The following is a 452551-nucleotide window of genomic DNA, read 5'->3' as shown; positions in this document are numbered from 1 at the left end:
TGTTGTGAGAGGTCCCCGGATGCCTCCAACCAGTGCGTCTGCCACTCTTTCACATGCCCCTCCCGAAATGCAAAAAGATTTAATCAGACCGCTTGCGCTGGGATACTCCTCTCAGAGCTGCGGCTCTTCCTCGAGCAGCGCCCGCACAAAATCGAACATGCCGTGACGGCGGTCGCGGCGGACGCGTTCGGCTTTTACGATGGCCTCCACGGCTTCGAAGGCCGCCTGCAGGTCGTCGTTGAGGATGACATAGTCATAATCGCGCCAGTGCTCTATTTCGGCGCGGGAATTGACGAGGCGCGTCTTGATGACCTCTTCGGTGTCTTCTGCCCGGCGGTGCAGGCGCGATTGCAGTTCGGTCATGGTCGGCGGCAGGATGAAGATCGAGACGACGTCCGCCTTCATCTTGTCCTGCAGCTGCTCGGCGCCTTGCCAGTCGATGTCAAACAGCATGTCGCGGCCGACAGCCATGGCATCTTCCACCGGCCCGCGCGGGGTGCCGTAAAAATTGCCGTGGACCTCTGCCCATTCCAGCAGCGCATCGCTATCCCGCAAGCGCTCGAATTCACGCTTGGAAATGAAATGGTAGTGGATGCCGTCAATCTCACTCTGGCGGCGCGGGCGCGTCGTGACGCTGACGGACAGACCGATATTCTTGTCCTTGTCGAGCAGGTTGCGGGCAATCGTGGATTTGCCTGCGCCCGATGGTGAAGAAATCACCAGCATCAGCCCTCTGCGGGCAATCGTGACGGGAGAATCATTCACCGGGGCCATGGGTCTACTCCAGATTTTGGACCTGCTCGCGGAACTGGTCGATAACCACTTTCAGCTCTATGCCTGCTGCGGTTACCGCACTGGCGTTCGATTTGGAACAGATTGTATTCGACTCGCGGTTAAATTCCTGTGCAAGAAAATCGAGCTTGCGGCCGACAGGCCCGCCAATCGTCAAAAGCTCGCGCGACGCCTGCACATGGGCGCGCAGCCGGTCCAGCTCTTCACGCAGGTCCGCCTTAGTGGCGATCAGCGCCGCCTCGGCGTGGAGGCGATCACGATCGAGCCCGTGCATGCCCTCGCCGATCAGGGCGATCTGCTGGGCAAGCCTTGCCGCGATCTGTTCCGGCTGGCGGGAAGGATCATTTTCAATAAGCTCCACAAGCGTCTCGATCCTGTCGATCTGCCCGGACAGGATGGCAAACAGCGAGGCGCCTTCCCGCTCGCGCATGTCCTTCAGCTTCTCGATGGCAACTGCGAAACCGGCCAGCACATCGGCGTTGCGTGCGGTCTGCGCCTCAGCGTCATCTTCCGCCTCGCGAAAATCGACCAGACCGCGCAGTGACAGCAGCGTATCGAAACTCAGCGGCTTGTCTTCCACGACATCGCCAAGCTCTTGCTTGAGCGCCAGAACAGCGGCGAGAGCATCACGATTGATGACGGCCTCCAGCCGGTTTTCCGCAATGGCCAGCGTCAATCCCGCCTGGATGTTGCCACGGGAAAGGTGCCCGCCCGCAATTTCCCGCAGGGCCGTTTCCAGCGCTTCCAGACCGGTCGGCAGGCGCAGGCGCATATCAAGCCCCTTGCCGTTTACCGAGCGTAGTTCCCACGCCCAGCGGTAACGGCCGGATGTTCCTTCGCTGCGCGCAAAGCCGGTCATCGATTGCAATGTCATATCTGGAAGCCCCCCGTCATGCCGTACAAAACCGGGCCTTGCGTTTGGCAGGGCCCGGTCAGGATCATCAATCAGTTATTGGTCGGTTTTTCCGCCTCCGCGCCGCCCGGCTGGCCATCCACGGCCACATCCGGATTGGCGCCGGCTGCCGCCTTTTCCGCCTCGATCTTGCGCCAGCGGCGGACATTTGCGTTATGCTCGTCCAGCGTCTTGGCAAAGACGTGGCCGCCTGTGCCATCGGCAACGAAATAAAGGTCGTCGGTACGCCACGGATTGGCAACCGCCTCAAGTGCTGCCCGGCCCGGATTGGCGATGGGAGACGGCGGCAGGCCCTTGATGACATAGGTGTTGAACGGCGTCTGCTTCTGCAGGTCCGACTGGTATATCGGCCGGTCGGAGGGTTTTCCGTCGCCGCCGAACAGACCGTAGATGATCGTCGGGTCGGATTGCAGGCGCATGCCCTTCTTCAGGCGGTTATAGAAGACGGAGGCGACATGGGCGCGCTCGTCATCCTTGCCGGTTTCCTTCTCGACGATCGAGGCGAGCGTCACGAATTCCTCGACGGTCTTGATCGGCAGGTCGGGGTCGCGCCGTTCCCAGATCATGTCGATCAGCTTGTCCTGCGCCGCGCTCATCTGGTTGATGATCTCTTCGCGCTTGGTACCACGAGTAAAGCGATAGGTGTCGGGGCGCAGGCTACCCTCTTCCGGCAGGGCGGAGGGCAATTCGCCATCCAGTACCTCGTCTGCGGCAAGGCGCGCGAACATCTGCTTGACGGTCAGACCTTCGGGCAGCGACACGGAATAAAGGATCGACTTGCCGGATTCCAGCAACATCATGATGTCCTTCATCGATGCGCCGGCCTTGATCTCATATTCACCCGCCTTCAGCGTCTGGTCCTTCTGCAGGTAGCTGCCGGTCATCAGGCGGAAAATGCGGGCATTCGAAACGACGTCGTTGCGCTCGAGATTATTGGCAATCTCGATAATGCCAGCGCCGTTGCGCACCGTGAAATGTGTGTTCGTCTGAAGCGGACCGGGCTCCTGGAACGCATTGATCATGTAATAGAAAGCGGCAATGGCCAGGACACAGACGGCAACCGCAAGCGTCATCAGAAAATTCAGGAAGATCACCAGCTGGCCATGGGCCTTGCGGGAGCGCTTCGGCGGGGCCGGCACCTTTTCCGGGCGCAGCGCCTCGGTTGGGGATTTCGGAATGATCGGGCCGCGATTGGATTCGCCCGCGCCGTTCTGTCCGTATGGTCCCTGGCTGTTCTGGTTCGTGTCGCTCACCGTCGGTCCTTTTCAGTTCGGCGTTGTCAGCGCTTTTTGCGCAGGTAATGCGGCAAAAACAGGTTCGGAATGTCTTCCTGCACCACATAGAGATATCGTGAAGGCTTGCTATTCCGCTTCACGAACATCGTTTCGGACAAAGCCGATGGAGGAAGCAGCCTGCGGCCGGAAATCACCCCGAACCGGCAAACGCTTCCCATAAACGACTACAATATCGGCGCGAAAACCGGAATGGCTTTCGCAAGCCGCAATGCGTTCTTCAAAGGAAAGAACGTCCTTTGTCAGCACCCGGTGGGAGGGCGCCGGCGGCGGCAAGCCGCCGCCGCAATTATGCTTCGTAACGACGCAGCACGAGAGAGGCGTTGGTGCCGCCGAAACCGAAAGAGTTCGAGAGCGCCACATTGACCTGCCGCTTGCGCGCCTTGTGCGGCACCAGATCGATCTTCGTCTCGACATCGGGATTGTCGAGGTTCAGCGTCGGCGGAACGATGTTGTCACGGATCGCGAGCGTGGCGAAAATCGCTTCGATCGCACCCGCCGCACCCAGCAGATGGCCGGTGGCCGACTTGGTGGAAGACATGGAGATCTTCGAGGCCGAATCGCCGACAAGCCGCTCGACTGCGCCAAGCTCGATCGTATCGGCCATGGTGGAGGTGCCGTGGGCGTTGATATAGTCGATATCATCAGGCGTAAGCCCCGCGCGCTTCAGCGCCATCAACATGCAGCGATAGGCGCCTTCGCCGTCCTCGGACGGGGCCGTGATGTGGTAGGCATCACCGGAAAGGCCATAACCAACGACTTCGGCGTAAATCTTCGCGCCGCGCGCCCTGGCATGTTCCAGTTCTTCCAGAACGACGATGCCTGCGCCCTCACCCATGACGAAACCGTCGCGGTCGCGGTCGTAGGGGCGGGATGCCTTCTGCGGGTCATCATTGTGCTGGGTGGAAAGCGCCTTGCATGCGGCAAAACCGGCAAGCGCGATGCGGCAGACCGGCGATTCGGCACCACCGGCAACCATGACGTCGGCATCGCCAAGCGCGATCAGCCGGGCAGCGTCGCCAATGGCGTGCGCACCGGTCGAGCAGGCCGTTACCACAGAATGATTCGGTCCGCGCAGCTTGTGGCGGATGGAAACCTGGCCGGATACGAGATTGATCAGACGGCCGGGAATGAAAAATGGTGAAATGCGGCGCGGGCCCTTGTCGCGCAGCGTATAACCCGCCTCGACAATGCCTTCCAGGCCGCCGATGCCGGAGCCGATCAGAACGCCAGTGGCAATCTGGTCCTCATCCGTTTCCGGATGCCAGTCCGCATCGGCAAGCGCCATGTCGGCGGCGGCCATGCCGTACAGGATGAAAGGATCGATCTTGCGCTGTTCCTTGGGCTCCATCCAGTCATCGGCATTGAAGGTGCCGTTGGAGCCATCACCGACGGGAATGCGGCAGGCGATCTTTGCGGGCAGGTCCTCGACTTCGAATTCAGTCACGAGACGGGCGCCGTTCTGGCCGGCGAGCAGCCTTTCCCAGGTGACTTCCGTTCCACATCCAAGAGGAGATACCATGCCGGTACCGGTGATAACGACACGCCTCATCGCCAATGCTCCGCCCTTATCCAAATCATCGGTCTTTTCTGCAATGCCGGACGCCATGGACTGACGTTTGCGAGACGCTGCAGCATTTCAAATGTCCGCATAATTTTCGCCGCGCACCGTTTCCGGCCGGGGAGCTTATGCGGAGCCTGGAACGCGCGCCGGTTTGGGCACGTACCGTCTCTCTATAAAACATTGGCCCGGACGAGCCGGGCCAAGATGGGGAGGATATTGCACCTCCCCCATGAAGGTCGATCAGGCCTGGGCCTTCTCGATGAACTTGACGGCGTCGCCAACGGTCAGGATCGAGTCCGCTGCGTCGTCGGGAATTTCAACGCCGAATTCTTCTTCGAAAGCCATGACCAGTTCAACGGTGTCGAGCGAATCAGCGCCCAGATCGTCAATGAAGCTGGCGCCTTCGACAACCTTGTCGGCGTCAACGCCAAGATGATCAATTACAATTTTCTTTACGCGTTCTGCGATATCGCTCATGTCGGTTTCCTCGACCTTTATTTTGAAGGGAATGCCTTGCGGCACCCTGCCCTGTTAGAAGCCCTCATGCGCCGTTCAAATCCGGCACCGCTGGCAAACCCGTTCAACCCGGTCCAAGCTAGACATCGTCACGCAAAATCGCAACGGCTTCCTGTCTCTCCGGGACGACTGTTCACAGTCTTGGCCCGCTTAACACGGTTTCAATCGGTCGAAAAGCCTGAAAACGCGCTAAGCACAGCGTATGACAGGCAATTTAGCCGGAAACCGGTCGGCGGAGCCTTGCGGCGCGAGCTACCCAAGAAGGTGCTGAAATAGCGCCGCACTCCTTTTCATGACGGCTGGAAGCGCGTCAGATCATCGCCATGCCGCCGTTGACGTGCAGGGTCTGGCCGGTCATGTAGGCGGCCTCATTGGAAGCCAGATAAAGAACGGCGGAGGCGACTTCAGCGCCGGTGCCCATGCGCTTCATGGGGATGGCGCCCATGATGGCGTCCTTCTGCTTGTCGTTCAGCTTGCCGGTCATGGCGCTTTCGATGAAGCCCGGAGCCACGCAGTTGACGGTGACGTTGCGGGTGGCGATTTCCTGCGCGAGCGACTTCGAAAAACCGATCATGCCGGCCTTGGAGGCGCAATAATTGGCCTGGCCCGGATTGCCGGTGACACCGACAATGGAGGTGATGTTGATGATGCGGCCGAAACGGCGGCGCATCATCGGATGCGTCAGCTCACGCGTCAGGCGGAACATCGCGGTCAGGTTCACTTCGATGACGTTGTCCCAGTCCTCGTCGCTCATGCGCACGAAGAGACCGTCCTTGGTGATGCCGGCATTGTTGACGAGAATATCGACGCCTTCCAGCTCGGCTTCGGCCTTTTCGCCGAGAGCCTTGACCTCGGCGCGGTCGGCAAGGTTAGCCGGAAAAATCTTGACGCGATCGCCAAGTTCCGCCGCCAGCGCCTCGAGCTTTTCGACACGCGTGCCATGCAGGCCGACGGTTGCGCCCTGTTTGTGCAGAAGGCGGGCGATTTCTTCGCCGATGCCACCGGTCGCGCCGGTTACGAGAGCCTTGCGGCCTGTCAGATCTAACATGGTCCGTTCCTTCTTTAGAGCAAATCCTGCAGGAGCTTTTTGCGGTTCTGCGTCGGGAATTGTCAAAAATAAAGCCGTTGCCGGGCGAAGCCCGTCTCAGCCGATAAGCGTGGCAAGAAGCTGGTCGATATCGGCCGCGCCGTTGACGGCAACGCCGTTCACCGTCTTATCGATACGGCGGGCAAGGCCCGTCAGCACCTTGCCGGAGCCGATCTCGTAAAGCTGCGTGACATTGTTGGCGGCAAACCACTCAACCGTTTCGCGCCAGCGCACCTGACCCGTCACCTGTTCGACCAGCAGGGCGGCGATCTCGTCGGCATCGGAAACCGGCGCGGCGCGCACATTGGCAATGACGGGCACGACGGGCGCCTTCTTTTCGACCTTGGCCAGCGCCTCGCGCATCGCTTCCGCAGCCGGCGCCATCAGCGCCGAGTGGAAGGGCGCGGAAACCGGCAGCATGATGGCGCGCTTGGCGCCTTTTTCGGAAGCGATCGCGGCGGCTTTTTCGACAGCGGCCTTGGAGCCGGAGATGACCAGCTGGCCGCCGCCATTATCATTGGCGATCTGGCAGACGCCGAGAATGCCGGCCTCCTCGCAGATTGCCGAAACCGCATCATGTTCCAGCCCGATGATCGCTGCCATGGCGCCTTCGCCGACCGGCACTGCGGCCTGCATGGCGTTGCCGCGGATGCGCAGAAGCCGCGCGGTATCGGCAATCGAAAACGTGCCGGCAGCACAGAGCGCCGAATATTCACCAAGCGAATGGCCGGCGACATAGGAGACAGCGTCGGAAAGCTTCAGACCGCGCGCTTCGAGAACCCGCATGACCGCCATGGACACGGCCATGAGTGCCGGCTGGGCGTTTGCCGTCAGCGTCAGCGTCTCTTCCGGGCCGTTCCACATGATATCGGAAAGCTTCTGGCCAAGCGCCTCGTCCACTTCCTCGAACACGGCGCGCGCCTCGACGTAGGTATCGGCAAGCTCCTTGCCCATGCCGACGGCCTGGCTTCCCTGACCGGGAAATGTGAATGCAATACCCATGGGATGTGGTCCTTCTTGTCTGGCTTGCCTTTATTCCAGCGACTTCCATTCACATTCCGGCCAGCGGTGTCAAGACTTGACGCCCTGCGGCAGGCGCATCCGCAGGGTTTTGCCACCCTATTCGGCCTTTCTTTTAGTCATATTTTTTCTTGCACTGCGGCAATTCCCCATTACTTTCATGCCACCCTTCAAAACATCTCGCCAAGCACCGGGACATTTCCATGAAACAGAGACTATTGGGCCGCACGGGTATTTCCGTGTCCGAAATTTGCCTTGGCACCATGACGTGGGGCACGCAGAATACCGAAGCCGATGCCCATGGGCAGATGGACTACGCCATCGAGAATGGAGTCAATTTCTTCGATACGGCCGAGCTTTACCCCACCACCCCCGTTTCCGCCGAAACCCAAGGGCGGACGGAAGAATATATCGGCACATGGTTCGAAAAGACCGGCAAGCGTGATCAGGTCGTGCTCGCCACCAAGGTTGCCGGCTCGGGGCGCGATTACATTCGCGGTGGCCGCGATATCGATGCCGCCGCCATCCGCGAGGCCGTCGATACCAGCCTCAAGCGCCTGAAGACTGATTATATCGACCTTTACCAGATTCACTGGCCGAATCGCGGCACCTATCACTTCCGCGGCGCCTGGGGTTTCGATGCCTCCGGTCAGGACAAGGAGCGCACGCTCGCCGAGATCACCGAAAAGCTCGATACGCTTGGCGAACTGGTGAAAGCCGGCAAGATCCGCGCCATCGGCCTTTCCAACGAAAGCGCCTGGGGCACGCAGAAATATATCGACATCGCCGAGGCCCGCGGCCTGCCACGTGTCGCCACCATCCAGAACGAATATAACCTGCTCTATCGCAGCTTCGATCTGGACATGTCGGAAGTCGCCCATCACGAGGATGTCGGTCTGCTCGCCTATTCGCCACTGGCGGCCGGGCTTCTCACCGGCAAGTACCAGAACGGCGCCTACCCGGCGGGATCCCGTGGCACCATCAACAGGGAGCTCGGCGGCCGCCTGCAGCCACATCAGGAAGCGCCGGTCAAAGCCTATCTGGAGCTTTCCGCCGAGCATGGCATCGACCCGGCACAAATGGCCATCGCCTTCTGCCTCACCCGCCCCTTCATGGCCGCAGCCATCATAGGCGCAACAACAATGGAACAGCTGAAGGTGGATATTGCCGCCGCCGACGTGACCTTGTCGGAGGACGTTCTCAAAGGGATCGCGGCGATCCATCGCAAGTATCCGATGGCGATCTGACACCATCACGGCGCGCTTTTTTACCCTGTGTCCTTGCATTCCGGGCAAAAATGGGTATAAGCGCGCTGTTCACAACACCCGGTCCAATTGGCTGGTGGCTGAACGGAGGGCTGGTTTCGGTAACGAAACAGCAGGAACCATAAGGTTTTTCCGGCCTCCCGTGTCTCCGCTCTCGACCGTCTCGAACAACGCTTTTCTTGCTTTAAGGCCTCACGGCCTCACCCAAGAGCAGTCGTTGAGGCTTAGCGCCGTTGCCGGGTGAAGGACGAAACGCAAGAAAGGCAAAGCTTAAATGGCTCTTTACGAACACATCTTCCTTGCCCGGCAGGATATTTCTGCCCAGCAGGTCGACGCACTTGTCGAGCAGTACAAGGGCGTTATCGAATCGTTCGGCGGTAAAGTCGGACGCGTCGAGAACTGGGGTCTGAAGTCCCTCACCTATCGCATCAAGAAGAACCGCAAGGCTCACTACGCTCTCATGGACATCGACGCTCCGGCGGCTGCAGTTCATGAAGTCGAGCGCCAGATGCGCATCAACGAAGACGTTCTTCGCTACATGACCATCGCCGTCGAAGCCCACGAAGAAGGCCCGTCCGCGATGATGCAGAAGCGCGATCGCGACGACCGTCCGCGCCGTGACGGCGACCGTCCGGACCGTGGCCCGCGTGAAGATCGTGGCCCCCGCGCACCGCGCGAAGGAGGCTTCGGCGACCGCGAAGACCGTCCGCGCCGTCCGCGCGAAGACCGTGCATAAGGAGAATTGACCAATGGCTGATACATCCTCTTCCCAGGCACGCCGCCCGTTCCACCGCCGTCGCAAGACGTGCCCCTTCTCCGGCGCCAACGCTCCGAAGATCGACTACAAGGACGTTCGTCTGCTGCAGCGCTACATCTCTGAGCGCGGCAAGATCGTTCCTTCCCGCATCACGGCCGTTTCCCAGAAGAAGCAGCGCGAACTCGCCCAGGCGATCAAGCGCGCCCGTTTCCTCGGCCTGCTGCCTTACGTCGTAGCGTAATGAATTGAAGCGAGGCTGCGCTTTGGCGCGGCCTCGTTTTTCCTCGAAGCAGCTGGCTCCAAACCAGCCTATCGAGAAATACTCGTCCTTCCGCGTTGGGCGCGGATCGATACTTAAAAAACCCATGTTGGGGACGACGCTTCTTAAGGAACGGTCCTCTAACTGCTCAAGTTTCAGCAGGACAGCGAAGTGCAAAAGTTGAACCAGACAGTGCTGATCTCCGGCGTTCTCGCCGGCATATGCGCCGCGTTTTTGACGCTTGGCGCAACGGCACAGTCGTCCTTTTCCTTCCTGCTTTATGCCGGGTCGGCCATGCCGATCTTCATCGCCGGGATGGGCTGGGGCAATCGCGCCGCCATCGTCGCGATCATCACCACGGCCATCATCGGCGCGCTGGTCATGTCGCCGCTTTTTGCGCTGACCATCGCCATTTTCACGCTGATTCCGGCGGGCTGGCTTTCACATCTTGCCAATCTGGCGCGCCCGGCCTCCGAACTCGGCGGTCCGGATGACCTGCTCGCCTGGTATCCGCTGTCCGGCATCGTCCTGCATCTGTGCATTCTGGTCTGCATCGCCGTCATCATTCTCGGCTGGATGATCGGCTACGGCCCTGATCTCGTTGCCCGCATGGTCGATATCATGATGACCTCGGTGCAGAACCGCGAACCCCTGTTCGAGCCCAATGCCGAAGCGCTGGCCCAGACGAAGTCGCTGCTGGTGCTGATGCTGCCGATCGTTCAGGGCGGCCTGTGGGTCATCCTGCTGTTTGCGGCCTATTATTTCGCAACCCGGCTGGTCGGTTCCTTCGGCAAGGGTCTTCGCCCGCGCGAGGACATCGCTTCGGCGCTGCGCATGCACCGTAACGCGATCTTCATCTTTCTCGGCGGCATCGTCGCCATGTTCTTCGGGGGCGTCGCTGCCATGGTTGGTGCCGTCATCTGCGGCACCTTCGGCGCGGGCTTCCTGATGGCAGGTTATGCCTCGCTGCATAAAAAAGCGCGCGGAAAGGACTGGCGTCTGCCGGTTCTCATCCTCGCTTATCTCTCGGCGGTCTTTGTCTTTCCGCTGTTCATCATTCTCGTGCTCGGCTTGAGCGACGTGCGAAGCACGATCTCGCTGACGCCTGCACGGAAAACCGACAATTCGAACGAAACCAACAACTAGAAAGGATCAAGAAGATGGACGTTATTCTTCTCGAACGCATCAACAAGCTCGGCCAGATGGGCGAAACCGTCAAGGTTCGCGACGGTTACGCACGTAACTTCCTGCTGCCGCAGGGCAAGGCGCTGCGCGCCAACGCCGCCAACAAGACCCGTTTCGAAACCGAGCGCGCAACGCTTGAAGCCCGTAACCTCGAGCGCAAGTCGGAAGCCCAGAAGGTTGCCGAGGCACTCGAAGGCAAGTCCTTCATCGTCGTCCGTTCGGCTGGCGAAACCGGTCAGCTGTACGGTTCTGTTGCTGCCCGCGACGTCGTCGAAATCCTCGGCGCAGAAGGCTTCAACATCGGCCGCAACCAGGTTGAACTGAACACGCCGATCAAGACCATCGGCCTGCACAACGTTACCCTGCACCTGCACGCCGAAGTCGAGCTTCAGGTCGAACTGAACGTTGCCCGTTCCGCCGAAGAAGCCGAACGCCAGTCCAAGGGCGAAAGCCTCACCTCCGCCGACGCCATCTACGGCGTTGACGAAGACGCACTGCGTCCGGAAGACTTCTTCGATCCGGAAGCTGACGGCAACGGCGACGACGAATAATATCTCGCTTAACGGCCATAGGAAAACCCCGGATGGAAGCATCCGGGTTTTTTTGTGTTTTGGGATGTTGAGTGTGTGGAGAGGTTTACCCCCTCCAACCTTTACCGACTACCTCGCCGCCGTCTCAGCCCCCTCCGGCGCCGCGCTCTTATCCACATGCACCACCACCGACATGCCCGGCGACAGTTCCGCCGCCAGTGGCTGATCCGCATCGATGGCGATGCGAACGCCAAGGCGCTGGGCGATCTTCACGAAATTGCCGGTCGCATTGTCCGGCTTGATGACGGCGAATTCCGATCCGGTGGCCGGCGAGAACCGCTCGACACGGCCGTTGAGCTTGCGGCGATGCAGCGCATCGACTGAGACCGTTACCGGCTGGCCAACCTGCATGCCGGCAAGCTGGGTTTCCTTGAAGTTGGCGATGACCCAGACATCATGCGGCACGACAGCCATCAACTGTGTTCCGGCCGTGACATATTGGCCGGTGCGCACGCCGACCTCACCCAGCCTGCCGTCCACCGGCGCATGGATTTCGGTATTGTCGAGATCGATCCTGGTGAGTTCGACAGCAGCTTCAGCATTGGCGACCGCCGCCTGCAGCGAACTGCGATTGACGATGATGGTCTGCAAGTCCTGACGCGACACTTCGAGCGCGGCTTTCGCCTGCGACAGGGAGGCCCGGGCCTTTTCAAGCGCGGCATGCGCCTCTTCCTGCAGGCTGGAGGTTCCGACGCCGCTTTTGATGAGATTATCCTGCCGGTCGGATGCGAGCTGCGCCTGTTTCAGCGAGGCCTCGGCGCTGTCGACAGCCGCCTGGCTGGAGAGAATATTGGCATTGGCGGCGTTTTCCTGCTGACGGGAATTATCGAGGGCTGCCTTTTGCGTATCGAGCGATGCAGCCGCCTGCGCCTGTTTCTGGCGGTAGATGCGGTCATCGATCTTTGCCAGCAACGTGCCCTGCTTGACCTCCTGATAGTCCTTGACCGGCACATCCACGACATAACCGCTGACCTGCGGGCTCATGGTCGTGACGTAACCGCGCACGAAGGCGTTGTCGGTCATTTCGACGGTGGAGAGGAACGGCGGCAGCCGCCAGGCGTAAAGCACGAGTGCTATGCCGGCGAGACCGCCGAGCAGAACGAGAATGGAAACGGGAGTAAAAAACTTCTTCAGCATTTTGTCACTCTTGGAAGGTTCAAGACTGTGGTGCCGGTGCGGCATCGACATTATCCCGGAGAAGGAATGGACGGATGCGCATCCAGGCAAGGTGGAGCAAAAGCGCGGCCAGTGCCAGCGCCGAAACAACTGATATCAGCAGGAACGTGTCATTATAGGCGAGCACATAGGCCTCCCTGCTGACCTGCTGTCCCAGAAGCGACAGCCCCTCCGCCTTCAGCAGCGCCGGATCGGTGATGACATGGCTGTAAGAACCGGAAAGCTGGGATACGCGCTGGGCGACCATGGGGTTGGTAAGCAGGATATTTTCCACCAGAACATTGGAATGGAATTTTTCGCGCAGCGTCACGAAACTGCCGAGCAGCCCGGTCATCAGCATCGAACCCGTGATCTGAGTGAACAGAAATATGGCGATGAAATTCACCAGATATGGAGCGCCTCTGGCAAGCGCTGCGGCAAAACCCTTGGACATGACGGGCGGCAGGAACATGGCGGCGCCGAAGGCGATCATCATCTGGCTGAGATACATTTCACCCGGCCGCGTCAGATTGGTGGACTGGCTGTCCATGAACGAGCCGGCGGCAATCAGCGTCAGTGCGATCACATGGGCCGTATCGACATATTTCGTCAGCATCAGCCAGGCGCAGGCCGCGCCGCCAAGCACAGTCGCCAGCAGCACCAGTGCATAAAGCGTTGTCGTCTGTTCGTTCAGCAGGCCAAGCTGCTGGTAAAAGCCGACTGCCGTCGAGGATTGCTCGGAGGAAACCGCGCGGTAAACCAGCAGGACAGCGATGATATGCAGGTTGGTTTTCGAGAAAATCCAGCGCAGGTCGAGCAGCGGGTTCTTGCGCGGCAATTCGATGAAGGCCATGAGCGTCAGAAGCGCGATCGACGTCGCCAGAAGCACGCCCAGCCACCAGGTTTCGAACCACCAGTAGAACCGGCCGAGCGTCAGCATGACCGCCAGACAGCCGAGACCGCCGGCAAACAGCAGATAGCTCAGAATATCCACGCGCTCGATGACTTTGGCGCGCGGCGGCGGCGTGACTTTCAGCACATAGATCATGGCGAAGGAGATCAGCGCAAAACCCACCTCCATGGAATAGAGCGCATTCCAGCCGCCGATTTCCAGCAGGGAGGGCGAAACGATGCGCGCGATGGGTGCCGACAGCAACGTACCGGTCAACGCGATGCTGAAACCGAGCGAGAATTTTCGCGCCGGCGGAAAGGCCTCGAGAATATAAAGGAATCCGAGTGACGAGATCGGCGCGGCGGCCATGCCGCTGACGAAGCGGATCACGGTTGCCGAATGCAGGTCCGTCACGAAGAGGTTGAGACAGGAGGCAACCACGAAGGCGATGATCGAGAGTTCGGCAAAGGGCCGCAGGCCATATTGCGCCCTGATCTTGAAGAGCGCGATGGAGAAGGTAGCATAGGGCGCCATATAGGCAGCGGAAAGCCATGCCACCTCAGCCACCGTGGCGGAAAATTCGCCCTGTAACTGGTAGATATTGGCCATGACGAGGTTCATGCCCAGACCCTGGGTTATGAAGAACGACAGGCCCGCAAAGATGAAACACAGCCGCAGCCACACCGGCCGCTCAACCGGCTGCGGTGCAGCGGGAACAGCAGGTTCCGGCGCGATCTCGCCACCATCGGCATCGCTCACTGTTTGGGAGGCAGCCACGGCTCCCTCTGGCCTGGCAACAGCCACATCCTTTTCAGAGGCAGCCTCGTCCGTGGTCTGCGGCAACCCGGTGCTCACGATTGCCCCCTCCCCGCCGCAAGGTTTTGCAGATTGGCCGAAAGACGGCGCATCACATCCAGCGCCATGGCCAGATCCTCAGAGGAAATATCGGCGGTTATTTTCGAGCGAAGCGTCTTCGCCACCGCCTGCACCGTGCCGGAGGTCTTCTCACCCTCTTCCGTCATGTGGATGCGCTTGGCGCGGCGGTCGTTTTCGTCGGAGCGACGTTCGATGAGGTTCTGTTTTTCCATGCCATCGAGAACCCGCACCAGCGTCGGAGTTTCGATTTCCATTTCTTCTGCAAGCTCGGTCTGCGTCAGCGGGCCGCGTCGCGACAGGGCAAAAAGCGCACGGGCACGCGCCAGCGTCAGGCCGCTTTCCCCTACCCGCGCATCAAAAAACGCGCGCAGTTTGCGGGTGAAAGCGGAGACTTCATCGAGAAGCTGTTCCTTGTCGGTCTCGCGGGACATGTCAGCAAGCCTTATAATTAGCACACTACTTATTTACTACCTACTTATTCGTAAGCCTGACGATTTTCAAGTTTCTTTCATGCCGGGTCTGCCATGCGGTAAACTCATGGCAGCGAATCACGTTGCCGGAAAATTCCGGCACCCCGTCCCCACCCGCCTGTGGATTGCTGGGGACAACTGAAGATGTGATCCAGCTTTACAGAGCGGACGTCAGCCTGCCGTATAGTGTTGCAACAATATCATTGACTGCCATGCCCCAGGAAGCCAAACCCAAGGTTTAAGGACAAGGCAAGGGAGATCGCGCAAACCATGAACGACGCTGTGAGAAAGATCACCCCCGCAGAACCGCATTACCGCGAAGCGCCGAACAATATCGAGGCTGAGCAGGCGCTGCTGGGCGCCATCCTCGTCAATAACGACGCCTATTACCGTGTGTCGGATTTCCTGAAGCCCGTGCATCTTTACGAAGCCCTGCATCGCAAGATTTTCGAGGTGGCGGGCGATATCATCCGCATGGGCAAGACCGCCAATCCGGTGACGATCAAGACCTTCCTGCCCGCCGACGACAAGATCGGCGACCTGACGGTGGCGCAATATCTTGCGCGCCTGGCCGCAGAAGCCGTATCGATCATCAATGCCGAGGATTACGGCCGGGCGATCTACGACCTAGCTTTGCGCCGCGCGCTGATCCAGATCGGCGAGGATGTCGTCAACATCGCATTCGACGCGCCGCTGGACATGCCGCCGCAGGCGCAGATCGAAGACACCGAGCGCCGTCTGTTCGAGCTGGCGGAAACCGGGCGTTACGACGGCGGCTTCCAGTCCTTCAACGATGCGGTGGCGCTGGCGATCGACATGGCGGGCGCCGCTTTCGAGCGTGACGGCAATCTCTCCGGCATTTCCACCGGCATTCACTCGCTCGACGCCCGCATGGGCGGCCTGCAGCGCTCCGACCTTATCGTGCTTGCCGGTCGTCCGGGTATGGGCAAGACCTCGCTGGCCACCAACATCGCCTATAACATTGCGGCATCCTATGATCAGGAAGTGCAGCCTGATGGCTCGTTCAAGGCGAAAAACGGCGGCGTCGTCGGCTTTTATTCGCTCGAAATGTCGTCCGAACAGCTGGCCACCCGTATCATTTCCGAGCAGACGGAAGTGTCATCCTCGAAAATCCGTCGTGGTGACATCACCGAAGCGGATTTCGAAAAGCTCGTCGCCTGCTCCCAGATGATGCAGAAGGTGCCGCTTTACATCGACCAGACGGGTGGTATCTCCATCGCCCAGCTTTCCGCCCGCGCCCGCCGCCTGAAACGCCAGCGCGGCCTCGATGTCCTTGTCGTCGACTATATTCAGCTGATGACCGGCGGCGGCAAGGGCGGCGAAAACCGCGTGCAGGAAATCACCCAGATCACCACGGGCCTCAAGGCACTTGGCAAGGAACTCAACGTTCCCATCATCGCGCTGTCACAGCTCTCCCGTGCGGTGGAAAGCCGTGAAGACAAGCGCCCGCAGCTTTCCGACCTGCGTGAATCCGGCTCCATCGAGCAGGACGCCGACGTGGTGCTGTTCGTGTTCCGTGAGGAATATTACGTCAAGAACATGGAACCACGCGACCCGGCCGACCCGAAATATGCCGAATGGGAAAACCATTTCGACCGGGTGAAGGGTACGGCGGATGTCATCATCGCCAAGCAGCGTCACGGACCGACCGGCACGGTGAAGCTCGCCTTCCAGTCCGAATTCACCCGCTTTGCCGATCTGGCCGACCCGTCCTTCAGCCAGTACGAAGAGCATTGATCCGAACCGGATGGTGAGGGCGAAACGGTTTTCGCCCTCGCAACCTCCCGCATTTCAATGTGGGAACGGATGGAGTCTTTTCAGGGCCTTGGCAGGATTTTCTTACAATCCGATTCCGCGCAGCAGCGCCACGGTGACGACGCCGAGCGTGGCTGCCGGCAGCAGGCTAAGACGCAGCGCCGCAATCGCCGTTACCGCGCAGGCGATGGTTTCGGCCGGCCCGCTCGCAAGTGCTGTCGGTGTGACAACGGCCATCAGAACGGCAGGCGGCACCACACCGAGCGCCTTCTTCAGGCGCGGCGTCAGGGTGAAATGACTGACCAGCAGCAGGCCGCCAAGCCGGGTGGCGACTGTTGCCGCCATCATGGCAAGGATCGTCAGCAGGGTATTTGCATCAAGCGTCATGCCGGCTGCTCCGCCTGTTCTTCGTGACTGAAGGCGGCGACGGCAAGCCCCGCCAGGGCACCGGCTGCGATATACCAGGCGCCCGGAACCAACGCATGGGTGAGACAGGCAGCAGCTGCGCTTGCCAGCAACACGAAGCCTGTCTCCCTGCCCTTCCAGAAGCCCATGAGCAACACGATGAAGACGGCCGGGAAAGCAAAATCCAGACCGAGGATCGACATGTCGCCCATGACCGCGCCAAGCAGCGCACCTGCAAGTGTGCTAAAGTTCCAGAGCAGATAGATCGGCAGCGCCGCGCCGATAAAAAAGGCCGCGGTCAAATTTGCAGTCATCGCCCGAAACTCCGACAGCGCCCAGGATTCATCCGTCAGCACCAGCATCGCCGCATATTTTCGCCAGCCGGTAAAATCATCCAGCTTGCCGGCGATCGAAGCGCTCATCAGCACATGGCGCAGATTGACCAGCAACGCGGCAAAACCGAGTGCGCTCCAGCTTGCCGGATGGGTCCAGAGATCCATGGCGACGAATTGCGAGCCGCCGGCAAAGACCAGCAGCGACATCAGCAACGCTTCGAGCGGCGACAGACCCTTGCCGATGGCGACCGCGCCGAACACGACGCCAATCGGCACCATGGCAACCAGCAGCGGGGCAGCAGCCCTCAATCCCACGGTAAATTCGGCACGCTTTTCCGATACGGACATCCCATCCTCCCTTTCAGAAGAGTGCGATTACGCCTGGAAAGTCATCCGGTCTTGAATGAAAGTGACATCGGGCAGGAAAACAGGGCAGCGGATCAAGCCGTCCGGAATTGCCCCGGCGTGACGCCGGTGCGCGCCTTGAAATGCCGGGTGAAATGCGCCTGATCGGCAAAACCGCACAGTGCCGCCACCTCGGCCGGCATCTCGCCGGCGCGCAGAAGGCGGCGCGCCTGCCGGATGCGCACATCCGTCAGATAGGCATGCGGGGTAATGTGAAACTCCTTCCGGAAAGCCCGGATGAGGTGGGCGCGGCTGAGACCGGCGATGGATGCCAGCTCTTCGAGACCGATATCGGTTTCGTAATTATCGGAAAGATAGTCGCGGGCGGTATAGACCGCCGTTTTTTCGCGGGTTTCGACGGGAAGGATAATGGCGCTGCCGTGCCTGCCGAAGAGAGCTGCAAGAACCGAAAACATGCCCTCATCCGCCTCCAGCGCTCCGGATTTCGCCTCCAGCCGCCGGTGCGCCATCTGGAAGGCTGCGGCCATCTGCGGGTCGCGCGGCAGAAACCTTGGGAAAGATGGCGTGCCGTGAAAAGCCCTGCCCGTGACATCCTCGATGACGTCACGCAGCAGCAAGCTGTCGGGATAGATCATCCGATAACGATAACCGCCGCCGCCCGGCGCACCATCGTGAATCTCATCCGGGTTGATGAGATAAAGATGCCCCGGCCCCGTCTGTTCGGTGGTGCCCTGAATGGTGGAAATCTGCGAGCCGCTTTCGATCGCGCCGATCGAGAAAGTGTCATGCGCGTGCGGCGAATATTCATGGGTGAGAAACGTCGCGCTCAGACATTCCATGCCGCCGAAACGTCGATCACGCCAGAAACGCGTCGTTTCCGCCGCGGCAATCGGCATGACATCTATGGCCTGTTCCTGCGAAACATTGTGCATGAGCCGAGTTTAAAGCATTCGATCCTTACCGTCTTGAACAAAAGTGCTAGGGTCTGGCCGGTTCCAAAATCAACCGGACGCATGGCATGACAGACGACTTCGAAGATACATTTGCTGAAAACGAAACCGACGCATTCGAACACGCGCCGCTGAGGCTGACTGTCGATCTCGGCGCGCTGGCCGACAATTGGCGGGACATGAAGAAGCGTTCCGGCAAAGCGCGGACAGCAGCTGTCGTCAAGGCCGATGCCTATGGTCTCGGTATCGAGGATTGCGGCGCGACGCTCTATCATGCCGGTGCGCGGGATTTCTTCGTGGCGACGGTGGCCGAGGGCGCGACGTTGCGCTCCTACGCCCCGGAAGCGCGCATCTTCGTGCTCTCCGGCATCTGGCAGGGCCAGGAACGGCAGGTCTTCGACAATGATCTGGTGCCGGTGCTGGCCTCCGAGGAACAGCTGTCCTTCTGGATGGCGACAGTTACCGAGCGGGGCGACCACCCCTGCGCGCTGCATGTGGACACCGGTTTCAATCGCCTCGGGCTGCCGCTCGACGACGCGCTGTTCCTTGCCGACGACGTGACGCGACCGGCGAGTTTCGACCCGGTTCTGGTTCTGTCGCATCTCGCCTGCGCCGACACGCCATCCTCGCCGATGAACAGGGTTCAGCTCGAATCATTCCGGAAGGTTAGCGCTGCTTTCGAAGGTATCGAATCAAGCCTTTCGGCATCCGCCGGAATTTTCCTCGGCTCAGATTATCATTTCGACCTCACCCGCCCCGGCATCGCCCTCTATGGCGGCGAGGCAGTCAACGATGTGGCCAACCCGATGCGGCCTGTGGCGAAGGCCGAGGCGCGGATCATCCAGATACGCGAGGCGGGTGAAGGCCAGACCGTCAGCTATGGTGGCAGCTTCCTGCTCAAGCGCGCAAGCCGGCTTGCCATTGCTTCCGTCGGTTATGCGGATGGGTACCAGCGTTCGCTGTCCGGCTCCGGCATTCCGCTGCGCGAAATGGGCCATGGCGGCGCTTATGGCGTTGTGAATGGCTACAAGGTGCCCGTTGCCGGCCGCGTGACAATGGACCTCACCATTTTCGACGTCACGGATGTGCCTGTTAACGCCATTCGCAGCGGCGACTATATCGAGCTTTTTGGCCCGAACGTGCCCGTCGATGAGACCGCGCGGGCGGCCGGCACCATTGGCTATGAAATGCTGACTGGGCTTGGCCTGCGCTACGAGCGGCAATATCTGATGGCCGACGACTGAGAGCTGCCTTTAGCTCTTGGAAAGCCGATATGACCTGTGCTAAAAGAGAACAAAAGGAGATCGAAATGCCCGAAATCCATTTGAGTGAGCAGGACGAGAAGTTCATCGAGGAGCAGGTGGCGGCTGGTATTTACAGCGACGCGGATGCCGTCATTCATGCGAGCCTGCAATTGTTAAGCAGTGAGGAAGGTAAAAGAGCCGCGCTTCAGTTGCTGATCCAGGAGGGCATCGACGACGCCGAGGCGGGCCGGGTTCACCGTTATGCCTCACAGGACGAGTTTCTGAGCGATATCAAAAGAGTTTCCGCGCGGCTAAAAACGGGGACCGGCCATTAAAATCCGGACTCCAACCTTGACCACGCGCGCAAGGCGCGACCTTGCCGAAGACCACGCCTATATCGAGACTGAAAATCCCCTTGCTGCCGATCGCCTCGTCCTCGATATCTTCAATAAAATCGAATCGATAGCGGCACTGGGCTTATCCGGTGTCTCAAGAAGCGGATATGGAGCCGGGCTTCGCAGCATCGCTTATCGTGAGCGCGTCATTTTCTTTCGTGTCGACGAGAATGAGCTTACCGTTCTGCGCGTGCTGCACGGCCATCAGGACATTTCCGCCAAAGATTTCAAACAAGAAGAAAACTGACATAAGATGGCCAAAGCCAAGACCCAATTCGTGTGCCAGAACTGCGGCACGGTTCACACCCGCTGGGCGGGAAAATGCGAAGGCTGCGGCGAGTGGAATACCATCGTCGAAGAGGATCCGATGGGCGGCATCGGCTCCGGGCCGGGCAAGGTGCCGAAGAAGGGCAGACCTGTCACGCTCACCTCGCTTTCCGGCGAGATCGAGGAAGCGCCGCGCATTCCGACCGGCATCAGCGAACTGGACCGGGCGACCGGCGGCGGTTTCGTGCGCGGTTCGGCGGTCCTGATCGGCGGCGATCCTGGTATCGGCAAATCGACGCTGCTGATGCAGGCGGCGGCGGCCCTGTCGCGGCGCGGGCATCGCGTCATCTATGTCTCGGGCGAAGAGGCGGTGGCGCAGGTGCGCCTGCGCGCCCAGCGTCTGGAAGCGGCGGAAACCGATGTGCTGCTGGCTGCTGAAACCAATGTCGAGGATATTCTGGCGACGGTTTCCGAGGGCAAACGGCCCGATCTCATCATCATCGATTCCATCCAGACGCTTTGGAGCGACACGGCCGATTCCGCGCCCGGCACGGTGACGCAGGTGCGCACCGGCGTGCAGGCGATGATCCGGTTTGCCAAGCAGACGGGCGCGACCATGGTGCTTGTCGGCCATGTGACCAAGGAAGGCCAGATTGCCGGTCCGCGCGTGGTCGAGCACATGGTCGACGCCGTGCTCTATTTCGAGGGTGACCGCGGCCACCACTACCGTATTTTGCGCACCGTCAAGAACCGCTTCGGACCGACGGATGAAATCGGCGTTTTTGAAATGTCGGATCGTGGCCTCAGGGAAGTCTCCAATCCCTCCGAACTGTTTCTGGGGGAGCGCAACGAAAAATCGCCCGGTGCAGCGGTTTTTGCCGGCATCGAAGGCACCCGCCCCGTGCTCGTCGAAGTGCAGGCGCTGGTCGCCGCCACCTCGCTTGGCACGCCACGCCGCGCCGTGGTCGGCTGGGACAGTTCGCGGCTTGCCATGATCCTTGCCGTGCTGGAGGCCCATTGCGGCGTGAAGCTCGGCCAGCATGACGTTTATTTGAACGTGGCCGGCGGATACCGCATTTCCGAACCGGCGGCGGATATGGCGATTGCCTCGGCGCTGGTTTCCTCGCTTGCCGGTCTTGCCCTGCCCGCCGATTGCGTCTATTTCGGCGAAATCAGCCTGTCGGGTGCGGTACGTCCGGTGGCGCACACGGTGCAGCGATTGAAAGAAGCCGAAAAACTTGGTTTTTCCGCCGCACTTCTGCCGTCTGGTTCAGCTGAATTGCCGAAAGCGGGCAAAGGTCGCTGGACGGAAATTGAAAGCCTTCCGGACCTCGTGGCGCGCATCGCCGGCTCCGGCAACCGGTTCAAACAGGTTGAGGACGACGAATATTGATCCTTTCGCCAAGGGAAACAGTGGTGTAAGAGGATCGCAAAATTGGCAAGGCAGCGTCTGACAAGGCGTCGCACCTCCGGAGTTGGTATATGCCCATTACAATTTTCGACGGCATCGTCATCGCCGTTGTTCTTTTCTCCGCCGTTCTTGCGATGGTGCGCGGCTTTTCCCGTGAGATTTTGTCGATCGCGAGCTGGGCGGGTTCGGTCGCCGCCGCTTATTATCTCTATCCGGTTTTGCTGCCCTATGCGCGCAACTATACCGATGACGACAAGATCGCCATTGCCGGTTCTGCGGGCGTGGTCTTCCTCGTCTCGCTGATCGTCATCTCCTTCATCACCTCGCGCATTGCCGATTTCATCATCGACAGCCGCATCGGCGCGCTGGATCGCACGCTCGGTTTCCTGTTCGGCGCGGCGCGCGGCATTCTGCTTTTGGTCGTCGCGGTCGCCTTCTGGAACTGGCTGGTGGATGTGAAGACGCAGCCGGAGTGGGTAACGCAGGCCAAGTCCAAGCCCTTCCTCGATGGGCTGGTGGGCAAGCTGGAGGCGGTTCTGCCTGACGATATCGAGCCGCAGATTCGCGCCCGTATCCTTGGAAAACCGCAGGAACCGACGGCCGCGCAGGCCCCTGCGGAAGATGTGCCGGCAACAAATCCGCCAGCAACGAATAATTGACACGAGGGTGCGCCTTGCAATGCATGCAAGGCGCGCTATTTGTGCTAAATATCAAGCACGACACAGACAGGCCAACCGGGAGACACGCTCACCGGAGAGGTCTTTCTTTTTTCTCGGTAGAGAGCAAGGGCAAGCCGGATGATTGAGCCGCTTTCGCATTCCCCGTTCCCTGGGGCCACTTTCAAGGAAGAGATCGACGGCGATACGCTGCATGAAGAATGCGGCGTTTTCGGCATTCTCGGCCATGCCGACGCCTCGGCGCTGACCGCGCTCGGCCTGCATGCGCTTCAGCATCGCGGCCAGGAAGCAGCGGGCATCGTCTCCTTCGACGGCAAGCGTTTCCATCAGGAACGCCATATGGGCCTCGTCGGCGATCATTATACCGATCCCGCAACGCTTGCCCGCCTGCCCGGCTCCATCGCCATTGGCCACACCCGTTATTCCACCACTGGCGAAGTGGCGATGCGCAACGTGCAGCCGCTGTTTGCCGAGCTGGAAGAAGGCGGTATTTCCATTGCCCATAACGGCAACTTCACCAACGGCCTGACGCTGCGCCGCCAGATCATCGCCACCGGCGCAATCTGCCAGTCGACATCGGATACCGAAGTCGTTCTCCACCTCATCGCCCGCTCGCGCCACTCCTCCACCGCTGATCGTTTCATCGATGCTATCAGGCAGATGGAAGGCGGTTATTCGATGCTGGCGATGACGCGCACCAAGCTGATCGCCGCGCGTGACCCGATCGGCATCCGCCCGCTGGTCATGGGTGAGCTTGATGGCAAGCCGATCTTCTGCTCCGAAACCTGCGCCCTCGATATCATCGGCGCGAAATTCGTGCGCGACGTTGAAAACGGCGAAGTCATCATCTGCGAAATCCAGCCTGACGGTTCGATCACCATCGATGCGCGCAAGCCCTCGAAGCCGCAGCCGGAGCGTCTCTGCCTGTTCGAATATGTCTATTTCGCCCGCCCCGATTCCGTCGTCGGCGGCCGCAACGTCTATACGACACGCAAGAACATGGGCATAAACCTTGCCAAGGAAGCGCCGCTGGAAGCCGACGTCGTTGTCCCGGTTCCCGATGGCGGCACGCCGGCAGCACTCGGTTTTGCGCAGGAAAGCGGCATTCCCTTCGAGTACGGCATCATCCGCAACCACTATGTCGGCCGCACCTTCATCGAGCCGACGCAGCAGATCCGCGCTTTCGGCGTCAAGCTCAAGCACTCTGCCAACCGGGCGATGATCGAAGGCAAGCGCGTGGTGCTGGTGGATGATTCCATCGTGCGCGGCACCACCTCGGTCAAGATCGTGCAGATGATCCGCGAAGCCGGCGCCAAGGAAGTTCATATCCGCGTTGCGAGCCCAATGATTTTCCATCCGGATTTCTACGGCATCGACACACCTGACGCCGACAAGCTGCTCGCCAATCAATATGCCGATGTCGAGGCGATGGCGAAGTTCATCGGTGCCGATTCGCTGGCTTTCCTGTCGATCGACGGACTTTACCGCGCCGTCGGCGGCGAGAACCGCAACCATGCGCGGCCGCAGTTCACGGACCATTATTTCACCGGCGACTATCCGACCCGCCTTCTCGACCAGAATGGCGAGGCGATGGGCAGCAAGATTTCCATGCTGGCCAGCAACGGCTGATAGCCCGAATGAACAAGCGGCCGCCGGCTTCCGGGGGCCGCTTTTTTCTTGCCTTTTGTTCAGGCCGTCCCATGCGACGATTTAATCGCTTGCAGCCGGCCGCTGTGGCTTCGTAAAAGGAGGCGCAATCATTTCGGAGGGGCAACATGACCATCAATCTCAAGGGCCGGATCGCGCTCGTCACCGGCGCTTCGCGCGGTATCGGTTATTTCACGGCACTGGAACTGGCCAAGGCCGGCGCGCATGTCATCGCCTGCGCCCGCACGGTCGGCGGCCTTGAGGAGCTTGATGACGCCATCAAGGCCGTTGGCGGCACTGCGACGCTGGTTCCCTTCGATCTTTCCGACATGAACGCCATCGATGCGCTGGGCGCCAATATCTTCGAGCGCTGGGGCAAGCTTGATATTCTGGTCGCCAATGCCGGCGTTCTCGGCGTCATCTCGCCGGTCGGCCATATCGAGGCCAAGGTTTTCGAGCGGGTGATGACCATCAACGTCACCGCCACATGGCGGCTGATCCGCTCGGTTGAGCCGCTGCTGCTGAGATCGGATGCCGGCCGCGCGCTGATCCTGTCTTCGGGTGCCGCCCATAGCTGTCGCCCCTTCTGGGGTGTCTATTCCACCTCCAAGGCGGCAGTCGAAGCACTCGCCCGCACCTGGGCTGCAGAGACCGAAAAAAGCGCGCTGCGCATCAACAGCATCAATCCCGGCGCCACACGCACCGCCATGCGGGCCCAGGCCATGCCCGGCGAGGACCCGGCCACCGTGCCGCATCCGTCAGAGGTTGCCGCCGCCATTCTTCCGCTTGCCTCGCCGGAGCTTACCGAAACCGGCAAGCTCTTTGTCGTGCGTGACAGGAAATTCGTCGACTACCGCCAGCCGGAGTGACTGTTTCATGCCTCGGCAGCCGATGCGGTCACCACGGATGCTCTTGACCGCACGGCACCGCCGCGCCATAAGGCAAGACATGAAAACAACGATCTGCACCTGCTGCTGAATAAATTTTGCTGGTTCGCCGCCGGCCAGATCGTTTTCGTCTCCCCGCAAGGTCCAACAGACAAACGGTCCGGTCAGGACAATTGACTGCCTTTAGGGAACACCCGCATGTCCTTGCGCCTCAAACTCCACAATACCCTGACACGCGAAAAGGCGGAATTTGCGCCAATCGACGCTGATAATGTGCGCATGTATGTCTGCGGCCCGACGGTCTATGATTTTGCCCATATCGGCAATGCGCGCCCGGTCATCGTGTTCGATGTTCTCTACCGGCTGCTGCGTCACGTCTATGGCGAGACCCACGTGACCTATGCTCGCAACATCACCGATCTCGATGACAAGATCAATGCGCGGGCGCTACGCGACTATCCGCATCTGCCGCTCAACGACGCCATCCATGCGGTGACGAAAAAGACCGCCGACCAGTTCCACGACGATGTGGCCATGCTCGGCTGCCTTCCGCCAACCGTCGAACCGCGCGCCACCGATTATATTGCCGAGATGATCGATCTCATCGAAAAACTGATTGCCCGCGGCCACGCCTATACGGCGGGCGGCGAGGTGCTGTTCGACACCCGCTCGATGGCCGATTACGGCCAGCTTTCGAAGCGGCCTCTGGACGAGCAGCAGGCGGGCGCACGCGTGGCAGTGGAAGCCCACAAGAAGACCCCGGGCGATTTCGTGCTGTGGAAACTGTCCTCGCATAACGAACCGGGCTGGGAAAGCCCCTGGGGCCGTGGCCGTCCGGGCTGGCACATCGAATGCTCGGCCATGGCCGGTCGCTACCTCGGCGAGGTCTTCGACATTCACGGCGGCGGGCTCGATCTCATCTTCCCGCATCATGAGAACGAAATCGCGCAATCGCGCTGCGCCCACGGCACGCATGTCATGGCCAATGTGTGGATGCATAACGGCTTCGTGCAGGTGGAAGGCCGCAAGATGTCGAAGTCCGAGGGCAACTTCGTGACCATCTACGAATTACTGCACACGGAGAAATTCGGCGGCCGCCAATGGCCGGGCGAGGTTCTGCGCCTTGCCATGCTGATGACGCATTATCGCGAACCGATCGATTTTTCGGTGAAGCGTCTCGAAGAGGCCGAACGTCTGCTTTCCAAGTGGCCTGCAGCCGATGTCTCCGATGCGGCACCGGATGAAACCGTGCTCGAGGCGCTTGCCGACGATCTGAACACGGTCGCCGCCGTCCAGGCGCTGCACGCGCTGGCCCACGCCGCCAATGTGGACCCTTCCAGGCTGCCGGCCTTTGCCGCCAGCGCTGCACTGCTTGGTGTCTTGCCGAAGAAGGCGGAAATGGATGAGGCAATCGTTTCGGCTGTCGATGCGCTGGTGCAGTTGCGGCTCGAGATGCTGAAGGCGAAGAACTTTGCGGAGGCGGATCGTGTTCGCGACGAGCTTTCGGAGAAGGGCATTCAGTTGAAGGATGGCAAGGACAAGGAAACGGGCGAGCGGACGACGACTTGGGAGATTAAGCGGTAAGCTGCGACTCGCGGCTTACCCCTCTGCCCTGCCGGGCATCTCCCCCACAGGTGGGGAGATTAACTCGTGGTTAGGCCCCGCATTTCTCTTCGGTCGAAATGGAGCGACGCAGGCGCGTCATACCGATCTCCCTCCTTGTGGGGGAGATGCCCGGCAGGGCAGAGGGGGGTATCCTCGCTCACCACAATCCGCTTGCGATTTTAAGTTTGCTCAACCAATCTAAGGCGAGGCACTAAACGGCGAGCCAGATCATGCCGCATGCAGATATAGACCCGATGCATCGCAAATATGCGAAGCAGATGCGGAAAGTAATGACGGACGCCGAGCTTAAGCTCTGGAACGCTATTCGCGCCCATCGCCTTGAAGGATTGAGTTTTCGCAGGCAAATGCCGATTGCCGGTTTTATCGTCGATTTCGCCTGTTCGGATCATCGACTTATTATCGAGCTCGATGGCTCTCAACATACATCTGAGGCAGCGTTAAACTACGATCGTGAAAGAACCGTGCGGCTTGAAAAAGACGGCTGGACCGTCCTCCGTTTCTGGAACGATGATATCCTCAAAGACATCGATAATGTCTGTCTCCACATTATCCGAACGGTAAAGGAGAACCAAGCATGACTACCCATACCGGCGGATGCCAGTGCGGCGCGATCCGTTTTCGCGCAACCGGCGATCTGAAAGACAGCTCCGTCTGTCATTGCCGCATGTGCCAGAAGGCTTTCGGGGCTTATTATGCGCCGCTGGTCTCCGTGCGTGAGGTCGAATTCGAATGGACGCGCGGTGAGCCGAAGCGCTTTCAGTCCTCCAGCGTCGTCAAGCGCGGCTTCTGCCCGGAATGCGGCACGCCGCTGACCTATGAGGCGCCGGATGGCGTGGCGGTGGCAGCGGGGGCATTCGACGATCCCGCCGCCCTGCCGCCGACCATTCAGTGGGGCGTGGAGCGCAAGATCGATTTCGTCGACAGCATCCACACGCTGCCTGCCGTTCCCACGGAAGACGACCTGACCTCGGTGGATTATCTCACCAACCTCGTCTCCTATCAGCATCCCGACCACGACACCGAAAGCTGGCCACCGGAGAGCGGAAAATGAGTGAAGCGGGCTTTTCCGGCGGCTGCCAGTGCGGCGCCGTGCGTTTTCACGCTGGCAAGCTTGGCCGGGCCTCCATCTGCCATTGCCGCATGTGCCAGAAACATTTCGGCAATTTCTTCGGCGCGCTGGTCAGCGCCGATCAGGCGCATCTGGTCTGGACACGCGGCCAGCCTGCCCTCTTCCGCTCCTCGACCAAGATCCATCGCGGTTTCTGCAACAAATGCGGCACGCCGCTGACCTATCATTATCCGGGAGGCGTGGAGATCGCGATCGGCGCTTTCGATCACCCGGAGCGGCTCGAGCCGCAGGTACAGGTCAATTTTCACAAGCGCATGCCGTGGATCGAGCAGCTGTTTTCCAAACCGGCCGTGGAACAGGGCGTGGACGAGGCGGAGATCAACTCCTATCAGCACCCGGATCACGACACACAGGTCTGGCCGCCGGAAGAAGGCCGCTGATGAGCGAGCTGACGGACTTCAGTGGCGGATGCCAGTGCGGCGCAGTGCGTTATCAGGTCAAGGGCGGGTTGCGTTATCCGCATCTGTGCCATTGCCGCATGTGCCAGAAGGCATCGGGCAATTATTTCATGCCGCTTTCGGCAAGTACCCTCACGCAGTTTGAGATGACCCGCGGCGAAGCATCATGGTTCCAGTCTTCCGACCATGTGCGCCGCGGTTTTTGCGGCCGCTGCGGCACGCCGCTTTTTTACGACGTTACGGGCGCCGATTTCATCAATATTACCCTTGGTTCGCTGGATGAGCCAGAGCGGATAAAACCGGAGGCGCAGTCCAATCTTGCCAGCAAGATGCACTGGTTTTCCGAGCTTGACGGCTTGCCGGTCGAGCCGGAACCTGCAACGGATGACGCGCCCGCGCCGGTGAACAGCCGGCAGCATCCGGACCACGACACGGCCAAATGGCCATCAGAGGACAGTAATCCATGACCGAAGAACTGCGCGGCTTTTATCCCGAGATCGAACCTTTCGAGACCGGCATGCTCGATGTGGGTGATGGGCACGTGATCTATTGGGAACGGGTGGGCACACGCGGCGCGAAGCCGGCGGTTTTCCTGCATGGCGGCCCCGGCGGCGGGGTGAACCCCACGCATCGCCGCGTTTTTGATCCCGCACTTTACGACGTCATCCTGTTCGATCAGCGCGGCTGCGGCCGTTCCACGCCGCATGCGGAACTGGAGGCCAACACCACCTGGCATCTGGTCGCCGACATTGAAAGGCTGCGTGAACTCTGCGGCTTTGAAAAATGGCTGGTTTTCGGCGGCTCCTGGGGTTCGACGCTGGCACTCGCTTATGCCGAGACCCATCCGAACCGCGTCAGCGAACTTGTCCTGCGCGGTATCTATACCGTTACCCGGCCGGAACTGGACTGGTACTACCAGTTCGGCGTTTCGGAAATGTATCCGGATCAGTGGGAAAAATTCATCGCGCCCATCCCGCAAGCCGAGCGTGGCGAGATGATGCAGGCCTATAATCGCTATCTCACCGGCGCTGACGAGGCAAAGAAGCTTGAATGCGCCAAGGCATGGAGCCAGTGGGAAGGCGCGACCATCGCGCTCGTTACCGATCCTGACCGCGTCGAGGATTTCGGCGAGGATAAATATGCCATCGCTTTTGCGCGCATCGAGAACCACTTCTTCGTTAATGCCGGCTGGCTGGAAGAAGGGCAACTGCTGCGCGATGCCAGCAAGCTCAGGGATATTCCCGGCGTCATCGTGCATGGGCGTTACGACATGCCCTGCCCGCTGAAATATGCCTGGCAGCTGGCCAAGGCCTGGCCGAAGGCGGATTTCCACATTATCGAGGCGGCGGGACACGCGATGAGTGAACCCGGCATTCTCGACCAGCTGATCCGCGCCAACGATCGCTTTGCCGGGAAATAAGAGTCTTTTCAGCGGCTTGAAACGGCCGGTTGAGACAATGATTCATATGGAATGCCTATGAGGCTCCACGCGGGATTTTTTCGCGTGGAGCACCCTGACAGTTACGATGGCAGCTTATTTCAAGAGCAAAGCGCCTGTTATTCATGCAGTTTTTCTCATGAACCCTTCACGGAAATGAATTGGCCGCCCCTGTGACGATCCGCTATAAAACGCCATCCGAACAATTTTGGCGGTACTCCCCATGGCACTCGACAAATCGCTCCCGGCCCAAGAGGGCGGCGACAGCGCGCGCGGTTTTGCTTTCGCGCTCTCCGCTTATCTTTTGTGGGGCTTCCTCCCCATCTACATGAAGGCGGTTGCGCATATCTCGCCGATCGAGGTCATCGTGCATCGCGTCATCTGGTCGGTGCCGATCGCGGCGGCGGTGCTGATTGCGCTCGGCCGGACAACGGAAATCCGCTCGGCACTGAAAAGCCCGAAGATGCTGGCCATGGCGAGCCTCACCGCCGCCCTCATCAGCATCAACTGGGGCATCTATATCTGGGCGATCGGCGCGGGCCGTGCGCTGGATGCCGCACTCGGTTATTTCATCAATCCGCTGTTCAGCATCTTTCTTGGTGCCGTGCTGCTGAAGGAGAAACTCTATCCGGCGCAGATCGCCGCCATTGGCCTCGTGGCGGTCGCGGTGGCGATCCTCACCTGGCATGCGGGCAGCCTGCCGTGGGTGTCCATCGCGCTTACCATGTCCTGGGGCTTTTACGCCTTTTTCCGCAAGACATTGCCAATTGGCGCGACGCAGGGCTTCCTGCTGGAAGTCATGCTGCTGTCCATTCCCGCCGTGCTGGTCATGGCCTGGCTGGGCTTCAGCGGACAGGCGCATTTCATGGGCGGCAATTCCGCCGACACCTGGCTTCTGGCAGCAAGCGGCGTGATCACCGCCGTTCCGCTCATTCTCTATGGAAATGGCGCCAAGTTGCTGCGGCTTTCGACCATCGGTATCATGCAATATATCGCGCCGACGATGATCTTCCTCATCGCCATCTTCATCTTCAAGGAACCCTTCGACACGGTGCGGATGGCGGCGTTTGCAATGATCTGGGTGGCGCTGGCGATCTATACCGGCTCAAGCCTGATGCGGTTCAAGCGGTAATCCGGCTCCTTCCCTCGTTCCTGTGCCCGTTGCGGGAACGAGGAGAGGCGGACATCAATAATCCATCAGCAATTGCGGATCCGCTTCGTAACCAAAACGCGGTTTGACACCGAGGAGCGCTGCCGTCTGGGCGACGATTTCGCGGATCATCGGCGCTGCGGTGGAGGCTGCCGTGCGGCCGCCGTTCTCACCCGTCTTCGGCGCATCGATCATCGACAGCACGACATATCTCGGCTTATGCATCGGAAAGGCGGCGACGAAGCTGTTGAAATTGATATCCTTGGCGTAGCGGCCGTTGATGACCTTGTCAGCGGTGCCGGTTTTGCCGCCGACGTGAAATCCTTCGACCTGCGCACGCCTGCCGGAGCCCTTGATACCATTCCAGTTGAAAAGATAACGCATATCGGCGCTGGTCTTTCCCTTGATGACGGCACGGGAAACCGTTGCCGCATCTTCCCTTGAACGCGACAGGAAGGTGGGTGAAATCAGGTTTCCGCCATTGATGAGCGCTGCGGCGGCAACCGCCGTCTGCAACGGTGTGGTGGCGATACCGTGCCCGAAGGAAATGGTGACGGAATTGATCTTCTTCCACGTCCTCGGCTGGGTTGGCGTGGCCACGCCCGGCATCTCGGTCTCCATGCGCGACAACAACCCGAGTTTCGTCAGGAACTGCTGGTGGCCTTCGACACCGACCATGTCGGCAACCGCCGCCGTGCCGATGTTGGATGAGTATTGAAACACTTCCGCGATTGAAAGCGGTCGGTTCTTGCCCCAGAAATCCTTGATGGTGAAGCCGCCCATGCGGATCGGCCGCGACGCATCGACCACTGAATTCAGCGTGATCGCGCCCGCCTCCAGCCCCATGGCGAGCGTGAAGCTCTTGAATGTGGAGCCCATCTCGAAGGTGGCGTTGCTCATGCGGTTGAACCAGCCCTTTTCATACTCCCTGTCGATGCTGCCATCGGCAAGCGTACGGGACGGTTCGTTGGGGTCGTAGTCCGGTACCGAGGCCATGGCCAGCACCTCGCCCGTCTCCACGTCAAGGATCACCGCGCCCGCCGCTTCCGCCTGATAGTCGGTTTTCGCCTTCATGACGATCTCACGGACGATGTTCTGCACCCGCAGATCGATCGACAGTTTCACCGGCTCCAGCGCCACGCCGCTTGCAAGACCGGTGGCGCGCAGATCGGCGAGCCCCTGCTGGTCGAGATAACGCTCCATGCCGGCAAGGCCCTGATTATCGACATTCACGTGGCCGATAATATGCGAGGCTGTCGGGCCGCCCGGATAAAACCGGCGCTTTTCCGGCCGGAAGCCGATGCCGGGTATGCCGAGATTGAGGATATCCGCCTGCTGACGGGGCGTAAGCTGGCGTCGCAGCCATTGGAAACCGCTATCCGAACGCAATCTGCGATGTGTGTCGCGCCAGTCGAGATTGGGGATGACGGTCGCCAGCTTCTCCACCACCTCGTCGGGATCGACAACCCGGCGCGGATCGGCATAAAGCGACACCATGTTGAGATCGGTGGCCAGCAGCTTGCCGTTGCGGTCGACGATATCCGGCCGCGACGCGACGGCGGTGGCGCCGGTGTTGATCCACGCGGTTGCGACGGGTTGCGCAAGCCCATATTGAACAAGACGCGCAGCCACGACGGCATAGATGGCGACGAAAACGGCGATCAGGATACCGAGGCGCATTCGCGTATCCACCCGGCGGCGGGCGGCGGAACCAAGCACACCTTCCCTGCCCCGCAGCGGGCTTCTCTGAATAATGAAATGCGCCCGGCTTTTAAGCCGCACCACAAAAGCAATCATTTCCTGATGCACCCAATCTCATGGCGGCGAAAAGAGATTCCGCGACGGCCAACGTCCTGGTGACGCTGGCACAGGATCAGTCGCGGGGCCATGAAAAGAGCGGGCGGAGCAATGCCGCTGTTAAATCTGTATTAATATACACTTAAAATTATAATGAACCGCGCGGCGGTTCATTAACGATTTTTCCATACGTGATGCATGCCGTTCTCCCGAAAACGCCGCACGTTTTCCGGCAACATGTTTCAGAGGCGGGAAATGACCGAAGGGTCGCCTTCCGGGTTCTGCTGCGCCAGCGCCCGGTCGATGATGGCGGGCACGATGTCCTTCACCTCGTCGACGACAAGCGGGTTCAAGAGGTGGGCGCGATGGATGAAACCCTGGTCGCGCATGTGCTGCACCAGCTCCAGCATCGGGTTCCAGAAACCGTTGATATTGGCAAAGACCATCGGCTTGGCGTGACGGCCAAGCTGCGCCCAGGTCATGATCTCGACGATCTCTTCCAGGGTGCCGACACCGCCCGGCAGGGTCACGAAGGCATCCGAGCGCTCAAACATCATATGTTTGCGCTCATGCATGTCCTTGGTGACGACAAGCTCGTTCAATTGTCCGAGAGAATGGCGCGTTGCCTCCATATCGACCAGAAATTCCGGTATGATGCCCGTCACTTCGCCGCCGTTGGAAAGAACGCCGCTGGCAACCGCGCCCATGATGCCCTTGGTGCCGCCGCCATAAACGAGGCGGATGCCGTTTTCGGCAATGGATTTTCCAAGCGCGCGGCCTGCTTCCATGTGAGCTGGATCACGTCCGGGCTGGGAGCCGCAATAAACGCAGATGGATCGAATCGCTGTATTTTTGTCCGTCATGAGAGGAAGGAACTATGCGGGATGCTGCACGTCAAGAAAATTTGGGAAATCCCTTGTAAATATGGCCTTTTGGCCACACACCGCTTGTCTGCCGCCAGGTAAGACGCTAGCAATCTCAACTCGTGTGAAAAGCTTGAAATACCCGGAGATTCCAGGATGAAAAACAATAAAGCCGGTTTGCTGGCGCTGATCGTGCTGGGCATTGCGTCCCTGCTCATGATCTTTTTCGTCCTGCCGAGGATTTCCAACGACGGCAAACCGATCGGCGAGGCCATCAATGACGCCGGCAATGCGGTGAAGAACAGCGTTGAAATGGGTGGCGACAAGGCGGGCGACATCCTGTCCGACGCCGCAGAGGAAACCGCCAATATCGCCGACAAGGTGGGGCGGCTGGCGGCCTCTGCAACCCAGTCGATCAAGGATCTGACAACGCTTTTCGCCGACAGCAAGGTTCCCTCCGACGCCGATTTCGCAGCGGCGCGCAAAAAGGTCGAAGCTTCGCTCAAGGAACTGACCAATATCGAAATCCCGGAATCGCTGGACGAAACGACCTCGCGGCTGATCACCACCGCGCGCACGGCGGCCGAGCGCACCACGGCCTTCCTGCGCGGTCTGCCCGACAATGCGGCAGCGGCAGCGGCCCAGATCCGCCGCCTGGCAGGTGTTTTCGCCGGCACCGACGATGGCGCAGCGCAGCCGGCACAGCCCGCCGCTGCACCTGCCACCACGGCTCCTGCCGGGGCTGCGCAGGCAACGCCCGGCGTGCCGACCTTTGACGTGTTGCGCGTCGAGCCGGATGGTTCGGCCGTGGTCGCCGGCAAGGCGCAGCCGGGTGCCAAACTCGAAATTCTCAGCAACGGCAAGGTGATCGCCCAGACGACCATCGACGGCACCGGCGATTTCGCCGCGGTTTTCGACAATCCCCTGCCGCCGGGCGACCATGAGCTGGTGCTGCGTTCCACCGACACCAGCGGCAAGGCGACACAATCCGAAGAAGTGGCAACCGTCTCGGTGCCCAACGGCAAGGCCGGCGAACTTCTGGCGATGGTTTCCAAGCCCGGCGAGGCAAGCCGCGTGCTGGCGATGCCGGAGGCCGCACCTCCTGCACTGCAGACCGCACAATCGGGACAGCCCGCAGCGACAACCGCCGAAACCGGCAATGCCGCCACTCCCCCTGCGGCCGGTTCCACTCCGGGTCAGGCTGCTGCCTCGACCGTTCAGGTCACAGCCGTGGAATTTGAGGGATCGAAGATTTTCGTCGCCGGTTCCGCACCTGCCGGTTCGACGGTGCGTGCGCTGGTCGATGACCGGGAAATCGGCAAGAGCATTACGGAAGCCTCCGGTCATTTCGTCGTCGAAGGTGATGTCGATCTTGCCGTTGGCAGCCATATCATCACCGTCGAGGAACTGAATGCCGACGGCACGGTGAAGCTGCGCGTTCGTGTTCCCTTCGAGCGGCCACAGACCGATCAGGCAACCGTTGCCATGCAGGCGCCCACCGCTTCGCCCGCCGCCACCACAGCCGCACCGGCTGAAAACCAGAGCACGGCAATCGACCGCGCCGCTTTTGAAAAGCTGCGTGACGACGTTTCCAAGGCTTTCGGCATTCTTTCCAATCTCTACAGGGATCAGGCGACACCGGCGCTCGATCAGGCGATTGCCGGCCGCTCCGCGGTGGTGATTGCCCTGAAATCGCTCTCCGAGTTCCGCACCGCCGCGGCAACAGAGCCGGCCTTCACCGCCTTTGCAGGTGGCATCACCGCCAAGGCGCGCGATCTGCTGGCATCGGTCGAGGCATGGCCGAATGATGTGGCGGCCATCGGCAAGGGCATCGCATCGCTCGCAAGCCGGCTGACCGAACTGCACATTACCGCACCAGCCGCGCCCGCGCCGCAGGCACCTGCCGGCCCGCAGACCTTCGAGCAGGCACCGCTTGCCGAAAGCCAGAACAGCGTCATCATCCGCCGCGGCGATACGCTGTGGCAGATTTCCCGGCGCGTTTATGGACAGGGCGTGCGTTACACGACGATCTACCTCGCCAATGAGGACCAGATCAAAAATCCTGACCTCATCGAGCCCGGCCAGATTTTCGGTGTACCGGAAAAGGCCCTGCCGAATGCGGAAGAACTCCACCGCAAACGGCTGAAGGGCGGCTCCTAAAGCGCCGAAGAGGTTGCGGTTAAGCCGCGACAATCCCATCTGTGACAAGCACGGCGGCGAAAGCCGCCGTCATGCTGTCGGCTTCCGGCAGTGACCGGAGAGAATGATGGCCACGAAGAAAAAAACCATTTCGGCGGATTCCAGCAATCCGACCCAGACCCTGATCAATCTCTGGCCCTATATGTGGCCGGAGGGCCGATGGGACCTGAAGATGCGGGTGATCTGGGCAACAGTGTTCCTTGTCGTCGCCAAGCTGGTGTTGATCGCCGTTCCCTATTTCTTCAAATGGGCAACGGATGCACTGAACGGCAAACTAGACATGGCAGGGCTGGTTCCGGCCTTCCTGCTTGGCGCGGTCGCACTGGTGATCGCCTATAATCTGACGCGGCTGATACAGGTCGGGCTCAACCAGCTGCGCGATTCGCTGTTTGCCAGCGTCGGCCAGCATGCGGTGCGCCAGCTGGCTTATCGAACCTTCGTGCACATGCACCGGCTTTCCCTGCGTTTCCATCTGGAACGCAAGACCGGCGGGCTTTCGCGGGTTATCGAGCGTGGCACCAAGGGCATCGAAACCATTGTCCGTTTCACCATTCTCAACACCGCGCCGACCTTCATCGAATTCCTGCTGACGGCGGTTATTTTCTGGGCGTCCTACGGTTTTTCCTATGTGCTGGTTACCGTCATCACCGTCTGGGCCTATATCTGGTTCACCGTCCGGGCCAGCAACTGGCGCATCTCCATCCGCCGCGCCATGAATGACAGCGACACCGACGCCAATACCAAGGCAATCGACTCGCTTCTGAATTTCGAGACCGTCAAATATTTCGGTAACGAGGAGATGGAGGCGAAGCGCTTCGACGTTGCGATGGAGCGTTACGAAAAATCGGCGATCTCGATCTGGACCTCGCTCGGCTGGCTGAACTTCGGCCAGGGCGTGATCTTCGGCATTGGTTCCACCGTCATGATGGTGATGTCGGCGCTCGCCGTGCAGCGCGGCGAACAGACCATCGGCGATTTCGTCTTCGTCAATGCGCTGCTGCTGCAGCTTTCCGTGCCGCTGAACTTCATCGGTTTTGTCTATCGTGAAATCCGTCAGGGTCTGACCGACATAGAGCAGATGTTCGACCTTCTCGAGGTCGAGGCCGAGGTTACCGACCGGGCGGATGCGAAACCGCTTGGCGCCGGACCAGGCGCCATCTCGTTCCGCGACGTGCATTTTGCCTATGATCCCGAAAGGCCGATTTTGAAGGGTGTTTCCTTCGATGTACCGGCCGGCAAGACGGTGGCGATCGTTGGGCCCTCGGGTGCGGGAAAATCAACGATCTCGCGGCTGCTTTATCGTTTCTACGATATCCAGGAAGGCGCCGTCACAATCGACGGGCAGGATATTCGCAACGTGACGCAAAAGAGCCTGCGTTCGGTGATCGGCATGGTGCCGCAGGATACCGTGCTGTTCAACGACACGCTTGCCTACAACATCCGTTACGGTCGCCCCTCGGCAACGCAGGAGGAGGTGATGGCCGCAGCGGATGCGGCGCAGATCAGCGCCTTCATCGGCAAACTGCCGGAGGGTTACGCGACCATGGTCGGCGAACGGGGCCTGAAACTGTCGGGTGGTGAAAAGCAGCGCGTTGCGATTGCCCGAACCATTCTCAAAGCCCCGCCGATCCTCATTCTCGATGAGGCGACTTCGGCGCTCGATACGCATACCGAGCAGGAGATCCAGAGCGCGCTCGACATCGTCTCGAAAAACCGCACCACACTGGTCATCGCCCACCGCCTCTCCACCGTCATCCACGCCGACGAAATCATCGTGCTGAAGGAAGGGCTGATCGCCGAGCGTGGAACACACGCCTCGCTGATGGCGCAGAACGGCCTCTACGCCTCGATGTGGAGCCGCCAGCGCGAAGCCATCCGGGCGGAAGAGATGCTGCGCCACGTTCGCGAAACCGACGATCTCGGCGTCGTGGACCGCGGCGAACCGGCGCATTGACGGGCATAAACCCCTGACAACCGGGGTCGCATATCCACCGGGCCATTGCCGGGCGGGTCGTTTGGCTGTAACCAGCTAGGCAAAATTTGTCGCATTGCCGTGTGGATCGTGTCGTATCACGACCACATATAGACGCGACAACGGAAACCGGAGCAAGGAATCTCATGAGTCTGTTCGACACCATTCGCAACACCATCGTACCGATCCACAAGGAAGGTTACGTCTTCGTCGCGGCCTTCTTCGTCGCATCGCTGGTGCTCGGCTGGATTTCCGAACCGCTATTCTGGGTCGGTCTCATACTGACGGCCTGGTGCGCCTATTTCTTCCGCGACCCCGAGCGCGTCACACCACAGGATGACGACCTGATCATCAGCCCCGCCGATGGCAAGGTTTCCGCCGTGCAGACCGTCGTTCCGCCGCTGGAGCTGGAACTCGGCAAGGAGCCGATGGTGCGCATCTCGGTATTCATGAACGTGTTCAACTGCCATGTGAACCGCGCGCCGGTACGCGGCCGCATCGTCAATGTTGCCTATCGCCCCGGCCTCTTCCTCAATGCGGAAGTGGACAAGGCTTCCGAAGACAATGAGCGCAACGGTCTCGTCATCGAGACGGCGCATGGCAAGGTCGGCGTGGTGCAGATCGCCGGCATGGTTGCCCGTCGTATCGTCTGCTGGGTCAAGCCGAATGAACCAGTTGATGCCGGTGAGCGTTTCGGCCTTATCCGCTTCGGTTCGCGTCTCGACATCTTCCTGCCTGAAGGTTTCCAGCCACGCGTTTCCGTCGGCCAGACGGCCGTTGCCGGTGAAACCGTACTTGCCGAATTCGGCTCCGCCAAAGGCCCGGTCATCAGCCGCCGCGGCTGATGACAATCAGGAAGGGCATGCGCCATGGAAACGCCGATCGCCGAGCCGCAACAGAACGGAAAACAGGAGGGCCGCAAGGATAGCGGCCGGGGTCCACGTCTGCGGGAAATTCCCTTCCGCCTCGTGATACCCAATCTCATCACCGTTCTGGCCATCTGTGCGGGCCTGAGCGGCGTGCGTCTCGCCATCGAAGGCCGCTTTGAGCTGGCCGTCGGCATGGTGCTGCTCGCCGCCTTCCTCGACGGCATCGACGGGCGCATCGCCCGGATGATGAAGGCGACCTCCAAATTTGGCGAACAGATGGATAGTCTGGCCGACATCGTCAATTTCGGTGTCGCCCCTGCCCTCGTGGTCTATGCCTATCTGCTCGATCAGGCGCGCTCCATCGGCTGGATCGCCGCGCTCATCTATGTCATTGCCGCCGGCCTGCGCCTGGCGCGCTTCAACGTGATGATCGAACGGCCGGTGAAAGCGCCCTGGCAGAACGAATTCTTCGTGGGTGTTCCGGCTCCCATGGGCGCCATGCTGGTGCTTCTGCCGGTCTATCTCGGCTTCCTCGGCGTGGAGCCGGACAAGCCCTTCGCCTATGTCGCCGCCGCCTATACCGTACTGATCGGTTACCTCCTCATCAGCCGCCTGCCGGTCTGGTCGGGAAAATCAGGCACCAGCCGCATTCGCCGCGATCTGGTGCTGCCGATGATCCTCGTCGTCGTGCTCTACGTGGCGATGCTGATGAGCTTCACCTGGGAAGTGCTGGTTCTGACCGTTGCCGCTTATCTCGTCTTCATTCCCATCAGCGCCCGCCTGTGGCACCGCCGCTATGGCACGCTGACCATCGAAGAAGACGCGCATGATGAGGCGAATGGCGGAAACGGCCTCGATCGCGGTATTTGAAACCATAGGTTTATTTTTCCTGCAGGACCTTGCCGGTGGATGTGGCACAAAATGTCGCATCCCTCAAAGCCGGCTTCATTTTTTTTCGCCTCGAATCCGTCAAGATTACCCCCGAGAAAGGGGCTTCACACGCTTCGCACCGGCGAATGGCGTGAATTATGGAGAAAAGAAATGACGAACGAGACGAAGGCACAGCCGCAGGCGAAGCCGGACCTCAAAAGCCACTACCGCCCGCTTGGACTGAAGGCCGTCGCGGCCGCAGCCCTGATGCTGAAGCGCAAGCCAGCCGTCAAACCCGCCTGAAAACATTAAGTTTTTTTGGCCAGCGGTTTTCGGATCATCTGGTGCATCGGGTCAAGAATCAACATTCCCCGGCAGAACTTCAGCAATCGCGCGGCGCCTTTAACGGCGCCGTTTTTTATCTGGCATGCAGCATGAACGACCGGTATTCATAAATTCAGGAACTTTTTGTAACGAAGCCGCAACGAAAATGAAGTAAAAAGCGCGGCCTCTACGAAACGTCTGTACGAGCGCAAACGTATAGACTAGTGAATAACAAAGAATTTTCTATTTTTCGCAGTTTTTTCCAAAACAATGCATAAGCCGACTTCCAAATCCGCAGACATGCGGATGACGAATATCCGGTGTTCAGGAAAGATTGTGAAGACAGGCCAGGGGGGCTTGGGACGGCCATGCAGGATAAAATCCTTCTGATTGAAGATTCCGTTGCTCTTTCCATGCTGCTGAAGTCGCGGCTCTCGGAAGAGACCGAGGCTGAGGTCATTCATTGTGACAGCATGGCTGCCGCCGATGCCCTTCTGAGCGTCCATGATTTTACGTTGGCGCTGACGGGGCTCAATCTGCCCGACGCGCCGAAGGGCGAGATTTTAGGCCTTCTTTCCGAGCGCAAGGTGCCGGCGATCGTCTTCACCGCAACGGTGGATGAAGAGGCGCGCAAACGTTACGCCGAAAAGAAGATCATCGATTATATCGTCAAGGACGGGCATCGCACCGTCGATGCGGTGGTCAAGACCGTCGATCGGATTTTGACCAACCGGCGCTTTTCCGTTCTGGTGGTCGATGATGCGCGCACGGCGCGTTCCGGCCTGGTGGAAATATTGGAACGGCAGAATTTCAAGGTCAGCGAGGCCCATTCGGGCAACCGGGCGCTGGAAATCCTGTCACAGGATCCCTCAATCCAGCTCGTCATCACCGATTATCATATGCCTGACATGGACGGTTATGAGCTGACGCGCCGCATCTGCGACAGCCGTTCCTCGGAGGATCTGCGGGTGATCGGCATCTCGTCCTCCACCGACCGGCTGCTTTCGGCCAGTTTCCTCAAGGCAGGCGCATCCGATTTCGTTTATCGCCCCTTCGTGCCGGAAGAGTTGCAGTGCCGTATCGACAATAATATCGAAACGCTGAAGCAGCTGAAACGCCTGCGCGAACTGGCCGAACGAGACCATCTGACCGGCCTGCCGAACCGCCGCTCCTTCTTCGAGCGTACCCGGGCGTTGATGGATATCATCAACGACAACGACGAAAACGGCGCGGTCGCCATTCTCGACATCGACCATTTCAAGAAGATCAACGACACGCTCGGGCACGATGCCGGCGACCGGGCGCTGAAGAAGCTTGCCGAACTGCTGCACGACATGTGCCATGAGAAGCGCCATATTCCCGCCCGTCTCGGCGGCGAAGAGTTCGCCGTGTTCCTGCGTGGGCTGGATGCCCATGCCGCCTATCAGTTCTGCGAGGAACTGCGCTGCGCCGTTGAAAACAACGGCCGCCAGCTGAGCGGCAGCAGCCTAGCGCTGACGATTTCGCTCGGCGTGGTGGAAATCGAAAAGGGCGAACCTTTCGACAACCAGCTGAATGCCGCCGACCAGCTGCTCTATCTCGCCAAGGCGAATGGCCGCAACCGGGTGTATTCCGACGTGATGATCCAGGAAGGCCTGCAGAAGATGGGGCAGAACGGCTGAGATTTTCCCGTAGACAGGGTCATGGGCCGAGCGAGTGCCGCATATTTCTTCTCCCCGCCGGGGAGAAGTCCGCGGAAGCGGGATGAGGGGGCAAGCTCTCCGTCTCTCGCTGGCGTCGCCCCCTCATCCGACCCTTCGGGCCACCTTCTCCCCGACCGGGGAGAAGAAACAAGGGGCGATATCCTGCCCCTTCATTACTGCCCCAAGAATGCCAGCGTCGCCAAATCGAATCCGCTTCACCATGTTAGAAATGAGCGAATGCCGCTTGTTTCTTCTCCCCGAGGGGGAGAAGTCCGCGGCAGCGGGATGAGGAGGCGAGCTCTCGGTTTCTCGATGGCGTCGCCCCCTCATCCGACCCTTCGGGCCGCCTTCTCCCCCTCGGGGAGGAGAAACAAGCAGCAACGTCCGGCCCTAGTCATTGGCCTTTGGAATCACGGGCCTTGGGAATCACGTCAGAACAGCGACATCTGCCCCTCGTCCTTCGGCGGCTTGATCTTGGCCAGCGGCGCGCTTTCCGGCACCGGCTCGATGAGATCGGGGCCGACATTGGCGACCTTGTTGACCTTGTCGGACACCGGGATCATCTCGAAGAAATCGTCCTGGGCCGGCCGCATCAGATCGGCCACCTCGCGCGGTTCCTGCGTCTTGCAGTCCAGCCAGCGGCTGAAATCCTCGGGCGCGATGACGACAGGCATGCGGTCGTGAATACGGCCGATTGCGGCATTGGCGGCCGTCGTCAGGATTGCGCCGGTATCAACTTCAGATCCGTCAGCGGAAGACCATGTTTCCATGAGGCCGGCAAAGGCGACGATGCCGCCGTTTTTCGGGCGGATGAAATAGGGTTGCGGCTTGCCGCCCTCTTCCTTGGGTGGCCGTCGCCATTCGTAAAAGCCGGTGGCGGGAATGAGCACGCGACGATGGCGCATGGCGGCGCGGAAGGATGCCTTGCCGATGGCGGTTTCCGAGCGCGCATTGATCAGCAGGGGAAAATCCTTGGGGTCCTTCACCCAGCCCGGCAGAAAGCCCCAGCGGACCAGCACCGCCCGGCGGTTGGGCAGGTTGCTGCCGCGCTCCTGCCGCTCGCCTTCCAGCACCACCAGAACCGGCTGGGTGGGCGCAATGTTGAAACGGGCGGGAAAATCCTCAAGCCCGATCAGATCGAGATAATCGGCGATTTCTTCCGGCGTCGCCTTCAGGACAAAACGTCCGCACATCTTCTTCTCCTCAGGCGCGTGGACCGAACAGGATGATGGCCGTGCCGGCGAGGCAAACGGCGCCGCCGGCGACATCCCATTCATCCGGCAATTGCCCTTCAACGCCCCAGAGCCAGAGAAGCGATGCGGCGATGTAAATCCCGCCATAGGCGGCATAGGCTCTGCCCGCCGTCTCGGTCGGCACCAGTGCCAATAGCCAGGCGAAAGCGGCAAGCGACAGCATGCCCGGCAATAATATCCAGACAGGCTTGCCGAGTTTCAGCCAGGCCCAGAAGGAAAAGCAACCGGCGATTTCCGCAAGTGCCGCCAATACATAGATAAGATAGACCTTCATTCCACCGTCTTCTGCGTGCACAATGGGGCGTGTTGTTCGCAACAGGTTAGAGCCTCCGCGCCTCATCCGAAAGGGCGCATCGGTGCTCTCGCACCACAATATGCAGACAGGCCCCAGACGGCCGAAACGAGTGAAACCCTTTATGACCCTTCGCATCAAGCCCCGCCCCGCCTCCTCCGCCATCGTCAGGAATGGCGACCGGCTGCTTCTCGTGCGCCGCGCCAATCCGCCGTCAAAGGACATGTTTGCTTTTCCGGGCGGGCGCGGCGAAGAGGGGGAAACACCGGCGGAGACGGCGATTCGCGAACTTCATGAGGAAACCGGCATCCTCGCGCGCAAACCGCAACTTTTCGCGACATATGACCTGCCGTCGCGCGACGCAGACGGCGTGCTGACCAGCCATTATTTCCTGTCGGTCTTCACAGTGGAAACGGATGCCGATCCGGCAGTGACGGCGGCCGACGATGCGGCGGATGCGGGCTGGTACACATTGGCGGAAATCCGCCGGCTGCCGGCGCCTGAAAGCGTCGTCGAATGCGCCGAGCGCCTGCTTGCATGATTGCCAGCCAGCAAGAATCGCGATTATTTAGGGCATGTCCGCCCGCCGGATGTTCACCAGCCAGCAGTTCACGCGTATGTGTGGGGCAGAATAGAATTTTGATACGATCAACCATTTTCCTGTCTCTTTTCCTGGCCATGTTGCCGGCCAGGCAAGAAGGCATCGCTTATGCGCAGCCTTCAAAGGCGGCTTCCAAGGAAGTGCGCCCTGCGGAAGTGACGCCGCCCAAACCCGCTCCCTATGACGACAAGCTGGCACGGCTTTCCGAAATACTGGGCGCGGTGCAATATCTGAGAACCCTGTGCCCCTCTTCCGGTCCGGAGGACTGGCGCAGATCGATGAGCGATCTTCTGGCTGCGGACACGGCCAACGAACCCGAAAGACGCCAGCGCATGACGGCTGCATTCAACCGTGGATACCGCTCCTTTGCGGCCATCCACACCAGTTGCACACGCGCCGCCGTCATGGCAGAAGAGAACTACCGTAACGAAGGGGCAACACTCGCTCAGGAAATCGCGTCCAGGTTCGGAAATTAGAGGATTGTTAACCTCTTTTCGCCGCAGCCCGTGCCGTTTTGATAAAAGGCTGCTAGTGTTGTTAACAGGGTGGTAAGGACTTGCCCGCCCTGTCGAGGATGAAAAATGCAGACGAGCCGTAACGAAATCGACGATATGATCGTGCATGAAAAGATGCAGGTCGCTCTGGAACACCAGAACGAGGCATGGGCTGACGGCATGGCCGACGGCATCGAGCCTGAGATCATCGCCGATGCCGCCATTGCTCTGGCCATGCGCGAAACCATCCGCATGCATGGCGAAGCCGGTGCGGAAGCAATGCTGGAATCGCTGCGCCAGCGTATGCTTGAAGGCGAATTTTCTCCGCAGCGGGTGATACAGTAAAGCCGGGGTCTATCATGTCTTGCCTGAGCAAGGGGCTTTTGCGCTCTTCCGCCATGCTGTCCATCGTGCTTGCTTTGACCGCCGGGTCGATTGGCTTGCCGAACCGCGCTTTCGCCCTTTCCGAGCTTAAACCGGCGCAAAACACCGAAAGCGAGCCGCAGGCCCAGAACGGCGATCAGCCGCAGCAGGCCCAGCCCGCGGAGCCGGACGAAATCGAAGGCGATTCGGAAGGCATTCCCCTGCCCGACCCCCTGGTCGACCGTTCCGCTGCCCAGACCAAACAGCAATCCTCCAAACCGGACAATGCTCCGGAAATGTCCGTCGTCATCGAGCACGACATTTCCAAGGCCCCGGAAGCCGTTCGCAAGCTGCGCCAGCAGATCATCGACGCCGCCGCTTCGGGTGATATCGAAAAATTGCGGCCCTTCATCGCCGCCGGCGAGAACGAATTCCGCATCGACGGTAGTGACAGCGAAGACCCGATCGCGGCGCTGAAAAGCTATTCCGGTGATCCCGACGGGCTGGAAGTGCTGGCGATCATCATCGACCTGCTGTCGACTGGTTATGCCCATATCGATGCCGGCACGCCGGACGAAGCCTACGTCTTCCCCTATTTCGCCGGGAAGCCGCTGAATACGCTGACACCACCGGAGAAGGTGGAACTGCTGCGTATCATCACGGCGGGCGATCTGGCGGATATGCAGGAATATGGCAATTACAGCTTTTACCGCATCGGCATTTCGCCTGATGGCAAGTGGAAGTTCTTCACCGCCGGCGATTGATCGCCTCCAAGTGCTTGCCGTTCTCCGGTAAAAATCCTAACTGTGCGGAATGAGCCGTCCGGCGAAGTGCATCTGCATTTTGCCGGAGATCGCGCAGTCTCGATGAACCGAACGGTGACGCCATGCCTTCCGCCTTTCTTGCCGACCGCCGCCTGATCAGAGTTTCCGGCACAGGCGCCGAGGAATTTCTGAATAATCTCATCACCGCCGATGTTGAAAATTTGGGCGAGGGCGAAGCCCGCGCTTCGGCGCTGCTGACGCCGCAGGGCAAGATCCTGTTCGATTTCCTGATCGCGCGCGATGGAACGGATTACCTGATCGAGACGGGTGCTGCCGAGCAGGATGCGCTGCTGCGCCGCCTGACCATGTACAAGCTGCGCGCGCCCGTCGACCTGAAATCAGAAGCGGCCGAAGGTGTCAGCGTTTTCTGGAACGAGAAAGCGCCCGAGGCAGGCATCCGGGATGGGCGTTTTGCCAAGGCCGGCGTTGATCTGTTCCGCCTGCCGGGCGCCTCGGCCTCCGGTGAGGCTGCGGCCTATGAGGCGCTGCGCGTCGAATACGGCATTGCCGAATCCGGCCGGGACTACGCGCTGCAGGATGCATTTCCCCATGATGTGCTGATGGATGTGAATGACGGCGTTTCCTTCAAGAAGGGCTGCTTCGTCGGCCAGGAAGTCGTCTCACGCATGAAACATCGCGGCACCGCAAGGCGGCGCGTCGTTACCGTTTCCGCCGAAGGTCCGCTTCCAGATAGCGGGACAGAGATTACCACCAATGGAAAACCGGTCGGCACGCTGGGGACCGTTTGCGGCAGCACAGCGCTCGCCATCGTGCGGATCGATCGCATTGCCGATGCGCTTGCCTCCGGCACCCCGCTTCTTGCGGAAGATGTCACCGTAACCGTGGCCCTGCCGGCCTGGAGTGGCCTTTCCTTCCCGGCCGCCGATCCGGCAGCGCGGGCGGAGGACTAGGCGTGGCTCCCGCAAAAAGTCCGCGCGCCTGGCAGCGCATGCTTTCCGGTCGACGGCTCGATCTGCTCGATCCTTCGCCGCTCGACGTGGAAATCGCCGATATCGCCCATGGTCTTGCCCGCGTTGCCCGCTGGAACGGCCAGACGCGCGGCGATCATGCCTTTTCCGTTGCCCAGCACAGCCTCATCGTCGAGACGATTTTCTGCCGCATGTGCACGGATGCGACGCCCGGCGACATGCTGATGGCGCTTCTGCATGATGCACCGGAATATGTCATCGGCGACATGATCTCACCGTTCAAATCCGTGGTCGGCGGCGGCTACAAGACTGTGGAAAAACGGCTGGAGGCCGCCGTGCATCTACGGTTCGGCCTGCCGCCGCATGCATCACGCGATCTGAAGGACCGCATAAAGAAGGCCGATACGGTTGCCGCCTTTTTCGAGGCGACGGAGCTTGCCGGTTTTTCCACTGCCGAGGCGCAGAAATTCTTCGGCCTGCCGCGCGGCATCACCCGCGACATGTTCACCATCACGCCCCTGCCCTCGACGGAAGCACAGAAACTGTTCATCCAACGTTTCGAAGCAATCGAGGCGCTGCGCGCAACGAGGACCGGGAGCACGACATGACGGCAATCGTGGTATCGCCGCTGTCGCGGATCGCGGAAATGGCCGTGAAGCACAAGGCCCGCGAAATGGTGACGCTGATTGCGAAGGAGCAGAATTTTCACCGCCCGGCGGTGATTGCCGCCGACCGACATCTGACGCTTGCCATGAACGACATCGCCTTCAAGGGCACCGGCGATCTTATCGCCCCTGATGATGCGCATGTGCTGAAACTCATCGATTTTGCCCGGGAATGGGATCAGTCCGCACCGCTGCTCATCCATTGCTGGATGGGGATTTCGCGCTCGCCGGCCGCCGCCGTCATTGCCGCACTTTGCCTTTATCCGGATCAGGACGAAATGGCGCTTGCGCTTCGCCTGCGCGCCGTCTCGCCCTATGTCACCCCCAATGCCCGCATCATCGCCATCGGCGATCGGCTGCTGGCGCGTGACGGCCGGCTGGTCAAGGCAATCAAGGCGATCGGCAGGGGAGCAGATACCGACGGCAATGTGCCTTTTGTGTTGCCGCTTGCCGGCTGACGCCCGATTTTTGGCGGAACCCCTGCGGCACCCATTCGTTACCAACCCTGAACAGCAATGAAAATCACGGGATAATTCATGGAACAACAGGCAACGGATATCATCGTCGCATCGCAGGCGGCCGTACGGCAGGCGAGCGCGCTGGCGGTGCAATATTCCTTTTCGATCGTCGGCGCGCTTCTGCTGCTGATCGTCGGCTGGCTGGCCGCCACCTTCCTGCAGCGATGGGCCTTTCAGGGCCTGTCGCGCATTCGCGGTTTCGATGCGACGCTCGCCGGTTTCTTCGCGGGCGCGATCCGCTACGTCGTGCTTATTCTGGTGCTGGTCATGGTGCTTGGCCAGTTCGGCGTGCAGACGGCCTCCATTCTCGCGGCGCTGGGTGCCGCAGGTCTCGCCATCGGCCTTGCGCTGCAGGGCACGCTGCAGAACATTGCCGCCGGCATCATGCTTCTGGTGCTGCGCCCCTTCCGGGTCGGTGAATATATCGAGACCAGCACGGTCAGCGGCACCGTGGTGGAAATCGGTTTGTTTGCCACCGAGCTTAAAACCAGTGACGGGCTTTATCGCCTCGCGCCCAATTCCACCCTTTGGAACGTACCGATCACCAATTACAGCCGCTTTCCCTCGCGCCGCCACGAGCTTAGCCTGACGGTGAACAATGACGAGGACTTGGCTGCTGCGCAGGATATGCTGATGCGCGTGGTGCGCTCCGAAAGCCGGGTGCTGCTGGACCCTGCCCCCGTCACCTTCGTTGATTCCGTCAGCGCCGACAGCGCGACGGTCAAATTGCGCTATTGGGTGCGCAGCGACAGTTATTTCGTAACGACCCGCGATGTGACGAAGGCGATGAAGCTTGCCTTTGATGAACGCAAAGCGGAAGTGAGCGCACAGCCCGCCTGAGGCCTCGAAACTCTCTTCCCAACCTCCATGTCTCAAGCGCGGTGGCTTTCCCGGCCATCGCGCTTTTTTTCATCACCGCCCGCCAGCTCGCGGCCTTGCGTCCTGCAAAAGACGTCTCTATAGGTCGGATTGTAATGTTATTACGTAACTGACTTTTCGACGACAGATATGAGAGGGCCAAACAATGCAGAAGACACTCATCCGCGTCACAGGCGCGGTCGCGCTTGGTTCCATGCTGCTGGTGGCAGCCGCTGCCACGGCCGCCGGCGGCAACAAATCCGCCGCCCACAGCCATGACCATGGGCACGATCACGGGCACCAGATGACCGAGGCGGAAAAGAAGATTTACAGCGGTTATTTCGAGGATGCCCAGGTGAAGCCGCGCACGCTTTCCGACTGGGACGGCGACTGGCAGTCTGTTTATCCTTACCTGCTGAACGGTTCGCTTGATTCCGTCATGGCCGAAAAAGCCGCCCATGGCGACAAGACGGCCGCAGAATATCGCGCCTATTACGACATCGGTTACAAGACGGATGTGAACCGCATCGTCATCAAGGGCGACAGCGTGGCTTTCTACAAGGAAGGCAAACCGGTCGAGGGTACTTATGCCAGTGACGGCCAGGAAATCCTGACCTACAAGAAGGGCAATCGCGGCGTAAGATACATCTTCAAGAAGACCGCCGGCGACGAGGCCGCTCCGCAGTTCATCCAGTTCAGCGACCACTCCATCGCTCCGGTAAAGGCCGGCCATTACCACCTCTACTGGGGGAATGACCGCAAGGCCCTGCTGGACGAAGTCACCAATTGGCCGACCTATTATCCCTTCCTGATGGACGGCGCGGATATCGTCAAGGAAATGGCGGCGCATTGAGCCCTAGCAGGCTCACGGCTTTCCGGAGCGTGAGGAACGCCGAGCGCGTGCCTCTTTCGCCTTCTCCCCCCGGGGAGAAGGTCGCGGCAGCGGGTTGAGGAGGCAAGCTCGCCGCATATCTCTGCTATCGCCCCCTCATCCGACCCTTCGGGCCACCTTCTCCCCTGCGGGGAGAAGAAAGCCTCACTGACCCATGGTCGAGCGATGCGCCCATCCGGTCATGCGTTTTTCCAGCCAGGCCATGATGGCGTACATGACGATGCCTTCCACCGCGAGCATCAGGAGGCCGGCAAAAACCAGCGGCACGTTGAACTGGCTCTGTGCCGAACTCATCATGTTGCCGAGGCCATAATTGGAGGCGACGGTTTCCGAGACGACCGAGCCGACGAAGGCGAGCGTGATGGCGATTTTCAGCGAGCCGAAGAAATAGGGCATGGAACGCGGAATGCCGACCTTCAGCATGATATCCATCTTCTTCGCGCCAAGCGCCCGCAGCACGTCCTCGGTTTCCGGCTCGATGGTGGCAAGGCCGGTGGCGACATTGACGACGATGGGGAAGAAGGAAATCAGGAAGGCGGTCAACACCGCGGGAACAGTTCCGATGCCGAACCAGATAACGAGGATTGGCACCAGCGCCACCTTGGGGATGGCGTTAAAGCCGATCATCAAAGGATAAAGCCCGGCATAAATGGTTTTCGACCAGCCGATGAACAGGCCGATTGCAAGACCGGCGACAACAGCGATGGCAAAGCCCAACGTCGTCGTATAAAGCGTCTGCAGCGAATTCTTCCAGATCGGCGACCAATATTGCAGGATGGCCTGACCTACCCTTACCGGCGACGGCAGGATGGTGGGCGGCATTTTCAGCGCGTAGACCAAGAGTTCCCACAGCGCGAAGAGCGCCAGCGTATAAAGCCAGGGAGCGGCCTTCACCCAGTTGACGCGGGCAATCAGCGGCTTGCGCGGCTCGGCCGTGACGGTGCTTTCCATGATCGCGCTCATGCCGCCACCCTCGCCTGCGCGATTTCGCCATGCAGTGCCTGCACCATGTCGTTGAAACCCTTGTCATACATAAGATCGAGCTGGCGCGGACGGGCAAACGGCACGCGGTGTTCCGCCAGGACGCGGCCCGGCCTTGCGCTCATCACAAAAATCTTGTCGGCGAGGAAAGTCGCTTCGCGCAGATCGTGGGTTACCAGAATGATGGTCACGCGCTGCGCGGCGTGCAGGTCACGGATGACGCACCACAATTCCTCGCGGGTGAAGGCATCCAGTGCGCCAAATGGCTCATCGAGCATCAGCAAATCCGGCTCGTGGATCAGCGCGCGGCAGAGATTGGCGCGCTGCTGCATGCCGCCAGAAAGCTGCCATGGATATTTGGCGCCAAAACCCTTCAGGCCGACAATCTCCAGAAGGCGCTCGGCCTTTGCGACATATTCCGCCTTGTGGGCGCGCAGACGACGGCGGTGTTTTTCGACAATTTCCAGCGGCAGCAGGATGTTCTCCAACGTCGTGCGCCAGGGCAGCATCGTCGGGTTCTGAAACGCCATGCCAACGATGGAGACCGGCTCCGTGACCTGCCGCCCGGCAACGATGACATTGCCCTTTTGCGGAATATGCAGCCCCGTCACCAGTTTCATCAGCGTTGACTTGCCGCAGCCCGACGGGCCGACCACGGCGGCGAATTCACCCTTGTCGACCGTCAGGTTCAAACCGGATACGGCCAGCGTGCCGGCCGACCCGCCATAACGCATGTCGACATTGTCTATTTCCACGAGATGTGACATCGCAGTCCCCGTTTTCAGTTGCTAGATGCGCTACCGCCATCGCCGCTTGTTTCTTCTCCCTGCGCGGGGAGAAGGTGGCCCGAAGGGTCGGATGAGGGGGCAACGTCAGCGATAGGCCTAGAGCTTGCCCCCTCATCCCGCTGCCGCGGACTTCTCCCCGGCGGGGAGAAGAAGTGAGCGGCGCCCACTCGGCCCATTCGATTGTCCTGCGGAGGCTACGGCTTCAAGAGCATGGCAAAACCGTTCCGCTTGTTTCTTCTCCCCGCCGGGGAGAAGGTGGCCCGAAGGGTCGGATGAGGGGGCAACGTCAGCGATAGATCGCACCCTTGCCCCCACATCCCGCTGCCGCGGACTCCTCCCCGGCGGGGAGAAGAAACAAGCGGCACCCGCTCGTTTTATCCTTCAGGGAAGCATGCGTTCTTCCTTGGCTGGCAGGTAGGTCGCATCGAACACCTGTTCCGCCTTCACATTGCCCTTCAGGCCCATGGAAACCTTCAACGTCTCGATGGAGGCGGCAAGCCGGGCCGGATCGACGCCGCCCATGCCGTTTTCCACCACATAGGGCGTCTTGATGTTCATGCTGTTGGCCATGTTGAGGCGCTCCAGCTCAATGGCGCTGTCGAGCGTCTCATTGCGCTTCAGCACCGCCGCCACGCCCTCTTCCGGGGTCTTGACGGAATCTGAGAAGCCCTTGGCCAGTGCCTTGAGGAAGCCCTTGACGGCTTCAGGGTTTTTCTCAGCGAAATCAGTGTTTACCAGCACCGCATTGCCATAGAGATTCAAGCCGTGCTCGGCCATCAGGATGGTCGAGATGTCGTCATCGGCAATGCCCTGCTTCTTCAGGTTGAGGATGACAGAAAAAGCAAAACCGAAGACGGCATCGACATCGCCCTTGGCAAGCATCGGTTCACGCACGGGAAAACCGATCGATTCGATCTTGATCTTGCTCTCATCAAGACCTGCGACCTGCCTGAAGGCCGGCCATTGCGCAAAGGCGCCATCCGGCGGCGGCGCGCCGAGCTTCTTGCCTTCCAGCGACTTCGGATCACCCGTGACGCCAAGCGACTTGCGGCCGACAACGGCAAAAGTCGGGCGCTCATAGACCATGTAAACGGCCTTGATCTTCTGGCTCGGATCCTCGTCGAGGAACTTCATCACCGAGTTGATATCGCCAAACCCCATCTGGTAGGCGCCCGTTGCCACGCGCGGAATGGCTTCCACCGAGCCATTGCCGCTGTCGATCGTGACGTCGAGGCCTTCCGCCTTGAAGTAACCCTTGTCCAGCGCCAGCAGGAAGCCGGCGGCCGGGCCTTCGAATTTCCAGTCGAGCGTGAATTTGACCGGCGTTTCGGCATAAGCGCCCGTCACCGGCAGCACCATTCCGGCCGTAACGCCGATGGCAGCAATGACTAGCGCTTTGGACAACAACCTGCGCGTTAAGATCATCTATTCCCCCTGATGGTTTTGTTGGATTGGTTGCATAAGAGCCAATTCCCACCCGCAAGGCAAGATAAAATTGCATACAAAATAGCCATTATTGTGTATGCTCATTTTATATGCAACTTAGATCGATATGGAGGCAAAAAGCCCGGTTTCTGCGCAGCGTGCGTGCAACGAAGCGGAAGCAACATCGTTCACGCAGAGAACACAGCGTTCTCATTTGCCGGGGTTGCGGATCAGGCGCAGCGTAGGACAAATAGGGCCACGAACAGCAGGCGAAACGACGGGACGGCAAGATGAATTCTGCACTGGGCATACACCACATCACCATGATCACCCGGAAGGTGCAGGCGAATGTGGATTTCTACGCCGGCTTTCTCGGTTTGAAGCTGGTCAAGCGCACCGCCGGCTTCGAAGACGCCATGCAGCTTCACCTGCTTTATGGCGACGACATCGCCTCGCCCGGTTCGCTTCTGACATTTCTCGTCTGGGAAGATGGCGGCCAGGGCCGCGTCGGTTACGGCCAGACACTGGAAGTCTCGGTAGCGATCGATCCGGCCGCGATCGGCTTCTGGCTGACGCGGGCACTGAAATTCGGCATCCGCGCCGAGGGGCCATCCGACGAATTCGGCGAGCCGGTCATCCGGCTGAAAGATCCTGACGGCCTGATCGTCAAGTTGGTCGGCACCCATGCCTTTGCCGATGCGACGCCACATGTGACGGACGACATTTCTGCGCAGGACGCGATTCGCCGCATCTATGGTGCGACGATGCTGAGCGAGGTACCGGAAGAAACCGTGGCGTTTCTGGAGAAACATTTCGGCTACCGTCAGGAAAGCCAGACCGGCGCGATCCGCCGGCTCGTCTCCGACAGCGGCGACATCATCGACGTGCGCGACGCCACCGGCTTCTGGTCCAGCGCGCCGGGCACCGGCACGGTCGATCACATCGCCTTCCGCGCCGAGGATATCGATGAGCTGAATGCGGTGCTCACCGGGCTGAAATCGCTCAATTCCAGCACCACCAATGCCCATGACCGAAAGTATTTCCATTCGCTTTATGTCCGCGAACCGGGCGGCGTGCTGATCGAAATGGCAACCGATGGCCCCGGCATGACGATCGACGAACCGCTGGAAGCGCTCGGCAAACAATTGTTCATTCCGCCGCTGTTCATGAAGGACGAGGCGGATGTGCGCGTCGCCCTGCCGCAATTTTCCATGCCGGGCGAGGAGCGCATCATTTATCGCGACCTGCCCTTCGTGCACCGGTTCTATACGCCGGAGGAACCGGATGGCAGCACCATCATCCTGCTGCACGGCTCGGGCGGCAGCGAAACGAGCCTGATGCCGCTGGCGCACAGGGCCGCGCGCGGCGCGACACTTTTAGGCGTGCGTGGCCGCAGCACGGAAGAAGAGATCGCCCGCTGGTTCCGGCGTTTCCCCGATTTCAGCTTCGACCAGACTGATATTGCGGCAGAAGCAGAGGCCTTTGCCGCCTTTGTCGAAGGTGCAATCCGTTCCTACGGTGTTGATCGTTCGAAGCTGCGGTTTATCGGCCATTCGAATGGTGCAAATTTCTATGCGGCCTTTGCCGCACTTTATCCCGACCTTGCCGGAGACGCCCTGCTCTACCGGCCCATGCCGGTTCTCGATACATGGCCGCAAACTGGTCTTTCCGGCCGCAATTTCCTGCTCGTCGCCGGCGAACGCGACAAATATCGCGACGGAGCAACCGAGCTGCAAGGCCGGCTTGCGGCGAGCGGCGCAGAGGCACGGGTGGAAATGCTGGATGACGGGCATGAACTGGGGCTTGCGGATATAGAAGCGGCACGGCTCTGGCTGGCGGCGGCTTCCTGATTCAAGGTTGCAGCATTGGAACGAGCAGGTGCCGCTTGTTTCTTCTCCCCGCCGGGGAGAAGGTGGCCCGAAGGGTCGGATGAGGGGGCAGCGCCAGCGATGGACCTCACCCTTTCCCCCTCATCCCGCTGCCGCGGACTCCTCCCCGGCGGGGAGAAGAAACAAGTGACACCCGCTCGCTCCATGTTACCCCCTGCCATACATCAACCGGGCCTTGCATAAATTCGCCAAAAGGGCTTTAAAAACAGCTTCGTAATTGGAGAGCCCGTTTGGAAATCCCGTTTCTCATCCTCGCCCTCATCGCGGCCTTTATCTACACGCTGGTCGCGAGCATCCGTAATTCAAGCCGAATCAAGTCGCTGGAACGTGAGGTCCTCAGCCTCAAGCGGCTGATGGCTGCCGGGGTCACGTCTCCCTTGGCTGCACGGGCTGAAAGCGCGGAATCCTCGGAAAAGACGGATTTCGAGGCGGAAGAGACAAGCGGAGATTTGCCCGAAGCAGCGGCTTCCCAAGCTGAATACACCTCCAAGCCGGAAGAATCCGCCGCGATAGTGGAAGCTGGGGACATAACCCGTGAAGAAGCGCCGCCGGCGCTTGCCAGCGAGACCGCGTCCGCGCCGGCCACGAAAGAAAGCTTCGAAAGCCTGCTCGGCGCACGCTGGGCGGTCTGGGCCGGCGGGCTGGCGCTGGCGCTGGGCGGCATTTTCCTCGTCAAATATTCGATCGAATCGGGGCTGCTGAGCCCAGCGGTCAGGCTTTCGCTTGCCGCCATTTTCGGCCTCGTTCTCGGGCTTGCCGGCGAAGCGATCCGCCGCAAGGCGGTGCCGGGCATCGCCACCGCCTATTCCAACGCGATGGTACCCGGCGTGCTGACGGCGGCCGGCGCATTAACGCTGTTCGGCGTGGTTTATGCGGCCTATGGAATTTATGACTATATCGGCTCCGGAACCGCCTTCATCCTGCTCGGGCTTGTCGCCTTTGCCACCATTGGCCTGTCGCTTCTGCATGGGCAGGCGCTGGCCGGTCTCGGTCTTCTTGGCTCGATGCTGACGCCGGCGCTGATTTCCAGCGAAACGCCGAATATCTGGGCGCTGTTCGTTTTCCTGACCATCTCGTGGCTGGCGACCGCGGCCGCAGCGCGCAGGCAGGGCTGGACCGTGGTTCCGTCCCTTGCCAATGTCGGCCTTGGCCTCTGGGCGCTCGGCTATATCGGCTTTTCCGAGACGATCAATGCCGAACCACCAACACTTGCATTGCTCGTCATGCTGGCCGGTACGATCTTCCTGTGGCCCGGAAAACACCTCGATACACCGCCGGTAGAAACCGGCGAAACCGCAGCCCCGGAGCGGCGCGCCATCCGTGCCCTAAGGCTTTTGTTGCGCCCGTCACTTGCCATCAACCTCACCGTATCGATGGCCGTCATCCTGCCGGCCATCGGCTTCCTGTTCGCCAGTGGCGGCATCGACACCCACCCGGCGCTGATCGTTTCGGCGCTCATCGCAGCGCTTGCGGCCCTTGGTACCGCCCGCCACTACGCGGTGTGGCCGGCCATCATCGCAGCACTCGGCGCGCAGACGGCGGTTGCGCTGATGTCGCGGCAGGGCATCGATTTCATCGGCCTTATCAACGATACCGGCGTAACCCTTCCGCCCGTCGGAACAGGCTATACGGCTGAAATCGCCATGGCGCTTGGTCTTGGCGCTGTCTTCGTGCTCTGCGCCTTCTCCTTCCTGAAACGCAAGGGCGCTGACGATGCGGATTTTGCCCAGCTGTGGGCAGGTATTGCCGCGCTGTTCCCGGTCTGGCTGGCAACCGCAAGCTTCGTTGAATATGGCAATCTCGGCCGCGACTGGCTGCACGCCGCCTATGGTCTCGGCCTCGGCCTGGTGCTGATTGCCGGGGCCGAGTGGCTGCACCGGCAGGACAAAGAGGTCTATCGCAAGCCGCTCAACATTCTCGTGCTCGGCTCGTTTGCCGCCTTCGCGCTCAGCCTGCACACGCTGACGGAAGGGCTCGCGACAACCGTTCTGCTTTCGGTCATCGGCTTTGTTTATGTGCTGGCCAGCCGTTACCGCAACTGGGATGTGCTGCCCTGGGTCATGGCAGTGGCAAGTGTTGCCGTTCTCGGCCGCATTGCCTGGGAACCCACCATTGTCGGGCCGCAAAATCTTGGGACCACACCAGTCTTCAACGCGCTTCTGCCGGGTTATGGCATTCCCGCACTGCTGGCCGTCGCCTCGGCCTGGCTGCTGCGCGACTGGCCGGGGGTCAGGGCGAAAAACTTCCTGCAGGCGATTGCCAGCGTCATGGGGCTTCTCGCCGTCGCCATCCTCATCCGCCACGCGATGAATGGCGGCACGCTTGATAACAGCGTGCCGACGCTTGGCGAACAGTCGATCTACACGCTGCTGACCATCGGCTTCTCGGGTGTATTGATGACGCTGGATCTCAAGAGCCCCAGCCCCGTCTTCCGTTACGGTTCGATGATTGCCGGCGTGATCGCCGTCATCAACGTGCTGACGATGCATTTCTTCACGCTCAACCCTTATTTCACCGGCGAAAACACCGGGCGCATTCCGGTCCTCAACCTGCTGCTGATCGGTTACCTCCTGCCGGCGCTCGCCTATGGCGGCCTTGCCTATTACGCGCGCGGCAAACGTCCGCCGCCCTATGTCAGCATGCTGGCGGTGGCGGGTGCGGCACTCGGTTTTGCCTGGGCAACGCTTTCGGTCCGCCGGTTCTGGCAGGGCGAAAACATCGCCGACTGGAAGGGTTTTATGCAGGGCGAGACCTACAGCTATTCGGTGGTCTGGTTGCTGATCGGCGTGCTGCTGCTAGTGCTCGGCTCGCGCTTTAATGCCCGCAGCCTGCGTCTGGCATCGGCCGCCTTCGTGCTGATCTCTGTCGCCAAGGCATTCCTGATCGACATGAGCAACCTTGAAGGCGTGCTGAGAGCCCTGTCCTTCATCGGGCTTGGCGCAGTGCTGATCGGCATCGGCCTGTTCTACCAGAAAATCCTGACCCGGAAGCCGCAGGCATGATCGCGGCCGAGGCTTTCGCGCCCTATGCGGCGCTTGCGCAGGATCTGATTCCGCATGCCGCCGATGCTGGCGACGGCTCGCATGATCTTGCCCATATTCACCGCGTCTTCCGCAACGCCATGCGCATCCATGCGGGCGAAGGCGGCAATGGAACCGTGCTGGCGGCCAGCGTGCTGTTGCATGATTGCGTGGCGGTGGAAAAGAACTCGCCGCTGCGGGCGCAGGCCTCGCGGCTGGCGGCAGAAAAGGCCTCCGGCATTCTGGCCGGGCTCGGCTGGCAGCAGAAAGATATCGACGCCGCCGCACACGCCATCACCACCCACAGCTTTTCAGCCAATATCGAGCCGCAGACGCTGGAGGCAAAAATCCTTCAGGATGCCGACCGGCTGGATGCCATCGGCATGGTGGGGGCAGCCCGCTGCTTTTACATTGCCGGACGCATGGGCTCGGCGCTTTACGATCCGGTCGATCCGCTCGCGAAGGACCGGCCACTTGACGACCGCGCCTTTGCCATCGATCATTTCGAAACCAAGCTCTTCAAACTGGCGGACGGCTTTCGCACCGGGACGGGGCGGCAGATGGCCAAAGCCCGCCATGAGCGGCTGCAACAGATACTCGAGCTGTTTCTCGACGAGATTTGAGGATATCCAATATGCGTGTGACCGAACTCAACATCTATCCGCTGAAAAGCGCGCGCGGCATTCCCCTCTCCGAGAGCGCTGTTTCGGCCGAGGGCCTGCCCGGCGACCGTCGCGCCATGTTGATCGACCCTTCCGGCCATTTCATCACCCAGCGCGAATTGCCTGCTCTCGCCACGGTTCTGGCGCGGCATGAGGATGGCGGCATGGCGCTTGCGCGGGAAAAGGACGACAAGATCGTCGCAAGACCGTCCGGAGAGCGCATGGATGTGGCGGTGTGGAAATCGATCGTCAGCGCCAACATCGCCGATGACGAGACCAACGATACGCTTTCGGCATGGCTGGGGCGCGAGGTGAAGCTGGCATTCTTCGATGATACCTCGAAACGCGTTGCAAGCCTCGAATGGACCGGCAACGAAACACCCGTCACCTTTGCGGATGGCTACCAGATCCTCGTCACCACCACCGCCTCGCTTGCCGCACTGAACGACAATATGCGCGCCAATGGCGAGGATGCCGTCGGCATGGAGCGGTTCCGGCCGAATATCGTGCTGGATACGGACGAGCCATGGGCGGAAGACCGCTGGGCGGCCATCGAGATCGGCGGCATCCGTTTTGATCTGGTCAAACCCTGTGCCCGCTGCATCATGACCACGCAGGACCAGATAACCGGCTCCCGCGATGTGCCCTCGCCCATGAAAGCCATGGGCCGCATCCGCATGTCGGGTGATCGGCGCGTACCCGGCCCGCTGTTCGGCTGGAACGTAACACCGCGCAGTCAGGGCAGACTGTCGGTCGGCGATGTGGCCAAGGTGGTCGAGGAACGGCCGGAAGGCTGGGCGATCAAGAGGCGGTAGGCCGGTCCAGGTCAGATCGAACCCAAGGGACGCGGATGTTCCCAACGCCGCCGCCAGCTCCCTCATTCCTGTGCTTGTCACAGGAATCCAGTCAGCCCAAGTCCTTGGGCTGAAAAGACTCTTTCCGCCACGCAGACGCGTGTCGACTGGATCCCTGTGACAAGCACAGGGATGAGGAGAGGATGGAATCGATCACGGCTTGCGAGCGCTGACGATCAGAAAGATCGGACGGCGATCTTCGTGCTTCATCTCCGGTCGCTCCGCGAGCAAGGCGGGATCGGGCCTCGGCTCGGCCAGACGCGTCAGGGCAAAACCGGCAGAAAGCAGGCTGTTGAGAATGCCTGACACCGTGCGGTGATATTTGACGACATCATCCGCCATCCAGTTGGAATGGCGCACGCCTTCGTTCTGGTAATCGTCGAGCGGCCAGTGGAGGATTTCGCCCTTCTCGTCATAGAACCAGTCCTGTTTTTCCAGCGCCGTGAAAACGGGATGTTCGATGGAAAAGATGAACTCACCGCCGGATTTCAGCACGGCGGAAACTTTCGCGAATGCCAGGTCGAGATCGCGGACATAATGCAGGGCAAGAGAACTCAGCACCACATCGAAACTTTCCGGCGGAAAATCGATGTCCTCGATTGCCGCCCGACGATATTCGATACCGGGGCCGCCATTTATTTCGGCGGCACGGCGCAGCATGTTTTCCGAAAGATCAACGCCGACGACACGGGTCGCCCCCTGCTCTGCCGCATAACGGCAATGCCAGCCGAAACCGCAGCCGAGATCGAGAAGGTTGCGGCCCTGCAACGGCGGAAGCATGGCGCGCAGCTCGTGCCATTCGCCGGCCTGCCGCAGCCCTTCCACGGAGCGCGGCATGGCGCTGTAGCGCTCGAAGAACCCGGCGTCGTCGTAAATATTCTGCTTCATCGTCATCTCTCCGGAATTCCGGCAATAATGTGCGGGCATCCCATCAATCCCATGAATAATGGGGGTCAAGAAAAGTCGCTAGTGGGGACGGCTGACAAAAGCTAATATTCATCCCGATCAGAGGGAATCTGCAGAAGATTTGTGCCATCTCCAAGGCGCATGCTGCAGCAGGAGAATTTCATGTCGCAAGCCACACGCCAGACCATGCCCTGGCTGATTATCGCCGCCGGGTCGCTGATTGCCGTCATGACCTTCGGTCCGCGTTCGGCCATGGGCTTTTTTCAGCTGCCGATGCTGGCCGACACCGGTTGGGATCGTTCCACCTTCGGCCTCGCCATGGCCCTGCAGAACCTGTTTTGGGGCCTCGGCCAGCCCTTCTTCGGCGCAATCGCCGATAAATACGGCACGGGCCGCGTGCTTGTGCTCTCAGGCTTTCTTTATGCCGCCGGCCTCATCTGCATGTCCTTCGGCACCTCGCCCTTCTGGCTGCATTTCGGCGGCGGCGTGCTTGTCGGGCTTGGCATCGCCGCCGGCTCCTTCAGCGTTATCCTGTCGGCCTTTGCACGCCACGTCACGCCGCAGCAGCGCTCGCTTGCCTTCGGCATCGGCACGGCGGCGGGCTCTGCCGGCATGTTCCTGTTCGCGCCGATCAGCCAGGGGCTGATCTCCAACTATGGCTGGTCGGACAGCCTCGTCTGGCTTGCCGTGATGATGATGCTGGTGCCGCTGCTCGCCTTCCCGATGCGTGGCAACTCCTCTTCCGGCAGCCAGTCACAGACGCAGTTCCAGCAGACGGCGGGCGAAGCGCTGCGGGAAGCACTTGGCCACAAGAGCTATATCCTGTTGACGACAGGCTTCTTCGTCTGTGGTTTCCAGGTGGCCTTCATCACCGCGCATTTCCCGGCCTATCTCGGCGATATCGGCATCGAGCCGCGCTACGCCGTCATTGCCATGGCGCTGATCGGCTTCTTCAATATCATCGGGTCATTGGCCGCCGGCGTCATCGCCCAGCGTTATTCGAAACCCTATATGCTGGCCTATATCTATATCGCCCGCTCGGTTGTCGTGACGGCCTTCCTGCTCCTGCCGCAATCACCGCTTTCGGTCATCCTCTTCGCAGCCGTCATGGGCATTCTATGGCTTTCCACCGTGCCGCCCACCAATGCGCTGGTGGCGATCATGTTCGGCACACGCCATCTCGGCATGCTCGGCGGCGTCGTGTTCCTGTCGCACCAGATCGGCTCGTTCCTCGGCGTCTGGCTCGGCGGCTTCCTTTACGACCGGCTGGGCTCCTATGATCTCGTCTGGTGGCTTGGCGTCGGCATGGGGATTTTTGCGGCCATCGTGCACTGGCCCATTCAGGAGCGACCCGCGCCGCGCCCGGCCATGGCCTGAGACTACACGGCTTCATCGAGCGCGGGCGGTGACGCCCTGCGCTGCAGCGCCTTCAGTGCCGCCTGCACGAAACCGTCGCGGGCGGCGTTTTCATTCAAGCCACGCGGATCATAGACATGCCGGTTAAGAAAATGGGCCGTCAGGCGAAAGGCCGCCGCGAGGCTTTCGGGATCGGCAGCTTTCGACTGGCCCTCACCGAGAAAAGCGGGCAATGACAGCATCCGGGCCGCATAGGGCGCGCCTGCCGTGCGGCAAACCGCCCTGCCGGTTTTCGGCGACACATAGATGAGATCAGTGCGCAGCCCCGTCGCCGCACATTCGGTAAGATCAAGCCCGAAACCGAGATCGTTCAGCACCGCGAGTTCAAACCGCACGAACAATTCCCCGGCATCGGCCGGATCGTGGAGATTGTCGAGGATGATGTCGAGCGCCTGATAGAGATGCGGGTGCGGATCACGTTCCGGCAGAAGCCTGAGAAGCGCGCCCATGGCCTGCACGCCGTAAACGGCGGTCGCCGTTTCCATCAGCTGTGCGGCGCGCAATTGCAGCGGCTCGATGCGGTATTCGCCAAGATGGTCGTCAAGTCGCGCCCGCCAGATGACATCCACCCGGTTTCCCGCCTGCAACACCGGCTGCATGCTGCGGGAGCGACCGGAGCGCACCATGCCCAGATGGCGGCCGCGCGTACGGGTCATCACCTCAGCGATGACGCTCGTCTCGCCATGGCGTTTTACCCCGAGAATGATTGCCTCATCCTGCCACTGCATGAAACCTGTCCGAATTTCGATTCAAGCCGGATCATAACCGATCCGGCGACGAAACGTTATTCTTTTACGGCGTCATTCGAAACGCCGAGAAGGCCGAGAACGAAATCCATAATTTCATTTTCTCCGAAGGGCTTGCCGAGCAGAGGCGCATGCGAAAGATCGTCGGGAAACCCTGTCGTATCGCCGTAACCGCTGACGAAACCGAAGGGAATGCCGGCCTCGCGCAGCTGGCGCGCAAAATCATAACTCATGCCGTCGGAAAGGCTGACATCGAGAAGCACGCAATCCGCGCCGTCCTGCTCGACGGTCTGCCTTGCCTGCGCAAGCGTCGTTGCGATGACGATGGTTTCTACACCCATGGACTGGAGGACCGCTTCGACATCAAGCGCCACCAGATATTCATCCTCAACGATGATAACCCGTTGTGGCACCATATGTTTTCTTCTTTCAACAGGAGGGGCAGCCAACTGGCTGCGCGCCGCTCCCTTCAACGTGATGTTCCAGCGCCATGGCTTAGCAGTCGCAAATTGCGACCCCACCGTCATTTAAAAAAGACATGTCAAAAGAAGATCAGATGAAGGGTCTTTGCCGTTTTTCGTCGCTTTCCCAGCCGGCCACATGGCTCAATCCGGTATTGTCGAGCACCAGACAGCCCTTGTCCGTCCAGCGGATGAGGCCGCGATCAACAAGCTTTCTCAAGGTCTTGTTGGTGTGGACGATGGAAAGGCCGAGCGTATCGGCCACATGCTGCTGGGTGACGGGAATAGGCGTTTCGCCGCGCATGAGATCGACAGCCTTCGCCTTGCTGTAAAGAAAGGCGATGAGATAGGCGGCGCGCTCCAGCGCAGTGCGTCGGCCGATGCTGAGCAGATGACTGTCGAGCATGCGTTCCTCGCTCGCAGCAATCCAGGTCAGGTCATAAGCAAGGGTCGGGTGATCGGTGAAGAGGTTGTTGAGGCGCGATCGTTCAAAAACGCACAGCGTTACCGGTGACAGCGCTTCGACCGAATGCTGCATTTCCCCCATCACCGTGCCCTGCAGGCCAACGAGATCGCCCGGCATGACATAGTTGAGGATTTGCCGCCGGCCATCTTCCAGCGTCTTGTAGCGAAAGGCCCAGCCATGCAGCACGGTATAAAGATGGGCGCTGTGCGACCCTTCCATCAAAATGACAGAGCCGCTTTCCACCGCCAGCTCCCCCGTCTTGAAACGGGAGACGAAATCGAGTTCGGAAGGGGCGAAATCCCTGAAATGCGGCAGGTCCCGCAGGGGACATTGCTGGCACGGCGTTGTGGAAATCCCGTTCGGTTTTTTTGGCGACATGAATATCCGTCATCGAAAAAAGGTTGCGCCCAATTGTTTTGGAACAACCCGCCCGAACGCATTCGGTTCCCGATGGTGGCTGAAGATATTCAATTCGTTCAAGGATTGCGTCGCGCGCCCCTCGAACACACAAAAGCGAAGGGCTTGGGCAACCTCGACGTTCTCGTCGGTTCGCGACATTTCCCGCCCGTCATTCCGGCCTTGAGCCGGAATCCAGTCGACGCGCGTCGGCGCGGCGGGACAACTCTTTTCAGCCCAAGGACTCGGGCTGGCTGGATTCCGGCTCAAGGCCGGAATGACGGAAGCGGGTGTGTTTTCGCATTGCGCATATCGCGCCTGCGCGTTACCCCCGCGGAAATTCCAGTCCCATTTCACGGAAGCGTTCGGGGTCATCGCCCCAGTTCTCGCGCACCTTGACGAACAGGAAGAGATGGACCGGCTGCTCGAGGATTTCCGAAAGCTCCTTGCGCGAGGCGGTGGAGATCGCCTTGATCGCGTCGCCGTTCTTGCCGAGCGCGATCTTCTTCTGGCTGTCGCGCTCGACATAGATCACCTGCTCAATGCGTACGGAGCCGTCCTTGCGCTCTTCCCACTTTTCCGTCTCGACATGCGAGGCATAGGGCAGTTCCTGGTGCAGGCGCAGGAACAGCTTCTCGCGGGTGATTTCGGCGGCGAGCTGGCGCATCGGCAAATCGGAAATCTGGTCTTCCGGATAATACCACGGGCCTTCCGGCAGCGCCTCCACCAGATAATCCATCAGGTCTTCGCAGCCCGAACCATTGGTGGCCGAAATCATGAAAGTGCGATCGAAAGCCACCGTCTCATTGGCGGCGGCGGCAAGCTTCAGCAGGTCTTCGCGCTTCACCTGGTCGATCTTGTTGAGGCAGAGGATCTTCTTCTGCGGAACGTCCTTCAGCCCTTCAAGAATGGCCTCGGCATCGCCCTTCAGGCCACGCTCGCTGTCGATCAGCAGCAGAATAAGATCGGCATCCTTTGCCCCACCCCAGGCGGAGGTGACCATGGCGCGGTCAAGCCGGCGGCGCGGCTTGAAGATGCCGGGCGTGTCCATGAAAACGATCTGCGCGTTCTTGTGAATGGCGATGCCGCGCATCACGGCGCGCGTCGTCTGCACCTTGTGGCTGACGATCGAAACCTTGGCGCCAACCAGCCTGTTCACCAGCGTCGACTTGCCGGCATTGGTCGGGCCGATAAGGGCCACAAAGCCGGAACGGGTCGGAAGGTTGTTGTCTTCGCCTTCAATGGCGGGGTTTTCGTGATCGGTCATGTTATCCATCAAGGTCAGAGGTATTCAACATGCGGCCCGCGGGTCCGCCATGCGCTCGATTTTGGCACCCTAAGGTGGGTGCTCAGTTTTTGGTGGGGCTTTTCTGCCAGACGCCTTCGCGCTCCAGCAATCTGGTGGCCGCCACCTGTTCGGCCGCGCGCTTGGAGCGCTCGACGCCGGTTTCCGGCTTCACGCCGGGAATTTCCACCGTCACGGTGAAGCTTGGATCGTGATCCGGTCCGGAGCGATCGTCAACCCGGTAAGCGGGCGTCGTCGCAAATCTGGCATGCGCCCATTCCTGCAACTCGGTCTTGGCGTCGCGCCGCCCGGCATCGACGCGTGTCGCCCGGCTTTGCCAATATTTCAGAACGAACCGGCGGGATGCCTCCAGCCCGCCATCCAGATAGATGGTGGCGATCAGGCTCTCGACCACATCGGCGCGCACGTTCAGCATCGCCTTGCCGGTCAGCTTCTTCACGTCAGATCCGGTGCGGATGAAATTGTGCAGGCCCATCTCGTCGCCGATCGCGGCGCAGGATTCGGCACTGACGAGCTGGTTCAGGCGAACGGACAATTCACCCTCGGTGGCATTGCGGAAGGTTGAAAACAGCAGCTCCGCCACGCAGAGGCCGAGAACACGATCCCCTAAAAATTCCAGCCGTTCGTAATTGCCGGCGGCGGCGGAGCGCGCGCTGGCATGGGTCAAGGCCCGGTCCAGCCGGGCCTTGTCCTTGAATTCATATCCGATCAACGCTTCCAGACGCGAAATCTCGTCCGCCGAAAGCGGCTTGGTCTTGCTCATTCCACAACCTTGAAGAGGCGATCCCAACGCATGTTGGCCGGCCATTCCCAAATGCGGCTGAACGGCGTGTCATTGCCCAGCGAGAAGAAGATGACGCTGGCGCGGCCGATCAGGTTTTCTTCCGGCACGAAGCCGACATCGAATCGGCTGTCGAGCGAATTGTCTCTGTTGTCGCCCATCATGAAATAATGGCCTTCAGGCACCAAGAATTCCCGGGTGTTGTCGCCGCGCGAGTCGGGCGACTGGTCAAGCGTGTCATAGGTGACGCCGTTATCCAGCGTTTCGCGGAAGACGGGGACATTGGCGCCCGGATCGGCGCGGTAATCCGAGGTGAAGGTGCCGTCTGGCTGCTTCGGCACCGGCTGGCCGTTGATGAACAGCACGCCGTTCGTCACCTGAACGCGATCACCCGGCAGGCCGACGAGACGCTTGATGTAATCCACTTCCGGATTTGGCGGCAGGCGGAACACGACGACATCGCCACGCTTGGGCTTGCTGAATTCCAGAATACGGCCCGAAAACAGGTTCGGCGAGAAGGGCAGCGAATATTTCGAATAGCCGTAGGAGAACTTGTTGACGAAAAGATAGTCGCCAACCAGAAGCGTCGGCATCATCGAGCCCGATGGGATCGTGAAGGGCTGAAACAGAACGGTGCGGATGACCATGGCCAGCAGCAGCGCCTGAATGATGACCTTGACGTTCTCCCAGAGGGCGTTCTGCTTCTTCTCAGCTTTTTCGGACACTTAAAGACCTGCCTGATTGTTTCCCGGCTTCTTCGGTTTGACGAAGGCATCGGGGCCGTTGTTTTGTCGTGCCTGCGCCGCATGAAGCAGTCTTCACACAGCCGGCAACGCTTTCATATTTCTGCGACTTCTCTAGAACCTTTCCAGCCCGAAGGGAAGCGCTTCTATGACACGGTTGCAAATAGGCCGCCAATGCGGCCGCACCGGGTCTCAGCCATTCACGGGAAGTGCCTCGATAATCACAAATGCCTGAGCATAAGGGAAATCATCCGTGATCGTCAGGTGGATATTGGCGCGGTGGCCGGCGGGCAGCATGGCCGCCAGTCTTTCCCCTGCCCCATTGGTCAGAAGCATGGTCGGCTTGCCGCCCGGCAGATTGACGACGCCCATGTCCTTCCAGAAGACGCCATTCGCAAGCCCGGTTCCAAGCGCCTTGGAACAGGCTTCCTTGGCGGCGAAACGCTTGGCATAGGAGGCGGCGCGATTCTTGCGGCCGTCGGATTTGGCGCGCTCTATATCGGTGAAACAGCGATGGGTGAAACGTTCGCCAAAACGCTCGATCGACTTTTCAACGCGGCGAATGTCGATCAGGTCGCTGCCCAATCCAATGATCATTTCAACATCTCCAGAGAAGCATTCCTGTTTGCGGCACGGTGGGCAAGATTTTCCATCTTTCGCCGCTGGAAGCCGCTGATCAGGCTATAAACCGCGAAATAGACGATGACCGCGCTGATTGCGGCTGGAAGCAGTGCGCCAACGGTCATGGGCTCCAGCACCGGCGTCCATATCTGCCGGAATTCGAGATGACTGAACAGTGCTACGAAATCCACGTGTTCGGCACTTTCCATCTTCTGCCGGCCGAGAATGAAGTGGCCGATCTCCCAGGTGGACGCCCAGATGAAGGGAAATGTCAGCGGGTTGGCAAATGTGGTGCCAAGTGCAGCCGCAACCAGATTGACGCGCGTGAGGAAACCGAGCGCCATGGCTATGAGAATATGAACGCCGAGAAACGGCGTCCACGCCACGCCGACACCGAGGGCAACACCGGCAGCAACCGAATGTGGAGAGGCGGAAAGCCTGAGAAGACGCAGCTTCATATAGCGCAGCGAACGGGAAAAACCCGTGCGCGGCCAGAAGAGGTCACGAATCTTTTCTGAAAAACCAACGGGTTCACGGCGGCGAAACGGCATGGAGACAGTCTATTTCATCGCCCGGGCGCAGCCAAGAGCATCATAGACGACGCAGGGATTTCTTTTGCAGGTGTATTCTCCGCTTCTGTCATTCCGGCCTTGAGCGGGAACCCAGCCGACATGCGTCTGCACGGCGAGAAGACTCTTTCCCGCCCAAGGACTCGGGCGGGCTGGATGCCGGATCAAGTCCGGCATGACGGACGCGGGATGTCACGAATACAGTGAATATCGAGCATTCGATATCAGTCCCAATTTAGTGTCGTCTATTGCGACAGGGGACTGAACCGGGATTTTTTGCGGCGTATTGGTCAACCAGTTTGGGACAACCGCTTGAAGCGCGCATTCACATGGTTTTGCAAGATACAGGGACGAGCGTGCCAACAACGGCCGTGCACCCTCCAAGTCTCATACGCATGGCGAAGGGCTGCCATGCGCTGAACGCATTACCGGCGGAACATGCCGCGGTCGATTTCGCGCTGGCGGAACTCGAGGTCGACATTCGATACCGAGCCGCTGAGATATTCGAATTCGCGTTCCTGCGTGGTCTTGCCACGAACGGCACGGGCGATCTTGCGAAGCGGAGTAAACATGATTTTCGGTCCTTTCGGTTTGGGAGTGGCGTTTCTCATCGGTGTAAATCCCACCGGCACGCCGCGTTTCCCGTCTTCAATTTCTGAAAGGAAGATAGTCTCAAACCCTGCCTGCGACCAGAGACAGGAAAAGGCCGCTGCCATGCATCCAACGCATAACAGCGGCCTTTCGAGTTACGATGGCGACTAAAAATGCCTCAATCGAAGGCACGTGCCACTGTTGATACGCAGTCGAGATCTTTCAGCTGCGACAGAAGCTGGTTCAGCTGCCGCAGATCCCAGACTTCGACATCCAGCGCCAGCTCGGAGAAGTCCGTACCGATGCGGACCATGTTCAGCCCGCGAATATTGACATCCAGCGTCGCGATCGATTGCGCCACCGAGGCGAGCGTGCCCGGCTCATTCAGCGCATTGATCATCACCCGCGCCATGAAGCGCGACTTGTTGGCCTCATCGAGATCCCAGCGGACATCGATCCAGCGCTCCGGTTCATCGTCGAAGCGTTGCAGCGCCGGCGCCTGAATGGGATAGATGGTGATGCCCTTGCCTTTTTCCATGATACCGACGATGCGGTCTCCCGGAACGGCGCCGGCGGCACCGAAATGCACGTCGACATTGCCGGAAAGGCCGCGGATCGGCAGCGGGTCGGGTCCATCCAGCATCTCGGCCGCGCCATCGTCCTCAAGCACGGAGCGCGACTTGCCGGGGATCTTGAAGACCATGCCGGAGGCGCTGCGCATGTTGAACCAGCCATCATCGCCGGTCATCTTCACCGTGACGCGCTCATCCTGATAATCCGGATAGACCGCCCGCAGCACATCGAGCGAGGAGACCTCACCGCGACCGACGGCGGCGATGGCGTCTTCAACATCCTTCTGCGCCAGACGATGCAGCACGGGCTTCAGGGCTTCCCGCGAGAAAGCCTTGCCGGCGCGCTCGAAGGTGCGCTCGAGAATGCGGTAACCGAGGCCGGAATATTGCTTGCGGATGGCCATGCGGGTGGCGCGACGGATGGCCGAGCGAGCCTTGCCGGTCACCACCACCTCTTCCCAAGCGGCCGGCGGCACCTGCACGCCGGAGCGGATGATCTCCACCTCGTCGCCATTGTTGAGCCGGGTGACGAGCGGCATGATCCGCCCGTTGATCTTGGCGCCAACCGTGGTGTCACCGATATTGGTATGAACGGCATAAGCGAAATCGATGGGCGTCGCGCCGCGCGGCAGCGCAATCAGCTTGCCCTTCGGCGTGAAGCAGAACACCTGATCCTGGAAGAGTTCAAGCTTGGTGTGCTCGAGGAACTCTTCCGGGCTGTCGCCTTCGGCCAGCGATTCGATGGTGTGGCGCAGCCAGGAATAGGCGTTCGATTCCGGCGAGAGCAGATCGCCCTCCCCGTTTTCACCATCCTTGTAAAGCGCATGGGCGGCGATGCCGAATTCGGCGATCTCATGCATGCGCTTGGTGCGGATCTGCAGCTCGATACGCTGGCGCGACGGGCCAACGATGGTGGTGTGTATGGAACGATAGTCGTTCTGCTTGGGTGTCGAGATATAATCCTTGAAGCGGCCCGGCACGACGCGCCAGCGCGTATGCACGACACCCAGCGCCCGGTAGCAGGACGGAATATCATCCACCAGAATGCGGAAACCGTAGACATCGGAAAGCTGCTCGAAGGAAAGCGACTTCGACTGCATCTTGCGGAACACCGAATAGGGTTTCTTCTGCCGCCCTTTGACATAGGCGCCGACCAGACCATTCGCCACGAGAAGCTCGCGCAGCTCGTCCTCGATCTTTTTGATCAGCCCTTCATTGCGCGTTTCCAGTTCCTGCAGGCGGTTCGTCACCGTGCCATAGGCTTCCGGGTTGAGATACCGGAAGGACAGGTCCTCCAGCTCGTCGCGCATATCCTGCATACCCATGCGGCCGGCGAGCGGCGCATAGATTTCCATCGTCTCCTCGGAAATGCGGCTGCGCTTGTCGGCCGGCATATATTCCATGGTGCGCATATTGTGCAGGCGGTCGGCGAGCTTGACCAGGAGAACACGCACGTCATCGGAAATGGCGAGCAGCAGCTTGCGCAGGTTTTCGGCCTGCTTGGCCTTGCGGGTGACGAGATCGAGTTTCTTGAGCTTGGTCAGCCCTTCCACCAGCCGGCCGATGTCCTCGCCGAAGAGCTCGTCGATTTCGGCGCGGGTGGCCGTGGTGTCCTCGATCGTATCGTGCAGCAACGCCACCGCGATGGTCGATTCGTCGAGATGCATTTCGGTGAGGATGGCGGCAACTTCCAGCGGATGCGATATATAGGGGTCGCCATTGGCCCGCTTCTGCTGGCCATGTTTCTGCATGGCATAAACATAGGCCTTGTTCAGCAGGGCCTCATTCGCATCCGGTTTATATTTTTGAACCCGCTCGACGAGTTCGTATTGCCGCATCATGCGATATTCCACAAAAAGAAAGCGCGCCAACCTTGGGGTCGGCGCACAATGCTGCATCAATAGGGATCAGATTATGACGGGAAATATTGACAGACGGTAACCACCGCCCGCCAATGGCGTCATAAACTTAGATCAATAGTCGTCATTTTTTTCCGGCGGCACAAGGCCTTCGATACCGGCCAGCAGTTCTTCTTCCGACATCTGGTCGAAAGTAACGGTTTCCGGCTGGTCGTCGTCTTCGCCATCGGCGCCAGTGGAGGCGGCAAGCGTGACCGGATCGGGCTCGGGCTCGTCCACTTCCACATGCTTCTGCAGCGAATGGATGAGGTCTTCCTTCAGGTCGTCAGGCGATAGCGTCTCGTCAGCGATTTCGCGCAGCGCCACAACCGGGTTCTTGTCGTTGTCGCGGTCAACCGTGATGGAGGACCCTTGAGAAATCTGGCGCGCACGGTGGCTGGCGAGAAGCACCAGTTCGAAACGGTTGTCTACTTTATCAATGCAATCTTCAACTGTGACGCGGGCCATTGCCTGTCCTTTGCGTGTCGTAATGTCGTGGATCAGAGCGCCGTGCTTTCTTCGGGATGCACAAGGGATGCTCTAACCTATTGAATCTGCGCTTCGTGCCCTGCGAAAAACATTCAGGATTTCGCGCGACGAAGCTTTCCAGCTTCCGATACAGCCATTGGCCGCGGAATTCAAGTTTTTCCTGTCTTTGGCGTCTTTTGGCACCTTATTGCCGATGTTTGGCGTCTGATGAACAAAATGTCTAGAAGAATTGTCTTGGAATACGGGGGAAGGTAGCTTACTTAAAACGCAACGGCGGTGCGCAAAGCTCGTTGATACCACATGTCTTTTTGCGTTATCGACCGGATATAAAAGCCAGATAATGGCCTTTCCAAAAAAAGGAATGGGATGGAATGTTCGATCCACGGGAGAAAATTGCGCTCTTCATAGACGGAGCCAATCTTTATGCAGCATCGAAAAGCCTGGGATTCGATATCGACTACCGCAAGCTCCTTAAGGCGTTTCAGAAGCGTGGATACCTGCTGCGCGCCTATTATTACACCGCATTGATCGAGGATCAGGAATATTCCTCGATCCGTCCGCTGATCGACTGGCTGGATTATAACGGCTACAAGGTCGTGACGAAGCCGGCGAAGGAATTCACCGACGCGCTCGGACGCCGCAAGATCAAGGGCAACATGGATATCGAACTCGCGGTCGATGCCATGGAACAGTCCGAAACGGTCGACCACCTCGTCCTGTTCTCCGGCGACGGCGATTTCACCACGCTGGTGGACGCGCTGCAGCGCAAGGGCCGCAAGGTGTCCGTGGTTTCCACCATGGCGACGCAGCCCGCAATGATTGCAGACGACCTGCGCCGGCAGGCGGATCACTTCATCGATCTGATGACGCTGAAGGCAGAGATCGGGCGCGACCCGAACGAGCGCCCTGCCCGGCATGTCGAGAGCCCCGAGACGATCTGATCCCGGTTTTTGCTGCGACAAAACCATCAACGCGTCCGTCCTGAAAAGACGGGCGCGTTTCTGTTTGCGCTCCACCGGCGAGGTAAAAATTCTTTTTAGAATTAACAAACATCAAATTCGGTAAGTCGAAATTATAACTTGGTTAATTTTAGACGTGTCTAAAAGACATAAGGGCACCAACGATATGATTTGGGTGCCAAATCAGGATGTTTAGACATGCATGGCCAAGCAAAAACCGACCGACAGCTCGATGAAAGACTGAATTTTCTGGGACTTGGCCACGAACAGCGGCAAAATCTCTCCGAGATGAAAGGTGTCATCACCGGCTCGCTCGATGCTTCGCTCGACCGTTTTTATGCCAAGGTTCGCGCGGTGCCGGAAACGGCAAAGTTCTTCGCCAACGATGCGCATATCCACCATGCCAAGAGCATGCAGCTGAAACACTGGGCGCGGATCGCCTCCGGCACGTTCAACGACGATTATACCGACGCCGTCACCGCCATCGGCCGCACCCATGCAAGGCTGGGGTTGGAGCCGCGCTGGTATATTGGCGGTTATGCGCTGATGCTTGACGGCATCGTCAAGGCGGTCATCGAATCCGAACTGAAGGGCCTCTTCATGGAGAAGAAGGCCAGGAAGCTGAAGGATGGGCTGTCTGCCACCATCAAGGCCGCTCTTCTCGACATGGACTATTCGATCTCCGTCTATCTCGACGTGCTGGCCGCCGAGCGGCTGAAGGTGGAGGCTGAACAGGCGCAGATGAAGAAGGAACAGGAGCACGTTCTCGAACTGCTCAACAATGCGCTGAACAAGCTGGCCAATGGCGACCTCACCTCCAGCATCACGGAAAAGACCGCACCGCAATTTGAAGGGCTGATCGCCAATTTCAACGCCGCGGTCGGTAATCTTTCCGGCGCCTTTGGGCAGATCGTCGAAGAGGCCAACAAGATTTCCGGCAACACCCGCGAGCTGACCTCTGCGACCGACGACATGGCCCGCAGAACCGAACAGCAGGCCGCTGCCCTTGAGGAAACCGCCGCAGCCGTCGAGGAAATCACCACCATTTCCAAACTCTCGGCGCAGCGCTCGGAAGAGGCCAAGGCCATCGTCGAAAGCTCGGCAGTCGAGGCGGCGCGCTCACGCGATGTGGTAACGGAAGCCGTCAAGGCGATGGGCGCCATCGAGGAATCGTCGCAGAAGATCACCCAGATCATTTCCGTCATCGACGAGATCTCGTTCCAGACCAATCTTCTGGCGCTGAATGCCGGCGTAGAGGCCGCCCGCGCCGGTGAGGCCGGCAAGGGTTTTGCCGTCGTCGCCCAAGAGGTGCGCGAACTGGCCCAGCGTTCGGCCACCGCCGCCAAGGAAATCAAGACGCTGATCGCCAAATCTTCCGACGATGTGATGCAGGGCGTCTCGCTGGTCAACAAGACAGGCGAATCCCTGAATACGATCGGCAACAAGGTGGATCACATTCAGGAACATATCGCCTCGCTGACCAAGGCGGCGCAGGAACAGTCCGTCGGCATTCAGGAAATCAGCGCTGCGATCAACAGCATGGACAATCTAACCCAGAAGAATGCGGCCATGGTGGAAGAAACCAATGCGGCCACGCATAATCTGAGCGATGTCAGCGCCAATCTCGCAGCGCTTGTCAGCCGGTTCAGCGTCTCGGCTTCGAGGGCGCATGTCGAGCGGACGTATCGGGCTGCTTGAACTACGACAAGACTACTTTCACCCCGTCATCCCGGCCTTGAGCCGGGATCCAGCCAGCCCAAGTCCTTGGGCTGAAAGGGCTCGTTCCACAGCGCAGACGCGCTGTGGCTGGATGCCGGATCAAGTCCGGCATGACGGAAGAACAAGTGGCGAAAGGCCGCAACCCTCCAGGCCGCGAAATTTCCTGCCGCTCAGGCGTTGTTACCCTTCAGCAGCCGCGACTTCTGCCGGTTCCAGTCGCGTTCCTTCTCGGTCTCGCGCTTGTCGTGCAGCTTCTTGCCCTTGGCGAGCGCCAGTTCCAGCTTCGCGCGGCCTTTTTCGTTGAAATAGACCTTCAGCGGCACCAGCGTCATGCCATCGCGGTTGATACCGGCCCGCAGGCGGCTGATTTCGCGTTTGCTCAAAAGCAGCTTGCGGCGGCGGCGCGGCTCGTGATTGAACCGGTTGGCCTGCAGATATTCCGGCAGGTGGGAATTGATCAGCCAGATTTCATCGCCCTCATCCGAGGCATAGGATTCGGCAATATTCGCCTTGCCCTCGCGCAGCGACTTGACCTCGGTGCCGGTCAGCACGAGGCCTGCCTCATAGGTGTCGATGATTTCGTAATTGAAGCGAGCCTTGCGGTTTTCCGCAACGATCTTGTTCACCACGCGCTGGCTGCCTTTGGGGGCCATGATATTTCAATCCCTTGTTTTTCTTATTGCGCCGCAGCCTGCCGGCCGGAGCGGTTTTCGAGATATAGTTCCTGCTTTTCCGCACGTCTTTGTCCCAAAACCGGTGCCCACTTTTGGGAGACATGCTCTATTTAGTATCGTCGCCGTAAAAAGAAAAGGCGCGCGGAACCGCTTCTGTCGCGAAGCGGGCCCGTTGCGCGCCTTTAAGGCTTTCAGGCGTCTCTCAGTTCATCAGGCCGGCATGTTTCAGCGCCGCGTCGATGGCTGCTTCGGTCGCCGGCTCCAGCGTGCTCATCAAGGGCGAGCGAACCCGGCGGTTGCCGCCCCGTGTCTTCGACAGCGCATATTTCGTGCCGCAGACACCAGGCTCCATAAAGATCGCCTTGTGCAGCGGCATCAGGCGATCCTGATACTCCAGAGCCTTGGCGTAATCGCCTGCCAGCATCGCTGCCTGGAATTCCGAACAGAGGCGCGGCGCCACATTGGCCGTAACCGAAATGCAGCCGACGCCGCCATGGGCGTTGAAACCGAGTGCCGTGCCATCTTCGCCCGAGAGCTGGATGAAATCCTTGCCGCAGGAAATGCGCTGTTCGGAAACGCGGTCGAGCTTGCCCGTCGCATCCTTGACGCCGACGATGTTCTTATGCGCCTTGACCAGCGCACCCATGGTTTCCGGCGACATGTCCACCACCGAGCGCGGCGGGATATTGTAGATGACGATCGGCAGTTTCACCGCTTCGGCAACAGCGGAGAAATGGGCAAACAGGCCCTTCTGCGTCGGCTTGTTGTAATAGGGAGTAACAACCAACAGCGCATCCGCTCCAGCTTCCTGCGCGTGCAGCGCAAGCTCTATCGCTTCGTCGGTATTGTTGGAGCCTGCGCCCGCAATGACCGGAACCCGTTTCGCCGCAACCTCGATGCAGAGTTCAACGACCCGTTTGTGCTCGTCGTGGGAAAGCGTCGGGGATTCCCCCGTCGTACCCACGGGCACAAGGCCCTTGCTGCCTTCGGCGATCTGCCATTCCACATGGGCGGCAAAGGCCTGTTCGTCCACGGCACCATTGTCCGTGAACGGAGTAATGAGGGCGGGAATTGATCCCTTGAACATGCAAAGCTCCTGGCGCCGAGCCGGTTCATGCTTCGGCCGCATTCGATGGTTAAAACCGGCACACATTAGTGCCAGCCCTTGGCGCCGACAAGCGCAAAGGCAGCCTATTTTGTCCGAAATTGTCGGAAGTGTGACAGTCCGGAAACGTCACACCACAGTTAAAAAATCGCGGCGGTGAAATTGCAGGCCGCTCGCGGGCCGGTGAATAAAAGTTGATGGGATTGCGCGGGGGGCGGTTAAGGTTTCGTTAATCTCAATCTCCGTAGATTCAATGCAGAACACGAGAGCGGAATACGAGGCCACGCCTTGAGCGATTTACGCAATCCCGCTGCAATGAAACGACAATACAAGAACGACAGTACAAGAAGGTCGATTGTTTCCGTCTGGCGATGAAGAACGGTATGAAAAAAACAGTTTGGGGATTGATGGCGGCGGGCCTTGCCGCAACCGTTTGGAACGCGCTGGCCGGGCCGCTGCCGGAAGGCGCGGTGCCGCTTCCGTATGTGAAGCCGAATGCGCCGACCGTTCCCGCCTTCATGCCCGCCTCACCCGAAATCACTGGCGCCATACCGCGCCTCAACCGCCCAGATGATGCAGGCCAGCTGAAGGCCGGCCTCGACGCGCTTTCCAGCCGCGATGCGACGCGGGCGATTGCGTTGCGCAATGCCATGCCGACCGGCAGCCTGGACCGGCATATTCTCAGCTGGGCAATTGCCGTTTCCGGCCAGAAGGATGTGCCTTCATCCGAAATTGCCGCCGCCCAGCGCGAACTTTCCGGCTGGCCGGGTGCCGCCACCCTGCGGGCCAATTCTGAAAAAGCGCTTTATCGCGAAGATCCACCGGTACCTCAGGTGCTCGCCGCCTTCGGCAGCAGCCGGCCGGAAACGGCCGAGGGCACCGTCGTTCTCGCCAAGGCACTCGCCTCCTCCGGCAAGGTGGTCGACTCCCAGCGCCTCATTCGCCAGCTCTGGGTTAGCGAAGGCATGGACAAGGACATGGAAGACCGTGTTCTTGCCGAGTTTCCCGCCTATCTGACGCCCGCCGATCACAAGGCGCGCATGGATTATCTGATGTATCGCAGCCGCATCGGCCAGGCGAAGCGTTTCGGCGATCTCGGCAAGGCGCAGTCGCTTTATAATGCCTGGGCCGCCGTTCTACAGCGATCCGCCACTGCCGGCGCATTGCTGGGCAAGGTTGACGCCAATTGGCGCAGCGATCCCGCTTTTCTCTTCGCGCGCATAGAAAACCTGCGCAACCAGCAGAAATACCCTGAAGCGGCCGCCCTTCTTCGGCAGGCCCCCAAAGAGGCGGCCAAACTCGTCAATGCCGGCGAGTGGTGGAATGAGCGGCGTATTATCGCACGCGGCCTTGCCGATCTCGGCGATTTTGCCGAAGCCTATCGCATCGTCGCCAATCATTCGGCCACCTCGCCCGTCGATATCGCCGATGCGGAGTTCCATGCCGGCTGGTATGCGCTGAGAGCGCTGCGCGATCCGGCGGCAGCTTCACGTCACTTCGACACGTTGCTGCAGACCTCGAACCGGCCGCTTTCCGCCTCACGCGCCTATTACTGGCTCGGGCGGTCGGCGGAAGCGGGTGGACCGGGCAATGCCCGTGACTTCTTCACCAAGGCCGCGGCCCACCCCGGCACCTTTTATGGCCAGCTGGCCGCTGCGCGAATCGGCACCACGACGCTAAACGTCACCTATCCGAGCCCAAGCACCGGTGACCGTGAACGCTTCGCCGGTCGTGAGGCCGTGCGCGCCATCGACCGGCTGGAGGCCGCCGGTTATGGCTGGCGGGCCGACAGTCTTTACCGCTCGCTGGCCGACCAGCTGGACAGCCCCGGCGAGCTTGCCATTCTGGCGGCAAGGGCGGAAGGCAACGGCAATCATCAGGTTTCGCTGCAGATCGGCAAGACGGCCTTCAGCCGCGGCATCGATGCGGCAGCACTTGCCTATCCGCTCGGCGTCATTCCCGCCAGCGCCAATATTGCCGGCTCCGGCAAGGCGCTCGCCTATGCCATCGCCCGGCAGGAGAGCGCCTTCAACCCCGCCGCCGTCTCCGCTGCAAATGCCCGCGGGCTGCTGCAATTGCTGCCGGGAACCGCCAAGGGCGTGGCCGGGCGCCACGGCCTGCCCTACACACAGGCAATGTTGACCAGCGATGCCGGCTACAACGCGACGCTCGGCGCCCATTATCTTGGCGAGCAGATCGACAGTTTCGGCGGTTCCTACATCCTCACCTTCATCGCTTATAATGCCGGTCCGAAACGCGTGCCGGAATGGATTACCCGCTACGGAGATCCGCGCGGCAAGCCTATCGATGAGGTGGTGGACTGGATCGAACGCATCCCCTTCCCCGAAACGCGCAATTATGTACAGCGGGTGATGGAGAATTATCAGGTCTACAAGACCCGGCTTGGACAACAGGCCGATATTGTCGATGACCTGCGTCATGGGCGTGCGGGGTAAACCGGTATAACCGGCGAAGGTCATCCCAGAGCATTCGAGCACCGGCTGGCCCGGTGCTTTTTTTTATTTTCCAGATCCGAGTAGCGAACGCTTCGATATGTGAAGCATTCAAACGAAAAACCCCGGCATTTCTGCCGGGGTTTCCATCACTGACAATGTCAGATCAGATTAGAACGTGCGCTGAAGGCGAACGAAACCGGTCCAGCTGTCGCCAGTCGGTCCATCGACGTCCTGGTAGTTGGCGGTAACCTTGGCGTCCAGACCCTGGGTGATCTTGTAATCAACCGTCAGGCCAGCGCGCCATGCATCGTTGTCGCCGGTGAAGTCACCGTCCGGAGCGATGTCGATCGTACCGAGGTACTGAGCAGCAGGCGTAATGGTCAGCTTGTCAGTTGCCTTGATTGCGTATTCAGCAGCAACTGCCCACTCGGACTCTTCGTAGTAGTAGTTTGCGCCAGAAGCCCAAACGCCGGAGAGACCGAAGGTGCCGGGACCGATGTCAGCATACAGGATAGCGCGGATTGCGCCGTTTTCCTGGTCCGTGTCGTAGGAACCGAGCAGGTTGGCGGTGATTGCGCCGAACTTGGCACCGATGATACCGGATACACCAACGTTGTTCGGGCCTTCGAAGGAGCCACCCTTGGCAACGCCGAGGTTGGAAGTGCCATCGCGTACGGAGTCGAGCTCTTCAACGCTGATACCAGCGTAGAAGGAACCAGCGTCGTAGGTGTAACGCAGAGCGTTGCCACGAGTGGTGTTCGAAGACAGAATGTCGGTTTCGCCGGAGAGATCGTCATCCCACCAGGTGTACATGTAACCGACCTTCAGGCCGCCGAGTTCGATGAAAGCCTGGTCGACGTTTACGCCGCGGCTGGAGTCGTTGTCAGCCTGACCGCGAAGGCCGATGTAACCGCGCAGAGCGCCGAGTTCGGTGTCGGTGCGGGTGTCGATGTTGAACTGGGCGCGCGTGAACGAGTTCCAGTCAGAAGTGCCAGACTGGTTACGACCGAAGTCCGTCTGGAAACGGATGTAACCATCGAACTTCAGGCAGGTTTCGGTGCCGGGGATGTAGAAGAAGCCGGTGCCGAAAGCGTCGCAAACGCGAACGTATTCCAGGGGCTCGGGCTCGGCAGCGACAATAGCGTCGGCAGCGTGAGCGCCCGATACTGCTGCGAGAGCCGCAGCGGAGCCGATGAGAAGGCTCTTGATGTTCATGGTTGACCTCCAGTCAAACGCTTAATCTTCGTAAGCAGCCAGTGGGAAACACATATAAATGCGTGCCGCTTATGAAGCTGATTAGAGCCAAAACCGGACGGAGAGGCAATCGCAATCATGACAAGAGGAAGACAGTAAGGTGTCCTTAGTTTTTAGATGTTGCGAAATAGCTACAATTCTAACAGACAGGCCCACGTTTCTTAATGAATCGTTAATAACCAATGGTTTTCAGACACTTAATAAGCTTGCGGGCCAATCCGCCGGCGGAAAGCTCCGCTCGCCGCCGAATTCCTGACATAACCGGGCCACAGCAAAATGTCCGAAAAGCGATTGCACCTGGCACGGAAAGGACTTTTGTCTCCGACAAAGAATCGACTCGGAGGCGATTGTTCAGTTTCCGGTTTTTGACGACTCAGCCGCCGAACGTTCAACGAATCGGCAAATGATGCCGAGCAGCAACCGGAGCGCAGAACCAAAGGACGCTTGTCCCCGTTCTCCTGCGTTTCCCTTTCAGTCTTGCCTCAAACGAAAAAGCCCGGCATCTCTGCCGGGCTTTCCATCACTGACAATGTCAGATCAGATTAGAACGTGCGCTGAAGGCGAACGAAACCAACCCAGCTGTCGCCGCCGCCGTTTACACCTTCGGTGCCGTCGACGTCCTGGTAGTTAACCGAAACGAGCGTGGAGAGGCCCTGGGTGATCTTGTAGCCAACAGCTACACCAGCGCGCCATGCATCGCGATCGCCAACGAAGTCGTTGTCAGCGCCGATATCGATCTTGCTGAAGTACTGAACGCCGGGGGTGATGGTCAGCTTGTCGGTTGCCTTGATTGCGTATTCAGCAGCAACCGTCCACTCGGACTCTTCGTAGTAGTAGTTGGCGCCAGAAGCCCAAATACCGGAGATGCCGAAGGTGCCCGGACCGATGTCAGCCGTTACGATTGCACGGATTGCACCATTTTCCTGGTCCGTGTCGTAACCGCCGAGCAGGTTAGCCTTAACGGCGCCGAAGTTAGCACCGATGATACCGGATACGCCAACGTTGTTCGGGCCTTCGAACGAACCGCCCTTTACGAGGGAGTTGGAGATGTTGGAAGAGCCGCGAGCAGCGTCGAGTTCTTCAACAGCAACGCCTACGTAGAACGAGCCAGCGTCGTAGGTGTAACGGATAGCGTTCAGACGGGTAGCGTTCGAAGAAAGGGTATCAACTTCGCCAGAGAGACCATCATCCCACCAGTTGTAGTAGTAACCAACCTTCAGGCCGCCGAGCTCGATGAAAGCCTGGTCGACAACAACGCCACGGGCGCTGTCGTTGTTAGCCTGGCCACGCAGACCGATGTAACCACGCAGAGCGCCGAGTTCGGTGTCGGTGCGGGTGTCGATGTTGAACTGGGCGCGCGTGAACGAGTTCCAGTCAGAAGAACCGGACTGGTTGCGACCGAAGTCCGTCTGGAAACGGATGTAACCGTCGAACTTCAGGCAGGTTTCGGTGCCGGGGATGTAGAAGAAGCCGGTGCCGAAAGCGTCGCAAACGCGAACGTATTCGAGGGGCTCAGGCTCAGCAGCGACGATAGCGTCAGCAGCCTGGGCGCCGGATACTGCTGCGAGAGCCGCAGCGGAGCCGATCAGAAGGCTCTTGATGTTCATGGTTGACCTCCAGTCAAAGTTTTTAAAAGGGTCTGGGTTCTTTTGCTGAAGGACAGCATTCCCTGCCCCATTCCCGTGTTCTTAGAAGCCAAACGATCCACCGCCTCGCTTCTGGTCGTGAAAATACAAAAGGTTTCGCCGCTTGCAATCGCGAACGTCCGATAAATAGCATTTACGTATATGCTTCATTTCGGTTTGTTGCGGAAACAACACACAGCGCCACAGCGACCGACAGAGGCTTTTACAATACGTTAAGAATTTCCTTGAAAATCCGTTAGTTAGCGCAGTTAACAAGGTCTTTCTAAATCACTGGCCTTTTCAGTGATGCGTTGCTCTGCCGGCGGCATGTGGGAGAAATTTTTGCTTTGATCTATCGTGGCACATGACACCACGCGGATGCATCTGTCAGCAAACGGCAGGAAAAACCCTTCGCCCGATGACTGATTCACCCGATAACGATTCGAGCAGCGGAAGATGTCGGCGATTTGGCAAACCGATTTGCTCTCGGCGCCGGCTGCACCTTGTTGACGCAGGCGCTTTCCTTTTGCGCCTCCGTCCTGGCGATCTCGCCATTGCGGCTGCTCCTCTGGGCGCCGAGATGCCACCCGGATTTACGGACTGGCCCAGCCTCGGAAATCAACCGTTGAGATCGACCGGCCCCCTGCGCCCAGAACGAGCCGGTCACAACACCTAGACGCTGTCCACGGCCACATCGAGCGAATGTCGATCAATGCGCTCTTGAAGCGCGACCACAACGGCGTGCAGGAACTCCCGGCGGCGAGGCTCGGCGGCTGTCGCCAGCGTCATTGTCAATCGCCCGCGGATCTTGTTCATGAAACCCACATGGTCAAAGCGGTCGGCGGCGATGTTCACTTCGACCTCATCCATGTAGTGCGACAGATGCGATCCCAATTCAAGATTCGCGTCCATCTGGAACCGAGTGGCCATCTGCTCTGCAAGCGTGCCCATCTGCACGTAGGGGCCGTATTCGTCGATCATCAAATCTCCTTCGCATGCCTGAAAAACCTAGATAGGTGCTCTTTGTCAAAGAACGAGATGTATCCTTGATCATCCGCGCAAAACACCGGATCAAATTTCTAAAATATGCGTGATCGAGCAGCTGGGCCCCACTCCAGACTACTGGAGGGACCATCAACGCGCATTCGGCTTTACGATAAAAAAGGCGAAGCGTGGCTGCAACCTGGAGGCGGCCTGCAATGCACAGACAAATGAACAACAAACCAGTCAGCCTGATTTTGTCCAACAATATAAGTCCTGGGAAAATTTGATGGCGGAGAGGATGGGATTCGAACCCACGATACGCTTTTGACGTATACTCCCTTAGCAGGGGAGCGCCTTCGACCACTCGGCCACCTCTCCGGTGCGGCCTGATTATTGCGTAAAAAAAATGAATGCAAGGCTTTTTCGCCAAGAAGCCGAAAAACCTGTTGGCTGAACAGCCGCGCGCGAAACTTTGCGGGCAATTCGGGAACTTCTTTAAGGCCGGCACGTTCTCGCTTCGGTAACAAAAGAGGTGTTTCTAATGGCTCAGACCAAACTGAATGTTGTCGAAGACACGATCGAAAACCAGATTGCCGAGCTGCGCTCGCAAATCTCGTCGCTTTCCAAGTCCGTTTCCGCCCGTGCTGAAGGCGTGGGTGAGGATGCATCCGAATTTCTGGACGAGGCACGCGGCCGCGTTCGCAAGGCTGCGAGCAATGTCCGTGCCCAGGGCCAGAATGTGGTGGAAGCGGTGAAGGAAAATCCCGGCACGGCAACCTCGCTGCTGACGATCGTCGGCGCACTCGGTTTTGCAATCGGTTATGCGGTTGGTGCCGGCACGCAGCAGAACTCGTCGAACAGCAGCCTTTATCGCTGGCGCTGAATACCGCACGAGCGTTAGAATTCAGGCAAGGCGGCAAAGTCCCGCCTTGCCTTTTTTGCATTGATTTAAAGACAACCAGAACGGGGGCCAGAAATGCTGTTCAGCGACGATCTTGAAGAGGCATTGGGGGATTTTGCCAGAGATCATGGCATCGACAGGGACGAGGCCCTCCAGCGCATCGTCCGCGCCGCCCTTATCAATAGCGGTTACCTCCCTTCCGGCGAAGAAGGCATTCCGCCCGAAAAGCTGAATGCCAGCAACGACGATTGAGGCTTAGTAGCCCGATCTGGACGGCGCCGGCGCTGCCCCACCCTTGTAGCGGCCGGACAGGGCGCGCAGGGCGTTGGCGAATTCCGTGACATCGGCGCCGACGGCGACGAAAGACGCACCGAGCTCTAGATAACGGCGATTATAGGTTTCATTGAAGGTGAGAATGCCGGCGGCCTTGCCGGCCGCGACGATCTTGACGATCGCGGCTTCGATCACCGCCTGCACTTCCGGCTCGTCGATCCTGCCGAGATAACCCATGTCGGCAGCGAGATCCGCCGGGCCGATGAAGACGCCATCCACCCCTTCCACGGCAAGGATATTGTCGAGATCGTTGATTGCGGCGCGCGTTTCGGCCTGCACCAGCAGACAGACGCTATCGGAGGCGCTGTCGGCGTAATCGGTTATGGTGTTGAAGGCCGACGCACGGGCAACGGCTGCCCCCATGCCGCGAATGCCGCGCGGCGGATAATGCATGGCGCTGACCAAAGCTTCCGCCTGCGCTGCCGAATCGACCATCGGCACCAGGAGCGTGCGTGCGCCTGCATCCAGAAGCTGCTTGATCATCCAGCTTTCGCCCACTGGCACGCGCACTACGGGTTCGGCGGACGATGTGGTAAGTGCGCGCAGCTGATCGATGATGCTGCGCAGATCGTTCGGCCCGTGCTCGCCATCGATTACCAGCCAGTCGAAACCCGCCGTTCCGGCGATTTCCGCCGCGATTGCCTCGCCCATGTCGAGCCAGAGGCCGATCTGCGGCTTGCCGGCATGGATGGCGGATTTGAAACGGTTTTCGGGAGCAGGCATGATGTCCTCAGGAGAGCAATAATTTCAGATCGGCGGATGCGTCCGCCAGGATGGCGCGATCCGGTTCCGCACCGGTATCGAGCAGTTTCTTGCCGGCGACATAGGCCTTGGCATCGTTGACGGCATCCACCGCCACGAAACGCCCGTCGCGGAAATACCAGACCGACCAGCTGCCTTCACGGGCACCGGGCCGCAATACCGTCTCGTCATAACCAAGATTGAAGCCGGCGATCTGCAGCTTCACCTCATATTGATCCGACCAGAACCAGGGTTTCGCCTCATAGGCGGTTTCAGTGCCGGCAAGCACGGCAGCTGTCGCCTCGGCCTGATCGACGGCATTCTGGACCGATTCGAGACGCACGTGCTGGCCGCGCCATGGCAGCAGGGCGCAATCGCCCACCGCGTGAATGTCCCGGTCGGATGTGCGGGTATGATTATCCACCACGATGCCATTGCCGACATCGAGGCCCGATTCGCGGGCAAGCCGGTCATTCGGCGTCACGCCGATGCCGACGATGACGAAATCCACATCAAGCATCGAACCATCGGACAGTTCGGCGGCCGCCACCCGGCCATCCATGCCGACAAGGCGCACGAGGCCGGTCTTTTCGCGAATGGAAACGCCGTTCGCCTGATGGATGCCGCGCATGATATCGGCGGTTTCTTTCGCCGCCACGCGCTGGAGAATACGGTCGGCCATTTCGATCAGCGTCACATCGAGGCCGAGCTTGCGGGCAACCGCCGCCGCTTCAAGGCCGATATAACCGCCGCCTATCACCAGCAGCCGGCGGCCCGGCTTCATTTCTTCCATCAGCCGGTCAGCGTCGCGCTTGTCGCGAACGGTCAAGACCCCTTCCAGATCGCCACCGATGCTGGCGGGCAGCAGGCGGGGTGCGGCCCCGGTCGCCAGCACCAGCTTGTCATAGGCAAGCGTGCTGCCATCCTGCATGCGCACCGTTTTGGCCCTGCGGTCGATATCTTCCACCCAGGTGGACAGCCGGATATCGACATTATTGTCCGCGTACCACTCCTGCGGGCGGAACATCAGCCGGTCAAAACTCATCTCGCCGAGAAGGTATTTTTTGGAGAGCGGCGGCCGCTGGTAGGGATAGGCATCCTCGGAGCCGATGATGGTGATGGGACGCTCATCCTTCAGCGCCCGGAGCTTTGCCGCCAGCGCGAAAGCGGCCTGCCCCGCCCCGACGATTACCAGCCTTCCCGTCACGTTCCACTCCCAGACACGAATCGCGATGGACCAACCCTGCCATGCTCGCGAAGCCATATTGCCGGATCAGGCGTAACGCCAAGTACGGCCCGCGTCAACCACGCTGCGACGCCAGCCCGGTGCAAGCATGACACATTATCAGCACAGGCTGCGACACGCCTGCAACCGGACCGAGCCAAGCGCATTCTATCAAGGGAAACATCGGCTTGCGAAAGGAAGATTGGCCCATGTCGAGACGGACAACAGACAATTGCGCCGATTTCCTTCACGACCTGGCAAGGAAGCCGCGTTAAAATCAGCATCAGGAGAGGCAATCCGGGAGGTTGTCATGGCTTTGCATATGGATCCCCGTCAGAACGTCCCCCAGGACGAGAAGTACGAGAAATTTCAGATCGACCGGCCCGGCAAGATCACCTTCATCGGGCATCATCTCAGCGCCAGCGACACCCTGCGCTGCCTCGTGCGCACCATTTCTCTTTATGGCGCAGAGATCGAGGTCAGCCCCCACCTGGAAATGCCCGCCAATTTCTATCTGGAAATTCTGGGTATTCGAGATGAGATCGGCTGCACGCTGATCCGCCGGGAAGAGGAAAAGGTCACCATCGGTTTCAACATGCTGATCGATGCGGAATTCCTGCACCATGTGCGCCGGCTGAGTTTCGAAACCAGCGCCTGAGCGGGCACGACGGGCGGCACGGGGGCGGAAAAACTGTTCCAAAACAGTCATCGGATAACCGGGCGCGGCTTGCGTCCGGTTTTTTTGCACCTATTGTGAGCCGGGTTTTCAAACACAGCTACCGGAACTTTCAGCCAATGTCCGCTTTTTCACGCCTCACCCCGCTTGCCGTCTCGCTCCCTTCAACCGTTCCTTTCGTTGGCCCGGAAGCCATCGAACGGAACCGCGGCCTGAAGGTGGAAGCGCGGATCGGCGCCAATGAAAGCGGCTTTGGCCCCGCCCCTTCAGTGCTTCTGGCCCTGCGGGATGCTGCAGCCGATACCTGGATGTATAGCGACCCGGAAAATTTCGAATTGAAGGAAGCGCTTGCCATCCATCATGGCGTTGCACGCGGCAATATCGCCATCGGCAGCGGCGTGGACGGATTGCTGGGTGAGATCGCAAGGCTGATTGTCGAGCCCGGCACGCCTGTCGTCACCTCGCTCGGCGGTTATCCCACCTTCAATTACCATGTGAACGGTTTTGGCGGGAAACTCGTGACTACGCCCTATGTGGACGATCACGAAGACCTCGATGGCCTTCTCGATCTCGTCATACGGGAAAATGCGCCGCTCGTTTATTTCGCCAATCCGGATAATCCGATGGGAAGCTGGTGGGAAGCGAGCGAAGTTGTTGCCTTTGCGCGCGCGCTGCCGGAAACCTGCCTGCTCATTCTGGACGAGGCCTATTGCGAAACCGCGCCCGCCAGTGCCGTGCCGGCAATCGATGCGCTGATTGGCCAGCCGAACATCCTGCGCATGCGCACCTTCTCAAAGGCCTATGGGCTGGCCGGCGCGCGTGTCGGTTATGCCATCGGCACGCTCGGCAATGTCGAAGCCTTCGACAAGATCCGCAACCATTTCGGCATGGCGCGCATTTCGGTCGCGGGTGCTTTGGCAGCGTTGAAGGATCAGGCCTATCTGCATGAGGTCGTTGGTAAAATTTCCGATGCCCGCGACCGCATTTCCGCAATCGCCCGCGATAACGGCCTTGCACCGCTGCCCTCGGCCACCAATTTCGTCACGATCGACTGCCACCGCGACGGCGCTTATGCCCGCGCCATTGTCGATGGACTGATGGAACATGGCGTGTTCATCCGCATGCCGGGCGTCGCGCCGCTCAACCGCTGCATTCGCGTGAGTGTCGGGCCGGACGACAAGCTCGATCTTTTCGAGCAGGCATTGCCGAAGGTTATCAAGGCGATCGGGTAAACTCTGGTTCCTTGCCTCCGTCATGCCGGCCTCGAGCCATATGCTGCGAATGCGATTCAAAGCCACCCCGCAAACCACTGTTTGCGAATCGTTTTCCGGACGAGACGTCCAGACATAAGAAAACCGCGCCGGCCTTGTTCCTGCCGGTCGCGGTTTGATGTGTCAGCGCCAAAGCTTCTTTTCAAAGCCCTCGCCGCGTTCCCCTTCGGGTTTACTTTCGTTTGCACCGGTCATCGGGACTGGAGGGAGCCGGACCGGAAATCTCACTGATAAACTGGATGGATCAGTGCATCGTCATCCAGTCGCGGGCGGCACGCAGCGCTTCGGCCAGTTCCGCCTTGGTCATGTTGCGGGCGAGATCCGCACGCAGAGAAGCGGCTCTTTCCGATCCACGGATCGCGGCGATGTTGAGCCATTTGTGGGCCGCGACCAGATCCACCGTGCAGCCCCGGCCGGTCGCATAGACCAGGCCGAGATTGCAAAGGGTGTCGGCGCGGGTTTCGCCACCGGCAACTGCCATTTCGATATCGCGAATTTCAAAGCGTGCCATCGTTTTAATCCCTGTCTTCTGCCTGTTTCATCAATCGCCTTCTTTCCGAGGCTAACCTTCAGAACCGCCGTCTTATGCGGCTTTTTTGTTCTTCGGGCCGGCAGGTTTTCCCTGCGCTTTTGATGACTTCACTATGCCGCAAGCCTTTCAACGGGCGCTTAAAAGGCATGATTAATGGGCCGCAAACAAACTGCAAACGATTGGTAAAATTGGGTTTTTGTTAAATATCACGAGGTGCGGAAATTAAGGACTTTCAGGCGATTTTTACGAAAAGTTTACATCTGGATTTAAACCCTTCGTTCACCACGATAAAAACATCGATTTTCAAATTCGACCGTCTCCACTGCGCAAACAGTCGCAAACGCCTCTCTAGCGCGGCAAATTTCTGTTTCCTTTTACGTTAACGTAAAATAGTATCCGGCTGTCTGTTTTATGAGGATGAGGCAGGCAAAGGATAGCATGGCCCAAAGGTGACCGCGTCGCAGGACGCCACACCATCGGCAATGCAGGACAGGGTTTAATGCGTATACGTTCTTCATGACCGGTGCGGTTCGGAAGGGTCTGCGCAAATTTCGGGAGGAGTTTTTATGAAGCGCGTAATGATGATTGCCGCTGCCCTCATGATGGGCAGCAACCTTGCTGTTGCCGCAGAAGCCATCGAGGGCAACTGGAAAACGGCCAGCGGCGAAACCGCCGTGATCGGCCCCTGCGGCACGGCCTTTTGCGTGACGCTGAAGACCGGCAAACATGCCGGAAAACAGATCGGCAAGCTTTCCGGCAAGGGAAACAGCTATGCCGGTGAGATCACCGATCCCGCCAACGACAAGACCTACAGCGGTTCCGGCACCGTTTCCGGCAATTCACTGAGCATGAAGGGCTGCGTGCTGAAGGTTCTGTGCAAATCGCAGACCTGGACACGGCTTTAACAGCGCGAGGCGGCGGGCTTTCGGCTCTCCGCCAGCTAGCCAGTCATCCAGCCGGCGCGGCGTCGTGAGGCGGTTTCAGTAACAGAACCCATGCCGCGTGGCACGGTTTTGCCTTTGATGTATGTTGACCACAGCCAAATAACATCTTCGCAAAATCGACGCTGATACAGAACATTTTCATTTTAATCGCCTAAAAACAGTATATGTTGTGAATATTATTCGTCATCTATATATATGTATTTGAATATAATACTTCATTAAATCGACGTAATATGAACAATAAATTTTATGCACCCATAATATCGGCGTTATTTGTCGCAATAATATTTTTTATTTCGGCCGACCCACTACTTTTGTCTCTCCTTATACCTTATTTCCCGCAGGAGAGATGCGGCACAGAGTTATCGGACAATGAAATACGCAAGATTGTCATAGATGAAATTCAGACAACTGGGTTGAGATTTTTATTCCCGCATGATGCTGTCGGCTTGAAAGCAGAAGATGGCTTTTGGGAGATAAAAAAATACGAAATCCCAATTAATCCTGAATCTGAATATGAAACGAATAAATATGAAGCAAATTTCACCCATCCGAATCAGTTCGTGAGTGTTTTTATCGGTATGTGCGGTGGTATAAACATGATTTTTAATAAGCCATACGCAGGATTTGACTATAGAAAACTTTAGAGAAGCCAATGCCCCTTGCTTTTTCAACGATCCTGATTGCCGGCACCTCGCATGTGGGCAAAAGCACCCTTGCCGGTCTTTTGAGCGAACGGCTCGGCTGTGAGGCGATATCGACCGACAGCCTCGCCCGCCACCCCGGCAGGCCCTGGCCGGGCATACCGGCGCCGGTGGAGGAATATTACACGCAGCTTTCGGCAGACACGATCCACTGGTTTCTGAAGGTTCATCACCAGAACATCTGGCCGCTGATCCGCTCGCTGATCGACAACCGCTGCAATACCGGCAATCCCGTGATCTTCGAGGGTGCTGCCCTGCGCCCGGAATTCATATCGCCCCTGCTCGGCAGCGCGATCACTGGCGTCTTTCTGCATGCCGGGAATGATTTCCTTCTCGAAAGGATGCGCTCTCACGCCCGATACGATGATGCAACGGCCAGCCAGCGGCGGATCATGGACGCCTTCATCGAGCGATCGCTGCGGGAAAATACCGAGATGCTGGCCTCGGCGCAGCAACATAACGTGCCGGTCGTCGATGTGACGAAACCGCAAGCACTCGAAACCCTCATGGCCGATCTTGCCGCGCGCGTGACCGCCTCTTCCGCGTGATCAAAAGACGGGTGACCAAGGTCTCCAGCGAGGCCATTGCGGCATCAATCTGTCCTGTCACCACCCGTTAACATCCCTGAACACCATATGAACCGGGGTCTCAGGGTCCGTTCAGTCCGAGTATGGCAAAACTCTGTCCATCAACTCCAATAAAGGGGAATGGACATGGCAAAGTTGATCAGCCGGTTGGCAATCTTCGCGTTTCTCATGGCGATCTTCGCCATGTCCTTCGCTTCGCTCGTCGTTAATCCGAACCGCAGTTTTCAGCGGGTGAATGCCGGTGCGGCAATTGCCTGCCAGCACAGCCCGGCACCCGCCGCCAATTGCCCCGTCGTACTTTGAGGACCGACCGATGACCAACACTTTTTCAAACGGCCTGTTCTCTGCCCTGCGGCTGGTGCTGATGGCCTCGATCTTTCTCGGCCCGGTAGCAGGACTTGCGGTTTACAAGGCCGATCCCCGCCCGGCATCCAAGGGCGCCGGTTTCGTGCTCCTGATGAGCCTGCAGCGCGGCGCGCTCGGCTGAATCTAGCACACGCTTCATCGATCCAGCCGCTTTTTCCGTTTCTTTTCAGTTTCTTCGTATTTCTGTCGCTTGCCTGTCGAAATTGCCCTCTTATAATGGGCCATGACAATAGCAAAACGAACGATTCCGCCCTTCACCTTCATCAGCCCCGAGCCTTTCGCGCCGCAGTCCTTCACGGACCCGAAAGAAGCAGTCGAGGCTTTGACCGCGCTTTACGAACGCAATACGGCGTTCCTGATCAATTCCTTCACCGACCTTGCCAAGGGCGCGCCGATTGCCGGCCGTTACCGCGCCTGCTACCCGCAGGTGAGCCTGGAGACCGCAACCTTCGGCCATGTCGACTCGCGTCTTTCCTATGGCCATGTCACCGCGCCCGGCGTCTACACAACGACGATTACCCGGCCGGAGCTGTTCCGCCATTACCTGAAAGAGCAGCTGGGGCTTCTGATGAAGAACCACGGCGTTCCGGTCACGGTGTCGGAATCGGCCACACCCATTCCGCTGCACTTCGCTTTTGGCGAAGGTGCTTATGTCGAGGCGGCGGCCGCATCGTCGCTCTCCGACGTGCCGCTGCGCGATCTGTTCGATACGCCCGATCTCAACAATACCGATGACCTTATCGCCAATGGCGAATATGACCAGGTGCCGGGCGAACCCGCACCGCTTGCGCCCTTTACCGCGCAGCGCATCGATTATTCGCTTGCCCGCCTCAGCCATTATACGGCAACCAGCGCGAGCCATTTCCAGAACTTCGTGCTGTTCACCAACTACCAGTTCTATATCGACGAGTTCGCCGCATGGGCGCGGCAGATGATGAAGAATGGCGGCGAAGGTTACACAGCCTTCGTGGAGCCGGGCAACATCATCACAAATGCCGGTTCCGACAGACCGGAAACGGACGCCGTGCTCGCCCGCCTGCCGCAGATGCCCGCCTATCACCTGAAGAAAAAGGGCCATGCCGGCATCACGCTGGTCAATATCGGCGTCGGCCCTTCCAACGCCAAGACGATCACCGACCATATCGCCGTGCTGCGCCCGCATGCCTGGCTGATGGTCGGCCATTGCGCCGGCCTGCGTAACAGCCAGCGGCTGGGCGACTATGTTCTGGCGCATGCCTATGTGCGTGAGGACCACGTGCTTGATGACGACCTGCCGGTCTGGGTGCCGATCCCGGCGCTGGCCGAAGTGCAGCTGGCGCTGGAAGGCGCCGTGGCGGAAGTCACCGGTTACGAGGGCTTCGAGCTGAAGCGCATCATGCGCACCGGCACCGTCGCCACCATCGACAATCGCAACTGGGAGCTTCGCGATCAGGCCGGCCCCGTCAAGCGCCTGTCGCAGTCGCGCGCCATAGCACTCGACATGGAATCGGCCACCATCGCGGCCAACGGTTTCCGCTTCCGCGTGCCCTACGGCACCCTGCTCTGCGTCTCCGACAAGCCGCTGCATGGCGAATTGAAGCTGCCGGGCATGGCGACGGAGTTTTACCGCACGCAGGTCGCCCAGCATCTGCAAATCGGCATCCGCGCCGTGCAGAAACTCGCCGCCATGCCGACGGAAACGCTGCATTCGCGCAAGCTTCGAAGCTTTTACGAGACAGCGTTCCAGTAAAAACAGATATCGCGGAAGGTGTCCTTGGTGTACTGTTTCGAAAATCGATACACCAAGGATTTTTCGATGCGCACCAACATTGAACTCGATGACGCCTTGATCGCCGAGGCGATGGAAATCACCGGTCTTTCGACAAAAAAGGCGACGGTAGAAAAAGCATTACGCGATCTTGTGCGTATTCATCGTCAGATGCGGGCGATGAACGCATTGGAGGGTATGGGCTGGGAAGGTGATCTGGATGAGATGCGGACAGATTGGGACGCTGAAACCGATTGGGACGTAAAGAAAGCCAAATGATCGTTGCAGATACTTCTGCCTGGATTTCTTTCATTCGAAAAGACACGCCTGCCCTCTCCGCCAAGTTTCGCGCCCTGATGGCGCAGGGCCAAATTCTGATCGGCGACATCATTCTCCTTGAGCTGCTTAGAGGCGCTCGCGATGGTCATCATGCGCGCCATCTTGAGCAGACGCTCAGCGAATTTCCCTGTGTTGCAATGATGTCTCCTCAACTCGTCATCAAGGCTGCGGCCAACTACCGCTTCCTGCGAGCGCGTGGCTATACGATCCGGAAAAGCAACGACCTCATCATCGGCACTTACTGTATCGAGTACGGGCACAAGCTGCTGCACAACGACCGAGACTTTCAGCCGATGGCCGATCATCTCGGTCTGCAATCCGCCTGACTATCAAACAGTCTTCACCGTCCCCTCCACCCGCACCGGAAAATTCACCGACCGGGCGATGAAGCACTTATCATGCGCATCATGGTGCAGTTCGTCCGCGCGGGCTGCATCGCCCTTCGAGATGGTGATGATCGGTTTCAGCACCACGTCGCTGAATTGCCCCGCGCCGTCCTTTTCCATGACAAGCGTGCCTTCGGCGTTGTCGACATAGTCTTCAACGATGATGCCATTGACCGAGCAGAAATGCAGGTACCAGAGCTTGTGGCAGGCCGAGAGCGAGGCGACCAGCATGTCTTCCGGGTTCCAGCGGGAGGGATCGCCGCGGAAGGCGGGGTCCGAGGAGCCGGCGATATCGGCTTTCCCTGCGGTGGAAATCGTGTAGTCGCGTTCATAGTCGCGGTAGCCGGATGTGCCCTTGCCGCGATTGCCGGTCCATTTCACCTGCACGGCGTAATGATGTTCCTGTCCTGCCATCTGATTATTCCTCCCTTGGAAACTTTTTTCGCATTCTCTAACGGAAAACCGGTGTCAACTTTTCCTAAAAATGCTCTCGCGTATCACGCAGGTGATCGAGCCCCTTGCGTAAGGTCTCGATGATCTCATCCACTTCCGAACGGCTGATCGTCAGCGCCGGCGAGGCCAGCATGCGGTCACCAGTCGCACGCATGACGAGGCCGTTTGCCAGGCAATGGTTGCGCACGGCGGTACCGATATCATCGGGCTTGGCGAAACGCCGGCGGGTTGCCTTGTCGGCCGTTATCTGCAGGCCACCCATCAGGCCGACATTCACGGCCTCGCCCACCAGTTCGTGATCATCAAGGCTTTTCCAGCCTTCGGAGAAATAGGGGCCGATATCATCGCGCACCCGCTCCACCAGACCCTCATCCTCGATGATACGAAGGTTTTCCAGCGCAGCGGCGGCGCAGACGGGGTGGCCAGAATAAGTAAAGCCGTGGTTGAAGTCGCCGACTTCCGACAACATCACTTCCGCCACGCGGTCGGAAACGATGACGCCGCCGATCGGCAGATAACCGGATGAAAGGCCCTTGGCGACGGGGGCGAAATCCGGCTCCACGCCGAAATGCTGGTAACCGAACCATGAGCCGAGACGGCCGAAACCGCAGATCACCTCATCCGATACGAGCAGGATATTGCGCGCCTTGCAGATGCGGGCGATTTCCGGCCAGTAGGTTTCCGGTGGCACGATGACGCCGCCTGCCCCCTGAATGGGTTCGGCGACGAAAGCGGCGACGTTTTCCTCGCCGAGTTCATCGATCTTCGCATCCAGTTCGCGGGCCACTTTCAGGCCAAATTCGGCGGGCGAAAGATCGCCGCCCTCGGCATACCAATAGGGCTGGCCGATATGGGCAACGCCTTCGATCGGCAGGTTGCCCTGCTCGTGCATCCATTTCATGCCGCCGAGCGAGGCGCCGGCCACCGTCGAGCCGTGATAGCCGTTGCGGCGAGCAATGACCTTCGTCTTCGTCGGATGGCCAAGCGCCTTCCAGTAGACCCGCGCCATGCGGAACCAGGTGTCGGTGGCTTCCGAACCGGAATTGGTGAAGAATACATGGTTCATGTCAGGCCCGGCGCGCGAGGCGATCTTCTGCGCCAGAAGTGTCGCGGGCGGCGTGGTCGTTCCGAAAAACGCGTTGTAATAGGGCAGCTCGTTCATCTGCCTCTGAACGACATCAGCGATTTCGCGGCGTCCATAGCCAATATTCACGCACCAGAGGCCGGCAAAGGCGTCGAGATATTTCTTGCCGGTGCTGTCATAGATGAACACCCCTTCGGCCCGTTCGATGATGCGGGTGCCGGTGGCATTCAGTTTGCCCATATCGGAAAAGGGGTGGAGGTGATGGGCGGCATCAATGGCGGCAAGGTTGGATATCGGCTTGGAGACTTCATTCATGACAGATCGCACTCCCATAAAGGCGACGGCGCTCAAGCCACCGCGCCTGCCGAACATGGCCGGGCGGCTTTGATTTGGCAAGGCTGGTGATTTTCAGGGGCCAACGCATTGAACGGGCGGTTGCCGCTCGTTTCTTCTCCCCCGCCGGGGAGAAGGTGGCCCGAAGGGTCGGATGAGGGGGAAACGCCAGCGAGAGACGGGGAGCTCGCCCCCTCATCCCGCTGCCGCGGACTTCTCCCCGGCGGGGAGAAGAAACAAGCGGCATTCGCTCATTTCTAACATGGTGAAGCGGATTCGATTTGGCGACGTTGGCATTCCTGGGGCAGTAATGAAGGGGCAGGATATCGCCCCTTGTTTCTTCTCCCCGCCGGGGAGAAGGTGGCCCGAAGGGTCGGATGAGGGGGCAACGTTAGCGGTATACGGAGAGCTCGCCCCCTCGTCCCGCTGCCGCGGACTTCTCCCCCTCGGGGAGAAGAAACAAGCGGCGATCACTCAATCCAAACATACTCCGTTCGCGTTATGCGAAAAACACCCGCCCCACCAGCACCTTCAACTCGCCGGCATGCACCTCCAGCGCCACATCCCGCTCCATCGGCAGCAATTCGCCATCGATGACGCAGCGCACATCGTGGCGTTTCTTCGGAAAATGCAGTTCCACATCCGTCACCGTCATGGCTGTCACGGCGGCGTTTTCCTTCAGCCTGCCGCGCAGAATGTCGAAGGCAAGCCTTGCGACACCGGAAGGGCGCAGCGGATCGGTGAGGTAAAAACCGAGATGACCGCCGGATACATTATCCGCCACCAGCAGCGAGTTCTGGCCGAATTCATTGTTGGAGACGGAAATGGCCGAGACCTTGCGGTGCTGGGTTTCGCCATTGACGGTATATTCCACCTCGAAGACCGGCGGATTGAGGATGACGCTGATGGCCGCGCGGATGCTTGCCTTGATCTTGCCGAGGCGGGAGGCGAAAGCGAGGTTGTTGCGATAGCGCACCATGCGCGAATGCAGGCCGGCGGAAAACTGGTGAACGAAAAGCCGGCCGTTGGCGCTGGCTATATCCACGCTGGCGATCTCACCATTTGCCAGCGTTTCCAGCGCCAGGCGAATGTCGAGCGGCAGTTTCAGCGAGCGGGCAAACAGGTTCATGGTGCCGGCCGGCACGATGCCGAGTGCAATGCCCTGTTTCCAGGCGATGCCAGCGGCGGCCGAAATGGTGCCATCACCACCACCGGCAATGATACCTTCAATATCAGGCTCATCGGCAGCGCGTTGCATTTCCTCGACAATGTCCTTTCCGGAAACCAGACGGCATTCGATCTGGTGCCCCGCCCGGGAAAAGACCGCACGGGCGTGGTCGCAATAGGCGTCCATATCGGTGGTGCGAAAGGTGCCGCCATCACGATTGAAAATTGCAATGAGCTTCATGTCCAACCCGGTCCCGTAACGTTCGCAGCCGCGCGTAAATGCCTGGCTTCATATAGAGTTCCGAACACCATCGCGTGAAGATCGTCTTTTGCCGAGAATCGCTCTACCGCAACGCATCATTTCATGTTAGGGATCACTTAAGGTCATTTTCATGACCGCGCATCTCCAGTCAGGGCAGACCGCTCCCATACGGTCTTGCCCTTTTTTCTGTGGGGTCCTCCCCCTTCTCAGGTCATCATGAGCCAGTCGAAAATTTCCGAAGCCCGTCCCGCAGCGGAGAATGAAACCGTTTACACGGACACTCCGGCCGTGGCGCTCTCGCCGTTCGCCATCGCGCTTATCGAACTGGCGCTGGCCGCCGGCGGCTTCGGCATCGGCACCGGCGAATTCGCCATCATGGGCCTGTTGCCTGACGTCGCCACGACCTATGGCGTGACGGTGCCACAGGCGGGTTACGTCATCACGGCCTATGCGCTTGGCGTCGTCATCGGCGCGCCGATCATCGCCATCCTTGCCGCACGCATGACGCGGCGTGCTTTGCTCCTCGGCCTGATGGGGCTTTTTGCAGCCGGCAATATCTTGAGCGCCGTCGCACCTGACTTCCTGAGCTTCACCGTTCTGCGCTTCATCACCGGCCTGCCGCATGGCGCCTATTTCGGCGTTGCGGCGCTGGTGGCGGCCTCGATGGCGCCGATCCATAAACGCGCCCGCGCCGTCGGCCGCGTCATGCTCGGCCTCACCATCGCCACGCTGCTCGGCACACCGCTTGCCACCTTCTTCGGCCAGCTGCTGTCCTGGCGCGCCGCCTTCATGCTGGTCGGCGGCATAGCACTTCTGACCGTCGCCCTGCTCTGGCTGTTCCAGCCGCGTGACCGGGTGGAGGAAGGTGCAAGCGTCTGGCGCGAACTCGGCGCTTTTCGCCGTGTGCAGGTGTGGCTTACGCTTGCCATCGCGTCTGTCGGCTTCGGCGGCATGTTCTCGGTGTTCAGCTATATCGCCAAGACCACCACTGATGTGGCGATGATGCCGGTTTCCACCGTCTCCATGGTGCTGGCGCTATTCGGCATCGGCATGAATGTCGGCAATGTGGTCGGCTCGCGGCTGGCGGATATCTCGCTCAACGGCACGATTGGCGGCATGCTCGCCTTCAACGTGCTGGTCATGGTCGTGTTCGGCATGACGGCGCATGAACCGTTCATGCTGTGCCTCTGCGTCTTCCTGATCGGCTGCGGTTTTGCCGCCTGTCCGGCCGTGCAGACGCGGCTGATGGATGTGGCGCAGGATGCCCAGACGCTGGCCGCCGCCTCCAACCACTCCGCCTTCAACATCGCCAATGCGCTTGGCGCCTGGCTCGGCGGGCTGGTCATCGCCATGGGTTATGGCTATGCCTCGACAGGTTATGTCGGTGCGGTTCTGTCGCTTCTCGGGCTTGGCGTTTTCCTCATTTCCGTCACCGTCGAGCGGCGCGAAAAGGCGGCCTGAGCCGGCCCTATCGCAGCTTACGGAAATTTCACAATCGGGCGCTTGACTCTTTTCGGTTTCAGGCGCAACACGGCCTTACGCGCATGCCTTGCGGCACGGCGCGGATTTCAACGGAGCATCATTAGATGTCTAGCGACAGTAGCAGTCGATTGCCTTTGCCGAGACCGGCGAACGTGAACTGATCCGACCGCTGTCGGCTCACCACCGCGTTCGCCGTTATCGGCGAATCGACGGAAAGGGAGCAATCATGAACTTCCACAACCTCTCCCAGAGGGCCAGCAAGGCCGCACGTCTTCTTCGTAGCGGAAATGCCGGCTCCACCACCATTGCCGAACGCGTCGAGCACCTCAACACGCTTGATGTCGGCGAAGCCGCAACCGCCCTGCTCGCCATGCCGCAGGCAAAGGCCGTCGCCATTCTCGACCGGCCCGAACTGCATGGTGCAGCCGCGATCATCGCCCATATTCCTGTCGAACAGGCTGCCCGCTTCGTCAACCTGATGTCTGACGACCGCGTTGCCGACGTCATGGCGGAAATGGCCGAAGAACCGCGCGCAAAGCTGTTTTCCCGGCTGGACCGCACGACGGCTCTCTCCATCAAGCACCTGATGGGGTATCCGCCGCGCACGGCCGGCTCGATCATGACCACGGAATTCGTCAGCGTGCCTGATGACTGGACGGTGGAACAGACCCTTTCGCACATCCGCGTCGTCGAGCGGTCGCGTGAAACGGTCTATGCCATCTATGTGCTGGCGCAGGACGGAACGCTTTCCACCGTCGTGACGCTGCGTCGCCTGCTGACCGGCGAAGCCGGTGCGTCCATCCTCTCCGTCGCATCGAAGGAAGGCATCGTCTGCGCCAGCCCCCTGATGTCGCAGGAGGATGTCGCCCGGCTGATCCGCAAGCACGACCTTCTGGCACTGCCCGTCGTCGATGACCGCTCGCATATTCTCGGCATCGTCACCGTTGACGACGTGATCGACACCATGATCGCCGACACAACGGAAGACGCCCACAAGTTCGGTGGTATGGAGGCGCTCGGCAAGCCCTACATGACGATCGGCTTTCCGGACATGATCCGCAAGCGCGCCGGCTGGCTCGCAGCACTGTTCCTCGGCGAAATGCTGACGGCCAGCGCCATGCAGCATTTCGAAGGCGAGCTGGAAAAGGCCGTAGTGCTGACGCTGTTCATACCGCTGATCATGTCATCGGGCGGCAATTCCGGTTCGCAGGCTACCTCGCTCATCATCCGGGCGCTGGCGCTCGGTGAACTGAAGCTTTCCGACTGGTGGCGGGTGCTGCTTCGGGAAATCCCGACGGGCCTGACACTCGGCTGCATTCTGGGCGCCATCGGTTTCCTGCGTCTGACGGTCTGGCAGCAGGCTGGCTTTTACGACTACGGCGAACACTGGCTGCTGGTGGGCGCCACCGTGTTTTCGGCACTTGTCGGCATCGTCACCTTCGGTTCGCTTGCCGGCTCCATGCTGCCCTTCGTGCTGCAGCGCCTGCGGCTCGACCCCGCCAGCGCCTCTGCCCCCTTCGTCGCCACGCTGGTGGATGTCAGCGGCCTCGTCATCTACTTCTCGGTGGCGCTGGTGATCTTGAGCGGTACGTTGCTCTAAAAGACGAAAGGCCCGCTCCAACGAGCGGGCCTCACTTTTACAAATCGAAATCTCGCCATTGTCATCCTCGGGCTTGACCCGAGGATCCACAACCCGGCGCAGATGGATCCTCGGGTCAAGCCCGAGGATGACGGCGAGTGCGGCTCCCCTCACCCGCCGGCGCTGATGACGCCCGTCCCCAACAGCCCCAGCAGGATGAAGCCGATGACCACGCGGTACCAGACGAAGGGCATGTAGCTCTTGGTGGAGACCAGCTTGAGGAAGACGACAATAACCGCATAACCGACGATGAAGGCGATCAGGGTGGCAAGTCCCGTTTGCCCCCAGCCGACCGGATTGTCCTCACCGATGCTCTTGAAGAGCTGGTAGAAACCGGAACCGAAGACGGCGGGAACGGCGAGCAGGAAGGAATAACGGGCGGCCGCCTCGCGGGTGTAACCGAGCAGCAGGCCGGCGCTGATGGTGCCGCCCGAGCGCGAGACACCGGGGATCAGCGCCATGGCCTGCGCGAAACCGAAGAGGATACCGTCGCGCCAGATCAGCTGGTTCAGCTTGTAGCGTTTCTCACCGATCCTGTCGGCAATGCCAAGAACGATGCCGAAGACGATCAGCATCACGGCGGTGATATAGAGGTTGCGCAGCGAATGTTCGATGGCGTCCTTGAAGAACAGGCCGAGAAACACGATCGGCACGGAACCGACGATGATGAGCCAGCCAAGCCGGGCATCGGCCTTGTCATAGGGGCCGAGGCGAAGGTTCTGCCGCAGCCAGGCGGCGGCGATCCGCATGATATCCGACCAGAAATAGACCAGCACGGCCATTTCCGTGCCGATTTGCGTAATCGCGGTGAAGGCGGCCCCGGGATCGGCGCCGGAGGGCAGGAACTCCCCGGCTATCCTCAGATGCGCGCTTGAAGAAATCGGAAGAAATTCCGTAAGTCCTTGCAAAAGGCCGAGAAATCCGGCCTCCATCCAACCCATGCTCATGTGCTTTGATGTCCCTGCTGCGAATCACGATGGCAGCATTATGCATTAATCGGGGCAAATACATGTTGCATCGCACCATCGCGAGCATGGAAAGCGGCACGTGGTCTTACCCGTGATTTTTCAGGCGGCCTTTTCCTCGGCCTGGGGAAGCTGTGTGTATTTCGCGCCGTTCTTGCAAACAACATGGGCGTCGCCCCAGCTTTTCAGCGCCGAAATCACCGGCTTCATCGTGTCGCCAAGCGGCGTCAGCGCGTAGTCCACACGTGGCGGCACCACCGGGAAGACGGTGCGCGAAATCAGACCCGCCTCTTCCAGCTCGCGCAGCTGCTTGGTGAGCATGCGCTGGGTGACGCTTGGAATATGGCGGCGCAGCTCGTTGAAGCGCAGCGTGCCCTCATTGATGAGGTGATAAAGGATCACGCCTTTCCATTTTCCGTCGAGAAAACTCAAGGTCGATTCCACCGGGCAACCCGGAAAATTGCCGGTGAGCTTGGCGCGCGGTCGCGACATCACAGTATCCTTTTTGTATGTATCATCACAAAATGTGCATTCTTGCGATTGATGTTCATATGTATCAAGTAAGAGGCACGCAAACAAGCAAAGGAGACTGTTCATGCGCGCCATCGGTTACAGGACAAGCCAGCCCATCACCGCCAGCGATGCGCTTGTCGATATCGACCTGCCGCAGCCGGAGGCGAAGGGGCACGACATTCTGGTGGAGGTGAAGGCCGTTTCGGTCAACCCCGTTGACACCAAGGTGCGCCGCAACCAGTCGCCGGAAAATGGTGCTACCCGCGTGCTCGGTTTCGACGCCTCGGGCGTGGTGAAGGCCATCGGCAACAAGGTCTCGCTGTTCAAGCCCGGCGACGAGGTGTTTTACGCCGGCGTCATCAACCGTCCCGGCTCCAACAGCGAATTCCACCTGGTCGATGAACGCATTGTCGGCGAAAAGCCGAAATCGCTGAATTTCGAGGAAGCCGCAGCCCTGCCGCTGACGGCGATCACCGCTTACGAGACGTTGTTCGACCGGTTGCGGGTGAAGGATCCGGTTCCGGGCGCGGCCAACGCCGTTCTGGTCATCGGTGGCGCCGGCGGCGTCGGCTCAATTGCCATCCAGCTTCTGCGGGCGCTGACGGACCTTACCGTCATCGCCACCGCCTCGCGGCCGGAAACGATTGCCTGGGCGAAAGACCTCGGCGCGCATCATGTCGTCGATCACAGCAAGCCGATTGCCCCGCAGGTGGAGGCGCTTGGCCTCGGCGCACCAGGCTTCGTGTTTTCAACCACCCATAGCGACATTCACGCCGCCGACAGCGTGGCGGCCATTGCGCCGCAGGGCCGTTTCGCGCTGATCGACGATCCGGCCGGCGGTTTCGATGTCATGGCCTTCAAACGCAAATGCGTATCGATCCATTGGGAAATGATGTTCGCCCGCGCGGTCTTCGAGACACCTGACATGATCGAGCAGCACAAGCTGCTGAACCACGTTGCGAAACTGGTCGATGCCGGCAAGATCAAGACGACACTGACGGAAGTCTTCGGCACCATCAATGCCGCAAATCTCATCAAGGCGCATGCGCTGATCGAGAGCAACAAGGCCAAGGGCAAGATCGTGCTTTCAGGCTTCTGACCGACGCGACAGCGCGTCCGCCTGTGCGGGCGCGCCAATTCCGCCCTGTGCCACCACCACGCCCGAAAAAACTCGCGTGGCTTTTGTCTTGTCAGTCGTCGTCCGGATCTTCAGGGCACGGCCATGATGCAGGCGTGGTCAGGCCGCTCGGCAATTTTGTCTTGGCATCGCCGCAGGCAATATCGACCTGCCTTTGCTCCAGCCCTGTCGCGGTGGAAAGATCCACCCCCTCGATGCGCGTCAGGAGCAGGAAGGCGCTGGTGAAATCCACCGGCCCGCCGAGTGTTGCGCCGCCGAAGCGGGCACGCGACAGGTTGGTCAGGGAAAATTTCGAACCGTTCAGCGTCGCGCCCTCGAAATCAGCGCGGCCGAGTTCGGCCTTGGTGAAATCCGTCCCGTCGAGCTTGGTTTTTTCGAACTTGGTGCGCTGCATTTCGGCGTTGATAAATTTCGCGTTGGTGGCGTCGGCGGCGCTGAAGTCGCTGCGGTAAGCTTCCACCTTGGTCAGATTGGCGCCCTGCAGGTTCGCCTCCCCCAGCGCCGTGCGGATGAGTTTCGCCTTTTCGAGATTGGCGCCCTTCATCGACGAGCCGCGCAAGTCGGTATAGGTAAAGTCCGCTCCGTAAAGCATCGCCGAATCGAGATTGCTGCCACCCAGCATCAGGAGACGCTTGTTGCATTCGCGCCAGTCGATGCCGGCCATGGCATCGGCGCGGCAGCTGGCAGCCACCAGCGGACCGCCGCTCAGCGAAACGGCAATAACCACGCCGGCCGCCAAAGCGGCACCAAACCTTGTCTTCCGCACGATATTCAGCTTCTGAAAGCCGGGCATTCTCTTACTCCCTGCCACCGGAGCGACGGCGCAAACGTGAGCCGCCCCTGGGGACCATATGCACATTCAAGGCGTTACCGCATTTCCATCCCGCATTCCACGGGCCAGTTGACGGCAGGACACCCCAACATCCTATATGTAAGAAATCGAAGAGCAATCCACAAATAAGCAGGGGGCAAAGAACGCTTTCGCCTTCGTCATGCCGGCCTTGAGCCGGTATCCAGGCACGGCGCGTCTGCGCCGTGAAAAGGCGTTCTCGCCGCGCAGGCGCGCGCCGGCTGGATTCCGGCTCAAGGCCGGAATGACGGAAACGGGATAGGCCCGAATACAACGACGGAGGGGAATTCACCCCTTTTAGCCATCATCACATGTTGGCGTAAACCGGCCCCTCACCGCCCTGCGGCGGCACCCAGTTGATGTTCTGGTTGGGATCCTTGATGTCGCAGGTCTTGCAGTGCACGCAGTTCTGGGCGTTGATGACGTAGACTTGCCTGCCATCCTTCTCCACCCACTCGTAGACACCTGCCGGACAATAACGCGTCGAAGGACCGGCAAAGACGTCATGTTCGGAGCGCTTCTGCAGCTCCATGTCCTTCACCTGAAGATGCACCGGCTGGTCTTCCTCATGGTTGGTGGAGGACAGGAACACCGAGGACAGGCGGTCGAAAGTCAGAACGCCATCCGGCTTCGGATAGGCGATAGGCTTGTGCTTCGAAGCCGGCTCGAGGCTTTGCGCATCCGTCTTGCCATGCTTCAGCGTGCCGAAGAGCGAGAAACCGAACAGCTGGTTCGTCCACATGTCCAGACCACCAAGGCCGACGCCAACCAGCGTGCCGAATTTCGACCAGAGCGGCTTGACGTTGCGCACCCGCTTCAAATCCTTGCCGATATCGCCTTCGCGCCATTCGGCCTCGATCTCGGCCACCTCGTCATGGGCACGGCCGGCCGCAATCGCCTCGGCGATCTTGTCCGCTGCCAGCATGCCCGACAGCACCGCATTGTGGCTGCCCTTGATGCGTGGCACGTTGACGAGGCCGGCCGAACAGCCGATCAGCGCGCCGCCCGGGAAAGTGAGCTTCGGCACCGACTGGTAACCACCTTCGGTGATGGCGCGCGCGCCATAGGAGATGCGCTTGCCGCCCTCGAACGTATCGCGAATGGCCGGATGTGTCTTGAAGCGCTGGAATTCCTCGAAAGGATAAAGATAGGGGTTCTTGTAATTGAGATGCACCACGAAGCCGACGGCAACGAGATTATCCTCGAGATGATAGAGGAACGAACCGCCACCGGTCTTGAAACCGAGCGGCCAGCCGAAGGAATGCTGCACGAGGCCCTGTTTGTGGTGCTCCGGTTTGACCTGCCAGAGCTCCTTGATGCCGATGCCGAATTTCTGCGGCTCGCGATCCCTCGACAGATCAAACCTGGAAATCAGCTGCTTGGCGAGCGAACCGCGCACGCCTTCACCGATCAGCACATATTTGCCGTGCAGCTCCATGCCGCGGGTGAAAGCGGGGCCAGGCTCGCCGTTCTTCTCGATGCCCATATCGCCGGTGGCGACACCGATGACAGCGCCTTCGTCATTATAAAGCACTTCCGTGGCGGCAAAGCCCGGATAGATCTCGACGCCGAGCCCTTCCGCCTTTTCCGCCAGCCATCGACAGACGAGGCCGAGCGAAACGATGTAATTGCCGTGATTGTTCATCAAGGGCGGCATCATGAAATTCGGCAGGCGGATGGAGCCGGCCGGGCCTAAAAACATGAACTGGTCGTCCTTGACCTCGGTCTTGAAGGGGTGCCCCTCCTCCTCACGCCAGCCGGGCAACAGCCGGTCGATGCCGATCGGATCGACCACGGCACCGGACAGGATATGGGCGCCGACTTCAGCACCCTTTTCGAGAACGACGACCGAAAGCTCAGGCTCCACCTGCTTCAGCCGGATCGCGGCGGCAAGACCGGCCGGACCCGCACCGACGATCACAACGTCGAATTCCATCGCTTCGCGTTCGGGCAGTTCCATCGCTTCCGTCATCTCATCCTCTCAGATCGCCGGTCCCATCCGGCTGTTATTATATCCGCTTTCCACCATCGGCAGGGCATTGCCGGTGCGAGGTAAAAAGCCCGTGCGCAACAAGGAGTTCGCCTCCCCTGTCTTCGCAAAGCAAGACGCCTTTGTCGAGCTTCTATAGCGGCAAAACATGTCGCACGCCACTTAATTGTCAGACAACCTGACGACTATTTTATTACTTTTACGTTCACGTAATTATGAGGATAGAAGCGACGGGCATAAGCGTCAAGGGTGTCAGCGGCTTCCGGTCAAGGAACAGCAAGCGCATTCGTTTCGCCTTATCATGGATCAAACTCGCCTTTCCTTCCGCCTTGCACGGAACGCTTAACGGCGACTTCCAACGCTTCGACATGCGCGACGAGTCCCACTTGAAATTACATTAGCGCTAATGTAAATCACCTCACATGGTTATCAATCACAGGCCCGGTCTGGGCGAACTCCTCCGTTATGTCGGAGAACTTGTCGATCAGGGTGCCGCCGAGCGTTATCGGGCACTCGATCTCGACTATCGCCCCCGCTACACGCCGGTGCTGCGCGCCTTGAGCGCCGGCGCCGTGACGATAACGGACATCACCACCGCCAGCAGCCTTACCCAGGGCGCGATCAGCCAGACGGTCGGCCTGATGCTGAAGGACGGGCTGATTGTCCGGCATGCATTGGATGATGGAAGGAAGAGCGGTCTGAGGCTGACCGAGCGTGGTCTCCAACTTCTGCAAAAGCTGGAGCCGCACTGGGAAACGACCTTCCGCGCCATCCATGAACTTGAAGCCGAAATCGGCTTTCCGGTTCTGAAAATTCTTGGAAGCCTCGCAGCGGCGCTCGAACGACATGGCTTCGCGGATCGGCTGGCAGAAGCAGAAAAACGTCATGACTAGGAAAACTGAAATGACCGCGCAAAACTGGTTCGACACGGGCGGCAGCGCCTATGCATTGTTCAGACCGGAATATCCGGCAGGACTTGCGCGGTTTCTCGCGCAAACCGTTGACGGCCGGGGTTGTGCCGTCGATGTCGGATGTGGAAACGGGCAGCTGACGCGGCAGCTCGCGGACCATTTCAACAAGGTGATCGGTATCGATCCCAGCCAGGACCAGATTGCGAATACGCGCCGGCACACCAATATCAACTATCTCTGCGCTCCCGCAGAAAAGCTACCGCTGCCGGAGAAAAGCGTGAGCCTGATAACGGCGGCGCAGGCGGCCCACTGGTTCGACCTGCCGCGTTTTTATGCCGAGGTGCGGCGCATCGCTGAAGACGGTGCAATCATCGCGCTGGTCAGCTATGGCATCATGCAACTGGCGCCTTCAGGGCTTCAGGACCGGTTCGATATATTCTACCGCGACGAAATCGGCCCCTACTGGCCGCCGGAGCGCAAGCTTGTCGATTCAGGATATGCCGATATCGAATTTCCGTTCGAGGAACTGCCCTATCCCGACATGGCGATAGACCGGGTCTGGGAGCTTGGGGAGTTTCTGGGTTATCTGTCGACCTGGTCGGCAGTACGGCGCGTCAATGAAGCCGGGCGCGACGACATTCTGGAAAACTTCGTGCGCGACATCTCGGCTCTCTGGGGCGATCCGGCGCGGAGGCTGCCAATTTCATGGCCGATCAACATGCGATTGGGGACATTATGAGCCAGACCATCACGCCTCCGCGACCCGCTGTCGGACTGCGTCATATCGAACAGCTGCGCGTCGCGCCCCTCCACACCGTGCCTGAGATCGACGATTCCTGGCCGGGTTTTCAAGACATGCCGCCGGTTCTGGCGACTGCAATCATGATTGCCTTCATCGAGCAGACATGTGTGCAGGGCCTTCGGCCTTTCCTCGACGCAGGGCAATGCACCCTCGGCACGCATGTCAATGTCAGTCACGTCGCCGCCACGGCCATCGGGATGACGGTTACCGCCGAAATCGAACTGATCGAGATTGAGGGGAGATCCCTCCTCTTCAGGGTGACCTGCCGCGACGACGCCGGACTGATCGGCGAAGGAACACATCGACGCGCCCTCGTTGACACCGACCGTTTCATGAAAAGGCTGGGTGAGAAGTCCGCTGCGGCAGCGGCTTCCCAAGGGCCGGCAGCGGCCGTGGTGCTTGCAACTCTTGGATCGCCCGTTTCCCAAAGGCGGTAATGGCGAAGACGAGCGCGACCTGCTTGCCGCGCCCGATGCGGATCATCTCTCAAACAAAAACACGTGCCCGTTTTTCCAGATCGCGACTGACCTCGGCGTATGGAGCGGGTCCGAAGCTGATGCGCGCCACCCCAAGCGAGGCCAATGCGCGAACCTCTTCCGTGTCTCCCGATGTCATGACGTTGACCGGCAGCGTCGTCTGTCGGCATATTTTTTCGATCAGCTTTTTATCCTTCAGCCCGGGCACGAAGAAGCCATCCGCGCCTGCCGCAGCATAGGCGGCCTCGCGGGCGAATACGTCGTCCAGCAGGGTTGCGTGATCCACCCCTTCCGCCGCCTTCAGAAACACATCGGTTCGCGCATTGATGAAAACCGGGATACCGGCATCACTTGCCGCGCTGCGGACCGCCCGAAGCCGATCCGACTGGTGACCTATGTCATGCAGACCCCTGCCCTGCACCACCTGATCTTCGAAGTTCAATCCGATGACGCCGAGGGCAAACAGGCGGCCAACATTCTGCCTAACGGCGGCGGGATCATCTGCATAACCGCCTTCAAAATCCACGGTGAGAGGCAGATCGACACATTTCGTTATGCGCGCGACGACTGACAATGCGTCATCCAGCGGCATTTCCTCACCATCCGAATAACCCTGTGCCGCGGCGACAGACCAGCTTCCGGTGGCTATCGCCTTCGCCCCGCCACGCGCAACGGCCACCGCACTTCCCGCATCCCAGATGTTGTAGAGGACGATGGGATCACCTGGAATGTGCAAGCTGCGGAATATTTCCGCACGTTCGATTTGACTGTTCATCGCGGTCTCTCCTGTGATCGATATTGCCGAGCTTTTGCTCATCCAATCAGTCGTTACAGGCGGCCGAAGCCGCTGCAACAATCCGGAAAACTGCTAACACCGGCCTCGCGTTGCGACCGCCGATTTTCGGGCGTCGATGTCCTTATTTTCAAGCACTGCGTGTGGCCAGTCTCGGGTGTCCCGCTCAGATCGCCCATTCCTCATCCGTCGTAAACACAATCGTCAGCCACCGGTCGGCTCCCTCGCCACCAAGCTCGTCTTGATCGCAGGCAGCAGCATCGTCGCTGCCTACGATCAATAGTCAAATCACTTCAATGCTGGTGATGTTGCGCAGGCAGGATCGCTTCGGCATGGGTCCGCTCGGTTGTGAGCGACCAGATCTCCTGGGCAAGTGTGTCAGGATCGATCGTTGGAAAACGCCCGTCACCGACAGGCAGGCCGTTGGCGACTGCCGCACGAAGTCCCGTGGAGTTGTCAATCATCGCTCCGATGTGAAGCATTCCGGCGAACACTCCGCGATCCCTGATCTCATCGTGAAGGCCAAGAATGTAATTGCGTGTGGCAGCAAAAGCGGGGCCCGGGCCGCTTAGCCCCGGCATTGGTGTTACGGCCGAAAGACCATCCGCAATGACGATCGCGCCATCGCCGCGAGCGAGCATCCCAGGCAATACTGCCCTGACAACCTCAACCGGTGCGAATGTCAGGATATTGGTGAGTTCTCTCAGCGAAGCTGATGTCAGATCGACCGCTGGAAGCATCCGGAAATTGCCGACAGGCGCAAAAATCGCGGTATGAATGGGACCGGCCTTATCTTCGATATCACGGACCAGAGCCGGGATTGCTTCAATCTCGTTGAGGTCGGCAGGAAAGACCCTGGCATCCACCCCTTGCGCCAGCAGTTCGTCTACCCTCTCGCTGAGGGATTGAGCATTGCGAGCAACAAGGGCGACCCTGAATCCAGCCTTACCGTAACGTCTCGCGACGGACGCGCCGAGCCCGGTTCCATATCCAAAAATTGCAATTGTTTTCCGGTCAGTCATAACATCTCCTATGGCAGTATGTTTTCGTGACTAGCTATGTATGTTAGACTGGGAACAACACAAGAACGCATAATTTTAGGGCCTGGTCACATGAATCTACCTACCCCGCCATCACAACCCGGAACGAGTGCGGATTGCCGTCCCATTAGCCAGATGCTTGGCCGCATCGGTGACAAATGGACTATAATGACGATTACGATGCTGCTTGATGGCCCAAGGAGGTTCAATGAGTTGCGCAGACTTATAGGGGGAATTAGCCAGCAAATGCTGACAAGAACGCTGCGCGCTCTTGAGAATGATGGCCTCGTTTCCAGAAAAGTCTATCCGACGATTCCCCCGCAGGTGGAATATAGTTTGACCGCTCTTGGTCAATCTCTGGCGGAACCTCTTACAAGGCTAACCGGCTGGGTTCTGCAAAATATTGCCGAGGTCGAGCGCAATCGTTTGGCTGCCGCCAACAGATCGATGGATTAGCCTCCCTCATGCAATTCAGGCGCTGAAAACAAAGTGTAAAGACCGTTGGGCCGATATCTTCAGTGGCCTGGAACGCTCAAATCGCCCATTCTTCATCCGTCGTAAACACAATCGTCAGCCACCGGTCGGCTCCCTCGCCGCCAAGCGCATCGCCGATCTCGTCGCGGATGGCATCCCATTCCTCCAGTCGTCGGGCCGGCCAGTTCTTCGGCACGATGAAGAAAAGTTCGATCTGGCGGCCGCGTCCGACGCGGGCGACATAGGAATAATGCGAGGCGAAGCCGAATTTTTCGACCGTCTCCGTCGCCACCCGGTCCACATGCTGCTTGAATTCCAGCGGCGTGACCAGAAGTATGTCGGCGAGCGCCTGTTTCACATTGCCGAGCGGCATGGGGATGATGACAAGGCAGACCAGCGCCAGCACGGCAGGGTCGACATAGGGCGCGAGCCATGCCTGCGATGTTCCGGTCAGCCCGTAACCGATGGCGAAGGCGACGAACAGCGCCATGCTCAGGAGCGCGCTCATCAGCCAGCTTTTGGCATCCAGCGCCACGAAAGCGGATTTCAGCCTGCGGTTCTGCCGTTTGACGAACCATGCCATGGCAAGCGAAACGGCAAAGCTGAAGAAGGTGACGATGATGGCATAGTCGAACTCGATCGAGCGGCCGCCATCCATCAGGCTGTCGATGGCATTGATCAGCGCATAGATCGCCGCGCCCATCAGCAGCGTGCCGTTGAGGCCGAGCACCATCGGCTCCAGATGCCAGAAGCCCATGGTGAAACGCTCCACCAGCCGGCCACCCGGCTTGGGCGCGGCCGAGGCCGCGATAAGTCGCGCCACGAGCAGCGCCAGCACCGTCATGAAAGCATCGGTGAGCGCATAAACACCATCAAAAACCACGGCGAAGGAGCCGGAGAACAAACCCGCACTGATGCCGAACAGGGCCAGAAGAACCGTGACGGCAATGGAGAATTTAAGCAGAGATTGTTCTGTCATGACGTGTATTTGACCTTCAAAAGCGGACGCCACCTTCCTATAAACAGCACAGACACTCCTCACAAGACAGGACAAACCCCATGGATTTCGGCATTTCCGGCAAACGCGCCCTCGTTCTCGCCTCTTCTCGCGGCCTCGGGCTGGGCATTGCCACGGCGCTCGCCAAGGAAGGCGCAAATGTTCTTCTCGTCGGCAGAAGCGGCGAAAAACTGGAGGCGAATTGCAAGGCGATCAACGCGCTTGGCAAGGGCAAGGCCGACTGGGTGTGGGGTGATCTGGCCGACGACAACTTCGTCGAGGCCATGGTTGAAGCCGTCAAGGACAAGCTCGGCGGCATCGATATTCTCGTCAACAACACCGGCGGCCCGACGCCGGGTCTCGCTCAGGAAATGACGACCGAGAAGCTCGACACCTTCTTCCAGTCGATGGTGCTGCGGGTCATCACGCTCACCAATGCGCTGTTACCGCAGATGAAGGAACAGGGTTTCGGCCGCATCCTGACCGTCGCCTCATCCGGCGTGTTCGAACCCATCGCCAATCTGGCGCTCTCCAACACCCTGCGCGGCGCGCTGGTGGGCTGGAGCAAGACACTGTCCAGCGAAGTGGCCGGTTTCGGCATCACCTCCAACCTGCTTCTACCCGGCCGCATCCACACCGACCGCATCGACGAGCTGGATGGCGCCAATGCCAAGCGCCTGGGCAAAAGCGTCGAGGAAATCCGTGAAGCTTCGGTCAAGAGCATTCCGGCCGGTCGCCTCGGCACGGTGGAAGAATTTGCCGCCGCCGGCGCTTTCCTCTGCTCGGTGCCGGCAAGCTATATCACCGGCACGATGCTGCGGGTGGATGGCGGCGCGGCGAAGTCGAACTGACAGCCGCCACGCGTACACCCGTCAGGAAACCGTTTCGTAGATCACGAAGCGGTTTCGGCCTGTGTTCTTGGCCTCATAAAGAGCCGTGTCGGCGCGGCGCAGAACATCGCTGGCGCTCTCGCCGGGATTGGCAAAGGCGATGCCGGCCGAACAGCTATAACGAAAATCCGGCATATCCCCGAGCGGTGACGCATCCGCCAGCGACGACAGCAGCCCCCGCATGACAGTCTCGGCGATATGCATCCGCGAACCGCTGAGGACCAGCAGGAATTCCTCCCCGCCGATCCGGCCAACGAGATCATCGCGCCCGACGCTCGCGGAAAGCCGCGCGGCGAAATCCTTGAGAACCATATCGCCGCAGGCATGTCCAAAGCGATCATTCACCGACTTGAAGTGATCGATATCCATGATGATGACGGCAAGTGCCTGCGCCTTGTTGGGGCCGAGCATGTGATTGAGGCTATCCATGGCGTAACGACGGTTGCCGAGTCCGGTCAGTTCGTCGCTCAGCGCCGACTTCAACGCCCTGTCGCGCTCCTGTCTGAGATCGCGCAATTCGATGCCGAGTTCGGAAATATCGGTGACGACGCACAGCATCCAGCCGCCCGGCGACGTCGTTTCAGTCGTCAGCACCCAGCGCCCGTCATTGAGACCGGTCTCAATGGTGCGGAAGGGCAGCTTGCCGCGCCGTGTTCTGGCGGAACGCAGCCAAAGCTCGAAATCGGCGGTTTCAATGGCGGTGCCGGTGGAGCTTCGATACCCGCTACGCATGAGGTCCACCCAACTCGGGAAATCAGCCGGCCCGATGCCGAGCGCCTTGCGAAAAACCGTATTGGCGAAACGCAACTCATCACTGCCGTCAAAAAGCGCATAACCCTGCTGCGATGCTTCCATGAGATTGAGAAGCTGCCGGTTGAAAACCGCAATCTCGCCCCGCACCGACTCGGGACAGTCCAACGGTACGTCTTCCAGGAGGGAGTCGGTGATCTTGCGGGGCATCAAATTTTCCGGGTTGGGAAGGGCAACAGGTGAAACACAATACAGGGAGCTTCGATTTATATTCTTTGAGTATAAAATATGCCTCGCCACCTAATCTTCTGATTTGCGCCATTATAACCACAAACCCCTAAAGATATTGCGGAAAACTATCGCATTCTTTCATTGGCGCATAAGCAAATCATTTACACCCGCTCCCCCTGTCGATGTTTCCCCAGCCCCCTTCAGACAAAGGGGACAGGCCGCCCGGCAGCTATTGGCCGAAAAACGGCGGGCCGACGCTTGCCATTCCATCTGCCCTGTGCAATCAACCGCCCTCCTCTGACATCGGGACGCCAAAGGCATCCCTTATTTTCACGCCGGGCCACCCAAGGGCCGGGCGAGTATTTTTTTTGGCGACAAGGATATGGCGATGACGCAAAAGCGGGCACTTGGCCTCGATTTCGGCACGACCAACACGGTCATGGCTCTTTCCAACGGTGGCGGTGACAGCCATTCCATGCGTTTCACCAGCAACGCCGGCACGGATGACAGCATGCGCACGGCGCTCTCCTTCATGAAGGATGCCGGCCTCGGTGCCGCCGCGCTGCATGTGGAAGCGGGCCATGCCGCCATCCGGCAGTTCATCGACAATGCCGGCGATTGTCGCTTTTTGCAGTCGATCAAGACATTTGCCGCCTCGCCGCTGTTTCAGGGCACGCTGATCTTCGCCAAGCGCCAGAGCTTCGAGGATCTGATGGAGGTGTTCCTGCGCAAGCTGAAAACCTATGCGGGTGACGAATGGCCAGGCGACGTCTCGACCGTCATCGCCGGCCGGCCGGTGCGTTTCGCCGGCAGCAATCCGGACGAAGCGCTGGCGCTCGCCCGCTACAACGAGGCGCTGACGCGCGCCGGCTTTCCGGAAATCCATTATGTCTATGAGCCGGTGGCAGCCGCCTATTATTTCGCCCAGAGCCTGAAGAAGGACGCCAATGTGCTGGTGGCGGATTTCGGCGGCGGCACCACCGACTATTCGCTGATCCGCTTCGAGACCCATGCCGGCAAGCTTTCCGCCACCCCCATCGGCCATTCCGGCGTCGGTGTGGCGGGCGATCATTTCGACTTCCGGATGATCGACAATCTGGTCTCGCCCGAGATCGGCAAGGGCAGCAAGTTCAAGAGCTTCGACAAGGTGCTGGACGTGCCCTCGGGTTATTACGTGAATTTCGGCCGCTGGAACCAGCTGTCGATCTTCAAGACCTCCAAGGAATTCACCGCGCTCAAATCGCTGGTGCGCTCGGCGCTGGAGCCGGAAAAGCTCGAACTCTTCGTCGATCTCGTTGACCATGACGAGGGATACCCGCTCTATCAGGCAATTTCCGCCACCAAGATGGCGCTTTCTTCGGCGGAAGAAGCGGAGTTCAACTTCACGCCGCTCGGCAAGGCCGGGCGCAAGATGGTGAAACGCAGCGATTTCAACGGCTGGATCGCCGACGATCTCGCCAAGATCGAAGGCGCACTGGACGAGGTGCTGGAAAAAACGCAGGTGGCCCCCGAAGCCATCGACAAGGTGTTCCTGACCGGCGGCACCTCCTTCGTACCCGCGGTGCGGGAGCTTTTCACCCGGCGTTTCGATGCTGACCGGATCGAAAGCGGCGGCGAGCTGCTCTCGATTGCCCATGGTCTGGCGATGATCGGCGAAAGCGGTGACATTCAGCGCTGGACAGCGTGATTTACGGGTTCCCCGGGCGGGGAACATGGGATAATTTCCACTCATGATCGCCGCCCACGACCTTTCCCCGGCCGAACTTGCCGCCCTCCTGCATTTTCATGCGGATGCGGGCGTGGACTGGCTGCTGGAAGACCAGCCGCTCGACCGTTTCGCCGAATTTGCCGCCGCCCGCCCTGCCCGGCCGATGCAGGGACAGGAGACGGGCGCAGCCGCGCGCCAGCCAAGCCAGCGGCCGATGGAACGCAGCGGCAATACGCCCCAACACTCACCGCAGCAGCAGCCGAAACGCCAGACGCCGGCACGCGGTGCGCCACCCGCCCCCGCGGTTCAGCAGAATGTTGCGATGCCCGACGAACAGGCCGTGGCGGCAGCGCGTTTTGCCGCCGAAAGCGCAAGGTCGCTTGCCGAGCTGAAAACCGCGCTGGAAGGGTTCAGCGGCTGCAATCTCAAGAACAGCGCGCGCAGCACGATCTTCACCGAAGGCGATCCCTCATCCGCCATCATGGTCATAGGTCCCATGCCGGATGCCGATGACGACCGCGAAGGCCTGCCATTTGCCGGCAAGACCGGGCTTCTGCTCGACCGTATGCTTTCGGCAATCGGCCTTGAACGCAGCACCATCATGCTCGGCAATGTCGTGCCGTGGCGGCCGCCGGGCAACCGCCCGCCAACGCAGGCGGAAATGGATATCTGCCGCCCCTTCATCGAGCGCCAGATCGCGCTGGCGGAGCCGAAACACCTGTTGCTTCTCGGCAACTTCACCGCACGTTTCTTCTTCGGCGGCACCGGAACGATCCATACGCTGCGCGGACAGTGGCGTGATGTCGCAGCCGGACATCTCGTTTTGCCGGCGCTGGCCAGCCTGCACCCGCAGGAACTTTTAAACGCGCCTGCCTCCAAGTCATTGGCATGGCAGGATTTATTGGCGTTTCAGGCCAAGGTTACGCAAGGCTGATTGCCTTATTATTGCTCAGTGTAAACGAATTATGAAAAAAGCCATGCGCAATTCGCATAACAGCGACGCATTTGGCCAGCTTGCCGAATCCATGCTGCGCTGCGATATACCGCAGTGTCTTGGGAGGAATTCGGTTTAAGGAACCAAGGCAATGACCACTCGCTTCCGTCCGGTACATTCCGGCTTTGAAACGCTCCGTCTGGCGGGCCTCGGCCCACGCTCCAGTCAGGGTTACCATCGTTTCGGCGCTGCCGCTAACGAACAGATGACCGCACGCGCTGCCATGCAGCAGGTCCGCGTGACGCGTCCTTCGGCTGTCTTTGCGGATTTCCGCGAGCGCTGAGAGCATTCAGGCCAGTATCAAGCTGGTCCACATATATGATTGCGCGCTGGCGTCTTTCTTCGGGAAGGCGCCTTTTGCTTTTGTGGGTTTTGCTGAGAGAGACGGCGAGGTTAAGAGCCTTGCCAAATACTCTGACGCCATCCTCGGGCTTTTCGTAGTGTTGTCCGGTTCAGATTTCTGCACGCTCATGACATCGAAATTGAGGGCGCAAGGGACGAATGTTTCCCGCGACGTCATCCTCGGGCTTGACCCGAGGATCTAATCACCTCAACAAAATCAAATACGTTGGCAGATCGTCGGGACAGGCCCGAGGATGACGCCGAGAGAAGAAATACCCGTCGCCATCAACTTCAACGGAACATATCGGGGGAATGGCGACTTCACCCCTGCGGCGTAGAGGCCTTGCGGGCTGCCCGTCTTGCCAGACCCAGCTGATGCTCGCGGAAGATGATGAATATACCGGCAAGGATGACGATCGCCGTGCCGATCAGCATGGTGAGCGTGGGGATGTCTCCGAACAGAATGTAGGAAACTGCGATCCCGAAGACGATGGAGCTGTATTCGAAGGGTGCGATGACCGAGACTTCGGCATGGCGGTAGCTCTCCGTCAGGAAGATTTGCGCAACGCCGCCGCAGATGCCGCTGGTGATCAGCAGCATGGCCTGCGTCATCGTCAGCGCGCTCCAGCCGAAGGGCACGCTCACCAGCGACAACAGGGTGGCGGTGAGCGAAAAATAGAGCACTATGGTCGGCGTCTTTTCGGTATCGACCAATTGCCGCACCTGGATCATCGCCAGGCCGCCCAGCGCCGCGCCACACAGCACGGCAATCGCTCCCAGGCCCTCACCGGCGGCAAAACCGCCTTCGCGCAGAAGCGTCATCTTTGGCCACAAAATCACCAGCACGCCCATCATGCCGACGAACACCGCGCTCCAGCGATAGACGCGCACCTTCTCATGCAGGATGAAAGCGGCAAAGACGACGGCCAGCAGCGGCGACGCATAACCGATCGCGATGAATTCCGGCAGCGGCAGCATGGTCAGCCCGTAAAAACCGCAGGCCATGGACAGGATGCCGAGAAAACCGCGCTTGAAATGGCCGAGAAGATTGTTGGTGTGCAGCGCGCTGGTCAGCGCATGCAGCCAGGCGAGATAAACGACAATCGGGATAATGGCGAAGGCGGAGCGGAAGAAGGTGATCTGGCCGGCCGGCACATCGGGACCGGCGGCCTTGATACAGGTCTGCATGACAAGAAAAAAGCCAACCGAAACCAGCTTCATGCTGATCCCGCGGAAGGGATTGGTCGGTTCGGCGTTCATTGGCAGTTACTCATATCGGCTGCGCAAACACGCCATCGGTAAATTTTCATGCGGGGAGGACGACGCAGGGGAATTGGATTTGCGCAAGGCTAGAACATTCCTCCCGGCCTTTACATCAAAAAATGTTATTCACCCATGAATTCGGTTGATTTGGTGACGGCAAAGAATTGCTTTCGCGTTTTCGGCCTCGCGTCAGATCAAAGCGACATGCGCTAAAATTTGAAGAAAATAAAATATAATTTCAGTAATCGTTCAACATTTGCTGCGATGGTCCATGGGTCCGGCGGCGGGGGAGGATCGTCTGCATGGCCGGTAAAGCCTTTATGGCGGGACAGAATGTCCTCCGATGCGCACATGAACGTGACGAATACTCCACCTATTTTACATCCCGGCCTTATGACGACATGATGGCGGGAAGACCACGCTAAGTTATTCAGGAACAGTCATGCGAACAGACACGGGCCAGATCGTTCACCTGGCAGATTACCGCCCCACCGATTTCGTTCTGGAGCGGGTGGATCTCACCTTCGAACTCGACCCCAAGAATACCAAGGTCGAAGCCCGTCTGATCTTTCACCGACGCGAAGGCGCCGATTCCCAGGCACCGCTTGTTCTCGATGGTGATGAGCTGACGCTTTCGGGCCTGCTGCTCGATCAGGTCGAGATCCCTGCCAGCCAATATGACGCTACGCCCGACAGCCTGACCATCCGTGATCTGCCGGCGGAAACGCCCTTCGAGATCTGCGTCACCAATTACATCAATCCGCAGGTCAATACGCAGCTGATGGGGCTTTACCGCACCAATGGCGTTTATTGTACCCAATGCGAGGCGGAAGGTTTCCGCCGCATCACCTATTTCCCCGACCGCCCGGATGTTCTGGCGCCCTATACGGTGACGATCATCGCGGCGAAGGAAGGCAACCCGCTGCTGTTGTCGAACGGCAATTTCCTCGGCGGCGGCAATTACGACGAGGGCCGTCACTTTGCCGCCTGGTTCGATCCGCATCCGAAACCGAGCTATCTCTTTGCGCTCGTCGCCGGTGATCTCGGCGTGGTGGAAGACACGTTTACCACCGTCTCCGGTCGTGAAGTGGCGCTGAAGATTTATGTCGAGCACGGCAAGGAGCCGCGTGCGGCCTATGCCATGGACGCGCTGAAGCGTTCGATGAAATGGGACGAAGAGCGTTTCGGCCGCGAATACGACCTCGATATCTTCATGATCGTCGCCGTATCCGATTTCAACATGGGGGCGATGGAGAACAAGGGTCTCAACGTCTTCAACGACAAATTCGTGCTGGCCGACCCGGAAACCGCCTCTGACGCGGACTACGCCAATATCGAGCGCATCATCGCGCATGAATATTTCCACAACTGGACCGGCAACCGCATCACCTGCCGCGACTGGTTCCAGCTGTGCCTGAAGGAAGGCCTGACGGTTTATCGCGACCAGGAATTTTCCGCCGACATGCGCTCGCGCCCGGTCAAGCGCATCGCCGATGTGCGCCATCTGAAATCGGAGCAGTTTCCGGAGGATTCCGGTCCGCTGGCGCATCCGCCGCGCCCAGACACCTACCGCGAAATCAACAATTTCTACACGACGACCGTTTATGAAAAGGGCGCCGAAGTCACCCGCATGATCGCCACGATCCTCGGTGCTGACGATTTCAAGAAGGGCATGGACCTTTATTTCGAACGTCATGATGGCGAAGCCGCGACGGTTGAAGATTTCGTCAAGAGCTTTGCGGATGCGAGCGGCCGCGATCTGTCGCAGTTTTCGCTATGGTACACCGAGGCTGGCACGCCGCTGGTCTCCGTTTCCTCCGCTTATGATGCCGGCAAGGCGACGTTCAGCCTGACGCTGGAACAGACCGTGGCGCCGACACCCGGCCAGCCGGTAAAACAGCCACGGCACATTCCGCTGTCGCTGGCGCTTATTCTCGACAATGGTCAGATCGCCGAGCCACAGGCAGTCACCGGCGGCGAATTTCGGGATGGCGTGCTGCACCTGACCGAGCGCAACCAGACCTTCTCCTTCTCCGGCATTTCCTCGCGGCCCGTGCTGTCGATCAATCGCAGCTTCTCGGCGCCGGTCAATCTGCATTTCGAGCAGAACGCCGCCGATCTGGTGCAGATCGCCCGGCACGAGACGGATATGTTTGCCCGTTTTCAGGCACTGACCGATCTGGCCTTGCCGGCACTGATTGCTGCCACCAAAGCGGTGCAGAATGGCGGTGAAGTGCGCACGGACGCCGAACTCATCGCAACGCTTATTGAAATCGTCAGCGATTCCTCGCTCGAACCCGCTTTCCGCGCACAGGCGCTGGCGCTGCCAAGCGAAACGGATATCGCTCGCGAACTGGGTGGCAATACCGATCCGGACGCCATTCACAAGGCGCGCAACGCCACGATAAAGGCGATCGCAACGGCCGGGCTTGAAACCTTCAGGCAGCTTGCGGAAGCGGCGGGTAACGGCGAGGCCTACAGCCCGGATGCGGGCAGTGCCGGACGCCGTTCGCTTCGCAATGGCGCGCTCAGCTTCCTTGCCTTTGCCGAGGAAACCCCTGCCCGCGCGGCAAAAGCCTATGCCGACGCCACCAACATGACCGATCTCGCGCATGCGCTCAGCGTATTGACCCAGCGTTTCCCCGACAGTGCCGAGACGAAAGAAGTGCTTACAGCTTTCGAAACGCGCTTCGCCGACAATGCGCTTGTTCTCGACAAGTGGTTCTCGCTGCAGGCCGCCATTCCCGGCGACGGCGCGCTTGATCGCATCAAGGCGCTGATGAAATCGAAACATTTCATCGCCACCAATCCGAACCGGGTGCGTTCGCTGGTCGGCACGCTGGCCTTTGCCAACCCCACCGGCTTCCACCGCGCAGACGGCGCCGCCTATCGGTTCCTGGCGGAGCAGATCATCGCCATCGACAAGCGCAACCCGCAGCTTGCCGCGCGCATTCTCACCTCCATGCGTTCATGGCGGTCTCTGGAGGCAAGCCGCGCCGAACACGCGAAGGCCGCACTGTCGACGATTGCTGACGCCAAGGGCCTGTCCACGGATGTGAGCGACATCGTCGGGCGTATCCTGAAAGGCTAACCGCAAGCTTTCGCTGCGCCACCATTTCGAACATGCCGATACGCCGTCTTGATATCCATCAAGGCGGCGTATCGCATTGCGCAACATGATGGTCTCAAGGGGCCAAAACCGGCCCGGCAGCAGAAAGGAATTGCAGATGACCGACATGTCCAAGGCCAGCGCTTCGTTTCAACGCTTCATGACGGACGCTCCCGCCCACAATGCAGCATGGCTTCAGGCCGTGCAGAAACTGGGTGTGGCATCCACGCTCGATGTGAAGACCCAGAGCCTGATCTATATCGGCATTCTGGCCGCGCTGCGCCTTGAAAGCGGCATCGCCTTTCATGTCATGGAAGCCAAGGCGCGTGGCGCAAGCCGTGAGGATATCATCAGCGCGGTGCTGACCGGTCTGCCGGCCGCCGGAAACGGCGTCGTCGGAGCGCTTGGCCCGGCTCTCGACGCTTTCGACGGCGTCTGAAAACCGCTTCCCCCCGCCTCCCGCGACAGCCGGTATTCTAGCGCCGGCTCACTGATTTCACTCATAATTCCCGAGTTCGGCAGGGCTGGAAGAAACCGTCCCGAAAAAATACGGAGTCGGTTCAAGGGGTTAAAATTCTTTTAACTTTTGCCTCTGGACAGGGCGAATCGCATTTGATTCACTAGCCATATTCGAGCGGTGGCGCTTCGAATCATGGGGACATCACAAAGGCGGGACAATGACGAACGTGCGGCGGGCGACTGCGGGCGATGAGCGGCCGTATGCCAAATTTTCTGATCTTGCGGCCTGGGGCGAGAAGCTCTCCAGCGACCTGATGGGTTTGATGAATGGCTCCGACCGCCCGGCGCCGCAGGTCGAGACGCTGTTGAAGCGGCTGATACCCATTCTCATCCTCGCCTTTCTGGTCGTCGTCGCGGCCTCGCGCATGCTCGGCATCGTCGCGGAATATAGCCGCATGGAAGAGGCCGCCCGCCACTCCACGGCGCTGACGGCGCTGACCGCCAAGGCGGCCCTTCTCAACAACGGCACCGTCTTTCCCGCGCAGGACCGCGCCCGCGCGGAAGCAAGCCTCGTTTCGGCGCTACCCTCCGGCAGCCTTGCCGATGGCACCATGGTGCTGCTCTCCGGCAGCAATGGCCGGATTTTTGCCGGCGCCGGCAAGGAGGCAATGCTTTATATCGGCACGTCGCTTCCCGCTTTGCTTCCGGAAATCGCCATCGTACAGCGTTTTCCCGGCGCACCCGGCACCATCGAAACCAATATTGACGGCCAGCAGCATTACGCGACGATGATCCCCTTCGGCGATGATGGCGCGATGGTCATCGCGGCGCGTTCACTGCAGCCGATCCGCTCCTTCTGGCGCAGCGAAATCGCCATGAACGTCACGCTGTTTGCCGGCATTTCCTCGATCCTGCTCGTGGTGCTCTACGCCTATTACATGCAGGTGAAGCGCGCCCGCGATGCAGACGACATCTTCGCCGAATCCAACCTGCGCGTGGAAACGGCGCTGTCGCGCGGCCGCTGCGGGTTGTGGGATTTCGATCTTTCCTCACGCCGCATGTTCTGGTCCGGTTCGCTTTACGAAATTCTGGGCATGCCGCCCAAGGCTGCACCACTGTCCTTTTCCGATGCCGCCCGAATGATGCATTCCGAAGACGGCAATCTCTATGAACTGGCCCGCGCCGTCGGTTGCGGCAATCTGCGCCAGATCGACCAGATTTTCCGCATGCGCCACGCCAAGGGCCATTATGTCTGGCTGCGCGCCCGCGCCCAGGTCATCCGCACCAATAACGGCCCGCGCGTCATCGGGATCGCCATGGATGTCACCGAACAGCACCGCCTCGCCCAGCGTTACGCCGAGGCCGACCAGCGTCTTGCCGACGCGATCGAATCCACCTCGGAAGCCTTCGTCCTGTGGGACAAGAATGACCGTCTGGTGATGTGCAACACCCACTATCAGAAGGCCTATGGCCTGCCTGACAGCGTGCTGGTGGCCGGCACCGAAAAAAGCACCGTGCATGCGGCCGCAGCCCGCCCCGTGGTGGAGCGTCGCGTTGCCGATGCCGACCAGTCCGGTCTGTCGCGGACCACGGAAGTGCAGCTGGCCGACGAGCGCTGGTTGCAGATCAATGAGCGCCGCACCCATGATGGCGGCCTCGTTTCCGTCGGCACCGACATCACGTTGCTCAAGCGCCATCAGGAACGGCTGCGCGATTCCGAGCGCCGGCTGATGGCGACCATCGGCGACCTCTCCGCTTCACAGCACAAGCTGGAGCGGCAGAAGACCGAGCTTTCCGACGCCAACGCCAATTACCTTGCCGAAAAAGAGCGCGCCCAGGCCGCCAACCGGGCGAAATCCGAATTCCTCGCCAATATGAGCCATGAGCTGCGCACGCCGCTCAACGCCATTCTCGGCTTTTCCGAAATCCTGCAAAACGAGATGTTCGGGCCGGTCGGCTCGCCGAAATATTCCGAATATGCCCGCGATATCCATGACAGCGGCAAGCACCTCTTGAACGTCATCAACGATATTCTCGACATGTCGAAGATCGAGGCGGGCCATATGCGCATCAACCGCGAGACCATCGATCTCGCGCCGCTGATCGAGGAAACCCTGCGCCTGACCGCCATTCAGGCTGAACAGAAGAACATCACCGTGCAGCAGAAGGTCTGCGCCGGGCTGACGATGCAGGGCGACCGCCGCGCCATGAAGCAGATCATGCTCAACCTGCTGTCAAACGCCGTGAAATTCACCGGTGATGGCGGTCGCATAGCGCTGCGCACCCACGTGCACGAGGCCGCGATGATCCTCACCATCGCCGATACCGGCATCGGCATTCCCACCCAGGCATTGGAAAAGATCGGCCAGCCCTTTGAACAGGTGCAGAGCCAATATGCCAAGAGCCAGGGCGGCTCAGGCCTCGGGCTTGCCATTTCCCGCTCGCTCGTGAAGCTGCATGGGGGGACGATGAAGATCCGCTCGTGTGAGGGCCGCGGCACGGTGGTGACGATTATTATCCCGCATGTGGCGGGGCATTGCGGGACGGTGCATTGATTGGGTAATATTGGTGGGTGTGGTTTACCCCCCTCTGCCCTGCCGGGCATCTCCCCCACAAGGAGGGAGATCGACCAGCTGCAATCGCTCGATCATCTCAAACGTTGCGAATTTGCCGGGGAGCATCCTTCTAGCTAATCTCCCCCCTTGAGGGGGAGATGCCCGGCAGGGCAGAGGGGGGTGAAGCCTCACCCACCAACCCTACCCCCCATTCTTCACCGTCCCCACAAACACCTTCCGCACCGCTTTCGCCAGCCGCTTCACCTCACCCTCCAGCGTCGCAATATCTGGGCAATCCCCCGCCCGGCAGACGAGGTCGGTCAATCCGGCCGGCGCTTCCTTCGGATTGAAGGCGCCATCTATACACAGCCGCACGATCTGCGAGATTTCGGTATAGAGCCCCATCGCCGCCATGCAGTCGTCGAACGCCTGCGGCTCCATGACGGGTGCGGCCAGCACCTGCAGCGCCTCGGCCGTGTTGCGGCCCGGTTCATGAGGGGCAAGGCCTTTTACGGGGCCGACCAGTGCCAGGTATTGGGTGATGAATTCCAGATCGACCAAACCGCCATTGATAAGCTTGAAGTCCCAGATGTTCTCCGGTGGCTTCTCCTGCTCGATGAGGTTTCGCATTTCCAGCACATCGGCGGAAACCTTGGCCACGTCGCGCTTCTGCGAAAGGATGGAGGCGATGATGCGGCGCGCGTCTTCCATCAGCGAGGTTTCGCCGCAGATCAGCCGGGCGCGGGAAAGCGCCATGTGTTCCCAGGTCCAGGCTTCCTCACGCTGGTATTTCTCGAAGGCTGAAATCCGCGTCGCCACCGGCCCCTTGTTGCCGGAGGGGCGCAGCCGCATGTCCACCTCGTAAAGCACGCCTTCCGCCGTCGGGGCAGACAGTGCCGCGATAAGCCTCTGGGTGACGCGGGTGAAATACCGCACAACATCAAGCGGTTTGGCGCCGGTGGATTCCTGGGCGGCATCGTCATAATCGTAAAGCAGGATGAGATCGACATCCGAACCGGCGGTGAGTTCGAAGGAGCCAAGCTTGCCCATGCCCATGACGGCGACACGGCCGCCGGGATAAGGCCCATGCGCCGCTTCCATTTCCGCCAGCACGGCATTCAGCGCCGCCTCTATCACCAGATCGGCAAGATGGGTGAAGGCGCGGGCGGCGACCTCGCCACGGATCGCGCCGGTCAAGAGCCGCACCCCGATCAGGAACCGCTGTTCGGCGGCGAAGATGCGCAGCCGGTCGAGAATATCCTCGTAATGGCGGGCATTGGAGAGGAAATTGCCCATGCGGTGAGCGAGATATTCGCGCGTCGGCACATCGCTCATCAGCGCCGGGTCCAGCATGCCGTCAAAGACATGCGGGCGGGCAGCGATGATTTCGGCAAGACGCGGGGCCGAAGACATGATCGTTACCAGGAGCGACAGAAGCGCCGGATTGTTGCCAAGCAGCGAAAACAGCTGGATGCCAGCCGGCAGGCCGGAGAGGAAATTGTCGAAGCGCAGCAACGCCTCATCGGCCCTTTTGCTCTCGCCGAAGGCCCGCAGCAGGTCCGGCGTCAGCTCCGTCAGCCGCTCGCGCGCCTCCACCGATTGTGTCGCCCGGTAGCGGCCATTGTGCCAGGTGCGGATGACGCGGGAAATATCCTCCGGCCGCTCGAAGCCCAGCGTGGAGAGCGTCTTTAACGTATCGGGATCGTCCTTCTGGCCGGTGAAGACCAGATTGCCGGCCTCGCCTGATAGTTTCGTCTCCTGCTCGAACAGCGCCGAATAACGGCGCTCCACCAGTCGCAGCACCTCTTCCAGCTTCTCGGAGAAAGCCTTGGTATCGGCAAAGCCGAGCATGAAGGCGATGCGCTTCAGTTCGGCTTCGGTGTCCGGCAGCACATGGGTCTGCTCGTCGCGCACCATCTGGATGCGATGCTCCACTTCGCGCAGGAACCAATAGGCTTCCGTCAGGCTGTCACGCGTTTCGGCATCGATCCATTTCGCTTCCGTCAGCGCCGCCAGCGCCTCCTCCGTCGCGCGGACCCTGAGCGGCGGCATGCGGCCACCGGCGATAAGCTGCTGCGTCTGGGCGAAGAACTCGATTTCGCGAATGCCGCCGCGCCCGAGCTTGACGTTGTGGCCCTTCACCGCAATGGCGCCGTGGCCCTTATGCGCATGGATCTGCCGCTTGATGGAGTGGATATCGGCGATCGCCGCGTAATCGAGATATTTGCGGAAAATGAAAGGCGTCAGCTCACGCAGGAAATTCTCACCCGCCTTGATGTCGCCGGCCACCGGCCGCGCCTTGATATAGGCGGCGCGCTCCCAGTTCTGACCCCTGCCCTCGTAATAAAGCAGCGCCGCTTCCACCGGGATGGCAAGCGGCGTCGAGCCGGGATCGGGACGCAGCCTGAGATCAGTGCGGAAGACATAACCATCCGCCGTACGCTCCTGCATGATACGCACGAGACGGCGCATCATGCGGCCGAAATTCTCCGTGGCATCATAGGGGTCGTCCATGATGCCAGCCGAGGGTTCGAAGAACACCACGGCATCAATATCGGAGGAATAGTTGAGTTCGCGCGCGCCGAGCTTGCCCATGCCGAGCACGATCAGGCCGGAGCCTTCGCTTGGCGCGGCGACGTTCTTCAGCTTCAGCTTGCCGCTCTCATGGGCGGAAAGCAGCAGGTGATCGATGGCGGCGGAAAGCGATGCATCCGCCATCTCGCTCAGCCAGCGTGTCGTATCGCGGGCGGTGAAGATGCGCGCCAGATCGGCAAGCGCCGCGACGAAGGAGAGCCGCCGCTTGGCGATTCTCAGCCGCGACATCACCTCGTTTTCGACGGGTACGCCGCCTTCCTGCCCGGGTTTCCAGCAATCGCGCGCGTCACGAACGAGATCGGTGAGCAGCGGCGTCAGCGGTTTGGAAATCGCCAGCGTCAGCAACCCCTCATCCGCTGCCGCCATGTCGCGCAGATAGGGTGAAAGGGTGAAGGCCGCAGCGATAAAATCCTTAAGCGGGCTTTCGTCCGCCAGCAACGCGGCCACCGCCGGCTCAACCTTGCCGATGTCCTTCAGCGTTGAAAGAACGGATTTCAGTTCCGTCTGCGTATAGGGGCGGATCACGCCCGGCAGAACCTCGCTCAGCCGCCTTTCGGCGTTTTGGGGTTTCGTCACTGTCTCTCTCCCTCTTGCCGCTTTCGCATCCGCGCTCTTCCGCCTGCAGCATTTTCAGGGACGGGCCGCTCCCCGCAAACCGTCCCGCCGTCATCCTCTGCCGAAGCCTTCGGGCGCATAGACTTGGCGTTGTAACAAATGCGAGGCGCTTTGCGATGAGGAAAACCGTTTCCGGCAATGTTTTCCAAGGCCGCGCCCCGGTTTTTCGCTCCGAAGCGCAAGTCCCGGCACCACGTAATGTCTCCGCAACTGTGCCCGCGTAGCGTCCTCCTCAACGAAACCCGACTCCCCGGTTTTCCAACGCTCGATGCTGCAACGGATATGATCATGAAACAATTTTTTACGGTGAAATGGCAAAAGAACCTGCGTGCGATGGCATTGTTCCTGACGGCGCTGCCCATGGCGCAGATCATTTCCACGCCCGCTTTTGCCGCCGATATCGGCAAATCGGACAGGCTCGCCGATCCGCAGGGCAATTTCGACAATGCCCGCTACAGCAGCTCCAGCGACTGGAAGATCACACTCGGCGTCGGCGCGGCCTATGCCCCCAAATATGAAGGCTCCGACAAGCTGGAAGCCGGCGCCGTTCCCCTGGTTTCCGTGCAATATGGCGATACGCTGAGCATCGATTTCAGCGGCGTCACCGTTAATGTTCTGAACCAGAACGGTTTCAGACTGGGCATCAAGGGCGGCTGGGAAGGCGGTCGCAAGGAAAAGGACGACAGGAAGAACCTGCGCGGGATGGGCGACATCAAGGCCGGCGGCGTGGTCGGCGGCGTCATCGCCTACGGCATGGACCCGTTCGAAATCTACGCCAAGGTGGACAAGACCATTGGCGGCAGCGAAGGCCTGACCGCCACCGTCGGCGCCAGCGTCTCGCACAAGATCGACCAGTTCATTCTCGGCGCAGACCTCTCCGCCACCTGGGCGGATGACAACCACATGAAATCCTATTTCGGCGTCACCTCGGCCCAATCCGCCCGCTCCGGCCTGCGCCGCTACGACGCCAAAGCCGGCTTCAAACGCATCGACGCCAGCGCCTCGGTCTCCTACTTGATGACGGAGAACTGGACGATCACCGGCACCGGCGGCGTCGGTTTTCTCTTGGGCGACGCCAAGGACAGCCCGGTGGTGAAAAAAGACATACAGCCATTTGCGATGGTGGGCGTGGCCTATACGTTCTGAGGCTGGCGGGAATGCGCGGCATCGCCCGCAAGACCCGACTGACATTCATGATGACGAAACGCGTTCCGGCGTTTGCATCTCTCCCGGTGAAGCGCGACATGGCGCTTCACCGTGGTCGTCCAGAGTACCCTTATAAGCGACAACCAACCCCACGAATGGCAGGGAAATCTCCACGTCGAAGCAGAAGCGATCCTCCACCTCGGACTCGAAGCTCACGCCCTTCGGCAGAAACATTCCGGGCAAAGGCACGCCCAAAACATGCCATCGCCGGGGGATGAGAGCCAACCGGCCGCCATCCAGCACCAGCGCCAGGGCGACCGTGACGATACCAAACCGCTCCGCCAGCAGATATTGATCCTTGCCCTTTCCGGCCGACAGGGTGGACGAGAAACGCCTGCCGCCGAAATTCCGCGTCCAGCGCTCCTTACCCTTTTCCAGTGTGAAGTTGACGTTGACGGGCACCTGCTTTCCCGCCTTCGGAAAGCCGAGAACAGCGGAAATCATGCGAGCCAGCACGCCCTCTCCGCGCCGTATCTCTGCAACGCCGCGCCATTCCTGTGCCTGTCCGCTGCCATGCAGCTGCCGCAGGCGGGGCGGTAACGCATCGAAGGCGGGGCCGAGGAGCCTGCGAAACAATGGAGCGTCGGGCTCATCTCGACGAAAACCCGTAAAGATCGTTTTGCTGCGGAAAAGCCCATCATAGTCCGCCAGTTCCAGCGCAGCAGTGCCAGCGCGTGCACCGGGAAGCGGGCGCTCGCCGTTCAGCATCTTGCGGATAAGAGCCTCGATCGCCATGGAAGGAATATAGGGCCCGTCATCACCTTCGGCCAGCAGGTGCCAACTCATCTCCATCGGTTTGCCGGCTGCAAGACCCCCTGCCCGAACAAACATGCCGCCGCGATGTTCGCCAAAACGCAACCGGTTCAATACCGCATGAAATAGTGGCGACAGCGGTGCGAATGAGGGAAGGGCAAACCGCGCACGCGCTTTCGCCAGTACATTCAGCATGCGGTGCAGAAATTCCGGCACCGGACCGGCGCCCATCCATATATCCGTCATGGATGGGTGCTCTGGCGGGATCACTTGCAAATCCGGTACATCGACCAACGAAAAATGAATGTTTCGCAGTGGCAGCCTGCCGGGGACTGCAACGGTGAAGCGCCTGCTTTCCGCCAGACCGACGCCGTGGGAGGGTTCGCCATGCCGGAAGAGTTTGACCGGCGTACCGGCGTAGCCCACGACTGCACGCATGACGTTGAGACCGATCCCTGCATAGGGAGACGGTGCGATGCCGCCCTCGACTGTCACGATCTCCATGTCTTTCGCCATCTCGCGCAGGACAGCCGCCGTCAGCACCGGAAAACTGCTGACGCCCGACAGCACGAAAATACCGGCGGCTTTTGCCCGCTCATCGAACTGGCTGACGCCGAAAACGAAATCGGCGGCATCGGCGAAATCGAGATAGTCGATTCGAGCATCTATGCAGGCTGTTATGACTGCGTAGCACTCATTGCCATAGTTTTGGAACGGCCCGGAAGCGTCAACAACGAGATCGGGTTTATGGACGCGCAGTGCTTCGACGATATCGCGACGATCAAGCATCAGGGGGCGCAGTTGCGCTTGTCCGCGCCAACCCTCACAGAAGGTCTGCGCCCGCGCGAGGCTGCGGCCACAGACAAGAATCTCAATACTGGAAATATCGGCAAGCAACTCCGCCAGCCGGCCGCCGAAAACGCCATAACCACCGAGGATGAGTATCTTCATCGAACCGCCGATCACATCTGCCTCAATGCCGGGATTACAGCATGCTGTGAGTGGAGAGGCTTCGCCATCTTCAAAGGATCCTGTCCCTGTATTCCGGCGGCGCTACCCAGCATTGCTCACGCTTTCCAAACCACCGGTAGCGATTGCGTGCAACGAAGCGATAAAGGGGATCGCGTAAGGAGGCGGGAATGACGCGCATTATGGCAACAAGCCGCCACGGCATGCCAAGCGCCTCATAGATGCTCAGCACAGCGTCGCTGTCCTGCCGCACCCTGTCGCCTTCGACGACCAGCATGCTTGCCGGATTGGTGGGGTCGATGCCCTGACGCCGATAGATTTCCGCACCGACCTCTCCCTGCATCGACGCCAGCCGGAAGTACCCTGCCTTATCGTGCCGCAGCACAAATTGCGCATTCACGGAACACAGCACACATTCGGCATCGAACAGAATGATCGGGCCATGCCGGTCGCTGGCTGTGGGAGTGGTGCCTGCCATCTGTCGCCAAGTCCTCTTGTCGATCGCTGTCGAACCGACGCATTAAGTGCAGCAATCATCCTCATGAATATTCTTCCGATCACCTTTCAATTCAATCTCGCACGGCAGCTATTTTTTCGACCGGGAAAGAATGTCTGCGCAAATTTCGGTGATCCGCCAAACCGTTACCCGCCTGACGCAAGGCAACGCCCTCGCTTGCAAGGACGAGATCGCCGTATGGCTTGGCTTATGGTTTTGAGACGGGAAATACCATCGAAACGGTCAGCCCCGGGCAGGCGGCATTCGACGCATCGGTGTCGGACAGCAGCAGCGATCCGCCATGCAGTTCCATCACGGCCTCCACCAGGGAGAGGCCAAGGCCGGTGCCCGGTTTGGAGCGGCTTTCATCCAGCCGCACGAAACGTTTCAGCACCTCGCCGCGCTTGTCGGCGGGAATTCCGGGGCCATTATCGGCGACGGAAAGCACGATTGCTTCTTCTTCTCTCGCCAGACGAACGACGAGCTTTTTGTCGCCTTCGCTTTCGCAGGCATATTTCATGGCGTTGTCGATGAGGTTCGACAGCGCCTGGCCGATCAGTTCGCGGTTGCCCTGCACCGAAAGTCCGGGCTCTATCTGGGTTTCGAGCACAAGGCCGGCATCTTCGGCCACCGGCTCGTAAAGTTCGGCGCTGTCTGCGGCGATTGCCGAGACGTCCACATCGGTCATTTCAGCGGCGATCGAGCCGGCCTCGACGCGGGAGATCATCAGCAGCGCGTTGAAGGTGCGGATGAGCTGATCGGACTCAGCAATGATGCCCTCAAGCGCTGAGCGCCTTTTGGTCTCGTCATCGTCGTCAAGTGCTGCGGCGGCCTTGTTGCGCAGCCGGGTCAGCGGCGTTTTGAGATCGTGGGCGATATTGTCGGAAACCTGCCGCAGGCCCTCGTTCAGTTTTTCGATGCGGCCGAGCATGGCATTGAGCGAGCCGGACAGTCGATCGAACTCATCTCCCGAGCGGCCCTGCGGCAGGCGCTGCGACAGATCACCGGCCATGATCTTCTTGGTCGCCGCCGACATGCGATCGATGCGCTTCAGCGCATTGCGGCCGATGCCGAACCAGATGAGCAGCGCGCCGCCGCTCATGATCGCCAGCGCCACCATCAGCGCATTGCGCACCAGCGCCCGGAACTTGGTCGGCTCGCCAAGGTCGCGGCCGATCAGGATGCGCAGGCCATTATCCAGCAGGAATATATTGGCGGTGGCGAGGTGCTGCACGCTGTCGCCACTTTCGGAATAACGCTCATAACGGAAGGGAAAGCCCGTCCAGCCTTCCTTGTCGAAAACACCGGGCTGCACGGAGGCAACGTTACCGGCAAGGATTTCGCCATTCGGGCCGGCAATGACGTAAAGGCTCGCGCCCGGCTGGCGGGCGCGGCGCTCCATCATCCTGAGCAGTGGGTTGATGCCGCCGCGATTATAGATGCGCTGCACATCCGAGACTTCCTGCAAGACGGCATCACGCGTCTGCTGGTTCAACAGCTTTTCGGAAAGTGCGGTGACGTAGAAGACCAGAAAGGCGGCGCATAGCGCGAATAAAAGGATATAGAGCGCCGAGAGGCGCACCGCGGTCGACCGGAACAATATTCTGAGGCGGGCCATTTTCGCCAATCAGCCCTCGTCCTTCATCATGTAACCGGCACCGCGAATGGTCTTCAGCAGCGGCTTCTCGAAGTCCTTCTCGATCTTCGAGCGCAGACGGGAGACATGCACGTCGATGACATTGGTTTGCGGGTCGAAATGATAATCCCAGACGTTTTCCAAGAGCATGGTGCGGGTTACCACCTGGCCGGCATTTTTCATCAAATATTCCAGCAGGCGGAATTCGCGCGGCTGCAACAAAATCTCTTTGCCGCCGCGACGGACATCATGCGACAGGCGGTCAAGTTCGAGATCGCCGACCCGGTAGACCATGTCCTGCTCGGGCTTGCCCTTGCGGCGGCCCAGCACCTCGATGCGGGCAAGCAATTCGGAAAAGGCATAGGGCTTCGGCAGATAATCATCGCCGCCGGCACGCAGGCCGGTGACGCGGTCATCCACCTGCCCAAGAGCGGAGAGGATCAGAACCGGCGTCTCGATGCCGCGACGGCGCAGCTCGCTTATGACGGAAAGCCCATCGCGGCGCGGCAGCATGCGGTCGATCACCATGACGTCGTAGGCGTTCTCGCAGCCCATGAACAGGCCGCTCTCACCGTCGCTCGCGTGATCGGCGACGATCCCGGCTTCGCGGAACGCCTTGGTCATATAGGCCGCAGCCTCCAGGTCGTCTTCAATGACAAGAATCTTCATGTGCGGGACAATAGCGCCCTCGCCCTTTTCCGCACAACCGGAAAGAGATGCGACAGACATTTCCTGAACCTTGTTTTCCATGAGGTTTCCTCCGCGATACTGCCTGGACCGGCGTTGCCGGTCCTTTCTTCTCCCCGCCGGAGAGAAGAAAACGGGCCGTAGCGCCCTGCCATATTCAACCGCCCCGTCTCGAGAGCGAGATGCGATGCCGGCTCCACAAAGAACCGGCATCGCCTGTCAACCTATCAACCCTGGTCGATATCCAGAGCGATGAAGCGGCTGCCGTCGTCCGTCTGGATCTGGAACAGCGCCTTGGAGCGTCCGTCCTTCTTGGCCTGCTCGAGAATCTTCTCGATATCGGCGGCAGAAGCGACCTGCTGGTTGTTGACCGAGGTGATCTTCTCACCGGTCTTCAGGCCGCGGGCGGCGGCGTCGCTGTCGGGATCGACATCGGTGATGGCAAGGCCGTTGCCGTCATCGGCGGGCGAAACCGTCAGGCCGAGGCTGGAGAGCACCTTCTCGCTGGAGGACTGACCGCCCTTGTCGTCGTTCTGGGCAGGCGTCGCCTTGGAAGCGTCGTCGCTTGCGAGATCGCCGAGCGTCACGGTTACCGACTGCGATTTGCCACCGCGCCAGAGCGAGATTTCAACCTTGGCGTTGGGGGCCATGCCACCGATGCGGCGCGACAGGTCGCGGGCATCCTTGACCGGCTCGCCATTGACGGCCGTGATGATGTCACCCTGCTTGATGCCGGCCTTGTCGCCCGGCGAACCGGACTGCGGCGAGACAACGAGTGCGCCGCTTGCTTCGGAAAGACCGAGCGATTCGGCGATATCCTTGCTGACGGGCTGGATCTGCACGCCGAGCCAGCCGCGCTCGACCTTGCCGTCCTTCTGCAGGTCGGCAATCACGTCCTTGGCCACCGATGCGGGGATGGCGAAGGCGATGCCGACATTGCCGCCGGAAGGCGAGAAGATGGCGGTGTTGATGCCGACCACTTCACCGTTGAGGTTGAAAGCGGGGCCACCGGAGTTGCCACGGTTCACGGCAGCGTCGATCTGCAGGTAGTCGTCATAGGGGCCGGAGCCGATATCGCGGCCACGGGCGGAGATGATGCCCGAGGTCACCGTACCGCCGAGACCGAAGGGGTTGCCGACGGCGACGACCCAGTCACCGACGCGGATCTTGGTGTCATCGGCGAATTTCACATAGGTGAACTTGCGGTTCACATCGACCTTCAGCAGCGCCAGATCGGTGCGCGGATCACGGCCGACGAGCTTGGCATCGAGTTCGGTGCCGTCATTCATCACGATCGTATAGGCGGAGCCGTCATCGACAACGTGATTGTTGGTGACGACATAACCGTCTTCGGAGATGAAGAAGCCCGAGCCCTGGGCGACCGGGCGCAGCGGGCCCTTGCCGTCACGGTGGCGGTTCGGGCCACGCTCGGAACGGTCCTGATTGGGGCCGCCGAATTCCTTGAAGAAACGCTTCAGCGGATGATCGTCCGGCAGCTGGTCGAGACCACGGCCGCCGAAGTTGAAGGAGAAGTTGCTGGAATCATCGGAAGCGGGCTGCACGTTCGACTGGACGCGAACGGAGACGACGGCGGGCGAAACCGCATCAACCACATTGGCAAAGCTCGGAACCTGCGGCGCGGTTACTTCGACGGGTGCTGCAAGCGAATGGGCGATCGGTGCGGCGATGCCGGTTGACAGCATCAGCGCGGCAAGGCCGCCGACGGTCGTGGCCTTCAGAGCCGTTTTCAGCGAGAAACGTCCGTTTTGAGAGTGAGACATTGGTACCTTCTTTCTTCATTCAGACTGGAGCCCGTTTGACCGGGGGAGAAGCGGTGGATGATGAAGATATAGGAGGCAACACCTTACGGCGAAGTGTCTGACGAATGAAAAATCCGTAATGTTGAAAAAGAACCGGGGGCCGACATGGAAACCGGTTATTTTTCAATGAGATTACGGATTCTTTCTTCTTCGTCCGCGCTCAGTTTTTGTGGCCGCTCCTGCGTTGCGCGACGGCGCGAAAAGACGAAAACGGCGAAAATGCCCGCAAGGGTAAGGCCGACGGGTGCGCCCCACAAAAGCACGGTGCGAAGGCTGAGACGGGGTTTCAACAGCACGAATTCGCCATAACGCGACACGACGTAATCGATGACGGCCTTGTCGCTGTCACCCTGAACCAGCCGCTCACGCACCAGAACGCGCAGGTCACGCGCAAGCTCGGCGTTGCTGTCATCGATAGACTGGTTCTGGCAGACCATGCAGCGCAGCTGAGACGTCAGGTTGCGGGCGCGCTGTTCCAGCACCGGGTCTTTGAGGACCTCGTCGGGGTTGAAGGCGAAGGCGGGCCATGGGGCAAACAGGAGTGCGAGAAGAAGCGTAAGCCCCGCCACGATCTTCCTCATTCCTGTGCTTGTCACAGGAATCCAGCCAGCCCAAGTCCTTGGGCTGAAAAAACTCTCCCGCCGCGCAGACGCGCGTCGACTGGATTCCTGTGACAAGCACAGGAATGAGGAAAGCGCCACACTCATTCCGCCGCCTCCGGCATTGCCGCCGGTCGGACTGGCTTCGCCTTGCGATTTGGTGCCCCCACCCTCAGACGCCTGTCGGAGAGCGAGATGAAGCCGCCCACCATCATGAACAGCGTGCCGCCCCAGATGCACAGAATGAAGGGTTTCCACCAGATGCGCACCACCATGCCGCCATCGGTCATCGGGTCACCCAGCGAGACATAAAGCTGGCTGAGGCCGAAGGTCAGAATACCGGCTTCCGTCGTCGGCATGCGCCGCGCGGTATAGAGCCGCTTCGAGGACCAGACGTCGCCCACCTCGACCCCCGCCTTGCGCACGGTGAAATGGCCGCGATCCTCGGTGAAGTTGGGGCCGACAGCGTGGCGGATACCATCAAAGGTGAGGCTGTAACCGCCCGCTTCCGCCACCATGCCCTGTTTCATTTCCAGGACGGTTTCGGTCTCATAGGTGGTGACGATGACAATGCCGAGCACGGTGATGCCGACGCCCATATGCGCTAGGGCCGTACCGAAGGCCGAGCGCGGCAGGCCCTTCAGACGGCGGAATGCGATGCCGAAGGCCAGTTTGCCGAAATTGGCGCGATACCAGAGATCGGCAAACGCACCGAAAATCAACCAGAAACCGGCGGCGATGCCGAGTGCCGCCAGCACCGGGCCGCCATTTTCCACGTACCAGAGCGTCAGCCCGGCAAGGGCTGCAATGGCGGCGGCCACATAAAGCCGCTGGAAGGCGCCGAGAAGATCGCCGCGCTTCCACGCCAGCATCGGCCCAAACGGCGTGACGATCAGGATCGGGATCATCAGCAGACCGAAGGTGAGGTTGAAAAAGGGTGCACCGACCGAGATTTTTTCGCCCGTCAGGGTTTCCAAAATGAGCGGATAAAGCGTGCCGATCAGCACCGTGGCAGTCGAGACCGTGAGAATGAGATTGTTGAGGACGAGTGCCCCTTCGCGCGAGATCGGCGCAAACAGGCCGCCGACCTTCAGCGACGGCGCGCGCCATGCAAAGAGCGCGAATGCTCCACCGATGAAGATGGTCAGAATGCCGAGAATGAAGATACCGCGGCTCGGATCGGTGGCGAAGGCATGCACCGAGGTCAAGACACCGGAGCGGACGAGGAAGGTGCCGAGCAGCGACAGCGAGAAGGTCATGATCGCCAGAAGCACGGTCCAGATTTTCAGTGCCTCGCGCTTTTCCATGACGAGCGCCGAATGCAGAAGTGCCGTTCCAGCCAGCCACGGCATGAAGGAGGCATTTTCCACCGGATCCCAGAACCACCAGCCGCCCCAGCCGAGTTCATAATAGGCCCAGTAGGAGCCCATGGAGATGCCGGCAGTCAGGAAAGTCCAGGCGGTGAGCGTCCAGGGCCTTACCCAACGCGCCCAAGCGGCGTCGATGCGGCCTTCCAAAAGCGCCGCAACGGCGAAGGAAAAGCAGACGGAAAAGCCAACATAACCGAGGTAAAGCAGCGGCGGGTGAATGGCGAGGCCGAAATCCTGAAGGATGGGGTTCAGATCCTGCCCCTCGGCCGGCACCGGTGACAGACGCAGAAACGGATTGGAGGTGAGCAGGATGAACAGCAGGAAGGCAACGGAAATCCAGGCCTGTACGGCCAGAACATTGGCTTTGAGCGTTTCCGGCAGGTTGCGGCCGAAGGCGGCAACGAGCGCGCTGAAAAACACCAGTATCAGCAGCCATAGCAGCATGGAGCCTTCATGGTTGCCCCACACGCCGGTCAGCTTGTAGAGCATCGGCATCAGCGAATGGGAGTTTTCCCAGACGTTGCGCACGGAGAAATCCGAGACCGCATAGGCCCGCGTCAGCGCCGCGAAGGAAAACCCCACCAGCAGGAACATCATGACGGAGCCAAGCGAGGCGACATCCATCAGCGCCCGGTCGTTGCGGCGCGCGCCGATGACCGGCAGCGTCGAGACGATGAGCCCCACGCCAAGCGCCAGAACCAGAACATAATGGCCGATCTCGTTGATCATTTTGTCGCTCCGGTCTTGTCAGTGGAGACGGCACCGGCCGATGGCGTTGCGGCGGACGGCTCTTCGCCTTCTCCGCCATGCTGCCACAGACCCTTGTCTTTCAGCCGGTCGGCCACTTCCTTCGGCATGTAATTCTCGTCATGCTTGGCCAGCACGCTGTCGGCCACGAAGCCACGGGTCGCGACATCGAAAACGCCTTCGGTCACCACGCCCTGCCCTTCGCGGAAAAGATCGGGAAGGATGCCGGTATAGCTGACAGGCACATTCGCCTCGCCGTCCGTCACGGTGAAACTCACCGTACGGCCCTCGCCGCGCTTGATCGAACCTTCCGCCACCAGACCGCCGAGACGGATGCGGGTGCCGGGATTGACGGGCGTCTTTTCCAGATCGGCGGGCATGTAAAAATAGGCGATGGACTGGCCGAAGGCGAACATGACGAGCAGCACGGCTGCAACGATGAAGCTCATGCCGCCGCCGATGATTGCCAGACGTTTCTGTTTGCGGGTCATTGCGTCACTCCCTGCGGCGCGGCATCCTGTTGCCCGTTGGTGCGGATTGGCCCGGCGGAAACGCCCAGTTCCTTCGCCAGCGCCAGCAGCTGCCGGCCCTGCTCACCCTCCGGCGGGAAAGCCTGCAGGCCGGCCCTCAAGGCTTCACCGGCCTTGGCTTCATTCTTCAGCACGGCATAGGCGCGCACAAGCCGCATCCATCCTTCAAAATCGGCCGGGTTTTCCTTCAGCTTGGCGTCGAGGCTTGCCACCATGCCCTCGATCATCGCCTGCCGGTCGGTGGTCGTCATGTCATTCGCAGCCGCCATATCCTGCGCGGTCGGGCCGGGCGCGGCTGGGGCCGCCTCGCCGCCGGTACGGGTGATATGTTCGCGAACCAGTGGCAACCAGGGTGCGCCAGCCGGTGCATCGGCCTCCAGCGCCGCAAAGGCTGCACGTGCCTCGTCCGCCTTGCCCGCCTGTTCCAGCGACAGCGCCAGATAAAAGCGGGCGCGCGGATTGCCGGGTTTCAGCTTCTCGGCCTCAGCAAAGGCGTCACGCGCTGCCTCGATGACGATGCCGTCATTGCCAGCCACCAGCGTTTCGCCAAGGCCCGTCAGCCGCTCGGCGCTTGGCCCCAGAATACGAAGCGCATTGCGATAGGCAAGCTCGGCATCACCAAGCCGCAGCGTCTTGAAATAGATCGGGGCCAGAATATCCCAGCCGGCGCCGTCATCCGGGTTCTGCGCCAGATGCCTTTCGGCGCGGGCGACCAGCAGGTTCATGTCATTGTCGGGCTTTTCAAGACGCGCCTCGAGCGGCATGTCCGGCACTTCCGGACTGCCGTTCCAGACGTAAAGACAGAGCCCGAGTGCGGGCAAAAGAACGGTGATGAGGCTCGCGGCGAGATTGTGCCGGCGTGGCCGGTCCTGCTTGCCCTGCTCTTCTTCCGCCTCGGCGGCGGCAAGCAAGCGGCGGCCGATTTCGGCGCGGGCGTAATCCGCCTCGGTTTCGCCGATCAGACCCGCCGCACGTTCACGGTCCAGTTCCGCCAGCTGGTCGCGGTAAACGGCAACCTCACCGTCGCGGCGCGTCTCAGGCGCCTCGGTCTTCCGCATCAGCGGGTACATCAGGACGACGGCGACAGCCGCCGTCAATATCGCAACGACAATCCAGAACATAAGGCTCAATTACTCGAATGCGCGGCACATGGAAACATGAAGCGCGGGGATGACGTGAATTTGAGACATCACGCCGCACCGCAAGCCCTGTTTCGGCCGTTCCGCCGTGCCTCTTCTTGTCATTGCCGGAGGTCGGTGGCCTTGATTTACGTCAAACCCGTCAGGTCAAAGGCGACCAGCTGCCATCGGCATTGCGGCAGGCCGCACCGCGCACCTTGGTCTCGCGTCCATCCACGGTGAGGCTGTGCGAATATTGCCGGCAGTTCTGATTGCCCACCTGATAGGGCGCATTGGCGACCACCTGGCCCTTGGCGTCATCGCCGTTCCAGGCAACGGGCGTGCCGACAGGCGCCGTTTCCAGCGCCTTGTATTCCGCCTCCAGCGCCTTGGTCTGATCGCCCCTGTCGAGCTGCACGCCGCTTCGCCCGACAATGCCGCCCTCAAGATTGGCAAGGAAAGGCGTCGAAGGCTGCGCCGAGCGGCCGAACAGGCCGCCACCCGCCGGGCGCGTGCCCGTGGTGGTGCAGGCGCTCAGCATCGAAACGCACAGGATCGAGAGAAGTGCCGGGCGTGACACCAGCGAACGCATCGTCACGGAGCGACAGCCATCATACACGTCAACCAAACCCTGTCCTCTTTTCTACCGCATTGCACCCAATATGGTGCCATTGAATTTCTTGCCTTTTTTCTTGCATCACGCAAGCTCTTTTGAAAGGCCCGGCAAAATCAGATCGGCTTTCAGCCCGCCGATGGCGCTGCGCGACAGCGAAAAGCGGCCATGGTATTCTGACACCACCTCGGAAACGATCGACAGGCCGAGTCCGGTGCCCGGACGGCTCTCGTCCAGCCGCCGGCCGCGCTTCATCGCCTCGCTGATCTGTTCCGGCTCCAGCCCCGGCCCGTCATCCTCCACCGTCAGCTCCACCCAGGACCGGCGGCCTATTTCGGCATCGGAGGAAGGATGCGTGCCGGTGGCAAGCGTGACGACCACTCTGGTCTGCGCAAAACGCGCGGCATTTTCCAGAAGGTTGCCGACGACTTCCTCCAGATCCTGCTGCTCCATGCCGAGTACCGCGCCCGGTTGCTCGAAATTCAGCACGAACTGCTTTTCGGGGTTCAGGCGGCGCATCACACGCACCAGCCGTTCCAGCGCCGGTTCCGCTTCCACGCGGGCAAGGATGGAGCCGCGCTGGGCGGCGATGCGGGCGCGGGAGAGATAGGATTGCACCTGCGCCTGCATGGCGTCGGCCTGCGCACGCACCAGATCGCCATGCTGCGGCTCCAGCGTGCGGGCCTCGTTCAACAGTACGGCAATCGGTGTTTTCAGCGAATGCGCGAGATTGCCGACCTGCATGCGGGCGCGCTCCACCAGCCGGCGGTTGCTGTCGATCAGCGCATTGACCTCATTGGCCAGCGGCTGGATTTCACGCGGGAATTCACCTTCGAGGCTTTCCGCCTCGCCGCCCCTTATCTTGCCGAGCGCGACACGGGCCTGATCGAGCGGCCGCAGACTGTAGAGAATGGCAAGGCCGTTGACGACCAGACTGCCCACACCAAAGACTGCCAGCGCCAGATAGAGGCTGTTGGAAAAATCACGCACATCGTCTTCGACGACATTCAGATTGCCGGAAACACGGAAACGGGCCGCCCGGCCCTCCCCGTCCAGCACGACTTCCGTTTCCGCCACACGCACCTTGTTGCCGGCCTCGTCGGTAACGGCATAAAATCGCTCGTATCTGTTGTCGAAGGGGGCGTCGAGAATGCTCGGCACCGGCAGCGTCGACACGCCGAGCGAGGAAGACACCAGCGGCGCAGTCTGGAAATTGCCGAGCGGCTCCACCACCCAGTACCAGCCGGTATCGGGCTGCGAAAACCGGAGATCGCCGAGCTGCGGGCTGCCGGCCAGCGTATTTTCGTTGGAAATCGTCACGGAATTGATGACGTTGTAAAGCTGCGCCCTGAGAAGATCGGTGAAGCTGCGCTCCACGCCCTGCCGGTAAAGCGTCGAAATGACGACGGCGATCACCACCAGCGCCAGCGCCGACCAGGCGGACGCGAGCAGCAGAACGCGGGCGGTGAGAGAATTACTTCGCATCTGCCGGCGCTTGCATCCGGTAACCGAGACCACGGATCGTCTCGATCAGATCAACCCCGAGCTTCTTGCGCAAACGTCCGACAAACACCTCGATCGTGTTGGAATCGCGGTCGAAATCCTGATCGTACATATGTTCGACCAGTTCCGTGCGCGAGACGACTTCGCCCATGTGATGCATGAGATAGGACAAAAGGCGGAACTCGTGCGAGGTGAGCTTCAGCGTCGTGCCGTTGACGGTTGCCTTGGAGGATTTGGTGTCGAGCCGGACCGGACCGCAGACCAGCTCGGAGGAAGCGTGGCCGGCGGCACGGCGGATGAGCGCGCGCACGCGGGCAAGCACTTCTTCCACATGGAAAGGCTTGGTCACGTAATCATCGGCGCCGGCATCGATGCCAGCCACCTTGTCGCTCCAGCGGTCACGGGCGGTGAGGATGAGGACCGGCATGGCCTTGCCGGCCGCACGCCATTTTTCAACGACGGTGATGCCATCCAGCTGCGGCAGGCCGATATCGAGGACGATGGCGTCATAGGGTTCGGTATCGCCGAGATAATGCCCTTCTTCGCCGTCAAATGCCTGATCGACAACATAACCGGCCTCTTTCAGCGCGTCGGTCAGCTGACGATTGAGATTGGCATCATCCTCAACAACGAGAATACGCATTGTCCGCCCTTTCCTGTGTCCCGGCCCGCCTGCGTTCCGGTCATGCTAAGTGTCTCGGATTGTTTTCCGATATTTCGGCGATGCGGGCAAGCTACATCGGCACGCGCATCGTTACCTTGCGCGGGCGCTCGCCATTGCCCTGGACGAGAACGGTGACGACACAGGACTGACCGTCGCCGGAAGGATAGACCGAAAGAAGCTGGCCACCGGTTTCGCGCACAACACGGGCGACGGCTGCGCCGCAATCGCTGGCAGCCAGAATGTAGTGGCCCTGCTGATCAGCCTCGGGCGCCGTGAAACCGGAAAGCCCGGCTGCAAGCGTCGCGATGATGAGAGGTGATGCCATTCTACAAACTTCCAAAAACCGGGTGCGTCTCGAACCTTATTGTGACCGAATATGTAGCGCAAAGCGTCTGAATGGCAAATGAATGCTGCCCCCGCCGCCAGGAGCCGCGGCGGGGGTTCTGCTGCTGCGATTATCGTCAGCGGATGGCGCGGGTTGCCGAAAGGCGGCCATAAAGTGCAATCAGGCCGCCAATTCCGCCCGCCACCGTTACCAGCCCTTCCGCCAGTTCACCGTGCAGGCCGGCCGGCAGGTCGAGGCCGGCGACGCTGAAAAGCGGCGCAAAAACCGCAATCAGTGCGCCCCAGATGGTGCGTGATTGATACCATGCCTTGGTACTGTCCATTCTCTCATCCTTTGCGTTGTTTTTCAGGCAGTTGTCAGAGCGGGAGAAAGGCTTGCGCCACCACTCCCAGAGGCACCGCGCGGCCGAGCTGGCGGACACGCACGGAAATGTGATCCCGCAGGACCGGGAAATCTGTGAGTTCGGCTGCGACAGTGTAAAACCAGCGGGGTTCGGAAACCTCCGACACGCGTTTGACGGCCTCACCTTCCAGCACCTCGACACGGTATCGCTCGAAAGGCTCGTCCAGTGGGATGTCGCTCGCATCCCAGCCATCGGCCTCCATCCGGCTCCGGCGTTTCCATCGGATCAGCACGCCATCCTTTTTCCGTTCGCCGGAAAGATGCACCGGGGAAAGCGGTATCTGCGCCCGCAATCCACCCTCGAAGGCGAAAGGCCCGGCCGAAGCGCCCGCCTTTCCCGCCGCCTCGACGATCCAGTTCAGCCGCCATCCCCGTTCGCCAACGGCAAGGCCGAGTGGCCGCACCGCCGCATCCAGCATCACCGCCGGTGCGCCCGCCGGCGCACCGGCAGCCAACGCATCTTCCGTGCCCGCAAGTCCGCGCAGGAGGTTGGAGAGCCGCCAGCGCGAGGGCGCAATTTCTTCGGCCTTTGCGAAAGCGACGATCTCCCAGACGCCGTTTGCGGCCTTGATGGCGATGCGGTTTTCACCGTTCAGCACCGACAGCTCGTTTGCCGAGGCGAGCCCGCCGAAAGGCAGGTCGATCAGGACAGCATTCGTCCGGTCGAAACGGCCCGAAGGGCCGGGTAAAAGCGGCTTCGCCAGCGCGCCGATCATGGCCGGCTGGTCGAGCACGGCGCGTTGCCGGTAACCTTCCGTGCCGGAGGATGCGGAAACGAGGATTGGCCGCCATGGCCTTGCGAAGGCTGCGATCCTCGCCGAATGCTCCGGCGCGACGCCATCATGATGCGGCAGGTCGAGAAACAGCACTTCCGGCGCGAAACCCTCGGCACCACTTGCATTGCCAACGCGCCGCTCATCCACCACGCCGGCAAAAGCCGAAACGGCAGTGGAAAAGGCGCGTGCCTCCACCTGCCGCACCGCGCCATCCTCGATGCGGCTGACCAGAAACCGGCCTGCCCGCGCCAGTGGAAAAGCGCCGTCCGGCAGTCGGATACAATCGCCGGGTTCGAGGGCGATATCGGCGGGCGGCAGGGCAAAACGCACTGTGCGCCGCGCCTGACGGTTGTCGCGCAAGGCTGCCTCGACGGCGGCTTCCGCCGCTTCCGCCGGCAAGGCGGCGTTGAGGTCGAGCCGCATCACCCGGCTGCCGGCATCATCGATGCGGCGGGAACGCGTGCCCGCCTGTTCGTAATCGAGCGCCGGGTTGAACGAGGTCAGCATGACTTCAGCCGCAAAATCGCTGTCATGGCCGCGATTTTCCGACCAGAGCGGCTCGTCATCGAGATCGGCAAGCACGGAAATATCTCTGACGGGTAAAACCGCCGTATTACGCGAGCGGAAGCGCAGGGTGCCGCCGTCCTCCGCCACATCCAGCTGAAATGCCGCCATCAGCGGCTCCAGCAGCGCGCGGGCCGAGGTCACATCACCCTGCACATAACCGGTCATGTCGCCGCTGACGGCGGAGACGTCGAAAGCGGGAAAGCCGTGATCGGTCAGGATCGCAGCGATGGTATCGGCAAGTGTCGCCGTGCCCAGCCGGCCGTTCAGCCAATGGCCGGTGCGCCAGTTGCCGCCATCGCTCCACACCGCGCCATTCTGCGGAAAGGCGGGATAGGGCCGCGCATCCCAGGTCCAGAGATAGACCCGGTTTTTATCCACCATCGCCGTATCGCCCTGATCCCAATGGTCGAGATGCACTTCCAGAAACCGCCGCTGCTGGCTGTCTGCCCGGTTCCGGCGGGAGAAATAGGGAAAGGCGTTTTCCGCCGATTTCGGATCAGGAAAGACATTCGGCCGCGCGGCGCTCTTGTCCACCGCCGGGCAGCCGAGTTCGGTGAACCAGATGGGTTTCGAGCCCGGCACCCAGAGTGTCGGCGTGGGTTTCTCCACGCTCCGCACCCGGTCGTAATGGCGGTTTCCCCACCAGTTCCCGATGTCCTTGTAGCGGAAGACCCACGGCCTGCCCTTCAGCCCGTCGGTGATGGGCGTGCGTCGCCGCGCGACGCGATCGGCATCGCTGGCATAATACCAGTCGAAACCCTCACCAGCCGTGATGGCGCGTCGGAAAGCGTCAACATCATCCGGGCCAGTCATGCCATCAGGATTGCCGTTTGCGGCATCCTCGTCGCGCCAGTCGGACAGCGGCATGTAATTGTCGATACCGATGGCGTCGATATCGGGGCTCGCCCAGAGCGGATCGAGATGGAAAAAGACATCGCCCGAACCATCCGCCGGCTGATGGCCGAAATATTCGCTCCAGTCCGCCGCATAGGTAAGTTTCACCGCCGGCCCCATGATGGCGCGCGCATCACCCGCCAGCCGCACCAGCTCCTCCACAAAGGGGAAGGCATCGTTCTCATCGCGCAGGCCCGTCAGCCCGCGCAGCTCCGAGCCGATCAGGAAAGCATCCACCCCGCCTGCTCTCACCACAAGCGCCGCATAATGCAGCACCATACGGCGATAACCCTCATCGCGGTGGCAAAACCGCTCGACTTCCCGGCGCGCCGCAACGCTGCGGTCGGGAGAGCCGGGCCTTTCGGGTGCGGGAAAACAGGTGATGCGCCCGCGCCAGCCATAAGCATCCTGTTCGCCCTTGCCATAGGGATCCGGCAGACCATTGCCGGCGGGCACGTCCATCATCACGAAGGGATAAAGGCAGACCTTCAATCCACGAGACTTGAGGTCGGCTATCGCCTGCAGCACGCTTTCATCATCAGGCGTGCCGCCATAGGCCGGGCCGCCGCCATGATGACTGACCGGATGCGCCTCACCACGCGAAAGGCCGGCAACCGACCATGGCGCCGTTTCGCCATCGCGGGCCGCCACTTCCACGCCGGGCAGAATGCGGCACTCGCCCGCCCGCATATCCGTGCCGAACCAGCTCACCACCAGCGCCACGCTTTGCAGGTTGGGGCACAGCGCCTGCAATTCGTCGATGGCCGCCTGCCAGTCGGTCGCTGCAGTCAGGCCGTTGCGGTTCATCACCCGGCTTTGTCCCATGCCGGTGCGTTCCGAAACGGGGGCCGTGGCGTAACCATGTTCCGTTGCCCCTGGAATGACGGTGATGGCGCGGATCGATTTTTCCAGCCGGCCGACCGGCCGCATGACTTCGAACTGCATCAGCGGAATACGATTGCCATAGTCGTCGAGCGGCAGGCGCTCGAAGACCACATAGGCCAGCCCGCGAAAGGCAGGCGCATTGCCGCTGCCCTGTTTCGCCTCGATCAGCGGATCCGGCAATTGCGTTTCGCTGCCGGAATAAAACCGCATCTCGATGCCGGTGAGATCAACTTCGCGGCCGTCCGCCCAGATGCGCCGCACCATGGCAGCCTCACCTTCGCAGAGGCCGACGGCGAGATTGGCGAAATAACGAAAAGTCTCCACCTTCGGGCCGCGATTGCCCTTGCCGCCGCGCCGCTCCACCTCGACGCTTTCCTCAAACCGCGTCGCCCAGATCAGCGTGCCGCCGATCCTTGCCGTGCCGTAAAGCCGGTTAATGGCCGCTCCCTCATCCGCTCCCGGAATACGCGCCGTCGAAAGCCGTGCGCCCGATACGGTGCGGCCGCTGGAAAGCAGGGCACGGTCGACGGTATTGCCCGCCAGCGCACCGGCCGCCTGGCCAATGATGGCACCCACGGGGCCGAAAATGCCACCGAGCGCCGCACCCGCCGCCTGAAAAACTATGGTCGCCATGCTTGCCTCGAAAATTCAGGGATCGGGGAACCGGAAAACACCGGCGATGCGCCGCTTCCAGCCCGGCACCAGCGTGGAACACACCACTGCGGCCTGTTCATAGGCGTGGATGAAATGCTGAGGCCCGGCGAGAATGCCGAGATGTTTCGCCGCTGCATCGGCCCGCCAGCGAAACAGCAAGAGGTCGCCCGGCCTTGCCTCATCCATATCAGGCACCGCCAAAAAATGGCGCTTCGCCGCCGCCATCAGCCGGTCTTCACCGCCGCGTTCGGCCCAATCAGGCGCATAGGGCGGCAACAGCTCCGGCTCGGCGCCGTATAATTCACGCCAGATGCCCCTGACCAGGCCGAGGCAATCGCAGCCGACGCCCTTTAACGAGGCTTGATGCCGGTAAGGCGTGCCTAGCCAGCCCTGGGCCAGCGCCAGCACTTTTTCTACGGTATCACTCATGGAAACAGTGCCTTGCCATCATGGGTCTGGCCGCCGCTGGCGTAAGAATAGGCGAAATCCGCCCCCGGCAGGTGCGGGAAGCCCCTGAAATTCAGGTGATTGGCGAATTTCGTTCGGCACGTGGCGAAACTCTTGTCACAGCCGGCGGTGATGGAAAAACCGTCTCCGGGCAATGGCATGCGTTCCGGCGCGAGCCAGAAGGACAGAAGCGCGCCGCCGTCGCGTCGCACATGACCGTCGAGATCGAAACCCCTGCCGGCGAGCGCGCCGCTCAAAAACCGCAACTTCCCCCTGCTGAAGAAACCATCGGCGAAAGCATCAAGCCCCGAGACCAGCAGGTTGCCCGTCGCATCCACCGCCACCACGCTGCCATTGCCGGTGAACCGCGAAAGATCGACGCCGCAGCGCCGGTCACCCAATGCGGCATTGCAACGCCGCCCATAGACCCCGCCCTGCGGCTGGCCGAGGCGATGGGCAAGGCTGCGCAACTCGGCGCGAAACGCCCCGCCCGCCCGCGTCACCTCGCCGATCTCGCGCATGGAAAGCAGCACATGCTCATCCAGCGCCTGCCAGTTGACGAGGAAAAGCTCCACCTGTGCGCCATCGAAACGACCGGTGGCAAGATCATCCTCCGCGATCGCCTCGCTGGAAAAACCGCCCGCCACCTCGCCGGCACTTGCGCCTAGCCCGGTTTCGCTGTCGCTGTCGCTCGCCCCGAAACCGCTGGCGGCCAGATAGGCCGTGCCGGCAAAGGATAACGTCTCATCGTGGTCGGTAAAGCCGATCACAACGCCATCCTTCAGCGTCACCTTCCAGCAATGGCAGGTGGTGGTGGCATCGCCCTGCAGATGCGTGGCAAGGGCCGGAGGAACGGTTTTCATGGCAGGATTTCCATCAAGGGAATGGAGGGAATGCGGCCGGCCTCGAAGGCGGTGAGGTTGACGTCGATACGATCGATCGCAAAGCGCACCGGCACGTCGAATTCGAAACCCGCCCGGATCGCCGCACCTGCAGGTGGCACCTTGCCGGCACGAAACGTCACCGTGCCGGTTAGATGATCCACCGACACATCCGAAGGCGGGACCTTCACCCCCTCGACGGAAACGAGGACAGAGCCCTCTACCGGCTTTTCCACCCGCCTGATGAAGGCACCGCCGGCATCGGCATAGGTCTTCACCAGCTGAAACTGTGCGGTTGTGCCATCGCCGGTACCGATCCTCTGATCTGTGGCGGCAGGTGTCCCGCCCGGCGGACAGGATTTGCAATCGACGGGGTCACGAAAGCGGAAACCATAAAGCTCACCGCGCCGCGCCTCGAAAAAGGCGAGCACCTCGTAAAGATCAGCCACCGAGCGGATGCCGGAGCCGGCATCATAAGCGCGCCTCGCATTCTTCCAGCGCTGGTTGCGGCTCTCGCGCCCATTTGAGAGATTAACGATATCGGTCCGCCGCACCGGCCCGCCGCTCACACCAAGCGCCAGTCGCAGCGGAAACCGCACTTCATGAAATGCCGCCATGTCGTTGTTCCAGGAATCTTTTTGCTGTGTTGAAAGGTCGATGCGTCACAAACCGCGCTGGCCACGCCCGACGCTGCGGGCCAGCATGGCGGCGATCTGGCCTTCGCTTTTTTTAAAACTCGCCGCATCGGTGGCCGTCACGTTGAAGACGATCTGCGCACCACCACCGCCCGCCGGTGCGGCCACACCCAGCGCGCCATCAGAACCGCGCTTCAGCGGCAGGATCGCTTCCGCTCCCGCCTCGCCCATCAGGCCCAGCCCACCGCCCATCGGAAAAAAAGCGGGGCTGGAAACCACGCCGCCATCAGCAAAAGGCGTGATGCCGCGCCCCGGCACCCCACCATCGGCAAAGGCAAACAAGGAACCGCCACCGTTCAAAAGCCCGCCAACGGCATTGCCGATCATATTCTCCAGCGGCTTCAACCCGGCAGAAAGTGCCATGCCCGACAGGCGTTCGCCGAGCCCGCGCAGCACATCGTCCAGCCCCCTGCCACCCGTCGTTGCGGCCTGCAGGGCGCTGGTCAGCGCCACCCCGAACCGCTCGGAGCGCTTTTCGAGATCGCCCATCACATCCGCAAGCGCTTCCGCCTCCTCGCGGTTCTCCGCAATCGATCCTTCGCCTGCCATCGCGCTTGCCTTTCTGATTCAACTGGGGAATGCATGCTGCTGAAACAGCTTTCAAAAAGTAGCTATTCAGCCAACGCTCTTTAAAAACCCAGCTTGTTGGGTTATGGTTTTCATGGTCACGGTTCTGCGACAGCATGGCATGCGTTTTGTCATCTACACGGCCGATCACGAGCCGCCGCATGCGCATGTCTATGGAGAGGGTGAAGCCCGCATCGACCTCGTCAGCCTCACCGTTCTCACGCAGGGCGGCATGTCGGACCGGGATGTGCGGCGCGCCGTTGTCGTGATTGAGGAGAACCGGATGCTGTTTATGCAAACCTGGAGACGATATCATGGTTGACGTCAGCGATGCCGAACTTGCCGCCGCCAGGGAGCGCTGGCAGCAGGAACGTGCGGAACGCCCTATTCCGGTCTCCGTGCGTTTCGAAGCGGCATCGGCCCGCGTCATCGTCGATTTCACCAATGGCGCCTGCTTCATGTTTCCGGCCCGGGCGCTGGAAGGTTTGCAAGACGCTACCGCGCAACAGCTGGCTGAAGTCGAGCTCCTCGGCGAGACCGGGCTGCATTGGGAAAGTCTCGATGTCGACTATACGATCAGCGGGCTGATGAACGGCATTTTCGGCAGCCGTATATTCATGGAAGCCCAACGCAAGGGCGGCCAATCCCGCTCGCCGGCAAAGGCAGCGGCCAGCCGTGCCAATGGCGCGAAGGGTGGCCGTCCGCGAAAAATACCCTGATACCGTCACCCATCAGGAAACAGCCGCATCATCGCCTCCATCGCCTGACGATCGGGGCTGCGGGAGATGGCACGTGCGCCACCCGTCATCGCGAAAAACTCCCTTGGCGTCAGCCGCCAGAAGGTTTCGGAGGAAAGCCGCAGCAGGCAGAAGCCGGCATGGATGACCGCCTCCCAGGGGAAAGGGCGGGGCCTCGCCTCGCCTGCTGCGGCACTCAAGGGTCCGGCTGTGTTTCTCCTTTCGGGCCGCCGAAGGTGGCGGTCAGGAGATCGGCGATGATCGCGGCATGGCCGGCGATGCCGCCTTCCACGGTTGCCGCAGCCACGTCTTCGTCGGAAAACACATTGCCCGCGCCGCGCAGGCCTGCGCCGATGACCCGGATCATATCGGCGGCCTTCATGCGCCCGGTCGCAAAGCGTTCAGCGAGCGCGGTGAGATCATCGGTCTGAAAGGCGGTTTCGAGTTCGGCCAGCGCCCCGAGCGTCAGGCAGAGAATGCGCCTTTCACCGTCGATCAGCGCCTCGATCTCGCCGCGATGGCGGTTCGCCCGCCCGTAACGCAAACCCTGCGGCATCACAGTGCTCCGAATGTGAGAGGACCGGCCGATTCCAGCGCGATCTCGAATTGCACCTCGCCATCGTGGCGACCGGAATATTCAAGCGCGACGATCTGGAACGGCCCGGTCACGGTACCGAAATCGGGGATGAGGAGTTGCCAGCCCGGAATGCTGCCGGCAAAAAACGCGCCGCGTACCGATGCGTCACTCGCCTGATCCTTGAAGATACCGGATGCCGTCAGCGACGCCCGCTGTACGCCGGCGCCGGCCAGAAGCTCGCGCCAGCGCCCCGCACTTTCGCCATCGGTTATGTCCACGGCCTGCGCGTTGAAGGCCAGCCGCTTTGTTCTCAGTCCCGCCACGGTCACATAGGAACCGGCATTGTTGATCTTCAGCAGCAGGTCCTTGCCCTTCTGCGCCACCATGTTGTTCTCCTTACCGTTTCGATTGATGTTGCCGGGCCGCAATGGTCCTGCTACCAATTGTTTCTCCGCATTCCGCACCCCTGATTTTCATCATGTCCGAAGCCGCTCCCTTCCCGTCCCGCGCGCGCCTTATCGGCGTGCTTGCGGTTGGGCAGATCATCAGCTGGGGCAGCGGGTTCGACATGCTGGCCGTGCTCGGCCCACGGATCGGGCAGGAACTGGCCATCGCCAACGAGGTGGTTTTCGCCGGCCTCACCGTCATGATGACGATCAGCGCGCTCTGCGGTCCGCTTCTGGGAAGAACGCTGGTGCGCCACGGCGCGGCACCCGTGCTTGTGGCGGGTTCATTGCTGTTTGCCGCCGGTTTCACCGTGCTCGCCTTTGCGGGCGGTGTGGCAAGTTATCTGCTCGGCTGGGCCGTGATCGGTTTTGCCGCCACCTGTGGCCTGACGACGGCCGCCCATGCCGCTGTGGTGGAGCGCGTCGGGGCGGAAAGCGGCCGGTTGCTGACGCTGCTGATGCTGTTTACCGGGCTTTCGGCCGCGGTTTTCCTGCCGGTGACCGCGCTTGCCGACCAGCATCTCGGCTGGCGCGGCACGCTTGTCGCCTATGCCGGTCTGCAGCTCTTCGTGCTTCTGCCCCTCTACGTCTTCGTTCTTCCCGGCCGGCTGGACCGCAAAGCCACGGGGTCGCGGGAGGTGGCCGGGGCTTCGCGCCCGCCCGTCGATACACGCCGCGCCTTCATGCTGCTGGCCGCAATGACGACGATCAGCGCGTTTACGACCTTCGGCCTGTCGCCGCTGCTGCCCCTGCTGCTGGTGCAGGCGGGGGCGACACAATCGCTGGCCGTGCAGCTGGCATCCGCCCGCAGCGTGCTTGCGATCACCGCGCGCGGGCTGGATTTCCTGCTTGGCAAACACGGCAACCCGTTCGTCACCGCCATGATCGGTCTCTGTCTGCTGCTCGTATCGCTCCTGCTGTTGCTGGCCTTTGCACCGGCCATGCCGGCTTTCATCGGCTTTATCGTATTCTTCGGTTTTGGGGCGGGCGTGCTCACCGTCAGTCGGGCGGTCCTGCCGCTGGCGGTGTTTTCGCCGGAAGAATATGGCCTTCAGGCCGCGCGCATTTCCCTGCCGCAGAACCTCGCCATCGCCTTTGCGCCTGTTATCTTCACGCTGGCGCTGGATCGTGGCGGGGTCTCGGCCATGCTGACCATCGCTTCCGTGCTGATCGGCATTTCGTTTGTACTGCTGCTCGTACTTTGGAAAACCATGCGCAGGCAGGCTTCCTGAAAGAGGCTCATTCCGTTACCGCGCGGAAACGCATGTCCGCGATGAAATTCCGCGACTTTGCTTCGCGCCGCGAGCGGCAGGAGCGTAGTTGCAGGTTGACCAGCGAGACATTGGCGAGCGGCAGGGCGGCATCATCGAGCAGGGCTTTCACCCGCTCTGTGATTTCGCCGGCCTGTTTGCGGCCGGCGGCATCGCTCCAGATTTCCAGCGACAGGACATGTTCCTCGGCTTTTTCCGTCGCGGTCGAATAATCCCGGCTGTCAATTTCGCCGATGACGATGCAGGGCATAAGCGCGCGCGGCAAAAGCCGGTCGACGATGCCGCCTGATGTCAGAGCCATCAGCACTGCATCGCCTGTCAACCGCGCAAAAACCGCCTTCAGAAGTGCGTTTGCAGCGCTCACAGGCTTTCCTCCTCGCAGCGGCAGACGATGAAGCGGCGGGTCTCGTCCGGATCCATCACCGTGCGAATGCTCAAAATGCGCCGGCCCTTGCGAAAGCGCATGCCGGCCGCGATATCGCTGCGCCAGGTGAGCCAAACGCGATGGGTGATCGTCACGCCCTCGGCCGAAGCACGCTCATGGGACGCCTCTGAAACCGGTTCGATCGCCGCCCAGAGCGAGCGCAGGACAGCCCAGCTTTCCAGCGCACCGCCCTGCCCGTCCGGCATCTCCGTCCGCATTTCCAGCTCCAGCCGCGCCGTCAGCCTGCCGGGGTCGAGAAAAACGAGATTCATGGCTTAAAGCCCCATGCGGCAGAAGGGCGCCACCAGCCGCTCGTAACCAGCCGGAACCACTGCGGGCTGATTTTCCAGGGCAACGGCGCCGCGAAAGGCAAACATCTGCGCCACATGCATCAGCATGGCGCGTTTCAGCGTATCCGGCACATCCGTCCCGGCTTCGCCATAACCGGCGATGAAGTCGATTTCGATACCGTTCATCATCCGTCCGGGGGCCGGCGAATCGCGCAGCCACAGCCGCGCCGGACGGGCCGCGCCGTCCAGTAACTTATCAGCGGCGGTGATATTGGTCTCGCGCCCGTCGATGCCAAAAACCAGAATCGTTTCGATGGTTTGCACCGGTGTCTTGGCAATCGGAATCACACCCGTCTGCGGCCATTGGTCGAGATAAAGCCGCCATGTCTGGCGCAGCAGGCAAAGGCCGGTCACGCGCTCCAGATGCTCGCGGGCGGTGCGGATCAGCGCGGCAAGAAGCGCATCCTCGTCGCTGCCGTCGAGACGCAGATGCGCCTTGACCTCGGCAAGGGTCAGCGGCTCCGCCTGCGGCGAATTTATGAGGGCATAGGTCATGGGGTCTCCGGGATGACGCAATTACGGGCTGGATGAGCGAGCGGGTGCAACAAGTTTCTTCTCCCCATGGGGGAGAAGTCCGCGGCAGCGGGATGAGGGGGCAAGGGTAATGGTATCCGGCAACGTTGCCCCCTCATCCGGCCCTTCGGGCCACCTTCTCCCCGGCGGGGAGAAGAAACGAGCGGCACCGTCGAGGGTCAATTCACCCCGAATTTCACCAGCTTGATCGCCTCGAAATTCTGTACGCCGCCACCCACGCGCTTGGTGGTGTAGAACAGCACATAGGGTTTGGCCGAATAGGGATCGCGCAGGATGCGCACGCCGGTGCGGTCGACGACGAGATAACCGGAGCGGAAATCGCCGAAGGCGATGGCGAAGCTGTTGGCCGCAACATTCGGCATGTCTTCCGCCTCCGTCACCGGAAAGCCCATCAGCGAGGCGGGCTGGCCGACGGCGGCGGGCGGGTGCCAGAGGTAAGCGCCGGTCGTGTCCTTGAAGCGGCGCAGCGCCGCTTGCGTCTTGCGGTTCATCAGGAACGCGCCGTTCTGGCGGTGGCCGGCCTTCAGGCCATAGATGGCATCGAGCAGCACATCCATCGGCCCGGCGGAAGCGAAGCCGGCCGAAACGCCGGTCGCGACATAACCGATATTGCCCCAGCTCCAGCTGTCATTGGCAACGGGTGTATAGGCGAGAAAACCTTTGGGTTTGTTGACGCCATCACCGGCAATGAAAGCGGCAGCCTCCTGTTCGGCAAAGGCGATATCCACTTCCGAGGCGATCCATGCCTCGACATCAACAGCCGCGTCGTCCAGCAGGCCCTGGGTCGCGGCGGGCATGGCGTAGAGTTCCATGGTCGGGAAAGAAAGCTCAGACAGCTTCGGTGTCGCCGTCTCGGGACGGGCCGCGGTTTCGGAGACCCAGCCGGTGGCCAGTCCGCCGGCGGCGAAGGGTTTCTTCAGCACGGCCGTCGACACCTGCCGCACGGTGGCGAGCGCCCGGATCGGCGAAATCGCCGTCATGCGCCGGCCAATCTCGCCATCCGTCTCGGTCGGCACCAGAAAGCCGCCATCCGCGCCGCTCGATCCGGCAAAGGCCTTGGCCTCCAGATCACGCAGCGCGCCCTCCTCGCCCCGGCGGATATAGGCCTCGAAGGCCGCCTTATGCTCTTCGGCATCGTGCGAGGGCGCATCCCTGCGGCCAAGCGCAGGCCGCGCCTTCCTGAGCGCCAGATCGTCCATGATCCTCCTGTTATCGTCGAGCGCCCTGTCGATACGATCGAGCTTGTCGCGGGTCACGATATCCGCACCCATCTTGCGTTCGATGTCATTGAGCCGCTGGTCGTTGGTTTCGCGAAAAGCCTCGAAGGCCTCCATGAACTCGTCGAAGGCCGCCGTCATCGTGTCGGGCACGGCCTTTACCTGCGGCGCAACGGTCATTGCGGCCGGTTTTGTCATCTGGTCTGTCATGTCGCCATCCTTGTTTCAGAAATACGTGTCGGGAAGTCAGCGTTTGAACGCGGTGTCGAACAGCGAGCGGGCGGCGCGGCGCATGCTGCGCGCCAGTTCGGTCTCGCGGTCACGGAAAAAGCGGGCATGTTTGACGTCGGACACCCGCGCCGAAGGCAGCATCGGAAAGGTCACGACCGAGATTTCCCAGAGATCGGCCTCCAGAATGCGCCGCACGCCGGAACGTTCGGCCTTGCCCGAGCGAACCGTGCGGAAACCGATCGACAGCCCATCGAGCGCGCCGGTCTTCATCAACGAATGCACCTCGCACGAGCGGGCAACACCTGGCGCCAGAACGCCCTCGACATAAAGCCCGCGCTCGTCCTCGCGAATGGTGCGCCAGGCGCCGATCGGCTCGGCCGGATCGTGCTGGTAGAGCATGCGGATGCCGGCCGCTCCCCGTTCCTCGATGGAGCGGCGGAAAGCGCCGCGCTCGATCACGTCACGGCCGAGGTCGACCTCGCCGAAGACGCTGGCATAACCGGAAAACGTGCCGTCGCCGGCGATGCCGCGCAGTTCCAGACTGGCGAATTTGCGCGTGGCGGGACGCGGCCCGCGATAGGCGTGCATGGGAAACTCCTGCGATGTGAAAATGAAGCCGCCTTGCGGCGCGGGCTCAGCTGCGCGGGCGTGTGCCATAGTGGCTGGCCACGCGCACCATCACGCCCAGCCCCCACCAGGCCATCATGCTTGCGGCGGCGGAGCCCGCCACCATGATTTCCCGGCCGGAAAGCGCACCGGCAATGTCGAGCTGCTGCACGATCCACAGGCCGATAGGCCCGCCGAAGATCATGCCGCAGGACACCCCGGTGATGAAACGGCTCGCCGCTTCCCGTTTGCTTTTCGGCAGCAGATAAACAAGCGACACGCCGGCACCCGCGACGGCGCCGGTGATGCGGGCGGCCCAGATACCGGCCTCATTGGCGAATTCAGACATGGGTAATCATTCCGGTTTAGGATGTTGCAATCGGGCGAACGCACCGCGTCGCCCGCAGGTGCTGTTTGCGCGCCTGCGGTGGGTGATTTCACGAGTCTTCGGAGAAGCTTGGGCGGAAAGCCTCACAAAGAGAATCCGCCACTTCAGAAAATGGTTCAGCAGAAACAGACGGCTGTGAAAGCGCGGTTAGCCCCCTCAGTAACCGACGGCTTCGCGTTTTTCCTCGTCGCTCAGAAACGAGGCCGCGCCGATGCGGCTCCACAGCGCATCCCGCTCGCCGGCGAGCCCGGCGATCTTGTCGAGATCCGGCTCCAGACGCAGCCCGGCGCCGAAGACCGGTGCGAGCCAGCCGCACAATCTTGCCGCCGTGCGGTTGACGAGCGGCAGCACGGTGAGGCGATAAAAGGCGCGGTTCGCCTCCTGGTAATTGGCATAGGTATTGTCGCCGGGAATGCCGATCAGCATCGGCGGCACGCCGAGCGCCAGCGCGATATCGCGGGCGGCTCCGTTGCGGGCTTCCAGAAAATCCATGTCGCGCGGCGAAAGGCCCATGGCCTTCCAGTCCAGCCCGCCTTCCAGAAGCAGCGGGCGGCCGGCGTTCATCGCTCCCTGATACCCCTCCTCCAGCTCGCGCTTCAGCCGTTCATATTGCTCGGTGGAAAGATTGCCGCCTTCCTTCGGCTGATAGACCAGCGCGCCCGAAGGCCGGGCGGAATTGTCCAGCAGGCGCTTGTTCCACTGGCTCGCGGCGTTGTGCAGATCAAGCGCGGCACCTGCGGAAGCCAGCGACGCAAAACCCGCCCGGTCATCCAGCGGATGGAAAAGCTTCAGATGCAGCAGCCCCAGCCCATCGCGCTCGGCGGCGATGCGGCGCGACGCACGCCCTTCGGCGCGGTAGTCATAAGCCACCGGCCAGCCATCCGCCCCCTCGACAATGCTTACCCGATCCGGCCGCAGCAGATGCAATTCCCTTAAACGCCCGCCGATCATCAGAGGTTCGACATAGGCATTTCCGGCCAGCATCAGGTGACCATACAGCGCCTCGAAAAAATCCGGCCCGCCCATATGCGCGCCCGGCTTTGTCAGGAGCGCCAGCAACGGATGATCGCCGATTTCCTCGTCGCCGTCATAAAGCAGCCAGTTCACCGATGCGGCCGCTTCCGCCACCATGCGGGCGGCACGGTGGGCGACCGGGTTTTTCATGAAGCCTTCGCGCGCAAGTGCGGCATAGGACCGGCCGGACCAGAAGGCCTGCCCGCCCTGCCTCGCCACCGCCATGAAGGCACCCGACGTCATTTTGCTTTCGGGCACGGCTTTGCCATCCGCCGGGCGCAGCCACGGCAGGGAAAACGGAAATCGCATGGAGTTGTCCTTGTTTTAATGGCGTGTTGGATCCCGTGCACGCTCACACGCCGTCACCCCGGACTAGATCCGGGGTCCAGCCAGCCCAAGTCCTTGGGCTGAAAAAGCCCTTCTCGCCGGGCAGACGCGCGGCGGCTGGATGCCGGATCAAGTCCGGCATGACGGAGGAAAGGTTTGCGTACCTTGCCAGCAGACCAGGTGCGAATATGCCTCCCGCTTTCGCAGGCGAAGGCGAAGGCGAATATTACCGGATCGGCGCTTTCACCGCCGTGTCGCTGTTGAAATCAGCGGCAACGCGGGTTTCGCGCAGCGGCTTCACCGTGCGGGTCGAAAGATCATAGGCGGGGTCGGCCTTGTAGGCCGCCAGCGCCGCCTCGTTTTCGAACTCGCCGTAAACGATGAAATCGACCGAGTTGCCCCATTGGTCCTTCTTCACGTTCTCGCCTATTTCCAGCGTCAGCGCATGCGGGATCGCGGTGAGGCCGGAAAGCCCCTTGCGCACGGCGTCGCGGTTTTCCTCGGGAACGGTGAAAAAAACGATATGGCGGATCACGGTGTCACCTGTCATGCAAAATTCGAAGGCGGCCTTCTGGGCGCGCGTAACGGGTTATCATCTGGCCCGCCCCGGTTCAATCCGCGCCGCGACAAGGGCGCGATGAAATGCGCGTGCGTGGCCAGCCACAAGCCGCGCCCGGTCGCTGCCATTGATAATGGCGCGGGCACCCTCCCAGTCCTCCCGCTGCGCGCCGAAGAAATCGGCAAGCCGGCGGCCGGTAAAGCTGCCGGCGATCATGCCGTGGATCAGGATGGCTGTTGCCACCTCCGTTTCCATGGCCCGCTCGGGCCGCTCCACAAGGTCGATGCCTGTCAGCGCCGACATGGCCTCGTAGTTGCGGCGATGCGTCAGCTGCACGAAGCCCCGCCCCAGCCAGCTTTTTCCGTCCGTGTCCCGTTGCCAGTAGGGTTTGCGAACCATCGGCAGGCGGCCGGCCGCAAAGGCACGGTCCAGCCGCGCAATCGCCTCCGCATCGCTTGCCGCCAGGGTCTCGCGCACCGGCTGCATGGTGGCAGCCGTTTCGTGAAAGCTGGTCGCCAGCATATAGGCCAGCCAGCGCGCTTCGCTTTGCGGCACGGCCTTTGCACATCCGGCAAGTATGGTCTTCGTCCCCGCAAGTTGCGCGGCGCGCAGGCGGCCACCAAAGATCGAAACCCGCACCGACGCGAAGAATCGCGCCTCGTCATAGGCCATAGCCGGCTCCTGAAAATGAGAGGCGATATGACGCCCGGTTTTTCCACATGACGGCCGTCAGGACTAAATCGATTTGAAAAAACCTTAATCGATTTTAATCCGCAGGCCGTGGTTTTGGGGTAAAAAATTCCTTGAGTTCCGGAACCTTGGCGCGCTAACTCCATTCACCGCGCAATCCAGCTGCGTTAACAATTCAAGGAGGAATGCCACCATGACAGCGACAATCCCCCAGACCGTTTATGACCGTCTCGAAAACGAGTGGCGCCAGATGCGCGAAACCGGCTCCCAGCCGAAACCGGCGCAATCTCCGAAGAAGTAAGACCTGTCCGACGCCCGATCATGGGCGGATATGGTGCTGAAAATTTCTTCTCCCCGCCGGGGAGAAGATCGCCCGAAGGGTCAGATGAGGGGGTAACCTCTCCGAATATCTTGACCGTAGCCACCCTCATCCCGCTGCCGCGACCTTCTCCCCCTCGGGGAGAAGAAACAAGCGGTGAGCGCTCGCCTCACATCCCGCGCACCCTCGGCTCATTCACCAACATCGTTGTCAGCGCCGTTATCGCCCAGACAAGTGCGTCCAGCCGGTCGGGCGAGCGACCGGATGACAGGCCATCAGGTCCAAAATCCGTCATCTGGTCTTCCAGCTTCTCAAACCGCGCCGCGTGACGCACCCTGCCCTGCTCGTAGAGTGCGGCGACCGGCTCGGCGCGGGTGAATTTTCCTCTGCTGGCCCGCACCAGAGTGAGCGGCAGGTCGGCGTCTACACTCTGCAGCATCGCCCGCACCATCTCTCCGCCCTGATTGACCTCCGCCACCACCCGGTCAGCCTCGTGGCGGCGGAAGGCGGCGACCACGGCGCGGGCCCAGCCGGCCGGTGTTTCGCCTTCCACCGAACAATCCGCAAGCACGGCGAGTTTGCCCGACATGCCAAGTCCCGCAACCACGATGCCGCAGCAGGAATTTTCACCAGCGCCGGCAGGCGGATCGACCGCCACCACGATCCGCGAGAGCGGCTCATCCGTCACCTCGACAATTGCTTCCAGATCGGCGCGTTTCCACAATGCGCCCTCGCGCTCGTCGATCAGCTCGCCGCCGATTTCCTGACGCCCCAGCCGCGTGCCGCCATAACGCTCATGCATGGCCTTCAGGAAACCGGGAGACAGGTTCTGCGCATTCATGGCGGTCGGCATTCGCGCAACCCGGGTCGAAGGATCGGCCAGCAGCGCCTTCAACAACGGAATGGGCCGCGGCGTCGTGGTTACCAGTTGCCGGGGCGCTTCGCCCAATCGCAGGCCAAATTGCAGCATGTCCCAGGTTTCCTGCGGATATTTCCATTTTCCCAGCTCATCCGCCCAGGCCATGTGGAATTGCGGGCCGCGCAGGCTTTCGGGGTCTTCCGAGGAAAACACCTGCGCCATCGCGCCATTCGGCCAGAGGAGCCGGCGACGCGTAACTTCGAAAGCGGGACGGCGACGGCGGGCGATGCGGCAGATGCCGGAAATACCGTCGATCATCACCTCACGGGCGTCACCCAGCGTTTCTGCAATGAGCGCGATGCGCAAATCCGATTGTTTGCCGGCGGAAGCAATGCCGTGCACCCACTCGGCACCGGCGCGGGTCTTGCCGGAACCGCGCCCGCCGATCAAAAGCCATGTCCGCCAGTCACCCCCAGGCGGCTGCTGCGGCAGGTTGCCAAGGAAACGCCAGTCGCGCGAAAGGGCAAAGACCTGATCCTTGATATGAGGGTCGGGCGAAAGCTCCGTCATGCATCAGGTTCCCGGCATGCAACCGGCGTCAGCATCGCCTCCAGCTTGGCGCGGCATTTCTGGTCGGCCAGTTCGTCGATGCGCCTCAGGAAATGCGCCACTGCGGCCTCGTAGTCTTCGGCACCGGTTTCGTCCTCAGCGGCAAGCGCTTCCCTCTCTTCCGCCAGCACCCGTTGCAGGGCGTCGATGCGCTCCAGCGTGCGCACGATCAGCGAAAGCTGATCCGTCGCAGCCTTCACATCGGCACGCGCCTGTTTGCCAGGAGCGTCATCCGCAGCCCCCAACAGGGCCGCCTCGCTCTCCTGCCGCAGGGTACGGTACAGGTGGAACTGATCCCGCATCTCTTCCGTCATCTCGTTCAGCATCTGCCTTAGCTCACCGTTACGCGCCGCATCCTCGGCAGCCAGCTTGTCGGCCCGCGACTTTGTCTCAGGCGCGGTATCCGGCATGTCGTCACCGACATGGGCAGGCCGTTCCGGCCACGCGCTGTAGAGCACCGGGTCGCAAGTGTCAGAATTCGTCATGGGGTCGGCCTGAGAGAAAATAATGTGAATGCGATAGGACGCACCGGCTGGTGGGAATGCCACACGGAACGGGTTCAAATTGCAGGCAAGCCGCAAGCTCCGTCGTCGTCCTCGGGCTTGACCCGAGGATCCACGTCTTCGGCGGTTATGGATCCTCGCCTCAAGGGCGAGGATGACATCGAGAATTGCCGGACGTTTGCCATCAAACCCGAATGCAACCCTTCGAACCGGCCTCTGCCGTCAGCCGCAAATCTCCGACTGTAGCCAAACACTACCAAACCACCGTCACGGTGTAAAGGATTATTTTCCTATTTTAATGATTTTTATCCTGCCAACATGATTTGCACCCTCGCCCGCCGCATATTACACTCCGCGCCAGGCAATGAGCAGAAGGGGCAAGTCAAGTTGGTGAAACAATGGGTTGAGCGGTTGTTTGCGGGTCTTTCGGCAACCGGCATCGTCTTCGGCACGGTCCTGTTCTGCGCTTCGCTCACCCCCTCGCTTCTGCCGCGCACATGGCTGATGCAGGGGGTTCTGTGCGGGTTTTCCTTTGCCATCGGTTATCTGATCGGTGTCGCCCTGCACGCCGTCTGGGCCTATCTGGAACTGCCTGAACCCTCGCGACACAACACGCGCGGCATTCGTTTTCTCATCGCGCTTGCCGCCGCCATCACGGCCATTGCGTTTTTGTGGCAGGCGAAGGACTGGCAGAATTCCATCCGCGTGCTGATGGAACTCGATCCGCTGCCAAGCGCCCACCCCACCAAGACTGGCGGCATCGCGGTGCTGGTCGCCGCCGTGCTCATCGCCGCCGGCCGGCTTTTCCAGCTTATCCGCCGGTTCTTTGCCGCGCGCAGCCGGCATTTCCTGCCGCGCCGGCTCGCCAATGTTCTCGGCATAGCCGCTGCCATCGTGCTGTCGTGGATGCTGCTCAATGGCCTGATCTTCGATATCGGCCTGAAATTTGCCGATTCCTCGCTGAAACAGGTGGATGCGCTGATCGAGCCTGACGTGCCGCGCCCGTCCGATCCGCTGAAGACCGGCAGCAGCGCGTCGCTCATGACATGGGAATCGCTTGGCCGCCGCGGACGTGAATTCGTGGCAGGCGGGCCTGAAGCGCAGGAAATCACCGCCTTCACCCATCGTCCGGCCAGCGAACCGCTTCGGGTCTATGCCGGCCTGAATTCCGCTTCGACACCCGAAGCAAGAGCCAAACTGGCGCTGGAGGAACTGAAGCGGGTCGGCGGTTTCGAACGCAAGGTGCTGCTGGTCGTCATCCCCACCGGCACCGGCTGGATAGACCCCGAAGCGCTGGACACGGTGGAATATCTGCATGATGGCGACATCGCCAGCGTCGCCGTGCAATATTCCTATCTCTCCAGCTGGATCGCGCTGCTGACCGAACCTGACTACGGTGTGGAAACGGCGCGGGCGCTGTTTCAAGCCGTCTACGCCTATTGGACCACCCTGCCTAAGGAAACACGGCCGAAGCTTTATCTGCATGGGTTGAGCCTCGGTTCGCTCAATTCGCAGAAATCCTCCGATCTTTACGATGTGCTGTCCGATCCGTTCCAGGGCGCGCTGTGGAGCGGCCCGCCGTTCTCCAGCCCCACATGGCGCATGGCCACCAATGGCCGGGTTGAAGGTACGCCGGAATGGCTGCCGCGTTTCCGCGATTCCTCCGTCATCCGTTTTGCCAACCAGTATACCACCGCCCATATGCCCGATGCGAAATGGGGGCCGATGCGGATCGTCTATCTGCAATATGCGAGTGACCCGATCACCTTCTTCGAAACCGCTTCGCTCTACCGGCGTCCAGAGTGGATGGCACATCACGGGCCTGACGTTTCCACGTCGTTCCGCTGGTTCCCGGTGGTGACGCTGCTGCAGCTCGGTCTCGATGTTGCCTCCGCCACCACCGCACCGATCGGTTACGGCCATGTCTATGCGCCGGAACATTACATCGATGCATGGACGGAGGTGACGCAGCCGGAGGGCTGGAGCGCCGAGGAGATCCAGCGGCTGAAGATGTTCTTCAAGGCCCGCCGCGGCTCCACCGATCCGGCGTGAGCGCGGCGGGCCTATCGCTTGCCGGCGTCAGCCCCTCAGCGCGTCCAGATGGTCGGCCACATAGGTTTCCAGCGAGCGCGGCGCGTGGCCGGTCAGGGTCTCGACATCACCGGTCACCACCGCTGTCCAGCCTTCACGCACGGGATGAAAGATCGAGGCGAGGAAAGAGGCATAATCCTTCGGCACACCCGCACCGGTGAGGATGCCGATAAAGACCTCGTCCGAAACGGCGGCATAAGACACCGGCTTGCCGATCGCCTTTGAAATCACCGCGGCTGCCTCGCCGTAACCGAAGGCCTTCGGCCCGGTCAGGTTGAAGGCCTTGCCATTAAAGGCGTCAGAGGTCAGCGCGGCGGCGGCGCTGTCGGCGATATCGCGCACGTCGATGAAGCTCGACTTGCCCTCACCGGCCGGCACGGCGATCTGACCGTGCTCAATGCCGGCCTTCCAGTAGCTGTGAAAATTATCGGCAAACCAGTTGGGGCGCAGGATGACGTAAGGCGTACCCGACGCAATGATCTTCAGTTCGATCTGGCGATAGGGAATGGAATCGTCGGCATCGACACCGAGGACGCTGAGGAAGACGACCTTCACCTTGCGACGAGCCGCCTCCTCGACAACGGGCGTCAGCGCGTCGATGGCGTCCAGACGCCCGCCCGCCAGGATCAGGAACAGCCGGTCCACGCCGTCGAATGCATCGGCGTAAGTCGCCCGGTCGGTATAATCGAAGCGCACCCCTTCGGCGCCATCTGCCGCCTTACCGCTGCGCGAGGCAGCCTTGACGCTTTCGCCCTTTGCCACGAGTGCCCTGACCAGCGGCGTGCCGATGGTGCCGGTGGAACCGATTACGAGTATCTTGCCTGTCATCTCAAATATCCTTAGTATCTAATGGAAACCATGTTTCGAAAATACAGGTACTGCGTTTGCGAAATCATGAAAAGAGAGCACTTTTCGGTTATCTGGTTTCCTTGCGGAAACCGGCATGGCCTTGAAACAACAGGGTGAAATCGATGGCGAATGTCTATGACGTTTATGAGGACCGCTGCCCGACACGCATGGTGCTGGACAGGATCGCCGACAAATGGGCGCTGTTGATCCTCGACAAGCTGCGGCGCGATCCCGTGCGCTTCAACCTGCTGCGGCGCGAGATCAAGGGCATTTCGCAGAAGGTCCTTTCGCAGACGCTGAAGAAGCTCGAGCGTGACGGGCTGATTTACCGGCAGGCCTTTCCGACGGTTCCTGTCACGGTGGAATATTCGCTGACGCCGCTTGGGCGAACACTGACCGACACGGTGGCGGCGCTCGCCCATTGGGCAGAGGGCAATATTGATGCGGTGATGGCGGCGCAGAGGGCTTATGACGAGAGGGCGGTGGCTTAGATGGTCTTCGCCCTCGCGTAGTGACAAAAGCATGGGAGGGACAAGCGCCTTTGCCGCTTCGTTGCGTAGAACATTGTTTCCGTCATACCGGCCTTGAGCCGGTATCCAGCCAGCCCAAGTCCTTGGGCTGAAAAGACTCTATTCGCCGCGCAGACGCTGCGGCTGGATGCCGGATCAAGTCCGGCATGACGGAAGTGGGTTTTGCGTACCTTACACTTCCCAAAACATCCCTACCGCGAAATCCGCGTCGACAGAATGATCGACGACAGCGTGCGCTCCACGCCGTCAAGCGCGCCGATGCGGTCGATCAGCCGGTCGAGATCGAGGATCGAAGGGGCGGCCAGAATCGCAATCAGGTCAAATGTGCCGCTCACCGAATGCAGCGTCGTGACCTCCTTGATGGCGGCAAGTGCGGCCGTCACGCCGGGCAGCGCCTTGGGTGCAATGGTAATCAGCACATGGGCGCGCACCAGCCCGGAAAGATAGCTTTCCGAAAGCCTGAGGCCATAACCGGCAATCACGCCGTCTGCCTCCAGCCGCTCGATGCGCGCCTGCACGGTGGTGCGGGAAAGGCCGAGCTTGCGCGCCAGTTCCGCCACCGGCATGCGGGCATTTTCGGAAAGCAGGGCCAGCAGCGCCCGATCCTTGTCGGCGATTGCCATAATGATCAATCCTGTCGTCTAACTGTCCAATAATAGACCGCTATCTGCACATAGTGAAGCTGCGAATCGTCAATAAAAGCTGGCATTCTGTCTTTGAGGCGCATTTGTTGCGCAAAGGCATGCGAATTTACTGCGGGGAACAAAAACATGAAAAACATTGTCGTCATCGGCGCGGGCAATATCGGTTCAGCCATAGCCTGGATGCTGGCCGCAACAGGCGATTATCGCATCACGGTTGCCGACCGCTCGGCCGACCAGCTGGCCAACGTGCCGGCACATGAACGCGTCGATACCGAGATTGTCGACATCGCCGATCGCCCGGCGCTGGAAGCACTGCTGAAGGGCAAATTCGCCGTGCTTTCCGCCGCCCCATTCCACCTGACGGCGGGCATTGCGGAGGCGGCGGTCACTGTGGGCACGCATTATCTCGACCTCACCGAAGACGTGGAATCCACCCGCAAGGTCAAGGCGCTCTCGGAAACGGCTGAGACCGCGCTCATTCCGCAATGCGGTCTGGCGCCCGGCTTCATCTCAATCGTCGCCGCCGATCTCGCCGCCCGCTTCGACAAGCTCGACAGCGTGCGCATGCGTGTCGGCGCGCTGCCGCAATATCCGTCCAACGCGCTCAACTACAATCTCACCTGGAGCACGGACGGGCTGATCAACGAATATATCGAGCCCTGCGAAGCCATCGTCGAAGGCCGCCTCACCGCCGTTCCGGCGCTGGAAGAGCGTGAGGAATTTTCGCTCGACGGCGTCACCTATGAGGCCTTCAACACCTCGGGCGGTCTCGGCACCCTGTGCGCCACGCTGGAAGGCAAGGTGCGGACGATGAATTACCGCACCATCCGTTATCCCGGCCATGTGGCGATCATGAAGGCGCTTCTGAACGACCTCAACCTGCGCAACCGCCGCGATGTGCTGAAGGACCTGTTCGAAAACGCCCTGCCCGGCACCATGCAGGATGTGGTCATAGTCTTCGTCACCGTCTGCGGCACCCGCAATGGCCGTTTCCTGCAGGAAACCTATGCCAACAAGGTCTATGCCGGCCCTGTTTCCGGCCGGATGATGAGCGCCATCCAGATCACCACCGCAGCAGGCATCTGCACGGTTCTCGATCTGCTTGCCGAGGGTTCCCTGCCGCAGAAGGGCTTCGTGCGGCAGGAAGAAGTGGCGCTGCCGAAATTCCTCGAAAACCGGTTCGGCCGGTATTATGGCTCGCATGAGCCGCTGGCCCGGGTGGGGTGATTTAAGGCTCAACGTTGCGGCATGTTTCTTCTCCCCGGTCGGGGAGAAGGCGAAAGACGCAACCGCTCGTTCCAACACTGCGGGATCGACCTTTGGTTACGTCCCGCAAAATGTCCTGAACACCCGCTCATGGCTCATCGGCGGCTGCATATAGACAAAATTGTCCGGCCGCTCCTCGAAAGGCGTCGCGATTGCCGTCAGCATGGCGTGGAACGGCTCGAAATCATCGTCCTCCACCGCCGCCTCGATCAGTTCCTCGATACGGTGGTTACGCGGGATGACCGCCGGATTGACTGATAACATCGCCCGTGACCTGTCGGCATCGGAAATATCCTCGCGGCCGGAGCGCTCCCGCCAGCGGGCGAGAAATTCGTCCGCACCGGCAATATCGATGAACATGCCGCGAAATGGTTCGGCATCGCCATTCGCCGCGTGGGAAAGACGCCGGAAGGTCAGCGTGTAGTCCGCTTCCGATGCCTGCATCAGAGCCAGAAGTGCCTGCACGAGATCGAGATCACCTTCCTCTTCCAGCGTCAGGCCGAGTTTTTCGCGCATGCCGGCCAGCCAGCGTTTGGGAAAGGCAGCGGCGAAATCGGCCAGCACGGCATTGGCAAGTTCGGCGGCCTTTTCCACTTGAGGATCGAGCAGCGGCAACAGGCATTCCGCCAGCCTGGCGATGTTCCATTGGGCGATGCCCGGCTGGTTATTATAGGCATAACGACCCTGCGCATCGATGGAGGAAAACACCTTGTTGGGGTGGTATTCATCAAGGAAGGCACAGGGGCCGAAATCGATGGTCTCGCCGGAGATCGCCATATTGTCGGTATTCATCACACCATGAATAAAGCCCACCATCATCCAGCGGGCGATGAGGTCGCATTGCCTTTCAGCGATGCCGCGCAGCAAAGCGAGGTAAGGATTGTCAGCGGTTTTTGCCTCGGGATAATGGCGATCGATCACGTAATCCGCGAGGTTCCTGATCGCTTCGTCATCCTCTCGCGCGGCGAAGAACTGGAAGGTGCCGACACGGATGTGGCTTGCCGCAACGCGGGTGAAGACGCCACCCGGCAGGCCCACTTCGCGCTGCACCCTTTCGCCGCTCAGAACCGCCGCCAAGGCCCGCGTGGCGGGAATGCCAAGCGCATGCATCGCTTCGGAGACGATATATTCCCGCAGCACCGGCCCGAGCGCCGCACGCCCGTCTCCGCGGCGCGAAAAGGGCGTAGGACCAGAGCCCTTCAGCTGGATATCCCGCCGTTTGCCGCTTTTGTCGATGACTTCGCCAAGAAGAATGGCGCGGCCATCGCCCAGCTGCGGCACGAAGCCGCCGAACTGGTGGCCGGCATAGGCCATGGCCAGCGGCTCTGCCCCCTGCGGCACGACATTGCCGGAAAAGATCGCCGCCAGCCTTTCATCGTCAAGGCCGGAAACATCCAGAAGGAGTTCGTCTGCAAACTTGCGATTGAAGGCGATGAGGCGCGGCGCCTTCACCGGCGTCGGCAGCACGGCGGCGCTGAACCGTTCCGGCAGGCGGGCATAGGAATTGTCGAATCTGATCACGGTTAAACTCCCTGCTTTTGCCTGATATGGCGGTTTTTGCGCCCGGTTGCGAGGGTGCCAGCGGCAAATTCGACAGGCCGCGCCAAGCTTTAGAGAAATTCAGTTTGAACTCGGGGGGTATTAGTCCCTACATAGATGGGGTAATCAGCCCCGCGCTACAGGATGAGTTCGTGCCGCATTTCCCCGATGACGATAGTGAAATGGGCAAAGCCATCCGGCTTTTCGACTGGGCATCAACGGCGGCGGGACCGGTGGACACATGGCCCGTCGCGCTGAAGACCACGGTGCGGACCATGCTCAAGCAGGGCCACGCGATCTGCCTGTTCTGGGGCCCCGATCTCAACATCATCTATAATGATGCCTATCGGCCGTTTCTGGGTCTCAAGGAACGGGATGCGCTCGGCAAGCCGTTTCATGTCATCTGGTCCGACGTCTGGGACGATGTGAAACATTTTGTGGAAACCGCATTGTCCGGCAAGGGCACATTTGCCGAAGACCTGCATCTCGTCATGGATCGCAACGGTTATCCGGAAGACACCTACTGGACCTTTTCCTACAGCCCGCTTTATGACGATGACGGCAATGTCGCCGGGCTGATCAACATCACGATCGAGACGACGGCGACGGTGGAAGGCCGCAAACGTGAAGAAGTGCTACGGCGCGAACTCGTCCACCGGGTCAAGAATACCATGGCGATCACCACGGCCGTCGTCAGCGCCACCATGCGCCATTCCCAGACGCTGGAAGAAGCGCGCGACACGATCAAGAAGCGCATCGCCGCACTCGGCAACGCCCAGAACCTCATGCACGCGTCGGGCAAAGGCGCCGGCATCACCGCCCTTGTCTGCGATTCCGTCTATCCTCATCTCGATGACAGGGCGCGGGTGACGATTTCCGGACCGGACGTGGACATCGCCCCGCAACAGGCGCTCGGCCTGTCGCTGGCGGTTTATGAACTGGCCACGAATGCATTGAAATATGGCGCACTTTCCAATGAACGCGGCAGTGTTGATATTCGCTGGACGCTGGACAGGAACGACCGTTTCGAACTGCGCTGGCGCGAGACAGGCGGGCCACCCGTCAGCGCGCCGACACGCACGGGCTTCGGCTCGCGCCTGACCAACCAGATCGTCGCGGCCTATTTTTCCGGTGAAGGCCGCACCTTCTATCATCCCGATGGGCTGGTGTTCGAACTGGACGGCAAGTACGAAACCGCAGCGCAGGAACAGGCCCAATAACCCACGTGGGCGAAAGCTACGGCGGTTGAACTTTCTTTCGTCCCATTCGTTGCGTTTTCTGAACCAGAATTGCAGCAACGAAAGGAACGGGAATGACCGTCGTTGAAGCCTTAAACGCCGAGCCGGAAAGCGCCATCCGCACCCTCCACACCGACCTGCCGGTCAACGCCACCTTCCATGTCTGGCTGAAGGCGAAAAAGACCGCTGAACCCGGCGCCGTCTCCTTCTCCAACCAGAATGGAAAATTCGCTGAAGTTTCAAGCGTCAACACGGAAGAGTTCGGTTTTCGAATCTATCAGGTGTTCGGCGGCGGCCATGTGGAACTGAGTTACGATACGGTGACGACAGCCGTTTCCGTCATCTACTGGTTTACCGCTTCCGATGTGCTCGAGACCGGCATCACCGTCGTTCATACCAAGCCCGACAATGCCGCTCCCGAGCTGCCCGATAGCTATCACTTCCGCCCGCCGTTTGGCTGGATGAACGATCCTAATGGCTTTGGCCGTTTCGAAGGCCGCCCGCATCTGTTCTACCAGCATTATTCGCATGGACTGCGCTGGAACACGATGCATTGGGGCCATGCAGTCTCGTCGGATTATCTGCGCTGGCGGCATCTGCCGATCTTCCTGTTCCCCTCCGAAGACCTGACGACGCGGCCGGACAAGCGCGGCGGGGCTTATTCCGGCTCCACCATTCCGCTGGTCGAAGGCACCGGCATCCGCGTCTTCTTCACCGAACAGGTGCAGGACCGCATTCCCGAACAGCAGATCCAGCTGACCGCCACCTCCGCCGATCTCATCATGGCCGGGCAGGCAGAGGTCATTCTCGCCCAACGCCCGGACGGACAGGGGCTGACGCCGGATTTCCGCGATCCTTACGTCTTTCGTGGTCCCGATGGATTGTGGAAAATGCTGCTTGGCAGCCAGAGCGATGGCGGTGGCGTCATTCTGCTTTACGAGACGCTGGACCCCACCGCCGCATCCGGCTGGACCTATGTCGGCAAACTGTGGGTGGAAACGCGCTACAAGACCACGGCGATCGAATGCCCCTGCCTCTTGCCGCTGGACGGCCCGGCCAATGCCCGCTCCACCCGCTGGGTGCTGATCTATGGGCTGATGCATTCGGAAGACCCGGAAACCGGCCGCAAGAACCTCACCATGGCCGATGTCGGCTGGTTCGACGGCAAGGCCTTCACCAAGGAATCCGGTCAGGAACTGGATTTCGGCACCGATAATTACGCCTTTCAGGCGTTTCTGGATGGCGACAGCATCATCGGCATCGGCTGGCTCGCCAATTGGGCGGATGCCAGCCCCGAGATCGATTTTCCCACCTCCATGACGCTGCCGCGCCGGATTCATTACGTCAACGGCGAGCTTCTGACCCCGCCCATCGGAGCTGCGGAAAGCCTGCGCAGCCATATTCTCGACCGCACGCGCCTTGCCGCCGGCGAACGTGTGACCTTCATCAACGGCGCGGTGGAAATTCTGATCGAGCTTGCCGAGGCTGGCGCGCCATTCGAACTGGCGCTTGAGCATCCGACGGTCACGCTCGGTCTCGTTTCCGATGAAACCGGCCTCTGGATTCGTCATGAAGACGGGCGCGATGGTCCCTCGCCGCATTATATCGCCAAGGGCGCACGGGCCTCACGCATCCGTATTTTCCTGGATTATGGCTCCATCGAAGTCTTCGCCAATCGCGGTCGATATGTGGGCACAAAACGCATCGAGGGATTCGAACCCGTGCGTTCGGCGCTGCTGAAGGCGGCTGCCGGTGCGGTGGTGCACGCGACCAGCTGGGCGCTCAAACCCTGAGGAACCTTTTGGCGGATATGGCGGTTGATAGACCAGCAACAGCCGACCAGTTCGCCAAAAGGAGAAACGGCATGACCAAAATCCGCGATACCAGCGACCCCATTCTGTTTCCGACCGAAGCCAATGAAAACAAGGCGGAGAAAAAACGTGCCGGCAAAGGCATCGTCGTCATTATCGGCGCGATCGCCATCATGTCCTTCGTCGTTTATCTGGCGGCGATCACCATCGCCGCCACGCAGTCTTAGCCCCCTCGCCCTCCCCGGAACCTGTGCTCAGCCGCGTGCGCTTCTCAGACCGCGGGCGGTAAGGAGCGCAATGAGTGAGACGGCAGCACCCAGCCCGTAAAGATAGGCCATCGGCATCGTCACATCCGCCCGCTCGATCTGCGCAACGAGATCGGTGGCGGCAGCGACGGTGCCGCTCGCACCCGCACCGGCCGCCGCCCCCAGCGTCGCGACCGTGGGAAGCAATGCACCCGTCATCTTGCGCTCTTCCTCCGGGGCTGCCTCCATGGCGGCCTGGCTGATGCCGGCCCATGACATGCCGAAGGCAGACCCGATCAGGATTTGCCCGAGCAACATCTCGCCCCAGTTTCCGCTTGCAAGCCCCAGCCCCAGCAGGGCGCAGCCCGGTACCATCTGGTAAGGGCCATAATGCAGGCAAATTTCTCTCAGGCGGATCGAGCGCAAGCTGCCGATCAGCATCGCCACGAAGCTCCAGGCAAGCGGCATCGTCACCACGATGAAACCGGCGAAGGTTGGCTCATAGTGCCACAGATTGATGGCGACATAAGCGAGATAGACACTGCCGAGCGCATGGGCATAGGACATCAGGAACAATACCCAGAAACCGCTGCCCAGCACCGTCTTCAACCGGAAGGAATCTTTCGGGAACAGGCCGGAAGAAGGCCGGATGCCCACCCGCAGCGAGGCCCATAACAGCGCAGCACCTGCCAGCAGCGAGATTGCCCGCAGGCTCGCATCCTCGAAGGCGGAAGGCGCGGAAAAGGCAAGTGCGCCAACCAGGCACAGAACCAGCGGCACCAGTGGTTTGCGCGTCGCCGCCACCGGACGCTCGGCGGAAACGGCGACGGTCGTGTAGGCCAGCAGCAACACGATCAGCGGCGCCGACAGCAGGAAGGTGGCGCGCCAGGACAGGTGTTCGGTAGCGAAACCGCCGGTCAGCGGGCCGATAAAGGACGCGACCGCCCAGATCGCCGCCTCTATGGCAAAGACCTTCGGCAACAGGCCGGAGCGAAAACCGGCCGGTATAAGGCTGTAGCACACCGCCACGATCAACCCGTCGGCCAGCCCCTGCAACGCCCGGCCGACGACCACCCATAAGAAATCCCCGGCGATTGCGGAGAGAATCGAACCGAAAGAAAAGATCAGGCAGCACAGAAGCAAAACGGCGCGGGCGCCAAAACGCTCCCGAAACAGCACGGCGGTAACACCGCCCGCCACGGAACCAACGAAATAGAGACTATAGGCCCAGCTGTAATAGGCAGCACCGCCAATTTCGTTGACGGCGACAGGCAAGGCCGTCACCACCGCGAACTGGTTGAAGGCATGCAGGCCGATACCGGAGGAAATGACGGTCAGAAGCGAGAGGTTCGCTCCGCTCAGTAATTCGCCCCAGCCGTTTTTCTCCGTCATTTCCACACTCGTCAAAGCCGTATCCTTTCCATTTTTGCGATACGGCGGGCAAACTAGAACCTCAAGCACCATTGAGGTCAAGACGGCTTTTCACGCAATTTGCTTTGAAGGAATTGGCTGCCGGCAGGAACCCCGCCCCCGCCCGGCCGTTTGCTGAAGAACCGATAGAAAGGATATCGTCATGGACCGCAAGAAAATCATGCCGCTCAACGAAGACGCCATGGACGAGGATCTGCTCGATCTCGACGTCGATGCGCTTCCGGCCAAGGGAGAAATCCCGCAATCCATCGAACAGGAAATCGAGGAGGAAGAGGCCGAGAGCGAGGATGACCCCTATCAGGAAAGCGACGAGGCCCTTCCCGACGATGCGGAAGAACGGGTGATCAACCGCAATCCCTCGCGGGAAGGCGGGGCGTTCGACGAGGTTTGACCCGGGCTGCCGGAGCCTTATGCAAGGCGCTTGAGCATATGGCGCTGATGGTCCTGCCCGCCGAAGAAGACGGCAAGAATACGCACGGTCTTTTCGCCCTCATCGACATCGAAATAAAAAACTGCCTGATTTTTCGTTACCCGGCGAAGGCCGGGTAGCAATTCTGGTGTCAGCGTTCCCTGAAACGGCGCTTTGTGAAGAGCGTCCATATCCGCCTCAATCGATCCCACCCGTCGCGCCGCCCGCGTGAATGCGGCCGGCAAAGCATCGCCAAGATCGAGATAGGACTGGACGAGATGGTCGAGAATGAGACCGAGGTCCTTGTCCGTCTGTGTCGAACGCAGGACCTTAAAGGCCATAGCCGGCCTTTTTGGCCGCGATCATGGCCGCGGTTCTGTCCTTGCCATCCTCCACGGAGATGAACTCCCCCTGCCCGCGTTCAGCCAGCAAGTCACGAAGCGCCGCGATTTCGGCGTCCTTTAGTTCGGTTTCCTGCCGAAGCAGTTCCAGCCCGCGCTGGACCACGGCGCTGAGGCTGGCATAACGCCCCTCCTCCACCAGCCGGCGGGCGAAGCTATCCTGCTGATCGGAAATGGATACGGACGCCTTGACGGACATTGCGGCACTCCTTTTGCATGGAGGGTGATGCTACTCAGTAGCACACCCTCCATATTCATTCCAGCAACAATGACTTTCAGCCCACCCGCTCCGGCGAATAACCGGCATCGCGGATCGCTGCTTCCGCCGTTGCGGCGTCGCCCGTCACCGTGAGTTTGTGGGTGGCGAGATCGATGCTGACAGACGCGTCGGGCAGCACGTCAGCGAGAGCGCCGCGCAGGGTCTTTTCACAATGGCCGCAGGTCATGTCTGACACGAGGAAGGTGGTTGCAGTCATGGTTTTTTCTCCTTTTGACCGGTAGCGATATGGTCGCGCCGGCTGTCATTGCAGTTCAGTGGGTTCTTACCTGCTCGCCGACGCTCTTTTCAGCGCCGGCGAGATCATCGAGGATGGGGCAATCGGGCCGGTTATCGCCGCCGCAGCAATGGGCGAGATGGGACAGCGTCTTCACCATGCTCTTCATCTCGGCGATCTTCTGCTCGAGATCGGCGATATGGACGAGCGCGATCTCCTTCACCGCCGAACTCTCACGGCTCTTGTCCTGCCAGAGTTTCAGCAGCGTCTCGGTTTCTTCCAGCGAGAAACCGAGCGTGCGCGCCCGTTTGATGAAGCGCAGATTGTGCACGTCCTGCTCGCCATAGACCCGGTAATTATTGCCGGTGCGGGCGGCGGGGGTGATGAGGCCGATCTGCTCGTAATAACGGATCATCTTGGCGGAAACGCCCGATGCTTCCGATGCCTGGCCGATATTCACGACGTCACCTCCCTGTGAGCGACCTTCGCCCGTTTCAACCGCAGCGCATTGGCAAGAACGAAGACGCTGGACAGAGCCATCGCGCCCGCGCCGATCATCGGCGACAGCGTGATGCCAAAGGCGGGATAAAGCACGCCTGCTGCAACCGGTATCAGCGCCACGTTATAACCGAAGGCCCAGAACAGGTTTTCCTTGATGTTGCGCATGGTCGCCCGGCTCATCTCGATGGCATTGACCGCCCCCAGAAGATCACCGCCAACCAACACCACATCGGCGCTTTCGATGGCGACATCCGTGCCGGTGCCGACGGCGATGCCGATATCGGCCTCGGCCAGCGCCGGCGCGTCATTGATGCCGTCACCGACAAAAGCCAGCACCTTGCCGCCGGCGCGCATTTCATGGATCGCCTTCACCTTGCCTTCGGGCAGCACTTCAGCCACCACGCGGGAGATGCCGACCTGCCGGGCGATTGCATTCGCCGTGCGTTCATTGTCGCCCGTCACCATCGCGACTTCGATGCCCATCGCCTGCAACGCCCTGATGGCAGTCACACTCGAGGGTTTCAGCGGATCGGCGACGGCAATCGCAGCCGCCAGCCTGCCGTCGATGGCGGCATAAAGCGGCGTCTTGCCCTCGTCACCCAGCCTTGCGGCGGCTTCAGCGAAAATCTCCACGGAATGGCCGAGTTTGGCCATGTAACGATCCGCGCCGACTTCGACCCTGCGGCCATTGACGGTGGCCGCGATGCCATAACCCGTCACGCTTTCGAAGTTCTCGACGGTCGCAGGTTCTAGCCCTGCAGGGGTCGCCACCTTCTTTTCTTCCGCAGCCCGCACGATGGCTTCGGCAATCGGATGTTCCGAACGGCCTTCGACGGCGGCGACCAGCGCCAGCACTTCGTTATCGGCAAACCCTTCCGCAACCACCAGATCGGTCAGTTCCGGGCGGCCCTTGGTCACAGTGCCGGTCTTGTCGACCACGACAATCTGCGCAGAGCGCAGTTCCTGCAATGCCTGCCCCTTGCGGAACAGCACACCCAGCTCCGCTGCCCGGCCGGTGCCGACCATGATTGAGGTCGGCGTGGCGAGACCCATGGCGCAGGGGCAGGCGATGATGAGCACCGCGACCGCATTGACCAGCGCGAAAGTATAGGCGGGCTCAGGACCGAAGATCGCCCAGACGATGAAGGTCAGCACGGCAATCGCGATGACAACGGGCACGAACAGCGCGGTAACACGGTCGACCAGCAGCTGGATCGGCAGCTTGGAGCCTTGCGCCTCCTCCACCATGCGGATGATCTGCGACAGCATGGTATCCGCGCCGACCTTGGTTGCCCTGAACTTGAAGGCGCCGGTCTTGTTGATGGTACCGCCGACGACCGCTGCGCCGACCGTCTTTTCCACCGGCACGGGTTCGCCGGAAATCATGGACTCATCGACATAGGACGAGCCTTCGACGACTTCGCCATCCACCGCCAGCCTTTCGCCGGGACGGATGACGACGATATCGCCCGTCACCAGATCGTCAGGGGAAATATCGATGGTCGCACCGTCGCGCTCCACCCGGGCGGTCTTTGCCTGCAGGCTCATCAGCTTGCGGATGGCGTCTCCCGTGCGGCCACTGGCGCGGGCTTCGAGAAGCCGTCCGGTGAGGATCAGCGTCACGATAACGGTGGCCGCCTCGTAATAGACGAATTGCGCCTCTGCCGGCAGCAGATCGGGCGCGAAGGTTGCCACCACGGAATAGAGATAGGCCGCCGTGACACCCAGCGCCACCAGCGAGTTCATTTCCGGCGCGCCGCGCAGCAGGGCCGGAAAACCGGTCTTGAGAAAGCGCAGGCCCGGCCCGAAGATCACCGCCGTCGCCAGCACGAAATAGATGTAATAGAGGTTCTGCGTATCGATGATGCCCATCAGCCAGTGATGCATCGGCTCATAGAGATGGCCGCCCATTTCCAGCACGAAAAGCGGTGCGGTCAGGATGGCGGCAATCGTCAGGTCGCGTTTCAGCGCGCCCTCTTCACCTGCATGCTGCATATGGTCATGGCCGCCGCTTTCGCCGGCCATCGCCATCTGGCTGTGGCCCTGATGATGTCCATGGTGCTGGCTTTGGTGTTGGCTTTGGTGCTGGTTGGAGTCTTGATGGGCGGAATGATCGTGCGGCTTGCGCGTCGTCAGCGCAAAGCCGGCGAGCTTTGCCGTTTCCACCAGCGCATCCCGCTCACGCCGGCCACCGATGGTTTCCACCGCCACCTTGCCGGCAGCAGCGTCCACTTTCACGTCGACAGTAGTGGCGACGGCGTCCAGAATGGTTTTCAACCGCCCGGCATCCGCATCGGTGCGCAGGCCTTCGACGGCAAATTCATGCCGGTCCGGTGCGATATTGTAACCGACCTTCTTGATGGCGGCACCGAGCGTTCTGGCAGAAAAGCCCTCGACGGGCTCGACGGTGAGCTTCTTCGTGGCGAAGTTCACCGAGCTTGATGCAACGCCCGGCACCTTGGCCGCGGCCGTTTCCACCCGCCGCACGCATGACGCGCAGGTCATGCCTTCCACGGGAATGGAAACCGGTTGGTTCGAATGGGCGTGTCTGACTGTCTCGTTCATGGGAAATCCCCTTTCGAGACCCTATGTAGGGCTTCCCATGATGGGAAGGTCAAGGTGTGGGCAAGCTTTTTGTTGAACACACAATCGTGAGCACTGGCACCAGCCATAAAAGCAGGGATTTCCGTCGTTTACCTTTGTGTCCGATAACCGCGCATTCGCCTCTCAGGCCGCCACGCGTCTGGCGAGATAAACCGTTGCCCCACCACATTGCGGGTCATTGACGGTGTGATCGAGAAGCCGGAACCCGTGTGCGGCGAGCAGGCTCTCATAATCTTCGCGTGCAAGGCTGGCATGATAAAGCGGCTTGCCGTGAAACGTGCCTATCGCTTCGCCCTGTCCCGGCCCGGCCGTGAACATCAGGGCAGCACCGTCGTTGGCGTGCTGGCGGAAAATGCCGAACATCAGGCGTTGATCTTCGGGCTTCAGGTGGAAAAAACTGTGCCAGGCGATCAAACCGTCGAAACGGCGACCGAGAGCCAGCTCGCGCATATCGGCAACCGCCCAGAGATTTTCAGGAAACCGGCTGCGGCAAAGTTCGATCAGCGGCAGGGACGCGTCGATGCCGGTGACGTCATAGCCATTGGCGATGAAATAGCCGGCAATCGGTTCGCCGGAACCACAGCCGATATCGAGAATGGAACCGCCGCCGGGCAAAAGCGAGGCGAACCTGTCCAGCCATGGTTTTTCGGCAAGGGACCGGCCGCGCTCCTTGTCGAAATCAGCGCCGTGTTCGGTATAAAGCCCGATGACATCGCGGGAGGCGTTCGACATTTCCTGATGTCCTTTTTTCAGGGCATTTCGGCCGCGCCGTTCTTACCGGTGCACCGCCAGCCGCGGAATATCGCGCAGGAAGGCGTCGCGTACGGCGGGGCCGAGCGGTTCGTTGGATGGTTTGTCGGAAACGCGCAGCCTTGCGAAAACGATGTGCTGGCCTTCCCGCTCCGCCCAGCCGACGAACCAGCCGAAAGGACGGTTTCGGTCGGGATTGCCCTTTTCATCACGCATATAGCCGGTCCCGGTCTTGCCGTGCACTGCCCAGCTTTCCGGCGCATCGAACGTTGGCACGATCGCCCGGGTCTTTGCCTGCGCATCGCGGGAAAAAGGCAGATTGCCGGCCAGCAGACGGCGGATGAAGCCGACCTGCTCCACCGGTGAGATGGTCAGAGACGAACCAAGCCAGGAATGGGTCAGCCCGTTATTCTTGCCCGGTTCGCCGGAGACATCGGCATTGCCATAACCGAGGCGCTTCACATAAGCGGCAAATTTTTCCGGGCCGAGACGGCGGGTGACTTCGCGTGAGTACCACAGCACCGAATCCTGCTCCCATATGGTGGGATCAACCGTCTTGCGGTCCGAAGCGCGGGCCTCCGTGCCGGGTTTCCAGTCCCAGGCGGGCGACTTCTCATCCTGAAGGATGCCGGAATCATAGCCGATCAGCGCCAGCGGCACCTTGAAGGTGGAGGCGGGCGCCACGCGCTGGTCGCAGGCGCCCTGCTGGTTGATGACCGCCCCCGTCTCGATGGAGGTGACCAGTGTGCATTCAAACGCCTGCGGCTGTTGCTGGGCGGAAGCGGAAAGCGGCAGGAAGCCCGGAAGGGCAAGGCACGAAAGAACGATGGCGGGCAGCCGGTAGCGCATGCGTTTTGATGTCCCTCGTCCGCATTTTGCGGATCATTTGCCTGAATGGTGAGAGCGGTCATTGTTTGAGGCGTATCGTTTTCCCGAAACCGCAAAACACTTTCGGGCGATATGCCTTAGGTGACTGATGGGGCAGGAATAGGACCAAAACGAAAAATCACACTTTCCGTGAAGTCCGTTCCTTTTCGCCTGCCCTCTCACCCACTGTCAGGGGCCAATCGACCACATAATCCTCGAAGTCGTCAACATCCACATCGGCCTCGCTGACGGTTCTGCCGCGTGCCGAAATGCCGGCCTGATGCACCGTGTCCGTGTCGCCGGAGACGAGATAGTGCCACCAGTACAGATCCTTGCCATCACGTACCAGCGCATAGGCGCAGGTGGGCGGCAGCCAGCCGATCTCATGCACCTTCTTCAGGTCAAGCTGGATACAGTCCGGCACGGTGGCGCGGCGGTTTTCATAGTCGGAGCATCGACAGCTTTCACCGTCAAGCAGCACACAGCGTACCGAGGTGAACACCACTTCGCCGGTGTCCCAGTCTTCCAGCTTGTTGAGACAGCACAGGCCGCAGCCGTCGCACAGGCTTTCCCATTCCTCGCCGGTCATCTCGGTGAGCGATTTGGTTTTCCAGAACGGCGCGTCATTCATCGTTAACATTTCCGTTTCATTTTGATCTCTTGGACGGGAGTGTTTAACCGGTCCCTAATCCTTTATATCGTATCGCCAAGGGCTGGTTTGTACGATATTTTAGCATATTGGCGGCGGCTGAGGGTCATTGGCCCGCAAGAAGTCGCCACGTCAAGCAATTCCGACATAACCATGCCACGCTTTTGCGTCGGGAATGGGTTGGAGCGGGAATATCGGGCAGGCATATCGACGGGCCGCGTTGCGTTGAACAGGAAAACATCACCAGGTGCAGGAAGAAAAAGACGATAAAAACGGCCGCAAAAAGCGGCATATCCTGCTCCGGATCGATAGCTTCATCGATAGCGGCCTGTGGACGGCTGCGGCACGGCTGGTGGATTTCTGGGAAGACGTCACCATCGCCTCGCGCAAATTGCATGTGCGCGGCTGGAAGAAACTTGTCGTCAACCTGACCTGTGATGCGCTGACCTTCGGAACGGCAGGTGCAGTCGTGCTTCTGGCGCTGGCCATGCCCGCTTTCGAAGAGACCAAGAAGGACTGGCGTTATCGCGGCGATTTCGCCGTCACCTTCCTTGACCGTTACGGCAACACCATCGGCCATCGCGGCATCATCCACGAAGACAGCGTGCCGATCGACCAGATGCCTGATCATTTCATCAAGGCGGTTCTGGCGACCGAAGACCGGCGCTTCTTCGACCATTTCGGCATCGACTTCATCGGCCTTGCCCGCGCCATGAGCGAAAATGCCCGCGCCGGCGGTGTGGTGCAGGGCGGCTCGACGCTGACGCAGCAGCTCGCCAAGAACCTGTTTCTCACCAATGAGCGCTCGCTGGAGCGCAAGATCAAGGAAGCCTTCCTCGCGCTCTGGCTTGAGAGCAACATGTCGAAGAAGGAAATCCTCAGCCTTTATCTCGACCGCGCCTATATGGGCGGCGGTACCTTTGGTGCTGCTGCGGCGGCGCAGTTTTATTTCGGAAAGAACCTGACCGACGTGACGCTTTCGGAATCCGCCATTCTCGCCGGTCTGTTCAAGGCGCCGGCCAAATATGCGCCGCATGTCAACCTGCCGGCGGCGCGCGCCCGCGCCAATACCGTGCTTTCCAACCTGGTGCAGAGCGGGCTGATGACCGAGGGCCAGGTGATCGGCGCGCGGCGCAACCCGGCCACCGTCATCGACCGCGCCGATGTGAAAGCGCCGGATTATTTCCTCGACTGGGCCTTTGACGAGGTGCAGCGGCTGGCCGCCGAAGGCAAGTTCAAGGACCACACCGTCGTCGTGCGCACCACCATCGATACCGGCCTGCAGCAGGCGGCTGAACAGGCGATGGAAATGGAGCTGCGTGAATATGGCGAGGGTTACCGCGTCAAGCAGGGCGCAATGGTGATGATTGAAAACGGCGGCGGCGTGCGCGCCATGGTCGGCGGCCGTGACTATGGCGAAAGCCAGTTCAACCGCGCCACCGCAGCCCTTCGCCAGCCGGGCTCCTCCTTCAAGGTCTATACCTACTCGGCCGCCATGGAAAAGGGCATGAAGCCGGAAACGCTGATTTCTGACGCACCGGTGACATGGCGCGGCTGGTCGCCGCAGAATTACGGCCGTTCCTATGCCGGCAAGGTGACGCTGCAGATGGCGCTCGCCAAATCCTACAATACCGTGCCGGTCCGCCTCGCCAAGGATGTGCTCGGCACGCAGGTGATCGTCGATACCGCCAAGGCCATGGGCGTGGCCACGCCACTGCGCAGCGACAAGACCATTCCGCTCGGCACTTCGGAGGTCACCGTTCTCGATCAGGCCACGGCCTACGCCGTGTTCCCGGCCGATGGCATGCAGTCGCGCCGCCACGGCATCGAGCAGGTGATGGATTACGAGGGCAATGTTCTCTACGATTTCAGTCATGACGAGCCGCCCGCCAAACGGGTGCTTTCCGAAGACGCCAATTCGAAGATGAATCAGATGCTGGTGACCATTCCGGTGATGGGCACGGCCCGGCGCGGCGCGCTGGATAACGGCATCGTCTCCGGCGGCAAGACCGGCACGTCGCAGGCCTATCGCGACGCCTGGTATGTGGGCTTTACCGGCAACTATACGACCGCCGTCTGGTTCGGCAATGACGAGTTCACGCCGATGAACAACATGACCGGCGGCGCGCTTCCCGCCATGACCTACAAGCGGCTGATGGACTACGCCCATCAGGGCATGGAACTGCGCCCGATCCCCGGCATCCAGAATCCGCTGCCGACGGGCGCCCGCCCGCAACCCTCGGCAGAAGTCGCATCCGCATCCGCCAGCACACCGGCCATGCCGGCACTCACTCGCCCACGTTCGCTTTCAGCAGAGGCGACACGCGTCATTCGCTCCATCGCCAAAAAGATGAAGGATGCTTCAGCGTTGAGCGTGACGACGCAGAAGGTGGCGGATGCGTCGCTGCGGGAAGGCGCGGAGGATGCGACGCGGCGGTGAGGTCTGGCGCATTGCCTGAAAAGTTCTGTTGGAGTGTGTGGCTTACCCCCCTCTGTCCTGCCGGACATCTCCCCCACAAGGAGGGAGATCGACCCGAGGCTATGTCTCGCCCATCTCAACCGTTGAGATTGAAGTAGTGGTAGAGCGTCTTGCCGATCTCCCTCCTTGTGGGGGAGATGTCCGGCAGGACAGAGGGGGGTGAGCCACACACTCCATAGCCCCCTTCTCTGCAAATCGAGCACCCAGCGCTCACCGCAACAACACCGCCCTCGCCGTCTCCACCATATGCGACGTCAGCGCGTCCAAACGGTCGGCGGCCAGACGATTGACCTGCCAGTAAAGCGGAATATCGAGCGGCGTGCCGGGAACGAGTTCCACCAGCCGGCCTTCCCTCAAATGCTCCGCCACCAGTTGCACCGGATTAAGCCCCCAGCCCATGCCCGCAAGGCTTGCCTTCACGAAACCATCGGTCGAAGGCAGCCAGTGGGTGGGATAGGAGACGTCTTCTCCCAGCGCCTGCCTGATCCAGCTCGCCTGCAGCCTGTCCTTCTGGTTGAAGGTCAGTCCCGGGGCGTGGGCAAGGGCTGCGGGCGTGACGCCATCGGCGAAATGGCGGGTCATGAAATCCGGACTGGCGGTCGCGTGGTATCTGAGCACACCGAGGGGTGTGACGCGACAGCCCTGCACGGGCTTGGCATGGGCGGTGACGGCGGCAAGCACCCTGCCTCCGCGCAGCCATTCCACCGTGTGATCCTGATCATCCACTGGGATATTGACGAGATAATCGTTGCTGCCGGTGAATTTCGAAACCGCATCCAGAAACCAGGTGCCGAGGCTATCGGCATTGGTGGCGATGTTGAGCGTCACGCGCTCCTGCCCCGATCCCGCTTCCGCCAATGCCGGCAGCTGGCGGAACAATTCGCTTTCCAGCATGCCGACATGGTCCATATGCCGGCAGAGCCACTCACCCTTTTCCGTCGCCACGCAAGGGTTGCCGCGCACGATCAGCACCACGCCCAGCCGCTCCTCCAGCTGTTTGATGCGCTGCGAGACGGCCGAAGGCGTGACACACAGCACCTGCGCGGCCTTTTCGAAACTGCCGGTCTGGGCAACGAGCGCCACGGCGCGCATGGAAGGGTAATCGAGCATTAGGGCACCGAATGGGGAGGTTGGGATTTATGTGGTTGGGACGCCGCTCCAGGCCATTCTTGACGTGCTCTCCTCCCCTCATTTCTGTGCTTGTCACAGGAATCCAGTCGACGCGTGTCTGCACGCTGGAAGAGTCTTCTCAGCCCAAGGACTTGGGTTGGCTGGATTCCTGTGACAAGCACAAGAATGAGGGTTGAGAGGAGGCAGCGCCTCAGAAAAGCAGTATGCGAAATGACATGGCAAGACATTAGCTAGACTTATCTGGATTGAGTTTATTTAACTGGATTAAACCATTCCACCCAAATATCCAAGCAGTCGGTCCGAAAGCAGCGCCTTCGGCCATTATACATGGAAAGAGGCAGGGGCCGCGACACGCATGGACATCCAAATCTTCTTCACCGGCCTGACAATGGGCCTCAGCCTCATCGTTGCCATCGGCGCGCAGAATGCTTTCGTGCTGAAGCAGGGGTTGGCCCGCTCGCATGTATTTGCGGTCTGCGCCACCTGCGCCATTGCCGATGCGCTGCTGATCACCGTTGGCGTTTTCGGGTTTCAGCGGATCAGCGCCGTCATGCCGGCGCTCGATCCCATCATGCGTTATGCCGGGGCTGCCTTCCTCATCTGGTATGGCGCCAAAAGCCTGCATTCGGCGCTGCGATCTTCCGAAGCACTGTCGGTGGCCGAGCGGCAGGAGGCGAGCCTGTGGCAGACGCTGGCCATTTGTCTGGCGCTCACCTTCCTCAATCCGCATGTCTATCTCGATACCGTCGTGCTGCTCGGCACCATCTCGACGCAATTTCCCGGCTTCGAAAAGACCTTTGCGGCAGGTGCGGCCACCGGCTCGGTGCTGTTCTTCTTTTCGCTGGGTTATGGCGCGCGCTGGCTGCGGCCGATCTTCGAGAAACCCTCCGCCTGGCGCATTCTCGAAGGCGTCATTGCGGTCACCATGTGGGCCATCGCCTTCAAGCTGATCATGGGCGCGTGAGAACCGGAATTCGCAAATCCACTCATTTTCACAAAGACTAAACAAAGGGCACCATTTTCCAAACGGGGAATCAGTGATAGTCCTCGACCTGTTCAAAAACGGGAAAACAGCGTGTTCCGAGTTCCATTCCTTGTCGGCATTGCCCTTCTGATCGCCTTTGGCGGCGGTATTGCCGTGACACTGGCGGCGCTTGAGGCGACATCCGGTTTCGGATCGATCCGCATCGGTTCCTGGGATGCGTTTCCCGAAGCGCAGACGATCGAGGCCGACCCTTACGCCAAATCGCACCGTGCCGATGCCGGCAGGCTGCTTTATGGCACGACCGAGGGGCTGGCCTTTACCGCCTCCGTCGACAGCGATGGCCAGCGGCTCAGCGGCGAATGCCGTTACCGGCTGGCCGGCGCCGTGCCGCCTTCGCGGTTCTGGACGCTTTATACCGCCGATCAGCAGGGCAATGTGCTGGCGGAAGATGCCGGGCGGCCGTTTGCACTGAATTCCCGCACGCTTCTGCGCAGCGCCGATGGCGGCATCGACATCACCATCGCCCCCGACGCCCAGACCTATAATTGGCTGGCGGTGCCGCAGGGCCAGACATTCAAGCTGGTCATGACGCTGCTCGACACGCCGGTTGCCGGCAGTTCCGGCCTGATCGACATCGCCATGCCGCAGATCCGCAAGCTGGGGTGTGGCAATGCTTAGGGTCCTGCTCGCCATCCTCACCGGCCTTGTCGCAGCCGCCGTGCTGCACGTCATCATTCTTCTGGCGATACCGCATTTCAGCAATCGCGATGCCTATACCCGCGCCGTCGCGGAAGGAAAGCCGCATCTCTTTCATCTACTGGAAGAGACGACGGAGAAAAAGACGCTGGCCAGCGGCGATCCCTTCATGCGGGTCGCGGTCTGCACGTTCAATATTGAGGAAAAGCCCGTCCGGCTCACCGCCGTCGGCGTTGTGCCCTTCTGGTCGGTCGCGGTTTACGACAAGGCCTCGAACGAGGTGTTCAGCATGAACGACCGCACGTCTGCCGGCGGGGTGATGGATATTCTGGTTGCCGATGCGGTGCAGATCGCCGCTATCCGCAAGGCGCAGCCGCCATCGCTCTCACAGGCCATTCTGGCGGAATCGGATCAGACGGAAGGATATGTGGTGTTGCGGACCCTGGTGCCGCAGCCAAGTTTCGGAGAAGAGGCAGAACGTTTCCTGAACGAAGCGAAATGCCAGCCGACGCCGTGGAAATAACGCCGGTCTTTTACATATAATCAGGATTTCAGAGCAGTTTCCGGTGCGGATTTGCCCTTGCGCACGACCTTGCCCGCGGGCTCGGTTTCGCGCTTTTCATAACGCACGCCGGTAAACAGCACCACCTTTGCGGGGCCGATCACCCTGGCTGCAATGCCGGCGGGACGCAGGCTTCGTCGTGCGTCGCCAATTGGAATAATGTCTGCCATGCTTCTCTCCTCTTCGGGAGTCAATGTTGCCTATGGGAACCGCGCAAGCCTCGTCTTGCGTCGGGAATTTCATCACCATCACATTGCGCATAATCCAGCCCACAGGCTGGTTTTCGCATGTCCCTAAAACCGCAGAAGGTTTTAGCGCGGGACTATGCGGACATTCAGGCATTTCGCCGCCATTTTGGCTTTTATTTCGAACGTCAGAATAACATGGAATCCTAATACTGCCCATGAAATTACAAACAGACAGAGGTTAATGATCCGTTAACCCTAATCGCTGGACGGCAATTTATCGCCGACAGGGCTGCACCCGTTGAAAACAAAGGCGATGCGGCAAAGTTCCATGACATTTTTTCCGTCATGAAGGTTTTAAAATTTCCTTGTTGATAGAGGCAGAATATCTCTTGCCACCCCCCATAGTTAACAGGACGTCAACGGATTTGCTCTAATTTGAGCCGATATTGTGTTTGCGTTTGTTGGGTAGTGCGTTGACCGACCGGTTTCGAGAACTTGAGAGGCCAAGAGCCGTGAGGAAGAAAGATGTGGTGCTTATGGCCACGGTGACGAATTTCGAGAATGTTTCCCATCCGTCAAAAACGGACCTTCGGCAGTTTGCCGAACTTTTCATGCCGCTTTTCAACGCCTCCACCGAAGAAGCCAAGCGGGAAGCGATTGCCGCCCTGTCGCAGCATCCGAGCGTGCCTTCCGCCGTCGCCTTCTTCATCGCCTGCCAGCCGATTTCGCTTGCGGCGCCCTTCCTTATCGCGTCAAAGTGCCTCACCGACGAAACGCTGATCACCATTGCGCGCACGCAGGGTGCCGCGCATGCCCGCGCCATCGTGCGCCGCGAAGACCTCTCCCCCACCGTCATCGACGCGCTGGTTGGCCTGCGGCATGCCGAAGATCTGAAGCGGCCGGATGAGCCGACGACTGCCGCCGAACCGCAGTTGGTGGCAACCCCCGTCGAACCGGAAGTGGCGGACGTGGCCACCCCAGAAACCACCACGAAAATTGATGCCGTATCCGCGCTCGAAGAAGAAATGCGTCAGCGGATCAAGCAGATGGCCCGCCACCTCAACCGCCCCGAAGGGGACGTGCTTGGTCTGCGCCGCCTGAGCGAAGTGCAGGAAGCGCTGCTCGTGCGTTTCGCCCGCGAGCGTAACGCCCGGCAGTTCGCGGTGGCGCTGGCGGATTCGCTGTCATCCAGTTACTGGCTGTCGGAACGTATCATGCTTGATATTTCCGGCGCGCAGCTTGCGACCACGCTCACCGGGCTCGGCATGGAATTTTCCGAGGCTGCCTTCATATTGCAATGTTTCTACCCGCATCTTGCCGCCGCCGAAGGCGACATGAGCCGCGCCGAAGCCCTGCTCGACCGTCTCGACATCGTCGAATGCGAAGAACGACTGGAAAGCTGGCGCAGGGCCGATAGCTATACCCATGGCCGCGAGCGGCCGAGCCGCAGCGTAACGGTCGTTCACAGAACGGGAACGTGAGTCAGAAGAGACTTATTTTACGACATTGAACTCGGTTGAGTTCAATGTCGGTTCCAGCGCCCTGCTTTGTGAAAATTGCCTCAGAGGGCCTTTTTCAGCTGAAGCAATCGCCCGGTCTCTGTCTTCTTCGCTATCTGTTCATGGCCAAAACGGCAAAATGCCTTCTGGTCCGCACCACGAAGACCATTGGCAGCTTCGAACTGTGTGATACCGTCAACTACGGCTGTCTTGTCGATGCTGTTCTCGATCTCAGCGGTGGCGTTGTTACCTGCGGATATTCTTTGCATGGCCGGATATTTTTCGGTAGCCGCGAGCAGCGCCTTGAAACTCATTTCCAGTTCAGGGCACTTTCGCTGGACGAGGCGGGCTTTGGCGACCATCACCGTATAAGCCGTCATCTCACGCCCCACATCCGCCGAAGAAAAAGGCTTTTGGGCGCTTTTTTCCTGCGTTGAGCAGGACATTAAAACCAATGCAGCCAAAACGCCAAGCCTGATCTTCATACTTAAAACCCCTCGCACAACAATATGAATGGCCGTCTACATCTACGGCTGGTCCACCAGCGTCAGCAGAGTGCCGATCTCATCCGTCTCGATCTCCACGATCCACAGATCGCTGTCGAAGCGCCGTTCCTTTTCCAAAAGAGCGGCGCTTTCCTCACCCTCCGCAACGGCAAGACGCGTTTCAAAACGGCGCTCGGCGCGGATTTCCTCGTCCTCGGCAAAACTTTGTGGCGCCGGTCCATAGAGATTTTCACGGCCATCGCGCAGACGCTGGCGGATGAAGATCGCACCAGCCTCCTCCGCACCCTTCTTTTCGACGGCCGCAAATCCACCGGCGGCGAAAACGCGGCGGATAAGGGCGGAGACGAAGATTTCGGATTTGAGGCGCATTGGCAGCCTTCCAGACTGGTGACTAGAGCAAGGAGGTTGCCGCTTGCTTCTTCTCCCCGCCGGGGAGAAGGTCGCGGCAGCGGGATGAGGGGGCAAGGGTGCGGTCTATCGCTGGCGTTGCCCCCTCATCCGACCCTTCGGGCCACCTTCTCCCCGGCGGGGAGAAGAAACAAGCGGCAACCTCCTGCCCTACCCTTCAAATCGCCCCGATCGACTTCAGTTTCTTCAGCACCGCTTCGCTCGGTTCGCCGGTTTCCGGCAGCCGATAGTGTTTTTCAAAAGCACGGATGGCGTTGCGGGTCTGCTGGCCGGCCACGCCGTCCACCTTCACGTCGGCGTAGGCGATGTTGATCAGCCCCTGCTGGATCTTGGCGATCAGCGCGCTGCTTGCCGGTTTTGCGCCAGCGGTCGCGCTGTTGAGGGAGGCGGGTTCGGCCTTGACCTGCGGCTTCTCCGCCTTGCGGATGGCGGCGGCGACAGGATCGATTTCCACTCCGCCGCCGGTGTTGGCGTCGGACGGCCGGTCCTTTGGAATTGCCGCAACGGTGGCGCCGTCGATCCTGAGGGCTGCCAGCACCCGGGTCGTCGGCTCGCCGGTCTGTTCCATGCCGAGCGTTTCTTCGAAGAACATTATGGCGGCGGCGGTCTTCGGTCCCATGCGGCCATCCGCATCGCCTTCGTAGAGCCCGCGTTTTTTGAGTTCGCCTTGGATATCGGCAACGATCTGCTGTGGCTTCTGGCTTTCCGCTGGCGGCAGCGCCGCGGTCTCGGCGGCGGGTGGCTGCGTCGCTTCTGTCTCGGCCGGCCGCTCTATGCGAAAGGTGGTGACGTTGCCGTGGGTACCGAGCGGCTCTGCCGGGCGATAACCGGCGATGCCGTTCGGGTTTTCCGCATCACGCGTGCGCAGGAAGGGAGACGGGTGAATGCCCGGCTGGTACCAGAGCGCATTGGCCGCGACAAAGCCGAAGACGACAGCGAAAGCACCGCAGCCGCCAACCAGTTTCGGATGGCGCAGGACTTCGCGCCCGATGGCCGCAACCACCAAGGAAACAAACCCGGCGCCAATCTGGGCCGTTGTTTTCTTAGGCGATTTTCGCTTTCGCGGGGCCATCGTCACCATCCTTCTTCATAATCGCAGCCATTTCGCCAAGTTGCCGGATGCGCGGCGGAAATTCCACCATGCGTTCAGTTTCAGCGTCTTCGCCACCCGCCATGCCGGAACCGTCGGCAGGCAGCATGATCGTTACGACCGTCCCCTCGCCGGGCTGGCTGGCGATGACGAAGGTGCCGCCATGCAGTGCCACCAGCCCCTTGACCAGGGACAGTCCAAGACCCGTGCCCTCATAGCGACGGGTATATTCATTCTGAACCTGCATGAACGGCTGGCCCAGCAGGTCAATCTTGTCGGATGCGATGCCGATGCCGGTATCGCTGACCGTCAGTTTCAGCATCTTGCCTTCACGCGCGGCGTCGATCGACACAACACCACCCGCGTCGGTGAATTTTATGGCATTGCCGGCCAGATTGATGAGAACCTGGCGGATGGCGCGCTGGTCGGCCGAGATTTCGCCGATGCCGCGCTGGATGCGGCTCGTCAAAGTCAGGCCTTTTTCCTTTGCCTGCAGGCCAAGCATCGCCTCGCAGGAGGAGATGGTTTCGGCAATCGGGAAGCTTTCCATCAGCAGCTCGTAGCGGCCGGCTTCCAGCTTGCTCATATCAAGCATGGTGTTGACGACCGACAGGAGATGCGCGCCGGACTGGCGGATCAAGCCGACATATTCACGCTGACGATCATTTTCCAGCCGGCCGAAATATTCACCGGCCAGGATATCGGAAAAACCGAGGACGGCGTTGAGCGGCGTGCGCAGCTCGTGGCTGACGGCGGCAAGGAAACGCGACTTGGCGTCATTGGCCGATTCCGCCTCCGCCGCCTTGCGGGCGACATCGCGGCGCAGCAGTTCCATCTCGGTAACATCGGAAAGCTGGGCGACGACGCGGCGCAACCGGCCGGTCGTGCTGCGGATCGCCGTCATCTCGATACGGGCATGCATGAACTGCGCCGGGCGCGATTTTGCGCCGGTCTCGAACCGAAGCTCGGCGCTGGCCTTGTCCTCGCCCTGCCGCAAAAGATCAAAGGCCTGCATCAGCTCGATACGATCGGAGACATAAACATATTCGGCAAAGACATGGTCCTTGCAGGCCTGAAGCTCGACCGGAAATTTCTCACGGTCACGACCGGAGACCCGTTCGACGAGGCCGATTTCATTGATGGTGAGCACGAGGCCCGGCACCTGCGACGCTGCGACAAGGTCGTCATCAGCCGCAGGAGCGGAGAAGGATGCTGCACCACGCAGCGGCCGGGAAAAAGCAATCGACAGGGCAGCGGCGGACAGAAACAGCGCCAGCACCAGGGCTGCGCCGATGGGCAGCGCAATGGCGGGGCTGAAAACGAGGCTGAAGAGGGCGGGCACAACCAGAAGGCCAACGGCACCGAAGGCAATCAGCCGGCGCAGGCGCGCAACGGTTCCGGCGCGCCTTTCGGCGTCCTCTTCCATGCGCGCAAGCCATCTGCCCGCGGCATGGTCGACCAGTGCGACCGCTTTTTCTCTCATATTACGCAATACCAATACCGAATCCCTGAGGCGGATCTTATGGTCCCGACAATAGAAGGCGGCGGCTTAAGGAATGGATAAAAAGAATGGCCGCAAACGGCCTTCAAATGCGCAGCAGTCCCATTACGGGGCATTTATTCGAAGCTTTGCCAATCATGGTTAATGACGGGTAAGCGACGGATTTCGCTTCATTTTTGCCATCGCGTTAACCTTTGTGGCAATGCATGCCGCTTCTTTGCCCCGGAACGCACGGCCTCTGTCGCAATTATGCTTAACATGGACTGTTAAAATGCGAATGAATTGATGGCAGGCGTCCCGATGCGAGGAGAATAGATACAATTTGAATTAAATTGCGCCGCTTTTTGCAATTGGCTGTTCGCCGGTCGCCTGTAGCTTCTCCCCAAGCCCGAAAAACGGGACAAAGGCCAATGACCCGAAACCGGGCGGGGCTTCAAAACAAAGATCATCTGGCAGGGTGTCTGACAATGTGGTTTCTGATCAAAGGAACATTCTGGTTTTCGCTGGTGCTGGTGGCGCTGTCCTATTTCGGTAGCTACAACGACCCCACCAAGGAACCTTCGGCATTCGATCTTCCCAGCGCCGTTTCGGCCGCCGGTGAAGCCTATCGTTATGTCAGCGCCATCTGCATTGAAAAGCCCGACGTCTGCGTCAAGGGCGCCGAAACCTTCCATGCACTCGGTGAGCGGGCAAAGGAAGGCGCCAAGGTTGCCTATGAACTGCTCGACGCGCAGCTTGCCGCCGGTGACAAGACCGCGCCCGCCGCTGAAGTGGCTGCCGAGACCGAAAAACTGGCCGAAGCGCCTGCCATCAGCGTCGAATTCCCTGGGAATACTGACATGCTGAAGACCGGCACCGTCATTCCCCTGCCGCAGAAGCGTCCTGCCCCCTGATTATTTGCCGGTCGCGCATCGCCGCGCCGCCCCTTCTCTGCAGCCGGATATGCCCGTCTGCGTGACTGCCTGCCAAACTTGCCCACGGAAACCTGTTTTCCGTGGGCTTTTTCATGGCCTGCCCGGTTCAAAACCGGTCACACTTGCCCTATATCGTAGCAAAGACATGCAATAGTGGACGATACGGCGCGCAAATGGCCTCTCTCGAAACGATCCTTGATGACTTCGCCTTCCTTGACGACTGGGAGGATCGCTATCGTTACGTCATCGAACTCGGCAAGGCGCTGCCCGATCTGCCGGAAGACAAGCGCAGCGCTGAAAACAAGGTGCAGGGTTGCGCCAGCCAGGTCTGGCTCGTCAGCCATAGCGATGGTGCGGAAGATCCTCTGATGACCTTCGAAGGCGATTCCGATGCGCATATCGTGCGCGGTCTCGTTGCCATCGTCCTTGCCGTCTATTCCGGTAAAAAGGCTTCCGAAATCGCCGGTCTCGATGCCATCGAGGTGTTCGACAAGATCGGGCTGGTGGAGCATCTTTCCTCGCAGCGCGCCAATGGCCTGCGCTCCATGGTCAAGCGCATTCGTGAAGAAGCAAGGCTGCTCGCCGCCTGATCACTACCCGCCTGATCCATTACCGTGTCACCGTCATTGCCGCCATCGGCGGGCGATAATCCGCTTCGCCCCAATGGTGGCTTGTGCGTCTGGCGCGGCCGGGCGGCGGTGCGTAGTGTCTCGCAAGTGACAGAAGTGCCGCCCTGAGCAGGAGTTTTGCGGAGCGCGCCGGCCATTGCCGCTCCCGCTCCACCGCCTCCAGCCCCTTTTCAAAACAGCAGACATCGATGGCGACGCCGCAAAGCTCCGGCCCCATGGCATCGGCTGCGCGGGCAAACCGGACCCGTGCGGCCATCGCTGCCTCGGTGAGATCAAGCGCGCCGCCCGCCTCCCCTTTGGTTCGGTTCGCTATTCGCGGTTCCCATGTTGCCGTCACCTTTGGGCTGAGATGGCCGCGATGGAAATCAGCCGAAAGGCGTTCGCCCGCCTGCAAGGCTTCCGCCGGGAAAAAAGCCGTGCCATCCCGTTCCTTCAGACGGGAAAAGGCCATGAGAGGTGATGTGTTGAGGTTTTGCCGGGCCGGTTGTTTATCGCCATCGACATCAACGACAATGTTCTGCAAATCCCGATGCTGCGCCTGAAAAACCTCGTCTCGGTCCTTCGCCATCGCGCGCTTGAGATAAGAGGCGAGTGGCGGTGCGGCAGACAGCGTGTCTTCCCGCCTCTCGACCAGCCCGGAAGAGAGCGCAAGCTGCATCAAGGCCGCCGGCAACCGCAGTGCCGAACGCTCCTGCCGCATTGGGTGCAGGAGGATATCGCCGCCTTTTTCGCGGATTTCAGCCGGGCCGGCTGCGATGCAACGCAGAAGCCGCAGCAGGGCCGGATCAACCGGAGTGGCTTTTGCCTCACTCATCCCGCACCCCTTTCATCAGGTTGAAAATGCTGCCGGCCAATCGTTCCAGTGCAGCGATGAATTCATCGAAGGCCGGCTCGTCACGGCGGTCCTCGATAACCTGGCAGGCATGACCGACCGTCGTTCTATCCCTGCCGAAACAGGGGCCGATATCCGACATGGGAATGCCAAGCTGCACATGGCACACATACATGGCGATCTGGCGCACATGGCATTCGCTTCGCCGTCTGTCACGGCGTGCGCCCAGCCGCTCACCGGTCAACTGCACCATTTCAGTGGTCAGCTGCCGGATCAGCCGGCAGATGCGGGCAATCTCATCCCGCCCGGCGGCAGGCGGAAAACGGCGAAAATGACGATCGGCGACCGGCACACATGGCCGCGCGGCAACAGGCAGGGGCAATATATCCGACGGCATATGCAACTCCTCTACGAATAGGAATTAATTCATACACCTGAGAGCTCGCCAGGGGAAGCGTGAATTTGGCCGCGAAGAATATGCGCTTGATATAGTTTTATTTTTGCAGAAATGCCGTGCGCGATAAAGGATTTTTTTCCTCACACGAGATTCGACGCGACAATAAAAAAGCCGGTCGACGGACCGGCTGGACATTCATGTGACGGTAAAGACAGCTTCAAAGGAAACATTTGAAGCGGGCGGGCTCCGCTTGCCACCTTCTCCCCGCCGGGGAGAAGGTGGCGGCAGCGGATTGAGGGGGCTACGTCGGCGACATGCGGAGAGTTTGCCCCCTCATCTGACCCTTCCTGCCATCTTCTCCCCGGCGGGGAGAAGAACAGGCAGATCCGATTAGCGGCTGGCCTTGCGGCGCTGGCCGAGACCCATTTCCTTGGCGAGCCGCGAACGGGCTTCGGCATAGGCGGGCGCAACCATCGGATAGTCGACCGGTAGGTCCCATTTTTCGCGATATTCTTCCGGCGTCATGCTGTGATGTGTCGTGAGATGGCGCTTCAGCGACTTGAACGAGCCGCCGCATTCCAAACAGACGATATGATCGTCCTGAACCGACTTGCGCACCGAGACGGCAGGCTTCTGCTTTTCAACATTGACCGCCACCGATGCCGGTGCCGAGGTGCCGCTGAGTGCCGTGTGAACATCCGAAATAAGGCCGGGAAGGTCTGTTACCGGAACGACGTGGTTGCTAACATAGGCAGCCACAATATCCGCCGTCAGTTCGACCAGCAGATCCTGGGCGTTACCGTATGCAGTTTCCGTCATTTAAGTATCTCCTGTTTATTTATCTCCGGAAGCGAGCGAACGCCGCTTCGAGCGATGTGAAGTTACCCGGTGCCCCACCTTCGCTTTGTTGAAACCAACATGAAATCTACCCCTAGATTTCAAGCGAAAACCGGAAACGTATTGATCCGAGATTCAACTTATGGCCCGCGACATGGGCAGCAATGACCCGAGAGGTCATAGATTAGACATTAATAAAATGCCTATGCCGACTATGAAGAGGCTAGATGCAAATCGCGATTAGCAACTTTACACTTAATTTGGATAACAGCAAAACAGCAAAAGTCAAATTCCTATTGTGAATTTTTCAGTTCAAAACAGTCTAATCGCAATACAAAAAATTACGGGTAATAAAATACTATGCCAAGTGGCAATTGAAAATGAATACCCCCTATTATTGGGGGTAATTTCAACTTCAAATTTTCTTGAGGTCATCAACTACCGATTTGTCGTGAAGCGGATAACCTGCCTTATGCGCGGCCATAGCCAGAAGATGCGCGGAGACAGGTGCTGTCAGAATGAAGAAGAAGAAACCGGCAAGTGCCCGTGCCAGCGTCGACATATCCATGGAATGAATGCCGACCGCCAGAAGCAACAGCCCGGACCCCACCGTTCCCGCCTTGGAGGCCGCATGCATGCGGGTATAGACATCAGGCAGGCGATTGAGTCCGATTGCGGCGATCAATGAAAAGGCGGCTCCCGAGACCGTCAGCACCGCAACGAGGATAGCCACCAGCCAGCCGGTCATTTTCCGCCCTTTCTTTTTCCACCAACAATTTGATTCTGCGATTTTTTTTCAGATTCTCGCGCTCTTTCGCCATCCAGCACCGCTTTCGACTTTCGCCCGCCATCTGCGCCGCGCGCCAGAACGAAACGGGCAAAGGCCACCGTTGCCAGAAAACCGACGAGCCCCAGCGCAATCGCGATATCGACATAAAGGGTGAAGCCGGTGCGGATGGCGATGACCGCGATGAAACCAATGGCGATGCCGACCAGCATGTCGAGCGCGACGATCCGGTCCGGCAGGGTCGGCCCGATGACGACACGATATACTGTCAGCAAAAAGGCTGCCGAGAGTACAACCGAGGCAAGTATAGTTGCAAATGAAACTATTTGTTCCGGCGTCATTGCTGAAACGCCTCCATGATCTTTTTTTCAAAGCCGTTGCGGATGTCGTTTCTGGCGGCTTCAATATCGCTACAGTCGATTGCGTGGACGTAGAGCGTTTTCCTGTCCCCGGATACATCGACCGACAGCGTGCCGGGTGTGAGCGTGATGAGATTGGCGAGCAGCGTGATCTGGAAGTCCGTCTTCACCGTCAGCGGATAAGCGAAGATGCCGGACTGCACGTCGAGCTTCGGCCGCGTCACCAGCACCGCCACCTTCCAGGCAGACAGTGCCAGTTCCTTGAAGAACAGCAGCACGAGCGACAGTATCCGCGTCAGCCGCAGCCAGTGATTATTACCCCTGGGTATCTGATGACGGATAAGCCCGAGCGCCAGTGCGGAGACGATGATGCCGAAGACGATGTTCGCCGGCGTGACGCTGCCGGTTATGGCAAGCCAGATGGCGAGGAACATCGACAGGACGATATAGAGGCTCATGGTTTGCCTCCCTGCGAAAAAACCGACTGGATATAGGCCTGGGGATCACCGAGCCCCACGGCTGCCTGCTGGCTGAGACTGAGCAGGCTTTCCGGGAACAGGCCGAAAAATACCACGAGCAAGGTCAGCCCGACCAGCGGCACGACGGAGGGCAGCGCCGGAGAGGACGGTGCCGGTGATGACGGCTGGCCTGCCGACGCCGCCGGGCGCCAGAAACACAGAAGGAATATCCGCCCGAAAGCGATGGTGGCGATGAAGCCGGAGACGAGAATGGCGGCGGCAAGCCACCACGCGCCGATATCGATCGCCGATTTGACCAGCACCGCCTTCGGCCAGAAGCCGGAAAACGGCGGCAGGCCGGAGCCGGCAAAGAACAGCGCCAGCGCCAGCGCCGAAAACCACGGGGCCTGCCGGTAAAGGCCACCCAGCGCCGTCAGGCTAAAGCCGCCGCCGAGGCGGGCGGCATGGCCGGCGGCAAGATAAAGCGCCGTCATCAGCACGATGGAATGCAGCGCGTAAAAGATCGCGCCTGACACGCCCGACGGTGTACCGATGGCGATGCCCGCCATCATGTAACCGATGCCCGATATGACGATATAACCCAGCATGCGGCGGATGTCGTTCTGGGCGAGTGCGCCCATCGCGCCCAGCACCATGGTCAGCGCCGCCGAGATCGCGATGACGATGCTGAGTTCCTCGCGCTCGACAGGAAACAGCATGACCATGACGCGCAGCAGCGAATAGATACCGACCTTGGTGAGCAACCCGCCGAACAGGGCCGACACGACGATGCGCGGCGTGTGATAGGAAGCGGGCAGCCAGAAATTCACCGGAAAGGCGGCGGCCTTCATGGCGAAAGCCAGCGCAAACAGGCTGGCAAGCGTCATCAGCGGCGCGGTTCCGCGCAGCCCGTTCGCCTTCAGGGCGATATCGGCCATGTTGAGCGTGCCAAAAATGGCATAGAGATAACCGACCGTGATCAGGAACAGCGTGGTGCCGATGAGGTTCAATATGGCGTATTTCAGCGCCCCGTCGATCTGTTCGCGTGTCGAGCCGAGCACGATGAGGCCGAAGGACGAGATCAGCAACACCTCGAACCAGACATAGAGATTGAACAGATCACCGGTCAGGAAAGCGCCGCTAACACCCGCCATCAGCAGCATCAGGAACGGATAAAAGCCGTAACGCCTGGCGCTGGCGTCGATATCGCCGGCGGCATGGATGGCGCCGGCAAGTGCCACGATGGCAGCGGCGAGCGACAGCAGTGCGCCGGTCAGATCGGCAGTAAAGGCAATGCCGAAAGGCGGCAGCCAGCGGCCCATCACCATGGTGAACGGACCCTGAGTCGCAACCTTCCACAAAAGCGCCGCATCAAGCAGCACAAGCAGAAAGAGCGCCGCAATGGCAACGGCCGCGTGGTGGCGGATGGCGTGACGCATCATCATCAGCACGGCGCCCGCACCAATGCAGAGCGCGACTGGCAGGATGATCAGCCAGTCGGACAGCGCCACGGGCGCCATGACGAACGCTGCGGAAAGATCGGTAACTGCGGAAGGGGTGGATGAGGCCATGTCTGTCTATGCTCCGCCCGCTCAATAACCGAGCGGCGGCATTGGCTCGCCGGCTGGTTCTGCGGTGCGCATTTCGTCCGTGTCGTCGGTCTGCAATTCCTGGAAGGCACGCCAGGTCAGCACCAGAAGGAAACAGAAGAAGGAAAAGGAAATGACGATCGCCGTCAGGATCAGCGCCTGCGGCAGCGGATTGGCAGCACCCGCCGGCAGCGTATCCATACCCGCGGGAATGATCGCCGGCACCTCGCGCGTCAGCCTGCCCGCCGTGAACAGCAAAAGATTGACCGCATTGCCGAGAATGGCGATGCCGAGCAGCATGCGGATGCTGTGGCGCGACAGCATGAGATAGATCGCCACCGAAAAGAAGATGCCGACGAGAATGGAGAAAACCGCTTCCATCAGTCGCTTTCCCTTTCTTCCAGTGCCAACGCAATGGAGGTGATGGCGCCGACCACGACGAGGTAAACCCCGATATCAAAGGACATGACGGTGGAGAGCGGCACCTCGATGCCAAACATGCTGGGATAGACCCAAAGCCCGGTCATGAAGGGCACGCCGGCAGCAATCGAAACGAAGCCGGAGAGCATCGCCATCAGCAGCCCCGCACCTGCGATCGACAGCGGATGAAACACGATGGCACGCCTGACCGCAGCGACACCATAAGCGATGCCATAGATCGCCAGCGCCGAAACCGCTATCAGCCCGCCAATGAAACCGCCACCCGGCTCATTATGGCCGCGCAGCAAAACGAAGATCGAGAAGAGCACCATGAGACTGGTGATGACAGGGGCGACGGTGCGCAGAATGAGCGTATTCATGCCCGCACTCCCTTCTTCTTCGGCGTCTTTGCCGGGCCCTTGACGGCGGCGGCCGGGCGGATGCGGATGAGCGCGAGGATGGCGAGACCTGTTATCATCACCACGGCAATTTCGCCCAGCGTATCCGTGCCGCGGAAATCGACGATGATGACGTTGACCACATTGGCGCCATGGGCGACGACCTTGGAATAGGTGTTGTAGAAGTCCGTCAGGCGGTTATCGAAGCTTGCTTGCGTCGCCCGCATCAGGAACAGGGCAAAGCCGGTACCACAGGCAATGGCGATGGTGCCGTCCAGCAGCTTCTGGCCAAGCCCGCGATGGTCCGACGGCGACAGGCGAAGCCGCGTCATGACCAGCGTCAGAATGACCACCGACAGGGTCTCGACCATGAATTGCGTGAAGGAAAGGTCGGGCGCGCCGAACAGAAGGAAAATGACCGCCACCGCAAAGCCCTGAATGCCAAGCGCGATGATAGCGGTGAGCCGGCTCGATGCCGTCAGCACCGCAAGAAGCCCCACCACCGCAATGGCAATGAAGGTCAGTTCATGGATCTGAATATCGTGCGGCCAAGCGGGCATCGCCGGAAGTTCACCATAAAGAAACAACGGCGCAAGCAGCACGGCGGCGATGACGGCGAAGGTGGCGGTGACATAAAATTCCAGCCGGCCGGGCTGAATGAGCCGTGTGACGTGGAAGGAGATTTTCACCAGCGCGTCGATGAAGACATCGAAACCCCTGTCCGGCCCGGCGCCCAGCGCCTTGAACGTGCGGTCCATCAGGCCGCGAAGCGGGACAAGCTGCATATAAAGGACGATGCCGATCGCGACCGTGAGCAGCGACAGGCCGAGCGGCACGCCGATATTGGGAATGAGCGAGATTTCCACCGGACGCGGCTCACCGGCAATGGCGCTCGCCATGGGGGTGGAGGTGTAGAAATGCGCGATGCCGGAAAAGAGGGCGATGGTGAGCCCCTTCAGCGCCAGCAGCGCCGGGCCGAGCCAGAGCAGCAGCGGGCCTTCATGCGCATGTTTCGGGGTTTTCACCGGTTTGCCGAGGAAGGGTTTCAGCCCCACGGCGAAAGCGACGGCGAACATCAGCGCATTGCCGAGAATGGCGATGCCGGTAAACAGCACGGCGCGCGGATTGCCATGCGCCAGCGCGTAATAAATTTCTTCCTTGGCGAGAAAACCGAAAAACGGCGGCAGGCCGGCCATGGAAATCGCGGCGGCCAGCGCCGCTGCAAAGGTGATGGGCATGGCCTTGCGCAAGCCGCCGAGCTTCGTGATATCGCGCGTGCCGGTCTCGTGGTCGATGATGCCGGCGACCATGAACAGCGCGCCCTTGAACAGCGAATGCGCCACCAGATAAAGCACCGCGGCTTCAATAGCGTGGTTCGAACCGAAGCCGGTGAGCATCACCAGAAGGCCGAGCGACGATACGGTCGTATATGCGAGCATCAGCTTAAGGTCGGTCTGGCGCACGGCCAGCAGCGCGCCGGTGAGCATAGTCAGGCCGCCGAAGAAAGGCAGCAGGATCTGCCATGCGGCGGTATCGCCAAGCACCGGGTTGAGACGCATCAAAAGATAGACGCCGGCCTTCACCATGGTTGCCGAATGCAGATAGGCCGAAACCGGCGTTGGTGCTTCCATGGCGTTTGGCAGCCAGAAATGGAAGGGAAACTGCGCTGATTTGGTGAAAGCGCCACCGAGGACCAGAAGCAGTGCCGCCAGATAAAACGGGCTGTCGCGCAATATGTCCCCGCCGCGCACCAGCATCGACAGTTGCGTCATGCCGCTCATGTCCCAGATGAAGATCAGCCCGGCAAGCAGCAGCAGGCCGCCACCACCCGTCACCACCAGCGCCTGCAGCGCAGCGCGGCGCGAGGCGGCACGCTGGTGATCGAAGCCGATCAGCAGGAAGGAGGTGATGGAGGTCAGTTCCCAGAAAACGAACAGCATCAGCAGGCTGTCGGAGACCACGACGCCCAGCATCGCTCCCATGAACAGAAGCAGGAAGGACAGAAAGCGGCCCTGCTGCGGATGTCCCTTCATGTAACCGCCGGCATAAAGCACGATCAGCAGGCCGATGCCGGTGATTAGCAGCGCAAAGGTGAGCGACAGGCCGTCGATGAACCAGGAGAAGCTGAGATTGAAGCTTGGCACCCAGGCGTAACCGCCCGTCACCACACCGCCCGCCGCAATGTCAGGCAGCATCAGCGCGAAATGGACAAAGGCCAGCCCCGGCGCAAGCGCCAGCAGCCAGGCGGCATTGTGCCCGAACCTTTTCACCAGCACCGGTGCGGCAAGCGCTGCCAGAAACGGCAGAAACAGCGACAGGAATGTCAGCGGCGTGACATCTGGTGTCATTCACATCTCCCGGGGCGTCCCCCACACATCTGCCTGGGGTGTCCCCAACCCCGTGCGCCAATGACTGGCGTTCTCTTTTTCAAATCGAATTTTCAGTTAAGGCATAGGCAACGCCATCTCAACCCAAATCGGCACCCTGTCCGCAGCATAACGGACTCGTTATTGAGATGTGTCCTCTTTCAATCCGTGACGACGATGACTATTTCTGGCAGGAACAGAAAGGATCATTCCATGAGCGATCTGACACCCCCCAAAGTCAACAAGAGCGATGCCGACTGGCGTGAACAGCTGACGCCGGAGCAATATTACATTCTGCGCGAGCACGGCACGGAGCGCCCTTTCACCGGTCCCTACTGGAACTCGACCGAAAAAGGCCTCTATCGCTGCGCCGCCTGTGACGAACCGCTGTTTCTCTCCGACACCAAGTTCGATGCCGGCTGTGGCTGGCCGAGCTATTTCGAGCCGATCAAACCGGATGCGGTGACGGAACTCCGCGACGTCAGCCACGGCATGGTGCGCACCGAAATCCGCTGTGCCAATTGCGGCGGCCACCTCGGCCACGTCTTCCCCGACGGCCCGAAGCCGACCGGACTGCGTTACTGTATCAACGGCCACTCGATGGTGTTCGAGCCGGTTTGAGGGCGTTTAGAACCTCTTAATCGACTTTGCGTCGCAAACGGTGCCGCGAATTTCTTCTCCCCGCCGGGGAGAAGGTGGCCCGAAGGGTCGGATGAGGGGGCAACGTTGCCGGATTTCGGAGAGCTTGCCCCCTCATCCCGCTGCCGCGGACTTCTCCCCGCCGGGGAGAAGAACAAGGCGACACTCGCCCGATCTACAGGTGGCCTTCAGCTTTCAGCTCAGAGCTTCAGCTCCATACACGTCAAATCCAGCCAACGGCCGAACTTGGTGCCGACTTCCGAAAATCGTCCGACGACCCTGAAACCAAGGCTTTCATGCAGGCGGATGGAAGCGGTGTTTTCCGCTTCGATGGCGGCGATCAGCACATGCACGTCATTGCCGGAAGCGTGGTCGATCAACGCCTGCATCAGCCGCTTGCCGATGCCGTGGCCGCGCGCGTCCTTGTGCACATAGACCGAATGTTCGCGGGTGTGGCGGTAACCGTCGAAAGCGCGCCAGTCGCCATAAGATGCGTAGCCGGCAACCTTTCCGTCAAGGATGGCGACGATGACCGGAAAGCCCCGCGCCTTGCGCGCAGCGAACCACTCTTTGCGGTTTTCCAGATCGACCAGCACCTCGTTCCAGATCGCCGTCGTATTGACGACCGCATCATTGTAAATCTCCATGATGCCGGAGAGATCATCCACGGTCGCGTCACGCAGTTCCACGGTCATTATGCTTCGCCCTCGCTCATTGCGGAATACGCGCCGGCCCTGTTGCGGTCGCGATCCTCACGAGCCTTAAGCGATGACGCGGCGGCCTGTCCAGTGTCTGCTCCAGTGTCTGCGGCGTGATATGGGGAGGCTATTCAGGACGCCATCGGAACAAGGCTGAAAGCGGTGACCACGGCGAAATAATGAATGGCGGCGGCGGTGACGACGAAACCATGCCAGATGGCATTCTGGAAGCGCAGCTTTTCCCAGACATGGAAGATCACGCCAAGCGAATAGATGACGCCGCCGGCGACGATCAGCCAGAGTGTGACGGGAGCGAGATGCGACGACAGGGGCTCGACCACCATGATGCCGCTCCAGCCCATGGCAAGATAAAGACCGATGGCCACCCGGTCGTATCGGCCGGGAAACACACATTTGAGGAAGATGCCACAGAGCGCGGTGAGCCAGATCAGCCCCAGCATGGTGGCGATCAGCGGATCGTTGATGCCGCGCATCAGGAAGGGCGTGTAGGTTGCCGCGATCAGGATGAAGATCGCCGAATGATCCAGCCGGCGCAGGAACCATTTTACCCGGGAATGCGGCCAGATATTATAGGTGAAGGACACGGAGAGACAGGCGACCAGACCGAGACCATAAATCCACGCGGCCGCAATCGCGCTCAGTGTACCCCAGACGGTAGCGTAAAAAATCAGCGCCGTGGCGCCGACCAGCGCAAACACAATGCCGACGCCATGGACGATGCCATCGGCGACAATCTCGTGAAAATCATATTTGCGCCCGAACCGCCACAAATCACTCATAGTTCATTCCCGTCTGCGTGCTTCCACCAAAGCATGGAGACAATATTAGACAGGAACAAGACAGCAGCCGGTTAACGTCGATCAAATTGCGTTCGAGGCTGTTGCGAAAGGAGAGGTGGCGTTCTGTTTTAGCCAACGAACGCCTTTGGAGCGAGCGGTTGCCGCCTGCTTCTTCTCCCCGCCGGGGAGAAGTCCGCGGCAGCGGGATGAGGGGGGAAGGGTGCGGTCCATCGCTGGCGTTGCCCCTCATCCGACCCTTCGGGCCACCTTCTCCCCCTCGGGGAGAAGAAACTCGCGGCGACCTCGCAGCCCTTTTCAGTTGCGTATCACAAAGCCGCAGCACATTCCTGACAGAACGGCGTATAGGGTACCGCCTTCAGCCGCTCCTCCGAGATCGTCTTGCCGCATTTCACGCAGGTGCCGAAGGTGCCCCTGGTGATGCGGTCAAGGGCTGCGTCGATGGCGCGCAGCTCGTCCTGCCCCACCTGCCCCATCTCGTCCAGCACTTCGTCATTGTTGCGCTCCGTGGCGCGTTCCTCGTCATCGGGATTGCGCGGCTGTTCGAAATCGGCCTCGATCCGGTGCAGGCGGCGGTAAAGCTCACGCTGTCGGTCGCGCAGGATTTTCTCGTAACTCTCGACATTCATGGTGTTTTCCTCCAGCCGGTGCGGGCGGCCATTCGCCCGCAACCCTTTTGATGGCCGCTTTTTACCGGTCGATCAGCACCGAGCATTTGGCGTGGCGCACCACGCGGTCGGCGGTGGCGCCGATGAAATAATTGCTGAAATCCGGCGTATGCGACGCGATGATGATGAGGTCGGCCTTGTGGTCCTCGGCGGCGGCGATGATTTCACGCGCCGGCGCGCCGCTTCTGATTTCCTGGCTGCCGTTAAATCCGCTCTTTGCCTTCAGCTCCGCAAGTTTCGCCTTGGCGTCCTTGATGGCATTTTCAATAAGGTCGACCGGCAGGTCGATCGCCATGTAACCGGGCAGTTCCTCAACCACGTTGATGAGGACGATCTCGCCATCGGGGTCCAGCAGCGCCTTGGCTTTTGCGAGGATCTTTTCCCCCTTGTCGGTGGCGCTGAGGTCTACCGGTACGATGATCTTCTTGTACATGGCTGTCTCCTTTGGCTTATTCCGCCGTTTCGCGTGTCGTGTTCAAGCTCATATTTGCCTGCTATCGCCTGATCCGCCTTGATCGAAGTCAAGGCTGTGCGGGTCTCGCGACAGGGCATTGTCAACGAATAGTGGACGGTCAATCGCCAGACGGCGATCTTTGCTGAACGACGAAATCCGCCCATATTTACCACAGACAAACGCCGCAAAGCGGCGTCGGCCAATGCCGGTGACCGCCGATCCGCTTTCCGGCGCGTCATATTCAATATGGAGATTATGATGAGTGAAATCAAACAATTCGCCCTGACGCGACCGGCCTATGTCGGCCAGGCTCATCTCGTCGTCCACGATCTGCCGCGGATTTCGGATTTCTACCAGAAGATCATCGGCCTTTCGGTCCTTGAAAAGAACCAGAGCGGCGAGGTTCTCGGCGTGAATGGCCAGCCGCTCTTGACGCTTTCCACCTCCAATACGGCGGAACGCGCGCCGCGCAATGCCGCCGGCCTGTTCCACACCGCCTTCCTGATGCCGAGCCGCGATGATCTGGCGCAATGGCTGGCGCATGCCGCCCATAACAACGTGCAGCTTCAGGGCGCGTCCGACCATCTGGTCAGCGAGGCGATCTACCTTGCCGACCCGGAAGGCAACGGCATCGAGGTCTATCGCGACCGGCAGCCATCGGAATGGACCTACCAGCCCGATGGTACGGTGGAAATGGCCACACTCGCCCTCAATCTTCAGGCGCTTTACGACAGCGCGCCGAAAACCGCTTTCGCAGGTGCTGCGGAGGGAACGGCCATCGGCCATATTCATCTGCAGGTCGGCAATATTCCGCAGGCGGATGAATTTTATCGTGACGTGCTGGGGCTGAACATCATGGCGCGGTATCCGGGCGCAAGCTTCTTCGGCTCCGGGGCCTATCATCACCATGTGGCCGCCAATATCTGGAACAGCCGGGGTGCTGCGGCGCGCAAGGACAATATGACGGGGCTTGCCGGTTACTCGCTGAAATTCAACGAGCCTGAAGCACTCGACAGGGCTGTCGCCGCGCTCGACCGGCTGGAAATCGCGACCGAGCGGCAAAGTGATGGCATCGTTCTGAAAGACCCATGGGGCATCGGACTAAAGCTTTCCGCATAAACGTAAAAAGGGGCGGCCAAAAATTTGCGCTGCCCCGGAACCGCCATATTTTTCGAACGTTTGTGCCCTTATTGGGGGACAGTTCGATGAATGAAAATGCCAGACCGGACAAGACCGGCACTTTGGGCCATCACGTGGCCGGCGGCGGCGCCGCGCCGGTGACAAGGGCGGATCCGCTGGAAACCCCTGCCTTCGCTTCACGCCGCGACGATGCGCGCAGCCAGCAGCCGCTCGGCCGCGAAGCGCTTGATGTCGTTGTCGCCTGGTCGGTGATCGGCATTTTCCTCATCATGCTGATGGCGGTCATTCACGAATTGTCGCTCATCCTCATCCCGGTGGTGATGGCCATCGTGGTCGGCATGATCCTCGGCATCGCCGCCGAAAAACTCGGCTCTTACGGCATTCCCGGCTTCGGCGTCGCGCTCATCCTCTCCACGCTGGTGGCGGCGGTGATGTTCTTCGTGGTCAATTCACTGAGCGAGCCGCTTTCCCTGCTCGCGTCGGAAGGGCCGGCGCTGGTGGAGCGCAGCATCGACCGTTTCCTGCCCTATCTGCAAAGTCTAAGATGGCTGAATATCTCGGCAGCCAGTTTCAGCATGGGATCCATGTCGATGGAGTCGCTGATTTCACGCAGCGGCGAGATCATTTCCGTGCTCGGCGCCAACATCACCCCCGCCGTCATTCAGGGGCTGATCTTCCTCGCCGCGCTGCTGATGTTTCTCTATAGCCGGCTAAGGCTGCGCAAGGCGATCATCATGGCCTTTCCCGCCCGCCACCAGCGCCTCAGGACGATCCGCATCATCGGCTCGGTGGAAGAAGTGCTCGGCACCTATTTCGCCACGGCAGCGCTGATCTATGCCGGGCTTGGCGTGACGATGGTGATCATCGCCTATTTCGGCGGGCTCGCCATGCCGCTTCTGTGGGGGCTGTTCGCCTTCCTCTCCAGCTTCGTGCCGTTTCTCGGCATCACCGCCATGACGATATCGCTGACGGTGGCCGGCATCATCACCCATGACAACATGATTCTCGCACTCATGCCGGCGGCGATCTTCTTCACCATTCACCTGTTGATGGAAAACCTCGCCTTTCCCGCTGTCGTGGGCCGCAACATGGAAATCAACCCGTTCCTCGTCTTCGTGATGATCATCTTCTGGACGTGGATGTGGGGTGCGGCCGGCGCCATGCTGGCCCTGCCGCTTTCGCTGATTGCCATGACGGTGACGCGCGAGCTGTTTCCCTCGCGCCGGGTAGTGCCGAAACTGCCGGATTGACCGGCGGTTTTCCGGCGGGAAGTGCGAAGCGCCCCGGGTTTGAGCTGTCAGGAGGGTGTCCTTTGACGGAGGGCGCTTGTGGGGCTTCACCCCCCTCTGCCCTGCCGGGCATCTCCCCCTCAAGGGGGGAGATCGGCAAGAGGCGCGATCATCGCTTCATTCGCAAACATTGAGATGGGCGAGACCTAACCACGAGTCGATCTCCCCCCTTGTGGGGGAGATGCCCGGCAGGGCAGAGGGGGGTAAACCACAAGCGCCCGCCGTCAACGGACACCCTCTCAAAACCCAACAAAGCCACGCCGCTCATGAAGCGAGCGGCATTCCCTGCGCCTGCGTCTCCGCCAGCACGCCCGCCATGCGGCGCTCGTGCTCGATCAGCCATTTCTTCCGCCACAGCCCTCCGCCATAACCGGTCAGACTGCCATCCGCCCCCAGCACCCGGTGGCAGGGAACGACGATGGCGATCTGGTTGGCGCCATTGGCGCGGGCCACCGCACGCACGGCGGATGGCCTGTCCATGCTGGTTGCGAGTGAGGAATAGCTGACGATCTCCCCCACCGGGATTTCCCGCAGGTTGCGCCAGACATCGCGCTCGAAGGGCGTGCCGTGGCCGGCAAGGCGGGTTTCGAAGGCAGCCGAACTGCCGGCGAAATAGGCCTTGAGCTCCGCTTCGATCTGGCCGGTCACCGCAGTGCGGCCCAGCACCATATCCGCGCCGGTGCGGGTCTTCAGCCGCTTCAGTTCGGCGGCAAGCGCCGGCCGGTCGGCGAATTCGAGCAGATGCAGGGCATGATCGTCGGCAACGACCAGCATCGGGCCGATCGGCGTATCGATCCAGTCACCCTTTAAAAACCCCTTACCCTTCATGGCGACGGGCGAGGTGCCGAAGAACTGGTTGATCGCCGAGCGAAAGCCACTGCCGGATTCGTAACCCGCATCGATCTGCGCGCCGATCACCGCCTCGCCGGAGGCAAGGCTCGTCGCCGCGTCTCCCAGCCGGCGCAGCCGGGCGATTTCTAGAAAACTCATGCCGAAACGACGCTTGAAGGTGCGGCGCACGGTGGAAGGATCGTGTCCCAGCGCCACCACATCCTCCTCGCACCAGCGCCGCGCCGGTTCGCTTTCCAGCGCCGTCAGAAGCGAAGTGACGGTCTCGTCGGCGGTACCATAGGACAACATCGGCTTGCAGCGCTTGCAGGGGCGGAAACCCGCCTCCAGGCATTCGGCGATGGTCTCACGGAACCGGCAATTTTCGATCTTCGGCTTTCGCGCCGTGCAGGTGAAGCGACAGAAGATCTTGGTCGAGGTCACGCAGACATAGGCCACGCCTTCATAGGCGGGGTCCTTGTTCACAAGGGCGGAATACAGGGTTTCGGTGTCGGGGCGTTTGAACAGCATCATGGAAGGATGCTAGCGCAATTTTCCGGTCTGCGCCGCCGAAAAACGGGCGTGGATGTAGATGATGTTTCCTGCTTCTTCGGGAGAAACATCGCCAGCGGAGTGAGCGGGGGCCGCCCATTTCTTCTCCCCGCCGGGGAGAAGGTGGCGCGCAGCGCCGGATGAGGGGGCTACGGCAGAGATATGCGGAGAGCTGGCCCCCTCATCTGCCCTTCGGGCATCTTCTCCCCGGCGGGGAGAAGAAATGGGCGGCAACCTTGCGGGTCAGTTCCCCGGCGGTGCAAAGGACGGGTCGTCCAGCCGGGCGAAGATGACGCCGCGGGCTTTCAGTGCCAGAAGGCCTTTCACCACGCCTTCGCCCGCCTCATGGGTGGGCTGGTTGATGTGGGAGATGATGACGTCGCCATCTTTTGCCGAGGCGATGTGTTTTGCCGTCATCGCCGCACCGAGCAGCGAGCCGCCATCGCCATTGACGGAATAACCGGCCACCCGCATGCCGAGCCGGTTGATGGTGGACATCGACGAATTGGTATATTTGGCCGTCGCACCACGGAACCATTGCGGCTGCAGGCCGGTGGCGGCGACGATGGCTTGGCGGCCGCCCTCCACTTCCTGCTCGACCGCCGCTTCCGAACCAGCGGCGGCGATGCCGTAGATGGAAACCGGCTTGTCCACTGCCGGCACATGGTTTTCGCCGTGGTTTTCGATCTCGAACAGATCCGGATGCGCCATGAGCACGGCAAGCGCTTCGCCATTGTGTTTCAGCCAGCGGGCGGTGACGAAGATCGTTGCCGGAATGCGCTCCTTCACCAGCGTATCGAGAATGCGGTGATCGGTCTTGCCCATGCAGGCATCCAGCGTCATCGCCACCCGCACCTTGCCGTCATGCTGCGGCGTCATCTTCAGCGTCGGCTCGACAAGGCCATTGCCCGCAAATGCGGCGGATGAAGCAGAGACTAACAGGGCGGCAATGAAGAGGCGACGCAGCATTTTTGGTTTTCCGAAGTGTAAGGACGTGGCAATCCGCCCGCAAAGCGCCCGAATTATGGCGCGGTTTCCAGCGCGGACAGGGCGTCCAGCGCCTCTTCCACCCGCTGGCGTTCCGCGCTGGTGAGCGGCAGGATTGGCCGGGGCGGTTCGCACGCCGTCAGTTGCAGGATGTTGGCGGCGGCGTAAACCACGCGGATGCTGCCGAATTCCTTGAACAGCGCCCAGAGCGGCTGGAAGGCCGCATCGATCCTCTTTGCCTCTTCCGCATTCTTGGCCTGAGCCGCCCGCATCAATTGCAGGGCTGGAACCGGCAGCAGGCCGGCAACCACACTGTACCAGGTGTCGCCGCCGGCAAGCGTGGCGTCGGCGCAGCCCCAGTCACCGCTGTAACCAATGGCGAAATCTTGCCCCAGCTTCGGCCTCAGCCGCGCGAGCTCCCCCGCATAGTCGGAATCGGCCGGCAGCGGCATCTTGATGGCGCGGATATTGGGGATATAGGCAAGCCGCACCAGAAGCTCGTCGCTGAAGGTAAAGCGCGTCGTCGTCGGGTTGTTATAGATGGCAAGCGGCAGGGCCGTCGCGCCGGCCACGGCGGCGAAATGGTGATAGGCCTCTTCCTGCGTCAGCGGCGTGTAGGAGACGGGTGCGAGCAGCAGCGCATCGGCGCCGGCGGCTTCCGCATCCCTGGCCAGCGCCACCGCCTCATCGGTGCGCAATGCGCCGACGCCGGCCATCAAGATGCGCCTGCCCTTGAGGATGGCGGCTGCCGCCTCGATGGCGCGGCGTCTCTCTTCCCGTGTGAGATACATATAGATGCCGGTGCTGCCGAGAATGCCGACGGAATCGACCTCCGCCACATCCAGCCGCTCGATCAGCGCGGAGAAGGCCTGCGTGTCCACCCGCCCGGCCTCATCGGCCGGCGTGATCGGAAAAGCCGAAAGTCCCTTGAATCGTGTCGCCATGCCCGTCTCCCTCGCTTTGATCGGCAAGCAGGGTTACAGAGCCGGTGGCGGAGCGGCAAGAAAAGCGGCGGCTAAACCCCTGCCCGCAACAGAAAAAATCCTTGCTTAGTCATAAAGATACAACTTCTTCCACTGCTCCTCGGGAATCCGGTCGCCAACGCGGTAATCGAAGGACTGGATGCTGAGGCTGTCGCTCTTCAGCTGGCACTTGTATTTGAGCTTGTACCATTCGCCGGAACTTCTAAAGACCGCGCCCGGCGCCTTGATGGAGTTCTTGCCAACTTCCGGATCACCGAAGGTATAAGCGATGACCTTGTCCGGCCGCATGCCCTTCTGCTCCGTCGCTATCCTCTCCATCGCCTCGATATCGCAACGCTGTTCCAGGCGCTCTTCCGGGGCAAGCGCATTCAGCTGCCGCATGACGCTGGCGTCGATCGCGAAAGCGGGAGTAAAGGCCTGCAAGCCAAGGAAAAAGGCAGAAAGGGCAGCGGGAAGAAGCTTTCGCATGGGATCCTGTCAGTTTTTTCGTTTGTTCTTGTGGTGGGCGGCAGGCCGGGTGGCCTGCATCCATCATCGCTGATTTGCCGGATATTGCCAAAATGTGATCGAAAGCTGACCAAATTGTGCCCAAGCCGCATAACGCCTGTGGAGATTTGAAACTTGATCGGCCGGTAGGGTCACTCTACATCTTGGTGCCACCCTGGTATCGCCCATGGATTTTTACAGGAAAGCGAGTTTCCCTTGCCGATTTTCAAGAACCTGCCCGCCGCCCCGACCGCCGAAAAACGGCCCGTTCAGGATACACATCACGGCATTACCCGCACCGACGATTACGCATGGTTCCGGGCCGATAACTGGCAGGCCATGTTCAAGGACCCCACCCTGCTCGACCCGGCCATCCGCGCCCATCTGGAGGCGGAAAACGCCTATATGGAAGCGGCGATGGGTGACACCAAGGCGCTTCAGGAAAAGCTGTTTACGGAAATGAAGGGCCGCATCAAGCAGGATGATTCCTCCGTGCCCGTCAATGACGGGCCTTATGCTTACGGGACATTGTTCGTGACCGGCGGCGAGCAGCCGCATTATTTCCGCACCCCGCGCGGCGGCGGCGAAAAACATGTGCTGCTTGATGGTGACAAGGAAGCCGAGGGCAAGGATTATTTCCGGCTTGCCGGCCTCGACCAGTCCTCCGATCACAGCCACGGCATTTGGGGTTACGACGACAAGGGCTCGGAATATTTCACGCTGCGCATTCGCAACCTCGAAACCGGCGAAGATCTTGCCGATGTCGTGGAAAACACCGGCGGCGGCGGGGCCTGGGCGCCTGATGGCAAGAGCTTCTTTTATACGCTGCAGGACGAGAACCACCGTCCCTCCAAGGTCTTCCACCATATTATCGGCGAGCCGCAATCGGCGGACCGTCTGGTCTATGAGGAAAAGGATCCCGGTTTCTTCATGGGCGTCGGTGCGTCGGTTCTCGACGATTTCATCTTCATCGACATTCACGACCATGAGACCAGCGAATATCGCCTTCTCTCCACCAGCGACCTGACCGCCGAACCTGCCGTGGTAGCGGAGCGCGAGGAAGGCATCGAATATTCGATGTGCGAAGGCGGCGATGTCTTCTTCATCCTCACCAATGACGGCGATGCCAAGGATTTCCGCATCGTGGACGCGCCGGTCACGGCGCCCGGCAAAGAGAACTGGAAAGAGATCGTCCCGCATGAGCCGGGCCGTCTCATTCTTTCCGTCGATGCTTATGCCCGCCACCTGATCTGGCTTGAGCGCCGCGACGGCCTGCCGCGCATCGTCATCCGCGATCGTCGCACGGGCGAGGAACATTCGATCGCCTTTGCCGAGGAAGCCTATTCGCTTGGCCTGCATGGCGCGGCGGAATATGACACCGACGTCATCCGCTTCTCCTATTCCTCGATGACGACGCCGAGCCAGCTGTTCGATTACGACATGGTGACGCGCGAGCGCACGCTGCTGAAGACGCAGGAAGTGCCCTCCGGCCACAATCCGGATGATTACATCACGCGCCGCATCATGGCTCCTGCCCATGATGGCGAGCTGGTGCCGGTATCCCTGCTCTATCGCAAGGATGTGGCGCTTGACGGTTCCGCCCCCTGCCTGCTCTATGGATACGGCGCTTACGGCATCACCATTCCCGCCTCCTTCTCCACCACCACACTGTCGCTCGCCGACCGTGGTTTCATCTATGCCATCGCCCATATTCGCGGCGGCAAGGACAAGGGTTTCGAATGGTACGAAACCGGCAAGATGGAAGACAAGCAGAACACCTTCAAGGACTTCATCGCCGCTGCCGATCATCTGGTTCAGGAAGGTTTCACCTCCTATGAGGGCATCATCGCCGAAGGCGGCTCAGCCGGCGGCATGCTGATGGGGGCTGTCGCCAATATGGCGCCGGAAAAATTCGCCGGCATCATCGCCGCTGTTCCCTTCGTGGATGTGCTGACCACCATGCTTGACGACACCCTGCCGCTGACCCCGCCGGAATGGCCCGAATGGGGCAATCCGCTGGAATCGGCAGAGGAATATGGCTGGATCGCCGCCTATAGTCCCTATGACAATGTTAGCGAAAAACCCTATCCGCCGCTGCTGGCGCTTTCCGGCCTCACCGATCCGCGGGTGACCTATTGGGAACCGACGAAATGGGTGGCGAAGCTGCGCGAAAAGACGACGGGGGAAGCGCCGATCCTGCTCAAGACCAACATGGCGGCCGGCCATGGCGGCAAGTCCGGCCGTTTCCAGCGGCTGGAAGAAATCGCCTTCGAATATGCCTTCGCGCTGAAGGTGGCCGGCAAGGACGCCGTGTGAGACCTTGATTGCGAAACGGGCGGCGACGGAGCCGCCGCCCGAGCCAAAACAGTACGAAAATACCTTCAAAAAAACCTCTTTCTGAATATTTTTTCCACAAAAACGCATCTCTTGCTTTTCCTTTAACTTCGCTTTGCGTTTGCGTGGATTTTTATTTCGTATTACTAAAAATCATAATATACTTGAGTAAATCTCAAATACATTTCATGTATTACGCCACCTGAAAAAATGTTCCGAAAATCGAACGCATGGCTGCGATGCGCCATTTTGCGTTGCAATATCACTTTTTGGCCGTATTATGCCGGTCGTTGACATATTCATGCGCCTTTCCGCCGCGTTTCTCGCGGCAATCCTGCAGCACGTCTTGCGGATATTCTTGATGCCGGTTTTTTCGGCTTTTCCATGCGCCATGTCAGTTCGCCCTTGGCAATCCGGGCTTTGCAGTGCTCCCGCTTTGCCAATTGAAAACACTGCATCAGACTTGGGGGTCTTACACATGAAGAAACTCCTCGCCTCGACCATTCTCGTAACGGGCTTTATCATCGCTGCCGGTGCAGCAAATTCCGCCAATGCCGCCGAAGAGTGCGGCAGCATCTCCATCGCCGAAATGAACTGGGCATCCGCCGGTGTCGCGGCTTACGTCGACAAGTTCATCATGGAAAACGGCTATGACTGCACGGTCAATGTCGTCAGCGGCGATACCATGCCTACCTTCGCCTCCATGAACGAAAAGGGCCAGCCGGACATGGCGCCCGAATTGTGGGTGAATGCCGTACGCGAGCCGCTTGACGCCGCCGTCAAGGACGGCCGCATGATCGAAGCATCGAAAATTCTTTCCGAAGGCGGTATCGAAGGCTGGTGGATCCCGAAATTCATCGCCGATGAACATCCCGATATCAAGACCGTCGAGGATGCGCTGAAACATCCCGAGCTCTTCCCCGCCCCGGAGGACGCCAGCAAGGGCGCCGTGCACAATTGCCCCTCCGGCTGGAACTGCCAGGTGACCACCACCAATCTCTACAAGGCACGCGAAGGCGACAAAAAGGGCTTCACGCTGGTCGATACCGGCTCCGCCGCCGGCCTCGACGGTTCGATCGCCAATGCATTCGAAAAGAAGCAGGGCTGGCTCGGCTATTACTGGTCGCCCACCGCCATTCTCGGCAAATACGAGATGGTGAAGCTGGATGACGGCGTCGAACTCGACCGCGCCCATTTCGACGAGTGCACGGCCAAGGTCGATTGCGCCGATCCCAAGGTCAACGCCTATCCGGTGGCCGATGTCTTTACCGTCATCACCAAGGATTTCGAAGGCAAGGCCGGGGTGACGATGGATTATCTCAAGGCCCGCAACTGGGACAACAAGATGGTCGCCGAAATCCTTGCCTGGATGGATGAGAACCAGGGCACCAACGAGGATGGCGCGGAATATTTCCTCGAGAACCATGAGGACATCTGGACGAAGTGGGTTCCGGCCGAGGTGGCGGAGAAGATCAAGGCTTCGATGTGATTGGGTAACTAGAGCGGGAAAGTTACGGTTTGTAACCGTGGCTTACCCCCCTCTGCCCTGCCGGGCATCTCCCCCACAAGGAGGGAGATCGGCAGGATGCACCCTTCTGCCAAATCCGCAACGTGTGTGATGGGCGAGACTTTGCCGCAGGTCGATCTCCCTCCTTGTGGGGGAGATGTCCGGCAGGACAGAGGGGGGTATCCCAGCCTCCGTCGCCCGCCGCACCATCCCCTAACCCAAAGGGAAAACAACAATAATGGCCCTCTGCAATTACCTGCCGGACCTGCTCTGCAAGTTCCCGGCAATCGATAACTCCACGATGCGTGTGGCACGCAAGACCATCGACGATGGTTTTCGCGATATCGTGCGCAATTACGGCGATGCGATCGATGTCGTCGTGCATCCGCTGCAGCTCTTCCTCAATTCCTCGGAGCGGCTGTTCATCCAGACGCCGTGGATCATCACGATGCTGGTCATTCTCGCCATCGTGCATCTGGCCGGGCGCAGCTTCAAGATCACCGGCGGCACCGCCATTTCCCTGCTGATGATCGGCGCGGTCGGCCTCTGGCGAGACGCCATGACGACACTGTCCATCGTCGCCATCGCCACCCTGATCGCCATCGTCATCGGCCTGCCGCTCGGCATCCTGATGGGCCGTTCCGAACGCCTGCAACGCCTCATCAATCCCGTGCTCGACGTGATGCAGACCCTGCCCAGCTTCGTTTATCTCATCCCCGTGGTGGTGATTTTCGGCATCGGCAAGGTTCCGGGCCTGATCGCAGTGGTGATCTATGCCATTCCGCCCGTCATTCGCCTGACCAGCCTCGGCATTCGCCTGGTGGACCGCGAAGTGCTGGAAGCGGCCGATGCCTTCGGCTCCTCCAATGGCCAGAAGCTGTTCAACGTGCAGCTGCCGCTGGCGCTGCCCACCATCATGACCGGCATCAACCAGACCATCATGATGGCGCTCGCCATGGTCGTCGTCGCCTCCATGGTCGGTGTCGGCGGGCTCGGCAAGAACGTGCTGCAGGCCATCAACAACCAGTTCTTCACGGTGGGCTTCCTGAACGGTTTCGCTCTGGTCGCCATCGCCATCATGTTCGACCGGGCGAGCCAGGCTTTTGGCAAGCGCCTGCAGAAATACCGCGAGGTCTCCCATGGCTAAAAGCATCGAAATCCGCAACCTCTACAAGATCTTCGGCAAGCATCCCGAGAAATATCTCGAAGCGGTGCGGTCGGGCATGGACAAGGTGGAGCTGAACGACAAACACAACCACGTGCTTGGCCTCAACAACATCAACATCACCATGCCGGGCGGCAAGATCACCGTCGTCATGGGCCTTTCCGGCTCCGGCAAGTCGACGCTCATCCGCCACATCAACCGGCTGATCGACCCGACCGCCGGCGAGGTTCTGTATGACGGCGAGGATATCTGCGGCATGAGCACCTCGGCGCTCAGGAAGTTCCGCCGTCACAAGACGGCAATGGTGTTCCAGAAATTCGGGCTGTTGCCGCATCGCACCGTGCTGGAAAACAGCGTCTACGGCCTCGACATCCAGGGCGTGCCACGCAAGGAAAGCGAAGAAAAGGGCCGCTACTGGCTGGAGCGTGTCGGTCTCGCCGGTTACGAGGATTATTATCCAAACCAGCTCTCAGGCGGCATGCAGCAGCGGGTGGGCCTTGCCCGGGCGCTTGCCAATGACGCCGATATCCTCCTGATGGATGAAGCCTATTCGGCGCTTGATCCGCTGATCCGCGTCGACATGCAGACCATGCTGCTCGATCTGCAGCAGGAGCTGAAGAAGACTGTTGTCTTCATCACCCATGATCTGGACGAGGCTTTGCGGCTCGGCGACCACATCGCCATTCTGAAGGACGGCGAAGTGGTGCAGCAGGGCGACGGCCAGAGCATCATTCTCTCCCCTGCCGATGGCTACGTCACCGACTTCGTGCGCGACGTCAATCGCGGCCGCGTGCTTCAGGCCACCACGGTCATGGAGCCGCTGGACAGCAAGCCGGAAGGCATGCCGGTGCCAGAGAACGCGACGCTGGAGACCATTGCCCGGGATATGTCGGAAGCCAACGAGACACAGGCGCATGTGGTGGATGAGGACGGCAAAGCTGTCGGCTCGATCGGCCTCGATACGCTGGTGGCGGCCATGGTGACACCCGCCCCGCAGGAGGCGGAGGCAACGGTTGAGGTGGTGACACCCGCGCCGCAGAAGCCCGAGATGGTGGAAGAACCTGCGAAGGTGCGGGAAGCGGTTTTGCCGGTGGAGAAGGAAACGGCGTAGTCCGATAAGTTCCGGGGTTCACCCCTTACCCAGCACTGCTCATCCATCATCCCTTCCCCCACCCGCCACGTCATCCTCGTCCTTGAGGCGAGGATCCACGGCTGGACGCCATGGGGCTTGAAAATAGATCCTCGCCTCAAGGGCGAGGATGACGCGCAGGGTGGGGCGAGGCCTGAAACAATGTCGGCATGATGTGGCCTTATTCGTCTTCGTTGCGCGATCACGCAGGATCACTTCCCCTTACTCGCCTCTTTCCCGCAAAAACGAAGCACCACTTCACCGCCTGTCAAGCCGGGACAGTCGCTGCAACGCAACAAGCGCAAGTTTCAGACAAGTCGCCGCCGTTAACCCTTCGTTAACTTTTGAACGCGGAATCACCGACATGCAGATCGAAAGCAATATCGGCGGATACAATTATCAGGGACGTATCCGCGAGATCGAAAAAACCGGCAGCGCGCAGAGCACGCCGGAGGAGCAGGCCGTCAAACGCGGCCCCGGCAACCCCACCGTTTCCAGCACCATTCTTTCACATTCGCTGGCCAACGTGTTGTGGGCCGTGGGCAATGGCCGCGCGCCGGCCTATCAGGATACGCCCGCAGTGGCTTCCGCCGAGGACAAGGCGGAAGCACAGGCCGAGTGGGTGCGCAGCGCCTATTCCGAATACGAATAGGCGATTCTTCTCAGGCCCTTGCCGGGCTGACCTCCACCGTCACATGCGACAGTTCATGTATGGCCGCAAGTTTCCGCTTGTAGAAATCGGGCGCCTTCGGTGCCCGCGACTGGATCGCCACGATGGCGGCATGGTGCCCCGGCCCCACCTGCCAGACATGCAGGTCGGTGATGCGATCTTCTTCCGTCTCGACGCTTTCACGAATTTCCTGCGGCAGATATTCCGTCTGCGGCACGGCATCGACCAGGGTTATTGCCGTCGAGCGAACCAGACCCCATGACCAGCGGGCGATGACCAGACCGCCGACAATGCCCATCAGCGGATCGAGAAAGGACCAGCCGTTCCATTTGCCGAGCAGCAGCGCGACGATGGCGAGAACCGAGGTCAGCGCATCCGCCAGCACATGCAGATAGGCGGCGCGCAGATTATTGTCCCTGCCACCCTTTGCCGCGCCATGGTCTCCATGATGCGCGTGGCTGCCATGGCCGTGATGGGCATGCGAGCCGTGCCCATGCCCGTGATCATGATGATGGTCATCCTTCAAAAGCACAGCGCTGACGAGATTGACGGCAAGACCGATGACGGCGACGAGGATCGCCTGGTTGAAGTCGATTTCAACCGGATTGACGAGACGCATGGCACTTTCAACGGCAATCAGCAGCGCCACCACCGCCAGCACGACGGCACTGGCAAAACCCGCGAGATCGCCGAACTTGCCGGTGCCGAAAGTGAAGCGCGGGTTGCGCGCCTCGCGCCGGGCATAAAGATAGGCGAGCGCCGAAATCAGCATCGCGCCCGCATGGGTGGACATGTGCCATCCGTCCGCTGTCAGTGCCATGGAGCCGAACCAGTGGCCGGCGACAATCTCGGCCACCATCATCACGGTGGTCAGCGCAATCACCATCCACACGCGCTTTTCATTGCGCTCATGGTTCTGGCCGAGAAAAACATGGTCGTGGCCGGTCGCGGCGGGGAATTCGGATGTCGTCGTCATGTCGCTAATCCTGTTCGATCTTCAAGCTAGTCGTTCCACGCATGGCCTTTCCCAAAGTCGCGGATACTTTGGAGGGCCTGCTAGCGGATGTAGGTCTTCAGCACCTGGGCCAGTTCTTCCGCTGCCCGCGCCCGCTCGTCTTCGTTTTCGGCGTGCACCACATGTTCGTGCAGATGCTCCTGCATCACCTCCCCCGTCAGGCCGGAAAGCGCGCCGCGCACCGAAGCCAGCAATTGCAGCACCTCGCCGCAGGGCTTGGCATCATCAAGCGCCCGCTCCACCGCTTCCATCTGCCCTTTCAGGCGGCGGATGCGAGCGAGCAGCTTCTCCTTGTTGCGGATCGTATGGGACATAAGCACCTCATATAGTATAGGGGGGTATATTATATTGTGTTGATTTTTCGTTCAAGTCCTGCGCGACGCAATCCTCGCGAATGTTTCGGCCCCTAAAAATACCCCATCAGAACTTGGGGACTCAGTCATGACGACTATCGCAGCAACCACCACCAGCTATTATGCATCTCCGGTCCGGACCCTTGAGCCGACGAAGAACAAGGAAACCCACTCCACCACCGAAGCCCTGCTGGAGTTGACCCGCGCCGCACACCGCGCCATCTCGAGCGCCGAGAGCGTCGCCACCGCGGTCGCACCGGCTGCCGCCAGCGTATCGGCCGGCCTTGCCGCCGCATTGTGGAATCTCGACAGCGGCGTCTCCGATGCGGCCAAGCCGGCCTTTGAAATGGCGACCGCCGCCCAGCCTGGAGCCGCAGCCAATATTGAGAACGAAGTTCTGAAGGCATTGGCTGAGGCGCTGGGTGTGAACGAAGCGGCCTGACCCCATTGAACAGCAGGCAAAAAAACCATATCTCTAGAGACTAGAGCATCGGATGATGAGCGGCGGAAGCACTCTGCCAAGTCCGCGATATGGAGAAAGCCATGCTGTCCATCGGTGAATTGTCTAAACGCACCGGCGTCAAGGTGCCGACGATCCGTTATTACGAGCAGATGGGCCTCATCCGCGAGGCGGATCGTTCCGATGGCAACCAGCGCCGTTATGAAAAATCCGACCTCGAAAGGCTGGCCTTCATCCGCCACGCCCGCGATCTCGGGCTGAACATCGATGCCATCCGCGAGCTGATCGCGCTCAGCCAGCACCGGCAGATGCCGTGCGAGGGAGCGGATCGCATAGCCGCCGAACATCTGGCCGATGTGCGCGAAAAAATCGCCAAGCTCAGGAAACTGGAGCACGAGCTGGAACGCATCGTCGCCCATTGCGATGGCCATTCCATCGAGGATTGTTACGTTATCCGTGCGCTCTCCGACCATGGCATGTGCGGCGGCGAACACTAGGCACAATCCGGAACAGGGCTGACATTCCACTGTCATCCGCGCCCTGTATGCGCTCTCTCCTGCTTGAAGAAGGGATGCCGGATGGCCGAAATATTTCCCGAAATCACCCCGTTCGAGACTGTTTCCCTCGATGTTTCCGAAAGCCACCGGCTGCATGTGACGATTGCCGGCAACCCGGCGGGGCGGCCGGCGATCCTGCTGCATGGCGGCCCCGGCTCGGGGCTTTCGGCGACGGCCAGACGCTATTTCGATCCCGCCCATTACCGCATCATCCAGTTCGACCAGCGCGGCTGTGGCAAAAGCACGCCGAATGCTAGTGAGAGCCTGGCGCATAACACCACGCATCACCTGATCGACGACATGGAGGCCGTCCGCTGCGCGCTTTCGGTGGATGACTGGCTGGTTTATGGCAGCTCCTGGGGTGCCACACTCGCGCTGGCCTATGCCCAGTGCCACCCGGAGCGGGTGCGCGCGATGGTGCTGGCCGGCGTCACTACCACACGGCAAAAGGAGATCGACTGGCTTTACAAGGGGCTGGCGATGTTTCTGCCGCAACAGTGGCAGCGTTTCATCACAGCTATCCCGGATCATCTGCCGAAGGAAGATCCCGTCGGCGCGTATCTCCAGCTTTTGAACGATCCTGACCCCGCCATCCGCCGGATGGCGGCGCTTGAATGGCATTTGTGGGAGGCGGGCTCGATCAGTGCGGAGGCCAGCTCGGCCTTTCCGGAAAAATGGCGCGACGGCGATTATATCCTGACCCGCGCCCGTCTATGCGCCCATTATTTCCACCATGCGGCCTGGCTGGAGGACGGTGTGCTTCTACGCAATGCCGGCCTGCTCGCCGGCATTCCCGGCATGCTCATCCAGGGCATGCGCGACCTGCAGGGACCGCCCGTCACCGCTTACGAACTTGCCGCCGCATGGCCGGGAAGCGAACTGATTGCCATAGGTGGAGCGGGGCATTCCACCGGTGATGCCGGGATGGAAGATGCGATTGTTTCAGCAATCGCACGATTGCAAATTGAAGCCGCTTGACAGATTACGGATTCGGGCGCATTGCAATGACATGATCAACGAACGCGCACCCATCTCCTGCTCGTACTTTTGGGCCTACCTTTAAGGGCGGCTCGACAGATCATATTGTCAACAAGCCGCCGTCAGGCGGCTTTGTTGTTTTCAAACGTCCTGACGGCACAGATAAGACCAAAGGACCGAAAAAATGACCGAAGATAGCTCCCTTACACTGGAAAGACCGCCCGTCGTCATCATTCGCGGCGCCCGCAAGACGGATTTGCCCGAGCTCAACGAGATGATCACGCTGCTTGCCTCCTACCATGGCGATGCGGCGGCGATCACGCCGGCCAAGCTTGAGCGCGACCTGTTCGGCCCCCTGCCCTGGGTGCATGGTCTTGTTGCCGAAGCCGATGGCGCGCTGATCGGCTACGCGCTGCTTCTGCCGCTCTACAGGGCGCAGGAAGGCCGGCGCGGGCTTGAACTGCACCATCTCTTCGTGCGTGACGGCCATCGCGGCCACGGCACGGGCCAGCATCTGGTTTCCCGCGCCCGCGATATCGCGAAGCGGCTGGGTTGCGATTATCTTTCCGTCAGCGCCACGACCGGCAATGTGGCGGCGCATCGTTTCTACGAAAACATGGATTTCGCGCCGCGCCCGGTCACCGGCATGCGCTACATGCAGTCCATCGCCTGATCACAACCGACGGAGACGGCCATGACACGGATCGCCATTGCGCTGGCGCAGGATTTTGCGGACTGGGAACCGGCGCTGCTTGCGGCGGCGGCACGCAGCTATCTCGGCGTCGAGATCGTTCATGCCACCCCGGACGGGCGGCCGGTAACGTCGATGGGCGGGCTGAATGTAACGCCCGAAACCTCCTATGACGCGCTTGATCCTGATAACATCGATGCACTCGTCATTCCCGGCGGTCTCAGCTGGGAAAAGGACACGGCCGCCGATCTTGGCGGCCTGGTGCAGCGCTTTCGCGAAAAGGACCGGCTGGTTGCCGGTATCTGTGCGGCGGCAAGCGCGCTGGCAAGCACGGGTATCCTGAACCATGTCGCCCATACCGGCAATTCGCTCGCCTCGCACAAGGCCTATCCGGGCTATCGTGGCGATGGTCTTTATCGCGACCAGGCGAAGGCGGTCAGCGATGGCGGTGTCATCACGGCCGCCGGCAGCGCACCGGTCAGCTTCGCGGTGGAAATTCTGAAAAACCTCGGCCTCTTTGGTCCGGAAGCCGAGGCGGAACTTGGAATTTTCGCGGCGGAGCACCGGTAAGGCGTAGAGCCTTATTCCGCCCTCTCTCCGTCATACCGGCCTTGAGCCGGTATCCAGCCAGCCCAAGTCCTTGGGCTGAAAAGACTTCTCCCGCCGCGCAGACGCGCGGCGGCTGGATGCCGGATCAAGTCCGGCATGACGGTCGAGGAGAAGATGTCTCTCGCAAATCATCCCGCGCTATTCTCGATCAAGCACCCGGCACACACGCGCCGCAAACTCCGGCCCCTCGCCGGCAATCGCGCGGCGGATATCGCGGCTGTTCAAATGCAGGCTGCGGCCGGCGGGCAAGTTTGAGCGTTTGATCTTGGCGAGTGCCGCAGCGGCAAAGGCAGCTTCGTGGTCTTGAAAATAGGCAAGCGCCGCATCACGATCGGGACTTTTGCCCAGAGCGGCCTTGAAGGCAAGGCGGTGCACGGCGCAGAAAGCGCCGTGACCGGGAACGGCAAAACGCAGCGCATCGAGTTCGTCACTCCACTCCGCTGCGTCCTGCATGCATTTACGCCGACTGGAAGCGTTTCAGGAAAAACGCGCTCAATGTGCCAAGCAGCGCCCAGAAAACGAAGCTGGTGATGGTGGCGGCAACGATGAACTGCCGTTCCAGCGGCAGCGGCGCCAGCGCATGTTCGCCTTCCGGCGGCAGCGGTGCGCCCACCACATGCGGCGCGACGATCAGCACCAGAGCCAGAACGATGGCCCAGGGCTCGCGGCGAAACGCGATCAGCGCAATGCCGCCCGCGGTTGCGACAACCGTCGAGAGCCACCAGATCTGCCGTGCCTCAAGTGCTGCGGCCGGGCTTCCCGGCAATTCCGGCGGCAGGCCGATCATCGGTGCGAGCATGACGGCGGCAAAACCGGCAACGCCCCACAGAAGACCTTCGCGCCAGCCGGCATCGGTGCCACGCAGCGAGATGAGACCGGTCAGAACAAGCGCGTAACCGATGGCCGTCAGCACATTGGCGGCAACGGTATAGGCGGTGCGCTCGAAGCCATCGGCCGGAGCCCATGCCTCGTCATTGTGCTCATGGGCGGGAACCGCAGCGCCGGGTGCTGCTGCATCATGGCTGTGGGCCGCTTCGCCGCCGGCGCTTTCAAAGGTTTCCGCCTGAAGGATGAGCGGCGTGGTGCCGAAAGCCTGCATGGCCGAGACGGCCAAACCGCCAACGATGCCGACGAGAACGGCGGTAAAAACGATATTGCGAAAAAATGACATGTCGTTTCCCCTCAATGGCAGGGGAAGGCATTGGCATGACGCGTGTCATGCGCGGCATTGTGAACGGCTTCCACATGCGAAAAGCCGACAAAACCGACTACGAACAGGCCCAGCACGATCGCCGTCAGCGATTGCGCGAAGCTGCCCGTTTTTGCGGAAACGGCAGCATTGGCCGTATTCTGCTGGATGGACATGGTGACCCCTCTCCCGGCGCGACCCCGCGCCATAAGATACAGCCGAACGGCAAAAAAGCCGCGCAGCTGCATATGATACACTTCACCACGGGGATACGAGACTGACACAGGGGTACCGAACCGACGACCCTGACATTCCGCTCTTCCGGACACCCCGCCGGCATGGACATTTCCGCGATGGCAGGTCTCCTGGCTTGCGGGTCAAAACCTGAAACACCTTCCCGGCATCGCCCTCGCCTTGAATGGGGGCGAGATGGCTTGCCAGTGGCATTTCGTTTCAGGCTCTCCGCTCACAGTTGCGGGGGCAGCCACGAATGAGGATTGCTCCCTATCGTGTTCCCTTTTCACCTTCCGGAACGCCCGGAAGGAACCATCACGCAGATGTTATCTGCCGGGTGGGTGCGGGAGTCAATGGCGGCGAGATCTTGGCACTGCCGGCAGCATCTCACTCGACGCCCTCGCGTGAGATGCTGGAACGAAAAAACACTCTCCCGTCATTCCGGCCCTGAGCCGGAATCCAGCCGACGTGCGTCTGAACGATGAGAAAGCTCTTTCAGCCCAATGGCTTGGTCTGGCTGCATACCGGCTCAAGGCCGGCATGACGGAGGGGAGCTTCAAACTCTCTATCGAGACGGGATCGCCTTCAGATAGGCGGCAATCGCATTGCGGTCTTCGGCGGTCAGATGCGCCATGTTCTGCTGTACCTTGACCATGGAGCCGCCGACGCTGTCGAATTCCGGGGTGAAGCCGGTTTCCAGGTAGCCGGCAATATCGGCCGCCGTCCAGGCGCCGATGCTCTCGGAGCCGGGCGTGATATCGGGGATACGGCCCTCCCCTTCCGGATTGGGACCGCCGGCCAGCCATTTGTCTTTCAGGAAACCGCCGAGAGCATCGCGCGGGGTGTGGCATTCGCCGCAATGGCCCGGCCCTTCGACCAGATATTGGCCGCGCAGCAATTCGGCATTGGCATTGGCAAGCTCGACGCGCGGCGGGGCGGAGGTGTCGAAATACAGGAACTTCCAGCCGCCGAGCGCCATGCGCAGGTTGAAGGGAAACGGCAGGTCGTGATCCGGCGCATCATTCTGGCTGGCCGGCAGGGTTTTCAGATAACCGAAGAGGTCGTTCACATCCTTCTGCGTCATGCGCGCATAGGAAGCGTAGGGGAAGGACGGGTACAGATGTTCGCCGTTCTTTCCCACCCCGCGCGTCATGGCATCGCCGAATTCCGCCAGCGTCCAGCCGCCGATACCGTGCTGCGGATCAGAGGAAATATTGGGAACGTGGAAGGTGCCGAAGGGGCTTTTCAGCGGCTGCCCGCCGGCAAGCGTCCGCAGCGCGTCACCCGTGGCATCCGGTGCGGCATGACAGCTTGCGCAGCCACCCGCCCAGAACAGCGTTTCGCCATTGGCCAGATCCGGCTCGCCGAGGCTGACCCAATGGCTGGGCGCCTGACGCTGCGGCGCGGTGACCCAGGCGAAAATGCCGTAGCCGGCAACGGCTGCGATCACGGCCCCGCCCACAAGCTTCGTCCAAATGGAAGACATACCCCTCTCCCCATTCTCACCCGAGCTGATCAGGTGTCTTTCAAAGTGAAAAAACGCCGCCGGGAAGCGGCGTTTTGAAATTCGGGATTATTTCTTCAGACGATAGGTCTGATGGCAGGTGCCGCAATCTGCGCCGAGCGTCTGCATGGCGGTGGTGACACCCGCCTGATCGGTGGGGAGATTGGCAAGAACCGTGTCGGCATCAGCACCGAGCTTGGCAGCCTTGGCCTTGAAGTCTTCGAAATTTTCCCAGATGGCGGGAGCAGCCGCGCTGCCGGTCTCGGTGCCGGCGGGGAACTGTTCGGGGAAAGCCTTGGCATTGGTGCTGATGGTCGTCACGGCAGCCTTGACGGCCTCGGCGTCGAAGGGCTTCTGGCCCTTGGAGATGGCGGCAAGCGCCCCCATGGAACCGCCAATCTGCTTCATCATGCCTTCGCGTTTTTCGACTTCGCCGGCAGCGAAGACCGCTCCGGCGCAAAGACAGCCGAAAAGCATGGCCGCCGCGATGGTTTTCAGTTTCATACACTCTCTCCTTGATTCCGGCCGGGTGCCGGACGCTTGATGGAACGGCGCGAGGATGCCCTTTCCGCATGGCGAAAAGAAGTCACATTGCGGTGAATTCCGCCGTGAAAACAGAAGTGTAGAGTATCAGGCGAAAAAATATCCGGCGGTTTTCCGCCAGGAACCCGTGACAAAACAACGGGCCTGAGGAGAGCATTCGGCGGCTTGCCGAGGAATGGTCTCCCTCAAGCGGTGGAACCTGTTCTTCTTATTCGCCGAGGCTCCAGGACAGAGCTTCCCAAAATGTCAGCAGGGCTGCGGCAACCAGCATGAAACCGGCAGCGCGACCGATGAAGATCGTTGCAGCGGGTGAAGAAACCAGCCATTGCCGGCTTTTATCCGCCGTCAGCGCCAGCGCGCCATAAACGGTAAACTGCGTTACCGCCACCATCGCCCCCATCACCAGCCCCTGCATCCAGATCGGACCATAGGCTGGTTTTAGAAATTGCGGATAGACCGCCATCATGAACAGATAGGCTTTCGGGTTGGAAAGGCAGGTCAGCACCGCCCGCCAGAACGCTTTTTTCGAGGAGGCGCTCGCCTGCGCCTCATCGCCATTCACGACAATTGCGCTGCGCATCAGGCCGATGCCGATCCAGACCATATAGGCAGCTCCGACAATGAGAAGCGGCAGGAACAGCGATGGCATCCAGGTGGCGAGCAGGCCAACGCCGGCCGCACCATAAAGCGAATGCACGATGCCGCCGGCGCTCATGCCGCTTGCGGCCGAAAGGCCGGTTTTCCTGCCGCCCGTCAGCGCGCTTGCCAGCACGAACAGCATGTCCATGCCCGGCAGGATGATGATGCCGAACAGGACCAGAAAGAAAAGCCAGAGATTTTCGGCATAACTCATGTCAGTATCTCCCCAGACGGTTCATGGCACATTTAGGAATATGCATGTTTCTCAATGTGTTTTGCCGTTTATAGAAAAAGCCAACTGACAGCATTATGTCGGTTGTCTTGAAAAAACGCCGGGGAAATGTCAATGCGCAAGGCCTCGAGACTGTTCGAGATCATTCAGATCCTGCGGCTGGCCCGCCGGCCCGTTACCGCCCAGATGATTGCCGAAAAGCTGGAAGTGACGTCGCGTTCGGTCTATCGCGACATAGCCGCCCTCCAGACCATGCGGGTTCCCATCGAAGGCGAGCGCGGCGTCGGTTATATTCTGCGCCCCGGCTTCAGCCTGCCACCGCTGATGTTTTCCATCGAAGAGACCGAGGCGATCGTGCTGGCGCTCGCCATGGTTGGCCGTTCCAGTGATACCGAATTGCGGCAGGCAGCGAAAAAGGCGAGCGACAAGATTGCCGCTTCCCTGCCCGAACCCCTGTCCAAAACCCTGTCGGCCAATGCCCTGCATGCCTGGGGCAGCGTCGCGCCCGCACCTGCCGGCATCGATCTCGCCACGGTGCGGCGGGCGGTGCGCGATGAAGAGCGGCTGGAGATCAGCTATCGCGATGAAACCGGGGCAGAGACCCGGCGGCAGATCCGGCCCATTGCCGTGATCTATTATTCTGAGACGGTGAATATCGTCGGCTGGTGCGAATTACGGCAGGCGATCCGCAACTTCCGCTCGGACCGGGTTTTGACCTGTGAAAGCACCGGCAGCTTTTTCAAGCTGGAAGGTGAAAAGCTGCGGCAATTGTGGATGAGCGGCTGGCAGAGCAACCAGCCGGGCAGTCCATCCTCACAGCCGTAAGAGGCGATTCTCCTCGCGGCCGAAACCGCGAATGACGATCCGGTCTTCGAAAACATCTGCGATGGCAAAGGTGTTCTGGTCGGGCGTGTCCACCATGCCCTTGAAATTGACGAAGTGGGTGTTGCCCAGCACACCATAATTGCCTTCGTGATTATGGCCATTGAACCATGCAACGGCCGAAGCATGAGCGCCAAGAAGATCAAGAATGCGCGGCGCATCCCACATGTTGTGAGCGTTTTCCGGATAAAGCGGATAGTGGCACAGCACGACCACTTTTTCTCCGGCTGCATCCGATTTTTGCAGGACGCTTTGCAGCCATTCGAACTGCTCGTCGCTCAGCGATGCATTCCAGTCCTGGGCATTGATCGCGCCCGCTTCCTGCAGGTGCTTCAGCCGCTCCTGCGCAAGTGCACGACGCGGATCACCGGGCGGCGGGGCGAAGAGACTGACCTCGTTGCCATCAAGCACGGCGAAGCGGACATTGCCGATGGCGAAGTCATGCCAGGGGGCCGGCATGCCAAGGCGGGCATGGATCGCGGTCAGATGTTCAGGCGCAACTGAAAAGTCATGATTGCCCGGCAACAGGACCGAGGGATGGCGAAGCCCGTCATAAACGCTGAGGATCGCATCGAAATTCTCGAAACCGCGGTCGATGATGTCGCCGAGCGTCACCACGAAGGCGAGGTCCTCTTGGTTGAAGGCGGCCACCGCTTCGGAAAGCTTTTTCGGGCTTTCGGCGTAATAGCGCCCCATGTCCGGACGGGGATCGGCATTGGCATATTGGGGATCGGCGACGATGCCGAAGGAGAAGAGAGGCTTGGTTTTTTCAGTCATGATGCGCCGCGATAAACCCGGCTGATGACAGGCTTGTGACAAGCGGCCGGAACGGCATGCCCCAAAAGCAGAACACCCGGCACAAAGGCCGGGTGTTCAAAAAATTCCGTTCGCCAAGCCTTACTTGGCAGCGGCTTCGTAACGCTCCAGGACGTAGTCCCAGTTGATGAGGTTATCAACGAAGGCTTCGAGGTACTTCGGACGCAGGTTGCGGTAGTCGATGTAGTAGGAATGTTCCCAGACGTCGACGCCGAGGATCGGCTCTGCACCGTGAACCAGCGGGTTTTCGCCGTTCGGGGTCTTGGAGATTTCGAGCTTGCCGTTCTTGACGGAGAGCCATGCCCAGCCGGAGCCGAACTGCGTGGTGCCGGCAGCGATGAAATCAGCCTTGAACTTGTCGTAGCCGCCGAGATCGGAAGAAATCGCCTGCTCCAGCTTGCCCGGCAGCTTGTTGCCGCCGCCGTCCTTCTTCATCCACTTCCAGAAATGAACGTGGTTGTAGTGCTGAGCAGCGTTGTTGAAGAGGCCGGCATTGGTGCCAAAGGACTTCTTCACGACTTCCTCGAGCGACAGGTCGGAAAGACCGGCTTCGGCAGCCAGCTTGTTACCGTTGTCGACATATGCCTTGTGGTGCTTGTCGTGATGGAACTCGAGCGTCTCGCGCGACATGTAAGGTGCAAGCGCGTCGTAGTCGTAGGGGAGTTCGGGAAGTTCGAAGGCCATGGTTTTTACTCCTTTTTGCAGCGGGTTACCGCTCCTAGAAACCGTGTGAGCGGACCATAGGAGCGAACCTCTGTTTGGGCAACCTGCGAAATATCAAAATGTTCCGACAAAAGAGAAAATTCGTCTCTGGCCAGCCGCCACCACATTTGTTTCACAACCCTGGCGTACCGTTTTCCACCCTATCGGTTCGCTTTTGCCGAAAATGCAGGAAGGAAATTCCATGACGCGCTTCACCACCCGAAACATTATCTTCGTCGCCGCCTTCGCATCGCTGACACTGCCTGCCGCTGCATCGTCCGATGATGCGTGGAAGGAATTCGTGGCGGATGTGCAGACCGCCTGCCTTGCGGGCGCCAAGGACATGATCGAGGATGCCAAGGCGGTGGTCGATCCCGTCGGCAGCGAGAATTACGGCCTTGCCATCCTCACCGGCAAGGCGAAGGGCGCGGATGCGACGGTCAGCCATATCTGCGTCTATGACAAGAAGACCAAGGCCGTGGAGCTGGGCAGCGAACTTGCCGGCGATACGCTGAAGGTGGAAATTCCCGGCTCCACCAAACCCTGATCGGTCAGAAACGGGGCGTGGTGTCACCCTCGCCCAGTGATCGTTGCATCAGCACCGTATCGAGCCATTGGCCATGTTTCCAGCCGATGGATTTGAAAGTGCCGACATGCTCGAAACCGGCAGCGCGATGCACGCCGATCGAGGCGGCATTGGCGCTGTCACCGATGACGGCGATCATCTGGCGGAAGCCGCGCGCGGTCGCTTCCTCAATCAGCGCATCGAGAAGTTTGCGGCCGATGCCCATGCCTTTCATGGCCGGATCAATATAGACGGAATTCTCAACCGCCGCGCCGTAGGCCGGGCGCGCACGGTATGCGCCGGCATAGGCATATCCGGCTACCTTTCCACCGACTTCGGCGACGAGATAGGGATAATTGCCTTCCACCAGAAGGCCGCGGCGCTCGGCCATCGTTTCGGCGGTCGGCGGATCGATCTCGAAGCTCGCACGGCCATAAAGCACGGCATCCCGGTAAATTTCGGTAATGGCTGGAATATCCGCCTCTTCACAGGGGCGGATCAAAAGGCTGGAAACGGTGGAAGGGGTCATTCTTGCTGTCCTGCGGATCATTCACGCCATCATTGTGCATTGCGGCGCAATCAAAATAAAGATTATCTATCTTATACAAACGATAAGGTTTTCTTTGATGATGGACCTCGATCTGCGGCAGGTGCGCAGCTTCATGGATGTGGCCGATCTCGGCAGCTTTTCCGCCGCCGCCGACAAGGCGGGGCTGACGCAGCCGGCCATCAGCCTGCATATAAGGTTGCTGGAAAAGCAGCTCGGCGTACGACTGATCGAAAGGGTCGGCAGGCGGGCGCAGCCGACCGCTGCGGGCCGGGATTTTCTCATCCATGCAAGACGGATCGCTGAAGAGGTGGCGCATGCCATCGAGACGGTTGCGCCGCATCGCAGCGGGGTGACGGGGCGGCTGCGCATCGGCACGGGCGCCACCGCCTGCATCTACCTGCTGCCGCCGGTGCTGGGCAAAATCCGCCAGGCCATGCCGGGTATCGACATCGTCGTGCAGACCGGCAATACCCACGATATTTTGCGGCTTCTGGAGGCCAATACCATCGATGCAGCCGTGGTGGCCCTGCCCGCCAGCGGCCGCAGCCTTGATATCAGCGACATCCATCTCGACGAACTGGTCGCCGTTTTTCCACGGGGCACCGGCGAAAAGACACTGAATGCCGAAACATTATCGAGGCAGCCGCTGCTGCTTTATGAGGGCGGCAATACGCGCAGGCTGGTGGATCAATGGTTTGCAGCGAGCGGCCGCACCGTGCAGCCGGCCATGGAGCTGGGCAGTGTCGAGGCCATCAAGAAACTGGCGGGTGCAGGTCTCGGCCTTGCCATCGTGCCACGCATGGCCATGGAGCATGAAAGTGCGGCATCCGGGCTTGAGTGGCGCTCACTCGACCCGCCGCTGGAGCGACGGATCGCGCTGGCGCTCAGGCGCGACAAACATATGACCGCGCCGTTGCGGGCGCTTGCCGCTGCCTTGCCGGATGTGCGGACACGGTGAGGCCGTTCAGGCTCGCAGTTCAAAATAAAAGCCGCGACGGGTAAGACCCATCGCGGCTTCTGAAAAAAGCGTTATTGAAGGCTCAGACGTCCGCGCCGAGACGCGCCCAGTCCATGTAGAGATCCAGCGCCTTGCGCGCCACGGGACCGGCCTGCAGCTCGCGGTCATCGAGCTTCACGACCGGCGATACTTTCGAATAATTGCCCGAGCAGAAGATTTCATCGGCCTCACGGAAATCCTCGACCGACAAGGTCGCCTCGCGAACGTCGAAGCCGGCCTGGCGCAGCAGGCCGATCACCCGCGAACGGGTGATGCCGGCAAGGAAGGTGCGGTTCGGCACCGGGGTGAGGACGACACCGTCCTTGACCATGAAGATGTTGGCGGAGGCCGATTCGGCGACATTGCCGTTCATGTCACGCATCAGGGCGTTGTCGAAACCGCGCGAACGGGCTTCCAGAATGGCGCGGCCGCTATTGGGGTAAAGGCTGCCGGCCTTGGCGTCGGTCATCGCGGTTTCCGGCGAAGGACGGCGCAGCGGCGAAACGGTAAGTGTCAGCGGCTTGCCGGCATCCATCGGCGCTTCAAACAGGCAGAGCGCAAAACGGGTGGAGCTGGCATCCGGCGCCACGACGCTGCCGGGCATGCCATGTTCGGCCCAGTACATCGGCTTGATATAGATCGCCATCTTGCCGTCGAATTTCTTGACGCCTTCCAGCGCCAGGGCCTCGATCTCTTCCGCCGTCATTGTCGGCTTCATGCCCATATTGACGGCCGAGCGGTTGACGCGCTGGCAATGCAGATCCAGATCGGGCGCCACGCCATCGAACCAGCGCGCGCCGTCAAACACCGTCGAGGCCAGCCACATGGCATGCGAGGTCGGGCCGATGAGCGGCGGGTTGCCGGGCAGCCATTGACCGTCAACATAGGTCCAGGTGGTTGATCGGGGTGCGGTATCGACGCTCATGGCAGGCTCCTGTTTTCAAGCGTTTCCGTGTGGCGAAAACGCTCCGTCTTTTTGTCTTGTCGCAATTCCCGGCGCAAAACGCTTTGCACTTTATTGGAAATGCTCTGGAAATCGGCCGGAGTGAATGCCTGTCGCCCGAGGAGGTCAAGTTTTAATTGCCGCGATCTCGGATTTTGATGGAAAATAACAAAGCGACGCCCCGATAAAGATGTTTTATGAGGCGAAACAAAAGGTTGTTGAATAGGTTCATCACAATAATTCATGCATCGGATGATGGCGGCGTCATTTCGCCCGTGCGATGCTCCCGGTCTTACAGCTCTCTGGCAGGAGGAAATCATGGCATGGTCCGCCCAGCAATATCTGAAATTCGAAGATGAGCGGACACGTCCCGCCCGGGACCTTCTGGCGCAGGTGCCGCTGGAGCGGGTGCTGAACGGCTATGATCTCGGCTGCGGGCCGGGCAATTCCACCGAGCTTCTGACCGACCGCTACGGCGTCAATGTCATCACCGGCATCGACAGCGATGACGACATGCTGGAAAAGGCCGCCGACCGGCTGCCGAATACCCGTTTCGGCAAGGCCGATCTTTCGCAATGGCGGCCGACCCAGAAGGCCGACCTGCTTTATGCGAACGCGGTTTTCCAGTGGGTGCCCGATCATCTTGCCGTTCTTTCGCAATTGATGGATCAGCTGGAAAGCGGCGGGGTTCTGGCGGTGCAGATGCCGGACAATCTGCAGGAACCGACACATCGCGCCATGGAGGACACCGGCGCCAACGGCTCCTGGAAGGACACCTTTGCCGATGGCAGGCTGCGGCGCAAACCCCTGCCCGCGCCATCCGACTATTTCAACGCGCTGACACCGAAATCCGCCCGCGTGGATGTGTGGCACACCATCTACAATCACCCGATGAAGGATGCGGAAAGCATTGTCGAATGGGTGAAGGGCACGGGGCTGCGCCCCTATCTCGCCGCCGCCGGTGAGGAAAACCGCGAAGCCTTCCTCAGCGATTATACGCAGCGCATCAAGGCGGCCTATCCGCCGATGACGGACGGCCGCCTGCTGCTGCGCTTTCCACGCCTGTTTGTGGTGGCGGTGAAGAAGTAGCGTCAGCCCGCGAAGGCATAGACCCTGAGACGGTGGTTGTCGGGGTCTGTGGCCGTGAAAGTGTAGCCGAATTCCATTTTCGCGGGCTGCTGCAGCATGGGGACACCTTTTGCCCGCCATCCGGCGAAAGTCTCATCCACCTGTGCATCGTTTTCGACACGGAAGGCAAGCTCGCCGCCACCGCCCGTCACGGATGCCTTCGGCTCCACCGTGTGGCGCGACCAGAGGCCGAGCTTCATGCCGTTCTGAAGAACGAAGAGCGAGAATGTCGGCGAGGATTCGACCGGCTCCGTACCCAGCAGGGCCTTGTAAAACTGCGTACTGGCGGGCGGGTTATCGACATAGAGGATGGTGAAATCGGGGTGGGTCATGGTCGTTCTCCTGTGTTGCGGATGAACGATGTCTAGACCCGCCTGCTGTCAGTTTTTGTCAGCATGATCCGGCCGCCGCCGCTGTTTTTCGCGCTCGCGCCATTCTTTCAGCAAAGCCTGCCGGCGGCGGGGATAACGGCTGTCCATCGGCCGGAAAGTTTCGATGCGATCGGCCCGGAAACTGCGAAAATCCTGCCGCGTTTCGCACCATGCCAGCACCACCCGCACCAGATCGAAAAAAGCGAGCGCGAATGGCCAGATCACCCGCTCCGTCAACTCTCCCTTTTCATCGCGATAGGTCATCACGACCTTGCTCTCCTTACGGATCGTATCGCGAATTTCGGCGAGATCGATGCGGATGGTTGCCACGGCTTGCCCGGGGCCGATGAGAAGCGTGGAATTGTCGAGTTCTTCGCGCAGGGCATCGGGAAGCACGGCGGCGATCTTGACGAGCGCGGCGCGGGCGGCCTCGGCCAGCCCCGCATCGGCACGGCCTGCTACCCAGCGCGAACCCAGCACCAGCGCCTCGATTTCCTGCCCGGAAAACATCAGCGGCGGTAAAAGGAAGCCGGGGCGCAGCACATAACCCACGCCCGCCTCACCCTCGATATCCGCGCCCTGCGCCTGAAGCGTCGCTATATCGCGGTATAGCGTGCGCAGGCTGACGCCGGTCTGCGCGGCAAGGGCCGCACCGCTGACCGGCATGCGGTGGGAGCGCAGTATCTGCAACAGATCAAGCAACCGTTGTGAGCGTGACATGCGACATTTCCTTCCATCCGCCCATTTTGATCGTGTCGCCGACATCTCGCCGACATCACCCGAGGGGTAACTCCGCCTGCTGCCGGGCGCAACCGCGCAAAAAGGAGTGGACAAGCCCGATGTGCCATCATGTAAATATGCGCGGGGATTTTCGCGTTCCCGCCACCATCACAGGCATTTTGAGTCTCCGCCATGATCGTTCGTCCAAAACCGAACCTGCTGCAACTTTTCACCATCCTGCGCGGCTCCATCATCGTCCGCATCTTTCCGCAGGTGCTTGCCGTTTTCCTGCTGTCGACGGTGGTGGTCTGGGCGCACAAAGACCGGCCGGATCTGGTGCCGGCGCTGAATGGCGCGCCATTTTCGCTGCTTGGTATCGCACTTTCGGTGTTCCTCGGCTTTCGCGCCAATGCCTGTTACGACCGCTGGTGGGAAGCCCGCAAGCAATGGGGGGCGCTGATGACCGTGGCGCGCACGCTGGCACGCCAGAGCACCATGCTGGAGAGCCGGCAGGATATTGCCGATCCCGTTGCCCGCCGGCGGATCATCGATCTTGCAATCGCCTTCTGCCACGCGCTGGTCTCGCATCTGCGCCCCGGTGAAGCGACCGCCACCGCAGCCCGCCTCATTCCCGAGGACATTTCGGAAGCCTATGCCCGCAGCCGCAACAAGCCGGACATGCTGCTGCGCGAAATATCCGGTGCTTTGGTTTCCGCCAATGCGAAGGGGCAGATCAGCGATATCCAGCTGCAGATGCTGGATGCAACCGTGCAGCAGATGACGGCCGCGCAGGCATCGTGCGAGCGCATTCGCCATACGCCGGTTCCCTTCGGTTATTCGCTGCTGCTTCACCGCACCGCGCATCTCTTCTGCCTGCTGCTACCGTTCGGTTTCACGGATCTGCTCGGCTGGGCCACACCTTTCACCAGCACGCTCATCGCCTATACGTTCTTCGGTCTCGATGCGCTGTCCGACGAGCTGGAAGACCCCTTCGGCACCGGCTTCAACGCGCTGCCGATCAATGCGCTTGCCACCACCATCGAGATCAATCTGCGCGAGGCGATGGGCGAGACCGATCTGCCGGCCGATCCCCGCCCGGTAGATTATGTGCTGATGTGATATCGTCCCGCCGGGTTGAAACCGATCGCGCGGATACCAGTTAATGAAAGACCGCTTCCCGCCCGGCATCCGCCGCCGGCCATGTTTTCAGCAAACAGGAGAGACATCCCATGTATGACGTCAGCGCGAATGGCGCGAATATTCCCGCCCTCGGTTTCGGCACCTTCCGCATTCCGGAAGACGATATCAGGCGCATTCTGCCGGAGGCGCTGAAGCTCGGCTTCCGCCATGTCGATACCGCCCAGATTTACAAGAACGAGGGCGCAGTCGGTGAGGTCATCGCTCAGTCAGGCATTTCCCGGCACGATATTTTCCTGACCACCAAGGTCTGGGTGGATCGCTACCGTCACGACGATTTTCTTGCCTCGGTTGATGAAAGCCTAGCGAAACTGAAGACCGACTATGTCGATCTGCTGCTGCTGCACTGGCCGAAGAGCGACGTGCCGCTTGTCGAGCGCATGGGCGCGCTGAATGCGGTGCGCAAGGCCGGCAAGGCGCGCAATATCGGCATTTCCAACTTCAACGTGACGCTGACTGACGAGGCGGTGAAACTGTCCGATACGCCGCTTGCCACCAACCAGATCGAATATCACCCCTATCTCGACCAGACGAAGGTGATTGCGGCCGCACGCAAGCACGGAATGTCGGTGACGGCCTATTATCTGATGGCCGATGGCAAGGTGCCGAACGATCCCGTTCTGAAGGATATCGGCGCGAAACACGGCAAGACCGCCGCGCAGGTGACCCTGCGTTGGGCGGTGCAGCAGCCGGATATCGTGGCGCTTTCCAAGACGGCGACGGAAAGCCGCCTGAAAGAGAATTTCGATATTTTCGATTTCGCGCTGTCGGAAGAGGAAATGCGGGCGATCCACGCGCTTGCCAAGCCGAATGGCCGCATCGTCAGCCCCGGCCACCTCGCGCCCGACTGGGACGACTGAGGCGACGGGGCCATTCGGTCCCGTTTATCTCTCGGTCAGGGCCAGCTTCGCACCCAGCGCCACGAAAGCGGCCGCGAAGCTGCGCCTCAGCCAGGCGAGGACAGCCGGGCGTGATATCACCTGACGCCTTACGGAGGCGGCAAAGCAGCCATAAAGCGCAAAGACCAGAAACGTCATGGCCATGAAGATCAGCCCGAGATCGACCATGCGCCATGTCGGCAGAGCCTCATCCGGCGCGATGAACTGCGGCAGGAAGGCGAAAAAGAAGATCGACAGTTTCGGGTTCAGCAGATTGATGAGGATCGCCTCGCCGATGACGCGGGTGGCCTTCTGGGGCTCCCTCGTATCGTCGATCTTCAGCGCACCGTCTTCCCGCAGCGTGTTCCACGCCATGTAGAGGAGATAGGCGACCCCCAGATATTTGACGATGCCGAAGGCCAGCGCACTCGTGTGCAGAATGGCGGCAAGCCCGGTGATGGCGGCAAGCAGATGCGGCACGATGCCAAGCGTGCAGCCGAAAGCCGCGATGATGCTCGCCCTTGCCCCTTGCGAAAGACCGGCGGCCAGCGTGTAGACCACCCCGGTTCCGGGAGACGCGGCGACGATGAAGGATGTGATGAGGAATTCGGGTGTCATGATGCGGGTGTGTCCTGTGGGTGGAGGACGGGAGCATGAGGGTGCGTGGGGTGGGTGTCTTGGATGAAATTGCAGCGCCACACCCGCACACCGTCACCCCGGACTTGATCCGGGGTCCAGCGCGATCAAGTCTTTGATCGCGAAAAACTCCCCTCACGGCGCAGACGCGCCGTGGCTGGATGCCGGATCTAGTCCGGCATGACGGAAGAGAACGGCGATCAGCCGCCCGTCGCCGCCCGGTAAACCGCAGGCGTCACCCCGAATTGCCGCACGAAGAACCGGTTCAGATGGCTCTGGTCGGCAAAACCGGCGATGAAGGCCGCTTCGGCGGGCGATGTGCCTCTTGCCAGTTCATGGCGTGCCACATGCACGCGCCGCTGGAGAAGATAGCTGTGCGGTGTCAGGCCGGTTGCTTTGGCGAAGGTCCGCAGGAAGCGGAACTGGCTCATTCCGGCCTCCCCGGCCAGATCGGCAAGGCGGAACGGGTGGGCAGGGTCGTCATCGATGCGGCTTTTCGCGCGCCTGATGGTGTCGGGCGCAGTCACCACAGGCGGCTTCGCCGCCGTCTCCATCGCGCCCGCCAGAAGCATCAGCAAGGTCTCATCGCCATGCAGGGTTTCGCCCGGTCGTTCCTTCGCAGTGGCGGCGGAAAAGACAGCGTTGAACCGCTGCGCCAAAGGTCTTCCATCCACGGGATAGGCAAATTCGAACGCGCCGTCATCCTTCTCGCAGACGTCGGCAACGGCATCGCGAACGATATCGATGTCGAGATAGAGCATCCGCCAGGCGCGGCCACCCTCCCCGAGCGGAATGCCGTCATGCACCTCGCCCGGATTGACGGTGATGACATGGCCGGCGCCCGCCTCCACCATGCCACGGCCGGAGAGCGATTTCTGCGCGCCGCGCTCAATGAGGCCGATGCCGAACTGATCATGCATATGGCGCGGAAAGGAACGATCGCTATCCGCCACCACGGCGGCGACACCAGGCATGCTGGTTTTCGGCATCAGAAACTGGCCTTGGGCCATGAAAGCGCGCGCTCCACGGGAAAGAGCGCGACGCTATCACAGGATGTCCTTGTGCGACAGACGCCGACGCTTAAGGATGCATATGGTTGATCATGGCGAAGACCTGATCGAAATTGCCGTTCTGCGCAGCAAAACGCAAAGGCTTGCAGCGTTCCACAACGACTTCCTTCTCATCCGGGCGGTTCTTGAGAATGTCCATCACTTCGGAAATGAACGCCTCAAGTGGCATGGCCCTTTCGTCAACGGCCTGCCCCTCGCCCATCAGCGTCGTCTGCACATAGGGCGGCACGATTTCGATGACCTCCACCGGCGTCTCCTTCAGCTGCTCGCGCAGTGCGACCGAATAGGCGTGGATGGCCGATTTGGTGGCGCTGTAGGTGGGGGTCAACACCATGGGCACGAAGGCCAAGCCGGAGGACACCGTGAGCACGGCGGCGGCGGGCTGCTTGAGGAAATGCGGCAAAAGCGCCGCCGTCAGGCGGATGGGGGCAAGAAGATTGGTGGCAATGGTTTCTTCGGCCGTATCCAGATAATCCGGCGCGGCGGCGATCTCTTCCGGCCGCATGATGCCGGCATTGTTGATGACGGCGTTGAGGCTTGGATGGGCCTTCACCAGAGCTTCGGCAAACGCGCGGATGCCTGCGGCGTCCGTCGCGTCCATGACCATCGAGGCCATGCCGGGATTGGCAGCCGTCACCTCGTCGAGCACGACCTTACGGCGGCCGGAAATGATGACCCTGTTGCCCGCCTGATGAAACGCTTCCGCCAGCGCCCGGCCGATGCCGGAACCGCCGCCGGTGATGAGAATGGTGTTGCCGGTGATTTTCATTGCAGCATCCTTTGCTTGTTGGCTGAAAGGAAGTTAGCTATTATACTCCCCAATCGAAAGTAGGCACCCAAAAGATTTATACTTACCCGAAGGAGAGTGTAAGATGAAACGGCATGCCGCCGACCCGGCCATCGAGAGCCAGCGCAAGGTTCCGCCGCCCACGGAAACCGATCCGGTCATCGAGGCGCTGGTTCAGGATATCATCGCCAAGGTGGCGGACAAATGGACGATGCTCATTCTGGAGGTGCTGGAAGAGCATGGCACGCTGCGTTTCACGCAGATCGGCAAACATGTCGGCAGCATCAGCCAGAAGATGCTGACAAAAACGCTGAGACAGATGGAAAGCGACGGGCTGGTGCGCCGCACCGTGCATCCCGTCATCCCGCCGCATGTGGATTATGATCTCACCCATCTCGGCCGCACGCTCGGCAGCGCTTTTTGCGGCGTGTGGATCTGGGCGGAAACGCACCATGCGGACATAGAAGAGGCGCGGCGGCGGTTCAAAGAACAGCCACCGCGCCCCGCAATGGATTAATGTCGCCTTACGCGAACTGGCTGAGGCCCGGAACCGAGGCGATCACCTGGTCAACGGTCTCGTCACCGGCGTGCTGACGGGCAACGGCGATGGTTTCCTTGGCGAGCGTGGAAATCTCGCTCATGCCGATGCCCTGGCTCATCAACTGCTGGCCAAGACCCATGATGCCGCCGCCGCCGATCGCGCTCATCAGTCCGCCCAGCAGACCGCCGCCGCCATTACCGGTACCCTCACCGTTATATTGCGCCACGAGATCGCTGGCGCCCGGAATGGCTTCGATCATCTTGGCGATCGGGCCATCGGCCGCCTCGCGCTGGAGAAAACCGAGAATCATGCCAACGGCCTTTTCGGCCAGCTGAGGGTCGATACCCGCCTTCGCAGCGATCTGATCAACGATTTCGTTCATTCTTGCCTCCTGTTGAAAAACGACGCCAACATCGAATAACTGACGTTAACGTCAACGTAAAACAATCTCATGCCGCATTCAAGCGGCGACGGATAGGTGCGGCAACTTTCATCAAGCGCTTTTTATTCATCGCCATCAAGCAGTTGTTGCGCCTTGAAACTGTCCTTATAAGATCATCACAACCAAACTATGAAAAGGCCGCGTTTACCATCAGCGGTCAAGGCACGCTCGTTACGCTTTTAATTCGGACATGACTTTTGTGAAATCCAGGGTGATTTTAAGGGTCATGCATCAGCCGCAGGAGAAATTGGTCGATGTTGCAGGACGGACAGCTCTATATCGGGACCAGCCGCAATCCGGATGACAGCCTGAACAAGGGCGAATATCTGGAACTGAAATTCGGCAACCGCCATGGCCTCATCACCGGTGCGACGGGAACGGGCAAGACCGTGACGTTGCAGGTTCTCGCCGAAGGCTATTCCAAGGCCGGCGTTCCGGTGTTCTGCGCCGATATCAAGGGTGACCTTTCCGGCATCGCGGCCGAGGGCGAGGCGAAAGACTGGGTGCAGAAACGCGCCGAGCAGATCGGCTTCACCGATTTCTCCTATGGCAAGTCGCCTGTCATCTTCTGGGATCTTTACGGTGAAAAAGGCCATCGCGTACGCGCCACCATCGCCGAAATGGGGCCGCTGCTGCTCGCCCGGCTGATGGACGCATCGGAAGCGCAGGAAGGCGTGCTCAACATCGCCTTCAAGATCGCCGATCAGGGCGGGCTGCCACTGCTCGATCTGAAAGACCTGCAATCGCTCTTGAACTATATGGGCGAAAACGCATCGGCGCTTTCCAGCCAGTTCGGCCTGATTTCCAAGGCCTCGGTCGGCTCGCTGCAACGCGGGCTGCTGGTTCTCGAACAGCAGGGTGCCGCCAATTTCTTCGGTGAGCCGGCGCTGAAGATTGCCGACATCATGCGCGTCGGCGCGGATGGACGCGGCACGGTTTCGGTTCTTGCGGCTGACCGGCTGATGATGAACCCGCGCCTTTACGCCACCTTCCTGCTCTGGATGCTCTCGGAACTGTTTGAAGAACTGCCTGAAGTGGGCGATCCGGAAAAGCCGCGTCTGGTGTTCTTCTTCGATGAAGCACATCTGCTGTTCAACGATGCGCCGAAGGTGCTGGTCGAGCGCGTGGAACAGGTGGTGCGCCTTATCCGCTCCAAGGGCGTCGGTGTTTATTTCGTGACGCAGAACCCGCTCGACGTGCCGGAAACCGTTCTCGCCCAGCTCGGCAACCGTGTGCAGCATGCGCTGCGCGCCTATACGCCGCGCGAACAGAAGGCCGTGCGCACCGCCGCCGACACCTTCCGCCAGAACCCGGCCTTCAACACCGCCGACACCATCACCACGCTCGGCACGGGTGAAGCGTTGATTTCCACCCTGCATGACAAGGGCGCGCCTTCCATCGTGGAACGCACCCTCGTGCGGCCGCCCTCCGGCCGCGTCGGGCCGCTCACCGATGCGGAGCGGAAGTCGCTGATCGATCTCAGCCCCGTCGCCGGCCAATATGACAAGGATATCGACCGGGAATCCGCCTTCGAAATCCTCGCTGCCCGGGCCCAGAAGGCAGCGGAAGCCGAAGCCGCCAAGCGCGCGGAAGAGGAAAATGCCGCCAACCAGTCCGACAACGCTTCCGGACGCTGGCGCCTGCCCGGCTTCGGCGAAGAGGAGCCCGCACCGGCCTCCACCAGCTCGCGCAATGGCGGTACCCGCAAGACCGGCTACCAGCGAGAAACGGTGATCGAAGCGGCGATGAAAAGTGCCGCCCGCTCGGTGGCGACCTCAGTGGGACGGGCGATCGTGCGCGGGATTTTGGGTAGTTTGAAGCGGTAACGGCTAAAGCGGCTTGGCGTCGACAAGCTCGATCTTCAGCTTTTTACCGACTGAACGGGCCGCTCGCTCGAGCGTATCGAGCGAGACTGCAACATTGTGAGGATCGAGTATTCTCTCGACCTGGGTACGACTGGTACCCATTCTCGCAGCCATTTCTGACTTGGTGAGCGATTGCTTCTTTCTGGCTTCTTCGATCTGCCATGCCAAAACTCGCTTGATCGCCTCGCCATAGATTTCTTCTTTTTCGCCAAGCCCATCAAGGAAATCTTCAAGGGTACCGCCGACAGAAGGTTTCGCATCGCTCATTTCTTTTTCCCTTTATCGATCTTTTTCAGTCGCTTGGATCGCTCCTGATGTTCTTTCCAACGCTTGATCGCCAGTTTGATCGCGTCCTGTTGGCCATCTTTGCCCTCTTCCCCGTGAAGCAGGAGCATTATCCCACCATCAACTCCGAAGTAGGTTCTAGCTTCAACACTTCCATTTTTGATGCTGGAACGGACCTCGCGAACACCATCCCTGATCGGCTTACAGGTAGGCATTCCAATTGGCCAACCGAACTCGACCGTTGCAATGTCCGAGCCGATCGTGCGGCGGTCATCCCTATTGAGTGAGATAAGCCAGTCTTTAACAGGCTCTACTCCCTCATCCGTCGCGAAGAATTTCGCCACGATGCGCTTCATATAAAATCCTTGTACCGTATAAGGTTCAATTTGACAAAGTAATTATTCCTGAAACAGGTAATCGCAGCTTCAGCCGTATCTCTCTTATTGGCTCTCAGCCTATCTGCTAACGGCGACAGTCTGACGAGTTGAGTATCGTTTTTTGGTGGAATTTTTCTGCCGCCCCACCCCATTCTCCCGGCCGCCCGCAAAACCCATTGCCTCCCGTCACCAGCGCTGCTAATCATCAAATCGTTCAACTCGTACCAAGAAAGGAGGCTTCGCATGGATATTTCCTGCTTCTGGCGTTACCGCCAGATCCGCCACCTTTCTGCCCTGCAGATGCGTTTGCAGGGCTGACCGGAACTTCCAAGACTCTGGTTTGCCCAAAAGGCCGCGCGGAACGCAGATCGTCTGCCATTACGCATGTTTTCATGACGGATCATCGCGACCGAACAACCCTGCCCGCATGTGGCAGCCAGCTTCGTCGTTGATCCGTTTCGCCAGAGATACATCATGACCCTTATCACGCTTCGAAACCTCGGAATCATTCTGGGCAAGCCGCTTTTTTCCGGTCTCAGCCTCACCATCCATGCGGGAGACCGCATCGGCATCGTCGCCGCGAATGGCTGCGGCAAATCCACCCTGCTCAATTGCCTTGCCGGCAAACTGGATGCCAGCAGCGGCGATATCACCCGGTTGCGCGGGTTGACGCAGTCCATCGTCCACCAGCATCTGCCCCCGGCCCTTCTCCCACGGACAATGCGGGATGCGGTATTATCCGCCCTGCCGGCGGATGTGATCGACAGCGACAGCTGGCGGGCCGACATCATCCTCGACGAGATGGCCGTGCCGGAAAGTTATCGCCATCGCCCGCTGCAAGCGCTGAGCGGTGGCTGGCAGCGGCTTGCCATGCTGGCGCGGGCGTGGATCACCGAGCCGGACCTGTTGCTGCTCGATGAGCCGACCAACCATCTCGACCTTGAAAAAATCAAGGTGCTGGAGGGTTTTCTTCAACAATTGCCGCGCGATACGGCAGTGGTGATCGTCAGCCATGACCGTGCCTTTCTCGACAATGTCACCAAAACCACGCTGTTCCTGCGGCCGGAAAATTCCTCGCTCTTCCGCTTGCCCTATGGCCATGCGCGAAGGGCGCTGGAAGAGGAAGATGCCGCCGATGAACGGCGTTTCGAGCGTGACATGAAGACCGTGCAGCAGTTGCGCCGGCAGGCGGCGAAGCTCAACAATATCGGCATCAACTCGGGCAGCGATCTTCTGACCATCAAGACCAAGCAATTGCGCGAGCGCGCCGAGAAGCTGGAGGAAAAAGCCCGCCCCGCCCATCAGGATCGATCTGCCGGAAAGATCCAGCTTGCCAATCGCGGCACACACGCCAAGGTACTGGTGACGCTGGAGGATATTCCCGTCTCGACGCCGGATGGCACCCTGCTGTTTCGCACCGGCCAGCAATTCATCCGACAGGGCGACCGCATCGTCATTCTCGGCCATAATGGCGTCGGCAAGACGAGGCTGGTTTCGCTTCTGAAGGCGGCAATAAGGGCTGACGAGCCGGTGGCGGAGGGCATCAAGGCCACCCCCTCGCTGGTGGCGGGATATGTCGACCAGTCGCTCGCCGAAATCGATGATGCCAGCACGCCGCTGACACTCATCACACACCGGTTCGACATAGGTGACCAGCGCGCGCACGGGTTGCTGGCCGGTGCAGGCATCGACATGGAAATGCAGAAACGTCGCGTCGCGACGCTTTCCGGCGGGCAGAAGGCGCGGCTTGCCATGCTGGCGCTGCGCCTGACCGAGCCGAATTTCTATCTGCTGGACGAACCGACCAACCATCTCGACATTGAGGGACAGGAAGCGCTGGAGGCGGAAATCACCGGCCGTCAGGCCAGCTGCGTGCTGGTCTCGCACGACCGGAGTTTCGTGCGGGCGGTTGGAACACGGTTCTGGCTGATCGACAAACGCCGGCTGGTGGAAGTCGACGATGCGGAAGCATTTTTCGCCTCGGCATGACTGTTCTCAAAACGAAGGCCCCTCCCGCCAATTCAGTGGCGGGAGGGGCCTGCATCATTATTTCTTCTGCGACAGAAGTGAGAAGAAAGCGCCCTGCGGGTCTTCGCAGTTGACGATCCAGCTTTCGCCGGGAACCTCCATCGGACCGTTGACGACCTTGCCGCCGCCGGTGCTGACACGGGTGATGGCGTCATCAATACCGTCGACATTGAAGTAATAACCCCAATAACAGCCGGGCGCCTGCGGCATACGCTTCATCATGCCGCCGATGGCCTTGCCGTGCTCAGCGAAGATGCGATACGGCCCCATTTCGCCCATGTCGAAATCATGGTCCTTGGTCCAGCCGAAAACCTCGCCATAAAAGGCGGTCGCGCCATCCACATCGCCCGTCATCAGCTCATGCCAGCCGACATGGCCGGGCAGGCTTTGCGCGTCTTCGGGAAAACCGCCGCTCTCCATCGGCAGTGGCGTCATGATGCATAGAACCGCACCATAGGGGTCTGTCACCACCGCAAACCGGCCGATTTCAGGAATATCCTGCGGTTGGCGCATGACGGAGCCGCCCTTTTCCTCGAACTGCCTGGCCGAGGCATCAACATCGTCAACCGCGACATAAGCGGTCCAGTTCGGCGGAATGCCCTGCCCCTTGAGTTCCTCGGTCAGTTCCATGACGCCGCCCATGCCTTTGCCATTGGCTTCCAGCACCAGATAGGGCATTTCCGGCGAACCGAAATCCTTGGTCTGCCAGCCGACGACATGGCCATAAAAGCGGGCGGCCGCCTCCATGTCAGGCGTCATCAGTTCAACCCAGATGAATTTTCCATGTGTATCGGACATCTTCGTCTCCTCAGGAGGTTTGGGCGTCTATATTTGGGATCGCCCGCCGCAGGACGCGGCGGCGCTTGTCGTTGCGGCAAGTTCCGGCAGGGCCTTACCCCTTGCGGCGGAACTCCGATGTCATGAAGGTCTTGAATGTGCCGTCCGGCTGGCGGACGCTGCCGGAAAAGCTGCGATGATTGTCATCATGCAGCACCAGCACGTCGTGATAGGTATCGATGCGGCCGGAACCGTCAAAGGCGGGGCCTTCGGCTTCCAGCGTCAGGGTCTTGCCGTCATCTTCCAGCCAGCCCTTGTAGACCCAGAGATGGGTCATCATCGAGCCTACCCAGGTGCCGACGAAATTGCCCTTTGCCGGGTCAAAACCGACCGTTATCACTGCTGTCATCTGGTCGCCGTCGGGCATCCTGCCGGTGCCCTCGCCGATGATCCACAGTCCGCCGATGGAGCGCACGGTTTCGGTGAAACGCTGGTTCGGATCATCAGGATTATATCCCTCATGGCCGGCAACCATCACCCAGTCGCCGACCAACCTCGACAGGAATTCATGTTCCTTCTGCGGCTTTACGCTTTCCATTTCCATTGTTGTCTCCTCCTCGTCTTCCCGTTTCAATGGCAGCAGGCTGCCGCTTTCGGCGCGTCCTCATACTGATCGTGCCGGCGCACCCAATCCATTACGCCGTCTTCATTACGGCCTTTTGGCACCAGATCGAGCAGCATCAGCGTGCCGAGCGTCTGTTCCGCGCCGCGGGCATAAGTGGAATAGGTGTGGTAGATCCTGCCGTCCTCGCCCCTGGCGAAAACGCTGATGCCGTGCAAATCCTTCAGGTCGCCATAGGGCGCCATTTCGCGATAGTTATAGGTAATTTCGCCGCTGGCCATATCCTCGTCGCGGAAGGAGGCCTGATAATCATAGTTGAAATCAGTGCCTTCGGCGGAAACCCAGGGGAATTTCCAGCCCATGCGGTGTTTGTAGCCTTCGATCTTTTCAAGCGGCGCGCGCGAGACCGCGACGAAGCTCGCATCGCCATGCCTGAGATGGACGAGCGCGCCATCGACGTGATCGGCGAAGAAGGAACAGCCAACGCAGCCCTCCTCCCAGTCAGGCGCCAGCATGAAGTGATAAACGATGAGCTGGCTGCAATCGCCGAACAGTTCCTTCAGCGATTTCGGGCCGGAAGGCGCATCGAAAATATAGTCTTTCGTCACCTCTTCCCAGGGCAATGCGCGCCGCGCCTCGTTCAGCCGATCACGGGCGCGGGTCAGTTCCTTTTCCTTCATCAGCAGATCGCGGCGGGCCGCAAGCCACTCTTCATTCGAAACAACAGGATGAGACATGATCTTTCCTCCTTGGATCCGTCTTTCACCACGGCACCACTCCGCTCCTCCGGAGGGCACCGCCTATTTCTGCATTGAAAGTCATTTAAACCATCAGCGGAGCATCAAGTTCCGCTTGACTAATTAGGTTGATATCAACATATTTATCGCATGTCAAACGCCAGCGTGATTCCTTTTTCGACAACTCTTTTCGTGCGGGACGCCTGTCTTTGCCTGCATGCGCAGCGCGCTGCACGGGCCTTGGCACGGCTGTTCGACAATGCGCTGAAGCCTGTTGGCATCAATAACGGCCAGTTTTCCCTGCTGATGTCGCTCAACCGGCCGGAGCCGCCGCCGATGGGGCCGGTCGCCCATCTTCTGGCCATGGACCGCACGACGCTGACGGCGGCGCTGAAGCCCCTGGAGCGGCGCGGGCTGGTCAGCATCGAACAGGACCCGAAAGACAGGCGCGGCAAACGGCTGCGGCTGACGGCGGATGGCATGGCAGTGCTTGCGGCAGCCTTTCCCATCTGGGAACAGACGCATGCAGAAATCGAAGCGAGGATTGGCAGCGGCGACCCCGACCGGCTGCGCCGCGATCTTATCGATCTAGGCTGACAGCACGACGGCATGACGCCACTTTTATCGGCCAGAATGTCATCGCGCCGTCGTGCTGGAAAACCAGACTAAGGACCCGACGACCCGGAAAATACAATCGAGGAGGAAAGATCATGCGTGCAATCGTTTTTGTAAAAGCCACCAAGAGCAGCGAAGATGGCGTCATGCCCACGACTGAACTCATGGAGGCAATGGGAAAGTTCAACGAGGAACTGGTCAATGCCGGCATCCTGCAATCCGGTGATGGGCTGCACCCCTCCTCCAAGGGCAAGAGGGTTGTGTTTGATGGCGACAGCCGCACCGTGGTTGATGGCCCCTTCCCGCACACCAACGAGCTGGTTGCCGGCTTCTGGCTGTGGAATGTCAAGGACATGGATGAGGCGGTGGCGTGGGTGAAGCGCTGCCCCAACCCGATGCTGGAGCGCAGCGAAATCGAAATCCGCCCGCTGTTCGAAATGGAAGACTTTGGCGATGTCGTAACGCCGGAAATCGCAGCGCATGTGGAAGAGCTGCGCGCCCGTGTGGGCAAGCAGTAGCGGGGCTCAGGCTTACCGCTGGGCCTGAACAGGCCGAGGGCATGCCGCCTGTTTCTTCTCCCCGCCGGGGAGAAGTCCGCTGCAGCGGGATGAGGGGGCAAGCTCTCCGTAAATCTCTACCGTTGCCCCTCATCCGGCCCTTCGGGCCACCTTCTCCCCGGCGGGGAGAAGAAAACGGAGCGCCACCTCAGCCCAGCAGGCCGGCCAGACGCGGGTCATTGGCAAAATCCGAGGCCAAAAACCCCGTGCGGCGCATCGGGAATTCGCACAGGGCCTGCACCCCGGTTTTAGACAGGTGAATGCGCCAGCTCATCCGCTCTACCGGCGTTTTGGCCGCAAAGGCCTTTGGCGACAAAATTGCGATGTTGAGGCCACCGGCGGGATCGCGCACCGAGCGGTAAAGGATGGCTTCAACCTTTGCTTCACGCGCCTGCTCTGCCAATGCCTGACACGGCTCGTAATTTGTGAGATCGGTCCACAGCGCCTCGTTACGGCTCAGCTCCGGTTTCGTCAGATCAAGTGCGGCATCGGTGGCGACACGGGCGGCGAAGGCGGAATATTCGGCGGGATTGGCGGGCAGCGGTGTGCCTGGCGATTCGGCATAAAACAGCAGCCGGTAAAAGGCCATTTCGGCAAGCGCCGTCTCCACCCTGGCGGCGGCGTAATAAACACCCTCGGTGAAACCCGCCCGGCGAAAACGCGAGCCATAGGGATAAGCGGCGCCATAACGGAAGGGCGTGGCGAGAAGATAATCAAGACCGGCGCATTCGGGCGGAAACGGTCGCTTGCTCGTCTCGAGAATATCTTCCAGCAGCGATTGCTCCTCCACCGTATCCACCAGCTTCATGGTGGAAACCTGATGCTGTGCTTCCACCAGCCGCCAGTACTTTCCCGATGTGGCGCGTTTTTCAGACAGGAGCGCGTCGGGCGTCCAGATAGGAGAGGACATCGATCAATCCGGTAATGGTGGTCAGCTTTTCAGCAGGTACGGCGTTCAGCGCAACATTGTGATTGCGCAGCCAGTTTTTCGCAACGGCCTCATCACCGCCGGCAATCGCGTCCAGTGAGCGGAAAACCCGGATCAGCAGCACCGCCAGCTCGAACGATTTGGCGCCCGGCTCCAGCAGGAAATCCAGTCTTTTCATGCGCGAGACGGTGGGGGCGGAAACGCCGAGAATATCCGCCATGCGGGCGGCATTCAGGCCCAGCCGCTCGGCAGCGGCGATAACGGCCTTGGTGACGACCCTGCCCTGCGCTGCAGGATCCATGGCAGTCTTGGCGTGAATATTCATGGCATACATCCTTTCCTTGGAAAGAATATAGCATATTTATTTCTACAAACAAGAAGGCCGGGGATGAACCCCGGCCCTGCTTTTCATGACTGCAATATCAGGCCACAGAAACCGGTACTTCCGTGGAGGTGCGCATGGCGTGGCTATAAGGGCAAACAATATGAGCGGCAGCAACCAGTTCCTCTGCCTTTTCGCGCTCCAGGCCGGGAATGTTGACCTTCAGCGACACTTCGATGCCAAAGCCCGTGCCATCTTCGCGCGGGCCGATGCCGACGGTTGCCGTCACAGTGGTGTCTTCAGGGATCTTTACCTTCTGCTTGCCGGCGACCGCCTTCAGCGCGCCGAGGAAGCAGGCGGAATAACCGGCGGCGAAAAGCTGCTCCGGGTTGGTGCCGCGGGCACCGTCACCGCCCAGTTCCTTCGGAACGGTCAGCGTGACGTCGAGAACGCCGTCTTCCGACTTGGCGTTACCTGCACGGCCACCGGTGGCGGATGCTTTGGTCGTGTAGAGAATAGGCATGGCATTTACTCCCTTCGGGTTGGTGTTGAGTGTTTTATAGCGAACAATTAAATTGTGTGCAATATGATTTTGCACGTTGAATGAAATTTTGTTTTTTGCGATAGTTTTCACGAAATTTCGCCGCACATCCATGTGGCAGGAACCGAAAGCGGGGGCCGATTGTTCCCTCACCGGTTTTATTTTGGAGCAGGACTATGGGCGCAGAGGGCAACGACACGAAGATGGAAAGCCTGTTGAGGCTGGACCAGCAGATATGCTTTGCCCTTTATGGCGCAGCGCACGCTTTCACACGTGCCTATAAACCGCTGCTTGACCCGATCGGACTGACCTATCCGCAATATCTGGTCATGATGGCGCTGTGGGAAAAGCAGACCTCCACGGTCAAGGCGCTTGGCGAAATGCTGGGGCTGGATTCCGGCACGCTCTCACCGCTGCTGAAAAGGCTCGAACATGCAGGGCTGATAACCCGCAAGCGCGGAACGGTGGACGAGCGGCAGGTGCTGGTGGCTCTCACACCAAAGGGCGCCGACCTCAAAAAAGAGGGCGTGAAGATCATGGCGGCCATCGGCGGCGCCACCGGCTGCGGGCTGGAGGAACTGGCCCAGCTGCGGGACCGGGTGAACGCGTTGAAGGACGGTCTTTCGAAGTCTTAATACCCCTCAAAATCTGGGGTGTCGAAAGTATTTATTTACCAATTCCCGATAAAGTTGTATTTATATTTTATGCAGCTAAAATGACTTTTAGCAGCGTTTCCAGCCTCAAAAGCCGGTGAAGGCCTTTTGCGGCAGATTTCAAAAGGCATAGCTATGACTTTGATCTCTGCAAATTCAATGGCGCTGACCATTCTCAATCAAACTTTTTCGGTCCCCCAAATATCAGGCAACGACGCCGCGACCCCGATCCTCGGAATGGTAGCCGGAGGCCAGCAAAAAACTGCGCAAGCCATCGAAACGATTTCGACGCTCGCTTCGCAGGCTACCAAAGCAAAGCTGGAAACCGCCACAAAAAAACAAACCGTCTCCGCCGCCATTCCGCAAGCGACGATGAGCGCTATGAACGCCGCAGCCACGAATATGATGTCGTCGTATTACGTCAATCCAATTGAGCGCACCGCGGAAAACGCGGAGTTCATCGTAACCAACCTGATCACAAGAGCTGCGAGGGCCAGTCCCCGTTATGTACCTGAAATTATTGTGCTGCCGCGTGACGAATATAATGCGCAGTATGCTGAATGGGGCGCAAAACGCATCGCGAATGGTGAAGACGAAGCTCTGGTTAAAAAGCAAGTCGAATATTTCACCAGCGATCGCGCCTATCAGGCCCGGCTGGATTTAGCTGCCCTGAGAACAGCGAACAACGGCTATTACAGCGAAGCATCACGCAGCGATATGTATTATAGCGAGAAAGCTCTAAAAGAATTTTTCGGCTCTGCCATAGCCCTCAAATTTGGGGAAAACGGACAAGTATCCGTAACTCCAGGTATTATTTACTATAATAACGGGCAGAAAATGGTTGATTATAAAGAAAACGGTGAGCTGGAAATATTTGATGAAAATGGAATTATGACAAAAAATTATAGAAAATCAGAACTTCAACCTTACTAGCGTGCTTGCTGCAACAAGTGTGAGCTGTATGTTCTCAGTCTACATGTTCGACGTTTATTCCAAACACAAAACCGATGCTACTTCTGCAGCATTTGATAAAAATTCAGTCAGGCTCCGCCGCCGGTGACGGAGGAGCCTGGTAGTTTATGCGTACACGCCAAACTCGAACATCGAATTGTTCAACGAGGCTGATGAAACCCCGTTCAAAATAACTTCGACATCGGCGACAGTTATACTCGCATATCCGGCAGAGTTATCGATAATCGTCAAGTCGCTGAAGTCATCGGCGATTGCGTTATGAAAACGTAACTTGTCGATCCCGACTTCAAAGTCTTCAACCAAAGTCACGGCAGCTTGCGTCACAAATTGGAAAGTGTCCGCGCCCACACCGCCCCAAAGAATGTCTCTACCCGCTCCCCCATCAAGAAGATCATCATTATCTCCACCAAATAGCTCATCGTTTCCAGACCCACCGCGCACCTGGTCATTTCCGGCTTCACCAAACAACTTGTCTGAGCCGTCTCCGCCGTTAAGCTGGTCGCTTCCGGGTCCGCCGTAAAGATTGTCATCGCCCGCGTCACCGGACAGATTGTCGCTGCCACCCTGACCATCCAGATAGTCATTTCCGGTGCCGCCGAACAGCCAGTCATTGCCAGCGGCATTCAATTGCGCCGGCCAAGGATTTACCTCCGTGGTATCGCCGTACACCACGTCGTCTCCGGCGTTGCCAAAAAGCAAGTCATCACCGCCATCGCCTTCAACTCGTTCCGCAAGCTGACTCCCGACGAATATATTGGTGTTCTCACGGCCATAGATCGTCACGCCGGGCGAAATGTATGTCACGCTCGAAAAATCCGCCATTCCAGCGAAATAAACTGGTTTTACCGGCCAGTAATTAGAGGCGTTAAAGTCGATGCGCTCGACACTATCCAAACCGTTGTGGTCAATCATCACAGCAGTCCAAGAATAGTAGTACTTCGGAGCGACGTAAATCGTGTCCTCACCCGCTCCACCGATAAACTTTTCCCAACCATTTCGAATGCCGCCCAGAGTGCCGGTCTCGCTGCCGCCAAGCTGAAATACGTCGTTTCTCGCTACGCCATAGCGATCACCGTAAAAGATTTCGTAGGGACGTGTACCTACCTGCCAACTATTTGAGAGATAAAGAGTCATGCCATTCACTCCTCGATTAACGACAGAGATATTGGAATGATTGCAATATAGGAAATTCATTTCCGTAAATAATCATGAACAACCCGTGTTTATTATAATAAAAAACCAACAAGAGTCACGTTATTTATAAATATACTATAGAACTGATTATCAACACTAAAAACAATATTGATATATTAGAAATAAATAATGGCCACAACACGCTTCGTGTTGCAGCCATTATTCGTCAATTCATTTACCGGATGCCTTATTAAAGCGTCCAGTTAGACCTACTGCCAAACCACCACACGTGCCTTCTGCGGCACGCGGTCGTAGAGGTCTATGACGTCCTGGTTCATCAGGCGCACGCAGCCGGAAGAGACGGCCTTGCCGATGGAGTTCCATTCCGGCGAGCCGTGCAGGCGGTAAAGCGTGTCCTTGCCGTTCTGGAAGATATAGAGCGCGCGCGCGCCCAGCGGGTTCTTCAGGCCCGGCGGCATGCCGCCATTCTTGGATGAATATTTGGTGAGTTCCGGCTGGCGGGCGACCATTTCGTCTGGCGGGGTCCATTTCGGCCATTTCTGACGCCACTGGATGACACCTTCGCCCGACCAGGCGAAGCCATCGCGGCCGATGCCGACGCCGTAACGCATGGCGCTGCCGCCCTGCTCCACGACATAAAGGAAGCGCGAGCGCGTATCGACAACGACGGTGCCGGGGCGTTCGCCGGTCGGGTCGACGACCCGCTGGCGGTAATAACGCCGGTCGATTTTCTGATAGGGTACGGCGGGGATGACGTAACCGCCATCTTCAACCGAGCCGTACATGACGGCCAGTTCTGCATCGCTGACGCCGGGCGAGAACATCTGGCGGAAATCGCTGCCGATGGCGCTCGCCTGCTGGCGGATGGCGTCTCCCGTGCCGGATGAAGCGCAGCCCGCCAGAAGCGAAACGGAGGAGATGCCGAGAAGGGAAAGAAAGGTGCGTCTGGAAAGATCTGTGTCGGTGCTTGTCATAAGGCCGGTTTGTCCCACATTTCGAACGGCTATATCGCCGTTGTACGTCGTTTGTTCCGTATCATGCGTATTGCGAAAATAGTTAACCGACCGCTAAAAGCCAGTCACAAGGCGCCGGCGGATTGGAGCCCGCATCTCTTTCTTTTAGAACGTGGTCAGATAACCACAATCTGCGCCCCTTTGGGCACACGCTCGTAAAGATCAATGACATCCTGATTGAGCATGCGCACGCAGCCGGAGGACGTCGCCTTGCCGACGGACTGCCAGTCCGGCGTGCCGTGCACGCGGTAAAGCGTGTCCTTGCCGTCCTTGAAAATATAAAGCGCACGCGCGCCGAGCGGATTGTTGAGGCCCGGCGTCATGCCGCCATTGGCCGCCGAGATGGAGGTAAGCTCCGGCTGGCGCTTGACCATTTCGTCCGGCGGCGTCCAGCGCGGCCATTTCGCCTTCCACTGGATCTTGCCGCGGCCCGACCACGCATAACCATCGCGCCCGAGACCGACGCCGTAACGGATCGCCTTGCCGCCCGGCTGCACCAGATAAAGGAAATGCTGTTTGGTATCGACGATGATGGTGCCGGGCGCTTCCGCCGTCTGATAGCTCACTTCCTGCCGCAGATAACGCGGGTCGATGCGGCCATAAGGAATAGCGGGAAGAGAACGGTCCTCGTCGCGGATCGGGCCATACATGACCCGATGCAGCGGATTGGAAACCGGCAGGCCATAGGTCACCATGCGATCCGGGGCGAGCGGTGCGGCCTGACCCTGCACCTGCGGCGCGCTCAGGCCCTGCCCGCGCACCGGCGGGCCGTATTCCTGATGGAAGCGGGTTCTGAACAGATCCGGCGGACGCGTCGAAAGTTGCCCCGGCTGTGGCGGCAGTTCCGGCTGACGGTTCGAGCTGACGGAATTGAAGTTGAAGACCGGCGCCGTTTCCCGCACGAAGACATCCGGGTCCATCCGGGTCGTATCCGTCACGAAAAGGCAGCCGCTGAGGAGCGGCAGAGCCACAAGACCCGCCAGAGAGGCCGCCCGGCGGCAGTGTTTCATAAAGAGTGCTGTCATCTGAACCGCTTCATGGAATCCAATATGGCTGCATGATGAACCGCGCGGCTGGCGCGAAGCTGGTGTGCGCTTTTCAAAAAAAATCGAAAAATCGCATTTTTGCCCTTGAACCTCTAGTTGCTAGAGGTGCCAGATTGGCTGTCGACTGGAATTCAGGAGCGAAAACCATGAATATTTCGACACGCGGCAATCTGAACGGGGAATCGGGAGACCTGACCTTCACGGTCGGCGGCATGGATTGCGGCAGCTGTGCGGCGAAGATCGAAACCGCGCTCTCCCGCCTGCCCGGCGTTGCCGACGTCAAGGTGTCCGTTGCACGCGAAAGGTTGAACCTGTCGCTGGCGGAAGACAAGACATCGGTCGCAAAGATCGAGGATACGCTGCGCAAGCTCGGTTTCAAGCCCGCTTTGCTGCCGCAGGAGAAGGCTCCGCGCGAAAAGATCGCAGCGGAACCTCACGACCACGACCATTCATCGTGCGGAGGTCACCACCCTGCGGAAGCCGCCCCCAGCATCGAGCACAACAATGCCCTGACCTTTTCGGTCGGCGGCATGGATTGTGGCAGCTGCGCCGCGAAGATCGAAACCGCGCTCTCCCGCCTGCCCGGTGTTGCCGACGTCAAGGTGTCGGTTGCGCGGGAAAGACTGAACCTCTCGCTTGCCGAAAACACAACCCCGACCGCAAAAATCGAGGATACGCTGCGCAAGCTCGGCTTCAAACCCGCCTTGCTGCCACAAGACAAATCGGCGCGGGGCAAGGCGGAAGATAACGGGCACGACCACGGGTCCTGCAACGGCGATCATGATCATTCAGGCCATGATCACTCTGGCCATGATCATTCCGGGCACGATCATGCGGACCATGACCACGCCAATTGCGGCGGCCACGACCATGATCACGCCGGGCATTCGCATGCAAAGGCACAGCCCGCGGCCGTGACGCCAAGCGCCGAGGTGGGACACGCCCATGGCGCGGATGAAAAGGGGGCATGGTGGCGCACGGCGAAGGCCCGAAACACCTTCACCGGCACCATTCTGGTCGCGGCCGCCTATGCGGCGGAACTCACCTTTCCTGCCTGGGGCGGTTATGCCTTTATCGTCGCCACGCTGGTGACGCTGTTTCCGATTGCACGCAATGCCTTCAACGCCGCCCGTTTCGGCGCGGTCTTCACCATCGAGATGCTGATGACCATTGCCGCCATCGGCGCGATCTTCATCGGCGAGGCGGAAGAAGCCGCCATCGTCGTGCTGCTCTTTTCGATCGGCGAACTGCTTGAAGGCTTTGCGGCCGCACGCGCCCGTTCCGGCATCAAGGCGCTTGGCTCATTGCTGCCGAAAACCGCGCTGGTCGAGGAAAACGGCACACTCCGTCAGGTCGCTGCCGATCAGGTCCGCATAGGCCAGGTGGTCGTGGCCCGTCCCGGTGACCGCATCGCTGCCGACGGCGTGGTGATGGAGGGCGAATCGAGCGTCGATGAATCGCCGATGACCGGCGAGAGCATCCCGGTTGCCAAGGAAAAAGGCGCCCGCGTCTTTGCCGGTTCGATCAACCATGACGGTTCGCTGCGCATCCGTGTCGACCGCGCGCCGGAAGACAACACCATTGCCCGTATCATCACGCTTGTCGAGGAAGCCCAGGATGCGCGCGCGCCGACCGAACGCTTCATCCAGAATTTCTCGCGTTATTACATGCCGCTGATCGTGGCGATTTCGGCTCTGACCATCGTCGTGCCGCCGCTTGCCGGTCTCGGTGACTGGGATACCTGGATCTATCGCGGTCTCGCTTTGCTGCTGATCGGTTGCCCCTGCGCGCTGGTCATCTCCGTTCCCGCGGCAATAGCCTCCAGCCTTTCGGCTGCGGCCCGCCACGGCATGCTGGTGAAGGGCGGCGCCGTCATCGAAATGCTGGCGCGCACCGAAATTGTCGCCTTCGACAAAACGGGCACGCTGACGCTCGGCGAACCTGTGGTGACCGACGTGGTAGCGCTTGACGGCAACGAGGCAGGGCTGATCGCCGAAGCCGCCACCATCGAGCATGAATCGAGCCATCCGCTTGCCAGAGCCATCGTCAACCACGCCGAAAAGGCCGGCGTGAAGCCGCTGCCCGGTTCCGACATCAAGGCGATTTCCGGTCGCGGCATGCAGGGCACCGTTGGCGGAAAGCGCCTGTTCATCGGCGCTCCGCGCTTTGCAACCGAAGTCGGCACCCTCTCGAATGAGCTGGCCGACCGCATCACGGCACTTGAAAGCGAAGGCAAGACGGTGGCCGTGGTCATGGCCGGCGGGGTGGCTAGCGGTCTCTTCGCCATGCGCGACGAACCGCGCAAGGATGCGGCCGAAGGCATCAAGGCGCTGAAGGAGATGGGCATTTCCTCGCTGATGCTGTCGGGCGACAATGCCCGCACGGCGCGTGCCATCGGCAACAAGCTGGGTCTTGAAGCACGCGGCGAACTGTTGCCGCAGAACAAGGTCGAGGAAATCCGCAAGCTCGCCGCAAAGAAGACCGTGGTGATGGTGGGTGACGGCATCAACGATGCGCCGGCGCTTGCCGCCGCCAGCGTCGGCGTCGCCATCGGCTCCGGCACGGACGTGGCAATGGAAGCGGCGGATGCGGCGCTGATGCGCAACAATGTCGGCGATGCCGCCCGCCTCATCGGCCTCTCACGCGCCACCATGAGCAACATCCGCCAGAACGTGGCGATTTCTCTCGGCCTCAAGGCAGTGTTTCTGGTCACGACCGTCACCGGCCTTTCCGGCCTGTGGCTCGCCGTCTTTGCCGACACAGGTGCCACGGTGCTGGTGACCGCCAATGCCATGCGGCTGCTCGGTTATTTCAATCGCAGCAAAGCCTGACCACAGCCAAGTTCAAACCGGCCGAGCCTCCTCATTCGGGCTCAGCCGGTCCAACTTTCAGCATATTGACAAACTAATTGCGTACAATAAATACGGCGTACCGCCGTTCCCACGCGCGTGATAGTCGATTCCACACGCAGGAGCGCTGAACTTGTCAAAGCATGGCTATAACCGCATTGCTTATCGTGCGATCAAGATCGGCGGAAATATCGTCAAGGTTATCTTTTCCATCGATTTGTTTCTCCGGCCGGGCAGAAGAAAAACACTTCCCGATCATCGGCCTGCGCGACGCCAGCCAAAATCGGAAAAAGCTATTCCGCGCATCATCTGGCAGACGAATTACTCCAACCGCGTCACAACGCCGATCTATGCGAATTTCCTGTTCAATCGTTTGCTGACCCCGGAATTCGAATATCGTTACCATGATGACGAGGCGTGCCAGGCCTATATCGACCGCCATTTTCCCGGACGTTACGCCGATGCCTTCCGCCGGTTGCAAGTCGGCGCTGCAAAGGCGGATTTCTGGCGTGTTCTGGTCCTTTTACAGGACGGCGGCATCTATCTTGATATCGATTCCAATTTCGCGGCGCGCCCGGAAGATGCGATCAGCCCAGACGAAGAAGCCGTTTTCATCGCCATGAAAGACGGCGAAGTGACGAATTACTTCATGGCCTCCAGACCGGGTCATCCGGCGCTTAAACTAATTGCCGATCGTATTGCCCAGAATATCGAAGAAGGCACCCTCGTCAGCGTCTATGATATGACCGGCCCGACGGTGGTGCATGCCGTGGTCAAGGAACTCGGAGTGCCTGTTCGCAATTACCGGGAAATGTGTACCCAAGGGCAATTCACCAACAAGCGTGCCCAATATGCCGATAAAAAAGATGGCGCATGGTGGAAAGAGCAGGCCAAGACGTCGATCGTCAAAAATCAGGGCGCGCTGCCCCCGGCGGCAGAATAACGCGTTTTAGGCGAAGCCGTTAAAAAAGCGGATGCTTTCCACCACTGCGCCCGGAACCACGCCATTGTGGGTGCCGGGCAGCAGTTTTTTGTCCACCTTGAACCCGGACATCAGGGCACGATCCACGAACAGCTGGTGATCGGCATCGAAAGGCCGCTCCTCATCGCCGCGCAGCAACAGGGCCGGACATTTGAGGCTGGGGCCGAAACAGACCGAGGAGCGCATGATGAATTCGCGCTCGTCAGTTTCGTCGAAACAGATCTCGTCCGAATAGCGGTTGAAATAACGCCATGAATTGACGCCCGCCGACATGGGGGCCGCTGCACGGAATTTGCGGCTCATGGCGGCAAGCAACGTCAGCGTGCCGCCATTGGAATGGCCGGCGATGAAGAAACGTTTTTTATCGATGCCGGGCAGGTTTTCCAGATAGGTGGCAGCCGCCAGCGCATCCGCCGTTTCATTGTAAAAACCGGAATAATTACCACTCTGGCCGTTCTCGCCCCGGAAAGACGGCAGCAGCACGACAAAACCAGCCTCCCAATAGGGCTTCATCAGCGCCCAGTGGCCGTCTCCCGTGGCATTGCCGCCGTGCAGGAAAAGCACTGCCGGCTTTGGTGTTTTGGACGGCTGATAGTGAGAGAGCCAGGCGACGAGCTCGATGGAACCATCCGGCCCGCCGGGATAGGTGACGCGTTCCGCGCCGGGCGGCGTGCCAAGCGCCGAGGATTTTTCCGGCGCGGCCATCTTGCGCAGCAAGCGGGTATGAAAATGTTGGCGGGCCTCCGCGTAATCCTGCCGTTCCAGCGGCAGAACCTCGGGGGCGACAATGCCGGCTTTCGCACCCTGCGGCAGAAGTGCTGCCACCGACAGGCCCATGGCGCCGGCAAGCAGGCCGCGCCGCGTCAGGCCCTGGCATATCACGCCGCTCTCTTCCTGTCCGAAGGCTGAGGAAAGAAAGCGTTTATCGGCCATGGGTGCACTCTGAGGACGGGGATGGAGGTATTAGCAGTTCAGCACTGCGGCGGGAGACTGTCCAATCACGGATTCGCGAATGACAACAATGTATTCGCAGCCATCGTGGCAATTTCTGGACGGCGCAATGTTTCCTGCCTGATAACTGGCTCCCTCTCCGTCATACCGGCCTCAAGCCGGTATCCAGCCAGCCCAAGTCCTTGGGCGTAAAAACCCCTCTCGCCGCGCCGACGCGCGGCGGCTGGATTCCGGCTCGGGGCCGGAATGACGGAACTAGAGGCAGGGCTAGCTACAGTAAATTTCGAGACTGGCGCAGACCATCACACCGATCCCTCGACACCGTCGATCATCGCCACCAGCGTCGAAAGCCGGTCCGCCTCGGCCGGAAGCTTGTCGGCTCTCAGCCGCGCAATGCGCGGGAACCGCATGGCGACGCCGGATTTGTGGCGGGTGGAGCGATTGATGCCCTCAAAGGCCACTTCCAGCACGAAGCCGAAATCCGGCGTGGCCCGCACCGCCCGCACCGGGCCGAACCGCTCGACGGTGTTGTCGCGCACGAACTTGTCCAGCACTTCGAGTTCCGCATCGGTAAAACCGAAATAGGCCTTGCCGACCGGCACGAGCTGTTCGCCACCCTCGCCTTCCGCCCACACACCAAAGGTGAAATCGGAATAATAGCTCGATCGTTTGCCATGGCCGCGCTGCGCATACATCATGACGGCATCGATGTTATAGGGATCGCGCTTCCATTTGAACCATGGCCCCTTGGCGCGGCCGGCCTGATAGGCGCTGTCGCGGCGCTTGATCATCACGCCTTCGATCACCGGATCGGGCGGCGCGGCGCGCAGCGTGTCGAGTTCCGGCCATGTGGAGAAGCCGATCAGCGGCGACAGGTCGAAACGGTCATGCGGGGCGTGCTCGATGATATCGGACAACCGCCCCCGACGTTCCAGATAGGTTTTTGCACGGACGTCGTTCTCGCCATCGAAAAGCAGGTCGTAAGCGCGGATGAAGGCGGGATAATCGTCCATCATCTTTGCCGTCACCGTCTTGCGGTTCAGCCGCTGCTGCAGGTCAGAAAAAGTGCGCGTGAGATTGTTGGAGCGCACTGTCCCGCCGATCAGCAATTCACCATCCATCACGCCTTCGAAATCAAGCGCATCAAGCACATCGGGGAATGCCCCGGAAATATCGTCGCCGGAGCGCGAGTAAAGCTTTCGCGTCTCCCCGGCGCGGGAGAGCTGCACGCGAATACCGTCCCATTTCCATTCGGCGGCATAATCGGCCGGGTCCAGCCCATCGAGGTCGCCATCGGCCACCGGTGTGGCCAGCATGACCGAATGGAAGATGGCGGGTGTGGCCAGCACCGGCCGGTCGGACTTGCCCTCCAGCCATGCAAAAAGCGTGGTGTAGGGCGGCGTCAGACCGTGCCAGAGGGTTTCGATTTCGGTGATATCCTTGCCCGCAAAATCCGCCAGCGCCTGCCGCGCCAGCCGCGCCGAAACGCCGATGCGCAGGCTGCCGGTGGCGAGTTTGAGGAAGGCGAAACGCGAGGAGGTATCGAGCCGGTCGAGCAGATCGCGGACCGCGCCGCGCACTTCGGTGCGCCCCAGCGAATTCATCAGCGTCACGACGTCGCCGAGACGCGGGTCCTGCGCCTCGGAATCATCAGCACCGCCGATATTGCCCCAGACCAGCGAGATGGTCTCGGCCAGATCGCCGACATAATCATAGGAATAACGAAACAGCACCTCGTCCATGCGCTCCAGCACCAGCTCGCGCAGCATGGCCGGTTTGACGCTTTTGAGGTCCAGCGTGCCGGCAATCGCCGCCAGACCGTAACCCCGGTCGGGATCGGGCGTATCGCGAAAATAATCGGTGAGAAGCTTCAGCTTGCCGTTGCGCGACGGAGTGAGGACAAGGCGGTCGAGAAGGGTGGCGAAGGCTTTCATCTCAATCCCCCTCGTCTTCATAGCCCACGAGATGCAGCGGCTTGGCGGCAATGCCCTGCAACTCGCACCAGCGCACCAGTGCCTCTTCACGGCCATGGGTGACCCAGACGGCCTGCGGGCCGATTTCCCTGATGGTCTCCAGCAATTCAGGCCAGTCGCAATGGTCTGATATGACCAGAGGCAGTTCCACGCCACCCTGCTTGGCGCGTTGCCGCACCATCATCCAGCCGGATGCGAAGGCGATCAGCGGCTCGTTGAAGCGCCGCGCCCAGCGTTCCTGAAAGGCCGAGGGCGGGCCGACGACGATCGCGCCCTTGAAGGCGGCGGGGTTACTTTTTTCCAGCGTGGCGGGCCTGAGATCGCCGAGATCGATGCCCTGCGAGACATAATAATCGCAAAGCCGCGCCAGCGCGCCGTGGATGTAGATCGGCTCGGCATAACCATTATCGCGCAATAGCCGGATGACACGTTGCGCCTTGCCGAGCGAATAGGCGCCGACCAGATGGGTGCGTTCGGGAAATTGTTTGATGGAAGTGAGCAGCTTGCCGATTTCCACGCGCGGCAGCGGATGGTGAAACACCGGCAGGCCGAAGGTAGCCTCGGTGATGAAGACATCACACGGCACCGTCTCGAACGGCGCGCAGGTGGGATCGATGCCGCGCTTGTAATCCCCCGATGCGACAATGCGCATGCCGTTCATCTCGACGGAGATTTGCGCCGAACCCAGCACATGGCCAGCCGGATGGAACCCGACGGTGACGCCGTTCACCTCCACCCTCTCACCGAATGCCACCGCCTGCTCGCTACCGCAGAAATCCTCGCCATAACGAATGCGCATGATATCGAGCGTCTGGCGCGTGGCCAGCACCGCGCCATGGCCGGCACGGGCGTGATCGGAATGGCCATGCGTGATAAGCGCCCGCGCCACGGGACGCACGGGATCGATATAAAAATCGCCCGCCGGGCAATAAAGGCCCTTGGGCGTGGAGTTCAGGAGCTGTTCCGGCTTCATATTCATTGAGATAGGGCCGCCCGCGCGAATGTAAAGTGCTGCGAGCATAACGCGGAACGGGCGTTAAATTTCCAGTGATGGTGTTTTTGTTTTGTAAGCATCTCCCGTCATTCCGGCCTTGAGCCGGAATCCAGCAGCCGCGCGTCTGCGCGGCGGGAAGAGCTCTCTCAGCCCAAGGACTTGGGCTGACTGGATACCGGCACAAGGCCGGTATGACGGAGGAGAGGTTTCAGCACAAAACCAGCGTTCACAACTGCCTGCCGACCTGCCTACTCCCCCGCCGCTTCAGCCGGCTTCGCCTCAACCGCGGCCGGCAGGCGCACCGGTTTCAACATCAGCGCCGCCGCAAGGCCGATGGCAGCGGTTGCGGCGGCCGCGAAGAATAGCGGTGTAAAGGCGTCCGAATAAAGCGAAGCGACTGCGGCCTGCGAGGCGGCGGGCAGTTCGGCGAGCATTTTCGGCGTCAGTTCCTCTATTCTGCCGACGCCGGGAATATCCACCGCCACGCCCTTGAGGCTGGAGGTGACGATGGCGCCATAGACCGAGATGGCGATGGCAGCACCGCCCATGCGGGTCAGCGTCACCGCGCCACTCGCAGCACCGATATCGGCCTTGGGCGCTGAATTCTGCACACCGATGATCGGCGCCTGCTGGCCGAGGCCAACGGCGAAACCCTGCACCAGCATCAGCGCGGCGATCAGTGCCAACGGCGTGCCCGCATGCATTTGCGTGAACAGCAGCATGGCGATGAGGTTGATGGTGAGCCCCGCCACCGAGAACGGCTTGTAAACGCCGGTAATCGAAATCAGCCGGCCGGCCGATAGCGAGCCCATGACGATGCCGCCGGTGACGGCGATGAAGAACAGGCCGGCATGGGAGGGGGAAAGGCCGGTCGTGGTCTGCAGGAACAGGGCGTAATAATTGACCATGCCGATGCCGATGCCGCCGCTGGTCAGCGACACGATCATCAAGAGCGGAAAGGTCGAATCCTTGAACAGCCTGAGCGGTACGACGGGTTCCGGCGCACGGCGCTCCACCTGCACCCACAGGAAGGCGGCGATGACGGCAAAGGCGATGATGCCGAGGCTTGGGGCGGCGATCAGCGAGCCGAACAATTCGCTGCTATCGGCCCAGAACACCACGCTGGCAATGGTGGCCGCCAGCAGAACCGCACCGAGATAGTCGATCTTCGGCTGGCGCGCCGGACGACGGTAAGGCAACATCAGCGCCAGGCCCGCAATGACGATGATGCCTAGCGGCAGGTTGATGAGGAAGATCGACCGCCAGCCGAACAGGTCGCTCATCGTGCCGCCGAGGATCGGGCCGACACTGCCTGACGCCATGATGGTGAGGCTGGAATAGCTCTGGTAACGGGCGCGTTCGCGCGGTTCGAACAGATCCGCATTGACGGAGAAGATCGACACCATGATGCCGCCGCCGCCAAGGCCCTGCAACACACGGGCAGCAATCAGGCTATCCATCGACCAGGCCAGACCGCAGGCGAGCGAGCCCAGCGTGAAGATGACCACCGCCGCGATCATCACATATTTACGCCCGAACAGATCGCCGAGCTTGCCATAAACAGGCATGACCGCGCTGGTTGCCAGAAGATAGGCGGAGCCGATCCAGCCGAAGCGTTCCAGTGCCCCGAACTCGCCGACGATGGTGGGCAGCGCTGTCGATACGATCTGGTTGTCGAGGGTGGCCATGAACATGGCCAGCATCAGAAACAGGAAAACGATGAGCCTGCGCCGATGATCCGACACAAGCGGCGCCACGGGGGCTGCGGACATATCCATGAAAAATCTCGTTGAGTTCCGGCATATTTGCTGCGACAATTTGTGTGCTATCAGCATATATATGTCAATGGCAAGTTTTTGACATCCATGCTATTCGCGCTAAATGTGATCGCGAATGCGCAAGAAAAGGAACGACCGAGAGTGGCGAGTGAGGAAAACTGGAACGAGGATCTGCCCGAGGACATCAAGCGGATCGGCAATACGATGACGCGCATGCGCATCATGATCGGTCGCCGCATCATCGGCCGCATGGCGCTTGCCAAGCTCGCTCCGGGTCTCGAACTCTCGCATATCGACGTTCTGGATATTCTGCGGCGCGCCGAAGGTGATGTCACCGTGGGTGCGATTGCCGAGGGCATGCGCATTGATCCCTCACGCGGCAGCCGCGTGGTGGCGGACATGGTGGGGCGCGGTCTGCTGAAACGTGGCGTTTCGCAGGAAGACGGCCGCCGCAGCATCGTCGAGATCACGCCGCTCGGCACCAGCCTGCTGCAGGAAATGCGCCGCACCAAGATGAGCGTCATCGAAGATGTGATGGATGGATGGCCGGCCGACGATGTGGAGACTTTCGCCCGCCTGTTCGAGCGGTTCATCGACCGTTTCGAATACCGGCTATCGCCGGATACGGACTTCCTGACGGATCAGAAAAAATCATAGTTGCCCCTGATATCTGCAACTTCACTTTAAAGCGGCGAGACCGTAACGTGCCGCCATCGAACAGGTTCAAGGGGTAATTTCGATGTTGACGATTTACGGTGTCTACCGGTCCCGCGCCACGCGCACGCTGTGGCTTGCGGGTGAACTGGGCATAGAATTCAAGCACGTGCCTGTCATACAGGCCCGCCGCCTTGCCGATCCGCTGGCTGCGGATGCGCCGCTCAACACGCTGTCTCCCGCATTTCTCGCCGTCAACCCGATGGGCACCATTCCCTGCATCGAGGATGACGGCATGGTGCTTTATGAATCCATGGCCATCAATCTCTATCTGGTGCGCAAATATGGCGGGCCGCTCGCACCCGTCGATCTGAAGGAAGATGCGGCGATGCTGCAATGGTCTTTCTTTGCCGCAACCGAAATCGAAACCAATTCGCTGAAAATTTCCTCCGCCATCGCCGAAGGCCTGTCGGAAAGCGACAGCGGCAAAGCGGTAATCGATGTTGCCGCACGGCTGCTGAAGCGCCCGTTCCGGGTGCTGGAGCAGCATCTTGTCCAACATGACTATCTGGTGGGGGATCGTTTCACCGTCGCCGATCTCAATGCGGCGGAAATCGTTCGTTATGCGCAGGGTCACCAGCCGCTATTTGATGCCCATCCGGCGGTGAAAGCCTGGCTCACCCGCTGCCAGGCGCGCACGGCGTTCAAGACCATGTGGGATACGCGCGCGGCCGAGGCGGCTTGAGCGCGTAAGCGCTGATTGGATGACCACTCCCACTTTCGTCATACCGGCCTTGAGCCGGTATCCAGCCGACGCGCGAGCGCGCGTCGGATAGAGCCCTTTCAGCCCAAGGACTTGGGCTGGCTGGATTCCGGCTCAAGGCCGGAATGACGGGAGGCGCGATCTGCTCAACCCCTCTCGCTCGCCAGCGCCCGCTGCACCGCCGGGCGGTCGTTCATGCGGCGGAAGTGGTCGTGCACTTTCGGGAAACGGGCAATATCCACACCGTCGCTTTCCAGCCAGCCGGACATGACGAAAAGATAGGGGTCAGCCACCGAATAGGCCGTGCCCAAAACCCACGGGCCATGCAAGAGGCCGTGCTCAATCAGTTCGAAGCACTCGCCCATGGTCTGCGGCACCTTCGCCTTCATATCCGCCAGCGAACTATCGTCGCTCGCCCAGCGGCTGCCGCGCCGGCCATGGGCGTGGGCGACATGCACGGTGGAGGAAATGAAGGCGTTGAAGGACTGCATGACGGCGAACTCGAAGGGATCGTCAAGCGGTGCGAGCTTCTTTTCCGGCGCCATCTGGGCAATGAAGGCGAGGATGGCGGGCGTCTCGGTCAGCACGCCGCTTGCGGTGGCGAGCGCCGGCACGCGGCCTTTCGGATTGATCTTCAGAAATGTCTCTGAGCGCTGTTCGCCATCGGCGAAATTGACACGGTGGGCCGTGTAAGGCAGGCCGGATTCCTCAAGCACGATGTGGCTGGCGCGGGAGCAGGAACCGGGGGAGAAAAACAGGGTAAACATGAATATGCGACCTCCAGGACAATGAAGGCGCCCACTTCCTCTTGCTGCGGACGCCGAGCCTTGCCGGCGGCCGGGGTTCGGCCGTCACGCGCAGGGCAAGCCATCATCGTGCCGGCAACCGGCGGCGTCAAAGGTTTTATCGTGTTTTTTTAACGCCGGATTTTACAGCCCGACGACTCTGATATCACCGACATGGATGCCGTTCCAGTTGCGCATCTGCCGGTTGGCCATGCCTGTCAGAGCCTGCTGCTCGGCGCTGCCCTCATCAAAATAGCGGGCTAGCAATGCCGAGACCATGGCTTCGGCCGCGCGCGTCGTGCCGTCCTCGCATTTCACCGCCATGGCAATGCCCTTTTCCGGCAGGGCCGCCACGAAGACACCTTCAGCGCCGGTCTTGGCGAAAATCTTGCCCGGTGCGATCTGCATCAGCCTGGTGCAGGCGCGGCCGCTGCCTGCCACGTAAAAGGGTTCCGCCATGCAGGCCTCGATGAGACGACGCGAGGCTTTGGCGCGGCCCTCTTCCAGCCCCCTGCCCGTCGCCATCCTGGCGAAACCATGCGCCAGTCCCGTGAGCGGCACCGCATAGGTGGGGATTGAGCAGCCATCGACGCCGCAATTATCATGGCCGAGCGCCGCGCCCGTCAGGCTTGCCATCGTGGCGCGGATTTCTTGCTGCAGCGGGTGATCATAACCGACATAGCCCTTGGGGTCGGTACCCGTGTGGCAGCAGGCGCAGATGAAGCCGGAGTGTTTGCCGGAGCAATTATTGTGTAGCGCCGTCGGTTTTTCCAGCGTGCGGGCCTGATGGATGATGGTTTTCTGGTCGGATGACCAGTGCACACCGCATTCCAGCGTATCGACATCCCTGCCGGCCTTCGCAAGCATGGCGGCGGCAAGTTCCACATGCGCGTCCTCGCCGGAATGGGAGGAGCAGGCAAGCGCCAGTTCACGATCGCCGAAACCATAGGCATCCGCCGCCCCGCTTTCCACCAGCGGCAGCGCCTGCATGGCCTTGCAGGCGGAACGCGGGAAGATGCCGCGCTCGACATCACCTGCGGAAAACACAACGCCGCCATCACCATCCACCACCACGGCAAGGCCCTGATGGCGGCTTTCGACGAGGCTGCCCCTGGTGACTTCGACGGTAACGGAATTGTTCATGTTCGCAGCCTCAAAAAGTTCTGATTTTATGCCGTTGATACCGCAATTGATTTTTCGATGCACGGGGCTATCAGTGAAATTTGCAAAACGTCTGCTGCTGGCGATTGCCATTATCTATCTGCTTCCCGCTCTGGCATCCGCCGGGCTGTGGGCCATGCGGGAACATCCGCAGGGCTGGCGCGATGCCCGCTGGTCCTCCTCCGGCACGCTTCCGCAAGCCGGAGCCGACAAGCCGGCTGCGGTTTACGTGTTTTCCGCCATGACCGGCGGCTTCAAGGGTTCCGTCGCCAGCCATGCCTGGATCGTGCTGAAGAAACCGGGTGCGACGGCCTATGATCGTTATGACAAAGTGGGTTGGGGAACGCCCATACGCCGCAATGGCTATGCGGCCGATGCCTATTGGTATTCCAACACGCCGCGCCAGGTGGTGGCCATTCATGGTGCTGAGGCGGAAAAGCTGATCCCCAGGATCGAACAGGCGATTGCCGATTACCCCTATGCCAAGCCGGGCGGCTACCGCATCTATCCCGGCCCGAACTCCAACACCTTCGTTGCCCATGTGCTGCGCAGCGTGCCGGAACTCGGCGTCGTTCTGCCACCCGATGCCGTGGGCCGCGACTACCTGCCGAACGGCGCGTTCTATCACATTGCCGACGACTGGAAGGATGCGAGCGTGTCGCTCGGTGGGTTGTTCGGCGTTTCGGCGGGTGCGCGCAGTGGTTTCGAGATCAACTTTCTGGGTCTGGTCGCCGGGGTCGATTTCAGCAGGCCGGGGGTGAAGATACCGGGGTTGGGTTACTTTGGGGTGGCGGGTCCGGAGGCCTGAAATAGCGGGCTTTACGGCACCTTTGCCGAGTTTGAAATTGACTCCACCTCATAACTGAGACATCCTTCGCATCGCAATTGCAACGCATGGAGATGCGACATGAAAACGGCAACATTGCCTTCGCTGCGGGTAACGGCGGATTTTCGCGAGGCGGCGGAAAGCGTGCTGAAGGACGGCGAGACGCTTTCCTCCTTTGTTGAAGATTCCGTACGCAGGCAGGTGGAGATCCGCAAATCACAGGCGGAGTTTATCGCACGCGGTTTGGCATCTCTCGAAGAGGCGGAGCGTACTGGGATTTATTATACCACAGACGATGTTCTCTCGATGATGCAAAGAAAACTTGATGCTGCGAAAGCCGCGAAGCGGAAATGACGTATGAGCTTCGCTATACTGAAGAAGCGCTGGGTGATTTTGACCGAATTTACGACTTTCTGATTGCCTATGATATCGATGTGGCGGAGAAAGCGATCCGCGCCATCAGGGCAGGATTAGAGATCCTTAGCGACTTTCCCTTCAGTTGCCGCAAGGCATCTGCGGAAAACAGCCTGATGCGCGAACTCCTCGTTCCTTTCGGCTCCTCCGGATATGTCGTGCTGTTCCGCATCGACAGCCCGGAAACCGTCACCATCGCCGCCGTCCGCCACCAGCGCGAGGATGATTACCATTGATCCTCACCGGTCGCTGACGGCCGCACGCGGGTTCGCCCAGGGTTCCTGATTGGAACGCGGCAGCGGGACCTTGCCGAGAATATGATCGGCGGCCTTTTCGCCGGTCATGATCGACGGGCCGTTGAGGTTGCCATAGGTCACATGCGGGAAGATCGAACTGTCGGCGACCCTCAGGCCCTCCACGCCGATGACCCGGCATTCGGGATCGACGACAGCCATCGGATCGTCCCTGTCGCCCATCCGGCAGGTGCCGCAGGGGTGATAGGCGCTTTCCAGATGCTCCCGCAAAAAGGCGTCGATCTCATCGTCGCTCGCCACTTTTTCACCCGGCTGGATTTCCGGTCCGCGAAAATCGTCGAAAGCTTTCTGGCTGAAGATTTCGCGGGTCAGACGCACGCAATGGCGGAATTTTTCCCAGTCTTCCGGGTGGCTCATATAGTTGAAACGAATGACCGGATCATCCTTCGGATCGGCCGAGCGGAGCGTGACGATGCCGCGTGATTTCGACAGGTTGTAGCCGACATGCACCTGAAAACCATGGCTTTTCGCCGCCGCCTTGCCGTCATAGGAAATGGCGACGGGCAGGAAATGATACTGGATATCAGGCTGCTTCAGGCCCGGTGCGGAGCGCAGGAAGGCGCAGGCCTCGAACTGGTTGGAAGCGCCAAGCCCGCCTTTCGACAGCAGCCATTGCGCGCCGGCCACGCCCTGCCAGAACCATGGCAGCCAGGAATATAGCGAGACGGGCTTGGTGGAGACCTGCTGGAAATAGAACTCCATATGATCCTGGAGGTTTGCGCCAACACCCGGACGATCCGCCTTCACCTCGATGCCCATGTCCTTCAGATGCGCAGCGGGGCCGATGCCCGAGAGCATCAGCAGTTTCGGCGAATTGAAGGAGGATGCCGAGACGATGACCTCGCGATTGGCCTTGATGGTTTCGACCACGCCCTTACGTTCAATCTCCACACCCACGGCGCGGCCATTGTCGATGACAATCTTGCGGGCGAAACCGCCAACCAGCGTAACATTGCCGCGCTTCAGCGCCGGCCGCAGATAGGCATTGGCGGCAGACCAGCGACGGCCGTTGTGGATAGTCTGCTCCATCAAGCCGAAACCTTCCTGCTTGGAACCGTTATAGTCGTCCGTCAGCTCGAAGCCGGCCTGCGCGCCAGCCTGAATAAAGGCATGGAACAGCGGATTATTCACCGGGCCGCGCTGCACATGCAGCGGCCCATCCGTGCCGCGCCAGCCTTCTTCGCCGCCATGGCTGTGTTCCATGCGCTTGAAATAGGGCAGCACATCCGCATAGGCCCAGCCCTGCGCGCCGAGTTCTTCCCAGCGGTTGAAATCCTCGGCATGGCCGCGCACGTAAACAAGGCCGTTGATGGAGGACGAGCCGCCGATGACCTTGCCGCGGGGTGCGGTGATGCGGCGGTTGTTGAGATTGGGTTCGGGTTCGGAGTGGTAACCCCAATTGTAACGTTTCATGCTCATCGGCCAGGCGAGTGCGGCCGGCATCTGGATGAAGGGGCCGAAATCCGACCCCCCGGCCTCGATGACGATGACGGAATAACGACCGTCTTCCGACAGGCGGTAGGCGATGGCGGAACCTGCGGAGCCGGAGCCGACGATGATGTAATCTGCTTGCATTACCGTTTCTTTCCCAAGGGTTCCGGTTTTTGGGGGGGTGAAACCCCACCCGCCACGTTTCAATAAGGCGCGTCCACCTTCCCCGTGCTCACATAAACCGTCTTCAACTCGCTATAATGCTCCAGTGCTGCCGCTGAATTCTCCCGCCCGAAGCCAGATTGTTTCGAGCCGCCGAAGGGGATTTCCACCGGGCAGAGATTATAGGTGTTGATCCAAAGCGTGCCCGCCTCGAGCGCATCGACCACGCGATGGGCGCGGGCGAGATCGGCAGTGAAGACGCCGCCGGCCAGCCCGAATTCGGTGGCGTTGGCGCGGGTGAGAACCTCATCCTCGTCATCGAAATCCAGCACGCACATGACCGGCCCGAAGATTTCCTCGCGGGCGATGGTCATGTTGTCGGTCACGTCGGCAAAAACGGTCGGCTGCACATAGGCACCCTCGCCCGAGACATTGTTGGGAATGCCGCCGCCGGTCACCAGCGTCGCGCCCTCCGCCTTGCCCTTTTCGATATAGGCGAGAACCTTCTCCTGCTGGGCCTTGGAAACCAGCGGGCCGAGATGGGTGGCATAATCGAGCGGATCACCGAGGATCATCGCTTCGGTGCGGCGCTTCAGATTTTCGAGGAAACGGTCCTTGGCCTTTTTCTGCACGAAGACGCGCGTGCCATTGGAGCAGACCTGGCCGGAGGAATAAAAATTGCCGAGCATGGCGCCGCCGACAGCGCTTTCGATATCGGCGTCGTCGAAGACGATCAGCGGCGACTTGCCGCCGAGTTCCATGGTCACGTGCTTGAGGTGCCCGGCGGCGGCGGCGGCCACCTTGCGGCCGGTTGGCACCGAGCCGGTGAGCGAGACCTTCGCGACATCGGGGTGGTTGACCAGCAAAGGGCCAGTATCACGATCGCCCTGAATGACGTTGAACAGGCCTTTCGGCAGACCGGCCTCGATCAGGATTTCGGCGATCTTCAAGGCGCCGAGCGGGGTGTTTTCCGAAGGCTTGAAGACCATGGCGTTGCCGGCGACCAGCGCGGGCGCCGCCTTCCAGCAGGCGATCTGCTGCGGATAGTTCCATGCGCCGATGCCGACGCAGACGCCGAGCGGCACGCGCTTGGTGTAGGCGAAATCGCCACCGAGCGGGATGTAATCGCCGTTCAGCGCGGAAGGCGCGATGCCGCCGAAAAATTCGAAGGCATCCGCGCCGGACGTCGGGTCGGCGACGATGGTTTCCTGGATCGGCTTGCCGGTATCGAGTGTCTCCAGCGTCGAAAGCGCATCGTTGCGTTCACGCATGATATCGGCGGCACGCTTGAGGATACGGCCACGGGCCATGGGGCTCATTGCCGCCCATTCCTTCTGGGCGCGTTTGGCGGACGCAATGGCGCGCTCGACAATCGCCGGGGTTGCCGCATGCAGCCTTGCGATAACCTCGCCGGTGGCCGGAAAGATGCTCTCGATCACTGTGCCGGCAGTGTCTTCAACATAGGCGCCGTCGATGAAATGCGAGGCTTTGGGCTGCGCCTTGAGCGGCGTCGCGATGGTCATGTCGAAGTCTCCTTAAAGAACGCGGATGGACGGCTTGGGGCGCTGTCCATCTGGATAGGGTTTGAGCTGCATGTCGAAATAATCCTCGACAAGCGCCGGCGCGGAGGCGATGCCAAGCGGGGCCGAACGCAGGCTGTGCCTGATATAGAGCCCGTCGATCAGGGCCGCTGCCCCCTCGGCGATCCGCGCCGCGTCATCGGGCGGGCAAAGCCGGCTGAGGCTTGCCATGAGGTTGGAGCGCAGGCGGCGGGAATAAATCACCAGCAGCCGCCGGGTTTCCTCCGAGCGCTGTGCCTCGACATAAAATGCAAGCCATGCCGCCACCGTTTCCGGCGTGAACTGGTCGCTCTGGAAGGAGACGTGCACGATGGCGCTCAGCCTCTCGCGCGGGCCGGAAGCGCGGGTCAGCGCCGCCACGGCATCGCGCCTAAGGTCGCGCAGCAGGCTGCGGATGGTTTCCAGAAGAAGCTGCTGCTTGCTGCCGAAATAATGATGCGCAAGGGCCGCCGACACGCCCGCTTCCCGGGCAATGTCAGACATCGTCACATTCAGCGAACCATGGTGGCCGATGGTGCGCAATGCCGCATCCACAAGCGCCTTGCGGCGCAGAGGCTCCATTCCGATCTTGGGCATAATCGTCTCCTTGACGGATGGCAAATTATTCTTGATTGATCGATCAATCAATAAAAAACGCGCCATTTTATGTCGCGGATTTGCGATGGATCATATTTTCCGCCGCCTTGTTCCGATAATCTCATAAATACCGAGCAACCTGATGAACCTTGCGCTGCGGCGCGGCTCGCTTTCCCTCCTCACAGGGGAAAAACTAAACCGTGATATACTGCGAATTGGGAATGGAACGCGTTTCGTGCTAATGTGGGAAGTGATACAAATTTCGCTGGAAGCGGCGCCAGACGAAAAACGATAAAAACGCCCGCCATAGACCACGACGGTACCCGGTCCGCAAATTGGACATCAAGGGCTCGATCGCAGCGTTTAAAGAAGGGAGTGATATCATGCCAATGGTAACAGTATCGATTTCCCCGGAACAGGCAGCAAGAATGCGCGAAGCCGTGAATTGCGGCGCTTACGCATCCGGCAGCGAGGTTGTCAGGGCCGCGCTGCGGCTATGGGCGGCCTCTGCCCAACACAATAGCGAAACAACGCCTTCCGCCCCGGTCGAAGCGGACCGGGAACGCATGAATGTTGCGGAACTTTACGCCGCTCACACCGGGCATGCACGCCGGGCCTGAGGCCTTTCCCGGCAACCCCGCATATTGAGGGGGTTGTGACAAAACGTTCATCAAAGCTTCACAGTCGTGAAAGCTTTTGTTGACCTGTAATCTGCAATTGTTCGCCGTAAAAGAAACGGCCCCGTGTGGCGGATTTTCACGCCATGCAATAACCGGGGGCCGGCCAATTGCGGAGAACGAAATGCAGGCCGTCACGATGGAGAATGATGTCATAAGGCGATTTGCCTCCGGGCATATGTTTCCCATGGCAAAGCTTGTGCTCGAAACCGCGTTTCAGCCGATTGTCGAGGCGACGACGGGCACGATCTTCGGTTATGAATCGCTGATGCGCGGCCATGACCGGCTTGGCTTTTCCAATCCGCTGGCGCTACTCGACCAGGCTGCTGCCGATGGCGAACTGAAGGCTTTCGAGCAGATGCTGGCAAGCCGGGCGCTGGCAAAGTTCTCCACCCTGCCCGACTTTTCCTCCACCACGCTGTTCCTCAATCTCGATGTGCGGCTGATCCCGCATGGCGATGCCATTCTCGACAAGCTGGTCGGCCATCTGGCGCGGGCAGGCATTCCGGCCTCCTCCATCTGTTTTGAGCTCTCCGAACGTTTCGACAATACCAGCGTGCCGGAATTTACGGCGCTGATTGCCCGCATGCGCAAGGAAGGCTTCAAGCTGGCGATCGATGATTTCGGCGCCGGTCACGGCGAGATGAAGCTTTTATGCGACTATCCGCTGGACTACCTGAAGATCGACCGGCACTTCATCAGTGGCGTCGATCATCTTCCGCGCAAGCAGCACCTCGTGCGCAACATCGTCAACATCGCCCATGTTCTCGGTGTGCGGGTGATTGCCGAAGGCATAGAAACGGAAGCGGAGTTCCTGACCTGCCGCGAATTCGGCGTCGATCTGGTGCAGGGCTGGCTGATCGCCAGGCCGACGGTCTTCACCAGCGAGCTGCCGGAGAGCTTTCCGCATCTCAACCGCATGGGCGTGGCGCGGCGCAGCAGCCAGTCGCTGGACGAAATATTGATCCGCCGGGAAATCGAGCGTCTTCCCACCGTCTATGAGCATGACAGCGTCGACAATGTTTTCGAGCTGTTTCGCAGAAACCCGCAGCAGGCATTTTTCCCGGTTCTCAACGCCAATGGCGAACCGCGCGGCGTCATCAACGAATATCACCTGAAGGAATATATCTACCGGCCTTTCGGCCGTGACCTGCTCAAGAACAAGATCTATGAGCGCACGATTTCCCATTTCGTCGATCCCGCGCCGATCGTCGGCCTTGATGCGGATGCCGACCAGTTGATGAACATGTTCGCCAGCATGGGCGGCAGCGCCTGCATCATCCTGACCGAGAACATGCGTTATGCCGGCATCGTCTCGGCGGCCTCGCTCATCAAGGTCATCAATGAAAAACAGCTGAAGATGGCGCAGGATCAGAACCCGCTGACCGCGCTGCCCGGCAACCGCGCCATTGGTGGCTTCATTGCCGACAGCTGCGGCGACGGCGACGAGACGCGGTTCTTCTGCTATTGCGACTTCGACAATTTCAAACCCTTCAACGATAAATACGGCTTCAACGCCGGCGATCACGCCATCACCCTGTTTTCAGCACTGATGCGCCGCTACTTTTTCGCCGGCGACTGCTTTCTCGGCCATATTGGCGGCGACGATTTCTTCGTCGGCGTGCGTGACTGGACGGTGGAAGAGCTGACGGAAATCCTCGAACGCCTGCTCAGCGATTTTCACGACGACGTGGCGGAACTCTATTCGCACGAGGACCGCGAGGCCGGCCACATGGTCGGGCTCGACCGTCGCGGCAATGAGCGGGATTTCGCCCTGCTGCGCTGCTCGATCGGGGTCCTCACCCTGCCGAAAGGGTTGATCATCGCCAATCCCGAGCGTATCGGCAGCGAAATCGCCAGCGTGAAAACCGCCGCCAAGGAAAGCGAAGGCGGGCTGGTTATCCGGGTGTTCGGCGAGACAAATTGAGAAATGGACACTGGGCGTGGGATGCGTTCGCCTCTGTGCGCGCCGCTCCCCCCCTCTGTCCTGCCGGACATCTCCCCCTCAAGGGGGGAGATCGACAAGCGGCAAGGCCTCGGCCATCTCAACGTTTGAGAATGAAGTGACGTTAGTGCTTCCTGCTGATCTCCCCCTTTGAGGGGGAGATGTCCGGCAGGACAGAGGGGGCGTGGCGGCACACTCCAAGCCCGTATACTCCGAAAACGTGCAGCACGTCCCAGCGTCAAAGAGCCGCCTTCCATAAAGAACGCATCCGGCCTACATTTTAAGGTAACGCCAATCCTCAGGGAGTTGCCCTCGCCCATGTCCGATCCCACGACCCTGCCCGAAACAATGCGCTTCATCGACCTTCCCTCCCATGGCGGCCCGGAGGTCATGCGGCTTTCGCAGATGGCTTTGCCGAAACCGGCCAAAGGCGAAATTCTGGTCAAGGTCGAGGCGGCGGGCGTCAACCGCCCCGATGTCGCGCAGAGACAGGGCATCTATCCGCCGCCCAAAGATGCAAGCCCGATCCTTGGCCTGGAAATTGCCGGAAAAGTGGTTGCGCTCGGCGAAGGCGTCACCGAATTCAAGCCGGGCGATAAGATCTGCGCGCTCGCCAATGGCGGCGGCTATGCGGAATATTGCACCGTGCCGGCCGGGCAGGCCCTGCCCTTCCCCAAGGGATATGATGCCATCAAAGCCGCGGCACTGCCGGAAACATTCTTTACGGTCTGGGCCAATCTCTTCCAGATGGCGGGCCTCACCGAAGGCGAAAGCGTGCTGATCCACGGCGGCACCAGCGGTATCGGCACAACAGCCATCCAGCTCGCCAAAGCCTTTGGTGCTGAGGTCTATGCGACGGCCGGCTCCGCGGAAAAATGCGACGCCTGCGTCAAGCTTGGCGCCAGACGGGCGATCAATTACCGCGAAGAGGATTTCGCCGCCGTCATCAAGGCCGAGACCGGCGGCAAGGGTGTGGATGTGGTTCTCGACATGATCGGTGCGGCCTATTTCGAAAAGAACATCGCCGCACTCGCCAGGGACGGCTGCCTCTCCATCATCGCCTTTCTGGGTGGCACGACGGCCGAGAAAGTCGATTTGCGCCCCATCATGGTCAAACGCCTCACCGTCACCGGCTCCACCATGCGGCCACGCACCGCCGACGAAAAACGCGCGATCCGCGACGACCTCACCGAACTGGTCTGGCCGCTCGTCGAAAGCGGCAAGGTCGCGCCGGTCATCAACCGGGTCTTTGCACTGGACGAGGTCGTGGAAGCGCACCGGCTGATGGAAAGCAGCAATCATATCGGCAAGATCGTGATGCGAGTGTCTTGAACCACATGTGTTGTTTTCATTGACAACAAGCCTTCATGTTGTCATGAATAACAACATGAAGGCTGTTTTGCTCCAAAAGACGCGTAAAGTGATCGATGAAACGGCCTTCTTTGAGGTTGTCCTGTGGCATTTGCCTGAGCCTGTTCCCGGAAGTCTCCATCCGTTCAAATATCGGCTCGCGCTGGTGATCAAAGGGAAATGTGTTTTGCGTTATGACAATGAACGCGGCAAAGGCGATCATCGTCATATGGATGGACGTGAAGACGTAATCACATTCACCTCGCTTGAAGCCCTGTTCGACGCTTTTGAAGCGGATATGGAAAGGATCTTGTCATGACAGCGCTTACTGTCCGTCTCAGCACGATCAAGGACATAAAGAGCCGCTTTGTTACCGCCGGAAATCTGGCGATGTCTGGAAAGCCGATGGAGGCGAAACCATCAGTCGAATTTTCCAGTTACGAGGATTTGCACCGCATTCTCGCGCCATTGCGCCTTGCCATCGTTAAGGCTCTCGCCGGACAGGGACCGCTTTCCATCCGGGAGGTTGCCCGTCGGGTCGGGCGGGACGTGCAGGCCGTTCACCGCGATGTGACGTCGCTCCTCCATGCCGGCATTATCGACCGGAACGAGACCGGCGTGGAGTTTCCCTATGACAGCATCCACTTCGAATTCGACGTGAAGGCTGCAGATGCGGCATAACTGTCCGGCGGCAGATTAAAGCAACACCTCTTGCATTACTCACGAATCGTACTACCTTCTAGTTATGTTCAACGTATCGGAAGGAGGTGATCCAATGTCTAGTGAGATTTCGGTCTCTGGTGCAGGCAATGGAAAGGGTGTGTTTTCGACGGGGCAACCCTCGTTGTAAACCTCTTGTGCCTTCGGAACGTTGAGAAACAGTCCCGGGTCTGTAAACAGGACCAAACTCATGGAAGGGTCGCTTCGGCGGCCCTTTTCCGTTTCTGGATTTGTGGGGCCGGTACGTGTGCCTGGCTCACCTCCGTGTAGCTTCTCCCCCTATCTGTGTGCATCCCCTCCCTCATCTCTGTGCTTGTCACAGAGATCCAGCCAGACCAAGTCTTTGGGCTGGAGGAGTCTTTTTCGTCGCGCAGACGCGCGTCGGCTGGATTCCTGTGACAAGCACAGGAATGAGGGTGTGGGTAATTTGGCGCTATAAATTCGGCGTCTTGTGTTGCTGCTTACATCTTTCCCGTCATGCCGGTCCCCGGACCAAGCCCGAAGATGACCCGGCATCCAGCTGGCGCGCATCTGCGCGGCGGGGAGATCCCTTTCAGCCCAAGGACTTGAGCTGGCTGGATACCGGCTCGAGGCCGGTATGACGGGGAACTGAGGGCGACTGCAGAACCAACGCCGCCAATCGAGCCGCTTCTGCCTACTTCTTCCCAAAAACCTTCCACCGCGTCGGGCGGAAGCGCAGTTCCGCGCCAACGGCAACGGCGGCATTGAGCGGCACTTCGATTTCGAGGTGATAGGGTTCATGGCCGTTATTGGCGATGTCGATTTCGGCGATGCGGGTGCCGGCAAGGCGGCGACAGGTGGTGACCTTGCCGTAAAGCGCGTCTTTTTCTTCCGTCAGCGCCACATCTTCGGGCCGGAAGAAAAGCTCGCCCTCGCCCGTGCCACTCTCATCGATGCCGATGCTTTCGCCCTGGAAGAGCACATGGCCATCGCGGATCGTCACCGGCAGGCTGGAAGATTCCCCGATGAAGGAGAAAACGAAGGGAGAATTCGGCGTATCATAGACGTCATCGGCCGTGCCGACCTGTTCGATCTTGCCCTGGCTCATGACGACGACGCGGTCGGCCAGTTCCAGCGCCTCTTCCTGATCGTGGGTGACGAAAACGGTGGTGTGGCCGGTGCGGTCGTGGAATTCGCGCAGCCAGCGGCGTAGCTCCTTGCGGACCTTGGCGTCGAGCGCACCGAAGGGTTCATCGAGAAGCAGGACCTTCGGCTCGATGGCGACAGCACGGGCGAGCGCCACGCGCTGGCGTTGGCCGCCGGAAAGCTGGGTTGGATAGCGCTTTTCAAGACCGGAGAGATGCACCATGTCGAGAAGTTCGGATACGCGTTTGCGGATCTCGATTTTCGGCGGGCGGTTGGCGGAGGGGCGCACCTTGAGGCCGAAGGCGATATTGTCGGCCACCGTCATATGGCGGAACAGCGCATAGTGCTGGAACACGAAACCGACGTTGCGCTCCTGCACCGTGCGGTGCGACGCATCCTCATCGCCGAAAAAGATTTGACCCTGCGTCGGCTGTTCGAGGCCGGCGATCAGACGCAGCAACGTCGTCTTGCCGGAACCGGAAGGACCGAGCAGCGCGATCAACTCACCGGAACGAATGTCGAGCGACACGTCGTTCAGCGCCGGAAACCGATCGAACTGCTTGGTGATGCCGGAAACTTTCACTTCCATGAAGATGCCTTTCAATGCTTGCCGGCTGCGTTGCCCGCGCCAAAGCGTATTTCGAGAATGGTTTTGAGAACGAGCGTCACCAGTGCCAGACCGGCAAGCAGCGTCGCCACCGCAAAGGCCGCGCCGATATTGTACTCATTATAGAGTATCTCCACGTGCAGCGGCATGGTGTTGGTCTCGCCGCGAATATGGCCTGACACGACAGAGACGGCGCCGAATTCACCCATGGCGCGGGCGTTGCAGAGCAGCACGCCGTAAAGCAGGCCCCATTTGATATTCGGCAGTGTGACATACCAGAAGGTCTGCCAGCCGGAAGCGCCAAGCGAAATCGCCGCCTCCTCATCGCCATTGCCCTGATCCTGCATCAGCGGGATCAACTCGCGCGCGACGAAGGGAAAGGTGACGAAGATGGTGGCGAGCACGATGCCCGGCACCGCAAACAGGATTTCGATGCCGTAACTCTTCAGCCATGGGCCAAGCACGCTGTGAGCGGAGAACAGGATGACATAGACCAGACCTGATATAACCGGCGAGATCGAGAATGGCAGGTCGATCAGCGTGATCAGGAACGCCTTGCCCTTGAATTCGAACTTGGCGATCGCCCAGGCGGCGGCAACGCCGAAGACTACGTTGAGCGGCACCGAGATGGCGGCGACAAGCAGTGTGAGGCGAATGGCCGACAGCGCGTCCGGCTCGACAATGGCTTCCCAGAAGGCTTCCCCGCCTTTGCGGAAGGCTTCGAAGAACACCGAGACGAGCGGCAGCACGAGGAAGGCCGCAAGGAACAGGAAAGCGATGGCGATCAGCGCCAGCCGGGCGGGAAGGCTTTCGCTGGCGGGATCGCGGAACGGTCGGGGCGAGGTGCGGGAAGCGGGATCAGACATAACCGTACCTCTTGCGGCTCCAGGCCTGAATGAGATTGATGAGGAACAGCATGGCGAAGGAGATGATCAGCATGATGGTGGCGATGCCGGTCGCGGCCGCATAATTGAACTCCTCCAGCCGGATGACGATGAGGAGCGGCGCGATTTCCGAAACATACGGAATATTGCCGGCGATGAAGATGACCGAACCATATTCGCCGACACCGCGCGCGAAGGCGAGTGCAAAACCGGTGAGGATGGCGGGCGTGAGGCTTGGCAGCAGAACGCGGGTGATGGTCTGGAAACGGTTGGCGCCGAGCGTCGCCGCCACTTCCTCCACCTGCCGGTCGATCTCTTCCATGACCGGCTGCACCGTGCGCACCACGAAGGGCAGGCCGATGAAGATCAGCGCGATGACGATGCCGGTCGGCGTGAACGCGATCTTGATGCCGAAGGGTTCGAACAGCGAACCAACCCAGCCGCGATTGGCATAAAGCGTGGTGAGCGCGATACCCGCCACCGCCGTCGGCAGGGCGAAGGGCAGATCGACGATGGCGTCGACGAAACGGCGCCCAGGAAAACGATACCGTGTCAGCACCCAGGCGACGATGACGCCGAAAACAGCGTTGACCAGCGCGGCGATGAAGGCGGTGCCGAAGCTGACGCGCAGCGCATTCAGCGTGCGGCTATCGGTGGCAATCGCGATAAAATCTGCAAAACCAAGTTTCGCCGTGGACCAGACGAGGCCGCCGAGCGGAATAAGAATGATGAGAAACAGATAGGTGACGGTGTAACCAAACGTCAGGCCGAAGCCGGGTATGACGCTCGACTGCCGCCATTTCCACCTGTTTCCGGATGTATTATTGCTCATCAAGGCTCCGGATAATCTTTGTTTTTGTACATTTCCAGGACAGGAAACCGGAGTCCGCTTTTCCTGGAAATGCCCTCTGGGAGCCGGCGTTCCCCGGCGTTTATTATAAAGTATCGACCGGAACGGCGTCCGGTCGATCAGGCTCTTATTGTCTTGTCCCTGCGGACGGGTGATCGCGTTTCACCCCATCATCCGCTTACTTTGCGGGCTTGTAAATCTGGTCGAAGATGCCGCCATCGCCAAAATGTTCCGGCTGCGCCTTGGCCCAACCACCGAAGATCGGATCATCGATGGTGACGAGCTTGATATCGGGCAGCTGCTTCAGCAGGTCCTTGGAGACAACGGCGGGGTTGGACGGACGGTAGAAGTGCTTGGCCGCAATATTCTGTCCTTCGTCGGAATAGAGATATTGCAGATAGGCTTCCGCCGCCTTGCGGGTGCCCTTGGCGTCGACATTGGCGTCAACCACGGCGACCGGCGGTTCGGCAAGGATCGAGATTGGCGGTACGACGATATCGAAGGCATCAGCGCCGAATTCCTGGCCGGCGAGATAGGCCTCGTTTTCCCAGGCCAGCAGCACGTCGCCGATCTGGCGCTGTGCGAAAGTGACCGTGGAACCGCGGGCGCCGGTATCGAGAACCGGGGCGCGCTTGTAGAGATCGCCGACATAGGCCTTGATCTTCTCCTGATCACCCTTGAATTCTTCATTGGCCCAGGCCCAGGCAGCAAGATAGTTCCAGCGTGCGCCGCCCGAAGTCTTGGGGTTCGGCGTGACGATCTGGATATCGCCCTTCACCAGATCACCCCAATTATGGATGCCCTTGGGGTTGCCCTTGCGCACCAGGAAAACGATGGTCGAGGTGTAAGGCGAGGAATTATGCGGCAGGCGGGTGCGCCAGTCCTTGTTGATCTTGCCGGAATTTTGAACGATGGCGTCGATGTCGCTCTGCAGCGCCAGCGTCACCACATCCGCTTCCAGACCGTCGATGACCGAGCGCGCCTGCTTGCCGGAGCCGCCATGCGACTGCTGGATGGTGACATCCTCACCGGTATCGGCCTTCCACTTCTTGGCGAAGGCCTCGTTGAAATCCTTGTAGAGCTCACGGGTCGGATCGTAGGACACATTGAGCAGCTTGGTCTGCGCGGCGGCCGAGCCAGCGCCGCCAAGTGCCAGTGAAAGGCTAAGCGCGACAACGCTCAAACCGGACAGAAGCTTGGACATCGGTATTCCCTCCTGATTGCGATGGTTTAACTCTACTGGTTGAGTAGAGTTGGTCAATGAGGCCGAATACGATCGAAAAAGTGTTTCCCGAGAGCGTTTTCCCGGGCAACAAATACAGCGCAGCATAAGCGAAAGGCGCAACAAGCGTCGTGTAAAACTTTGCTGAATGCAAAACCGTTTCACATTTTTGCCGATTTTTTGCCGCGATGGCGAAAAATATTATGGGGTTTTAGACGATTTTTTCGTTTGGAATAGCAGCGACGCCGCCCCCGCCCTCATTCCTGTGCTCGTCACAGGAATCCAGCAGACGCGCGTCTGCGCGGCAAGAGAGCCCTTCCAGCCCAAGGACTTGGGCTGGCTGGATTCCTGTGACAAGCACAGGAATGAGGGTGGGAGAGGTTGGCGCAAGCCAATTGCCGCCGGTTGATCAGGCCGTCAAAAGCTCGGGCACGTCCACCCCCGCCACCGCATCGGCGATGGTGGTGTTGAAAAGGATGTTGCGCGTCGCGTCGGCCACGCGGGCAAAGACGTGGCGGATTTCGCACTGCTTTTCGCCATCGCAATCCTCGCAGCGGCGATAGGCGGTCTGCGACAGGCAGGGCAAGGGGGCAAGCGGCCCGTCGATGAGGCGCAGCACCTCGCCGAAGGTGATGTCTGCGGCCGGGCGCGCCAGAAGATAACCGCCCTGCTTGCCACGCCGGCTTTCGACGAGACGTTCCTTCTTCATTTCGAGAAGGATCTGTTCCAGAAACTTTTTCGGGATGGCCTGTTCGCGGGCAATGTCGGAAATCTGCACGGGACAGGCGCCGTCGGCCTTAGCCAGCGAAAGGAGCGCCCTCAGCGCATATTTTGCCTTCTGCGAAATCATTGTAAAACCAGTAGACCACAAGCCCGGAAACCCGGCAATTCCGGCTTAGCGTAGAAGTTGTCACAATTCAAATCCAAGCTGCGAAGAAGGTGAACGGGTATCTTTTGCTCATACCCTGCACGCGTGAGGCATTTTTGCTCTGAAGTGCAGCGCACAAAGACTGTCATTTCTGTTCGCAGAGCCGAATTTCCACAATAATCGGCCATGGAAATCCCGGACGTGACAATGACGATCAATTCAGCAAATGCCTTAGCCGATACCGCCTCTCTCGATGCCACGCTTGCCGGGCTCGATCTGGCGGGTCGGCTTTCGTTTATCGCCGGTCTTGGCGGGCGCGCCGTCTTCACCACCAGCCTCGGCATCGAGGATCAGGTCATCACGGCTGCCATCGGCACGCATCGCCTGCCGATCGATGTCGTGACGCTGGAGACCGGCCGGCTGTTCAAGGAAACCGTCGATCTCATCGATGAAACCGAAGAGCGTTTCGGCATGGAAATCCGGCGCTTCCGGCCGGAACAGGACGATATCGACGCCTATGCCGAAAAATACGGCCTGAACGGTTTTTACGAAAGCGTCGAAGCCCGCCACGCCTGCTGTCATGTCAGAAAGCTGATCCCGCTCGGCAAGGCGCTTGAAGGCGCTGCCTTCTGGATCACGGGTCTTCGCCGCGGCCAGTCCGGCAATCGCGCCACGACGCCGTTCGCCGAATTTGATGCGGATCGCAATCTCATCAAGATCAATCCTTTGGCTGACTGGGATATCGACCTTATCCGGGCGCATGTCGCCAAGGAAAACATCCCCGTCAACCCGTTGCATCAGCGCGGTTACCCCTCCATCGGCTGTGAGCCGTGTACGCGCGCCATCAAGCCCGGCGAGCCTGAGCGCGCCGGACGATGGTGGTGGGAAAACGACGAGAAGCGCGAATGCGGTCTTCATGTCGCCGGTGCGGAGCAGACATCCGCCATTTCCGCCATCCCGCAACGATAATCATTCAGTACATCTCCCGGAGTTCACAATGTCCAACGCAGTCCACGAGACGGACAGCAAGAATACTGTCGCATCCAAGCCGCCGCTCGATCCCCATCTGAAGGCGCTTGAAAACGAAGCTATTCATATTTTCCGCGAAGTCGCCGCCGAATTCGATAACCCTGTGATGCTCTATTCCATCGGCAAGGATTCGTCCGTGCTGCTGCATCTCGCGCGCAAGGCGTTTTTCCCGGGTCGCATCCCCTTCCCGCTGCTGCACGTCAATACCGGTTGGAAGTTCAAGGAAATGATCGAATTCCGCGACAATATCGTCAAGGAATATGATCTCGACCTGATCTCCCACACCAATCCGCGCGGTGCGGCGGAGAACGTCACGCCTTTCTCGCATGGATCGGCGCTCTACACCGACATCATGAAGACCGAAGCGCTGCGTCAGGCACTGGATGCCGGCCAGTTCGATGCGGCCTTCGGCGGTGCACGGCGCGACGAAGAGGCGAGCCGCGCCAAGGAGCGCATCTACTCCTTCCGCACGCCCGATCATAAATGGGACCCGCGCAACCAGCGCCCGGAACTGTGGAACATCTATAACGGCATGGTCCGCAAGGGTGAAAGCGTACGCGCCTTCCCGCTGTCCAACTGGACCGAGGTCGATATCTGGCGTTACATCGAGGCGGAAAACATTCCGCTGGTGCCGCTCTATTACGCCGCCGAGCGCCCCTATATCGAGCGTGACGGCATGATGATCCTTGCCGAAGACGAGCGGCTGGAACTACTGCCCGGCGAAGAGATCAAGCACGGCTCGATCCGCTTCCGCACGCTCGGCTGCTTCCCGCTGACCGGCGCCATCCGTTCCGAGGCGGCGACGCTTCAGGACGTGATCGCCGAGCTGGAAATCGCCACCGTTTCCGAACGGCAGGGCCGCGCGATTGACCGCGACCAGTCCGGCTCGATGGAGAAAAAGAAGCGCGAGGGGTATTTCTGATGAGTGCCGCCGCCATCAATCCCCCCTCTTCCGCCACCATTCTGCCGTTTGCCGAACATTCGAAGGGAACACGCGATACGCGTCCGCTGCGCCTCATCACCTGCGGCAGCGTGGATGACGGCAAATCGACCCTGATCGGCCGTCTTTTGTGGGACACCAAGGCCGTCAAGGAAGACCAGGCCGCCACCCTGCACCGCGACAGCGGCAAGCAGAACGATCTCGGCCTGCCCGATTTCGCGCTGCTGCTGGATGGTTTGCAGGCCGAGCGCGAACAGGGCATCACCATCGATGTCGCCTATCGTTATTTCGCCACCGACCGACGCGCCTTCATCGTCGCCGACACCCCCGGCCATGAACAATATACCCGCAATATGGCGACCGGCGCTTCGACGGCCGATCTGGCCGTGCTGCTCGTCGATGCGCGCACCGGCATTCTCGAACAGACCCGCCGTCACGCCACCATCGCGGCGCTGATGGGCATCCGGCAATTCGTGCTGGCGATCAACAAGATCGACCTGACGAATTACGACAAGGCCGGTTTCGAACTGATCGCCCATGAATTCCGCGAATTCGCCTCCAATCTCGGCATCAAGCAGATTACCGCCATTCCGATGTCGGCGCTGAAGGGCGAAAATGTCGTGCTATCAGGCAAGGCTTCCATGCCATGGTATGAAGGCCCGACGCTGGTGGAAACGCTGGAGCTTGCCACCGTGCGCTCCGCGCAGTCCGGCGGCTTCCGCCTGCCCGTACAGCGCGTCTCGCGGCCGGGCGAGAGCTTCCGTGGTTATCAGGGCACGGTTGCCGGTGGTTCGGTGAAGCCGGGCGACAGCGTCGTGGTTTTGCCCTCTGGCATGGTCGCCAATGTCAAGCAGATCGTCACTTTCGATCTGGTGCGCAACGCCGCCGTGGCGGGGGATGCCGTCACCCTCGTGCTTGACCGTCAGGTGGACGTATCGCGCGGCGACATGATCGTTTCCATCGAGGCGCAGCCGCAGACGGGGCTTGCCTTCGATGCGCAGATCGTGGCCTTGCAGCCCGGCGGCATCGAGGCCGGCAAACGTTATTGGCTGAAAAGCGGCAGCCGCCGCCAGCGTGTCAGCGTGCAGCCAATCAGCCAGCTGAACCTGAAGGAAGGCGAGTGGCAGGCGCATGAGACCTCGCTGCCGATGAATGCCATCGGCAAGGTGCGGCTCTCCTTCGACGAGACGGCGATTTTCGATGCCTATGAGCAGAACCGGGCAACCGGCTCCTTCATCCTGATCGACCCCGACACCAACAACACGGTTGCAGGCGGCATGATCGCCGGTAAACGCAGCGTTGGTGCGGCGGAAGAAAAGGGCGACCGGGTCATTCTCTCGCTGCCCGCCGATCTTGCGGAAAAGCTGCTGGCGAGCGAATTGCTGGCCAGACACCGCGACGAGATCGACATCCGCCGCACGGATGTCGCAACCGCCTCGCGGCTGATCGGCGATCTCGATTGAGACGGACCGCATGAATGACAAAAGGCGACCGCTGGGCGGTCGCCTTTTTGGTTTGGGCCTAGCTCAGGCGTGAGCTTAGAATACAAACATATAAAGCAGAATGATCACGAAGATCGGAACGCCCATAGCCCACAATGCAATACCCTTCAGCATATTATCCTCCATCGTTGTTGTGAATGGATAACGGCTGAAGTGCTTTTGCGTTCCCTGCTGCTGAGCCGACATTGGCTTCCTCGCAGTTGATAACGGCAAGAACATCAGGTTTGTGAAGGTTGGCAAAACCGAGAAGATGGCAGGCGCCACGGCACTCCGCCAAATCGGCGTTAGAGCCTGCGCCGTCACCACCTTGCCCTCAGGCAAACCCGGGGAACCGCGTTCAGGCCCGGTTAATGGCCGACACGTCACTCTCTCAACCATGGAACTACGTACTCCAGCACGCGTTGGGGTCCGTTATTGGGAGATGAAGATCATGAAAATTTTGACTGCAGCGATCTGTCTGGTTTCGGTTGGCATCCTGAGCGGCTGTGTTGACGACAGAGGATACCGGAGCGGCGGATATTATACGACCGGCGTGTATTACCGCACCTATGACCGCGATCGCCACTACCGCGACTATGATCGTCGCGACTGGCGCGACCGGAGGGATTGGCGTGATCGTCGCGACTGGCGTGGTGACCACCGCTACCGTTAATGGTCGACTGGATTATAGACGCACCACATCGAGGACGCGCGCCAAAGCACACGCCTCCAGTTTTGGATGAGCACGATATTCTCCTGACTGATACTTTAGATGGATTGCGACCGATTATGAGCCGCCTTAAGAACGGTCGTCGCGTGTTCCCTGAAACTGGCCGCGGCATGAGGCCTCGTCGCCATATTGCGTGCGACGGGCCTCTTCATATGTAGGTTACGGTTACGCTAGCGGCTATAAAAAAGGCCCGCTTAAGCGAGCCTTTGTGATAATCAATCAATAAACTTCATGCCGTTACAGTTTTTTGTATACTGAGTTCCATTGTATCAATTGCCCGGCGCCGACGGTCTTATGTGGCCCAAAGACCCGGAGTGTGCTGCCATAATTCAGATCCTGGGCGGAAAGATTCGAGTAAAGCGCCGGGTCGTTAGCCTCTGGATTGGCAACGACCTTTTCGTACGTATGTGCCCCGATAGTAATTCTATCTCCGACGTTGGCCGTCATGTCATGTCTGAATAGATCGACCAATGGCGTTCCTTTGTAAATGGGTCTGTATGCAAATCCATCAAAGGTGACGATGAAATCAATGGTTTCGCGTTCTACAAAACTGTCAAACGCTTCTTCTCCACGCAAGAATTTGTGTGCCTCTCGGCCGACAATTCCATCCGCAGATACAGTATGCGCTGGAAAGTAGTATTGTCCTTGAATTTCGTACATCAGGGCTCTGCTTTCCGGCTTCACGATACCCCTTACCGCTTCCGCAAGATCCTTCTGGAATATCGTATCGTAGTCATATGCAGGCGTTGCCTTAGCTGGGCTTACAGCAATCGTGAAAAGCGCCGCTATCCCCGCCGCCACAGGACCAGCTTGTGAAACAATATTCGGATCAGTTTTCCCAACAATCGCCCGCGACACGATCAAAAAACACATAAGGAATGCAGGAATAATCGGTATTAGGTAACGAGGTACGTAGTAGGCATAGCCGGGCGGGAAAACTGTGTAGAGCGCAACGATCGGAACTATCACCGCAGCACAAATAAGCGAATTCGTAAACCTTAACACCATAGCCACGACCAAGGTAGGAACGACTACCAAGTAAGGCCACACGTACTCCATCGTCACTATTGATGTGATTTTCTCGTACCATGAGCTCTTATTCTCAATAGCAAGTATGGCTCTACCAATGACGCTTGTTGGCAATAAGCCAGCACCGCTAGCCCACATGTAAGTATAGAAAGCAATGATCGGAACCGAGGCTGCAATCCAAAGACCTAGGTTAAGTCGACGAGTCCTCCACGCTAACGCCACAACTACACAGATCGTTACCAGAGCGAGCTCCGGGCGGGCGAGGTGGAGAAGTCCGGCCGAAAGAGCCACGCCTACGCTGTTACTCCGGTTCCAACTGTTTATCAGAAGCGAAACAAGAAAGAACGCCACCCCAGTCTCAAACATTGTGGCGGTATAAAGGAACAAAGGACTGAACATCGCAATAGCTGCGACACTGAGCGGCAGAAACGAGAACCTCACGCCAGATGCGCAGTGGACGAGGCAAACACCAAAAAAGACCAGCGCGTAATTGACCAATTTGGCGACCGTTAACCAGTAGTCACCGAAAAGATGGAAAACGGGCGCGAATACCAAAACCTGCAACGGTGAAGTAGCGCCGTGCGCAACTTGGCTCGGCTGATAAGAAAACGGCAAAGAGAAAAAGTTCTTGAAGAACACGAAATAGATGTATGCATCCTGGTCTACGAAATTAAATGCTTGGTAGACGGGGATGGAAAAGACGAGCACCGAAACGGCTATGGTGGCAACGATAGATCGGTCGAGTTGCATATCGGGCTCCAAAAATTGCTTGGCGCTTGGATAACGGTCCCGGCAGGTTGTCGCCATCATTTTTTCATCACGAGCCAATTTTTTCGCGTGTTCGGCCATCGTTCAAATCGCGATGCCGTATTATTCAACGTCGCTATACAGATTAAAACCGTCATTTTTGTCTGCAAATAGCCTGACGTTTCCACGATCGGGGCGTCTGAAGGCTCACAACTCTTAATCGGTATCCCCTTGTATGGCCGCAAGCTAGATAGGCGATAAAAACGTCGCTCTCAAAGCTGGAGGAAGCACTTGAAGGTCGCATACTTAAATCCTTGGGTAAACGCCGCAGAGAATCAGGCGTTCATGTCGCTCACCGCCAGAGGAAGAAATGTCGGCATCGAACTGTTGAGCTGCGGAACCGCAGAGGACATCGAAAGAAGCGGTGTCGACTTTGTTTTATCTGTCGCAAGCTCAGTTCCAAAAGTGGCCGACGTCCCGTCGTACCTTACACTTCACGAACCAACGAAACGCTTCTTAACAAGCAAGTTTTACTTTGAGAACATGCTGTCTTACGACGGCTACCTCACCATTTCGGATAGTCTAAAGCGTTTTGCGCAGGATGTAGCGTTTGGCATAGGCAGGCCAGATGACGTTGGCTTTTATTACAACACACCACAGAAATCAAACTTTACCACTGATGTGGGCGCTCTGGCCAAATCAGGCGAACTCAAACTCGTTTATTTGGGAACGAATTGGGATCAACGATTACCTGCCCTTTTCAAGGCTCTTGACGACCGAGAGGTACTAAGAGTTCACGGACCTGAGGCGTCTTGGCAAGAATTCCAATATAAAAGCTTCAAAGGTTCTCTGCCGTTTGATGGCGTATCTCCTCAAAAGGCCTACTCGGAATCGGGACTTGGTCTCGTTCTCCTGTATGATGGCCATTTGGCGGAAGACGTAATCTCAAACCGAATCTTTGAGATATCAAGCGTCGGCGCTGTATCCATTTGCCCCGATACTCCATGGACACGACGGTTAACGAGGAGGGCAAGGACGTGTGCTTGCGCTTCGCCGTTCATTACAATGGCGTCAAATTCACGAAGCCGCATAAGGCGTTCCGCAACGTCCGTAGCATAGCCGGCCTCAGCGATACCGTGACACCGCATGTTCTACGCCACACACACGCCCCACCTGGTTGGCTCAACTCGGCGTCGATCCGGAGCAGGCCGCCGCCTCTCTGGGCCTCACTGTCGAGGAATTTGAACGCACTTATTCACACGTCAGCCCTGATTTTCAGGCACAGGCAGCGAACGCATTCTAGTCGGTCCGCGCTTTAATCGGTCCGGTTTCGGTCCGAGACTTTGATTTAGGGATTTTCAGGAAATATCGGGATCAGTTATAAGCCATTGTGTTTATTAGGCTTTCAGCTGGTCGGAGTGAGAGGATTCGAACCTCCGACCCCCACGTCCCGAACGTGGTGCGCTACCAGACTGCGCTACACTCCGTGACCAGCGGCGCTTCTATAGACCAGCCTCCGGCATTCGACAAGCGGCTTATTGCATTTTTTATGACAAGTTTCCTCCCCGCAGTGAGGCAGCCTCGCCAACCGCTTGCGACAAGGGGCGCAGGGCTGAAAAACGTTACAAAAAAGCAATTGTGGCAGGAAATTTTCGTCAAGCAGCATACCTCCCCTGCCCGCCGCCGCCAAATCTGCTAGGGGAACGGTATGACCGGCGGGATGCCGGACACGGCACAAAGGACATTTCACCATGCTATTTCGCAGCGTAACGCTCGCAGGGCTCGCCATTGCGCTCTCCGCCTGCACGACATCGGAAGGCTCCGTGCCTTCCTTCACCCAGAAGAGCCCCGTGGAAACACGCTGGGTCGGTCAGTCGGCAGGCATTTTCTTCGCAAAATTCGGCCCGCCGCTGAGCGACACGGAATCCGGCAGCTCCACCGTCTATAACTGGCGCGGCGGTTACAAGAAGGCCACCATTCCGGCGAAGTTCGAAGAAAGCAAGGACGGCAAGAAGGGTCGCCAGATTTCGCCCGCCCGCACCGCGTCGCTCTCCTGCACGGTGCAGCTGGTCGTTTCCAGCAATTATACGATCACTTCGGTGCGCACGGTTTCCGACCGCCCCGGCGTCAACGGCCCCAGCTACTGCGCGGAATTCCTCGCCGCAAACTAAGATTTCGGCCCGAAACCGAACGAACGAGGCCCGCCCGCAACGGCGGGCCTTTTCACTTTTTCGGGATTATTGTCATTTTCCTGAAAAAACTTTTGCCTAAAATCACGTGGCCCGTTCCATTGCGCCCCACAGGCACTGGATTGTGGGCCGTTTCGCGATATTTGGCCCAGAGACCGCTTTCAACCGTTTGAAAGACCTGTCTGATCTTCGCATCCATGAAACTGACAATCCGCAAGACCGCAAAAAATGCCGTTGCGACCATATGTCCCGACGAGCCACCTGCAAAAGTGCTTGAACTGGAGTGAAAAAGTCCGGGTTGTGCCGCTTTGCGCTTTGCTATAACGGGGCGGTCGGGAGGAATGTTTTTAACACAAAACAAGAATCAGGTATGGCCGTGACTCCCATCAATCAAGACAAATCCCAGCTCACTGATCTCTCCCAGGACACTTCCCTTTCCCACGCTTTTCCAATGAACCGCCGTCAGGTTCTGGGTGGCGCGCTTGCCGGGATTGCCGCAGCAGCGCTGCCCTCCTCTCCGCTTCTCGCCAACACGACCGCCAAGAAGGTCGATGTGCTGTTGATCGGCGGTGGCATCATGAGCGCGACGCTCGGTGTATGGCTGCGCGAACTGGAGCCCACCTGGTCGATGCAGATGCTGGAGCGGCTGGATGGCGTGGCGCTTGAAAGCTCGAACGGCTGGAACAATGCCGGCACCGGCCATTCCGCACTGGCGGAACTTAACTACACGCCGGAAGACGACAACGGCAACATCAAGATCACCCAGGCGATCAACATCAACGAATCCTTCCAGATCTCCCGGCAGTTCTGGGCCTGGCAGGTGCGCAACGGCGTCTTGAAGAACCCGCGCTCCTTCATCAACCACACGCCGCATATGAGCTTCGTCTGGGGTGATGAGAACATCGCCTATCTGGAAAAGCGCTATCAGGCGCTCAAGGCCAGCCCGCTTTTCGCCGGAATGGAATATTCCAGCGACCCCGAGCAGATCAAGAAGTGGGTGCCGCTGATGATGGAAGGCCGCGATCCCTCCCAGAAGATCGGCGCGACCTGGTCGCCGCTCGGCACCGACATGGAGTTCGGCGAAATCACCCGCCAGTTCGTGTCGCATCTGCAGGGTGACCAGAATTTCGACCTGCAGGTCAATAGCGAAGTCTCCGACATTCAGCGCAATGCCGATGGCAGCTGGCGCGTGACCTATGCCAACACCAAGACCGATGCCGAACAGGTGGTGGATGCGAAATTCGTGTTCATCGGCGCCGGCGGCGGCGCGCTGCATCTGCTGCAGATGTCCGGCATTCCGGAAGCCGATGATTATGCCGGTTTCCCGGTGGGCGGCTCGTTCCTCATCAACGAAAACCCCGATGTGACGATGCAGCATCTGGCCAAGGCCTATGGCAAGGCCTCGGTCGGTTCGCCGCCCATGTCGGTGCCGCATCTCGACACCCGCGTGCTGGGTGGCAAGCGTGTCATCCTGTTCGGGCCTTTCGCCACCTTCTCCACCAAGTTCCTGAAGGAAGGCTCCTATTTCGATCTCGTCTCCTCCGTCACGACCAGCAACGCCTGGCCGATGGTGCGTGTGGGCATCGATGAATATCCGCTGGTGGAATATCTCGCCGGCCAGCTGATGATGTCGGATGACGACCGCTTTGCCGCGCTGAAGGAATACTTCCCCAATGCCAAGCAGGGCGAATGGCGCCTGTGGCAGGCCGGCCAGCGTGTGCAGATCATCAAGCGCGACGAAGAAAAGGGCGGCGTGCTGCGGCTCGGCACCGAAGTCGTCTCCGCACAGGACGGCAGCATCGCCGGCCTGCTCGGCGCTTCGCCGGGTGCATCGACCGCAGCCCCGATCATGCTCAGCGTCCTGGAAAAGGTGTTCAAGGACAAGGTGGCAACGCCGGAATGGCAGGCCAAGATCCGCCAGATCGTGCCGAGCTACGGCACCAAGCTCAATGACGATCCGGAAAAGGTGCAGCAGGAATGGGCCTACACCGCCGAACACCTGCAACTGCCGACCCCGCCGCAGATCGATCTTGATGCGCTGAAGGGTGCCGGTGCGGCGCCTGCGGGTGCGCCGGTGAAGAAGGTGCCGGATATCGCGCTGTAAGGCTTAGACGCGATTTAGGATTGGACGCCGCGTGTCTCTGGATGCGCGGCGTTTTTTGTTGATGCGCGCCTTCCTCCGCACTCGACGTCCTCCTCGGGCTTGACCCGAGGACAGGTTTTCGCGCTTAACGGTATCCTGGGTTATAGCGTAGCGTGGTAAGCCTACCATCATCGGATGACGTCAGGTCACCTTCAGATACCGTTGGAGCGTTACAAGGGGACGCCTGTGGCTTCTGCTGTCTTTCGCTGAGCCCCCCGAACTTCTCTTGAAGTTTCCTTGCATGGTCTCCAGCACGGGAGTGAAGATGGGCGGCGCGGGAGACGAGCTTAGCGCCGCGCAATCGCAATCAGGACTTCATGTTCAGCAACTCAGGAAAATTATAGTAACGCAATCGCTTGTCACGGCAGCGGTAGTCATTCTTTGAGGCGTCCACGCTCACATTCTGGTACAAGGCTATGCCAATATACGACCAATTGGGATTGGAACGTTCTGCTGTCCGCGTGCAAAAAGCGTAAATCTGCTTTGCGGGATCGAGCAACACTACGCTCGAAATCTCGGCTTTCGTGAAATCCCCGGGTTTAATGGTTCCGCGCAGGACGCCCACATAGTCCCGTTTAATCGATCTGGTAGGAGGCTGCTGCGAATCCAAAACAGATTGTGGTGCCGGTGTCTGGCAGCCAGCCAGCGTCATCACTGCTGCACAGAATAGTAAAGTCGTCTTCATTCAATTAAATCCCCAAAAGGAAATGCACAAGATGGACACTATATCCTACGATATATTGCGATAATATTCGCAACGCACAGGTATCCACAGCCGATAGTATCAAGGTCGCTCTTCGATAGTCCGAGCAATAACCATTTATCAATGAGGTTGCGGCGCGCTCTTCCAGCTTCCTCACTTCCGATGATGACGCCGCTAACTGCTTGCAGAAAGTGGGCGACTATCACTCACGCAATATAGGTGGTCGAAACAGTTCAAATCTTGCGGCAAACGGCGTACATAGTGAGGTACGCATCTACGTCTAAGTCTTTTATTTAACTGCGGTAAGAAAATTTGGCTGGGGCGCCAGGATTCGAACCTGGGAATGCCGGTACCAAAAACCGGTGCCTTACCGCTTGGCGACGCCCCAACAGGGCAGCGAAAGAAAAACGCCGCTGCCTGAACCGCGCCTGATTAGCAAAGCCGGGCGGGCGCGGCAATGACCCGGCGACCAATTTTTTCACAAAATCCAAGCTTTTTGGATGCTGTGCCGCAGACGGCATGATAGGGCTTGGCGATTGTGCGGCGGGCGCCGTTGGCACTGGCGGCATGGCATTCATTCAGGAGGTCTTGATGGCGGACCCGGCATTCGATCTCGATTTCAAGCCGGCCTATGGCGAGGCGGTTCCTGTCGCCCCGCTGGTCCAGCGCCTCACCGTCAACAATCCTTCCGCCTTCACCTTCCATGGCACCAATTCCTATATCGTCGGCGACCGTTCCGTCGCCGTCATCGATCCCGGCCCGGAGGATGAGGCGCATTTTCAGGCGCTGATGACGGCGCTTGACGGCCGTGAGGTGACCCATATCTTTGTCAGCCACACCCATCGCGATCACTCACCGCTTGCCCGGCGGCTGAAGCAAGCGACGGGAGCGATAACGGTTGCGGAAGGTCCGCACCGCGCCGCCCGGCCGCTCTATGCGGGTGAAACCAACCCATTTGCCGAAAGCTCCGATACGGCTTTCGTGCCCGATATCGCGCTTGGTGACGGGCAGAGCCTTTCCGGCGATGGCTGGACATTGACCGCACTGCATACGCCGGGCCACACCGCCAATCACGCCGCCTTTGCGCTTGATGGCAGTGGCATCGTCTTTTCCGCCGATCATGTGATGGCCTGGGCCACCACCATCGTTGCACCGCCGGATGGGGCGATGAGCGATTACATGACCTCGCTGGAGCGGCTGCTCACCCGCGACGACCGGCTGTTCCTGCCCGGCCATGGCGGGCCGGTCACCGATCCCGCCGCCTTCATGCGGGGCTTACGCGCCCACCGCCGCATGCGGGAAAAGGCGGTTCTGAAGCGTATTCGGGACGGGGACAGGCTGATCGCCGATATGGTGAAGGTGATCTATGCCAGCACCGACAAACGCCTGCACGGGGCAGCCGCACTTTCCGTGCTGGCGCATATCGAAGACCTGATCGAAAAGGGCGAGGTGCGGACGGATGGTACGCCTTCGCTCTTGGGCGAGTATTTTCCGGCCTGACGGGGTTTTGAGGCGCGAATTCTCAAGATACTTTCGCCGCTTACGCCCCGTTGGGAACGAGCGGATGCCACTTGTTTCTTCTCCCCGCCGGGGAGAAGTCCGCGGCAGCGGGATGAGGGGGCGAGGGTCGAGATAAACCGAGAGCTAGCCCCCTCATCCGACCCTTCGGGCCACCTTCTCCCCCTCGGGGAGAAGAAACCAAGCCGCAGCGCCATGCGCTATCTCACATCAAAAACGTCTCAATTGTCGTTCAACCCCTGCATTTCCGCGTCCAGCGCATCGAGATAGGCCTCGGCGATGGCGGCCCCCATGCCGAGATCATGCGGGGCATAACGCGAGGCGACGCGGATATCGACGATGGTGGTTTCCGCCTCTTCCCTGAGGCGGATGAGGATATCAAAACGCAGGCCCCAGATGCGGGTGCGCGTTTCGCCCTGCATCAACACCACGCCGCTGCCATTAAAGAAGGTGGGCTGCGGCGCCTCGGCCGGCCGGGCCGTGGGCACCGGCACGATGGAGGGCAGGTCTTCCACCGGGCCTTCTTCAGCCGGGGGCGTCTTGTCCTGTTCTGGAATGCCGGTGGAGGGCGCTTCCTCCGCGCCGATGACGCCTCTTGTGTGGCTGATGCGGATATTCTGGGCAGCGGCCATCTTCTTGGCGGCGGCATAGATGCGGTCGATCGCGCCTTCATAACGGCGGCCGGCAAGGCTGGCATAGGCAATCGCCTGCGCGTCCCGGTCTTCCTTTGCCACCATGGCGGGCCTTGCCAGCCATTGCTGGTTCGCCACCGGCGTCACCAGCCATTCCGGCACGTCGGTCAGGTCGGTCGAGATGTCGTAAATCTTTGGCTGCTGCCAATAAAGATATGCGCCGTAACCGACCACACCGAGCGGCAGGGCCGACAGGAGAAGAGCGGCAAGCGCCGAAAGCCCGCCCCGCGCGCCCTTTGTCCACAGTCGCTCAAGGCCGATCAGCGCCAGAAGCACAGCCGCCAACGCGATGCCGGCGGCAATTATCAGCAACCCCACGAGGTCAGGCGTCGTCAGTGGTCCAAACCGGTGGACACAGGCGGCAATCAGAAATAGCGCCAGCGCCGCCAGACCGAGATAGCGGGAAAGATAGGCTGCAACCGAAAAAGGCCGGACGAAACGCACAGTCATGGAAGCGGATATCCGTATGATCGCATTGGCGTAAAAGCGTTGCACCCGAAATCTGGCAAGGGAATCACCTGCATATGATGTCATAGACCGGATTTGCGGCGAGGAAAACAAAGGAGGGAGCCGATCTGCGGGTAAAGCGTGCTCACAACCTCCGAAGACCTCTTTTCCGTCATGCCGGACATGATCCTCTGTTGTCGGGTTAAATTTCCGGGCAGGTCGCTGTCGCCTTGAAGTCGATGATGAAGGGTGAACATTCACTCAACGTCATCCTCGGCCCTGTGCCGAGGATCTAATCACATTGAATAAAATCAATACGTTGGCAGATCCTCGGGACAGGCCCGAGGATGACGTCGGCGCAATTGGCATGACTTTCTTTCCCATCGGACGACGCTGCTCTTCTTTGGTGTCGGGTTAAGGCGAAAATCCGGAAAGCCTATTCGAATGAGAGTCTTGTGCCTCGTCCAGAAATTTAAACCGGGCAATAGTAGACATGGCCCGGGGTGCGCAACGCTCCTGCCAAATGCAGACGCTCTCCGGCCTCCGGTGTCGCTCCGGCAGACTGAGCGGCCACGGCAAAAGGAAGCGGGAATATTTTTCCACATTATCGCCTCTTAATAGAATAATTCCCCGGCAATGCAACAAATACGCAAGCTCATCCCTTAATTGCTGAGGAAATCGGCGTATCCTCGGCGACCTCCCTCGAGAATGCGTGTAAAAAGTGCAACATTCTCGTTTTCTTGCACAATAAAGAGACATGTCATGTCACAGGCAACGACGTCCGCCAGCCCCTCCGGGCCTAAACCCTTTTATCGCAATTTCGGCTTTCAGGTTCTGATCGCCATGGTCATCGGCCTGCTGCTCGGGCTCGTTGCGCGCAACATCGGTCCCGATGCCGCCGGCAGCCCGAATGGGCTTTCGGTGACGCTGCAGACCATCGGCAGCATTTTCGTGCAGCTCCTGCGCGCTTTGGTACCGCCGCTGATCTTCACGGCCATCGTCGCCTCCATCGCCAATCTCAAGAACCTTTCGAATGCGGCAAAGCTCGTCTGGCAGACGCTTTTGTGGTTCGCCATCACGGCGCTCATCGCCGTGGTCATCGGCATCGTGCTCGGCCTCGTCATTCAGCCGGGTGTCAACACGGCGATTGCCAATACGGCAGCGGCGGCCCCCTCCTCCACCGGCTCCTGGCTGGATTTTCTCAAGGGTCTCGTTCCCGCCAACGTCTTCGGACTTGAAGCCTCTACCAAAATCAATAACGGTTCAGGCAGCACCTCGCTGAACTTCAACGTTCTGCAGCTGCTGGTGGTGTCGATTGCCTTTGGTGTCGCAGCGCTGAAAGCCGGCAAGGCAGCGGAGCCGTTCCTTGCCTTCAACCAGTCGCTCCTTGCCATCGTGCGTAAGATCCTGTGGTGGGTCATCCGCCTCACCCCCATCGGCACCATCGGCCTGCTCGGGCGTGCGGTTGACCAATATGGCTGGACGACGCTTTCGCAGCTCGGCTGGTATGCGGCGGCCGTCTATATTGGTCTCGCGCTGGTGCTCTTCGTGGTCTATCCGGCGCTGCTGATCGCCCATGGCCTGAAGCCGTCACGTTTCTTTGCTGGCGCATGGCCGGCTATCCAGCTCGCTTTCGTATCGCGCTCGTCCATCGGCACGCTGCCCGTCACCGAAACCGTGACGGAAAAGAGCCTCGGCGTGCCGCGCGAATATGCCGCCTTCTCCGTGCCGCTCGGCGCCACCACCAAGATGGACGGCTGCGCCGCCATCTATCCGGCGATTTCGGCGATCTTCATCGCGCAGTTCTTCCAGGTGCCGCTCGGCATTCAGGAATATGTGCTGATCGTCTTCGTTTCGGTGCTGGGTTCGGCTGCAACAGCGGGTCTCACAGGCGCGGTGGTGATGCTGACGCTGACGCTCTCCACGCTTGGGCTGCCACTCGAAGGCGTAGGCCTGCTGCTCGCCATCGACCCGATCCTCGATATGGGCCGCACGGCGGTCAACGTTGCCGGTCAGGCGCTGGTGCCGACCATCGTCGCCAAGCGCGAAGGCATTCTCAATGAGGCCGTCTACAACAACGCCAAGGACATCGACGCGCTCGATGACCGGGAAGTGGCGCCGGCCTGATCACGATAATCGTGGGGCGTTTCCAGTGAAAAGGAAACGCCCCACGGGTGCCACTGCCGTTGCTCCATAAGAGTTTGGGATTGACGGCGATGGTTTCGTCGATAGCAATATCGGCACAGACAACAATGCATCTTTCGGCGGAACCTGCGCATGGCGAAACGTAACTGGATTTATGTCGCCCTGCTCGCCTTCCTCTCCCTCGGCCTCTTGATCGACGCCGCCATCTGGCCCGCCGGACCTCCAAGTTCCTTTACCGCAAACGATCTCGTCCAGATGATCGGCATCATCACGCTGTTTGCCTGGTGGCAGATAGAAGATGCCGAAAAGCGAGATATCCGGCGCAGTCCGGCCGCCAAAGTCGCAACCATTCTGCTCGCGCCTGTCGGCCTTGCCATCTATCTTTATCAGACCCGCCGGTGGACACGCGCCACGCTCGGCCTCATCGCCTTCATGGGTGGCATCTTTCTCGCCGCCATCCTCACGCTGTTATTGAGTGACTGGCTCATTTTGCAGGGCTTTTTCCCTCCCTCTTTTTTGTCCGGTTCTGAAACTGGATAGAGGTCCGTCCCGCTGGGCCGGGCGCAGCCATTGTCTGGCGGTCAGTTGATGCAACTTTCCGCGCCAATGCGGCTTTTCCCCATATGAAAACAGGCGTATCAATCGCGGCAATAAAAGTGCCGTACGGCTGTCATGTTCAAGGGAGAAACAAGATGCGTGTTTCCATCGTCCTCGGTTCGCTTGCCGCCATGCTGGCGCTGACCGCCTGCCAGACGCTGACGCCGGAAGAGCGGCGGGCGCGGGACGAGGCGACTTGCCGGGGTTATGGTTTCCGCCCCGGCACCGACCCGATGGCGGGTTGCCTTCTCGATCTGGAAATGGATCGTCGCGCCGATAACCGTGCATGGCAGGCGCAGATGAACCGCGACATGTTCTACCGGCCGGTCGTCGTCGAGCGTCAGATCATCGTCCGACAGAACCCCTGACGGGAATGAAGGCGACGTTGCTTGCAACCTGCCCCTCCTTCGCCCGCGCAGCAAGCGTTGCCTGCGCGGCGGCAAGGCGGGCGATGGGCACGCGGAAGGGCGAACAGGACACGTAATCGAGATCCGCATCCTCGCAGAAATGGATCGAGGCCGGATCACCGCCATGTTCACCGCAAATGCCGAGCTTCAGTTCCGGCCGCGTCTGGCGGCCGCGTTCGGCGGCGATGCGGATCAACTCCCCCACACCATCAAAATCGAGCGAGATGAACGGGTCACGCTCGATGATGCCTTTGCGCTGATAGGTGTTGATGAAGCGCGCTGCATCATCGCGGGAAATGCCGAAGGTCGTCTGCGTCAAATCGTTGGTGCCGAAGGAGAAAAATTCCGCGGCTTCGGCGATGACATGGGCGCGCAATGCAGCGCGCGGCAGTTCGATCATGGTGCCGGTCAGATATTCGATCTCCATGCCGGTTTCCTGCGCCACCGCGGCGGCGACACGATCGATGACCTCGGTGACATAATCGAGCTCTGAGCGCAGGCCGACCAGCGGCACCATGATCTCAGGCACAACGGGCGCGCCGGTGATGCGGGCTGCCTCAACGGCGGCTTCGAAAATGGCGCGGGCCTGCATTTCGGCGATCTCGGGATAAGAAATGGCGAGACGGCAGCCGCGATGGCCGAGCATGGGGTTAAATTCATGCAGCGCATCCAGCCGCTGACGGAACACGGTCTGCGGCATGCCCATGGCGGCCGCCACCTCGACGATCTCGCCATCGGTCTTCGGCAGGAATTCGTGCAGCGGCGGATCGAGCAGGCGGATCGTCACCGGCAGGCCATGCATGATCTGGAACAGTTCGGTGAAATCCGAACGCTGCATCGGCAGAAGCTCATCGAGCGCTGCCCGCCTGCCCCTTTCGCTCTCGGCAAGGATCATTTCGCGCATCACGTGGATACGGTCGCCCTCGAAGAACATATGTTCGGTGCGGCAGAGGCCAATGCCTTCGGCACCGAAGGCGCGGGCGGCGCGGGCGTCAGCCGGGGTGTCGGCATTGGTCCGCACCGTCATGCGGCGCAGGCTGTCAGCCCAGATCATCAGCTTGCCGAAATCGCCAGACAGTTCCGGCTGCGTCATCGGCACTTCGCCTTTCAGCACCCGGCCGGAAGAGCCATCGATGGTGATGATATCGCCGCGCTTGAGCATACAGCCGACGCCGATCAGCACCTTGTTGCGCATATCGACGCGCATGGAACCGGCCCCGGTGACGCAGGGGATACCCATGCCGCGCGCCACCACGGCTGCGTGGCTGGTCATGCCACCACGCGTGGTCAGAATGCCTTCGGCGGCATGCATGCCGTGAATATCTTCCGGGCTGGTTTCGATGCGCACCAGAATGACCCGGCGGCCTTCGGCTTCCGCCGCAACCGCCTCTTCCGAGGTGAAGACGATCTCACCCGTCGCCGCGCCCGGAGAGGCCGGCAGGCCGGAGCCGATGATGGGGCGGGAAATGCCCGGATCAATAGTCGGGTGCAACAGCTGGTCGAGCGAGGACGGCTCGATGCGGCAGACCGCCTCTTCCTGCGAAATCGTGCCTGCCTCCACCATATCGACGGCAATCTTCATGGCGGCGCGAGTGGTGCGTTTGCCGGAACGGGTCTGCAGCATCCAGAGCTTGCCGCGCTCGATGGTGAATTCCAGATCCTGCATGTCGCGATAATGGTTTTCCAGCCGCTTGCAGATGGCCAGGAACTCGCTGAACGCCTCCGGCATCAGCTTTTCCATGGACGGCTTGTCGGAACCCGACGCCAGCCGCGCAGCCTCTGTGATCGACTGCGGCGTGCGGATGCCCGCCACCACGTCTTCCCCCTGCGCATTGACGAGGAATTCGCCGTAAAGCTCCGCCTCGCCGGTGGAAGGATTGCGGGTGAAGGCGACGCCGGTTGCCGAGGACGAACCGAGATTGCCGAAGACCATGGCCTGAACGTTGACCGCCGTACCCCAGTCACCCGGAATATTGTGGAGATGCCGGTAGGTCACGGCGCGGTGGTTGGTCCAGCTGGCAAAAACAGCGCCGATGGCGCCCCACAGCTGCACGTGACAGTCCTGCGGGAAGGCTTCGCCCAGCTCGTCCTCGATCAGCTTCTTGTAAAGCGAAACGACGTGCTGCCATTCGACCGCCGACATGTCGGTATCGTATTCATGGCCGAGCCGGCCCTTTTCATCCTCGAGAATTTCCTCGAACAGTTCGTGATCGAGGCCCATGACGACATCGGCATACATCTGGATGAAGCGGCGGTAGCTGTCCCAGGCAAAACGGGCGTCGCCGGCATCGTGGCCCAGCGCCTCGACGGTGCGGTCGTTGAGGCCGAGATTAAGGACGGTGTCCATCATGCCCGGCATGGAGGCGCGCGCGCCGGAGCGGACGGAAAGAAGCAGCGGCGACTGGCTGCCGCCGAAGGTCTTGCCGGTCACGGTTTCCATGCCGTGCAGGCCGGCCATGACCTGCAGCTTCAGCTCTTCGGGAAGATCGCGGCCGTTCTTGTGATAAAGTGCGCAGGCATCTGTAATGATGGTGAGGCCGGGGGGAACGGGTAGGCCGAGACTTGCCATTTCGGCAAGGTTCGCGCCCTTGCCGCCCAATATTGCAACGTCACCTGCCCTGCCTTCGGCAGCACCATTGCCGAAGGTATAAACCCATTTTTTCATTCCACGCTCTCCACCCAGAAGCGTTGTCATTTTTCTATCATCTACAGCATTGCCAGCATGTTGGGAACGCCGCAACGTGCAGTTTACATCGCAGTGCAGCATAATTGCGGCAAATTGCGCGCCAGAATTGCCGCAAACACAAAATAACAGCAGGACTGACGCATTCGTGTAGTGCGCAGAAACGGAGTGTTCCCTAAGCCATTATCATCGCCGACAAAGAGATTATTCATGCAATTTACTCGCCGCCACACGTTGAAATTTGCCGGAATTTCTTGCGCCGCCACGGCGCTGGCCGGTGCGCTCAAGGCCGAGGGCGGCCCGCCCGCTGTAAGTGCCGCCACCGCCCTGCCCTTTGCCCTGACGACACCCATGCATATTGGCCAGGCCGCACTTCGCGTGCGCGACCTTGATCCGATGATCGATTATTACCGTTCGGTGCTTGGCATGAACGAGGTGGGACGCACGGCAAGAGGCGTGACGCTCGGCGTCGGAAGTGTGCCGCTGCTCGATCTCGTCCACAAACCGGCGGCAGATTTCGAAAGCCCCACTTCCGCCGGCCTGTTCCACATCGCCTATCTGATGCCCACCCGCGAGGATCTCGCCCGCTGGCTGGTGCATGCGGCGCTCCGGCAGGTGCCGCTTTCGGGTTTTGCCGATCACAACGTCAGCGAAGCGGTCTATCTCAACGATCCCGAGGGCAACGGTATCGAGGTCTACAGCGACCGCCCGAAAGACGCATGGGTCTGGAGCGGCCGGGTGGTAAAAATGGGCACCGAACCGCTGGATGTCGACGATCTGGTGAAGCTGACCGATACCAAAAAAAGCGATTACGAGGCTGCCCCGCCGGGAATGCGCATCGGGCATGTTCACCTGCGGGTCGGCGCAATCGCCGCCGCCCGCGCCTTTTACGAAACGGCCATCGGCCTGCAACCGACGCAGGACGCGCGCTCCGATGCCTCGTTTCTTTCTTCCGGCGGGTATCATCATCATCTGGCGGTAAATACATGGAACAGCCGTGGCGCGAAGGAACGCAACGCCATGGAAACCGGCCTCGACTGGTTTTCTCTCACCGTTCGCAATCCCAATGATCTCGAGGCCCAGAAGGCGCGGCTCAGGGCCGCCGGTTATGTACTGGTGGAGATGGAGAATAACGTCGTGGAAGCGATAGACCCCTGGGGCACGCGGCTGCGGCTTGTGCCGGGGTGAGCAGGCGGTAGCGCTCCGCACTGCACGATTGACAGCTATGGCAGGCGCAGCGTTTACCGGGATTCGTAGTGTCCTCTCCTTCCGTCATTCCGGCCTTGAGCCGGAATCCAGCCGACGCGGCTCTCGCGCGACGGGAAGAGTCCTTTCAGCCCAAGGACTTGGGCTGGCTTGATACCGGCTCAAGGCCGGCATGACGGAAAAAGGCGTACTCCCCTGACACAATTGCCAATACAAACCGCCGCGCAGCCCTATGAACCGGAAAAAGAAAGCCTTGCGAGGCCACGGCAGCGGCCTCGCAAGGCATTCCATCCGGTACAGGAAACCGGATGGTGGGGTCTGGTGAGAGCCCTTGGTTGTTCCGAAAAACATAGCAAAATGCCGCGTGATGTCGCTCACCCGAATGGGTGATACGGCCAGATAAATTCATATTGAGCAAAAGTCGGGGCTGATCCCGAACAAGCCGCCTCAGACGGCTTCGCGCAGCTGTTCGGCAGTCTGCAAGTCCACCGACACAAGCTGCGATACACCCTGTTCGGCCATGGTGACACCGAAGAGGCGGTTCATGCGCGCCATGGTGATGGGATTGTGGGTGATGATGACGAAGCGGGTCTCCGTCGAGGCCACCATCTCGTCCATCAGGTTGCAGTAGCGCTCGACATTGTGGTCGTCGAGCGGGGCATCCACCTCGTCCAGCACGCAGATCGGCGCGGGATTGGTGAGGAAGACGGCAAAGATCAGCGCCATGGCTGTCAGCGCCTGCTCGCCGCCGGAAAGCAATGTCATGGTCTGTGGTTTTTTGCCCGGCGGACGGGCGAGAATTTCCAGCCCCGCCTCCAGTGGATCGTCGGATTCGATCAGCTGCAATTCGGCCGTGCCACCGCCGAACAGATGAGTAAACAGTCGCTGGAACTGCGAATTGACCACGTCAAAGGCGGCGATCAGCCGCTCACGGCCCTCGCGGTTGAGGTTCTGGATGCCGGCCCGCAGCTTGCGCACGGCATCGATGATATCGTCGCGCTCCTTGATGAGCGCCTCGAGCTTGGCGGAAAGCTCGGCCTGCTCTTCCTCGGCACGCAGATTGACCGCGCCAAGCCTTTCGCGTTCGATCTTCAGCCGGTCGAGATCCCGCTCGACATCGCGAATATCGGGCTTCGGCTGGTCCGGGCCAAGGCCGGTCAGGCGCAGGGCCATATGCGGCTCGGTATTCAGTGTTTCGCGGATGCGGTGTTCAGTCTCCTGCCGCTTTTCGCGGGCGGAAACCAGACGTTCTTCGGCACGGCCGCGTTTTTCGCGGGCTTCGGCCAGTTCGGAAAGCGCCGTTGCGGCCACCCGGTCTGCGGCACGCTGCAGGTTTTCCGCCTCGGCCAGCCGGTCGGCGGCGTCGCGGCGGGCGTCCTCGGTCTTCTGCAATTCATTGAGGAGGTTGCGGCGTTTCTCGTCGAACTCCTCTGGCGCAATATCAAGCTCGGCGATTTCCTCGCGCGCCTCTTCCTCACGTTCGCGCAGCGTGGCGATGTGATCGGCCGCACTTGCCGCCCGTGACTGCCAGGTGGAACGCTCCTGCCCGATTGCCTGTATTCTGCGCTGGCGGCTTTCCGCCTCGCGGCTCACGCCCTCGTGGCGGGCGCGGGCTTCCGCCAGAAGGCCGCGGTCAGTCGCGACTTCGAGCTGGCTTTCGCGCAGCTTGAGATCGAGCACGGAAAGATCCGGCGCGTCTTCTATCTCAATACGGGCGTTTTCTTCCTGGACGGCGATTTCGTCGATCTGCGCGCCGATCTGATTCAGAGCTTCGGAAACGATATCCCGGCGGCGCAAAAGATCGCCCGAGGCACGTTCGGCTGATGTCAGCGCCTCGCGTGCTTCGGCAAACTGACGGGTCGCGAGCCGGCTCCGGTCGCGCACGTCCGAAAGCTGCAATTCGCTGCTTCTGATGGCCTCGGTTTTCGCGGCAAGCTGATCTTCGGCCTCTTCCAGAATGGAGCGGGCCTCATCCAGTTCGGTCTCGATTTCGGCGAGGCGGTTCTTCTGCGACAGGCGAAGTGCTGCAGCACCCGGTGCATCGGCGCTGGCGATGTGGCCGTCCCAGCGGAACAGGGCGCCTTCGCGCGTTACCAGCCGCTGGCCGGCTTTGAGTGAAGGCAACAGGCGCCGGGCTTCCGATAGGTCTGCAACGACGCCGATCTGTGCAAGGGCACGTCTAAGCGCATCGGGTGCCTGCGCATAATCCAGAAGCGGTTTGACACCCTGCGGCAGGGCGGGATCGCCAGCACCGTCGCCATTGCCGCCCCAATAGGCAGGTGCTGCGGCATCGAGCGGGCTTTCGAGGTCATCGCCAAGCGCCGCGCCAAGTGCGGCCTCATAACCGCGCTCCACCGTCATTTCTTCCGCCACCGGCGTGAAACTACCATTGGCAGCGGCACTGGAGGCGAGGATTTTGGTGATGGTGCGCGCTTCCGTATCCAGCGCGTTCAGCCGATTCTTCGCCGTTTCCAGTGGCCCGCGCGCCAGCGCTTCGGCGGAACGTGCCTCGGCAACGGCGGCCTCGGCCTCCTCCGCCACGATCAACGCGTCTTCGACTGCGATCTCAGCCGCCTCGACCGCTTCACGCCGTTCTGCGGGGTCGGGAAGGCCGGAGAGTTTTTCGTCGACGGCCTCGATCTCGGCGGATGCCTCCTGCGATTGCCGTTCGAGCCTTAGTTTGCGGTCGGAAAGATCACGGATCGCCCGCTCCAGTTGCTGACGGCCGGCAGCCGCCTCGGCGCGCTCGGCGGTGATGGCGGTGAAGATGGCTTCGCTTTCCGCCAGCTTGACGGCCGCAGCTTCGAAGGCTTCGCGCATTTCGTCGGCATGGCGGCCGGAATCGGACAGGATTTCGAGGAGTTCGGCCTCTTCCTCATCCAGCCGCGCCAGTATCTGGGCATTGTCGGAGACAAGCCGTTCCTCGCGGACGATGTCCTCGCCAAGCTGCGACAGACGGCGCGCCAGCTCGTCGCGGCGGCGAAGCAGGCGGTTCGCCTCGTCATCCAGCTGGGTGCGGGCAATCTGCAGGCGTTGCAGGGCGGCGGCAACGCGGGCCTCGTCCTCGCGCAGTTCCGGCAGTTTCAGGCTGGCAATGCCCTGCTGCTTGGCCGCTTCCATCTGCCCTTGCGCCTTTTCGGCGACGATGTTGGTCGCCTGATTAAGCGCGCTTTCCGCCTCGCCTTCGGCTTCCTTCGCCTCCACCCAGCGGATGTGCAGCAGGGTCGCCTCGCGGGCGCGGATATCGGCGGACAGCATCTTGAAACGGTTGGCCTGCCGCGCCTGGCGTTTGAGGCTTTCGATCTGGCTTTCCAGCTGGGCGGTCACATCCTCCAGCCGCTCCAGATTGGTCTCGGCGGCGCGCAGGCGAAGCTCGGCCTCGTGGCGGCGGGAATGCAGGCCGGAAATGCCGGCCGCCTCTTCCAGCAGCTGGCGGCGGGCCTGCGGCTTGGCATTGATGAGTTCGCCGATACGGCCCTGCCCCACCATGGAGGGCGAGCGCGCGCCGGTGGAGGCATCCGCAAACAGCAACTGCACATCCTTGGCGCGGGCTTCCTTGCCGTTGATGCGGTAGACCGAGCCGTTTTCGCGCTCGATGCGCCGCGTCACCTGAATTTCATCGGCATCGTTGAAGGCGGCGGGGGCGGTGCGGTCGGAATTGTCGAGATAGAGGCCAACTTCGGCGGTGTTGCGGGCTGGCCGATTGCCGGAACCGGAGAAGATCACGTCATCCATGCCGGAGGCGCGCATGTTCTTGTAGGAGTTTTCGCCCATCACCCAGCGAAGCGCTTCCACCAGATTGGACTTGCCGCAGCCATTCGGGCCGACGACACCGGTGAGCCCCGGCTCGATGATGAATTCGGAAGGTTCAACGAAGGATTTGAAACCGACAACGCGCAGCTTGTTGAACTTCATGCCGTCATGCTCCGGCCGCAAGACAGGCAATAAAAAACGGGCGAACGGAAGTATCCGCCGCCCGTTTCTTTCAGGGTTCGGCGATCAGAGCAGCTTGTCGATGACAGCCGACATGTTTTCAACCGACATGTCTCCCGCGTATTTCTTGCCGTTGATGATGAAAGTCGGCGTGGAGTTGATGCCGAATTCCGTCGCACCGCGTTGCATGGTTGCGTTCACATCATCCAGAAGTTTCTGGTTCGTCAAGCAGGCCTCGAAAGACTCCTGTGAGAAACCGGCCATTTTCGACAATTGCAGCAGGGCGGCGCGCGCATCCTGGGCTACAGCCCAGCTCTGCTGCTGCTTGAACAGCATGGAAACGAAGGGGAAATACTGGCCTTCAGGGGCGCAGCGCGCCAGCATGAAGGCGGCAGCAGCGCGCGGATCGAACGGGAATTCGCGCAGCACGAAATAGACCTTGCCGGTATCAATGTATTTTTTCTTGATCTCTTCGAAGGTCTTGTTGTGGAAGTTGGCGCAGTGCGGGCAGGTCATCGACATGTATTCGACGATCTTGACGGGTGCGTTGGCATCACCGAGCGCTGCTTCCGGCAGCGGGCCGGGCTTCATCACCGCAGCCATATCCACATCGCCAGTGGATTCAGGCAATTCCTGCGCCTCGGCAATACCGGGCGTGAAGGCAAACGGCAGGGCCGCAGCAACGGCAGCAAGGGCAACACCGCCGAGAAGGCCGCGACGGGAAATGGTCAGTTCGGGAAAATGCATGAAAGCACCTGTTGGTAATAGACTCTATTGTCTGTTGATTCCGATATAGCGACGGCCTGTTCATCACAAGCGGGGTTTTGAACTCTTCTTGTCAAAGAATTGTGACCAGTCAAGGACAGCGCCTTTCATCAAATCGTCCTGCGCGGCGGCTTTTTCTGCAACACCGCCGTGCCAAGCCGCTCCACCGCCTTGCGCAGCGCTTCGCTCTCGATGCCTTGCATCATGTCATCGAGACGTTTTGCCGCATCACCGCGCAGCGGCGGCGGTTTTCTTTTGCGGGCAATGGTTTGCGAAACCGGCTTCTGCACGATCCGGATCTGGCGCACCGCCGGAAAGCCGAAAAAACCGTTGATGCGAGCGATGAGTTCGCCCTGTGCATGGGTGAGAAACAAGGCGCGCGCGCCTTCGCAGGCGATGGTCAGCACGCCGGGCTGATAACCGCCGCGATCCGGCCCCTCATCGCGGCGCGGCCAGGTGATCTTTTCCGGCCGGGTGCAATCGGCGAAGTCATCGCCCGCGATCTCGTCCCAGGAGCCGAGCAATGCCGTGTTGATGCCCGCCCGCTTCGACAGCACGGGATCCATGATGCCGTTGGCGACTTCGGCGATCTGTACGACGCCCTTGCGGAACGAATCTGCAGGTTTCTTCATGCTCTCCTCGACAGAGGCAAACGACCTCAAGCGGTCGCGCCGTCGTCACCTTCTTCGCCGCGCAACAGCGCACGGAATCGTCGCCAGTCCCGGCGGGCGCCCAAGCGTATCATTCCCGCCACCCAACATCCAAAGAGGAAATAGCCCGCAGCCAAAATCTTCAGATGAAGGATGCCCGGCTTATCCGAGATAAAAGCAATCACCAACATGCAGGCCAGAACGACGAACAGATATATCCACAGGCCATGGCAAAAAATCGCCCAGAAACCCGATTCAAAAATCCGAAAACGGCGTGACGGTTTTTCCCGCGTCATTTCCAGCTCACGAATGTGCCGGATTACCCGCGCCGTCACCAGGGCGACCCCGTTCTGCGTGCCAAAGCACAGCCGACTGATGCGGTTCAGCAGGCTGATGATCAGGCACAATGCGAGAAGAGCTCCGACAATATGAAGGAGCGGTTGGGGTATGTTTTCCAGCAGCGCGTTCGGCATGGGTTGGTCCTCCTGAAACGGATGGTGGGTCTCGATGTGATGGCGTTCACCGCCGGATGCCGTTTTCCGCCTCGCCACGACAGGGCGCTGTTGCAGATTGCCGCGCCGTCTCTATGTTCAGCGGCGATGAACACATATGCGCGACAACAAATATCACATCCGACGGCGAAACAACTTCTGGCATGGTACGACCGGCACCATCGCGAGCTGCCATGGCGCACGTCTCCGGCCATGGCGGCACAGGGAAAACGCGCCGATCCCTATCACGTCTGGCTGTCGGAGGTGATGCTGCAGCAGACGACGGTGCAGGCGGTCAAACCCTATTTCCTGAAGTTTCTCGCCGCCTGGCCGACCGTCAGCGATCTGGCGGCGGCACCGGTCGAAGACGTCATGGCGGCATGGGCAGGGCTTGGTTATTATGCCCGCGCCCGCAACCTCAAGAAATGCGCGGAAGCCGTGGCGCGCGACCATGGCGGCATTTTTCCAGACAGCGAGGCAGGCCTGAAAGAGCTGCCCGGCATCGGCGATTATACCGCCGCCGCCGTGGCGGCCATCGCGTTTAACCGGCAGGCGGCAGTGATGGACGGCAATGTGGAGCGCGTCATTTCCCGGCTCTTCGTCATAGACGCTCCTTTGCCCGGTTCCAAACCGGCCATGAAAGCGAAGGTGGCCGCGCTCACGCCAGCCGACCGACCCGGTGATTTCGCCCAGGCGATGATGGATCTCGGCGCGACGATCTGCACGCCGAAGCGGCCGGCCTGCGCACTCTGTCCGTTCAATGGCGCCTGTCTGGCGCTTGCGCGTGACGAGCCGGAGCGTTTTCCGGTGAAGGCGGCGAAGAAGGCCAAACCCGTGCGGCTCGGCGCGGCCTTCGTGGCGGTGAATTCGAGCGGCGAAATCCTGCTGCGGCGGCGCATCGAAAGCGGGCTTCTCGGCGGCATGACCGAGGTGCCGACAACGGCGTGGACCGCCCGTGTGGATGGCGGCACGGAGGCGAGCCACGCGCCGTTTGCCGCCGGCTGGCAGGCGGCGGGCGTCATCGTGCATGTCTTCACCCATTTCGAACTGCGGCTCACCGTCTATCGCGCGCAGGTGCCGGATAGCCTCAAAACCGGCCCGGATGACGGATGGTGGGAGCCGGTTACAAATCTTGACGCGCAGGCGCTGCCAACGGTGATGAAAAAAGTCATCATCCAAGCTATTCCATCCGCGTATCGGCCCGAAAATCAAAATTGATTTTCGACAGGGACGATGCAACTCAAAGATTTAGAGCGTTTGAAAGACGCGCTGATGTTCGATGAAAGCAGGAAGTTTCGATGACCAAGATTGAGCATATCGTATTCGACATCGGCAAGGTGCTGATCCATTACGATCCGCATATTCCCTATAGCCGCCTCATTCCCGATGCCGACGAGCGCAAATGGTTCTTCGAGAATGTCTGCACCCATGACTGGAACCTCGAACAGGATCGCGGTCGCCGCTGGGAGGATGCCGAAGCGCTGTTGCTGGAGCAATTTCCCGAGCGGGAAGAGCATATTCGCGCCTTCCGCAAGTTCTGGCACGAAATGGTCTCGCATTCCTATGACGAGAGCGTCGCGATCATGGTTGGCCTGATCGACGCCGGTCACGACGTGACGATGCTGACCAACTTCGCTTCCGACACCTTTCGTGAAGCGCAGAAGATGTTCCCCTTCCTCACCCTGCCGCGCGGCGTGACGGTCTCCGGCGATGTGAAGCTCCTGAAGCCTGACGTGGCGATCTACGATCTGCACGCAAAGGAATTCGGCCTCAACCCCGCGGCCAGCATCTTCATCGACGATACGCTGGCGAACGTGGAGGGCGCAAAGCAGGCCGGCTGGCAGGCGGTGCACTTCACCGGCGCGGAAAAGCTGCGGCAGGATCTGCGGGATTATGGGGTGGATGTCTGAAAATAACAGAACGGGCAGCTCCGATGGAGTTGCCCGTTCCTTGCAATTTTACCGGAAAACCGGGGTTCAGCCCTGTGCGAAGGGCACGGCGACATAGGTCTGCGAATCGCCGCGCTGGATGAGCAGCAGAACGGATTTGCGACCCGCCTTGCCCGCCTGCGCAATGGCCGCCTTGGCATCACCCGCCGATTTCACCGCCGTCTGATTGACTGAAACGATCACGTCGCCTGCCTGCAAACCAGCCTCGGCGGCGGGTTTGGAGGGTGTCACGCTTTCGACGATCGTGCCCTTTTCATTCTGCGGGAGATTGAGGGCTTCACGGATCGCCGGGGTGATATCCGCCAGTCCGATACCGATCATTGGCAGGGCTTGCGATGAGGCATCGCCCTTCTGCTGGCCATTGTCAGGGGATGCCTGTGCGCTCTGGCCATCATTGCCACCCACGGTGAGAAGCAGGTCGCGGGTCTCGCCCTGACGCCAGACCGTGACGTGTTCCTTCTGGCCCGGCGACAGATCTGCGACCATGCGCGACAGATCGCGCGGGGACTTGATCGTCTGTCCGCCGAGCGCGGTAATCACGTCGCCGGTCCTGATGCCGGCGCGGCCTGCAGGTGTGCTCGTTTCCACCTTGGCGACCAGCGCGCCTTCCGGCGTGGCAAGGCCGATGGCGTTGGCCACGTCAGGGGTCACCGGCTGTATCTGAACGCCAATGAAGCCGTGATGGATCGACCCATCCTTCATGAGGCGGACGACGACATTCTGCGCCTGATCGGAGGGAATGGCGAAACCGACACCGACGCTGCCGCCATTCGGCGAATAGATCGCCGTGTTGATGCCGACGACCTTGCCTTCGACATCGACCAGCGGACCACCGGAATTGCCGTGATTGATCGGCGCGTCGATCTGGATGAAATCGTCATAGGGTCCGCTGTGCAGGTCACGCCCGCGGGCCGAGACGATACCGGCCGTGACCGTGGTACCTATGCCGAACGGATTGCCGATCGCCAATATCTGATCGCCGGCCTTCAGCCTGTCGGAATCTCCCCAGGAAATCACTGCCAGAGGCTTGGAAGCGGTGATCTTGAGGACGGCCAGATCCGATTTCGGATCGGCGCCAACAAGCGTGGCGGGAAGCTCCGTGCCGTCATCCAGCGTCACCTTGATGGAGGTGGCATTGTCGATGACGTGATTATTGGTGACGATATAGCCGTCCGGCGAGATGATGAAGCCGGAACCCAGTGCTTCCGCGGTCTGGGATTGGCGCTGCTGCGGCTGCTGTTGCGGCAGGGGAATGCCCTGCTCGCCGAAGAACTGCCGAAACTGCTGGTCGAACGGCGTGGTGTCATCGGTCGCCTGTTCCTGCGTTTTCATTTCGGTGGTGACGGTCACCACCGCCGGCTTGTCGGCGGCAACGATCCCGGCGAAGGAACCGCCCGACGTCACCGGGCCGGGGACGGCCGATAATCCGGCCTGGGCAAAAGCGGGTGTGTTATGCAGAAAGACGGGCAGCACAAGCGGTGCGGCGACAAAGGCTGCGCCAAGCAAAGCTGCAATGCGATATCTGCGTAGAATGCCGGACATGACGTTTCTCCTTTGTGAGGACATGCGCAGCCGAAACCGCGCCGTCGCTATACGATGCCCTTCCGGCAACCAGATCCCGGCTGCGCATAAGATGGGCAATGCCAAATCCTCGTGCATCCCGATGGGGACGCACGGTGCCTTGTGTTACATGTCTCTAGAAAATCGGCAGGTTTTCCCTACCGGGCCCTGGAGTTAGGAGGGCGGGTCTCACCGGCGCACCCTCCTGATGCTTTGCTTTCTGAGGGGAAGTCCGATCCTCGGAAACGAGGATCGAAACGTCCCGGTCAGCTCATGCGCACGATGTTCCGATCAAGCTGCCGGACTTCACCTTGAAGCGTGGCGAATGTCTTGAATGGAATGCCGCCGCGATGCATGTCGGCTGTTCTCAAGGCCTGCGTGCGTATGCCCGCGGCCTCTTTTTCCAACTTGCTGAAAGAGCTGGCCGTCAGCTTGCCCTGCTGACGTTCGAGATCGATCCGGTGATCGGCGACGCGCACTTCATTCAGAACGCGGGCCAGATGATGTGGTCCCTGATAGCTGTAGCTCATCGGAGGGGCATTATAATAGCCGGTGGCAAGGTCACCCCAGTCGACATAGTTGTCGGACTTGAAGAAACCCCGATCACGGTCACCATGGAAACCGCCGCCCCGGTCGCTGTCATGGAAACCGTGGGCCCCGTCACTGTGCTCCCCACCATGACCGCCACCGTGACCACCGTGCTCGGCCGCGAACGCGCCGCCCGAGGCAACTGCCAGAATGAAGGATGCTATTGTGACTGTTTTTAAAAGCGAGCGCATGGCACGCCTCCTTGTTCATCACAGGCAATGGCCCGCGAATCCGGCTGTCTCGCATCGTCGCGTCGCGATCGTTTTTGGTCGCCGGCGACACTCAGCCTGGAAGAATATGTACTCCCCGCCATGTGTAGCGTCACGTTAATCTTCCGTAACGCGCCGGACATCTATTGTTAAGACTTGGTCACCAGAGCACATCCTGACTAAACGGAATCAGAGGCGTGCTTTATTGCCCTGTTCTCATGATTTTTTTGGACGTAGAGCCGTTATCTGGGGGCGCCGGAAAGCTTGGGGGAACCCCAAAAAGAAAATTGGCGCAGGCGGAAATGGCGGTCTCCGGCCTGCGCCAGTCCTGCCGCAAGCGGCATGGGACAGCAGTGTTTTCGTGATCTGTCCGAACCGGATTTCCACAACCACTGCTTTGACCCAGACAGTATGGGCCGTCTCTTGCGCGAAACTTGTCTGGCTAAAGTTTTATATTCGAAAATACCAACGCCCGACACCAGGGTGCCGGGCGTTGGTCGTTCTCCATCCGGGACTGAAGGTACTAAACCGGACAGAGACGTATTCTGACAAGGGCGGGCGGTGGATCGTCCGTCTTCAGCCTTTTGGGCTTTCGACTATTCGGCCTTTGCCATTTCACTGCGAATGATGGTTCTGAGATCATCGATCGGCTTCAGTTCGTCGCCGTCCTCGAAATGCCAGAACGTCCATCCGTTGCATGCGTCTAGACCCTGCACCTTCGCGCCTAAGCGGTGAATGGAGCCGGCGGTCCCGCCGGATGCCAGGGTACCATCCGCACGAATAATGGCGCTATAACGGCGTCTTGCATCCGTCAGAACCTGGCCGGGGCGGACGAGGCCGCTTTCGACCAGCGTGTTGAAGGCAACGCGCGGTTCGGCCTTCTTGCCGGTCATGACGGTCAGTTCGGCCTTGCCGAGCGGCTCGACGGCGGCGATGCGGGCGGATGCCGCGTCGATATAATCCTGCTCGCGCTCGATGCCGACGAAGTGGCGGCCGAGGCGTTTTGCGACAGCACCCGTGGTGCCGGAACCGAAGAACGGGTCGAGCACGATGTCACCCGGCTTGGTGGACGCCATGATGATGCGCGCCAGCAGGGCTTCCGGCTTCTGAGTGGGATGTACCTTCTTGCCGTCCTCGCCCTTCAGCCGCTCATGGCCGCTGCAGATCGGGAACAGCCAGTCGGAGCGCATCTGCACATCGTCGTTGGAGGCCTTCAGTGCATCGTAGTTGAAGGTGTAGCTTTTGGCTTTCGGATCACGGCTTGCCCAGATCATGGTCTCATGGGCGTTCTGGAAACGGCGGCCCTTGAAATTGGGCATGGGGTTGGTCTTGCGCCAGACGATATCGTTGAGGATCCAGAAATCGAGGTTCTGGAGCATGGCGCCGACGCGGAAGATATTGTGGTAGGAGCCGATGACCCAGATGGTGCCGTTCGGTTTCAGCACGCGGCGGCAGGCGAGCAGCCAGGCGCGGGTGAAGGCGTCATAGGCATCGAAGGAGGCGAACTGGTCCCATTCGTCATCGACGGCATCAACCAGCGACTGATCGGGTCGGTGAAGCGTGCCGCCAAGCTGGAGATTATAGGGCGGGTCGGCGAAAATCGCATCCACCGACTGGCTCGGGAGGGCATCCAAGGCAGCGACACAATCACCTTTGATGATGCTGTCTTTCCAGGCGTCACTCTCGCCCGCACGATCAAAACCGGCACGCCGAAAATCGGCCAGCGGAAAAACTGCTGCCATTGGTACTCGCTCCATACGCTTACTCTCTACTGATGCTTATGGTTACCGAAGATGGTTATCAAAGCCTGAACAAGTCACGGAAAACGCAAAATAAATGGCTGTAGCGGCCGCGATGTGGGATTTGCGGCGACCGGCGGGGAACCCGAAGCGGCGCAAAAACGTTGTGCACAACGGGTTAGTCTGTCGCGCAGTTCGACGCGGCAGGAAGACGGCAATGGCAAGGGGTGATCCGCAATGGGGTCGATGATGAAAATGGCTTCTTTTTCCGTAAATGTCGCATGTGCTGCGCTTGTCGTTGCGGCGCTGCCGTCGCCATTGCGGGCGCAGGCGCCCTCGGCGCAATTTAACGTGGTGACGGATGCGGTGCTGTTTAATGGCGGCCCCTCGCTTGGCAACAGCAACAAGGTGCGTTGGGATTTCTACAAGACCGACCGGGCTGGAGCGCGAACCGACGAGAATGCCGGCGGCTCCTATGACGCCACCTTCGAGGCAAAACTGCCGGCCGGCAAATATGTCGGTGTTGCGGCGCTGGGCAATGTGTCCCGCGAAATTGCCTTCGAGGTGAAGGATGGCAGCGTCGCAAGGCCGAAGGTGAATTTCGATGCGGCGGAACTGACTGTCGTGCCGAAACGTAGCCCCGATGGCGATGTGGAAACTCAGGCGAAAACCGAAATCACCAAGGGCGATTTCAAGGACAGCGTCTATGGCCAGAATGCCGTCTTCGTGCCGGCGGGCGAGATTGTTCTCACCGGCAGCATCGGTCCGGCGCGGGTGCAGGAAACACTTGCCGTCAAGGCGGGCGAAACGATCAGCCACGACCTTGTCATCCCGAGCGGCGTGGTGATTGCCAAGGCGGTTTATGCCCAGGGCGGCAAAGCGGTTGAAACCGACGACATTCGTTTCGAGGCGATGTCAGCCAAGGAAACCCTTGATGGCACGCGCCAGACCATCAACGGCATTTACGGCACGGGCAAGATGATGGAAATGCCGGCAGGCGATTTCGTCATGCGGGCCCGTCTGGGCAAGGTGACGGTGGAGCAACCTTTCACGGTGACCGCCGGAAAACGCTCGGAAATCACCCTTGATCTCGATGCGGGCGTTCTCGCCATCACCGCCCCCGGTGCGGAGCGGATCGATATCGTCGAGATCACCAAGGATCTGCAGGGCACGCAGAAGGAAATTTCCGGTCGCTACGGCACACAGCATCAGGAAACGCTGCATCCCGGCGATTATTCGGTGAAGGTGAGCTACGACAAGAAATCCGGGCGAGACCCGAAGGAGATCAAGGCAACGGTGAAGGCGGCAGAGCGGACCGAGACTAATGTGCCGGAGTAAGCCCTCTCACCTCACTCCTGTGCCTTTCACAGGAGTGAGGAAAGAGAAGGCGTCACAATTTCCGGCCATCCGACCCATATTTGGGACTGAGCATCGGATGCTTCGAGAAACGCGCCGCATCCTTCGGCACTGTCTGCAACGGCTCCCCTATCTTCACCCCGGCAAAGCCTGATGCTGCGATACGGTCGCAAAGCCTTATCCACTGGCAACCACGACAGGCCTGCCGGATGTCTCCGGCGGCGAAGGCGAGACGCATTCTTGCAAGAAAGTCCGGCGTTGCCCGCAGTCGTTTTCCGGGGGCAAGCGTCTCGTTCAAGAGCGTCGACACTGAACCCCGCGCCGCCTCGTCCCGCTGCACCACGCCTTCGTTAAAACAGTGCGCATGGCTTTCGCAAAGCAGGCCGGTGCAGATATCATCCGGTCCATCCACCAGCTCGATATCCTCGTCGCCTGTATTCAGCCGGGCGGCGACGCGGTCGTAATTTTCGACGAAGCCGGAAGTATAGCCCTTGCCGACATAGGTCAGCATACACAGAAGATGGTGGGGGCGGAGCCGGACAGTCAAGCGCCGCCGCCTATCCGACAATCGCGAAGGCGTCGCGCACCGAGCCGGACGAGGTGCGGATCGCCTTGCGGCCGATCCATTGCACATGTCCGTCGAGAATGCGTACCGCCTCCTCTGCCCTGCCGCCGCGCAGCGCATCGATGATTGCACGGTGGTCAGTATCGGTGCGGCGCTCCCAGCCGGCCCGCCAGGCGGAAAACAGGAAACGGGCGCTTGCCGCATGCAGGCCGTCGATCGCCTCCATCAGGCGCGGCATGTTGCAGGGTGCCGTGATGAGGCGATGGAAGCGGCGATTGGCCTCTTCCCAGTGCTGCACGTCAACGGCGCTATCACCTTCCAGCGTCGCCGCCTCGGCCTGATCGAGAATGGCTGACGTCATGTTGGGAATGGCGTGGCGCAGCGCCAGAACCTCAAGGGCGGCGCGCATTTCCGCCACTTCGCGCACATCGTCAAGGCCGAAATCCGCCACCCGGACACCCCGGCGCGGAATGCTGGCGGCCAGCCCCTGCGCTTCCAACCGGCGAAACGCCTCGCGAACCGGCACATGCGACGCGCCGAATTCGGCGGCGATGTGATCCTGCCGCAGCCGTTCACCCGGCGACAGTTCACCGCGGACGATGCGGTCGGCGAGCGTCCGGCTGATGCGTGCGGCAATGGTGTCTTCAGGTGCGGTTTTTACTGGCTTGGGCATAATATCCCATAACGCATATGCCGCGCGACTGTGTAGCGGTTTTTGCAGGCGGGAAAAAGCAATGGCGAATATTCTAGATCCCTTAGCCGCTTATGCGTTCCCCGTGTCCGGCACAGGCAAGCTATGAGCCCGGCGGGACCGACCCTTGCGGGTGAGCCGGTTGAGCTTGACGCGGACATGGTCTAAAAGCCCGGCATCACTTTTTCCAGGCACATTCGATACAGGGAGCGCCCATGAGCGGCTTCGACCTCATTATTTTCGACTGCGACGGCGTTCTGGTCGATTCCGAAATCATCGCGGCGCAGGTGGAATCCCGCCTTCTGACCGAGGCCGGTTATCCGATCTCCGTCGAAGAAATGGGCGAGCGCTTTGCCGGCATGACCTGGAAGAACATTCTTCTGCAGGTGGAAAGCGAAGCCAGCATTCCGCTCTCCGCGTCGCTGCTCGACAAGTCTGAAAAGCTGCTCGACATGCGGCTGGAACGCGACGTGAAGATCATCGAGGGTGTTAAATTCGCGCTGTCGCGCCTGACGACACCGCGCTGCATCTGCTCGAACTCTTCCAGCCACCGCCTCGACATGATGCTGACGAAAGTCGGCCTGAAGCCCTATTTCGCGCCGCATATCTATTCTGCCAAGGACCTCGGCGCCGACCGCGTGAAGCCGAAGCCCGACATCTTCCTGCATGGTGCCACCCAGTTCGGCGTCTCGCCCGATCGCGCGGTCGTCATCGAGGATTCCGTACACGGCATCCATGGCGCGAGGGCCGCAGGCATGCGCGTCATCGGCTTTACTGGCGCATCCCACACCTATCCGAGCCACGCCGACCGGCTGACCGATGCCGGCGCGGAAACGGTGATTTCGCGCATGCAGGACCTGCCCGCCGTGATTGCGGCAATGGCGGAGTGGGAAGGCGCTTTCTGAGTTGTGAAAGCGCTTCTTTCATGATCTGAATAGCTACATTGATCTTTTAATAAATGTAGCTACATTAATTCATGAAAGTCATATGGGACGAGCCCAAGAGGCTCGCCAATATCGAGAAGCACGGCTTCGACTTTGCAGATATCGATGGCTTTGACTGGGAGAACGCCATCATCGAGAAAAGCCAGGCCGGATCGGGAAGTTCGCGCTTCAAGGCGATAGGACATTTCCGGAACGGGACTGTGGCCGTTATTTTTGCGACTGTCGGAACAGAAGCGATATCCATCATCAGCTTCCGTTGGGCGAGTTCCCAGGAAAGAAGGATGCTGCCATGGCCAAAGCTGCAAAACTGAAAGAATTCAAACCCGGACGCGGCTATACCGAAGCGGACTGGAACGCGGTCGATTTCCCGGAAATGACGGAAGAGGAACTTTCAAATATGCGCCCCGCGCGCGACGTTCTTCCCCCCGCCTTCTTCGAGGCCGTCGACGAGTACCGAAAGTCACGTGGTCGCCCTGCGCTTGATAAGCCCAAAAAACAGGTGACTTTACGTCTCGATGAGGACGTGCTGGAGAGTTTCCGCGAGGGCGGCAGAGGGTGGCAGAGCCGCATCAATGACGCGCTACGAAAGGCTGCTGGAATTTAACCCCATATTCTGTTCAAGGCCGGAGCCTGCAAAAGCAGCCTCCGGTTTTTTTCATCTAGCCCGTCAAATCACCGGCGCCTGGTCTTTGCCTTGGCGCTCTCGCCGCCGAAGCCGATATAGACGTTGACCGACTTCGGTGCGCCGCCCGGTCCATTGGGAATGGCGACGTGGTCATTGTTGAAGATGAACTGCGTGCCGGCGGCGCCTGCCGGGACATCGATGGCGAAATTGGTCGTTTCGCCGTAGATTTCGCCATCACCGTCCTTCACCGTCACGCGGATCGGAACTGTGACGCGGCCGGGCTTGGCCAAGGGGCCGGGAACGAGACGGCCCTGGGCCAGCACGTTCACTGTCAGCGTCGTTTCGTTTGCGGTGCAGGAGCGCGTCGTATCTGACAGCGAGACCTGATAGGCAAGCTTCTGCGGATCATCCTTGGCGCCGCCGGCATAAACGCGGTGGACGGCGCTGGCGTCGAGAACCGTGACCGTCGGGCAGTTGGCCTGCACCACGGGGGCAACGGCATTGGCCTGCGCCGCCGGAGGGTTGACGGCAAGCGAGTCCGCTGGATTGGAGGAATTGCACCCTGCAACGACGGCCAGAAGCGACATCGCGGCGGACAAACGCAAGAAATTCCCTGACACTCTTCTAATTCCCTCTCCATTGTCCCGGAACCGAACCGGAGACGCTGTTTATTGACCTTTCACGCAGGTTGGCGATGGTCTATAGCAGCGACGCCGGAAAAAATCGATTGGCATGTTCGGTTTTGCTTGAATTTTCAAAAAAGCCCTTCATTACCTCGCCAATCGCCTCATTTCCGTGAGACGCTGCTGGAAAAGATGCCGAAGATCGGCGACGGACATACCGGTTAAGGACAAGGCCGGTTAAGGACAGGGGACTATCTCGTGAAATATGTATCGACCCGGGGTGCGGCCCCTTCGCTTGGTTTCTGCGACGCGCTTCTGGCGGGCCTTGGCCGTGACGGCGGGCTTTACGTGCCCCGCGAATGGCCTTCCATGACGAAGAAGGAAATCCGCAACCTGCGCGGCAAATCCTATCAGGACGTCGCGTTCGAGGTTCTCTATCGCTTCACCGGCGGCGAAATTCCGGCCGACAAGTTCAGGGCGATGATCGATGACGCCTATTCGACGTTCCGCCATCCGGCCGTCGTGCCGCTGACGCAGACCGGCCCGAACACTTTCGTGCTGGAGCTTTTCCACGGCACCACGCTCGCCTTCAAGGACGTGGCGATGCAGCTTCTCGCCCGCCTGATGGACTATACGCTGACTGAGCGCGGCGAACGCGCCACCATCGTCGGCGCGACGTCCGGCGACACTGGTGGCGCTGCGATCGACGCCTTTGCCGGCCGCGAGCGCACTGACATCTTCATCCTTTTCCCGAACGGCAAGGTCTCGCCGGTGCAGCAACGCCAGATGACGACCTCCACCGCTTCCAACGTGCATGCGCTGGCGATTAACGGCAATTTCGACGATTGCCAGACGCTGGTCAAAGAAATGTTCAACGACGTGAAGTTCCGCGACGGCGTGAAGCTTTCCGGCGTCAACTCCATCAACTGGGCGCGCATCATGGCGCAGGTGGTCTATTATTTCACCGCATCGCTGTCGCTCGGCGGCCCTGACCGCAAGGTGTCCTTCACCGTTCCGACCGGCAATTTCGGCGATATCTTTGCGGGCTACGTCGCCAAGAAGATGGGCCTGCCGATCGACAAGCTGGTCATCGCCACCAATGACAACGACATTCTGGCGCGCACCCTGAAGACCGGCCGTTACGAGATGCGCGGCGTCAAGCCCACCACCTCGCCTTCGATGGACATCCAGATCTCGTCCAACTTCGAACGCCTGCTGTTTGAAGCCTATGACCGCGATTCCGCGGCGGTGAAGGCATCGATGGACGGTCTGAAGCAGTCCGGCGCGTTTGAAATTCCGCCGAAGGCACTGAAATTCATCAAGAAGGACTTCCGCGCCGGCCGCGCCACCGAAAAGCAGGTGGCGGCAACCATCCGCGAGACGCTTGAGAAAACCGGATACCTGATCGACCCGCATACGGCGACCGGTGTTTTCGTGGCGGAAAAGCACGAAAAAGCGGGAAGCCCGATGGTGGTTCTGTCTACCGCCCACCCGGCTAAATTCCCGGCCGCTGTAAAATCCGCTTGCGCAATCGACCCGGCGCTTCCAGTATGGCTAGCTGACATTATGAACCGGGAGGAGCGTTTCGACATTCTGGACGCAGAGCTGAAAGCCGTGGAAACCTTCATCGGCCAACATGCACGCGCCGGCAAATAGAGACGCGGAAAGACGTTGAGTATGAGAGTTAATGTGACCCGGCTTTCGTCCGGGTTGACCGTTGTGACGGAAAGAATGCCGCATCTCGAAAGCGTTGCTCTTGGGGTGTGGATCAAATCCGGGTCCCGCAACGAGACGACTGCCGAACACGGCATCGCCCATCTACTCGAGCATATGGCGTTCAAGGGCACGGCGCGGCGCACCGCCCGGCAGATCGCCGAAGAGATCGAAAATGTCGGCGGCGAAGTCAACGCCGCGACATCGACGGAAACCACCTCCTACTACGCCCGCGTCCTCAAGGACCATGTTCCTCTCGCCGTCGATATCCTTGCCGACATCCTGACGGAATCGCTCTTTGACGAAGAGGAACTGGAGCGGGAGAAAAACGTCATCCTCCAGGAGATCGGCGCTGCGACCGATACGCCCGATGACGTTATCTTCGACAATTTCTCCGGTGTCGCCTATCGCGACCAGACGATCGGCCGGCCGATCCTCGGCACGCCTGATACCGTACAATCCTTCACGACAGGCCAGATCAGGCATTATCTCGCCCGCAATTACACGACGGATCGCATCTTCGTCGTCGCGGCCGGTGCTGTCGATCACGAAAGCTTCGTCAAGCAGGTGGAAGAACGTTTCGCCTCGCTGCCGCAGCTGCCCATTGCCACGCCGGTCATGGAAAAAGCGATCTATACCGGTGGCGAAATCCGCGAAACCCGCGATCTCATGGACGCGCAGGTGCTGCTGGGCTTCGAGGGCAAGGCCTATCACGCCCGCGATTTTTATTGCTCGCAGATCCTTGCCAATATTCTCGGCGGCGGCATGTCCTCCCGCCTGTTCCAGGAAGTACGCGAATATCGCGGTCTCTGCTATTCGGTCTATGCGTTCCATTGGGGCTTTTCCGATACCGGCATCTTCGGCGTGCATGCGGCCACCGGCGCCAACGACCTGCCGGAACTGGTGCCCGTCATTCTCGATGAGCTACGCAAATCGTCGCAGACCATCCATCAGGAAGAAATCGACCGCGCCCGGGCGCAGATCCGCGCGCAACTGCTGATGGGGCAGGAAAGCCCGGCCGCCCGTGCCGGCCAGATGGCCCGGCAGATGATGCTTTACGGCCGGCCCATTCCCAATGAGGAGATGATGGAGCGCCTCGGCGACATCACGCGTGAGCGCCTGACCGATCTTGCGGGACGGCTGTTTTTCGATACAGTTCCAACATTGTCCGCAATTGGCCCGCTTGAACATCTGCCGCCTCTTTCAGACATCACTGCCGCGCTTTCTGCGCAGCAGCCTGCAAGGATAAAGGCGAACGGCTGAGACATGGCGGTTTCTTCCGCACAGGGATGGTGAATGCTGCGTTTTCTTTCCCGACATAACGACACGCCTGAACTGCGCAGCGCCGACCATCTTCTCAGACTGCCGCGCTACAGCGATTTCAAGCAATGGCATGTGCTGCGCTCCGAAAGCCGGCAGTTTCTTCAGCCCTGGGAACCCACCTGGCGCCCTGATGAACTGACCGAAGGCTCCTTTCGGATGCGCGTGGTGCGCAACGGGCAGGAGTTTTCCTCCGGCACCGCCGTCTCGTTCCTGCTGTTCGAAAAAGAGACCCTGCTCGTCGGCGGCATCACCATTGGTTATATCCGCCGGGGTGCCGCGCAGAGCTGCATGATCGGCTATTGGACGGGCGAACGGCACGCGGCACGAGGCCATATGTCTGCCGCATTAAAATTGGTAATACCATACATCTTCAACGGACTTCAGTTGCACCGTATCGAGGCAGCCTGTATTCCGGAAAACTTCAAAAGCATCCGGCTTCTCGAAAATGCCGGTTTCCAGCGGGAAGGCCTCTTGCGGGAATATCTGAAAATCAATGGCCAATGGCGGGATCATATGATGTTTTCCCTTCTTGCCGACAAGCAAAGCTCCGGCGGAACGAAGTACGATACATGACCTACATTCACCATGAGCCATGCCTCACGAAACGTCTGGCGGCAATCGCGCTGGCCGTGCCGTTTTTCCTGCTGTTTCTGCTTTTCTCCTCCTATTCCTATGCCTTCGAGCCGGTGAAAATTTCCCGTGACGACACGGCGCTTGATCTGACTGCCACCACCGATATCTATGCCAATCAGGGCGAAGCCTTTCAGGTCTCGACCGCGCCCGGCCCCGACGGCATCCGCCGCCGTATCGAGGTGCGCGCCAGTTCCACCGACCACCAGGGCGACTGGGCGGTTTTCGCGCTCGCCAACGTGTCAGAAGAGCAGCTGGAGCGCGTCATCGTCGCCCCGCATTTCCGCCTCGTGAATTCCAAGCTGTTCTGGCCCGATCTCGGCTCGCAGCGCATCATGGCGATCACGCCGAGTGAGGGCTTTGCGCTTGACCGGCAACCGAGCCCCGACGCCGACGTGTTCCGCATCACGCTCAACCCCGGCTCCGTCATCACCTTCGTTGCCGAGCTTTCCACGCCGCAGCTGCCGCAGCTCTATCTGTGGGAACCGGAAGCCTACAAGGACACGATCAACGCCTTTACGCTCTATCGCGGCATCGTGCTTGGCATTGCCGGCCTGCTGGCCGTGCTTTTGACCATCCTTTTCGTGGTCAAGGGTACTTCGGTCCTGCCGGCCTCCGCAGCACTCGCCTGGGCGGTTCTGGCCTATATCTGCGTCGATTTCGGCTTTCTCGAAAAGCTCATCACGGTCACCTCAAGCGATCAGCGAATATGGAGGGCGGGCGCGGAAGTCGCGCTCGCCTCCAGCTTTGTGGTCTTCCTCTTCACCTATCTCAATCTCAACCGATGGCATGCGCATCTGGGTTATGCGACCTTTGCCTGGGTGGTGGGTCTGGCGCTGCTGTTTGGCGTTGCCATTTACGATCCCTCGGTCGCATCAGGCATTGCCCGCGTATCTTTCGCGCTGACGGCGACCGCCGGCATCGCGCTCATCATCTATCTCGGTTTCAACAAATATGACCGGGCCATCTTGCTGGTCCCCTCCTGGGCGTTGATCCTCGTCTGGCTGTTCGGCAGCTGGCTGACGGTGACGGGGCAACTGGACAACGACATCGTGCAGCCGGCGCTCGGCGGCGGGCTGGTGCTGATCGTGCTTCTGATCGGCTTTACCGTCATCCAGCACGCCTTTGCCGGCAGCGCCTATCAGCAGGGTCTGTTCTCCGACCTCGAACGCCAGTCGCTGGCCCTTACGGGTAGCGGCGATACCGTCTGGGACTGGGATGTGACGCGTGACCGCATCGTCACCACGCCTGACATTTCCAACCGGCTGGGGCTCGAACCCGGCACCATGCATGGTGCGGCGCGCAACTGGCTGCCGCGCCTGCACCCTGATGATCGCGACCGGTTTAAGGCGACACTCGACGTGCTGCTCGACCATCGCAAGGGCCGTCTCAACCACGAATTCCGCATTCGCGCCGAAGACGGACATTTCCACTGGCTGCAAATCCGCGCCCGTCCGGTTCTCGGCTCCAACGGCGAAATCATCCGCTGCGTCGGCACCATCACCGATATTACCGAGCAGAAGAATTCGGTCGAGCGGCTGTTGCAGGATGCGATGAACGACAATCTGACCGGGCTTCCGAACCGGCAGGTCTTCCTTGACCGCCTGCAATCGATCCTCAATCTCTCGCCCGATAGCGAGGGCGTACGCCCGACCGTGATGGCGATCGATATCGACCGTTACAAGCTGGTCAACGATACGCTGGGCATCGCCGCCGGCGACAATATTCTCATCGCGCTGACGCGGCGTCTGCGCCGGCTGCTGAAACCGCAGGATACGCTGGCGCGTCTTGGTGGTGATGAATTCGGCCTTATCCTGACCTCGGAGCGCGATCCGCAGCGGGTCGCCGATTTTGCCGATGCGGTGAACAAGGCGATCATGGTGCCGATCAATTTCGCCAACCGCGAAATCATCCTCACCGCCTCCATCGGCCTCGTCTCGTGGATCGACCAGCAGGAAAGTGCGGCCGGTCTGCTCAGCGATGCGGAGCTGGCCATGTACCGCGCCAAGCGCGCCGGCGGCAACCGCGTCGAGCCTTTCCGCCCCGCCTTCCGCACGTCAGGCACCGATCGGTTGCAGATGGAAAGCGACCTTCGCCGCGCCATCGAGCGCAAGGAGCTGTCGCTTGCCTATCAGCCGATCGTCAAGCTTGATGACGGTGAGCTGGCCGGTTTTGAAGCCCTGATGCGCTGGGAACACCCCAAGCGCGGCAATATTCCGCCAAGCGAATTCATCCCCATCGCGGAAGCCTCCGGCCTGATCGAGCCGCTCGGCATGTTCGCGCTGGAACGGGCGGCAACCGACCTGATGGACTGGCAACATGCCATCGAGAAGATGCCGATCTTCATCTCCGTCAATATTTCCAGCGCGCAATTGCTGAACAACGAATTGTATAACGACGTGCGCGGCATGCTGACCCGCACGCGCTGCAATCCGCAGCAGCTGAAGCTGGAACTGACGGAATCCGTCGTCATGGAAAACCCGGAACAGGCGCGGCTTGTGCTTTCCAAGCTGAAGGAAACCGGCCTGAGCCTCGCCATGGACGATTTCGGCACCGGCTATTCGTCACTCGCCTATCTGACCCGTTTCCCCTTCGACACCATCAAGCTCGACAAGGCGCTGGTGGCCAATACCAGCGACAAACGCAATGTGCTCCTGCGCTCCGTCATCGCCATGGCTCGGGCGCTCGACATGCAGGTGGTTGCGGAAGGCATCGAAACGCCTGAAGATGCGGCCGAGCTTTCCCGCATGAACTGCCACTTCGGCCAGAGTTTCCTGTTCGGCACCCCGGTCTCGGGCGATGCGGCGCTGAAGCTGCTGCGGGAGCGGTTCCAGCCGACGAAGCGGGCTTCGTAAACTTCGAGGGCGATTGTTATGCCCTCTCACCCACACACGGCGTCATTCCGGCCTTGAGCCGGAATCCAGCCAACGGGCGTCTGCCCGGCGGAAAGGCTCCTTTCAGCCCAAGGACTTGGGCTGGCTGGATACCGGCTCAAGGCCGGTATGACGGGAGAAGGAAACGATGCTTCCCCTGATCAGGACTCTCCGCCTCCAGGCATTCACTGCACTGCCGAATTCTGCCCTGCCATCGGCGCTTCATCCGCCGCCACCTTCCCATGCAGCAGGTCGTGAATGAACTCCATTTTCGCCACCACCGGCGGTGTCAGCACGAAGGGGTAGAGGTCGGCCTCCCCCATGCTGCGCTGGATGGAATTGATGGCGACACTGAGGGGAATCCACGCCTTGACCAGCTGTGCGGCGCTGCGGGCATTGTAAGGATCAAACGTCACCTCGGCCGCCATTTCCTCATGTCCATCAGGATCGATTGCGACGCCGAAGGCGCGGGCGGTCTCAAGCGTATCGACGATATGCAGGTAATGGGCGAAACATTCGGCGAAATCTTCCCAGGGGTGGACTGAGGCGTAAGAGCTTATGAAGCTTTCCTGCCAGTCGGGACTTGGTCCCCCATCGTAATTGCGTTGCAGCGCCGCGCCATAATCCTCGCGGTCATCGCCAAACACTGCGCGGCAGGCCTCCAGCCGGTTCGCATCACGCACCAGCTTGTTCCAGATGAAATGCCCGACCTCGTGGCGGAAATGGCCAAGCAGGGTGCGATAGGGCTCATTCATGTTGGCGCGCACCTGCTCGCGCGTTACATCGTCGGCTTCCGCCGCGCGGATTGCGATCAGGCCTTCATCATGACCGGTCATCGCCGGAATAACCGAACCATCGGGCGCCACCTCATCGACCAGAAAGTCGAAGACAAGTCCGCCGGCCGGATCAACATCACGGTTGGGATGTGGCAGGCCGAGCCGCAGGATCGAATAAAACAGGTGCCTCTGCGCCTGGCTGATTCGGCGCCACTGTTCGATCCCCTGCTCCGTCGCAATGTCGGGCACCAGACGATTATGGCTGCACGCCGGGCAGAAGGCGCTGTCGCTTTCCGCCGGTACCGACCAGTTGCAGATGTCATTCACTTCATTGGCGCAGAAACGTACCTGTTTTTGCGGCTCCGCGACGATCTGCCAGTTCGGTTCGCCGGCCGGCGCCAGCGCTTCCATGGAAAGGCGCTCCGGCACGAAAGCAAGGCGATGGCCGCAGGAAACGCAGAAACGATTGTCGAAATGGACCGGCTGGCCGCAGGATGCGCAGGAGAAAAGTCTCATTGATGAAACCCTTGCGATGGATCAGTTGAACGAAGGAAAACATACGATGTCAGCATGAACGGCGTAACAACCCGTCGTTCCGGCATCCCATACGACAAGAGCGCATGTGCGGTAACACATGCGCTCCAAGCGCCGCATCGTTTGAGAGGCGGAAGATCGTCAGGCGTTATTACATCCGGTCAACGGCGCCCTTGACGGCATCCTTGGCTTTGCCGACGCTCTTCTGTACCTTGCCCTTGGTTTCCTGGGCGGCACCCTTGGCGCGCAGCTCGTTATTGCCGGTGGCTTCGCCGACGCTCTTCTTGACCTTGCCAGCAACTTCGTTTGCCGTACCGGAAATCTTGTCTGATGTGCTACCCATCTTACTGCTCCCTAGTTGAGCCGTACTGTCTGTCCGGCTTTCCGGGTGAGTAACGTGAGGGGGCAGGATTTGGTTCCCACCTATAATGATAAGTGGGAGGCAGAAAATATACGCTCGCCAAATTCCGGCGTTCCTGGTTTACGCGTGGCCGGCATCGGTGGAGAGCATGCGGGCATCAACGCCCATCAGGGCCAGCGCCCGCTCATATTTATTATCCAGCCCGCGGTCGAAAATCAGTTCTTCCGCCGCCGGGCAGTTCAGCCAGCCATTATTGGCGATCTCGTTTTCCAGCTGGCCGGGTCCCCAGCCGGCGTAACCGAGCAGCATGGTTGCCTTTTGCGGGCCACGGCCGTTGGATATGGCACGGACGATATCCAGCGTCGCCGTTAGCGAAATATCGTCGCTGACCGGAATACTGGATTCGCTCAAATAATCATCGGAATGCAGCACGAAACCGCGGCCCGATTCGACCGGGCCGCCGCACTGGATCGGAAATTCGCGGGTGCGGTTGGGCAGCATGATGGCGTCGTTGCTGTCCACCAGTTTCAGATGCAGCAGAATGTCCGTAAACGTGATCTGCTGCGGCCGGTTGATGATGAAGCCCATGGCGCCGGCATCCGAATGGGCACAGATATAGATCACCGCACGGGCAAAATTACCGTCGTCCAGCCCCGGCATCGCCATGAGGAACTGACCGTCGAGAAAGCCACGTTCGCGTTTGTCCATCAGGGTTGAAAAGCTCACCGGCGCCTCCAGCAGACCGAATTCCGTGATTGAACGGAAAACGGCGTTCGCACTTCGACAAGGGACAGGATGCGGCATAGCGTGCCATCAATCAACCGAAAATGATGAACCCCACGAATTCGTAACTGGTCGGCCGGGCAATGTTGGGTTAGACGGGAAGCATGAGCGCCAGGACATTCTTCCGATTTTCACATCTTCGTTTCGCGGCCCTGTTTGCCGCTCTCCTCGGCGGCGCGCAAGCCGCCCGGGCCGAAATTACCGATTGGGCCAGGAGCGAAGGCGGCCAGATGCGCGTGGCAAGCCTTGCCATGGATGCGGACGGCGTGGTGCGCGGCGTGTTGCAGATCGAGCCGAAGGACGGCTGGATAACCTATTGGCGCGAGCCGGGCGAAGCCGGCATACCGCCGCAAATCACGCTTGATCCGGCAAGCGGTGTTACGCTCACCACCATGGCCTATCCCGTTCCCAAGCTCATCGAAAATGGCGACATCACCGATATCGGCTACGACCATGCCGTCAGCCTGCCTTTTCAGCTGAAAGCCACCGACCCGGCGGCCAGCGGAAAGATCAACCTCACCGCCTTTATCGGCGTATGCCAGAATATCTGCATTCCCTTCGAGGCGACATTCTCGATCGACCGTGGCAATGCGGGTGACGACGATGGCGAGGAGCGGCGTCTGCTGGAGGAAGCCCGCGAAACGCTGCCCGAAGCCGCCTCCGACGATTTCAAGGTCATCGATTTCCACATCACGCCCGACAAGACCATGCTCGGCGTACAGCTGCAATTGCCGGAAAACGCGCCGAAGGAAACCGAGATCTTCATCGCCGGCCCCTCTGGCTTTGCCTATTACGAGCCGCAGAACATGGTGCGCGACAAGCGCAAGCTGTCCTTCTACATGAACATCAAGGGCCTGCCGAAAACCTATCAGGTGCCCGGCAACAGCTGGCCCATTCTGGTCAAATCCGGGGATCGGGCGATGGAGACGATGCTGAATTTTCCAAAGCCCTGAGCGCTTCTTGTGTTGTCCCCGAACCGGTGGCTCAACTCTGGAAATAACCTCGAAAACCGCATGACAGATTTCATTTCCGTGCTCTGGAGCACGTCTGAACGGAGTTGTCCGGACGTGCTCTATTTCTTTGTTTTATTGCATTATCCGGACGTAAAACCGCTACGCACTTTTACTGGAAATGCTCTATAGTCGCGCCAACCGAACGACCACAGGAGCATGGACATGACCATCAAGATCGGCGAAAAACTGCCTTCCGCAACCTTCAAGGAAAAGACGGCCGACGGCCCGGTGGAAACCACCACGGACGCGCTTTTCGGCGGCAAGAAGGTCGTTCTTTTCGCCGTACCCGGCGCTTTCACCCCCACCTGCTCGCTGAACCACCTGCCGGGCTACCTCGAAAACCGCGACGCCATTCTCGCCAAGGGCGTGGATGACATTGCCGTGATCGCCGTCAATGACTGGCACGTCATGGGCGCATGGGCGCAATCCTCCGGCGGCCAGGGCAAGATCCACTTCCTCGCCGACTGGGACGCGGCCTTCACCAAGGCGCTCGGCCTCGATGCCGACCTTTCCGGCGGCGGGCTCGGCGTGCGCTCCAAGCGTTATTCGATGCTGGTTGAAGACGGTGTGGTGAAGTCGCTCAACGTGGAAGAAAATCCCGGTCAAGCGACGGTTTCCGCTGCTGCGGCGATGATCGAGCAGCTTTAAGGGCGGCTCTGGCGCTCTGTCCGTGACATTGAGTTCTTCACCCCATCCTCCGTCATGCCGGACTTGATCCGGCATCCAGCCACGGCGCGTCTGCGCCGTGGAAGAGTTTTTTTCAGCCCAAGGACTTGGGCTGGCTGGACCCCGGATCTAGTCCGGGGTGACGGTGTGCTTGATGATGCAAGATCGCCAGACACACCACATTGCTTTTCGCCATAAAAACGAAACAGCGGCCCCGCCGCCCTCTCAAACATTCATATCAAACACCAGAAGACCGGCCAGACCGCCATCGGTGAGCGACACCAGGCGCTCCCCCACTTCCACATGCTGCGGATGGGCGAGATAGTCGTCGCGGGCCTCGGGGCTTTCCAGCGTCACGATGAAGCCGTCGACAAAACCGCCGTTCAGGCCTTCGGGCGAGACATTCTGGCCGTATTTCACATCGATTATGCCGGGTATCACGTCCTTCAGGGCAGCAATCGCCTCGAATATCGCGTGTTTTTCAGAGGATGCCGTCGCAGCCTTGAAGCGTAGAAATACACAATGCAGGATCATCCGGATTCCTCTCCTCCGCTGGACGCAACGCAGGCGCCCTTGACGACAAGATAAGTCGGGTTTCTGTTTTCACAACCCCGATAAATGCGGCCCAGACCAAATCAGCCCGGACTGAGCCGAGGGGCAATAAAGCAGGCCTGCGTTACCGGCGTTTGAAGGGCTCCATGCCCTTGCGCGCCAATTCGTCGGCGCGCTCGTTTTCCGGGTGGCCGGCATGGCCCTTCACCCAGTGCAGGGTAACCTTGTGACGCTCCTGTGCCGCTTCAAGCGCCTGCCATAGTTCGACATTTTTGACAGGCTTGTTATCGGCGGTCTTCCAGCCCTTCTTTTTCCAGCCGAAAATCCACTTGGTAATACCGTCTTTGACATAGGCGCTGTCGGTATAAAGATCGACCTCGCAGGGACTTTTCAGCGCATTGAGTGCCGAAATCGCCGCCAGCAGCTCCATGCGGTTATTGGTGGTCTCGGCCTCGCCACCGGACAGTTCCTTCTCCACCTCGCCATAACGCAGCACGGCGCCCCAGCCACCCGGACCGGGATTACCGGAGCAGGCGCCATCGGTGAAAATATCGACATGTTTCATTCGCCCGCCAGCCCATATTCGGCGACATTGGCGATCGAGCGGTGGAACCGCAGCTTGCGCAGATATTCCAGCGGGTCTTTCTTCACCACCAGCGCGCCTTCCGGCGTCGTCAGCCAGTCGTAAAGCCGCGTCAGGAAGAAGCGCAGCGCCGAACCGCGCGCCAGCAGCGGAAGCGCTTCCAGTTCCGCCTCGCTCATCGGCCGCACCGACTGGTAACCTTCCAACAGCGCCTTGCCCTTGGTGACGTTATAGGCGCCATCCTTTTCGAAGCACCAGGCATTGAGGCAGATCGACACGTCATAAGCGAGCAGGTCATTGCAGGCGAAATAAAAATCGATCAGGCCGGAGAGTTCGTCGCCGAGGAAAAATACATTGTCCTGAAACAGATCCGCATGGATGACGCCGGCCGGCAGATCCTTCGGCCAATGGGCGGCGAGATAATCGATCTCCGGACGAATCTCGTCCCTAAGGCCCTTCTCCACCTCGTCGGCGCGATCTTCGGATTTGTCCCACAGCACCTTCCAGCCTTCAACGGAGAGTGCGTTGGGGCGCGTGATTTCGAACCCCTCACCCGCCAGATGCATGGCGGCCAGCGCCTTGCCGACTTCGCGGCAATGTCTGGCTTCCGGCTTTCTTAGCCACATGCCTTCAAGGAAGGAAATCAGCGCCGCCGGCCGGCCCGACAATTCGCCCAGCAATTCGCCATCCCTGCGCGGCAGGGGCAAGGGGCAGGACAGGCCCTTGGCGGCCAGATGCTGCATGAGGCCGAGGAAAAACGGCAGATCGTTTTTTTCCACCCGCTTCTCATAAAGCGTCAGGATCAGCGGTTCCTTGGTGGTGTGCAGGAGGAAATTGGAGTTTTCGACACCTTCGGCAATGCCCTTGTAAGAAGTGAGGCTGCCGGTGTCGTACTGCGTGAGGAAATTCCTCAGATCATCTTCGGTGATATCAGTATAAACTGCCAATTTAAAAATCTCTTGATGAAGGATGGAATGAGAATCCCGGGGGTGGGAATGACGGATGCAAGGTGAGAAGCGCTCACCTCGCCATCACCCTGTTCTAGGCACCGGCGGCGGTCTTCGGCGGCAGCGCATTGCTGGCATTACCGTTGACGAACGCCATGTCATCCGTCGTCAGCTCGATGCTGCGCAGCTCGCGGTTGACGAGGAAATGTTCCGTTTCCTCAACCGTCACGGCAAGATCGAGCGTGGTGTCGAACCGTGCCTTGAAGGCCTCGATGATTTCATCGACGATAACTTCAGGTGCGGATGCGCCAGCCGAAAGACCAACGGTGCGGATATCGCCGATCGCATCCCAGTCGATTTCCGCCGCCCGCTGCACCAGCACGGAGTGCTTTGCCCCGGCCCGCAGCGCCACTTCCACCAGCCGCTTGGAATTGGAGGAATTGGGTGCGCCGACAACGATGAACAGGTCGCAGCCGGGTGCTGCCTGTTTCACCGCATCCTGACGGTTGGTGGTTGCGTAACAGATGCTGTCGGCGGCAGGCGCCTGAATGGCGGGGAACCGTTCCTGCAGACGGGCAATGACGCCGGCGGTATCATCGACCGACAGCGTCGTCTGGGTGACGAAACCGAGATTTTCACGGTCCACCGGTTCATATGTGCCAGCGTCTTCCACCGTTTCGACCAGCGAGACGGTACCTTCGGGCAGCTGGCCCATGGTGCCGATGACTTCAGGGTGACCGGCATGGCCGATCAGCACCACATGGCGGCCAAGGCGCTGGTGGCGCATGGCCTGCTTGTGAACCTTGGAGACCAGCGGGCATGTGGCATCGAGATAAAACAGGTTACGCGCCTGCGCATCCTCAGGCACGGATTTCGGCACACCATGGGCGGAAAAAACCACCGGCTGTTCGCGATGTTCGGCAGGGATTTCATGCAGTTCCTCGACGAAAACCGCGCCCTTGGCTTCCAGCCCTTCCACCACATAGCGATTATGCACGATTTCGTGGCGGACATAAACCGGCGCACCATAGGCCTTCAGCGCCAGCACGACGATCTGGATCGCCCTGTCCACGCCCGCGCAAAAGCCGCGCGGTCCGCACAGCCTTATCGTCAAAGGGGGTTTGGAAACGGCGATGTTCATTCGTGCTCCTTGGCCTGCTTCTTGGCGTGCTCCATGCCTTGCCCGATAGCCTGCCCTTTGCCGGGCGGGGCGCACATTATTCGTCGCGCGCCTTATGGTTCCGGAAATAGGCAAAACCAACGACGATGACAAGGGCCAAGGCCAAGCCATACCACGTTATCGCATATTGCAGGTGATTGTTGGGCAAATCTATCAGCGTCACGCCACCCTGCGGCCAGCCGCCGGGATTTTGCGCATTGTCGGCATCCACGAAGAGGTTGACCAGCCGGTTGGATGGGATATCGACGCTCGAGGCCATCACCGCCAGATCCTTCCAGTAGAAGATGTTCTTGGCGATATCGTTATCCGGCAGCAGGGAGGAGGGTTTTGCGACCAGCGGCGCGCGGGCCAGCCCTGTTATTACCACCTCGCCCGTTACCTGTCCTTCGGCCCGTTTGGCCTGTTCCTTCATCTCGAAGGGCACGAAGCCGCGATTGACGAAAAGGATGCGGCCATCGGCAAGCGTCAGCGGCGTATAGATGTAATAACCGGTTCGGCCCTGATGGGTGGCGAAGAAATGGCGCTCGCGGCCGTGATCGAACGTGCCTGAGAGCCTGACCTTGCGATATTCGATATCGCCGCCGCTTTTCGCCATTGCCTCGATATCGGCAAGCGGAACCGGGCTCGCGCTCAGCCGCTCCTCGATATCGGCCATAAGCGCTTCTTTCCAGTAAAGCCGTTTCACCTGCCAGGTGCCGAGCCCGAGAAGGATGGCAAGCGCCAGCAGCACCAGCGGCGCGGCGAACCAGACCCGTCTGTCCGCCGCCTTCATGTGGGAAACCTCATTCACGATCAAGCCTGCCTTCGCTTGCATTGTTGCGGTATTGCAGCGCAATCATGATGCCCTTGAGCTTGCGCAGTAGCACGAGCGAGACAATCACCGTAAACGGCAACCAGAGCATGACATGCACCCAGACGGGTGGCGCAAAACGCTGGTCGAACCACAGCGCCAGCCCGACAACCAGAAAACCGACGATCAACATGACGAAGACCGCCGGACCATCACCCGCGTCAGCGAAACCATAATCCAGCCCGCAGGCGCTGCAGGCCGGTTTCGGCGTCAGGAAACCGTCGAACAGCCGGCCGTTGCCACAACGCGGGCAGCAGCCTTTCAAGCCCACCTTGATGGGATCAACAGGCGCAAAATTGCCGTTTGATGGTTCTGACATGATGACCTCCCGCGAAGTTGCCTGACCCCTCGTCCGTCCGCCTCGGGCTTGAGCCGACGACCCACGATTTCAACGGGCTATGGATCCTCGAGACAAGCCCGAGAATGACGTCCAATCTCCTGGAAGCTTGCCTCAGAACCCGGGCACTTGTTTGTTGCGAGCCGGCGCCGCGACTTTCTTCTCCCCGCCGGGGAGAAGGTGGCCCGGAGGGTCGGATAAGGGGGCGAGCTATCGGTCTATCTTCACCGTAGCCCCCTCATCCCGCTGCCGCGGACTTCTCCCCGGCGGGGAGAAGAAATGTGCGGTACCCGCTCGATTCAGAAGCAACGTGGTAGACGATCCGACGTCGTTTAACCGTGAACCGGCGCGCCCCAGCCACCCCAGATGTAGATGGCGAAGAACAGGAACAGCCAGACAACGTCAACGAAGTGCCAGTACCAGGCAGCCGCTTCGAAGCCGAAATGCTGCTTGGGCGTGAAACCGCCGGCAATGGCGCGGAACAGGCAGACCAGAAGGAAGATCGTGCCGACGAAGACGTGGAAACCGTGGAAACCGGTGGCCATGAAGAAGGTCGCGCCATAGATCGAGTTCTTGAAATCGAACGGGGCGTGAATGTATTCGTAAACCTGCACGGTGGAGAACAAAACGCCGAGCGCCACGGTGAGCGCGAGGCCGCTGATCAGGCCCTTGCGGTCATTGTGCAGCAGCGCATGGTGCGCCCAGGTGACGCAGGTGCCCGACAGAAGCAGGATAACGGTGTTGTAGAGCGGCAGGTGCCAGGGATCGATGACCTCGATACCCTTGGGCGGCCATTGACCGCCGGTATATTCAAGGCGGGACGCCTGAATGGCCTCATGCGGGAAGAGGCTGGCATCGAAATAGGCCCAGAACCACGCCACGAAGAACATCACTTCCGAAGCGATGAACATTATCATGCCGTAACGCAGATGCAGCGACACGACGCGGGTATGGCTGCCCTCATTGGCTTCCTTGATCGTATCCGCCCACCACGCATACATGGTGTAAAGCACGATGACGAGACCGATATAGAAAAGCCAGGGGTTGGCGAGTTCCGCACCGAACAGCTTGAACGAGCCGCCCGACAGGTAACGCATGTAACAGACGCCGCCGAAGGTCAGGATGAAAGCGCCGATCGAGGCCAGAAGCGGCCAGGGGCTTGGGTCTATGATGTGGTAGTCGTGGTTCTTCTGATGCGTGTCTGCCATTGCGACAATCCCCTGGTATCTCTTCCCTGATCCGGCCTCAAGAAGGCCAGATCTCCTCTCACAATTTGCTTTCGCCAGATTCGGTCTTTACCGGCAAGGACGCAACCGGTTTTTCGGTTTTGGCCGGATAAAACGTATAGGACAGCGTCAAAGTATGAATGCTCTTGGTTTCGCGCGCCGTGGCGATGTCGGGATCGACAAAGAAAACCACCGGCATTTCCAGTGTTTCGCCCGGCTGCAGCGTCGTTTCGGTAAAGCAGAAACACTCCACCTTGTTGAAATAGGCGCCCGCCTCCATCGGAGTGACGTTGAAGACCGCCGTTCCCGTGGTCGCCACGGGCGAGCGGTTGGTCGCCTTGAACGTCACCTGCACCGTTTCGCCGATCTTCGGCTTGACCATCCTGTCGACCGGCTGGAAATCCCAGTTGAGGCCGTTCGACGTGTTGGCGTCGAAGGTGACGTTGATGGTCTTGTCGAGGATGACGTCGGAATATTGCTCGACGCGCTGGGTCGTGCCGTTATAACCGGTGACGCGACAGAACAGGGTGTAGAGCGGCACGGCGGCATAGGCCATGCCGATCATGGCGCAGAAAAATACGAGACAGAGCACCAAGATGGAGCGATTGCTCACCCGTTGCCTGCCGGTTCCCACCGTCTGCGTTTCCATATTCGCCATGTCCTCCTCCTCTCCCCTCAATCAGCCCTTAATGCGAGCCGATCTTGATGATGGTGATGATGTAGAACAGCACCACCAGACCGGCGAGCAGGACGCCGAGCGCGATGTTGCGTCCGCGTCTCGACTTTTTCTGCGCCGCGCTCAGTTCCACCGTTTCCATCACAGAACTCCCGAAATCACGGCCTTCAGGGCCGGAGCGAAATGATCGGCCAGAAGGCCGGAAAAGATGGCGAAGAGGTAAAGCACCGAATAGGCGAACATCTTCTTGGCGGGCAGCATCTTCTCGTCACCCTCGGGCATGCGCCGTACATCGAGCGAACAATAAACGAAGATAGCGCTCAGCACCGCGGCGAAAATGCCGTAACCGGCGCTTGCCAGACCCGTGAAATACGGCGCGACGGCAGCGGCCGCCGTCAGCACGGCGTAAACGATCATCTGGTTTTTGGTGGAGCGCTCGCCCGCCACATTCGGCATCATCGGAATGCCGACGGAGCCGTAATCACGCATCTTGAACAGCGCCAGCGCCCAGAAATGCGCAGGCGTCCACAAAAAGATGATGAGGAACAGGATGACGCTATCAAGCGAAACGCCGCCGGTGACGCAGGCCCAGCCGAGCATGGGCGGGAAAGCGCCGGCAGCACCGCCGATGACGATATTCTGCGGCGTCGAGCGCTTCAGCCACATCGTATAAACGACGGCGTAAAAGAAGATGGTGAAGGCGAGCAGGCCGGCGGAGAACCAGTTGACCGCAAGGCCGAGGATGACCACCGAAAAGGCTGACAGCGTCAGCCCGAAGGCCAGGGCCTCACGCGGCGCGATGCGGCCCGAAGGGATCGGCCGTTTTGCGGTGCGGCTCATCACGGCATCGATATCGGCATCGTACCACATGTTCAGCGCGCCGGATGCGCCAGCGCCGACCGCGATACAGAGAATGGCGATGAGCCCAAGCACCGGGTTGATTTCGCCCGGCGCCAGCACGAGGCCCGCAAAGGCCGTGAAGACGACCAGCGACATGACGCGCGGTTTCAGCAATTCGAAATAATCGCGCGCGCCGGCTTCCGAGAGTTCGGAGCTTTCAACACCCAGCATGTCGCGATTGTCGATAACGGTCATTTCCTGTCCTGTTTTCCTTCAGATGCCACTTGCCGCGACATCCCTTGCACCGGCCCGAAAACGAAGGTGATTTCCGGCATGCGCGATGCGTCAATTCATTGGGTCCGAACGTTTCGGCATGGGCGGCATCGGCCAAAACCGATACCATTCCCCCGGCCTGTCGCCGCGCCCACCCCGCCATTCGTCTGCGCCTGCTCATTCATAAAGGCCAAACTTGGCATTTATCACATCCGGGCATGTATCATGTCGGACGTCAGGCTTCGCTTGGACAAAATGTCACGCGGCAATGGACCAACCCGCCTTTGGAAACGGCACGGACGCAACCACGCCGTCCCCTGTTTCAGCAACCGGAATGCGCGAGCAGCGCCCGCGCCTTCCGGTCCGGTATTCAGCGAATGCGCGGAAGCTGTTCCCACTGGTGGTAAGGCGGCGGCGAAGACAGCTGCCATTCGAGTGTCGTCGCACCCTCGCCCCAGGGGTTGTTGCCGGCGATCCGCTTCTTGGCGAAGGCTTCCCAGACGCCGAAGAGGAAGATGCCAACAGCAACGGCCGAGATATAGGAGCCGTAAGACGACACCAGGTTCCAGCCGGCATAGGCATCGGGATAATCGATGTAGCGGCGCGGCATGCCGGCGAGACCGAGGAAGTGCTGCGGGAAGAAGATCAGGTTCACGCCGACGAACATGACCCAGAAATGCAGCTTGCCGATGAACTCGCTATACATGTAGCCGGTGATCTTCGGGAACCAGTAATACCAGCCGGCGAAGATCGCGAAGACTGCGCCGAGCGACAGAACGTAGTGGAAGTGGGCCACGACGTAATAGGTGTCATGCAACGAGCGGTCGAGACCGGCATTGGCGAGCTGCACACCGGTGACGCCACCGACCGTGAAGAGGAAAATGAAGCCGATCGCCCAGATCATCGGGGTCGAGAAGGTCAACGAACCGCCCCACATGGTCGCGATCCACGAGAAGATCTTGATACCTGTCGGCACCGCGATGACCATGGTTGCGAATACGAAATAACGCTGCGCTTCGAGCGACAGGCCGACCGTATACATGTGGTGCGCCCAGACGATGAAGCCGACCGCGCCGATGGCGACCATGGCATAGGCCATGCCGAGATAACCGAAGACCGGCTTCTTGGAGAAGGTGGAAATGATGTGGCTGATGATGCCGAAGCCGGGCAGGATCAGGATGTACACTTCCGGGTGGCCGAAGAACCAGAACAGATGCTGGTAGAGGATCGGATCACCGCCGCCTTCCGGCGAGAAGAATGCCGTGCCGAAGTTACGGTCGGTCAGAAGCATGGTGATGCCACCTGCCAGAACCGGCAAGGACAGCAGCAGCAGGAATGCGGTGACGAGAACCGACCAGGCAAACAGCGGCATCTTGTGCAGCGTCATGCCCGGGGCGCGCATGTTGAGAATGGTGGTGATGAAGTTGATGGCGCCAAGGATCGAAGACGCGCCGGCAACGTGCAGCGAGAAGATCGCCAGATCCACCGCCGGTCCCGGCATGCCGCTGGTCGATAGCGGCGGATACATGGTCCAGCCGCCGCCCACACCATAAGCACCCGCCGGGCCTTCAACGAAGAGCGACAGGAGCAGCAGGATGAAGGCCGGAACGATCAGCCAGAAGGAAATATTGTTGAGGCGCGGGAAAGCCATGTCAGGAGCGCCGATCATGATCGGGATCATCCAGTTGGCAAAACCGCCGATCATCGCCGGCATGACCATGAAGAAGATCATGATGAGCGCATGCGCCGTGGTGAACACGTTGAACATGTGCTTGCCGCCGTCGATGGCAGCATCGCCCTCGAAGCCGTAAACCATGGACGCCAGACCGTGGAAGATCTGGATGCCCGGCTCCTGCAGCTCCATGCGCATGACAACCGAAAGGCCGCCGCCGATGATGCCCGCCATGATGGCGAAGATCAGATACAGCGTGCCGATGTCCTTGTGGTTGGTGGACAGGAACCAGCGAGCGAAAAAGCCCGGCTTATGGGAATGATCATGAGAATGATCGTCATGCGCATGCGCATCGTGTTCGGATTGACCATGCGAGTGATGATCGTCGTGTGCGGAAGGTCCAGCCATTGTCGTCACTCCAGTCGTCAGTTGGTTTCGTTGGCGGCAACGTCAACCGTGCGCGGAGCGCCGTCGACGGAGGCCATCAGCGCCCGGTTCGCGCCGTTCAGATCTGAAGCGGCGGCGGCGTGCCAGGCATTGTACTGCTGTTCGGAAACCACCCGAATGGCGATGGGCATGAAGGCGTGGTCCTTGCCGCAAAGCTCGGAACACTGACCGTAATAAAGGCCTTCCTTCTCCGGCTTGAACCATGTTTCGTTGAGACGACCCGGAACGGCATCGATCTTGACGCCGAAAGCGGGCATGGCGAAGGCGTGGATGACATCGGTCGGAGCCGCCGTCACCAGAAGGCGAACGGTCTTGCCGACCGGAACGACCATTTCATTGTCTACCGCAAGAAGACGCGGATAGCGGGCCTTGTCCTCCTTGCCCGCAGCAGCGCGATCCTGCTCCTTCAGCAGATAGCTGTCGAAGGAGAGCGGCTCTGCGCCCTCGGCCGCGGCATATTCATAGCTCCACAGCCATTGCGTGGCGGTCGCCTTCAGCGTCAGGTCCGGGTTTTCCGGCTGGGTCAGCTGCGCGTTCAGAAGATTGAACGAAGGGAAAGCAAGGAACAGGAGAATGAGCACCGGCGCCAGCGTCCAGACAACCTCGATCGCCGTATTATGGCTGGTCTTGGAAGCCACCGGATTTTTCGCGGCGCGGAACTTCAGGGCAACGATGATGAGCAGCACAAGAACGAAAAGCGTAACCGGAACAATGAACCAAAGCGTATATTGTTCGAACCAGCGTATTTCGTGCATGATCGGCGTGGCGGCCTCCTGCATGCCCATTTGCCAATGCACCGGCTGATCGGCGTGGGCGCCGACAGCCGTGAGCAGACAGGTCATCCCCGCCAATGCTGCGTAAATCCTATTCCTCACGGTACCCTCTCCCTCACGCGTCTGATCTAGATCAATCACAGACGCAGAATCCATGCTAATGGTACTAACTTCAAACCACAGTTTGTCCTCTGCCGCAATATGCGTCGGGACACGGATGCCAGCCAATTTTGCCATTGGTCAATTGGCGGTCGACTTTCCCGCACTCCGCACCCCGATGGATAGGCCGCGACCGCTTTCAAACAGTCAGAATGCGGCACAGGCCCTTCTTTCAGAGGGTTTTGTGGCCTGCCAGCCGAGGCCGGAGGTGGGGTGGCGGGCGGAGAAATTACGCACATGAACAAAGCGGAAAGGTCCTATTTCCGCCCAACTCCGCTGGAATTGAGGTTCCAAGGCTTTTTTTTCCGGATTATGGCGTCAAAATAGCCGCACTGATTCGAATCCCAGAGGTATCCATGCGTCTTTCCCCGCTCGCGCGCACTTTTCTTGCCGCCGCCGGTCTTGCCATCATCGCCCCCGCCGCTGCGGCGCTGGCGCAACAGCAGCCGCCCGGCACGCCGAAGTCGACGCATGGCGCATGGTCCGTCATCTGCGACAAGCCGGCCGGCGCGTCGGAAGAGCAATGCGCCCTGATGCAGAACGTCATTGCCGACGACCGCCCGGAAGTGGGGCTTTCGGTGGTGGTGCTGAAGACCGCCGACCGCAAGTCGCGCATCCTGCGTATCCTCGCGCCGCTTGGCGTTCTGCTGAAGGATGGCATGGAGCTTTATATCGACAATAATAATATCGGCCGCGCCTATTTCACCCGCTGCTTCTCCGAAGGCTGCTATGTGGAAGTGGATATTGACGACGAGCTGCTGAAGGTTCTGCGCGCTGGCAAGGCCGCCGTTTTTGCGCTGCGTGAATCCGTCGATCAGGACCGCGTCGGCATTCCGATCGAGCTGACCGGCTTTGCCGAAGGCTACGACGCACTGCCGTAACGCCTCGTCATCAACGGGCAGCCTTGCGTCTGCCCGCTCCAGTGCCTAAATCGGTCATTGAACGATAATGACTGGAGCCTCCCATGACCGACGATCTTGTAAAACTCTTCGATTGCGATGAAACGCAATTGCGCAAGCTCGTCGGAGAGGCGCTCGTCGGCGCTGACGATGGCGAGCTGTTCATCGAACATGCCCAGGCCGAATCACTGACCTTCGACAATGGCCGGCTCAAGGGCGGCTCCTTCAACACCGATCAGGGTTTTGGCCTGCGCGCCGTTGCCGGCGAGACGGTGGGTTACGCCCATGCCGGCGAGCTTTCCGAAGGCGCGCTGAAGCGCGCTTCGGATGCAGTCGGCGCCGTCACCCGCGGTTATTCCGGCTCCTATGCCGCCGCACCCCAGCGCACCAACAAGAAGCTCTATGGCGACGAAAACCCGATCGGCAGCCCGAGCTTTGAGGAAAAGGTGAAGCTCCTCACCGATATCGATGCCTATCTGCGTGATAAGGACGAAAACGTTCGGCAGGTGACGGCGACGATTTCCGCAAGCTGGCAGGTGGTGGATATTCTGCGCGCCGATGGCCATCGCGTCAGCGATATCCGCCCGATGACCCGCATCAATATTTCCGTCGTTGCCGGCGAAGGCGACCGGCAGGAAAGCGGCTCCTACGGCATTGGCGGCCGCGTCGGCTTCGGCGACTTCATTACCACGGAAAGCTGGCAGCGTGGCGCGGATGAAGCGCTGCGCCAGGCGCTCGTCAACCTGACCGCCATTGATGCACCTGCTGGCACTATGGATGTGGTGCTCGGCTCCGGCTGGCCGGGCGTGATGCTGCATGAGGCCGTCGGTCACGGTCTGGAAGGCGATTTCAACCGCAAGAAGACCTCGGCCTTTGCCGGCCTGATGGGCGAGATGGTGGCCGCCCCCGGCGTCACCGTCGTGGATGACGGTACCATCGACAGCCGTCGCGGTTCGCTCACCATCGACGACGAAGGTACGCCATCCGCTTATAATGTGCTGATCGAGAATGGCCGGCTGGTGGGCTATATGCAGGACCGCCAGAATGCCCGGCTGATGGGCGCAAAGGCCACCGGCAACGGCCGCCGGCAGGGTTATTCGCATGTGCCGATGCCGCGCATGACCAATACCTACATGTTATCAGGCGACAAAACGCCGGAAGAAATCATCGCCTCGGTCAAGAAGGGCATTTATGCCGTTTCCTTCGGTGGCGGACAGGTGGATATTACATCAGGCAAATTCGTGTTCGGCTGCACCGAGGCTTACCTCATCGAGAACGGCAAGATCGGCGCGCCGGTGAAGGGCGCCATGCTGATCGGTAACGGACCTGATGCGATGAAGCGCGTCTCGATGATCGGCAATGATTCCAAACTGGATACGGGCATCGGCAATTGCGGCAAGGCCGGGCAATGGGTGCCGGTCGGCGTTGGCCAACCGCATCTGCGCATGGACCAGATCACCGTTGGCGGTACGAAGGCGTAAGGAATTCGGAGTTTGGATCACTGCGGTCTGTCCCAAATTCCGTCATACCGGCCCTGAGCCGGTATCCAGCCGACGCGCGTCTGCGCGGCGAGAAGAGTCTTGTCCGCCCCAGGACTTGGGCTGGCCGAATGCCGGATTCAGTCCGGCATGACGGCAGAGAGAGTTGCGGTCACGCGAAATGTTGAGCCTGCCGCAGCAATCCCAGCCCATAACCTTGCACATGGCTGCCATGATGAGGTTTCCTCTGGCACCTCACCGAGAAGACGATAAGATCACCCTCACGGCAGGCCCTCCTCCCACCGCCGGGCCTGCGCGGCACAAGGAGACCATGACCATCATACGCAATGCCCTCGTCCCGGAACTTGCCGTCACCGACTGGCTGAAAAGCCGCGCCTTTTATTGCGACCTGATCGGTTTTCATGTGGTTTATGAGCGGCCCGAAGAGGGCTTCGCCTATCTTGCGCTCGATGAGGCACAGGTGATGATCGACCAGATCGGTGCGACCCGGACCTTCGTGGCTGATAATGCCGGGCTGGAATTTCCGTTGGGCCGCGGCATGAACCTGCAACTCGCCGTTCCTTCCCTGCAACCCATTCTGACGCGGCTGGAGCGGTCTTCGATCGACCTCGTCCTGGCGCCGGAAGAGAAGTGGTACAGGCGCGGCACGGTCGAGGTCGGCAATCGGCAATTCATCGTCGCCGATCCGGACGGTTATCTGATCCGCCCGTTCGAGAGCCTGGGCGAACGCCCCTTCCGGTTCGGTTGAGCCCATGCTGCCCTTTCGCCCGCATGCGGTTGTTTTCGACATGGACGGATTGCTGATTGAAAGCGAGGTGCTTTATCGCGATTCATTTCTGGCGGCTTCGGAGGAAGGCGGCCATGGAATGCAGGTCGAGACCTATCAGAAGGTCTGTGGCAGTCCCTGGGATGTCATCACCGGCACCATCTTTGCCGATTACGGCGCGGATTTTCCCATGGATGCTTTTCGCGACGCGTGGCTGCGGCATCTCGGTGTGATGATGGCGGAGGGTGTGGCGCTGAAACCCGGCGTCGCCGAAATCCTCGATCTTCTCGACCGGCTGGATATCCGCCGCGCCATCGCAACATCTTCGCAGCACACATCGGTTACACGCCATCTCGGCCCTTACGATCTTCTCAGGCGCTTCGACACCATCGTGGCGCGCGGCGATTATACCGAACCGAAACCCGCACCCATGCCCTATCTCACTGCCGCAAAGCGCCTCGGCCTCGAGCCGGGCCGCTGCCTGGCGCTCGAGGATTCCTATTCCGGCGTCCGCTCCGCCTCTTCGGCCGGCATGATGACGATCATGGTGCCGGATGTGGCGCCGCCGACCGAGGAAATGCGGGAAAAGTGCGTTGCCGTCATGGGCGATCTCCATGCGGTGGCAGACATGCTGCAAGACGCACGGCTTTTACGGCTCTGAAAAGTGAGCCATGGTATGAATGCGCGTCACACGCCTTTCGCCATTTGGACTTATAGCAGAGGTCGTAGCGGCCGGAACGCCGATATTGGTCAGGCGCCTCCGTCGGCGCATCCATAACCGGAGTGGTCATGCAGCTTGTCGCCGTGTCGCTCGCGACGCTTATATTGCTCGCTCTCTCCGCGTTTCAGATCACCCTCGCCGCCGGTGCGCCTTTCGGCCGTTTTGCCTGGGGCGGCGCAAGCCGTGTGCTGCCGGTCAGGCAAAGAATTGCAAGCGTCGCTTCTCTTGCGATCTACGGCCTTATGGCGTCTTTTCCGCTGCAAAAGGCGGGCTTCGCAACGATCTGGCCGGCAAGCTGGATCGAACCCGGTATCTGGATCATCGCCTGCTATCTTGCGGTGAGCATTGGATTGAACGCAATGTCGAAGAGCCGCGCAGAACGGCTGGTCATGACCCCGGTAGCCGCCGTTCTTGCGATCCTGTTCTTTATCGTCTCGCTGTCATAAAAACACCAGACCAAAGGCACGATGCCGCAACGATCGAGCCTTCTCAGCGGATCGTCAGCTCCCGGGCCTGAAACGCCATTTTCGCTCGATCGCTCCTTCAATATCGAGACCGTTATAATGGGCCAGCAACAGCACATGGCCGAGGAGATCAGCGGTTTCGTCGGCCAGATCCCGCTTCATCTCCTCTTTGCTCCTACCCTTGATGCGCCCGCGCCCCGTCAGCCGGTTCCAGGCCTGCGTGACTTCGCCAACCTCTTCCTGAAGCTTCAGCATGTACCAGTCCGGATCGCGGAATATTCCGTTTTCGGCGGCATATTTTTGCGAGGCCTCTTCAAACCGACGCATCGTGTCAGCAAACATTTGTTCATCCTTTGTTCGTGCGCTACAACTCTAACCACGATTCTCCGGCCGCGTCGATCCGAAAGGATGTTTCGCGACCCTGAACGGAAATCTCCGCGACAGATGCCCGCCGTCGCGATAGGAACAGTCATTCGAAACAGTGCCGTCACCCATGCCTTATCTCGATTTTTTCTCGTCCCTCATCACCGCCCATAGCCCGTCGCTGCTGGCCATGTTTGCGGGTGCGGCGTTTCTCGCCGGTCTCGCCCGCGGCTTTTCCGGCTTCGGCGCAGCGTTGATCTTCATTCCGCTGGCAAGCGCGATCGTCGGGCCGCGCATCGCGTCAGCGGTTCTGCTGGTGGTGGACGGCGTGTTGACGCTTGGCATGATACCGCCAGCCTTTCGCATGGCGGACCGGCGTGAGGTTTTCACCATGGCGGCAGGCGCACTTGTCGGCGTGCCGCTTGGAACCCTGCTGCTTTCCCATGGCGATCCGTTGACCCTGCGCTGGATCATTTCCACCGTGGTCGTTGTGCTTCTGTTATTTCTGCTGTCCGGCTGGCGGTATAGCGGGCGGCCGAAGACGCCTCTGACACTGTTTACCGGATTTCTGGCCGGGCTGTTTTCGGGTGCGGCGCAACTGGGTGGGCCGCCCGTGGTTGCCTATTGGCTTGGCGGGGCGCTCAAAGGCGCCTTCGTGCGCGCCAATGTCATTCTTTATTTCGCGGTTTCGACCGTGATTTCGACGGCTAGCTATTTTTTCGGTGGTCTTTTCACCGCCGATGTCTTCGTTTTTTTCCTGCTGGCCCTGCCGTTTTACGGGGCGGGTCTTTATGCCGGCGCGCGCCTGCACGGATTTGCCGATGAGGCCGCATTCAGACGCATCTGCTACGGCCTGATCGCCATTTCCGCCGTCATCGGCCTGCCGCTGTTCGATTCGCTGTTGAAATAGGCAGGCCGCACCGGCCTGCCCTCCCCGCCTTCAAGGATACATACGAACCTTCGACCATGGCGCATCCGGCGTCTCGCGGCGGAATTCGACACGGTCATGCAGGCGGAACTTGCGGTCGTGCCAGAATTCGATGCTGACCGGGCGAATGCGAAAACCGGACCAGTGGGCCGGGCGCGGAATATCGCCGATGGCATATTTGGCGGTATATTCGGCCACGGCCTTTTCCAGCGCGAAACGGCCTTCCAGCGGTCGCGACTGCTTGGACGCCCAGGCGCCGATGCGGCTGCCGCGCGGGCGGGAAGCGTAATAGGCATCCGCCTCCGCATCCGTGACGATCTCCACCTCGCCGCGCAGACGCACCTGCCGTCTCAGGCTTTTCCAGTGGAAACACATGGCCGCTTTTTTCTGGCCAAGGATCTCGCGGCCCTTCTGGCTTTCGAAGTTCGTATAGAAAACGAAGCCGCGATCATCGACGTCTTTCAACAGCACCATGCGCACATTCGGCAGGCCATTTTCATCGACGGTTGCGAGCGCTACCGCGTTCGGATCGTTGATTTCGGAAGCCGTCGCATCCTTCAGCCATTCGGCAAAAAGGGTGAAAGGTTCATTTTCTTCCGTGAAGTCACTGGATGTTAACCCCGTTTCCGACATATTGACTAAAATGCTCCCGAGCTGATTTGGACCCCAGAGATGATTTCTGGCGAAAGATGGTGACCGTCATAGCAAAGTCGAACAGTCGAACAAAGGGCCTCCTTTCGTCGATCGCGGAAGTTTCCGCCGTCGTGTCCATGCTCGTGGTGCTGAGCGGTTGTGTCAGCCTCGATCTCTTCGGCGGCGACAAGGTCGACCGCTCGCTCTCCACGGCCTCCGTTCCCAACCAGCAAAATAATGGCCAGCAGACCGATGATGCGACCATCCGCAACGCGGTAACATCGGCCGATCTTGCCAAACTTGCCGACCAGCCGCTGCCCTGGGCCAATGCCTCAACCGGCAGCGCCGGCGTCGTGACGGCCATTCACGAAGACAAATCCAGCGGTTTCGTCTGCCGCGATTTCAGGACGACGCGCCACTCCTTCGAAGGTGTGGCCGCGTATTCCGGACAGGCCTGCCTCTCGGAAACCGGCGAGTGGTTGATGACCCGCTTCGAGCAGAAATAATCTATTTACCTTGGCGCATGGAATAAGCCCGGCCACCCCGCGCCGCGCTTCCTGCGTAAAGGAGTGATTAGCAACTTATTGCAACAGTCGACGTTGATTAAACCGAGGGCGTGTACGTGAATGATCGCGGCATCCCTTTTCGGAGGGGTTAGTTTCAGGATTGCGCCATGAACGGCGGCAGACTGAGCCAACGTAACTGGTGTTTCGCATGCGCGATCCATATTCGATCCTCGGCGTGAAACGTGACGCCCGCCATGAGGAAATCAAGGCTGCCTGGCGCACGAAGGCGAAAACCGTCCATCCGGACGCCAATCGCGACGATCCCGATGCTTCGGCGCGATTCGCCGAAGTCGGGCAGGCTTATGACCTTTTGAAAGACCCCAAGAAGCGCGATCTTTACGATCAGGCCCGCCAGGCGGCCGAGAAGAAGAAGCGCGGCGAAACCATCATGCAGCAGCGGGAGGCAGCGCGCGAGGCTGCCGAACGCGCCAAGGCGGCTGAGAAGCTGATGGAGGAACTGGCCCGCGCCGATGCCCGCAACCGGGCGCAGACCGGCCAGAAAACCGACGGGAAACCTGAGACGGCCGAGGATATCGTCGAGCGTATTTTCGGGGCCGATGCGCAGAACGACCCCAAGGTGCAGCAGGCGGCGGAAGCGGCCAAGGCTGCGGCCAGCGGCACAAAAAGCGACATTCCGGGGACGGGTGAGACGGCACAACCGGCCGCCACTGACGACAAATACACGCCCGCCTCGCTTGCCGGCAATCTCTTCAGCGCCCTTGTACGCCGGTTCCGCACGCCGCAGCCGGTTGCGGAAAAGGCACCTGACATTACGGCCGAAGCCACCATCACGGTTGCCGATCTTCTAGAGCGCAAATGGGTTACCATCGGGCTTGCCGAAGAGCGGGAAGCCCGCTTCCAGCTGGAACCCGGCATGACCGACGGCCATGTGGTGAGGTTAAAGGGACAGGGGCTGAAACTTCCCGGCATGGCGCGCGGCGATCTTGCCGTGACGTTGCTTGCCGCACGCGACGACGCCTTTTCCATTCGCGGCTTCGATATTCACACGACTTTGCCGATCTCGCTTGGTGATGCGGTTCTGGGCTGCGAAACGAAAGTCCGCACTCCGCTTGGCGAAGAAAATCTCAGCATTCCGGCCTGGTCTGGCTCGGACCGCGTGCTGCGGCTTGCCGGCAAGGGCCTTGCCGATGGCAAGGGTGAATATGGCGATCTCGTCATCGAATTGCGCATTGTTCTGCTCGAAAAGCCGGATGAAAAGGTGACCGACCTCATGCGCCACATGCGCGAAGGCCTCTATTTGTGAAAGTTTTGCGAATAGCCGGGACAACGCACCCTTTGTTACGTTCCCTAACAGTTGATGATCTTTGGCAATCTTGAACAGGATTGCAGCCTATGCCATAGGCAGGATCAATCGAAAGTATCAGGGAGCATAAAATGGCTCAGGCATCCGGCCTCATGGCTGGCAAACGCGGCCTCATCATGGGCGTCGCCAATAATCGTTCAATCGCTTGGGGCATTGCAAAGGCCTGCGCGGATGCAGGTGCGGAACTCGCACTCACATGGCAGGGTGACGCGCTGAAGAAGCGTGTCGAGCCGCTCGCACAGGAACTTGGCGCCTTCATGGCTGGCCACTGTGACGTGACGGACCTCGAAACGATCGATGATGTTTTTGCGTCGCTGGAAAAGCACTGGGGCAAGATCGACTTCGTCGTGCACGCCATTGCGTTTTCCGACAAGGACGAGCTGACGGGTCGTTACCTCGACACCAGCCGCGACAATTTCAACCGCACCATGGATATTTCCGTGTTTTCGCTGGCCGCTGTCGCCAAGCGTGCGGAGCCCATCATGAATGATGGCGGCTCGATCATCACGCTCACCTATTACGGTGCCGAGAAGGTCATGCCGAACTACAACGTCATGGGCGTGGCCAAGGCCGCTCTTGAGGCCAGCGTGCGTTATCTCGCCGTCGACCTCGGCAATCGCGGTATCCGCGTCAACGCCGTTTCCGCCGGCCCGATCAAGACGCTTGCCGCTTCCGGCATCGGCGACTTCCGCTATATTCTCAAGTGGAACGAATATAATGCGCCGCTGAAGCGCACTGTTTCCATCGAGGAAGTCGGCAAATCGGCGCTTTACCTGCTGTCCGATCTTTCGACCGCCGTGACCGGTGAAATCCACCATGTCGATTCCGGTTATCACACTATCGGTATGAAGGCGGTGGATGCGCCTGACATTTCGGTGGTGAAGGACTAACCATCAGGAATGCTTGAAACAGGGGTATCGCCTTGCTCGTCTATGTGATCCGGCACGGACAAACGGACTGGAATGCGATACGCCGGCTTCAGGGCCAGAAAGACATTCCGCTCAATGATTTCGGCCGCCAGCAGGCGGTCGGCAATGGCAGGCTGCTCGCCCATTTGCTCGGCGAGCAGGCCACGGATTTCGACTATGTGGCAAGCCCGCTTGGGCGCACGCGCGAAACCATGGAACTGATGCGCGGCGCGATGGGTCTCGACCCCCTTGCCTACCGCACCGACGACCGCCTGATCGAAGTTTCCTTCGGCGACTGGGAGGGGCAGACGCTGCCGGAACTCAAAAAAGAGTTTCCCGACCGGGTGAAGGCGCGCAAGGCCAACAAGTGGGATTTCATTCCCCCCGGCCAGGACGCCGAAAGCTATGAAATCCTCTCCTGGCGCATCGGCGCATGGCTCTCCTCCGTGGACAGGCCGACAGTCTGCGTCTGCCACGGCGGCGTCATCCGCTCGATCTTCCGGCTGGTGTCCGGCATGGACAAGGATGAGGCCTCGCGCACGCAAATCCCGCAGGACCGGATTTTGAAGGTCGAGATCGACGGGAACAGTGCGGAGTGGGTGTCGTGAGGGATCACCGGGAATAGCCCTCGGCGGCGTCTTTGAGACGCTTGTATATTCGCAGGACGGTGCCGCATATTTCTTCTCCCCGCCGGGGAGAAGATGGCCCGAAGGGTCAGATGAGGGGGTGACGTTGCCGGATTTCGGAGAGCTTGCCCCCTCATCCCGCTGTCGCGGACTTCTCCCCGGCGGGGAGAAGAAACAAGGTGCAAACGCTCATTTCACAACGGCGGTTTTAGGATGATGATGCGTAAACCCGAGCCGCCTTACTCAACGACCTGAAGATCGTCGACCACGCGTTTCCCATCCACTTCCGTGTAGAAAACCACGACCTTCACGCCCGCCTTCAAACCTTCGAAGTTGAACTCTTCCGGCACGCGATAGGTCTTGCCGTCGTTGAGCGTAATGCTCAGCCCGTTCGCATCGATCTTGCTGATCGTGCCTTCCACATCGACGCTCTGGGCGAAGCTGTTGATCGGCATCAGCAGGTTGGCGGTGGCCAGAAGGGCGGCAATCATCATACGCATCGATCTAGCTTTCGTGGATTTGCGTGAAAACCTTACATGCATGAAGAATTGCCTTTCGAATGTGGCGGAAATTGCCCGCAACCATGACATTTTCGGCCCAATTGATGAACGGATTTGGGATCGTGTTCAAGCCGTTAGTGATTTTTACACCGCATTTCGCGGCAATATTGGAAAACTGCGGATAAACGTGGAAAACGGCGGCGCATTTACATTTCCGTCATCTCGAAAAACCGCGCTCGCCGGCCCGAATCGCCGCGCACTCTCAAACCGGCGCCTGTCGGCGGGAGGGGGAAGACGCCTGTCGATGTCGTGTTCGGCACTTATCCTGCCGCAGCGAAAGAAAGGCTTTTGCCTTGTCGGGATTTACACTAAGACAAATCCGCTTGTTTTAAACGGCGCTACCCGCAGGCGCCCTGTTTTCCGGTTTTGAGAACTATGTCGCATAACAGCTTCGGTCATCTTTTTCGCGTTACCACCTGGGGAGAAAGCCATGGGCCGGCACTTGGCTGCGTGGTGGATGGCTGCCCGCCCGGCCTGCGCTTTACCCTTGCCGAGGTGCAGCACTGGATGGACAAGCGCAAACCCGGCCAGAGCCGTTTCGTCACCCAGCGGCGCGAGGATGACATCGTCAAGGTTCTCTCCGGCGTGATGCTGGATGAGGACGGCGAGACGATGATCACGACGGGCACGCCGATTTCCATGCTGATCGAAAACACCGACCAGCGTTCCAAGGATTATGGCGAGATCGCCAAACGGTTCCGCCCCGGCCATGCGGATTATACCTATGATCTGAAATACGGCATTCGTGATTATCGCGGCGGCGGGCGTTCTTCCGCGCGCGAGACGGCGGCGCGTGTCGCCGCCGGTGCGATCGCCCGCAAGGTGGTGCCGAGCCTCAATGTGCGCGGCGCGCTGGTGCAGATCGGCAAGCACAAGATCAACCGCGATAACTGGGATTGGAATCAGGTCGACCAGAACCCGTTCTTCTGCCCTGACGCCGCGATGGTGCCTGTCTGGGAAGAGTATCTGGACAGCATTCGCAAGGCAGGCTCCTCGATTGGCGCGGTCGTGGAAGTGGTGGCGGAAGGGGTTCCTGCCGGCATCGGCGCCCCCATTTATGCCAAGCTCGATCAGGATATCGCCTCCAGCCTGATGTCGATCAACGCCGTCAAGGGCGTGGAGATCGGCGAAGGTTTCGCCTCGGCCGAGCTTTCCGGTGAAGAAAATGCCGACCAGATGCGCATGGGCAATGACGGCAAGCCGATTTTCCTGTCCAACCATGCCGGCGGCATTCTGGGCGGCATCGCGACCGGTGAGCCCGTCATCGCCCGCTTCGCCATCAAGCCCACTTCCTCCATTCTGACGGAGCGCCTGTCGATCGATACCGACGGCAACAATGTCGATGTGCGCACCAAGGGCCGCCACGACCCCTGCGTCGGGATTCGCGCCGTGCCGATTGGTGAGGCGATGGTGGCCTGCACCGTTGCCGACCATTATCTGAGGGATCGCGGCCAGACCGGCCGGCTTTAGCGGACCGAAAAGTGTGAAGCGGTTTTCGGACAATCCGCTAAAGAAACAAAAAGAGCAACGAACCGTTGCTCTGAAGTGAGGGGATATCGCCATGGCCTATGACCAGAAACGCGTTGTCGACGCCATCCGCGCTTTCGAAGCCGGTGAAATCGTCGTTGTGACCGACGATGACGACCGCGAGAATGAAGGCGATCTGATCATTTCAGCGGTTCATTGCACGCCTGAAAAAATGGCGCTGATCGTGCGCCACACGTCAGGCATCGTCTGCGCGCCAATGCCGCGCGAGGAGGCCAAGCGGCTGAACCTCAACGCCATGGTGGCGGAAAATGACAGCGCCCATACGACGGCCTTCACCGTCAGCGTCGATTTCAAGCACGGCACAACGACGGGTATTTCCGCCGATGACCGCACGCTGACGGTGCGCAATCTCGCCAATCCCAATGTCGGCGCTTCCGATTTCACCCGGCCGGGCCATATATTCCCGCTGATTTCCCGTGAGGGCGGCGTGTTGATGCGTTCCGGCCATACCGAAGCGGCGGTCGATCTCTGCCGTCTCGCCGGTCTGCCGCCTATCGGCGTAATCAGCGAGCTGGTGAATGATGATGGCAGCGTGATGCGCGGCCCGCAGGTTCTGGATTTTGCCGACAAACACGGCATGAAACACGTTTCGGTCGCCGATCTCATCGCCTATCGCCAACGCAAGGAAACGCTGGTGGAGATGGAATCCTCCTTCACCATCGAGACGCCCTTCGGACCGGCCAAGGCGCAGACCTATTCCCTGCCCTGGGATCCGATGCAGCACATGGCGGTGATTTTCGGCGATATCAGGGACGGCATTGACATTCCCGTTCGCCTGCACCCCGAAAACGTCGCCGACGACGTGTTCGGCGACCGCCAGCCGGTGCGGCATTATATGCAGAAGATCGCCGAGGAAGGCCGCGGCGTCATCGTCTATCTGCGCGAAGGCTCCGTTGGCGTTGGCCAGGTGGCCGGACGACGCAAGGCGCGTGACCCGGACGAAGCGCATGCCCAGGCCCGTTCGCGCGAAAACGAATGGCTGGAAATCGGTCTCGGCGCGCAGATTCTCAAGGATCTCGGCATCAGCTCCATCAAGCTGCTGACCACCCGCGAACGTCATTATGTCGGGCTTGAAGGCTTCGGCATCCAGATTTCGGCGACGGATATCTGCTGATTTTGGGGTTTGCCTTTGGTTTTCCAGGGCAATTGTGAAGCGAGTGGGTGCCCCTTGTTTCTTCTCCCCGAGGGGGAGAAGTCCGCGGCAGCGGGATGAGGGGGCGCCCTTGCCGGATTTCGGAGAGCTTGCCCCCTCATCCGACCCTTCGGGCCACCTTCTCCCCGGCGGGGAGAAGAAACACGCGGCGACGCCGGGCTACCTCAGCTGCGAAGATGGCGTCGCGTGGTGGGATGTCACTCTCACAGTGTCCAGAGCGAAAAACTTCAGCTTTCCTCCCGCCAGCGCTCCAGATAATTCACGCTCTCAACACCCGTAAACTTCGCGAGCCGCGCCAGCTCCGCGTCGAGCTTCTCCAGCCGGCCCGCCGAGGCACGCACGCCCGGTTCCAGCCACAGGCGCCGAACATCCAGCGTGCTACGCTTGCGATCCGCCTTCATGTCGATGCGACCGATCACGCGGTCGCCCTCCAGAAGCGGGAAGACATAATAGCCATATTGCCTTTTCGGCTCCGGCACGAAGACCTCGATGCGGTAATAGAAGCCGAACAGCCGCTCCGTGCGGTTGCGGTCACGCAACAGCGGATCGAAGGGGCTGAGGACGCGGACGCGGGATGCGGGTTCCGGCACGTCGGTCAGGTCGGCGGTGAAACCGGCAAAGGCATAGGACGGGCGGGCAGTGTCCCCGTCACTTGCAAGAAGTGAGACCTCGCAGAGCTCATCGCGATGGCTTTTGACCCAGTCCCTCGCCTCCTGCGGGGTGACGAGATCGAAAAAGGCGGCGATTTCACCATGGGTGGCGAAACCCAGCCGCTTCAGTGCTTCGCGGCAGGCCCAGTCGACAAATTCCGCATGCTCCACCTCGGTTTCGTGATGCTCGCCGGGAATGACCCGTTCGGCGAGGTCATAGACCTTCTGGAAATTCACCCGGCCGGCAATCGCCAGCTTGCCGGTGTGCCAGAGATATTCGAGCGCGGTCTTGGACGGATGCCAGTTCCACCAGCCGCCGGACTGGTGCCCCTCTTCTTTCAACTCCCGCGCCAGAACCGGCCCGGTTGCCGCAATGCGCTCCAGCGTTTCACCGAAAGCGGCGTCGAAACCCTCGCCGTGCCATTTGCGCCAGCGCTCCTGAATGATCGGCTCGCGGCGGCGGAAGCGGTGCTTCCAATAGGGATAAAATTCCGTCGGCACGATGGAAGCGTCATGTGTCCAGTGCTCGAACAGCGCCCGGTCCTTTTCCAAAAGCGTGGTCAGATGATCACGCCTGTAGGTCTGGTTGCGGGAGAAGATGATCTGATGGTGGGCGCGCTCCACCGTGCCGATGCTGTCCACCTGCACAAAACCGATATCGGTTATCAGCTGCAGCAGGTCGCTCTTGGAAAGCGCCTTGCCGGGCGGCGAGGAAAGCCCCTGCCGCGCCAGAAAAATTCGTCTTGCCGCTTCGTTTGAAACCTTGATCACCATGGAGCAGAAGGTATGACGGCTTTTTCAGGATTGCAATGTTCTTTTTTTGTTCCAGTATTTTTTGGTTTCAGGATCGCCGCCTGTTAAATCTGGCATCGTATGGAGGCCATGGCTTTGTCCCCTCGTTTGTACCCAGCACGGGGCGCAAAGGACTTTTCGTCAATCAAATGGATAGAAAATGTTTCGTCGAGCCGCATAAGCTTCCAGCCTTGGCGCTCGCCGCTATTGCTGCCGCCTCGGACCTGCCACACCAGCATAATGCTGTTTCCTTCATCCGTAACGCCGACAGCATGGACCTCAACCCCGCGAACGTATCCGTCATATCGCAGTTCAAGGCATTTAGCCGAATGCAGAGCTTCACATGGGGTATGCAGGATCATTTGAGCCTCCCAGCAATCTTGATGCGGAATATATCTGATTCCCACGTCGCCTTTTACTTCTGTTTGTGACGGGATATAGGACGGGGAAAATCGACCTGAGGACTAAAAGCTTGGAAATCCGTTTCGACGCCGCCGGTGTCGCTTTCGAGGGCCGGCAGGCCCTGCAGCCGCTGTCTCTGACATTGACGGAACGGCGTATCGGCGTGATCGGCCTTAATGGTTCCGGCAAGACCACCTTTGCGCGGCTGATCAACGGGCTGAACAAGCCGAGCGAGGGCAAGGTTGCGGTGAACGGTCTCGACACCGTGACGGACGCCAAGGCGGTCTTGCAGACGGTTGGTTTCATCTTCCAGAATCCGCAGAACCAGATCATCCTGCCGATCGTGCGAGACGATGTCGCCTTCGGGCTGAAACGGCTCGGTCTCGGCAAGGCGGAAACCGAAGCCCGGGTGAAGGCCGTTCTTGCCCGGCTCGGCATTTCCCATCTTGAAGAACGGCGCGCGCATGAGCTTTCCGGCGGGGAGCTGCAGCTTGCGGCGCTGGCCGCGCTTCTGGTTACCGAACCGCACATCCTTATTCTCGACGAGCCGACCAACCAGCTTGATCTCAAAAACCGGGCTGTCGTGGAAAAGACCATGGCGACGCTGTCGCAGTCGCTCATCGTCATCACCCATGATCTGCCGCTACTTGAAGGCTTCGACCGTGTGCTGGTTTTCCACGGCGGCGCGCTGATTGCGGACGCCGCACCTGAAGAGGCCGTGGCGCAATATCTCGCGGCGGTGGCGCGATGAAATCGCTGCACGTTGAAGGCACGGGCTGGCTCTACCGCGTCTCGCCGCGCCTCAAGCTCCTGACGCTGATGGGCTTCAGCATCGCGCTGTTCCTTACCCGCGATCTGTTGTTGCTGGGATGCGCCGTGGTTCTCGCGGCCGCCATCCTGCGCGAGACGCGGCTATCCTTGCGGGAGATCGGCCTGCGGCTGCGGCCGGTGATGCTGACCATTTTCCTCGTCGCGGCCTTCAGCTATCTTTTGCTCCCGGCCCATGATGCGACAGTCAATCTTTTGCGGCTGACGGCGCTGGCGCTGCTTGCCACCGCCGTCACAATCACAGTCAGCATCTCGCAGTTCATGGATGAGATCACGCTTGCCGCCGCCCCTCTCGAAAGGCTCGGGCTGGTCAAGGCTGCCGATATCGGGCTTGCGGTCGGGCTCGTCGTGCGTTTCGTGCCTGAGATCGTCAACCGGTATCATGCGGTGCGTGACGCACACCGGGCGCGCGGTCTGCCCGTGCGCATGGCGACCATCATCATGCCACTCGTCATTATGACGTTGAAGGATGCCGATGCCATTGCCGACGCCATTGACGCGCGCGGTTTCAGAGGCCAAAGCTTGGCGCCAGATAACCATCCGGAGTTTTGAGCGCCATGACGACCCGCGACCTTGTGCTGATTTCGCTGTTTTCCGCCATCATCATCGCACTTGGGCTTCTGCCGCCGATCACGCTCGGTTTCGTTCCCGTGCCGATCACCGCGCAGTCGCTCGGCGTCATGCTGGCCGGCGTCGTGCTGGGTGCGAAGCGCGGCACGCTCGCGGTTCTGCTGACGATCCTGATTGCCGCCATCGGCCTGCCGGTCCTGTCGGGCGGACGCGGTGGTCTTTCCATCTTCACCACGCCGACGACGGGCTTCCTGATCGGCTGGATCGCGGCCGTCTTCGTCACCGGCACGCTCTCGGAAAAACTCGTCAATCGCAGCCAGTCCGCTCTGGCGCAGGGTATTGGCTTCTTCGTCGCCAGCCTCATCGGCGGCGTGGTGGTGCTTTATGCCTTCGGCATCACCTATCTGGCGCTGGTCGTCGGGCTTGGTTTCGAAAAGGCCTTCATGGGTTCGCTCGCCTTCATTCCCGGCGATGCGCTGAAGGCCGTTCTTGCAGCACTGGCCGGCCGTGCCGTGATGGCAGGTTATCCGCTTCTGCCACAGCGCGCCTGAACAGACTTTCTTCGGGAGGAAAAGCATGGCGACGCGTTTATACGAACACCCGATCTTCCTGGAGCATATCACGCCTCCCGGCCACCCCGAGCGGCCGGACCGCCTGCGGTCGCTGAACATCGCACTCGAACATCCGAATTTCGAGCGGCTGGAACGGAAAGAAGCGCCGCAGGCCAATGAGGATGCAGTGCTGCTGGCGCATCCGGAAGAGCATCTGCTTGCCGTCATGCGGCAGATCCCGCAAGAGGATGGCGAGATCAACCGCATCGAGGCGGATACCTATGCCTCGCCGAAAAGCCTGCAGGCGGCGCTGACCGGCATCGGTGCGGCAATGGCTGCGGTGGATGACGTGTTTACCGGCGCTGCCGACAATGTCTTCGTCGCCGCCCGCCCGCCCGGCCACCATGCGGAAACCGCCAAGGCCATGGGTTTCTGTCTTTTCAACAATGTGGCCATCGCTGCCCGCCATGCTCAGAAAAAACATGGCGCAGAACGTATCGCCATCATCGACTGGGACGTGCATCACGGCAACGGCACGCAGGATATTTTCTGGGACGACACATCAGTGCTGTTCTGTTCCACCCACCAGATGCCGCTTTACCCGTGGAGCGGCGATAAAAACGAAACCGGCGCGAAGAACAATATCGTCAACGCCCCGCTTTCGCCCAACACTGGCAGCGATCATTTTCGCGAGGCCTTCAAATCCCGCGTGCTGCCGGCGATTGCCGATTTTTCGCCTGATCTCATCCTCATCTCCGCCGGTTTCGACGCGCATCACCGCGATCCGCTGGCGCAGATCAATCTGGTGGGAGAGGATTTCGACTGGGCCACGGGCCGGCTTCTGGAAATGGCCGACAAATACACATCGAACCGGGTCGTCAGCCTGCTTGAAGGTGGTTATGATCTGGAAGGGCTGGCGGAATCGGCAGCCATGCATATTTTGAGAATGATGAAGGGTTGAACATGACGGAAAATGCCAACACAGCCGATGTCAGCGGTTATTCCTTCGAAAAGGCCGTCGCCGAGCTGGAAAGCATTGTCGCACGCCTGGAACGCGGAGACGTGGCGCTGGACGAATCAATCGCCATCTATGAGCGCGGCGAAGCCCTGAAGAAACACTGCGAGACGCTGTTGAACGCTGCCGAAAAACGAATCGAAAAAATCCGTCTCGATCGTGCGGGCAAGCCGCAGGGTGTGGAGCCGCTCGACGGGGAATGACTGTGTTTAACGGGAGCGTTTGGACGTGATTCGATAAGGTAGCCACCTCCCGATTCAAACACTTGACGTCATCCTCGGGCTTGTCCCGAGGATCTGCAATGCATTGATTTTCTTGACGTGTTTAGATCCTTGGGCCAAGCCCGAGGATGACGGAGGAGAGGTTTGAAAACTTTCCCCGGCCGTAAGGTGTTCTCACAATGTCGTGTTAACAAGGATCGTTGACGCTGCGTTCGATATCGCGATGCTCCCCTCCCGCTCGGTTATGCTAAACTCCCGCCAGACGATACGAGGAGCTTGCGATGTCCTTCTTTCCCGGCAACGATCCCGTCGCGGGTGATGCTTTTGCCTGCGATGCCATCGAGAACCTGATCATTCCCCGAACCAGCGATATTGGCGGCTTTGCCGTGCGCCGCGCCCTGCCGACCCGGCAACGGCGGCTTGTGGGGCCGTTCATCTTTTTCGATCGCATGGGCCCGGCGATCCTGAAGGCGGGCGAGGCGCTCGACGTCAAGCCGCATCCGCATATTGGGCTCTCCACCGTTACCTATCTGTTCGACGGCGAAATCAAGCACCGGGACAGTCTCGGCACCGAACTCGTCATTCGCCCCGGCGACATCAACCTGATGACGGCCGGGCGTGGCATCGTGCATTCGGAACGCACGCCGGAAAACCTGCGTGGCCATCCGCTTTCCATGTCCGGCCTGCAGACCTGGCTTGCCCTGCCAGACAACATGGAAGAAATCGCCCCCGCCTTTGCCCACACGGCGAAGGAAGACATGCCGCTGATCGACCTCAAGGGCGCGACCGGCCGGGTGGTAATCGGCGAATTCGAAGGCCTCACCTCCCCGGTTTCGGCCTTTACCGATACGCTTTATGTCGACCTGTCGCTGGAGCCGGGAGTAAAATTCCCCTTCTCCGCCGATCATGAGGAGCGGGCGATCTATATTCTGTCCGGTTCGCTGGATGTTGCCGGTGATATTTTCGCCGCCGACCAGCTGCTCGTCTTCCGGCCCGGCGACGACATCACGCTGCAGGCCGGCAGCAATGGCTGTCACATCATGATCTTCGGCGGGGCGGCGCTGAATGAGCGCCGTTACATCTGGTGGAACTTCGTTTCGTCATCAAAAGAACGCATAGAGCAGGCCAAACAGGAGTGGAGAACCGGACGCTTCGACATCGTTCCCGGCGACGAAGAAGAGTTTGTCCCTTTGCCGGAAGGTTGAAATTCTATAGAAGTGTACGACATGCAGGGCTGCACCGTCGGCTTTCGACATGAAAGACGCTCTGGCACGCCCTGCTGACGACAAGAAAAGGCCGAACGATTGACCGGAATGCCACAGACACCATTGCTCGACCGGGTGAATTTTCCCTCCGATCTCAAGGAGATCGACGATCGCGACCTGCCGGAACTGGCAAGGGAACTGCGCGACGAGATGATTGACGCCGTGTCGAAGACCGGTGGCCATCTGGGTGCCGGCCTTGGCGTGGTGGAACTGACGATTGCCATCCACAAGGTGTTCAACACGCCCGAGGACCGGTTGATCTTCGATGTTGGCCATCAATGTTATCCGCACAAGATCCTGACCGGCCGGCGGGATCGCATCCGCACGCTGCGACAGGAAGACGGGCTTTCCGGTTTCACCCGGCGGGCCGAAAGCGAATATGATGATTTCGGCGCCGGCCATTCCTCCACCTCCATTTCCGCCGGTCTCGGCATGGCGGTGGCGGCGGGTCTTGATGGCAGCGACCGCAAGGTCGTAGCCATCATCGGCGACGGCTCGATGTCGGCGGGCATGGCGTTTGAGGCATTGAACAATGCCGGCGCGCTCGATGCGCGGCTGATCGTCATCCTCAACGACAACGATATGTCGATTGCGCCGCCGACGGGCGCGATGAGCGCTTATCTGGCACGCCTCGCCTCCGGCCGCACCTATATGGGCTTCCGCGATTTCGGCAAGAAACTGACGGCCTATCTCGGCAAGACCATCGACCGCGCCATTACCCGCGCCGTGACCCATGCGCGCGGTTACGTGACCGGCGGCACGCTGTTCGAAGAGCTTGGCTTCTATCACATCGGCCCGATCGACGGCCATTCCTTCGATCACCTCCTGCCGGTGCTGCGCAATGTGCGCGACAACCAGAAAGGCCCCGTCCTCATCCATGTGGTGACGCAGAAGGGCAAGGGTTACGCGCCGGCGGAAGCCGCAGCCGACAAATATCACGGCGTCAACAAGTTCGACGTCATCACCGGCGCGCAGGCGAAAGCCAAGCCGAATGCGCCGAGCTATACCAGCGTCTTTGCCGAAGCCCTGATCCAGGAAGCGACGCTCGACGAGAAGATCATTGGTGTGACGGCCGCCATGCCGAATGGCACGGGCCTCGACAAGATGGCCGAGCTTTTCCCGTCTCGCACCTTCGATGTCGGCATTGCCGAGCAGCATGCCGTTACCTTTGCGGCGGGGCTTGCGGCTGATGGTTACAAGCCGTTCTGCGCGCTTTATTCCACCTTCCTGCAACGCGGTTACGACCAGCTGGTGCATGATGTGGCCATCCAGAGCCTGCCCGTGCGTTTCCCCATCGACCGCGCCGGTTTTGTCGGTGCTGACGGGCCGACCCATGCCGGTTCGTTCGACACGACTTTCCTCGCCACCCTGCCCGGCATGGTGGTGATGGCGGCCTCGGATGAGGCGGAGCTGAAACATATGGTGCGCACGGCAGCGGCCTATGATGAAGGCCCGATTTCCTTCCGTTACCCGCGCGGTGAAGGCGTGGGCGTCGAGATGCCCGCGCGTGGTGAGATTCTCCAGATAGGCAAGGGTCGCATCATCAAGGAAGGCACCAAGGTTGCGCTGCTCTCCTTCGGTACGCGGCTGGCGGAATGCCTGGCGGCGGCGGAAGACCTTGAAGCGGCCGGCCTTTCCACCACGGTTGCCGATGCGCGCTTCGCCAAGCCGCTTGATCTCGACCTCATCCGCCAGCTGGCCAGCCATCATGAGGTGCTGGTGACGATCGAAGAAGGCTCCGTCGGCGGTTTCGGCGCGCATGTGCTGCATTTCATGGCCAGCGCCGGCCTGCTCGACCATGGCCCGAAGGTCCGGACGCTGACCCTGCCCGACCAGTGGGTGGAGCAGGCCAAACCCGAAACCATGTATGCCAATGCCGGCCTTGACCGGGCCGGCATCGTTTCCACCGTGTTTAATGCGCTCGGCCAGCGTCAGGCCGGCGTCGGTTTCGCCGGCTGACGAGATTGCCGGGACAGGAGGCGGGACCATCCCGCCTCTTTCTCAGGATGCAGCGCCATCGAGAAAACCGACGACATTTTCGATCCGCCCCTCGGTATTCAGGCTGACGACATCGGTTCCGCCGGCGACATCATCCCCATCAGGCGAAATGAGACGCCATGAGAAACGGGTGAAGTTGCCGTGTCCGTCAGGGGTGCCGGCAAGAACGAAGCGATATCCCGGAAATTTCTGCCGCGCCGCCTCGATCATCGCGGCAATCCCCTGCTGGCCTTCGCCCTGCATCAGCGGATCGACGTAGCGCGTATTTTCTGCCCATGCCTCACCGACGAGATGCCTGCGGCGTTCATTGTCCTCTTCGTTCCAGGCTGCGAGATAGGTCTGGGCGATTGTGAGATGTTGCGTCATGATTGCGCTCCTTCTGGTTGACGGCCCAAACATGCCGGCGGTCGGGAAGCGGAACAATTACCTCGGAGGTAATCGCATTGCTGATATGTTCTGCTAGGCTGCGGGGCATGACACATCATCGAGAACATGTCGGCCAGGTGCTGAAGGAATGGCGTGCCCGCCGCAGGTTGAGCCAGCTCGATCTGGCGATAGAGGCGGACATATCGGCGCGGCATCTGAGCTTTGTGGAAAGCGGGCGTTCATCCCCCAGCCGCGAGATGCTCGCGAAACTGGCGGAGCAGCTTTCCATGCCCGCCCGCGCCGCCAACCGGCTGATGCTGGCGGCGGGTTATGCGCCTGTTCATTCCGAACGCTCGCTGGACGCGCCCGACATGGCGGCGGCCCGGCAGGCCGTCGAAACCGTGGTCCAGGGCCACATGCCCTTCCCCGCCCTTGCCGTCGACCGGCATTGGAACGTTGTTCTCGCCAATGAGGCGATCACGTCACTTCTGGCCGGTGTTTCCGAAGAGTTGCTTCGCCCGCCGCTCAACGCCCTGCGGCTCAGCCTGCACCCGCAGGGTTTGAGTTCGCGCATCGTCAACCTCGCCGAATGGCGGCATCACCTGCTGGAGCGCCTGCGCCGTCAGGTCGAGGAAACGGGAGACGAGATGCTTTGCCACTTGCATGCGGAGCTTTCGGCCTATCCCGCGCCGAAGGCCTCACCCCATGCCGCCGGGGCCGATCCACTGGCCATACCGCTGCAACTGCGCGATCCGGCCTCGGGCGCCGTTCTGAGCTTCATCTCCACCACCACGGTTTTCGGAACCGCAACCGATGTCACGCTGTCCGAACTGGTGCTGGAATGTTTCTACCCCGCCGATGCGGCAACCCGCGCCGCCCTGATGCCAGGCGCAAAGGAGTAAGACCCGTGCACACCACCTATCTCATCGGCTTCCAGGTCCGCGACGGCCAGCGCGAGCGCTTTCTTGAATTGCTGAATGCGCTGCTCGACGCCATGCGGCACGAAAAGACCTTCGTGAACGCCACCCTGCACCGGGACGGTAAAAACGAGAACCGCTTCCTGCTGCATGAGACCTGGAGCGACCATCAGGACGTCATCGATGTCCAGATTCATCGCCCCTATCGTCAGGCGTGGCATGATGCCCTGCCCGAGCTTCTGGAAGCCCCACGGGATATTTCCGTCTGGCATCCCATGCGGGCCGATCACGCTGCATAGGTAGAGGAACAGACAAGCCCCGCGCAGACGGCGCGGGGTCAAAAGTCCGGTTCAGACCTCCTTATGGTCCCAATCCATCGCAGCGAGCGTTTATTTCCGGAACGCCTGAGTTTTCAAGACAATATCCGCGGTTCGCTCAATTTGAACCACGCCTTGGCAATCTTTCCGTTTTCAACTTCATAGATGCAGACAACGTCAATCTCTCCCCTGCCTTCGGGGAAGTTCCGCGTAACCGTTTCGTGGTCGATGACGACATTCCCGACGGTAATGCGCGTCAGCAATTTTCCATGCAGATCAGGCTCCTTGAAGCGCTCGATGTGGCGCGCCCTGATCTCTGCAGCACTTCCTGCCAGAAGCGTCGCCGGAAAGGCGTAATACTGACAATCATCCGCCCACCAGCCCATGAATGCATCAATGTCGCGGGCGTTATAGGCCTCGAGCTGCTTTTGCACCGGCAGTTCAATTTCACTCTTCAAAACGTACCTCTTCAGAAAATCATTGTGGCGACATGGATTTTTAAATGAGCGAATGTCCCGCATCCGCCAGCAGACCGCGTGTTTTTTCGAGATCGTGCGATTTCACCAGCAGGTGGTCTCCATCAAACGTCGAAACCACAAATATTCCAATACCGTTGGTCGACAAAGGCGCGATGACGGACAGGACGATGCCCGTCTCATCAAATGCAAATGGCCCCTGAAACTTGAAACACGACCAGCCCGCATCGACCCGCACATCCTGCGGTATGCGATCTTCCCGGCAAACGATGGAAAGTTCGTCATCGGTTCGGCTGATGCTGACAAACCCACCGCCGTCGGCCCACGCCGGAATGGGATCAGACGCCTGAAGCCGCGCCACCCCGTATGAGCCATCCAAAACCTGCAATTTAACGCGCGGCGCCATGTGGACATTCCCTTTCCTGAAGATCGCTCAAAGCCTGATGGCCGTTTCCTCTTTCGCCGTCTTGATGACGACCATGGTGAAGAAGCGTGCGACATTGTGCTGGTCCCGGAACAGCCTGTCGCACAGGGCATCGAATTCCTCCATGTCGCGCAGGCGCAGCATCAGCACGACATCGCTTGCACCTGTCACGGCATAGGCATGCGACACGGCCTCCTCGGCAATGGCAATATCCAGAAAGCGGCGCATATGCTGCTCGCCGTGCAGTTTCAGCTCCACCGTCACCAGCGCCTTGATCACGCGCCCGGCCTTTGCGGGGTTGAGGATCGCGACGATACGGTCGATCACCCCCGATTTGCGCAGCCGTTGCAGGCGGCGCAGGCAGCTGGAAGGAGACAGCCCCACCTCATCGGCCATATCCACATTGGTGCGCGACGCATCGCCCTGCAAAAGGTTCAGAAGTTTCCGGTCGATCCGATCCATGCCGTCAGCATATCTCTTGCGGATGGATTTGCAATAAAATTGCATGAAGTTGCAATCTTTGACCACAAATGCGAATGGGTTCGGCCTAGAGGATGAGGACAACCTTCGAGGAGCCTCACATGCCCATTTTCGTCACCATCTGGCAGAAAACCCGGGAAACGCTTGATATCTACTGGGTGCTGGTGCGGATCACCGTTCCGATTGCCATCCTGACCGAGCTGTTGTCGAGGATGGGTGCGATCGAGGCGGTGGCGCCGGCCTTCGCGCCTGTCATGAACCTCGTCGGGCTGCCGCCGGAGCTTGGTCTCGCCTGGCTGACAGCGATGCTGGTCGGCATCTGGGGCGCCGTGCCGCTTATCTTCACACTCGTTCCCGCCTCCTCGCTGAGTGGCGCGGATATCACGGTCTTTTCGGCGCTTATCCTCTTCGCGCACGGCCTGCCCATCGAGCAGAAGATCATTGAAAAAGCAGGACCCGGCATGCTCGTCACAACGGCGCTGCGCATCGGTGGCGGATTGATTTATGCCCTTCTCCTGCATCAGGTTCTGGAAGCAACGGGGTGGTTGTCTGGGCCGGTGAACCCTGCCTGGATTGCCATGAGCGCCACGCCGGATTGGGCGGACTATCTCCTGGGTCTCGGTAAAACCATGATCTGGATGTTCGTCATCCTTTTCGTGCTGTCCCTGGGTCTCGAGATCCTCAGGCTGACCGGGCTTCTGGCACTGATGATGAAGGCGCTTTCGCCCCTTTTGCGGCTTGCCGGCATTCGCGGCGAGGCCGAACATCTCACCGCCATCGGCTTGTTTCTGGGAATTTCCTACGGCGCGGGTTTTCTGATCCGAGAGGCGCAATCGGGAGCGATCTCGCCACGTCAGGTGTTTCTGTCCTGCGTGTTCATGGGTTTTGCCCATAGCGTGATCGAAGACACACTTGTGGTAATGTCGCTGGGGGCCGATGTTTACGGCGTTCTGGTCGGACGGCTGGTTTTCGCCATTGCCGCAACTGCCATCATCGCCGCACTGCTTCACCGCCTGTCGGATGAAATGTTTTTTGCGCGGATGTTCCGGCTTCGGAGCACGTGAGCGGCGCTACCCATCTGAAAAAGCTGATGCAAAAAGGGGGCCTCACGGCCCCCGATTTTTTGCATCCAATCCGGAAAATCCGGCTCAGAACTCCGTCCAGTCCTGATCTTTCGCAGCCGGTGCTTCCGCAGCGCCACCGAAGGCGCGGGCAAGGCTCTGGCCAAGCGCCCGGGCCGGCGAAGCCACCGGTCTTGCCGTTGCGGAGGCCGATTTTACCGGAGCCTTGCGGGCCGGTGCGGCAGGTGCCGGCTGGAAGGCAGGCTTGGCCGAAGACTGGCGCGGTGCGGAATGTCCACCGGCACTCGCAACGGCAGCACGTGCGCCGCCCACCCGGAACTGGCCAAGCAGGCTGTTCAGCGCTTCCGCTTCGCGGGCGAGCGAATGGCTGGCGGCGGTCTGCTGTTCCACCATGGCGGCATTCTGCTGCGTGCCCTGATCCATGGTGTTTACGGCCGTGTTGATTTCCTGCAGGCCGGTCGCCTGTTCGCGTGATGCGACGACGATGGCGCTGACATGGGCGTTGATCTCTTCGACTTCCGAAACGATGAGTTCCAGCGCCTTGCCGGTCTCGTCGACGAGGCTCACGCCGTTTTCAACCTGCCGGCTGGAAGCGCTGATCAGCGTCTTGATTTCCTTGGCGGCATTGGCGGAACGCTGGGCGAGTTCGCGGACTTCCTGCGCGACGACCGCAAATCCCTTGCCGGCATCACCGGCGCGAGCGGCCTCCACGCCGGCATTCAGCGCCAGCAGGTTGGTCTGGAAGGCGATATCGTCGATGACACCGATGATGTTGCCGATTTCACCCGAGGACTTTTCGATCTCACGCATGGCGGCGACCGCCTTGCGGACCACGGTGCCTGATTTTTCCGCACCGGTGCGCGCACGCTGGACCAGATTGCCGGCATCTTCCGCGCCGCGGGCACTGTCACGCACCGTGGTGGTGACTTCTTCCAGTGCAGCGGCGGTTTCTTCGATGGAGGCAGCCTGCTGTTCGGTGCGGCGCGACAGGTCGTCGGCGGCCGACAGCATTTCCGAAGCGCCGGCATTGATCGCGGCAGCGTTCTCGCCGACCGTGCGCAAGGCCTGCTGGAGCTTTTCGACGGCGCTGTTGAAATTCACACGAACCGGATCAATGGCGGGCGCAAAAGGCGTTTCAATGCGATAGGAAAGATCGCCGTCCGCAAGAGCGGCAAGACCCTTGCCAAGCTCGGCGCTGGCAAAAGCGCTGGCGGCCTCGTCCTTGGCCCGTTCTTCCTCGTTGCGTCGGCGTTCGGTCTCCGTCGCGGAACGCATGCGATCGGTCTCACCGGCGAGGCGGGATTTTTCCAGCCCGGCTTCCTTGAAGACCAGAACGGCCTTCGCCATCTTGCCAACTTCGTCTCCACGATCCGTGGCCGGAACTTCCGTGTCCAGATTGCCATCGGCAAGCCGGCTCATTGCCGCAGTCATGCCGACGATCGGCGTGACGATCGAGCGTGACAGCGCCCAGATGAGGGCAACGGCCAGAAGACCGGCAACGGCACCGCCACCCAGAAGCGCATATTTCAGGTTCAGCGCTGCTGCCTGCTGTTCAGCGGCATAGGCCGTGGACAGGCCGTTCAGCTGTTCCTTGATCTTGGCGGCGGCGGCGCGGAAGCCGTCGAGCTGGCCCTTGGCCTGATTGCGTCCGATCTCGATGATTTCGGAAATCGGCGCTTCCGTGGTCTTGCGGGCAGCGATCTGCGGTTCCGCCAGTTCCTTGAAGAACACGGTGGCGGATTTTTGCATGTCGTCGATGGAGTTGAGGATATCCGGCTGGCCGGCGGCAAGCGCGCGGGCTTCGTCAAGCTTCTTCAGCATCAGGTCGCGCTGGGCGAAGACGTCATTATAGGTGCTGTCGCTGCGAAACAGCAGGAAGCCGCGCTGGTTGACGGCCTGCTCCAGCATGGCGGCCGTCGCGCCGTCCACTGCCTGGATGATATCCTTGGTCCGGTTGTTGTCGATTGTGACACGCTCGCTCCCCAGCGTCTGCCAGAATACGACCGCGGAGGCGAGCAGGCACACGCTCATCAAGGCACAGAAGGTGGCTATGAGCTTCAGGTTGATAGGGAGATTTTTCAGCGACATCGCAAACTCTCTCGGCGACCCGATGCCTCGGAGCAAGCGTCTGCGCTGCAACGGTCGCAATTTTGTGGATAGGAGGAGATGCCGTCATGGCAGGTTCCGGTGGCCGCACGGGCCTTGGGCACAAAGTGCAATACAAGCCTTTATATTGGATTAATCGAACATTCTGACTTTGCGGTGCAACACAAACATGGCCGGGGGCAGCGGCATTCGGGGCCGTTTCCGCGATAAATCGCTTGCATCGGCGGGGTTTGGCGGTCATTGAACGGGACCATGTCCAAAACATCTGAAAATGAACGGCTTGACCAGCTTCTTGTGTCGCTCGGCCACTTTGCCAGCCGCTCGCGTGCGCGCGACGCGGTTTCGCGCGGCACCGTGAGCGTGAACGGCAAAATCGTCACCAAACCGAGCCAGACCGTCGCTGCAAACGTCAAGATCACGATTACCGATCCGGCGCAGGCCTACGTCTCCCGCGCTGCCCTCAAACTTGCGGCCGCGCTCGATCATTTCAAGCTCGATCCGAAGGGCCTTGAGTGTCTCGATGTCGGCGCATCCACCGGCGGTTTCACCGAGGTTCTGCTTCATCGCGGCGCGAAACATGTCGTCGCCATCGATGTCGGCCACGGGCAAATCCATCCAAGGATCGAGAACGATCCGCGCGTCACCAGCCTGGAAGGGCTGAATGCGCGGTTCCTCACCACTGACGATATCGATGACCGGCCCATCGGCTTCATCGTTTCCGACGTCTCCTTCATTTCGCTGAAGCTTGCGCTTGCCCCGGCACTTGAGCTTGCGGAGCGGGGTGCTCTGGCTATCCTGCTGGTCAAGCCGCAATTCGAGGCGGGGCGTGATGCCATCAGCAAGGCCGGGCTTCTGAAAGAGCCGGAAACCGCGCCCGCAGTTGCTGCCGAGCTGGAACGCTGGCTCGTCGAAGACATGGGCTGGAAAAGCCTCGGGCTTATTCCTTCGCCAATTTCCGGCGGCGACGGCAATATCGAATTTCTTCTCGGAGGCGAAAAGCCATGAGCACCCAGACCGTGACCATCAAGAGCCTTGGTGCACAGGGCGACGGTATCGCGCACTGTCCCGACGGCCCGGTCTATGTGCCATTCGCCCTGCCCGGCGAGACGGTGGCTATCGCCAAAGTAAAGGACCACGGCACGGTCATGTCGATTGCTGAAGCCTCGACGGATCGCCGCGAACCCGTCTGTCGTCACTTCGGCCCTGAAGGCGTCAACGGCACCTGCGGCGGCTGTTCGCTGCAACATCTGTCCGGCCAGCCCTACCACGCCTTCAAGCGGGAGCTGGTGGTTTCGGCCTTGAAATCGAAGGGCCTGACACCTGATGTGGATGATCTCGTCATCTGTCGCCCCGGCGAGCGCCGCCGCGCGGTGTTTGCCGCCCGCAGGACGGAAAAGGGTCTGCTGCTGGGTTTCAGCCAGGCGGGCAGCCACCACATCGTCGCCATCGAGGAATGTCCCGTCACCTCGCCCGGCATCGTCTCGCGTCTCGATGCCATCCGCGCCATCGGGCTTTCGATGACGGCGAATGCCGAGCCGTTCCGCATGACCGTTCTCGAAACGCTTTCCGGTCTGGATATTTCCGTCGAGGGTATCAAGTCGGTCAACGACAAGCAGCGGCGGACGCTGACGGAAACGGTGCTTGCCATGCGCGGCATCGCGCGTGTCTCGCTGTCGGGTGAAATCCTGATCGAACCGCAAAAGCCGATCATCGAGTTCGGCGGCGTGCCGGTCTCACCGCCCGCCGGCGGTTTCACGCAGGCGACGAAACAGGCCGAAGACGCCATGGCAGAACTGGTGCTTGCCCATATCGGCAAATCCAAGCGTATTGCCGATCTCTTCTGCGGTTCCGGTACATTTGCGCTCAGACTGGCGCGCATCGGCAAGGTGCATGCGGTGGAAGCCGAAGACAAGGCGCTGAAGGCATTGGATTTTGCCGCCCGCAACACGCAGGGCCTGAAACCGGTCAGCGTCGAAAAACGCGATCTTTTCCGCCGGCCGTTGATGACCAGCGAATTGAAGAACTACGACGCCGTCGTGTTCGATCCGCCGCGCGCCGGGGCGGAAGTCCAGTGCAAGGAACTGGCCCGCAGCACGGTGAAGAAAATCGTTGCTGTCAGCTGCAATCCGCTGACGCTGGCACGCGATCTCGCGCTGCTGGTTGAGGGCGGCTATCGCGTTACCCGCGTCACACCTGTTGACCAGTTCCTCTGGTCGCCGCATGTGGAAGCGGTGGCGGTGCTGGAGAAATAATCAGGAAATCATCACCAGGCGGTATCAACCGTGCCGTTGCCAACAACACCCGAGCAGCGGCAGGCACCGCCAACCCGACCCTGCTCGATCGGGCAGATATACGGGCGGCGGCGATTGGCGCTTTCCGGCGGGGTGATGACGCAGACGAAGCGCGCGCGGCGCTGGTGACTGCGGCTGTTGCCGGAATTATAGTCCGGGCTGTCGTCATCGCTTGACTGCACCAGAATGATGTTGCTGCCCGAAACCGGCAAGCGTGTGATCGCTGCTGCCTCTGCAACGGTTGCGGCGGAAAGAAAGACGGACAGGGCGAAAATCAGGTGGCGCATGCGGGTGCCTTCGGACGGAGAGTTGGTGCGATCCGTTTTCCGGACCGATTTGATGGACCATACATAATCCGCATTCACAAGCACAGCGGCTTCCAGCGCCTAACGATGCCGCTCGTGTTTCTTCTCCCCGCCGGGGAGAAGAAACAAGCGGCGCGCTCCCAGACGGTGAGCAACCGTCCCTAGTCCCCCGAAACGACTAGCGGCGCATGAATGCCTCGAAGGCGGCGCGGGCTTCGGTACTCTGCAGCTGCGCGATGAAATGGCGGCCTTCCTCTTCGATGCGGGCAAGAATATCGGCCGGGTTGCCGCGAACCAGATCGCGGGCGATCTTCAGCGCCTGCTGCGGTTTGGCCGCAAGCCGGGTGGCAAGCGCCAGCGTTTCGCTCTCCACATGCTCGGGGGCGACGACTTTCCAGATCAGGCCAGCCTGCACTGCCTGCTCAGCCGAGAATCCCTCACCCATGGCGAGCAGCGCAAAGGCGCGCTGGTGACCGGCAAGCTTCGGCACGAGCAGGCTGGAGGCCGCTTCCGGCACCAGTGCGAGATCCACGAACGGGGTCTTGAACAGGCTGCGTGTGGAGGCGACCGTCAGATCACAATGCAGGTTCAGTGTCGTGCCGATGCCGATGGCAAGCCCGTCCACACCGGATACCAGCGGTTTGTCGAAGGCGACGAGTGCTTTGAGAAACTCGAGTGCGGCGAGCTTGCCCTTCCCGCCCGACATGGCGAAGGCGAGAAAATCGGCCATGTCGTTGCCGGCAGAGAAACAGCCTTCCGTGCCGAGAAAGGCAACGACGCGAATCTCCGGGTCGTCATTGGCGACCTGCAATGCCTGTGCCATGCGCAGATACATCGCATCGGTGATGGCGTTTTTCTTTTCCGGCCGGTTGAAGCGGATGGTCAGAACGTCAGGCGCATGACCAACCCGCTCGACAAGAATATGATCGTCCGACATCTGAACCTCCTCAGGCCAATACGGTGCGGGCTGCGGCAAGGCTTGCCGCGCCCGATATAACGCGATCCTTCAGCGCCGCCGTTTCCGCCAGCAGGTTTTCCGCCGCAAAACGGCAAAGTGCGGCGCGATGTGCGCCCCTGCCATCATCGACGGAGGCCAATGCGCCCTTGGCTAGATAGGCGCCTGTCAGCGCCAGACCGAAGAGACGTTGATAGGGCGTCGCGCCGGCGAGTGCGGTTTCGGTTTCGCCGGCCTTGATGCGATCCAGCAGCCAGTCGGTTGTCGTTTCCAGATCGTTGAGGCTGGCGTCGAGATAACCGGCGGTCTCGCCCAGATCATCACGGTTCGAAGCGGCTGTCCGGGCAGCGATCTCGCGCAATTCGCCGATGAAACCGCGCACCTGCGCGCCATCGGAAAGCGGCAGCTTGCGCAGCACCAGATCGATGGCCTGTATGCCGTTGGTGCCTTCGTAGATCGGAGCGATGCGGGCATCCCGCAGGTAACGTGCCGCGCCTGTCTCTTCGATGAAGCCCATGCCGCCATGTACCTGAATGCCCATGGAGGCAACATCCACACCGGCATCGGTGGAGAAGGACTTGGCGATCGGCGTCAAAAGGGCAGCGCGCTCCTGCCAGTGAGAGCGCTGCCGGGCGTCTTCGCTGGCATGCGCCATGTCGATGGCATGGGCGCAGCTGAAGGAAATCGCCCGCGACCCTTGAGTCAGCGCCTTCATCGTCAAAAGCGTTCTGGCGATATCAGGGTGTTCGATGATCGGGCTCATGCCGGAGCCCTGCCAGCCGGGCGCCTTGCCCTGCGTGCGTTCTTTTGCGTATTCGATAGCCTTCTGGGTCGCCGCTTCGCAGATCGCCACGCCCTGCATGCCGACGGCGAGGCGGGCGTTGTTCATCATGGTGAACATGCAGGCGAGGCCCTTGTTCTCCTCGCCGATCAGCCAACCCAGAGCGCCTTTTTCTTCACCAAACCTGCCGTCGCCGAAGATCATCGTGCAGGTGGGCGAGCCGTGAATGCCGAGCTTGTGTTCCAGCGAATGGCAGAAAAGGTCGTTGCGGCTGCCCGGCGCGCCGTTTTCATCGGGCAGGAATTTCGGGACGAGGAATAGCGAAATGCCACGCGTTCCGGCCGGCGCATCCGGCAGGCGAGCAAGAACGAGGTGGATGATATTATCAGCCGCGTCGTGTTCACCCCAGGTGATGAAAATCTTCTGCCCGAAGATACGGTAGGTGCCGTCACCATTGCGCTCGGCCCGGCTCTTCAACACGCCGAGGTCCGATCCCGCATGCGGTTCGGTCAGGTTCATCGTACCGGTCCATTCCCCGGAAACGAGCTTGGGAAGATAGGTGCGTTTCAGATCATTGCTGCCGTGGGTGACGATGGCTTCCACCGCGCCCATGGTCAGCGTTGGCGCCAGCGCGAACGCCATGGAGCCGGAGTTCCACATTTCGAGGGCTGCGACATTCAGCATATGCGGCAAGTTCTGACCACCGAATTCCTCAGGCGCCGTCAGGCTGTTCCAGCCAGCTTCCGCCCAGCGGCGGTAAAGATCGGCCCAGCCATCCGGCGTCGTGACCTTGCCGTCGGCAAGCTTCGCGCCTTGGCGATCACCAATATCGGCGAGCGGGGCGACCTGTTCCGTGGCGAAACGGCCGGCTTCCTGCAGAATGGCATCCACCAGATCTTCACCGAGATCACCCAGCACACCCTTTGCCAGCGCCTCTTCAAGACCCGCTACATGTTTGAGTGTGAAGGCGATATCATCCACCGGCGCGCTATACATGCTGCCTCCTCCCGAAGCTTTTGTATCCTGCTACTGCCTTCGGGCTAAATGATTTTTACGTAAACGTCAATTTGAAAATTCCCGCCATTTCAGCGGGATTGTTATAAAACTGTCATATGAATTTGCTCAGCATGCGCTGAAAGGCGCCGTGCCGCCACTGCCGCTCCCGCACCAGAACGACAGACGCCTTCCCTCCTCCCATCCAGCCGGTCAGGACTGCCACGATGGATCTCATAACGCCCAATATTCCCGGCCTTGTCTGGGCCTATCAGTTCCACCCCGGCACAGCCCCGTGCCGGCGGCTGGCGGCCGATGCGCGCTTTCACGAGGTGGCCGAGTGCGAAGGTTTCTTCTGGCTGCATCTCAATCTCGCCGACCAGCGCGTAGCGGCTTTTCTCGAAACCATCGACGGTCTCGACCCGGCGGCGCGGGCAAGCCTCACCACCCATGAGACGCACCCTTCCATCGTGGTCGACGAAAAATCGCTCTATGGCACGCTGGTCGATTTCCAGCGGGAATTCGACAAGGAAACACGGGATTTTGGCTGGCTGCATTTTGCGGTGAGCGACCGTTTCATCATCACCACCCGCCTGCAGCCGCTGCATTCGGTGGACCGGCTGAAAGCGGCGGTCGACAAGAATTCCAACCGCTATCTCACGCCATCGCATGTGTTCGAGGGGCTGGTGGCGGAATTCCAGCGCTCGCTCATCAATCTGGTGATGGAGACGACGGAAGAACTGAACGCCATCGAAGATCTGGTCTATGACAGCGAAAACCGTGACGAGCGGCGGCGGCTTGCGCCACTGCGCCGCACGGTGGTTCGCCTGCACCGGCATTTGCGCACCGTTCTCACCCTGATGCGACGCGCTTCGGCCGTTGATGAGGACGAGATGCCTGACGGTTTCGAAGATGTCGCCTCACGCCTGATGGGCCGCCTCGAAGCGGTAGATCACGACGTCTATGCCCTGCAGGAACGCGCAAGGCTGCTGCACGAAGAAATCGATTCCAAACTTTCGTCCGAAACCAACCGGCACCTTTACATTCTGTCGCTGATGACGGCCTTCCTGCTGCCGCCATCGCTGGTGACAGGCTTTTTCGGCATGAATACGGATGAGCTGCCGTTTACAGTCGGCACCGGCGGCACGTTGTCGGCCAGCGTCTTTATCGTGATCTCGGTCGTGCTTGCCTGGTTCGTGCTCAAACGGGCACGGATCTTGTAATAAAAAAGCCGCCCGGTGATGACCGGACGGCTCTGTCAATTTCAGCCTGGCATTCTATCAGCTGTAAGGCGAATAGCAGGGCTGGCGCGGACCATGGTAAGGCTGGAACGTGTTGCTATAGGCATCGTAGGAACGATAACGGCCATAGCACCAGTTCACGTGCGCCTGGCTCATGCCGCCACGGCGGACCGGGCGATATTCGCGATAGACCGGGCGCGGACGATATTCCGGCACCGGACGGTAGACTTCACGCGGCTGCGACAGGGCGCCGCCGATGATTGCGCCCGTCGCAAAGGCTGCGAGCGGGAACCAGTAACCGTCATGGTGACGATAGCCCGGGCGATAATCGCGATAACCGCGATGGCCGCCATACCAGCCGCGACGTTCGCCGCCCCAGCCACGACCGTCACGATCGCGCCAATATTGCACATTGACGATATTGCCGGCGTCGTTGCCTGTAGCCTCGACACTTTTCGGTGCCATCGGCAACGGCATTGCCGCTTCTGCGGGAACGATCGCTCCTGCAACCACGATCGCAGAAAGACCGACAGCCAAGATATTCTTCATATAGTTTCTCATCTGACTTCCTCCATTCACGACGGTCAACAGGCCGCTCTACGTGAATAATAGCAGTTTTTTCTTCTCACTCGGCCAGTTTTCAGTCTGGCTTAAACATTTCAGGTTGCAGGCTAGGCGGTTTCGCCTGAACCCAGCATTAACGACCCAATCACGCTTCGTTTACCCAATCCGGCGGCCCGGAAAACAAAAGCCCGGATAAAAATCCGGGCTTTCGAAAATCCTGTCAGCGGCTGTAAGGCGATACGCATATGCGGCGCGGACCGCTGTTCGGCTGATAGGTGTTGTCGTAAGCGCGATACGAACGCCAGCGGTTCTGGCACCAGGAGACATGGCTGCCGCCATAGGCCGGGCGCGGCTGCTGAACGGCACCGCCGATGATCGCACCGGCCGCAAAGGCTGCCAGCGGGAACCAGTAGCCATTATGGTAACGGTAGCCCGGACGGCGATCACGATAACCGCGGTGACCGTTATAATAGCCGTCGCGCGGCGGGCGCGGGCGATACATACGGTCGCCGTGCCTGCGGTCATAACGACGGTCATATCTGCGGTCCCATTCACGATACTGAACCGGCACGACATTGTCAGTCGAAACCACCGGCTTCGGCATCGGAACAGGCACCTGGAACGCCTGCGATGGCGTAAAGCTTGTGAGGAACACGATCATCGCCGTTGCGACGCTCGTTGTCCGGAAATTCATCATGATCTTCCTCCGTTTGCTTCAGCGCGTTGGACCGCGCCTTTTCACCCACGCGCTCTTGTCGGAGATAAGGGTAAGCCCCGTTTCTACACCCGAAAAGAATTCGATGACGTGCAAACGAGTTTAGGGAGATTTGGTTCCATGACAACCATCCGGAGAAGATGGCAAGGACGACGCGTCCGCCAGATCGCCCTGGCTTTTCCGCGACGCGCCAGAACGACCTAGATGTTTGTTTTTACGCAGGCCTTTTTCCCCGGAACCAACGGCACTTCCGGGGAACGCCTTCGTCAGGCTTCCACCTTCACATCGGTCAAAGGCCGCGAACAGCAGGCGAGAATATAACCCTCCTCGATCTCGTCATCGAGAATGCCGCCATTGTGGTTCATCTCCACCTCGCCGGACAGCTTCAGCACCCGGCAGGTGCCGCAGATACCCGATTCGCAGGCGGCCCCGATGCGCACACCGGCAGCACGCGCCGTCATCAGCACTGTCTGGCCGGGCTGGCAGGCCATCTCTTTTCCGGAAAGCGTAAAGCCCACCATCGACAGCGCTTCGCCGTCCACATCGGTGAGAACGCTCTCGCCGACCGTGACCGGGGCGGCGGGCGAAAAGCTTTCCTGATGGTAACGGCTCATGTCGAAGCCGGACGCATCGAGCATGGAGCGGACGGCGGCCATGAAAGGCTCCGGCCCGCAGCAGAAGACGGTGCGCTCCATGAAGTCATGCGCGAGCAGCGCGATCTTGGCCTTGTCGACCATGCCTTTGAGCCCCGACCACAGATCGGTGCGACCGCATTTCTCGACAATAAAGCCGAGAGACAGGTTTGGCATGAAGCGGGCGAGATATTCCAGCTCGTGGCGGAAGACGATATCGGACGGCGAGCGCGAGCAGTTGATGAAGGCGATATCGCTTTGCGGCGCACGGTCGCTCATGTCGCGCACCATCGACATCATCGGCGTGACGCCGGATCCTGCCGAGATGAACAGATATTTGTCACCGGGGTGCCGCACATAGGAGAAATCGCCGAGCGGTCCGAGCGCCCGGATTTTCATGCCGGGCTTCAGATTATCGAACATCCAGCGCGTGCCGATGCTGTTGGCCTGCGCCTTTACCGTGACCGAAAGCGCATAGGGCCGTGACGGGCTGGAGGACAGTGTGTAGGTGCGATAAAGCGGCTCCTTGCCCACCGGCAGTTCCAGCGTGACGAACTGGCCCGGCAGATACCGGAACCAGTTCTGGTCTTCGGAGCGGAACAGGAACGTCATCACATCCTGCGTTTCGGGCGTCACCGAAATGCACTCCAGCAGCTGGAGCTTGTCGCTCCACGGCTTCATCTCGTCTATGTGCTTGTAGGTCACAACCATATTCATCTTCGCATCACGCTACTGCCGAAAGCCGGGCCTTGTCGCCGGAAAGCCGGTCGATCATGAAATCGGAATACCAGTTGACGAACTGCATCACACCGCCCTCGTCTTCCATGGAATAGGGGCCGGGCTGGTAAGCAGGCGAACGGATGCCGAAGGCATTTTCCTCGACGATGCGGCGATCCTGATCGTTGGTTTCGTTCCAGACGTGGGTCAGGTCTTCCAGATCGTAATCCACGCCTTCCACCGCATCCTTGTGCACCAGCCATTTGGTGGTGACCATGGTCTCATTGGCATTGAGCGGCAGCACCCGGAAGGAAATAGTGTGGTCTCCAAGGAAGTGGTTCCAGGTCGTCGGATAATGGAACAGCAGCAAAGCGCCGATATGGCTGATGCTGACATCCTCCGACAGCGGCCGGCGCACGGCGCGCTTGCCCGACATGGTGTAGCTTTCCGCTTCGCCGATCAGCGGCATGCGGGCGACACGGAACTGGCCCTGCGGATCGATCTTGAAACGGCTTGGCAGGCCGGCGGCCTCGCAGCGCGCCCAGTGGCCGCCGATTTCGGGGTCGCTGGCACCGCCATCCGTTCCCGTCACGCTCGGGTTTTCAGGATAGGTGCGGCAGAGTTCCGGGTGGTTGGCGGCGCAGTGGTAGCACTCGCGGTTGTTTTCCCAGACGAGCTTCCAGTTGCCCTTTTCGATGATGGTGCTTTCATGCGCGACCTTGGCTTCCCAGATGCGGTGCGGGGCCATGTAGCTTTCGACTTCGGCCCGCATGGGCGCGAAATCCGCCGGCTGGTCGGCAAGGCAGATGAAGACGTAACCGGCAACGGTCTCGCAGGCGACCGGCTTCAGGCCGAATTCCGCCTTGTCGAACTCCTCGCCCATATGACGCGCGAACAAAAGCTTGCCGTCGAGATCGTAGGTCCACTGGTGATAGGGACAGACGAGACGGGCGGACTGGCCTTTGTGGGCGGAGCAGACGCGGGAGCCGCGGTGGCGACAGGAATTGTGAAGGGCACGTATCTCACCGTCGCGTCCACGGACGATGACGACGGAATAGGAGCCGACCTGCACGGTGAAATAATTGCCGGATTTGGGCACTTCGCAATCATGGCCGACAAACAGCCAGTCGCGATACCAGATGGTTTCCATATCCAGCTTGAAATAATCCTGGTCCGTGTAGAAGGGCTGTTCCAGGCTGAAACCTTCGCGGCGGTTCTTCAGCTGGCGCAATACGGTATCACGCAATTCCATGGCCAAATCCTCGATCAAACCGCCCTGCCCGGCACCATTTACCGGGCTGCGGAAGCATGATCACATCTAAACACCGGCGGTCATTTGCAGCAGCACAGACAGCGACATCGGCTTCCGCATTGGCGACAAATTGCGACATCCGCAAATGCCTGTCACAGCCCATTCCGCTGCGAAATCCGGCAGCTACTCGGTGAGAAAAACCACGTCGCAATATGACGCATGATACAGCGCGATTGCCTGTCCACCCGTCAGAAAACAGGGGGTGCGACGCAACGGAGTATTAACGCGAACTAAATTATCTTGCCGCATCGACAGCAACGAGGGCGTTCCTGGTGGAGAAGGCGACACGCATACGTTATTTCGATGCGGCCAGACATTCGATCATGCCGATACGGTCGAAGACCGCGCATTCGGATTTCCTGCGCACCGGCCGGATCAGCCGTTATGAAGAACGCTGGTTGCCGAGGGAGCGTGTCTATTACAGCCACGAGGAGGTGGCGGCGATGACCGGGCGCAAGCTGGAAGCCGCCGCCGATGCCACCCATAACCGCCTCAACACCTTTCACCAGTCCATCCGTTTTCCCAAGATGGTCTCCCACCATCTGCTCAACGACCGGCCACATCTCGGCTATTGTCATGTCACGGCGGCGAAAACCAGCTTCGACGCCGAACGCCACGTGCTCTGGTCCTTCTATTTCGCGAATTTTTTCGCCGAGCTGAGCGGTACCGAAAACTTCTTCGAAAATATCGATGCGCGTTATTCGCGGATGTATTTTGCCGTCGCCGTCAATGCGCTTCCCGATAAGGAATTCGCCGTCGATACCTCCTTCCATCGCGGTGGCCTGCTGTTCCAGACCCATGATCCGCGCGTGGCGCTGAAAAATGTGCTGTTGCTCGGCGCGCGCTCGGAAGAGATGCGCAGGATCATCAAGGCGATATAAACGATAGCGCTTTCCATCCCGGCCAGAAATACGCTATTGAGCGCGCTGAAAGGCAGCATCATGGCGCGTCATATCAACATCGAAAACGAGCGGGAAACCGCGTTGCAGGCAGCCGTGGCGGAGCTTGCGGGCGGCCAGCCGATCGCCCTGCCGACGGAAACCGTCTATGGCCTTGCCGCCGACGCCACCAATCCGGCGGCCATCACCCGCATTTACCAGACGAAAGGCCGGCCGCAGTTCAATCCGTTGATCTGCCATATGGCCGACATTGCCATGGCGGAGCGTCATGCGGTCTTCGACCCCATTTCGCTGAAGCTTGCCCAAGCCTTCTGGCCCGGCCCGCTGACGCTGGTTCTGCCGCTGAAACCGGAAAGCGGCATTCATTCGCTGGCGACGGCCGGGCTTGATACGGTCGGCATCCGTGTGCCGCAGGGTTTTGCCGGTAACCTGATCCGCCGGTTCGACAGGCCGCTGGCCGCCCCCAGCGCCAATAGTTCCGGCAAGATCAGCCCGACAAGTGCCGCCCATGTGGAGGCCGATCTCGGCCAGAAGATCAATCTCATTCTTGATGGCGGGGCCACCTCCGTCGGCGTCGAATCCACCATCGTCAAGGTGGAAGAGGATGGCCGCGTGCGGCTGCTTCGCCCCGGCGGCATAGTTACCGAGGACATCGAGCATGTTGCCGGCCTGCGGCTGGAGCGACCCGAAAAAGCCTCCGCCGCCATTGAAGCACCCGGAATGCTGGCGTCGCATTATGCGCCCGGTGCGTCCGTGCGCCTCGACGCCACATCTGTTTCGCCGGACGAAGCGCTGATCCGTTTCGGCAGCGTCGCTACTAAAGGTGAGGAAGCGGCCCGCGCCGTTTTCGATCTCAGCCCCGCGGGAGATCTTGCCGAGGCCGCCGCCAATCTGTTCGACTATCTGAAAGCCGCCGATGCGACCGGCGCAAAGACCATCGCCATCACCGCCATTCCCACGCATGGTCTCGGAGAGGCGATCAACGACCGCCTTTCCCGCGCCGCCGCGCCGAGAGGCTGACGCCACTTAAACCCCTTTCGCCCATGTTTCAAACGACAGCGAGACGCCGCCCATGACGACCACCGCCATTCCCTCCTCCGACATCCTCGACCGCTTCACCGCCATTGTCGGTGATAAAAATGCGGTGCGCGACCCGGCGGAAATGGCGCTGCGTCTGGTGGAAAATCGCGGGCTTTACCGTGGCGCCTCACCGCTGCTCATCAAGCCCGGTTCGGTCGAAGAGGTTGCCGCCATCCTGAAGCTCGCGAGCGAGAGTGGCACCCCCATCGTGCCGCAGACCGGCAATACCGGGCTTGTCGGCGGCCAGACGCCCCGGGCGGAAGGCACCGACATCATCCTGTCGCTGGAGCGCATGAACCGCATCCGCGATATTGATCCGGTCGCCAATGTCATCGTCGCCGATGCCGGCTGCATTCTCGATGACATCCATAAGGCAGCGGAGACGGTGGAACGGATGTTCCCGCTGTCACTCGGCTCACAAGGCTCCTGCCGCATCGGCGGCAATCTCGCCACCAATGCCGGCGGCACGGCGGTGCTTGCCTATGGCAATATGCGCCAGCTCTGCCTCGGGCTTGAAGTCGTCCTGCCGACCGGTGAGATCTGGAACGGGCTGCGCCGGCTGAAAAAAGACAATACGGGTTACGACCTGCGCGACCTCTTCATCGGTTCGGAAGGCACGCTCGGCATCATCACCGGCGCGGTGCTGAAGCTGTTCCCGAAGCCGCTCGGTCATCAGGTGGCGTTTGCCGGGCTCGGTTCCACCGAAGACGCATTGAAGCTGTTCGAAATGGCCTCGAACCTCTGCGGCACGGCGCTGACCGGCTTCGAACTGATGCCGCGCATCGGCGTCGAATTCACCACCAGACATATTCCCGGCGTGCGCGACCCGCTGCAGACGCCGCATGACTGGTACGCGCTCATCGATATCTCCACCTCCGATTCGGCGGAGACAGCCGAGACGATGATGCAATCGCTGCTGGAGCGCGGTTTTGAGGCCGGGCTGGTTGCGGATGCGGTGATTGCCGCGTCAGAAGCCCAGCGACAGGCGCTGTGGCACATGCGCGAAAGCATGTCGGATGCGCAGAAGCCGGAAGGTGGCTCGATCAAGCATGACGTTTCCGTGCCGGTGTCGAAAATACCGGAATTCATGGCGACGGCGGAAAAGGCGGTTATCACCGCTATTCCCGGCGCCCGCGTCTGCGCCTTCGGCCATCTTGGCGACGGCAACATCCACTATAATATTTCCCAGCCGGTGGGTGCCGACAAAGCCGAATTCCTCGGCCGCTGGCGGGACATGAACGAGATCGTCCACGGTATCGTTCTGTCGCTCGGCGGCTCCATTTCCGCCGAACATGGCATTGGCCAGCTGAAACGCGACGAGTTGGCCGCCATTCGGCCCGGTATCGAAATGGACCTGATGCGCCGTATCAAGCACGCATTCGACCCCGCCGGCATCATGAACCCCGGTAAGGTGCTTGCCGCCGGCTAAACGGGAGCGAGCATCATTCTCGAGCTTAGTTCGAAGGTCGCGTGGTCCAGGCGGGAACCAGTTCCGCATTCAGGCGGCGCGGCTTTTGCGCATGGACGAACTGCGTCAGGCCCATGCCGGATTTCGCAATGGCCACCGCATGTTTCTTCGGCATCAGATAGCCATGTTCCAGCGGCGGCGGACGACGCATGATTCGGCTGAAGAATGGGCGCTTGTGGTAACGGGACGGCGAAAAACGCGCCGGCTCCGCACATACCGTCACATATTCCAGTATTTCCTCAATCCAGCCGCTTTGCGGCCGCGCACCCGGCTCCACCAGCAATATCCACTGTCCGCGCGCAGAGCGCATGACATCTTCAATATCCCATTGCCCATAAAAGCGGCAACCGGCGGCATCGGCGACACGCGACGATCCATCGCGCGAGCCGTGATCAAGGATCACCACGTCGCTTACAAGCCCTTCCACGGCACCGGTTACAAGCGCAGACAAGGTATGCGCCAGCTCCGGTTCCTGATCCCGGCATTCCATCATGACTGTCAACATATGCATAGCTCTAACGCATCGCACAATAAATTGCCACTATTCCCATCGTGGTAAAATCCGCCATCCCCGATGCGGATCGGCACTCCGCCCCGCGGCGAAATAACTCCCCCAACCTTTCCCTGCCGGGATGTGGACAAATATCGGTTCTGCATTTTTGTTCTTGTATTGTTCTCATTTTTGCGTTAGGAATTTAATCATCGAAGAGGGGAAGAAAGCCTGTTCGAACGGAAACGGTTTAGGGTGTTTGGCGGGCCTTCAGGCGCGCGGCGCCCGGGAGCATCCAGATGAGAAACCATACGCTTTCGGGGCAGGCTGCCTTCCAGCCGAGCCATATGCCAGATATTGCCAATGCGCTGGCCGATGCATCGGGCCTGCGGATCGAAATCGACCGTCGTCGCGGCCGTGGCGCCGGGATCAATCCGGATGGACGCTTCGAGGCCCTGCAGCGCGAGGTTTTCGACGATGGCTGGCAGACACTCGAAGACATGCCGGAATTCCGCACCGAGGTGCAGGTGGAAAAACCGCGCAGCATCATCACCCGTAACGAATCGCCCGATATTCCGTTCGATCGCTCCATCAACCCCTATCGCGGCTGCGAACATGGCTGCATCTATTGTTTCGCAAGGCCTACGCACAGCTATATGGGTCTTTCGGCCGGGCTGGATTTCGAATCGAAGCTGTTTGCCAAGCCGGATGCGGCGAAGCTTCTGGAAAGAGAACTGGCAAAACCGGGCTACAAGCCGCGGGTGATCGCCATCGGCACCAATACCGATCCTTATCAGCCAATCGAGCGTGAATGGCGCATCATGCGGCAGATACTGGAAGTGCTGGCCAAGGCCGACCATCCCGTCGCCATCGTCACCAAATCGGCGCTGATCAAGCGGGATATCGACATTCTGGCCCCCATGGCCAAAAAGGGCCTCGCCAAGGTCGGCATTTCCGTGACGACGCTGGACCGCAAGCTCTCGCGCAACATGGAGCCACGCGCCGCCACCCCGGAAAAGCGGCTGGAAGCGGTCAAGGCGCTGACGGAGGCGGGCATTCCGGTTGCCGTGATGATGGCGCCCGTCATTCCGGCACTCAACGATCATGAGATCGAACGGATTCTGGAAGCCGGCAAGGCCGCCGGTGCGAGCGAAGCGTCTTATGTGCTGCTGCGCCTGCCGCTGGAGGTGAGCCCGCTCTTCCGCGACTGGCTGCTGCGCAACTATCCGGACCGCTATCGTCACGTCATGTCGCTGGTGCGCTCCATGCGCGACGGCAAGGATTATGATGCGGAGTTCGGGAAACGCATGAAGGGCGCCGGCCCTTACGCCTGGCAGATCGGCAGGCGTTTCGAAATGGCAACGAAACGGCTTGGCCTCATCCGCCGCGGCATTCATCTGCGCGATGATCTCTTCGTGCCGCCGGGCGGCGCAGGAGTGCAATTGTCGCTGCTTTAAAAAACGGACGCTGAAAATATCCTGCCTGATCGAAGCGCCACACAGCGGGTGCGACGATATCAGATGGAACACGACAAGGAGCGCTGGCCTCTTCCCTTCGGGCGGCCACGCTCTCCACGAAATGCCCGGCGGGTTTTCCCTGGCCAGCCGGACATTGCCCCCCGGAACCGCCGCCTCGCGTGCGATCGTTTTTCCTCCGCCGCCCCGTTGGAGGATCAAAGGTCATGATGACCTGAAGGGCATAGTGAGCCACGCCCCCTCGACCCGGCTCACCCTGCCTGTCATCGCCCGCCTCCGGGGGCTTGCAGGAGATCGGGTGTGTGTGCAAGTTTCGCCGCATGAAACGCCGCACCGCACCCGATTCTCCTGTCCTCTTCGATCTCGCCGATACCGGCCCGGATTTCTCTTTCGAACTTGAGGCAAAAAAGAAGGGGCTCTGGCCCGTGGCGGGCACGGATGAGGCAGGCCGCGGACCGCTCGCCGGCCCGGTGGTTGCAGCAGCCGTCATCCTCGATCCGGACAATATTCCTGAGGGTATGGACGATTCCAAGAAGCTGACGAAGCTGAAACGGGAAAGCCTCTTCGTCCAGATCATGGAAACATCGATCGTATCGGTCGCCTCCTCCGGCCCCGGCCTGATCGACAGCATGAATATCCTGCGCGCCAGCCTCGACGCCATGCGCCGCGCCGTTCTCGGCCTAGAAACCTCCCCCGCCCTCGTGCTGGCCGATGGCCGCGACAGGCCGCCGGGCATCACCTGCGAAGCCAAGGCCGTTATCAAGGGCGATTCCCGCTCCCTCTCCATCGCCGCCGCCTCGATCATCGCCAAGGTGACCCGTGACCGGATGATGGAGCGCGCCGGTTTGGTGCATTCGTCCTACGGCTTTGAGGGCCATGCCGGTTACGGCACACCGGCCCATCTTCGCGCCATCGAAAGCCATGGACCTTGCCCGCTGCACAGGATGAGTTTTCGGCCGCTGAAGCGGGATTGATTCGGACTGGGAATTTGAGGTCAAGCTATAACCTCCGTTATTAGATCGCTGTTCGGCGGTCCTGTTTTAAGCACCGAAGAAGAACTGGTCGTCATTCACCGCAACAACCACTTCCGGCCCATTGCCTTCGACTGGCTATGATTCCCTCGACTAAGAGGTTCGGTTTTGCAAATTTCCTCTCAGGTATGAAACAGTTTTTTTAATGGTCCCGTCTGCGGTCTATTAAATCTCTTTTGCCGCTAACAGATCTTCGATCCGCTGCCTTATGTCATCATCCGTCTCAAGTTCCTTCAGCCGCCTTAATGCAACAAGTGCTTCATGGGGCCATTGTTTTCGATCCCAACTGGATAGAGCCCGAATTGACATGTTACGGTTTCTTACCACTGGGCTTTGCAAGCCGGCAGAAATGAAGGCCCAACCTTTTCCGGGAAATTTTCCAAGATCCTGTAAAATGAAATCTAAAGCGGCATGCGCTGAGTATCCTGGGCCGAGGCCCATTTCGGTGCTTGGGCCTTTCGCAATTTCATCGAGAGGAATGCATTTCAAGCCAAGCTTGAGCACTTGATCAATACGATCTACATCGGAGCTGCGCATCAAATCCCACCAATATTCCTCACCCGCTTCCGTGCGAGCATAGAAGTAAGGCCATGGATCGATGCCAAATTTCTGGCTTACCCTGCTTGCGTTCCAGAATTCTTGCCTGTCACCGACGTCCAAAGCACCGCATATCGCGGGCTTCCAATGATCTTTCGCGAGCAGGTCAGAGACACTTCTGGATACGTGATCGACCGCGTCGGTGGACCAATCGTGCTGCAGTTTCCGTTCACCGGAATAATGCTCATTGAGCCTGTCTCGAAGCCGAGAAATGAAAGAATAGTGTGAAACGGAATCAAATCTTTCTTTTCCATGCTCCAACAGTGCACCAACGACCGCACAACCGTGTTCGTAGTCAGAGAATCCCTCAGCCGGCCCATCGTCACCGAGTATCAGGGTATCGACGATTTCGCAGGCTGAATTGAGCAACTCGTCATCTATTTGCGCCGCCCGAAGTGCAATGTGAAGGTCACCCGCTCTGGCACAAATACAAGCCAGATATTCATACATTACTGCATTTTTATAGCCTTCACGAATTAGCCAACCCTTGATCTCGGGATCAACTGTACCGACAAGCCGTTCGACTGCATGAATTCGTCCCCATCCTTCAGCGGCCTCGGCCAACTTCCACAGTACTATTTCGCCGTAGCTATCGTTACCAGAGATTGCTGCTGCCGCATAAAGTGTAAACTCGTCGTGCCGACCAAGAGTCAGAAAAGTAACCGTTTCATCGCTGCCCCTTAACAGGCCCAGCAATGCCATTGAGAACTTCACTGGCTCTCTGTGAGCGGCGTGCGTCGTGAACCAATGCGCGATCTCGTACAGCCGGCCAGCGTCCAAAGCCCTTTCAAGCCGCATTTTCTCGATAAGTGGATCGATGACGCTAAGGGCCGAGCCATCCTTGATCAGTAAATACAAGGCTCTTATGTTACTTTCTGACGCGTTTTCAGTAACTAACTTCAAGGCCGCATATAGTTCTGAGACAATCTGGCCTTCCGGTTTGGAAGCGCCATGATGGCTCATCACCCCGTCCATGGCACCCGGTGCGAATGAAATTTCACTCGGATTACCAGCGGGCTCATCGGGAAGCCGATAACCCTCTTCCGACAAGCCTGTCGGTTTCTCCGGATCAATATGTGTGGCGATATGGGCATAGATAGACGCAGCGCTTCCCCAAGGTGGGTTCTGTTTGTTAGGAGGCCAGATATTTTTCTTGAAGAAGCTAAGCATGAGGAACTCTATGCAATTTCAGATTTCAGTCTGCTTACTGAAATAGCCGGAAGATTGCAATTTTTGCCGCGTTCGCGAGTAGATTAATAGGCCCCACAGCTCGCTTCCTTCCCATCACGTATATCAACGGTAGCAGAACGACTGTGCTCCAAGCATTTTAAGTACTAGGCAGCGACTGAAATGAGGGATCAAAGCGGAGGTGTAACTGGATGTACGCATTGGGAGCGCAAAAGGAGCTGCCAATGATTGCCCTGGCGACGCATCCTAAACTGGCCTCTAAAGCCTAAACGAAAAAACCCCTCACAGCTCGCGCCGGAGGGGTTCTCATCAATCCGAGATAAATCTCAGTTCAGCTTCGACTTCACTTCGCCGATCGTGGCGGTGAAAAGCTTGGCCTTTGCGGCAGCCGTGGTCTTTTCGGCCAGCAGCTTCTCGGAAGCGGCAATGGCGATGTCAACGGCGGCGGCGCGGACGGCGCCGATGGCGTCTTCTTCGGCCTGCTTGATCTTCTGTTCCGACAGAGCCGTGCGGCGGGCGACGAATTCTTCCGTCTTCTGCTTGGCTTCTTCCGTCAGGGCAGCGGCTTCGCGTTCAGCGGCGGCAACGATGCCGGCGGCTTCTGCTTCGGCTTCCTTGCGCTTGCGCTGATATTCGGCCAGCAGGTGCTGGGCCTCTTCACGCAGGCGCTTGGCTTCGGCCAGCTCGTCCTGAATGTTCTGGGCGCGTTCGTCCAGAGACTTGGAGAGCATGCCCGGAACCTTGAGATAGGCGATCAGGACAAAGAAAAGGACGAGACCGACAAGAGCGAAAAATGATGCATCAAATGCCATGTCAGGCTCCCTTTACGCTAGAAGCGGCGGCAATGGCGGCCTTGACGTCGGTGTCCTTGACCTTGGCGCCAACTAGCTGGTCGACGATCGCGGTCGCGGTTTCCTCGGCAATGGCGCCGACATCGGCGAAAGCCTGGTCCCGGATGCCGGCAATGCGCTTTTCGGCGGCGGCGAGCTTTTCAGCAAGTCCTGCCTCGATGGCGGCGCGGTCGGCGTCAGCCTTGGCCTTGGCGGCGTCACGTGCCGCGGAGCCGATCGAGCTTGCCTTGGCGCGGGCTGCCGCGAGTTCTTTTTCATAGGTTTCGACGGCTGCGTCAGCTTCGGTTTTCAGCCGTGCCGCTTCGTCGAGATCCTGTGCGATGCGTCCGTGACGGTTTTCGAGAATGCCGCCGACGCGCGGAACGATGACCTTCTGCATCAGCAGATAGAAAAGGCCGAACGTGATCGCCAGCCAAAGGACCTGCGATGCATAAGTAGACTGGTCGAACGGCGGGAAAACGCCGGAAGCACCGTGTTCGGCACCATGCGCTACACCGGTTTCCGTGTGCGTGGCTTCCGGTTGCGGCTGGCCAACGGCCGGAGTTTCCGTATGCGTTTCACCTACGGTCGGTGCTGACTGGGCATAAGCCTCGGTCACGAACATGCTCACCTCCAGGGGGACTGCAAATGCGAAGGATCACGGCACGCCATTTGCGGGCCGTGATCCAGACCTGATGCCGTTATCAGACAGCGAACAGGAGAAGGAGAGCAACGAGCAGCGAGAAGATGCCCAGAGCTTCCGTAACGGCGAAGCCGAATACCAGACGGCCGAACTGGCTGTCGGCAGCAGAGGGGTTGCGCAGTGCGCCGGACAGGTAATCACCGAAGATACGGCCGAGTGCGAGGGACGTACCAGCCATGCCGAGGCATGCGAGACCTGCGCCGATGTACTTTGCTGCTTCCGCTTCCATGTGAGACTCCTTGAGATATTGGTTGTTGCGGCTATTCTTGACGCCCGTTTCCGGGGCCAGCGACTTTACTTCTCAGTGACCACCATGCACGGCGTCGTTCAGGTACATGCAAGTCAGTACCGCGAACACATAAGCCTGCAGGAAGGCAACGAGAAATTCGAGAGCGGTCATTGCGACCGTCATGATGAGAGGCAGAACGGCGCCACCGATGCCGAGCGCGCCGAGCGCGCCCATGGAGGCGACGAAGCCTGCGAAAACCTTGAGCGTGATGTGGCCGGCCAGCATGTTCGCAAAGAGACGAACGGAAAGGCTGATCGGACGCGACAGGAACGAGATCATTTCAATCGACGCCACAAGCGGCAAAAGCGCCTTAGGCACGCCCGAGGGGGCAAAGATGCCGAAGAAATGCAGACCGTGCTTGTAGAAACCGTAAACGACGACCGTGCCGATGACGAGGCAGGCGAGCGCGAAGGTGACGATGATCTGACTGGTGACCGTGAAGAAATACGGGAACATGCCGAGAAGGTTTGCCGTCAGCACGAACATGAACAGCGAAAAGACGAAGGGGAAGAACACCATGCCCTTTTTGCCGGCGCCTTCGCGCAGCATGGAGGCGATGAACTCATAGGACATTTCCGCAACGGACTGCATGCGGGTCGGGATCAGACCGCGGTTCGACGTTGCGAAATAAAGGAAACCGGAAGCGGCGGCCACGGTCGCAACCATGAAAAGCGACGCATTGGTGAAGGAAAAATCGACGCCGCCAATTTCGATCGGAATGATCGGCTGCACCAAGAACTGATGGGTCGGATCGTTTGCCACCGGCTGCCCTCTTTACCTGTCGCCGCGCTTGGCGGCATCTCAACTGCAAGAAAAAACAGCTTAAATGCCGTCTTTTCCACCCTCGTCTCGCCTGTCCGCCTTCTCCAGCAACGGCGGCTTGGCCACCGCGCCCGTCGAGCGCAACACATTCAATACGCCTGCGCAGAAACCGAGAAGGAGAAGAACGATCATCCCCCACGGCGTCGTGCCGGCAAAATAGTCCAGAAGATAACCCAGCATAGCGCCGACCACGATGGCCGAAATAAACTCTGATGAGAGCTTGACCGCCATCGCAAAACCTTTCCGGTTTTCCGCAGCGTTGGTCTCCGCCCTCACTTCCGCCTCATCCTCCGCTTTCACCTTTGCCAACTCATCAGCAAGGCGTTTGCGACGCTCGTCCAGACTATCGTCACGGTTGCCAGTCATCTTAAAATCCCAACCATTTTCTCCGTTCCAGCCATGCCAGAACCCTTTGGAGTTGTAAACGGTGACGGATTAAGCCTGTTCCAGCCCGCTCTGAAGTCGCGCGCAACATAGTTTTAGGGGCTTCTCTAGTCAAGGCACTGAGGCAGCTTGTTTCAGCACAAATTAATCATTGAAAAACAACAGCTTGATGCCAAATCACCGTTTGGCGGCGATGTTTCGCGAGGGAATCGGCATTTTTGACACGCAAAATGCGACAAATTGGCGGTGGTATCAGCTCCAGCCGCCACCATAGGTACGGTAAAACACGTGCAGACCGATGCGGCCGACCTTCTTCATGGACTTGCCCCAGGCCGGGCGAACGTAAACGGCGTGATAATGTGTGGCGGAACCCACCTCGTTCAGCCAGATCTTGCCGGCGGTGGTGGCCATGGCCACTTCGCGCGCCATCTTCCAATGGCGTTCGGAATTCACGCGGTCCTTTATATTGTCGCAGGCGAAGGAAAACTGGCAGCGGTTGCGCCAGTCCTTATTCTGATAGACCACGCCGCAGATGGTTTTCGGATAAGCGGGGTTACGCACGCGGTTGAGGATGACCTGCGCCACCGCTGCCTGTCCCTTGACCGATTCTCCGCGCGCTTCGAAATAGATGCCGGATGCCAGGCACTGCTGTTCGGCTGCGGAAAAAACCTCGGCCGGCAGCGGGGTCGCCGCCCAGGCATGGTCTTCCGGGCTGATCTGCGGCACAAAGCGGCCAGCTTCCGGTTTTTTGAGAATGGCGTCGAAGGGCGATTCGCGGGCAAAGTCAGGCGCGGCCGGCGCGTAGGCCGTGGCGAGAATATCCGGGGTACGGTTGGTGATGAGTTCCGCCAACATCGGCGACACACTCTTGTCCACCTTCTTTTCATCGCGGCGGAAATAGAAGGAGGCGAGTTCAACATCCTTGCCGCGCTTCGGCTTCACGAAAGCCGTGCGGTCCTTGCGCTTCAGCGGCTCTATATCCAGCATGCTGGTGCGTTGAAGGACGGAGCCGGCGGTGAAAGCCTTTGGCGGCTGCATGATTTCGGTGGCGACGATGCGGCCCTTCTTGGCGGCGCGGTTGACACGCTCGCTGTCCGGCGTCGTGGGCTCGCCCTTCTTGTTGGTGACGAAGGCGACCTTGCTGCCATTCGGCAGGGTCATGCCGCTGCCATGCAGCGCCGCCTCGCCTGCCGCATCATTAAAAGTGAGCGAGGCATTGTGCACCGAACCCGCCGGAGAGGCCGTCAGCACCATGCGCCATTGTTCGCCGCCATTGTCCAACCCGGCCAAGAGCGAGGCCAGATCCGCACGCGCGGCAAGAGAAGGAAAGACGAGCCAGGCGGCAAGGCCGAAGACGACGGGTGAGGCCCATCTGGAGGTCCATGCCTGAAGGGACGCGGAGGACCGACGACGCATTACACTTTTCGAACGCAAAACCAGCACTCCGAACACCGACAACCATATTTGCTACAGGTGTTGAAGAATCTCTTATTAACCTTGATGCTTGGTTAACGCGGCGAGCGGACGTGGCTTCACGTTAATGTGTGCGCGCCTTCTAATGCGCATGGCGTGGAGTCGAGTTCGCATGTGGCGATCATAACTGTCCCGCAGGCCATCTCCACATCCGTCGTTCCGGCCTCGAGCCGGAATCCGGCCGAAGCGCGTCGGCGCGGTGTAAAGACCCCTTTCAGCCCAAGGACTTGGGCTGGCTGGATACCGGCTCATGGCCGGTATGACGGAAAGAAGGAGGCCGCTCAGCTACCTGAAGGCATGCCCGCGTCATCACACGACGACGTGAGAACCCAGTTCCACCACGCGGTTGGCCGGAAGGCGGAAATAGTCCGACGGGTCGGCGGCGGTTTCGGCAAGGGCGATGAACAGGCGGTTCTGCCAGCCCGGCATGCCGGACTTCGGATCCGGCACCAGCTTGCGGCGGCCAAGGTAAAATGAGGTCGACATGATGTCGAACTTGTAGCCGGTGCGTCTCAGATAACCCAGCGCCTGGGTGACGTTCTGAGTTTCCATGAAGCCGAAATGCAGTTCCACCACCGCGAAACGGTCACTGAGTTTCGTCAGCGTGTACCTGTTTTCCGGGCGAACGCGCGGTTGATCCTCGGTCCGGATCGTCAGGATGACGTTCTTGTCATGCAGGACGTGGTTATGCTTGAGATTGTGCAGCAGGGCCGCTGGCGCTGCCTCCGGATCGCCGGTGAGGAAAATCGCCGTGCCGGGCACCCGCACCGGCGCATGGGCGCTTTCCTTTTCCACCGAGGCGACGAAAGCCTTCAGCGGCACGTCGCTGCGGCGGGTCTTGGCGAACAGGATTCTCGAGCCACGCTGCCAGGTGGTCATGATGATGGTGAAGGCGATCGCCAGCAGCACCGGCACGTAGCCGCCATCATGGATCTTCAGCAGGTTCGCACCAAGGAAGATCAGCTCCAGCAGCAAAAGCGGTGCCAGAACGGCAAGCGCCAGCCAGACCGACCATTGCCAGCGTTTGCGCACGAATTCAAAGAACATCAGGCTGGTGACGACCATCGCGCCGGTGACGGAAATACCATAGGCGGTGGCCAGCGCATCGGAACTCTTGAAGGTGAGCACCAAAGCGACGACGCCGAACAGCAGGATGGTGTTGACGGCCGGCAGATAGATCTGCCCGGTATTGGTTTCAGACGTGAAGAGGATCTCCATGCGCGGCAGGTAGCCGAGATGGATGGCCTGACGCACCAGCGAAAACGCGCCTGTGATGACCGCCTGGCTGGCGATGATGGTGGCGGCGGTGGCCAGAATGACGGCCGGCAGGATCGCCCATTGCGGAAACATCAGATAAAACGGATTGGACATCGCCGCCGGGTCTTTGAGCACCAGCGCCCCCTGGCCTAGATAATTCAGCGTCAAAGCCGGGAAAACCAGACAGAACCATGCCCACTGGATGGGGCGGCGGCCGAAATGGCCAAGATCGGCATAAAGGGCTTCGGCACCGGTGATCGTCAGGAAGACCGCGCCGAGCACGACGATGCCGTAAAAGCCTTCATTGGCCAGAAACTCCACCGCATGCCACGGGTTGAAGGCAAAGAGAATGCCGAAATCATCGGCGATATGAATGAGGCCGGCGAGACCCATGACGAGGAACCAGACCGCCGTGATCGGCCCGAAGAATTTCGCCACCGTTCCCGTGCCGTGCGACTGGATGGCGAAGAGGCCGATGAGAATGCAGACGGAAATCGGAATAATAAAGTCATCCATGGCCGGCGTGACGAGTTTCAGACCTTCCACCGCCGAGAGCACCGACAGCGCCGGCGTGATCATCGCGTCACCCAGGAACAGGGCGGCACCGATGAGGCCGAGCACGATGAGAACGCCGCGATGGGTGCCTGCCGTCTTCATCAGCAGCGCCAGCAGCGACAGCGTGCCGCCTTCGCCGTCATTGTCGGCGCGCAGCAGCAGCGTGATATATTTGAACGTCACGATGATCGTCAGGGCCCAGATCATCAGCGAGGTCAGGCCAATGACCTCTTCCCGCGTCACGCCATCATAGGCGATCGGCCGCAGGGCTTCGCGGAAGGCGTAAAGCGGGCTGGTACCGATATCGCCATAAACGACACCGATCGAACCAAGGATCGCGGCGTAAAGCCCCTTGTTCTGATGTTTGTCATCCGCGTCCGGTTTCTCGGCAACGTCCTTATCGACGATTTGAGACATGATGATCCTGGCTCCTTAGAGCCAGCCCTTCCAACGAAAAAAGAGAAACGGAATGATTGCGGACATCAGCATGATGACGAGCGCGAGTGGATAACCAAATGTCCAGTTCAACTCCGGCATGAGCTGAAAGTTCATTCCATAAACCGAGGCCACCAGCGTTGGCGGCAGGAACACCACCGAAGCGATGGAGAAAATCTTGATGATGCCGTTCTGCTCGATATTGATGATGCCGAGAGACGCATCCAGCAGAAACGTCAGATTGCCGGAAACGAAGGCGGCATGTTCGTTCAGCGACTGGATATCGCGGCCGATCGACTTGCCCTGTTCCCGCGCTTCCTTGTCCCCGCGCGCCTGATCGCTGGTAGAGAGGAAGGTCTGCAGCCGCGCCAGCGATGCGAGGCTGACGCGGACCTTGGAGATCAGCCGGTGATAGGCGGCGATGTTGGTAAGACGGTCTTCGAGATAACGCGGCGCCTTGCGTTTTGAACGTGCCTGGCTGCCGAGAATGTCGGCGGCGAGATTGTCGATGCCGGCGACCGAATTTTCGAGAATTTCCGCCGTGCGGTCGACGATGGTTTCCAAAAGCTTCAGAAGCAGGGCCGTGCCGCTGCGCATTTCGTGCGGCACGCGGGTGATGGCGGCGATGAAGAGGTGGAAGGATTTCGGCTCGGCATAACGGATCGTCACGAGACGTTTGCCGGCAAGAATGAAAGCGACATCCGTGAGGCGCGGATCGTCCGAATCCGCCTTCCACACCAGAGAGGCGGTCATGAAGACATTGCCGTCTTCCATATACAGGCGGCTGGAGGGTTCGATATCCTTCAGATCCTCACGGGTGGGCAGATCGAGCCCCAGCAGTTTTTCCACATGCTGCTCTTCCGCCCTGTCGGGATTGACAATGTCGATCCAGACGATGTCGTCGGGAATCTGTCCGGAGCCGTCGTCTGGCGACAGGCTGATCGCCTCGCAATTGGCGCGGTAGGCTTTTATCAATCCGCTTCTCCGGTCCACATCGCAAGCTTCAGCCGCAATGCTGCTTAACATATCCTGTTTGCGGTCGGCAAACCTTTGGACAACACTTCAGGGCACGCCGGAACGAGCGGGATTTCATATCTCGCCAGCCCGATGGACCAAGAGCCAAACGGCGCAGGCGTATGCGCCCAAAGCGAGATGCAATCAAGCAATATTTTTTCTCGACAGCATTGCAGGCGAAGCATTTCTCGGTGTTCACATCCAGAAAACTTGCCTGATACTGACGATTAATCTTCTGTTTTAAAAAGACTATTCAATACCGAGAAACGCTTTTTCGGTTTATGCCGAAAGCCGTTGCCTTATTCGAAAACGATCTTCGGCGCGGCTTTTCTCTCACCCGCACCGATGCGCGCCCAGACTTTTTCGGCGATATCGCGATAGATCGCGGCCTGCGGACCATCCGGCTCGGCGACGACAACAGGCGTGCCGGCATCCGACATTTCACGGATGGAGATGGTGAGCGGCACTTCGCCGAGGAACGGCACGCCGATCCGCTCGGCCTCGGCCTTCGCACCGCCATGGCCGAAAATATCGTAGCGCGCGCCGGTATCCGGCGCGATGAAGTAGCTCATGTTCTCGATGACGCCGAGCAGCGGCACTTCCACCTTGCGGAACATGGTAATGCCCTTGCGCGCATCGATCAGCGCCAGATCCTGCGGCGTGGAGACGATGACGGCGCCGGCAAGCGGCACCTGCTGGGCGATGGTCAGCTGTGCATCGCCCGTGCCGGGCGGCATGTCCAGCACCAGCACGTCGAGTTCGCCCCACGCAACTTCGCGCAGCATCTGCATCAGGGCGGACTGCACCATCGGTCCGCGCCAGATCATCGCCGCTTCCTCATCCACCAGGAAGCCCATGGACATGACCTTCAGCCCGTAATTTTCCATGGGAAGGATGATGCGGTCTTCCTGCTGCTGCGGGCGGCCGGAAATCTTCAGGAGTTTGGGAATAGAAGGACCGTAAATATCGGCATCGAGCATACCGACCTTGAGGCCAAGCGCCTGAAGACCAAGCGCCAGATTGACTGATGTCGTGGACTTGCCGACCCCGCCCTTGCCCGAGGCGACGGCGATGATGGCGCCGACACCCGGCACGCCCACCTTGGAGGAGCGCGGCTGCGCAGCCGGGCGGCCGGTTGCGGCGGCGGGGCGCGGCGGTTGTTGCTGCTGGCCGGGCTTGCGATCGGCCGTCAGCGCGACCACGGCGCCGACAATGCCCGGAACGCCCCTCGCCGCCTTTTCAGCGGCAAGCCGCAACGGCTCCATCTCCTGCGCCTTGTCGGAGGGAACGGTAATCGAAAAATAGGCTTTCGCATCGGCGATGAAGATTTCCGAGACCATGCCGAGCGCCACGATGCTTTTGCCGCTGCCGGGATAGATGACGGCTTCCAGAGCCTTTTCCACCTGGTTCTTGCTGACGTCTGCCATTGTCTTACTCCGTAAACGTGGTCCGGCTGGATATGGGCACTCTTCCGCGCCATCCATAGACAAGCGGGAGCGCTTCGCCAATGCCAAAGCGCAAACAGGAGAGATTAGCGACGATTAACCGCTGCCATTTCAGATTTCGTCGTCCATATCGAGCGTTTCAGGGTCAAAGACCCGGCCGTCAAAAAAACAGTCCGGGCCAAGGACGAGGCCCGTGCGCGACGCGCCGACATGCACCTGCTCCCTGAGCGTGCCTTCGAGTTTCAGGTTGGCGCCCGGCACCGGCACGAAAAGCGGCTTCATCGCCTTACGGAAAATATCCGGCCGATAAGCGTTGCGCGCGGCCTCCACCACGGCCGCGTCGAACCGACATTCGGCGGGAACCTCGCCCCAACGCAACATCTGGCTGAAGAACCACAACGCCTGGCTCTGCCACGGAAAATTTGCGGCCTTGGCGCTGGTCACGAAAAACTCCGGATAGCGCCGCATGTCCCTCTGCGAAGTGGAAATATAGCCCGTCAGCGCCGGCAGCAGGAACTCGCCGTTCTCGTCCATATAATGAGGGGCGGCGAGGATGCCCGTCAGTTCCTCGATATTGGCGGAATTGGCGCACCATTCGCCGGCACGGTAGAGCGCGCGCAGCAGCCCTTCCAGCAGGGTGGCGTTTTCCTCAGTCCACTGCCGCTTCCCGGCCAGTATCTTTTCCGGCGCATTTTGCCAGATCAGCGCCCCGGTCGTGACAATCCGCCCGGCGCCGCCCAGCACCACGGCGCTGCCCGCCGGTTCGGCGGTACAGAGCGCATCGACCTTGCCGTTTTCCAGCAGGCCGGGCATGGCTTTCGGCAGGGCTTCGACGATTTCCATGTCCCGGCCGAGCAGCACACCGCAGCTTCCAAGCAGATAACGCAACATATAAAACGGTGTGGACACGATATCCTCGACCGCAAAGACCGGCGGGTTTTTACCTGCAGCACGGCGTGCCGCGCAGACGCGGGCCATGGCCCGCCCGAAGGCCGCAGGGTCCGGAAGCTTCAAACCTTCACGGTAAAGCTCATCGTAAAATTCGTGCGAAACGGTGGTTGCCGATCCGCCGAGGGAAAGTGTGAAAACGCCGATAATATCGGCCGGCAGCTCATCAAGGCCGACTGCGGAACCGACCGGCACCGGAGCGGGCAGATGGGCGATGTGAACCTCATCCTCGGCAAGCGCCGTCAAGACAGCGCGTGCGGATTGTTTTCGGACGAGTTGCAGTTCTATGCCTTCATCGGCAGCAAAGCCTTTTTCGGCAGCGACTATCAGCACGGCGCAATCGACAGTCGGAGAAAATCCCGCTTTTACCTTATGCCGCTCCGGCAAACGATTTCTCCTTTCCGGTGATTCGAAAGAAGGATCGCCCAGGAAAGGGTTTATCACAATGATAAAATTACGATTTCGCTATTTTATCAAACCGACCCGCAGCGCCTTGGCGACGGCCTGGGTGCGGTTGACCGTATCGAGTTTTTTCGTCGCGCGGTTGAGGTAATGATTGATCGTATGTTCCGACAACATCATGATTTCAGCGATTTCGGCGCTGGTTTTTCCGGCCGCCGTCCAGTTCAGACAGTCGATCTCGCGCTCGCTCAATGTTTCGGGAACCCTGAGATCAAGACGACGGATTTCCGATAGCCGGGCAAAGACATGGCTGGAAATGTAAAACAGTTCCGCCAGCCGGCTTGCCGGCAAGATCGTCTTGTTGCCGGAGAAAGACACCGCGCCCCGGGTGGTGGTGATATCGTGAACGGGAAACCATACGGAGTTGATCATCTCAAATCGCTCGAACAGGCCGATCACGTTCTTTTTGGCGATCGGTTCGTTGCCTTCATCCAGGAAATCCATGGCAACGGAAAAGGGTATCGTCGATTTTTTAAGCTGCGCCATCACCTTGCTGTTCTGCAGCATGCCCTCTTCGTCGTAACGCTGCAAAAGCTCGGCCGGCCAGCTGGTGATGATGGTATATTGCGACAGCTCGCTCGCCAGTTCGGATGACAGGTCAAGCACCATGAAGGCCCTGAACTCCCAGGCCTCCGTCAACCGTTTCAAGAACCGGAATATGTCGAATTGCGTGTTCAGGCCGGCGATCTCGCGAACGCAATCAACACCAATCGCCTGAACGGCGGCCGTCTCTGTTTTCTGCATGAAAGCTGTTCTTCGAGAATGAGAAATACCGCCGCAAAGGCCACCTTTGCCCGGAAATTGCCGGGGATGTTACTCACCAAAATGATTCATGCAAACAAAAGTTGAAAACTTAATTCAGAATAGTCGAAAATAAGATTTAACTCACGCAATTTGACGCCAGACCCGTCTACCAGGTCGCGAAAATCGACAGAGCAGCGCCACTTTTTTCCTCAACCATCGGCAACCGGCGATAATCGGCAGGCAAGCTCCGCTGAAATTTTATCAGCGGTTTCGCGCACCAGCGGCGCCCATTTGTAAAGCTGTTCCACATCCACCCGATAGGCGGGACCGGTGACGGAAATCGCCGCGAGGAAATTGCGTCCCGGCGCAAGAACCGGCGCGGCGGCGCAATGAATGCCGATCTCGTGTTCCTGAAGGTCGAAACCGTAACCATTCACGCGGATGGCCGACACATCCGCTACCAGCTCCTCCGGCGTTACGATCGTGTTTTCCGTAAAGCGGTGGAACTCCAGCCCGGCGGCGAGGTTTGCAAGCGCATCAGCAGACAGCAGGGACAGCGCCGCCTTGCCAACGCCCGTGCAATAGGCCGGCGAGGTCTTGCCGACCTGCGAATGCATGCGCAGGGTATGTCTGCCCTCGATCTTGTCGAGATAGGTGACCTGCCCGCCATTCAGAACGGCGAGATGCACGGATTCCTGCGTCACCTCCTGCAACGCCGCCAGATGCGGCGCGGCGACGCTGCGCAGATCATTGCCGCTCCAGGCTTTGGCCGCAAATTGCAACAATCTCAGGCCGACAGCATAGGTCTGGTCGTTGGCATGGTCGATCAGGCCTTCGGCGAGAAGATGGGCGAGCTGGCGGTGGACCGTGCCGCGCGGCTGGCCACTTGCCTCGACCACATCGGTAAAACGCATCGGTTTTTCCGCAAAGGCGATAAGCTCCAGAAGCGAGACGGCCTTCCCGAGCGTGCCGGTCTCGCTTTCTGTTTTTCGGACGCGACCGGGAACGGGCTCGTGCCGTTGGGCATTGGGGGTTTTATTGTCGGGCATGGCAACATCCACCGTCATCTGCCTTGACATAAGTGTGACGCCAAGAGAATAATTCCATTTAGTAAAATCTAGTTCCATATATTGGAACAATCAAGCCCTTATGGATGAGACGATGTCGATGATGCAAGCCCAATTTCCCGACCTCAAGGATGCGGGCGTGCTCATTACAGGTGGCGGCTCCGGCATTGGGGCATCGCTGGTGGAAGCCTTCGCGATGCAGGGGGCGAAGGTCGCCTTCATAGACATCGCCGAGGAGCCCAGCGCCGCACTTGTCCAGCGGCTCGCAGGGGTGGCTCCCCATCCAGTGCATTTTTTCAAGACCGACTTGAGCGACATTCCCGCCATCGGGCGGACGGTGGATGCGGCAGCCTCCGCTACCGGCGGCATCAAGGTGCTGGTCAACAATGCCGCCTGGGATGACCGCCACGACATCAACACGGTGACGGAAGCCTATTGGGACGCCAATCAGGCCGTCAATCTCAAACAGATGTTCTTCACCGTTCAGGCGGCGCTGCCCCATCTCAGACAGGCGAAGAACGCATCCATCGTCAATTTTTCATCCATCTCATTTCTGCTGAACATGGGTGAACTACCCTCCTATGCGGCGGCAAAGGCCGGCATTATCGGACTGACGAAGAGCCTTGCCGGCAGACTGGGACCTGACAATATCCGCGTCAACACGCTCCTGCCCGGCATGATCGTCACGGAGCGGCAGAAAGACCTGTGGCTGACCGACGAAGGCATCGCCGCAACCACGGCGCGGCAATGTCTCAAGCGCACGCTCGTCGCCGCCGATCTGGCCGGGCCGAGCCTGTTTCTCGCATCCTCAGCATCAAGCGCCATCACGGCGCAATCCATCATCGTAGACGGAGGCCTTCTATAATGTCCGAACCCGCTTTTATCGCCGTCGACTGGGGCACGACCAGCTTCCGGCTCTGGCTTCTGAGCCGTTCTGGCGCTGTTCTGGCTGAGCGCAGAAGCGCGGAAGGCATGACGACCGCCATGCGCACCGGCTTTGCCGAGGTGCTGCAATCGCATCTCGATGCCATCGGCGCACCCGACAATCTGCCGGTTCTGGTCTGCGGCATGGCAGGCGCCCGGCAAGGCTGGGTCGAGGCCGGTTACATCGACGTGCCGGCATCGCTTTCAGCGGTTCTTGACGGCGCGGTCCGCGTGCCGGGTCAGGCGCGGGATGTCCGCATTCTGCCGGGGTTGGCGCAACGGGATAAAAATGCGCCCGACGTGATGCGTGGTGAAGAAACGCAGTTGCTCGGCGCACTCGCCTCCACCGATGCCAGTGAGAAGCTGGTCTGCATGCCGGGCACGCATTCCAAATGGGTGACGGTCAAAGGCGGTGATGTGACCGGCTTTGCCACCTTCATGACCGGCGAACTGTTCGAAGTCATCTCCAGGCAGACGATCCTTTCGCATGCGGTGGCCGAAGCTGATGCCTTTACCGGTGAACACGAGACCTTCAGGGCTGCCGTGCGCGACATCTACGCCAATCCGCAGCTCGCCACCAACCGGCTGTTTACCCTGCGCTCCGGGCAATTGCTGCATGGCCTCACCGCGACCGATGCCAAGGCCAAGCTTTCCGGCATCATGATCGGACTGGAAATTGCCGGCGCGCATTCCAATGCGCGGCGGGACACGCCTGTCGTGCTGATCGGCTCCGGCGCGCTCGGGGCGCTTTACGAAGGCGCCTTCACGGCCCTTGATATCCAATATACGGTCATTGATGCAGACGAGGCCGTGCGGCGCGGATTGCTGGCCGCCGCCAATACCATCTGGTCATAAAAGAAAGACCCACCATGCGTATCCCCTTCCCTGCCATGAAATATCCGCTGATCGCCATCCTGCGCGGTCTGAAACCCGAGGAAACCGAGGGCGTCGTCGGCGCACTGATCGAGACCGGCTTCCGTGCCATCGAAATCCCGCTCAATTCGCCCGATCCGTTCCGCTCGATCGAAATCGCCGCGAAGATGGCGCCTGCCGATTGCCTGATCGGCGCGGGCACGGTGCTCAGCGTAGAAGACGTGGAGGCACTGGATGCCGCCGGCGGCAAGCTGATGGTCAGCCCCAATGCCGATGCCGAAGTGATCATCGCCGCACGCGTCAAGGGCATGGTGACGATGCCCGGCGTTCTCACGCCCACCGAAGCGCTGGTGGCCGCAAAGGCCGGGGCGACGGGGCTGAAGTTCTTTCCCGCCAGCATTATCGGCCCGGCCGGCATCAATGCGATCAGGACGATCCTGCCGAAGGACCTCATCATTGCCGCCGTCGGTGGCGTTTCCGACAAAAATTTCGCCGAATATACCTCGGCCGGCATTACCGCCTTCGGGCTTGGAACCAGCCTCTACAAGCCGGGCATGACGGCGGCCGAGGTGCGCGAGCGCGCTACCGTCACGCTATCGGCCTATGATGCAGCCATCGGAGGATAAGAGCTTGGCAACTGTTTTTCCCTTTGCCGGACATGTGCTTGACGAAACGCCGATGATGCTTGGCGAAGGCCCGACCTTCGACCCTGCGACCGGCACCGCCTGGTGGTTCAACATCGTCGAGCGCGAGTTGCACGAGCTGCATTTCGCTTCCGGCCGCAAGACGGTGTACGCCCTGCCCTTCATGGGCAGCGCGCTGGCCAAGGTCAGCGAACATAAACAGTTGATCGCCTCCGATGACGGGCTTTTCCTGCGGGATACGGCAACCGGCGTGCTGACATTGCATGCGGAACTGGAAAAGGACCTGCCCGGCAACCGTTCCAATGACGGGCGCATGCACCCCTCCGGCGCGCTCTGGATCGGCACCATGGGCCGGAAGGCGGAGACAGGCGCCGGCAGCATCTATCACGTTGCTAAAGGTATCGTGACGAAACTGTTTGCCGAGGTTAGCATCCCCAACTCGATCTGCTTTTCACCCGATGGCGCGACGGGATATTACGTCGATACCAAGGTGAACAAGCTGATGCGGGTGCCGCTCGACGCTGAGACCGGCCTTCCCACTGGCAGGGCCGAGGTGTTCATCGATTCCGCCGGCGTCGAAGGTGGCATTGACGGGTCGGTCTGCGATGCCGAGGGGCATATCTGGAATGCCCGCTGGGGCATCGGCGCTGTCGATCGCTACGATACGGACGGCAATCACCTCGCCCGATATGAGGTGCCGGCGGGCCAGACGACCTGCCCGGCCTTCATCGGCCCCGACGCATCGCGCCTTCTCGTCACCTCCGCGCGGGAAAATCTGGACGCGGACGCCCTTGCCGCCAATCCGCAGCATGGCCTGACCTTCGATCTCGGTATCGACGTCAAGGGCAGGTTCGAGCCGCTTTACCGGTTGTGAAGCGAGGCGAATGCCGCTCTCTCCTCATTCCTGTGCCTGTCACAGGAATGAGGGTTGTGGGGAAACGTCACCGCCAGACCGCACCGCTTCAGGGAATATCCGACAGGATTTCCCGATAATTTTCGTGCAGATATCGCTGGGTCGCGGCGGCATCGGCGGGGCGGCCGTAGAAATAACCCTGCCCCATGGCGCAACCGAGCGCGCGCAGCTTTTCCTCTTCCACCCGCTCCTCGATGCCTTCGGCCACCACTTCAAGATCAAGTCCGTCACACATGGCGACGATGGCCTTGATGATGTGTTCCGAAGGGCGGTCGCTGCTGATGCGCGAGACGAAGGCGCGGTCGATCTTCACCTTGTCGAAGGTGAAATCGCGCAGGCGGCCAAGGCTCGACTGGCCGGTGCCGAAATCATCGAGCGAAATGCGAACACCGGCACTCTGCAATTCGCTGATGATGCGTTGCGCGGTATCGGCGGACGTCATGACGGCCGTTTCGGTGATTTCAAGCTCCAGCCGGTGCGGGTCGAGGCCGACACGGGCCAGAATGGAGAGAATATTGTCCGCCGTGCTCGGATCCATCAATTGCGCGGAAGACAGGTTGAAGGACAGAAACAGCTCACGCGGCCAGAACAGGGCGGCTTCCGCCGCCTTTCGCAACAGGGCTTCCGACAGCGCGTCGATGAAACCCCGTTCTTCGGCAAGCGGCACGAAGACGGCGGGTGAAACAAAGCCGAGATCGGGATCGTTCCAGCGGGCCAGCGCCTCGAAGCCGATGACCTTCGCCTCTTCCAGCCGGACGATGGGCTGGAAATGCACATCGATCGCATCGGTGATGATGGCGTTTCGCAAGGCCTGTTCCAGCTGGGTGGCGCGCTTCATTTCCTGCGCGATTTCGCGCGAATAGACCGTTATCTGACCACGTCCGCGCCGCTTGGAGCGATAAAGCGCCGTCTCGGCGCTCTTCAGCAGATCCTCGAAGTCATCGCCGGCAAAGGGATAGATGGCAAAACCGAAGGAGGAGGAAAGCCGGACGTTACGATCGCCGAGATCGTAAGGGGCCGAGAGCACGTCCTTGATCATGTTGCCGATGCGCTCCGCACCGGTGCGCTCAAACACCAGCGGCAGCACGAAGGCGAATTCGTCGCCATCATGGCGCGTCACGACCGCGCCATCGGGAATGCAGGCCTTCAGCCGGTGCGCCACCTGACACAGGATTTCATCGCCCGCCTGAACACCGAAAAGATCGTTGATGGGTTTGAAACCGTCTATATTGGCGATGCCGACGGTAAACGGCGCGGGGTCGCTGGAGCGTTCGCTTGCCAGCATACGGATCTTGTCCCGCAGACGGTAACGGTTGCCGAGCCCCGTCAGAGGGTCGCTGTAAGCCATGGCCTGCAGCTCGTTCTGGCTGACCTGCAACGATTGCGGTTCTGCCCGTTTCATTCCTGCATCTCGTTAATCCTGTGTGAACGCGCTCACAATGCAGGGCAAGTATTAAAAAAACCATAGAGCCGCGAACCAAAAATGCGGCGGCATTTTCGGAAAGTCTGCCGCTCGCGAAAAACGGCCCGTTTGTTGGGCTTTCAGGCCTGCAGCCGCACCGCATCCGTGCCGAAAAGACGCAGGAAAACCGCCTCGACCATGTCAGGGCTGACGGGTTTTAGCAGCATGTCGTTCATTCCGGACGCCATGCATTTGTCGAGATCGCCCTCGAAGGCGTGGGTAATGACCCCGACGATGGGAATGTTCTCGTCCCCGGCCAGTTCCCGCATGCGGCGGGCAACCTCGAAACCGTCGATATCGGCGAGTGTCGTGTCGAGCAGGACGACGGAGGGCGCCTGCTCCGCAAACAGCTGCAAGGCTTCCTCACCCGAGGTGGCAAGCCGCCACGAAAGCCCAAGGCCTTCGAGTATCTGCGAAAAGACGATCTGGTTGACCCGGTTGTCCTCAACGAGAAGTATCTCGCCGACGCCGCCCGTCTTGAGGATCCTGGGCAGGTCTTCGGTCATGATTTCCCAGTCTTCCTCCGTCGATTTCTCGCCAGGAGACGATCTGAGACCAACGGCGACGTAATGCAGCAGCGATGCGTCGATTTCCTCCTCCTCGATAGTGACGAACGGCAGGTCATGCGCAGCGGCGATATCGAGACATGTGACGCTCATCTGGGCATCGACGACGACGACATCGATGCCCACGCCGGCGGAGGTGGCGATATCGATGAATGCCTGCTGTTCTTCCTCGCTCGTCACCGCCGCATGATCCATGCCACCCGCGGTCAACCGGCGGCCGGCGGCTTCGGCGAAACGCCCGCTTTCGGAGACGACCAGCACCGCCTTGCTTTTCAGCAGGTCTTTGGCCGGCGCGTCATCCTCGTCCTTTCCATAGGTGGAGGCGACGAAGGCGACATGTTCGAGCGAAGGGATGATGGGCCTGCCGCTTGCATCGAGGGTGGCAAGTGCGGTGACATCCTCCATTGTCGTCACCAGAAAATGCCGGCCCGGGCGGCCCACACGTTGCTTGCGGGTAATCGTCAGCACTTCCTCGCCGTTTATGCGTCTCACTCTTTCGGGAATGAGGCTCGGTGTGCCGGTGTCCATTACCGCCCGATCAGCCGCATCGATCTGCGCTGCGACCTTGCGTGAATGCAGATCGAAAACGGTCTTGCCGAGAATGCTCTCCGCACTGGTTTCAATCATGGTGCAGGCGGATTTGTTCACGGCCGCATAGGCCATGTTGCGGTCCTTGACCAAAACGGGGAATGGCAGATTGTCGAGGATGTCCTCGATCAGCTGCACCCGTTCAAGGTCGATGCGCCACTGTTCTTCCCTTTTCTTCTGTTCGGAAATATCGGCGACGACGCTGATGCCGAGCCCCGAAGGCAGGCGGTTCATGACGAAACGCAGAAAGCGTTCACCCTTCAGCCGTTCGGTCTTTTCCGACCTTTCCTTCCAGTGCAGCGCCAGCCGCTCGCCGATCCATTCGTCCCGCCCGAGCTGGCGGGCATTGGCGGCGAGGTTTTCCGTCTCCAGCAGATAACAATCGTAAAGCGCGCTCAGATAGTCGCGCAGCCGCGCACCGGGGCCGACAACGGCCTCTTCCAGCGGGAAAAAATTCAACAGTTTCCGGCTTGCGAAAATAATGTGATCGTTACGGTCGTAAACGACGATCGCCGCGCCAAGCGCGTCGCAAAGGGCATCAAGCATCACCGTATGAACGCCCGCGCCAGAGGACGCCAAATCACTCAACTGCAAACTCCCGCCTGTTAATGGGTCAGGCTTATGTTTCTATTGGAATCGTTCTGGGCAGATGCCGGGATGAAACGACAAATTCCGATAAAGAGACATCAGGGTTCGCCACTTGAAGCAGTCTTGAGGAGAAGATGACGTTCACCCAAAGTCGACGTCACACACCACCCGGAAAGGGGGCCTCTTGCCTGCGGTCATTTCAAGCCGCCCCACCATAATCAAGGCCGATTAAAAGCGGATTAACGCTTACCCAGATGTTGACGGAAATGATCAAATGCGTGGAAGTCCACAAAACATGTGCAAATTGCCGCAATTGGCGTTTTTTGCTTTCGAAGCCATAGCGAATCCGCGAAAATGACGATCATGGCCATCAAGCAGCTTTCAGAAACCCTCATCAACCAGATCGCCGCCGGCGAGGTCATCGAAAGACCGTCCAGCGCCACGAAGGAACTGGTAGAAAATGCCATCGACGCCGGCGCGACCCGGATCGAGATCGCCACGGCGGGCGGCGGCAAGGGGCTGGTGCGCATTACCGACAACGGCTCCGGCATGTCACCCACCGATCTGGAGCTTGCGGTGAGGCGTCATTGCACCTCGAAAATATCCACGACGCTGGACGACATCCGCACGCTCGGTTTTCGCGGCGAGGCGCTGCCCTCCATCGGCTCGGTCGCCAAGCTTTCGATCACCAGCCGTCAACAGGGCGCGGAACAGGGTTCGGTGATTTCGGTGACGGGCGGCAAGGTTTCGGAGGTGCGGCCCGCCGCCTCGAATGCCGGCACCATCGTCGAGGTGCGCGACCTGTTCTTCGCCACACCCGCGCGGCTGAAATTCCTGAAGACGGAACGGGCGGAGGCGGCCGCCATTACCGAGGTCGTCAAGCGAATGGCGATCGCCTTTCCGCATATCCGCTTTGTCCTGTCAGGCACCGACCGCTCGACGCTCGAAATCCCATCAACCGGCGATGACCATCTCGCCCGCATGGCCCAGATTCTCGGTACAGACTTCAAGGACAACGCCATCGAGATCGATGCCGGGCGCGAGGATGTGACGCTGACCGGTTTCGCTGGGGTGCCGACCTTCAACCGCGGCAACTCGGCGCATCAATATGTCTTCGTCAACGGCCGGCCGGTGCAGGACAAGCTGCTTTTATCTGCCATTCGCGGTGCCTATGCCGAAACCGTGCCGCATGGGCGATATCCGGTTGCGGTGCTGTCCATCACACTCGACCCCGCTTTTGTGGATGTGAATGTGCATCCGGCCAAATCCGACGTACGTTTCCGCGATCCCGGCCTCATTCGCGGGCTGATCGTCGGCGCGATCCGCCAGGCGCTGACGCGTGACGGTGACAGGGCAGCGACGACGGGGGCGAGCCAGATGATGAACGCCTTTCGTCCCGGCTACAGCCCGTCCGGCCTGCGGCCCTCGCCTTCCATGCCGGCTTCCGCGCCATGGTCTGCCGCCACATCCCCGTCGAGGCCGCTCGCCGTTTCCGGAAACATGCAATTTGCAGAAGCGGTGCAATCGCGCTTTTCCGACATCACCATGCCGACGGCGCGGTCCGAACCGCGTGAGACCTATGAGCCTTCCGCAAGCCCTTCGCCGGAGCCGGTACTGTATCCGCTTGGAGCGGCACGGGCGCAGCTGCACGAGAACTACATCATCGCGCAGACGGAAAATGGCCTCGTCATCGTCGACCAACATGCCGCACATGAACGGCTGGTATTCGAGGAAATGCGCAATGCCCTGCATTCCCGGCGTCCGCCGTCGCAGGTGCTGCTGATCCCTGAAATCATCGATCTGCCCGAGGAAGACTGCGACCGGCTGATGGATCATGCGGCCGGGTTCGACGCGCTGGGGCTTGTCATCGAGCGGTTCGGGCCGGGCGCTGTTGCGGTTCGGGAAACGCCGGCCATGCTGGGCGAGGTCAATGTGCAGGGGCTGGTGCGCCAGCTTGCCGACGAGATTGCCGAATGGGACGCCGCCTCCACGCTTGCCAACAAGCTGGAATATGTCGCGGCCACCATGGCCTGCCACGGTTCCGTGCGCTCCGGCCGGCGTATGCGGCCGGAGGAAATGAACGCGCTTCTGCGGCAGATGGAAAACACGCCGGGTTCGGGACAGTGCAATCACGGCCGGCCGACCTATATCGAACTGAAACTTTCCGATATAGAACGGCTCTTCGGCCGAAGCTGACATCTTCACCCAGCCGCAAGCGGCCGGGGCTGGCCTTGTGCCGCGCCGAACGATATAAATCTAGGACATTGGAGCATCCGGATTGTTCAGGAAAACGCTACGCCGTTTCGGACTGGGTGCGCTGACAGGACAGAGCAGGAGACGAAAACGGATGAACAGATTTGAAGGAGGCGGCAACCGCCTCGCCGTCATCGAATATCTCGACGGAGACTTCCGGATCGTGCAAACCGGCTCACATGTCGTCTGCGCCATCACCGCCCAGACCATTCCGCTCGACGAATTGCGCTACTGGAGCGTGGCGCGGCAGGAAGCCTATGTGGACGCGGCCGCTTCGCTCGCGGCTGAGCAGAAGGCTGGCAATCTGCCGGCATGAGCCGGAAACGGCGTGCTGACGCGTTTCCATGTTAAACGGCTTTCTCAGGAACGGTTGCTGAGACGGCTGACACCCTCACTCGACGTCATCCTCGGCCTTGTGCCGAGGATCTGCTGATGTCTCATAAGTCGATAGGTTGCAGATGCTCGGGACAGGCCCGAGCATGACGGAGGAGAGGTTTCCGGACCTTGCCGACAACCTCCACAATTACGACCGCGCATTTTCCCGTAGCAGGCGGGCGCGGCAATGCTGGATCGCGGCATCGATGATCGTTGAGGCCGCATTGGGGTCATCGAACACCATGTCGATCTCGATAACCTGGCTGTTCCATAGCAGCTCCTCCGCACGGCCATGGTGGCCGTTGAGACGCACGGCATCCTTTGCCGTCGTCACCAGCTGCAAATTCTCCTTGCCCGCATCCTGCAGGAGATCCGCAACCTCGTCGTCGCTGAAATGGTGATGGTCCGGGAAGGAGCGCTGCTGCACGATGTCGCCGCCAAGCGCCTCGACGGTGCGATAAAACTTGGCCGGATCGGCGATGCCGGCATAGGCCAGCACGCGCTTTCCCCTGAAATCCTGCGGCTCCTGCGGCGTAATCGCCGCAACGAAGACGGGTTTGGCAGCCTTTGCCGCCTGTCTTATCAGTGGATCGGCCGCATGGCCGTTGCCCACCTTCAAAAGGCCGGTCATCTGCCGCATCTGTTCGACAAGCGGCGCACGCACCGGGCCGCCTGGCACAAGATGGCCATTGCCGATGCCACGCATCGTATCAATGACAACAAGCGCATAATCCAGCGTCAGACGGGCACTCTGAAAACCGTCATCCATGATGATGAGATCGACACCCTCTTTCACCAGCCGGTGGGCCCCTTCCACGCGTCGGCGCGAAATCACCGTCACCGCCTCGCGCGCCAGAAGCAGCGGCTCATCGCCGACGTCGGCAGAGCGATGGTGCTGCGGATCAACGAGGGTGGTGACATCAAGCGTGCCGCCATAACCGCGGCTGAGGAAACCGGGTTTGAGGCCTTTAGCGGTAGCAGCCCGGGCGATTGCCATCGCTGTCGGTGTCTTGCCCGCTCCGCCGACAGTGAAATTGCCGATGCAGATCACTGGAACGGACACGCTTGCCCGCTTTGCCGTCCGCATCCGCCGTCCGGCGATCTTGCCGTAGAGAAGCGAGAAAGGCGACAGGAGCCATGCCTGCCAGCCCGCTTTCTGCCACCAGAATGGCGGCGCTTCAGAAACCATCTATGCCCGCTCCCGGCCGCGTCGCCCACGGCATTCGTTCGGATGTTATACGTCAGGGGTTGTTTGCCAGAAAAAACCGTAAATTGCAAAAAGCTCTCCGTCATTCCGGCTTAGAGCCGGAATCCATCCGGCGCGCGTCTGCGCGGCGGAAAGAGTCTTTTTCAGCCCAAGGACTTGGGCTGGCTGGATTCCGGCTCGAGGCCGGAATGACGGAAGAGATGGGTGGTTCCTTCTTAAACAACCCGTTCCGGCAGCAGCGCCTCAAGCCCGGTAATGTCATCAAAGCAATAATGCGCATCCGCACCGAGGCTTTCGCGCGAACCGGTTCCCGTTAGAACGGCGATGCGCAGGCCCGCGCCCGCATTTTTCGCCATATGCAGATCGTGGTTATTGTCGCCGACGACAGCCACACGTTCCGGCGGAAATCCGATCGCCTCGCAGAAACCGAGAACCATGCCGGGCTGCGGCTTGGTGCCGTAACCGCTGTCATAACCCGCGACGAAATCGACATCGCTCTCGAAACCGAAGCGGATGGCCGTCTGGCGGATGGAATTTTCATTGTCGCTGGAGGCGATGCCGAGCTTGTAGCCGCGCGCCTTCAGCCGTGCGAAAAACGCCTTGAGATCGGTGACGGGCACGGATTTATCCGCGGCCTCGGTGAAGAGCCGGTCGAGGCGCTGCGTCAGTTCGACAACATCGCAGGGCGAGCCGGCGGCAACCAGACCTGCGGCGATTTCCGCCGTATTGCCGGCGGCAAGCAGGCTGTCTGGCACCACGTGGCCGGTGATCGGGTCCATGCCGCAGGCGGCCAGCAGGCGGTCGGCGAGGACAGCATCGCCTTTGGCAGCGATCGCTGCAAGTTCGCGGTTCACCGGTCCCCAGCTTGCGTCATAACCTAAAAGGGTTCCGTCCTTGTCGAAAAGCACAGCGGCGATCGACGGCGTCGCATCAACTTCGATATCCGCTACCATGAACCGATGGCACTCCGCGGTTGCAGCTTGGCCGAAACGGTAAGCGGGTTGATATAGGGTTCCAGCGCCTTGACGGTGGAGGACAGCGCACCGCGCATATCCTGAATGACCCGGTTGCCGGCATCGATCATCTTGTAACGCTCATTGTCGTTGACCAGCAGATAATGCACCGCCTTGGCCAGCATCTCCACATCACGGATGATACGACCGCCGCCGGCGCGGATGAGCTTCTGATAGGCCTCACGGAAATTCTGCACATGCGCGCCTGACAATACGGCGCAGCCGAGCATGGCCGGCTCCAGCGGGTTCTGCCCGCCTTCCGCCGTCAGCGACCGGCCGACAAAGGCAAGCTCGGTCAGCCGCAGGTAAAGCCCCATTTCACCGATGGAATCGCCGAGGAAAATATCGGTTTCCGGCGTGATCACGTCGTTGCGGCTACGGCGCGCCACCGTCAGTCCCATGCCCTTCAGCATGGCTTCCACATCATCGCCACGTTCGGGATGGCGCGGCACGATGATGGTCAACTGGCCGTTACGCGACTTGATCGCCGCATGCACGGTGGCGGCGGCCTTCTCTTCGCCGTCGAAGGTGGAGATCGCCGCCCATGTCTTGCGATTGCCGACCTGCTTGCGATAGGTCTCCAGCAGCGCCTCGTCACAGGGCGGCGGGTCGGTATCACCCTTGAGATTGCCTGAAATCACCACCGGCCAGGAGCCGAGATCGCGGAAGCGTTCGGCATCAAGATCGGATTGCGCAACCACCAGCGCCAGCTTGGAAAACAGCGATTCCGCAATATCGTGACGGTTTTTCCAGCGGTCGAAGGAACGGTCGGACAGACGGGCATTAACCCGGATCTGCGGAATGTGCCGGCGCTCCAGCTCCATCATCGTCACCGGCCAGATTTCCGATTCAGCTGTTATGGCGGCATCCGGCGCCCAATAGGTGAGGAAGCGGTTGACTGCGATCTTGATATCGAGCGGCACATATTGGTGGATCACATCGTCGCCAAGCCGCGTACGGGTCAGTTCGGCCGAGGTGACGGTGCCGGTGGTCAGAAGTACGAAAATGTCGCGTTTGCGGATTTCGCGGATCAGCGGGATGAGGGCAAGCGTTTCGCCCACGCTTGCGGCATGGAACCAGACGAGCGGCCCACGCGGGCGCTCGGCGCTGGCGTAACCGAAACGTTCGAAGCGGCGACGCTTGTCTTCCTTGCCCTTCGCAGCCCGATAGGAAAGATAGGGTCGGGCAAAGGGATAGGCGGCGATACCGGCGATCCGGTAACCCGAAAGAGCGAAACGTGCGATACGGCTGCTCATGACATTCTGCCCTTGATCATTCCGCGCAAAGCCTGCCCCTGTTCTTGTTGTTGTTGTCGCCGCCTACTTCTTCTTAAATTGCGTCATTTTTTATCATCGGAAACGAAAGCGCGATCACATTTTCTCGTGCCGGAGCTACCGGCCTGCGTTGAACGGCAGGAATCACGGAAAAGCTCGCCTTCACCCAATAGTATTACAACGCAAGGGCAAAAGGACTCAATTTTTGTCGTCGGGATTGAGAAGACGGTGCATATGCACGATAAAATAACGCATATGGGCATTATCGACCGTCATCTGCGCCTTGGACTTCCATGCCGTAAGGGCGGAAGCATAGTCCGGATAGATGCCGACGATATCGAGCGCATTCAAATCCCGGAACTGAACATCCTGAAGGTTTTCAAGTTCGCCGCCGAAGACGAGGTGCAGCAGCTGTTTCGGTTTGCCGGATTCCGTCATGTCTTTATCTCTTTCTTAAACGCTGAGAGAGGCCTTCATCTGCGGGATTTCCGGGCAAACGTCAACCGTCGGAAACGTGTGAAAACGCTTTCAAAAGTGCGGGCAGCGCATAATCTGCTGCGGCGCACAATGCGGGGTGGTTCACCTCCCGGCGATTATACATCAGAGGTTTTCCATCGAGGCCGACAAGCTGCCCGCCTGCCCTTTCCAGAATGAGGTCGGCAGCGGCCAGATCCCACTCGTGGGAATTGGCCTTGACCAGCGTTCCGTCGATACGGCCATCCGCCACCATGGCCAGTCGGTAGGCGAGCGAAGGCACATGCGGAATGCGCTTGACGCCGGCGCGCACCTCCTCCGGCAGATAAGCGATCACATCTTCGGGCGCCGCCAGATGGAAGATGCCGGCATTTCCGCGCGCGACGGAAATGGCCTGGCCGTTCTTCAGCGCCTGGCCGCCTTCAATCGCCGTGAATTCCTCGGCAAGCGCCGGGGCAACAAGGACCGCGACGACCGGACGCCCCTCATGCACCACCGCGACACTGACACACCAGGTATCCCGGCCGCCAATGAAGGCGCGGGTCCCGTCGATCGGATCAACCACGAAAACGGTGGAGCGGGACAGCCTGTCGGCATCATCATCCGTTTCTTCCGAAAGCCAGCCATAATCCGGCCGGGCGGAACGCAGGATGGTTTCGAGAATTTCGTTGGCGGCGTAGTCGGCCGCGCTGACCGGCGAAAGCCCGCCATTCTTCCACCAGACCTCGGGGTCCTTGCGGAAGAAACCGAGAGCCGTCTCGCCCGCCTTGCGCGCGGCTTCAAGCACCAGCCGCAAATCGGAGGCCCAGCGGGCCTCAGCCATATCGTTCATTTTGCCGTCTTTTCCGCGCGCCTCAAACGGCACGCCTGTTTTTCTCTTCGCACTTGCACATAAAGCGCCGGCGAAAACAACCCGCAGGCTGGGTTACTTGCCTGCGATCGTCATGCCTTCTATCGCCAGCGTCGATGCGGCGACGCCATATTTGCGGTCGATATCATTGGCCGGCGTGACCCGCATGAACATGTCCTTCAGGTTCGAGGCGATCGTCACCTCGGAAACCGCAAAGGTCTTTTCGCCGTTCTCGATCCAGAAACCGCTCGCACCGCAGCTATATTCGCCCGTTATCATGTTGGCACCGTGGCCAATCAGTTCGGTGACGTAAAAGCCTGACCCGACCTGTTTCAGCAAATCTTCCGGCGAAATATCGCCCGGTTCCAGCGCCAGATTGGTGGAGGCCGGCGAGACAGAGGTGCCGCCGCGCACGCCGCGGCCATTGGTTTCAAGGCCAAGCTCCCGCGCCGCCGAGGTGGACAGGAACCAGTGTTTCAGCACGCCGTCCTCGATCATCGTCATCTTCTCGCCCCTTACTCCTTCGCCATCGAAGGGACGCGAGGATGGGCCGCGAACGATCTGCGGATCGTCGGTCAGATAAAGACCCTTTTTCAGAACCTGCTGGCCCATCTTGTCGCGCAGGAAACTGGTCTTGCGGGCAACCGAGGCGCCGTTGATCGCACCGGCGATGGCGCCGACGAAACCGCGGGCGATGCGGGGATCGAACACCACCGTGATGTTGCTGCCGGTATCGACCTGACGCGGACCGACGCGCCGCACGACTTTTTCACCGGCACGGCGGCCGATTTCTTCGGCTGCATCCAGATCGGCATAATAAAGGCGGCTGTCGAAATCGTAGTCGCGCTCCATCTTCGTGCCTTCGCCGGCGATGACGCTGACGGAGCGGCTGAAACGGCTGCCCATATAGCTGCCGGAAAAACCGTGCGATGTGGCAAGCACGAGGCCGCCCATGCCGCTTGATGCGCCGGCGCCGGAGGAATTGCTGACACCCTTGACGGCAAGTGCTGCCTCTTCCGAAGCAAGAGCCGCCTCGCGCAGCTGATCGGACGACACCTCGGTGGCGTCAAAAAGTTCGAGATCGTCATAGGAAGTCGCCAGCCGTTCCTTGTCCGCAAGGCAGGCAAAGGGGTCTTCCGGCGAGACCTTGGCCATCGCGACAGCCCGCTCGGCCAGCGTCTTCAGATCAAAGCCCGGATTGGCCGAAACACTCGCCACCCGGCGGCCGACAAAGACGCGCAGGGAAAAATCGTCGCTTTCGGACGATTCGGTGCTTTCCACCTTGCCAAGCCGCACACCGACCGATTGCGAGCGGGAGCGCACGACAACGGCATCCGCCTCATCCGCGCCGGCGGCACGGGCAAGATCGACAAGTTCGCTGGCGCGATCGAGAAGTTTGGAAGAATCTATTTCTGAGGACATGAGTTGGCCTTTCATTCCTGTTCCATTTATTGTGCCAGCAACCCCGCATCAAGGGCGAAACGCCGCTTTCTCCATCGGCAAGGCTCTGTCGCCACCATATTCGAAAGTCCGCCCGCATGACCGAGCACGACGCTCTCTTTTCCGAACCCTTGCTGCTTCTGGCCGGAGCGGTCATCGCGGCCTCGATTTTCCGCAAGCTCGGGCTTGGCACCGTGCTCGGTTATCTGGTGGCCGGCATCATCATCGGGCCGTTCCTGCATCTGGTCACGGATGCGAAGGACATCTTCAATGTCTCGGAACTGGGCGTGGTTTTCCTGCTGTTCATCATCGGTCTGGAACTGAAACCATCGCGTATCTGGCAGATGCGCCGCGATATTTTAGGCCTCGGGCTGGCGCAGGTGCTGGTGACGGGCAGCGTGCTGGCGGCGATTGCCTGGTGGGCGGGGCTGATCGATGCACGCGGCAGCCTTGTCGCCGGTTTCGGCCTTGCGCTTTCCTCCACCGCCTTTGCGCTGCAAATCCTCGAAGACGACGGCGACATGAACACGCGGCACGGCAACCGCTCGTTTTCGATCCTGCTGTTTCAGGATCTCGCCATCGTGCCGCTTCTCGCCCTCGTCACCATTCTTTCCAACCGGCCGGATGTCGCGTCGGACTCGATGGTTTACGATCTCGTCGCCTCGGTCGTTGCGGTGGCCGGCATGGTGCTGGCGGGGCGCTTCCTGCTGACACCGATGTTCCAGATCATCGCCCGCACGGGTGCGCGCGAAGTGATGATCGCGGCGGCGCTCTTCGTTGTCATCGGCGCTGCCGCCATCATGGAAGCTGTCGGGCTTTCCATGGGCATGGGGGCGCTGCTGGCGGGACTGATGCTGTCGGAATCCTCCTACCGGCATGAGCTGGAAGCCGATATCGAGCCATTTCGCGGGCTGTTGCTGGCGCTGTTCTTCATGGCTGTCGGCATGTCGCTGCATGTCAACATCGTCTATGAGCATATTGTCCTCATCCTGATCGCCGTGCCGGCAATGATGGCGGTCAAGGCGGCGGTGATCTACAGCCTTTGCCGCATTGCCGGCTCTTCGCGTTATGCATCGAGCCGTATCGCACTGCTTTTGGCGCAGGGCGGCGAATTCGGTTTCGTGCTCTTCACCACGGCCGCGGCTTCCGGACTGTTTCCACAGGCGACCGCCTCGATCCTCGTCGCCGTCGTCACGCTTTCCATGGCGCTGACGCCGCTTCTGGCGGTGATATCGCGCCGGTTGACGGCGGAGGACGCCGCCGAAGACACGCTGGACGAAGATTTCGACGGGGCTGGCGCGGATGTGCTGATGATCGGCTTTTCACGCTTCGGCCAGATCGCCTCGCAGATCCTTCTCGCCGGCGGGCGCGACGTCACGGTCATCGACAGTTCCGCCGATCGCGTGCGTCAGGCCGCACGTTTCGGTTTCCGCATCTTTTTCGGCGACGGCACCCGCAAGGATGTGCTGATCGCCGCCGGCATCGAACGGGCCGATCTGGTGGCGGTCTGCACCCACAAGAAGGAAGTGACCGACCGCATCATCGATATGATCCAGTCGGAATTTCCAAGCGTGCGCATCTATGCCCGCTCTTATGATCGCGTGCACTCCCTCGATCTCAGGAAAAAGGGCGTGGAATATGAACTGCGCGAGACGCTGGAATCCGGCCTGCTATTCGGGCGGCGTATTCTGGAGGGGCTGGATATGGACGGCGAGCGGGCGCTGGCGATCTCCGACGATATTCGCGAACGTGACGAGGAGCGGCTGCAGCTTCAAGCCGTGGAAGGCCTCGCTGCCGGCCGGCAGATGCTGCACAACAAGCCGGTGCGCGAGGTGAAACCGGAGCCGCTGATGAAGCCGAAGAACAAGGCGGAGAAACGCGAAGAGGAAGAAGAGGATTTGGAGGACAGCGAGACGGAAGTGTCGCTGTGATTCCACTTCAAGTCAGTGACGGGGAGCGCGCCGCTTGTTTCTTCTCCCCGCCGGGGAGAAGTCCGCGGCAGCGGGATGAGGGGGCAAGGGTCGAGATATCCGGAGAGCTGGCCCCCTCATCCGACCCTTCGGGCCACCTTCTCCCCGGCGGGGAGAAGAAACACGTGACACCCGCTCACTCCCGAATACTCACGGCGTAGCGCTCAGGCCTCCACGCCCTGCCCGCGATGAAACAGCTCCACCTGCATTTCGATCTGCCGTTTCAGATCGTCCTTGATGCTGGCGGAGGCATTCAGAACCTCTTCGGACTTCAGGAAATCCAGCACGCCGAAACGGTGGACGGGCGGGCGCAGGAAGATATGAGGCGGGCGTAATCTGAGTTTCAGGGCAATCGCCGCCTGCATCATCAGCTGGCTGGCGCCGAACAGGCTGTCCAGACGGTTCGGCATGGTGGTGCCGTCTCCTTCCGGGCCGCCAACCACATCGACGCCGATGACGATATCGGCCTTATCCAGCAGATGTTCATAGGGGACAGGATTGAAGATGCCGCCATCGATCATGATGCGGCCATCGATACGCACCGGCATGAACAACGCCGGAATGGCAGCGGACGCCGCCAGCGCCTGGATGATCTCGCCGCTTTCCACCACCACTTCGGTCTGGGCGTAATAATCCGTCGTGATCACCTTCAATGGGATGGCAAGTTCCGAAAAATCCTTCGGCAAGGCCTGCGGCATCAGGGCGTGCAGGATAAGTTCGAGATTGAACTGCCCGAGGCGAAAACCGTCGACCGCATGGCGCATCGATGCGGGCCCAAGGCTCCAGAGCCGGTTTGCCACCGAGCCCTTCCGCCCCATGAGCTCAAGCGTGTATTCGCGGATTTCCCGGCCGCTCATGCCGGCCGCCATGCCCGCGCCGATGATGGAGCCGATGGAGGAGCCGGACAACGCCACCGGCCGGATGCCGAGTTCGTCGAAGGCCTCGACGACATTGATGTGGCAGATGCCACGCGCGCCACCACCGCCAAGCGCCAGTCCGAATGTCGGCTCATGGCCACCCGCGCCGCCGCCTTCGAGGACATCCTCCCCGGCACGCAAGATCGTGACACTCTCGTTTACACCCTGGTCCATGCGAATATCCAAATTCTTTTCGCAGAAAAAATCCTGCCTATTGCGCAAACAAGACAAGACCGTGGCGTGACGGGAAGGCCTTCCCGTCAGGGTTCGTAGCGGTAGAAATGCATTTTCGTGTCGCCGAAGATACGGCTTTCGAGCAGTTTGAACGCCGCATCGACGGTTATCGCAACATCGCCGCGCTCTTCCAGAATGGCGAGCGCGCCGGGTGTCAGCCAGCCGCCGGCGTGGGCTGCGGCAAAAGCCTTTTCGCCATGGCCCTGCCCATAGGGCGGATCGGCGAAGAGCAGATCGAAGGGCTCGATATTGTTGACTCCGCCCAGCTTGGTGGCGTCACGCCGCAGGATGCGGGCACGGCCGTGCAACCCCAGCGCATCGATGTTCTCCCAGAGCAGCCCCCTGCCCTCGACGCCATTTTCGACGAAGAGCGCCACACGACAGCCGCGCGACAGGGCTTCCAGCCCAACCGCCCCGGTTCCGGCGAAAACATCCAGAACGCGCGTACCGTCAAGACTTTCCGGATAGGCATGGCTCAGAATGTTGAAGAGGCTTTCCCGCGTCCTGTCGATGGTCGGACGAATGGAATTTGTTTTCGGCGCGGCCAGATTCCGGCCGCGGAACTCACCGCCTACGATCCGCATTACGTGTCATTCCCCTGCCACCAGAAGGTTTGCCACCCGGGCCTTTGCCACCCGGCTTGCCGCCGCCGGGGCCATTACCACCGGGGCCTTTACCTTTACCCGAAAAACCCGAACGTTCGCCACGCTCGCCCGATTTGCCAAAGGACGGCTTGCCCGATGCGGGCCTGCCGCCTGGCTTTCCGCCCCGCGGCTTGTCGCCGAAAGGCCGCTCGCCGCGTGGACGATCGCTGCCGGAACGATCCCCCTCTTCGCGGGGCTTGTCACGGAACGGACGTTCGCTGAATGGCTTTTCACCACGCGCAGTACGATCGCCAAAACTCTTCTCGCCACGCGGACGGTCGCTGCGTGGGCGATCACCATCTTCGCGAGGCCGGTCGCGGAACGGCCGATCACCGAAGGGTTTGTCGCCGCGCGCGGGACGATCACCGAAGCTCTTTGCGCCGCTGCGTGCAGGACGATCGCCACGCGGGCGGTCGCCATCTTCGCGGGGACGATCCCGGAAAGGCCGGTCGCCGGACGGTTTACCACCAAAGGGTTTGCCGCCGCGTCCACCGCGATCGCCAAAGCTCTTTTCACCGCGTGCCGGGCGTTCGCCGCGGCCGTGGCCACGATCATCCTCACGGGTGGGTTCGGAGCGGATCCATTCACCTTCGTCGTCGGCATGGCGCACGACGCTGCGGCGCGCCTCTTCCTGGGCGGATGGCTTCTTGAACAGGTTTTCGGCTTCGGCACGGGCGGACGACTTGCGCTCCTTGCCGTCACGCGTTGGCCTTGCGCCGGGCGCCATCCAGACATTGGCCGTCCGGTTCGTGCCCGCCGGCTGGCGGGGGCTGCGGCGCTCTTCGCCATCATCCTCGTTGCGGCCCTTGCCACCGAATTTCCCGGCAGGCTTTGCGCCGAACTTGCCCGCAGGCTTGTCGCCACGTTTGGTGTCCAGACGTCCGAGCGCCTTTTCGCGGCGGTCTTCCGGCTTTCCGGCTGCCTTGTCGAAACGCGGCCTGCCTTCCGGCGCATCGCTCTTTGCCCATTCGGACTTGGCGCGTTTGGCCGGAGCTTCGTCCTCATCATCGACGGATGTATTGTAGATCGGCGCGTCGAAATTGGCACCGGCCTCTTCGATGAGGCGCGGGCCGAGCTGATCGCGCAGCATACGGCCGCGCACTTCCAGCACCTTGCCCTCGGGCAGATCACCAAGCTGGAACGGACCATAGGAGATACGGATCAGGCGGTTGACCTCGAGACCAAGCGCGCCGAGCACGTTCTTGATTTCGCGGTTCTTGCCTTCGCGCAGACCCATGGTGATCCAGACATTGTGGCCCTGGGTACGGTCGAGCGTCGCGTCGATCGCGCCGTAAAGCACACCGTCGACGGCAATGCCGTCCTTCAGCTTGTCGAGTGCGGCCTGATCAACCTCACCATGGGCGCGCACGCGGTAACGGCGCAGCCAGCCGGTGGTCGGCAATTCCAGCACCCGGGAAAGGCCGCCGTCATTGGTCAGCAGCAGCAGGCCTTCGGTGTTGATATCGAGACGGCCGATGGAGAGCACGCGCGGCAATTCACCCGGCAGATTGTCGAAAACGGTCGGGCGACCTTCCGGGTCGGAGTTGGTCGTCACCAGGCCGGCGGGCTTGTGGTAAAGCCACAGGCGCGTGCGCTCGGCACCGCGAATCGGCATGCCGTCCACTTCGATCTTGTCCGAAAGCGTGGCGTTGACCACCGGGCTATCCAGCTTGACGCCGTTCAGCGACACGCGGCCTTCCATGATCATGCGCTCGACATCGCGGCGCGAAGCGACGCCAGCGCGCGCCATGATCTTGGAAATACGCTCGGGCTTGGTGCCGAGGACGGCTTCCTGCGCCGGCGCAGCCTTGGCTTCCGCCGGTTTCTTTTCGCGCTCTGCAGCGGGTTTGCCGGGGCCTTTCGGCTTGTTGTCGCGGCTAAATGTCTTGCCGCCGTCACGCTTCGGCTTGTCTTTAAAAGTCATTTGCTGTTTGCCTGTTGTTTGGGCTGTCCTATCAGGTCCAAGCACAAGGGTTAAGAGGAAATTGAAACGCAATGGCCGAAAGGACGCATTTCATGGAACTGGCGCTTTCGGAAGCCCGTGCCGCGGCTGAGCGGCAGGAGGTTCCGATCGGTGCCGTGCTGGTTCTGGACGGCCGGGTCATTGCCAGTTCCGGCAATCGCACCCGTGAATTGAACGATGTGACGGCGCACGCCGAAATCGCCGTGATCCGCATGGCATGCGAGGCGCTGGGACAGGAACGCCTGCCCGGTGCCGATCTTTACGTAACGCTGGAGCCCTGCACCATGTGCGCGGCGGCGATCTCATTTGCTCGCATTCGCCGTCTCTATTACGGCGCGCAGGACCCGAAGGGCGGCGCGGTGGAGAGTGGCGTGCGCTTCTTCAGCCAACCGACATGCCACCATGCGCCGGATGTTTATTCGGGACTGGCGGAAAGCGAAAGTGCTGACATTCTGCGGCAGTTCTTTCGCGACAAACGTCGCGAGGATTGAGCGGCGAGCGGGAAAGACAAAACTCCCCGCCAGCCATCAGCCGTTTTTTACTGGCCAGTTTTTACTGGAAAGGGTTCCACCAGCTCTTGCCGGTGTTTGCCACGGCCGCTTCTTTCTTGCGGCGCTTTTCCTTCTTCTGTTCCGGCTCGCCAAGATCGGTCAGCTGATCCTGCGGAACACTGCGATATTCAGCCGGCGGATCGGTGAGGAACCGGCGCTGGGCGTTGACGACAGAGCCGCCCTGGGCATCGGCCTTGGCCTTGCGGAAGGCTTCCCACTTCTGGCTTTCGGTCATCTGACCGGCCGTGCCGTTGCCGGCAAGCAGTGGCGAGCGGTAATGCGGGTTGTTCTTGTTGGCATCCGCTTCGTCGCGCAGGCGTTCGCGGGTTTCTTCCGGCGATTCGACCCATTGCGGATTGGATTCGCGGTTGGCCATGTTCTGCTGCGGCGAGGCCAGCTGTTCGGCACGGGACTGGGCCGGAACCACGAGGCCGGGGCGCGGGCTGTATTTAAGGTTGCGCTTTTCCTGGTCGTTGCCGGTGATCGAGGTCGCGTTGCCGAGATCGTCGACAAGCTGTTCCGCCGCCGTCTTGCCTGTACCGTAGGTCGGGCTGGTGCAGGCGCCGAGCAACACGCCTATAGCGGTGATGCCAACAACCGTGCGAAACATGCCCAAACCCTGCGCATTACCCTGCATCATATTCATTGAACCCTTCCAGCCGTCCGTCCCACTTTGCCAGACATCGTCTTTCGGCAGGCAGCAGCCCGCATTGCCGTGCAAATCCGGCCATTTTCAGGCAGGTGTACCGGATGAAGAGGCAAAGCGCAATTCATCCGGTTATTTTCCTCGCACACCGGCCCGAAACCGAAATCGGTTTCGAAAAGAACGATGCGCAGCTTGAAATCATGCCAGGGCGGCAAGCTCGCGCAGCGCCGCCGCATCGCGGGCCGATACGTCAGGATATTGCGGATCGGAGCCGACATCGGTGGTGATGCGCCAGGAGCGGGCGCATTTTGCACCTTCCGCCAGCTTCTGTTCGACCACGACCTTCGCCACTTCCGGCAGACGGAAGCCATCGGCCGGACCTTCATCGCCCACCACCGAGATGGCCGAGGTGATGCAGATTTCGGCGAAATCCTGCCCCTTCAGCGCCGCCAGAAGATCGGCATCGGCGATGTGCACGACGGGAGCAGCCTCGAGCGAAGAGCCGATGCGCTTTTCACGGCGCTCGACTTCCAGGGCGCCGGTCACGACCGTGCGAACCTTGCGGATCTTGTCCCACTTGGCTTCAAGAGCATCATTCTTCCATTCCGCCGGGATTGCCGGGAACTGGACGAGATGCACCGATTCCGCATCCGGATAACGCGACAGCCACGCTTCTTCCGTCGTGAAGGGCAGCATGGGCGCCAGCCAGGACACGAGGCAGTCGAACAGCTTGGCGATGACGGACAGCGAGGCCCGGCGCTTCAGCGACGACGGCGCGTCGCAATAAAGCGTGTCCTTGCGGATGTCGAAATAGAAGGCCGAAAGCTCGACGTTCGAGAAATCGACCAATGCGCGGGCGATCTTCTTGAATTCGAAACCGTCATAACCTTCGCGCACGACCTTATCCAGATCGGACAGGCGGTGCAGCACCAGCTTTTCCAGCTCCGGCAGATCGTCATAGGCGATCTCCTCGCCCTCATAATGGGCGAGCGTGCCGAGCATCCAGCGGATGGTGTTGCGCAGCTTGCGGTAGGCATCGACATTTGTCTGGATGATGGCCTTGCCGAGGCGCTGGTCATCCCAGTAGTCCGTTGTCATGACCCACAGGCGCAGGATATCGGCGCCGGCGTCCTTCATGACTTCCTGCGGCGAGACCACGTTGCCCTTGGACTTCGACATCTTCTCGCCCTTCTCATCCATGGTGAAACCATGGGTGACAACGGCGTTGTAAGGCGCACGGCCGCGTGTCGCGCAGCTTTCCAGCAGCGACGAATGGAACCAGCCGCGATGCTGGTCGGAGCCTTCGAGATAGACGTCCGCCGGCCACTTCATGTCCGGACGGTCTTCCAGCGTGAAGGTGTGGGTGCAGCCGCTATCGAACCACACGTCGAGGATATCCATGACCTGCAGCCACTTGTCGTGGTCGTGGTCATTACCGAGGAACCGTTGCTTGGCGCCTTCAGCGAACCAGGCGTCAGCGCCCTCGGCCTCGAAGGCCTCGAGGATGCGGGCGTTGACGGCTTCATCGACCAGAACTTCACCCTTTTCGTCGGCGAAAACGGCGATCGGCACGCCCCAGCTGCGCTGGCGCGACAGAACCCAGTCGGGACGACCTTCGATCATGGCGCGCAGGCGGTTCTGACCGGAGGCCGGAACGAAGCGGGTCTGGTCGATGGCGTCAAGCGAACGCGAACGCAGCGTCGTGCCGTCGCCCAGTTCCTTGTCCATATAGACGAACCATTGCGGCGTGTTGCGGAAGATGACCGGCTTCTTGGAGCGCCAGCTATGCGGATAGCTGTGCTTGAGGCGGCCACGGGCAAACAGGTTATTGGCAGCGATCAGCGCCTTGATGACACGGTCGTTGGCATCGCCCTTCTTGCCGTTATCATCCATGACGCGGGCAGCGCCGCCCTCGGCCGACGGGCCGAAACCGGGAGCGTCTTCGGTGTAGAAACCGTCATCGCCAACCGGGAACGGGATGGCCGACGAAACGCCACGCGCTTCCAGCTCGCGCTGGTGCGCGGTCCAGACATCAAAGTCCTCACGGCCATGGCTCGGCGCGGTGTGAACGAAACCCGTACCGGCATCATCGGTGACATGATCGCCATCGAGAAGCGGAACCGGGAAATCGTAGCCGAGCGACGCCAGCGGATGCGCGCAGATGATGGCGGCCAGTTCTTCGGTTTTCACATCGCGAACAAGCTTGAAGGTCAGCTTCGCCTTGGCCGCTGCCTCATCGGCAAGCTTCTTGGCGAAGATCAGCTTTTCACCCGGCTGCGGGCCAAAATCGTTCTGCGCGCTTTCGACTTCGAACAGGCCGTATTCGACCCGCGAAGAAAACGCGATGGCGCGGTTGCCGGGGATGGTCCACGGCGTCGTTGTCCAGATGACGACGGAGACGTCGGAAAGACCGGGAACCGCATCCTTGACCGGGAATTTCACCCAGATCATGTCGCTCTCGACATCCGCATATTCGACTTCGGCTTCCGCCAGCGCCGTGCGTTCGACCACCGACCACATGATCGGCTTCGAGCCACGATAGAGCTGGCCGGTGCGGGCGATTTTCAGCAACTCGCCGGCGATGCGCGCTTCGGCGTGGAAGTTCATCGTCGTGTAGGGGTTTTCGAAGTCGCCCTCGATGCCGAGACGCTTGAACTCTTCCGACTGCACCTTGATCCAGCCGGCCGCAAACTCACGGCACTCCTTGCGGAATTCGTTGACCGGAACCTCGTCCTTGTTCTTGCCCTTGGCGCGATAGGCTTCCTCGATCTTCCATTCGATTGGCAGGCCGTGGCAATCCCAGCCCGGCACGTAATTGGCGTCGTAACCGCGCATCTGGAACGAGCGGGTGATGACGTCTTTCAGGATCTTGTTCAGCGCGTGGCCGATGTGGATGTTGCCGTTGGCATAGGGCGGGCCGTCATGCAGCACGAATTTTTCGCGGCCGGCGGCGGAGGCGCGCAGGCGCTTGTAAAGGCCCATCTCCTGCCAGCGCTTCACCGTTTCCGGTTCTTTTTGCGGCAGGCCGGCGCGCATCGGAAAATCCGTCTGCGGCAGATAGAGGGTGGCGGAATAGTCGAGTTTTTCTGCGGTGTCGCTCATAATCGTACCGTTGTTGCGCGCCGTGTCGGTCGCGCCGTCTCAATTCAAAACAGGGCAAATACGGAAAGCGCCATGACAAATGTCATGACAAGCGCCAAAATCCCGGACCTTCCGGCTCGTCAGAGCGGGCGGAAAGCCGGGCCAATAATTCGGCCAATCTGAGTTTTAAACATCAACCGGTATTGGGACATGGCGGATTGTTTATGCGGTTTTCCAGTAAAAAGGAAGAGAAAAGCGACAGCAACCGGGGCCGGAATTAAGGGTCGGTCGACCCTTTCAGCTCAAAAGGCAATCTTGGCGTCCAGTTCGCTCAACGGCCGCACGCCTGACAGCATTGCCCTTGCCTCTTCCTCGTCGCGCCTGATCTGCGCCACCAGCGGTTCGAGACCATCAAATTTCAGCTCGTCGCGCAGATGGCCGAAGAAGGATACCGAACAGACTTCGCCGTAGAGATCTCCCGAAAAATCGAAGACGAATGTTTCAAGCAGGGCCGCGCCGTTTTCCGTGACGGTCGGGCGGTAACCGAAGCTTGCGACGCCATCACGGATCGAACCATCGGGACGGCGGAACCGCACGGCATAGATGCCCGCCTTCAGTTCCGTCTCCGGTGCCAGCGCCATGTTGGCGGTGGGATAACCCAGTGTGCGCCCGAGCTTCTTGCCGTCTATCACTTCACTTTCAACGGTGAAACGATAGCCAAGCAGTCCGGCAGCGCCCGCCACATCGCCCTCGCACAGAAGCGAGCGGATACGGCTGGAGGAGACGACATCGGCACCTTCGTCGCGGAAGGCGTCCACCAGCGTCACATCGAAATCGTGGCGCTTGCCGGCGGCCATCAGGAATGCCGGACCACCTTCGCGGCCCTTGCCGAAATGGAAATCGAAACCGGTGACGACGGCGCTGGCGCCCAGCCAGTCGACCAGAATGGATTGAACGAATTCTTCTGCCGAACGCTGCGAAAATTCCCGGTCGAACGGATATTCGATGACGGAGCGGAAGCCGATGGCCTCGAGAATGCGCGCCTTCAAAGGCGCGGGCGTGAGGCGGAAGACGGGCGTATCAGGACGGAAGACGGAACGGGGATGCGGTTCAAAGGTCAGAACCAGCGCGGGCACGCCACGGGCTTCCGCCAGTTCCAGTGCCCGGTCCAGCACGGCGCGGTGGCCGCGATGCACGCCGTCGAAATTGCCGATCGCGATGACGCCGCCGCGAAGATTGTCCGGCAGCGGCTCCTTTTTTTCATTGCGATGAAAGACGGTCATGGCATTCGATCCATTGTTTTCGCCAGCTTAGGCCAGATGTTTCTCAGGCAAGGCGGGGCATCCACCAGCCTGGAGCGGCGCCCTGCCCCTTGAGATAGGCATTCAGCAGCGCCTCGTCCGTCTGGCCGTTCAGCGTATATTCGGCGGCGTGAATTCCGCCGCTGATATAAAGAAGGTTGAGACCGCTCGCAATCGCGCCCTTCACATCTGTCGGCATGCCGTCACCGATAGCGAGCACGCGATCCTTGGCGAAGGTGCCGCGAACTTCCCTGGCCGCCGCAAGGCAGGCTTCATAGATCGGCGTGTGCGGCTTGCCGGCAATGCGGACTTCGCCGCCGAGCTGTTCATAATAGGCGGCCATGGCGCCGGCGCAGGGAATGATGCGCTCGCCGCGCTCCACCACCAGATCGGGATTGGCGCAGATCATCGGGGCTTTACGGGCGATGAAGCCCTTCAACATTTCGGTGTAATCCTCGGGCGTTTCCGTCTCGTCATCGAAGAAACCGGTGCAGACAACGGATTGCGCCTCCGTCTCGCCCACCCGTTCGACATCGAGGCCTTCCAGCAAGGGCATGTCCCGCTCCGGGCCAAGCAGGAAGACTTTTTTCGGGCCTTCCGCAATCAGCCCGCGGGTGACATCGCCGGAGGTGATGATGCGGTCATAGGCTTCATCCGGCACGCCGAGAACACGCAGCTGGGCGATAACGCCGGGAGCCGGGCGCGGGGAATTGGTGATGAGAACCACCGTCTTTCCGGCCTTGCGCGCGTCCTGAAGCGCAACTGCGGCATCCGGGAACGCGTTGACGCCATTGTGCAGCACGCCCCATACATCCGAGAGAATAACGTCGAACCCATCAGTGATTTCGCCGAGGGTGAGAATGCGATGGGCCATGAGAATGCTTTCCGGATGCGAGAAAAGGGTGTGCGTGACATGGCAAAGCAGGACGCCGATGGCAAGGAAAAAAGCGGTGTCGAGCCTGCCTGCAATCCACCCGCCACCGTGCGGACATAAAACCCAGCTAGGCCCGAAACAATGAGGCGTTGCCAAAAGGGTTGGTTTTCACCCGCCGGTCAGCGCCTGGGAAATTTCTGTCATGGAACGCTGATAACCATAAGCCATGAAATTTTTCCGACGGGCCGTTCTTGACTCAGGCAGAAGGCCTCCTTATCTCGGCTTCGCTGGCACTCAAACAAGAAGAGTGCTAACACCCATCACGCGAGCCTCTGAAGGTTCGTGAAGTCATTTGATCGAGGGATTAGGCAATGACAAGCACCAATTTCCGCCCGCTTCACGATCGCGTCGTCGTTCGTCGCGTTGAATCCGAAGCCAAGACCAAGGGCGGCATCATCATTCCCGATACCGCCAAGGAAAAGCCGCAGGAAGGCGAAGTCGTCGCCGTCGGTTCCGGCGCACGCGATGAGTCCGGCAAGGTCGTCGCTCTCGACGTCAAGGCTGGCGACCGCGTTCTGTTCGGCAAGTGGTCGGGCACCGAAGTCAAGCTCAACGGCGAAGACCTTCTGATCATGAAGGAAGCCGACATCATGGGCATCATCGGCTGATCTGGCCGAACCCGTCCTTCCTTAAATTTCAAGCCGGACCCGTTCCGGCCATTCGAAACCAGGAGTTTTGAACATGGCAGCCAAAGAAGTAAAATTCGGCCGCACAGCGCGCGAAAAGATGCTCAAGGGCGTCGACGTTCTTGCTGATGCAGTGAAGGTAACCCTCGGCCCGAAGGGTCGTAACGTCGTTATCGACAAGTCCTTCGGCGCTCCGCGCATCACCAAGGACGGCGTTTCCGTCGCCAAGGAAATCGAACTGGAAGACAAGTTCGAGAACATGGGCGCACAGCTCGTTCGCGAAGTTGCCTCCAAGACCAACGACATCGCCGGTGACGGCACCACCACCGCAACGGTTCTGGCCCAGGCCATCGTTCGCGAAGGTGCAAAGGCAGTTGCTGCCGGCATGAACCCGATGGACCTGAAGCGCGGCATCGATCTCGCCGTTGCTGAAGTCGTCAAGGACCTTCAGGCCAAGGCCAAGAAGATCAACACCTCGGAAGAAGTTGCACAGGTCGGCACGATCTCTGCAAACGGCGAACGTCAGATCGGTCTCGACATTGCTGAAGCAATGCAGAAGGTTGGCAACGAAGGCGTCATCACCGTCGAAGAAGCCAAGACCGCTGAAACCGAACTCGAAGTCGTCGAAGGCATGCAGTTCGACCGCGGCTACCTGTCGCCCTACTTCGTGACCAACCCGGAAAAGATGGTTGCGGATCTCGAAGACGCCTACATCCTCCTGCACGAAAAGAAGCTCTCGAACCTTCAGGCCATGCTGCCGGTTCTCGAAGCTGTCGTTCAGACCGGCAAGCCGCTCGTCATCATCGCTGAAGACGTCGAAGGCGAAGCTCTTGCAACGCTCGTCGTCAACAAGCTGCGTGGCGGCCTCAAGATCGCTGCGGTCAAGGCTCCGGGCTTCGGCGACCGCCGCAAGGCCATGCTGGAAGACATCGCCATCCTGACCGGTGGTACCGTCATTTCCGAAGACCTCGGCATCAAGCTCGAAAACGTTACCCTCGACATGCTCGGCAAGTCGAAGAAGGTTTCGATCTCCAAGGAAAACACCACGATCGTTGACGGCGCCGGCCAGAAGTCCGACATCGAAGGTCGTGTTGCCCAGATCAAGGCCCAGATCGAAGAAACCACTTCCGACTACGACCGCGAGAAGCTGCAGGAACGTCTTGCCAAGCTCGCTGGCGGCGTTGCCGTTATCCGCGTTGGCGGTTCGACGGAAGTCGAAGTAAAGGAAAAGAAGGACCGCATCGACGACGCTCTCAACGCGACGCGCGCTGCCGTTCAAGAAGGCATCGTACCGGGCGGCGGCGTTGCCCTGCTGCGTTCTTCCACGAAGATCTCCGCCAAGGGCGAGAACGACGACCAGGAAGCCGGCATCAACATCGTGCGCAAGGCTCTGCAGGCTCTGGTTCGCCAGATCGCAGAAAACGCCGGTGACGAAGCTTCCATCGTTGTTGGCAAGATCCTTGACAAGAACGAAGACAACTACGGCTACAACGCCCAGACCGGCGAATATGGCGACCTGATCCAGCTCGGCATCGTCGACCCGGTCAAGGTTGTTCGCACGGCTCTGCAGAACGCAGCTTCGGTTGCTTCCCTGCTGATCACCACCGAAGCCATGATCGCTGAACTTCCGAAGAAGGAAGCTGCGATGCCGGCAATGCCGGGCGGCGGCATGGGCGGCATGGACTTCTAATCAGTCCTGTCACTGAAATTAAGAAAGGGCGGTCTTCGGATCGCCCTTTTTTCGTTGCCGCCCATGCCTTTTAGAAAGCCCGGCGTCGCGAGCGCACCGGACGGGCGGCATGGACTTCCAATCAGTCCCGGCCTTCGGATCGCTCTCTTCCCTTGAAATTTCATAGGAAAGACTGTCATGCGGGATGGTATAATATCTTCTCGCGCGGGATGTCCGGCACTGGCTCAAAATATTGTCTCTTTTTGAGACAGCGGCTAATTTAGCCGAATTATTTTCCATGGCCCATGCAATAATCGGACATCAAGAAGGCGAATCACCATCGCTGACAGACCGGATTTCCGCTTCATCAAGCCTATAAGTGCGACGATTAGTTGTCTTTTTTCATATATTTCGCGATTACGATGAAGGAATACATAATATTTTTGATTTTCTCACTAAGCGGTTGTTGTAGGTGGAAGAAAATAAACTATAAGTCACCCCCCATAAGGGTGCCGCGACTGGATGCACGCATTGAAGGGGTTTCAATGCCTGGCAAAACGTTCGACTGCGGATGGCGGTGAAAATTCGACCTGGCGGCGAAGCTCGGAAACAGCGGCGCCGGCACGATGTTCATGCGGGGGCGCGATTTGTTCGAAATATCAAGACGCAACGATGCTCTGCCTATGGCCGCGGCGACCATGCCCGATCCGCGAACCCTGTCGCATTTCTTCATTTCAGAAGAATGGAACAGTGATCTTTCGAGCGGCGTCCTCCGGCTTGGTGAACACGCGTCTTTCATGCACGGCCTGCCGCCGGGCGAATGTGGTCTGCTCAGTCTGATCCGCCGTTATGATCGCGGCGACCATGCCCGTGTGCTGGAGCTTTTCGAGCAGGCTTCCACCGCAGCCTCACGTTTCTGTTTTTCGACCGGCGTCTCCATCCTGCCCACAATGCGGCAGCCGGTCATCTGCATGGGCGAATCCTCCGGTTTCGAAGAGGGTCAGCAGGGCCGGATTTCCGGGCTGTTCCTGTTTCCGCGTTTCGAAGATATTCGCTTCGCCGCCTAAACAGTAACATCACGCGACTGAGCTTCGTTCACAAAATGAAGACAATTTGTCTTCTATTGTTCATCTTTATGGGCGGATGAATTTCGGCCATTGATATTTCCAGACATTGCCTTGCAGCTAACCGGCGAAACGCCGATCATCTACCGGAGATATCCATGACCAGCAGCCAGAACGTTCTCGTTCTCATCGCCCGCATTCTGCTTTCCTTCATTTTCATCTATTCCGGCTTCGGCAAGCTTACCGATGCCTCCAGCACCTCCGGCATGATTGCCGGTGCAGGCCTGCCCGCCGCCGCAATACTAGCCTATCTCGCAGGTCTCTTCGAACTCCTGGCCGGCCTTGCCATCCTCGCCGGCTTCCAGACGAAGATCGCCGCCTGGGCGCTTGCCGCCTTCTGCGTCTTCACCGGCCTGGTTTTCCACAGCGGCACCGTTGCCGTTCCCGGCTGGCCTGACCCGGCTCTCGGCTGGATCAATGCACTGAACGGCATCATGCTGATGAAGAACATCACCCTTGCCGGCGCTTACATCCTGCTCGCCGCCTTCGGCCCGGGCGCCTATTCCGTCGACGCCAAGCGCGGCGCGGCTTTGGCCCACGCCTGAGCCGAATAAAACAACCAACAAAAAAGCCGCCGGAGCGATCCGGCGGCTTTTTTTGTTTTCAATCTCAGAGCGCCGCTTTTATGCGCGAGGCAATCTCGTGAACCGCCGCATCATTCTCATGCTCCGGTTTACGGGCGCGGACGAAACAGGCTTCCGAGCGAACGATGATGCCGTCCGAGAGGATTTTCAGATGGTTGGCCTTGAGCGTCGAGCCGGTGGAGGTGATATCGACAATGATATCCGCCTGGCCTGCAGCCGGGGCGCCTTCGGTGGCGCCAAGACTTTCGACGATGCGGTAAAGCTGGATGCCATGCTGGCGCGAAAAGAACTGCTGCGTCAGCCGCCAGTATTTGGTGGCGATCGCCAGTCTCCGGCCATGCCGGGCGCGGAACTCAGACGCCACGTCGCCAAGATCGGCCATGCTGTCCACATCCAGCCAGATTTCCGGCACCGCGACCACGACGTCGGCATGGCCGAAACCGAGGCGGGCGCAGAATTCCACCTGCGCATCGGCGTTGGTCAGCCCCTCGCGCACAAGGTCCTCACCCGTGACACCGAAATCCACCGTGCCAGCGCCGATTTCGCGGGCGATTTCCGAGGCCGACAGGTAGGCGATCTCGATATCCTCGCGTCCTTCGATGCGGCCGCGATAGGAGCGGTCATTGCCGACAGGCGCGACTTTCAACCCGGCGCGTTCCAGAACGGCAGAGGCATCTTCTTTCATCCGGCCCTTGGAGGGCAATGCGATGGTGATCATGGCTTATCGCTCCCGCGCACCGCTTCGATGCGATCCAGCCAGAGCGAAAAGCCCACGGCCGGGATTTTTTCCTGCGCGCCGAGCAGCGTCAGCAACCGGTCGAAACGGCCACCACCGGCCAGCACGCTATCACCGCCCGCTTCCACCACCTCGAAGACAAGGCCGGTGTAATAATCGAGTGGACGACCGAAGGCCGCGCCATAGGTGACGGTTTGGAGATCAACGCCGGCATTGGCGAGCGCCGCGACACGTTTGTCGAAAGCGGAGAGCGCGCCGTCGAGCTTCAGCTTCGCCTTTGCGGCAAAATCGCCAAGGACCTGCGAGGCCTGCGGCAAGGGTGCCTGAAGGGCCAGGAACTGTTTTAGCAGCTCGAAACTCTCATCCGGCAGCCGCGTTGCCGCGAGCGCCAGTTTCTCCCGCAGACGGCGGGCGATTTCCTGCGGCGAGCGGCTGGCATTGGTGGAATAACCCGTCTCCTGCATCACCGTATCGAGATAATCGACCAGCACAGTCTCGTCACCCGTCGCCAGCAGGCCGGCGACGCGGGCGTCAAGCCCCGTCATGGGCTTGGGATGCACGAGGCTTTCCAGCAGCGCGTCCAGCTGCGCCATGTCGCCAAAGGCCTGCACCAGCCGCTTTTGCCAGCCGAGCGGCAGACCGAGGGCGGCAACCACCGCCTCGAACACCTGCTGGTCGCCCAGCGTGACTGCAAGCGAGCGGCCCGGCAGAAGGCGCTGCAGAATGCCTGTCGCATCGATGACGGCACGAGCATCGGCGGCGGCGATATCGGTATCGCCGAGATCCTCGATACCGGCCTGATAAAACTCGTTGGCACCCTCACGACGCTGGCGGAAGACTTCACCGAGATAGGAGTAACGCTTCGGCGTACCAGTCGCCGTCTCGATATGACGCAGGCAGACCGGAATGGTGAATTCGGGGCGCAGGCACAGGCTTGTCCCCGTTTCGCTCTCCGTCATGAAGATACGGCGGCGCAGATCCTCGCCGGCCATATCCAGAAAGGGTTCGGCGGGCTGGATGACCGGCGTGTTCACACGGCTCGTGCGGCGCGCGGCGAATTCTTCCAGTAGCTCTCCGGAAAATTCCGGCATGTCGATCAGGGGCATGGAACGGTACTTTTCGTCACGGTTCGAGCGGCTGCATCATTTCGATGCGGTTTCCGAAGGGATCATGGACATAAAACCGGTGATACCCTTCAAGCGGCTCATCCTCAACCACATGGCAGCCTGCTGTTTCAAGTGTTTTTCGCAAGGCAGCCAGATCGTCGACCAGAAAGGCCGGATGGGCCTTGCGCGCCGGCAAGAAATCCTGCTCGACGCCGAGGTGCAGTTTTATCGGGCCGCAGGTGAACCAGCAGCCGCCGCGCACGGCCAGATTGGCAGGTTTTGCCTGCTCCGTAAAACCCAGCAGGCCGCCATAGAAAGCGCGCGCCTCTTCTTCGCGGCCCGCCGGCATCGCCAGTTGAACATGGTCGAGCGCGAGGATCGCCATGGCCTCAGCGCCCTTCGGCGGCGCGGCGAACGTCCTCTGCCTGATGCTCAAGAATCTCCCGGACCTTCGCCACCACTTCAGCCTCCGGCACGCTGACCTGCGCCACACGCGCCTCGCGCCAGCTGGCATTGTCCTCGATCTCGCCGGAGAGGCGCTTGCCTTCGATCAGATCCTTGATCTGCACCACGCCTTCGGCGCGCTCGTCACCGCCCTGGATGATGGCGATGGGGGAGCCGAGGCGGTCGGCATATTTCAGCTGGTTGCCGAATTTCTTCCAGTTGCCCTGGTACATTTCGGCGCGGATGCCCTCGGCGCGCAGCGCCTGGGTGAAGCGCTGGTAACGGCCCATGCTTTCCACATCGCCATCCATGACGGTGATGAGAACCGGAGCAAGCGGCTTGACCTGACCGAGCTTGCCAAGGTTCTTGAGCGCCGTCATCAGGCGCGAGACGCCGATGGAGAAGCCGGTCGCCGGAACCGGCTGGCCCATGAAGCGCGAAACGAGGCCATCATAACGACCGCCGCCGCCGACCGAGCCGAACACGACCTTTTCGCCCTTTTCATTGGTGACATCGAAGGTCAGTTCGGCCTCATAGACCGGGCCGGTGTAATATTCGAGACCACGCACGACGGAAGGATCAATCTTGATGCGCGTCGCATCGTAACCGGCACTGGTGACCAAGGCGCCAATGATGTTCAGTTCATCAACGCCTTCCCCGCCTTTCGAGGTGCCCGCCACGAGTTTCGCCAGATCGTCGGCGCTTGCCGCATAATCCTTGATGCCGACGAAAAACAGCACTTTTTCGATCTGTTCGTCGCCAAGACCTGCACCCTTGGTAAAATCGCCGGACTCGTCCTTGCGGCCAGGGCCGAGCAGCAGCTTCACGCCCTCAGGGCCGAACTTGTCGAGCTTGTCGATGGCGCGCAGCACGTTGAGGCGGCGGCCGGCATTGTCTTCGCCACCGAGACCGATGGCTTCCATGACGCCATCGAGCACCTTGCGGTTATTGACGCGAATGACATAGTCACCCCGCGCAATGCCCAGTGCTTCCAGCGTATCGGACATCATCATGCACATTTCGGCATCCGCCTGCACGCCGGCAGCGCCCACCGTATCGGCATCGAACTGCATGAACTGCCGGAAGCGGCCGGGGCCGGGCTTTTCATTGCGGAAGACGTAACCGGCGCGATAGGTGCGGTATGGCAGCTGGATTTCGTTGAAGTTTTCCGCGACATGACGGGCGAGCGGCGCGGTCAGATCGTAGCGCAGGCTCATCCACTGGTCGTCATCATCCTGCAGCGAAAAAACGCCTTCATTCGGACGGTCGCTGTCCGGCAGGAACTTGCCGAGCGCATCGGTATATTCGAACTGCGGCGTTTCGATCGGATCGAAACCATAAAGCTCATATACCCTGCGGATCTTCTCGATCATCTCATTGGTGGCATGGATATCGGCAGCCGAGCGGTCCACGAAGCCACGCGGCAGGCGGGCTTTCAGTTTCTGAGGCTTTTTTGCTTTTTCGCTCATGATGCCGATCCGATATTTTCCTGAAATTATGCCGGTGTATTAGAGGATGAAGCCCGGTGCGGCAAGCCGCAAAGGCTTTGGTTTTACTGGCAGCGCAGGCCAAGCGATGCTATATGGGATGCATGTATCCCATTTTAGTCGGAAAGGACGCAAGCAATGAGCAAACAGACGGCCATTCGCCTGCCGGATGAGACCTATGAGCGGCTGAAAGCGCTTTCCGAACGCACCGGCCGCACCTCCGCCTATTACATTCGCGAGGCGATCGAGAAGCATATCGACGATATGGAAGATCTTTATCTCGCCGAAGAGGCGACGCGGCGCATCCAGCGCGGTGAATCAAAGGTGATAAGCGCCGAGGAATTCTGGCGTGATCTGGACAATTGAATACGATGTTCTTGTTCAGAAAGAGATGCGGAAAATCGATCCGCGGACCCGTCAGCGTATCCGCGCTTTCCTTCAAGAGAGAGTAGCGGCGCTCGACAATCCCCGGCAGACAGGTGCTGCCCTGCAAGGCTCCGAACTCGGCAATTATTGGCGTTACCGGGTAGGCGATTATCGCATCATCTGCGATATACAGGACCACAAGCTCGTCGTGCTGGTGGTCGAAATCGGTCATCGCCGTGAAATCTACCGTTAGGCATCCATGATCCTCGAAGCCCTGCAATATGCCGCCACCCGCGCGGTTACGCCGAAAGAATTCCGGCCGCATATCCGCTATTCCGTCAACCTGTGGGCACGCGCCAACCGCTGCGCCAGGGCATGGGCGGAGCATGAGGACAACAGCCGGCAATTCGTGCTGCAATCCGCCCGAAAGCTGCGACAAAAGCGGACGGCAGTGGTGTTGGGATCGGGCCTGCTGCGCGATGTGCCCTATGGTGCGCTGGTGGCGATGTTCGATACCGTCGTTCTGGTTGATCTGGTGCATCTCGCCAGCGTGCAGGCAAAACTGCGCCTCAATGCCAAAAAGAACGTCCGCATCGCCAACCGCGATCTTTCCGGTTTTGACGACGTTCTCGCCGGCCGACAGGCGGAACCGCTCGATTTCCTGCGGCGGGTGCCCTATCTCGATCTCGTCGTTTCAGCCAATCTCCTGTCGCAGATCGGCACCGGCGCGCACCACCGGCTGGAGCGCGAGAAGATCACGAATGCGCCGGATGATCTGCTGGCGAAACTCATTCAGACGCATCTCGATGCGCTGGCCGGGCTGCCCTGCAAGGCCTGCCTGGTAACGGACACATCCTTCGATGTCATCGGCAGGGATGGCAGCCTGCAGCAGCACGAGGATTTGCTGCATGGCATCGATGTTTCCTCACCCGCCGCCGCGTGGGAATGGCCGCTTGCCCCCTTCGGCGAGGAAAGCAGGGATTACCGCATCATGCATCACGTCATCGCGCGTGAACTCACCTGACCGTCATGCTTATTCCACAATTTTCGCGGTAAATTCGCCCCATGCGCCTGATGATCCGCACTTTGATGTTTCTTGCCTGCCTGCTTTACGGTGCAATGCCGGCGCAGATGGCGATGAGCATGCCGGTGGGCGCGGGCATGGCCGTTTCATCGCAACCCGCGATGAGCCATGACAATGGCCATTCAAACCATACCGGAAATCAGGACATCAATGCCGAGACCCATGGGCAGGATATATCCAAAGCTCATAAATCCGGCATGGGCGATTGCTGCCCACATGGCGATGACGCTGCGCATCCCGGATCCTGCGCTGCCTGCCTGATCGTGGTTCCGCAAACGATCTTCGCCGATGCCGGGCGGATGATCTTCGACTACCCCAAGCCGCAGCGTGGCATTCTCTTTAACGGCAAGGCTTTCGCGCCACCGCTGCCGCCTCCCCGCGCCTGACACCAGATTTTTCCAGTCAATCCATCGAAAAATCCGTCAGACACAGGAAGGATAATCCATGTCTATCAAGACCATCACGCTCGCCGCCGCTTTCGCGGCCGTCTTAGCCATGCCCGTTTTCGCACAGGAAGCGGGCGGTCATGCCGGGCACAGCATGTCCAAGGGTGCCGCAAGCGAAACCGATTCCACCAAGGCTTTCATGGAAGCCAGCAAGAAGATGCATGGCGATATGGCCATCGATTACAGCGGCCATGCCGATGTCGATTTCGTGCGCGGCATGATCCCGCATCATCAGGGCGCAATCGATATGGCCAAGGTCCAGCTCGAATATGGCAAGGACCCGGAAATCCGCAAACTGGCAGAAGAGGTGATCAAGGCGCAGGAAGGCGAAATCGCCATGATGAAGGCCTGGCTGAAATCCAAGGGCAAGTGATTGCTATTGTTGAAGGGGAGCGCCGGCTGCGGCGCTCAACTTTTTCTTCTCCCGCCGGGGAGAAGGTGGCCCGAAGTGTCGGATGAGGGGGCAACGTTGCCGAATATATCTACCCTTGCCCCCTCATCCCGCTGCCGCGACCTTCTCCCCGGCGGGGAGAAGAAACAAGTGGCAGCCTTCCTATCCAACGACAACGTGTGAACGCCGCCCTGCCCGGCTGCGACACTCCATTACAACCCCGCAAGACCGGCCTTGTAGTCCTCCGATGCCGCCCGGCTGAGGCGCTCCAGCTCCATGGCCGCGCGGCTGGTGTGGCGTTCCTTGTGGCGCAAAAGGGCAAAGTTGCGGGCGGGCAGATCGATGCCCGAACGGACCAGCAAACCCTGCCGCAAAAACAGTGACGCGACCGAGGCGGAAACTGCCGTCGCGGCCCCGCCGGAACGCGCCGCCATCACCACCGCCTCGTTGGACGGTAATTCCAGCATGACGGACAGATCGCCCGGCTCGACGCCCATTTGCCGCACCGCCGCTTCAAAGGCGGAGCGCGTGCCGGAGCCCTGCTCGCGCAGAACCCAGGATGTCCCGTAGAGCATATCGAGTGCTGTGAGATAACGGCCATCGGCAAAGGGATGGGCAGAGCCGGTGACGACCAGAAGCTTGTCGGACACGACGGGCTGCACCAGCAATGTCGGCTCATCGATCCTGCCTTCGATGAAACCGACCTCCGCCAGACCGTCCAGCACCGCCTGCGTGACCGTCTTGGTATTGCCGATATCGAGCCGAACAGTCACGCCGGGATAGAGCTTCTTGAATTGCATCAGGATCGGCGGCAGCCAGTAGCTTGCAATGGTCTGGCTGGCGCAGACGGTGATTTCGCCGCGCGTCAGGCCGCCCATTTCCGAGAGAATCAATTCGGCATTGCGCACACGTGCCAAGGTCGCCTTTGCTTCGCCCAGAAATACCCGGCCGCTTTCGGTCAGTTCGATGTTGCGGCCGACACGATGGAACAGCTCGACATTATAAAACGCCTCGAGATTCTTGATGGCGGAACTGACGGCGGAAGCCGTCAGGCCGATGGCTTCTGCGGCCCTCGTCAGATGTTCCCGTTCGGCGACGGCGATGAAGATGCGGAGTTGTTCAAACGTCATGGCTTTTCATTCGATTTTATCGAATAATATATGCCATATTATTTGATAGAATAAAACAGGCGGCTACGGCATTGTCTGGCCATGGCACAGCATCGCACCCTCACCCATCCTTTTCAGTTTTCCCTTCGTTGGCTCACCCCGCTTCTGCCGGGCATCCTGCTCTGCGCCGCCGTCAGCTGCGCCGCCATTCTGGCCGAGCGTTTTCAGGTGCGGCTGGCCGGCCATGCATGGCTTGGCGATCTGGTGCTGGCCATTCTGATCGGGACGCTTCTGCGGTCGCTGGTGTCGCTGCCGGCGGTCGCTTCGGCCGGCATCAAATTCAGTGCCAAGACCCTGCTCGAAATCGCCGTGGCGCTTCTCGGTGCGTCCCTCAGCCTTGCCATCCTCAAGGGTGCCGGCGGGCTGCTGATCGGCGGCATCGCGCTGATCGTCGCGCTGTCGCTGATCGTCAGCTATGCCGCCGGGCGAATGCTGGGCCTGCCCCCCAAGCTCGCAACGCTGATCGCCTGCGGTAATTCCATCTGCGGTAATTCCGCCATCGCCGCCGCTGCGCCCGCCATTGGTGCGAAGCCGGAAGATGTCGCCGCATCGATTGCCTTCACTGCGGTTCTCGGCGTCGCCGCCGTGCTTTTGATGCCGTTCCTGCCGCAGCTCCTCGGCCTCGATGCCACCCAATATGGCATCTTCGCTGGTCTCACTGTTTATGCCGTGCCGCAGGTTCTGGCCGCCACCGCGCCGCTTGGAGCCGTGGCCGTACAAACCGGCACCATCGTCAAGCTCATCCGCGTGCTGATGCTGGGGCCTGTCATCGCCACGCTTTCCGTCATCCATGGCCAGTCCGGCAAGGGACGCCTGCAGCTGCAGCAGATGGTTCCGTGGTTCATCATCGGCTTTGTGCTGATGATCATGGCCCGTTCCTTCGGACTCATCCCCGAAGTTCTGCTTTCCCCCGTCGCCTCGCTCTCCAACATCCTCACCATCATGTCGATGGCGGCGCTGGGTCTTTCGGTCGATATTCGCAGCCTTCGCCATGCCGGTGGCAAGGTCATTCTCGCGGCCAGCCTGTCGCTGGTGCTGCTGGGTGTTCTCAGTTTCGGCCTGATCGTGCTGACACAGGCGGCCTGAGGGCGCGCCGTTATGTCCCGGTGCTGACCGTCAACGTGTAATGCGCGCCGAGGCCACGGCGCGGCGACCCCAGAATGAGGGTCGGGCGGATCAACCATTCGGTATCCGCCTTCGGCGTCAGCGTGGCGATCTTGCCGCCGGAATCGCTGAAGAAGATCGCATCCTCATCCGGCGTCGAAAAATCGAAGACCGCCATCAGGACGAATTCACTGGAGGCGGCGAGCTCGATCTTCACCGTCTGCCCGGCCTTCACCTTCAGGCGATAGACATCGCCGCGCCCGCGCCGGGTCCAGCCATCCAGCGTCAGCGGTCCGGACGGCGGCAGGGCCACTTCCTTCAGCTTTTCGCCATCATCCAGCCAGATGCCATCGACATTGCGGCTTTCCGCGAATGACGGATGCGGCACGGCGGCCACAGTCATGGTGAAAGCCAGAAGAAGGGACGTTGCCTTCATGGACGTATGAACTCCCGCCGCAGAGCCTCGATCGGCTGGCGGCAATGGCAGCCTTCGATATGGTCGTTGACCATACCCATGGCCTGCATGAATGCATAGACGGTCGTCGGGCCGACGAAGGTCCAGCCCCGCTTCTTCAAATCCCTGGAAAGACGGATAGAGGCGGCGCTGGTGGGGTTGGCCCTTAACGTCGCATAGTCCAGCCTTTGCGGCCTTTCTGCGGCGGCGGGTTCGAAACCCCAGAAATATCGGGCAAGCGAGCCGAATTCGTCCCGCAGTTCCAGAGCGCGGCGGGCATTGTTGATGGTCGATACGATCTTGCCGCGATGGCGGATGATGGCCTTGTCCACAACGCAGCGCTCGATATCGGTTTCGCCGAACTCAGCCACTTTTTCGAATTCGAAATTGGCGAAGGCAAGCCGGAAAGCTTCCCGCTTGCGCAGAACCGTCAGCCAGGAAAGCCCGGACTGGAAACCTTCCAGACAAATCTTCTCGAACAGCCGGCGATCGTCAGTGACGGGATAACCCCATTCCTCATCGTGATATCGGCTGTAATCCTCCAGCCCCTGCTGCCAGAAACACCGCACGCGGCCATCCGCACCGGTTTCAAGTCCCGCTTCACTCATTCCGCAACAACCCTTTTCCGCTCCCGCCGGTGACCGTTGGAAGCTGCGCACTTACCACTCATTCACCACGTTTCAAAACCAGGCGCTAACCTTAAATCCAGCTTTCCCTAATCAAGGGCTTTTTAATGAACAGCCATTTACGATTCGCTGGCGTCGAGGTGCGAACGTGTCCGGCAATGCGGGACAATATTCCCGCCATTTCCATTGTTGCGGCATACCGCAGAGAGAGTCCACCCGATGACGATGAAGTCCGTTTTTCTGGCGCTGAGCCTCGTTTCCACCCTCGCCGTGCCGGCCGCCATGGCCAATGAGCGTTATCGCGAGCGCCCGCCGATCGTCGTCAGCCCGGACCTTTCCGCACCGTGGGTTACGCAGCTGGGTGGCCGCGGCAATGTCCGCCCGGTGGTTTATCCACGCGCGCCTGCCGCACGCCAGCCATTCTTCCAGCAGCGCCAGGTCGCCATGCCCCAGCGCCCCAGCTCCGGCGTCACATCGCAGCGCCCGGCGCGGGTGCAGAACGCCGCCGTGCGACCCAACGCGCCGGTGCGCACGCAGATCGCGCCGCAGTTCCTGCCGCAGATCGTCGCTTACCAGACCAATGAAAAACCCGGCACCATCGTCATCGATACGCCGAACCGCTTTCTCTATCTCGTGCTCGCCGACGGCAAGGCGCGGCGTTATGGCGTCGGCGTCGGCAAGCCCGGCTTCGAATGGGCCGGAACCCATAAGGTGACCCGCAAGGCAGAATGGCCGAGCTGGACCCCGCCGAAGGAAATGATCACCCGCGAGGCGGCCAAGGGACATTACCTGCCGGCCTTCATGGAAGGCGGCCCGGCCAATCCGATGGGCGCACGCGCCATGTATCTCGGCTCCACGCTTTACCGCATTCACGGCACCAACCAGCCCTGGACAATCGGCAGCAACAATTCGTCCGGCTGCATCCGCATGCGCAATGAGGATGTCACCGATCTTTATGAGCGCGTAAACGTCGGAACGCGGGTCATTGTGATATGACGGCAACGGTTGTGCCATTCCGGTCGCTCCATGGCCGGCGTGGCCGCCTATCCGCTTGAATTGCCGCCTTTGCGCGGTACAATCCGGCACAATTCAATCGAACGAAGCATTCGACGAGACTTGGCGGGGGACGCCAGGCGCCGGACCTCTCTCAGGAGATGATGGAACGGCCTTAAAACGGGTGGTCAGCTGACCGCCCGTTTTTCGTTTCTGTCATTCAAATGTTATCAAAAAACGGTTTGGTGGATTTCTGATATCAATCTGGATTCTCTCCATGCCGCGCCACACTTCTTTTGTCTGCGCCCTGCTCCTCAGCGGCGTTTCCTTCTCTGCCGCACTCGCAGGCGAATTCGAAATTTCCGGTTATGGCGGCTGGCAAAGCGCCCCGCACAGCGATGTGACGGTTTCCGACGGACCGGATTTCCGAGCCGGATGGGAAGGCAAGTCGTTTTCCAGCCCGCCCTATTGGGGCGTGCGCGGCACCTACTGGTTCGAAGAGGGCCGGCTCAACAATTTCGGTATCTCGCTCGATTTCACCCATGACAAGGTCTATGCCGACGACCAGACGCTTGCCCGCTCCGGCTGGTCGCATTTCGAATTCACTGATGGCCTGAACCTTTTGACGCTCAACGCGCTCTACCGCTTTCCGCTGGAATCCCTGCCGATCACCCCTTATGTGGGCGCCGGCGTCGGCATCAACGTGCCGCATGTGGAAGTGAACCGTCCGTCGGGCAGGACCTTCGAATACCAGTTTGGCGGCGCCACCCTGCAGGCACAGGCCGGCCTCAGCTACCGCATCACCGACAACTGGTCGACCTTCGTGGAATACAAGGGCACCTATTCCTTTATCGACGTCGATATCGACAATGGCGCGTCGCTGAAGACCGATATCATCACCAATGCGGTGAATTTCGGCGTGGCGTATAAGTTCTAGCTCTCTTCCCTCATTCCTGTGCTTGTCACAGGAATCCAGCCGACGCGCGTCTGCGCGGCGGGAAAGCCTTTTCAGCCCAAGGACTTGGGCTGGCTGGATCCCTGTGACAAGCACAGGGATGAGGAGAGAATAAAGAAAACTCACGATCCAATCTTTGCGGCACACGTTATGGCGCTCTGGATCACTACCCTATGAGCGCACCACGTTCTAAACCGAAAGCCGCGCCGGCTTCGGCCCGCCATAGGCCCAGTCCAGAAGCTCCACCGTGTGCAGGATCGGCATATCAGTACCGGTTCCGATCTGCGTGATGCAGCCAATATTGCCGGTGGCGATGACATCCGCGCGGGTGGCCTCGATATTCTTCACCTTGCGCGCCTTGAGCTTGGCGGAAATTTCCGGCTGCAGGATATTGTAGGTTCCGGCCGAGCCACAGCAGAGGTGCCCCTCCGCCGGATCGCGAACGGTGAAGCCCGCCGCCTTCAGGAGTTGTTTCGGCGCAAGCGTGATCTTCTGGCCATGCTGCATGGAGCAGGCGGAATGATAAGCGACCGTCAGGCCCTGGCTTTGCCCTTGTGGCAGATCGAGCGTGGCGAGATATTCGGTGATGTCCTTTGCAAGCGCCGAGACCCGCGCGGCTTTGGCCGCATAGGTCGGATCGAGCCGCAGCATATGGCCGTAATCCTTGATGGTGGTGCCGCAGCCGGAAGCCGTGATGATGACGGCGTCGAGGCCGCCGCTCTCCATCTCCCGCGTCCAGACATCGACATTACGCCGGGCTGAGGCGAGCGCTTCTTCCTCCCGGCCCATGTGATGCACCAGCGAACCGCAGCAGCCCTCCCCCTTCGGCACCACGACCTCGATGCCGAGCCGCGCAAGCAGGCGCAGCGTCGCCTCGTTGATGCCGGGGTCGAGCACCGGCTGGGCGCAGCCGGTGAGAATGGCGACACGCCCGCGCTTTTCGCCTTCGGCCGGCCGTTCACCCGGACGGGCGGAAGCGGAGGCGGAAGGCACTGCGGCGGGCGCGAGAGCCAGCATGGATTGCAGCGGTTTCAGCGCCGGAACCCTGGCAAGCAGGCCTGAGAAGGGCCGCGCCAGCCGGGCCAGATGCAGGGCCAGCCGGAAACGCGTGGGATGGGGCAGGACGGCAACCAGAAGATTGCGGACCAGCCGATCCATGAAGGGGCGCTTATAGGTCTGTTCGATATGGGCGCGGGCATGATCGACCAGATGCATGTAATCCACGCCGGAGGGACAGGTGGTGGTGCAGGCAAGACAGGAGAGGCAGCGGTCGATATGGGTGACGACCTCGCGGTCGGCCGGGCGGCTGTTTTCCAGCATGTCCTTGATGAGGTAGATGCGGCCGCGCGGGCTGTCCAGCTCGTTGCCAAGCGTGACATAGGTGGGACAGGTGGCGGTGCAGAAACCGCAATGCACACATTTGCGCAGGATTTTTTCGGATTCCGCCACATGCGGATCGGCCAGCTGTTGCGGCGTGAAGGATGTTTGCATGGTTCAGACCGCCCTTATATCGCTCCGGCCATCTTGCCGGGATTGAAGATACCCGCCGGATCGAGCTTTTCCCTGATCCGTGCCGACAGGATGGCCTCTGCCGCCGGGCGCGGCTCGAAGGCTGCGACCGTGGCGCGCACGGCATCGCTCGCCCTCACCAGCGTTGCATGACCGCCGCCGAGCGCCCGGATGGCGCCGCGCAGCAAATCCGCCTCGGGGTCGGCCTCCATCTGCATCCAGACGAGACCGCCCTGCCAGTCGTAAAAGGCATCGATGCCCGCTTCCATGCGCAGCGCCGCGACAAGCCGGTGGCCCGCGGCGGGTGGGACGGAGACTTTCCAGAGCGGCTTAGCGCCCTGCCCGGCATAGGGTACGACATCACGCACCTGTCGCCATAAAAGGCCGCTCTCTTCTTTCTCCAGCAGCGCCCATGGCCCGACCCGGTCCATGACCGACAACAGCTTGCGGACGCGCGCTTCCACTGATGCCGCAAGCCCTTCCAGCCGCAGGATGGTTGCCGGGCCATCCGGCAATCCGCCATCGATGAAACGGGAGCGAACACTTTCCGGCAGATGCGCCGCACCTGATACCTCGACGCTCATTGCCATCGCCGCGGCCATTATGCGTGTTGCCGCCTCGTCATCGAGACCGGACACGACCACGGTTTTTTCAGCCGGCGGTTTCGGCAGCACGCGGAAGGTCACTTCGGTGAGGAAACCGAGCGTGCCGAAAGACCCGGCCAGAAACTTGGAGAGGTCGAGCCCGGTGACATTCTTCATCACCCGGCCGCCTGCCTTGATGATCTCTCCGCCGCCATTGACGAAACGGATGCCGAGCAGGCTGTCGCGTGCGGCCCCTGCCACATAACGGCGGGGGCCGGAAACATTGGCGGCGAAGACGCCACCGATGGTCGGCTCGCCAGCAGTTCCCATGATCGGCCGATGGTCCATCGGCTCAAAGGCCATCATCTGGCGGTTTTCAGCAAGCGCGGCTTCGACGGTGGCAAGCGGGGTGCCGGCCTTTACGGTCATGACCATTTCGGCGGGAACGTAAGAGACGATGCCGTTCATGGCGCGGGAAGAGAGCGCATCATTTGCCGCGACTGCGTTGCCAAAACCGGAACGGGTATTGCCACCGATGATTTTCAGCGGGGTTTTTCGGGTGGCATGGTCGCGGATGATATCGGCGGCCTGTGTTTCTGAGTATGGGGTCAGCATGGGGTGGCGTGCTCCGGGCATGGGGTCGCGCGGTTGGCGCAAGAGAGACTGCGCTCAGAGCAAGAGATACCCCCCTCTGCCCTACCGGGCATCTCCCCCACAGGTGGGGAGATCGACTTGCGGCAAGGTCTCGCCTTTCTTATCGGCCGAGATAGAGCGACGTAGGTGCGTCTTGCCGATCTCCCCACCTGTGGGGGAGATGCCCGGCAGGGCAGAGGGGGGTAAACCGCACCCTCCAAGGCAAGTAAGTTAACGTACCTCAATTGCGCCCCTCCAGCGGAAACACCTTCGACGGGTTCATCAACCACCCCTCGTCAAAAGCTGCCCTCACCGCCATCTGCTGGGCAAGATCGGCCTCGTCATACTGGTGGCGCATCAAATCGCGTTTTTCGATGCCCACACCATGCTCGCCGGTCAAACAGCCGCCGGCATCGACGCAGAGCTTCAATATCTCATTGCCCGCCTCCTCGGCGCGGGCGGCATCATCAGGGTCGTTGGCGTTGAACAGGATCAGCGGGTGCATGTTGCCATCGCCAGCATGGAAGACATTGGCGACGCGCAGGCCGAGCCGGTCAGTGATTTCGCTCGTCTTTTTCAGCACGTGGGAAAGTTGAGAAAGCGGGACCGTGCCATCCATGCAGATGTAATCCGCGATACGGCCCGTCGCGCCGAAGGCGGATTTGCGGCCTTTCCAGATCGCCGCCGCCTCCATGGCCGACTGGCACTCCTTCACGGTTTTCACGCCATGTTTTCTGGCGATGGTGACGATATCGGCCAACATGGCGTCCATTTCCGCCTCGGAGCCCTCGACCTCGACAATCAAAAGCGCACCAACATCCAGCGGATACCCCGCCTTGGCAAAGGCCTCGCAGATCTCGATGGCCGGCTTGTCCATGAATTCGATGGCGACTGGAATGATCCCCGCACCGATGATATCGGCAACGCAGGAGCCGGCCTCCTCGGATGTTTCGAAGCCGAACAGCACCGGTCGTGCGCCTTCCGGCTTGGCGATCAACCGCACCGTCGCTTCCGTCACAATACCAAGCTGGCCCTCCGAGCCGCAGACGAGAGCGAGCAGATCGTAACCGGCGGCGTCGAGGTGCTTGCCGCCCAGTTCCAGCACCGTGCCATCCACCAGCACCATTTTCACGCCGAGCAGATTGTTGGTGGTGACGCCGTATTTCAGGCAATGCGCGCCGCCGGAATTCATGCCGATATTGCCGCCGATGGTGCAGGCAAGCTGCGAGCTTGGGTCCGGCGCATAAAAGAAGCCTTCCGCACCGGCCGCATCCGAGATGGAAAGATTGGTGACGCCCGCCTGCACCCGGGCGGTGCGATTGTAAAAATCGAGATCGAGGATCGAGGCCATTTTCGAAAGACCGATCACCACCGCGTCCTCCTGCGGGATAGCGCCGCCGGACAGCGAGGTGCCGGCGCCGCGCGGCACGACCGGAATGCCGTAGCGATGACAATATTTCATCACTGCCGCCACCTGCTCCGTCGTCTTCGGCAGTGCGACGGCGAGCGGCAGACGGCGGTAGGAAACGAAGGCGTCGGTTTCGAAAGGCACGAGTTCGCGAGGCTCATGCACAAGACAGTCTTCCGGCAAGATATCCTTCAGATCGGATATGATGCGGTCACGGTTTGCGACGACCTTCGCACGCGGCTCCAGAAACTTGATCGGCTGCGTCACCGCCCTCTCCTCCATGCATGTCCCGCCAACTGGTATTCTTTCTTTACCACTTTGAAACGGCGCAATCAAATGTTATGGATTTTTTCCATTCTGGAAACAATCGAGGGCAACTGTGACAAATCTGGGTGATCTGGAAGTCTTCGCAAGCGTTGTCGCCTCCGGCAGCATGTCGCTTGCCGCCAAGGAGCTTGGCTATTCGCCGGCCGTCATTTCTAAGCGCATCAAGCGGCTGGAAGAGAAGCTCGGCGCGCGGCTTTTCCAGCGCACCACGCGGCAAATTTCGCTGACCGAGGCCGGACAGGGGTTTTACGAGCGGGTGCTTGCGGTGCTGGAAGGGCTTGAAGAGGCCGAGGATTTCGTGTCCGGCCGGGCCAACACCGTCAACGGCACGCTGAAAATCTCCGCCCCCACCTCCTTCGGGCGCATGCATATCGCACCGCATCTGAAGACCTTCATGCAGCGGCATCCGGACCTCTCGGTCAATCTGGTGCTCAGCGACGAATTTATCGACATCATCGAGGGTGGCTACGACCTGGCGATCCGTATCGCCGACCTCAATTCGTCGAGCCTCGTGGCGCGCAGGCTGGCACCGGTTCGCCGCGTGCTCTGCGCCTCGGCGGATTATGTGGCAACGCACGGCATGCCTGCAACAATCGAGGATCTGAAGAAGCACCGCTGCCTGCCGGCACATAATAATGATGTATGGCGACTGGAAGGACCGGGCGGCGCGCTCAGTATTCGCCCGGAAGGCATGCTGGTCACCAATTCCAGCGAGGTGATCCGCGAGGCGGTGATTTCAGGACTTGGCATTGCACTGCGTTCCACCTGGGATATCGGCCATGAATTGCGCGCCGGTAAACTGGTACAGGTTCTCCCTGGCTATGAGGGGTCGCGCAACGTCACGCTTTCGGCGGTTTATCCAAGCCGACAGTTTCTGCCAGCGAAGGTACGGTTGTTCATCGATTATCTGGCCGGGCTTTATGGGCCTTCACCCTATTGGGAGCAGGCTGAAGCGCCGAAGCCGATTTGACCAGGCAGGCATCGCGATGCCGCTGGCGCGGACAAGGCCGGCTCGCGCGGAACTGGACAGAATATTTGACCAGTGCAATGCTTGGCTGATAATTTGCCCACTATCAAAATCAGGGGCGGGATTTCGCCGGAGACTTCTGCGATGGATGAAACGCTTTTTGCGCGCATCGAGCACAGCCGCACATCGCAGGAGGTGATTCTACGCTTCGAGGAACTGATCCTCGACGGCATATTGCGGGATGGCGACCGCCTGCCCGGCGAGCGCGAACTGGCACAAAAGCTGGACGTCTCGCGGCCGATCCTTCGGGAAGCGCTGAAGGAGCTTGAAACCCGTGGCCTTCTCGTCAGCAGACATGGCGGCGGCACCTTTGTCGCGGATATTGTCGGCCCGGTATTTTCCGACCCCCTGAGTGCGTTGATCACCCGCCACAGCCGGGCAACGCGGGATTTTCTCGAATATCGCCGATATATCGAAGGCATGACCGCCGAACTTGCGGCGCAACGGGCGACAGAGCCGGACAGGCGCAACCTGACGGCTATCGTCGACAGGATGCGGGAAGCCCATGAGGCCGGCCGCTTCGACGACGAGCTTTCCGGTGATGTGGAATTTCACAACGCCATTGGCGAGGCGGCGCATAATATCGTGCTGATGCACACGTTGCGGTCATGTTACCGGCTTTTGAGCGATGACATCTTTTATAATCGCCATCTCATCTTCACCGTCGCGGGCGCCCATGACGAGGTGCTGAGACAGCATATCGCCATCCATGACGCCATCGCGAGCGGCGATCCGGCGGCGGCAAGGGCTGCGGCAGAAGCTCATATCGACTTCATCGTGGAGACGACATCCAGGGCGCATCAGGCGCGTGAATGGGACCGGATTTCCCGTTTGAGGCAGCAGCAGCGCAGCGTCTGAAAACGCTACCCGGCGAAATACAGCACCTATTTTATTCAGGTTTTTATGGAACCTTTTGTGCTCTTTGGTCTTTTTATCGGGTTAATTGGAAAAATTTACCAAGATGGGACCCATGACAACCACGAGCGAAACTGAACGCTATCCGCGGATAGCTCTCATATCGACGCATGGCTATGTCGCCGCGCACCCGCCACTGGGCGCTGCCGACACCGGTGGACAGGTGGTTTATGTGCTTGAGCTTGCACGCAAACTCGGCCAGCTCGGTTATACTGTCGATCTTTATACCCGCCGCTTCGAAGACCAGCCGGAATTCGACGAGGTTGACGAGCGCGTCCGCGTGGTGCGCATTCCCTGTGGCGGGCGCGATTTCATTCCCAAGGAATATCTGCATCGCCACCTGATGGAATGGTGCGAAAACGCACTGCGTTTCATCAAGAAAAACGACCTCAATTACTCCTTCATCAACAGCCATTACTGGGATGCAGGCGTGGCTGGGCAGCGGCTGTCCGAAGCGCTGAAAATCCCGCATCTGCACACACCGCATTCACTCGGCATCTGGAAGAAACGCCAGATGGAGACCGACTATCCGGAAAAGGCCGATACGTTCGAACTGGAATTCAATTTCAAGGAACGTATCCAGCACGAGCTGATCATCTATCGCAGCTGCGACATGGTGATCGCCACGACGCCGGTGCAGCTTGACGTGCTGATTGAAGATTACGGGCAAAAGCGCAAACACATCCACATGATCCCGCCGGGTTATGACGACAACCGCTTCTTCCCGGTTTCGGATGCGACGCGGCAGATGATCCGCCAGCGTTTCGGTTTCGAGGGCAAGGTGGTTCTGGCGCTGGGGCGGCTGGCCACCAACAAGGGTTACGACCTTTTGATCGACGGTTTTTCCGTCCTTGCCGAGCGCGAGCCGGAAGCCCGCCTGCATCTGGCCGTCGGCGGCGAGAACATGGACGAACAGGAAACCACCATACTTAACCAGCTGAAGGACCGCGTTAAAGCGCTTGGACTGGAAGACAAGGTGGCGTTTTCCGGATACGTCGCGGATGAGGACCTGCCGGATATCTACCGCGCCGCCGATCTTTTCGTGCTTTCCAGCCGTTACGAACCTTTCGGCATGACGGCGATCGAAGCGATGGCCAGCGGCACGCCGACCGTCGTTACCATCCATGGCGGGCTGTTCCGGGCTGTGAGCTATGGCCGCCATGCGTTGTTTGCCGATCCTTTCGACAAGGAAGACCTCGGCATAACCATGATGAAACCCTTCAAGCACGAGCGTCTCTACGGGCGACTTTCGCGCATGGGCGCGCACAAGGCGCGCAGCCTGTTCACCTGGACGGGCATTGCCCAGCAATTGCTGGCGCTTGTTGAAGGCAGGACCATGATGCCGGTTCTCGAAGAGGCGGACTGGGCCGAACCGTGGAATGACGGCGATTGAGACCACTTCGCCTTTTTTCCACCGATCTCGACGGAACCGTTGTCGGCAACAACGATGCCACGCGCCGGTTCCGCGATTTCTGGCAATCATTGCCGGACGAGCATCGTCCGGTTCTGGTCTTTAACAGCGGCAGGCTGGTCGATGACCAGCTTGCGCTGTTGGAAGAGGTGCCGCTGCCGCGGCCCGATTACATCATCGGCGGTGTTGGAACCATGCTGCATGCCAAGGAGCGCAGCGAACTGGAAAGCGCCTACAGGCACTCACTCGGCACCGGCTTCGACGCGAAGCGGATTGCCGATGTCATGGGCCGCATATCCGATGTGACGATGCAGGAAGAGCAATATCAGCACGGCCTCAAATCCAGCTGGTTCCTGCATGACGCCGATGAAAAGGCGCTTGACGATATTGAAAACGCGCTGCTGGCGGCTGATATCGATGCCCGCATCGTTTATTCCAGCGGTCGCGACCTCGACATATTGCCAAAGGCCGCCGACAAGGGTGCCGCACTGGCATGGTTATGTGGACAACTGCATATCGGTCTCGACGAATCGGTCGTTGCGGGCGATACTGGCAATGATCGAGCGATGTTCGAGTTAAATGACGTTCGCGGTGTGATCGTTGGCAATGCCTTGCCGGAACTTGTTTCCCTGGCAAACCGCAATAGCCGGTTTTACCTCTCGGGCGCGACTGAAGCGGATGGTGTGATGGAAGGTCTCCGACATTGGGGACTGGATGCGGGCCAGCGCAATTCCGGCCGCAACCGTTGAGCGGTTTGCGTTCCGAATGACCTGAAGCAGACAGATACGGAATTCCGCAATCGGCTGTTGAACCGGCAACCCCGGCAAGCTTCCGTTCGCCTTCATCTGTGCCCCTTAATCTTCATCAGCATGAAGACAATAGTGGGTTATGGATGAAGGGGGATTGGCGGAACATACCGTGTATCTATATTAGCAATTATCACTACCCGGCAAACAAGGATTTATACGGATTGAAGATTTTGAATCGATTGGCGACAGACGTTGGCTTGATGTTGCGCAGACCGCCGCGACAGCAATATGCGGCGCTGTGCTATCGATTGTCCAAAAAACATCCGGAGCCGGAAGTTCTGCTGTTGACCAGCAGGGATACGGGACGATGGGTCATTCCCAAAGGCTGGCCGATGGGCGGCAAGAAGGCCCATGCGGTGGCCGAACAGGAAGCCTATGAGGAAGCCGGTGTCAAAGGCACGGTGGAGAAGGCCCCCTTCGGCTTTTATGAATATGAGAAAAAACTGAACAGCGGCGTCAACGTGCCGTGCAGGGTTCAGGTGCATCTGCTCGAAGTCTCGGAAATGCAGGAAAGCTTTCCCGAAAGAGACTCCAGAAAGCTGGAATGGGTCACTCCGCAGGAAGCAAACAGGCGGGTTAATGAGCCGGAACTGAAGGCGCTGATGCTCGCTTTCGACAAGCGGATGGCGCATTCGAAATAGCGCCGACGCCCGAAGCGTGGCAATGTGCAGTTTGTTTTTCCAACATGGCTTTTATCGTCTTTCATTTTGGAAAGATGTGCGAGATGTAACAGTCTTTTTGTAAAATTGCCTTCAACCTGCGACATTGCCGGACGAGAGGGAATGTTGGCAAACGAGGTCTGAATTGGCAATAAAGCCACCATCGAACATGAAACCGACGCTCGACAAGGATCTCGACAAGATCACCCGTGTCGAAGAGGCGACGCTGCACGTCACGCAGCAGCTTGCCGGCCTTGGCGCGGGGTTCATGTTCGTTGTCCTGGCGGCGATATTTGCCGGTGCCTTCGTCACAGGCACCGACGGCTCGGTCATCATCATCGCCGCCGTCGCCATTGGCGCCTATATGGCGATCAATATCGGCGCGAACGACGTAACGAACAATGTCGGCCCGGCGGTTGGCGCCAAGGCCCTGCCGCTTGCCGCAGCACTCATCATTGCCGCCATCTGCGAGATCGCCGGTGCGCTCATCACCGGCGGCAATGTGGTCGAAACCATTTCCAGCGGCATCATCAACGTCCAGACCATTCCCGACAGGACCGCATTTTCCTGGGCGATGCTGTCGGCACTTCTCGCCGCCGGCCTTCTCGTCAATCTCTCCACCTGGACCAAAGCGCCGATTTCCACCACCCATACGGTGGTTGGCGGCGTTGCGGGTGCGGGCATGGCCGCCTATGGCATTGGTGCAGTCGACTGGCTGTCGCTCGGCAGCATCGCCTTCGCATGGGTGCTGGCACCCTTCATCAGTGCCGCCATCGCCATCCTCATCCTCGCCTTCATCAAGGAATGCATCATCTACCGCGAGGACAAGATCGAAGCCGCGCGGCTGTGGGTGCCTGTTCTTATCGGCCTGATGGCGGGGGTTTTTGCCGCCTATCTCATCTGGGTCGGGCTGCGGCAGCTCATGCATGTGTCATTGGGCCATGCCAGCCTCATCGGGCTCGTGACCGGCCTCGTTGCCTGGCGTCTCTGCGTGCCGATCATCCGCAAACAATCGCAAGGGCTGGAGAACCGCAACCAGTCGCTGCGAACGCTGTTCCAATGGCCGCTCGTGCTCGCCGCCGGATTGATGTCCTTCGCGCACGGGGCAAATGACGTGTCCAACGCCATCGGCCCGGTGGTGGCCATCGTGCGGGCATTGCACAACGAAGCGGTGGAAACGTCCGCCCGCGCACCACTCTGGGTGATGCTGGTCGGCGCATTCGGCCTTTCCTTCGGTATTTTGCTTTATGGCCCGCGCCTCATCCGCCTTGTCGGTGAGCAGATCACCAAGCTTAATCCCATGCGCGCCTTTTGTGTTTCCGTGGCCACCGCGCTCACCGTTCTTGTCGCCTCACGCTTCGGCCTGCCGGTCAGCACCACCCATACGGCAATCGGCGCGGTATTCGGCGTCGGTTTCTTCCGTGAATGGTACACACAGTCATCGCGCCGGCGGCAAGAACTCGTCAATGCGGGCACCGGGGATATCCGCCGGACCGCACGGTTTGCCGACAATCCTTCCGAGGTGCGCCGCCGCTACCTTGTCCGTCGTTCCCACTTCATGACAATCATCGCTGCCTGGCTGGTCACCGTTCCCGCAAGCGCCACCCTTGCGGCGCTGCTCTACTGGCTGATGTCTTTCCTCTTTCTGTGAAACCGAAACCAAATCCCATGCGCGCAAATTTCCGGATGCAACGTCTGTTTATCGAAGCCCCGCTTGCTGCGGACGTGGCACTGGAGGCGACGGGCGAACAGTTCAACTATCTCGCCAATGTGCTGCGCATGACGGATGGCGTGGAAATTCTGCTGTTCAACGGCCGCGACGGCGAGTGGAAGGCGAAACTGTCCTTTCCAAGCCGCAAGAAGATCGTTCTCGTCCCCCTGGAACAGACGCGGCCACAGCCGGACGCGTCGGATCTGCATTATCTCTTTGCGCCGCTGAAGGTCGGGCGCATGGATTATCTGGTGCAGAAGGCGGTCGAGATGGGTGCCGGCCTGTTGCAGCCGGTGATGACGCAGCATGTTCAGGGCAAAATCCACAACACCGAGAAGCTGCGCGCCAACGCTGTCGAGGCCGCCGAACAATGCGGCATTCTGTCTCTGCCTGATGTCGCCGAGCCGGTGAAGCTGAAAGACATGCTGGAGAGCTGGCCGCAGGACCGGCGCATCATCTATTGCGACGAAGGCGATGCGGGGCAAAACCCGCTGCCGGTTCTGCAATCCATCAAGGAACGTAAAATCGCCCTGCTGGTTGGCCCGGAAGGCGGGTTTTCCGAGGAAGAACGGGAACTTCTGCGCAGTCTTGCCTTCGTTACCCCCATTCCGCTCGGGCCGCGTATCCTGAGGGCCGATACGGCCGCCGTCGCAGCATTGGCGGTCATTCAGGCGACCATCGGCGACTGGAACTGAGGTGGAATATTACGCTTGATGCATCTTTAAAAGAAATTCATTTGCCTCCGGATGCGATCCGGCTCTATCTGCCAATCATATGCCTCGCCGCAACAGAGACGTCATAACAAGGTAAGCCATGGCACGCGACACGACCGACCAGACCCCCCTCTCCTCCGTCACGGAGCTTACAGACTATCTGGCGGGCGGTAACAAAGCCGAAACCGATTTCCGCATCGGCACCGAGCACGAGAAATTTGCATTCTTCCGTGAGGACAACAGCCCCGTTCCCTATTTCGGCGAGGCCAGCATTTCCGCCCTCCTGAAGGGCATGCAGGCAAAGCTCGGCTGGGAGCCGATCATGGATGGTGAGAACATCATCGGGCTTGGCGAACAGCACGGCATGGGGGCCATCTCCATCGAACCGGGCGGCCAGTTCGAACTATCGGGCGCACCTCTCGAAAACCTGCACCAGACCTGCAAGGAATCCAACCAGCATCTGGCGACCCTTCGCGAAGTGGCCGAGCCGATGGGCATCCGTTTCCTCGGCATCGGCGGCAGCCCGCTGTGGAGCTATGACGAAACACCGCATATGCCCAAATCACGCTATGCGATCATGACGCGTTATATGCCGAAGGTCGGGACCAAGGGTCTCGACATGATGTATCGCACCTGTACGATCCAGGTGAACCTCGACTTTTCCTCCGAAGCGGATATGCGCCAGAAGATGCGCGTTTCCATGAAGCTGCAATCGCTGGCAACCGCACTGTTTGCCTCGTCGCCCTTCACCGAAGGCAAGCCGAACGGCCTTCTCTCCTGGCGCGGCGATATCTGGCGCGACACCGACAATCAGCGTTCCGGCGTGCTGCCCTTCACCTTCAACGACGATTTCGGTTTCAAGGACTATGTCGAATGGGCGCTTGATGTGCCGATGTATTTCATCGTGCGCGACAGCAAATATCATGATTGCACCCATGTTACCTTCCGTCAGTTCATGAACGGCGCGCTGAAGGGCGAAATCGCCGATTGGCAGCCGACCATGGGTGACTGGACAAACCATCTCTCCACCCTCTTCCCGGATGTGCGCCTGAAGCGTTTCCTCGAAATGCGCGGCGCCGATGGCGGCCCTTGGAGGCGCATCTGCGCCCTGCCGGCTTTCTGGGTTGGCCTTCTTTATAATCAGGAAGCGCTTGACGCTGCCGATGCGCTGACCGACGGCTGGAGCTTCGACGAGGTGATCGCACTTCGCGACGCCGTGCCAGTCAAGGGCCTTTCCGCCGAGATCGCCGGCAAGCCGCTGCTGGGTATCGCCCGCGAGGTTGTCAATATTTCCCGCACCGGCCTTAAAAACCGTAACAGGCTGAATGGCGAAGGCCAGG

General features: G+C 60.1%; 466 protein-coding genes, 3 tRNA genes and 1 riboswitch (2 of these 470 running past the window's edge). Of the genes, 209 read left to right on the top strand and 260 right to left on the bottom strand.

Going from position 1 to position 452551, the window contains the following annotated elements:
- The 8 genes from PL640_RS05080 to fabD all read right to left on the bottom strand — a co-directional run.
- Window positions 1–53 carry the beginning of a DUF2268 domain-containing putative Zn-dependent protease gene (locus PL640_RS05080; RefSeq protein ID WP_271360993.1) on the bottom strand. It extends 610 nt beyond the left edge of the window, so the window shows 53 of its 663 coding nt (coding positions 1–53); the start codon lies at window positions 51–53; its stop codon lies off the left edge, out of view.
- 58 nt (window positions 54–111) lie between these two features.
- A complete protein-coding gene (gene gmk, locus PL640_RS05075) occupies window positions 112–774 on the bottom strand; it encodes a guanylate kinase (protein ID WP_142839495.1) in 663 nt (220 codons plus the stop codon).
- Window positions 775–778: 4 nt separating this feature from the next.
- Window positions 779–1666 (bottom strand): YicC/YloC family endoribonuclease, encoded by an 888-nt coding sequence (locus PL640_RS05070; RefSeq protein WP_271360991.1) that lies wholly within the window; start codon window positions 1664–1666, stop codon window positions 779–781.
- Between the two features lie 71 nt (window positions 1667–1737).
- Window positions 1738–2958, bottom strand: a complete 1221-nt coding sequence (mltG, locus tag PL640_RS05065; RefSeq protein ID WP_142839493.1) for an endolytic transglycosylase MltG — start codon at window positions 2956–2958, stop codon at window positions 1738–1740.
- Between the two features lie 328 nt (window positions 2959–3286).
- The gene (fabF, locus tag PL640_RS05060; protein WP_142839492.1) at window positions 3287–4549 is read right to left on the bottom strand and encodes a beta-ketoacyl-ACP synthase II; all 1263 of its coding nucleotides are present in this window, start codon (window positions 4547–4549) and stop codon (window positions 3287–3289) included.
- 252 nt (window positions 4550–4801) lie between these two features.
- The gene (locus PL640_RS05055; protein WP_003502080.1) at window positions 4802–5038 is read right to left on the bottom strand and encodes an acyl carrier protein; all 237 of its coding nucleotides are present in this window, start codon (window positions 5036–5038) and stop codon (window positions 4802–4804) included.
- A 349-nt stretch (window positions 5039–5387) separates the two neighbouring features.
- Window positions 5388–6125 (bottom strand): 3-oxoacyl-[acyl-carrier-protein] reductase, encoded by a 738-nt coding sequence (gene fabG / locus PL640_RS05050; protein WP_006314577.1) that lies wholly within the window; start codon window positions 6123–6125, stop codon window positions 5388–5390.
- Between the two features lie 96 nt (window positions 6126–6221).
- The gene (gene fabD, locus PL640_RS05045) at window positions 6222–7166 is read right to left on the bottom strand and encodes an ACP S-malonyltransferase (RefSeq protein WP_269698316.1); all 945 of its coding nucleotides are present in this window, start codon (window positions 7164–7166) and stop codon (window positions 6222–6224) included.
- A gap of 221 nt (window positions 7167–7387) precedes the next feature.
- Between fabD and PL640_RS05040 the strand changes: the two genes are divergently transcribed.
- From PL640_RS05040 to rplI, 5 genes are all read left to right on the top strand, one after another.
- Window positions 7388–8431: an aldo/keto reductase gene (locus tag PL640_RS05040; protein WP_271360990.1), complete on the top strand. Its 1044-nt coding sequence runs from the start codon at window positions 7388–7390 to the stop codon at window positions 8429–8431.
- Between the two features lie 292 nt (window positions 8432–8723).
- Complete coding sequence (rpsF, locus tag PL640_RS05035) at window positions 8724–9185, top strand: 30S ribosomal protein S6 (RefSeq protein WP_003496829.1); 462 nt, start codon at window positions 8724–8726, stop codon at window positions 9183–9185.
- 13 nt (window positions 9186–9198) lie between these two features.
- Window positions 9199–9447, top strand: coding sequence for a 30S ribosomal protein S18 (gene rpsR, locus PL640_RS05030; RefSeq protein WP_003496832.1), 249 nt, complete (start codon window positions 9199–9201; stop codon window positions 9445–9447).
- Between the two features lie 189 nt (window positions 9448–9636).
- Complete coding sequence (locus PL640_RS05025) at window positions 9637–10611, top strand: DUF2232 domain-containing protein (protein ID WP_271360989.1); 975 nt, start codon at window positions 9637–9639, stop codon at window positions 10609–10611.
- A 14-nt stretch (window positions 10612–10625) separates the two neighbouring features.
- Window positions 10626–11201: a 50S ribosomal protein L9 gene (rplI, locus tag PL640_RS05020; RefSeq protein ID WP_046798806.1), complete on the top strand. Its 576-nt coding sequence runs from the start codon at window positions 10626–10628 to the stop codon at window positions 11199–11201.
- Window positions 11202–11309: 108 nt separating this feature from the next.
- Here the strand turns inward: rplI and PL640_RS05015 are convergent, their stop codons facing one another.
- The 3 genes from PL640_RS05015 to PL640_RS05005 are packed head-to-tail and all read right to left on the bottom strand — an operon-like array spanning window position 11310 to window position 14594.
- Window positions 11310–12377 (bottom strand): HlyD family secretion protein, encoded by a 1068-nt coding sequence (locus PL640_RS05015; protein ID WP_271360988.1) that lies wholly within the window; start codon window positions 12375–12377, stop codon window positions 11310–11312.
- A 19-nt stretch (window positions 12378–12396) separates the two neighbouring features.
- On the bottom strand, window positions 12397–14142 hold the full coding sequence (locus tag PL640_RS05010; RefSeq protein WP_271360987.1) for an MFS transporter: 1746 nt from the start codon (window positions 14140–14142) through the stop codon (window positions 12397–12399).
- Complete coding sequence (locus PL640_RS05005) at window positions 14139–14594, bottom strand: MarR family winged helix-turn-helix transcriptional regulator (protein ID WP_271360986.1); 456 nt, start codon at window positions 14592–14594, stop codon at window positions 14139–14141. The genes PL640_RS05010 and PL640_RS05005 overlap by 4 nt, the downstream gene beginning before the upstream one ends.
- Before the next feature lie 309 nt (window positions 14595–14903).
- On the opposite strand from PL640_RS05005, the gene PL640_RS05000 reads away from it, so the two are divergent.
- Window positions 14904–16391, top strand: a complete 1488-nt coding sequence (locus PL640_RS05000) for a replicative DNA helicase (RefSeq protein ID WP_046798803.1) — start codon at window positions 14904–14906, stop codon at window positions 16389–16391.
- Window positions 16392–16493: 102 nt separating this feature from the next.
- Here PL640_RS05000 and PL640_RS04995 read toward each other — a convergent pair whose 3' ends face one another.
- The 3 genes from PL640_RS04995 to PL640_RS04985 form a co-directional block, all read right to left on the bottom strand.
- Entirely contained in the window at window positions 16494–16796 is a 303-nt protein-coding gene (locus PL640_RS04995) for an AzlD family protein (RefSeq protein WP_271360985.1), read from the bottom strand.
- A complete protein-coding gene (locus PL640_RS04990; protein ID WP_271360984.1) occupies window positions 16793–17497 on the bottom strand; it encodes an AzlC family ABC transporter permease in 705 nt (234 codons plus the stop codon). Before PL640_RS04990 ends, PL640_RS04995 begins: the two co-directional genes overlap by 4 nt.
- Window positions 17498–17589: 92 nt before the next feature.
- Window positions 17590–18447: an AraC family transcriptional regulator gene (locus tag PL640_RS04985; RefSeq protein WP_271360983.1), complete on the bottom strand. Its 858-nt coding sequence runs from the start codon at window positions 18445–18447 to the stop codon at window positions 17590–17592.
- 86 nt (window positions 18448–18533) lie between these two features.
- On the opposite strand from PL640_RS04985, the gene alr reads away from it, so the two are divergent.
- The 14 genes from alr to rarD all read left to right on the top strand — a co-directional run bounded on the left by alr (window position 18534) and on the right by rarD (window position 30716).
- On the top strand, window positions 18534–19709 hold the full coding sequence (gene alr, locus PL640_RS04980; protein WP_271360982.1) for an alanine racemase: 1176 nt from the start codon (window positions 18534–18536) through the stop codon (window positions 19707–19709).
- Window positions 19710–19774: 65 nt separating this feature from the next.
- Window positions 19775–20044, top strand: a complete 270-nt coding sequence (locus PL640_RS04975; RefSeq protein WP_271360981.1) for a type II toxin-antitoxin system ParD family antitoxin — start codon at window positions 19775–19777, stop codon at window positions 20042–20044.
- A 16-nt stretch (window positions 20045–20060) separates the two neighbouring features.
- Window positions 20061–20351, top strand: a complete 291-nt coding sequence (locus tag PL640_RS04970; protein ID WP_142839482.1) for a type II toxin-antitoxin system RelE/ParE family toxin — start codon at window positions 20061–20063, stop codon at window positions 20349–20351.
- Window positions 20352–20357: 6 nt separating this feature from the next.
- Window positions 20358–21764, top strand: a complete 1407-nt coding sequence (gene radA / locus PL640_RS04965; RefSeq protein WP_142839481.1) for a DNA repair protein RadA — start codon at window positions 20358–20360, stop codon at window positions 21762–21764.
- A gap of 89 nt (window positions 21765–21853) precedes the next feature.
- On the top strand, window positions 21854–22441 hold the full coding sequence (locus PL640_RS04960) for a CvpA family protein (RefSeq protein ID WP_046798795.1): 588 nt from the start codon (window positions 21854–21856) through the stop codon (window positions 22439–22441).
- 138 nt (window positions 22442–22579) lie between these two features.
- A complete protein-coding gene (purF, locus tag PL640_RS04955; protein ID WP_271360980.1) occupies window positions 22580–24088 on the top strand; it encodes an amidophosphoribosyltransferase in 1509 nt (502 codons plus the stop codon).
- 146 nt (window positions 24089–24234) lie between these two features.
- Complete coding sequence (locus tag PL640_RS04950; RefSeq protein WP_269698342.1) at window positions 24235–24975, top strand: SDR family NAD(P)-dependent oxidoreductase; 741 nt, start codon at window positions 24235–24237, stop codon at window positions 24973–24975.
- 216 nt (window positions 24976–25191) lie between these two features.
- Entirely contained in the window at window positions 25192–26577 is a 1386-nt protein-coding gene (gene cysS, locus PL640_RS04945) for a cysteine--tRNA ligase (RefSeq protein WP_269698345.1), read from the top strand.
- Between the two features lie 251 nt (window positions 26578–26828).
- Window positions 26829–27197, top strand: coding sequence for an endonuclease domain-containing protein (locus PL640_RS04940; protein WP_271360979.1), 369 nt, complete (start codon window positions 26829–26831; stop codon window positions 27195–27197).
- Window positions 27194–27670 (top strand): GFA family protein, encoded by a 477-nt coding sequence (locus PL640_RS04935; RefSeq protein WP_142839477.1) that lies wholly within the window; start codon window positions 27194–27196, stop codon window positions 27668–27670. Before PL640_RS04940 ends, PL640_RS04935 begins: the two co-directional genes overlap by 4 nt.
- Window positions 27667–28128 (top strand): GFA family protein, encoded by a 462-nt coding sequence (locus PL640_RS04930; protein WP_271360978.1) that lies wholly within the window; start codon window positions 27667–27669, stop codon window positions 28126–28128. Before PL640_RS04935 ends, PL640_RS04930 begins: the two co-directional genes overlap by 4 nt.
- Window positions 28128–28613 (top strand): GFA family protein, encoded by a 486-nt coding sequence (locus PL640_RS04925; RefSeq protein ID WP_271360977.1) that lies wholly within the window; start codon window positions 28128–28130, stop codon window positions 28611–28613. Before PL640_RS04930 ends, PL640_RS04925 begins: the two co-directional genes overlap by 1 nt.
- On the top strand, window positions 28610–29566 hold the full coding sequence (gene pip / locus PL640_RS04920; RefSeq protein WP_271360976.1) for a prolyl aminopeptidase: 957 nt from the start codon (window positions 28610–28612) through the stop codon (window positions 29564–29566). The genes PL640_RS04925 and pip (PL640_RS04920) overlap by 4 nt, the downstream gene beginning before the upstream one ends.
- Window positions 29567–29807: 241 nt before the next feature.
- Window positions 29808–30716, top strand: a complete 909-nt coding sequence (gene rarD / locus PL640_RS04915) for an EamA family transporter RarD (RefSeq protein WP_142839473.1) — start codon at window positions 29808–29810, stop codon at window positions 30714–30716.
- 54 nt (window positions 30717–30770) lie between these two features.
- Here rarD and PL640_RS04910 read toward each other — a convergent pair whose 3' ends face one another.
- Complete coding sequence (locus PL640_RS04910) at window positions 30771–32531, bottom strand: peptidoglycan D,D-transpeptidase FtsI family protein (protein WP_142839472.1); 1761 nt, start codon at window positions 32529–32531, stop codon at window positions 30771–30773.
- A 242-nt stretch (window positions 32532–32773) separates the two neighbouring features.
- A complete protein-coding gene (locus PL640_RS04905) occupies window positions 32774–33394 on the bottom strand; it encodes a TIGR00730 family Rossman fold protein (RefSeq protein WP_080842185.1) in 621 nt (206 codons plus the stop codon).
- 156 nt (window positions 33395–33550) lie between these two features.
- On the opposite strand from PL640_RS04905, the gene PL640_RS04900 reads away from it, so the two are divergent.
- The 6 genes from PL640_RS04900 (at window position 33551) to PL640_RS04875 (ending at window position 41289) form a co-directional block, all read left to right on the top strand.
- Window positions 33551–35554 (top strand): LysM peptidoglycan-binding domain-containing protein, encoded by a 2004-nt coding sequence (locus PL640_RS04900; RefSeq protein ID WP_271360974.1) that lies wholly within the window; start codon window positions 33551–33553, stop codon window positions 35552–35554.
- A 106-nt stretch (window positions 35555–35660) separates the two neighbouring features.
- The gene (locus PL640_RS04895) at window positions 35661–37547 is read left to right on the top strand and encodes an ABCB family ABC transporter ATP-binding protein/permease (RefSeq protein WP_269698359.1); all 1887 of its coding nucleotides are present in this window, start codon (window positions 35661–35663) and stop codon (window positions 37545–37547) included.
- A 128-nt stretch (window positions 37548–37675) separates the two neighbouring features.
- The gene (locus PL640_RS04890) at window positions 37676–38410 is read left to right on the top strand and encodes a phosphatidylserine decarboxylase (protein ID WP_271361455.1); all 735 of its coding nucleotides are present in this window, start codon (window positions 37676–37678) and stop codon (window positions 38408–38410) included.
- A gap of 24 nt (window positions 38411–38434) precedes the next feature.
- Window positions 38435–39304: a CDP-diacylglycerol--serine O-phosphatidyltransferase gene (gene pssA / locus PL640_RS04885; RefSeq protein ID WP_269698360.1), complete on the top strand. Its 870-nt coding sequence runs from the start codon at window positions 38435–38437 to the stop codon at window positions 39302–39304.
- Window positions 39305–39475: 171 nt separating this feature from the next.
- Window positions 39476–39607, top strand: a complete 132-nt coding sequence (locus PL640_RS04880) for a hypothetical protein (RefSeq protein WP_256367995.1) — start codon at window positions 39476–39478, stop codon at window positions 39605–39607.
- Between the two features lie 389 nt (window positions 39608–39996).
- Window positions 39997–41289: a GGDEF domain-containing response regulator gene (locus PL640_RS04875; protein ID WP_271360973.1), complete on the top strand. Its 1293-nt coding sequence runs from the start codon at window positions 39997–39999 to the stop codon at window positions 41287–41289.
- A 452-nt stretch (window positions 41290–41741) separates the two neighbouring features.
- Here the strand turns inward: PL640_RS04875 and PL640_RS04870 are convergent, their stop codons facing one another.
- Window positions 41742–42503 carry an SOS response-associated peptidase gene (locus PL640_RS04870; RefSeq protein ID WP_271360972.1) on the bottom strand — a complete coding sequence of 254 codons (762 nt, stop codon included), beginning with the start codon at window positions 42501–42503 and terminating at the stop codon, window positions 41742–41744.
- A 10-nt stretch (window positions 42504–42513) separates the two neighbouring features.
- Window positions 42514–42837 (bottom strand): YnfA family protein, encoded by a 324-nt coding sequence (locus PL640_RS04865; protein ID WP_271360971.1) that lies wholly within the window; start codon window positions 42835–42837, stop codon window positions 42514–42516.
- Window positions 42838–42979: 142 nt separating this feature from the next.
- Here PL640_RS04865 and PL640_RS04860 point away from each other — a divergent pair, with 142 nt between their 5' ends.
- The 9 genes from PL640_RS04860 (at window position 42980) to PL640_RS04820 (ending at window position 48960) form a co-directional block, all read left to right on the top strand.
- On the top strand, window positions 42980–43396 hold the full coding sequence (locus tag PL640_RS04860; RefSeq protein ID WP_271360970.1) for an NUDIX hydrolase: 417 nt from the start codon (window positions 42980–42982) through the stop codon (window positions 43394–43396).
- Between the two features lie 98 nt (window positions 43397–43494).
- A complete protein-coding gene (locus PL640_RS04855) occupies window positions 43495–43932 on the top strand; it encodes a TIGR02301 family protein (RefSeq protein ID WP_271360969.1) in 438 nt (145 codons plus the stop codon).
- A 105-nt stretch (window positions 43933–44037) separates the two neighbouring features.
- Window positions 44038–44295, top strand: a complete 258-nt coding sequence (locus tag PL640_RS04850) for a hypothetical protein (RefSeq protein ID WP_003496894.1) — start codon at window positions 44038–44040, stop codon at window positions 44293–44295.
- A gap of 14 nt (window positions 44296–44309) precedes the next feature.
- Window positions 44310–45077: a hypothetical protein gene (locus PL640_RS04845; RefSeq protein WP_271360968.1), complete on the top strand. Its 768-nt coding sequence runs from the start codon at window positions 44310–44312 to the stop codon at window positions 45075–45077.
- Between the two features lie 122 nt (window positions 45078–45199).
- Complete coding sequence (gene ygfZ, locus PL640_RS04840) at window positions 45200–46048, top strand: CAF17-like 4Fe-4S cluster assembly/insertion protein YgfZ (RefSeq protein ID WP_271360967.1); 849 nt, start codon at window positions 45200–45202, stop codon at window positions 46046–46048.
- Between the two features lie 2 nt (window positions 46049–46050).
- Window positions 46051–46674, top strand: a complete 624-nt coding sequence (locus tag PL640_RS04835; RefSeq protein ID WP_271360966.1) for an HD family hydrolase — start codon at window positions 46051–46053, stop codon at window positions 46672–46674.
- Entirely contained in the window at window positions 46671–47189 is a 519-nt protein-coding gene (locus PL640_RS04830) for a tyrosine phosphatase family protein (protein WP_271360965.1), read from the top strand. The genes PL640_RS04835 and PL640_RS04830 overlap by 4 nt, the downstream gene beginning before the upstream one ends.
- 78 nt (window positions 47190–47267) lie before the next feature.
- Entirely contained in the window at window positions 47268–48089 is an 822-nt protein-coding gene (locus PL640_RS04825; protein ID WP_142839460.1) for a mechanosensitive ion channel family protein, read from the top strand.
- 184 nt (window positions 48090–48273) lie between these two features.
- Window positions 48274–48960, top strand: coding sequence for a metal-binding protein ZinT (locus PL640_RS04820; protein ID WP_271360964.1), 687 nt, complete (start codon window positions 48274–48276; stop codon window positions 48958–48960).
- 183 nt (window positions 48961–49143) lie between these two features.
- Here PL640_RS04820 and PL640_RS04815 read toward each other — a convergent pair whose 3' ends face one another.
- The 3 genes from PL640_RS04815 to PL640_RS04805 all read right to left on the bottom strand — a co-directional run bounded on the left by PL640_RS04815 (window position 49144) and on the right by PL640_RS04805 (window position 52193).
- Window positions 49144–49962, bottom strand: coding sequence for an ABC transporter permease (locus PL640_RS04815; protein WP_142839458.1), 819 nt, complete (start codon window positions 49960–49962; stop codon window positions 49144–49146).
- Complete coding sequence (locus tag PL640_RS04810; RefSeq protein ID WP_269698380.1) at window positions 49959–50747, bottom strand: ABC transporter ATP-binding protein; 789 nt, start codon at window positions 50745–50747, stop codon at window positions 49959–49961. Before PL640_RS04810 ends, PL640_RS04815 begins: the two co-directional genes overlap by 4 nt.
- A gap of 402 nt (window positions 50748–51149) precedes the next feature.
- Window positions 51150–52193, bottom strand: coding sequence for an ABC transporter substrate-binding protein (locus tag PL640_RS04805; RefSeq protein ID WP_271360963.1), 1044 nt, complete (start codon window positions 52191–52193; stop codon window positions 51150–51152).
- A gap of 290 nt (window positions 52194–52483) precedes the next feature.
- On the opposite strand from PL640_RS04805, the gene PL640_RS04800 reads away from it, so the two are divergent.
- From PL640_RS04800 to PL640_RS04785, 4 genes are all read left to right on the top strand, one after another.
- Window positions 52484–54043, top strand: coding sequence for a VOC family protein (locus PL640_RS04800; RefSeq protein ID WP_271360962.1), 1560 nt, complete (start codon window positions 52484–52486; stop codon window positions 54041–54043).
- 269 nt (window positions 54044–54312) lie between these two features.
- Window positions 54313–57084 (top strand): DUF2339 domain-containing protein, encoded by a 2772-nt coding sequence (locus PL640_RS04795; protein ID WP_271360961.1) that lies wholly within the window; start codon window positions 54313–54315, stop codon window positions 57082–57084.
- On the top strand, window positions 57081–57725 hold the full coding sequence (locus PL640_RS04790; RefSeq protein WP_271360960.1) for an HD domain-containing protein: 645 nt from the start codon (window positions 57081–57083) through the stop codon (window positions 57723–57725). Before PL640_RS04795 ends, PL640_RS04790 begins: the two co-directional genes overlap by 4 nt.
- 11 nt (window positions 57726–57736) lie before the next feature.
- Window positions 57737–58579, top strand: a complete 843-nt coding sequence (locus PL640_RS04785; RefSeq protein WP_271360959.1) for an MOSC domain-containing protein — start codon at window positions 57737–57739, stop codon at window positions 58577–58579.
- 192 nt (window positions 58580–58771) lie between these two features.
- Here PL640_RS04785 and PL640_RS04780 read toward each other — a convergent pair whose 3' ends face one another.
- Window positions 58772–59506 (bottom strand): class I SAM-dependent methyltransferase, encoded by a 735-nt coding sequence (locus PL640_RS04780; protein ID WP_271360958.1) that lies wholly within the window; start codon window positions 59504–59506, stop codon window positions 58772–58774.
- A gap of 180 nt (window positions 59507–59686) precedes the next feature.
- On the opposite strand from PL640_RS04780, the gene PL640_RS04775 reads away from it, so the two are divergent.
- Window positions 59687–60901, top strand: coding sequence for an MFS transporter (locus PL640_RS04775; RefSeq protein ID WP_271360957.1), 1215 nt, complete (start codon window positions 59687–59689; stop codon window positions 60899–60901).
- A 2-nt stretch (window positions 60902–60903) separates the two neighbouring features.
- Here the strand turns inward: PL640_RS04775 and recO are convergent, their stop codons facing one another.
- The 12 genes from recO to rpoZ all read right to left on the bottom strand — a co-directional run bounded on the left by recO (window position 60904) and on the right by rpoZ (window position 70558).
- On the bottom strand, window positions 60904–61668 hold the full coding sequence (gene recO / locus PL640_RS04770) for a DNA repair protein RecO (protein WP_271360956.1): 765 nt from the start codon (window positions 61666–61668) through the stop codon (window positions 60904–60906).
- Between the two features lie 56 nt (window positions 61669–61724).
- On the bottom strand, window positions 61725–62102 hold the full coding sequence (locus PL640_RS04765) for a response regulator (RefSeq protein WP_271360955.1): 378 nt from the start codon (window positions 62100–62102) through the stop codon (window positions 61725–61727).
- Window positions 62103–62238: 136 nt separating this feature from the next.
- Window positions 62239–62991 (bottom strand): Crp/Fnr family transcriptional regulator, encoded by a 753-nt coding sequence (locus PL640_RS04760; RefSeq protein ID WP_271360954.1) that lies wholly within the window; start codon window positions 62989–62991, stop codon window positions 62239–62241.
- 9 nt (window positions 62992–63000) lie between these two features.
- The gene (locus PL640_RS04755) at window positions 63001–63366 is read right to left on the bottom strand and encodes a hypothetical protein (RefSeq protein WP_271360953.1); all 366 of its coding nucleotides are present in this window, start codon (window positions 63364–63366) and stop codon (window positions 63001–63003) included.
- Window positions 63335–64285, bottom strand: a complete 951-nt coding sequence (era, locus tag PL640_RS04750) for a GTPase Era (protein WP_035218044.1) — start codon at window positions 64283–64285, stop codon at window positions 63335–63337. The genes PL640_RS04755 and era overlap by 32 nt, the downstream gene beginning before the upstream one ends.
- Before the next feature lie 73 nt (window positions 64286–64358).
- Window positions 64359–65078 carry a ribonuclease III gene (rnc, locus tag PL640_RS04745; protein WP_142839449.1) on the bottom strand — a complete coding sequence of 240 codons (720 nt, stop codon included), beginning with the start codon at window positions 65076–65078 and terminating at the stop codon, window positions 64359–64361.
- Window positions 65075–65821, bottom strand: a complete 747-nt coding sequence (lepB, locus tag PL640_RS04740) for a signal peptidase I (protein WP_046798756.1) — start codon at window positions 65819–65821, stop codon at window positions 65075–65077. Before lepB ends, rnc begins: the two co-directional genes overlap by 4 nt.
- A 210-nt stretch (window positions 65822–66031) precedes the next feature.
- Entirely contained in the window at window positions 66032–66436 is a 405-nt protein-coding gene (gene acpS / locus PL640_RS04735) for a holo-ACP synthase (RefSeq protein WP_046798755.1), read from the bottom strand.
- A complete protein-coding gene (locus PL640_RS04730; protein WP_269698396.1) occupies window positions 66433–67011 on the bottom strand; it encodes a DUF2062 domain-containing protein in 579 nt (192 codons plus the stop codon). Before PL640_RS04730 ends, acpS begins: the two co-directional genes overlap by 4 nt.
- A gap of 443 nt (window positions 67012–67454) precedes the next feature.
- Window positions 67455–67601 (bottom strand): hypothetical protein, encoded by a 147-nt coding sequence (locus PL640_RS04725; RefSeq protein ID WP_052679647.1) that lies wholly within the window; start codon window positions 67599–67601, stop codon window positions 67455–67457.
- A gap of 197 nt (window positions 67602–67798) precedes the next feature.
- Window positions 67799–70033, bottom strand: coding sequence for a RelA/SpoT family protein (locus tag PL640_RS04720; protein ID WP_271360952.1), 2235 nt, complete (start codon window positions 70031–70033; stop codon window positions 67799–67801).
- A 132-nt stretch (window positions 70034–70165) separates the two neighbouring features.
- Window positions 70166–70558 (bottom strand): DNA-directed RNA polymerase subunit omega, encoded by a 393-nt coding sequence (gene rpoZ, locus PL640_RS04715; protein ID WP_046798752.1) that lies wholly within the window; start codon window positions 70556–70558, stop codon window positions 70166–70168.
- Window positions 70559–70950: 392 nt separating this feature from the next.
- On the opposite strand from rpoZ, the gene PL640_RS04710 reads away from it, so the two are divergent.
- Together PL640_RS04710 and PL640_RS04705 are read left to right on the top strand one after the other, a co-directional pair.
- The gene (locus PL640_RS04710) at window positions 70951–71520 is read left to right on the top strand and encodes a LabA-like NYN domain-containing protein (protein ID WP_035218078.1); all 570 of its coding nucleotides are present in this window, start codon (window positions 70951–70953) and stop codon (window positions 71518–71520) included.
- 216 nt (window positions 71521–71736) lie between these two features.
- Window positions 71737–73236, top strand: a complete 1500-nt coding sequence (locus PL640_RS04705; protein ID WP_271360951.1) for a methyl-accepting chemotaxis protein — start codon at window positions 71737–71739, stop codon at window positions 73234–73236.
- Window positions 73237–73427: 191 nt separating this feature from the next.
- Here the strand turns inward: PL640_RS04705 and smpB are convergent, their stop codons facing one another.
- Both smpB and dapA read right to left on the bottom strand, forming a co-directional pair.
- Window positions 73428–73910 carry an SsrA-binding protein SmpB gene (gene smpB, locus PL640_RS04700; protein ID WP_046798750.1) on the bottom strand — a complete coding sequence of 161 codons (483 nt, stop codon included), beginning with the start codon at window positions 73908–73910 and terminating at the stop codon, window positions 73428–73430.
- Window positions 73911–74133: 223 nt separating this feature from the next.
- The gene (gene dapA, locus PL640_RS04695; protein ID WP_046798749.1) at window positions 74134–75018 is read right to left on the bottom strand and encodes a 4-hydroxy-tetrahydrodipicolinate synthase; all 885 of its coding nucleotides are present in this window, start codon (window positions 75016–75018) and stop codon (window positions 74134–74136) included.
- A 401-nt stretch (window positions 75019–75419) separates the two neighbouring features.
- Between dapA and PL640_RS04690 the strand changes: the two genes are divergently transcribed.
- Window positions 75420–77492, top strand: a complete 2073-nt coding sequence (locus PL640_RS04690) for a lytic transglycosylase domain-containing protein (protein WP_271360949.1) — start codon at window positions 75420–75422, stop codon at window positions 77490–77492.
- 168 nt (window positions 77493–77660) lie between these two features.
- Here the strand turns inward: PL640_RS04690 and PL640_RS04685 are convergent, their stop codons facing one another.
- From PL640_RS04685 to PL640_RS04670, 4 genes are all read right to left on the bottom strand, one after another.
- Window positions 77661–78707 (bottom strand): porin, encoded by a 1047-nt coding sequence (locus PL640_RS04685; RefSeq protein WP_271360948.1) that lies wholly within the window; start codon window positions 78705–78707, stop codon window positions 77661–77663.
- 581 nt (window positions 78708–79288) lie between these two features.
- Complete coding sequence (locus PL640_RS04680; protein ID WP_271360947.1) at window positions 79289–80353, bottom strand: porin; 1065 nt, start codon at window positions 80351–80353, stop codon at window positions 79289–79291.
- Between the two features lie 690 nt (window positions 80354–81043).
- Window positions 81044–81352: a hypothetical protein gene (locus PL640_RS04675; protein ID WP_271360945.1), complete on the bottom strand. Its 309-nt coding sequence runs from the start codon at window positions 81350–81352 to the stop codon at window positions 81044–81046.
- A gap of 290 nt (window positions 81353–81642) precedes the next feature.
- Window positions 81643–81733: transfer RNA gene (locus PL640_RS04670), tRNA-Ser, on the bottom strand.
- A 163-nt stretch (window positions 81734–81896) separates the two neighbouring features.
- Between PL640_RS04670 and PL640_RS04665 the strand changes: the two genes are divergently transcribed.
- Both PL640_RS04665 and PL640_RS04660 read left to right on the top strand, forming a co-directional pair.
- Complete coding sequence (locus PL640_RS04665) at window positions 81897–82238, top strand: hypothetical protein (protein ID WP_142839441.1); 342 nt, start codon at window positions 81897–81899, stop codon at window positions 82236–82238.
- A gap of 93 nt (window positions 82239–82331) precedes the next feature.
- Complete coding sequence (locus PL640_RS04660; protein WP_271360944.1) at window positions 82332–82508, top strand: hypothetical protein; 177 nt, start codon at window positions 82332–82334, stop codon at window positions 82506–82508.
- A gap of 3 nt (window positions 82509–82511) precedes the next feature.
- On the opposite strand, the gene PL640_RS04655 is transcribed toward PL640_RS04660, so the two are convergent.
- Complete coding sequence (locus PL640_RS04655) at window positions 82512–83312, bottom strand: HpcH/HpaI aldolase/citrate lyase family protein (RefSeq protein ID WP_271360943.1); 801 nt, start codon at window positions 83310–83312, stop codon at window positions 82512–82514.
- A gap of 7 nt (window positions 83313–83319) precedes the next feature.
- On the bottom strand, window positions 83320–84537 hold the full coding sequence (locus PL640_RS04650; protein WP_271360942.1) for an NAD(P)/FAD-dependent oxidoreductase: 1218 nt from the start codon (window positions 84535–84537) through the stop codon (window positions 83320–83322).
- Between the two features lie 328 nt (window positions 84538–84865).
- Between PL640_RS04650 and PL640_RS04645 the strand changes: the two genes are divergently transcribed.
- Window positions 84866–85213: a hypothetical protein gene (locus PL640_RS04645; RefSeq protein ID WP_142839932.1), complete on the top strand. Its 348-nt coding sequence runs from the start codon at window positions 84866–84868 to the stop codon at window positions 85211–85213.
- Window positions 85214–85350: 137 nt separating this feature from the next.
- Window positions 85351–86463, top strand: a complete 1113-nt coding sequence (locus PL640_RS04640; protein WP_271360941.1) for a pyridoxal phosphate-dependent aminotransferase — start codon at window positions 85351–85353, stop codon at window positions 86461–86463.
- A gap of 283 nt (window positions 86464–86746) precedes the next feature.
- Here PL640_RS04640 and PL640_RS04635 read toward each other — a convergent pair whose 3' ends face one another.
- Complete coding sequence (locus PL640_RS04635) at window positions 86747–87013, bottom strand: sel1 repeat family protein (protein ID WP_046798706.1); 267 nt, start codon at window positions 87011–87013, stop codon at window positions 86747–86749.
- Between the two features lie 587 nt (window positions 87014–87600).
- On the opposite strand from PL640_RS04635, the gene PL640_RS04630 reads away from it, so the two are divergent.
- From PL640_RS04630 to vapC, 8 genes are all read left to right on the top strand, one after another.
- Window positions 87601–87939, top strand: a complete 339-nt coding sequence (locus PL640_RS04630) for a DUF2147 domain-containing protein (protein WP_142839437.1) — start codon at window positions 87601–87603, stop codon at window positions 87937–87939.
- A 272-nt stretch (window positions 87940–88211) separates the two neighbouring features.
- Complete coding sequence (locus PL640_RS04625) at window positions 88212–88625, top strand: hypothetical protein (protein ID WP_271360940.1); 414 nt, start codon at window positions 88212–88214, stop codon at window positions 88623–88625.
- An 8-nt stretch (window positions 88626–88633) separates the two neighbouring features.
- Window positions 88634–89230 carry an AAA family ATPase gene (locus PL640_RS04620; RefSeq protein WP_271360939.1) on the top strand — a complete coding sequence of 199 codons (597 nt, stop codon included), beginning with the start codon at window positions 88634–88636 and terminating at the stop codon, window positions 89228–89230.
- Window positions 89231–89389: 159 nt separating this feature from the next.
- The gene (locus PL640_RS04615; protein ID WP_035218142.1) at window positions 89390–89572 is read left to right on the top strand and encodes a hypothetical protein; all 183 of its coding nucleotides are present in this window, start codon (window positions 89390–89392) and stop codon (window positions 89570–89572) included.
- Between the two features lie 10 nt (window positions 89573–89582).
- Window positions 89583–89756, top strand: coding sequence for a hypothetical protein (locus PL640_RS04610; protein WP_193559488.1), 174 nt, complete (start codon window positions 89583–89585; stop codon window positions 89754–89756).
- Window positions 89757–89858: 102 nt separating this feature from the next.
- Window positions 89859–91364, top strand: coding sequence for an AMP nucleosidase (gene amn, locus PL640_RS04605; protein ID WP_269698401.1), 1506 nt, complete (start codon window positions 89859–89861; stop codon window positions 91362–91364).
- Window positions 91365–91430: 66 nt separating this feature from the next.
- Window positions 91431–91661, top strand: coding sequence for a type II toxin-antitoxin system VapB family antitoxin (locus PL640_RS04600; RefSeq protein WP_142855542.1), 231 nt, complete (start codon window positions 91431–91433; stop codon window positions 91659–91661).
- Window positions 91658–92047, top strand: coding sequence for a type II toxin-antitoxin system VapC family toxin (vapC, locus tag PL640_RS04595; protein ID WP_271360938.1), 390 nt, complete (start codon window positions 91658–91660; stop codon window positions 92045–92047). Before PL640_RS04600 ends, vapC begins: the two co-directional genes overlap by 4 nt.
- Window positions 92048–92050: 3 nt before the next feature.
- Here vapC and PL640_RS04590 read toward each other — a convergent pair whose 3' ends face one another.
- From PL640_RS04590 to PL640_RS04580, 3 genes are all read right to left on the bottom strand, one after another.
- A complete protein-coding gene (locus tag PL640_RS04590) occupies window positions 92051–92521 on the bottom strand; it encodes an OsmC family protein (RefSeq protein WP_271360937.1) in 471 nt (156 codons plus the stop codon).
- A 64-nt stretch (window positions 92522–92585) separates the two neighbouring features.
- A complete protein-coding gene (locus tag PL640_RS04585) occupies window positions 92586–93959 on the bottom strand; it encodes an aspartate aminotransferase family protein (RefSeq protein ID WP_271360936.1) in 1374 nt (457 codons plus the stop codon).
- Between the two features lie 517 nt (window positions 93960–94476).
- Window positions 94477–95385, bottom strand: a complete 909-nt coding sequence (locus PL640_RS04580; protein ID WP_271360935.1) for a diacylglycerol/lipid kinase family protein — start codon at window positions 95383–95385, stop codon at window positions 94477–94479.
- Window positions 95386–95622: 237 nt separating this feature from the next.
- Between PL640_RS04580 and PL640_RS04575 the strand changes: the two genes are divergently transcribed.
- Together PL640_RS04575 and mgtE are read left to right on the top strand one after the other, a co-directional pair.
- Window positions 95623–96867 (top strand): MFS transporter, encoded by a 1245-nt coding sequence (locus tag PL640_RS04575; protein ID WP_271360934.1) that lies wholly within the window; start codon window positions 95623–95625, stop codon window positions 96865–96867.
- Window positions 96868–97114: 247 nt separating this feature from the next.
- Window positions 97115–98488: a magnesium transporter gene (gene mgtE, locus PL640_RS04570; RefSeq protein WP_271360933.1), complete on the top strand. Its 1374-nt coding sequence runs from the start codon at window positions 97115–97117 to the stop codon at window positions 98486–98488.
- Window positions 98489–98637: 149 nt separating this feature from the next.
- Here the strand turns inward: mgtE and PL640_RS04565 are convergent, their stop codons facing one another.
- Together PL640_RS04565 and PL640_RS04560 are read right to left on the bottom strand one after the other, a co-directional pair.
- A complete protein-coding gene (locus PL640_RS04565; protein WP_065115238.1) occupies window positions 98638–99474 on the bottom strand; it encodes an undecaprenyl-diphosphate phosphatase in 837 nt (278 codons plus the stop codon).
- 120 nt (window positions 99475–99594) lie between these two features.
- A complete protein-coding gene (locus tag PL640_RS04560) occupies window positions 99595–99984 on the bottom strand; it encodes a winged helix-turn-helix transcriptional regulator (protein ID WP_142839427.1) in 390 nt (129 codons plus the stop codon).
- Window positions 99985–100087: 103 nt separating this feature from the next.
- Between PL640_RS04560 and PL640_RS04555 the strand changes: the two genes are divergently transcribed.
- Window positions 100088–101104 carry a zinc-binding alcohol dehydrogenase family protein gene (locus PL640_RS04555; RefSeq protein ID WP_271360932.1) on the top strand — a complete coding sequence of 339 codons (1017 nt, stop codon included), beginning with the start codon at window positions 100088–100090 and terminating at the stop codon, window positions 101102–101104.
- A gap of 91 nt (window positions 101105–101195) precedes the next feature.
- Here PL640_RS04555 and PL640_RS04550 read toward each other — a convergent pair whose 3' ends face one another.
- Window positions 101196–101936, bottom strand: coding sequence for a pentapeptide repeat-containing protein (locus PL640_RS04550; protein ID WP_142839425.1), 741 nt, complete (start codon window positions 101934–101936; stop codon window positions 101196–101198).
- A gap of 364 nt (window positions 101937–102300) precedes the next feature.
- Window positions 102301–103965 (bottom strand): electron transfer flavoprotein-ubiquinone oxidoreductase, encoded by a 1665-nt coding sequence (locus tag PL640_RS04545; RefSeq protein ID WP_271360931.1) that lies wholly within the window; start codon window positions 103963–103965, stop codon window positions 102301–102303.
- A gap of 440 nt (window positions 103966–104405) precedes the next feature.
- On the opposite strand from PL640_RS04545, the gene PL640_RS04540 reads away from it, so the two are divergent.
- Genes PL640_RS04540 through PL640_RS04530 form a run of 3 tightly spaced genes read left to right on the top strand, consistent with a single transcriptional unit; the run spans window position 104406 to window position 106133 of the window.
- Window positions 104406–104876, top strand: a complete 471-nt coding sequence (locus PL640_RS04540) for a MarR family winged helix-turn-helix transcriptional regulator (RefSeq protein WP_269698410.1) — start codon at window positions 104406–104408, stop codon at window positions 104874–104876.
- 10 nt (window positions 104877–104886) lie between these two features.
- Window positions 104887–105633: a class I SAM-dependent methyltransferase gene (locus PL640_RS04535; RefSeq protein WP_269698411.1), complete on the top strand. Its 747-nt coding sequence runs from the start codon at window positions 104887–104889 to the stop codon at window positions 105631–105633.
- On the top strand, window positions 105630–106133 hold the full coding sequence (locus PL640_RS04530; RefSeq protein ID WP_271360930.1) for a thioesterase family protein: 504 nt from the start codon (window positions 105630–105632) through the stop codon (window positions 106131–106133). The genes PL640_RS04535 and PL640_RS04530 overlap by 4 nt, the downstream gene beginning before the upstream one ends.
- A 49-nt stretch (window positions 106134–106182) precedes the next feature.
- Here the strand turns inward: PL640_RS04530 and PL640_RS04525 are convergent, their stop codons facing one another.
- Together PL640_RS04525 and PL640_RS04520 are read right to left on the bottom strand one after the other, a co-directional pair.
- Window positions 106183–106947, bottom strand: a complete 765-nt coding sequence (locus PL640_RS04525; protein WP_271360929.1) for an isocitrate lyase/PEP mutase family protein — start codon at window positions 106945–106947, stop codon at window positions 106183–106185.
- Window positions 106948–107258: 311 nt separating this feature from the next.
- Window positions 107259–107987 carry an SDR family NAD(P)-dependent oxidoreductase gene (locus tag PL640_RS04520; protein ID WP_271360928.1) on the bottom strand — a complete coding sequence of 243 codons (729 nt, stop codon included), beginning with the start codon at window positions 107985–107987 and terminating at the stop codon, window positions 107259–107261.
- Between the two features lie 90 nt (window positions 107988–108077).
- Between PL640_RS04520 and PL640_RS04515 the strand changes: the two genes are divergently transcribed.
- Window positions 108078–108461, top strand: a complete 384-nt coding sequence (locus PL640_RS04515) for a winged helix-turn-helix transcriptional regulator (protein WP_271360927.1) — start codon at window positions 108078–108080, stop codon at window positions 108459–108461.
- Window positions 108462–108537: 76 nt separating this feature from the next.
- Here PL640_RS04515 and PL640_RS04510 read toward each other — a convergent pair whose 3' ends face one another.
- Entirely contained in the window at window positions 108538–109458 is a 921-nt protein-coding gene (locus PL640_RS04510) for a cation diffusion facilitator family transporter (protein WP_142839419.1), read from the bottom strand.
- 80 nt (window positions 109459–109538) lie between these two features.
- On the opposite strand from PL640_RS04510, the gene PL640_RS04505 reads away from it, so the two are divergent.
- On the top strand, window positions 109539–110327 hold the full coding sequence (locus PL640_RS04505; protein ID WP_269698416.1) for an SDR family oxidoreductase: 789 nt from the start codon (window positions 109539–109541) through the stop codon (window positions 110325–110327).
- Window positions 110328–110348: 21 nt separating this feature from the next.
- On the opposite strand, the gene PL640_RS04500 is transcribed toward PL640_RS04505, so the two are convergent.
- Complete coding sequence (locus PL640_RS04500; protein ID WP_271360926.1) at window positions 110349–111326, bottom strand: GGDEF domain-containing protein; 978 nt, start codon at window positions 111324–111326, stop codon at window positions 110349–110351.
- 409 nt (window positions 111327–111735) lie between these two features.
- On the opposite strand from PL640_RS04500, the gene PL640_RS04495 reads away from it, so the two are divergent.
- The 3 genes from PL640_RS04495 (at window position 111736) to PL640_RS04485 (ending at window position 114332) form a co-directional block, all read left to right on the top strand.
- Window positions 111736–113034: an Hsp70 family protein gene (locus tag PL640_RS04495; protein WP_269698418.1), complete on the top strand. Its 1299-nt coding sequence runs from the start codon at window positions 111736–111738 to the stop codon at window positions 113032–113034.
- A 43-nt stretch (window positions 113035–113077) separates the two neighbouring features.
- A complete protein-coding gene (locus PL640_RS04490) occupies window positions 113078–113989 on the top strand; it encodes a uracil-DNA glycosylase (protein ID WP_271360925.1) in 912 nt (303 codons plus the stop codon).
- 151 nt (window positions 113990–114140) lie between these two features.
- Window positions 114141–114332 (top strand): hypothetical protein, encoded by a 192-nt coding sequence (locus PL640_RS04485; protein WP_003509784.1) that lies wholly within the window; start codon window positions 114141–114143, stop codon window positions 114330–114332.
- Window positions 114333–114712: 380 nt separating this feature from the next.
- Here PL640_RS04485 and PL640_RS04480 read toward each other — a convergent pair whose 3' ends face one another.
- On the bottom strand, window positions 114713–115651 hold the full coding sequence (locus PL640_RS04480) for a DMT family transporter (protein ID WP_142839415.1): 939 nt from the start codon (window positions 115649–115651) through the stop codon (window positions 114713–114715).
- A 445-nt stretch (window positions 115652–116096) separates the two neighbouring features.
- On the opposite strand from PL640_RS04480, the gene pepN reads away from it, so the two are divergent.
- The 3 genes from pepN (at window position 116097) to PL640_RS04465 (ending at window position 121777) form a co-directional block, all read left to right on the top strand.
- The gene (pepN, locus tag PL640_RS04475; RefSeq protein ID WP_271360924.1) at window positions 116097–118745 is read left to right on the top strand and encodes an aminopeptidase N; all 2649 of its coding nucleotides are present in this window, start codon (window positions 116097–116099) and stop codon (window positions 118743–118745) included.
- Window positions 118746–118881: 136 nt separating this feature from the next.
- Entirely contained in the window at window positions 118882–119202 is a 321-nt protein-coding gene (locus tag PL640_RS04470; protein WP_271360923.1) for a carboxymuconolactone decarboxylase family protein, read from the top strand.
- A gap of 238 nt (window positions 119203–119440) precedes the next feature.
- A complete protein-coding gene (locus PL640_RS04465) occupies window positions 119441–121777 on the top strand; it encodes a PAS domain-containing sensor histidine kinase (protein ID WP_269698422.1) in 2337 nt (778 codons plus the stop codon).
- 201 nt (window positions 121778–121978) lie between these two features.
- Here the strand turns inward: PL640_RS04465 and PL640_RS04460 are convergent, their stop codons facing one another.
- A complete protein-coding gene (locus PL640_RS04460) occupies window positions 121979–124948 on the bottom strand; it encodes a bifunctional [glutamine synthetase] adenylyltransferase/[glutamine synthetase]-adenylyl-L-tyrosine phosphorylase (protein ID WP_271360922.1) in 2970 nt (989 codons plus the stop codon).
- Between the two features lie 321 nt (window positions 124949–125269).
- Between PL640_RS04460 and PL640_RS04455 the strand changes: the two genes are divergently transcribed.
- Entirely contained in the window at window positions 125270–126133 is an 864-nt protein-coding gene (locus PL640_RS04455; RefSeq protein WP_271360921.1) for a MipA/OmpV family protein, read from the top strand.
- Window positions 126134–126178: 45 nt separating this feature from the next.
- On the opposite strand, the gene PL640_RS04450 is transcribed toward PL640_RS04455, so the two are convergent.
- The 19 genes from PL640_RS04450 to PL640_RS04360 all read right to left on the bottom strand — a co-directional run bounded on the left by PL640_RS04450 (window position 126179) and on the right by PL640_RS04360 (window position 146794).
- Complete coding sequence (locus PL640_RS04450) at window positions 126179–127897, bottom strand: SDR family oxidoreductase (protein ID WP_271360920.1); 1719 nt, start codon at window positions 127895–127897, stop codon at window positions 126179–126181.
- Window positions 127898–127967: 70 nt separating this feature from the next.
- Entirely contained in the window at window positions 127968–128393 is a 426-nt protein-coding gene (locus PL640_RS04445) for a thiol-disulfide oxidoreductase DCC family protein (protein WP_271360919.1), read from the bottom strand.
- A gap of 226 nt (window positions 128394–128619) precedes the next feature.
- Window positions 128620–130029, bottom strand: coding sequence for a sensor histidine kinase (locus PL640_RS04440; RefSeq protein ID WP_271361454.1), 1410 nt, complete (start codon window positions 130027–130029; stop codon window positions 128620–128622).
- Between the two features lie 9 nt (window positions 130030–130038).
- Window positions 130039–130797 (bottom strand): response regulator transcription factor, encoded by a 759-nt coding sequence (locus PL640_RS04435; protein ID WP_035218197.1) that lies wholly within the window; start codon window positions 130795–130797, stop codon window positions 130039–130041.
- Between the two features lie 164 nt (window positions 130798–130961).
- Window positions 130962–132515 carry a Do family serine endopeptidase gene (locus PL640_RS04430; protein WP_271360918.1) on the bottom strand — a complete coding sequence of 518 codons (1554 nt, stop codon included), beginning with the start codon at window positions 132513–132515 and terminating at the stop codon, window positions 130962–130964.
- A 155-nt stretch (window positions 132516–132670) separates the two neighbouring features.
- The gene (locus PL640_RS04425; protein WP_161991158.1) at window positions 132671–133135 is read right to left on the bottom strand and encodes a cytochrome c-type biogenesis protein; all 465 of its coding nucleotides are present in this window, start codon (window positions 133133–133135) and stop codon (window positions 132671–132673) included.
- A gap of 122 nt (window positions 133136–133257) precedes the next feature.
- The gene (locus PL640_RS04420) at window positions 133258–135252 is read right to left on the bottom strand and encodes a heme lyase CcmF/NrfE family subunit (protein ID WP_271360917.1); all 1995 of its coding nucleotides are present in this window, start codon (window positions 135250–135252) and stop codon (window positions 133258–133260) included.
- Window positions 135249–135761, bottom strand: a complete 513-nt coding sequence (ccmE, locus tag PL640_RS04415; protein WP_271360916.1) for a cytochrome c maturation protein CcmE — start codon at window positions 135759–135761, stop codon at window positions 135249–135251. Before ccmE ends, PL640_RS04420 begins: the two co-directional genes overlap by 4 nt.
- Window positions 135758–136921: a c-type cytochrome biogenesis protein CcmI gene (gene ccmI, locus PL640_RS04410; RefSeq protein WP_271361452.1), complete on the bottom strand. Its 1164-nt coding sequence runs from the start codon at window positions 136919–136921 to the stop codon at window positions 135758–135760. Before ccmI ends, ccmE begins: the two co-directional genes overlap by 4 nt.
- Window positions 136922–137081: 160 nt before the next feature.
- Complete coding sequence (locus PL640_RS04405) at window positions 137082–137510, bottom strand: hypothetical protein (protein WP_142839927.1); 429 nt, start codon at window positions 137508–137510, stop codon at window positions 137082–137084.
- 105 nt (window positions 137511–137615) lie between these two features.
- Window positions 137616–139016: a sensor histidine kinase gene (locus PL640_RS04400; protein ID WP_046798674.1), complete on the bottom strand. Its 1401-nt coding sequence runs from the start codon at window positions 139014–139016 to the stop codon at window positions 137616–137618.
- Window positions 139006–139677 (bottom strand): response regulator transcription factor, encoded by a 672-nt coding sequence (locus tag PL640_RS04395; RefSeq protein WP_003509815.1) that lies wholly within the window; start codon window positions 139675–139677, stop codon window positions 139006–139008. The genes PL640_RS04400 and PL640_RS04395 overlap by 11 nt, the downstream gene beginning before the upstream one ends.
- Before the next feature lie 91 nt (window positions 139678–139768).
- The gene (locus tag PL640_RS04390) at window positions 139769–140023 is read right to left on the bottom strand and encodes a hypothetical protein (protein WP_035218215.1); all 255 of its coding nucleotides are present in this window, start codon (window positions 140021–140023) and stop codon (window positions 139769–139771) included.
- 136 nt (window positions 140024–140159) lie between these two features.
- Window positions 140160–140366: a hypothetical protein gene (locus PL640_RS04385; RefSeq protein WP_271360915.1), complete on the bottom strand. Its 207-nt coding sequence runs from the start codon at window positions 140364–140366 to the stop codon at window positions 140160–140162.
- A 34-nt stretch (window positions 140367–140400) separates the two neighbouring features.
- A complete protein-coding gene (locus tag PL640_RS04380; protein WP_271360914.1) occupies window positions 140401–144201 on the bottom strand; it encodes a baseplate multidomain protein megatron in 3801 nt (1266 codons plus the stop codon).
- A 15-nt stretch (window positions 144202–144216) separates the two neighbouring features.
- Window positions 144217–144651 carry a C40 family peptidase gene (locus PL640_RS04375; protein WP_271360913.1) on the bottom strand — a complete coding sequence of 145 codons (435 nt, stop codon included), beginning with the start codon at window positions 144649–144651 and terminating at the stop codon, window positions 144217–144219.
- Window positions 144648–145532, bottom strand: coding sequence for a DUF2163 domain-containing protein (locus PL640_RS04370; RefSeq protein ID WP_271360912.1), 885 nt, complete (start codon window positions 145530–145532; stop codon window positions 144648–144650). Before PL640_RS04370 ends, PL640_RS04375 begins: the two co-directional genes overlap by 4 nt.
- Window positions 145529–146167 (bottom strand): TIGR02217 family protein, encoded by a 639-nt coding sequence (locus tag PL640_RS04365; protein ID WP_269698433.1) that lies wholly within the window; start codon window positions 146165–146167, stop codon window positions 145529–145531. The genes PL640_RS04370 and PL640_RS04365 overlap by 4 nt, the downstream gene beginning before the upstream one ends.
- A gap of 45 nt (window positions 146168–146212) precedes the next feature.
- Window positions 146213–146794, bottom strand: a complete 582-nt coding sequence (locus PL640_RS04360; RefSeq protein ID WP_271360911.1) for a phage tail tape measure protein — start codon at window positions 146792–146794, stop codon at window positions 146213–146215.
- A gap of 112 nt (window positions 146795–146906) precedes the next feature.
- Between PL640_RS04360 and PL640_RS04355 the strand changes: the two genes are divergently transcribed.
- Both PL640_RS04355 and PL640_RS04350 read left to right on the top strand, forming a co-directional pair.
- Complete coding sequence (locus PL640_RS04355) at window positions 146907–147134, top strand: DUF4160 domain-containing protein (protein ID WP_271360910.1); 228 nt, start codon at window positions 146907–146909, stop codon at window positions 147132–147134.
- Window positions 147127–147531, top strand: coding sequence for a DUF2442 domain-containing protein (locus PL640_RS04350; RefSeq protein ID WP_065115206.1), 405 nt, complete (start codon window positions 147127–147129; stop codon window positions 147529–147531). The genes PL640_RS04355 and PL640_RS04350 overlap by 8 nt, the downstream gene beginning before the upstream one ends.
- Window positions 147532–147536: 5 nt before the next feature.
- On the opposite strand, the gene PL640_RS04345 is transcribed toward PL640_RS04350, so the two are convergent.
- From PL640_RS04345 to PL640_RS04335, 3 genes are read right to left on the bottom strand one after another with little or no spacing between them, the layout of a single operon-like run.
- Window positions 147537–147749, bottom strand: coding sequence for a rcc01693 family protein (locus PL640_RS04345; protein WP_046798666.1), 213 nt, complete (start codon window positions 147747–147749; stop codon window positions 147537–147539).
- The gene (locus PL640_RS04340; RefSeq protein ID WP_271360907.1) at window positions 147746–148105 is read right to left on the bottom strand and encodes a gene transfer agent family protein; all 360 of its coding nucleotides are present in this window, start codon (window positions 148103–148105) and stop codon (window positions 147746–147748) included. The genes PL640_RS04345 and PL640_RS04340 overlap by 4 nt, the downstream gene beginning before the upstream one ends.
- Window positions 148105–148512 carry a phage major tail protein, TP901-1 family gene (locus PL640_RS04335; protein WP_142839399.1) on the bottom strand — a complete coding sequence of 136 codons (408 nt, stop codon included), beginning with the start codon at window positions 148510–148512 and terminating at the stop codon, window positions 148105–148107. The genes PL640_RS04340 and PL640_RS04335 overlap by 1 nt, the downstream gene beginning before the upstream one ends.
- Before the next feature lie 92 nt (window positions 148513–148604).
- Here PL640_RS04335 and PL640_RS04330 point away from each other — a divergent pair, with 92 nt between their 5' ends.
- On the top strand, window positions 148605–149804 hold the full coding sequence (locus tag PL640_RS04330) for an MFS transporter (protein ID WP_271360906.1): 1200 nt from the start codon (window positions 148605–148607) through the stop codon (window positions 149802–149804).
- Between the two features lie 7 nt (window positions 149805–149811).
- Here the strand turns inward: PL640_RS04330 and PL640_RS04325 are convergent, their stop codons facing one another.
- From PL640_RS04325 to PL640_RS25805, 12 genes are all read right to left on the bottom strand, one after another.
- Window positions 149812–150207, bottom strand: coding sequence for a DUF3168 domain-containing protein (locus tag PL640_RS04325; protein WP_271360905.1), 396 nt, complete (start codon window positions 150205–150207; stop codon window positions 149812–149814).
- Window positions 150204–150539 (bottom strand): phage head closure protein, encoded by a 336-nt coding sequence (locus PL640_RS04320; RefSeq protein ID WP_271360904.1) that lies wholly within the window; start codon window positions 150537–150539, stop codon window positions 150204–150206. The genes PL640_RS04325 and PL640_RS04320 overlap by 4 nt, the downstream gene beginning before the upstream one ends.
- A gap of 3 nt (window positions 150540–150542) precedes the next feature.
- Entirely contained in the window at window positions 150543–151112 is a 570-nt protein-coding gene (locus PL640_RS04315; protein ID WP_271360903.1) for a head-tail connector protein, read from the bottom strand.
- 197 nt (window positions 151113–151309) lie between these two features.
- Complete coding sequence (locus PL640_RS04310) at window positions 151310–152578, bottom strand: phage major capsid protein (protein WP_271360902.1); 1269 nt, start codon at window positions 152576–152578, stop codon at window positions 151310–151312.
- A gap of 36 nt (window positions 152579–152614) precedes the next feature.
- Window positions 152615–153187, bottom strand: a complete 573-nt coding sequence (locus tag PL640_RS04305; protein WP_052817609.1) for an HK97 family phage prohead protease — start codon at window positions 153185–153187, stop codon at window positions 152615–152617.
- A gap of 46 nt (window positions 153188–153233) precedes the next feature.
- Window positions 153234–153554, bottom strand: coding sequence for a DUF6107 family protein (locus tag PL640_RS04300; RefSeq protein WP_046798657.1), 321 nt, complete (start codon window positions 153552–153554; stop codon window positions 153234–153236).
- A gap of 195 nt (window positions 153555–153749) precedes the next feature.
- Window positions 153750–154916 carry a phage portal protein gene (locus PL640_RS04295; RefSeq protein WP_271360901.1) on the bottom strand — a complete coding sequence of 389 codons (1167 nt, stop codon included), beginning with the start codon at window positions 154914–154916 and terminating at the stop codon, window positions 153750–153752.
- A gap of 244 nt (window positions 154917–155160) precedes the next feature.
- Window positions 155161–155469, bottom strand: a complete 309-nt coding sequence (locus tag PL640_RS04290) for a Dabb family protein (RefSeq protein WP_046798947.1) — start codon at window positions 155467–155469, stop codon at window positions 155161–155163.
- A gap of 57 nt (window positions 155470–155526) precedes the next feature.
- A complete protein-coding gene (locus tag PL640_RS04285) occupies window positions 155527–156165 on the bottom strand; it encodes a hypothetical protein (protein WP_271360900.1) in 639 nt (212 codons plus the stop codon).
- Window positions 156166–156671: 506 nt separating this feature from the next.
- Complete coding sequence (locus PL640_RS04280) at window positions 156672–157931, bottom strand: DNA-packaging protein (RefSeq protein WP_271360899.1); 1260 nt, start codon at window positions 157929–157931, stop codon at window positions 156672–156674.
- A complete protein-coding gene (locus PL640_RS04275) occupies window positions 157928–158455 on the bottom strand; it encodes a hypothetical protein (RefSeq protein WP_271360898.1) in 528 nt (175 codons plus the stop codon). Before PL640_RS04275 ends, PL640_RS04280 begins: the two co-directional genes overlap by 4 nt.
- A 313-nt stretch (window positions 158456–158768) precedes the next feature.
- Window positions 158769–158819 (bottom strand): hypothetical protein, encoded by a 51-nt coding sequence (locus PL640_RS25805; RefSeq protein ID WP_404944516.1) that lies wholly within the window; start codon window positions 158817–158819, stop codon window positions 158769–158771.
- A gap of 65 nt (window positions 158820–158884) precedes the next feature.
- Here PL640_RS25805 and PL640_RS04270 point away from each other — a divergent pair, with 65 nt between their 5' ends.
- Window positions 158885–160525, top strand: coding sequence for an alpha/beta hydrolase (locus tag PL640_RS04270; RefSeq protein WP_269698841.1), 1641 nt, complete (start codon window positions 158885–158887; stop codon window positions 160523–160525).
- Window positions 160526–160552: 27 nt separating this feature from the next.
- Here the strand turns inward: PL640_RS04270 and PL640_RS04265 are convergent, their stop codons facing one another.
- Window positions 160553–161392 (bottom strand): SDR family oxidoreductase, encoded by an 840-nt coding sequence (locus PL640_RS04265; RefSeq protein ID WP_271360897.1) that lies wholly within the window; start codon window positions 161390–161392, stop codon window positions 160553–160555.
- Window positions 161393–161535: 143 nt separating this feature from the next.
- Between PL640_RS04265 and PL640_RS04260 the strand changes: the two genes are divergently transcribed.
- A complete protein-coding gene (locus PL640_RS04260) occupies window positions 161536–161904 on the top strand; it encodes a winged helix-turn-helix transcriptional regulator (protein WP_271360896.1) in 369 nt (122 codons plus the stop codon).
- A 230-nt stretch (window positions 161905–162134) separates the two neighbouring features.
- Here the strand turns inward: PL640_RS04260 and PL640_RS04255 are convergent, their stop codons facing one another.
- On the bottom strand, window positions 162135–162566 hold the full coding sequence (locus PL640_RS04255) for an Lrp/AsnC family transcriptional regulator (protein WP_142839386.1): 432 nt from the start codon (window positions 162564–162566) through the stop codon (window positions 162135–162137).
- 147 nt (window positions 162567–162713) lie between these two features.
- Here PL640_RS04255 and PL640_RS04250 point away from each other — a divergent pair, with 147 nt between their 5' ends.
- A complete protein-coding gene (locus PL640_RS04250; RefSeq protein WP_110757503.1) occupies window positions 162714–163814 on the top strand; it encodes a saccharopine dehydrogenase family protein in 1101 nt (366 codons plus the stop codon).
- A 96-nt stretch (window positions 163815–163910) separates the two neighbouring features.
- On the opposite strand, the gene PL640_RS04245 is transcribed toward PL640_RS04250, so the two are convergent.
- Complete coding sequence (locus tag PL640_RS04245; RefSeq protein ID WP_271361450.1) at window positions 163911–165371, bottom strand: protein adenylyltransferase SelO; 1461 nt, start codon at window positions 165369–165371, stop codon at window positions 163911–163913.
- 173 nt (window positions 165372–165544) lie between these two features.
- On the opposite strand from PL640_RS04245, the gene PL640_RS04240 reads away from it, so the two are divergent.
- The 3 genes from PL640_RS04240 (at window position 165545) to PL640_RS04230 (ending at window position 168668) form a co-directional block, all read left to right on the top strand.
- Window positions 165545–166612 carry a sensor histidine kinase gene (locus PL640_RS04240; protein WP_271360895.1) on the top strand — a complete coding sequence of 356 codons (1068 nt, stop codon included), beginning with the start codon at window positions 165545–165547 and terminating at the stop codon, window positions 166610–166612.
- 92 nt (window positions 166613–166704) lie between these two features.
- The gene (locus PL640_RS04235) at window positions 166705–168423 is read left to right on the top strand and encodes a glycoside hydrolase family 32 protein (RefSeq protein WP_271360894.1); all 1719 of its coding nucleotides are present in this window, start codon (window positions 166705–166707) and stop codon (window positions 168421–168423) included.
- A 71-nt stretch (window positions 168424–168494) separates the two neighbouring features.
- On the top strand, window positions 168495–168668 hold the full coding sequence (locus PL640_RS04230; RefSeq protein WP_142839384.1) for a hypothetical protein: 174 nt from the start codon (window positions 168495–168497) through the stop codon (window positions 168666–168668).
- Window positions 168669–168695: 27 nt separating this feature from the next.
- On the opposite strand, the gene PL640_RS04225 is transcribed toward PL640_RS04230, so the two are convergent.
- Entirely contained in the window at window positions 168696–170078 is a 1383-nt protein-coding gene (locus tag PL640_RS04225) for an MFS transporter (protein WP_271360893.1), read from the bottom strand.
- Window positions 170079–170259: 181 nt separating this feature from the next.
- On the opposite strand from PL640_RS04225, the gene PL640_RS04220 reads away from it, so the two are divergent.
- Window positions 170260–170508 (top strand): hypothetical protein, encoded by a 249-nt coding sequence (locus PL640_RS04220; protein ID WP_149898879.1) that lies wholly within the window; start codon window positions 170260–170262, stop codon window positions 170506–170508.
- 17 nt (window positions 170509–170525) lie between these two features.
- Here the strand turns inward: PL640_RS04220 and PL640_RS04215 are convergent, their stop codons facing one another.
- From PL640_RS04215 to PL640_RS04180, 8 genes are all read right to left on the bottom strand, one after another.
- On the bottom strand, window positions 170526–170867 hold the full coding sequence (locus PL640_RS04215; protein WP_269698451.1) for a type II toxin-antitoxin system RelE/ParE family toxin: 342 nt from the start codon (window positions 170865–170867) through the stop codon (window positions 170526–170528).
- Entirely contained in the window at window positions 170857–171126 is a 270-nt protein-coding gene (locus PL640_RS04210; RefSeq protein ID WP_149898877.1) for a ribbon-helix-helix domain-containing protein, read from the bottom strand. The genes PL640_RS04215 and PL640_RS04210 overlap by 11 nt, the downstream gene beginning before the upstream one ends.
- 76 nt (window positions 171127–171202) lie before the next feature.
- Window positions 171203–171403, bottom strand: coding sequence for a heavy-metal-associated domain-containing protein (locus tag PL640_RS04205; protein ID WP_269698452.1), 201 nt, complete (start codon window positions 171401–171403; stop codon window positions 171203–171205).
- 55 nt (window positions 171404–171458) lie between these two features.
- Window positions 171459–171881, bottom strand: coding sequence for a Cu(I)-responsive transcriptional regulator (cueR, locus tag PL640_RS04200; protein ID WP_269698453.1), 423 nt, complete (start codon window positions 171879–171881; stop codon window positions 171459–171461).
- Complete coding sequence (locus PL640_RS04195) at window positions 171878–174487, bottom strand: heavy metal translocating P-type ATPase (RefSeq protein WP_271360892.1); 2610 nt, start codon at window positions 174485–174487, stop codon at window positions 171878–171880. The genes cueR and PL640_RS04195 overlap by 4 nt, the downstream gene beginning before the upstream one ends.
- A gap of 162 nt (window positions 174488–174649) precedes the next feature.
- Window positions 174650–175258 carry a class I SAM-dependent DNA methyltransferase gene (locus tag PL640_RS04190; RefSeq protein ID WP_271360891.1) on the bottom strand — a complete coding sequence of 203 codons (609 nt, stop codon included), beginning with the start codon at window positions 175256–175258 and terminating at the stop codon, window positions 174650–174652.
- Between the two features lie 42 nt (window positions 175259–175300).
- Window positions 175301–176125 carry a class D beta-lactamase gene (blaOXA, locus tag PL640_RS04185; protein ID WP_271360890.1) on the bottom strand — a complete coding sequence of 275 codons (825 nt, stop codon included), beginning with the start codon at window positions 176123–176125 and terminating at the stop codon, window positions 175301–175303.
- A gap of 157 nt (window positions 176126–176282) precedes the next feature.
- Complete coding sequence (locus tag PL640_RS04180) at window positions 176283–176774, bottom strand: YcgN family cysteine cluster protein (protein ID WP_269698456.1); 492 nt, start codon at window positions 176772–176774, stop codon at window positions 176283–176285.
- Window positions 176775–177039: 265 nt separating this feature from the next.
- Between PL640_RS04180 and PL640_RS04175 the strand changes: the two genes are divergently transcribed.
- Entirely contained in the window at window positions 177040–179232 is a 2193-nt protein-coding gene (locus PL640_RS04175; RefSeq protein WP_142839374.1) for a transglycosylase domain-containing protein, read from the top strand.
- A 249-nt stretch (window positions 179233–179481) separates the two neighbouring features.
- Here the strand turns inward: PL640_RS04175 and PL640_RS04170 are convergent, their stop codons facing one another.
- Window positions 179482–180381: a LysR family transcriptional regulator ArgP gene (locus PL640_RS04170; protein ID WP_271360889.1), complete on the bottom strand. Its 900-nt coding sequence runs from the start codon at window positions 180379–180381 to the stop codon at window positions 179482–179484.
- Between the two features lie 376 nt (window positions 180382–180757).
- Here PL640_RS04170 and PL640_RS04165 point away from each other — a divergent pair, with 376 nt between their 5' ends.
- From PL640_RS04165 to PL640_RS04155, 3 genes are all read left to right on the top strand, one after another.
- Window positions 180758–181366, top strand: coding sequence for a LysE/ArgO family amino acid transporter (locus PL640_RS04165; protein ID WP_271360888.1), 609 nt, complete (start codon window positions 180758–180760; stop codon window positions 181364–181366).
- Between the two features lie 111 nt (window positions 181367–181477).
- A complete protein-coding gene (locus PL640_RS04160; RefSeq protein ID WP_142839372.1) occupies window positions 181478–182065 on the top strand; it encodes a DUF1214 domain-containing protein in 588 nt (195 codons plus the stop codon).
- A complete protein-coding gene (locus PL640_RS04155; protein ID WP_142839371.1) occupies window positions 182058–182606 on the top strand; it encodes a DUF1254 domain-containing protein in 549 nt (182 codons plus the stop codon). The genes PL640_RS04160 and PL640_RS04155 overlap by 8 nt, the downstream gene beginning before the upstream one ends.
- Before the next feature lie 20 nt (window positions 182607–182626).
- On the opposite strand, the gene PL640_RS04150 is transcribed toward PL640_RS04155, so the two are convergent.
- Window positions 182627–182815, bottom strand: coding sequence for a hypothetical protein (locus PL640_RS04150; RefSeq protein ID WP_142839370.1), 189 nt, complete (start codon window positions 182813–182815; stop codon window positions 182627–182629).
- Window positions 182816–183369: 554 nt separating this feature from the next.
- Between PL640_RS04150 and PL640_RS04145 the strand changes: the two genes are divergently transcribed.
- Window positions 183370–184314: a DUF2336 domain-containing protein gene (locus tag PL640_RS04145; RefSeq protein ID WP_237681364.1), complete on the top strand. Its 945-nt coding sequence runs from the start codon at window positions 183370–183372 to the stop codon at window positions 184312–184314.
- An 80-nt stretch (window positions 184315–184394) separates the two neighbouring features.
- On the opposite strand, the gene PL640_RS04140 is transcribed toward PL640_RS04145, so the two are convergent.
- The 4 genes from PL640_RS04140 to PL640_RS04125 form a co-directional block, all read right to left on the bottom strand.
- The gene (locus PL640_RS04140; RefSeq protein WP_271360887.1) at window positions 184395–184817 is read right to left on the bottom strand and encodes a DUF5333 family protein; all 423 of its coding nucleotides are present in this window, start codon (window positions 184815–184817) and stop codon (window positions 184395–184397) included.
- Between the two features lie 42 nt (window positions 184818–184859).
- A complete protein-coding gene (locus tag PL640_RS04135; protein WP_271360886.1) occupies window positions 184860–185207 on the bottom strand; it encodes a DUF1491 family protein in 348 nt (115 codons plus the stop codon).
- A gap of 196 nt (window positions 185208–185403) precedes the next feature.
- Entirely contained in the window at window positions 185404–186318 is a 915-nt protein-coding gene (locus PL640_RS04130) for a peptidoglycan-binding domain-containing protein (protein ID WP_271360885.1), read from the bottom strand.
- Window positions 186290–187819 carry a sensor histidine kinase gene (locus PL640_RS04125; protein WP_142839366.1) on the bottom strand — a complete coding sequence of 510 codons (1530 nt, stop codon included), beginning with the start codon at window positions 187817–187819 and terminating at the stop codon, window positions 186290–186292. Before PL640_RS04125 ends, PL640_RS04130 begins: the two co-directional genes overlap by 29 nt.
- Before the next feature lie 485 nt (window positions 187820–188304).
- Here PL640_RS04125 and PL640_RS04120 point away from each other — a divergent pair, with 485 nt between their 5' ends.
- Both PL640_RS04120 and PL640_RS04115 read left to right on the top strand, forming a co-directional pair.
- Window positions 188305–188730, top strand: a complete 426-nt coding sequence (locus PL640_RS04120) for a DUF5330 domain-containing protein (RefSeq protein WP_269698462.1) — start codon at window positions 188305–188307, stop codon at window positions 188728–188730.
- Between the two features lie 194 nt (window positions 188731–188924).
- Complete coding sequence (locus tag PL640_RS04115; protein ID WP_269698463.1) at window positions 188925–189341, top strand: SufE family protein; 417 nt, start codon at window positions 188925–188927, stop codon at window positions 189339–189341.
- Between the two features lie 19 nt (window positions 189342–189360).
- On the opposite strand, the gene PL640_RS04110 is transcribed toward PL640_RS04115, so the two are convergent.
- The 10 genes from PL640_RS04110 to PL640_RS04065 all read right to left on the bottom strand — a co-directional run bounded on the left by PL640_RS04110 (window position 189361) and on the right by PL640_RS04065 (window position 197805).
- On the bottom strand, window positions 189361–190194 hold the full coding sequence (locus PL640_RS04110; protein WP_271360884.1) for a DUF6456 domain-containing protein: 834 nt from the start codon (window positions 190192–190194) through the stop codon (window positions 189361–189363).
- Window positions 190187–190609, bottom strand: a complete 423-nt coding sequence (locus PL640_RS04105) for a helix-turn-helix domain-containing protein (protein ID WP_271360883.1) — start codon at window positions 190607–190609, stop codon at window positions 190187–190189. The genes PL640_RS04110 and PL640_RS04105 overlap by 8 nt, the downstream gene beginning before the upstream one ends.
- Window positions 190610–190999: 390 nt before the next feature.
- Window positions 191000–191428: a MucR family transcriptional regulator Ros gene (gene ros, locus PL640_RS04100; RefSeq protein ID WP_003497181.1), complete on the bottom strand. Its 429-nt coding sequence runs from the start codon at window positions 191426–191428 to the stop codon at window positions 191000–191002.
- A gap of 433 nt (window positions 191429–191861) precedes the next feature.
- A complete protein-coding gene (mnhG, locus tag PL640_RS04095) occupies window positions 191862–192194 on the bottom strand; it encodes a monovalent cation/H(+) antiporter subunit G (protein WP_142839362.1) in 333 nt (110 codons plus the stop codon).
- On the bottom strand, window positions 192191–192574 hold the full coding sequence (locus PL640_RS04090) for a cation:proton antiporter (protein WP_271360882.1): 384 nt from the start codon (window positions 192572–192574) through the stop codon (window positions 192191–192193). The genes mnhG and PL640_RS04090 overlap by 4 nt, the downstream gene beginning before the upstream one ends.
- Entirely contained in the window at window positions 192571–193050 is a 480-nt protein-coding gene (locus tag PL640_RS04085; protein WP_271360881.1) for a Na+/H+ antiporter subunit E, read from the bottom strand. The genes PL640_RS04090 and PL640_RS04085 overlap by 4 nt, the downstream gene beginning before the upstream one ends.
- Window positions 193047–194621 carry a Na+/H+ antiporter subunit D gene (locus tag PL640_RS04080; RefSeq protein WP_271360880.1) on the bottom strand — a complete coding sequence of 525 codons (1575 nt, stop codon included), beginning with the start codon at window positions 194619–194621 and terminating at the stop codon, window positions 193047–193049. Before PL640_RS04080 ends, PL640_RS04085 begins: the two co-directional genes overlap by 4 nt.
- Before the next feature lie 21 nt (window positions 194622–194642).
- Entirely contained in the window at window positions 194643–195020 is a 378-nt protein-coding gene (locus tag PL640_RS04075; RefSeq protein WP_142839358.1) for a Na+/H+ antiporter subunit C, read from the bottom strand.
- On the bottom strand, window positions 195020–195439 hold the full coding sequence (locus PL640_RS04070; RefSeq protein ID WP_271360879.1) for a Na+/H+ antiporter subunit B: 420 nt from the start codon (window positions 195437–195439) through the stop codon (window positions 195020–195022). The genes PL640_RS04075 and PL640_RS04070 overlap by 1 nt, the downstream gene beginning before the upstream one ends.
- Complete coding sequence (locus PL640_RS04065; RefSeq protein WP_271360878.1) at window positions 195436–197805, bottom strand: putative monovalent cation/H+ antiporter subunit A; 2370 nt, start codon at window positions 197803–197805, stop codon at window positions 195436–195438. Before PL640_RS04065 ends, PL640_RS04070 begins: the two co-directional genes overlap by 4 nt.
- Window positions 197806–198036: 231 nt before the next feature.
- On the opposite strand from PL640_RS04065, the gene msrB reads away from it, so the two are divergent.
- The gene (gene msrB / locus PL640_RS04060) at window positions 198037–198444 is read left to right on the top strand and encodes a peptide-methionine (R)-S-oxide reductase MsrB (protein ID WP_142839355.1); all 408 of its coding nucleotides are present in this window, start codon (window positions 198037–198039) and stop codon (window positions 198442–198444) included.
- Between the two features lie 218 nt (window positions 198445–198662).
- Here msrB and PL640_RS04055 read toward each other — a convergent pair whose 3' ends face one another.
- From PL640_RS04055 to PL640_RS04035, 5 genes are all read right to left on the bottom strand, one after another.
- The gene (locus PL640_RS04055; RefSeq protein ID WP_271360877.1) at window positions 198663–199157 is read right to left on the bottom strand and encodes a GNAT family N-acetyltransferase; all 495 of its coding nucleotides are present in this window, start codon (window positions 199155–199157) and stop codon (window positions 198663–198665) included.
- 134 nt (window positions 199158–199291) lie between these two features.
- The gene (gene trhA / locus PL640_RS04050; protein ID WP_269698472.1) at window positions 199292–199960 is read right to left on the bottom strand and encodes a PAQR family membrane homeostasis protein TrhA; all 669 of its coding nucleotides are present in this window, start codon (window positions 199958–199960) and stop codon (window positions 199292–199294) included.
- Between the two features lie 326 nt (window positions 199961–200286).
- The gene (locus PL640_RS04045) at window positions 200287–200607 is read right to left on the bottom strand and encodes a TraR/DksA family transcriptional regulator (RefSeq protein ID WP_271360876.1); all 321 of its coding nucleotides are present in this window, start codon (window positions 200605–200607) and stop codon (window positions 200287–200289) included.
- 61 nt (window positions 200608–200668) lie between these two features.
- On the bottom strand, window positions 200669–201079 hold the full coding sequence (locus tag PL640_RS04040) for a universal stress protein (RefSeq protein WP_142839351.1): 411 nt from the start codon (window positions 201077–201079) through the stop codon (window positions 200669–200671).
- A gap of 48 nt (window positions 201080–201127) precedes the next feature.
- Window positions 201128–201376: a hypothetical protein gene (locus tag PL640_RS04035; protein ID WP_271360875.1), complete on the bottom strand. Its 249-nt coding sequence runs from the start codon at window positions 201374–201376 to the stop codon at window positions 201128–201130.
- Here PL640_RS04035 and PL640_RS04030 point away from each other — a divergent pair.
- Both PL640_RS04030 and PL640_RS04025 read left to right on the top strand, forming a co-directional pair.
- Window positions 201359–202219 carry a VOC family protein gene (locus PL640_RS04030; protein ID WP_271360874.1) on the top strand — a complete coding sequence of 287 codons (861 nt, stop codon included), beginning with the start codon at window positions 201359–201361 and terminating at the stop codon, window positions 202217–202219. The two genes, PL640_RS04035 and PL640_RS04030, sit on opposite strands and share 18 nt — an antisense overlap.
- An 86-nt stretch (window positions 202220–202305) precedes the next feature.
- A complete protein-coding gene (locus tag PL640_RS04025) occupies window positions 202306–203490 on the top strand; it encodes an AI-2E family transporter (protein ID WP_271360873.1) in 1185 nt (394 codons plus the stop codon).
- A gap of 303 nt (window positions 203491–203793) precedes the next feature.
- Here the strand turns inward: PL640_RS04025 and PL640_RS04020 are convergent, their stop codons facing one another.
- From PL640_RS04020 to PL640_RS04005, 4 genes are all read right to left on the bottom strand, one after another.
- Window positions 203794–204891 (bottom strand): bifunctional transcriptional activator/DNA repair enzyme AdaA, encoded by a 1098-nt coding sequence (locus tag PL640_RS04020; protein ID WP_271360872.1) that lies wholly within the window; start codon window positions 204889–204891, stop codon window positions 203794–203796.
- Between the two features lie 261 nt (window positions 204892–205152).
- Window positions 205153–205878: a polysaccharide deacetylase family protein gene (locus tag PL640_RS04015; RefSeq protein WP_271360871.1), complete on the bottom strand. Its 726-nt coding sequence runs from the start codon at window positions 205876–205878 to the stop codon at window positions 205153–205155.
- Window positions 205879–205931: 53 nt separating this feature from the next.
- Window positions 205932–206840, bottom strand: a complete 909-nt coding sequence (locus PL640_RS04010; protein ID WP_271360869.1) for a dihydrodipicolinate synthase family protein — start codon at window positions 206838–206840, stop codon at window positions 205932–205934.
- 105 nt (window positions 206841–206945) lie between these two features.
- Window positions 206946–207347 carry a DUF930 domain-containing protein gene (locus tag PL640_RS04005; RefSeq protein ID WP_003494410.1) on the bottom strand — a complete coding sequence of 134 codons (402 nt, stop codon included), beginning with the start codon at window positions 207345–207347 and terminating at the stop codon, window positions 206946–206948.
- Between the two features lie 234 nt (window positions 207348–207581).
- Between PL640_RS04005 and PL640_RS04000 the strand changes: the two genes are divergently transcribed.
- The 5 genes from PL640_RS04000 (at window position 207582) to PL640_RS03980 (ending at window position 214152) form a co-directional block, all read left to right on the top strand.
- Entirely contained in the window at window positions 207582–209681 is a 2100-nt protein-coding gene (locus tag PL640_RS04000) for a S9 family peptidase (protein WP_271360868.1), read from the top strand.
- A gap of 496 nt (window positions 209682–210177) precedes the next feature.
- Window positions 210178–211188: an ABC transporter substrate-binding protein gene (locus tag PL640_RS03995; protein WP_271360867.1), complete on the top strand. Its 1011-nt coding sequence runs from the start codon at window positions 210178–210180 to the stop codon at window positions 211186–211188.
- Between the two features lie 256 nt (window positions 211189–211444).
- A complete protein-coding gene (locus tag PL640_RS03990) occupies window positions 211445–212353 on the top strand; it encodes an ABC transporter permease (RefSeq protein ID WP_065115145.1) in 909 nt (302 codons plus the stop codon).
- A complete protein-coding gene (locus PL640_RS03985) occupies window positions 212346–213482 on the top strand; it encodes a quaternary amine ABC transporter ATP-binding protein (RefSeq protein ID WP_271360866.1) in 1137 nt (378 codons plus the stop codon). The genes PL640_RS03990 and PL640_RS03985 overlap by 8 nt, the downstream gene beginning before the upstream one ends.
- A gap of 382 nt (window positions 213483–213864) precedes the next feature.
- Complete coding sequence (locus PL640_RS03980) at window positions 213865–214152, top strand: hypothetical protein (protein WP_271360865.1); 288 nt, start codon at window positions 213865–213867, stop codon at window positions 214150–214152.
- A 10-nt stretch (window positions 214153–214162) separates the two neighbouring features.
- Here the strand turns inward: PL640_RS03980 and dmeF are convergent, their stop codons facing one another.
- Window positions 214163–215146: a CDF family Co(II)/Ni(II) efflux transporter DmeF gene (gene dmeF / locus PL640_RS03975; protein WP_271360864.1), complete on the bottom strand. Its 984-nt coding sequence runs from the start codon at window positions 215144–215146 to the stop codon at window positions 214163–214165.
- A gap of 80 nt (window positions 215147–215226) precedes the next feature.
- The gene (gene dmeR, locus PL640_RS03970) at window positions 215227–215499 is read right to left on the bottom strand and encodes a Ni(II)/Co(II)-sensing transcriptional repressor DmeR (protein ID WP_003509296.1); all 273 of its coding nucleotides are present in this window, start codon (window positions 215497–215499) and stop codon (window positions 215227–215229) included.
- Between the two features lie 127 nt (window positions 215500–215626).
- On the opposite strand from dmeR, the gene PL640_RS03965 reads away from it, so the two are divergent.
- From PL640_RS03965 to PL640_RS03945, 5 genes are all read left to right on the top strand, one after another.
- The gene (locus PL640_RS03965) at window positions 215627–215980 is read left to right on the top strand and encodes a hypothetical protein (RefSeq protein WP_271360863.1); all 354 of its coding nucleotides are present in this window, start codon (window positions 215627–215629) and stop codon (window positions 215978–215980) included.
- A gap of 101 nt (window positions 215981–216081) precedes the next feature.
- Window positions 216082–216495 carry a MerR family transcriptional regulator gene (locus PL640_RS03960; RefSeq protein WP_046798602.1) on the top strand — a complete coding sequence of 138 codons (414 nt, stop codon included), beginning with the start codon at window positions 216082–216084 and terminating at the stop codon, window positions 216493–216495.
- A gap of 81 nt (window positions 216496–216576) precedes the next feature.
- A complete protein-coding gene (pip, locus tag PL640_RS03955) occupies window positions 216577–217533 on the top strand; it encodes a prolyl aminopeptidase (protein ID WP_271360862.1) in 957 nt (318 codons plus the stop codon).
- A gap of 184 nt (window positions 217534–217717) precedes the next feature.
- Window positions 217718–218206, top strand: a complete 489-nt coding sequence (locus PL640_RS03950) for a GNAT family N-acetyltransferase (protein ID WP_003509304.1) — start codon at window positions 217718–217720, stop codon at window positions 218204–218206.
- Between the two features lie 21 nt (window positions 218207–218227).
- Window positions 218228–218794 (top strand): type 1 glutamine amidotransferase family protein, encoded by a 567-nt coding sequence (locus PL640_RS03945; protein ID WP_271360861.1) that lies wholly within the window; start codon window positions 218228–218230, stop codon window positions 218792–218794.
- 177 nt (window positions 218795–218971) lie between these two features.
- Here PL640_RS03945 and PL640_RS03940 read toward each other — a convergent pair whose 3' ends face one another.
- The 6 genes from PL640_RS03940 to PL640_RS03915 form a co-directional block, all read right to left on the bottom strand.
- Window positions 218972–219286: a hypothetical protein gene (locus PL640_RS03940; RefSeq protein ID WP_271360860.1), complete on the bottom strand. Its 315-nt coding sequence runs from the start codon at window positions 219284–219286 to the stop codon at window positions 218972–218974.
- Window positions 219287–219290: 4 nt separating this feature from the next.
- Window positions 219291–220004, bottom strand: coding sequence for a CbtA family protein (locus PL640_RS03935; protein ID WP_142839337.1), 714 nt, complete (start codon window positions 220002–220004; stop codon window positions 219291–219293).
- A gap of 11 nt (window positions 220005–220015) precedes the next feature.
- The gene (locus PL640_RS03930) at window positions 220016–220198 is read right to left on the bottom strand and encodes a CbtB domain-containing protein (protein ID WP_046798597.1); all 183 of its coding nucleotides are present in this window, start codon (window positions 220196–220198) and stop codon (window positions 220016–220018) included.
- Between the two features lie 162 nt (window positions 220199–220360).
- Window positions 220361–220588, bottom strand: a riboswitch (cobalamin riboswitch).
- A 233-nt stretch (window positions 220589–220821) separates the two neighbouring features.
- Complete coding sequence (locus PL640_RS03925; RefSeq protein ID WP_142839336.1) at window positions 220822–221742, bottom strand: cytochrome c; 921 nt, start codon at window positions 221740–221742, stop codon at window positions 220822–220824.
- An 87-nt stretch (window positions 221743–221829) separates the two neighbouring features.
- Window positions 221830–222264, bottom strand: coding sequence for a c-type cytochrome (locus PL640_RS03920; protein ID WP_161991153.1), 435 nt, complete (start codon window positions 222262–222264; stop codon window positions 221830–221832).
- Window positions 222265–222511: 247 nt separating this feature from the next.
- Window positions 222512–223156, bottom strand: coding sequence for a LysE family translocator (locus tag PL640_RS03915; protein ID WP_271360859.1), 645 nt, complete (start codon window positions 223154–223156; stop codon window positions 222512–222514).
- 132 nt (window positions 223157–223288) lie between these two features.
- Between PL640_RS03915 and PL640_RS03910 the strand changes: the two genes are divergently transcribed.
- On the top strand, window positions 223289–223999 hold the full coding sequence (locus PL640_RS03910) for a helix-turn-helix transcriptional regulator (RefSeq protein WP_271360858.1): 711 nt from the start codon (window positions 223289–223291) through the stop codon (window positions 223997–223999).
- Here the strand turns inward: PL640_RS03910 and PL640_RS03905 are convergent.
- Both PL640_RS03905 and PL640_RS03900 read right to left on the bottom strand, forming a co-directional pair.
- Window positions 223988–224833 (bottom strand): metallophosphoesterase, encoded by an 846-nt coding sequence (locus PL640_RS03905; protein WP_271360857.1) that lies wholly within the window; start codon window positions 224831–224833, stop codon window positions 223988–223990. The two genes, PL640_RS03910 and PL640_RS03905, sit on opposite strands and share 12 nt — an antisense overlap.
- A gap of 120 nt (window positions 224834–224953) precedes the next feature.
- Window positions 224954–225556 (bottom strand): superoxide dismutase, encoded by a 603-nt coding sequence (locus PL640_RS03900; RefSeq protein ID WP_271360856.1) that lies wholly within the window; start codon window positions 225554–225556, stop codon window positions 224954–224956.
- A 220-nt stretch (window positions 225557–225776) separates the two neighbouring features.
- Between PL640_RS03900 and PL640_RS03895 the strand changes: the two genes are divergently transcribed.
- On the top strand, window positions 225777–226121 hold the full coding sequence (locus PL640_RS03895) for a hypothetical protein (RefSeq protein WP_271360855.1): 345 nt from the start codon (window positions 225777–225779) through the stop codon (window positions 226119–226121).
- A gap of 4 nt (window positions 226122–226125) precedes the next feature.
- Here PL640_RS03895 and PL640_RS03890 read toward each other — a convergent pair whose 3' ends face one another.
- The gene (locus PL640_RS03890) at window positions 226126–226668 is read right to left on the bottom strand and encodes a GNAT family N-acetyltransferase (protein ID WP_271360854.1); all 543 of its coding nucleotides are present in this window, start codon (window positions 226666–226668) and stop codon (window positions 226126–226128) included.
- Between the two features lie 97 nt (window positions 226669–226765).
- Between PL640_RS03890 and PL640_RS03885 the strand changes: the two genes are divergently transcribed.
- Window positions 226766–227647, top strand: a complete 882-nt coding sequence (locus PL640_RS03885; RefSeq protein WP_271360853.1) for a LysR family transcriptional regulator — start codon at window positions 226766–226768, stop codon at window positions 227645–227647.
- A gap of 82 nt (window positions 227648–227729) precedes the next feature.
- Here PL640_RS03885 and PL640_RS03880 read toward each other — a convergent pair whose 3' ends face one another.
- Window positions 227730–228611, bottom strand: coding sequence for a branched-chain amino acid aminotransferase (locus PL640_RS03880; protein WP_271360852.1), 882 nt, complete (start codon window positions 228609–228611; stop codon window positions 227730–227732).
- Complete coding sequence (locus PL640_RS03875) at window positions 228608–228949, bottom strand: hypothetical protein (protein WP_271360851.1); 342 nt, start codon at window positions 228947–228949, stop codon at window positions 228608–228610. The genes PL640_RS03880 and PL640_RS03875 overlap by 4 nt, the downstream gene beginning before the upstream one ends.
- Between PL640_RS03875 and tam the strand changes: the two genes are divergently transcribed.
- Window positions 228948–229718 (top strand): trans-aconitate 2-methyltransferase, encoded by a 771-nt coding sequence (gene tam / locus PL640_RS03870; protein WP_271360850.1) that lies wholly within the window; start codon window positions 228948–228950, stop codon window positions 229716–229718. The genes PL640_RS03875 and tam overlap by 2 nt on opposite strands.
- Before the next feature lie 2 nt (window positions 229719–229720).
- Here the strand turns inward: tam and PL640_RS03865 are convergent, their stop codons facing one another.
- Window positions 229721–230089, bottom strand: a complete 369-nt coding sequence (locus PL640_RS03865; protein ID WP_269698497.1) for a VOC family protein — start codon at window positions 230087–230089, stop codon at window positions 229721–229723.
- 48 nt (window positions 230090–230137) lie between these two features.
- Window positions 230138–230848 carry a helix-turn-helix transcriptional regulator gene (locus PL640_RS03860; RefSeq protein WP_271360849.1) on the bottom strand — a complete coding sequence of 237 codons (711 nt, stop codon included), beginning with the start codon at window positions 230846–230848 and terminating at the stop codon, window positions 230138–230140.
- A gap of 192 nt (window positions 230849–231040) precedes the next feature.
- On the opposite strand from PL640_RS03860, the gene PL640_RS03855 reads away from it, so the two are divergent.
- Together PL640_RS03855 and PL640_RS03850 are read left to right on the top strand one after the other, a co-directional pair.
- Entirely contained in the window at window positions 231041–231967 is a 927-nt protein-coding gene (locus PL640_RS03855; protein ID WP_271360848.1) for a bestrophin family protein, read from the top strand.
- 110 nt (window positions 231968–232077) lie between these two features.
- A complete protein-coding gene (locus tag PL640_RS03850) occupies window positions 232078–232905 on the top strand; it encodes an aldo/keto reductase (protein WP_271360847.1) in 828 nt (275 codons plus the stop codon).
- Between the two features lie 24 nt (window positions 232906–232929).
- Here PL640_RS03850 and PL640_RS03845 read toward each other — a convergent pair whose 3' ends face one another.
- The 3 genes from PL640_RS03845 to PL640_RS03835 all read right to left on the bottom strand — a co-directional run bounded on the left by PL640_RS03845 (window position 232930) and on the right by PL640_RS03835 (window position 235398).
- Window positions 232930–233541: a LysE family translocator gene (locus tag PL640_RS03845; RefSeq protein WP_271360846.1), complete on the bottom strand. Its 612-nt coding sequence runs from the start codon at window positions 233539–233541 to the stop codon at window positions 232930–232932.
- 218 nt (window positions 233542–233759) lie between these two features.
- Window positions 233760–234569, bottom strand: coding sequence for an AraC family transcriptional regulator (locus tag PL640_RS03840; RefSeq protein ID WP_271360844.1), 810 nt, complete (start codon window positions 234567–234569; stop codon window positions 233760–233762).
- A gap of 70 nt (window positions 234570–234639) precedes the next feature.
- Window positions 234640–235398: an SDR family oxidoreductase gene (locus PL640_RS03835; RefSeq protein ID WP_271360843.1), complete on the bottom strand. Its 759-nt coding sequence runs from the start codon at window positions 235396–235398 to the stop codon at window positions 234640–234642.
- A gap of 103 nt (window positions 235399–235501) precedes the next feature.
- On the opposite strand from PL640_RS03835, the gene PL640_RS03830 reads away from it, so the two are divergent.
- Complete coding sequence (locus PL640_RS03830) at window positions 235502–235933, top strand: winged helix-turn-helix transcriptional regulator (RefSeq protein ID WP_142839320.1); 432 nt, start codon at window positions 235502–235504, stop codon at window positions 235931–235933.
- 7 nt (window positions 235934–235940) lie between these two features.
- On the opposite strand, the gene PL640_RS03825 is transcribed toward PL640_RS03830, so the two are convergent.
- Window positions 235941–236339: a DUF937 domain-containing protein gene (locus tag PL640_RS03825; RefSeq protein WP_046798576.1), complete on the bottom strand. Its 399-nt coding sequence runs from the start codon at window positions 236337–236339 to the stop codon at window positions 235941–235943.
- A 314-nt stretch (window positions 236340–236653) separates the two neighbouring features.
- Here PL640_RS03825 and PL640_RS03820 point away from each other — a divergent pair, with 314 nt between their 5' ends.
- On the top strand, window positions 236654–238225 hold the full coding sequence (locus PL640_RS03820; RefSeq protein ID WP_271360842.1) for a helicase HerA-like C-terminal domain-containing protein: 1572 nt from the start codon (window positions 236654–236656) through the stop codon (window positions 238223–238225).
- A 3-nt stretch (window positions 238226–238228) separates the two neighbouring features.
- Here PL640_RS03820 and PL640_RS03815 read toward each other — a convergent pair whose 3' ends face one another.
- The gene (locus tag PL640_RS03815; protein ID WP_271360841.1) at window positions 238229–238531 is read right to left on the bottom strand and encodes a helix-turn-helix domain-containing protein; all 303 of its coding nucleotides are present in this window, start codon (window positions 238529–238531) and stop codon (window positions 238229–238231) included.
- Window positions 238528–238905, bottom strand: a complete 378-nt coding sequence (locus tag PL640_RS03810; protein WP_271360840.1) for a type II toxin-antitoxin system RelE/ParE family toxin — start codon at window positions 238903–238905, stop codon at window positions 238528–238530. Before PL640_RS03810 ends, PL640_RS03815 begins: the two co-directional genes overlap by 4 nt.
- A 495-nt stretch (window positions 238906–239400) precedes the next feature.
- Here PL640_RS03810 and PL640_RS03805 point away from each other — a divergent pair, with 495 nt between their 5' ends.
- Complete coding sequence (locus PL640_RS03805; RefSeq protein ID WP_271360839.1) at window positions 239401–240915, top strand: ABC-F family ATP-binding cassette domain-containing protein; 1515 nt, start codon at window positions 239401–239403, stop codon at window positions 240913–240915.
- A 57-nt stretch (window positions 240916–240972) separates the two neighbouring features.
- Here PL640_RS03805 and PL640_RS03800 read toward each other — a convergent pair whose 3' ends face one another.
- The 3 genes from PL640_RS03800 to PL640_RS03790 form a co-directional block, all read right to left on the bottom strand.
- Complete coding sequence (locus tag PL640_RS03800) at window positions 240973–241752, bottom strand: VOC family protein (RefSeq protein WP_271360838.1); 780 nt, start codon at window positions 241750–241752, stop codon at window positions 240973–240975.
- Window positions 241753–241846: 94 nt separating this feature from the next.
- On the bottom strand, window positions 241847–242335 hold the full coding sequence (locus tag PL640_RS03795; RefSeq protein WP_269698505.1) for a DUF1579 domain-containing protein: 489 nt from the start codon (window positions 242333–242335) through the stop codon (window positions 241847–241849).
- 26 nt (window positions 242336–242361) lie between these two features.
- Window positions 242362–243090 (bottom strand): DUF899 domain-containing protein, encoded by a 729-nt coding sequence (locus PL640_RS03790; RefSeq protein WP_271360837.1) that lies wholly within the window; start codon window positions 243088–243090, stop codon window positions 242362–242364.
- 150 nt (window positions 243091–243240) lie between these two features.
- On the opposite strand from PL640_RS03790, the gene PL640_RS03785 reads away from it, so the two are divergent.
- Window positions 243241–243687, top strand: coding sequence for a MarR family winged helix-turn-helix transcriptional regulator (locus tag PL640_RS03785; protein ID WP_142839314.1), 447 nt, complete (start codon window positions 243241–243243; stop codon window positions 243685–243687).
- 113 nt (window positions 243688–243800) lie between these two features.
- Entirely contained in the window at window positions 243801–244223 is a 423-nt protein-coding gene (locus PL640_RS03780) for a YciI family protein (protein ID WP_271360836.1), read from the top strand.
- A gap of 187 nt (window positions 244224–244410) precedes the next feature.
- Here the strand turns inward: PL640_RS03780 and PL640_RS03775 are convergent, their stop codons facing one another.
- The 3 genes from PL640_RS03775 to PL640_RS03765 all read right to left on the bottom strand — a co-directional run bounded on the left by PL640_RS03775 (window position 244411) and on the right by PL640_RS03765 (window position 246035).
- The gene (locus PL640_RS03775; protein WP_271360834.1) at window positions 244411–245172 is read right to left on the bottom strand and encodes an RES family NAD+ phosphorylase; all 762 of its coding nucleotides are present in this window, start codon (window positions 245170–245172) and stop codon (window positions 244411–244413) included.
- The gene (locus PL640_RS03770) at window positions 245132–245515 is read right to left on the bottom strand and encodes an MbcA/ParS/Xre antitoxin family protein (RefSeq protein ID WP_269698508.1); all 384 of its coding nucleotides are present in this window, start codon (window positions 245513–245515) and stop codon (window positions 245132–245134) included. Before PL640_RS03770 ends, PL640_RS03775 begins: the two co-directional genes overlap by 41 nt.
- 97 nt (window positions 245516–245612) lie before the next feature.
- Window positions 245613–246035, bottom strand: coding sequence for an organic hydroperoxide resistance protein (locus PL640_RS03765; RefSeq protein ID WP_003511906.1), 423 nt, complete (start codon window positions 246033–246035; stop codon window positions 245613–245615).
- Between the two features lie 194 nt (window positions 246036–246229).
- Between PL640_RS03765 and PL640_RS03760 the strand changes: the two genes are divergently transcribed.
- A complete protein-coding gene (locus tag PL640_RS03760) occupies window positions 246230–246688 on the top strand; it encodes a MarR family winged helix-turn-helix transcriptional regulator (protein WP_142839311.1) in 459 nt (152 codons plus the stop codon).
- 177 nt (window positions 246689–246865) lie between these two features.
- On the top strand, window positions 246866–247639 hold the full coding sequence (locus PL640_RS03755) for a hypothetical protein (protein WP_271360833.1): 774 nt from the start codon (window positions 246866–246868) through the stop codon (window positions 247637–247639).
- Window positions 247640–247783: 144 nt separating this feature from the next.
- On the opposite strand, the gene PL640_RS03750 is transcribed toward PL640_RS03755, so the two are convergent.
- The 3 genes from PL640_RS03750 to PL640_RS03740 form a co-directional block, all read right to left on the bottom strand.
- The gene (locus PL640_RS03750; protein WP_271360832.1) at window positions 247784–248812 is read right to left on the bottom strand and encodes a calcium-binding protein; all 1029 of its coding nucleotides are present in this window, start codon (window positions 248810–248812) and stop codon (window positions 247784–247786) included.
- Window positions 248813–249081: 269 nt separating this feature from the next.
- Window positions 249082–249807 (bottom strand): L,D-transpeptidase, encoded by a 726-nt coding sequence (locus PL640_RS03745; RefSeq protein ID WP_271360831.1) that lies wholly within the window; start codon window positions 249805–249807, stop codon window positions 249082–249084.
- 155 nt (window positions 249808–249962) lie between these two features.
- The gene (locus tag PL640_RS03740; RefSeq protein WP_142839308.1) at window positions 249963–250871 is read right to left on the bottom strand and encodes a L,D-transpeptidase; all 909 of its coding nucleotides are present in this window, start codon (window positions 250869–250871) and stop codon (window positions 249963–249965) included.
- Window positions 250872–251038: 167 nt separating this feature from the next.
- Between PL640_RS03740 and PL640_RS03735 the strand changes: the two genes are divergently transcribed.
- Complete coding sequence (locus PL640_RS03735) at window positions 251039–253723, top strand: heavy metal translocating P-type ATPase (RefSeq protein WP_271360830.1); 2685 nt, start codon at window positions 251039–251041, stop codon at window positions 253721–253723.
- 151 nt (window positions 253724–253874) lie between these two features.
- Complete coding sequence (locus tag PL640_RS03730; RefSeq protein WP_269698512.1) at window positions 253875–254684, top strand: glycosyltransferase family 32 protein; 810 nt, start codon at window positions 253875–253877, stop codon at window positions 254682–254684.
- Between the two features lie 6 nt (window positions 254685–254690).
- Here PL640_RS03730 and PL640_RS03725 read toward each other — a convergent pair whose 3' ends face one another.
- The 4 genes from PL640_RS03725 to PL640_RS03710 form a co-directional block, all read right to left on the bottom strand.
- Window positions 254691–255656, bottom strand: a complete 966-nt coding sequence (locus PL640_RS03725; protein WP_271360829.1) for an alpha/beta hydrolase family protein — start codon at window positions 255654–255656, stop codon at window positions 254691–254693.
- A 320-nt stretch (window positions 255657–255976) separates the two neighbouring features.
- Window positions 255977–257608 carry a cisplatin damage response ATP-dependent DNA ligase gene (locus tag PL640_RS03720; RefSeq protein ID WP_271360828.1) on the bottom strand — a complete coding sequence of 544 codons (1632 nt, stop codon included), beginning with the start codon at window positions 257606–257608 and terminating at the stop codon, window positions 255977–255979.
- A 1-nt stretch (window position 257609) separates the two neighbouring features.
- Window positions 257610–258620, bottom strand: a complete 1011-nt coding sequence (locus PL640_RS03715; protein WP_271361449.1) for a ligase-associated DNA damage response exonuclease — start codon at window positions 258618–258620, stop codon at window positions 257610–257612.
- A 269-nt stretch (window positions 258621–258889) separates the two neighbouring features.
- Entirely contained in the window at window positions 258890–260419 is a 1530-nt protein-coding gene (locus PL640_RS03710; RefSeq protein ID WP_271360827.1) for an MDR family MFS transporter, read from the bottom strand.
- Window positions 260420–260560: 141 nt separating this feature from the next.
- On the opposite strand from PL640_RS03710, the gene PL640_RS03705 reads away from it, so the two are divergent.
- The gene (locus PL640_RS03705; protein ID WP_142839304.1) at window positions 260561–261076 is read left to right on the top strand and encodes a MarR family winged helix-turn-helix transcriptional regulator; all 516 of its coding nucleotides are present in this window, start codon (window positions 260561–260563) and stop codon (window positions 261074–261076) included.
- A gap of 82 nt (window positions 261077–261158) precedes the next feature.
- On the top strand, window positions 261159–261818 hold the full coding sequence (locus PL640_RS03700) for a glutathione S-transferase family protein (RefSeq protein ID WP_142839303.1): 660 nt from the start codon (window positions 261159–261161) through the stop codon (window positions 261816–261818).
- A gap of 164 nt (window positions 261819–261982) precedes the next feature.
- Here the strand turns inward: PL640_RS03700 and PL640_RS03695 are convergent, their stop codons facing one another.
- Both PL640_RS03695 and PL640_RS03690 read right to left on the bottom strand, forming a co-directional pair.
- Complete coding sequence (locus PL640_RS03695) at window positions 261983–262603, bottom strand: glutathione S-transferase family protein (protein WP_271360826.1); 621 nt, start codon at window positions 262601–262603, stop codon at window positions 261983–261985.
- A gap of 162 nt (window positions 262604–262765) precedes the next feature.
- Complete coding sequence (locus PL640_RS03690; protein WP_271360825.1) at window positions 262766–263764, bottom strand: asparaginase; 999 nt, start codon at window positions 263762–263764, stop codon at window positions 262766–262768.
- Window positions 263765–263837: 73 nt separating this feature from the next.
- On the opposite strand from PL640_RS03690, the gene PL640_RS03685 reads away from it, so the two are divergent.
- From PL640_RS03685 to PL640_RS03675, 3 genes are all read left to right on the top strand, one after another.
- Window positions 263838–264590, top strand: a complete 753-nt coding sequence (locus tag PL640_RS03685) for a DUF3750 domain-containing protein (protein WP_271360824.1) — start codon at window positions 263838–263840, stop codon at window positions 264588–264590.
- A 99-nt stretch (window positions 264591–264689) separates the two neighbouring features.
- Window positions 264690–264962 (top strand): YlcI/YnfO family protein, encoded by a 273-nt coding sequence (locus PL640_RS03680; RefSeq protein WP_142839300.1) that lies wholly within the window; start codon window positions 264690–264692, stop codon window positions 264960–264962.
- Window positions 264959–265258 (top strand): type II toxin-antitoxin system RelE/ParE family toxin, encoded by a 300-nt coding sequence (locus tag PL640_RS03675; protein ID WP_142839299.1) that lies wholly within the window; start codon window positions 264959–264961, stop codon window positions 265256–265258. Before PL640_RS03680 ends, PL640_RS03675 begins: the two co-directional genes overlap by 4 nt.
- 3 nt (window positions 265259–265261) lie before the next feature.
- Here PL640_RS03675 and betA read toward each other — a convergent pair whose 3' ends face one another.
- From betA to betI, 3 genes are read right to left on the bottom strand one after another with little or no spacing between them, the layout of a single operon-like run.
- Complete coding sequence (gene betA / locus PL640_RS03670; protein ID WP_271360822.1) at window positions 265262–266911, bottom strand: choline dehydrogenase; 1650 nt, start codon at window positions 266909–266911, stop codon at window positions 265262–265264.
- A 59-nt stretch (window positions 266912–266970) separates the two neighbouring features.
- A complete protein-coding gene (gene betB / locus PL640_RS03665) occupies window positions 266971–268452 on the bottom strand; it encodes a betaine-aldehyde dehydrogenase (protein WP_271360821.1) in 1482 nt (493 codons plus the stop codon).
- Window positions 268453–268464: 12 nt separating this feature from the next.
- Window positions 268465–269085, bottom strand: a complete 621-nt coding sequence (betI, locus tag PL640_RS03660; protein ID WP_271360820.1) for a transcriptional regulator BetI — start codon at window positions 269083–269085, stop codon at window positions 268465–268467.
- Between the two features lie 383 nt (window positions 269086–269468).
- Here betI and PL640_RS03655 point away from each other — a divergent pair, with 383 nt between their 5' ends.
- From PL640_RS03655 to PL640_RS03635, 5 genes are all read left to right on the top strand, one after another.
- Window positions 269469–269705 (top strand): ribbon-helix-helix domain-containing protein, encoded by a 237-nt coding sequence (locus PL640_RS03655; RefSeq protein WP_271360819.1) that lies wholly within the window; start codon window positions 269469–269471, stop codon window positions 269703–269705.
- 181 nt (window positions 269706–269886) lie between these two features.
- Window positions 269887–271689: a GGDEF domain-containing protein gene (locus tag PL640_RS03650; protein WP_271360818.1), complete on the top strand. Its 1803-nt coding sequence runs from the start codon at window positions 269887–269889 to the stop codon at window positions 271687–271689.
- Between the two features lie 336 nt (window positions 271690–272025).
- Window positions 272026–273039, top strand: coding sequence for an NAD(P)H-quinone oxidoreductase (locus PL640_RS03645; protein ID WP_271360817.1), 1014 nt, complete (start codon window positions 272026–272028; stop codon window positions 273037–273039).
- Between the two features lie 55 nt (window positions 273040–273094).
- Window positions 273095–273376 (top strand): toxin-antitoxin system TumE family protein, encoded by a 282-nt coding sequence (locus tag PL640_RS03640; protein WP_271360816.1) that lies wholly within the window; start codon window positions 273095–273097, stop codon window positions 273374–273376.
- A complete protein-coding gene (locus PL640_RS03635; protein ID WP_142839291.1) occupies window positions 273373–273738 on the top strand; it encodes an HVO_A0114 family putative DNA-binding protein in 366 nt (121 codons plus the stop codon). The genes PL640_RS03640 and PL640_RS03635 overlap by 4 nt, the downstream gene beginning before the upstream one ends.
- 694 nt (window positions 273739–274432) lie before the next feature.
- Here PL640_RS03635 and PL640_RS03630 read toward each other — a convergent pair.
- From PL640_RS03630 to PL640_RS03610, 5 genes are all read right to left on the bottom strand, one after another.
- Window positions 274433–275473 (bottom strand): sulfate/molybdate ABC transporter ATP-binding protein, encoded by a 1041-nt coding sequence (locus PL640_RS03630; protein WP_271360815.1) that lies wholly within the window; start codon window positions 275471–275473, stop codon window positions 274433–274435.
- Window positions 275474–275484: 11 nt separating this feature from the next.
- Entirely contained in the window at window positions 275485–276357 is an 873-nt protein-coding gene (gene cysW, locus PL640_RS03625) for a sulfate ABC transporter permease subunit CysW (RefSeq protein WP_271360814.1), read from the bottom strand.
- Window positions 276350–277207, bottom strand: coding sequence for a sulfate ABC transporter permease subunit CysT (cysT, locus tag PL640_RS03620; RefSeq protein ID WP_010971172.1), 858 nt, complete (start codon window positions 277205–277207; stop codon window positions 276350–276352). The genes cysW and cysT overlap by 8 nt, the downstream gene beginning before the upstream one ends.
- Before the next feature lie 196 nt (window positions 277208–277403).
- On the bottom strand, window positions 277404–278429 hold the full coding sequence (locus PL640_RS03615; protein WP_271360813.1) for a sulfate ABC transporter substrate-binding protein: 1026 nt from the start codon (window positions 278427–278429) through the stop codon (window positions 277404–277406).
- Between the two features lie 427 nt (window positions 278430–278856).
- On the bottom strand, window positions 278857–279297 hold the full coding sequence (locus PL640_RS03610) for an RrF2 family transcriptional regulator (RefSeq protein WP_003494308.1): 441 nt from the start codon (window positions 279295–279297) through the stop codon (window positions 278857–278859).
- Between the two features lie 204 nt (window positions 279298–279501).
- Here PL640_RS03610 and PL640_RS03605 point away from each other — a divergent pair, with 204 nt between their 5' ends.
- The 3 genes from PL640_RS03605 to cysN are packed head-to-tail and all read left to right on the top strand — an operon-like array spanning window position 279502 to window position 282747.
- Complete coding sequence (locus PL640_RS03605) at window positions 279502–280284, top strand: phosphoadenylyl-sulfate reductase (protein ID WP_271360812.1); 783 nt, start codon at window positions 279502–279504, stop codon at window positions 280282–280284.
- A 28-nt stretch (window positions 280285–280312) separates the two neighbouring features.
- Window positions 280313–281266: a sulfate adenylyltransferase subunit CysD gene (gene cysD, locus PL640_RS03600; RefSeq protein ID WP_137037238.1), complete on the top strand. Its 954-nt coding sequence runs from the start codon at window positions 280313–280315 to the stop codon at window positions 281264–281266.
- On the top strand, window positions 281266–282747 hold the full coding sequence (gene cysN / locus PL640_RS03595) for a sulfate adenylyltransferase subunit CysN (RefSeq protein ID WP_271360811.1): 1482 nt from the start codon (window positions 281266–281268) through the stop codon (window positions 282745–282747). Before cysD ends, cysN begins: the two co-directional genes overlap by 1 nt.
- Window positions 282748–282822: 75 nt before the next feature.
- On the opposite strand, the gene PL640_RS03590 is transcribed toward cysN, so the two are convergent.
- On the bottom strand, window positions 282823–283164 hold the full coding sequence (locus PL640_RS03590) for a hypothetical protein (protein WP_271360810.1): 342 nt from the start codon (window positions 283162–283164) through the stop codon (window positions 282823–282825).
- A gap of 52 nt (window positions 283165–283216) precedes the next feature.
- Here PL640_RS03590 and PL640_RS03585 point away from each other — a divergent pair, with 52 nt between their 5' ends.
- Window positions 283217–283438 carry a hypothetical protein gene (locus PL640_RS03585; protein ID WP_142839283.1) on the top strand — a complete coding sequence of 74 codons (222 nt, stop codon included), beginning with the start codon at window positions 283217–283219 and terminating at the stop codon, window positions 283436–283438.
- Between the two features lie 294 nt (window positions 283439–283732).
- Here the strand turns inward: PL640_RS03585 and PL640_RS03580 are convergent, their stop codons facing one another.
- Complete coding sequence (locus PL640_RS03580) at window positions 283733–285373, bottom strand: hypothetical protein (protein WP_271360809.1); 1641 nt, start codon at window positions 285371–285373, stop codon at window positions 283733–283735.
- Window positions 285374–285562: 189 nt separating this feature from the next.
- Here PL640_RS03580 and PL640_RS03575 point away from each other — a divergent pair, with 189 nt between their 5' ends.
- Window positions 285563–286390: a hypothetical protein gene (locus tag PL640_RS03575; RefSeq protein WP_271360808.1), complete on the top strand. Its 828-nt coding sequence runs from the start codon at window positions 285563–285565 to the stop codon at window positions 286388–286390.
- Between the two features lie 291 nt (window positions 286391–286681).
- Here the strand turns inward: PL640_RS03575 and PL640_RS03570 are convergent.
- Window positions 286682–286758, bottom strand: a tRNA-Pro gene (locus PL640_RS03570).
- Window positions 286759–287022: 264 nt separating this feature from the next.
- Between PL640_RS03570 and PL640_RS03565 the strand changes: the two genes are divergently transcribed.
- A complete protein-coding gene (locus tag PL640_RS03565) occupies window positions 287023–287442 on the top strand; it encodes a hypothetical protein (RefSeq protein ID WP_271360807.1) in 420 nt (139 codons plus the stop codon).
- A 52-nt stretch (window positions 287443–287494) separates the two neighbouring features.
- Here PL640_RS03565 and PL640_RS03560 read toward each other — a convergent pair whose 3' ends face one another.
- Window positions 287495–287659 (bottom strand): hypothetical protein, encoded by a 165-nt coding sequence (locus PL640_RS03560; RefSeq protein WP_271360806.1) that lies wholly within the window; start codon window positions 287657–287659, stop codon window positions 287495–287497.
- 171 nt (window positions 287660–287830) lie between these two features.
- Between PL640_RS03560 and mqo the strand changes: the two genes are divergently transcribed.
- Entirely contained in the window at window positions 287831–289564 is a 1734-nt protein-coding gene (gene mqo, locus PL640_RS03555; protein WP_271360805.1) for a malate dehydrogenase (quinone), read from the top strand.
- A gap of 346 nt (window positions 289565–289910) precedes the next feature.
- Here mqo and PL640_RS03550 read toward each other — a convergent pair whose 3' ends face one another.
- Window positions 289911–290288, bottom strand: coding sequence for a hypothetical protein (locus PL640_RS03550; RefSeq protein ID WP_271360803.1), 378 nt, complete (start codon window positions 290286–290288; stop codon window positions 289911–289913).
- Window positions 290289–290619: 331 nt separating this feature from the next.
- Window positions 290620–290694: transfer RNA gene (locus PL640_RS03545), tRNA-Gln, on the bottom strand.
- Window positions 290695–290897: 203 nt separating this feature from the next.
- On the opposite strand from PL640_RS03545, the gene PL640_RS03540 reads away from it, so the two are divergent.
- Complete coding sequence (locus PL640_RS03540) at window positions 290898–291806, top strand: MBL fold metallo-hydrolase (protein ID WP_271360802.1); 909 nt, start codon at window positions 290898–290900, stop codon at window positions 291804–291806.
- A 239-nt stretch (window positions 291807–292045) separates the two neighbouring features.
- Here PL640_RS03540 and PL640_RS03535 read toward each other — a convergent pair whose 3' ends face one another.
- Window positions 292046–292966: a DUF1499 domain-containing protein gene (locus PL640_RS03535; RefSeq protein WP_142839259.1), complete on the bottom strand. Its 921-nt coding sequence runs from the start codon at window positions 292964–292966 to the stop codon at window positions 292046–292048.
- 759 nt (window positions 292967–293725) lie between these two features.
- On the opposite strand from PL640_RS03535, the gene PL640_RS03530 reads away from it, so the two are divergent.
- The 3 genes from PL640_RS03530 to PL640_RS03520 all read left to right on the top strand — a co-directional run bounded on the left by PL640_RS03530 (window position 293726) and on the right by PL640_RS03520 (window position 296073).
- Window positions 293726–295090 (top strand): dicarboxylate/amino acid:cation symporter, encoded by a 1365-nt coding sequence (locus PL640_RS03530; RefSeq protein WP_271360801.1) that lies wholly within the window; start codon window positions 293726–293728, stop codon window positions 295088–295090.
- Between the two features lie 150 nt (window positions 295091–295240).
- On the top strand, window positions 295241–295648 hold the full coding sequence (locus PL640_RS03525; protein ID WP_271360800.1) for a hypothetical protein: 408 nt from the start codon (window positions 295241–295243) through the stop codon (window positions 295646–295648).
- A 152-nt stretch (window positions 295649–295800) separates the two neighbouring features.
- Entirely contained in the window at window positions 295801–296073 is a 273-nt protein-coding gene (locus tag PL640_RS03520; RefSeq protein WP_142839256.1) for a hypothetical protein, read from the top strand.
- Here PL640_RS03520 and ppdK read toward each other — a convergent pair.
- The gene (gene ppdK / locus PL640_RS03515) at window positions 296051–298777 is read right to left on the bottom strand and encodes a pyruvate, phosphate dikinase (RefSeq protein ID WP_271360799.1); all 2727 of its coding nucleotides are present in this window, start codon (window positions 298775–298777) and stop codon (window positions 296051–296053) included. The genes PL640_RS03520 and ppdK overlap by 23 nt on opposite strands.
- 228 nt (window positions 298778–299005) lie before the next feature.
- On the opposite strand from ppdK, the gene PL640_RS03510 reads away from it, so the two are divergent.
- Window positions 299006–299983, top strand: a complete 978-nt coding sequence (locus PL640_RS03510) for a VOC family protein (RefSeq protein ID WP_271360798.1) — start codon at window positions 299006–299008, stop codon at window positions 299981–299983.
- A 465-nt stretch (window positions 299984–300448) separates the two neighbouring features.
- On the opposite strand, the gene PL640_RS03505 is transcribed toward PL640_RS03510, so the two are convergent.
- The 4 genes from PL640_RS03505 to PL640_RS03490 form a co-directional block, all read right to left on the bottom strand.
- On the bottom strand, window positions 300449–303916 hold the full coding sequence (locus tag PL640_RS03505) for a chromosome segregation SMC family protein (RefSeq protein WP_271360797.1): 3468 nt from the start codon (window positions 303914–303916) through the stop codon (window positions 300449–300451).
- Window positions 303917–304000: 84 nt separating this feature from the next.
- Window positions 304001–304681, bottom strand: a complete 681-nt coding sequence (locus PL640_RS03500) for a DsbA family protein (protein ID WP_142839252.1) — start codon at window positions 304679–304681, stop codon at window positions 304001–304003.
- Window positions 304682–304809: 128 nt separating this feature from the next.
- Complete coding sequence (locus tag PL640_RS03495; RefSeq protein ID WP_142839251.1) at window positions 304810–305331, bottom strand: DUF721 domain-containing protein; 522 nt, start codon at window positions 305329–305331, stop codon at window positions 304810–304812.
- A gap of 26 nt (window positions 305332–305357) precedes the next feature.
- The gene (locus PL640_RS03490) at window positions 305358–305822 is read right to left on the bottom strand and encodes a hypothetical protein (RefSeq protein WP_271360796.1); all 465 of its coding nucleotides are present in this window, start codon (window positions 305820–305822) and stop codon (window positions 305358–305360) included.
- 126 nt (window positions 305823–305948) lie between these two features.
- Here PL640_RS03490 and mutY point away from each other — a divergent pair, with 126 nt between their 5' ends.
- Together mutY and PL640_RS03480 are read left to right on the top strand one after the other, a co-directional pair.
- Window positions 305949–307058 carry an A/G-specific adenine glycosylase gene (gene mutY / locus PL640_RS03485; protein WP_271361448.1) on the top strand — a complete coding sequence of 370 codons (1110 nt, stop codon included), beginning with the start codon at window positions 305949–305951 and terminating at the stop codon, window positions 307056–307058.
- 80 nt (window positions 307059–307138) lie between these two features.
- Complete coding sequence (locus tag PL640_RS03480) at window positions 307139–307750, top strand: HAD family hydrolase (RefSeq protein ID WP_271360795.1); 612 nt, start codon at window positions 307139–307141, stop codon at window positions 307748–307750.
- A gap of 66 nt (window positions 307751–307816) precedes the next feature.
- Here the strand turns inward: PL640_RS03480 and PL640_RS03475 are convergent, their stop codons facing one another.
- The 3 genes from PL640_RS03475 to PL640_RS03465 all read right to left on the bottom strand — a co-directional run bounded on the left by PL640_RS03475 (window position 307817) and on the right by PL640_RS03465 (window position 311888).
- A complete protein-coding gene (locus PL640_RS03475) occupies window positions 307817–309331 on the bottom strand; it encodes a DegQ family serine endoprotease (RefSeq protein WP_271360794.1) in 1515 nt (504 codons plus the stop codon).
- A gap of 284 nt (window positions 309332–309615) precedes the next feature.
- Complete coding sequence (locus tag PL640_RS03470; protein WP_271360793.1) at window positions 309616–310128, bottom strand: hypothetical protein; 513 nt, start codon at window positions 310126–310128, stop codon at window positions 309616–309618.
- Between the two features lie 614 nt (window positions 310129–310742).
- Window positions 310743–311888, bottom strand: coding sequence for a site-specific DNA-methyltransferase (locus tag PL640_RS03465; RefSeq protein WP_142839247.1), 1146 nt, complete (start codon window positions 311886–311888; stop codon window positions 310743–310745).
- A gap of 234 nt (window positions 311889–312122) precedes the next feature.
- Here PL640_RS03465 and PL640_RS03460 point away from each other — a divergent pair, with 234 nt between their 5' ends.
- Window positions 312123–313223, top strand: coding sequence for a hypothetical protein (locus PL640_RS03460; RefSeq protein WP_271360792.1), 1101 nt, complete (start codon window positions 312123–312125; stop codon window positions 313221–313223).
- Window positions 313224–313275: 52 nt separating this feature from the next.
- Here the strand turns inward: PL640_RS03460 and PL640_RS03455 are convergent, their stop codons facing one another.
- Both PL640_RS03455 and PL640_RS03450 read right to left on the bottom strand, forming a co-directional pair.
- Window positions 313276–313752, bottom strand: coding sequence for a DUF1284 domain-containing protein (locus PL640_RS03455; protein ID WP_271361447.1), 477 nt, complete (start codon window positions 313750–313752; stop codon window positions 313276–313278).
- A 46-nt stretch (window positions 313753–313798) separates the two neighbouring features.
- Window positions 313799–314479: a GntR family transcriptional regulator gene (locus PL640_RS03450; protein WP_269698546.1), complete on the bottom strand. Its 681-nt coding sequence runs from the start codon at window positions 314477–314479 to the stop codon at window positions 313799–313801.
- Between the two features lie 233 nt (window positions 314480–314712).
- Here PL640_RS03450 and PL640_RS03445 point away from each other — a divergent pair, with 233 nt between their 5' ends.
- The 3 genes from PL640_RS03445 (at window position 314713) to PL640_RS03435 (ending at window position 316045) form a co-directional block, all read left to right on the top strand.
- Entirely contained in the window at window positions 314713–315402 is a 690-nt protein-coding gene (locus PL640_RS03445) for an HAD family hydrolase (RefSeq protein WP_142839244.1), read from the top strand.
- Between the two features lie 71 nt (window positions 315403–315473).
- On the top strand, window positions 315474–315752 hold the full coding sequence (locus PL640_RS03440) for a BrnT family toxin (RefSeq protein WP_142839243.1): 279 nt from the start codon (window positions 315474–315476) through the stop codon (window positions 315750–315752).
- Complete coding sequence (locus tag PL640_RS03435; RefSeq protein ID WP_271360791.1) at window positions 315731–316045, top strand: BrnA antitoxin family protein; 315 nt, start codon at window positions 315731–315733, stop codon at window positions 316043–316045. The genes PL640_RS03440 and PL640_RS03435 overlap by 22 nt, the downstream gene beginning before the upstream one ends.
- A 68-nt stretch (window positions 316046–316113) precedes the next feature.
- On the opposite strand, the gene PL640_RS03430 is transcribed toward PL640_RS03435, so the two are convergent.
- Complete coding sequence (locus PL640_RS03430; RefSeq protein WP_269698851.1) at window positions 316114–316653, bottom strand: PilZ domain-containing protein; 540 nt, start codon at window positions 316651–316653, stop codon at window positions 316114–316116.
- A 294-nt stretch (window positions 316654–316947) separates the two neighbouring features.
- Here PL640_RS03430 and thrC point away from each other — a divergent pair, with 294 nt between their 5' ends.
- The 4 genes from thrC to PL640_RS03410 are packed head-to-tail and all read left to right on the top strand — an operon-like array spanning window position 316948 to window position 323210.
- Window positions 316948–318345 carry a threonine synthase gene (gene thrC, locus PL640_RS03425; protein WP_142839240.1) on the top strand — a complete coding sequence of 466 codons (1398 nt, stop codon included), beginning with the start codon at window positions 316948–316950 and terminating at the stop codon, window positions 318343–318345.
- Between the two features lie 21 nt (window positions 318346–318366).
- The gene (locus PL640_RS03420; RefSeq protein ID WP_269698853.1) at window positions 318367–319665 is read left to right on the top strand and encodes a M16 family metallopeptidase; all 1299 of its coding nucleotides are present in this window, start codon (window positions 318367–318369) and stop codon (window positions 319663–319665) included.
- Between the two features lie 33 nt (window positions 319666–319698).
- Window positions 319699–320298, top strand: a complete 600-nt coding sequence (locus PL640_RS03415; RefSeq protein ID WP_142839239.1) for a GNAT family N-acetyltransferase — start codon at window positions 319699–319701, stop codon at window positions 320296–320298.
- Window positions 320295–323210, top strand: coding sequence for a sensor domain-containing phosphodiesterase (locus PL640_RS03410; protein ID WP_142839238.1), 2916 nt, complete (start codon window positions 320295–320297; stop codon window positions 323208–323210). The genes PL640_RS03415 and PL640_RS03410 overlap by 4 nt, the downstream gene beginning before the upstream one ends.
- A gap of 203 nt (window positions 323211–323413) precedes the next feature.
- Here the strand turns inward: PL640_RS03410 and PL640_RS03405 are convergent, their stop codons facing one another.
- From PL640_RS03405 to PL640_RS03395, 3 genes are all read right to left on the bottom strand, one after another.
- Window positions 323414–324520 carry a zinc-binding metallopeptidase family protein gene (locus tag PL640_RS03405; protein WP_271360790.1) on the bottom strand — a complete coding sequence of 369 codons (1107 nt, stop codon included), beginning with the start codon at window positions 324518–324520 and terminating at the stop codon, window positions 323414–323416.
- Window positions 324521–324689: 169 nt separating this feature from the next.
- Entirely contained in the window at window positions 324690–324881 is a 192-nt protein-coding gene (locus PL640_RS03400) for a CsbD family protein (RefSeq protein ID WP_046798516.1), read from the bottom strand.
- 138 nt (window positions 324882–325019) lie between these two features.
- A complete protein-coding gene (locus tag PL640_RS03395; RefSeq protein ID WP_142839235.1) occupies window positions 325020–325625 on the bottom strand; it encodes a YqgE/AlgH family protein in 606 nt (201 codons plus the stop codon).
- Between the two features lie 161 nt (window positions 325626–325786).
- Between PL640_RS03395 and PL640_RS03390 the strand changes: the two genes are divergently transcribed.
- Window positions 325787–326635 carry a protein-disulfide reductase DsbD domain-containing protein gene (locus PL640_RS03390; protein WP_271360789.1) on the top strand — a complete coding sequence of 283 codons (849 nt, stop codon included), beginning with the start codon at window positions 325787–325789 and terminating at the stop codon, window positions 326633–326635.
- Between the two features lie 222 nt (window positions 326636–326857).
- The gene (locus tag PL640_RS03385) at window positions 326858–327343 is read left to right on the top strand and encodes a peroxiredoxin (RefSeq protein WP_149898739.1); all 486 of its coding nucleotides are present in this window, start codon (window positions 326858–326860) and stop codon (window positions 327341–327343) included.
- Between the two features lie 243 nt (window positions 327344–327586).
- Here the strand turns inward: PL640_RS03385 and PL640_RS03380 are convergent, their stop codons facing one another.
- The 12 genes from PL640_RS03380 to coxB all read right to left on the bottom strand — a co-directional run bounded on the left by PL640_RS03380 (window position 327587) and on the right by coxB (window position 337786).
- Window positions 327587–327895 carry a Dabb family protein gene (locus PL640_RS03380; protein ID WP_142839232.1) on the bottom strand — a complete coding sequence of 103 codons (309 nt, stop codon included), beginning with the start codon at window positions 327893–327895 and terminating at the stop codon, window positions 327587–327589.
- A gap of 142 nt (window positions 327896–328037) precedes the next feature.
- Entirely contained in the window at window positions 328038–328478 is a 441-nt protein-coding gene (rnhA, locus tag PL640_RS03375; protein WP_003494262.1) for a ribonuclease HI, read from the bottom strand.
- Entirely contained in the window at window positions 328475–329443 is a 969-nt protein-coding gene (locus PL640_RS03370; RefSeq protein WP_269698551.1) for a homoserine kinase, read from the bottom strand. The genes rnhA and PL640_RS03370 overlap by 4 nt, the downstream gene beginning before the upstream one ends.
- Before the next feature lie 94 nt (window positions 329444–329537).
- The gene (gene ispH / locus PL640_RS03365; RefSeq protein ID WP_137037217.1) at window positions 329538–330584 is read right to left on the bottom strand and encodes a 4-hydroxy-3-methylbut-2-enyl diphosphate reductase; all 1047 of its coding nucleotides are present in this window, start codon (window positions 330582–330584) and stop codon (window positions 329538–329540) included.
- A gap of 76 nt (window positions 330585–330660) precedes the next feature.
- Window positions 330661–331395, bottom strand: coding sequence for an SURF1 family protein (locus PL640_RS03360; RefSeq protein ID WP_271361446.1), 735 nt, complete (start codon window positions 331393–331395; stop codon window positions 330661–330663).
- Window positions 331396–331405: 10 nt separating this feature from the next.
- Window positions 331406–331792: a DUF983 domain-containing protein gene (locus PL640_RS03355; RefSeq protein ID WP_052817424.1), complete on the bottom strand. Its 387-nt coding sequence runs from the start codon at window positions 331790–331792 to the stop codon at window positions 331406–331408.
- A gap of 350 nt (window positions 331793–332142) precedes the next feature.
- Window positions 332143–333018, bottom strand: a complete 876-nt coding sequence (locus PL640_RS03350) for a cytochrome c oxidase subunit 3 (RefSeq protein WP_142839229.1) — start codon at window positions 333016–333018, stop codon at window positions 332143–332145.
- A 58-nt stretch (window positions 333019–333076) separates the two neighbouring features.
- Entirely contained in the window at window positions 333077–333694 is a 618-nt protein-coding gene (locus tag PL640_RS03345) for a cytochrome c oxidase assembly protein (protein WP_142839228.1), read from the bottom strand.
- A 28-nt stretch (window positions 333695–333722) separates the two neighbouring features.
- On the bottom strand, window positions 333723–333854 hold the full coding sequence (locus PL640_RS03340; RefSeq protein ID WP_003521105.1) for a hypothetical protein: 132 nt from the start codon (window positions 333852–333854) through the stop codon (window positions 333723–333725).
- Window positions 333854–334807, bottom strand: a complete 954-nt coding sequence (locus PL640_RS03335) for a heme o synthase (RefSeq protein WP_142839227.1) — start codon at window positions 334805–334807, stop codon at window positions 333854–333856. The genes PL640_RS03340 and PL640_RS03335 overlap by 1 nt, the downstream gene beginning before the upstream one ends.
- 388 nt (window positions 334808–335195) lie before the next feature.
- A complete protein-coding gene (gene ctaD / locus PL640_RS03330; protein ID WP_142839226.1) occupies window positions 335196–336905 on the bottom strand; it encodes a cytochrome c oxidase subunit I in 1710 nt (569 codons plus the stop codon).
- Between the two features lie 17 nt (window positions 336906–336922).
- A complete protein-coding gene (gene coxB, locus PL640_RS03325) occupies window positions 336923–337786 on the bottom strand; it encodes a cytochrome c oxidase subunit II (RefSeq protein ID WP_305765180.1) in 864 nt (287 codons plus the stop codon).
- 446 nt (window positions 337787–338232) lie between these two features.
- On the opposite strand from coxB, the gene PL640_RS03320 reads away from it, so the two are divergent.
- From PL640_RS03320 to PL640_RS03300, 5 genes are all read left to right on the top strand, one after another.
- On the top strand, window positions 338233–338757 hold the full coding sequence (locus tag PL640_RS03320; protein ID WP_003494243.1) for an invasion associated locus B family protein: 525 nt from the start codon (window positions 338233–338235) through the stop codon (window positions 338755–338757).
- An 83-nt stretch (window positions 338758–338840) separates the two neighbouring features.
- Entirely contained in the window at window positions 338841–340256 is a 1416-nt protein-coding gene (tldD, locus tag PL640_RS03315) for a metalloprotease TldD (RefSeq protein WP_271360788.1), read from the top strand.
- Window positions 340257–340584: 328 nt separating this feature from the next.
- Entirely contained in the window at window positions 340585–341022 is a 438-nt protein-coding gene (locus tag PL640_RS03310; RefSeq protein WP_110757604.1) for a bleomycin resistance protein, read from the top strand.
- Window positions 341023–341026: 4 nt separating this feature from the next.
- Window positions 341027–341701 (top strand): HAD family hydrolase, encoded by a 675-nt coding sequence (locus tag PL640_RS03305; protein WP_271360787.1) that lies wholly within the window; start codon window positions 341027–341029, stop codon window positions 341699–341701.
- Between the two features lie 128 nt (window positions 341702–341829).
- Entirely contained in the window at window positions 341830–342207 is a 378-nt protein-coding gene (locus tag PL640_RS03300) for a hypothetical protein (RefSeq protein WP_271360786.1), read from the top strand.
- Between the two features lie 54 nt (window positions 342208–342261).
- Here PL640_RS03300 and PL640_RS03295 read toward each other — a convergent pair whose 3' ends face one another.
- Window positions 342262–342567, bottom strand: coding sequence for a MazG nucleotide pyrophosphohydrolase domain-containing protein (locus PL640_RS03295; protein ID WP_271360785.1), 306 nt, complete (start codon window positions 342565–342567; stop codon window positions 342262–342264).
- A 151-nt stretch (window positions 342568–342718) separates the two neighbouring features.
- Here PL640_RS03295 and PL640_RS03290 point away from each other — a divergent pair, with 151 nt between their 5' ends.
- Window positions 342719–343498: a sulfite exporter TauE/SafE family protein gene (locus PL640_RS03290; protein WP_161991142.1), complete on the top strand. Its 780-nt coding sequence runs from the start codon at window positions 342719–342721 to the stop codon at window positions 343496–343498.
- A gap of 30 nt (window positions 343499–343528) precedes the next feature.
- Here PL640_RS03290 and pdxH read toward each other — a convergent pair whose 3' ends face one another.
- On the bottom strand, window positions 343529–344149 hold the full coding sequence (gene pdxH / locus PL640_RS03285; RefSeq protein WP_142839221.1) for a pyridoxamine 5'-phosphate oxidase: 621 nt from the start codon (window positions 344147–344149) through the stop codon (window positions 343529–343531).
- Window positions 344150–344205: 56 nt separating this feature from the next.
- Between pdxH and PL640_RS03280 the strand changes: the two genes are divergently transcribed.
- From PL640_RS03280 to PL640_RS03265, 4 genes are all read left to right on the top strand, one after another.
- Complete coding sequence (locus PL640_RS03280) at window positions 344206–344655, top strand: RT0821/Lpp0805 family surface protein (RefSeq protein ID WP_142839910.1); 450 nt, start codon at window positions 344206–344208, stop codon at window positions 344653–344655.
- 208 nt (window positions 344656–344863) lie between these two features.
- Complete coding sequence (locus PL640_RS03275) at window positions 344864–345979, top strand: DnaJ C-terminal domain-containing protein (protein WP_271360784.1); 1116 nt, start codon at window positions 344864–344866, stop codon at window positions 345977–345979.
- Between the two features lie 131 nt (window positions 345980–346110).
- Window positions 346111–346929 carry an enoyl-ACP reductase FabI gene (gene fabI / locus PL640_RS03270; RefSeq protein ID WP_271360783.1) on the top strand — a complete coding sequence of 273 codons (819 nt, stop codon included), beginning with the start codon at window positions 346111–346113 and terminating at the stop codon, window positions 346927–346929.
- 32 nt (window positions 346930–346961) lie between these two features.
- Window positions 346962–347555, top strand: a complete 594-nt coding sequence (locus PL640_RS03265; protein WP_110757313.1) for a histidine phosphatase family protein — start codon at window positions 346962–346964, stop codon at window positions 347553–347555.
- A 257-nt stretch (window positions 347556–347812) separates the two neighbouring features.
- Here the strand turns inward: PL640_RS03265 and PL640_RS03260 are convergent, their stop codons facing one another.
- The gene (locus tag PL640_RS03260) at window positions 347813–348073 is read right to left on the bottom strand and encodes a DUF1344 domain-containing protein (protein ID WP_006309807.1); all 261 of its coding nucleotides are present in this window, start codon (window positions 348071–348073) and stop codon (window positions 347813–347815) included.
- Window positions 348074–348113: 40 nt separating this feature from the next.
- Between PL640_RS03260 and PL640_RS03255 the strand changes: the two genes are divergently transcribed.
- The 3 genes from PL640_RS03255 (at window position 348114) to ribB (ending at window position 350795) form a co-directional block, all read left to right on the top strand.
- Window positions 348114–348503 (top strand): hypothetical protein, encoded by a 390-nt coding sequence (locus PL640_RS03255; protein ID WP_271360782.1) that lies wholly within the window; start codon window positions 348114–348116, stop codon window positions 348501–348503.
- 5 nt (window positions 348504–348508) lie between these two features.
- Window positions 348509–349603, top strand: a complete 1095-nt coding sequence (aroC, locus tag PL640_RS03250; RefSeq protein ID WP_271360781.1) for a chorismate synthase — start codon at window positions 348509–348511, stop codon at window positions 349601–349603.
- A 91-nt stretch (window positions 349604–349694) separates the two neighbouring features.
- Window positions 349695–350795: a 3,4-dihydroxy-2-butanone-4-phosphate synthase gene (ribB, locus tag PL640_RS03245; RefSeq protein ID WP_065115034.1), complete on the top strand. Its 1101-nt coding sequence runs from the start codon at window positions 349695–349697 to the stop codon at window positions 350793–350795.
- A 266-nt stretch (window positions 350796–351061) separates the two neighbouring features.
- Here the strand turns inward: ribB and PL640_RS03240 are convergent, their stop codons facing one another.
- Together PL640_RS03240 and PL640_RS03235 are read right to left on the bottom strand one after the other, a co-directional pair.
- The gene (locus tag PL640_RS03240; RefSeq protein WP_271360780.1) at window positions 351062–352258 is read right to left on the bottom strand and encodes a winged helix-turn-helix domain-containing protein; all 1197 of its coding nucleotides are present in this window, start codon (window positions 352256–352258) and stop codon (window positions 351062–351064) included.
- An 83-nt stretch (window positions 352259–352341) separates the two neighbouring features.
- Window positions 352342–352638: a hypothetical protein gene (locus PL640_RS03235; protein ID WP_271360779.1), complete on the bottom strand. Its 297-nt coding sequence runs from the start codon at window positions 352636–352638 to the stop codon at window positions 352342–352344.
- Window positions 352639–352748: 110 nt separating this feature from the next.
- Between PL640_RS03235 and PL640_RS03230 the strand changes: the two genes are divergently transcribed.
- The 7 genes from PL640_RS03230 (at window position 352749) to dxs (ending at window position 359087) form a co-directional block, all read left to right on the top strand.
- On the top strand, window positions 352749–353429 hold the full coding sequence (locus PL640_RS03230; RefSeq protein WP_137452276.1) for an energy-coupling factor ABC transporter ATP-binding protein: 681 nt from the start codon (window positions 352749–352751) through the stop codon (window positions 353427–353429).
- A complete protein-coding gene (locus PL640_RS03225) occupies window positions 353426–354058 on the top strand; it encodes an energy-coupling factor transporter transmembrane component T family protein (RefSeq protein WP_271360778.1) in 633 nt (210 codons plus the stop codon). The genes PL640_RS03230 and PL640_RS03225 overlap by 4 nt, the downstream gene beginning before the upstream one ends.
- A gap of 5 nt (window positions 354059–354063) precedes the next feature.
- Complete coding sequence (locus PL640_RS03220; protein WP_137452278.1) at window positions 354064–354627, top strand: biotin transporter BioY; 564 nt, start codon at window positions 354064–354066, stop codon at window positions 354625–354627.
- A gap of 25 nt (window positions 354628–354652) precedes the next feature.
- Window positions 354653–355588: a histone deacetylase family protein gene (locus tag PL640_RS03215; RefSeq protein ID WP_271360777.1), complete on the top strand. Its 936-nt coding sequence runs from the start codon at window positions 354653–354655 to the stop codon at window positions 355586–355588.
- 2 nt (window positions 355589–355590) lie between these two features.
- Window positions 355591–355845, top strand: a complete 255-nt coding sequence (locus PL640_RS03210) for an exodeoxyribonuclease VII small subunit (protein WP_003503059.1) — start codon at window positions 355591–355593, stop codon at window positions 355843–355845.
- Window positions 355846–356144: 299 nt separating this feature from the next.
- Window positions 356145–357068: a pirin family protein gene (locus tag PL640_RS03205; RefSeq protein ID WP_271360776.1), complete on the top strand. Its 924-nt coding sequence runs from the start codon at window positions 356145–356147 to the stop codon at window positions 357066–357068.
- 99 nt (window positions 357069–357167) lie between these two features.
- Window positions 357168–359087: a 1-deoxy-D-xylulose-5-phosphate synthase gene (gene dxs, locus PL640_RS03200; protein WP_080817504.1), complete on the top strand. Its 1920-nt coding sequence runs from the start codon at window positions 357168–357170 to the stop codon at window positions 359085–359087.
- Between the two features lie 42 nt (window positions 359088–359129).
- On the opposite strand, the gene PL640_RS03195 is transcribed toward dxs, so the two are convergent.
- Entirely contained in the window at window positions 359130–359492 is a 363-nt protein-coding gene (locus tag PL640_RS03195; protein WP_271360775.1) for a nuclear transport factor 2 family protein, read from the bottom strand.
- Window positions 359493–359599: 107 nt separating this feature from the next.
- Between PL640_RS03195 and PL640_RS03190 the strand changes: the two genes are divergently transcribed.
- On the top strand, window positions 359600–360394 hold the full coding sequence (locus PL640_RS03190; protein ID WP_271360774.1) for a helix-turn-helix domain-containing protein: 795 nt from the start codon (window positions 359600–359602) through the stop codon (window positions 360392–360394).
- A gap of 5 nt (window positions 360395–360399) precedes the next feature.
- Window positions 360400–360708, top strand: coding sequence for a putative quinol monooxygenase (locus PL640_RS03185; protein WP_271360773.1), 309 nt, complete (start codon window positions 360400–360402; stop codon window positions 360706–360708).
- Window positions 360709–360821: 113 nt separating this feature from the next.
- On the opposite strand, the gene PL640_RS03180 is transcribed toward PL640_RS03185, so the two are convergent.
- Genes PL640_RS03180 through PL640_RS03170 form a run of 3 tightly spaced genes read right to left on the bottom strand, consistent with a single transcriptional unit; the run spans window position 360822 to window position 362088 of the window.
- Complete coding sequence (locus PL640_RS03180) at window positions 360822–361184, bottom strand: nuclear transport factor 2 family protein (RefSeq protein ID WP_065115023.1); 363 nt, start codon at window positions 361182–361184, stop codon at window positions 360822–360824.
- A gap of 40 nt (window positions 361185–361224) precedes the next feature.
- A complete protein-coding gene (locus PL640_RS03175) occupies window positions 361225–361608 on the bottom strand; it encodes an ACT domain-containing protein (RefSeq protein WP_065115022.1) in 384 nt (127 codons plus the stop codon).
- Window positions 361609–361635: 27 nt separating this feature from the next.
- Entirely contained in the window at window positions 361636–362088 is a 453-nt protein-coding gene (locus PL640_RS03170; RefSeq protein ID WP_065115021.1) for an Lrp/AsnC family transcriptional regulator, read from the bottom strand.
- Window positions 362089–362207: 119 nt separating this feature from the next.
- On the opposite strand from PL640_RS03170, the gene PL640_RS03165 reads away from it, so the two are divergent.
- Window positions 362208–363170: a nucleoside recognition domain-containing protein gene (locus PL640_RS03165; protein ID WP_271360772.1), complete on the top strand. Its 963-nt coding sequence runs from the start codon at window positions 362208–362210 to the stop codon at window positions 363168–363170.
- Window positions 363171–363254: 84 nt separating this feature from the next.
- Here PL640_RS03165 and PL640_RS03160 read toward each other — a convergent pair whose 3' ends face one another.
- Window positions 363255–365276 (bottom strand): methyl-accepting chemotaxis protein, encoded by a 2022-nt coding sequence (locus tag PL640_RS03160; RefSeq protein ID WP_271360771.1) that lies wholly within the window; start codon window positions 365274–365276, stop codon window positions 363255–363257.
- 270 nt (window positions 365277–365546) lie between these two features.
- On the opposite strand from PL640_RS03160, the gene PL640_RS03155 reads away from it, so the two are divergent.
- Complete coding sequence (locus tag PL640_RS03155) at window positions 365547–366299, top strand: TlyA family RNA methyltransferase (RefSeq protein ID WP_271360770.1); 753 nt, start codon at window positions 365547–365549, stop codon at window positions 366297–366299.
- Entirely contained in the window at window positions 366296–367546 is a 1251-nt protein-coding gene (locus PL640_RS03150) for a class I SAM-dependent RNA methyltransferase (RefSeq protein WP_271360768.1), read from the top strand. The genes PL640_RS03155 and PL640_RS03150 overlap by 4 nt, the downstream gene beginning before the upstream one ends.
- Window positions 367547–367557: 11 nt before the next feature.
- Here the strand turns inward: PL640_RS03150 and PL640_RS03145 are convergent, their stop codons facing one another.
- From PL640_RS03145 to PL640_RS03135, 3 genes are all read right to left on the bottom strand, one after another.
- Window positions 367558–367872: a hypothetical protein gene (locus PL640_RS03145; RefSeq protein WP_271360767.1), complete on the bottom strand. Its 315-nt coding sequence runs from the start codon at window positions 367870–367872 to the stop codon at window positions 367558–367560.
- Between the two features lie 196 nt (window positions 367873–368068).
- Window positions 368069–368827, bottom strand: a complete 759-nt coding sequence (locus PL640_RS03140) for a crotonase/enoyl-CoA hydratase family protein (protein ID WP_271360766.1) — start codon at window positions 368825–368827, stop codon at window positions 368069–368071.
- A 10-nt stretch (window positions 368828–368837) separates the two neighbouring features.
- On the bottom strand, window positions 368838–370622 hold the full coding sequence (locus PL640_RS03135) for an acyl-CoA dehydrogenase (RefSeq protein WP_271360765.1): 1785 nt from the start codon (window positions 370620–370622) through the stop codon (window positions 368838–368840).
- A 224-nt stretch (window positions 370623–370846) separates the two neighbouring features.
- Here PL640_RS03135 and PL640_RS03130 point away from each other — a divergent pair, with 224 nt between their 5' ends.
- Entirely contained in the window at window positions 370847–371842 is a 996-nt protein-coding gene (locus PL640_RS03130) for a transporter (RefSeq protein ID WP_271360764.1), read from the top strand.
- A 57-nt stretch (window positions 371843–371899) separates the two neighbouring features.
- On the opposite strand, the gene PL640_RS03125 is transcribed toward PL640_RS03130, so the two are convergent.
- From PL640_RS03125 to PL640_RS03110, 4 genes are all read right to left on the bottom strand, one after another.
- Complete coding sequence (locus tag PL640_RS03125; protein WP_142839202.1) at window positions 371900–372421, bottom strand: BA14K family protein; 522 nt, start codon at window positions 372419–372421, stop codon at window positions 371900–371902.
- Window positions 372422–372644: 223 nt separating this feature from the next.
- Window positions 372645–373121, bottom strand: a complete 477-nt coding sequence (locus PL640_RS03120; protein WP_142839201.1) for a BA14K family protein — start codon at window positions 373119–373121, stop codon at window positions 372645–372647.
- Window positions 373122–373405: 284 nt separating this feature from the next.
- Window positions 373406–374488, bottom strand: coding sequence for a hybrid-cluster NAD(P)-dependent oxidoreductase (locus tag PL640_RS03115; RefSeq protein ID WP_142839200.1), 1083 nt, complete (start codon window positions 374486–374488; stop codon window positions 373406–373408).
- A 7-nt stretch (window positions 374489–374495) separates the two neighbouring features.
- Window positions 374496–375740 (bottom strand): aromatic ring-hydroxylating oxygenase subunit alpha, encoded by a 1245-nt coding sequence (locus PL640_RS03110; protein WP_142839199.1) that lies wholly within the window; start codon window positions 375738–375740, stop codon window positions 374496–374498.
- A gap of 332 nt (window positions 375741–376072) precedes the next feature.
- Here PL640_RS03110 and PL640_RS03105 point away from each other — a divergent pair, with 332 nt between their 5' ends.
- From PL640_RS03105 to PL640_RS03095, 3 genes are read left to right on the top strand one after another with little or no spacing between them, the layout of a single operon-like run.
- On the top strand, window positions 376073–376681 hold the full coding sequence (locus PL640_RS03105) for a DUF6656 family protein (protein WP_271360763.1): 609 nt from the start codon (window positions 376073–376075) through the stop codon (window positions 376679–376681).
- Between the two features lie 60 nt (window positions 376682–376741).
- Complete coding sequence (locus tag PL640_RS03100) at window positions 376742–377719, top strand: L-threonylcarbamoyladenylate synthase (RefSeq protein ID WP_271361443.1); 978 nt, start codon at window positions 376742–376744, stop codon at window positions 377717–377719.
- A gap of 52 nt (window positions 377720–377771) precedes the next feature.
- Window positions 377772–379208: an FAD-binding oxidoreductase gene (locus tag PL640_RS03095; RefSeq protein WP_271360762.1), complete on the top strand. Its 1437-nt coding sequence runs from the start codon at window positions 377772–377774 to the stop codon at window positions 379206–379208.
- A 25-nt stretch (window positions 379209–379233) separates the two neighbouring features.
- On the opposite strand, the gene PL640_RS03090 is transcribed toward PL640_RS03095, so the two are convergent.
- A complete protein-coding gene (locus tag PL640_RS03090; protein WP_271360761.1) occupies window positions 379234–379752 on the bottom strand; it encodes a glycosyl transferase in 519 nt (172 codons plus the stop codon).
- Between the two features lie 284 nt (window positions 379753–380036).
- Here PL640_RS03090 and PL640_RS03085 point away from each other — a divergent pair, with 284 nt between their 5' ends.
- Complete coding sequence (locus PL640_RS03085) at window positions 380037–381194, top strand: PA0069 family radical SAM protein (RefSeq protein WP_269698576.1); 1158 nt, start codon at window positions 380037–380039, stop codon at window positions 381192–381194.
- A gap of 338 nt (window positions 381195–381532) precedes the next feature.
- On the top strand, window positions 381533–382186 hold the full coding sequence (locus PL640_RS03080) for a ribonuclease HII (RefSeq protein WP_271361442.1): 654 nt from the start codon (window positions 381533–381535) through the stop codon (window positions 382184–382186).
- A 222-nt stretch (window positions 382187–382408) separates the two neighbouring features.
- On the opposite strand, the gene PL640_RS03075 is transcribed toward PL640_RS03080, so the two are convergent.
- From PL640_RS03075 to PL640_RS03015, 13 genes are all read right to left on the bottom strand, one after another.
- Window positions 382409–384010 carry a hypothetical protein gene (locus PL640_RS03075; protein ID WP_271360760.1) on the bottom strand — a complete coding sequence of 534 codons (1602 nt, stop codon included), beginning with the start codon at window positions 384008–384010 and terminating at the stop codon, window positions 382409–382411.
- Between the two features lie 344 nt (window positions 384011–384354).
- The gene (locus tag PL640_RS03070; protein ID WP_004440269.1) at window positions 384355–384840 is read right to left on the bottom strand and encodes a F0F1 ATP synthase subunit B; all 486 of its coding nucleotides are present in this window, start codon (window positions 384838–384840) and stop codon (window positions 384355–384357) included.
- A gap of 1 nt (window position 384841) precedes the next feature.
- A complete protein-coding gene (locus PL640_RS03065) occupies window positions 384842–385483 on the bottom strand; it encodes a F0F1 ATP synthase subunit B (RefSeq protein ID WP_142839194.1) in 642 nt (213 codons plus the stop codon).
- 79 nt (window positions 385484–385562) lie between these two features.
- Complete coding sequence (locus tag PL640_RS03060; protein ID WP_003494147.1) at window positions 385563–385790, bottom strand: F0F1 ATP synthase subunit C; 228 nt, start codon at window positions 385788–385790, stop codon at window positions 385563–385565.
- Between the two features lie 72 nt (window positions 385791–385862).
- A complete protein-coding gene (locus PL640_RS03055) occupies window positions 385863–386612 on the bottom strand; it encodes a F0F1 ATP synthase subunit A (protein WP_003494138.1) in 750 nt (249 codons plus the stop codon).
- A 60-nt stretch (window positions 386613–386672) separates the two neighbouring features.
- The gene (locus PL640_RS03050) at window positions 386673–387038 is read right to left on the bottom strand and encodes an AtpZ/AtpI family protein (RefSeq protein WP_271360759.1); all 366 of its coding nucleotides are present in this window, start codon (window positions 387036–387038) and stop codon (window positions 386673–386675) included.
- 270 nt (window positions 387039–387308) lie between these two features.
- Window positions 387309–388472: a cell wall hydrolase gene (locus PL640_RS03045; protein ID WP_271360758.1), complete on the bottom strand. Its 1164-nt coding sequence runs from the start codon at window positions 388470–388472 to the stop codon at window positions 387309–387311.
- Between the two features lie 366 nt (window positions 388473–388838).
- The gene (locus tag PL640_RS03040; protein WP_046800710.1) at window positions 388839–390758 is read right to left on the bottom strand and encodes a potassium transporter Kup; all 1920 of its coding nucleotides are present in this window, start codon (window positions 390756–390758) and stop codon (window positions 388839–388841) included.
- A gap of 15 nt (window positions 390759–390773) precedes the next feature.
- Complete coding sequence (locus PL640_RS03035) at window positions 390774–391751, bottom strand: magnesium transporter CorA family protein (protein WP_207134912.1); 978 nt, start codon at window positions 391749–391751, stop codon at window positions 390774–390776.
- Window positions 391752–392089: 338 nt separating this feature from the next.
- Window positions 392090–393217, bottom strand: coding sequence for an Mrp/NBP35 family ATP-binding protein (locus PL640_RS03030; RefSeq protein ID WP_269698579.1), 1128 nt, complete (start codon window positions 393215–393217; stop codon window positions 392090–392092).
- Window positions 393218–393346: 129 nt separating this feature from the next.
- On the bottom strand, window positions 393347–394570 hold the full coding sequence (locus tag PL640_RS03025; RefSeq protein WP_271360757.1) for a CmpA/NrtA family ABC transporter substrate-binding protein: 1224 nt from the start codon (window positions 394568–394570) through the stop codon (window positions 393347–393349).
- A 78-nt stretch (window positions 394571–394648) separates the two neighbouring features.
- Complete coding sequence (locus PL640_RS03020) at window positions 394649–395389, bottom strand: helix-turn-helix transcriptional regulator (protein WP_271360756.1); 741 nt, start codon at window positions 395387–395389, stop codon at window positions 394649–394651.
- Window positions 395390–395598: 209 nt separating this feature from the next.
- On the bottom strand, window positions 395599–396468 hold the full coding sequence (locus tag PL640_RS03015; RefSeq protein ID WP_271360755.1) for an IclR family transcriptional regulator: 870 nt from the start codon (window positions 396466–396468) through the stop codon (window positions 395599–395601).
- A 70-nt stretch (window positions 396469–396538) separates the two neighbouring features.
- Between PL640_RS03015 and PL640_RS03010 the strand changes: the two genes are divergently transcribed.
- Genes PL640_RS03010 through PL640_RS02995 form a run of 4 tightly spaced genes read left to right on the top strand, consistent with a single transcriptional unit; the run spans window position 396539 to window position 399771 of the window.
- A complete protein-coding gene (locus tag PL640_RS03010; protein ID WP_271360754.1) occupies window positions 396539–397321 on the top strand; it encodes an SDR family NAD(P)-dependent oxidoreductase in 783 nt (260 codons plus the stop codon).
- Complete coding sequence (locus tag PL640_RS03005; RefSeq protein ID WP_271360753.1) at window positions 397321–398235, top strand: 2-dehydro-3-deoxygalactonokinase; 915 nt, start codon at window positions 397321–397323, stop codon at window positions 398233–398235. The genes PL640_RS03010 and PL640_RS03005 overlap by 1 nt, the downstream gene beginning before the upstream one ends.
- Before the next feature lie 14 nt (window positions 398236–398249).
- Window positions 398250–398879 carry a 2-dehydro-3-deoxy-6-phosphogalactonate aldolase gene (locus PL640_RS03000; protein WP_142839184.1) on the top strand — a complete coding sequence of 210 codons (630 nt, stop codon included), beginning with the start codon at window positions 398250–398252 and terminating at the stop codon, window positions 398877–398879.
- Window positions 398880–398883: 4 nt separating this feature from the next.
- Window positions 398884–399771 (top strand): SMP-30/gluconolactonase/LRE family protein, encoded by an 888-nt coding sequence (locus PL640_RS02995; RefSeq protein WP_271360752.1) that lies wholly within the window; start codon window positions 398884–398886, stop codon window positions 399769–399771.
- 88 nt (window positions 399772–399859) lie between these two features.
- Here PL640_RS02995 and PL640_RS02990 read toward each other — a convergent pair whose 3' ends face one another.
- Together PL640_RS02990 and PL640_RS02985 are read right to left on the bottom strand one after the other, a co-directional pair.
- The gene (locus PL640_RS02990; protein ID WP_269698585.1) at window positions 399860–401212 is read right to left on the bottom strand and encodes a putative bifunctional diguanylate cyclase/phosphodiesterase; all 1353 of its coding nucleotides are present in this window, start codon (window positions 401210–401212) and stop codon (window positions 399860–399862) included.
- A gap of 140 nt (window positions 401213–401352) precedes the next feature.
- Window positions 401353–402972, bottom strand: a complete 1620-nt coding sequence (locus PL640_RS02985; protein ID WP_309578097.1) for a response regulator — start codon at window positions 402970–402972, stop codon at window positions 401353–401355.
- Between the two features lie 405 nt (window positions 402973–403377).
- Here PL640_RS02985 and mutL point away from each other — a divergent pair, with 405 nt between their 5' ends.
- Window positions 403378–405210, top strand: a complete 1833-nt coding sequence (gene mutL / locus PL640_RS02980; protein WP_271361440.1) for a DNA mismatch repair endonuclease MutL — start codon at window positions 403378–403380, stop codon at window positions 405208–405210.
- 151 nt (window positions 405211–405361) lie between these two features.
- A complete protein-coding gene (locus PL640_RS02975) occupies window positions 405362–405583 on the top strand; it encodes a DUF2093 domain-containing protein (protein ID WP_142839180.1) in 222 nt (73 codons plus the stop codon).
- 207 nt (window positions 405584–405790) lie between these two features.
- Here the strand turns inward: PL640_RS02975 and lpxK are convergent, their stop codons facing one another.
- The 6 genes from lpxK to PL640_RS02945 all read right to left on the bottom strand — a co-directional run bounded on the left by lpxK (window position 405791) and on the right by PL640_RS02945 (window position 411882).
- Entirely contained in the window at window positions 405791–406831 is a 1041-nt protein-coding gene (gene lpxK, locus PL640_RS02970; RefSeq protein WP_271360750.1) for a tetraacyldisaccharide 4'-kinase, read from the bottom strand.
- Between the two features lie 233 nt (window positions 406832–407064).
- Window positions 407065–407802: an HAD family hydrolase gene (locus tag PL640_RS02965; protein WP_271360749.1), complete on the bottom strand. Its 738-nt coding sequence runs from the start codon at window positions 407800–407802 to the stop codon at window positions 407065–407067.
- Window positions 407796–409118, bottom strand: coding sequence for a lipid IV(A) 3-deoxy-D-manno-octulosonic acid transferase (gene waaA / locus PL640_RS02960; protein WP_110757256.1), 1323 nt, complete (start codon window positions 409116–409118; stop codon window positions 407796–407798). The genes PL640_RS02965 and waaA overlap by 7 nt, the downstream gene beginning before the upstream one ends.
- A gap of 216 nt (window positions 409119–409334) precedes the next feature.
- Window positions 409335–409574: a DUF4170 domain-containing protein gene (locus PL640_RS02955; RefSeq protein WP_046800695.1), complete on the bottom strand. Its 240-nt coding sequence runs from the start codon at window positions 409572–409574 to the stop codon at window positions 409335–409337.
- Window positions 409575–409635: 61 nt separating this feature from the next.
- Entirely contained in the window at window positions 409636–410442 is an 807-nt protein-coding gene (locus tag PL640_RS02950; protein ID WP_142839177.1) for a 3'(2'),5'-bisphosphate nucleotidase CysQ, read from the bottom strand.
- Between the two features lie 93 nt (window positions 410443–410535).
- Entirely contained in the window at window positions 410536–411882 is a 1347-nt protein-coding gene (locus PL640_RS02945; protein ID WP_269698590.1) for a TldD/PmbA family protein, read from the bottom strand.
- A 116-nt stretch (window positions 411883–411998) separates the two neighbouring features.
- On the opposite strand from PL640_RS02945, the gene PL640_RS02940 reads away from it, so the two are divergent.
- Window positions 411999–413831 (top strand): monovalent cation:proton antiporter-2 (CPA2) family protein, encoded by a 1833-nt coding sequence (locus PL640_RS02940; protein ID WP_142839175.1) that lies wholly within the window; start codon window positions 411999–412001, stop codon window positions 413829–413831.
- Window positions 413832–414034: 203 nt separating this feature from the next.
- Here the strand turns inward: PL640_RS02940 and PL640_RS02935 are convergent, their stop codons facing one another.
- From PL640_RS02935 to PL640_RS02925, 3 genes are all read right to left on the bottom strand, one after another.
- Window positions 414035–414961: a patatin-like phospholipase family protein gene (locus PL640_RS02935; protein ID WP_271360748.1), complete on the bottom strand. Its 927-nt coding sequence runs from the start codon at window positions 414959–414961 to the stop codon at window positions 414035–414037.
- Window positions 414962–415047: 86 nt separating this feature from the next.
- Window positions 415048–415605 (bottom strand): 16S rRNA (guanine(966)-N(2))-methyltransferase RsmD, encoded by a 558-nt coding sequence (gene rsmD / locus PL640_RS02930; protein ID WP_142839173.1) that lies wholly within the window; start codon window positions 415603–415605, stop codon window positions 415048–415050.
- Complete coding sequence (locus PL640_RS02925; protein ID WP_271360747.1) at window positions 415586–417589, bottom strand: pseudouridine synthase; 2004 nt, start codon at window positions 417587–417589, stop codon at window positions 415586–415588. Before PL640_RS02925 ends, rsmD begins: the two co-directional genes overlap by 20 nt.
- Before the next feature lie 71 nt (window positions 417590–417660).
- On the opposite strand from PL640_RS02925, the gene PL640_RS02920 reads away from it, so the two are divergent.
- Window positions 417661–418119 (top strand): nucleoside deaminase, encoded by a 459-nt coding sequence (locus PL640_RS02920; protein ID WP_271360746.1) that lies wholly within the window; start codon window positions 417661–417663, stop codon window positions 418117–418119.
- A 61-nt stretch (window positions 418120–418180) separates the two neighbouring features.
- Here the strand turns inward: PL640_RS02920 and PL640_RS02915 are convergent, their stop codons facing one another.
- The 4 genes from PL640_RS02915 to PL640_RS02900 form a co-directional block, all read right to left on the bottom strand.
- Complete coding sequence (locus PL640_RS02915; protein WP_161991135.1) at window positions 418181–418825, bottom strand: hypothetical protein; 645 nt, start codon at window positions 418823–418825, stop codon at window positions 418181–418183.
- A gap of 198 nt (window positions 418826–419023) precedes the next feature.
- On the bottom strand, window positions 419024–421927 hold the full coding sequence (ileS, locus tag PL640_RS02910; RefSeq protein WP_271360745.1) for an isoleucine--tRNA ligase: 2904 nt from the start codon (window positions 421925–421927) through the stop codon (window positions 419024–419026).
- Between the two features lie 281 nt (window positions 421928–422208).
- Window positions 422209–423189, bottom strand: coding sequence for a bifunctional riboflavin kinase/FAD synthetase (locus tag PL640_RS02905; RefSeq protein WP_271360744.1), 981 nt, complete (start codon window positions 423187–423189; stop codon window positions 422209–422211).
- A gap of 43 nt (window positions 423190–423232) precedes the next feature.
- Window positions 423233–424081, bottom strand: coding sequence for a TIGR01459 family HAD-type hydrolase (locus PL640_RS02900; RefSeq protein ID WP_142839168.1), 849 nt, complete (start codon window positions 424079–424081; stop codon window positions 423233–423235).
- Here PL640_RS02900 and PL640_RS02895 point away from each other — a divergent pair.
- The 5 genes from PL640_RS02895 to PL640_RS02875 all read left to right on the top strand — a co-directional run bounded on the left by PL640_RS02895 (window position 424073) and on the right by PL640_RS02875 (window position 428105).
- Complete coding sequence (locus tag PL640_RS02895; protein WP_269698595.1) at window positions 424073–424201, top strand: hypothetical protein; 129 nt, start codon at window positions 424073–424075, stop codon at window positions 424199–424201. The two genes, PL640_RS02900 and PL640_RS02895, sit on opposite strands and share 9 nt — an antisense overlap.
- A 251-nt stretch (window positions 424202–424452) precedes the next feature.
- Window positions 424453–424749 carry a co-chaperone GroES gene (gene groES / locus PL640_RS02890; protein ID WP_271360743.1) on the top strand — a complete coding sequence of 99 codons (297 nt, stop codon included), beginning with the start codon at window positions 424453–424455 and terminating at the stop codon, window positions 424747–424749.
- Between the two features lie 73 nt (window positions 424750–424822).
- The gene (gene groL / locus PL640_RS02885; protein ID WP_046800686.1) at window positions 424823–426457 is read left to right on the top strand and encodes a chaperonin GroEL; all 1635 of its coding nucleotides are present in this window, start codon (window positions 424823–424825) and stop codon (window positions 426455–426457) included.
- Between the two features lie 611 nt (window positions 426458–427068).
- A complete protein-coding gene (locus tag PL640_RS02880; RefSeq protein ID WP_271360742.1) occupies window positions 427069–427503 on the top strand; it encodes a hypothetical protein in 435 nt (144 codons plus the stop codon).
- Between the two features lie 155 nt (window positions 427504–427658).
- Entirely contained in the window at window positions 427659–428105 is a 447-nt protein-coding gene (locus PL640_RS02875; RefSeq protein ID WP_271360740.1) for a DoxX family protein, read from the top strand.
- 64 nt (window positions 428106–428169) lie between these two features.
- Here the strand turns inward: PL640_RS02875 and hisG are convergent, their stop codons facing one another.
- From hisG to hisS, 4 genes are read right to left on the bottom strand one after another with little or no spacing between them, the layout of a single operon-like run.
- On the bottom strand, window positions 428170–428862 hold the full coding sequence (gene hisG / locus PL640_RS02870; protein WP_271360739.1) for an ATP phosphoribosyltransferase: 693 nt from the start codon (window positions 428860–428862) through the stop codon (window positions 428170–428172).
- Window positions 428859–429986 carry an ATP phosphoribosyltransferase regulatory subunit gene (locus PL640_RS02865; RefSeq protein WP_271360738.1) on the bottom strand — a complete coding sequence of 376 codons (1128 nt, stop codon included), beginning with the start codon at window positions 429984–429986 and terminating at the stop codon, window positions 428859–428861. The genes hisG and PL640_RS02865 overlap by 4 nt, the downstream gene beginning before the upstream one ends.
- A 16-nt stretch (window positions 429987–430002) precedes the next feature.
- On the bottom strand, window positions 430003–430371 hold the full coding sequence (locus tag PL640_RS02860; protein ID WP_271360737.1) for a VOC family protein: 369 nt from the start codon (window positions 430369–430371) through the stop codon (window positions 430003–430005).
- Window positions 430372–430375: 4 nt separating this feature from the next.
- Window positions 430376–431899: a histidine--tRNA ligase gene (hisS, locus tag PL640_RS02855; RefSeq protein ID WP_271360736.1), complete on the bottom strand. Its 1524-nt coding sequence runs from the start codon at window positions 431897–431899 to the stop codon at window positions 430376–430378.
- A gap of 156 nt (window positions 431900–432055) precedes the next feature.
- On the opposite strand from hisS, the gene relB reads away from it, so the two are divergent.
- From relB to copM, 5 genes are read left to right on the top strand one after another with little or no spacing between them, the layout of a single operon-like run.
- Window positions 432056–432283 carry a type II toxin-antitoxin system RelB family antitoxin gene (relB, locus tag PL640_RS02850; protein ID WP_271360735.1) on the top strand — a complete coding sequence of 76 codons (228 nt, stop codon included), beginning with the start codon at window positions 432056–432058 and terminating at the stop codon, window positions 432281–432283.
- Window positions 432267–432536 (top strand): type II toxin-antitoxin system RelE family toxin, encoded by a 270-nt coding sequence (locus PL640_RS02845; protein WP_271360734.1) that lies wholly within the window; start codon window positions 432267–432269, stop codon window positions 432534–432536. Before relB ends, PL640_RS02845 begins: the two co-directional genes overlap by 17 nt.
- Before the next feature lie 6 nt (window positions 432537–432542).
- Window positions 432543–433307: a hypothetical protein gene (locus PL640_RS02840; RefSeq protein ID WP_271360733.1), complete on the top strand. Its 765-nt coding sequence runs from the start codon at window positions 432543–432545 to the stop codon at window positions 433305–433307.
- Window positions 433308–433348: 41 nt separating this feature from the next.
- Entirely contained in the window at window positions 433349–433753 is a 405-nt protein-coding gene (locus PL640_RS02835) for a hypothetical protein (RefSeq protein ID WP_271360732.1), read from the top strand.
- A 58-nt stretch (window positions 433754–433811) separates the two neighbouring features.
- Complete coding sequence (copM, locus tag PL640_RS02830) at window positions 433812–434186, top strand: CopM family metallochaperone (RefSeq protein ID WP_271360731.1); 375 nt, start codon at window positions 433812–433814, stop codon at window positions 434184–434186.
- Window positions 434187–434416: 230 nt separating this feature from the next.
- On the opposite strand, the gene PL640_RS02825 is transcribed toward copM, so the two are convergent.
- Complete coding sequence (locus PL640_RS02825) at window positions 434417–435334, bottom strand: LysR substrate-binding domain-containing protein (protein ID WP_271360730.1); 918 nt, start codon at window positions 435332–435334, stop codon at window positions 434417–434419.
- 81 nt (window positions 435335–435415) lie between these two features.
- Between PL640_RS02825 and PL640_RS02820 the strand changes: the two genes are divergently transcribed.
- Window positions 435416–436459 (top strand): YeiH family protein, encoded by a 1044-nt coding sequence (locus tag PL640_RS02820; protein ID WP_262516616.1) that lies wholly within the window; start codon window positions 435416–435418, stop codon window positions 436457–436459.
- A gap of 10 nt (window positions 436460–436469) precedes the next feature.
- Here the strand turns inward: PL640_RS02820 and PL640_RS02815 are convergent, their stop codons facing one another.
- Window positions 436470–436913, bottom strand: coding sequence for a hypothetical protein (locus PL640_RS02815; protein ID WP_271360729.1), 444 nt, complete (start codon window positions 436911–436913; stop codon window positions 436470–436472).
- On the bottom strand, window positions 436910–437539 hold the full coding sequence (locus tag PL640_RS02810) for a DNA-3-methyladenine glycosylase I (RefSeq protein ID WP_271360728.1): 630 nt from the start codon (window positions 437537–437539) through the stop codon (window positions 436910–436912). Before PL640_RS02810 ends, PL640_RS02815 begins: the two co-directional genes overlap by 4 nt.
- Before the next feature lie 237 nt (window positions 437540–437776).
- On the opposite strand from PL640_RS02810, the gene PL640_RS02805 reads away from it, so the two are divergent.
- Together PL640_RS02805 and PL640_RS02800 are read left to right on the top strand one after the other, a co-directional pair.
- Window positions 437777–438553: a L,D-transpeptidase gene (locus PL640_RS02805; protein ID WP_142839154.1), complete on the top strand. Its 777-nt coding sequence runs from the start codon at window positions 437777–437779 to the stop codon at window positions 438551–438553.
- A 274-nt stretch (window positions 438554–438827) separates the two neighbouring features.
- Window positions 438828–439487 carry an outer membrane beta-barrel protein gene (locus PL640_RS02800; protein WP_271360727.1) on the top strand — a complete coding sequence of 220 codons (660 nt, stop codon included), beginning with the start codon at window positions 438828–438830 and terminating at the stop codon, window positions 439485–439487.
- Between the two features lie 207 nt (window positions 439488–439694).
- Here PL640_RS02800 and glcF read toward each other — a convergent pair whose 3' ends face one another.
- From glcF to PL640_RS02785, 3 genes are all read right to left on the bottom strand, one after another.
- Entirely contained in the window at window positions 439695–440996 is a 1302-nt protein-coding gene (glcF, locus tag PL640_RS02795; protein WP_271360726.1) for a glycolate oxidase subunit GlcF, read from the bottom strand.
- A gap of 14 nt (window positions 440997–441010) precedes the next feature.
- Window positions 441011–442213, bottom strand: coding sequence for a glycolate oxidase subunit GlcE (gene glcE / locus PL640_RS02790; protein ID WP_271360725.1), 1203 nt, complete (start codon window positions 442211–442213; stop codon window positions 441011–441013).
- A gap of 259 nt (window positions 442214–442472) precedes the next feature.
- On the bottom strand, window positions 442473–443921 hold the full coding sequence (locus PL640_RS02785; protein ID WP_405049185.1) for an FAD-linked oxidase C-terminal domain-containing protein: 1449 nt from the start codon (window positions 443919–443921) through the stop codon (window positions 442473–442475).
- 97 nt (window positions 443922–444018) lie between these two features.
- Between PL640_RS02785 and PL640_RS02780 the strand changes: the two genes are divergently transcribed.
- From PL640_RS02780 to PL640_RS02745, 8 genes are all read left to right on the top strand, one after another.
- Window positions 444019–444936, top strand: coding sequence for a LysR family transcriptional regulator (locus PL640_RS02780; protein ID WP_271360723.1), 918 nt, complete (start codon window positions 444019–444021; stop codon window positions 444934–444936).
- Between the two features lie 141 nt (window positions 444937–445077).
- Entirely contained in the window at window positions 445078–445851 is a 774-nt protein-coding gene (locus PL640_RS02775) for a FadR/GntR family transcriptional regulator (protein WP_271360722.1), read from the top strand.
- 103 nt (window positions 445852–445954) lie between these two features.
- Window positions 445955–447301: a glycosyltransferase family 4 protein gene (locus PL640_RS02770; protein WP_161991134.1), complete on the top strand. Its 1347-nt coding sequence runs from the start codon at window positions 445955–445957 to the stop codon at window positions 447299–447301.
- Window positions 447298–448068 (top strand): HAD-IIB family hydrolase, encoded by a 771-nt coding sequence (locus tag PL640_RS02765; protein ID WP_271360721.1) that lies wholly within the window; start codon window positions 447298–447300, stop codon window positions 448066–448068. Before PL640_RS02770 ends, PL640_RS02765 begins: the two co-directional genes overlap by 4 nt.
- Window positions 448069–448328: 260 nt before the next feature.
- Window positions 448329–448769, top strand: coding sequence for an NUDIX hydrolase (locus PL640_RS02760; protein ID WP_161991133.1), 441 nt, complete (start codon window positions 448329–448331; stop codon window positions 448767–448769).
- Window positions 448770–448932: 163 nt separating this feature from the next.
- Complete coding sequence (locus PL640_RS02755) at window positions 448933–450438, top strand: inorganic phosphate transporter (RefSeq protein WP_271360720.1); 1506 nt, start codon at window positions 448933–448935, stop codon at window positions 450436–450438.
- Between the two features lie 17 nt (window positions 450439–450455).
- The gene (locus PL640_RS02750; protein ID WP_161991132.1) at window positions 450456–451193 is read left to right on the top strand and encodes a 16S rRNA (uracil(1498)-N(3))-methyltransferase; all 738 of its coding nucleotides are present in this window, start codon (window positions 450456–450458) and stop codon (window positions 451191–451193) included.
- Between the two features lie 118 nt (window positions 451194–451311).
- A protein-coding gene (locus tag PL640_RS02745) for a glutamate--cysteine ligase (protein ID WP_271360719.1) crosses the window boundary here: on the top strand, window positions 451312–452551 show its 5' portion. Its footprint extends 134 nt past the window's final position; only the first 1240 of its 1374 coding nucleotides appear in the window; it begins with the start codon at window positions 451312–451314; the stop codon falls past the right edge of the window.

It is taken from the genome of Agrobacterium sp. ST15.16.024 (assembly GCF_027956545.1).
Classification (GTDB): domain Bacteria; phylum Pseudomonadota; class Alphaproteobacteria; order Rhizobiales; family Rhizobiaceae; genus Agrobacterium; species Agrobacterium cucumeris.
The sequence above is the reverse complement of the archived record's forward strand: the minus strand, read 5'-3'. Positions and strand labels throughout refer to the sequence as shown.

Coding starts and splice junctions, on each gene's coding strand:
- gmk (WP_142839495.1), bottom strand. CDS start 774: ATGGCCCCGGTGAATGATTCTCCCGTCACGATTGCCCGCAGAGGGCTG.
- PL640_RS05070 (WP_271360991.1), bottom strand. CDS start 1,666: ATGACATTGCAATCGATGACCGGCTTTGCGCGCAGCGAAGGAACATCC.
- fabF (WP_142839492.1), bottom strand. CDS start 4,549: ATGAGGCGTGTCGTTATCACCGGTACCGGCATGGTATCTCCTCTTGGA.
- PL640_RS05055 (WP_003502080.1), bottom strand. CDS start 5,038: ATGAGCGATATCGCAGAACGCGTAAAGAAAATTGTAATTGATCATCTT.
- fabG (WP_006314577.1), bottom strand. CDS start 6,125: ATGTTAGATCTGACAGGCCGCAAGGCTCTCGTAACCGGCGCGACCGGT.
- fabD (WP_269698316.1), bottom strand. CDS start 7,166: ATGGGTATTGCATTCACATTTCCCGGTCAGGGAAGCCAGGCCGTCGGC.
- PL640_RS05040 (WP_271360990.1), top strand. CDS start 7,388: ATGAAACAGAGACTATTGGGCCGCACGGGTATTTCCGTGTCCGAAATT.
- rpsF (WP_003496829.1), top strand. CDS start 8,724: ATGGCTCTTTACGAACACATCTTCCTTGCCCGGCAGGATATTTCTGCC.
- rpsR (WP_003496832.1), top strand. CDS start 9,199: ATGGCTGATACATCCTCTTCCCAGGCACGCCGCCCGTTCCACCGCCGT.
- rplI (WP_046798806.1), top strand. CDS start 10,626: ATGGACGTTATTCTTCTCGAACGCATCAACAAGCTCGGCCAGATGGGC.
- PL640_RS05015 (WP_271360988.1), bottom strand. CDS start 12,377: ATGCTGAAGAAGTTTTTTACTCCCGTTTCCATTCTCGTTCTGCTCGGC.
- PL640_RS05005 (WP_271360986.1), bottom strand. CDS start 14,594: ATGTCCCGCGAGACCGACAAGGAACAGCTTCTCGATGAAGTCTCCGCT.
- PL640_RS05000 (WP_046798803.1), top strand. CDS start 14,904: ATGAACGACGCTGTGAGAAAGATCACCCCCGCAGAACCGCATTACCGC.
- PL640_RS04995 (WP_271360985.1), bottom strand. CDS start 16,796: ATGACGCTTGATGCAAATACCCTGCTGACGATCCTTGCCATGATGGCG.
- PL640_RS04990 (WP_271360984.1), bottom strand. CDS start 17,497: ATGTCCGTATCGGAAAAGCGTGCCGAATTTACCGTGGGATTGAGGGCT.
- PL640_RS04985 (WP_271360983.1), bottom strand. CDS start 18,447: ATGCACAATGTTTCGCAGGAACAGGCCATAGATGTCATGCCGATTGCC.
- alr (WP_271360982.1), top strand. CDS start 18,534: ATGACAGACGACTTCGAAGATACATTTGCTGAAAACGAAACCGACGCA.
- PL640_RS04975 (WP_271360981.1), top strand. CDS start 19,775: ATGCCCGAAATCCATTTGAGTGAGCAGGACGAGAAGTTCATCGAGGAG.
- radA (WP_142839481.1), top strand. CDS start 20,358: ATGGCCAAAGCCAAGACCCAATTCGTGTGCCAGAACTGCGGCACGGTT.
- PL640_RS04960 (WP_046798795.1), top strand. CDS start 21,854: ATGCCCATTACAATTTTCGACGGCATCGTCATCGCCGTTGTTCTTTTC.
- purF (WP_271360980.1), top strand. CDS start 22,580: ATGATTGAGCCGCTTTCGCATTCCCCGTTCCCTGGGGCCACTTTCAAG.
- PL640_RS04950 (WP_269698342.1), top strand. CDS start 24,235: ATGACCATCAATCTCAAGGGCCGGATCGCGCTCGTCACCGGCGCTTCG.
- cysS (WP_269698345.1), top strand. CDS start 25,192: ATGTCCTTGCGCCTCAAACTCCACAATACCCTGACACGCGAAAAGGCG.
- PL640_RS04940 (WP_271360979.1), top strand. CDS start 26,829: ATGCCGCATGCAGATATAGACCCGATGCATCGCAAATATGCGAAGCAG.
- PL640_RS04935 (WP_142839477.1), top strand. CDS start 27,194: ATGACTACCCATACCGGCGGATGCCAGTGCGGCGCGATCCGTTTTCGC.
- PL640_RS04930 (WP_271360978.1), top strand. CDS start 27,667: ATGAGTGAAGCGGGCTTTTCCGGCGGCTGCCAGTGCGGCGCCGTGCGT.
- PL640_RS04925 (WP_271360977.1), top strand. CDS start 28,128: ATGAGCGAGCTGACGGACTTCAGTGGCGGATGCCAGTGCGGCGCAGTG.
- pip (WP_271360976.1), top strand. CDS start 28,610: ATGACCGAAGAACTGCGCGGCTTTTATCCCGAGATCGAACCTTTCGAG.
- rarD (WP_142839473.1), top strand. CDS start 29,808: ATGGCACTCGACAAATCGCTCCCGGCCCAAGAGGGCGGCGACAGCGCG.
- PL640_RS04910 (WP_142839472.1), bottom strand. CDS start 32,531: ATGATTGCTTTTGTGGTGCGGCTTAAAAGCCGGGCGCATTTCATTATT.
- PL640_RS04905 (WP_080842185.1), bottom strand. CDS start 33,394: ATGACGGACAAAAATACAGCGATTCGATCCATCTGCGTTTATTGCGGC.
- PL640_RS04900 (WP_271360974.1), top strand. CDS start 33,551: ATGAAAAACAATAAAGCCGGTTTGCTGGCGCTGATCGTGCTGGGCATT.
- PL640_RS04895 (WP_269698359.1), top strand. CDS start 35,661: ATGGCCACGAAGAAAAAAACCATTTCGGCGGATTCCAGCAATCCGACC.
- pssA (WP_269698360.1), top strand. CDS start 38,435: ATGGAAACGCCGATCGCCGAGCCGCAACAGAACGGAAAACAGGAGGGC.
- PL640_RS04880 (WP_256367995.1), top strand. CDS start 39,476: ATGACGAACGAGACGAAGGCACAGCCGCAGGCGAAGCCGGACCTCAAA.
- PL640_RS04875 (WP_271360973.1), top strand. CDS start 39,997: ATGCAGGATAAAATCCTTCTGATTGAAGATTCCGTTGCTCTTTCCATG.
- PL640_RS04870 (WP_271360972.1), bottom strand. CDS start 42,503: ATGTGCGGACGTTTTGTCCTGAAGGCGACGCCGGAAGAAATCGCCGAT.
- PL640_RS04865 (WP_271360971.1), bottom strand. CDS start 42,837: ATGAAGGTCTATCTTATCTATGTATTGGCGGCACTTGCGGAAATCGCC.
- PL640_RS04860 (WP_271360970.1), top strand. CDS start 42,980: ATGACCCTTCGCATCAAGCCCCGCCCCGCCTCCTCCGCCATCGTCAGG.
- PL640_RS04850 (WP_003496894.1), top strand. CDS start 44,038: ATGCAGACGAGCCGTAACGAAATCGACGATATGATCGTGCATGAAAAG.
- PL640_RS04845 (WP_271360968.1), top strand. CDS start 44,310: ATGTCTTGCCTGAGCAAGGGGCTTTTGCGCTCTTCCGCCATGCTGTCC.
- ygfZ (WP_271360967.1), top strand. CDS start 45,200: ATGCCTTCCGCCTTTCTTGCCGACCGCCGCCTGATCAGAGTTTCCGGC.
- PL640_RS04830 (WP_271360965.1), top strand. CDS start 46,671: ATGACGGCAATCGTGGTATCGCCGCTGTCGCGGATCGCGGAAATGGCC.
- PL640_RS04825 (WP_142839460.1), top strand. CDS start 47,268: ATGGAACAACAGGCAACGGATATCATCGTCGCATCGCAGGCGGCCGTA.
- PL640_RS04820 (WP_271360964.1), top strand. CDS start 48,274: ATGCAGAAGACACTCATCCGCGTCACAGGCGCGGTCGCGCTTGGTTCC.
- PL640_RS04815 (WP_142839458.1), bottom strand. CDS start 49,962: ATGAGCGCGATCATGGAAAGCACCGTCACGGCCGAGCCGCGCAAGCCG.
- PL640_RS04810 (WP_269698380.1), bottom strand. CDS start 50,747: ATGTCACATCTCGTGGAAATAGACAATGTCGACATGCGTTATGGCGGG.
- PL640_RS04805 (WP_271360963.1), bottom strand. CDS start 52,193: ATGATCTTAACGCGCAGGTTGTTGTCCAAAGCGCTAGTCATTGCTGCC.
- PL640_RS04800 (WP_271360962.1), top strand. CDS start 52,484: ATGAATTCTGCACTGGGCATACACCACATCACCATGATCACCCGGAAG.
- PL640_RS04790 (WP_271360960.1), top strand. CDS start 57,081: ATGATCGCGGCCGAGGCTTTCGCGCCCTATGCGGCGCTTGCGCAGGAT.
- PL640_RS04785 (WP_271360959.1), top strand. CDS start 57,737: ATGCGTGTGACCGAACTCAACATCTATCCGCTGAAAAGCGCGCGCGGC.
- PL640_RS04780 (WP_271360958.1), bottom strand. CDS start 59,506: ATGAAGCAGAATATTTACGACGACGCCGGGTTCTTCGAGCGCTACAGC.
- PL640_RS04775 (WP_271360957.1), top strand. CDS start 59,687: ATGTCGCAAGCCACACGCCAGACCATGCCCTGGCTGATTATCGCCGCC.
- recO (WP_271360956.1), bottom strand. CDS start 61,668: ATGCAGTGGCAGGATGAGGCAATCATTCTCGGGGTAAAACGCCATGGC.
- PL640_RS04765 (WP_271360955.1), bottom strand. CDS start 62,102: ATGGTGCCACAACGGGTTATCATCGTTGAGGATGAATATCTGGTGGCG.
- PL640_RS04760 (WP_271360954.1), bottom strand. CDS start 62,991: ATGTCGCCAAAAAAACCGAACGGGATTTCCACAACGCCGTGCCAGCAA.
- era (WP_035218044.1), bottom strand. CDS start 64,285: ATGGATAACATGACCGATCACGAAAACCCCGCCATTGAAGGCGAAGAC.
- rnc (WP_142839449.1), bottom strand. CDS start 65,078: ATGAGCAAGACCAAGCCGCTTTCGGCGGACGAGATTTCGCGTCTGGAA.
- acpS (WP_046798755.1), bottom strand. CDS start 66,436: ATGATCATTGGATTGGGCAGCGACCTGATCGACATTCGCCGCGTTGAA.
- PL640_RS04730 (WP_269698396.1), bottom strand. CDS start 67,011: ATGCCGTTTCGCCGCCGTGAACCCGTTGGTTTTTCAGAAAAGATTCGT.
- PL640_RS04725 (WP_052679647.1), bottom strand. CDS start 67,601: ATGTTTACTCCGCTTCGCAAGATCGCCCGTGCCGTTCGTGGCAAGACC.
- PL640_RS04720 (WP_271360952.1), bottom strand. CDS start 70,033: ATGATGCGGCAATACGAACTCGTCGAGCGGGTTCAAAAATATAAACCG.
- rpoZ (WP_046798752.1), bottom strand. CDS start 70,558: ATGGCCCGCGTCACAGTTGAAGATTGCATTGATAAAGTAGACAACCGT.
- PL640_RS04710 (WP_035218078.1), top strand. CDS start 70,951: ATGTTCGATCCACGGGAGAAAATTGCGCTCTTCATAGACGGAGCCAAT.
- PL640_RS04705 (WP_271360951.1), top strand. CDS start 71,737: ATGCATGGCCAAGCAAAAACCGACCGACAGCTCGATGAAAGACTGAAT.
- smpB (WP_046798750.1), bottom strand. CDS start 73,910: ATGGCCCCCAAAGGCAGCCAGCGCGTGGTGAACAAGATCGTTGCGGAA.
- dapA (WP_046798749.1), bottom strand. CDS start 75,018: ATGTTCAAGGGATCAATTCCCGCCCTCATTACTCCGTTCACGGACAAT.
- PL640_RS04690 (WP_271360949.1), top strand. CDS start 75,420: ATGAAAAAAACAGTTTGGGGATTGATGGCGGCGGGCCTTGCCGCAACC.
- PL640_RS04685 (WP_271360948.1), bottom strand. CDS start 78,707: ATGAACATCAAGAGCCTTCTCATCGGCTCCGCTGCGGCTCTCGCAGCA.
- PL640_RS04680 (WP_271360947.1), bottom strand. CDS start 80,353: ATGAACATCAAGAGCCTTCTGATCGGCTCCGCTGCGGCTCTCGCAGCA.
- PL640_RS04675 (WP_271360945.1), bottom strand. CDS start 81,352: ATGATCGACGAATACGGCCCCTACGTGCAGATGGGCACGCTTGCAGAG.
- PL640_RS04665 (WP_142839441.1), top strand. CDS start 81,897: ATGGCTCAGACCAAACTGAATGTTGTCGAAGACACGATCGAAAACCAG.
- PL640_RS04660 (WP_271360944.1), top strand. CDS start 82,332: ATGCTGTTCAGCGACGATCTTGAAGAGGCATTGGGGGATTTTGCCAGA.
- PL640_RS04655 (WP_271360943.1), bottom strand. CDS start 83,312: ATGCCTGCTCCCGAAAACCGTTTCAAATCCGCCATCCATGCCGGCAAG.
- PL640_RS04645 (WP_142839932.1), top strand. CDS start 84,866: ATGGCTTTGCATATGGATCCCCGTCAGAACGTCCCCCAGGACGAGAAG.
- PL640_RS04640 (WP_271360941.1), top strand. CDS start 85,351: ATGTCCGCTTTTTCACGCCTCACCCCGCTTGCCGTCTCGCTCCCTTCA.
- PL640_RS04635 (WP_046798706.1), bottom strand. CDS start 87,013: ATGGCACGCTTTGAAATTCGCGATATCGAAATGGCAGTTGCCGGTGGC.
- PL640_RS04630 (WP_142839437.1), top strand. CDS start 87,601: ATGAAGCGCGTAATGATGATTGCCGCTGCCCTCATGATGGGCAGCAAC.
- PL640_RS04625 (WP_271360940.1), top strand. CDS start 88,212: ATGAACAATAAATTTTATGCACCCATAATATCGGCGTTATTTGTCGCA.
- PL640_RS04620 (WP_271360939.1), top strand. CDS start 88,634: ATGCCCCTTGCTTTTTCAACGATCCTGATTGCCGGCACCTCGCATGTG.
- PL640_RS04615 (WP_035218142.1), top strand. CDS start 89,390: ATGGACATGGCAAAGTTGATCAGCCGGTTGGCAATCTTCGCGTTTCTC.
- PL640_RS04610 (WP_193559488.1), top strand. CDS start 89,583: ATGACCAACACTTTTTCAAACGGCCTGTTCTCTGCCCTGCGGCTGGTG.
- amn (WP_269698401.1), top strand. CDS start 89,859: ATGACAATAGCAAAACGAACGATTCCGCCCTTCACCTTCATCAGCCCC.
- PL640_RS04600 (WP_142855542.1), top strand. CDS start 91,431: ATGCGCACCAACATTGAACTCGATGACGCCTTGATCGCCGAGGCGATG.
- vapC (WP_271360938.1), top strand. CDS start 91,658: ATGATCGTTGCAGATACTTCTGCCTGGATTTCTTTCATTCGAAAAGAC.
- PL640_RS04590 (WP_271360937.1), bottom strand. CDS start 92,521: ATGGCAGGACAGGAACATCATTACGCCGTGCAGGTGAAATGGACCGGC.
- PL640_RS04585 (WP_271360936.1), bottom strand. CDS start 93,959: ATGAATGAAGTCTCCAAGCCGATATCCAACCTTGCCGCCATTGATGCC.
- PL640_RS04580 (WP_271360935.1), bottom strand. CDS start 95,385: ATGAAGCTCATTGCAATTTTCAATCGTGATGGCGGCACCTTTCGCACC.
- PL640_RS04575 (WP_271360934.1), top strand. CDS start 95,623: ATGAGCCAGTCGAAAATTTCCGAAGCCCGTCCCGCAGCGGAGAATGAA.
- mgtE (WP_271360933.1), top strand. CDS start 97,115: ATGAACTTCCACAACCTCTCCCAGAGGGCCAGCAAGGCCGCACGTCTT.
- PL640_RS04565 (WP_065115238.1), bottom strand. CDS start 99,474: ATGAGCATGGGTTGGATGGAGGCCGGATTTCTCGGCCTTTTGCAAGGA.
- PL640_RS04560 (WP_142839427.1), bottom strand. CDS start 99,984: ATGTCGCGACCGCGCGCCAAGCTCACCGGCAATTTTCCGGGTTGCCCG.
- PL640_RS04555 (WP_271360932.1), top strand. CDS start 100,088: ATGCGCGCCATCGGTTACAGGACAAGCCAGCCCATCACCGCCAGCGAT.
- PL640_RS04550 (WP_142839425.1), bottom strand. CDS start 101,936: ATGCCCGGCTTTCAGAAGCTGAATATCGTGCGGAAGACAAGGTTTGGT.
- PL640_RS04545 (WP_271360931.1), bottom strand. CDS start 103,965: ATGACGGAAGCGATGGAACTGCCCGAACGCGAAGCGATGGAATTCGAC.
- PL640_RS04540 (WP_269698410.1), top strand. CDS start 104,406: ATGGTTATCAATCACAGGCCCGGTCTGGGCGAACTCCTCCGTTATGTC.
- PL640_RS04535 (WP_269698411.1), top strand. CDS start 104,887: ATGACCGCGCAAAACTGGTTCGACACGGGCGGCAGCGCCTATGCATTG.
- PL640_RS04530 (WP_271360930.1), top strand. CDS start 105,630: ATGAGCCAGACCATCACGCCTCCGCGACCCGCTGTCGGACTGCGTCAT.
- PL640_RS04525 (WP_271360929.1), bottom strand. CDS start 106,947: ATGAACAGTCAAATCGAACGTGCGGAAATATTCCGCAGCTTGCACATT.
- PL640_RS04520 (WP_271360928.1), bottom strand. CDS start 107,987: ATGACTGACCGGAAAACAATTGCAATTTTTGGATATGGAACCGGGCTC.
- PL640_RS04515 (WP_271360927.1), top strand. CDS start 108,078: ATGAATCTACCTACCCCGCCATCACAACCCGGAACGAGTGCGGATTGC.
- PL640_RS04510 (WP_142839419.1), bottom strand. CDS start 109,458: ATGACAGAACAATCTCTGCTTAAATTCTCCATTGCCGTCACGGTTCTT.
- PL640_RS04505 (WP_269698416.1), top strand. CDS start 109,539: ATGGATTTCGGCATTTCCGGCAAACGCGCCCTCGTTCTCGCCTCTTCT.
- PL640_RS04500 (WP_271360926.1), bottom strand. CDS start 111,326: ATGCCCCGCAAGATCACCGACTCCCTCCTGGAAGACGTACCGTTGGAC.
- PL640_RS04495 (WP_269698418.1), top strand. CDS start 111,736: ATGACGCAAAAGCGGGCACTTGGCCTCGATTTCGGCACGACCAACACG.
- PL640_RS04490 (WP_271360925.1), top strand. CDS start 113,078: ATGATCGCCGCCCACGACCTTTCCCCGGCCGAACTTGCCGCCCTCCTG.
- PL640_RS04485 (WP_003509784.1), top strand. CDS start 114,141: ATGACCACTCGCTTCCGTCCGGTACATTCCGGCTTTGAAACGCTCCGT.
- PL640_RS04480 (WP_142839415.1), bottom strand. CDS start 115,651: ATGAACGCCGAACCGACCAATCCCTTCCGCGGGATCAGCATGAAGCTG.
- pepN (WP_271360924.1), top strand. CDS start 116,097: ATGCGAACAGACACGGGCCAGATCGTTCACCTGGCAGATTACCGCCCC.
- PL640_RS04470 (WP_271360923.1), top strand. CDS start 118,882: ATGACCGACATGTCCAAGGCCAGCGCTTCGTTTCAACGCTTCATGACG.
- PL640_RS04465 (WP_269698422.1), top strand. CDS start 119,441: ATGACGAACGTGCGGCGGGCGACTGCGGGCGATGAGCGGCCGTATGCC.
- PL640_RS04455 (WP_271360921.1), top strand. CDS start 125,270: ATGATCATGAAACAATTTTTTACGGTGAAATGGCAAAAGAACCTGCGT.
- PL640_RS04450 (WP_271360920.1), bottom strand. CDS start 127,897: ATGAAGATACTCATCCTCGGTGGTTATGGCGTTTTCGGCGGCCGGCTG.
- PL640_RS04445 (WP_271360919.1), bottom strand. CDS start 128,393: ATGGCAGGCACCACTCCCACAGCCAGCGACCGGCATGGCCCGATCATT.
- PL640_RS04440 (WP_271361454.1), bottom strand. CDS start 130,029: ATGGCCCGCCTCAGAATATTGTTCCGGTCGACCGCGGTGCGCCTCTCG.
- PL640_RS04435 (WP_035218197.1), bottom strand. CDS start 130,797: ATGGAAAACAAGGTTCAGGAAATGTCTGTCGCATCTCTTTCCGGTTGT.
- PL640_RS04430 (WP_271360918.1), bottom strand. CDS start 132,515: ATGTCTCACTCTCAAAACGGACGTTTCTCGCTGAAAACGGCTCTGAAG.
- PL640_RS04425 (WP_161991158.1), bottom strand. CDS start 133,135: ATGAGGAAGATCGTGGCGGGGCTTACGCTTCTTCTCGCACTCCTGTTT.
- PL640_RS04420 (WP_271360917.1), bottom strand. CDS start 135,252: ATGATCAACGAGATCGGCCATTATGTTCTGGTTCTGGCGCTTGGCGTG.
- ccmE (WP_271360916.1), bottom strand. CDS start 135,761: ATGACCCGCAAACAGAAACGTCTGGCAATCATCGGCGGCGGCATGAGC.
- ccmI (WP_271361452.1), bottom strand. CDS start 136,921: ATGTTCTGGATTGTCGTTGCGATATTGACGGCGGCTGTCGCCGTCGTC.
- PL640_RS04405 (WP_142839927.1), bottom strand. CDS start 137,510: ATGCGTTCGCTGGTGTCACGCCCGGCACTTCTCTCGATCCTGTGCGTT.
- PL640_RS04400 (WP_046798674.1), bottom strand. CDS start 139,016: ATGCGAAGTAATTCTCTCACCGCCCGCGTTCTGCTGCTCGCGTCCGCC.
- PL640_RS04395 (WP_003509815.1), bottom strand. CDS start 139,677: ATGCGTATTCTCGTTGTTGAGGATGATGCCAATCTCAATCGTCAGCTG.
- PL640_RS04390 (WP_035218215.1), bottom strand. CDS start 140,023: ATGGCATCACCTCTCATCATCGCGACGCTTGCAGCCGGGCTTTCCGGT.
- PL640_RS04385 (WP_271360915.1), bottom strand. CDS start 140,366: ATGGACAGTACCAAGGCATGGTATCAATCACGCACCATCTGGGGCGCA.
- PL640_RS04380 (WP_271360914.1), bottom strand. CDS start 144,201: ATGGCGACCATAGTTTTTCAGGCGGCGGGTGCGGCGCTCGGTGGCATT.
- PL640_RS04375 (WP_271360913.1), bottom strand. CDS start 144,651: ATGAGTGATACCGTAGAAAAAGTGCTGGCGCTGGCCCAGGGCTGGCTA.
- PL640_RS04370 (WP_271360912.1), bottom strand. CDS start 145,532: ATGAAAACCGTTCCTCCGGCCCTTGCCACGCATCTGCAGGGCGATGCC.
- PL640_RS04365 (WP_269698433.1), bottom strand. CDS start 146,167: ATGGCGGCATTTCATGAAGTGCGGTTTCCGCTGCGACTGGCGCTTGGT.
- PL640_RS04360 (WP_271360911.1), bottom strand. CDS start 146,794: ATGGCAGGCGAAGGATCGATTGCGGAGAACCGCGAGGAGGCGGAAGCG.
- PL640_RS04355 (WP_271360910.1), top strand. CDS start 146,907: ATGGTCACGGTTCTGCGACAGCATGGCATGCGTTTTGTCATCTACACG.
- PL640_RS04350 (WP_065115206.1), top strand. CDS start 147,127: ATGGTTGACGTCAGCGATGCCGAACTTGCCGCCGCCAGGGAGCGCTGG.
- PL640_RS04340 (WP_271360907.1), bottom strand. CDS start 148,105: ATGCCGCAGGGTTTGCGTTACGGGCGGGCGAACCGCCATCGCGGCGAG.
- PL640_RS04335 (WP_142839399.1), bottom strand. CDS start 148,512: ATGGTGGCGCAGAAGGGCAAGGACCTGCTGCTGAAGATCAACAATGCC.
- PL640_RS04330 (WP_271360906.1), top strand. CDS start 148,605: ATGTCCGAAGCCGCTCCCTTCCCGTCCCGCGCGCGCCTTATCGGCGTG.
- PL640_RS04320 (WP_271360904.1), bottom strand. CDS start 150,539: ATGAATCTCGTTTTTCTCGACCCCGGCAGGCTGACGGCGCGGCTGGAG.
- PL640_RS04315 (WP_271360903.1), bottom strand. CDS start 151,112: ATGACCTATGCCCTCATAAATTCGCCGCAGGCGGAGCCGCTGACCCTT.
- PL640_RS04310 (WP_271360902.1), bottom strand. CDS start 152,578: ATGACAGACCAGATGACAAAACCGGCCGCAATGACCGTTGCGCCGCAG.
- PL640_RS04305 (WP_052817609.1), bottom strand. CDS start 153,187: ATGCACGCCTATCGCGGGCCGCGTCCCGCCACGCGCAAATTCGCCAGT.
- PL640_RS04300 (WP_046798657.1), bottom strand. CDS start 153,554: ATGTCTGAATTCGCCAATGAGGCCGGTATCTGGGCCGCCCGCATCACC.
- PL640_RS04295 (WP_271360901.1), bottom strand. CDS start 154,916: ATGCGATTTCCGTTTTCCCTGCCGTGGCTGCGCCCGGCGGATGGCAAA.
- PL640_RS04285 (WP_271360900.1), bottom strand. CDS start 156,165: ATGGCCTATGACGAGGCGCGATTCTTCGCGTCGGTGCGGGTTTCGATC.
- PL640_RS04280 (WP_271360899.1), bottom strand. CDS start 157,931: ATGACGGAGCTTTCGCCCGACCCTCATATCAAGGATCAGGTCTTTGCC.
- PL640_RS04275 (WP_271360898.1), bottom strand. CDS start 158,455: ATGACGAATTCTGACACTTGCGACCCGGTGCTCTACAGCGCGTGGCCG.
- PL640_RS04265 (WP_271360897.1), bottom strand. CDS start 161,392: ATGACAGGCAAGATACTCGTAATCGGTTCCACCGGCACCATCGGCACG.
- PL640_RS04260 (WP_271360896.1), top strand. CDS start 161,536: ATGGCGAATGTCTATGACGTTTATGAGGACCGCTGCCCGACACGCATG.
- PL640_RS04255 (WP_142839386.1), bottom strand. CDS start 162,566: ATGGCAATCGCCGACAAGGATCGGGCGCTGCTGGCCCTGCTTTCCGAA.
- PL640_RS04250 (WP_110757503.1), top strand. CDS start 162,714: ATGAAAAACATTGTCGTCATCGGCGCGGGCAATATCGGTTCAGCCATA.
- PL640_RS04235 (WP_271360894.1), top strand. CDS start 166,705: ATGACCGTCGTTGAAGCCTTAAACGCCGAGCCGGAAAGCGCCATCCGC.
- PL640_RS04230 (WP_142839384.1), top strand. CDS start 168,495: ATGACCAAAATCCGCGATACCAGCGACCCCATTCTGTTTCCGACCGAA.
- PL640_RS04225 (WP_271360893.1), bottom strand. CDS start 170,078: ATGACGGAGAAAAACGGCTGGGGCGAATTACTGAGCGGAGCGAACCTC.
- PL640_RS04220 (WP_149898879.1), top strand. CDS start 170,260: ATGGACCGCAAGAAAATCATGCCGCTCAACGAAGACGCCATGGACGAG.
- PL640_RS04215 (WP_269698451.1), bottom strand. CDS start 170,867: ATGGCCTTTAAGGTCCTGCGTTCGACACAGACGGACAAGGACCTCGGT.
- PL640_RS04210 (WP_149898877.1), bottom strand. CDS start 171,126: ATGTCCGTCAAGGCGTCCGTATCCATTTCCGATCAGCAGGATAGCTTC.
- PL640_RS04205 (WP_269698452.1), bottom strand. CDS start 171,403: ATGACTGCAACCACCTTCCTCGTGTCAGACATGACCTGCGGCCATTGT.
- PL640_RS04195 (WP_271360892.1), bottom strand. CDS start 174,487: ATGAACGAGACAGTCAGACACGCCCATTCGAACCAACCGGTTTCCATT.
- PL640_RS04190 (WP_271360891.1), bottom strand. CDS start 175,258: ATGTCGAACGCCTCCCGCGATGTCATCGGGCTTTATACCGAACACGGC.
- blaOXA (WP_271360890.1), bottom strand. CDS start 176,125: ATGCGCTACCGGCTGCCCGCCATCGTTCTTTCGTGCCTTGCCCTTCCG.
- PL640_RS04180 (WP_269698456.1), bottom strand. CDS start 176,774: ATGAATGACGCGCCGTTCTGGAAAACCAAATCGCTCACCGAGATGACC.
- PL640_RS04170 (WP_271360889.1), bottom strand. CDS start 180,381: ATGCTCGATTACCCTTCCATGCGCGCCGTGGCGCTCGTTGCCCAGACC.
- PL640_RS04165 (WP_271360888.1), top strand. CDS start 180,758: ATGGACATCCAAATCTTCTTCACCGGCCTGACAATGGGCCTCAGCCTC.
- PL640_RS04155 (WP_142839371.1), top strand. CDS start 182,058: ATGCTTAGGGTCCTGCTCGCCATCCTCACCGGCCTTGTCGCAGCCGCC.
- PL640_RS04150 (WP_142839370.1), bottom strand. CDS start 182,815: ATGGCAGACATTATTCCAATTGGCGACGCACGACGAAGCCTGCGTCCC.
- PL640_RS04145 (WP_237681364.1), top strand. CDS start 183,370: ATGGCCACGGTGACGAATTTCGAGAATGTTTCCCATCCGTCAAAAACG.
- PL640_RS04140 (WP_271360887.1), bottom strand. CDS start 184,817: ATGAAGATCAGGCTTGGCGTTTTGGCTGCATTGGTTTTAATGTCCTGC.
- PL640_RS04135 (WP_271360886.1), bottom strand. CDS start 185,207: ATGCGCCTCAAATCCGAAATCTTCGTCTCCGCCCTTATCCGCCGCGTT.
- PL640_RS04130 (WP_271360885.1), bottom strand. CDS start 186,318: ATGGCCCCGCGAAAGCGAAAATCGCCTAAGAAAACAACGGCCCAGATT.
- PL640_RS04125 (WP_142839366.1), bottom strand. CDS start 187,819: ATGAGAGAAAAAGCGGTCGCACTGGTCGACCATGCCGCGGGCAGATGG.
- PL640_RS04120 (WP_269698462.1), top strand. CDS start 188,305: ATGTGGTTTCTGATCAAAGGAACATTCTGGTTTTCGCTGGTGCTGGTG.
- PL640_RS04115 (WP_269698463.1), top strand. CDS start 188,925: ATGGCCTCTCTCGAAACGATCCTTGATGACTTCGCCTTCCTTGACGAC.
- PL640_RS04110 (WP_271360884.1), bottom strand. CDS start 190,194: ATGAGTGAGGCAAAAGCCACTCCGGTTGATCCGGCCCTGCTGCGGCTT.
- PL640_RS04105 (WP_271360883.1), bottom strand. CDS start 190,609: ATGCCGTCGGATATATTGCCCCTGCCTGTTGCCGCGCGGCCATGTGTG.
- ros (WP_003497181.1), bottom strand. CDS start 191,428: ATGACGGAAACTGCATACGGTAACGCCCAGGATCTGCTGGTCGAACTG.
- mnhG (WP_142839362.1), bottom strand. CDS start 192,194: ATGACCGGCTGGCTGGTGGCTATCCTCGTTGCGGTGCTGACGGTCTCG.
- PL640_RS04090 (WP_271360882.1), bottom strand. CDS start 192,574: ATGACGCCGGAACAAATAGTTTCATTTGCAACTATACTTGCCTCGGTT.
- PL640_RS04085 (WP_271360881.1), bottom strand. CDS start 193,050: ATGAGCCTCTATATCGTCCTGTCGATGTTCCTCGCCATCTGGCTTGCC.
- PL640_RS04080 (WP_271360880.1), bottom strand. CDS start 194,621: ATGGCCTCATCCACCCCTTCCGCAGTTACCGATCTTTCCGCAGCGTTC.
- PL640_RS04075 (WP_142839358.1), bottom strand. CDS start 195,020: ATGGAAGCGGTTTTCTCCATTCTCGTCGGCATCTTCTTTTCGGTGGCG.
- PL640_RS04070 (WP_271360879.1), bottom strand. CDS start 195,439: ATGAATACGCTCATTCTGCGCACCGTCGCCCCTGTCATCACCAGTCTC.
- PL640_RS04065 (WP_271360878.1), bottom strand. CDS start 197,805: ATGACACCAGATGTCACGCCGCTGACATTCCTGTCGCTGTTTCTGCCG.
- msrB (WP_142839355.1), top strand. CDS start 198,037: ATGAGCGATCTGACACCCCCCAAAGTCAACAAGAGCGATGCCGACTGG.
- PL640_RS04055 (WP_271360877.1), bottom strand. CDS start 199,157: ATGACCGTGGAACTGCGTGACGCGACCGTGGATGATCTCTCCGGCATC.
- trhA (WP_269698472.1), bottom strand. CDS start 199,960: ATGAGTGATTTGTGGCGGTTCGGGCGCAAATATGATTTTCACGAGATT.
- PL640_RS04045 (WP_271360876.1), bottom strand. CDS start 200,607: ATGAATGTCGAGAGTTACGAGAAAATCCTGCGCGACCGACAGCGTGAG.
- PL640_RS04040 (WP_142839351.1), bottom strand. CDS start 201,079: ATGTACAAGAAGATCATCGTACCGGTAGACCTCAGCGCCACCGACAAG.
- PL640_RS04030 (WP_271360874.1), top strand. CDS start 201,359: ATGAGTGAAATCAAACAATTCGCCCTGACGCGACCGGCCTATGTCGGC.
- PL640_RS04025 (WP_271360873.1), top strand. CDS start 202,306: ATGAATGAAAATGCCAGACCGGACAAGACCGGCACTTTGGGCCATCAC.
- PL640_RS04020 (WP_271360872.1), bottom strand. CDS start 204,891: ATGATGCTGTTCAAACGCCCCGACACCGAAACCCTGTATTCCGCCCTT.
- PL640_RS04015 (WP_271360871.1), bottom strand. CDS start 205,878: ATGCTGCGTCGCCTCTTCATTGCCGCCCTGTTAGTCTCTGCTTCATCC.
- PL640_RS04010 (WP_271360869.1), bottom strand. CDS start 206,840: ATGGCGACACGATTCAAGGGACTTTCGGCTTTTCCGATCACGCCGGCC.
- PL640_RS04005 (WP_003494410.1), bottom strand. CDS start 207,347: ATGCGAAAGCTTCTTCCCGCTGCCCTTTCTGCCTTTTTCCTTGGCTTG.
- PL640_RS03995 (WP_271360867.1), top strand. CDS start 210,178: ATGAAGAAACTCCTCGCCTCGACCATTCTCGTAACGGGCTTTATCATC.
- PL640_RS03990 (WP_065115145.1), top strand. CDS start 211,445: ATGGCCCTCTGCAATTACCTGCCGGACCTGCTCTGCAAGTTCCCGGCA.
- PL640_RS03985 (WP_271360866.1), top strand. CDS start 212,346: ATGGCTAAAAGCATCGAAATCCGCAACCTCTACAAGATCTTCGGCAAG.
- PL640_RS03980 (WP_271360865.1), top strand. CDS start 213,865: ATGCAGATCGAAAGCAATATCGGCGGATACAATTATCAGGGACGTATC.
- dmeF (WP_271360864.1), bottom strand. CDS start 215,146: ATGACGACGACATCCGAATTCCCCGCCGCGACCGGCCACGACCATGTT.
- dmeR (WP_003509296.1), bottom strand. CDS start 215,499: ATGTCCCATACGATCCGCAACAAGGAGAAGCTGCTCGCTCGCATCCGC.
- PL640_RS03965 (WP_271360863.1), top strand. CDS start 215,627: ATGACGACTATCGCAGCAACCACCACCAGCTATTATGCATCTCCGGTC.
- PL640_RS03960 (WP_046798602.1), top strand. CDS start 216,082: ATGCTGTCCATCGGTGAATTGTCTAAACGCACCGGCGTCAAGGTGCCG.
- pip (WP_271360862.1), top strand. CDS start 216,577: ATGGCCGAAATATTTCCCGAAATCACCCCGTTCGAGACTGTTTCCCTC.
- PL640_RS03950 (WP_003509304.1), top strand. CDS start 217,718: ATGACCGAAGATAGCTCCCTTACACTGGAAAGACCGCCCGTCGTCATC.
- PL640_RS03945 (WP_271360861.1), top strand. CDS start 218,228: ATGACACGGATCGCCATTGCGCTGGCGCAGGATTTTGCGGACTGGGAA.
- PL640_RS03940 (WP_271360860.1), bottom strand. CDS start 219,286: ATGCAGGACGCAGCGGAGTGGAGTGACGAACTCGATGCGCTGCGTTTT.
- PL640_RS03935 (WP_142839337.1), bottom strand. CDS start 220,004: ATGTCATTTTTTCGCAATATCGTTTTTACCGCCGTTCTCGTCGGCATC.
- PL640_RS03930 (WP_046798597.1), bottom strand. CDS start 220,198: ATGTCCATCCAGCAGAATACGGCCAATGCTGCCGTTTCCGCAAAAACG.
- PL640_RS03925 (WP_142839336.1), bottom strand. CDS start 221,742: ATGTCTTCCATTTGGACGAAGCTTGTGGGCGGGGCCGTGATCGCAGCC.
- PL640_RS03920 (WP_161991153.1), bottom strand. CDS start 222,264: ATGAAACTGAAAACCATCGCGGCGGCCATGCTTTTCGGCTGTCTTTGC.
- PL640_RS03915 (WP_271360859.1), bottom strand. CDS start 223,156: ATGAGTTATGCCGAAAATCTCTGGCTTTTCTTTCTGGTCCTGTTCGGC.
- PL640_RS03910 (WP_271360858.1), top strand. CDS start 223,289: ATGCGCAAGGCCTCGAGACTGTTCGAGATCATTCAGATCCTGCGGCTG.
- PL640_RS03905 (WP_271360857.1), bottom strand. CDS start 224,833: ATGACTGAAAAAACCAAGCCTCTCTTCTCCTTCGGCATCGTCGCCGAT.
- PL640_RS03900 (WP_271360856.1), bottom strand. CDS start 225,556: ATGGCCTTCGAACTTCCCGAACTCCCCTACGACTACGACGCGCTTGCA.
- PL640_RS03895 (WP_271360855.1), top strand. CDS start 225,777: ATGACGCGCTTCACCACCCGAAACATTATCTTCGTCGCCGCCTTCGCA.
- PL640_RS03890 (WP_271360854.1), bottom strand. CDS start 226,668: ATGACCCCTTCCACCGTTTCCAGCCTTTTGATCCGCCCCTGTGAAGAG.
- PL640_RS03885 (WP_271360853.1), top strand. CDS start 226,766: ATGATGGACCTCGATCTGCGGCAGGTGCGCAGCTTCATGGATGTGGCC.
- PL640_RS03880 (WP_271360852.1), bottom strand. CDS start 228,611: ATGAGCGTCGATACCGCACCCCGATCAACCACCTGGACCTATGTTGAC.
- tam (WP_271360850.1), top strand. CDS start 228,948: ATGGCATGGTCCGCCCAGCAATATCTGAAATTCGAAGATGAGCGGACA.
- PL640_RS03875 (WP_271360851.1), bottom strand. CDS start 228,949: ATGATTTCCTCCTGCCAGAGAGCTGTAAGACCGGGAGCATCGCACGGG.
- PL640_RS03865 (WP_269698497.1), bottom strand. CDS start 230,089: ATGACCCACCCCGATTTCACCATCCTCTATGTCGATAACCCGCCCGCC.
- PL640_RS03860 (WP_271360849.1), bottom strand. CDS start 230,848: ATGTCACGCTCACAACGGTTGCTTGATCTGTTGCAGATACTGCGCTCC.
- PL640_RS03855 (WP_271360848.1), top strand. CDS start 231,041: ATGATCGTTCGTCCAAAACCGAACCTGCTGCAACTTTTCACCATCCTG.
- PL640_RS03850 (WP_271360847.1), top strand. CDS start 232,078: ATGTATGACGTCAGCGCGAATGGCGCGAATATTCCCGCCCTCGGTTTC.
- PL640_RS03845 (WP_271360846.1), bottom strand. CDS start 233,541: ATGACACCCGAATTCCTCATCACATCCTTCATCGTCGCCGCGTCTCCC.
- PL640_RS03840 (WP_271360844.1), bottom strand. CDS start 234,569: ATGGCCCAAGGCCAGTTTCTGATGCCGAAAACCAGCATGCCTGGTGTC.
- PL640_RS03835 (WP_271360843.1), bottom strand. CDS start 235,398: ATGAAAATCACCGGCAACACCATTCTCATCACCGGCGGCGGTTCCGGC.
- PL640_RS03830 (WP_142839320.1), top strand. CDS start 235,502: ATGAAACGGCATGCCGCCGACCCGGCCATCGAGAGCCAGCGCAAGGTT.
- PL640_RS03825 (WP_046798576.1), bottom strand. CDS start 236,339: ATGAACGAAATCGTTGATCAGATCGCTGCGAAGGCGGGTATCGACCCT.
- PL640_RS03820 (WP_271360842.1), top strand. CDS start 236,654: ATGTTGCAGGACGGACAGCTCTATATCGGGACCAGCCGCAATCCGGAT.
- PL640_RS03815 (WP_271360841.1), bottom strand. CDS start 238,531: ATGAGCGATGCGAAACCTTCTGTCGGCGGTACCCTTGAAGATTTCCTT.
- PL640_RS03810 (WP_271360840.1), bottom strand. CDS start 238,905: ATGAAGCGCATCGTGGCGAAATTCTTCGCGACGGATGAGGGAGTAGAG.
- PL640_RS03805 (WP_271360839.1), top strand. CDS start 239,401: ATGACCCTTATCACGCTTCGAAACCTCGGAATCATTCTGGGCAAGCCG.
- PL640_RS03800 (WP_271360838.1), bottom strand. CDS start 241,752: ATGTCCGATACACATGGAAAATTCATCTGGGTTGAACTGATGACGCCT.
- PL640_RS03795 (WP_269698505.1), bottom strand. CDS start 242,335: ATGGAAATGGAAAGCGTAAAGCCGCAGAAGGAACATGAATTCCTGTCG.
- PL640_RS03790 (WP_271360837.1), bottom strand. CDS start 243,090: ATGTCTCATCCTGTTGTTTCGAATGAAGAGTGGCTTGCGGCCCGCCGC.
- PL640_RS03785 (WP_142839314.1), top strand. CDS start 243,241: ATGTCAAACGCCAGCGTGATTCCTTTTTCGACAACTCTTTTCGTGCGG.
- PL640_RS03780 (WP_271360836.1), top strand. CDS start 243,801: ATGCGTGCAATCGTTTTTGTAAAAGCCACCAAGAGCAGCGAAGATGGC.
- PL640_RS03775 (WP_271360834.1), bottom strand. CDS start 245,172: ATGTCCTCTCCTATCTGGACGCCCGACGCGCTCCTGTCTGAAAAACGC.
- PL640_RS03770 (WP_269698508.1), bottom strand. CDS start 245,515: ATGAATATTCACGCCAAGACTGCCATGGATCCTGCAGCGCAGGGCAGG.
- PL640_RS03765 (WP_003511906.1), bottom strand. CDS start 246,035: ATGCCTATTCTCTACACGACCAAAGCATCCGCCACCGGTGGCCGTGCA.
- PL640_RS03760 (WP_142839311.1), top strand. CDS start 246,230: ATGGGCGCAGAGGGCAACGACACGAAGATGGAAAGCCTGTTGAGGCTG.
- PL640_RS03755 (WP_271360833.1), top strand. CDS start 246,866: ATGGCGCTGACCATTCTCAATCAAACTTTTTCGGTCCCCCAAATATCA.
- PL640_RS03750 (WP_271360832.1), bottom strand. CDS start 248,812: ATGACTCTTTATCTCTCAAATAGTTGGCAGGTAGGTACACGTCCCTAC.
- PL640_RS03745 (WP_271360831.1), bottom strand. CDS start 249,807: ATGACAAGCACCGACACAGATCTTTCCAGACGCACCTTTCTTTCCCTT.
- PL640_RS03740 (WP_142839308.1), bottom strand. CDS start 250,871: ATGACAGCACTCTTTATGAAACACTGCCGCCGGGCGGCCTCTCTGGCG.
- PL640_RS03735 (WP_271360830.1), top strand. CDS start 251,039: ATGAATATTTCGACACGCGGCAATCTGAACGGGGAATCGGGAGACCTG.
- PL640_RS03725 (WP_271360829.1), bottom strand. CDS start 255,656: ATGGCCGATAAACGCTTTCTTTCCTCAGCCTTCGGACAGGAAGAGAGC.
- PL640_RS03720 (WP_271360828.1), bottom strand. CDS start 257,608: ATGAAAGCCTTCGCCACCCTTCTCGACCGCCTTGTCCTCACTCCGTCG.
- PL640_RS03715 (WP_271361449.1), bottom strand. CDS start 258,620: ATGAAGCCGGAACAGCTCCTGAACTCCACGCCCAAGGGCCTTTATTGC.
- PL640_RS03710 (WP_271360827.1), bottom strand. CDS start 260,419: ATGGATATGTCCGCAGCCCCCGTGGCGCCGCTTGTGTCGGATCATCGG.
- PL640_RS03700 (WP_142839303.1), top strand. CDS start 261,159: ATGTTGACGATTTACGGTGTCTACCGGTCCCGCGCCACGCGCACGCTG.
- PL640_RS03695 (WP_271360826.1), bottom strand. CDS start 262,603: ATGTTTACCCTGTTTTTCTCCCCCGGTTCCTGCTCCCGCGCCAGCCAC.
- PL640_RS03690 (WP_271360825.1), bottom strand. CDS start 263,764: ATGAACAATTCCGTTACCGTCGAAGTCACCAGGGGCAGCCTCGTCGAA.
- PL640_RS03680 (WP_142839300.1), top strand. CDS start 264,690: ATGAAAACGGCAACATTGCCTTCGCTGCGGGTAACGGCGGATTTTCGC.
- PL640_RS03675 (WP_142839299.1), top strand. CDS start 264,959: ATGACGTATGAGCTTCGCTATACTGAAGAAGCGCTGGGTGATTTTGAC.
- betA (WP_271360822.1), bottom strand. CDS start 266,911: ATGCAAGCAGATTACATCATCGTCGGCTCCGGCTCCGCAGGTTCCGCC.
- betB (WP_271360821.1), bottom strand. CDS start 268,452: ATGACCATCGCGACGCCGCTCAAGGCGCAGCCCAAAGCCTCGCATTTC.
- betI (WP_271360820.1), bottom strand. CDS start 269,085: ATGCCCAAGATCGGAATGGAGCCTCTGCGCCGCAAGGCGCTTGTGGAT.
- PL640_RS03655 (WP_271360819.1), top strand. CDS start 269,469: ATGCCAATGGTAACAGTATCGATTTCCCCGGAACAGGCAGCAAGAATG.
- PL640_RS03650 (WP_271360818.1), top strand. CDS start 269,887: ATGCAGGCCGTCACGATGGAGAATGATGTCATAAGGCGATTTGCCTCC.
- PL640_RS03645 (WP_271360817.1), top strand. CDS start 272,026: ATGTCCGATCCCACGACCCTGCCCGAAACAATGCGCTTCATCGACCTT.
- PL640_RS03640 (WP_271360816.1), top strand. CDS start 273,095: ATGAAGGCTGTTTTGCTCCAAAAGACGCGTAAAGTGATCGATGAAACG.
- PL640_RS03635 (WP_142839291.1), top strand. CDS start 273,373: ATGACAGCGCTTACTGTCCGTCTCAGCACGATCAAGGACATAAAGAGC.
- PL640_RS03630 (WP_271360815.1), bottom strand. CDS start 275,473: ATGGAAGTGAAAGTTTCCGGCATCACCAAGCAGTTCGATCGGTTTCCG.
- cysW (WP_271360814.1), bottom strand. CDS start 276,357: ATGTCTGATCCCGCTTCCCGCACCTCGCCCCGACCGTTCCGCGATCCC.
- cysT (WP_010971172.1), bottom strand. CDS start 277,207: ATGAGCAATAATACATCCGGAAACAGGTGGAAATGGCGGCAGTCGAGC.
- PL640_RS03615 (WP_271360813.1), bottom strand. CDS start 278,429: ATGTCCAAGCTTCTGTCCGGTTTGAGCGTTGTCGCGCTTAGCCTTTCA.
- PL640_RS03610 (WP_003494308.1), bottom strand. CDS start 279,297: ATGATTTCGCAGAAGGCAAAATATGCGCTGAGGGCGCTCCTTTCGCTG.
- PL640_RS03605 (WP_271360812.1), top strand. CDS start 279,502: ATGGAAATCCCGGACGTGACAATGACGATCAATTCAGCAAATGCCTTA.
- cysD (WP_137037238.1), top strand. CDS start 280,313: ATGTCCAACGCAGTCCACGAGACGGACAGCAAGAATACTGTCGCATCC.
- cysN (WP_271360811.1), top strand. CDS start 281,266: ATGAGTGCCGCCGCCATCAATCCCCCCTCTTCCGCCACCATTCTGCCG.
- PL640_RS03590 (WP_271360810.1), bottom strand. CDS start 283,164: ATGGTTGAGAGAGTGACGTGTCGGCCATTAACCGGGCCTGAACGCGGT.
- PL640_RS03585 (WP_142839283.1), top strand. CDS start 283,217: ATGAAAATTTTGACTGCAGCGATCTGTCTGGTTTCGGTTGGCATCCTG.
- PL640_RS03580 (WP_271360809.1), bottom strand. CDS start 285,373: ATGGCCGAACACGCGAAAAAATTGGCTCGTGATGAAAAAATGATGGCG.
- PL640_RS03565 (WP_271360807.1), top strand. CDS start 287,023: ATGCTATTTCGCAGCGTAACGCTCGCAGGGCTCGCCATTGCGCTCTCC.
- PL640_RS03560 (WP_271360806.1), bottom strand. CDS start 287,659: ATGGATGCGAAGATCAGACAGGTCTTTCAAACGGTTGAAAGCGGTCTC.
- mqo (WP_271360805.1), top strand. CDS start 287,831: ATGGCCGTGACTCCCATCAATCAAGACAAATCCCAGCTCACTGATCTC.
- PL640_RS03550 (WP_271360803.1), bottom strand. CDS start 290,288: ATGAAGACGACTTTACTATTCTGTGCAGCAGTGATGACGCTGGCTGGC.
- PL640_RS03540 (WP_271360802.1), top strand. CDS start 290,898: ATGGCGGACCCGGCATTCGATCTCGATTTCAAGCCGGCCTATGGCGAG.
- PL640_RS03535 (WP_142839259.1), bottom strand. CDS start 292,966: ATGACTGTGCGTTTCGTCCGGCCTTTTTCGGTTGCAGCCTATCTTTCC.
- PL640_RS03530 (WP_271360801.1), top strand. CDS start 293,726: ATGTCACAGGCAACGACGTCCGCCAGCCCCTCCGGGCCTAAACCCTTT.
- PL640_RS03525 (WP_271360800.1), top strand. CDS start 295,241: ATGGCGAAACGTAACTGGATTTATGTCGCCCTGCTCGCCTTCCTCTCC.
- PL640_RS03520 (WP_142839256.1), top strand. CDS start 295,801: ATGCGTGTTTCCATCGTCCTCGGTTCGCTTGCCGCCATGCTGGCGCTG.
- ppdK (WP_271360799.1), bottom strand. CDS start 298,777: ATGAAAAAATGGGTTTATACCTTCGGCAATGGTGCTGCCGAAGGCAGG.
- PL640_RS03510 (WP_271360798.1), top strand. CDS start 299,006: ATGCAATTTACTCGCCGCCACACGTTGAAATTTGCCGGAATTTCTTGC.
- PL640_RS03505 (WP_271360797.1), bottom strand. CDS start 303,916: ATGAAGTTCAACAAGCTGCGCGTTGTCGGTTTCAAATCCTTCGTTGAA.
- PL640_RS03500 (WP_142839252.1), bottom strand. CDS start 304,681: ATGCATTTTCCCGAACTGACCATTTCCCGTCGCGGCCTTCTCGGCGGT.
- PL640_RS03495 (WP_142839251.1), bottom strand. CDS start 305,331: ATGAAGAAACCTGCAGATTCGTTCCGCAAGGGCGTCGTACAGATCGCC.
- PL640_RS03490 (WP_271360796.1), bottom strand. CDS start 305,822: ATGCCGAACGCGCTGCTGGAAAACATACCCCAACCGCTCCTTCATATT.
- mutY (WP_271361448.1), top strand. CDS start 305,949: ATGAACACATATGCGCGACAACAAATATCACATCCGACGGCGAAACAA.
- PL640_RS03480 (WP_271360795.1), top strand. CDS start 307,139: ATGACCAAGATTGAGCATATCGTATTCGACATCGGCAAGGTGCTGATC.
- PL640_RS03475 (WP_271360794.1), bottom strand. CDS start 309,331: ATGTCCGGCATTCTACGCAGATATCGCATTGCAGCTTTGCTTGGCGCA.
- PL640_RS03470 (WP_271360793.1), bottom strand. CDS start 310,128: ATGCGCTCGCTTTTAAAAACAGTCACAATAGCATCCTTCATTCTGGCA.
- PL640_RS03465 (WP_142839247.1), bottom strand. CDS start 311,888: ATGGCAGCAGTTTTTCCGCTGGCCGATTTTCGGCGTGCCGGTTTTGAT.
- PL640_RS03460 (WP_271360792.1), top strand. CDS start 312,123: ATGGGGTCGATGATGAAAATGGCTTCTTTTTCCGTAAATGTCGCATGT.
- PL640_RS03455 (WP_271361447.1), bottom strand. CDS start 313,752: ATGCTGACCTATGTCGGCAAGGGCTATACTTCCGGCTTCGTCGAAAAT.
- PL640_RS03450 (WP_269698546.1), bottom strand. CDS start 314,479: ATGCCCAAGCCAGTAAAAACCGCACCTGAAGACACCATTGCCGCACGC.
- PL640_RS03445 (WP_142839244.1), top strand. CDS start 314,713: ATGAGCGGCTTCGACCTCATTATTTTCGACTGCGACGGCGTTCTGGTC.
- PL640_RS03440 (WP_142839243.1), top strand. CDS start 315,474: ATGAAAGTCATATGGGACGAGCCCAAGAGGCTCGCCAATATCGAGAAG.
- PL640_RS03435 (WP_271360791.1), top strand. CDS start 315,731: ATGGCCAAAGCTGCAAAACTGAAAGAATTCAAACCCGGACGCGGCTAT.
- PL640_RS03430 (WP_269698851.1), bottom strand. CDS start 316,653: ATGTCGCTTCTGGCCGTCGTTGCAGGGTGCAATTCCTCCAATCCAGCG.
- PL640_RS03420 (WP_269698853.1), top strand. CDS start 318,367: ATGAGAGTTAATGTGACCCGGCTTTCGTCCGGGTTGACCGTTGTGACG.
- PL640_RS03415 (WP_142839239.1), top strand. CDS start 319,699: ATGCTGCGTTTTCTTTCCCGACATAACGACACGCCTGAACTGCGCAGC.
- PL640_RS03410 (WP_142839238.1), top strand. CDS start 320,295: ATGACCTACATTCACCATGAGCCATGCCTCACGAAACGTCTGGCGGCA.
- PL640_RS03405 (WP_271360790.1), bottom strand. CDS start 324,520: ATGAGACTTTTCTCCTGCGCATCCTGCGGCCAGCCGGTCCATTTCGAC.
- PL640_RS03400 (WP_046798516.1), bottom strand. CDS start 324,881: ATGGGTAGCACATCAGACAAGATTTCCGGTACGGCAAACGAAGTTGCT.
- PL640_RS03390 (WP_271360789.1), top strand. CDS start 325,787: ATGAGCGCCAGGACATTCTTCCGATTTTCACATCTTCGTTTCGCGGCC.
- PL640_RS03385 (WP_149898739.1), top strand. CDS start 326,858: ATGACCATCAAGATCGGCGAAAAACTGCCTTCCGCAACCTTCAAGGAA.
- PL640_RS03380 (WP_142839232.1), bottom strand. CDS start 327,895: ATGATCCTGCATTGTGTATTTCTACGCTTCAAGGCTGCGACGGCATCC.
- rnhA (WP_003494262.1), bottom strand. CDS start 328,478: ATGAAACATGTCGATATTTTCACCGATGGCGCCTGCTCCGGTAATCCC.
- ispH (WP_137037217.1), bottom strand. CDS start 330,584: ATGAACATCGCCGTTTCCAAACCCCCTTTGACGATAAGGCTGTGCGGA.
- PL640_RS03360 (WP_271361446.1), bottom strand. CDS start 331,395: ATGAAGGCGGCGGACAGACGGGTCTGGTTCGCCGCGCCGCTGGTGCTG.
- PL640_RS03355 (WP_052817424.1), bottom strand. CDS start 331,792: ATGTCAGAACCATCAAACGGCAATTTTGCGCCTGTTGATCCCATCAAG.
- PL640_RS03350 (WP_142839229.1), bottom strand. CDS start 333,018: ATGGCAGACACGCATCAGAAGAACCACGACTACCACATCATAGACCCA.
- PL640_RS03345 (WP_142839228.1), bottom strand. CDS start 333,694: ATGGCGAATATGGAAACGCAGACGGTGGGAACCGGCAGGCAACGGGTG.
- PL640_RS03340 (WP_003521105.1), bottom strand. CDS start 333,854: ATGGAAACGGTGGAACTGAGCGCGGCGCAGAAAAAGTCGAGACGCGGA.
- PL640_RS03335 (WP_142839227.1), bottom strand. CDS start 334,807: ATGACCGTTATCGACAATCGCGACATGCTGGGTGTTGAAAGCTCCGAA.
- ctaD (WP_142839226.1), bottom strand. CDS start 336,905: ATGGCTGGACCTTCCGCACACGACGATCATCACTCGCATGGTCAATCC.
- coxB (WP_305765180.1), bottom strand. CDS start 337,786: ATGACCTGTCTGCTCACGGCTGTCGGCGCCCACGCCGATCAGCCGGTG.
- PL640_RS03320 (WP_003494243.1), top strand. CDS start 338,233: ATGCGTCTTTCCCCGCTCGCGCGCACTTTTCTTGCCGCCGCCGGTCTT.
- tldD (WP_271360788.1), top strand. CDS start 338,841: ATGACCGACGATCTTGTAAAACTCTTCGATTGCGATGAAACGCAATTG.
- PL640_RS03310 (WP_110757604.1), top strand. CDS start 340,585: ATGACCATCATACGCAATGCCCTCGTCCCGGAACTTGCCGTCACCGAC.
- PL640_RS03305 (WP_271360787.1), top strand. CDS start 341,027: ATGCTGCCCTTTCGCCCGCATGCGGTTGTTTTCGACATGGACGGATTG.
- PL640_RS03300 (WP_271360786.1), top strand. CDS start 341,830: ATGCAGCTTGTCGCCGTGTCGCTCGCGACGCTTATATTGCTCGCTCTC.
- PL640_RS03295 (WP_271360785.1), bottom strand. CDS start 342,567: ATGTTTGCTGACACGATGCGTCGGTTTGAAGAGGCCTCGCAAAAATAT.
- PL640_RS03290 (WP_161991142.1), top strand. CDS start 342,719: ATGCCTTATCTCGATTTTTTCTCGTCCCTCATCACCGCCCATAGCCCG.
- pdxH (WP_142839221.1), bottom strand. CDS start 344,149: ATGTCGGAAACGGGGTTAACATCCAGTGACTTCACGGAAGAAAATGAA.
- PL640_RS03280 (WP_142839910.1), top strand. CDS start 344,206: ATGGTGACCGTCATAGCAAAGTCGAACAGTCGAACAAAGGGCCTCCTT.
- PL640_RS03275 (WP_271360784.1), top strand. CDS start 344,864: ATGCGCGATCCATATTCGATCCTCGGCGTGAAACGTGACGCCCGCCAT.
- fabI (WP_271360783.1), top strand. CDS start 346,111: ATGGCTCAGGCATCCGGCCTCATGGCTGGCAAACGCGGCCTCATCATG.
- PL640_RS03260 (WP_006309807.1), bottom strand. CDS start 348,073: ATGCGTATGATGATTGCCGCCCTTCTGGCCACCGCCAACCTGCTGATG.
- PL640_RS03255 (WP_271360782.1), top strand. CDS start 348,114: ATGAAGAATTGCCTTTCGAATGTGGCGGAAATTGCCCGCAACCATGAC.
- aroC (WP_271360781.1), top strand. CDS start 348,509: ATGTCGCATAACAGCTTCGGTCATCTTTTTCGCGTTACCACCTGGGGA.
- ribB (WP_065115034.1), top strand. CDS start 349,695: ATGGCCTATGACCAGAAACGCGTTGTCGACGCCATCCGCGCTTTCGAA.
- PL640_RS03240 (WP_271360780.1), bottom strand. CDS start 352,258: ATGGTGATCAAGGTTTCAAACGAAGCGGCAAGACGAATTTTTCTGGCG.
- PL640_RS03235 (WP_271360779.1), bottom strand. CDS start 352,638: ATGATCCTGCATACCCCATGTGAAGCTCTGCATTCGGCTAAATGCCTT.
- PL640_RS03225 (WP_271360778.1), top strand. CDS start 353,426: ATGAAATCGCTGCACGTTGAAGGCACGGGCTGGCTCTACCGCGTCTCG.
- PL640_RS03220 (WP_137452278.1), top strand. CDS start 354,064: ATGACGACCCGCGACCTTGTGCTGATTTCGCTGTTTTCCGCCATCATC.
- PL640_RS03215 (WP_271360777.1), top strand. CDS start 354,653: ATGGCGACGCGTTTATACGAACACCCGATCTTCCTGGAGCATATCACG.
- PL640_RS03210 (WP_003503059.1), top strand. CDS start 355,591: ATGACGGAAAATGCCAACACAGCCGATGTCAGCGGTTATTCCTTCGAA.
- PL640_RS03205 (WP_271360776.1), top strand. CDS start 356,145: ATGTCCTTCTTTCCCGGCAACGATCCCGTCGCGGGTGATGCTTTTGCC.
- PL640_RS03195 (WP_271360775.1), bottom strand. CDS start 359,492: ATGACGCAACATCTCACAATCGCCCAGACCTATCTCGCAGCCTGGAAC.
- PL640_RS03190 (WP_271360774.1), top strand. CDS start 359,600: ATGACACATCATCGAGAACATGTCGGCCAGGTGCTGAAGGAATGGCGT.
- PL640_RS03175 (WP_065115022.1), bottom strand. CDS start 361,608: ATGGCGCCGCGCGTTAAATTGCAGGTTTTGGATGGCTCATACGGGGTG.
- PL640_RS03170 (WP_065115021.1), bottom strand. CDS start 362,088: ATGGATCGGATCGACCGGAAACTTCTGAACCTTTTGCAGGGCGATGCG.
- PL640_RS03165 (WP_271360772.1), top strand. CDS start 362,208: ATGCCCATTTTCGTCACCATCTGGCAGAAAACCCGGGAAACGCTTGAT.
- PL640_RS03160 (WP_271360771.1), bottom strand. CDS start 365,276: ATGTCGCTGAAAAATCTCCCTATCAACCTGAAGCTCATAGCCACCTTC.
- PL640_RS03155 (WP_271360770.1), top strand. CDS start 365,547: ATGTCCAAAACATCTGAAAATGAACGGCTTGACCAGCTTCTTGTGTCG.
- PL640_RS03150 (WP_271360768.1), top strand. CDS start 366,296: ATGAGCACCCAGACCGTGACCATCAAGAGCCTTGGTGCACAGGGCGAC.
- PL640_RS03145 (WP_271360767.1), bottom strand. CDS start 367,872: ATGCGCCACCTGATTTTCGCCCTGTCCGTCTTTCTTTCCGCCGCAACC.
- PL640_RS03140 (WP_271360766.1), bottom strand. CDS start 368,827: ATGTCGGACGATCATATTCTTGTCGAGCGGGTTGGTCATGCGCCTGAC.
- PL640_RS03135 (WP_271360765.1), bottom strand. CDS start 370,622: ATGTATAGCGCGCCGGTGGATGATATCGCCTTCACACTCAAACATGTA.
- PL640_RS03130 (WP_271360764.1), top strand. CDS start 370,847: ATGGATCTCATAACGCCCAATATTCCCGGCCTTGTCTGGGCCTATCAG.
- PL640_RS03125 (WP_142839202.1), bottom strand. CDS start 372,421: ATGAGAAACTATATGAAGAATATCTTGGCTGTCGGTCTTTCTGCGATC.
- PL640_RS03120 (WP_142839201.1), bottom strand. CDS start 373,121: ATGATGAATTTCCGGACAACGAGCGTCGCAACGGCGATGATCGTGTTC.
- PL640_RS03115 (WP_142839200.1), bottom strand. CDS start 374,488: ATGAATATGGTTGTGACCTACAAGCACATAGACGAGATGAAGCCGTGG.
- PL640_RS03110 (WP_142839199.1), bottom strand. CDS start 375,740: ATGGAATTGCGTGATACCGTATTGCGCCAGCTGAAGAACCGCCGCGAA.
- PL640_RS03100 (WP_271361443.1), top strand. CDS start 376,742: ATGGCGCGTCATATCAACATCGAAAACGAGCGGGAAACCGCGTTGCAG.
- PL640_RS03095 (WP_271360762.1), top strand. CDS start 377,772: ATGACGACCACCGCCATTCCCTCCTCCGACATCCTCGACCGCTTCACC.
- PL640_RS03090 (WP_271360761.1), bottom strand. CDS start 379,752: ATGTTGACAGTCATGATGGAATGCCGGGATCAGGAACCGGAGCTGGCG.
- PL640_RS03085 (WP_269698576.1), top strand. CDS start 380,037: ATGAGAAACCATACGCTTTCGGGGCAGGCTGCCTTCCAGCCGAGCCAT.
- PL640_RS03080 (WP_271361442.1), top strand. CDS start 381,533: ATGAAACGCCGCACCGCACCCGATTCTCCTGTCCTCTTCGATCTCGCC.
- PL640_RS03075 (WP_271360760.1), bottom strand. CDS start 384,010: ATGCTTAGCTTCTTCAAGAAAAATATCTGGCCTCCTAACAAACAGAAC.
- PL640_RS03070 (WP_004440269.1), bottom strand. CDS start 384,840: ATGGCATTTGATGCATCATTTTTCGCTCTTGTCGGTCTCGTCCTTTTC.
- PL640_RS03065 (WP_142839194.1), bottom strand. CDS start 385,483: ATGTTCGTGACCGAGGCTTATGCCCAGTCAGCACCGACCGTAGGTGAA.
- PL640_RS03060 (WP_003494147.1), bottom strand. CDS start 385,790: ATGGAAGCGGAAGCAGCAAAGTACATCGGCGCAGGTCTCGCATGCCTC.
- PL640_RS03050 (WP_271360759.1), bottom strand. CDS start 387,038: ATGACTGGCAACCGTGACGATAGTCTGGACGAGCGTCGCAAACGCCTT.
- PL640_RS03045 (WP_271360758.1), bottom strand. CDS start 388,472: ATGCGTCGTCGGTCCTCCGCGTCCCTTCAGGCATGGACCTCCAGATGG.
- PL640_RS03040 (WP_046800710.1), bottom strand. CDS start 390,758: ATGTCTCAAATCGTCGATAAGGACGTTGCCGAGAAACCGGACGCGGAT.
- PL640_RS03030 (WP_269698579.1), bottom strand. CDS start 393,217: ATGGCAGACGTCAGCAAGAACCAGGTGGAAAAGGCTCTGGAAGCCGTC.
- PL640_RS03020 (WP_271360756.1), bottom strand. CDS start 395,389: ATGCAGAAAACAGAGACGGCCGCCGTTCAGGCGATTGGTGTTGATTGC.
- PL640_RS03015 (WP_271360755.1), bottom strand. CDS start 396,468: ATGTCAAGGCAGATGACGGTGGATGTTGCCATGCCCGACAATAAAACC.
- PL640_RS03010 (WP_271360754.1), top strand. CDS start 396,539: ATGGATGAGACGATGTCGATGATGCAAGCCCAATTTCCCGACCTCAAG.
- PL640_RS03005 (WP_271360753.1), top strand. CDS start 397,321: ATGTCCGAACCCGCTTTTATCGCCGTCGACTGGGGCACGACCAGCTTC.
- PL640_RS03000 (WP_142839184.1), top strand. CDS start 398,250: ATGCGTATCCCCTTCCCTGCCATGAAATATCCGCTGATCGCCATCCTG.
- PL640_RS02990 (WP_269698585.1), bottom strand. CDS start 401,212: ATGAAACGGGCAGAACCGCAATCGTTGCAGGTCAGCCAGAACGAGCTG.
- PL640_RS02985 (WP_309578097.1), bottom strand. CDS start 402,972: ATGCTTGATGCCCTTTGCGACGCGCTTGGCGCGGCGATCGTCGTTTAC.
- mutL (WP_271361440.1), top strand. CDS start 403,378: ATGGCCATCAAGCAGCTTTCAGAAACCCTCATCAACCAGATCGCCGCC.
- PL640_RS02975 (WP_142839180.1), top strand. CDS start 405,362: ATGAACAGATTTGAAGGAGGCGGCAACCGCCTCGCCGTCATCGAATAT.
- lpxK (WP_271360750.1), bottom strand. CDS start 406,831: ATGGTTTCTGAAGCGCCGCCATTCTGGTGGCAGAAAGCGGGCTGGCAG.
- PL640_RS02965 (WP_271360749.1), bottom strand. CDS start 407,802: ATGGTAGCGGATATCGAAGTTGATGCGACGCCGTCGATCGCCGCTGTG.
- waaA (WP_110757256.1), bottom strand. CDS start 409,118: ATGAGCAGCCGTATCGCACGTTTCGCTCTTTCGGGTTACCGGATCGCC.
- PL640_RS02955 (WP_046800695.1), bottom strand. CDS start 409,574: ATGACGGAATCCGGCAAACCGAAACAGCTGCTGCACCTCGTCTTCGGC.
- PL640_RS02950 (WP_142839177.1), bottom strand. CDS start 410,442: ATGAACGATATGGCTGAGGCCCGCTGGGCCTCCGATTTGCGGCTGGTG.
- PL640_RS02945 (WP_269698590.1), bottom strand. CDS start 411,882: ATGTCCTCAGAAATAGATTCTTCCAAACTTCTCGATCGCGCCAGCGAA.
- PL640_RS02940 (WP_142839175.1), top strand. CDS start 411,999: ATGACCGAGCACGACGCTCTCTTTTCCGAACCCTTGCTGCTTCTGGCC.
- PL640_RS02935 (WP_271360748.1), bottom strand. CDS start 414,961: ATGGACCAGGGTGTAAACGAGAGTGTCACGATCTTGCGTGCCGGGGAG.
- rsmD (WP_142839173.1), bottom strand. CDS start 415,605: ATGCGGATCGTAGGCGGTGAGTTCCGCGGCCGGAATCTGGCCGCGCCG.
- PL640_RS02925 (WP_271360747.1), bottom strand. CDS start 417,589: ATGACTTTTAAAGACAAGCCGAAGCGTGACGGCGGCAAGACATTTAGC.
- PL640_RS02920 (WP_271360746.1), top strand. CDS start 417,661: ATGGCCGAAAGGACGCATTTCATGGAACTGGCGCTTTCGGAAGCCCGT.
- PL640_RS02915 (WP_161991135.1), bottom strand. CDS start 418,825: ATGAATATGATGCAGGGTAATGCGCAGGGTTTGGGCATGTTTCGCACG.
- ileS (WP_271360745.1), bottom strand. CDS start 421,927: ATGAGCGACACCGCAGAAAAACTCGACTATTCCGCCACCCTCTATCTG.
- PL640_RS02905 (WP_271360744.1), bottom strand. CDS start 423,189: ATGACCGTCTTTCATCGCAATGAAAAAAAGGAGCCGCTGCCGGACAAT.
- PL640_RS02895 (WP_269698595.1), top strand. CDS start 424,073: ATGGGCCATGAGAATGCTTTCCGGATGCGAGAAAAGGGTGTGCGTGAC.
- PL640_RS02900 (WP_142839168.1), bottom strand. CDS start 424,081: ATGGCCCATCGCATTCTCACCCTCGGCGAAATCACTGATGGGTTCGAC.
- groES (WP_271360743.1), top strand. CDS start 424,453: ATGACAAGCACCAATTTCCGCCCGCTTCACGATCGCGTCGTCGTTCGT.
- groL (WP_046800686.1), top strand. CDS start 424,823: ATGGCAGCCAAAGAAGTAAAATTCGGCCGCACAGCGCGCGAAAAGATG.
- PL640_RS02880 (WP_271360742.1), top strand. CDS start 427,069: ATGCGGGGGCGCGATTTGTTCGAAATATCAAGACGCAACGATGCTCTG.
- PL640_RS02875 (WP_271360740.1), top strand. CDS start 427,659: ATGACCAGCAGCCAGAACGTTCTCGTTCTCATCGCCCGCATTCTGCTT.
- hisG (WP_271360739.1), bottom strand. CDS start 428,862: ATGATCACCATCGCATTGCCCTCCAAGGGCCGGATGAAAGAAGATGCC.
- PL640_RS02865 (WP_271360738.1), bottom strand. CDS start 429,986: ATGCCCCTGATCGACATGCCGGAATTTTCCGGAGAGCTACTGGAAGAA.
- PL640_RS02860 (WP_271360737.1), bottom strand. CDS start 430,371: ATGGCGATCCTCGCGCTCGACCATGTTCAACTGGCGATGCCGGCGGGC.
- hisS (WP_271360736.1), bottom strand. CDS start 431,899: ATGAGCGAAAAAGCAAAAAAGCCTCAGAAACTGAAAGCCCGCCTGCCG.
- relB (WP_271360735.1), top strand. CDS start 432,056: ATGAGCAAACAGACGGCCATTCGCCTGCCGGATGAGACCTATGAGCGG.
- PL640_RS02840 (WP_271360733.1), top strand. CDS start 432,543: ATGATCCTCGAAGCCCTGCAATATGCCGCCACCCGCGCGGTTACGCCG.
- PL640_RS02835 (WP_271360732.1), top strand. CDS start 433,349: ATGCGCCTGATGATCCGCACTTTGATGTTTCTTGCCTGCCTGCTTTAC.
- copM (WP_271360731.1), top strand. CDS start 433,812: ATGTCTATCAAGACCATCACGCTCGCCGCCGCTTTCGCGGCCGTCTTA.
- PL640_RS02825 (WP_271360730.1), bottom strand. CDS start 435,334: ATGACGTTTGAACAACTCCGCATCTTCATCGCCGTCGCCGAACGGGAA.
- PL640_RS02820 (WP_262516616.1), top strand. CDS start 435,416: ATGGCACAGCATCGCACCCTCACCCATCCTTTTCAGTTTTCCCTTCGT.
- PL640_RS02815 (WP_271360729.1), bottom strand. CDS start 436,913: ATGAAGGCAACGTCCCTTCTTCTGGCTTTCACCATGACTGTGGCCGCC.
- PL640_RS02810 (WP_271360728.1), bottom strand. CDS start 437,539: ATGAGTGAAGCGGGACTTGAAACCGGTGCGGATGGCCGCGTGCGGTGT.
- PL640_RS02805 (WP_142839154.1), top strand. CDS start 437,777: ATGACGATGAAGTCCGTTTTTCTGGCGCTGAGCCTCGTTTCCACCCTC.
- PL640_RS02800 (WP_271360727.1), top strand. CDS start 438,828: ATGCCGCGCCACACTTCTTTTGTCTGCGCCCTGCTCCTCAGCGGCGTT.
- glcF (WP_271360726.1), bottom strand. CDS start 440,996: ATGCAAACATCCTTCACGCCGCAACAGCTGGCCGATCCGCATGTGGCG.
- glcE (WP_271360725.1), bottom strand. CDS start 442,213: ATGCTGACCCCATACTCAGAAACACAGGCCGCCGATATCATCCGCGAC.
- PL640_RS02785 (WP_405049185.1), bottom strand. CDS start 443,921: ATGGAGGAGAGGGCGGTGACGCAGCCGATCAAGTTTCTGGAGCCGCGT.
- PL640_RS02775 (WP_271360722.1), top strand. CDS start 445,078: ATGGATGAAACGCTTTTTGCGCGCATCGAGCACAGCCGCACATCGCAG.
- PL640_RS02770 (WP_161991134.1), top strand. CDS start 445,955: ATGGGACCCATGACAACCACGAGCGAAACTGAACGCTATCCGCGGATA.
- PL640_RS02760 (WP_161991133.1), top strand. CDS start 448,329: ATGTTGCGCAGACCGCCGCGACAGCAATATGCGGCGCTGTGCTATCGA.
- PL640_RS02750 (WP_161991132.1), top strand. CDS start 450,456: ATGCGCGCAAATTTCCGGATGCAACGTCTGTTTATCGAAGCCCCGCTT.